Annotated in this window: 384 protein-coding genes, 5 tRNA genes, 1 other RNA gene and 1 pseudogene (1 of these 391 only partly in view); 213 read left to right on the plus strand and 178 right to left on the minus strand. The window is 68.4% G+C overall.

Annotation, left to right across the window (positions count from 1 at the left end):
* A protein-coding gene (locus ACTF4R_RS07320; RefSeq protein ID WP_440007211.1) for an aldo/keto reductase crosses the window boundary here: on the plus strand, positions 1–755 show its 3' portion. Its footprint begins 34 nt before the window's first position; only the last 755 of its 789 coding nucleotides appear in the window; its start codon lies beyond the left edge, outside the window; it ends in the stop codon at positions 753–755.
* A gap of 9 nt (positions 756–764) precedes the next feature.
* Here ACTF4R_RS07320 and ACTF4R_RS07325 read toward each other — a convergent pair whose 3' ends face one another.
* Positions 765–1,721 carry a hypothetical protein gene (locus ACTF4R_RS07325; protein ID WP_440007212.1) on the minus strand — a complete coding sequence of 319 codons (957 nt, stop codon included), beginning with the start codon at positions 1,719–1,721 and terminating at the stop codon, positions 765–767.
* Between the two features lie 160 nt (positions 1,722–1,881).
* Here ACTF4R_RS07325 and ACTF4R_RS07330 point away from each other — a divergent pair, with 160 nt between their 5' ends.
* Entirely contained in the window at positions 1,882–2,235 is a 354-nt protein-coding gene (locus tag ACTF4R_RS07330) for a thiol-disulfide oxidoreductase DCC family protein (protein WP_440007213.1), read from the plus strand.
* Between the two features lie 199 nt (positions 2,236–2,434).
* Here ACTF4R_RS07330 and uvrB read toward each other — a convergent pair whose 3' ends face one another.
* The 3 genes from uvrB to ACTF4R_RS07345 form a co-directional block, all read right to left on the minus strand.
* Entirely contained in the window at positions 2,435–4,501 is a 2,067-nt protein-coding gene (gene uvrB / locus ACTF4R_RS07335) for an excinuclease ABC subunit UvrB (RefSeq protein ID WP_440007214.1), read from the minus strand.
* A 148-nt stretch (positions 4,502–4,649) separates the two neighbouring features.
* On the minus strand, positions 4,650–5,780 hold the full coding sequence (locus ACTF4R_RS07340; protein WP_440007215.1) for an ORC1-type DNA replication protein: 1,131 nt from the start codon (positions 5,778–5,780) through the stop codon (positions 4,650–4,652).
* A gap of 62 nt (positions 5,781–5,842) precedes the next feature.
* A complete protein-coding gene (locus ACTF4R_RS07345; RefSeq protein ID WP_440007216.1) occupies positions 5,843–6,001 on the minus strand; it encodes a DUF1059 domain-containing protein in 159 nt (52 codons plus the stop codon).
* A gap of 167 nt (positions 6,002–6,168) precedes the next feature.
* Between ACTF4R_RS07345 and ACTF4R_RS07350 the strand changes: the two genes are divergently transcribed.
* Positions 6,169–6,954, plus strand: coding sequence for an SDR family oxidoreductase (locus ACTF4R_RS07350; RefSeq protein ID WP_440007217.1), 786 nt, complete (start codon positions 6,169–6,171; stop codon positions 6,952–6,954).
* Between the two features lie 83 nt (positions 6,955–7,037).
* On the opposite strand, the gene ACTF4R_RS07355 is transcribed toward ACTF4R_RS07350, so the two are convergent.
* Positions 7,038–7,307, minus strand: a complete 270-nt coding sequence (locus tag ACTF4R_RS07355) for a hypothetical protein (RefSeq protein ID WP_113274882.1) — start codon at positions 7,305–7,307, stop codon at positions 7,038–7,040.
* A 48-nt stretch (positions 7,308–7,355) separates the two neighbouring features.
* Positions 7,356–8,354, minus strand: coding sequence for a mannose-1-phosphate guanylyltransferase (locus ACTF4R_RS07360; RefSeq protein WP_440007218.1), 999 nt, complete (start codon positions 8,352–8,354; stop codon positions 7,356–7,358).
* Positions 8,355–8,449: 95 nt separating this feature from the next.
* Here ACTF4R_RS07360 and ACTF4R_RS07365 point away from each other — a divergent pair, with 95 nt between their 5' ends.
* From ACTF4R_RS07365 to ACTF4R_RS07380, 4 genes are all read left to right on the plus strand, one after another.
* The gene (locus ACTF4R_RS07365) at positions 8,450–9,577 is read left to right on the plus strand and encodes a 60S ribosomal export protein NMD3 (RefSeq protein ID WP_440007219.1); all 1,128 of its coding nucleotides are present in this window, start codon (positions 8,450–8,452) and stop codon (positions 9,575–9,577) included.
* Positions 9,574–10,677 carry a class I SAM-dependent methyltransferase gene (locus ACTF4R_RS07370; RefSeq protein ID WP_440007220.1) on the plus strand — a complete coding sequence of 368 codons (1,104 nt, stop codon included), beginning with the start codon at positions 9,574–9,576 and terminating at the stop codon, positions 10,675–10,677. Before ACTF4R_RS07365 ends, ACTF4R_RS07370 begins: the two co-directional genes overlap by 4 nt.
* Positions 10,678–10,764: 87 nt before the next feature.
* Positions 10,765–10,977, plus strand: coding sequence for a DUF7561 family protein (locus ACTF4R_RS07375; protein ID WP_440007221.1), 213 nt, complete (start codon positions 10,765–10,767; stop codon positions 10,975–10,977).
* 245 nt (positions 10,978–11,222) lie between these two features.
* The gene (locus tag ACTF4R_RS07380) at positions 11,223–12,989 is read left to right on the plus strand and encodes a helicase C-terminal domain-containing protein (protein ID WP_440007222.1); all 1,767 of its coding nucleotides are present in this window, start codon (positions 11,223–11,225) and stop codon (positions 12,987–12,989) included.
* 144 nt (positions 12,990–13,133) lie between these two features.
* Here the strand turns inward: ACTF4R_RS07380 and ACTF4R_RS07385 are convergent, their stop codons facing one another.
* Positions 13,134–13,808, minus strand: coding sequence for an MBL fold metallo-hydrolase (locus ACTF4R_RS07385; RefSeq protein WP_440007223.1), 675 nt, complete (start codon positions 13,806–13,808; stop codon positions 13,134–13,136).
* Positions 13,809–13,938: 130 nt separating this feature from the next.
* On the opposite strand from ACTF4R_RS07385, the gene ACTF4R_RS07390 reads away from it, so the two are divergent.
* The gene (locus ACTF4R_RS07390) at positions 13,939–14,178 is read left to right on the plus strand and encodes a hypothetical protein (RefSeq protein ID WP_440007224.1); all 240 of its coding nucleotides are present in this window, start codon (positions 13,939–13,941) and stop codon (positions 14,176–14,178) included.
* Positions 14,179–14,203: 25 nt separating this feature from the next.
* Here ACTF4R_RS07390 and ACTF4R_RS07395 read toward each other — a convergent pair whose 3' ends face one another.
* Together ACTF4R_RS07395 and ACTF4R_RS07400 are read right to left on the minus strand one after the other, a co-directional pair.
* A complete protein-coding gene (locus ACTF4R_RS07395; RefSeq protein WP_440007225.1) occupies positions 14,204–16,198 on the minus strand; it encodes a DUF460 domain-containing protein in 1,995 nt (664 codons plus the stop codon).
* Positions 16,199–16,265: 67 nt separating this feature from the next.
* Positions 16,266–17,828, minus strand: coding sequence for a class I adenylate-forming enzyme family protein (locus ACTF4R_RS07400; RefSeq protein ID WP_440007226.1), 1,563 nt, complete (start codon positions 17,826–17,828; stop codon positions 16,266–16,268).
* A 305-nt stretch (positions 17,829–18,133) separates the two neighbouring features.
* On the opposite strand from ACTF4R_RS07400, the gene ACTF4R_RS07405 reads away from it, so the two are divergent.
* From ACTF4R_RS07405 to rio1, 4 genes are all read left to right on the plus strand, one after another.
* Entirely contained in the window at positions 18,134–19,303 is a 1,170-nt protein-coding gene (locus ACTF4R_RS07405; protein WP_440007227.1) for a GNAT family N-acetyltransferase, read from the plus strand.
* Positions 19,304–19,371: 68 nt separating this feature from the next.
* Positions 19,372–19,656: a translation initiation factor eIF-1A gene (gene eif1A, locus ACTF4R_RS07410; RefSeq protein WP_113274899.1), complete on the plus strand. Its 285-nt coding sequence runs from the start codon at positions 19,372–19,374 to the stop codon at positions 19,654–19,656.
* A gap of 171 nt (positions 19,657–19,827) precedes the next feature.
* A complete protein-coding gene (locus tag ACTF4R_RS07415) occupies positions 19,828–20,493 on the plus strand; it encodes a nitroreductase family protein (RefSeq protein WP_440007228.1) in 666 nt (221 codons plus the stop codon).
* Between the two features lie 79 nt (positions 20,494–20,572).
* Positions 20,573–21,436 (plus strand): serine/threonine-protein kinase Rio1, encoded by an 864-nt coding sequence (gene rio1 / locus ACTF4R_RS07420; protein WP_440007229.1) that lies wholly within the window; start codon positions 20,573–20,575, stop codon positions 21,434–21,436.
* A gap of 10 nt (positions 21,437–21,446) precedes the next feature.
* Here rio1 and ACTF4R_RS07425 read toward each other — a convergent pair whose 3' ends face one another.
* On the minus strand, positions 21,447–22,124 hold the full coding sequence (locus ACTF4R_RS07425) for an HD domain-containing protein (protein WP_440007230.1): 678 nt from the start codon (positions 22,122–22,124) through the stop codon (positions 21,447–21,449).
* A gap of 206 nt (positions 22,125–22,330) precedes the next feature.
* Here ACTF4R_RS07425 and ACTF4R_RS07430 point away from each other — a divergent pair, with 206 nt between their 5' ends.
* Positions 22,331–24,235: a DUF2070 family protein gene (locus tag ACTF4R_RS07430; protein ID WP_440007231.1), complete on the plus strand. Its 1,905-nt coding sequence runs from the start codon at positions 22,331–22,333 to the stop codon at positions 24,233–24,235.
* A 53-nt stretch (positions 24,236–24,288) separates the two neighbouring features.
* Positions 24,289–25,671, plus strand: coding sequence for an FAD-binding oxidoreductase (locus ACTF4R_RS07435; RefSeq protein ID WP_440007232.1), 1,383 nt, complete (start codon positions 24,289–24,291; stop codon positions 25,669–25,671).
* A 115-nt stretch (positions 25,672–25,786) separates the two neighbouring features.
* Here ACTF4R_RS07435 and ACTF4R_RS07440 read toward each other — a convergent pair whose 3' ends face one another.
* Both ACTF4R_RS07440 and ACTF4R_RS07445 read right to left on the minus strand, forming a co-directional pair.
* Positions 25,787–26,032, minus strand: a complete 246-nt coding sequence (locus ACTF4R_RS07440) for a DUF3194 domain-containing protein (RefSeq protein WP_433626678.1) — start codon at positions 26,030–26,032, stop codon at positions 25,787–25,789.
* A 3-nt stretch (positions 26,033–26,035) separates the two neighbouring features.
* Complete coding sequence (locus tag ACTF4R_RS07445; protein ID WP_440007233.1) at positions 26,036–26,437, minus strand: prefoldin subunit beta; 402 nt, start codon at positions 26,435–26,437, stop codon at positions 26,036–26,038.
* A 312-nt stretch (positions 26,438–26,749) separates the two neighbouring features.
* Here ACTF4R_RS07445 and ACTF4R_RS07450 point away from each other — a divergent pair, with 312 nt between their 5' ends.
* On the plus strand, positions 26,750–27,142 hold the full coding sequence (locus ACTF4R_RS07450) for a hypothetical protein (protein ID WP_440007234.1): 393 nt from the start codon (positions 26,750–26,752) through the stop codon (positions 27,140–27,142).
* On the opposite strand, the gene ACTF4R_RS07455 is transcribed toward ACTF4R_RS07450, so the two are convergent.
* The 5 genes from ACTF4R_RS07455 to ACTF4R_RS07475 all read right to left on the minus strand — a co-directional run bounded on the left by ACTF4R_RS07455 (position 27,136) and on the right by ACTF4R_RS07475 (position 28,828).
* The gene (locus tag ACTF4R_RS07455) at positions 27,136–27,399 is read right to left on the minus strand and encodes a KEOPS complex subunit Pcc1 (protein ID WP_433626687.1); all 264 of its coding nucleotides are present in this window, start codon (positions 27,397–27,399) and stop codon (positions 27,136–27,138) included. The genes ACTF4R_RS07450 and ACTF4R_RS07455 overlap by 7 nt on opposite strands.
* A 1-nt stretch (position 27,400) precedes the next feature.
* The gene (locus tag ACTF4R_RS07460) at positions 27,401–27,535 is read right to left on the minus strand and encodes a DNA-directed RNA polymerase subunit P (RefSeq protein WP_113274908.1); all 135 of its coding nucleotides are present in this window, start codon (positions 27,533–27,535) and stop codon (positions 27,401–27,403) included.
* Positions 27,532–27,810: a 50S ribosomal protein L37ae gene (locus ACTF4R_RS07465; protein WP_113274909.1), complete on the minus strand. Its 279-nt coding sequence runs from the start codon at positions 27,808–27,810 to the stop codon at positions 27,532–27,534. Before ACTF4R_RS07465 ends, ACTF4R_RS07460 begins: the two co-directional genes overlap by 4 nt.
* A 48-nt stretch (positions 27,811–27,858) precedes the next feature.
* Entirely contained in the window at positions 27,859–28,020 is a 162-nt protein-coding gene (locus tag ACTF4R_RS07470) for a DUF8015 family protein (RefSeq protein WP_433626690.1), read from the minus strand.
* An 88-nt stretch (positions 28,021–28,108) separates the two neighbouring features.
* Complete coding sequence (locus tag ACTF4R_RS07475) at positions 28,109–28,828, minus strand: DUF2103 domain-containing protein (protein ID WP_440007235.1); 720 nt, start codon at positions 28,826–28,828, stop codon at positions 28,109–28,111.
* A 205-nt stretch (positions 28,829–29,033) separates the two neighbouring features.
* On the opposite strand from ACTF4R_RS07475, the gene ACTF4R_RS07480 reads away from it, so the two are divergent.
* From ACTF4R_RS07480 to ACTF4R_RS07495, 4 genes are all read left to right on the plus strand, one after another.
* The gene (locus ACTF4R_RS07480; protein ID WP_440007236.1) at positions 29,034–29,864 is read left to right on the plus strand and encodes a pantoate kinase; all 831 of its coding nucleotides are present in this window, start codon (positions 29,034–29,036) and stop codon (positions 29,862–29,864) included.
* 53 nt (positions 29,865–29,917) lie between these two features.
* Complete coding sequence (locus ACTF4R_RS07485; RefSeq protein ID WP_440007237.1) at positions 29,918–30,661, plus strand: 4-phosphopantoate--beta-alanine ligase; 744 nt, start codon at positions 29,918–29,920, stop codon at positions 30,659–30,661.
* 141 nt (positions 30,662–30,802) lie between these two features.
* A complete protein-coding gene (locus ACTF4R_RS07490) occupies positions 30,803–31,627 on the plus strand; it encodes a M48 family metallopeptidase (RefSeq protein ID WP_440007238.1) in 825 nt (274 codons plus the stop codon).
* Positions 31,627–31,860 (plus strand): DUF6199 family natural product biosynthesis protein, encoded by a 234-nt coding sequence (locus ACTF4R_RS07495; RefSeq protein ID WP_440007239.1) that lies wholly within the window; start codon positions 31,627–31,629, stop codon positions 31,858–31,860. Before ACTF4R_RS07490 ends, ACTF4R_RS07495 begins: the two co-directional genes overlap by 1 nt.
* A gap of 75 nt (positions 31,861–31,935) precedes the next feature.
* Here ACTF4R_RS07495 and ACTF4R_RS07500 read toward each other — a convergent pair whose 3' ends face one another.
* The 4 genes from ACTF4R_RS07500 to ACTF4R_RS07515 form a co-directional block, all read right to left on the minus strand.
* Complete coding sequence (locus ACTF4R_RS07500) at positions 31,936–33,168, minus strand: digeranylgeranylglycerophospholipid reductase (protein ID WP_440007240.1); 1,233 nt, start codon at positions 33,166–33,168, stop codon at positions 31,936–31,938.
* Complete coding sequence (locus ACTF4R_RS07505) at positions 33,161–33,358, minus strand: hypothetical protein (RefSeq protein ID WP_440007241.1); 198 nt, start codon at positions 33,356–33,358, stop codon at positions 33,161–33,163. The genes ACTF4R_RS07500 and ACTF4R_RS07505 overlap by 8 nt, the downstream gene beginning before the upstream one ends.
* A gap of 287 nt (positions 33,359–33,645) precedes the next feature.
* Positions 33,646–34,509: a 2-oxoacid:ferredoxin oxidoreductase subunit beta gene (locus ACTF4R_RS07510; protein ID WP_113274918.1), complete on the minus strand. Its 864-nt coding sequence runs from the start codon at positions 34,507–34,509 to the stop codon at positions 33,646–33,648.
* Positions 34,506–36,266: a 2-oxoacid:acceptor oxidoreductase subunit alpha gene (locus tag ACTF4R_RS07515; RefSeq protein WP_440007242.1), complete on the minus strand. Its 1,761-nt coding sequence runs from the start codon at positions 36,264–36,266 to the stop codon at positions 34,506–34,508. Before ACTF4R_RS07515 ends, ACTF4R_RS07510 begins: the two co-directional genes overlap by 4 nt.
* A 178-nt stretch (positions 36,267–36,444) precedes the next feature.
* Here ACTF4R_RS07515 and ACTF4R_RS07520 point away from each other — a divergent pair, with 178 nt between their 5' ends.
* The 3 genes from ACTF4R_RS07520 (at position 36,445) to ACTF4R_RS07530 (ending at position 38,866) form a co-directional block, all read left to right on the plus strand.
* Complete coding sequence (locus ACTF4R_RS07520; RefSeq protein ID WP_440007243.1) at positions 36,445–37,059, plus strand: metal-dependent hydrolase; 615 nt, start codon at positions 36,445–36,447, stop codon at positions 37,057–37,059.
* A 237-nt stretch (positions 37,060–37,296) separates the two neighbouring features.
* Positions 37,297–37,827 carry a 50S ribosomal protein L16 gene (locus tag ACTF4R_RS07525; RefSeq protein WP_113274920.1) on the plus strand — a complete coding sequence of 177 codons (531 nt, stop codon included), beginning with the start codon at positions 37,297–37,299 and terminating at the stop codon, positions 37,825–37,827.
* Between the two features lie 157 nt (positions 37,828–37,984).
* Complete coding sequence (locus ACTF4R_RS07530; RefSeq protein WP_440007244.1) at positions 37,985–38,866, plus strand: ATP-grasp domain-containing protein; 882 nt, start codon at positions 37,985–37,987, stop codon at positions 38,864–38,866.
* On the opposite strand, the gene ACTF4R_RS07535 is transcribed toward ACTF4R_RS07530, so the two are convergent.
* Together ACTF4R_RS07535 and ACTF4R_RS07540 are read right to left on the minus strand one after the other, a co-directional pair.
* Entirely contained in the window at positions 38,853–39,245 is a 393-nt protein-coding gene (locus ACTF4R_RS07535; protein WP_113274922.1) for an Hsp20/alpha crystallin family protein, read from the minus strand. The two genes, ACTF4R_RS07530 and ACTF4R_RS07535, sit on opposite strands and share 14 nt — an antisense overlap.
* 120 nt (positions 39,246–39,365) lie before the next feature.
* Positions 39,366–40,379: a type II glyceraldehyde-3-phosphate dehydrogenase gene (locus tag ACTF4R_RS07540; RefSeq protein WP_440007245.1), complete on the minus strand. Its 1,014-nt coding sequence runs from the start codon at positions 40,377–40,379 to the stop codon at positions 39,366–39,368.
* Between the two features lie 133 nt (positions 40,380–40,512).
* Between ACTF4R_RS07540 and ACTF4R_RS07545 the strand changes: the two genes are divergently transcribed.
* The 6 genes from ACTF4R_RS07545 (at position 40,513) to ACTF4R_RS07570 (ending at position 45,370) form a co-directional block, all read left to right on the plus strand.
* Complete coding sequence (locus tag ACTF4R_RS07545; RefSeq protein WP_440007246.1) at positions 40,513–41,184, plus strand: ABC transporter ATP-binding protein; 672 nt, start codon at positions 40,513–40,515, stop codon at positions 41,182–41,184.
* Positions 41,181–42,005: an ABC transporter permease gene (locus ACTF4R_RS07550; protein WP_440007247.1), complete on the plus strand. Its 825-nt coding sequence runs from the start codon at positions 41,181–41,183 to the stop codon at positions 42,003–42,005. The genes ACTF4R_RS07545 and ACTF4R_RS07550 overlap by 4 nt, the downstream gene beginning before the upstream one ends.
* A gap of 57 nt (positions 42,006–42,062) precedes the next feature.
* On the plus strand, positions 42,063–43,013 hold the full coding sequence (locus ACTF4R_RS07555; protein WP_440007248.1) for an aminopeptidase: 951 nt from the start codon (positions 42,063–42,065) through the stop codon (positions 43,011–43,013).
* Positions 43,014–43,060: 47 nt separating this feature from the next.
* Complete coding sequence (locus ACTF4R_RS07560; protein WP_440007249.1) at positions 43,061–43,402, plus strand: CHY zinc finger protein; 342 nt, start codon at positions 43,061–43,063, stop codon at positions 43,400–43,402.
* Between the two features lie 123 nt (positions 43,403–43,525).
* Positions 43,526–43,819: a DUF7967 family protein gene (locus tag ACTF4R_RS07565; RefSeq protein ID WP_440007250.1), complete on the plus strand. Its 294-nt coding sequence runs from the start codon at positions 43,526–43,528 to the stop codon at positions 43,817–43,819.
* A 114-nt stretch (positions 43,820–43,933) separates the two neighbouring features.
* Positions 43,934–45,370, plus strand: coding sequence for an arylsulfatase (locus ACTF4R_RS07570; protein ID WP_440007251.1), 1,437 nt, complete (start codon positions 43,934–43,936; stop codon positions 45,368–45,370).
* A 66-nt stretch (positions 45,371–45,436) separates the two neighbouring features.
* Here the strand turns inward: ACTF4R_RS07570 and ACTF4R_RS07575 are convergent, their stop codons facing one another.
* Positions 45,437–45,787, minus strand: coding sequence for a DUF7473 family protein (locus tag ACTF4R_RS07575; protein WP_440007252.1), 351 nt, complete (start codon positions 45,785–45,787; stop codon positions 45,437–45,439).
* A 39-nt stretch (positions 45,788–45,826) separates the two neighbouring features.
* Complete coding sequence (locus tag ACTF4R_RS07580; RefSeq protein WP_049969372.1) at positions 45,827–46,387, minus strand: TATA-box-binding protein; 561 nt, start codon at positions 46,385–46,387, stop codon at positions 45,827–45,829.
* Between the two features lie 234 nt (positions 46,388–46,621).
* Here ACTF4R_RS07580 and ACTF4R_RS07585 point away from each other — a divergent pair, with 234 nt between their 5' ends.
* A complete protein-coding gene (locus ACTF4R_RS07585) occupies positions 46,622–47,419 on the plus strand; it encodes a tetratricopeptide repeat protein (RefSeq protein WP_440007253.1) in 798 nt (265 codons plus the stop codon).
* Positions 47,416–47,706: a DUF424 domain-containing protein gene (locus ACTF4R_RS07590; protein WP_440007254.1), complete on the plus strand. Its 291-nt coding sequence runs from the start codon at positions 47,416–47,418 to the stop codon at positions 47,704–47,706. Before ACTF4R_RS07585 ends, ACTF4R_RS07590 begins: the two co-directional genes overlap by 4 nt.
* Here the strand turns inward: ACTF4R_RS07590 and ACTF4R_RS07595 are convergent, their stop codons facing one another.
* Positions 47,707–47,886 carry a hypothetical protein gene (locus tag ACTF4R_RS07595; RefSeq protein WP_113274931.1) on the minus strand — a complete coding sequence of 60 codons (180 nt, stop codon included), beginning with the start codon at positions 47,884–47,886 and terminating at the stop codon, positions 47,707–47,709.
* A 188-nt stretch (positions 47,887–48,074) separates the two neighbouring features.
* On the opposite strand from ACTF4R_RS07595, the gene ACTF4R_RS07600 reads away from it, so the two are divergent.
* A complete protein-coding gene (locus ACTF4R_RS07600; protein ID WP_440007255.1) occupies positions 48,075–49,319 on the plus strand; it encodes an aminotransferase class V-fold PLP-dependent enzyme in 1,245 nt (414 codons plus the stop codon).
* A 71-nt stretch (positions 49,320–49,390) separates the two neighbouring features.
* On the opposite strand, the gene ACTF4R_RS07605 is transcribed toward ACTF4R_RS07600, so the two are convergent.
* Positions 49,391–49,945: a GMP synthase subunit A gene (locus tag ACTF4R_RS07605; protein ID WP_440007256.1), complete on the minus strand. Its 555-nt coding sequence runs from the start codon at positions 49,943–49,945 to the stop codon at positions 49,391–49,393.
* Positions 49,946–50,045: 100 nt separating this feature from the next.
* Between ACTF4R_RS07605 and ACTF4R_RS07610 the strand changes: the two genes are divergently transcribed.
* A complete protein-coding gene (locus ACTF4R_RS07610) occupies positions 50,046–50,447 on the plus strand; it encodes a VanZ family protein (RefSeq protein ID WP_440007257.1) in 402 nt (133 codons plus the stop codon).
* Between the two features lie 109 nt (positions 50,448–50,556).
* Complete coding sequence (locus ACTF4R_RS07615) at positions 50,557–50,937, plus strand: DUF5811 family protein (RefSeq protein ID WP_433626759.1); 381 nt, start codon at positions 50,557–50,559, stop codon at positions 50,935–50,937.
* On the opposite strand, the gene ACTF4R_RS07620 is transcribed toward ACTF4R_RS07615, so the two are convergent.
* The 3 genes from ACTF4R_RS07620 to infB form a co-directional block, all read right to left on the minus strand.
* Positions 50,918–51,148: a DUF8015 family protein gene (locus ACTF4R_RS07620; protein WP_433626761.1), complete on the minus strand. Its 231-nt coding sequence runs from the start codon at positions 51,146–51,148 to the stop codon at positions 50,918–50,920. The two genes, ACTF4R_RS07615 and ACTF4R_RS07620, sit on opposite strands and share 20 nt — an antisense overlap.
* 78 nt (positions 51,149–51,226) lie before the next feature.
* Entirely contained in the window at positions 51,227–52,174 is a 948-nt protein-coding gene (locus tag ACTF4R_RS07625; protein ID WP_440007258.1) for a WD40/YVTN/BNR-like repeat-containing protein, read from the minus strand.
* 203 nt (positions 52,175–52,377) lie between these two features.
* A complete protein-coding gene (gene infB / locus ACTF4R_RS07630; RefSeq protein WP_433626764.1) occupies positions 52,378–54,183 on the minus strand; it encodes a translation initiation factor IF-2 in 1,806 nt (601 codons plus the stop codon).
* Positions 54,184–54,390: 207 nt separating this feature from the next.
* On the opposite strand from infB, the gene ACTF4R_RS07635 reads away from it, so the two are divergent.
* Together ACTF4R_RS07635 and ACTF4R_RS07640 are read left to right on the plus strand one after the other, a co-directional pair.
* The gene (locus tag ACTF4R_RS07635; protein WP_113274938.1) at positions 54,391–54,636 is read left to right on the plus strand and encodes a PRC-barrel domain-containing protein; all 246 of its coding nucleotides are present in this window, start codon (positions 54,391–54,393) and stop codon (positions 54,634–54,636) included.
* The gene (locus ACTF4R_RS07640) at positions 54,637–55,101 is read left to right on the plus strand and encodes an NOB1 family endonuclease (protein ID WP_113274939.1); all 465 of its coding nucleotides are present in this window, start codon (positions 54,637–54,639) and stop codon (positions 55,099–55,101) included.
* Positions 55,102–55,113: 12 nt separating this feature from the next.
* Here the strand turns inward: ACTF4R_RS07640 and ACTF4R_RS07645 are convergent, their stop codons facing one another.
* Both ACTF4R_RS07645 and ACTF4R_RS07650 read right to left on the minus strand, forming a co-directional pair.
* Positions 55,114–55,872, minus strand: a complete 759-nt coding sequence (locus ACTF4R_RS07645; protein ID WP_440007259.1) for a CPBP family intramembrane glutamic endopeptidase — start codon at positions 55,870–55,872, stop codon at positions 55,114–55,116.
* Positions 55,873–55,981: 109 nt separating this feature from the next.
* On the minus strand, positions 55,982–56,374 hold the full coding sequence (locus tag ACTF4R_RS07650; protein ID WP_440007576.1) for a rhodanese-like domain-containing protein: 393 nt from the start codon (positions 56,372–56,374) through the stop codon (positions 55,982–55,984).
* A 102-nt stretch (positions 56,375–56,476) separates the two neighbouring features.
* Between ACTF4R_RS07650 and ACTF4R_RS07655 the strand changes: the two genes are divergently transcribed.
* The 5 genes from ACTF4R_RS07655 (at position 56,477) to ACTF4R_RS07675 (ending at position 64,803) form a co-directional block, all read left to right on the plus strand.
* Positions 56,477–58,981, plus strand: a complete 2,505-nt coding sequence (locus ACTF4R_RS07655; protein ID WP_440007260.1) for a DNA topoisomerase I — start codon at positions 56,477–56,479, stop codon at positions 58,979–58,981.
* Positions 58,982–59,051: 70 nt separating this feature from the next.
* A complete protein-coding gene (locus ACTF4R_RS07660) occupies positions 59,052–59,774 on the plus strand; it encodes a phosphoglycerol geranylgeranyltransferase (protein ID WP_440007261.1) in 723 nt (240 codons plus the stop codon).
* A 219-nt stretch (positions 59,775–59,993) separates the two neighbouring features.
* Complete coding sequence (gene aspS / locus ACTF4R_RS07665; RefSeq protein ID WP_440007262.1) at positions 59,994–61,295, plus strand: aspartate--tRNA(Asn) ligase; 1,302 nt, start codon at positions 59,994–59,996, stop codon at positions 61,293–61,295.
* A gap of 187 nt (positions 61,296–61,482) precedes the next feature.
* Positions 61,483–61,935, plus strand: an RNA gene (gene rnpB, locus ACTF4R_RS07670) — RNase P RNA component.
* Between the two features lie 363 nt (positions 61,936–62,298).
* On the plus strand, positions 62,299–64,803 hold the full coding sequence (locus ACTF4R_RS07675) for a heavy metal translocating P-type ATPase (RefSeq protein WP_440007263.1): 2,505 nt from the start codon (positions 62,299–62,301) through the stop codon (positions 64,801–64,803).
* Positions 64,804–64,837: 34 nt separating this feature from the next.
* On the opposite strand, the gene ACTF4R_RS07680 is transcribed toward ACTF4R_RS07675, so the two are convergent.
* A complete protein-coding gene (locus ACTF4R_RS07680; RefSeq protein ID WP_440007264.1) occupies positions 64,838–65,191 on the minus strand; it encodes a DUF7344 domain-containing protein in 354 nt (117 codons plus the stop codon).
* A 141-nt stretch (positions 65,192–65,332) separates the two neighbouring features.
* Between ACTF4R_RS07680 and ACTF4R_RS07685 the strand changes: the two genes are divergently transcribed.
* The 5 genes from ACTF4R_RS07685 (at position 65,333) to ACTF4R_RS07705 (ending at position 70,403) form a co-directional block, all read left to right on the plus strand.
* A complete protein-coding gene (locus ACTF4R_RS07685) occupies positions 65,333–65,983 on the plus strand; it encodes a helix-turn-helix domain-containing protein (RefSeq protein ID WP_440007265.1) in 651 nt (216 codons plus the stop codon).
* 129 nt (positions 65,984–66,112) lie between these two features.
* Positions 66,113–67,084: a cation diffusion facilitator family transporter gene (locus tag ACTF4R_RS07690; RefSeq protein ID WP_440007266.1), complete on the plus strand. Its 972-nt coding sequence runs from the start codon at positions 66,113–66,115 to the stop codon at positions 67,082–67,084.
* A 132-nt stretch (positions 67,085–67,216) separates the two neighbouring features.
* A complete protein-coding gene (locus ACTF4R_RS07695) occupies positions 67,217–67,633 on the plus strand; it encodes a CBS domain-containing protein (RefSeq protein WP_440007267.1) in 417 nt (138 codons plus the stop codon).
* A 125-nt stretch (positions 67,634–67,758) separates the two neighbouring features.
* Positions 67,759–68,859 carry an aminopeptidase gene (locus ACTF4R_RS07700; RefSeq protein WP_440007268.1) on the plus strand — a complete coding sequence of 367 codons (1,101 nt, stop codon included), beginning with the start codon at positions 67,759–67,761 and terminating at the stop codon, positions 68,857–68,859.
* Between the two features lie 239 nt (positions 68,860–69,098).
* Entirely contained in the window at positions 69,099–70,403 is a 1,305-nt protein-coding gene (locus ACTF4R_RS07705) for a S8 family peptidase (protein ID WP_440007269.1), read from the plus strand.
* On the opposite strand, the gene ACTF4R_RS07710 is transcribed toward ACTF4R_RS07705, so the two are convergent.
* A complete protein-coding gene (locus ACTF4R_RS07710; RefSeq protein WP_440007270.1) occupies positions 70,400–71,452 on the minus strand; it encodes a matrixin family metalloprotease in 1,053 nt (350 codons plus the stop codon). The two genes, ACTF4R_RS07705 and ACTF4R_RS07710, sit on opposite strands and share 4 nt — an antisense overlap.
* A 165-nt stretch (positions 71,453–71,617) precedes the next feature.
* Between ACTF4R_RS07710 and ACTF4R_RS07715 the strand changes: the two genes are divergently transcribed.
* On the plus strand, positions 71,618–72,529 hold the full coding sequence (locus tag ACTF4R_RS07715; protein ID WP_440007271.1) for a class I SAM-dependent methyltransferase: 912 nt from the start codon (positions 71,618–71,620) through the stop codon (positions 72,527–72,529).
* 25 nt (positions 72,530–72,554) lie between these two features.
* Positions 72,555–73,349, plus strand: coding sequence for a protein-L-isoaspartate O-methyltransferase family protein (locus tag ACTF4R_RS07720; protein ID WP_440007272.1), 795 nt, complete (start codon positions 72,555–72,557; stop codon positions 73,347–73,349).
* Here the strand turns inward: ACTF4R_RS07720 and ACTF4R_RS07725 are convergent.
* Positions 73,346–73,795 carry a DUF7382 domain-containing protein gene (locus tag ACTF4R_RS07725; protein WP_440007273.1) on the minus strand — a complete coding sequence of 150 codons (450 nt, stop codon included), beginning with the start codon at positions 73,793–73,795 and terminating at the stop codon, positions 73,346–73,348. The genes ACTF4R_RS07720 and ACTF4R_RS07725 overlap by 4 nt on opposite strands.
* A 76-nt stretch (positions 73,796–73,871) precedes the next feature.
* Between ACTF4R_RS07725 and ACTF4R_RS07730 the strand changes: the two genes are divergently transcribed.
* Genes ACTF4R_RS07730 through ACTF4R_RS07740 form a run of 3 tightly spaced genes read left to right on the plus strand, consistent with a single transcriptional unit; the run spans position 73,872 to position 75,684 of the window.
* Positions 73,872–74,918: an ATP-binding protein gene (locus tag ACTF4R_RS07730; protein ID WP_440007274.1), complete on the plus strand. Its 1,047-nt coding sequence runs from the start codon at positions 73,872–73,874 to the stop codon at positions 74,916–74,918.
* A 35-nt stretch (positions 74,919–74,953) separates the two neighbouring features.
* Positions 74,954–75,343: a fluoride efflux transporter CrcB gene (gene crcB, locus ACTF4R_RS07735; RefSeq protein ID WP_440007275.1), complete on the plus strand. Its 390-nt coding sequence runs from the start codon at positions 74,954–74,956 to the stop codon at positions 75,341–75,343.
* Positions 75,340–75,684 carry a fluoride efflux transporter FluC gene (locus ACTF4R_RS07740; RefSeq protein WP_440007276.1) on the plus strand — a complete coding sequence of 115 codons (345 nt, stop codon included), beginning with the start codon at positions 75,340–75,342 and terminating at the stop codon, positions 75,682–75,684. The genes crcB and ACTF4R_RS07740 overlap by 4 nt, the downstream gene beginning before the upstream one ends.
* Positions 75,685–75,691: 7 nt before the next feature.
* Here the strand turns inward: ACTF4R_RS07740 and ACTF4R_RS07745 are convergent, their stop codons facing one another.
* From ACTF4R_RS07745 to ACTF4R_RS07755, 3 genes are all read right to left on the minus strand, one after another.
* Positions 75,692–78,160: an efflux RND transporter permease subunit gene (locus ACTF4R_RS07745; protein ID WP_440007277.1), complete on the minus strand. Its 2,469-nt coding sequence runs from the start codon at positions 78,158–78,160 to the stop codon at positions 75,692–75,694.
* The gene (locus tag ACTF4R_RS07750; protein WP_440007278.1) at positions 78,161–79,759 is read right to left on the minus strand and encodes a COG1361 S-layer family protein; all 1,599 of its coding nucleotides are present in this window, start codon (positions 79,757–79,759) and stop codon (positions 78,161–78,163) included.
* A 593-nt stretch (positions 79,760–80,352) separates the two neighbouring features.
* Positions 80,353–80,425: transfer RNA gene (locus tag ACTF4R_RS07755), tRNA-Asp, on the minus strand.
* Between the two features lie 325 nt (positions 80,426–80,750).
* Between ACTF4R_RS07755 and ACTF4R_RS07760 the strand changes: the two genes are divergently transcribed.
* The 11 genes from ACTF4R_RS07760 (at position 80,751) to ACTF4R_RS07810 (ending at position 94,746) form a co-directional block, all read left to right on the plus strand.
* Entirely contained in the window at positions 80,751–80,978 is a 228-nt protein-coding gene (locus ACTF4R_RS07760; protein WP_113274964.1) for a DNA-directed RNA polymerase subunit H, read from the plus strand.
* Positions 80,978–82,546 carry a DNA-directed RNA polymerase subunit B'' gene (locus ACTF4R_RS07765; RefSeq protein ID WP_433626827.1) on the plus strand — a complete coding sequence of 523 codons (1,569 nt, stop codon included), beginning with the start codon at positions 80,978–80,980 and terminating at the stop codon, positions 82,544–82,546. Before ACTF4R_RS07760 ends, ACTF4R_RS07765 begins: the two co-directional genes overlap by 1 nt.
* Before the next feature lies 1 nt (position 82,547).
* Entirely contained in the window at positions 82,548–84,374 is a 1,827-nt protein-coding gene (rpoB, locus tag ACTF4R_RS07770) for a DNA-directed RNA polymerase subunit B (protein ID WP_113274966.1), read from the plus strand.
* Between the two features lies 1 nt (position 84,375).
* Positions 84,376–87,297 carry a DNA-directed RNA polymerase subunit A' gene (locus ACTF4R_RS07775; protein WP_440007279.1) on the plus strand — a complete coding sequence of 974 codons (2,922 nt, stop codon included), beginning with the start codon at positions 84,376–84,378 and terminating at the stop codon, positions 87,295–87,297.
* On the plus strand, positions 87,290–88,471 hold the full coding sequence (rpoA2, locus tag ACTF4R_RS07780) for a DNA-directed RNA polymerase subunit A'' (protein WP_440007280.1): 1,182 nt from the start codon (positions 87,290–87,292) through the stop codon (positions 88,469–88,471). Before ACTF4R_RS07775 ends, rpoA2 begins: the two co-directional genes overlap by 8 nt.
* Positions 88,471–88,899 (plus strand): NusA-like transcription termination signal-binding factor, encoded by a 429-nt coding sequence (locus tag ACTF4R_RS07785; protein ID WP_440007281.1) that lies wholly within the window; start codon positions 88,471–88,473, stop codon positions 88,897–88,899. Before rpoA2 ends, ACTF4R_RS07785 begins: the two co-directional genes overlap by 1 nt.
* Before the next feature lie 131 nt (positions 88,900–89,030).
* The gene (locus tag ACTF4R_RS07790; RefSeq protein ID WP_440007282.1) at positions 89,031–90,731 is read left to right on the plus strand and encodes an outer membrane protein assembly factor BamB family protein; all 1,701 of its coding nucleotides are present in this window, start codon (positions 89,031–89,033) and stop codon (positions 90,729–90,731) included.
* Positions 90,732–90,935: 204 nt separating this feature from the next.
* Complete coding sequence (locus tag ACTF4R_RS07795) at positions 90,936–91,364, plus strand: 30S ribosomal protein S12 (protein ID WP_113274971.1); 429 nt, start codon at positions 90,936–90,938, stop codon at positions 91,362–91,364.
* A gap of 2 nt (positions 91,365–91,366) precedes the next feature.
* Positions 91,367–91,981: a 30S ribosomal protein S7 gene (locus ACTF4R_RS07800; RefSeq protein ID WP_440007283.1), complete on the plus strand. Its 615-nt coding sequence runs from the start codon at positions 91,367–91,369 to the stop codon at positions 91,979–91,981.
* A gap of 184 nt (positions 91,982–92,165) precedes the next feature.
* A complete protein-coding gene (locus ACTF4R_RS07805; RefSeq protein WP_440007284.1) occupies positions 92,166–93,938 on the plus strand; it encodes an ABC transporter substrate-binding protein in 1,773 nt (590 codons plus the stop codon).
* A gap of 10 nt (positions 93,939–93,948) precedes the next feature.
* Positions 93,949–94,746 carry a phosphatase PAP2 family protein gene (locus ACTF4R_RS07810; protein ID WP_440007285.1) on the plus strand — a complete coding sequence of 266 codons (798 nt, stop codon included), beginning with the start codon at positions 93,949–93,951 and terminating at the stop codon, positions 94,744–94,746.
* 5 nt (positions 94,747–94,751) lie between these two features.
* Here ACTF4R_RS07810 and ACTF4R_RS07815 read toward each other — a convergent pair whose 3' ends face one another.
* Complete coding sequence (locus ACTF4R_RS07815; protein WP_433626856.1) at positions 94,752–95,501, minus strand: DUF5781 family protein; 750 nt, start codon at positions 95,499–95,501, stop codon at positions 94,752–94,754.
* A 141-nt stretch (positions 95,502–95,642) separates the two neighbouring features.
* On the opposite strand from ACTF4R_RS07815, the gene ACTF4R_RS07820 reads away from it, so the two are divergent.
* Positions 95,643–97,826, plus strand: a complete 2,184-nt coding sequence (locus tag ACTF4R_RS07820; protein WP_440007286.1) for an elongation factor EF-2 — start codon at positions 95,643–95,645, stop codon at positions 97,824–97,826.
* A gap of 69 nt (positions 97,827–97,895) precedes the next feature.
* Here the strand turns inward: ACTF4R_RS07820 and ACTF4R_RS07825 are convergent, their stop codons facing one another.
* Positions 97,896–98,042 carry a hypothetical protein gene (locus ACTF4R_RS07825; protein WP_433626861.1) on the minus strand — a complete coding sequence of 49 codons (147 nt, stop codon included), beginning with the start codon at positions 98,040–98,042 and terminating at the stop codon, positions 97,896–97,898.
* A 248-nt stretch (positions 98,043–98,290) separates the two neighbouring features.
* Between ACTF4R_RS07825 and ACTF4R_RS07830 the strand changes: the two genes are divergently transcribed.
* The 9 genes from ACTF4R_RS07830 (at position 98,291) to ACTF4R_RS07870 (ending at position 104,299) form a co-directional block, all read left to right on the plus strand.
* A complete protein-coding gene (locus tag ACTF4R_RS07830) occupies positions 98,291–98,818 on the plus strand; it encodes an amino acid-binding protein (protein ID WP_113274975.1) in 528 nt (175 codons plus the stop codon).
* A complete protein-coding gene (locus ACTF4R_RS07835) occupies positions 98,815–99,762 on the plus strand; it encodes a homoserine dehydrogenase (protein ID WP_440007287.1) in 948 nt (315 codons plus the stop codon). Before ACTF4R_RS07830 ends, ACTF4R_RS07835 begins: the two co-directional genes overlap by 4 nt.
* Before the next feature lie 156 nt (positions 99,763–99,918).
* Positions 99,919–101,187 (plus strand): translation elongation factor EF-1 subunit alpha, encoded by a 1,269-nt coding sequence (tuf, locus tag ACTF4R_RS07840; RefSeq protein ID WP_440007288.1) that lies wholly within the window; start codon positions 99,919–99,921, stop codon positions 101,185–101,187.
* 3 nt (positions 101,188–101,190) lie between these two features.
* The gene (gene rpsJ, locus ACTF4R_RS07845) at positions 101,191–101,499 is read left to right on the plus strand and encodes a 30S ribosomal protein S10 (RefSeq protein WP_113274978.1); all 309 of its coding nucleotides are present in this window, start codon (positions 101,191–101,193) and stop codon (positions 101,497–101,499) included.
* 135 nt (positions 101,500–101,634) lie between these two features.
* Positions 101,635–102,246, plus strand: a complete 612-nt coding sequence (locus ACTF4R_RS07850) for a rhomboid family intramembrane serine protease (RefSeq protein ID WP_440007289.1) — start codon at positions 101,635–101,637, stop codon at positions 102,244–102,246.
* An 8-nt stretch (positions 102,247–102,254) separates the two neighbouring features.
* A tRNA-Ala gene (locus tag ACTF4R_RS07855) sits at positions 102,255–102,326 on the plus strand.
* Between the two features lie 103 nt (positions 102,327–102,429).
* On the plus strand, positions 102,430–102,954 hold the full coding sequence (locus tag ACTF4R_RS07860; protein WP_440007290.1) for a GNAT family N-acetyltransferase: 525 nt from the start codon (positions 102,430–102,432) through the stop codon (positions 102,952–102,954).
* 475 nt (positions 102,955–103,429) lie between these two features.
* A complete protein-coding gene (locus ACTF4R_RS07865) occupies positions 103,430–103,906 on the plus strand; it encodes an Lrp/AsnC family transcriptional regulator (protein ID WP_440007291.1) in 477 nt (158 codons plus the stop codon).
* A gap of 93 nt (positions 103,907–103,999) precedes the next feature.
* On the plus strand, positions 104,000–104,299 hold the full coding sequence (locus tag ACTF4R_RS07870) for a DdfA family disk-determining factor (RefSeq protein WP_440007292.1): 300 nt from the start codon (positions 104,000–104,002) through the stop codon (positions 104,297–104,299).
* On the opposite strand, the gene ACTF4R_RS07875 is transcribed toward ACTF4R_RS07870, so the two are convergent.
* Positions 104,300–104,980 carry a uracil-DNA glycosylase gene (locus tag ACTF4R_RS07875; RefSeq protein ID WP_440007293.1) on the minus strand — a complete coding sequence of 227 codons (681 nt, stop codon included), beginning with the start codon at positions 104,978–104,980 and terminating at the stop codon, positions 104,300–104,302. It lies immediately after the preceding gene.
* 77 nt (positions 104,981–105,057) lie between these two features.
* Here ACTF4R_RS07875 and ACTF4R_RS07880 point away from each other — a divergent pair, with 77 nt between their 5' ends.
* Positions 105,058–105,558: a GNAT family N-acetyltransferase gene (locus ACTF4R_RS07880; RefSeq protein ID WP_440007294.1), complete on the plus strand. Its 501-nt coding sequence runs from the start codon at positions 105,058–105,060 to the stop codon at positions 105,556–105,558.
* Here ACTF4R_RS07880 and ACTF4R_RS07885 read toward each other — a convergent pair.
* On the minus strand, positions 105,555–106,835 hold the full coding sequence (locus ACTF4R_RS07885; protein WP_440007295.1) for a ribonuclease catalytic domain-containing protein: 1,281 nt from the start codon (positions 106,833–106,835) through the stop codon (positions 105,555–105,557). The genes ACTF4R_RS07880 and ACTF4R_RS07885 overlap by 4 nt on opposite strands.
* Before the next feature lie 71 nt (positions 106,836–106,906).
* Positions 106,907–107,206: a DUF7562 family protein gene (locus ACTF4R_RS07890; protein ID WP_113274987.1), complete on the minus strand. Its 300-nt coding sequence runs from the start codon at positions 107,204–107,206 to the stop codon at positions 106,907–106,909.
* A gap of 115 nt (positions 107,207–107,321) precedes the next feature.
* Between ACTF4R_RS07890 and ACTF4R_RS07895 the strand changes: the two genes are divergently transcribed.
* On the plus strand, positions 107,322–107,801 hold the full coding sequence (locus ACTF4R_RS07895) for an RNA-binding protein (protein WP_113274988.1): 480 nt from the start codon (positions 107,322–107,324) through the stop codon (positions 107,799–107,801).
* A gap of 14 nt (positions 107,802–107,815) precedes the next feature.
* Here ACTF4R_RS07895 and ACTF4R_RS07900 read toward each other — a convergent pair whose 3' ends face one another.
* A complete protein-coding gene (locus ACTF4R_RS07900) occupies positions 107,816–108,577 on the minus strand; it encodes a DUF1028 domain-containing protein (RefSeq protein ID WP_440007296.1) in 762 nt (253 codons plus the stop codon).
* 139 nt (positions 108,578–108,716) lie between these two features.
* Here ACTF4R_RS07900 and ACTF4R_RS07905 point away from each other — a divergent pair, with 139 nt between their 5' ends.
* From ACTF4R_RS07905 to ACTF4R_RS07915, 3 genes are read left to right on the plus strand one after another with little or no spacing between them, the layout of a single operon-like run.
* Positions 108,717–109,406: an FAD-dependent oxidoreductase gene (locus tag ACTF4R_RS07905; RefSeq protein ID WP_440007297.1), complete on the plus strand. Its 690-nt coding sequence runs from the start codon at positions 108,717–108,719 to the stop codon at positions 109,404–109,406.
* A gap of 46 nt (positions 109,407–109,452) precedes the next feature.
* Positions 109,453–110,235, plus strand: a complete 783-nt coding sequence (locus ACTF4R_RS07910) for a DUF7093 family protein (protein WP_440007298.1) — start codon at positions 109,453–109,455, stop codon at positions 110,233–110,235.
* Positions 110,236–110,279: 44 nt separating this feature from the next.
* The gene (locus ACTF4R_RS07915; RefSeq protein WP_113274992.1) at positions 110,280–110,672 is read left to right on the plus strand and encodes a DUF5611 family protein; all 393 of its coding nucleotides are present in this window, start codon (positions 110,280–110,282) and stop codon (positions 110,670–110,672) included.
* Here ACTF4R_RS07915 and ACTF4R_RS07920 read toward each other — a convergent pair.
* The 3 genes from ACTF4R_RS07920 to ACTF4R_RS07930 all read right to left on the minus strand — a co-directional run bounded on the left by ACTF4R_RS07920 (position 110,669) and on the right by ACTF4R_RS07930 (position 111,942).
* A complete protein-coding gene (locus ACTF4R_RS07920; protein WP_113274993.1) occupies positions 110,669–111,025 on the minus strand; it encodes a cell division protein SepF in 357 nt (118 codons plus the stop codon). The two genes, ACTF4R_RS07915 and ACTF4R_RS07920, sit on opposite strands and share 4 nt — an antisense overlap.
* 114 nt (positions 111,026–111,139) lie before the next feature.
* The gene (locus ACTF4R_RS07925) at positions 111,140–111,232 is read right to left on the minus strand and encodes a plastocyanin/azurin family copper-binding protein (protein WP_440007299.1); all 93 of its coding nucleotides are present in this window, start codon (positions 111,230–111,232) and stop codon (positions 111,140–111,142) included.
* The gene (locus ACTF4R_RS07930) at positions 111,211–111,942 is read right to left on the minus strand and encodes a DUF2270 domain-containing protein (RefSeq protein ID WP_440007300.1); all 732 of its coding nucleotides are present in this window, start codon (positions 111,940–111,942) and stop codon (positions 111,211–111,213) included. The genes ACTF4R_RS07925 and ACTF4R_RS07930 overlap by 22 nt, the downstream gene beginning before the upstream one ends.
* A gap of 149 nt (positions 111,943–112,091) precedes the next feature.
* Here ACTF4R_RS07930 and ACTF4R_RS07935 point away from each other — a divergent pair, with 149 nt between their 5' ends.
* Both ACTF4R_RS07935 and ACTF4R_RS07940 read left to right on the plus strand, forming a co-directional pair.
* Positions 112,092–112,460, plus strand: a complete 369-nt coding sequence (locus ACTF4R_RS07935) for a DUF5518 domain-containing protein (RefSeq protein ID WP_113274995.1) — start codon at positions 112,092–112,094, stop codon at positions 112,458–112,460.
* A gap of 38 nt (positions 112,461–112,498) precedes the next feature.
* Positions 112,499–112,813, plus strand: a complete 315-nt coding sequence (locus ACTF4R_RS07940) for an ASCH domain-containing protein (protein ID WP_440007301.1) — start codon at positions 112,499–112,501, stop codon at positions 112,811–112,813.
* A 5-nt stretch (positions 112,814–112,818) separates the two neighbouring features.
* Here the strand turns inward: ACTF4R_RS07940 and hisE are convergent, their stop codons facing one another.
* Both hisE and ACTF4R_RS07950 read right to left on the minus strand, forming a co-directional pair.
* Positions 112,819–113,136: a phosphoribosyl-ATP diphosphatase gene (gene hisE, locus ACTF4R_RS07945; RefSeq protein WP_440007302.1), complete on the minus strand. Its 318-nt coding sequence runs from the start codon at positions 113,134–113,136 to the stop codon at positions 112,819–112,821.
* Entirely contained in the window at positions 113,133–113,585 is a 453-nt protein-coding gene (locus tag ACTF4R_RS07950) for a bifunctional nuclease family protein (protein ID WP_440007303.1), read from the minus strand. The genes hisE and ACTF4R_RS07950 overlap by 4 nt, the downstream gene beginning before the upstream one ends.
* Before the next feature lie 121 nt (positions 113,586–113,706).
* On the opposite strand from ACTF4R_RS07950, the gene ACTF4R_RS07955 reads away from it, so the two are divergent.
* On the plus strand, positions 113,707–114,726 hold the full coding sequence (locus ACTF4R_RS07955; RefSeq protein ID WP_440007304.1) for an NADP-dependent oxidoreductase: 1,020 nt from the start codon (positions 113,707–113,709) through the stop codon (positions 114,724–114,726).
* Between the two features lie 41 nt (positions 114,727–114,767).
* Here the strand turns inward: ACTF4R_RS07955 and ACTF4R_RS07960 are convergent, their stop codons facing one another.
* Entirely contained in the window at positions 114,768–115,010 is a 243-nt protein-coding gene (locus tag ACTF4R_RS07960) for a hypothetical protein (RefSeq protein WP_440007305.1), read from the minus strand.
* 280 nt (positions 115,011–115,290) lie between these two features.
* On the opposite strand from ACTF4R_RS07960, the gene ACTF4R_RS07965 reads away from it, so the two are divergent.
* On the plus strand, positions 115,291–115,647 hold the full coding sequence (locus ACTF4R_RS07965; RefSeq protein ID WP_440007306.1) for a putative quinol monooxygenase: 357 nt from the start codon (positions 115,291–115,293) through the stop codon (positions 115,645–115,647).
* Between the two features lie 165 nt (positions 115,648–115,812).
* On the opposite strand, the gene ACTF4R_RS07970 is transcribed toward ACTF4R_RS07965, so the two are convergent.
* Positions 115,813–116,403, minus strand: coding sequence for a 50S ribosomal protein L15e (locus ACTF4R_RS07970; RefSeq protein ID WP_113275002.1), 591 nt, complete (start codon positions 116,401–116,403; stop codon positions 115,813–115,815).
* 338 nt (positions 116,404–116,741) lie between these two features.
* Between ACTF4R_RS07970 and ACTF4R_RS07975 the strand changes: the two genes are divergently transcribed.
* Positions 116,742–116,894, plus strand: coding sequence for a DUF1328 family protein (locus ACTF4R_RS07975; RefSeq protein WP_440007307.1), 153 nt, complete (start codon positions 116,742–116,744; stop codon positions 116,892–116,894).
* Here the strand turns inward: ACTF4R_RS07975 and ACTF4R_RS07980 are convergent.
* A complete protein-coding gene (locus tag ACTF4R_RS07980) occupies positions 116,880–117,794 on the minus strand; it encodes a serine/threonine-protein kinase RIO2 (protein ID WP_440007308.1) in 915 nt (304 codons plus the stop codon). The two genes, ACTF4R_RS07975 and ACTF4R_RS07980, sit on opposite strands and share 15 nt — an antisense overlap.
* Positions 117,795–117,985: 191 nt before the next feature.
* On the opposite strand from ACTF4R_RS07980, the gene ftsZ reads away from it, so the two are divergent.
* The 3 genes from ftsZ (at position 117,986) to ACTF4R_RS07995 (ending at position 119,983) form a co-directional block, all read left to right on the plus strand.
* Entirely contained in the window at positions 117,986–119,140 is a 1,155-nt protein-coding gene (ftsZ, locus tag ACTF4R_RS07985) for a cell division protein FtsZ (protein WP_113275005.1), read from the plus strand.
* Positions 119,141–119,375: 235 nt separating this feature from the next.
* On the plus strand, positions 119,376–119,543 hold the full coding sequence (locus ACTF4R_RS07990; RefSeq protein WP_440007309.1) for a protein translocase SEC61 complex subunit gamma: 168 nt from the start codon (positions 119,376–119,378) through the stop codon (positions 119,541–119,543).
* Between the two features lie 2 nt (positions 119,544–119,545).
* Entirely contained in the window at positions 119,546–119,983 is a 438-nt protein-coding gene (locus tag ACTF4R_RS07995) for a transcription elongation factor Spt5 (protein ID WP_433626930.1), read from the plus strand.
* Positions 119,984–120,088: 105 nt separating this feature from the next.
* On the opposite strand, the gene ACTF4R_RS08000 is transcribed toward ACTF4R_RS07995, so the two are convergent.
* From ACTF4R_RS08000 to lonB, 3 genes are all read right to left on the minus strand, one after another.
* Positions 120,089–120,931 carry a CPBP family intramembrane glutamic endopeptidase gene (locus ACTF4R_RS08000; RefSeq protein WP_440007310.1) on the minus strand — a complete coding sequence of 281 codons (843 nt, stop codon included), beginning with the start codon at positions 120,929–120,931 and terminating at the stop codon, positions 120,089–120,091.
* A 110-nt stretch (positions 120,932–121,041) separates the two neighbouring features.
* Entirely contained in the window at positions 121,042–121,683 is a 642-nt protein-coding gene (locus tag ACTF4R_RS08005) for a class I SAM-dependent methyltransferase (RefSeq protein WP_440007311.1), read from the minus strand.
* 104 nt (positions 121,684–121,787) lie between these two features.
* Positions 121,788–123,791 carry an ATP-dependent protease LonB gene (gene lonB, locus ACTF4R_RS08010; protein ID WP_440007312.1) on the minus strand — a complete coding sequence of 668 codons (2,004 nt, stop codon included), beginning with the start codon at positions 123,789–123,791 and terminating at the stop codon, positions 121,788–121,790.
* A 168-nt stretch (positions 123,792–123,959) separates the two neighbouring features.
* Between lonB and ACTF4R_RS08015 the strand changes: the two genes are divergently transcribed.
* Positions 123,960–124,478: a nicotinamide-nucleotide adenylyltransferase gene (locus tag ACTF4R_RS08015; RefSeq protein ID WP_433626937.1), complete on the plus strand. Its 519-nt coding sequence runs from the start codon at positions 123,960–123,962 to the stop codon at positions 124,476–124,478.
* 67 nt (positions 124,479–124,545) lie between these two features.
* Positions 124,546–125,301 carry an SAM hydrolase/SAM-dependent halogenase family protein gene (locus ACTF4R_RS08020; protein ID WP_440007313.1) on the plus strand — a complete coding sequence of 252 codons (756 nt, stop codon included), beginning with the start codon at positions 124,546–124,548 and terminating at the stop codon, positions 125,299–125,301.
* A gap of 5 nt (positions 125,302–125,306) precedes the next feature.
* Here ACTF4R_RS08020 and ACTF4R_RS08025 read toward each other — a convergent pair whose 3' ends face one another.
* Positions 125,307–125,579 carry a hypothetical protein gene (locus ACTF4R_RS08025; RefSeq protein WP_440007314.1) on the minus strand — a complete coding sequence of 91 codons (273 nt, stop codon included), beginning with the start codon at positions 125,577–125,579 and terminating at the stop codon, positions 125,307–125,309.
* A 146-nt stretch (positions 125,580–125,725) separates the two neighbouring features.
* Between ACTF4R_RS08025 and ACTF4R_RS08030 the strand changes: the two genes are divergently transcribed.
* Positions 125,726–127,411, plus strand: coding sequence for an acyl-CoA mutase large subunit family protein (locus ACTF4R_RS08030; protein ID WP_440007315.1), 1,686 nt, complete (start codon positions 125,726–125,728; stop codon positions 127,409–127,411).
* A 21-nt stretch (positions 127,412–127,432) separates the two neighbouring features.
* Here the strand turns inward: ACTF4R_RS08030 and ACTF4R_RS08035 are convergent, their stop codons facing one another.
* From ACTF4R_RS08035 to ACTF4R_RS08045, 3 genes are all read right to left on the minus strand, one after another.
* Positions 127,433–128,314 (minus strand): halocarboxylic acid dehydrogenase DehI family protein, encoded by an 882-nt coding sequence (locus ACTF4R_RS08035; RefSeq protein WP_440007316.1) that lies wholly within the window; start codon positions 128,312–128,314, stop codon positions 127,433–127,435.
* A 94-nt stretch (positions 128,315–128,408) separates the two neighbouring features.
* Positions 128,409–129,320 carry an NmrA/HSCARG family protein gene (locus ACTF4R_RS08040; RefSeq protein WP_440007317.1) on the minus strand — a complete coding sequence of 304 codons (912 nt, stop codon included), beginning with the start codon at positions 129,318–129,320 and terminating at the stop codon, positions 128,409–128,411.
* Positions 129,321–129,505: 185 nt separating this feature from the next.
* Entirely contained in the window at positions 129,506–130,621 is a 1,116-nt protein-coding gene (locus ACTF4R_RS08045) for an aminotransferase class V-fold PLP-dependent enzyme (protein ID WP_440007318.1), read from the minus strand.
* A 136-nt stretch (positions 130,622–130,757) separates the two neighbouring features.
* Here ACTF4R_RS08045 and mce point away from each other — a divergent pair, with 136 nt between their 5' ends.
* Positions 130,758–131,141, plus strand: coding sequence for a methylmalonyl-CoA epimerase (gene mce / locus ACTF4R_RS08050; RefSeq protein WP_440007319.1), 384 nt, complete (start codon positions 130,758–130,760; stop codon positions 131,139–131,141).
* Between the two features lie 55 nt (positions 131,142–131,196).
* Here the strand turns inward: mce and ACTF4R_RS08055 are convergent, their stop codons facing one another.
* Entirely contained in the window at positions 131,197–133,110 is a 1,914-nt protein-coding gene (locus ACTF4R_RS08055; RefSeq protein ID WP_440007320.1) for a beta-CASP ribonuclease aCPSF1, read from the minus strand.
* 309 nt (positions 133,111–133,419) lie between these two features.
* Between ACTF4R_RS08055 and ACTF4R_RS08060 the strand changes: the two genes are divergently transcribed.
* The gene (locus tag ACTF4R_RS08060) at positions 133,420–133,923 is read left to right on the plus strand and encodes a DUF7984 family protein (RefSeq protein WP_440007321.1); all 504 of its coding nucleotides are present in this window, start codon (positions 133,420–133,422) and stop codon (positions 133,921–133,923) included.
* Positions 133,924–133,963: 40 nt separating this feature from the next.
* Here ACTF4R_RS08060 and ACTF4R_RS08065 read toward each other — a convergent pair whose 3' ends face one another.
* On the minus strand, positions 133,964–134,482 hold the full coding sequence (locus ACTF4R_RS08065; protein ID WP_440007322.1) for an NUDIX domain-containing protein: 519 nt from the start codon (positions 134,480–134,482) through the stop codon (positions 133,964–133,966).
* 80 nt (positions 134,483–134,562) lie between these two features.
* On the opposite strand from ACTF4R_RS08065, the gene ACTF4R_RS08070 reads away from it, so the two are divergent.
* The 5 genes from ACTF4R_RS08070 to ACTF4R_RS08090 all read left to right on the plus strand — a co-directional run bounded on the left by ACTF4R_RS08070 (position 134,563) and on the right by ACTF4R_RS08090 (position 142,820).
* Positions 134,563–135,024, plus strand: a complete 462-nt coding sequence (locus ACTF4R_RS08070) for an 8-oxo-dGTP diphosphatase (RefSeq protein ID WP_440007323.1) — start codon at positions 134,563–134,565, stop codon at positions 135,022–135,024.
* Between the two features lie 100 nt (positions 135,025–135,124).
* Positions 135,125–136,582, plus strand: coding sequence for a proline--tRNA ligase (gene proS / locus ACTF4R_RS08075; protein ID WP_440007324.1), 1,458 nt, complete (start codon positions 135,125–135,127; stop codon positions 136,580–136,582).
* A gap of 324 nt (positions 136,583–136,906) precedes the next feature.
* Positions 136,907–137,407, plus strand: a complete 501-nt coding sequence (locus tag ACTF4R_RS08080) for an Lrp/AsnC family transcriptional regulator (protein ID WP_440007325.1) — start codon at positions 136,907–136,909, stop codon at positions 137,405–137,407.
* A gap of 207 nt (positions 137,408–137,614) precedes the next feature.
* Complete coding sequence (gene gltB / locus ACTF4R_RS08085) at positions 137,615–142,174, plus strand: glutamate synthase large subunit (RefSeq protein ID WP_440007326.1); 4,560 nt, start codon at positions 137,615–137,617, stop codon at positions 142,172–142,174.
* A 43-nt stretch (positions 142,175–142,217) separates the two neighbouring features.
* Positions 142,218–142,820, plus strand: a complete 603-nt coding sequence (locus tag ACTF4R_RS08090; protein ID WP_440007327.1) for a hypothetical protein — start codon at positions 142,218–142,220, stop codon at positions 142,818–142,820.
* 19 nt (positions 142,821–142,839) lie between these two features.
* Here ACTF4R_RS08090 and ACTF4R_RS08095 read toward each other — a convergent pair whose 3' ends face one another.
* Positions 142,840–143,577, minus strand: a complete 738-nt coding sequence (locus ACTF4R_RS08095; RefSeq protein WP_440007328.1) for a GNAT family N-acetyltransferase — start codon at positions 143,575–143,577, stop codon at positions 142,840–142,842.
* Between the two features lie 143 nt (positions 143,578–143,720).
* Here ACTF4R_RS08095 and ACTF4R_RS08100 point away from each other — a divergent pair, with 143 nt between their 5' ends.
* The gene (locus tag ACTF4R_RS08100; RefSeq protein ID WP_440007329.1) at positions 143,721–144,758 is read left to right on the plus strand and encodes an NAD-dependent epimerase/dehydratase family protein; all 1,038 of its coding nucleotides are present in this window, start codon (positions 143,721–143,723) and stop codon (positions 144,756–144,758) included.
* A 79-nt stretch (positions 144,759–144,837) separates the two neighbouring features.
* On the opposite strand, the gene ACTF4R_RS08105 is transcribed toward ACTF4R_RS08100, so the two are convergent.
* From ACTF4R_RS08105 to ACTF4R_RS08115, 3 genes are all read right to left on the minus strand, one after another.
* Positions 144,838–145,125, minus strand: coding sequence for a hypothetical protein (locus ACTF4R_RS08105; protein ID WP_440007330.1), 288 nt, complete (start codon positions 145,123–145,125; stop codon positions 144,838–144,840).
* A 207-nt stretch (positions 145,126–145,332) separates the two neighbouring features.
* Complete coding sequence (locus ACTF4R_RS08110; protein ID WP_433626985.1) at positions 145,333–145,458, minus strand: hypothetical protein; 126 nt, start codon at positions 145,456–145,458, stop codon at positions 145,333–145,335.
* A 217-nt stretch (positions 145,459–145,675) separates the two neighbouring features.
* Positions 145,676–147,178 (minus strand): DsbA family protein, encoded by a 1,503-nt coding sequence (locus tag ACTF4R_RS08115; protein WP_440007331.1) that lies wholly within the window; start codon positions 147,176–147,178, stop codon positions 145,676–145,678.
* A 214-nt stretch (positions 147,179–147,392) separates the two neighbouring features.
* Between ACTF4R_RS08115 and ACTF4R_RS08120 the strand changes: the two genes are divergently transcribed.
* Positions 147,393–148,493 carry a glycoside hydrolase 5 family protein gene (locus ACTF4R_RS08120; protein ID WP_440007332.1) on the plus strand — a complete coding sequence of 367 codons (1,101 nt, stop codon included), beginning with the start codon at positions 147,393–147,395 and terminating at the stop codon, positions 148,491–148,493.
* Between the two features lie 3 nt (positions 148,494–148,496).
* Here ACTF4R_RS08120 and ACTF4R_RS08125 read toward each other — a convergent pair whose 3' ends face one another.
* Positions 148,497–149,369 (minus strand): right-handed parallel beta-helix repeat-containing protein, encoded by an 873-nt coding sequence (locus tag ACTF4R_RS08125; RefSeq protein ID WP_440007333.1) that lies wholly within the window; start codon positions 149,367–149,369, stop codon positions 148,497–148,499.
* Between the two features lie 143 nt (positions 149,370–149,512).
* Between ACTF4R_RS08125 and ACTF4R_RS08130 the strand changes: the two genes are divergently transcribed.
* Positions 149,513–149,848 (plus strand): DUF7113 family protein, encoded by a 336-nt coding sequence (locus tag ACTF4R_RS08130; RefSeq protein ID WP_433626997.1) that lies wholly within the window; start codon positions 149,513–149,515, stop codon positions 149,846–149,848.
* Here ACTF4R_RS08130 and ACTF4R_RS08135 read toward each other — a convergent pair.
* The 4 genes from ACTF4R_RS08135 to folP all read right to left on the minus strand — a co-directional run bounded on the left by ACTF4R_RS08135 (position 149,842) and on the right by folP (position 155,058).
* The gene (locus ACTF4R_RS08135) at positions 149,842–151,101 is read right to left on the minus strand and encodes a DNA double-strand break repair nuclease NurA (protein WP_440007334.1); all 1,260 of its coding nucleotides are present in this window, start codon (positions 151,099–151,101) and stop codon (positions 149,842–149,844) included. The genes ACTF4R_RS08130 and ACTF4R_RS08135 overlap by 7 nt on opposite strands.
* Before the next feature lie 95 nt (positions 151,102–151,196).
* Positions 151,197–152,045 carry a TatD family hydrolase gene (locus tag ACTF4R_RS08140; protein WP_440007335.1) on the minus strand — a complete coding sequence of 283 codons (849 nt, stop codon included), beginning with the start codon at positions 152,043–152,045 and terminating at the stop codon, positions 151,197–151,199.
* A gap of 32 nt (positions 152,046–152,077) precedes the next feature.
* Complete coding sequence (locus tag ACTF4R_RS08145) at positions 152,078–152,530, minus strand: NYN domain-containing protein (RefSeq protein ID WP_440007336.1); 453 nt, start codon at positions 152,528–152,530, stop codon at positions 152,078–152,080.
* Between the two features lie 44 nt (positions 152,531–152,574).
* Complete coding sequence (gene folP / locus ACTF4R_RS08150) at positions 152,575–155,058, minus strand: dihydropteroate synthase (RefSeq protein ID WP_440007337.1); 2,484 nt, start codon at positions 155,056–155,058, stop codon at positions 152,575–152,577.
* Positions 155,059–155,425: 367 nt separating this feature from the next.
* Between folP and ACTF4R_RS08155 the strand changes: the two genes are divergently transcribed.
* On the plus strand, positions 155,426–156,037 hold the full coding sequence (locus ACTF4R_RS08155) for a hypothetical protein (RefSeq protein ID WP_440007338.1): 612 nt from the start codon (positions 155,426–155,428) through the stop codon (positions 156,035–156,037).
* 33 nt (positions 156,038–156,070) lie between these two features.
* On the opposite strand, the gene ACTF4R_RS08160 is transcribed toward ACTF4R_RS08155, so the two are convergent.
* Both ACTF4R_RS08160 and ACTF4R_RS08165 read right to left on the minus strand, forming a co-directional pair.
* Positions 156,071–156,646 carry a DUF8054 family protein gene (locus ACTF4R_RS08160; RefSeq protein ID WP_440007339.1) on the minus strand — a complete coding sequence of 192 codons (576 nt, stop codon included), beginning with the start codon at positions 156,644–156,646 and terminating at the stop codon, positions 156,071–156,073.
* Complete coding sequence (locus ACTF4R_RS08165) at positions 156,643–157,416, minus strand: nucleotide-binding protein (RefSeq protein WP_440007340.1); 774 nt, start codon at positions 157,414–157,416, stop codon at positions 156,643–156,645. Before ACTF4R_RS08165 ends, ACTF4R_RS08160 begins: the two co-directional genes overlap by 4 nt.
* 175 nt (positions 157,417–157,591) lie before the next feature.
* Between ACTF4R_RS08165 and ACTF4R_RS08170 the strand changes: the two genes are divergently transcribed.
* Both ACTF4R_RS08170 and ACTF4R_RS08175 read left to right on the plus strand, forming a co-directional pair.
* Positions 157,592–158,569, plus strand: a complete 978-nt coding sequence (locus ACTF4R_RS08170) for an ABC transporter ATP-binding protein (protein ID WP_440007341.1) — start codon at positions 157,592–157,594, stop codon at positions 158,567–158,569.
* On the plus strand, positions 158,553–159,365 hold the full coding sequence (locus ACTF4R_RS08175; RefSeq protein WP_440007342.1) for an ABC transporter permease: 813 nt from the start codon (positions 158,553–158,555) through the stop codon (positions 159,363–159,365). Before ACTF4R_RS08170 ends, ACTF4R_RS08175 begins: the two co-directional genes overlap by 17 nt.
* Here the strand turns inward: ACTF4R_RS08175 and ACTF4R_RS08180 are convergent, their stop codons facing one another.
* Complete coding sequence (locus tag ACTF4R_RS08180) at positions 159,366–160,952, minus strand: COG1361 S-layer family protein (RefSeq protein ID WP_440007343.1); 1,587 nt, start codon at positions 160,950–160,952, stop codon at positions 159,366–159,368.
* A gap of 426 nt (positions 160,953–161,378) precedes the next feature.
* On the opposite strand from ACTF4R_RS08180, the gene ACTF4R_RS08185 reads away from it, so the two are divergent.
* The gene (locus ACTF4R_RS08185) at positions 161,379–162,347 is read left to right on the plus strand and encodes a nucleotidyltransferase family protein (protein WP_440007344.1); all 969 of its coding nucleotides are present in this window, start codon (positions 161,379–161,381) and stop codon (positions 162,345–162,347) included.
* Here the strand turns inward: ACTF4R_RS08185 and ACTF4R_RS08190 are convergent.
* Together ACTF4R_RS08190 and ACTF4R_RS08195 are read right to left on the minus strand one after the other, a co-directional pair.
* Positions 162,331–162,933 carry a hypothetical protein gene (locus tag ACTF4R_RS08190; RefSeq protein WP_440007345.1) on the minus strand — a complete coding sequence of 201 codons (603 nt, stop codon included), beginning with the start codon at positions 162,931–162,933 and terminating at the stop codon, positions 162,331–162,333. The two genes, ACTF4R_RS08185 and ACTF4R_RS08190, sit on opposite strands and share 17 nt — an antisense overlap.
* A gap of 135 nt (positions 162,934–163,068) precedes the next feature.
* Positions 163,069–163,782 carry a diphthine--ammonia ligase gene (locus ACTF4R_RS08195; protein ID WP_440007346.1) on the minus strand — a complete coding sequence of 238 codons (714 nt, stop codon included), beginning with the start codon at positions 163,780–163,782 and terminating at the stop codon, positions 163,069–163,071.
* Positions 163,783–163,998: 216 nt separating this feature from the next.
* On the opposite strand from ACTF4R_RS08195, the gene purH reads away from it, so the two are divergent.
* Both purH and ACTF4R_RS08205 read left to right on the plus strand, forming a co-directional pair.
* The gene (purH, locus tag ACTF4R_RS08200; protein ID WP_440007347.1) at positions 163,999–165,621 is read left to right on the plus strand and encodes a bifunctional phosphoribosylaminoimidazolecarboxamide formyltransferase/IMP cyclohydrolase; all 1,623 of its coding nucleotides are present in this window, start codon (positions 163,999–164,001) and stop codon (positions 165,619–165,621) included.
* A gap of 176 nt (positions 165,622–165,797) precedes the next feature.
* Positions 165,798–166,307: an SHOCT domain-containing protein gene (locus tag ACTF4R_RS08205; protein ID WP_440007348.1), complete on the plus strand. Its 510-nt coding sequence runs from the start codon at positions 165,798–165,800 to the stop codon at positions 166,305–166,307.
* Here ACTF4R_RS08205 and ACTF4R_RS08210 read toward each other — a convergent pair whose 3' ends face one another.
* On the minus strand, positions 166,308–167,177 hold the full coding sequence (locus ACTF4R_RS08210; RefSeq protein WP_440007349.1) for a hypothetical protein: 870 nt from the start codon (positions 167,175–167,177) through the stop codon (positions 166,308–166,310).
* 509 nt (positions 167,178–167,686) lie between these two features.
* Here ACTF4R_RS08210 and ACTF4R_RS08215 point away from each other — a divergent pair.
* The 3 genes from ACTF4R_RS08215 (at position 167,687) to ACTF4R_RS08225 (ending at position 170,724) form a co-directional block, all read left to right on the plus strand.
* Positions 167,687–168,850 (plus strand): PKD domain-containing protein, encoded by a 1,164-nt coding sequence (locus tag ACTF4R_RS08215; protein WP_440007350.1) that lies wholly within the window; start codon positions 167,687–167,689, stop codon positions 168,848–168,850.
* Positions 168,851–168,971: 121 nt separating this feature from the next.
* Entirely contained in the window at positions 168,972–169,631 is a 660-nt protein-coding gene (locus ACTF4R_RS08220) for a DUF4352 domain-containing protein (protein WP_440007351.1), read from the plus strand.
* A 106-nt stretch (positions 169,632–169,737) separates the two neighbouring features.
* The gene (locus tag ACTF4R_RS08225; RefSeq protein ID WP_440007352.1) at positions 169,738–170,724 is read left to right on the plus strand and encodes a TackOD1 domain-containing metal-binding protein; all 987 of its coding nucleotides are present in this window, start codon (positions 169,738–169,740) and stop codon (positions 170,722–170,724) included.
* Positions 170,725–170,776: 52 nt separating this feature from the next.
* Here ACTF4R_RS08225 and ACTF4R_RS08230 read toward each other — a convergent pair whose 3' ends face one another.
* From ACTF4R_RS08230 to ACTF4R_RS08255, 6 genes are all read right to left on the minus strand, one after another.
* The gene (locus ACTF4R_RS08230; RefSeq protein WP_440007353.1) at positions 170,777–172,108 is read right to left on the minus strand and encodes a PQQ-dependent sugar dehydrogenase; all 1,332 of its coding nucleotides are present in this window, start codon (positions 172,106–172,108) and stop codon (positions 170,777–170,779) included.
* Between the two features lie 89 nt (positions 172,109–172,197).
* Positions 172,198–173,187 carry a formyltransferase family protein gene (locus ACTF4R_RS08235; RefSeq protein ID WP_440007354.1) on the minus strand — a complete coding sequence of 330 codons (990 nt, stop codon included), beginning with the start codon at positions 173,185–173,187 and terminating at the stop codon, positions 172,198–172,200.
* Between the two features lie 301 nt (positions 173,188–173,488).
* The gene (locus tag ACTF4R_RS08240; RefSeq protein ID WP_433627055.1) at positions 173,489–173,608 is read right to left on the minus strand and encodes a CcmD family protein; all 120 of its coding nucleotides are present in this window, start codon (positions 173,606–173,608) and stop codon (positions 173,489–173,491) included.
* A gap of 2 nt (positions 173,609–173,610) precedes the next feature.
* Complete coding sequence (locus ACTF4R_RS08245; RefSeq protein ID WP_440007355.1) at positions 173,611–174,282, minus strand: cytochrome c biogenesis protein; 672 nt, start codon at positions 174,280–174,282, stop codon at positions 173,611–173,613.
* Positions 174,283–174,394: 112 nt separating this feature from the next.
* A complete protein-coding gene (locus ACTF4R_RS08250; protein WP_440007356.1) occupies positions 174,395–175,078 on the minus strand; it encodes a cytochrome c biogenesis CcdA family protein in 684 nt (227 codons plus the stop codon).
* A gap of 37 nt (positions 175,079–175,115) precedes the next feature.
* Positions 175,116–176,420, minus strand: a complete 1,305-nt coding sequence (locus tag ACTF4R_RS08255; protein WP_440007357.1) for a c-type cytochrome — start codon at positions 176,418–176,420, stop codon at positions 175,116–175,118.
* Between the two features lie 322 nt (positions 176,421–176,742).
* Here ACTF4R_RS08255 and ACTF4R_RS08260 point away from each other — a divergent pair, with 322 nt between their 5' ends.
* Genes ACTF4R_RS08260 through ACTF4R_RS08270 form a run of 3 tightly spaced genes read left to right on the plus strand, consistent with a single transcriptional unit; the run spans position 176,743 to position 180,801 of the window.
* Positions 176,743–177,213, plus strand: a complete 471-nt coding sequence (locus tag ACTF4R_RS08260) for a thioredoxin family protein (protein WP_433627063.1) — start codon at positions 176,743–176,745, stop codon at positions 177,211–177,213.
* On the plus strand, positions 177,210–179,594 hold the full coding sequence (gene ccsA, locus ACTF4R_RS08265; protein WP_440007358.1) for a cytochrome c biogenesis protein CcsA: 2,385 nt from the start codon (positions 177,210–177,212) through the stop codon (positions 179,592–179,594). Before ACTF4R_RS08260 ends, ccsA begins: the two co-directional genes overlap by 4 nt.
* A gap of 13 nt (positions 179,595–179,607) precedes the next feature.
* Positions 179,608–180,801 (plus strand): carboxypeptidase-like regulatory domain-containing protein, encoded by a 1,194-nt coding sequence (locus tag ACTF4R_RS08270; RefSeq protein ID WP_440007359.1) that lies wholly within the window; start codon positions 179,608–179,610, stop codon positions 180,799–180,801.
* Between the two features lie 66 nt (positions 180,802–180,867).
* Here the strand turns inward: ACTF4R_RS08270 and ACTF4R_RS08275 are convergent, their stop codons facing one another.
* The 15 genes from ACTF4R_RS08275 to ACTF4R_RS08345 all read right to left on the minus strand — a co-directional run bounded on the left by ACTF4R_RS08275 (position 180,868) and on the right by ACTF4R_RS08345 (position 194,238).
* On the minus strand, positions 180,868–181,542 hold the full coding sequence (locus ACTF4R_RS08275; protein ID WP_440007577.1) for a heme exporter protein CcmB: 675 nt from the start codon (positions 181,540–181,542) through the stop codon (positions 180,868–180,870).
* Positions 181,543–181,544: 2 nt separating this feature from the next.
* Positions 181,545–182,249 carry an ABC transporter ATP-binding protein gene (locus ACTF4R_RS08280; RefSeq protein WP_440007360.1) on the minus strand — a complete coding sequence of 235 codons (705 nt, stop codon included), beginning with the start codon at positions 182,247–182,249 and terminating at the stop codon, positions 181,545–181,547.
* Positions 182,250–182,352: 103 nt separating this feature from the next.
* Positions 182,353–182,727 carry a cytochrome c maturation protein CcmE domain-containing protein gene (locus ACTF4R_RS08285; RefSeq protein WP_440007361.1) on the minus strand — a complete coding sequence of 125 codons (375 nt, stop codon included), beginning with the start codon at positions 182,725–182,727 and terminating at the stop codon, positions 182,353–182,355.
* 27 nt (positions 182,728–182,754) lie between these two features.
* Complete coding sequence (locus ACTF4R_RS08290) at positions 182,755–183,057, minus strand: hypothetical protein (RefSeq protein WP_440007362.1); 303 nt, start codon at positions 183,055–183,057, stop codon at positions 182,755–182,757.
* 102 nt (positions 183,058–183,159) lie between these two features.
* The gene (locus tag ACTF4R_RS08295; protein ID WP_440007363.1) at positions 183,160–184,299 is read right to left on the minus strand and encodes a mechanosensitive ion channel family protein; all 1,140 of its coding nucleotides are present in this window, start codon (positions 184,297–184,299) and stop codon (positions 183,160–183,162) included.
* A 274-nt stretch (positions 184,300–184,573) separates the two neighbouring features.
* Positions 184,574–185,101, minus strand: coding sequence for a DUF7261 family protein (locus ACTF4R_RS08300; RefSeq protein ID WP_440007364.1), 528 nt, complete (start codon positions 185,099–185,101; stop codon positions 184,574–184,576).
* Positions 185,098–185,502 (minus strand): DUF7262 family protein, encoded by a 405-nt coding sequence (locus tag ACTF4R_RS08305; RefSeq protein ID WP_440007365.1) that lies wholly within the window; start codon positions 185,500–185,502, stop codon positions 185,098–185,100. The genes ACTF4R_RS08300 and ACTF4R_RS08305 overlap by 4 nt, the downstream gene beginning before the upstream one ends.
* Entirely contained in the window at positions 185,495–186,172 is a 678-nt protein-coding gene (locus tag ACTF4R_RS08310) for a DUF7263 family protein (RefSeq protein WP_440007366.1), read from the minus strand. The genes ACTF4R_RS08305 and ACTF4R_RS08310 overlap by 8 nt, the downstream gene beginning before the upstream one ends.
* Positions 186,169–186,666, minus strand: coding sequence for a DUF7266 family protein (locus ACTF4R_RS08315; RefSeq protein WP_440007367.1), 498 nt, complete (start codon positions 186,664–186,666; stop codon positions 186,169–186,171). Before ACTF4R_RS08315 ends, ACTF4R_RS08310 begins: the two co-directional genes overlap by 4 nt.
* A complete protein-coding gene (locus ACTF4R_RS08320; RefSeq protein ID WP_440007368.1) occupies positions 186,659–187,372 on the minus strand; it encodes a DUF7289 family protein in 714 nt (237 codons plus the stop codon). Before ACTF4R_RS08320 ends, ACTF4R_RS08315 begins: the two co-directional genes overlap by 8 nt.
* The gene (locus ACTF4R_RS08325) at positions 187,369–189,291 is read right to left on the minus strand and encodes a type II secretion system F family protein (protein WP_440007369.1); all 1,923 of its coding nucleotides are present in this window, start codon (positions 189,289–189,291) and stop codon (positions 187,369–187,371) included. Before ACTF4R_RS08325 ends, ACTF4R_RS08320 begins: the two co-directional genes overlap by 4 nt.
* 22 nt (positions 189,292–189,313) lie before the next feature.
* Positions 189,314–191,527, minus strand: a complete 2,214-nt coding sequence (locus ACTF4R_RS08330) for a type II/IV secretion system ATPase subunit (RefSeq protein WP_440007370.1) — start codon at positions 191,525–191,527, stop codon at positions 189,314–189,316.
* Positions 191,528–191,739: 212 nt separating this feature from the next.
* The gene (locus tag ACTF4R_RS08335) at positions 191,740–192,468 is read right to left on the minus strand and encodes a DUF4397 domain-containing protein (RefSeq protein WP_440007371.1); all 729 of its coding nucleotides are present in this window, start codon (positions 192,466–192,468) and stop codon (positions 191,740–191,742) included.
* Between the two features lie 146 nt (positions 192,469–192,614).
* On the minus strand, positions 192,615–193,091 hold the full coding sequence (locus ACTF4R_RS08340) for a cupin domain-containing protein (RefSeq protein WP_440007372.1): 477 nt from the start codon (positions 193,089–193,091) through the stop codon (positions 192,615–192,617).
* Between the two features lie 160 nt (positions 193,092–193,251).
* Positions 193,252–194,238, minus strand: coding sequence for a DsbA family protein (locus tag ACTF4R_RS08345; RefSeq protein ID WP_440007373.1), 987 nt, complete (start codon positions 194,236–194,238; stop codon positions 193,252–193,254).
* A 431-nt stretch (positions 194,239–194,669) separates the two neighbouring features.
* On the opposite strand from ACTF4R_RS08345, the gene ACTF4R_RS08350 reads away from it, so the two are divergent.
* Both ACTF4R_RS08350 and ACTF4R_RS08355 read left to right on the plus strand, forming a co-directional pair.
* Positions 194,670–195,155 (plus strand): Lrp/AsnC family transcriptional regulator, encoded by a 486-nt coding sequence (locus ACTF4R_RS08350; protein ID WP_440007374.1) that lies wholly within the window; start codon positions 194,670–194,672, stop codon positions 195,153–195,155.
* Positions 195,152–196,291 (plus strand): pyridoxal phosphate-dependent aminotransferase, encoded by a 1,140-nt coding sequence (locus ACTF4R_RS08355; RefSeq protein WP_440007375.1) that lies wholly within the window; start codon positions 195,152–195,154, stop codon positions 196,289–196,291. Before ACTF4R_RS08350 ends, ACTF4R_RS08355 begins: the two co-directional genes overlap by 4 nt.
* A 158-nt stretch (positions 196,292–196,449) precedes the next feature.
* Here ACTF4R_RS08355 and ACTF4R_RS08360 read toward each other — a convergent pair whose 3' ends face one another.
* Positions 196,450–197,247 (minus strand): hypothetical protein, encoded by a 798-nt coding sequence (locus ACTF4R_RS08360; protein WP_440007376.1) that lies wholly within the window; start codon positions 197,245–197,247, stop codon positions 196,450–196,452.
* A 243-nt stretch (positions 197,248–197,490) separates the two neighbouring features.
* Here ACTF4R_RS08360 and ACTF4R_RS08365 point away from each other — a divergent pair, with 243 nt between their 5' ends.
* On the plus strand, positions 197,491–198,156 hold the full coding sequence (locus ACTF4R_RS08365) for a right-handed parallel beta-helix repeat-containing protein (RefSeq protein WP_440007377.1): 666 nt from the start codon (positions 197,491–197,493) through the stop codon (positions 198,154–198,156).
* Between the two features lie 6 nt (positions 198,157–198,162).
* Here the strand turns inward: ACTF4R_RS08365 and ACTF4R_RS08370 are convergent, their stop codons facing one another.
* The 4 genes from ACTF4R_RS08370 to ACTF4R_RS08385 form a co-directional block, all read right to left on the minus strand.
* Positions 198,163–199,419 carry a cellulase family glycosylhydrolase gene (locus tag ACTF4R_RS08370; RefSeq protein WP_440007378.1) on the minus strand — a complete coding sequence of 419 codons (1,257 nt, stop codon included), beginning with the start codon at positions 199,417–199,419 and terminating at the stop codon, positions 198,163–198,165.
* Between the two features lie 101 nt (positions 199,420–199,520).
* Positions 199,521–200,936 (minus strand): arylsulfotransferase family protein, encoded by a 1,416-nt coding sequence (locus ACTF4R_RS08375; RefSeq protein WP_440007379.1) that lies wholly within the window; start codon positions 200,934–200,936, stop codon positions 199,521–199,523.
* 158 nt (positions 200,937–201,094) lie between these two features.
* Positions 201,095–201,601, minus strand: a complete 507-nt coding sequence (locus ACTF4R_RS08380; protein ID WP_440007380.1) for a DUF7311 family protein — start codon at positions 201,599–201,601, stop codon at positions 201,095–201,097.
* Positions 201,598–202,032, minus strand: a complete 435-nt coding sequence (locus tag ACTF4R_RS08385) for a DUF7310 family coiled-coil domain-containing protein (RefSeq protein WP_440007381.1) — start codon at positions 202,030–202,032, stop codon at positions 201,598–201,600. The genes ACTF4R_RS08380 and ACTF4R_RS08385 overlap by 4 nt, the downstream gene beginning before the upstream one ends.
* A gap of 208 nt (positions 202,033–202,240) precedes the next feature.
* Here ACTF4R_RS08385 and ACTF4R_RS08390 point away from each other — a divergent pair, with 208 nt between their 5' ends.
* The 4 genes from ACTF4R_RS08390 (at position 202,241) to ACTF4R_RS08405 (ending at position 205,416) form a co-directional block, all read left to right on the plus strand.
* A complete protein-coding gene (locus ACTF4R_RS08390; RefSeq protein WP_440007382.1) occupies positions 202,241–203,314 on the plus strand; it encodes a tubulin/FtsZ family protein in 1,074 nt (357 codons plus the stop codon).
* Positions 203,315–203,412: 98 nt separating this feature from the next.
* Positions 203,413–204,309, plus strand: a complete 897-nt coding sequence (locus ACTF4R_RS08395) for a 1,4-dihydroxy-2-naphthoyl-CoA synthase (RefSeq protein ID WP_440007383.1) — start codon at positions 203,413–203,415, stop codon at positions 204,307–204,309.
* A gap of 112 nt (positions 204,310–204,421) precedes the next feature.
* Positions 204,422–204,826 (plus strand): hypothetical protein, encoded by a 405-nt coding sequence (locus ACTF4R_RS08400; protein ID WP_440007384.1) that lies wholly within the window; start codon positions 204,422–204,424, stop codon positions 204,824–204,826.
* 251 nt (positions 204,827–205,077) lie between these two features.
* Positions 205,078–205,416 carry a DUF7344 domain-containing protein gene (locus tag ACTF4R_RS08405; protein ID WP_440007385.1) on the plus strand — a complete coding sequence of 113 codons (339 nt, stop codon included), beginning with the start codon at positions 205,078–205,080 and terminating at the stop codon, positions 205,414–205,416.
* A gap of 68 nt (positions 205,417–205,484) precedes the next feature.
* Here ACTF4R_RS08405 and ACTF4R_RS08410 read toward each other — a convergent pair whose 3' ends face one another.
* Both ACTF4R_RS08410 and ACTF4R_RS08415 read right to left on the minus strand, forming a co-directional pair.
* Entirely contained in the window at positions 205,485–205,799 is a 315-nt protein-coding gene (locus ACTF4R_RS08410; RefSeq protein WP_440007386.1) for a DdfA family disk-determining factor, read from the minus strand.
* Between the two features lie 71 nt (positions 205,800–205,870).
* Positions 205,871–206,665 (minus strand): TrmB family transcriptional regulator, encoded by a 795-nt coding sequence (locus ACTF4R_RS08415; protein WP_440007387.1) that lies wholly within the window; start codon positions 206,663–206,665, stop codon positions 205,871–205,873.
* 361 nt (positions 206,666–207,026) lie between these two features.
* Here ACTF4R_RS08415 and ACTF4R_RS08420 point away from each other — a divergent pair, with 361 nt between their 5' ends.
* Both ACTF4R_RS08420 and ACTF4R_RS08425 read left to right on the plus strand, forming a co-directional pair.
* Positions 207,027–207,335, plus strand: coding sequence for a DUF7344 domain-containing protein (locus ACTF4R_RS08420; protein WP_440007388.1), 309 nt, complete (start codon positions 207,027–207,029; stop codon positions 207,333–207,335).
* Positions 207,336–207,589: 254 nt separating this feature from the next.
* On the plus strand, positions 207,590–208,411 hold the full coding sequence (locus tag ACTF4R_RS08425) for a TrmB family transcriptional regulator (RefSeq protein ID WP_440007389.1): 822 nt from the start codon (positions 207,590–207,592) through the stop codon (positions 208,409–208,411).
* A gap of 215 nt (positions 208,412–208,626) precedes the next feature.
* Here ACTF4R_RS08425 and ACTF4R_RS08430 read toward each other — a convergent pair whose 3' ends face one another.
* The gene (locus tag ACTF4R_RS08430; RefSeq protein ID WP_440007390.1) at positions 208,627–209,397 is read right to left on the minus strand and encodes a DNA-directed RNA polymerase subunit epsilon; all 771 of its coding nucleotides are present in this window, start codon (positions 209,395–209,397) and stop codon (positions 208,627–208,629) included.
* A gap of 304 nt (positions 209,398–209,701) precedes the next feature.
* Here ACTF4R_RS08430 and ACTF4R_RS08435 point away from each other — a divergent pair, with 304 nt between their 5' ends.
* The 3 genes from ACTF4R_RS08435 to ACTF4R_RS08445 all read left to right on the plus strand — a co-directional run bounded on the left by ACTF4R_RS08435 (position 209,702) and on the right by ACTF4R_RS08445 (position 212,485).
* Positions 209,702–210,484: a DUF7388 family protein gene (locus ACTF4R_RS08435; protein ID WP_440007391.1), complete on the plus strand. Its 783-nt coding sequence runs from the start codon at positions 209,702–209,704 to the stop codon at positions 210,482–210,484.
* A gap of 136 nt (positions 210,485–210,620) precedes the next feature.
* Positions 210,621–211,385, plus strand: coding sequence for a creatininase family protein (locus tag ACTF4R_RS08440; RefSeq protein WP_440007392.1), 765 nt, complete (start codon positions 210,621–210,623; stop codon positions 211,383–211,385).
* Positions 211,382–212,485, plus strand: a complete 1,104-nt coding sequence (locus ACTF4R_RS08445; RefSeq protein WP_440007393.1) for an NAD(P)/FAD-dependent oxidoreductase — start codon at positions 211,382–211,384, stop codon at positions 212,483–212,485. The genes ACTF4R_RS08440 and ACTF4R_RS08445 overlap by 4 nt, the downstream gene beginning before the upstream one ends.
* 57 nt (positions 212,486–212,542) lie before the next feature.
* Here the strand turns inward: ACTF4R_RS08445 and ACTF4R_RS08450 are convergent, their stop codons facing one another.
* The 3 genes from ACTF4R_RS08450 to ACTF4R_RS08460 all read right to left on the minus strand — a co-directional run bounded on the left by ACTF4R_RS08450 (position 212,543) and on the right by ACTF4R_RS08460 (position 215,371).
* Positions 212,543–214,678, minus strand: coding sequence for a beta-glucosidase (locus ACTF4R_RS08450; RefSeq protein WP_440007394.1), 2,136 nt, complete (start codon positions 214,676–214,678; stop codon positions 212,543–212,545).
* A gap of 121 nt (positions 214,679–214,799) precedes the next feature.
* Positions 214,800–215,216 (minus strand): Hsp20/alpha crystallin family protein, encoded by a 417-nt coding sequence (locus tag ACTF4R_RS08455; protein WP_440007395.1) that lies wholly within the window; start codon positions 215,214–215,216, stop codon positions 214,800–214,802.
* Positions 215,213–215,371 carry a DUF7559 family protein gene (locus ACTF4R_RS08460; protein ID WP_440007396.1) on the minus strand — a complete coding sequence of 53 codons (159 nt, stop codon included), beginning with the start codon at positions 215,369–215,371 and terminating at the stop codon, positions 215,213–215,215. Before ACTF4R_RS08460 ends, ACTF4R_RS08455 begins: the two co-directional genes overlap by 4 nt.
* Before the next feature lie 273 nt (positions 215,372–215,644).
* Here ACTF4R_RS08460 and ACTF4R_RS08465 point away from each other — a divergent pair, with 273 nt between their 5' ends.
* Entirely contained in the window at positions 215,645–215,812 is a 168-nt protein-coding gene (locus tag ACTF4R_RS08465; RefSeq protein WP_440007397.1) for an HVO_0758 family zinc finger protein, read from the plus strand.
* Here the strand turns inward: ACTF4R_RS08465 and ACTF4R_RS08470 are convergent, their stop codons facing one another.
* Positions 215,813–216,901, minus strand: a complete 1,089-nt coding sequence (locus tag ACTF4R_RS08470) for an aldo/keto reductase (RefSeq protein ID WP_440007398.1) — start codon at positions 216,899–216,901, stop codon at positions 215,813–215,815. It abuts the gene before it with no gap.
* A 95-nt stretch (positions 216,902–216,996) separates the two neighbouring features.
* On the opposite strand from ACTF4R_RS08470, the gene ACTF4R_RS08475 reads away from it, so the two are divergent.
* On the plus strand, positions 216,997–217,503 hold the full coding sequence (locus ACTF4R_RS08475) for a gamma carbonic anhydrase family protein (protein ID WP_440007399.1): 507 nt from the start codon (positions 216,997–216,999) through the stop codon (positions 217,501–217,503).
* A 1-nt stretch (position 217,504) separates the two neighbouring features.
* On the opposite strand, the gene ACTF4R_RS08480 is transcribed toward ACTF4R_RS08475, so the two are convergent.
* Together ACTF4R_RS08480 and ACTF4R_RS08485 are read right to left on the minus strand one after the other, a co-directional pair.
* Complete coding sequence (locus tag ACTF4R_RS08480) at positions 217,505–217,720, minus strand: hypothetical protein (RefSeq protein WP_440007400.1); 216 nt, start codon at positions 217,718–217,720, stop codon at positions 217,505–217,507.
* Positions 217,720–219,081, minus strand: a complete 1,362-nt coding sequence (locus ACTF4R_RS08485) for a nicotinate phosphoribosyltransferase (RefSeq protein WP_440007401.1) — start codon at positions 219,079–219,081, stop codon at positions 217,720–217,722. The genes ACTF4R_RS08480 and ACTF4R_RS08485 overlap by 1 nt, the downstream gene beginning before the upstream one ends.
* 256 nt (positions 219,082–219,337) lie before the next feature.
* On the opposite strand from ACTF4R_RS08485, the gene ACTF4R_RS08490 reads away from it, so the two are divergent.
* Together ACTF4R_RS08490 and ACTF4R_RS08495 are read left to right on the plus strand one after the other, a co-directional pair.
* Positions 219,338–219,595, plus strand: a complete 258-nt coding sequence (locus ACTF4R_RS08490; RefSeq protein ID WP_440007402.1) for a DUF5789 family protein — start codon at positions 219,338–219,340, stop codon at positions 219,593–219,595.
* 103 nt (positions 219,596–219,698) lie between these two features.
* Positions 219,699–220,013 carry a transcription factor S gene (locus tag ACTF4R_RS08495; protein WP_113275093.1) on the plus strand — a complete coding sequence of 105 codons (315 nt, stop codon included), beginning with the start codon at positions 219,699–219,701 and terminating at the stop codon, positions 220,011–220,013.
* 169 nt (positions 220,014–220,182) lie between these two features.
* Here the strand turns inward: ACTF4R_RS08495 and ACTF4R_RS08500 are convergent, their stop codons facing one another.
* From ACTF4R_RS08500 to ACTF4R_RS08515, 4 genes are all read right to left on the minus strand, one after another.
* Positions 220,183–220,770, minus strand: a complete 588-nt coding sequence (locus ACTF4R_RS08500; RefSeq protein ID WP_440007403.1) for a class I SAM-dependent methyltransferase — start codon at positions 220,768–220,770, stop codon at positions 220,183–220,185.
* Between the two features lie 81 nt (positions 220,771–220,851).
* Positions 220,852–221,574 (minus strand): methyltransferase domain-containing protein, encoded by a 723-nt coding sequence (locus tag ACTF4R_RS08505; protein WP_440007404.1) that lies wholly within the window; start codon positions 221,572–221,574, stop codon positions 220,852–220,854.
* Entirely contained in the window at positions 221,571–221,969 is a 399-nt protein-coding gene (locus ACTF4R_RS08510) for a nascent polypeptide-associated complex protein (RefSeq protein WP_440007405.1), read from the minus strand. Before ACTF4R_RS08510 ends, ACTF4R_RS08505 begins: the two co-directional genes overlap by 4 nt.
* 81 nt (positions 221,970–222,050) lie before the next feature.
* On the minus strand, positions 222,051–222,521 hold the full coding sequence (locus tag ACTF4R_RS08515) for a PUA domain-containing protein (RefSeq protein ID WP_440007406.1): 471 nt from the start codon (positions 222,519–222,521) through the stop codon (positions 222,051–222,053).
* A gap of 131 nt (positions 222,522–222,652) precedes the next feature.
* Between ACTF4R_RS08515 and ACTF4R_RS08520 the strand changes: the two genes are divergently transcribed.
* Positions 222,653–222,829, plus strand: a complete 177-nt coding sequence (locus ACTF4R_RS08520) for a DUF8178 family membrane protein (RefSeq protein WP_440007407.1) — start codon at positions 222,653–222,655, stop codon at positions 222,827–222,829.
* A gap of 13 nt (positions 222,830–222,842) precedes the next feature.
* Here ACTF4R_RS08520 and ACTF4R_RS08525 read toward each other — a convergent pair whose 3' ends face one another.
* Together ACTF4R_RS08525 and ACTF4R_RS08530 are read right to left on the minus strand one after the other, a co-directional pair.
* Complete coding sequence (locus tag ACTF4R_RS08525) at positions 222,843–223,340, minus strand: LabA-like NYN domain-containing protein (RefSeq protein WP_113275098.1); 498 nt, start codon at positions 223,338–223,340, stop codon at positions 222,843–222,845.
* A gap of 49 nt (positions 223,341–223,389) precedes the next feature.
* Positions 223,390–224,031 carry a metallophosphoesterase family protein gene (locus ACTF4R_RS08530; RefSeq protein WP_440007408.1) on the minus strand — a complete coding sequence of 214 codons (642 nt, stop codon included), beginning with the start codon at positions 224,029–224,031 and terminating at the stop codon, positions 223,390–223,392.
* Positions 224,032–224,379: 348 nt separating this feature from the next.
* Between ACTF4R_RS08530 and dapA the strand changes: the two genes are divergently transcribed.
* The 6 genes from dapA to ACTF4R_RS08560 are packed head-to-tail and all read left to right on the plus strand — an operon-like array spanning position 224,380 to position 230,122.
* Positions 224,380–225,273: a 4-hydroxy-tetrahydrodipicolinate synthase gene (dapA, locus tag ACTF4R_RS08535; protein WP_440007409.1), complete on the plus strand. Its 894-nt coding sequence runs from the start codon at positions 224,380–224,382 to the stop codon at positions 225,271–225,273.
* Between the two features lie 50 nt (positions 225,274–225,323).
* Positions 225,324–226,064, plus strand: coding sequence for a 4-hydroxy-tetrahydrodipicolinate reductase (gene dapB / locus ACTF4R_RS08540; RefSeq protein WP_440007578.1), 741 nt, complete (start codon positions 225,324–225,326; stop codon positions 226,062–226,064).
* A complete protein-coding gene (locus ACTF4R_RS08545; RefSeq protein WP_440007410.1) occupies positions 226,061–226,891 on the plus strand; it encodes a 2,3,4,5-tetrahydropyridine-2,6-dicarboxylate N-succinyltransferase in 831 nt (276 codons plus the stop codon). The genes dapB and ACTF4R_RS08545 overlap by 4 nt, the downstream gene beginning before the upstream one ends.
* On the plus strand, positions 226,888–228,171 hold the full coding sequence (lysA, locus tag ACTF4R_RS08550; protein ID WP_440007411.1) for a diaminopimelate decarboxylase: 1,284 nt from the start codon (positions 226,888–226,890) through the stop codon (positions 228,169–228,171). Before ACTF4R_RS08545 ends, lysA begins: the two co-directional genes overlap by 4 nt.
* Positions 228,168–229,004, plus strand: a complete 837-nt coding sequence (gene dapF / locus ACTF4R_RS08555) for a diaminopimelate epimerase (protein ID WP_440007412.1) — start codon at positions 228,168–228,170, stop codon at positions 229,002–229,004. Before lysA ends, dapF begins: the two co-directional genes overlap by 4 nt.
* Positions 229,001–230,122, plus strand: a complete 1,122-nt coding sequence (locus ACTF4R_RS08560; protein ID WP_440007413.1) for a M20 family metallopeptidase — start codon at positions 229,001–229,003, stop codon at positions 230,120–230,122. Before dapF ends, ACTF4R_RS08560 begins: the two co-directional genes overlap by 4 nt.
* A 7-nt stretch (positions 230,123–230,129) precedes the next feature.
* On the opposite strand, the gene ACTF4R_RS08565 is transcribed toward ACTF4R_RS08560, so the two are convergent.
* The 4 genes from ACTF4R_RS08565 to ACTF4R_RS08580 form a co-directional block, all read right to left on the minus strand.
* Positions 230,130–230,348 (minus strand): zinc ribbon domain-containing protein, encoded by a 219-nt coding sequence (locus ACTF4R_RS08565; protein ID WP_440007415.1) that lies wholly within the window; start codon positions 230,346–230,348, stop codon positions 230,130–230,132.
* A gap of 62 nt (positions 230,349–230,410) precedes the next feature.
* Positions 230,411–231,748 (minus strand): hydroxymethylglutaryl-CoA synthase, encoded by a 1,338-nt coding sequence (gene hmgB / locus ACTF4R_RS08570; RefSeq protein WP_440007417.1) that lies wholly within the window; start codon positions 231,746–231,748, stop codon positions 230,411–230,413.
* A 74-nt stretch (positions 231,749–231,822) separates the two neighbouring features.
* Positions 231,823–233,664, minus strand: coding sequence for an Ig-like domain-containing protein (locus tag ACTF4R_RS08575; RefSeq protein WP_440007419.1), 1,842 nt, complete (start codon positions 233,662–233,664; stop codon positions 231,823–231,825).
* A gap of 208 nt (positions 233,665–233,872) precedes the next feature.
* Positions 233,873–234,463, minus strand: a complete 591-nt coding sequence (locus ACTF4R_RS08580) for a DUF2150 family protein (protein ID WP_113275110.1) — start codon at positions 234,461–234,463, stop codon at positions 233,873–233,875.
* Positions 234,464–234,701: 238 nt separating this feature from the next.
* On the opposite strand from ACTF4R_RS08580, the gene gpmI reads away from it, so the two are divergent.
* On the plus strand, positions 234,702–236,219 hold the full coding sequence (gene gpmI / locus ACTF4R_RS08585; protein WP_440007421.1) for a 2,3-bisphosphoglycerate-independent phosphoglycerate mutase: 1,518 nt from the start codon (positions 234,702–234,704) through the stop codon (positions 236,217–236,219).
* 12 nt (positions 236,220–236,231) lie between these two features.
* On the opposite strand, the gene ACTF4R_RS08590 is transcribed toward gpmI, so the two are convergent.
* On the minus strand, positions 236,232–236,429 hold the full coding sequence (locus tag ACTF4R_RS08590; protein ID WP_433623092.1) for an HVO_0649 family zinc finger protein: 198 nt from the start codon (positions 236,427–236,429) through the stop codon (positions 236,232–236,234).
* 114 nt (positions 236,430–236,543) lie between these two features.
* On the opposite strand from ACTF4R_RS08590, the gene pdxS reads away from it, so the two are divergent.
* The 3 genes from pdxS to ACTF4R_RS08605 all read left to right on the plus strand — a co-directional run bounded on the left by pdxS (position 236,544) and on the right by ACTF4R_RS08605 (position 240,207).
* Positions 236,544–237,452, plus strand: coding sequence for a pyridoxal 5'-phosphate synthase lyase subunit PdxS (pdxS, locus tag ACTF4R_RS08595; protein ID WP_440007423.1), 909 nt, complete (start codon positions 236,544–236,546; stop codon positions 237,450–237,452).
* Positions 237,453–237,638: 186 nt separating this feature from the next.
* Positions 237,639–239,312: a DUF255 domain-containing protein gene (locus ACTF4R_RS08600; protein ID WP_440007425.1), complete on the plus strand. Its 1,674-nt coding sequence runs from the start codon at positions 237,639–237,641 to the stop codon at positions 239,310–239,312.
* 88 nt (positions 239,313–239,400) lie between these two features.
* Positions 239,401–240,207: a TrmB family transcriptional regulator gene (locus tag ACTF4R_RS08605; RefSeq protein ID WP_440007426.1), complete on the plus strand. Its 807-nt coding sequence runs from the start codon at positions 239,401–239,403 to the stop codon at positions 240,205–240,207.
* Positions 240,208–240,222: 15 nt separating this feature from the next.
* Here ACTF4R_RS08605 and ACTF4R_RS08610 read toward each other — a convergent pair whose 3' ends face one another.
* Positions 240,223–240,840, minus strand: coding sequence for a MogA/MoaB family molybdenum cofactor biosynthesis protein (locus ACTF4R_RS08610; RefSeq protein WP_440007427.1), 618 nt, complete (start codon positions 240,838–240,840; stop codon positions 240,223–240,225).
* 114 nt (positions 240,841–240,954) lie between these two features.
* Between ACTF4R_RS08610 and ACTF4R_RS08615 the strand changes: the two genes are divergently transcribed.
* The 3 genes from ACTF4R_RS08615 to ACTF4R_RS08625 are packed head-to-tail and all read left to right on the plus strand — an operon-like array spanning position 240,955 to position 243,199.
* On the plus strand, positions 240,955–241,995 hold the full coding sequence (locus ACTF4R_RS08615) for a zinc-binding dehydrogenase (protein WP_440007428.1): 1,041 nt from the start codon (positions 240,955–240,957) through the stop codon (positions 241,993–241,995).
* A complete protein-coding gene (locus ACTF4R_RS08620) occupies positions 241,992–242,288 on the plus strand; it encodes a DUF7977 family protein (protein ID WP_440007429.1) in 297 nt (98 codons plus the stop codon). The genes ACTF4R_RS08615 and ACTF4R_RS08620 overlap by 4 nt, the downstream gene beginning before the upstream one ends.
* A gap of 26 nt (positions 242,289–242,314) precedes the next feature.
* Positions 242,315–243,199, plus strand: a complete 885-nt coding sequence (locus tag ACTF4R_RS08625) for a DMT family transporter (RefSeq protein ID WP_440007430.1) — start codon at positions 242,315–242,317, stop codon at positions 243,197–243,199.
* 25 nt (positions 243,200–243,224) lie between these two features.
* Here ACTF4R_RS08625 and ACTF4R_RS08630 read toward each other — a convergent pair whose 3' ends face one another.
* From ACTF4R_RS08630 to ACTF4R_RS08655, 6 genes are all read right to left on the minus strand, one after another.
* Positions 243,225–243,734 carry a hypothetical protein gene (locus ACTF4R_RS08630; protein WP_440007431.1) on the minus strand — a complete coding sequence of 170 codons (510 nt, stop codon included), beginning with the start codon at positions 243,732–243,734 and terminating at the stop codon, positions 243,225–243,227.
* A 49-nt stretch (positions 243,735–243,783) separates the two neighbouring features.
* The gene (locus ACTF4R_RS08635; RefSeq protein ID WP_440007579.1) at positions 243,784–245,388 is read right to left on the minus strand and encodes a sodium/proline symporter; all 1,605 of its coding nucleotides are present in this window, start codon (positions 245,386–245,388) and stop codon (positions 243,784–243,786) included.
* A gap of 106 nt (positions 245,389–245,494) precedes the next feature.
* Complete coding sequence (locus tag ACTF4R_RS08640) at positions 245,495–245,632, minus strand: hypothetical protein (RefSeq protein ID WP_433623108.1); 138 nt, start codon at positions 245,630–245,632, stop codon at positions 245,495–245,497.
* 120 nt (positions 245,633–245,752) lie between these two features.
* Positions 245,753–246,196 carry a desampylase gene (locus ACTF4R_RS08645; protein WP_440007433.1) on the minus strand — a complete coding sequence of 148 codons (444 nt, stop codon included), beginning with the start codon at positions 246,194–246,196 and terminating at the stop codon, positions 245,753–245,755.
* A gap of 353 nt (positions 246,197–246,549) precedes the next feature.
* Positions 246,550–246,634 (minus strand) — tRNA-Leu (locus ACTF4R_RS08650).
* Positions 246,635–246,811: 177 nt separating this feature from the next.
* Positions 246,812–247,279: a DUF7979 domain-containing protein gene (locus tag ACTF4R_RS08655; RefSeq protein ID WP_440007435.1), complete on the minus strand. Its 468-nt coding sequence runs from the start codon at positions 247,277–247,279 to the stop codon at positions 246,812–246,814.
* A gap of 546 nt (positions 247,280–247,825) precedes the next feature.
* Here ACTF4R_RS08655 and ACTF4R_RS08660 point away from each other — a divergent pair.
* The 3 genes from ACTF4R_RS08660 (at position 247,826) to ACTF4R_RS08670 (ending at position 251,215) form a co-directional block, all read left to right on the plus strand.
* Positions 247,826–248,935 carry a hypothetical protein gene (locus tag ACTF4R_RS08660; RefSeq protein ID WP_440007436.1) on the plus strand — a complete coding sequence of 370 codons (1,110 nt, stop codon included), beginning with the start codon at positions 247,826–247,828 and terminating at the stop codon, positions 248,933–248,935.
* 145 nt (positions 248,936–249,080) lie between these two features.
* Positions 249,081–250,343 carry an isocitrate dehydrogenase (NADP(+)) gene (gene icd, locus ACTF4R_RS08665; RefSeq protein WP_440007437.1) on the plus strand — a complete coding sequence of 421 codons (1,263 nt, stop codon included), beginning with the start codon at positions 249,081–249,083 and terminating at the stop codon, positions 250,341–250,343.
* A 176-nt stretch (positions 250,344–250,519) separates the two neighbouring features.
* Positions 250,520–251,215 carry a peroxiredoxin gene (locus tag ACTF4R_RS08670; RefSeq protein ID WP_440007580.1) on the plus strand — a complete coding sequence of 232 codons (696 nt, stop codon included), beginning with the start codon at positions 250,520–250,522 and terminating at the stop codon, positions 251,213–251,215.
* Between the two features lie 6 nt (positions 251,216–251,221).
* Here ACTF4R_RS08670 and ACTF4R_RS08675 read toward each other — a convergent pair whose 3' ends face one another.
* A complete protein-coding gene (locus ACTF4R_RS08675; protein ID WP_440007438.1) occupies positions 251,222–251,560 on the minus strand; it encodes a cupin domain-containing protein in 339 nt (112 codons plus the stop codon).
* A gap of 88 nt (positions 251,561–251,648) precedes the next feature.
* Between ACTF4R_RS08675 and ACTF4R_RS08680 the strand changes: the two genes are divergently transcribed.
* Together ACTF4R_RS08680 and ACTF4R_RS08685 are read left to right on the plus strand one after the other, a co-directional pair.
* Positions 251,649–253,280 (plus strand): threonyl-tRNA synthetase editing domain-containing protein, encoded by a 1,632-nt coding sequence (locus ACTF4R_RS08680; RefSeq protein WP_440007440.1) that lies wholly within the window; start codon positions 251,649–251,651, stop codon positions 253,278–253,280.
* 80 nt (positions 253,281–253,360) lie between these two features.
* Entirely contained in the window at positions 253,361–254,137 is a 777-nt protein-coding gene (locus ACTF4R_RS08685) for a M14 family metallopeptidase (RefSeq protein ID WP_440007441.1), read from the plus strand.
* Between the two features lie 3 nt (positions 254,138–254,140).
* On the opposite strand, the gene ACTF4R_RS08690 is transcribed toward ACTF4R_RS08685, so the two are convergent.
* Together ACTF4R_RS08690 and ACTF4R_RS08695 are read right to left on the minus strand one after the other, a co-directional pair.
* On the minus strand, positions 254,141–255,178 hold the full coding sequence (locus tag ACTF4R_RS08690) for a dipeptide epimerase (protein WP_440007443.1): 1,038 nt from the start codon (positions 255,176–255,178) through the stop codon (positions 254,141–254,143).
* Positions 255,175–256,188 (minus strand): N-acetyltransferase DgcN family protein, encoded by a 1,014-nt coding sequence (locus tag ACTF4R_RS08695; protein ID WP_440007445.1) that lies wholly within the window; start codon positions 256,186–256,188, stop codon positions 255,175–255,177. Before ACTF4R_RS08695 ends, ACTF4R_RS08690 begins: the two co-directional genes overlap by 4 nt.
* Before the next feature lie 136 nt (positions 256,189–256,324).
* Between ACTF4R_RS08695 and ACTF4R_RS08700 the strand changes: the two genes are divergently transcribed.
* Positions 256,325–257,698 carry an NAD(P)/FAD-dependent oxidoreductase gene (locus ACTF4R_RS08700; protein ID WP_440007446.1) on the plus strand — a complete coding sequence of 458 codons (1,374 nt, stop codon included), beginning with the start codon at positions 256,325–256,327 and terminating at the stop codon, positions 257,696–257,698.
* 6 nt (positions 257,699–257,704) lie between these two features.
* Here ACTF4R_RS08700 and ACTF4R_RS08705 read toward each other — a convergent pair whose 3' ends face one another.
* Both ACTF4R_RS08705 and ACTF4R_RS08710 read right to left on the minus strand, forming a co-directional pair.
* Entirely contained in the window at positions 257,705–258,355 is a 651-nt protein-coding gene (locus ACTF4R_RS08705; protein WP_440007448.1) for a helix-turn-helix domain-containing protein, read from the minus strand.
* Positions 258,356–258,408: 53 nt separating this feature from the next.
* Positions 258,409–259,554, minus strand: a complete 1,146-nt coding sequence (locus tag ACTF4R_RS08710) for a DUF373 family protein (RefSeq protein ID WP_440007450.1) — start codon at positions 259,552–259,554, stop codon at positions 258,409–258,411.
* A gap of 164 nt (positions 259,555–259,718) precedes the next feature.
* Here ACTF4R_RS08710 and ACTF4R_RS08715 point away from each other — a divergent pair, with 164 nt between their 5' ends.
* The gene (locus ACTF4R_RS08715; protein WP_440007451.1) at positions 259,719–259,877 is read left to right on the plus strand and encodes a hypothetical protein; all 159 of its coding nucleotides are present in this window, start codon (positions 259,719–259,721) and stop codon (positions 259,875–259,877) included.
* A gap of 49 nt (positions 259,878–259,926) precedes the next feature.
* On the opposite strand, the gene ACTF4R_RS08720 is transcribed toward ACTF4R_RS08715, so the two are convergent.
* Positions 259,927–260,325: a PPOX class F420-dependent oxidoreductase gene (locus tag ACTF4R_RS08720; protein WP_440007453.1), complete on the minus strand. Its 399-nt coding sequence runs from the start codon at positions 260,323–260,325 to the stop codon at positions 259,927–259,929.
* Positions 260,326–260,477: 152 nt separating this feature from the next.
* Between ACTF4R_RS08720 and ACTF4R_RS08725 the strand changes: the two genes are divergently transcribed.
* From ACTF4R_RS08725 to ACTF4R_RS08740, 4 genes are read left to right on the plus strand one after another with little or no spacing between them, the layout of a single operon-like run.
* Positions 260,478–260,741, plus strand: a complete 264-nt coding sequence (locus ACTF4R_RS08725; protein WP_433623138.1) for a MarR family transcriptional regulator — start codon at positions 260,478–260,480, stop codon at positions 260,739–260,741.
* 49 nt (positions 260,742–260,790) lie between these two features.
* A complete protein-coding gene (locus ACTF4R_RS08730; RefSeq protein ID WP_440007455.1) occupies positions 260,791–261,588 on the plus strand; it encodes an MBL fold metallo-hydrolase in 798 nt (265 codons plus the stop codon).
* 26 nt (positions 261,589–261,614) lie between these two features.
* Complete coding sequence (locus ACTF4R_RS08735) at positions 261,615–261,884, plus strand: DUF7520 family protein (protein WP_440007457.1); 270 nt, start codon at positions 261,615–261,617, stop codon at positions 261,882–261,884.
* A gap of 52 nt (positions 261,885–261,936) precedes the next feature.
* Positions 261,937–262,443, plus strand: coding sequence for a YkgJ family cysteine cluster protein (locus ACTF4R_RS08740; RefSeq protein ID WP_440007458.1), 507 nt, complete (start codon positions 261,937–261,939; stop codon positions 262,441–262,443).
* 11 nt (positions 262,444–262,454) lie between these two features.
* On the opposite strand, the gene ACTF4R_RS08745 is transcribed toward ACTF4R_RS08740, so the two are convergent.
* Complete coding sequence (locus ACTF4R_RS08745; RefSeq protein ID WP_440007460.1) at positions 262,455–262,904, minus strand: acyl-CoA thioesterase; 450 nt, start codon at positions 262,902–262,904, stop codon at positions 262,455–262,457.
* 120 nt (positions 262,905–263,024) lie between these two features.
* Between ACTF4R_RS08745 and ACTF4R_RS08750 the strand changes: the two genes are divergently transcribed.
* Together ACTF4R_RS08750 and ACTF4R_RS08755 are read left to right on the plus strand one after the other, a co-directional pair.
* Positions 263,025–264,293: an inorganic phosphate transporter gene (locus tag ACTF4R_RS08750; RefSeq protein WP_440007461.1), complete on the plus strand. Its 1,269-nt coding sequence runs from the start codon at positions 263,025–263,027 to the stop codon at positions 264,291–264,293.
* Between the two features lie 87 nt (positions 264,294–264,380).
* The gene (locus tag ACTF4R_RS08755; RefSeq protein WP_440007462.1) at positions 264,381–265,451 is read left to right on the plus strand and encodes an archaeosine biosynthesis radical SAM protein RaSEA; all 1,071 of its coding nucleotides are present in this window, start codon (positions 264,381–264,383) and stop codon (positions 265,449–265,451) included.
* On the opposite strand, the gene ACTF4R_RS08760 is transcribed toward ACTF4R_RS08755, so the two are convergent.
* Positions 265,452–266,084 (minus strand): hypothetical protein, encoded by a 633-nt coding sequence (locus tag ACTF4R_RS08760; RefSeq protein ID WP_440007463.1) that lies wholly within the window; start codon positions 266,082–266,084, stop codon positions 265,452–265,454.
* Positions 266,085–266,323: 239 nt separating this feature from the next.
* Here ACTF4R_RS08760 and ACTF4R_RS08765 point away from each other — a divergent pair, with 239 nt between their 5' ends.
* Positions 266,324–266,446, plus strand: a complete 123-nt coding sequence (locus ACTF4R_RS08765) for a hypothetical protein (protein ID WP_433623153.1) — start codon at positions 266,324–266,326, stop codon at positions 266,444–266,446.
* A gap of 146 nt (positions 266,447–266,592) precedes the next feature.
* Here ACTF4R_RS08765 and ACTF4R_RS08770 read toward each other — a convergent pair whose 3' ends face one another.
* Positions 266,593–267,180 (minus strand): DUF6149 family protein, encoded by a 588-nt coding sequence (locus tag ACTF4R_RS08770; protein ID WP_440007465.1) that lies wholly within the window; start codon positions 267,178–267,180, stop codon positions 266,593–266,595.
* A gap of 46 nt (positions 267,181–267,226) precedes the next feature.
* Positions 267,227–268,549, minus strand: coding sequence for a tRNA pseudouridine(54/55) synthase Pus10 (locus ACTF4R_RS08775; RefSeq protein ID WP_440007466.1), 1,323 nt, complete (start codon positions 268,547–268,549; stop codon positions 267,227–267,229).
* Between the two features lie 341 nt (positions 268,550–268,890).
* On the opposite strand from ACTF4R_RS08775, the gene ACTF4R_RS08780 reads away from it, so the two are divergent.
* Complete coding sequence (locus ACTF4R_RS08780) at positions 268,891–269,136, plus strand: DUF7123 family protein (RefSeq protein ID WP_433623159.1); 246 nt, start codon at positions 268,891–268,893, stop codon at positions 269,134–269,136.
* Between the two features lie 4 nt (positions 269,137–269,140).
* Here ACTF4R_RS08780 and ACTF4R_RS08785 read toward each other — a convergent pair whose 3' ends face one another.
* On the minus strand, positions 269,141–270,016 hold the full coding sequence (locus ACTF4R_RS08785) for a ribonucleotide-diphosphate reductase subunit beta (protein ID WP_440007467.1): 876 nt from the start codon (positions 270,014–270,016) through the stop codon (positions 269,141–269,143).
* A gap of 108 nt (positions 270,017–270,124) precedes the next feature.
* Complete coding sequence (locus ACTF4R_RS08790; RefSeq protein ID WP_433623163.1) at positions 270,125–270,733, minus strand: winged helix-turn-helix transcriptional regulator; 609 nt, start codon at positions 270,731–270,733, stop codon at positions 270,125–270,127.
* A gap of 446 nt (positions 270,734–271,179) precedes the next feature.
* Between ACTF4R_RS08790 and ACTF4R_RS08795 the strand changes: the two genes are divergently transcribed.
* Both ACTF4R_RS08795 and ACTF4R_RS08800 read left to right on the plus strand, forming a co-directional pair.
* Positions 271,180–273,003 (plus strand): ATP-binding protein, encoded by a 1,824-nt coding sequence (locus tag ACTF4R_RS08795; RefSeq protein WP_440007468.1) that lies wholly within the window; start codon positions 271,180–271,182, stop codon positions 273,001–273,003.
* Positions 273,004–273,075: 72 nt separating this feature from the next.
* Positions 273,076–273,504 (plus strand): universal stress protein, encoded by a 429-nt coding sequence (locus ACTF4R_RS08800; RefSeq protein WP_440007470.1) that lies wholly within the window; start codon positions 273,076–273,078, stop codon positions 273,502–273,504.
* Between the two features lie 25 nt (positions 273,505–273,529).
* Here ACTF4R_RS08800 and ACTF4R_RS08805 read toward each other — a convergent pair whose 3' ends face one another.
* Positions 273,530–275,143: an ArnT family glycosyltransferase gene (locus ACTF4R_RS08805; RefSeq protein ID WP_440007471.1), complete on the minus strand. Its 1,614-nt coding sequence runs from the start codon at positions 275,141–275,143 to the stop codon at positions 273,530–273,532.
* Between the two features lie 1,027 nt (positions 275,144–276,170).
* A complete protein-coding gene (locus ACTF4R_RS08810; protein WP_440007473.1) occupies positions 276,171–277,190 on the minus strand; it encodes a KaiC domain-containing protein in 1,020 nt (339 codons plus the stop codon).
* A gap of 382 nt (positions 277,191–277,572) precedes the next feature.
* Here ACTF4R_RS08810 and ACTF4R_RS08815 point away from each other — a divergent pair, with 382 nt between their 5' ends.
* From ACTF4R_RS08815 to ACTF4R_RS08855, 9 genes are all read left to right on the plus strand, one after another.
* The gene (locus tag ACTF4R_RS08815) at positions 277,573–278,814 is read left to right on the plus strand and encodes an NAD(P)/FAD-dependent oxidoreductase (protein ID WP_440007474.1); all 1,242 of its coding nucleotides are present in this window, start codon (positions 277,573–277,575) and stop codon (positions 278,812–278,814) included.
* A 125-nt stretch (positions 278,815–278,939) separates the two neighbouring features.
* Entirely contained in the window at positions 278,940–279,149 is a 210-nt protein-coding gene (locus ACTF4R_RS08820) for a DUF7979 domain-containing protein (protein WP_440007476.1), read from the plus strand.
* A gap of 92 nt (positions 279,150–279,241) precedes the next feature.
* On the plus strand, positions 279,242–279,496 hold the full coding sequence (locus ACTF4R_RS08825) for a DUF7979 domain-containing protein (protein ID WP_440007478.1): 255 nt from the start codon (positions 279,242–279,244) through the stop codon (positions 279,494–279,496).
* Positions 279,497–279,598: 102 nt separating this feature from the next.
* A complete protein-coding gene (locus ACTF4R_RS08830) occupies positions 279,599–280,012 on the plus strand; it encodes a DUF7124 domain-containing protein (RefSeq protein WP_440007479.1) in 414 nt (137 codons plus the stop codon).
* 56 nt (positions 280,013–280,068) lie between these two features.
* Positions 280,069–280,533, plus strand: coding sequence for a DUF7109 family protein (locus tag ACTF4R_RS08835; RefSeq protein ID WP_440007481.1), 465 nt, complete (start codon positions 280,069–280,071; stop codon positions 280,531–280,533).
* Between the two features lie 38 nt (positions 280,534–280,571).
* Positions 280,572–281,171 (plus strand): NUDIX hydrolase, encoded by a 600-nt coding sequence (locus ACTF4R_RS08840; protein ID WP_440007482.1) that lies wholly within the window; start codon positions 280,572–280,574, stop codon positions 281,169–281,171.
* A gap of 113 nt (positions 281,172–281,284) precedes the next feature.
* Positions 281,285–282,223, plus strand: coding sequence for a 1,4-dihydroxy-2-naphthoate polyprenyltransferase (locus ACTF4R_RS08845; RefSeq protein ID WP_440007484.1), 939 nt, complete (start codon positions 281,285–281,287; stop codon positions 282,221–282,223).
* Entirely contained in the window at positions 282,220–283,257 is a 1,038-nt protein-coding gene (gene menC, locus ACTF4R_RS08850) for an o-succinylbenzoate synthase (RefSeq protein ID WP_440007486.1), read from the plus strand. Before ACTF4R_RS08845 ends, menC begins: the two co-directional genes overlap by 4 nt.
* Positions 283,254–284,735 (plus strand): class I adenylate-forming enzyme family protein, encoded by a 1,482-nt coding sequence (locus ACTF4R_RS08855; RefSeq protein WP_440007488.1) that lies wholly within the window; start codon positions 283,254–283,256, stop codon positions 284,733–284,735. Before menC ends, ACTF4R_RS08855 begins: the two co-directional genes overlap by 4 nt.
* Positions 284,736–284,737: 2 nt before the next feature.
* On the opposite strand, the gene ACTF4R_RS08860 is transcribed toward ACTF4R_RS08855, so the two are convergent.
* Both ACTF4R_RS08860 and ACTF4R_RS08865 read right to left on the minus strand, forming a co-directional pair.
* Positions 284,738–285,355: a CHRD domain-containing protein gene (locus ACTF4R_RS08860; RefSeq protein ID WP_440007489.1), complete on the minus strand. Its 618-nt coding sequence runs from the start codon at positions 285,353–285,355 to the stop codon at positions 284,738–284,740.
* Positions 285,356–285,524: 169 nt separating this feature from the next.
* Positions 285,525–286,649 carry a GNAT family N-acetyltransferase gene (locus tag ACTF4R_RS08865; protein ID WP_440007490.1) on the minus strand — a complete coding sequence of 375 codons (1,125 nt, stop codon included), beginning with the start codon at positions 286,647–286,649 and terminating at the stop codon, positions 285,525–285,527.
* A 364-nt stretch (positions 286,650–287,013) separates the two neighbouring features.
* Between ACTF4R_RS08865 and ACTF4R_RS08870 the strand changes: the two genes are divergently transcribed.
* Positions 287,014–288,837: a flippase-like domain-containing protein gene (locus ACTF4R_RS08870; RefSeq protein WP_440007491.1), complete on the plus strand. Its 1,824-nt coding sequence runs from the start codon at positions 287,014–287,016 to the stop codon at positions 288,835–288,837.
* On the opposite strand, the gene yjjX is transcribed toward ACTF4R_RS08870, so the two are convergent.
* Positions 288,834–289,346: an inosine/xanthosine triphosphatase gene (gene yjjX, locus ACTF4R_RS08875; RefSeq protein WP_440007492.1), complete on the minus strand. Its 513-nt coding sequence runs from the start codon at positions 289,344–289,346 to the stop codon at positions 288,834–288,836. The two genes, ACTF4R_RS08870 and yjjX, sit on opposite strands and share 4 nt — an antisense overlap.
* 86 nt (positions 289,347–289,432) lie before the next feature.
* Between yjjX and ACTF4R_RS08880 the strand changes: the two genes are divergently transcribed.
* The 4 genes from ACTF4R_RS08880 to ACTF4R_RS08895 all read left to right on the plus strand — a co-directional run bounded on the left by ACTF4R_RS08880 (position 289,433) and on the right by ACTF4R_RS08895 (position 294,091).
* Entirely contained in the window at positions 289,433–289,603 is a 171-nt protein-coding gene (locus ACTF4R_RS08880; RefSeq protein WP_433623199.1) for a hypothetical protein, read from the plus strand.
* 124 nt (positions 289,604–289,727) lie between these two features.
* Entirely contained in the window at positions 289,728–290,975 is a 1,248-nt protein-coding gene (gene rbcL / locus ACTF4R_RS08885) for a type III ribulose-bisphosphate carboxylase (RefSeq protein WP_440007493.1), read from the plus strand.
* A gap of 96 nt (positions 290,976–291,071) precedes the next feature.
* Positions 291,072–293,156, plus strand: coding sequence for an outer membrane protein assembly factor BamB family protein (locus ACTF4R_RS08890; RefSeq protein ID WP_440007494.1), 2,085 nt, complete (start codon positions 291,072–291,074; stop codon positions 293,154–293,156).
* A gap of 104 nt (positions 293,157–293,260) precedes the next feature.
* A complete protein-coding gene (locus ACTF4R_RS08895; protein WP_440007495.1) occupies positions 293,261–294,091 on the plus strand; it encodes a ZIP family metal transporter in 831 nt (276 codons plus the stop codon).
* Positions 294,092–294,095: 4 nt separating this feature from the next.
* On the opposite strand, the gene ACTF4R_RS08900 is transcribed toward ACTF4R_RS08895, so the two are convergent.
* Entirely contained in the window at positions 294,096–294,554 is a 459-nt protein-coding gene (locus ACTF4R_RS08900; protein ID WP_440007496.1) for a universal stress protein, read from the minus strand.
* A 50-nt stretch (positions 294,555–294,604) separates the two neighbouring features.
* A complete protein-coding gene (locus ACTF4R_RS08905) occupies positions 294,605–295,078 on the minus strand; it encodes a pyruvoyl-dependent arginine decarboxylase (RefSeq protein WP_440007497.1) in 474 nt (157 codons plus the stop codon).
* Between the two features lie 135 nt (positions 295,079–295,213).
* On the opposite strand from ACTF4R_RS08905, the gene ACTF4R_RS08910 reads away from it, so the two are divergent.
* Together ACTF4R_RS08910 and ACTF4R_RS08915 are read left to right on the plus strand one after the other, a co-directional pair.
* Positions 295,214–295,795, plus strand: coding sequence for a DUF8056 family protein (locus ACTF4R_RS08910; protein ID WP_440007498.1), 582 nt, complete (start codon positions 295,214–295,216; stop codon positions 295,793–295,795).
* Positions 295,796–295,843: 48 nt separating this feature from the next.
* Positions 295,844–296,308, plus strand: coding sequence for a DUF5812 family protein (locus ACTF4R_RS08915; protein ID WP_440007499.1), 465 nt, complete (start codon positions 295,844–295,846; stop codon positions 296,306–296,308).
* Positions 296,309–296,326: 18 nt separating this feature from the next.
* Here the strand turns inward: ACTF4R_RS08915 and ACTF4R_RS08920 are convergent, their stop codons facing one another.
* Positions 296,327–296,467 (minus strand): hypothetical protein, encoded by a 141-nt coding sequence (locus ACTF4R_RS08920; protein ID WP_440007500.1) that lies wholly within the window; start codon positions 296,465–296,467, stop codon positions 296,327–296,329.
* Positions 296,468–296,614: 147 nt separating this feature from the next.
* Here ACTF4R_RS08920 and ACTF4R_RS08925 point away from each other — a divergent pair, with 147 nt between their 5' ends.
* Both ACTF4R_RS08925 and ACTF4R_RS08930 read left to right on the plus strand, forming a co-directional pair.
* Entirely contained in the window at positions 296,615–297,343 is a 729-nt protein-coding gene (locus ACTF4R_RS08925) for a nucleoside phosphorylase (protein WP_433623213.1), read from the plus strand.
* 83 nt (positions 297,344–297,426) lie between these two features.
* On the plus strand, positions 297,427–298,947 hold the full coding sequence (locus ACTF4R_RS08930; RefSeq protein WP_440007501.1) for a universal stress protein: 1,521 nt from the start codon (positions 297,427–297,429) through the stop codon (positions 298,945–298,947).
* Between the two features lie 65 nt (positions 298,948–299,012).
* Here ACTF4R_RS08930 and ACTF4R_RS08935 read toward each other — a convergent pair whose 3' ends face one another.
* Positions 299,013–300,182 carry an NAD-binding protein gene (locus ACTF4R_RS08935; protein ID WP_440007502.1) on the minus strand — a complete coding sequence of 390 codons (1,170 nt, stop codon included), beginning with the start codon at positions 300,180–300,182 and terminating at the stop codon, positions 299,013–299,015.
* Between the two features lie 319 nt (positions 300,183–300,501).
* On the opposite strand from ACTF4R_RS08935, the gene ACTF4R_RS08940 reads away from it, so the two are divergent.
* The 8 genes from ACTF4R_RS08940 (at position 300,502) to ACTF4R_RS08975 (ending at position 308,097) form a co-directional block, all read left to right on the plus strand.
* The gene (locus ACTF4R_RS08940; protein WP_113275165.1) at positions 300,502–300,981 is read left to right on the plus strand and encodes a COX15/CtaA family protein; all 480 of its coding nucleotides are present in this window, start codon (positions 300,502–300,504) and stop codon (positions 300,979–300,981) included.
* Positions 300,982–301,109: 128 nt separating this feature from the next.
* On the plus strand, positions 301,110–302,006 hold the full coding sequence (locus ACTF4R_RS08945; protein ID WP_440007503.1) for a transporter substrate-binding domain-containing protein: 897 nt from the start codon (positions 301,110–301,112) through the stop codon (positions 302,004–302,006).
* A gap of 6 nt (positions 302,007–302,012) precedes the next feature.
* A complete protein-coding gene (locus ACTF4R_RS08950; RefSeq protein WP_440007504.1) occupies positions 302,013–302,885 on the plus strand; it encodes an amino acid ABC transporter permease in 873 nt (290 codons plus the stop codon).
* A complete protein-coding gene (locus ACTF4R_RS08955; protein WP_440007506.1) occupies positions 302,886–303,656 on the plus strand; it encodes an amino acid ABC transporter ATP-binding protein in 771 nt (256 codons plus the stop codon).
* A 118-nt stretch (positions 303,657–303,774) separates the two neighbouring features.
* Positions 303,775–305,448 (plus strand): Na+/H+ antiporter NhaC family protein, encoded by a 1,674-nt coding sequence (locus ACTF4R_RS08960; protein ID WP_440007508.1) that lies wholly within the window; start codon positions 303,775–303,777, stop codon positions 305,446–305,448.
* A gap of 292 nt (positions 305,449–305,740) precedes the next feature.
* Positions 305,741–306,688, plus strand: coding sequence for an ATP-binding cassette domain-containing protein (locus ACTF4R_RS08965; RefSeq protein WP_440007510.1), 948 nt, complete (start codon positions 305,741–305,743; stop codon positions 306,686–306,688).
* Entirely contained in the window at positions 306,685–307,509 is an 825-nt protein-coding gene (locus tag ACTF4R_RS08970) for an ABC transporter permease (RefSeq protein ID WP_440007512.1), read from the plus strand. The genes ACTF4R_RS08965 and ACTF4R_RS08970 overlap by 4 nt, the downstream gene beginning before the upstream one ends.
* A 132-nt stretch (positions 307,510–307,641) precedes the next feature.
* Positions 307,642–308,097 (plus strand): DoxX family protein, encoded by a 456-nt coding sequence (locus ACTF4R_RS08975; protein ID WP_440007514.1) that lies wholly within the window; start codon positions 307,642–307,644, stop codon positions 308,095–308,097.
* A gap of 15 nt (positions 308,098–308,112) precedes the next feature.
* On the opposite strand, the gene ACTF4R_RS08980 is transcribed toward ACTF4R_RS08975, so the two are convergent.
* Complete coding sequence (locus ACTF4R_RS08980) at positions 308,113–309,162, minus strand: NAD(P)-dependent glycerol-1-phosphate dehydrogenase (protein WP_433623233.1); 1,050 nt, start codon at positions 309,160–309,162, stop codon at positions 308,113–308,115.
* Positions 309,163–309,219: 57 nt separating this feature from the next.
* Complete coding sequence (locus ACTF4R_RS08985) at positions 309,220–309,564, minus strand: nuclear transport factor 2 family protein (RefSeq protein WP_440007516.1); 345 nt, start codon at positions 309,562–309,564, stop codon at positions 309,220–309,222.
* 126 nt (positions 309,565–309,690) lie between these two features.
* On the opposite strand from ACTF4R_RS08985, the gene ACTF4R_RS08990 reads away from it, so the two are divergent.
* Positions 309,691–310,191: a DUF367 family protein gene (locus ACTF4R_RS08990; protein WP_440007518.1), complete on the plus strand. Its 501-nt coding sequence runs from the start codon at positions 309,691–309,693 to the stop codon at positions 310,189–310,191.
* Between the two features lie 45 nt (positions 310,192–310,236).
* Positions 310,237–310,386 carry a 50S ribosomal protein L40e gene (locus ACTF4R_RS08995; protein ID WP_113275175.1) on the plus strand — a complete coding sequence of 50 codons (150 nt, stop codon included), beginning with the start codon at positions 310,237–310,239 and terminating at the stop codon, positions 310,384–310,386.
* Positions 310,387–310,442: 56 nt separating this feature from the next.
* On the opposite strand, the gene ACTF4R_RS09000 is transcribed toward ACTF4R_RS08995, so the two are convergent.
* Together ACTF4R_RS09000 and ACTF4R_RS09005 are read right to left on the minus strand one after the other, a co-directional pair.
* Positions 310,443–310,982: a GNAT family N-acetyltransferase gene (locus ACTF4R_RS09000; protein WP_440007519.1), complete on the minus strand. Its 540-nt coding sequence runs from the start codon at positions 310,980–310,982 to the stop codon at positions 310,443–310,445.
* Positions 310,983–311,033: 51 nt separating this feature from the next.
* Positions 311,034–311,645, minus strand: coding sequence for an MBL fold metallo-hydrolase (locus tag ACTF4R_RS09005; RefSeq protein WP_440007520.1), 612 nt, complete (start codon positions 311,643–311,645; stop codon positions 311,034–311,036).
* Between the two features lie 82 nt (positions 311,646–311,727).
* Between ACTF4R_RS09005 and ACTF4R_RS09010 the strand changes: the two genes are divergently transcribed.
* Together ACTF4R_RS09010 and ACTF4R_RS09015 are read left to right on the plus strand one after the other, a co-directional pair.
* Complete coding sequence (locus ACTF4R_RS09010; protein ID WP_113275178.1) at positions 311,728–311,907, plus strand: DUF5786 family protein; 180 nt, start codon at positions 311,728–311,730, stop codon at positions 311,905–311,907.
* A gap of 1 nt (position 311,908) precedes the next feature.
* The gene (locus ACTF4R_RS09015; protein ID WP_440007521.1) at positions 311,909–312,463 is read left to right on the plus strand and encodes an endonuclease dU; all 555 of its coding nucleotides are present in this window, start codon (positions 311,909–311,911) and stop codon (positions 312,461–312,463) included.
* Positions 312,464–312,473: 10 nt separating this feature from the next.
* Here ACTF4R_RS09015 and ACTF4R_RS09020 read toward each other — a convergent pair whose 3' ends face one another.
* The 3 genes from ACTF4R_RS09020 to ACTF4R_RS09030 form a co-directional block, all read right to left on the minus strand.
* Entirely contained in the window at positions 312,474–314,141 is a 1,668-nt protein-coding gene (locus tag ACTF4R_RS09020; RefSeq protein WP_440007522.1) for a Coenzyme F420 hydrogenase/dehydrogenase, beta subunit C-terminal domain, read from the minus strand.
* Positions 314,134–315,897 carry a nitrite/sulfite reductase gene (locus ACTF4R_RS09025; RefSeq protein WP_440007523.1) on the minus strand — a complete coding sequence of 588 codons (1,764 nt, stop codon included), beginning with the start codon at positions 315,895–315,897 and terminating at the stop codon, positions 314,134–314,136. Before ACTF4R_RS09025 ends, ACTF4R_RS09020 begins: the two co-directional genes overlap by 8 nt.
* Before the next feature lie 419 nt (positions 315,898–316,316).
* The gene (locus tag ACTF4R_RS09030) at positions 316,317–317,426 is read right to left on the minus strand and encodes a tRNA (guanine(26)-N(2))-dimethyltransferase (RefSeq protein WP_440007524.1); all 1,110 of its coding nucleotides are present in this window, start codon (positions 317,424–317,426) and stop codon (positions 316,317–316,319) included.
* Between the two features lie 224 nt (positions 317,427–317,650).
* Here ACTF4R_RS09030 and ACTF4R_RS09035 point away from each other — a divergent pair, with 224 nt between their 5' ends.
* Positions 317,651–317,995, plus strand: coding sequence for a hypothetical protein (locus ACTF4R_RS09035; protein WP_440007525.1), 345 nt, complete (start codon positions 317,651–317,653; stop codon positions 317,993–317,995).
* Between the two features lie 18 nt (positions 317,996–318,013).
* Here ACTF4R_RS09035 and hisH read toward each other — a convergent pair whose 3' ends face one another.
* Entirely contained in the window at positions 318,014–318,676 is a 663-nt protein-coding gene (hisH, locus tag ACTF4R_RS09040; RefSeq protein ID WP_440007526.1) for an imidazole glycerol phosphate synthase subunit HisH, read from the minus strand.
* A 368-nt stretch (positions 318,677–319,044) separates the two neighbouring features.
* Here hisH and ACTF4R_RS09045 point away from each other — a divergent pair, with 368 nt between their 5' ends.
* From ACTF4R_RS09045 to ACTF4R_RS09070, 6 genes are all read left to right on the plus strand, one after another.
* Positions 319,045–320,064 carry a PhnD/SsuA/transferrin family substrate-binding protein gene (locus ACTF4R_RS09045; RefSeq protein ID WP_440007527.1) on the plus strand — a complete coding sequence of 340 codons (1,020 nt, stop codon included), beginning with the start codon at positions 319,045–319,047 and terminating at the stop codon, positions 320,062–320,064.
* A gap of 92 nt (positions 320,065–320,156) precedes the next feature.
* Positions 320,157–320,909, plus strand: a complete 753-nt coding sequence (phnC, locus tag ACTF4R_RS09050; RefSeq protein WP_440007528.1) for a phosphonate ABC transporter ATP-binding protein — start codon at positions 320,157–320,159, stop codon at positions 320,907–320,909.
* Positions 320,906–321,919 carry a phosphonate ABC transporter, permease protein PhnE gene (gene phnE, locus ACTF4R_RS09055; RefSeq protein ID WP_440007529.1) on the plus strand — a complete coding sequence of 338 codons (1,014 nt, stop codon included), beginning with the start codon at positions 320,906–320,908 and terminating at the stop codon, positions 321,917–321,919. The genes phnC and phnE overlap by 4 nt, the downstream gene beginning before the upstream one ends.
* Positions 321,920–321,976: 57 nt before the next feature.
* Positions 321,977–324,178, plus strand: coding sequence for an outer membrane protein assembly factor BamB family protein (locus ACTF4R_RS09060; protein WP_440007530.1), 2,202 nt, complete (start codon positions 321,977–321,979; stop codon positions 324,176–324,178).
* Positions 324,179–324,258: 80 nt separating this feature from the next.
* Positions 324,259–325,020, plus strand: a complete 762-nt coding sequence (locus ACTF4R_RS09065; RefSeq protein ID WP_440007531.1) for a Nif3-like dinuclear metal center hexameric protein — start codon at positions 324,259–324,261, stop codon at positions 325,018–325,020.
* Positions 325,021–325,451: 431 nt separating this feature from the next.
* Positions 325,452–326,510 (plus strand): deoxyhypusine synthase, encoded by a 1,059-nt coding sequence (locus ACTF4R_RS09070; protein ID WP_440007532.1) that lies wholly within the window; start codon positions 325,452–325,454, stop codon positions 326,508–326,510.
* A gap of 4 nt (positions 326,511–326,514) precedes the next feature.
* On the opposite strand, the gene ACTF4R_RS09075 is transcribed toward ACTF4R_RS09070, so the two are convergent.
* Complete coding sequence (locus ACTF4R_RS09075) at positions 326,515–327,207, minus strand: helix-turn-helix domain-containing protein (protein ID WP_440007533.1); 693 nt, start codon at positions 327,205–327,207, stop codon at positions 326,515–326,517.
* A gap of 163 nt (positions 327,208–327,370) precedes the next feature.
* Between ACTF4R_RS09075 and ACTF4R_RS09080 the strand changes: the two genes are divergently transcribed.
* Positions 327,371–328,330, plus strand: coding sequence for an NOG1 family protein (locus ACTF4R_RS09080; protein ID WP_440007534.1), 960 nt, complete (start codon positions 327,371–327,373; stop codon positions 328,328–328,330).
* Between the two features lie 380 nt (positions 328,331–328,710).
* On the opposite strand, the pseudogene ACTF4R_RS09085 reads toward ACTF4R_RS09080, so the two are convergent.
* The 5 genes and pseudogenes from ACTF4R_RS09085 to ACTF4R_RS09105 form a co-directional block, all read right to left on the minus strand.
* Positions 328,711–329,598, minus strand: a pseudogene (locus ACTF4R_RS09085) (TIGR00341 family protein); the annotation flags it as partial.
* A 32-nt stretch (positions 329,599–329,630) separates the two neighbouring features.
* Entirely contained in the window at positions 329,631–330,374 is a 744-nt protein-coding gene (locus ACTF4R_RS09090) for an SIMPL domain-containing protein (protein ID WP_440007535.1), read from the minus strand.
* Positions 330,375–330,480: 106 nt separating this feature from the next.
* Positions 330,481–331,566: a segregation/condensation protein A gene (locus tag ACTF4R_RS09095; protein ID WP_440007536.1), complete on the minus strand. Its 1,086-nt coding sequence runs from the start codon at positions 331,564–331,566 to the stop codon at positions 330,481–330,483.
* Entirely contained in the window at positions 331,559–335,137 is a 3,579-nt protein-coding gene (gene smc, locus ACTF4R_RS09100; protein ID WP_440007537.1) for a chromosome segregation protein SMC, read from the minus strand. Before smc ends, ACTF4R_RS09095 begins: the two co-directional genes overlap by 8 nt.
* Before the next feature lie 27 nt (positions 335,138–335,164).
* Positions 335,165–335,470, minus strand: coding sequence for a DUF7518 family protein (locus tag ACTF4R_RS09105; protein WP_440007538.1), 306 nt, complete (start codon positions 335,468–335,470; stop codon positions 335,165–335,167).
* 118 nt (positions 335,471–335,588) lie between these two features.
* Between ACTF4R_RS09105 and trmY the strand changes: the two genes are divergently transcribed.
* From trmY to ACTF4R_RS09120, 3 genes are all read left to right on the plus strand, one after another.
* Positions 335,589–336,185 carry a tRNA (pseudouridine(54)-N(1))-methyltransferase TrmY gene (trmY, locus tag ACTF4R_RS09110; protein WP_440007539.1) on the plus strand — a complete coding sequence of 199 codons (597 nt, stop codon included), beginning with the start codon at positions 335,589–335,591 and terminating at the stop codon, positions 336,183–336,185.
* A gap of 2 nt (positions 336,186–336,187) precedes the next feature.
* Positions 336,188–336,640 (plus strand): TIGR00725 family protein, encoded by a 453-nt coding sequence (locus ACTF4R_RS09115; protein WP_113275199.1) that lies wholly within the window; start codon positions 336,188–336,190, stop codon positions 336,638–336,640.
* Positions 336,641–336,683: 43 nt separating this feature from the next.
* Positions 336,684–336,756: transfer RNA gene (locus tag ACTF4R_RS09120), tRNA-Pro, on the plus strand.
* Positions 336,757–336,927: 171 nt separating this feature from the next.
* On the opposite strand, the gene ACTF4R_RS09125 is transcribed toward ACTF4R_RS09120, so the two are convergent.
* Both ACTF4R_RS09125 and ACTF4R_RS09130 read right to left on the minus strand, forming a co-directional pair.
* Positions 336,928–337,557, minus strand: coding sequence for a LysE family translocator (locus tag ACTF4R_RS09125; RefSeq protein ID WP_440007540.1), 630 nt, complete (start codon positions 337,555–337,557; stop codon positions 336,928–336,930).
* Positions 337,558–337,717: 160 nt separating this feature from the next.
* On the minus strand, positions 337,718–338,773 hold the full coding sequence (locus tag ACTF4R_RS09130; protein WP_440007541.1) for a hypothetical protein: 1,056 nt from the start codon (positions 338,771–338,773) through the stop codon (positions 337,718–337,720).
* Between the two features lie 294 nt (positions 338,774–339,067).
* On the opposite strand from ACTF4R_RS09130, the gene ACTF4R_RS09135 reads away from it, so the two are divergent.
* The 5 genes from ACTF4R_RS09135 to ACTF4R_RS09155 all read left to right on the plus strand — a co-directional run bounded on the left by ACTF4R_RS09135 (position 339,068) and on the right by ACTF4R_RS09155 (position 343,144).
* The gene (locus tag ACTF4R_RS09135; protein WP_440007542.1) at positions 339,068–339,787 is read left to right on the plus strand and encodes a profilin-fold protein; all 720 of its coding nucleotides are present in this window, start codon (positions 339,068–339,070) and stop codon (positions 339,785–339,787) included.
* Between the two features lie 119 nt (positions 339,788–339,906).
* Positions 339,907–340,434: a P-loop nucleotide/nucleoside kinase family protein gene (locus tag ACTF4R_RS09140; RefSeq protein WP_440007543.1), complete on the plus strand. Its 528-nt coding sequence runs from the start codon at positions 339,907–339,909 to the stop codon at positions 340,432–340,434.
* A gap of 84 nt (positions 340,435–340,518) precedes the next feature.
* Entirely contained in the window at positions 340,519–341,028 is a 510-nt protein-coding gene (locus ACTF4R_RS09145) for a PH domain-containing protein (RefSeq protein WP_440007544.1), read from the plus strand.
* A 110-nt stretch (positions 341,029–341,138) separates the two neighbouring features.
* Positions 341,139–342,002: an endonuclease NucS gene (gene nucS, locus ACTF4R_RS09150; RefSeq protein ID WP_440007545.1), complete on the plus strand. Its 864-nt coding sequence runs from the start codon at positions 341,139–341,141 to the stop codon at positions 342,000–342,002.
* A gap of 56 nt (positions 342,003–342,058) precedes the next feature.
* Positions 342,059–343,144: a saccharopine dehydrogenase family protein gene (locus ACTF4R_RS09155; protein ID WP_440007546.1), complete on the plus strand. Its 1,086-nt coding sequence runs from the start codon at positions 342,059–342,061 to the stop codon at positions 343,142–343,144.
* A 36-nt stretch (positions 343,145–343,180) separates the two neighbouring features.
* On the opposite strand, the gene ACTF4R_RS09160 is transcribed toward ACTF4R_RS09155, so the two are convergent.
* Positions 343,181–343,831, minus strand: a complete 651-nt coding sequence (locus ACTF4R_RS09160) for an ERCC4 domain-containing protein (RefSeq protein ID WP_440007547.1) — start codon at positions 343,829–343,831, stop codon at positions 343,181–343,183.
* Positions 343,832–343,895: 64 nt separating this feature from the next.
* Between ACTF4R_RS09160 and rnhB the strand changes: the two genes are divergently transcribed.
* Entirely contained in the window at positions 343,896–344,561 is a 666-nt protein-coding gene (gene rnhB / locus ACTF4R_RS09165) for a ribonuclease HII (RefSeq protein ID WP_440007548.1), read from the plus strand.
* Between the two features lies 1 nt (position 344,562).
* On the opposite strand, the gene ACTF4R_RS09170 is transcribed toward rnhB, so the two are convergent.
* The 4 genes from ACTF4R_RS09170 to secF all read right to left on the minus strand — a co-directional run bounded on the left by ACTF4R_RS09170 (position 344,563) and on the right by secF (position 348,955).
* A complete protein-coding gene (locus tag ACTF4R_RS09170; protein ID WP_440007549.1) occupies positions 344,563–345,846 on the minus strand; it encodes a carboxylate--amine ligase in 1,284 nt (427 codons plus the stop codon).
* Positions 345,843–346,418 (minus strand): low molecular weight protein-tyrosine-phosphatase, encoded by a 576-nt coding sequence (locus ACTF4R_RS09175; RefSeq protein WP_440007550.1) that lies wholly within the window; start codon positions 346,416–346,418, stop codon positions 345,843–345,845. The genes ACTF4R_RS09170 and ACTF4R_RS09175 overlap by 4 nt, the downstream gene beginning before the upstream one ends.
* A gap of 117 nt (positions 346,419–346,535) precedes the next feature.
* Positions 346,536–348,098: a preprotein translocase subunit SecD gene (locus ACTF4R_RS09180; protein ID WP_433623300.1), complete on the minus strand. Its 1,563-nt coding sequence runs from the start codon at positions 348,096–348,098 to the stop codon at positions 346,536–346,538.
* Positions 348,095–348,955 carry a protein translocase subunit SecF gene (gene secF / locus ACTF4R_RS09185; RefSeq protein WP_440007551.1) on the minus strand — a complete coding sequence of 287 codons (861 nt, stop codon included), beginning with the start codon at positions 348,953–348,955 and terminating at the stop codon, positions 348,095–348,097. The genes ACTF4R_RS09180 and secF overlap by 4 nt, the downstream gene beginning before the upstream one ends.
* Before the next feature lie 164 nt (positions 348,956–349,119).
* Here secF and ACTF4R_RS09190 point away from each other — a divergent pair, with 164 nt between their 5' ends.
* From ACTF4R_RS09190 to ACTF4R_RS09200, 3 genes are all read left to right on the plus strand, one after another.
* A complete protein-coding gene (locus tag ACTF4R_RS09190; RefSeq protein WP_440007552.1) occupies positions 349,120–349,488 on the plus strand; it encodes a DUF8143 family protein in 369 nt (122 codons plus the stop codon).
* Positions 349,489–349,541: 53 nt separating this feature from the next.
* Positions 349,542–350,795: a glycosyltransferase family 87 protein gene (locus ACTF4R_RS09195; RefSeq protein ID WP_440007553.1), complete on the plus strand. Its 1,254-nt coding sequence runs from the start codon at positions 349,542–349,544 to the stop codon at positions 350,793–350,795.
* A gap of 174 nt (positions 350,796–350,969) precedes the next feature.
* The gene (locus tag ACTF4R_RS09200) at positions 350,970–351,815 is read left to right on the plus strand and encodes a hypothetical protein (protein WP_440007554.1); all 846 of its coding nucleotides are present in this window, start codon (positions 350,970–350,972) and stop codon (positions 351,813–351,815) included.
* An 88-nt stretch (positions 351,816–351,903) separates the two neighbouring features.
* On the opposite strand, the gene ACTF4R_RS09205 is transcribed toward ACTF4R_RS09200, so the two are convergent.
* From ACTF4R_RS09205 to ACTF4R_RS09225, 5 genes are all read right to left on the minus strand, one after another.
* Positions 351,904–351,974, minus strand: a tRNA-Pro gene (locus tag ACTF4R_RS09205).
* 82 nt (positions 351,975–352,056) lie between these two features.
* On the minus strand, positions 352,057–353,154 hold the full coding sequence (locus ACTF4R_RS09210; RefSeq protein ID WP_440007555.1) for a succinylglutamate desuccinylase/aspartoacylase family protein: 1,098 nt from the start codon (positions 353,152–353,154) through the stop codon (positions 352,057–352,059).
* Positions 353,155–353,205: 51 nt separating this feature from the next.
* Complete coding sequence (locus ACTF4R_RS09215) at positions 353,206–354,081, minus strand: RNA-guided pseudouridylation complex pseudouridine synthase subunit Cbf5 (RefSeq protein WP_440007556.1); 876 nt, start codon at positions 354,079–354,081, stop codon at positions 353,206–353,208.
* A gap of 3 nt (positions 354,082–354,084) precedes the next feature.
* Positions 354,085–354,660 carry a (d)CMP kinase gene (gene cmk, locus ACTF4R_RS09220; protein WP_440007557.1) on the minus strand — a complete coding sequence of 192 codons (576 nt, stop codon included), beginning with the start codon at positions 354,658–354,660 and terminating at the stop codon, positions 354,085–354,087.
* A gap of 36 nt (positions 354,661–354,696) precedes the next feature.
* Positions 354,697–355,605 carry a DUF106 domain-containing protein gene (locus ACTF4R_RS09225; protein WP_440007558.1) on the minus strand — a complete coding sequence of 303 codons (909 nt, stop codon included), beginning with the start codon at positions 355,603–355,605 and terminating at the stop codon, positions 354,697–354,699.
* 104 nt (positions 355,606–355,709) lie between these two features.
* Between ACTF4R_RS09225 and ACTF4R_RS09230 the strand changes: the two genes are divergently transcribed.
* Positions 355,710–356,453, plus strand: a complete 744-nt coding sequence (locus ACTF4R_RS09230; RefSeq protein ID WP_440007559.1) for a DUF1405 domain-containing protein — start codon at positions 355,710–355,712, stop codon at positions 356,451–356,453.
* A gap of 24 nt (positions 356,454–356,477) precedes the next feature.
* On the opposite strand, the gene ACTF4R_RS09235 is transcribed toward ACTF4R_RS09230, so the two are convergent.
* A complete protein-coding gene (locus ACTF4R_RS09235) occupies positions 356,478–357,374 on the minus strand; it encodes an HFX_2341 family transcriptional regulator (protein ID WP_433623316.1) in 897 nt (298 codons plus the stop codon).
* Between the two features lie 148 nt (positions 357,375–357,522).
* Here ACTF4R_RS09235 and ACTF4R_RS09240 point away from each other — a divergent pair, with 148 nt between their 5' ends.
* Positions 357,523–357,732, plus strand: coding sequence for a dodecin family protein (locus ACTF4R_RS09240; protein ID WP_113275221.1), 210 nt, complete (start codon positions 357,523–357,525; stop codon positions 357,730–357,732).
* A gap of 24 nt (positions 357,733–357,756) precedes the next feature.
* Here ACTF4R_RS09240 and ACTF4R_RS09245 read toward each other — a convergent pair whose 3' ends face one another.
* A complete protein-coding gene (locus ACTF4R_RS09245) occupies positions 357,757–358,488 on the minus strand; it encodes a GNAT family N-acetyltransferase (protein WP_440007560.1) in 732 nt (243 codons plus the stop codon).
* A 192-nt stretch (positions 358,489–358,680) separates the two neighbouring features.
* Here ACTF4R_RS09245 and ACTF4R_RS09250 point away from each other — a divergent pair, with 192 nt between their 5' ends.
* The 5 genes from ACTF4R_RS09250 to ACTF4R_RS09270 all read left to right on the plus strand — a co-directional run.
* Positions 358,681–359,115, plus strand: coding sequence for a DUF7522 family protein (locus ACTF4R_RS09250; RefSeq protein ID WP_440007561.1), 435 nt, complete (start codon positions 358,681–358,683; stop codon positions 359,113–359,115).
* 152 nt (positions 359,116–359,267) lie between these two features.
* Positions 359,268–360,401 (plus strand): PstS family phosphate ABC transporter substrate-binding protein, encoded by a 1,134-nt coding sequence (locus tag ACTF4R_RS09255; protein ID WP_440007562.1) that lies wholly within the window; start codon positions 359,268–359,270, stop codon positions 360,399–360,401.
* 54 nt (positions 360,402–360,455) lie between these two features.
* Entirely contained in the window at positions 360,456–361,517 is a 1,062-nt protein-coding gene (pstC, locus tag ACTF4R_RS09260; protein ID WP_440007563.1) for a phosphate ABC transporter permease subunit PstC, read from the plus strand.
* The gene (gene pstA, locus ACTF4R_RS09265; protein ID WP_440007564.1) at positions 361,514–363,082 is read left to right on the plus strand and encodes a phosphate ABC transporter permease PstA; all 1,569 of its coding nucleotides are present in this window, start codon (positions 361,514–361,516) and stop codon (positions 363,080–363,082) included. The genes pstC and pstA overlap by 4 nt, the downstream gene beginning before the upstream one ends.
* Positions 363,075–363,499: phosphate ABC transporter ATP-binding protein (locus ACTF4R_RS09270; protein ID WP_440007565.1), on the plus strand; the 425-nt coding region annotated here is incomplete at its 3' end. The genes pstA and ACTF4R_RS09270, both read left to right, overlap by 8 nt.

A 363,499-nucleotide genomic window follows, 5' to 3' on the forward strand; every position in this document is an offset into this window, starting at 1 on the left:
CGGGCAACGACGGCGAGCAGTGCGCCGAGACGGTGGCGACCGCCCTGGAGATGGGCTACCGGCACGTCGATACCGCGCAGATGTACGACAACGAGGCGGCGGTCGGCGAGGGCATCGAGCGCTCGACGGTCGACCGCGAGGACGTCTTCCTCGCGACGAAGGTCCACCCGGAGAACCTCGCGCCCGACGACGTGCGCGAGACGACCGAGGCGAGTCTCGACCGACTCGGCGTCGACGCCGTCGACCTGCTGTACGTCCACTGGCCGATGGACGCCTACGACCCCGAGACGACCCTGCCGGCGTTCGACGACCTCCGCGAGGCGGGGGCGACGCGTCACGTCGCCGTGAGTAACTTCACACCAGCGTTGCTGGACGAGGCGCGCGAGACGCTGGACGCGCCCGTCGTCGCCAACCAGGTCGAGCTCCATCCGCTCTTCCAGCAGGACGACCTCCGCGCGTACGCCCGCGAGCACGACCTCACCCTGGTCGCGTACGCACCGTTGATGCGGGGCGAGGCGGGCGACGTGCCGGAACTGCGCGAGGTGGCCGCCGAATACGACGCCACGCCGACGCAGGTCAGCCTCGCGTGGCTCCAGTCGAAGGAGACGGTCGTCCCCATCCCGAAGGCGACGGGCGAGGAACACCTCCGGGCGAACCTCGACGTCCCCGACCTCGACGCGGAGGACGTGGCGACGATAGACGCCATCGACCGCGAGGAGCGACTCGTCGACCCCGACGCGGCCCCCTGGAACTAGGCGAGCGAGTCAGGCCACCCACCGGACGGTCCAGCGGCCGGTTCCGTCGCCCTCTCGCCACTGGACGACGAGGTCGCTCACCGAGCGGTCGGCCGGAACCTCGTACGCTATCCAGCCGCTCGCGGTCCCGCCCGGTTCGAGGCCCTCGGAGCCGGACGTCGTCGTGGTCGTCGTTCCGGAGTCGTCGAGCGGCGGCGGGTATCGGCCGCTCTCCCTGGGGATGCCGGCCGGCGACAGCTCCGACCGCCCGTCGGACGACGCCGTGAGAATCGAGACGCCGCTGCGAGACGGCGGCCGCTGGGCGTAGTCGGCCCTGTTCTCCGCGGCGACGTAGACGAACGCCCACTGCGAACCGGAGCCGGCCGGCACCTCGGTCGTGCTCCCGTTCGAGCGCTCGTACCGGTAGCTGTCGGTCAGCGACACGTCGCGGACGGTGAACGCGAAGCCCGTCGGGGCGACGTGTGTCCCGCCGAACGAGAGGGTCTTCGGACTGACGTCGACGGAGAACGCCCGCTGGAGCTTCGGTATCCGGAAGTTCGCGGTGCCGCTGTACGGGTGGGTGTACTCGGTCGACCAGGTCGCTCGCTTCCCCGGTTCGATGACCTCCGTCTGAATCGTGGCCGCCGTGTGCCAGCCGCCGCCGCTGCCGGACAACCGAATCGGGGAACTGAACGCCGCCGGACGGTCCCCGGTGTTCTCGATGACCACCTTCAGCGGGAGCGGTTGGCCCATGGCGGCCTCCTTCGGGGCCTCGAACGATGCGAGGCCGAACGAGACCTCGGGACGGCTCGTCTCCGTGGACTCGGTCGACTCGCTCGTCCGGTCGTCGGTTCCACCTCCCCCTTCGGTCGTCGCGCTCGTCGTCCCCTGCTCCCCACCGTCGCCCGGTTCGGAGCCCGAACAGCCCGCCAGGGCCACCCCCGCGAGGGTAGTTCCGGTCGCCGCCAGAAATCTTCTACGGAACATGGGTAATTTATATACTATCCTCTAAATAAAGCCTATGTAAGCGATTTTAGTACAGTCGTCCCTGTAGAAGAGTTCCGACGTGCCGGCGCGGAATGCACCCTGCTACCTCGGAAAGTAGGCGGACCCTAACTCGTTTCCGGACGGCAGACGAACGTCTCCTGTGACCCGACCGCTCATCGTCTACGACGACGACTGTGGCTTCTGCACGTGGGCGGCCGAGTACGCGGACGAGCACGGCGAGTTCGACCTCGTCGGATTCTCGGCGCTCGACGACGACCAGCGCGCCCGCTTGCCGCCGGAGTACGACCGCTGCGTCCACCTGCTGGTCGACGACCGCGTCTACTCCTGCGGCGAGGCCACCGAAGAGATACTCGCGCGCACCGATTCCGTCGGCGGGGACGCCGCCGACCTGTTCCGACTGCTCCCGTCGAGCGCGCGCGAGCGCGTCCGCGAACCACTGTACCGCTGGGTGGCCGACCACCGCTCGTGGTTCGGGCGCGTGCTCCGCCGGTAGGTCGGAGCGACCCGACCGGGTCGCCCGTGCGAACCTCGCCGGACTCCGGGACGACCCGAATCGCCTCGACCTCGCCAGTGCCGTCCATGCACGTCGGTCGGTGGCTCCCGAGACAAAACCGTCGCGGGCGTGTTACGTCCGACGATGCGCGGAGAGTCCGTCGGCGAGTCGACCGGGGTCGCGGCCGCGGCAACCGGCGTCAGAACTCGACGTCCGGTTCGGGCACGCCACCCTCGTCGCCGACGTCGACGTCGAGGTCGAACTCCTCGCGCAGTTCCCGGATGCGGTCGCGGATGTCGGCGGCGAGTTCGAACTCCAGGTTGTTCGCGGCCTCGTCCATGCGCTCTTCGAGTTCCGCGACGCGGCGCTCGGCCTCGTCCTCGGTCTCCGGTTCGCCGCCGGCGACTCCGGACGTGTCGGTCTTGCTCCCCGGCAGGTTCGCATCCGACACCTCCTTGTCGATGGTCTGGGGTTCGAAGCCGTGCTCCTCGTTGTACTCCCGCTGGATGCGACGGCGGCGGCGCGTCTCCTCGATGGCGTCCGCCATCGCGTCGGTCGTCTCGTCGGCGTACAGTACGACCTCGCCCTCGACGTTCCGGGCCGCCCGGCCCATCGTCTGGACGAGCGACGTCTCCGAGCGCAGGAACCCCTCCTGGTCGGCGTCGAGGATGGCGACGAGGGAGACCTCGGGGATGTCCAGTCCCTCCCGGAGGAGGTTGATGCCGACGAGCACGTCGAACTCGCCGAGGCGGAGCCCCCGGACGAGTTCGTGTCGCTCCAGGGTGTCGGTCTCGTCGTGCATGTACTCGACCGCGACGCCGGCCTCCTCTAGGTACTCCGTGAGGTCCTCGGCCATGCGCTTCGTCAGGGTGGTGACGAGCACGCGCTCGTCGTTCTCGACGCGGCGGTCGATGCGGTCCATCAGGTCGTCTATCTGGCCGGAGGCGTCCGTCACCGTCACCGCGGGGTCGACGAGGTGCGTGGGACGCACGATCTGTTCGACCACCTGCTCGCTCTCCTCGCGCTCGTAGTCGCTCGGCGTGGCGGAGACGTACAGCGTCCGGTCGGTCTTCTCCTCGAACTCCTCGAACGTGAGCGGGCGGTTGTCGTACGCGGTCGGCAGGCGGAAGCCGTTCTCGACCAGCGAGTCCTTCCGGGACTTGTCGCCCGCGAACTGGCCCTTTATCTGCGGGACGGTCTGGTGGGACTCGTCGATGACCGTGAGGAAGTCGTCGGGGAAGTAGTCGAGCAGCGTGAACGGCGCGTCGCCGACCTCGCGGTCGCTGAGGTAGACAGAGTAGTTCTCGATGCCGGAGCAGTAGCCCGCCTCCCGCATCATCTCCAGGTCGAACGTGGTGCGCTCCTCGATGCGCTGGGCGGCGACCAGGTCGCCGTTGCGCTCGAAGTAGCCGATGCGGTCCTCGAGGTCCTCCTCTATCTCCGCGATGGCCTGCTCCATCGTCTGCTCGGGGATGGAGTAGTGTTCCGCCGGGTGGACGAGCACCGCGGGTTCCTGGGACTTGACCTCGCCTTCGAGGGGGTCTATCTTCACCATCCGGTCTATCTCGTCGCCCCAGAGTTCGATGCGGACGGCGTACCGGCCGTACATCGGGAATATCTCGACGGTGTCGCCCCGGACGCGGAACGTGCCCTGCGTGAAGTCCACGTCGTTGCGCTCGTAGTTCAGGTCGACGAGGCGCGCGAGCAGTTCGTCGCGCCCCACCTCGTCGCCCACTTCGAGGCGGAGGCTCATGTCCTCGTAGTTGCGCGGGTCGCCGAGACCGTAGATGGCCGACACCGAGGCGACGACGATGACGTCGTCGCGGGTCAGAAGCGAGCGCGTCGCGGAGTGGCGCAGACGGTCTATCTCCTCGTTGATGGAGGCGTCCTTCTCGATGTACTTGTCGGTCTGCTCGACGTACGCCTCGGGCTGGTAGTAGTCGTAGTAAGAGACGAAGTACTCGACGGCGTTGTCCGGGAACAGGTTCCGGAACTCCTCGTACAGCTGGGCGGCGAGCGTCTTGTTGTGCGCGATGACCAGCGTCGGCATCTCGATCTCCTCGACGAGCCACGAGACGGTGTTGGTCTTCCCCGACCCCGTGACGCCGAGCAGCGTCTGTTTGTCCATCCCCTGCCGGAACCCCTCGGCGAGTTGCTCGATGGCCTCCGGCTGGTCGCCCGCCGGGTCGAACGGCGCGTCCACCCGGAAGTCCGACTCCGCTTCGGGTCGGTCGGGCGACAGCGGACCGGAGTCTGCGTCACTCATGCTGTTCTCGCTTGGAGTCCGACGCACTTGACGCCCTCGGAACGCCGACCGACGCGCTCCCGTGGCACCCCGTCCCGGGACCGGGCACCGAGCGCGTCGTCGTCGTCGCGGGTGGCGGTCCCGGGCCCGGGAGGCGTTCTGGCCCGGTTCACTCCTCCAGGCGCGACAGCACGGCTTCGGGGTCGTACCGCAGCGAGAGGGTGCGCGAGCGGCCGCGTCCGTCGACGTTCGTGTAGGTCGCGTCGATGACGCCGAGCTGGTCCAGTTTGTTGATTATCTCGGAGTAGCGCGTGTAGCCGAGCTCCGTCTGGTCGTGGAACGCGTCGTACACGTCGCCGGCCTGCTCGCCGTCGTGCTCCGCGATGACCCGGACCAGCGCCTCCTCGTTGTCGCTCAGCGCGTGCAGGCTGTGGCTGAGGTGGACGAACTTCGACTTCTCGTAGGCCTCCTCTACGTCCTCGACGCTGACGGTGCGGCTGGCGCGCATCTCGGCGTTCAGGCCCGCCCGGCGCAGCAGGTCGATGCCGACCCGCAGGTCGCCGCTCTCGGCGGTGAGTTCGGCGACCTCGTCCAGCACCTCGGTGGAGATGACGCCGTCGTGGAAGCCGCGTTCGACGCGCTCGTCGAGGATGTCGACGATTTCGCTCGGGTCGTACACCGGGAAGTAGACGTCCTCCGGGCGGAAGACGCTCTGGACCCGACCGTCCAGTTCCTCGATGACGTCGAGGTTGAGGTCCGAGGAGACGACGATGACGCCTATCTTCGCGCCGCTGTGGGCCTCGTGGGCGCGCAGCAGCGAGTAGAGGGTGTCCGAGGCCTCGTTCTCGTAGAAGAGGTAGTTCACGTCGTCGAGCGCGACCACGAGCACCTCGTCGTCCTCGACCAGCTTGTCCGTTATCTGGCGGAACAGCTTCTTGAACGAGATGCCGGAGGAGGGCGGCTCGTACTCGAAGATGCCCTCGAAGATGCGGGAGAACACGGAGTAGCGCGTCGAGTCGACCTGACAGTTGACGCGCACCGTCCGGACGTCGGTCTGGGTCGACAGTTCGTCGAACAGCTTCTGGACGGCGGTGGTCTTGCCGGTTCCGGGCGGTCCGTGCGCCATCACGTTCAGCGGTCGGGACCCCCGGACGGCAGGCCTGAGCGCGTACTGCAGGCTCTGCATCTGGGACTCGCGGTGTTCGAACGTCTCCGGGACGTAGTCTATCTCGAAGACGTGTTCGTCCCGGAACACCGTCTCGTCCCAGGACAACATCCCCTCCTCCGGGTCGTCTGCCATCACTTTCACCACGCTCCCGGAGCTACTTAATCCTTCGCCAGCCAGACAAAAGAATCCGCGGGTCAGGCCTGCTGTATCCCGTTCTGGACGTCGTTACGGTCCATGGACATCCCGTGCTTGTCGCGGGCGTGCTCCTGGACCATGTCGATTACCTCGTTCTCGTCGTTCGCTCGTACCATGAAGTCGCAGTCCATCTGCGTGCATTCGAACTGGTGTGCCATATGTGTGTCCTCCACCCCTCCTGGGGCGAACTGGACGACGACCCCAGGCGGCGTAACGCTTCTGGCCTCCGTTCGCCGGACAACCGGCGGCCGTCGGCGTCCGAGTGGCGGTTCGGCGCGACGCCGCGTCCCCGGGACATTTGAGGGTCGGTCCCGAATCGCGAGACATGGACCTGCAACTGGACGGCAACGCGGCGCTCGTGACGGCGAGTTCGAGCGGACTCGGCCTCGCGAGCGCGAAGGCGCTGGCGCGCGAGGGAGCGAACGTGACCATCTGCGCTCGCGGCGAGGAGGCGCTCGCCGACGCCGAGACGGCGGTCGACGAGATGGGTGACGGCGACGTGCTGGCGATACCGGCTGACATCACGGACCCGGACGAGATAGAGGCGCTGGTCGACGAGACGGTCGAGACGTTCGGCGGCCTCGACCACCTCGTCACGTCCGCCGGCGGACCGCCGAGCGGCCGGTTCCTCGACACCACCGAACGCGAGTGGTACGAGGCCTTCGACCTGCTGGTGATGAGCGTCGTCTGGGCGACCGACCGGGCCCACCCGCACCTCGTCGAGAGCGACGCCGGCTCCGTCACGTGCATCACGTCGACGAGCGTCCGGGAGGCCATCGACGGCCTCGTCCTCTCGAACGCCGTCCGGCGGAGCGTCATCGGACTGGTGAAGACCCAGGCGCGCGAGTTCGCGCCGGACGTGCGCGTCAACGCCGTCCTCCCGGGCGCACACGAGACGCCGCGCATCCAGGAACTCGTGGAGGCCGCCCTCGACCGCGGCGAGTACGACTCCTACGAGGCCGGCCTCGACGACTGGGCCAGCGACATCCCGCTGGACCGCGTCGGCGACCCGATGGAACTCGGCGACGCCGTCTCCTTCCTCGCCAGCGACCGCGCGAGCTTCGTCAACGGCGCCGCCGTGCCCGTCGACGGCGGTCGCCTGCGCAGCTGACGGCGAACGGCGCTCGCCGACCGTTCCACGAGGGCGTCCGTGTCCGTACCCCAGGGCGCATCGCCGAGCGACGCCCGGGCGCGTCAGTCGTTTATCTTGTCGACTATCTCCTTCGCCTGGTCGCGGGCCTTGTCCTCGCCGACGCTCTTCTTTATCAGCACGCTCTGGACCTCCCACTCGTCGCTGTCCTCCTCCTGCCCGGTCCTGACCTCGGCCCCCTCCGAGACGTCCTGGGCCGGGTTCTTCGCCCAGTCCGGCGTCCGGATGGTGTCGAACTCGTCCGGGTCGCGGAACCGGACGTGGATGTACTCGTCTTCCGTCTCCACCGCTTCGACGTCTGGTACGTCTCCCATGTGAGGCCGTCCGCCGTTCATGGGAAGAAAGCTGACGGCCAGTGACGGTCAGAACCGGTCGTCCTCGCGGAGCCTCGCCACGACCTCGCGCACGCGCTGGGCCTCCTCCTTCGGCACGACGAGCACGCGGTCGTCGTACGCCGCAACGACGAGGTCGGAGACGCCGACGAGGCTGACGTGGTGGTCCCCCGCGACGACGTTCCCCTCGGCGTCGACCGTCAGCGCGTCGCCGAGGACGACGTTCTCTCCGTCCGAGTCGCGCACTCGCTCCAGCGCGTCCCAGGAGCCGAGGTCGTCCCACTCGAACCCCGCGGGCACCACGTACACGTCGTCGGCCCGCTCCAGCACCGCGTAGTCGACGCTCACCGGGTCGACCGCGGCGAACCCCGCGTCCGGCTCGCCGGCGTCCAGGCGCTCGACGAGCGGCGCGAGCGGCGAGTCGCGCGCCTCCCGGAGGAACGCGGACGGCGTCCACGCGAACAGCCCCGCGTTCCAGTAGCAGCCGCGCTCGACCAGCCGCTCGGCGGTCTCCGCGTCGGGTTTCTCCCTGAACCGCGCGACCTCGAAGTGGTCGCCGCGGTCGGCTCCCGGCTCGACGTACCCGTAACCGGTCGCCGGTCGGGTCGGTTCGACGCCGACCGTGACCAGCCCCGCCGTGTCGACGGCGACTTCGGCGGCGCGGCGAGCGGTCGGCGCGAACTCGCCCGCGACGTGGTGGTCGCTCGGCAGGCAGACGAGCGCGCAGTCGCCGACCTGCTCGCGAATCCGGTGGGCGGCGTAGACGAGCGCCGGCCCGGTGTCCTTCGGTTCGGGTTCGACCAGCACGCCGGCAGTCGGCGCGTGCTCGCGGACGCGGTCCTCGTGTTCCGGCGCGGTGCAGACGAACGTCTCGTCGGCGAACCCCGCCCTGGAGACGGTGTCGGCGAGGAGGGAGGCGTCGCCGTCGCCGAGCGGGAGGAACTGCTTCGGGCGGTCGCTCCGGCTGGCCGGGTAGAGCCGCGTCCCCGTGCCGCCGGCCATCACGAGCGCAACGAGCGGGCGGTCCATGGCCGGTCCGACGGCGCGAGTCCCCAAAACCGCCACGGGTCGTCTCCGCGGTGCCGTTCTTCAGCTTTAAAAGCGAGAACGCCCTAGGCCCGTCAATGAGCGAGTCTGGCGAATTCTGCCCGAACTGCGGGGACCCCATCGAGGTCGACCGTTCGACCCGGGCGTACCCCGGGGCCGCCACCCGGCGCGAGCGAAAGCTCTGTGACTCCTGTTACTTCGACCGCTTCGACCTGGTAGACGCCCCCGAGCGCATCGAGGTACGGGTCTGCGCGCAGTGTGGCGCGGTCCACCGCGGCAACCGCTGGGTGGACGTCGGCGCGCGCGACTACACCGACGTCGCCATCGAGGAGGTCAGCGACGCGCTCGGCGTCCACGTCGACGCCGACGACGTCTCCTGGCAGGTCGACCCCGAGCAGGTCGACCAGAACACCATCCGGATGCACTCGTACTTCTCCGGCGTCGTCCGGGGCACCGTCGTCGAGGAGGACGTCACCGTGCCGGTCAAGATATCCCGCCAGACCTGTACCCGCTGTGGTCGCATCGCCGGCGACTACTACGCCAGTACGGTCCAGGTCCGGGCGGTCGGGCGCACGCCGACCGCCGAGGAGACGGAGCGCGCTCGCGAGATAGCGACCGAGATAGTCGAGGAGATGGAGGCCACGGGTGACCGCGACGCCTTCGTCACCGACGTGAGCGAGACCGAGGACGGTCTCGACCTGAAGGTGTCGACGACGAACATCGGCAAGAAGATAGCGAGCAAGCTGATCGAGGAGTTCGGCGGTGACTTCTCCGATTCGGAAACCCTGGTGACCGAGGACGAGGACGGCAACGAGGTGTACCGGGTCACGTACGCCGTCCGGCTCCCCCCGTTCACGCCGGGCGACGTCATCGACCCCCGGGACGAGGGGGGTCCCGTCCTGGTCAGGAGCGTCCGGAGCAACCTCAAGGGCCGACGGCTCACGACGGGCGAACCGTTCGAACTGCGCTTCGACGACGACGACGCGCCCGAACCGCGGAAACTCGGCCGCGTCGAGGACGCCGAGGAGACGACGCTGGTCGCGACCGAGGACGAACACGCCGTCCAGGTGCTCGACCCCGAGACCTACCGGACGAAGACGGTCGCGCGCCCCGACTACCTCGACGTGGACGCCGACAGCGTCCCGGTGCTGAAGAGTCGCGCGGGACTGCACGTCCTCCCCGACGAGTCCAGGGAGAGCGGATGACCGACGGCGTCGACCGCGACGCCTCCGACCGGGACGGTGGCGACGCCGCCGAGGACGACCCGGCGCTCGCCGCCGTCGTCGAGAAGCCCCGCGCCGAGGACGCCATCGCCGCACTCGACGCGGAGGGCGTCTACGACGACTCGCGGAAGGTGCGCGAGCGCGACGCCGAGACGGTCGAACTTCCGGTCGTCGAGCGCCCGACGGAGACCGCGGTCCGCGACGTGGTCGAGCAGGTCGCTCCCGAACCTCGTCTGCCGGACCTCGAAGCGCGTCTCCGGGCGCGCGGCTGGTCCGAGGACGAGGTGGCGCGCGCGCCGGGGTCGTGGGCGGTCGTCGGCACCGTGATACTCGTGGAGTTCGGTGACTGCCAGCGCCGCGAGGCGGTCGGCGAGGCGCTGCTCGAACTCCACGGCGAGGCCGATACCGTCCTCGCGCGCGGCGGCATCTCCGGCGAACACCGCGAACCCGACGTGACCGTCGTCGCGGGCGAGGGCGACACCGAGACGGTCCACGTCGAACACGGCACGGAGTACGCCCTCGACTTCGCGGAGGTGATGTTCTCGCCCGGCAACAAGCGCGAACGCGCCCGGATGGGCGAGGTCGTCGCCGACGGCGAGCGCGTCCTCGACATGTTCGCCGGCATCGGCTACTTCACGCTCCCGATGGCCCGCGCCGGGGCCGAGGTGACGGCGGTCGAGCGCAACCCGGCGGCGTTCCGGTTCCTCGTCGAGAACGCCGTCCTGAACGGGGTCCAGGACCGCGTCGACGCCTACCGGGCGGACTGCCGGGACGTGGCGGCCAGCGCCGAGCGCGTCGTCATGGGCTACTACGGCGTCGCCGAACCGCGTTCGGAGGGACACGGGAGACGGTCCCGCGAGGCGCACGAGTACCTCGACGCCGCGCTCGCCGCGCTGGAGCCCGGGGGCGTCGTTCACTTCCACGCGGCGACGCCCGAGGACCGCCTCTGGGACCGTCCGGTCGGGCGACTCCGCGAGGCCGCGAGCGAGCGCGGGCGCGAAGTCGAGGTGCTCGACCGTCGGCGCGTCAAGAGCCACAGCGAGGGCGTCTGGCACGTCGTCGTCGACGCACGGGTCGCGTAGGCTCCGTCTCGCTTCCGGGAATCCGTCGCCGTCCGACGGCGGTCGCTGGGCGGCGCCTTCTTTTTCGTCCGGCGCGTAGCGGACTGTATGACGACCGACCCGTGCGACGGCTGTGGGACGGAGGTGTCCATCGCGGGAGGAATCGCCAATCTCTGGTCGTTCGGGGGACAGACGACCGACGGGATGACCCTGGAGTTCGAGGACGGCAGCGAGCATTTCCTCTGTTACGCCTGTATCGAGCGACTGCCGGACTATCCGACGAGCGAGGACGTGGCGGCCCTCCCGGAGCGGACGGAGTGAGGGGAGCGCTACTCCCGGGGAACGGGGGTCGCTCTCGACGGCGTCGGGGGACGGGGAGAACCATCGTCCTACGGGTCGCCGAGGGAAACCAGGACGGCGAGGGAGGGGTTCGAGGCAGGAGTCGTCCATGGCAGCGACCCTCGCCATCCGGACGTACCTTCGCCTTCGGCATATGCTTTCTGTCATGTCGGCGGTCGTGAACCCGGACCGGCAGGTTTTACGCCCCGGCTTTCGTCGGGTGAATCGTGAACCCCGAGCGGATTTTCGAGGAGTTTCCCGCGCCCTCCTACCGGGGCAACCAGCGCGACGCCCTCGCCGACGTGCGGGACGCGTTCGAGGCCGGCAACGACGTGGTGCTGGTGCGAGCGCCGACCGGGAGCGGCAAGTCGCTGCTCGCGCGGGCCATCGCGGGGTGCGCTCGCCGGCCGGACGACGCCGCGCCGAGCGACGCGACGGGAGCGTACTACACCACGCCGCAGGTCTCCCAGCTGGACGACGTGGCGGCCGACGCCCTGCTCGACGACCTGAAGATAATCCGGGGCAAGCGCAACTACTCCTGCATCCTGCCGGGCGAGAAAGACACCCCCGTGGACCGCGCACCCTGCGCCCGCGAGAAGGGGTACGACTGCTCGGTGAAGCATCGCTGCCCGTACTTCTCCGACCGCGCCATCGCCAGCAACCGCGAGATAGCGGCGATGACGCTGGCGTACTTCATGCGCACCGCGGGGTCGGAGGTGTTCCGCAAGCGCGACGTCGTCGTGGTCGACGAGGCGCACGGCCTCGCGGAGTGGGCGGAGATGTACGCCGCCATCGAACTGAACCCCCGAACCGTCCCCATCTGGGACGACGTCGACGTGCCCGCGGTCGAGAGCATCGACCGCGCGGTGCGGTACGCCGAGCGCCTCTCGAACGTCTGCGAGCGCGAGAAGGACGACCTGCTGGCGAAGCAGGAGCTCTCCCCCGCGGAGGCCGCCCGCCGGGACCGCCTGCAGGAACTCATCTCGGAACTCGACTGGTTCGTCTCCGACTACCGCGACCCCGACAGCGCGACCGAGTGGGTCGTCGACCAGTCCGACGGAACGGGCGGCCCGCTCACCATCAAGCCGATGAACCCCGAGCGCTACCTCGCCCACACCGTCTGGGACCGCGGGAACCGGTTCGCGCTCCTCTCGGCGACCATCCTGAACAAGGCGGCGTTCTGCCGGCAGGTCGGCCTCGACCCCGAGGACGTCGGGCTCGTCGACGTCGGCCACACGTTCCCCGTCGAGAACCGGCCGCTGTACGACGTGACCCAGGGGAAGATGACCTACGAGCACCGCGACGACACTCTGCCGGCCATCGCCCGGACGCTCGTCCGCATCATGCAGGCCCATCCGGACGAGAAGGGCATCGTCCACGCCCACTCCTACGCCATCCAGGAGCGACTCGCCGACAGCCTCGCCGAGTTCGGCGTCGGCGACCGGGTGCGCGCGCACGACCGGGAGAGCCGCGACGCCGACCTCGAAGCGTGGAAGGCGACCGACGACCCGGACGTGTTCCTCTCGGTGAAGATGGAGGAGGCGCTGGACCTGCACGGCGACCTCGCGCGCTGGCAGGTGCTCTGCAAAGCGCCGTTCGCCAACACCGGCGACTCGCGGGTCGCCCATCGCCTCGAACAGGGCCAGTGGGCGTGGTACTACCGCTCCGCGCTCCGGACCGTCATCCAGGCCTGCGGTCGCGTCGTGCGCTCGCCCGACGACTTCGGCGCGACCTACCTCGCCGACTCCAGCCTGCTCCAGTTGTTCGACCGGGCGCGCTCGGACATGCCCGACTGGTTCGCCGACCAGGTCGACTGCATGGAGCGCCCGGGCCTGCCCGCGTTCGACCCCGCCGACGCCGGCGACGGAGCGAGCGGGCACGCGGGACGGTCGCGGCGAGGTCGGTCCCGCGGCGGGTCGGCGGGGACGGACGACTCCGGCGGCTCACGGGACCGCGAGAACAGCCCGATGGCGGACGTGTGGGACGTCGAGTAGTCAGAACAGGGTCACGGCGTACGCGAGCCCCGACCCGACCATCAGCAGGACGAAGAACAGCGAGATCAGTTTCTGTCGAACGTTCTCCATGTCCGCCCTCGGACGGCGACCGGCATAACTGTTCGGGTCGAGAGAGGGCCGGCGTCACAGCGTCGCGGCCAGTTCGCGCAGTCGGTCGCTGCCGTCGCGGACGAACGGGACGCCGTGGCCCATCGCGGCGACCGCGAACGACGGGGCGCGCTCCGCGAGCGACCGGACGCTGTCTCGCACCGCGGCGGTGTCGTAGCTCATCAGCCACGGCGAGGCCGCGAGTTCCCCGCCGTCCTCCCGGACGAGGTCGCCGAGCAACGCCGCGTCGAGGGCCTCGCTGACGTAGACGACGTGACCCGGCGAGTGCCCCGGGGTGTGGTAGGCGGTGAAGCTCCCGACTGCGTCGCCGTCCTCGACCGTTCGCACGGGGAGGTCGGGCGCGGACAGCAGCGGTCGGGTGACTCGCTGGAGCGCGCCCTTGTGGTTGTGCCAGTCCGGGCGTCGGTCGCCCGACAGCAGCGGCGCGTCCGCCGCGCCGACGTACACCGGCGCGTCGAGGTCGACGAGGCGGGCGAGCGCGCCGACGTGGTCGAAATCGTAGTGGGTGACCAGCACGCGGTCGACGTCGGCGACGTCGTAGCCCGCGTCGCGGACGCCGGTCGCGATTCTCCCGTAGTCGAACGGCGTGCCGGCGTCGACGAGCGTCAGCGACCCGTCGTCGTCCGCGAGATAGCAGTTCACGTTCCCGAGGTCGAGCCACCAGCAACCGTCCGCGAGTTCCGTGGCCATACCCGTCTCGTGGACGGCCAGTCACTTCAGCGTGAGCGGGCGCGGCGGGTCGCCGTCGGCCCAGGGCGCGTCTGACGTCCGTCAGCCGTGCCCGGAACGAACAAGTTCCCCGGCGCGAAAAGGTGGGGACATGAACGCGACGCGCGCCGGCCTCTGGCTGGTGGTGGTCGGCCTGTTGCTGTTCGTCGGCGCGGCGGCGACGGTCCCGTCGGGTGGCTGTGCGACCGTCGAGTCGGCGAGCGACGTGGCGACCTGCGCGACGGAACCCGGATACGGGCTGGTGTACGGCGGCCTCGGGGTCGCCATCGTCGGGGTGGTCGTCTGGGCCGCCGGGACGACGCTGACGCTCGTGCGGAGCATCACGACGTAGCTCTCCGCTCTCGGCGCGTTCCCGGTCAGGTGCTCGAACTGCCGCGGTCGTACTGGCGGTCGGCGCGGTGCTCGCTGATGAGGCGGTCGAGCTGTTCGGACTTCTGCTCTATCCGGCGCTGTTCGGCGCGGTCGTGCCAGTCGTCGACGACCGCTTCCACCTCGCTCTCGCGGGCGACGGCGAGTTCGTCGACCTCCTGCATCGTCACGTCGTCGGCCGGCCCGACCGGAATCCCGTGGTCGAAGAGGACGTCGTCGGCCACGTCGGAGATGCCGCCCTCCTTCAGCACGACGCGGGGGTTCACCTCCGCGAGTCGTTCGGCGGTCGAGCGCCCCGCGCCGCTGGCGTCCCGCAGGTAGACCACGTCGTCCTCCGCCAGCCCGTAGTTCTCGTGGGCCTCCCGGATGGCGTCCTTCGTGAACTTCCGGACCGGCTTGACGGGAACGAGGTCCTTCTTCTCGGCGGCGACGTCGCTGAAGTTCGAGTGGTCGAGCTTCCAGAGCTGTTTGAGCCGGGCGAACTTGTCCTCCAGTTCCTCGATGCGCTCGTCGCGCTCGTCGAGTTCGCGCTCCAGGCGGTCGGTCTCGCGTTCGAGTCGCGACACCTGACGGCGTTCGCGGGCGTCCCGGCGTTCTTCGCGGCGCGCCTCCGTGAGTTCGTCCTCCAGTTCGGCGATGCGGTCGTCCTTCTCGGAGACCGTCGCCTCGAGGTCCGAGACGTGCGACTTGAGTCGTTCGACCTGCGACTCCAGTTGCTTGATGCGTTTCTCCTCCTCGGAGAGTTCGCGGACCGTGTGCTCGGTCGTCTCCTCCTCCTCGTCGCCGTCGTCCTCGGTCAGGTCGGTCAGGACCGTCTCGACGCTCTCCTCGCCGGCGACCACGCGCGCGATGACCTCGCCGCGGGAGACGCCCGCGGGCACCTTCTCGGTGATGCGGTCGAACTGGTCCTCGCGGTCGTCGAAGGCGAACAGCGCGGCCGCCATCGCGTCGCGCTCGTGGTCGTTGTCGTAGCTCTGCTCGCGCGTCCGGTGCTGCTTCTCGTCGACCGGGAGGTCCTTCCCGGGCGTCCATCCGGCGGCGTCGAAGCTCCGCCGTATCTTCTCGACCGTCTCCGGCATCGGCGTCACGTCCGCCGCGACGACGACGGGTCGCCCCCGCTCGATTATCCACTCGATGACCTCGGCGGTGTCGGCCGTCCGCGTGCTCAACACGTCGAGCAGCGCACCGTCGAGGTCCGCGAGCGCCACCGCCGTCGTCGTCCCGGGGTCGATGCCGACGACGACGTGGTCGCGGCGCTTGACGAGCGGTTCGAACTCGATGCCGTCGCGTCGCAGGCGCTCTATCTCGACCCGGACGTCGCCGTTACGCCGGGCGGAGACGGGGATGTCCTCCGGGCGCGCCTCGACTTCGAACACCGCGTTGGCGAAGCCGCCGTACTTCTCGGTCACGTCGCGCTCGTAGTCGAGGCCGGCGCCGTCGAGTTCGGACTCGACGTCCCGCGTCGTCTCCTTGACGGAGCCGTGTATGCGGCGCGTGTAGCGGTCCTCGCTCCAGCCGCCCTTGCCAGTCGAGCGTCCGCGGGCGACCTTCACCTCGGTCGTGTCGGTGAACGCCGACACCTCCTGGCCGACGTTCATCGCGGCCAGCCGCGCCGCCGCCTCGGCCTCCTCCATCGGGTCCTTGCCGTAGGGGACGCCGTGCCGCGAGGCGACCCGCGAGAGCGGTTCCGGACGCTCGTCGCCGGTCACCTGCACGAGCCGCGTGCCGTCCGGTAGCTCGCGGAGGAAGTGGACGAGGGCGTCCTTGTCCGACGCCAGCTCGTACATGTTGTCCGTGGCCACGAGCGCCGGCTGCTCGTCCCCGATGAGCCGCCGGAGCTTCCGGTAGGAGACCACGTCGCGGTCGAGTCGTTCCCCGTCGTAGACGACGAGCGCGTAGGAAGGAGCGTCACCCCGCACGTCCCCGCTCTGTACGTCGACGCCGAACACCAGCGCGTCCAGCGCACTCGTTCGCTCGCTCACGTATCGGAGTACGGTCCTCCGAAATATAAATCCGGCGCGGGGGTCGGGTCGCCGGAGTCGACCGCTGCTAGTCGTCCTGGCTCACCAGTTCGAACCGCCTGACCTTCCCGCTCGTCGTCCGGGGGAGCCGCCGAACGAACTCGACTTCGCGGGGGTGCTTGTAGGGGGCCGCGTTCTCCAGACAGTGGTCCCGTATCTCGGCCGCGTCGGGGTCCGCGCCGTCGGCCGTGACGACGAACGCTTTCACCGTCTCGCCCCGTCGCTCGTCCGGGACGCCGACGACGCTGGCGTCCTCGACGGCCGGATGGTCGTGCAGCACCTCCTCGACCTCCCGCGGATAGACGTTGTACCCGGCGGTGAGGATGACGTCGGACTTGCGGCCGAGCACCTCGTAGTAGTTGTCCTCGTCCCGGCGGACCACGTCGCCGGTCCGGAAGTAGCCGTCGTCGGTGAACGCGGCCGCGGTCTCCTCGGGGCGCTCGTGGTAGCCCGCCATGACGTGCGGACCGCGGACGAGCAGTTCGCCGGACTCGCCCGGCGGCACCTCCTCGCCGTCCTCGTCGACGACCTTGCAATCGGTCGCCCGGAACGGCTGGCCGATGGTCCCCGGGCGCGGGCCGAACGTCGCGTTGATGCCGGCGTGGGTGCCGCCGCCGGTCTCGGTGAGGCCGTACGCCTCGAACAGGTCGACCCCGGCCTCCGCCTCGAAGCGCTCCTGGACCGCGCCCGGCATGTCCGTACCGCCCTCCATCACCTCCTGCAGGCTCGACAGGTCGTACTCGCCGAACTCGTCGTGGTTGATGATGTCGACGTACATCGCGGCGACGGCGCCGAACTTCGTGACGGACTCGGACTCGATGGTCGCCATGGCGGCTCCGGGGTCCCACTCCTCCGGGTCCTGGAGGTACACCGAGGCCCCGCGGACCAGCGGCTGCCACGTCCGGTTGACGAAGCCCGCGATGTGCGACAGCGGGAGCACGGAGAGGAACCGCTCCTCCTCGGCGTCGAGCGCCGTGCGCTCGAACCCGACGAACGACTGCGCTCGCAGGTTCCGGTGGGTGAGCAGGACGCCCTTCGGTTCGCCGGTCGTGCCGCTGGTGTACGGCTGCATGGCGACGTCGTCGTCTGTCCGGTCGACGACCGTGGGGTCGCCGTCCACGTCCGCGAAGCGCACCGCGTCGTCGAACGGCGTCGCCCCGTCGGCGCTCCCGCGGACGACGACCGCGGGGTCGGTCTCGACGGCGTCGATGGCGGTCTCGGCCGTCCCGAGCAGCGACTCGTGGACGACCAGCGCGGCGGCGTCGGCGTCCCCGACGCGGTAGGCGACCTCCCGCGGACTGAACTGCGGGTTCAGCGGCGTGAACGGCGTCCCGGCCTTGACCGCGCCGAGCGCGGCGACGACGAACTCCGGACTGTTCGGCAGCAGTATCCCGACGCGGTCGCCCGGTCGCAGGCCGAGGTCGCGAAGCCCGCCGGCGAACCCCGCCGAGCGGTCGCGCAGTTCCGCGTGCGAGTACGCGACGCCGTCCATCTCCAGCGCGAGCCGCCCGGGATGGGTTCCGGCCGTCTCGTCGTACAACCGCCCGACGTTGCCCGACCGGGCCCTCGCCGAGAACGCGGTGGATTCCATACCCGCCACGCCGACGTGCGCGCGAAAAAAGCGCGGTAACAGTTCACGGTCGTAGAACGCCCGTAACGGGGGCTCCCGGTCGGCAGTCGACCGCTATCGCCCGACTCGAAGGGTCAGGACCGCCCTTCGAAGCGTAACGTGGACCTGAGCGCTCGCCGTCGCGGGTCCACGGCGAGCGTATCGCGTCGCAGGAGGACCCCAACGCCGGGGTTGGCGGTCGTTGACCGACGTTAACCGGGTTGCGCCGTCCGTGACTCACCGAACGGTCGCGCCGCTTTAATCGGTGCGTCGGCGAACTCGCGACGATGGCTGACCGAACGACCCGGGAGCGCTCCCGGACGGCGGACGACGCGTACACGATTCGCCAGTACGACCCCGACGACCGCGAGGGCGTGCTCTCGCTGTACGAGACGGTGTTCGGAGACGCCCGGGGCGGGGAGGCGTGGTTCGACTGGAAGTTCGCCGACAACCCCTACCTCCCGTCGGTCCCGATCTGGGTCGCCGAACGCGAGGGACGTATCGTCGGCGCGCGACCGAGCCTGCCGGTCCCGCTCTCGGTCGCCGGCCAGCGGGAACTGGCGCTCGTGCAGGTCGACCCGATGGTCCACCCCGACCACCGCCGGCAGGGGCTGTTCACCCGGCTGGCGGCCGACGTCTACGACCACTACCGCTCCCGGGACCCCTCGGTCGTCGTCGGGTTCCCGAACGAGGCGGTGAAACGCGGGCTGGAGAAGCTCGCCGACGAACTCTCGCTCGACGAGGGCGTCGTCGCACCGTTCACCGAGTACTACCGGATCCAGGACCCGACCGCGCTGGTCGACGCAGACGGGTCGACACCGCTGGGACGCGTCGCGGGGCGGGCCGCCGGCGCGCTCCGGCCGGGCGTCCGGCGCTACCTCGCGGCCCGCGACCACTTCGCCGGCGCGACGACCGAGGGTCGCGTGGAGCGCCACTCCGGCGCGCCGCCGGCGCTGCTCGCGTCGGTCGCGTCGCGTCGGACGGCTCCCGACGTGACCGCCGTCCGGGACGAACCGTTCTTCAGCTGGCGGTTCCGGAATCCGCGGTACGACTACTCGACGTACGTCCTGCGGCGAAACGGCGCGCCCGTCGCCGCCCTCGTCGTCGGCGAACAGCGCGACGTCCCGGCCGACGTCGTCCACGTCTCCGACGCGCTACCGCCGGTCGGCGACGACCGCCGGGACGAGCGCCTGTCGGCCCTGCTCGGGCGCGTCCTCGCGGACCGCGCGGACGTGGACCTCGTCGCCGCCGCCGGCACGACGCTCCCGCGGTCCGTGCTCGCCTCGCACGGCTTCGTCGCGACCGACCGGTTCCCGCTCTCGCGGCTCGCCGCGACCTACTGGTTCAGCGCGCGTCCGCTGACCGACCGCGACGTCGACGACTGGGTCGTGAACGGCCACCGGCTCTCGGACCCCGACGGCTGGAACCTCTCCTTCTGCGAACTCGAAGTCGGGTAGCGAGCGGAGCACCCTCGATGCGCGGGCGGGACAGCGGATTTAAAGGTGTGCCTGCACAATCGTGAACCATGAGCGACAACAGCGGACGCAAGAACCTTCGCATGCCGGAGGACGACGAGGTGTTTGCAACTGTAACGAACATGCTCGGCGCGAACCGCGTCAAAGTGCGCTGTGCCGACGGTCAGGAACGTACCGCCCGGATTCCCGGCAAGATGCAGAAGCGCATCTGGATTCGCGAGGACGACGTGGTGCTCGTGGAGCCGTGGGACTGGCAGGACGAGAAGGCCGACATCAAGTGGCGCTACGACAAGCAGGAAGCCGACCAGCTTCGCGAAGAGGGCCACATCCAGTAACGCCGTTTCGTCGCTCCGTCACCGTTCGTCCGGGAGCGGGTCTCCTCGCCCCGAACCTTCACGACGCTTCTCTCGACTATCCGATATTAGCGGGCGGTTAGCAGACCCCAATCGGAGAGTTCGGCCGTTTCCGAGTCCCCGTTATCCCTCCGACACCTTCGTTCGGACACGATGTCTCAGCAGATACCCACCGGCGAGTCCGACGTGGCGCACGACGCCGAGTTCCCCGACGCCATCGAGGCGCTGCGGACGCGTCGTTCGGGACACGACTTCGACCCCGACGCCGAACTGGACGACGAGACGCTGGAATCGCTGATTCGCGACGCCGCGCTCGCGCCGTCGTCGTACAACCTCCAGCCGTGGGAGTTCGTCGTCGTGCAGGACGACGACCGCCTCGACGAGGTCGTCGACCTCGCGTACGGCCAGGAGCACGTCCGGGAGGCTGGCACCGCCATCCTCGTCGTCGGTCACACCGAGGCGAAGACCGCCGACCGCGTCTTCGACGAGTGGGAGGAAGCCGGCCGGATGGACGAGGCGGCCGCCGAGCAGACGAAGGCGCAGTCGGTCGAGATGTACGAGGACGAGCGGATGGGCCGCGACTACGCCATCCGCAACGCCAGCCTCGCCGCCCAGAACCTCCTGCTGTCCGCCCACGCCCGGGGACTGAAGGCGACGCCCATGATCGGCTTCGACCAGGAGGGCATCGCGGAGTTCCTCGGCCTTCCCGACGACGAGATTCCGGTCGTCCTGCTCTCCGTCGGACCGAGCGGCGGCGAGGAACCGGAGCGACTGCCGCGCCGCGGCGTCGAGGAGATCCTCCACCGCGAATCACGCTGACCGCGCGTCGCCGAACGAGACGACGCCATTCGCGGCGACGGACCATCCTTTTACGGCTCCCTCGCATAGCCCGTGCTAGATGAGTGAGGAGTACGGCCTGCTCGACCAGGAGAACGCGGACGCCCCCGGCGACGAGTGGGAGGAGATAGACGTCACCGACACGGAGGCCGACCGCATCGCCCGGCAGCGCGACCGCGAGTTCTCCGAGTTCCGCGAGCGCATCAAGGACACCGAGCAGTTCAAAGTCGAGCAGTCGGTCTTCGACGACGCCACGCTCGCCGCCCTCTACAAGCTCGTCCAGGACGGCTACGTCCGGGCGTTCGGCGGCCCCATCTCCTCCGGCAAGGAAGCGACCGTCTACAACGCGCTCGCCGACGACGAACGCGAGGAGGTCGCGGTGAAGATATACCGCATCAACGCCAGCGACTTCCAGGACATGCGCGAGTACCTCGTCGGCGACCCACGGTTCGAAGAGCTGTCGGGCAACAAGAAGCGCGTCGTGCTCGCGTGGGTCCGCAAGGAGTTCGCCAACCTCAAGCGCGCGGCGAGGGCGGGCGTCCGCGTCCCCGAACCCATCGCCGTCCAGCGCAACGTGCTCGTCATGGAGTTTCTCGGCGACGACGGCGAGCGCGCGCCGACCCTGGACGACGCCCACCTGGAGAACCCCGAGACGGCCTACGGGGTCGTCCGCGAGTACATGCGTCGCCTCTACGACGCCGGCCTCGTCCACGGCGACCTGAGCGAGTACAACATCATCGTCCACGACGGCGAACTCTGCATCATCGACCTCGGACAGGCGGTGACGCTCCACCACCCCAACAGCGGCGACTTCCTCACGCGCGACTGCGCCAACGTCGCCGCGTTCTTCCAGCGCCAGGGCATGGACGTGACCGGCGACGAACTCGAAGCCTGGGTGCGCGAGCACGCCGACCCGAACATCTGACCCCGCGGCCTCAGGCGTCGCCCGCGACCTCGCGCTCGAACCGTTCGACGAACTCCGCGACGTACGCCCGGCGGTCCTCGGCCATCTCGCGGCCCGCGTCCGTGTACATCCGCTCGTGCAGCGACAGCACCTTCTTCTGCACGTGGTTTAGCTGGGTCGCGCCCGCCTCGGTGTCGTCCGTCTCCACGGGAAGGTCGGGGTCGTGTAGCGGTTCGCCGCGTTCGCCGCCGTAGCAGAAACAGCGCGCGATTCCGACCGCGCCGAGCGCGTCGAGGTTGTCGGCGTCACAGAGCAGTTCGGCCTCCGGCGTCTCCGGTTCCACGTCGTTCGAGTAGCGGTGCGCCCGGACGCAGTGTTTCGCCGCCGAGACGGCGTCGGGGTCGGCCCCGAGGTCCGCGAGGACGCGCTCGGCTTCCCGCGCACCCCACTCGGCGTGGTCCGCAATCTCGCCGCGGTCCTCCCTCGCGCGACCCACGTCGTGGAGCCACGCCGCCGCGAGGAGGACGCGCTCGTCGACCTCGCGGTCGGTCTTCCCGGCCAGCGTCTCCGCCAGGCGCGCGACGCGCCGGACGTGGTGCCAGTCGTGGGCCGGCGCGACGTCGCCGAAGTACGACTCGGCGCGCTCGCGGACCTGCGCGGCGGTCCACTCCCGTTCCGTCTCCGCTCCCGTCGTCCGCTCGTCCGTCATCGTGGTCCAGCGACTCGTCTCGCCTCGAAAAACGTTCGGATTTCGGTCACGTTTCGGCGCCGCCGGGACCCCGCGAACGACCGCGACGTAGCGAGCGACGACCGGTTCGGCGGTCGCGCGCGAAATCGCCAGACGGTCCGACGAGACGGAACGGTCTCCGTCCGCGAGTAGCATATTTTAACTCCTCTGGGCGTCCCCTTTCGACAATGACAGCGACCCAGAGTGACCTGGCGAGCCTCTCGCGGTACATCTTCAGTGCGCCGCGGTGGTACGCCAGCGTCACGTTCGCGCTGCTCATCGCCGCCGTCACCGGCGTCGGGGCGTTCGACTCGAACTACGTCCTCCAGGACGCGTGGGAGGGGGTCTTCTTCATCGGCGTGCCGACCGTCGTGGCGAGCGTCCTCACGACGCCCGTCGACCGCCGCCTCGGTGGGCAGTTGACCTACAACCGGGCGTCGCTGCTCGCGCTCACCTGCGAGGTGGTCGTGGTCGCCGTGCTCAGCGTCGCGGGGATGATTTCCGCGCTCACCCCTCTCGGCCAGCAGTTCGTCTTCGACGCGCTCATCGTCGGCCTCTCGTCCGTGTTCGCACTGCGCCTGCTGGTCGTCATGGCCGTCTCCCGGACGTCGTTCCTCGTCTCGACGATACCGGCGGGCATCCAGACCGGGACGGCCGCCGTGCTCTTCTTCGTCTACAGCGAGACGATTCGCCTGCTCGAAATCGGCGGTCCGCTCGTCCAGAACGCGCTCTCGCGTCCGCTCGTCCAGGACGTGCTCTCCCGGCCCGACCACGCACCCCCGGAAATCTCGTCGGTCGTCCGCCCGCGGGACTTCCTCGTGCTCGCGGTCGTCAGCGGCCTCTACGCGCTCGGTGTGTACGCCTTCCTCGTCGTCCTCGACCGGCCGTGGCGGCGGAGCCTCGGCGTCAGCGTCCTCGACTTCCTCCGCGGGTTCATCGGCCACGTCGCCGAGGGAACCCGGGAACTGGAGGACTTCTTCGAACAGATCGGCGAGCAGGCCGTCGTCCCGGTGACGGACCTCTCCTTTCGCCGCCCGGACGGGACCGAGAAGGCACGGTTCGTCCTGCCGATGATTCACCCCGGGCCGATGGGCGAGATCGGCGGCGGCAACTTGCCCCACCGCGTGGCGACCGAGGCCGAGGGACTCGCCTTCGTCCCGCACGCCACCGCGGGCCACGACTTCAACCTCGTCACCGAGCGCGAGGTGGACACCATCCTCGACACCGCCGCCGCGGCCCACGACCGAATCGAGTACACCGACACGGCGACGGCGAGCGTCCGCACCCAGTCCGGCGACGCGAAGATGCTCGGCCAGGCGTTCGGCGACGACGCCCTGCTCGTCGCCACCTACTCGCCGAAGTGCGCCGACGACGTGGAGTACGCAGTCGGCCTCTCGGCGGCCGCGGAGGCGCGCTCGAACGGCCTCGACGACGTGATGCTCGTCGACGCGCACAACTGCAACGACGGCCTCGAGGGCGAGGACCTCGGCCACGTCTATCCCGGTAGCGAGCGCTCGTTCGACATGCTACAGGCCGCAGGTGAGGCCGCCACGCGACTCGACGACGCCGCGTCGGGCACGCTGGAACTCGGCGTCGCGTGGGACGCGACCGAGTGGGAACCGCTCGACGGCATCGGACCGCTCGGCGTTCGCGTGGCCGTGCTGGACGTGGCCGACCAGCGGACCGTCTACGTGCTCGTGGACGGGAACAACATGGAACCCGGCCTCCGCGAGCGCATCGTGGACGCGCTCCGGGCGAGCGTCGACGTGGACGCGGTCGAGGTGATGACGACCGACACCCACGTCGTCAACCAGGTGGAGGCGTCGAACCAGGTCGGCGAGGCCATCGACCAGGACGACCTCGTCGCGCTCGTCGAGCGCCTCGTCGACGAGGCCGAAGCCGACCTCGAACCGGTCGAAGCCGGCATGGAGAGCGAGCGCGCCGAGGTGACGGTGTTCGGCAACGACCGCACCGAGACGCTGGCCAGCCACGCCAACGCCGTCATGGCCATGGGCGGCGCGCTCGCCGGCGCGGTCATCCTCGCCGTCACCGCCATCAGCGTCCTCGTCTTCCTCCTCGCCCACTCCGGATAGGTCCGGGAGAACGATTATCGTCGCGCCCGGCGTAACCCGCCTCGGTGGGGGAAATGGAATCAGCACTCTCCGAACCGGTAGTGGCGGGACTGGCGACCGACCTCGCGGGCGACCTCGTCACGCCCGACGACGACGCCTACGACCAGGCGCGTCGCGTGTGGAACGGGATGGTCAACCGCTGGCCGGCGATGGTCGCGCGCTGTGCGGGCGTCGCGGACGTGCGGCGGGCGGTCGCGTTCGCGCGCGAGCACGACCTGCCGATTGCGGTCCGGGGCGGCGGACACGGTGTCGCCGGCGCCGCGACGGTCGACGGCGGCCTCGTCGTCGACCTGTCGCCGATGGACTGGGTGCGCGTGGACCCCGACGACCGGCGCGTCCAGGTCGGTGCGGGGGCGACGTGGGGGGACGTCGACCGCGAGACGCAGGCGTTCGGCCTCGCGGTGCCCGGCGGCGTCGTCTCCGACACGGGCGTCGCGGGGCTGACCCTCGGCGGCGGGATGGGTCATCTCCGCCGGAAGCACGGCCTGAGCTGTGACAACCTCGTCTCGGCGGACGTGGTGACCGCCGATGGCGCGTTCGTCCGGGCGAGCGCCGACGAGAACGAGGACCTGTTCTGGGCGCTCCGCGGCGGCGGCGCCGAACTCGGCGTCGTCACGAGCTTCGAGTTCGACTGCCACCCGGTCGGTCCCGAGGTGGCCACCTGCTTCGTCTGGCACCGCGGCGAGCGGGCCGAGGAGGCCCTGGCGTTCTTCCGGGAGTTCGCCGCCGACACGCCGCGAGCGGTGAGCGTCCTCCCGTTCTACGCCTGGGTGCCCGAGATGGAGGAGTTGCCCGAGTCGTCGTGGGGCGACCCGGCGGTCGTCTTCTTCGGCTGTTACGCGGACGACCCCGAGGAGGGAACGGAGGTGCTCCGACCGCTCCGGGAGTTCGCGGACCCCATCGCGGACTTCAGCGGGACGATGCCGTACCTCGAACTCCAGTCGATGCTCGACGAGGACTATCCGCACGGCCGGTTCTACTACTGGAAGTCGCTGTACCTGCGCGACCTGGACGACGACGCCATCGCCGGTATCGTCGAGACGGCCGAAGCCTGTCCCGCCCTGCTGTCGACGGTCGACCTCTGGCACCTCGGCGGCGCGATAGCGGACGTCGGCGAGACCGAGACGGCGTACACCGACCGCGACGCGCCGTACCTCCTCAACTTCGAGGCGAACTGGGACGACCCGCGGAAGACGGCGGCCGCCGTGGAGTGGGTGCGCGACAGCGTCGCCGCGATGCGCGACCGCTCCGCCGCCAGCGGCCTGTACGTCAACTTCCCCGGGTTCGGCGAGGACTCGGAGCAGGTCGCCTACGGCGAGAACGCCGAGCGCCTGCGGGCGGTCGCCGACGAGTACGACCCGGAGGACCTGTTCGGCCGCGCCGGCGCGGAGACGTAGGTCGGACTCCGGGTCCGCCGTCTCCTCGACGAACCCGCGGCTGGCGAACGGTGACGTGCGTGAGAACGTGGACTCGCGCGACGGTCCGCGCCGACCGCCCGACGCGCGGTGGAGATTACGCCTCTTCGTCCGCGAAGAGGTCGTCCACCGCGGCGCGGGCCGCCAGCGCAGCGTCGTCGGCGACCGTCGCCTCGTCCGCGTCGGCCTCCGGCGCGTTGACGTACACGTCCACGTCGAGGACGCCGTCCTCGAAGGTGACCGTCACGTCGAAGTCGGTGACGTCCGACTGCCTGTAGCGCGAAAATATGACGCCTTCGGCTGCTTCGGCTGCTGTCTGGACGACTGTCTCGTCGTCGACCATCGCTTACGCGCCGCCAGCGCCGCCCGGACCGCCCGGGCCGCCAGCGCCGCCCGGACCGCCAGCGCCGCCGAGCATGTTCTGGAGCTCGCTCTGGAGCGACTCGAACTGCTCCTGGACGCGCTCTTCCTGCTTCTCCAGCGTCTCGACGCGAATCTCCAGGCTGTCGACCTTCTCGTCGAGGTTCTCCTGGGCCTCGTCGTAGTCGGTCTTGACGAACAGTTCGCCGACCTCGCGGTACATCGTCGTGTCCTCGTCGATGTCGTCGAGTTCGTCCAGCGCGGTCTGGGCCTCGTTCAGCTGGGTCTCGGCCTGGTTCTTCTGGACGGCGACCTGCTGTGCGGTGTCCTGCAGATCCTGCAGTTCTTCGAGCTTCTCCTGGGCTTCCGGCGGAAGATTACCCTGCATACCTCCAATCTCGTGGCCCGGACAGAAAAAGCCCCGCTTTTAGTCGTGGCCGGTGGTCCAGTGGGCGACCGGCGACGGGAGAATCGACCGGCGGCGGACGTCTCGCGGCGACGCTCCGACGGGGCCGCGGAGATTCGCTCTCCCCGTGTCGATGGCCGCGGCCGGGCGCTTCGCGCTCGACGCTCCGTCCCTTAAGAACCGGCCGGAGCACTGCGGCAGAAGCGGTACGTTCGACCGGTGTCAACGCCCGCACATGGTGGTCGAGACGCGGCGCGCGAACGGAACGCTGGCCGACGACGGCGACGGGTACGCATGCCGCGGCGCGTGACGCTCGCGGGCGTCGTCGCCGTTCACCTCCTCGCCAACCTCGCTCACGGCGCGGTCCACGCCGCGGTGCCGGTCGCCCTCTCGCCCGGCCAGTGGGCGTTCGTCGCGCTGGTGGTCGTGCTCGCTCCGGTGGTCGGGTTCGCGTTCGCCCGTCGGGGTGACGACGCGGCGGGCGCGGCCGTGGTCGCGCTGTCGCTGGCGGCGTCGCTGGCGTTCGGTCTCTTCTTCCACTTCGCCGTCCCCAATCCCGACCACGTCCGCGCGGTCGGGGGCGCGTGGTCGGAGTCGTTCTCCGCGACGGCGGCGCTGATAGCGGCGGTCGACGGGGTTGGCGCGCTGGTCTGCGGGTGGGTCGCCCTGTCGGAGGCGGGTCAGTAGCCGGCGCGGCGCGCCGCGTCGCCGAGTTCGATGCACTCCTCGGCGACGCCGACCAGCGTCTGCCAGGTGTTCAGCGCGGCGCGGAGAGCGACCAGGTCGTCGGCCTCGACGCGGACGACGACGGTGGCGTCGTCTCGCGAGATGGTGGTCCGCGAACGGTCGCCGTCTATCTCACCGATTTCGCGCTCGACGCTGCGGAGAACAGTGGTCGCGTGAGCGTCGGCGTCGTAATCGAACTCGAGGACGGCGTCGTGCACGCTACCGGACGTTGACTTCCTTGATGTCGCGACTGCGCTCTTTCAGCAGGACGCGGTGACCGCAGTACGGACAGCGAACTCCCCCGTACTCGTCCAGTTCCACGTCGCGCTTGCAACGGGAACACTTGTAGCTCATTCTTCCTCGGCGAGGGCGGCGCGGATGGAGCGTTTGACGGTCCGACCGGCGGGCGTCTCCGGGCGGTACGTGCCGCCGGCGTACTTGTAGCCGCACTTGCCGCACTGCCAGATGCCGGTCCCCTGCCGGTCGACGGTATCGTTACCGCAGTCCGGACAGGTGTGGTCGTCGTGCATGTCCGACTCTATCTCGGCGACGCGCTTGCGCGCGACGCGACCGTATCGCGCCCCGAACCGTCCGGCGCTGCCGGTTCGGCTCTTCCTGTTCTGGGCCATAGTACCGAAGAATTGCTCCAGAGGACAGATAAACCCTTTGAGTTCACGTCACTCGTCGGTCGGCGCGTTCACGAGCTCGTAGCCGATGACCAGAAGCGACGCCACGAGTCCCGCTATCGCCAGCGGTAGCTGTGTGAACTGTCCGGCGACGAAACCACCCCCGGAGAGGGCGGGAATCGCTGCCAGGGCGGCGTCGTAGTGGGTGACCATGGGTGTAATTATATCTAATTACAGCGCCGCCCAAGAAGGTTGGGGCTTCAGGTGCAGGGGACGTCGGCGTCGTCGGGCGGTTCGGCGGTCACTGGAACCCGGCTTCGGCGAGCGCCTCGTTCAGGTCCTCGCGGACGCGCTCGCCGCGCTCGCGGTCCATCGCGGTGGTGACGACGCGGTTCTCCTGGACGCTGGAGCCGTCCCGCAGCAGCATGCGGACGTTGCCGTTCTCGTCGGCGCGGGTGGCCTTCGCCCGGAGGCCGGAGGGCGAACTCGACCCGCCCGCGCTGATCGGACCGGGGATGATCTTCTTGACGTGGGGATGCTGGGCGGCGGCCTGCACCGCCGACATCCCGTCGCGGTCGCCGATTAACGTCGAGTGTGACCCCCCGAGTTTCTCCAGCGGGTTGGTCTCGACCACCTCCAGCGCGCGGTCGCCGCGGCGCGACAACACCTCCTCCACGGCGCCGTCGTCGCCGACGCGGTAGAACTGGTGGTGCAACTGCGCGCGCGTCTCCCGGAGCGGCGCGCGAGCGCCGGCCGCGTACACCGTCTCGGGGCGCTTGCGCCGTATCTCGTCGGCCACGCGGCCGGCGAAGTTGCGCAACTGGACGGTGCCGGTCTCCTCGCCGGACTCCGGGACGGTCGTCACGGTCGTCTCGCCGACCACCTCGTCGTCGTCCAGCATCGTCAGCGTCGCCCGGTCGTCGTCGAACACCGCGACGACGGCGTCGCAGTTGGCGGTGTCGCAGGCCAGGCAGTAGTCGCCCGGGCGTTCGACGTCCGTGCCACACCGCCGACAGTCCATGTCGGAACGTCGTCGCGCCGGCGGATAAGTTCGTCCGTTCGTGCCGACGCGGTCCTCCGCGGCGGTCGTCCTCGCCTCGGCGTCGTCCGGACGCGCCGTCCGTCGTGGTCGCGCAGGACGACGAGGTCGCTCGCACCCCGACTCGTCTCCCCGCCAGCGACCGCGAACTGTAAGCGTTATACACTGTCGCCGGAAAGCGGGGAGTATGAGCGACGAGGAAGGCCGGGCGTTCGTGCCAGGACACGTCACCGGCTTCTTCAGCAGTCACGAGGCAGACGACCCAGCGCGGGCCGGCTCTCGCGGAGCGGGACTGACGCTGTCGGAGGGCGTGACGGTGACCGTCGAACCGGCGTCGGAGGCGCGCGTCGAACTCGACGGCGGGCAGTCCGTCGAGGCCGGTCGGCGCGTGCTGGACGAACTGGACGTGACGGCGCGCGTCGCGGCGACGACCGACCTCCCGGTCGGTGCCGGCTTCGGCGTCTCCGGAGCGGTCGCGCTCGGAACCGCGCTCGCGGCCAACGAGGCGTTCGACTGCGGGCGCTCGGAGAACGAACTCGTCACCGTCGCCCACGTGGCGGAGATAGAGGCCGGCACGGGACTCGGCGACGTGGTTGCGCAGGCCCGGGGCGGCGTGCCCGTTCGGCTCGAACCGGGCGCGCCGGAGTACAACCGTCTCGACGGCGTGTCGGCCCGGCGGCGCGTGGAGTACCTCTCGCTGGGCGACCGGTCGACCGCCGAGGTACTCTCGGGCAACACCGCTCGCCTCTCCGAGGCCGGCGTGGACGCGCTCGTCGAACTCGTCAACGAACCGACGCTGGCGTCGTTCGCGCGCCTCTCCCGCGAGTTCGCCGAGCGCGCCGGCCTCCTCAGCGACGAAGTGCGGGCGGTCATCGAGGACGTGGAGGCGGAGGGTGGCCAGGCGTCGATGGCGATGCTCGGCGAGACGGTGTTCGCGCTCGACACGGGGCTGACGGACGCGGGCTACGACGCCGCGGTCAGCGACGTCGACCACTGCGGCGCGACGCTCGTCGACTAGCCCGCCGTCCCGAACCGACCCAATTTTAGACGCCACGCCACCGAGCAACGCGCATGACCGAGATTCCGGACGACCACCCTCGCGCCGCGTCGCTGCGGACGCGCCACCGCATCGAGGACGGCGTCGAGAAGGGCATCACGAGCAAACAGGGTCTCATCGCGGAGGGCCGGGGCGAGGCGTTCGACTACCTGCTCGGCGAACGCACCCTGCCGAGCGCCGACGACGCCGAGCGGGCGGCGGCCGCCCAGTTGCTGCTGGCCGACCACGCCGTCCTCTCGGTCAACGGCAACGTCGCGGCGCTCGTACCGGGAGAGATGGTCGAACTCGCCGAGGCCACGGGTGCCGACGTCGAGGTCAACCTGTTCAACCGGACCGACGAGCGCATGGACGCCATCGCCGACCACCTCCGCGACCACGGCGCGGACGAGGTGAAGGGCCTCGCGGCGGACGCCCGGATTCCGGGCCTCGACCACGAGCGCGCGAAGGTGGACGCGGACGGCATCGGCGACGCCGACGTGGTGCTCGTCCCGCTGGAGGACGGCGACCGGGCCGCCGCGCTCGCCGAGATGGGGAAGACCGAGATCGTCGTCGACCTCAACCCCATGTCGCGGTCGCCCCGGGCGGCGGCGATTCCCGTCATCGACAACGTCGTGCGCGCGATACCGCGGATGACCGAGCACGCCCGGGACCTCGCGGGCGCGTCGGACGACGAACTGGAGCGCATCGTCGCCGAGTTCGACGCCGAGGAGGCGCTGGCCGCCGCGGAACGGGCGATTCGCACCGGCGGCGACGAGTAGCGTCCGGCGTCGGCTGTACCGTATCGTGTAGATTCTCGGAAACGACTCGGCGAACGTCCACGACGGCGGACAGCCGACAGTACTCTCCAGCAGCGACGCGTGACCACCGATTATTTCCGTCGCGAGCCGAAACAATCAGATATGCGCCACTTCGGTCTGAAAGCTCGCATGGCGATTACGGGGTCGGTACTGTTCGCGTTCTACGCCGTCGCCGCCGTCGTCGTGATGGGCGTGTTCGGCTGGCCCCTCCCGCTCGTACTGCTCGGTAGCGTCGCCTTCGTCGGCGTCCAGTACAAGGTCGGCAAGTGGGCCGCGCTCCGCAGCGTCGGTGCCGAGGAGTTGCCGGAGGACCGGTACTCCGACGTTCACCGCCGCGTCGAGTCGCTGGCCGACGACATGGGCATCGACAAGCCGCGACTGATGGTCGCCCGGATGGGCGTCCCGAACGCCTTCGCCGTCGGCCGCAAGGGTGCCGGCACCGTCGTCGTGAGCGAGGAACTGCTCCGGTTGCTCGACCCGGACGAACTGGAGGGCGTCCTCGCACACGAACTCGCCCACGTCCGCAATCGGGACGTGGTGATGATGGTGCTCGGACAGGGCGTCGCCTCCATCGTCGCCATCGTCGCCCAGTGGGCCGTGCTGCTGACCGGCGACAACGACCTCGCGGACTTCTTCCTCGCCATGGTCGTCGGCCAGGTGACCCAGATGCTCGTGATGGTGTTCGTGTTCGCCATCTCGCGCTACCGCGAGTACGTCGCCGACAGCGACGCCGCCGACGAGATAGGCGGCGGCGAACCGCTGGCGAGCGCGCTGGAGAAGATAAGCAGCGGCAGCCAGCGCGCCCGCGAGAGCGAGGTGGACGCGCAGGTGAACGCGCTGTGCATCTTCGGCGAGGGGAGCGGTCTCGCCCGCCTGTTCGCGTCTCACCCGCCGGTCGAGAAGCGCATCGAACGCCTCCGCAACTGATGGACCTCCGTACCCTCCTCGCCGGCGTCCTCGGCGTCGGCCTCGGTCTCGTCCTCGTCGCGTACCCCGAGGCCGTCGTTCGCGCACAGACCGCCGGCCGACGCCCTCACGACGGTCGAGGGGAGTACGGGACCGCGTCGCCGGTGTCGGAGCGCTGGCGACGACTGGTCCAGTTGCTGGGCGTGATTTCGCTGGCGTTCGGTCTCTACTTCGCGGCGAGCGTCCTCGCGTAGCGCGGTCACGGCGACCGACGGAGTCCCAGCGGCCCGTGGACGCGTTCGCCCGCCGGCGGGCCCCGGTTCCCGACGTTACTTCCCGAGGCGTTCCCTGGCGAACCGCGCCAGCAGCGGGACGTCCTGGAGATGCAGAAGCTTCAGAAGCGGCCGTACGCTCCCGGAGTTGGCGTCGCTCAGCGCGCCGTCCGGAAGCCGGTCGAGGTCGCGCATCAGCGTGTCGTACCGTTCGTTCGGCGCGAGATACAGCAACTGGGTCATCAGCAGTCGCTTTCGCATCTGCGGCGCGACGCGCTCGTGCCAGAGGTCGTCGTAGATGGACAGCGACTCGGCCGACGTGTCGCGGTCGCTGGACATGAAGCACCGGTCGGCGGTCACCGCCGCCGCTCGCCCCGACTTCATGCAGGTGTGGATGCCCTCGCCCCAGAGCGGGTCGATGGTCGGGACGGTGTCACCGATTGCCATGAAGTTGTCGGTGCTGAACCCGCTCGGCATCTGGACGTGGGCGGACCCGCGGTGTTGCTTGCCCGCGATGCGCTCCGCGTTCTCGAACCGGGGGTCGGTGTCAAGCCAGTGCTGGAGGTAGTCGTCGATTCCCATCCCGTCCCTGGCGTAGTCGCGGTGTGCCTCGTTCTGGATGTAACAGAGGCCGACCTTCGCGGTGTCGTCGCCGGTGTGGAATATCCACGAGTACCCACCCGGCGCGAGCTCGTGGTCGAGTCGGAGCATCATCGCGTCGGTGAGGTCGGCGTACCCGTCGGCGTCGATGTCGATGCCCTCCAGTTCGTACTCGACGCCGATGGCCTGGTTCTCGCGCTGGAGGTCGGTCACGCCGAGCTTCTTCGCGAGCGGTGCGGCCGGTCCGGTGGCGTCGACGACGACGTCGGCGTACACCTCCTGCTGACCGCCGTACTGCACGCCGACTATCTCGCCGTCCTCCGTGACGGGGTTGGAGACGCGAGCGTCGAACCAGTACTCCGCACCCTCCTCGCGGCCGTCCCGCACCAGGTAGCGCTTGAAGTCGGCGAACTCCAGAACGGCACCCGGTTGACTCCGGGTGAAGTGTTCGTTCGGCGATTCGAGGACGACGTCGTCGGTGTAGTTCATCACCACGTCGTCGGGAATCCCGAACGACCCCATCATCGACGGGAAGGTCCCGGCCGTCGACTTGTTGCTCTGGCGCGGGAACTCGTCCTCGGACTCGGCTTCGAGGACGACGACGTCGTAGCCCCGCTGGGCCAGGTCTCGCGCGCACTGGGCGCCGGCCGGGCCGGCACCGGCGACGACGACGTCGAAGCGGTCAGTCATCGCGCGTCGCCCCGGCGTCGTCGGTGCGGCTGAACGTCGATACGTCTTCCTCGACCGGGCGGTCCCGGTCGAGCGTCTCCCCTGGCGTCATCCGTGCGGCGACGTCGTCCGCGCTGCCGACCGTCGCCGCCTCGAACGGTTCGGCAGTTCCCTCGCCCCCGGCGACGATGTCGCGTGTTTCCGCAGTCATCTCTACACGGTGTTACCGGCCATATCATAAAAAACAGACGCAAACGCTCCGAGCGTAGGATTTAGTCGGGATGCGTTGGTCGAAAAACCCGGCCCGTAGCGGCCGACCGCCGCATCGCGGTTCGACGACGAACGTCGCCCGAAACGTATCGGAAGGCCGTCAGATGGTCGCCGTCCCGCAGGGTCGAACCGGAGCGCAGTTCGACGTGGCGGCGCGGTCGGCACGCTCCCGGCGCTCGGCGGCTGGTGAGCGAAGAATGCGAAGCGAAAACCGGCTACGACGAGGGGTCAGTAGAACTCGCGGACGAGGTCCGTCGCGTCCTCGGGCGCGCCGTCCGGGATGTCGGCCATGTTGCCCTCGATACCGTGGAGTTCCGAGTAGGGGACGCTGTCCTCGTCCTGGTAGATGACGCCCTGGTACTCCTTGTCGGCGGCGAGAATCTTGTCCTTCGCCGCCTCGTAGTCGCTCGGGTCGTGGTCCTCGTCTTCGAGGTCGACGATGGCGTCGCGCCAGTAGTCGTAGGTGTCGACGTCGTTGAAGGTGACGCACGGCGAGAACACGTTCACGAAGCCGAAGCCGTCGTGCTCGATGGCCTTCTGGACGATCTCGGCGTGACGCTGGGCGTCCGTCGAGAACGACTGGGCGATGAACGTGCCGCCGGCCGACAGCGCGAGCGCGAGCGGGTTGACCGGCGGCTGTTTGGGACCTTCGGGGGTCGTGCTCGTCTCGAAGTCCTCGCGCGAGGTCGGCGAGGCCTGCCCCTTGGTCAGCCCGTAGATGCGGTTGTCCATGACGATGTAGCTCATGTCCACGTTCCGGCGGACGGCGTGGACGAAGTGGCCCGCACCGATGGAGTACCCGTCGCCGTCGCCGCCCGCGACCATCACTTCGAGGTCGGGGTTGGCGAGTTTGACGCCCGTGCCCACCGGCAGCGCCCGACCGTGGACGCCGTGGAGCGCGTAGGAGTGCATGAACGTCCCGATCTTGCCGGAACATCCGATGCCCGCGACCACGAACGTGTTGTCCGGGTCGTTGCCCGTCTGGGCGAGCGCTTTCATCATACCGTTCATCGTCCCGAAGTCACCGCATCCGGGACACCAGGTCGGCTGCTTGTCCGACTTGAAGTCGGTGAATCGTACCTCGGAGCTCATGTCGTAACCTCCTCCTGCTGGAGCGTCTGCTTGATTTCGTTCGCCAGTTCGTCGGCCTTGAACCGGACGCCGGTGTACTTGTTCACGCGCTTGAGACGCGTAAGGGCGTCGTGTTCGAGCAGGTCGGCGAACTGTCCGCTCTCGTTACACTCGACGACGATGGCCTCGTCCGCCGCCTCTATCTCGTCGCTCAGGTCCGGCCGCGGGAAGATGTACGGGACCGAGATGAACCGCACGTCGACGCCGTCCTCCTCGAGGAAGTCGAGGGCCTCGCGCATCGCGCCCTCGTTCGACCCCCACGAGATGACGAGGTTATCGGCGTCCTCGTCGCCGAACTCGCGGTAGTCCCAGTCCTCGTTCTCGCGAGCGGTCTCGACCTTCCGGTTGCGCTTGTCGACCTGCTCGACGCGAACCTCGGTGTCCTCGGTCCGGCGACCGAGCGCGTTGTGTTCGAGGCCCGTCGACATGTGCGCGCCGTCGGTCGTGCCGGGGAGCGCCCGGGGACTGACGCCGTCGGCGGTCGGGAAGTGCGGCTGGAACCGACCCTGTTCGTCGGTCCACGCCTCGACCTCGTCCTCGTCGACGATTTTGCCGCGCTCTATCTCGACCTCGTCCATGTCGAACTCCTCGGGCGAGAACGTCTGCTCGGTGACCGCCATCGCGAGGTCCGAGACCAGGAAGACGGGCGTCTGGTACTTCTCGGCGAGGTTGAACGCTTCGACCGTCTTGTGGAAACACTCGCTGATGGTGGTCGGCGCGACGACGAACCGCGGTATCTCGCCGTGACCGCCGTACAGCGTCATGTTCAGGTCGCCCTGCTCCTGCTTGGTCGGCATCCCCGTCGAGGGGCCGGAGCGCATCACGTCGCAGATGACCAGCGGCGTCTCGCTCTGCGCGACGAGACCGAACGTCTCGGTCATCAGGTCGATGCCCGGCCCGGACGTGGCCGTCATCGCGCGCGCGCCAGAGCGGGCCGCCCCGAGCGCCATGTTGATGGCGGACAGTTCGTCCTCGGCCTGCATCACGGTGCCGCCGTAGTTCTCGATGCGTCCCGTGAGATACTCCATCACGTCGGTCGCGGGCGTGATGGGATATCCCGAGTAGAACCGACAGCCAGCGGCGAGGGCGCCCATGCCGATGGCCTGGTCGCCGTTCAGCAGGACGTAGTCGTTGTCGGTCGTTTCGACGTCGTAGTCGAAGTCGTGGTCGTACTCCTCCTGGACGTACTCCTGGCCCTTGCGGGCGGCCTCCTTGTTGTTCTCGACGATGGACTCGCCTTTCGCGCCGAACTTCTTGTCGAGTGCGCTGTCCAGATTCTCGATGGGGAAGTTCGACACCTCGCAGGCTGCGCCCAGCGCGACGGTGTTCTGCATGATAGCGCCGCCGGCCTCCTCGGCGAGGCGCTTCAGCGGCACCGAGAGGCCGATCATGCCTTCGGGGACCTCGAGGTCCTGCATCTCGGTGCGTTCACCGTCGTAGATGATGACGCTCCCCTCGTGGAGCTCGTCCATGTTCTCGTCGATGGTGCGCTCGGTGAGCGCCACGAGGATGTCCAGTCGGTCGACGACGCTGTCGACTCGGTCCGTGGCGGACCGAATCTTGTACGCAGTGTATCCTCCACGGATGCGGGACGCGAAGTCCTTGGAGGTGAAGACGTGTCGACCCGCGCGCGAGAGAGCCTGCGCGAAGATTTTGCCGGTCGAATCGATTCCATCGCCGGCTTCGCCGCCGATGGCCCAGTTCAGGTCTTTCGGCATCGTGCAAAACCTTGCCTGTGACAAATCAAAAGCCTTCTGAACCGGGCACGGTCACTCCCTCGGTTCGTTGCAAACGAACGCCGACCGAACGCGAGGGCAGTCGGCACAGAATGGACTATGTTACCAATTGTCTATACCCGACAGCGATTTTAACGAACGCTGCGTAGCGAGTGTTACAATGATGGTGACGACGCACGCCCTCGCCGGCATGCTATTGGGGAGCGTGGCCCTGTTCGTGGCTCCGGAGTTCGCCCCGGTGGCGGTACTGGCGGGGCTCGCCGGCGGTGCGTTCCCCGACCTCGACCTCTACGCCGGTCACCGGAAGACGCTTCACTTCCCGGTGTACTACTCGGCGGCCGCACTCGTCGCGGTCGGCGTCGCCGCGCTGACGCCCGGCGCGTGGAGCGTCGGCGTCGCGGTCTTCCTGCTCGCGGCAGCGCTCCACTCCGCCTCGGACGCCCTCGGCGGCGGTCTCGAACTGAAGCCGTGGCTCGGCGAGTCGGACCGCGCGGTGTACGACCACTTCCGCGGACGGTGGGTCGCCCCCCGTCGATGGGTCCGGTACGACGGCGCGCCGGAGGACCTCGCGCTCGCACTCGTGCTGGCGGCCCCCGCGGCCGCGCTCCACGACGGCCCCGTCCAGACGATGGTCGTCGCCGCCGTCGTCGTCTCCGGCGTCTACGCCCTCGTCCGAAAGCGCCTCGTCTACGTCACGGAGTGGCTGGTCCCCCGACTCCCCGACCCCGCGCTGGACTACCTCCCCGACCGGTTCGTCTCTGACTTCGTGCGGTGACCGCCGTCCGGTCCGACGCGCCCTGCCGGAGCTACCACCGCGGTTTCGGAGACTTCCCATCGTCCGTCGCTCCGCACGGTCGTCCTCCGTTTCGCGTCTCGCCGGTCGTCGTCCCGCCTCGCGCCCGGACGGTCGTCGACGGCGGTCGCCCGCGTCGAGGCGGTCCGCGCCACTCGTCGCTTGGCCTCGCTTCGAAGGGTTTATTCGTACTCTGGGCCTCAGAACCCAGTAGTAACCATGTCGGACAAACCCGCCTCGATGTACCGGGAGATTAGCAAGCCCGCGTACACGCGACGCGAGTACATCACGGGCATCCCCGGCTCGAAGATCGCACAGCACAAGATGGGCAACACGGACAGCGAGGAGGACGACTACCCCGTCCAGATTTCGCTGGTCCTCGAGGAGGAGTGTCAGCTCCGCCACGGTTCGATGGAGGCCTCGCGCCTGTCGGCGAACCGACACCTGCTCAAGGAGCTCGGACAGGAGAACTACAAGATGATCCTGCGGAAGTTCCCCCACCACGTCATCCGGGAGAACAAGCAGGCGACCGGCGCGGGTGCGGACCGCGTCTCCGACGGAATGCGCCAGTCGTTCGGGAAGGTCGTCGGCACCGCCGCGCGCATCGGAGCGGGCGAGCGCCTGTTCACCGCGTGGTGCGAGGTTGAGGACGCCGACGAGGTCAAGGAAGCGTTCCGCCGCGCGTACAACAAGATCTCTCCGCCGTGCCGCATCAAGGTCGAGCGCGGCGAAGAGAAACTGGTCGCGTAACTACCGTCGCCGATTCTTCGCGTCACCGTTCGCCGCCAGCCGGTGGCCCGTCCGTCGAGGCGCGCTCGAACGGATTCGACCGGCTCCGGTCGACGCTCGGCCGTTGCCGTCCCGACCACCGGTTCGTTCTTTGTCCCTCAGTGCGAAACCCCGTTTGATGCTGAACCTCGCGGTCGCCTACCGAGAGGAGACGTTCGAACGCGTGCGGGACCCGCTCGCGGACCGAGGTATCCGGGCCGTCCACGTCCCGACGGAGGCCCGGACCGTCGACCTCGCCGACCCGCCGTGGGACCCCGACGAGTTCGACGTGGGGTTCGTCTACCCGTCGCGAGCGATGGAGGGCGGCGCGGTCGACGCCCTGCTCGACGTGCCGTGGGTGAACGACCGCGAGGCGGTGCTCACGTCGCGGAACAAGGCCGGCGTCGTCGCGGCGCTCGGCCGCGAGGGAGTGGCGGTGCCGGAGACCGTCCTCGTCTCGAACCCGGTCGACGAAGACGAACTGTGCGCCGCCTTCGAGCGGTTCGACGGCCCGGTCGTCGTGAAACCGAACTCCACGACGCGGGGCGTCGGTGTCGCGCGCGTCGACGACCTCGACTCGTTTCTCGGCATCACCGACTACCTCGACCTCGTCCACGACTACCGGGCGACCGGCGACAAGTCCTTCCTCGTCCAGGAGTATCTCCCGGGCGCGACCGACTACCGCGCGATGGTGGTCGACGGCGAGTACGCCGGCGCGGTCGAGCGCCGTCTGCCGGAGGACGCGCTGGCGGCCGGGCAGTGGAAACACAACGTCCACCGCGGAGCGACGGCGCGGGGCGTCGACCTCCGGCCGGAACTGCGCGACGTCGCCGAACGGACGGCCGAGGCGCTGGACGTACCGTTCCTGGGCGTCGACCTGCTGGAGACCGAGGACCGGGTCGTCGTCAACGAGACGAACGCGCGGCCGACCGTCGACGCGGAGACCAAGTACGAAGAAGGGTTCTACGACGCGCTCGCCGAACTGATTCGGCGGGTAGCCGGGAGCGCTACTCGACGCTGATGTCCGCCGACTCGTCGCTCTTGTCGAAGGTGACCTCGAGGACGCCGTTGTTGTAGGTGGCGTTCGCCGAGCGTTCGTCCACCAGCGCCGGGAGCGTGATGCGCTCGTCGTACTCGCGGTGGTCGCTCGCGGCGCTGATGGTGAGGTACTCGCCGTCGCACTTCAGGTCGATGTCCTCCTTCTCGACGCCGGGGAGGTCCGCGATGACCCGCACGGTGTCGTCGTCCTCGTGCATGTCGACGTGCGTGTCCGCGCCGAACCCGGTCGGCGTGTCGGTGTCGACGTGCATGTCGACGTTCCCACCCATCATATCGTTCATCATACGTTCTATCTCGCGAAAGAGATCGTCGAACGGGTCGTCGCGGTCGTCTCTGCGCATGGTAGAAGATAGGTAACTGAAGGGCAAAAGGTTTTGGACGGGAGCGGGACGCCGCGCTTCGGCGAGGCGAAACCACCTATCAGAGATATTGGGGGTCCGCCTCGTGACGGTGCTGGCGGACTAGATGCCCAGACCCATCGCGTCGTTCGTCGTCTCGATGCTCTCGCGGGCGTCCGCGGCGTTCGTCACGGCGCGGATGGCGTCGACGTTCTCGGGCACCACGTCGCTCTCCTGGTGGATGGCCTGGAAGAGGTAGAGGTCGTTGCCCTCGGTCGTGACCGACTCGCCCCAGACGCAGTTCTCCCAGATGTCGCCGCGCGGTCGGCCGGCGTCCTGGGCGTACTCTTTGAGTTTGCCCGCGCCGTCGATGTCGAAGTGCTCGGGGATGACGAACAGTCGGGACTCGCCCTCGAGCAGGTCCCGAACCTCGTCGGCGTCGGGTTCGGCGTCGAGCGAGACGTTGACGCTGTGCATGTGCATCAGCGTCGCCGGCACCTTCAGCCCGAGCGTGTCGATGTCGAGGTCCGGGAAGATGGTCTGGACGTCCGGGCCGTGGTGGGAGGGCAGCGAAACGGGGTTCGGCAGGATGTCGTTGATGGGGCCGCGACCGGTCTGGGCGGGGTCGCCGCCGCGCCGGACCAGCGTCGCGCGCACCTTCTCGACGCCGTACTCCTCGCGGAGCGGTTTGACGAGTCGCGAGAGGCCGGTGGTGTTGCAGGAGACGACGCGGACGTGGTCGGCCCCGACCGCCTCCTCGAAGTTCGAGCGAGCGTTGAAACTGGCGTCGACGAAGTCCGCCGACTCCCCGCCCTGGTACAGCGCGGGCGTGTCGTACTCGTCGTACATCTCCGAGTTCTGCTCGCCGATTCCCGAGGGGCAGGCGTCGACCACCACGTCGCTGTCCTCGACCAGTTCCTCGACCATCCCGGCGAGTTCGATGCCGGCGTCGTCGAACCGGTCCACGCGGTCCTCGACGGCGGCGTAGAGCGGGTACCCCTTCTCGACGGCCCGCTCCGCCTCGAAGTTCGGCCGCGTCTTGGCGACCCCGGCGACCTCCATGTCCGGTTGGGCGCGGACGGCGTCCGCGACTCGCTTGCCGATGGTCCCGTAGCCGTTGATGCCGACCTGTAGCATGCGGATAGGTGTCCGGCCCTCTCGCGCATAATGGTTTCGGGGTTGATTGAGGGAAATTAACTCTCCACCGAGTAAGTATGTGGGCCGCGGTCGGGCGCGGACACAAATTGCTCCGCGACGTACTCTCGGGAGGATGGTCGCCAAACTACGAACGGAGCGACTCTCCCGCACGGTCGACGGCGACCGCCTCGTCGATTCCGTCTCGTTGACGGTCGAAGGGGGGGACGTCCTCGGAATCGTCGGCCCATCGGGTGCCGGGAAGTCGTCCTTTCTCCGCCTGTTGAACCGGCTCGACGAACCCACCGCAGGAACGGTCTACCTCGACGGCGTCGACTACCGCGACGTCCCGCCGCGGGAACTCCGTCACCGAGTCGGGTACGTTCCGCAACAGCCCGCCCTCCGCGCAGGGACCGTCGGCGAGAACGTCTCCGTCGGCCCGCGTCTGCGCGGCGAGGCCGTCGACGACGAGACGGTCGAGGACGTGCTCGTCCGCGTCGGCCTCGGCGGGTACAGGGAGCGCGACGTCGCGACGCTCTCCGGCGGCGAGGCACAGCGGGTGGCTATCGCCCGCACGGTCGTCAACCGACCGGAGGTCCTCCTGCTCGACGAACCCACCTCGAGCCTCGACGCGGTGTCGGAAGCGACGGTGGAGCGACTGCTCGACGAGCTACACGCCGAACTCGGCCTGACGTACGTGCTGGTCACCCACGACCGCGACCAGGCCAGGCGGCTCGCGATCCGCGTCGCGGTCTTCGAGGCGGGTCGCGTGACCGCCGTCGGTCCGGTGGAGGAGGTTGTCGCGTGACGCTGCTCGACCGGGTCGCAGAGCCGGTCGTGCTCGAAGGACTCCTCCAGGTCGCCGTCGCGTCGCTGTTGGCGCTCGTCGTCCTCGCCGTGTCGTACCGCCGAAGCCTCGACCTCGAATCCGAACTCGGCCGCGCCTTCGTCCGGGGTTTCGTCCAGGTTGTTGCGATGGGGGCGTTCATCGGCGTCCTGTTCTCCGTCCCGTTCGTCTGGAGCGGCGGGGTCGTCCTGGCCATGATGGCGGTGGCGGCCTGGATATCGAAGGACCGTGGCGAGGGCGTCCCGGGCGTGCTGCGCGCGTCGCTGGTCAGCATCCTGTTCGGAGCGGGGGTCGTCATCGTCACCATGCTCGCGGCGGGCGCGATAGAGCCCACCGTCCGTAACCTCGTCCCCGTCGGCGGGATGATAATCGCGAACGCGATGAAGACCAACTCGCTCGCGCTCGACCGGTTCAGGGGCGAAGTCGCGTCGAACCGCCGCGAGATAGAGGCGGTGCTCGCGCTGGGCGTTCCGCCCGGGCGAGTCATCTCGGACTACGTGACGACGAGCGTCCGGGCGTCGCTCATCCCGATGGTGGACTCGCTGAAGAGCCTCGGCCTCGTCTACATTCCGGGGATGATGTCCGGGATGATCCTCGCGGGCGCCAACCCCATCTACGCCGCCGAGTACCAGTTCGTGATAATGGCGATGCTGTTCGCGGCCGGCGGGCTGACGAGCATGACGAGTACGCTCCTGGTCCGCCGGTACGCGTTCACCGAGGCCGAGCAGTTGAAGCGGTTCGGGGAGGCCGGCGACGACGCCGACCGCCCGGTCGGCGAGTAGCCGCCGGAGTGGGCTGGGAAGGGAAAACATAACCCCTCGCCGGACGACCCGCCGAACATGAGTCTCGAAGACGCGGCCCGAACCGCCGTCGACCAGTGTATGGGGCTTGCAGCCGACGAGTCCTGCGTCGTCGTCACCGACGACGAGCGCCGGCACATCGGCGAGGCCCTGTACGACGCGGCCCGCGAGGTCACCGACGACGCGACCGTCGCGCGCTATCCGGTCGGCGACCAGCACGGCGAGGAACCGCCGGAACCGGTCGCCGCCGCGATGAAGAGCGCCGACGTCGTCCTGGCCCCGACGACCAAGAGCCTGAGCCACACCCGCGCTCGCGGCGCCGCCACGGAGGCGGGCGTCCGCGCGGCCACCCTCCCGGGCATCACCGAGGAGGTCATGGTCACCGGGCTGGACGCCGACTACCGCGCCATCGGCGAACACTGCGTGGCCGTGCTCGAACAGGTGGAGGACGCCGACGAAATCCGGGTCACCTCCCCCCAGGGCACCGACATCACCTTCGAACCCGGCGACCGCGACTGGCTGGCCGACACCGGTCTCTGTCACGAGGCGGGCGATTTCACCAACCTCCCCGCGGGCGAGGTGTTCGTCAGTCCCGAGAACGCGAACGGCCGCTACGTCGTCGACGGGACGATGATGCCCCACGGACTGCTCACGCCGGGCGAGACGCTGGAGTTCGTCGTCGAGGACGGTCGGGTCACGGAGATAAGCGACGACGACATTCGCTCCCAGGTCGAGACCGCGGCCGAGGAGGTGGGCGACGACGCCTACAACCTCGCGGAACTCGGCATCGGGACGAACACCGCCGTGACGGAACTGGTCGGGTCGGTCCTGCTCGACGAGAAGGCCGGCGGCACGGTCCACATCGCCATCGGCGACGACGCCGGCATCGGCGGCGACACCGATGCGCCGGTCCACCTGGACGGCATCCTCCGGGAGCCGACCGTCTACGCGGACGGGGAGGAGGTCGACCTCCCCGAGGTCGAGCGGTGACGTCGCGAGACGGGGCGGCCGCCGAGTCGCGGCGACCCTGACTCCCGATGGAGCGCGACGTTCACGGCCACCGGGTTCGCGGCGTCGACGTCGGGCCGGAGACGCGCTGTGCCCACTACGACTCCGAGCGCGACGTGGTCGCCGTCCGGTTTCGTTGCTGCGGGGAGCATTTCCCCTGCTTCCGGTGTCACGACGCGGTCGCCGACCACGACCGGGAGCGCTGGTCGCGAGACGAGCGCAGCGTCGAGGCGGTGCTCTGTGGCGTCTGCGGGACCGAGCTGGCGATTTCGACGTACCTCGACTGCGGGTCGACGTGTCCGTCGTGCGGGACCGCGTTCAACCCCGGCTGTGCCGACCACTACGACCTGTACTTCGAGGGGTCCCACTGAGGCCGACGTTCGGTGGCCGCGAGCGTCGACTGTTTCCGATGGAGACGCTCCCGCTCGCGTCCCACCGGCGTCCGTTTCCGCGAGCGGAGCGAAGTTATCCGTCCGGGGCTCGTACGTCCGGACGTGACCGAAACTGTGTCCGACCGGGAGACGATTCGGGTCTGGTTGGTCGAACGAACCTACTCCGACGACGAACAGAACCTCATCATCCTCATCTACGCGACGCCGGACGGCGGGCGGTACTTCCGGAAGGAGCGCGCCCTGCCGAGCTTCACGGGTGCTGCCCGGCCGACGCTGGCGGCGCTGGACGTGGCCCCGGAGCAGACGGGGCACGTCGAGAACGAGGAGACGCGCGAGCGCTACGCAGCGGAGGCGTCCCGGATGGCCGACGAGCACGACCCCGACGACCCGATTTAGGCGACCGGTGGCGTTCTGGCCTCCGCCGAACCGCTCCGTCGTCTGAATCCGTCAGTGCGTGTCCGGTGCGGACACGCCCGAAGCTATTTTGCCCATTGACAACACTGCCCGTTCGTGACCGACCGACCGAACGTCCTGTTCGTGATGACCGACCAGCACCGCGGGGACGCCATCGGCGCAGACCCCGCGTGTCCGACGGACGACGACGGCTACTCGATCGTCCACACGCCGAACGTCGACCAGCTCGTGGGCGACGGCGCGCTGTTCTCGCGGGCGTACACGCCGGCACCGTCTTCGATTCCGGCCAGGCGTTGTCTCTGGACCGGCCAGACTCCGGCCACCAACGGCTGTACGAACTGGACGACCGACGACTGGGAGTTCGAGAACCCGCTTCCGAGGCTGCTGCGTGACGCCGGTTACCAGACGCGCCTGACGGGGAAGACCCACTCGCTCCCGCAGCGTAATCACTTCGGCTTCGAGCAGATGGAACTCCACGCCGGACTCACCGACCCCGACGACTACTCCGAGTGGATCGAGGGACGGAGCGACGGCGAGTACGGCGAAATCTCGCACGGCATCGGACGCAACTCCTGGGACCCGCGACCCTCCCACCTCGACGAACACGAACACCCGACCAACTGGACGACGAACCGCGCCCTGGAGTTCTTCGAGACGCGCGACCCGACCCGTCCGTTCTTCCACTGCGTCTCCTACGTCCGCCCCCACCAGCCGTTCGACCCGCCACAGCGCTACTGGGACATGTACGCCGAACGTGACCTTCCCACCCCCTACGAGGGCGAGTGGTCCGAGGACACGTATCGCGAGTACGTCCCCGACTACCCGAAGACGTCGGCGTGGTGTGCCGACCTCTCGCCGACGACGATCCGCCGCGCTCGAACGGGTTACTACGGCTCCATCACCCACGTCGACCACCAGGTCAACCGGTTGCTGCGGAAGCTCTCGCGCATCGGCGAACTCGCAGACACGCTGGTCGTCTTCGCCAGCGACCACGGCGATATGCTCGGCGACCACCTCCTCTGGCGGAAGACCTACGCCTACGAGGGGTCGGCCCGGGTACCGCTGGTGGTACGGTTCCCCGACGAAATGGCGGTCGAACGCGGGCGAGTCGTCGACCGTCCCGTCGGTCTCGAGGACCTCATGCCGACGTTCCTCGACGCCGCCGGCGTCGATATCCCCGACACGGTCGAGGGCCGGAGTCTCCTCACGCTCGTCACCGGGGACAGCGACGACCCCGACTGGCGCGACTGCTATCACGGCGAGCACGGGCCGATCTACCACGACGAAAACGCGACGCAGTATCTCGTCGGCGAGCGCTACAAGTACGTCTGGAATCCAGTCACCGACGACGAACTGCTCTTCGACGTCCGAGCGGACCCAGGCGAGGAGGTCGATCTCTCGGACGATTCCGAGTACGACGAGACGGTCGAGTCCTTCCGCGAGCGATTGGTCGAACGACTGGCGGACCACCCGGAGGGGTACAGCGATGGCGAAGCGTTACAGCCCCGGGGAGCCGACCGGCCGTCCGCGTAAGCGAGGCTCGGTGACGGGTCCTCCCGAACGCAGATGTGGTCCCGCGACCGAGCGAGGTGCCGTCGGTCAGGTCGGGGCGGTCGAGGCGAGATACAGGATTCCGCCGATGACGATGCTGGCGAGGACGGTGACGGTGACGTGGATGAACGTCACGAACCCGGCGGTGCGCCACTTCAACCGGTAGACGAGATGGAAGATGGTGGCGTCGAGCGCGACGGCGATGAAGACGACGAGCGGCGGAAAGTACCGCTGGAGGAAGAAGGGAAGTATCGCGAGCGCCGGGCCGACGACGAGCGCGCGCGTGAACGGCACGTCACCGAGGACGTTGCGCGCGGCGATGTGGCCCGTCAGCGTGAGAAACCCCGCCAGCAGGAGATAGGTCCCGACGATGGGGGTCAGTTCGCCCAGCAGTGGCATATGTGAGACTCGAGAGCGGGACGGCTTGGGCGTGCCGATTTACTCCAGGAGACCGAGTTCTTCGAGCCGGGAGACGATCTTGTCGACCGCCTGCTCGGCGTCCTCGGGCTTCTTGCCGCCGGTGATGACGAGTTTGCCGGAGCCGAACAGCAGCGCGACGACTTCGGGTTCGTCGAGGCGGTAGACGAGGCCCGGGAACTGCTCGGGTTCGTACTCGATGTTCTCGAGGCCGAGGCCGATGGCGATGGCGTTGAGGTTGAGGTTCCGACCGAGGTCCGCGCTGGTGACGATGTTCTGGACGACGATTTCGGGATTCTCGTTCACCTCGATGTTGAGTTCGCGGAGCTTGTCGAAGACGATTTCGAGACTCTCGTGGACGTCGGCGGTGCTCTTCGCGCCGGTACAGACTATCTTCCCGGAGCGGAAGATGAGCGCGGCCGATTTCGGGTTCTGCGTGCGGTAGACGAGGCCCGGGAACTGCTCGGGGTCGTAGTCCGCGCCTTCCAGGTCCATGGCGACGCTCTGGAGGTCGAGTTCCTGCCCAATGCCCGTCGAGGCGACCACGTTTTCAATGTTGATGGTTTCCTTGGGGTCGGTCATACGCGACTTAAATGACGTATTTAAGGTTTATAAAGGTTGGTAGTCCCCACTGACAGGTCACGGACGGCGTTTATCAGGGTTTCTGCGGCTGGTTTTCCGGCGTCTCCTTTATCAGGGGTCTCGCGCGCCCCACGCTCTTGCCGGTTTTCGGCTTCCAGCGCGAAACTGCGGGTGATGCGGGCTGACGGCCGAATGGCGCAGACCTTAACAGTACGCCGCCCCAATCGAGCAGTAATGACCGACGAGAAGGACCACCAGTTCTCCGAGGGTGGCGGGTTCGACGACCCGTACGAGGAGTTCGACATCGACCCGCCGGAACTCGACGTGGATCCGGACCAGGTCGACCCCGTCGACTCCCGCGTCGTCACCGACCTGCTGGACGAACAGGCCATCCCCGACGACGAGGTCGACGTCGAGAGCCTCATCGACGTGGGGTTGAACTACATCAGCATCAATCGCTTCGAGCAGGCCGCCGAGACGTTCGAGCGCGCGGCCCGCTACGCCGAGGACGGAAGCAGCGAAGAGCAGGAGGCCTGGGTGAACAAGGGGACGGCCCACGCCAGACTGGAGGAGTGGGACGAGGCCATCGGCGCGTACCGCGAGGCGCTACACATCGACCAGAAGACCGAGATAGAGCGCGACCCGGACGCCACCGAGCAGCGCCTGCCGTCGGGCGAGCACGCCGCCGACGCCGAGACGAACCTCGCGTACGCGCTCTGGGAGTCGGGCCACAGCGAGAAGGCGCTCGAACACGCGGAGCGCGCGGTCGAGATCGACGAACGCTTCCCGCAGGCGTGGTACAACCGCGGCTTCTTCCTGCTGGAACGCGGTCTCGCGGAGGAGGCGCTCGACTCCTTCGACAACGCCATCCGTCTCGGACTGCGCAGCGCCGAGGTCCTCGACGAGAAGGCCCGCGCGCTCGAAGAACTGGGCGAGTACGAGGAGGCCGAAACGGTCGCCGAGGAGGCCGAGGAGATGCGCGAGCGCGTCGAAGAGGAACTCGTTCAGGAGTCCGAACGCGCCCAGCGATGATCCTCCGCGAGCGCGAGACGGACGAGGGGTTGCTCGTCGCGGTCTGCGACGACGACGTGCTCGGGGAGACGTTCGAGAACGGCGAGGTGTCGCTGACCGTCACCGAGGAGTTCTACGGCGGCGAGCAGGTCGACGCGGCCGAAGTGATCGACAGCCTCTCGCGGGCGGCCGTGGCCAACATCGTCGGCACGGAGGCGGTCGCGCTCGCAATCGAGGAGGGGTTCGTCGACGAGGCGAACGTCCTCGACCTCGACGCGACCCGGCACGCCCAGTTCCTCCGGATGTAGCTAGTCCAGTAGCGCGACGACGTTGACCGCGACCAGTCCGAGGAAGCTGAAGCCGGCGACGATGATACCGATGGGGGCCAGGCCGGTGTCGAACGCGAAGGCGAGGACGGTGTGGGCGACACCGACGAACCCGACGCCCGCGAACAGCAGGCTAGCGACGATTCGTCGATTGGAGACCATGTGGACGGATGGACCCGGAACGGCTTAACCGTGTTCTCCGGTTCGACGGGCCGCGAAACCGCTCGGCGGGTCGGTGGCGTCGCGTTCGCCGGCACGCCGCCCGTTCGCCGGCGAGCGTAACCGGTTTCGGTTTCGCGAGCTCTGCCGGACCGAAGGAGTGTTTTGACTCGAACGCTTAGGTTCGCCTAATGGAAACTCAACAGTCCGACGCGCTCGACGTCGAGCGAATTCGGGAGGACTTCCCTATCCTTCAACGAGAGTTCGAGGGGAACCAGGTCGTCTACCTCGACAACGCGGCGACGAGCCAGACGCCCGACCCGGTCGTCGACGTCATCGCGGATTACTACCGGAAGACGAACGCCAACGTCCATCGGGGGCTCCACCATCTCAGCCAGGAGGCCTCCATCGCCTACGAGGATGCCCACGACCGCCTCGCGGAGTTCGTCGGCGCGAGCGGCGGCCGCGAGGAGATGGTGTTCACGAAGAACACCACGGAGAGCGAGAACCTCGTCGCGTTCGCGTGGGGGCTGAACGAACTCGGTCCCGGCGACGAGGTCGTCCTCACGGAGATGGAACATCACGCCTCGCTCGTCACCTGGCAGCAGGTCGCGAAGAAGACGGGTGCGGAGGTGAAGTACATCCCCGTCACCGACGACGGGTACCTCGACATGGACGCCGCGGCCGAGATGATAACCGACGACACCCAACTCGTCAACGCCGTCCACGTCTCGAACACCCTCGGCACCGTCAACCCCGTCTCCGACCTGGCCGACCTCGCCCACGACCACGACGCGCTCTTCTTCGTCGACGGCGCGCAGGCGGTGCCGAACCGCCCCGTCGACGTGGAGGAGATAGACGCCGACTTCTACGCCTTCTCCGGCCACAAGATGCTCGGCCCGACCGGCATCGGCTGTCTCTACGGCAAGAAGCATCTCCTCGAGGAGATGGAACCGTACCTCTACGGCGGGATGATGATAGAGCGCGTCACGTTCGAGGAGTCGACGTGGGCCGAACTGCCCTGGAAGTTCGAGGCCGGGACGCCCGTCATCGCACAGGGCATCGCGCTCGCGGCGGCCGTCGACTACCTCGAAGACGTGGGCATGGAGCGCATCCAGCGCCACGAGGAGCAACTGTCGGAGTACGCCTACGACCGCCTCACGGAACACGACGACGTGACGGTCTACGGCCCGCCGGGCGACGACCGCGTGGGACTCGTCTCGTTCACCGTCGACGACGTCCACGCCCACGACCTCTCCAGCATCCTCAACGACCACGCCGTCGCCATCCGCGCCGGCGACCACTGTACGCAACCGCTGCACGACAAGCTGGGCGTCGCCGCGACGGCGCGCGCGTCGTTCTACATCTACAACACCCACGAAGAGATAGATAAACTGGTCGCGGCCATCGACGACGCCCGCCAGCTGTTCGCGTAGCGTCTCCGAACTCCTTCTGGCGCGGCAGCGCCGCCGACCGCGCGACCGTCGAGAGAACGAGAGCGACGCCGTCAGTGCGACTCGCAGACCGCGAGGAAGTTCTCGAAGACCGCCTCGCCCTCTTCCGTGTGGGCGACCTCGGGGTGCCACTGGACGCCGTAGAGGTCGCGGTCCGCGTCGCTCATCGCCTCCACGTCGCAGACGTCGCTGGAGGCGACGCGGTCGAAGCCCGACGGAACCCGTTTCACCTCGTCCGCGTGGCTGGCCCAGACGCGCGTCTCGGGCGCGAGCGAGCCGACGACGGGGTCGTCGTCGTCGTCGATGTCGACGGTCACGTCGGCGTAGCCGCCGTAGTCGCCCTCGCCGACCTCGCCGTCGAGGACCGCCGCCATCACCTGCATGCCGAGACAGATGCCGAGCACGGGCACGTCCATGTCGAGGTAGTCCGGGCAGTTGCCGACGTCGTCCATCGAGGGGCCGCCGGAGAGAACGAGGCCGTCGGCGTCGACGTCAGCCGGCGGCGTGTCGTTGTCGATGAGTTCCGTCTCGACGCCCATGTCGCGGAGCGCCCGATGTTCGAGATGCGTGAACTGGCCGTGGTTGTCCACGACGAGGATTCGGGTCATTGCCGGGGCGTAGGGATGGCTGTCGTAAAAAGGGCTCGTCGTCGCGCTCGCCGGACCGCCGACCGAAACCTACTTTCGTGGCTGTCGTCACGTCCCAGAAGTGAAAGGTTCAGAACGCGTTCGGTTGGTCGTCGTCGCCCTCGTCGCCACGGTCCTCGCCTACTTCTCCCTTCTCGCAGCGCCGGACGTCGGCGTCGGTGCGGCCGGTCCGCTCGGGGTCGTCTCCCGGGACAAGTGGTTCCACGCGGCGGGGTACGCCGCACTCGGTCTGGCGCTGGCGGCCGCGTTCCGGCGACGAAGCGCCGTCGGGACCGCCGCGCTCGCCGCCGGCGGCGCCGTGGCCTACGGCGTGGGCATGGAACTGCTCCAGGGGCCGCTGTCGGCGCGGACTCTCGACCCGCTCGACGCGACTGCGAACGCTGCGGGAGCGGTGCTGGCCGCGGCCTGCTGGTGGGCGATCGGTCGCCGTCGGTCCGCCGCGCCCCCGTCCTCGCAATCCTGAGGGAGACGGCGAACGCCCTCGCTCGGCCCGTTTCGACGGTCGGTCGCCGCGGACTTCCGACGGCGACGGGTTTTTATCGTGGTCACCCATAACGGTGGGTATCGACCACATGAACGGAAACACCCCCTACGCCGGCGCTCCCGACGTCTCCGACGTTTCACTCGACGATCTCACTGCCGACCAGAAGCGTGCCCTCCGCGACAACGTGGCCGACATCGCCACGCTGACCCGGGAGTTCCTCCCGGACGAGTACGTCGTCGGCTCGAAGGTGACCACGAACGCGACGGGACCACAGGCCACCGTCTCCGTCCAGCCCCCCGTCGGTCGCCCCGTCAGTGCCGGGTTCGAACCCGACACCGGCGACCTGGACGGCGAGGACGCGCTCATCGGTGCGGACGAGCGCGACGAGGTCGCTCGCGGACTCGCGGCCAGCGCAGCCCTCCAGGTCAAGCAGGCGATGCAGAACAAGATCACGCCGACTGCCCGTTGATCGGCGGGTTGCGGAAGACGGCGTCTGCGACCAGCAGCGCAGACACCACGCCCGCCGTGGTCACGCCGACTCGCAGCGGAACCGACAGCGTGATACCCGCGAACAGTCCGACCAGGAACGGAAGTGGGACCAGCAACAGGACGAGGTCGTAGTACGAGAACGTCCGCGTCCACCGGGCGATGCGACTACTGAATTTCGTGCGACCCGTCATTGTCCACCACCGTCTCGTACTTCTACCGCCGTCCACAAAAATATTACCTCCCACTTAAAGAAAGCGAGCGGTCGGGACTCAGCGTTCGAGGACGATTCCGCCGGCACCGACCGCGACGTCGGTGCTACCCCGCACGGCCGCCTCGAGGTTCTGGCCGGTCGGCGTCCGGTCCTGCGCCCACGTTCCGTTCGTCTGGTCGAAGAGCTTTCCGCCGCCGCCGACGGTGAATCCGTCGCCGTTCTCCGACTCGACGTCTCTCAGTCCGGCGTCGCCGAGGTCGGTCGACGTCCACTGCGCACCGTCGTAGTGGAACACCTTGCCGCCGCCGCCGGACACCCGGACGTCGTCGAGAGCGTCGCTGTCCACGCCGTAGAACGTGACGTTGGCGTCGCCGATGCCGACGCCGTTCCAGGTCACTCCGTCCGTGGTCTGGAACACTCGACCGTTCGTGTCGACGGCGTGCCCCGCGCGCACGTCGTGGAAGTCGACGGCGGAGACGGCGGAGCCGCTACCGGGAGTGACGTACTCCCACGTCTGGTCCTCGCCGTTCTCGAAACTGTAGTATATCTTTCCGGAGTCGCCGGCGACGTAGACGTTCGCCTCGCCCGCCGGGCCGGTGACGGCCACGTCGTTGAAGTTGTTCGTGCTGCCAGTGGGCGCGGAGTGGCTCCGGAGGTCGCCGGTTTCGACGTCGTACTCGCCGACCGCACCGCTCGCGCCGACGACCCAGAGGCGCTCGCCGTCGTCGGTCACGTCCGCGCCGTACAGCGAGTTACCGTTGCCCGTCACGCCGCCGTCGAACGCCGTCCGCCAGCCCTCGCCGGTTCGGTGGAGGGCGACGCCGCCGGCACCGACCGCGTACGCGCCGCTCGCGGTGTACTCCACGTCGTAGAGGGTACTCGCCGTGGGCGTCTCCGCGGTGGACCAGTCGCTCTCGCTCGCACTCGCCGCAGGGACCGCACCGGCCGCGACGGCCGTGCTCGACACCTGCAGGAAACGTCGTCTCGTCACGTCGTGTCCGTTCATCGTTCCGGTCGGCGGCAAGCGACGGCACCCATTTCAAACCGGAGCACCGTTCGCACTCTTCACACCTTTTAGAACCGGGCCACGAACGCTGACACGCCCGGCAATCGGATTTTTCTCCCTTCGACGGCCGGAAACCGAGTTCGATACGGAACGATGGATAAAAAATTAAGGTCCGAGCGGAGGCACCGACCCGTTCTCCGCGGTCACTTCCCCCAGAAGGGGTCGCGCTTGCGCTGCTTGTCCAGGTACATCTGGAGCGCTTCGAGTTCGTCGACGGGGATGTCGTCGTCCAGTTCCTGCTCCAGTATCTTGGCGTGCTTCTCGGGAATCTCGATCCAGAGCTCGTCGCCCTCCTCTATCTGGCGGCCGACGGTCGGGCCGTCGATGGCGACGCTGACGCGGTTGCCGCTCCGGGCCTCGTCGACGTCCTCGCCCTGCTCCTGGATGCCCTTGATGGAGCCGACGCGCGTCGGCTGGTTCCCCTCGAACTTGGCGACGTTCGCGTTGTTCCGGACGGTCCCCGACAGCACCTCGACGCCGACGACCGCGGGGTCGTTCTGGCGGAACACGTGGTCTTCGAGGATGCGGAACCGGGCGGGTCGCGTGATGTTGTCGAGGACCGTCTGCTGCTGTGCGCGCTCCAGTTCGTCGACGTACTCCTCGAACTCCTCGACCAGCCGGTATATCACGTCGCGCTGGAAGAGACGGACGCCCTGCTGGTCGGCCGCGTCCTCGGCGTCGGGGAGTATCCCGACGTTGAACGCCAGTATCGTCCGGTGTTTGTCCTCGTCGGCGGTCGTGGCGACGCTCACGTCCCGGGGCGCGACGTCGCCGACCTCGGCGCGCATGACCGGAATCTCGGCCTCCTCCAGCGCGCTCACGATGGCCTCGAGGCTCCCGAGCGTGTCGGCTTTCACGACGATGCCCTCGTCCTGGGTCTCGACCTCGACTTCGGCGAGTTCGGCGCTGACCTCCTCGATGACGGCGTCTATCTCGCGGTCGCGGACCACCCGTACGGGCGCGCCCGCCATCGCCGCGTCGAGGTCGGGAGCGGCTATCTTCACGCCGGACGCGGCCGCGATGGAGTCGACCTGTTCGAAGCGGTCCTCGGTCCGGATTTCGGCGAGCGGCCGCGGTTTCAACAGCGCCCGCACGTCGGTGACGATGGGCTCGTTCGCCCCGCCGACGACGATGGTTTCGTCGGCCTCGACGGTGCCGTCGTACAGCACGACGTCGATGGTCGTCCCGAAGCCTTTCTCCTCTTTGACCTCGAGGACGGTACCGGCCCCGGGGCCGGCAACGTCTATCTCCATGTCCTCGCGCATGTAGCGCTGGGCGAGCCCCATCAGCACGGTGAGCACGTCGGGGACGCCCTCGCCCGTCTCGGCGCTGACAGGAACGACGCCGACGTTGTTCTGGAAGTCCTGGACTCGCCAGTAGAGGTCGGCGGAGAAGCCGGCGTCGCTGAGTTCGCCGATGAGTTCGTACAGGCGCTCGTCCAGCGTCGACCGGGCGCGGTCGCTCTGGTCGTCGTAGGTCTGCTGGATGGGTGCGTTCTCGTTCGGCTTCCAGCCCGGCACCGTGTCTATCTTGTTCGCCGCGACGACGAACGGCGTCTGCGACTGGGCGAGGATGTTTATCGCCTCCTCGGTCTGGGGCTGGAACCCGTCGTTCACGTCGACGACGAGGATGGCGATGTCTGCCAGCGCCCCACCGCGCGACCGGAGTGTCGTGAACGAGTGGTGGCCCGGCGTGTCGATGAACAGCAGGCCCGGCAGGTCGAAGTCCTCCGGGTCGACGAGCTGTCCGGCGACCTTCGACACCACGTCCAGCGGTACCGCGGTCGCGCCGATGTGTTGCGTAATCGCTCCCGCCTCGCCCTCGATGACCGTCGAGCCACGAATCTTGTCGAGCAGACTCGTCTTGCCGTGGTCGACGTGCCCGAGGACCGCGACTATCGGCGTCCTGAGGGAGCGCGTATCGTTCCGTGAGGGGTCGGTGTCAGACATAGCTACCACCCGGGAGAAGTTCTTATCGGAGAACAACCGCGCACGGCATTTAACTCCATCGTCACGAACCAGCGCGCTCCGGCGTGGACGGCGATGAACGTTCGTGCGCGACGAGATGTTCGACGCGGTTCGGCGGCGGACGTGGGCGTCCCGGCGAGATGCGGAAACCCCGTGGAGTTTATATATGAGCAATCGGTAACGGCACGTATGCCGGACATACTCGCGGAGAACCTCTCGGGGAAGGCCGTCATGGGGTCTGACGGCACGGAACTGGGAATGCTTTACAACATCACGGTGAACCTGAAGACGGGGAAACTCGCGGACCTCGTCATCGAACCCGACGAACGCATCGACGCGGAAAGCACCGACCTCGCCGTCGACGAGGAGGGGAACTTCGAACTCCCAGTCGAACGTGTCCAGGCGGTCAAAGATTACATCGTCGTTCAGCGGTAAATGTACGTTCTAGACGCCTCAGCTTTTATCAACGAGTACCACACCACCGAACAGACGGCCTCGATTCCCATGGTCCAGGAGGAACTGGAGGGCGAACACGCCTTCCGGTTCGACGCCATGGAAGGGTCGGGGATGCACATCCACATCCCCCAGGAGGCCGCGGTCGAGAAGGTCGGCCGGGCGGCCCGGGAGACCGGCGACTTCGACGAACTCTCGGACACCGACGTTCGCCTCATCGCCGCGACGTTCGAACTCGACGGGACGCTGGTCACCGACGACTACGCGATGCAGAACGTCGCCGAGCGCATGGACATCGCCGTCGAGGTGATCGCCCAGGACGGCATCGAGGAGCAACGCGAGTGGCTGTTCCAGTGCCAGGGCTGCGGGCGGGAGTTCGACGAGAACAAGCCTCGCTGTCCCATCTGTGGCAGCGAACTCTCGCGGAAGAACCCCTCGAACGCCTGAGAGCGGCGGAAATCAGACCATACTGACGTACATCGCGGCGAAGATGATAGCGTCGAAGGTGCCGTGGACGAGCGCGGACACCGTCAGGTTCCCGGTGCGCAGGTAGAGGAAGCCGAGGACGAGCGAGAGCAGGAAGATGATGACCAGCGTCCCCGCCGTCGCGGCGAGCGTCGACCCGATGGCGTACGCGGGGATGTGCGCCAGCGCGAAGATGGCGCTGGCGACGACCAGCGCACCGCGCTTGGAGAACGTGTCGTAGAGCGACTTCTGGATGATGTTGCGGTACAGCAGCTCCTCACCCGGGCCGATCAGCAGCCACGACGCCGGGATGAGGACGAGCAGCATCTGGGGGTTGCCCTGCTGGGCGGTCTGTTCGATGCTGTGGTCGGCGGTCTGGACGCCGACCTGGGTGAGGGCCACGGCGACGGCGACCTGGAGGACGAACAGCGCGACGACGCCCCCGACCGCGTACCCGAGACCGCGCCAGTCCGGTACCCGGAAGTCGAGGTACGACAGTCCCATCCCCCGACCGAGCAGGAACAGGAGCGCGACCGACCCGGTTCCGAGCCCGAGCGCCACCGCCGACAGTCCGAGGCGCAGGTTCGGGCCGACGTCGCCGAAGACGCCGAGCAGTATCGTCGTCCAGACGGCGATAGCCAGCAGCCCCGACAGCCCCAGCGCGCCGCTCCGCAGGACGGCGAAGACCATGCTGGCGACGCTTCGCGACTGGCGAGCGTCCCCGCTTGCCCCGGTCGCCGTGCCATCTGTCATGGTCGCAGCCACGGCCCCGTCGGCTAAAGTCCCTGCGACTGCTGCTCGACGGATGACGACGCCGCCGTGGTCGGTTGGGGAGTCCGTCGGCGTCGAACCGTCCGGCGTCCTACTCCAGCGGCCCGTCCCAGGCCTCGTACCCGCCGGCCATGTTCGCCACGTTGGCGTCGCTGTAGTGGTCGATGAGCCGGGCGGCCTGCACGGAGCTCTCGCCGATGTAACAGGCGACGACGACCTCGTCGTCCCAGTCTCGCGTTCCCTCGGCGGTGGCGCGACGCAGAAAGCGGCGCGACTTGCCACGTCGTCGCTCCCGGTGCTCTCGGGTCGCTGCGGTCGCCCGTCGTCGACCGCCGTTCCCGGGCGGTTCCGACTTCGAGCGCGGCCACCGTCCCGGGAGAAGTACTATCTCACTGACGTACGTGGCGTCGAACCCCGGTCGCTCTCGTCCGCTCGCGGGCGCTTCGTCGCTCGTCGCGCCGGACGGCCGCTCTCGCCGCCGAATCGTCGTCGCTCGACGTCCGCGGGTCCCGGCGAAACGTTTACCAGCGCAGTGACCTTACCGGAGGCCGATGACTGCTGGGACACGAGACGGGGGTGAGCCGTAGTGGAACTCATCGTCACCGAGAAGAACAACGCCGCTCGGCGAATCGCCGACATCCTGAGCGGCGACACCGCCGAGACCGAGCGACGCAACGGGGTCAACGTCTACAAGTGGGGCGGCAAGCGCTGTATCGGGCTCTCCGGCCACGTCGTCGGCGTGGACTTCCCGGAGGAGTACAGCGACTGGCGCAACGTCGAACCCGTCGAACTCATCGACGCCGACGTCGAGAAGAAGCCGACGAAGGAGAACATCGTCCGGACCCTGCGGCTGCTGGCCCGCGACGCAGACACCGTCACCATCGCGACGGACTACGACCGGGAGGGCGAACTCATCGGCAAGGAGGCGTACGAACTCGTCCGCGAGGTCAACGAGGACGTGCCCGTCCGTCGCGTCCGGTTCTCCTCCATCACCGACAACGAGGTCACGTCGGCGTTCGAGAACCCGGACGACATCGACTTCGACCTCGCCGCCGCCGGGGAGGCCCGGCAGGTCATCGACCTCGTCTGGGGCGCGGCGCTCACCCGATTTCTCTCCCTCTCGGCGCGACAGCTCGGCGACGACTTCATCAGCGTCGGCCGGGTCCAGAGCCCGACGCTGAAGCTCATGGTCGACCGCGAGCGCGAGATACAGGCGTTCGAGCCGGACGACTACTGGGAGCTGTTCGCCGACCTGCTGAAAGCCGACACGGAGTTCGAGGCGCAGTACTTCTACCGCGACGAGGACGGCAACGAGGCCGAGCGCGTCTGGAACGAGGACGACGCGAAATCGGCGTTCGAGACGCTCCAGTCGGCCGCCGAGGCGACCGTCGAGCGCGTCTCGCGACGCACCCGGACCGACGACCCGCCCGCGCCGTTCAACACTACACAGTTCATCCGCGCCGCCGGCAGCCTCGGCTACTCCGCCCAGCGCGCGATGAGCGTCGCCGAGGACCTCTACACCGCCGGGTACGTCACCTACCCCCGGACCGACAACACCGTCTACCCCGACGACCTGGACCCGGAGGAACTCCTGGAGACGTTCTCGAGCGACTACCACTTCGGCGACGACGCCGACTCGTTGCTCGACGCGGACGAAATCGAGCCGACCGAGGGCGACGAGGAGACGACCGACCACCCACCCATCCACCCGACCGAGGACGTGCCGACGAAGGGAGAACTCGGCGACGACGAGTGGGAGATATACGAACTCGTCGTCCGGCGGTTCTTCGCCACCGTCGCCGACGCCGCGAAGTGGGAGCACCTGAAGGTCGTCGCCGACGCGTCCGGCCTCTCGCTGAAGTCCAACGGAAAGCGCCTGCTGGAGGAGGGCTACCACGCGGTCTACCCCTACTTCAACACCAGCGAGAACTACGTGCCGGACGTCGAGGAGGGCGAGCGACTGTCCGTCACCGACGCCCGGTTCGAGGAGAAACAGACCCAGCCGCCGCGCCGGTACGGCCAGTCGCGGCTCATCGAGAAGATGGAGACGATGGGCATCGGGACGAAGAGTACGAGACACAACACCATCCAGAAGCTGTACGACCGCGGCTACCTGGAGGGCGACCCGCCCCGCCCGACGCGGCTCGCGGAGGCCGTCGTGTCGGCGGCCGAGGACTACGCCGACCTCGTCGTCAGCGAGACGATGACCCGCGAACTCGAACAGGACATGACCGCCATCGCGGAGGGGGAGGCCGACCTCGACGACGTGGCCGACGAGTCCCGGGAGATGCTCGAACAGGTGTTCGACGAACTGGAGGAGTCCCGCGAGGACATCGGCGACCAGCTCCAGCAGTCGCTGAAGGAGGACAAGATTCTGGGACCGTGTCCGGAGAGCGGCGACGACCTGCTCGTCCGCCAGAGCCGCAACGGTTCGTACTTCGTCGGCTGCGACGGCTACCCCGACTGCACGTACACGCTCCCGCTCCCGAACAAGGGCAAACCGCTCATCCTGGAGGAGACCTGCGACGACCACGACCTACGAGAGGTGAAGATGCTCGCCGGTCGCCAGACGTTCGTTCACGGCTGTCCGCTCTGCAAGGCCGAGGAGGCCGAGGAGGAGGAGGACCGCGTCATCGGCGTCTGTCCCGAGTGCGGGGAGGGGGAGGAGCAAGGAGGCGAGGGCGGCGAACTCGCCATCAAGCACCTCCAGAACGGGTCGCGGCTCGTCGGCTGTACCCGGTACCCGGACTGCGATTACTCGCTACCGCTGCCGCGCCGGGGCGACATCGAGGTGACCGACGAGCGCTGTGAGGACCACGACCTGCCGGAACTGGTCGTCCACAGCGGCGACGAGCCCTGGGAACTCGGCTGTCCCATCTGCAACTACCAGGAGTACCAGGAGCGCCAGAACGAGTCGGGCACCGACCTCGAAGCCATCGACGGCATCGGCGCGAAGACCGCCGAGAAGCTCTCCCAGGCCGGCATCGAGAGCGTCGACGACCTCAAAGACGCCGAGGTAGAGACCGTCGCGTCGGAAGTGAGCGGCGTCAGCGAGGACAGACTCCGGGGTTGGCAGGCGAAGGCGGACTGACTCCCCGTTCGCAGTCGTAGCGAAAGGTGGTTTCGAAGCTGTTATAGCCCGCAATTATGTACGGAGAGCTATGACCGCGCCCTGGAACGACTGGAACCACATCGTCAAACTGGACCCGGACAAGACGCTCGTCGAGGGGGAGACGTTCGAGGACGTCTGTGAAACCGGCACCGACGCGCTGGAGATCGGCGGCACGCTCGACATGACCGCCGACAAGATGCAGCGGGTCATCGACGCCTGCGCGAAGTACGACGTGCCGGTGTACCAGGAGCCGAGCAATCCGGCGGTCGTCGTGGACGACGACGCTCTCGACGGCTACCTCGTCCCCATCGTCCTCAACGCCGGCGAGGTGTCCTGGATCACGGGCGCGCACAAGGAGTGGGCCCGCATCGACGACGTCGACTGGGAGAAGACGACCACGGAGGCGTACGTCGTCATGAACCCCGACGCGAGCGTCGCCGACCTCACCGGGGCCAACTGCGACCAGACGCCCGAGGACGTCGCCGCCTACGCCGAAATCGCCGAGCACATGCTCGGCCAGGAGATCGTGTACGTCGAGTACTCGGGCACGTTCGGCGACCCCGAGGTCGTCGCGGCCGCCCAGGACTCGCTCGACGAGGCGACGCTGTTCTACGGGGGCGGCATCCGGGATTACGAGTCGGCGCACACGATGGCGCAGTACGCCGACACCGTCGTCGTCGGCGATCTCGTCCACGACGAAGGCGTCGACGCCGTCCGCGAGACGGTCGAGGGCGCGCGCGACGCCATCCACGCCCAGGCCGAGTCCGCCTAGACGTCCCAGCGACCGACCTCCAGGGCCTTTTCCGACCGCCGTCTTCGCCCGGAGCGGCCGCTCTTCGCCGCGCGGACCGGAGCGACGGGGAGCGGCGTCCGCGGCCACTTGGATTCGTCGCTCGCGAGCGCGCCCGCGACCGTCACGGTCGGCGTCGGGAGCCTCCGTCCGGGGACGGAAATGAGGGCGTTTAAGACCGCGCCGGAAGAACGACGCCGTATGCAGAACCGAACCTACACTGCCGACGCCGAGCCCGGCGAGACGGCGACCATCGCCGGCTGGGTGCACGAGATTCGCGACCTCGGCGGTATCGCCTTCCTCATCGTCCGGGACGCGACCGGCAAGATTCAGGTCAAGTTCGAGAAGGACGAGATGGACGACGAACTGGTCGAGACCGGACTGGACGTCAACCGCGAGAGCGTCGTCACGGTGACCGGCGACGTGGAGGAGGAAGAGCGCGCGCCGACCGGCGTCGAGGTCGTTCCGAGCGAACTCGAGGTCGTCGCCGACGCCGAACCCGAACTGCCGCTGGACCCCAGCGGCAAGGTCGACGCCGACCTCTCGACGCGGCTCGACAACCGCACGCTCGACCTCCGCAAGGAGGAGGTCAAGGCCATCTTCGAGATTCGCGCCGAACTACTGCGCTCCGTTCGCGACCAGTTCCGCGACCTCGGCTGTACCGAAATCAACACGCCGAAGATCGTCGCGACCGGCACGGAAGGCGGTACGGAGCTGTTCCCCATCACGTACTTCGGCCGCGAGGCGTTCATGAACCAGAGCCCGCAGCTGTTCAAACAGCTGATGGTCGGCTCCGGTCTGGAGCGCGTCTTCGAGGTCGGCCCCATCTTCCGCGCCGAGGAGCACAACACGCCCCGGCACCTGAACGAGGCGACTTCCATCGACTTCGAGTCTGCGTTCTACGACCACGAGGACGCGATGGACGCCTGCGAGGCGGTCGTGAAGGCGGCCTACGAGGGCGTCGCCGAGAACTGCCAGCGGGAGCTCGAACTGCTTGGCTACGACGACTTCGAGGCGCCTGACGGCGACTTCCCCCGGCTCTCCTACGAGGAGGCCATCGAGCGCATCAACGCCACGGGCGAACTCGACGAACAGCTCGTCTGGGGCGACGACCTACCCACCGAAGGCGAGAAGGCGCTCGGCGAGGACGTCGGCAGCCACTACTTCATCACCGACTGGCCGAGCGAGATCAAGCCGTTCTACATCAAGGACCACGACGACGACGAGCAGCTCTCGACCGGCTTCGACCTGATGCACCCCCGGATGGAACTCGTCTCGGGCGGCCAGCGCGAACACCGCTACGACCACCTCGTCGACGGGTTCGAACAGCAGGGGCTCGACCCCGAGCAGTTCGACTACTACACGAAGATGTTCAAGTACGGGATGCCGCCCCACGCCGGCTGGGGACTCGGCGGCGAGCGCCTCGTCATGACGATGCTCGGCCTCGACAACATCCGCGAAGCCGTGCTGTATCCGCGGGACCGACAGCGGCTTTCGCCGTAGCCGCCGAGCGTAACGAAGCGACGGCGTACCCCCACGACTGCCAGCGCCTCTCGCCCCGCGAACCACCCTTTCTCTCCGCGCTCTCACCGTCGGACGCTCTCCCCATACGGCCGGTCGCGTGAGGGCCGTGGCGGTCGTTTTTCCGGACAATCGAACCTCTTAAACCGCCACGCGACGTAGTTAGAATGGCAGAGGGAGCCCGGTTCCCGCGGTGGACGCGGCCTCGCCGCGTCGTACGGTGTCGGCCTCGCCGGCACCCACGTGAGGAAAGTCCCCCCACCGTCCGGGCAGGCGACCGGGCGCAAGCCCGGAGTGGGAGACCACTGGCTCTGGAACAGAAACGAGACCCCTCCGCGCGACCGATGAGGTGCGCGAACCGACCCGCGAGGGAAGGGAGTTGACCCACCGAGGGCTCTGCCGCGTCTTCGACGCGGCGACCGCGGAGAAGGGATGGAACGGCGAATCCTCGCCGGTGCAAGTCCGCGCCACTATGGTAGCCCGGACGCCCGCCAGCCGGCGGGCCTCCGTGGCGTTCGGCGACACCGTCGGAACTTTCCGGCGAGTTTCCGGACGCCCGGAGACGGTGCGGACGCTCAGCCGAATGCCGGGCCGAACAGAAGGGGGCTTACTCCCCTCAGCCGTTTTAGATACCGAGCGCGAACGCGAGGAGCGCGACGCCTACCAGCAGTTCGAGTGCGACCACTAGCAGGGCTGCGCTGACTTTCACGGTTTTCAGGCGGCCAGTTGCGGTGCTCATGTCTCGTCCATCGTTTCGACCGGACCATCAATAAGTGAGAACGATGGTTGACGACCGTTTCCTCTCCTAACACGAAGTTAACGATTTGAACAGAACTGAACTGTCGCCGTTCGCCTCGTTCGAACTCGTTCCATCGTCCGTTACGTCCGAGTTGTTAAATAGAGGTCACCTAATTATTAGAAACTCACATTCGAGGCCGGATTCGTGGTAGCGACATTAATAACTCCTCGGCGATTACGCTCGACTATGAGCGACACAGACGGAACGGAGACGGTTCGTCTCTCGGTTCCGGACATGGACTGTCCGTCCTGCGCCGGGAAGGTAACCGGGAGCGTCGAGTCCGTCGAGGGCGTCGCGGACGCCGACGCGCAGGTTACGGCGGGCCGACTCGTCGTGGACTACGACCCCGACCGGACCGACTCCGCCGCAATCCGAGAAGCGGTCGAGAACGCCGGCTACGCGGTCGAAAACGGCGGTGAAGAGACGCTCTCGGTGCCGAGCATGGACTGCCCCTCCTGCGCGGGCAAGGTCGAGAACGCGCTCGACGGCGTGGACGGCGTCGCCGGATACGAGACGCGACCGGCGACCGGGACGGTCGTCGTCGAGTCCGCGGGAGCCTCCCGCTCGGACCTCGTGGCGGCCGTCGAGGGTGCGGGCTACGAGGTGACCGACCCGGCGGGCGACGACGCGAGCGCGGCCGGCGTCGGGTCGCCGGACTCGGTGTGGACGAGTCCCCGGGCACTGAAGACGTGGGCCGGCGCGGCGCTGCTCGTCGCGGCGCTCGTCCTGCACTTCTCCTCCCTCGCGAACCCGAAACTCTTCACGGTCGGCAGCGTCACGCTCACCGTCGCCGACGCCGCGTTCCTGCTGGCGACTGCCTCCGGCGGCCAGGCCGTGCTCCGGAACGGCTACTACTCCGCGAAGAACGCGAGCCTCGACATCGACCTGCTGATGAGCGCCGGCATCGTCGGCGCGCTCGCGGTCGGCCTCTACCTCGAGGCGGCGACGCTCGCGGTGCTTTTCAGCGTCGCGGAACTCCTGGAGCGGTACTCGATGGACCGCGCCCGTGACTCGCTGCGCGAACTGATGGAACTCTCGCCGGACACGGCCACCGTGGTCCGCGACGGTGAGGAGGAGACGGTTCCCGTCGAGGCGGTCCGGCCCGGCGAGACGGTGGTCGTCCGGCCCGGCGAGAAGGTGCCGGTCGACGGCGTCGTGCGGGAGGGAGCGAGCGCGGTCGACCAGTCGCCGATAACGGGCGAGAGCGTCCCGGTCGAGAAGAACGAGGGCGACGAGGTGTTCGCCGGCACCGTCAACGAGGAGGGGTACCTCGAGGTCGAGGCGACCGCGGAGGCCGACGAGACGACCATCTCGCGCATCGTCGAACTGGTCGGCGACGCCGAGCAGTCTCGCACCCAGCACGAGCAGTTCGTGGACCGGTTCGCCAGCTACTACACCCCCGCCGTGGTCGGGATGGCCGTCCTGACGGTCGCGGTGCCGCCCCTCCTCTGGAGCGCGCCGTTCGAGACGTGGTTCGTCCGGGGACTGACGCTGCTGGTCGTCGCCTGTCCCTGCGCGTTCGTCATCAGCACCCCGGTCAGCGTCGTCTCGGGCATCACCAGCGCGGCGCGCAACGGCGTGCTCGTGAAGGGCGGTAACCACCTCGAGGCGATGGGCGAACTCGACAACGTCGCGGTGGACAAGACCGGGACGCTGACGAAGGGCGAACTCGCGGTGACCGACGTGGTCCCGCTGAACGGCAACGACGAGGCGGACGTGCTCCGCTGCGCGCACGGCCTCGAACGGCGCAGCGAACACCCCATCGCCGAGGCCGTCGTCGACTACGCCACCGAGACGGTCGGCCGCGACGAGCGCCCGGTCGAGAACTTCGAGAACCTGCCCGGCAAGGGCGTCAAAGCCGACGTCGACGGCGTCACCCACTACGTCGGCAAGCCCGGCCTGTTCGCCGACCTCGGTTTCGACCTCGGACACACCCACCTCACCACGGACGGCGGGGCGGTCGTCTCCGACGACCCGGCCGACGACGGACCGGTCGTCGCGGCGGACGAGGCTGGCGGCATCTGCGAGGACCGTGACGACTGTCTGGACCTGCTCGGCGACGCCGTCCCGCGGCTCCAGCGGGAGGGCAAGACCATCGTGCTGGTCGGCACCGAGGAGGAACTGGAGGGCGTCATCGCCGTCGCCGACGAAGTGCGCCCCGGCGCGAGCGAGGCGGTCGCGCGCCTCCACGACCTCGGCATCGAGCGCGTCGTCATGCTCACGGGCGACAACGAGGGTACCGCTCGCGCCATCGCTGAGCGGGTGGGCGTCGACGAGTACCGCGCCGAGCTCCTGCCCGAGGAGAAGGTCGAAGCGGTCGAGGAACTCGCGGACGACGGCGTGGCGATGGTCGGCGACGGCGTCAACGACGCGCCTGCGATGGCCGCCGCGACGGTCGGCGTCGCGATGGGCGCTGCCGGCACCGACACCGCCATCGAGACGGCCGACGTGGCGCTGCTCGGCGACGACCTCCGGAAACTGCCGTACCTCCGGGACCTCGCCCGGAAGGCCAACCGCGTCATCCGCCAGAACGTCTGGTCCAGCCTCGCGGTGAAGGCAGTCCTCGCCGCCGGCGCGCCGCTCGGCCTCGTCAGCGTCGCGGCCGCCATCGTCGTCGGCGACATGGGCATGAGCCTCACCGTCACCGGCAACGCGATGCGACTCGCCGGCGTGAGTCCCGACGACAAGTGAGGAAGGCGCCGTCTGCGGTCGCTCGTTCTCGGAATCAGTTCGAACTCGCCGCCCGGAGTTCAGGTATCGCCTCGTCGGGGTCGAACGTCTCGCAGAGGCTCGCTATCGCGCAGTCGGCGCACCGAACCGTCCCCGCCCCGTCGTACTCGACGAGACCGACGTCCTCCATCTTCGGCAGATGGGCGTGGTAAAGTTCGGCCTCGATACGGGTGCGACGCTCCTCGGTCCCCTCCCCCGCTTTCGATTCTCGCTTCGCAACCTGGTCGACGAGTTCATCCAACGAGAACGCCGTCTTCTCCGTCTTCACGACGTGAAGGCAGAGGGTCCGCCGTTGCTCGTCGCTGAAGAGGTCGAACAACCCGTCGATGGTCTTCGGATCAGTGGTCAACCGTTCTCACTATTCCGGGAGTGGGTCCTGGAGGGGATAACGAGTCGGCGTAAATATTCACGGTCTTTTTAACGTCGCAGCGACAGATGCTACCACCCACCAATGATTTTGGCCTCGGCGACCATACCGTAGGTAACCACGATGATACTCGTCGAATTCGGACTCGACTACCCGATTCTCCGCGAAGCACTCGAACGGGCCCCCGAGATGGAAGTCACGTGGAAGCGGTCGGACCAGTCCGAGGGAGGGAGACACCGGATTCTCCTCTGGACGGAGGGCGGCGACTTCGAGGCGTTCGAGGAGGGCGCCGAAGACGACCCCACCATCTCCACCGTTTCGCCCGTCGTCGAGGTCGGTTCACAGCGGCTCTACAGGACCGAACTGGGTGAGGAAGGGCGACGAAAGAGCGTGTATCCGCTCCTCGTCGAGCAAGCGAGCATCCTCCAGCACGTCACCGCGACCCACGAGGGCTGGGAGTTCCGCGTCGCGTTCCCCGACAGGACCGCGTTCGGCCAGTTCTACGATTTCTGTCGAAGTAACGACCTGGGATGCGACGTGTATCGATTCTACGAGGAGCGAGGGAACGTCGACACGCCCCGGTTCGGGTTGACGGACGCCCAACGGGAGACGCTCGCCACTGCCGTCGACTGCGGGTATCTGGAGATTCCGCGGGAGAGTTCGCTCGCCGACCTCAGCGACCACTTCGACATCTCCGAGACCGCGGCCTCGGAGCGGTTCCGTCGCGGAGTAAAACGGCTCGTCGAGACCACGGTGTACACCGACGCCGGTTAGTCGCACGCACCGAGCGCCGGGTCGATAGCTCGTGCGGTAGTCGTACTGCGGTCGCGTTCTCGGGCATCCGTTCCGGTTCTGGGGGCCGTGCCACCAACTACTGAAAGCCTCCGGCCCGTACTCCCGACGATGGCAGGCGACCGCGACGACGAGGTGACCCGTGACGCTGCCCACGGCCACCGCACCGACGAACGCGACGCACAAGGGGGCGCGAGTCACGCCCACGACTCGGGACTCCGCGAACTCGCGCTGGCCCTGGGCATCAACACCGTCTTCTTCGTCGTCGAACTCGTCGGCGCACTGTACGCCGACTCACTGGCCCTGTTCGCGGACGCGGTGCACATGCTCGCCGACAGCGCCAGCCTCGCGCTCGCGCTGGTCGCCGCGTGGGTCGCGGGACGGCCCGCCGACGCACGGCGGACCTACGGCTACCAGCGCGCGGAGGTGCTCGGCGCGTTCGCCAACGGCGTCCTGCTCGTCGCCGCCGTGGGATACATCCTCTTCGACGCCGTTCGTCGGTTCCAGGACCCCCGGCCCGTGGACGCCCCGGTCGTCGTGGTCGTCGGCCTCGTCGGTCTCGTCGCCAACCTGGCGGCGGCGTGGGTGCTCGCGGACCGGCGCGACGTTCTGAACGTCGAAGGAGCCTTCCTCCACCTGCTCGCTGACGCGGCGGGCAGCGTCGCCGCCGTCGTGGTCGGCGTCGCGCTCGTCTACACCGACCTGTACGTGCTCGACCCAGTCGCCGCCCTGCTGGTGGCCGTGCTCGTCCTCTACTCGGTCCGCGACCTCCTCTCCGACAGCCTGAACATCCTCCTCCAGGGAGCGCCCGGAGACGTCCCCGTCGACGAGGTGCGGCGCTACATCGAGGGCATCGAGGGGGTGACGGACGCCCACGACGTCCACGTCTGGGCGCTCGGGTCGACCCAGTACACCCTCTCGGCGCACGTCGTCGTCGCGGAGGGCGTCGACTCCGACGCGGTGCTCCGGCGCTGCCAGTCGGACCTCGCCGACCGGTTCGGAATCGACCACGCCACGCTCCAGGTCGAGTCGCCCTCCTACGCCCACACCGTCGACTTCGACTGTTACGCCGACGAGCGCTGAGAACGCCCGCTCGGTTCGGTCGATGCGCCGGTCCGACGGGACGGCCCTGCCGCAGGGACTCGCGGAACCGGCGAGCGGCGAGGGCCGTCGCACTTAGGGACTTCACCGTCGTGGGCTAGAGCGAGGGATTCCATGCCAGTCAGTGACATCGCAGTCACGGAGGTCGTAACGGCAGACCGGAACACGGCGGTCACGGCCATCGCGGCCCGGATGCAGGAGGCGAACGTCGGGAGCGTGCTCGTCCTGGAGGAGAGCGACCTCGTCGGCATCGTAACGGACCGAGAGATAGCCCTCTCGCTCGCGGACGACCCGGACGCCACGGACCGCACCGCGGGCGAGGTGATGACCGAGGACCCGGTGACGGTCCCGTCCGACGCTAGCGTCACCGAACTGGTCCGGCGGATGGAAGACGCGGGCGTCCGCCGGATGCCGGTCGTCGACGACGGCGACCTGACGGGCATCGTCACGCTCGACGACGTGCTGGTGTTGCTCACCGGGGAGTTCGACGACGTCGTCGAGGTCGTGAAGCGCCAGTCACCGCGGTTCTGAGACCGTCGGACGCGAGAGCGCCGTCCCGGCGAGTCGCGTCGCGCGTCGCTCGCACGTCCCGCCGAACCGGCGCAGGTCGATTCGTCGACCGTCGACGTTTTTTCGCGGCCACACGAGGTGGGGGTATGGACGAACGAATCCACGAGCACGCGGCGGTACTGGTCGACTGGAGCGCGCGCGTCGAGGCGGGCGACGACGTGGTGCTCTCGGTCGCTGAAGGGGCACACGACCTCGCGGTCGCCGTCGCGGAGAAACTGGGCGAACGCGGCGCGAACCTGCTGGCGACCTACGGTTCCGACGAGATAGCGCGCGCCTACCTCCGGGCGCACGACGGCGACTTCGACGCCGACCCCGAGTTCGAACTGGCGCTGTACGAGAAAGCGGACGTGGCCCTCGCGCTCGGCGGTAGCCGGAACGCGACGGCGAAGGCGGACGTGCCCGGCGAACGGCGGCAGGCGTACTCGAAGGCACGCCGGGAGATTCGCGAAGCCCGCCTCTCGACCGACTGGGTGAGCACGCTCCACCCGACGCGGGCGCACGCCCAGCAGGCGGGAATGGCCTACGAGGAGTACCAGGACTTCGTCTACGACGCCGTCCTCCGCGACTGGGAGAGCCTGGCCGACGAGATGGCGGAGATGAAAGAGATACTCGACGACGGCAGCGAGGTTCGACTCGTCTCGGACGGCACCGACCTCACGATGTCGATCGAGGACCGGACCGCAGTGAACTCCGCCGCCTCCGTCGCGTACGACTCCCACAACCTGCCAAGCGGCGAGGTGTTCACCGCGCCGGCCGACCCCGCGGGCGAGGTCGTCTTCGACGTGCCGATGACCATCCAGGACCGCCGGGTGCGGAACGTCCGACTCGCGTTCGAGGACGGCGAGGTGACCGAGTTCAGCGCCGAGACGGGCGAGGACGCGCTCGCCGACGTGCTCGGGACGGACGAGGGCGCGCGCCGCCTCGGCGAACTCGGCATCGGGATGAACCGCGGCATCGACCGGTTCACGGACAACATCCTCTTCGACGAGAAGATGGGCGACACCGTCCACCTCGCCGTCGGCCGCGCCTACGACGCCTGCCTGCCCGACGGCGAGGCGGGCAACGACAGCGCGGTGCACGTCGACATGATAACCGACGTGAGCGAGAACTCCCGGCTCGAAGTCGACGGCGAAGTCGTCCAGCGGAACGGCACGTTCCGGTGGGAGGACGGGTTCGAGGAGGCGTAACGACGCGTCGAACCGCGAGCGAATGACGGGCAGACGGCCCGACGCGAAAGAGAGCGAACTGCAGAACTGAAGGGATGTTTATAGGCTCGCTACTGGTCCCGTCTTCTCCTCCCGAACCGAAACAGACAGAAAATTATAATAAAGCAGATTATATTTATACTTTTATTGGAAGTAAAATCAGACCACTCGGGGAATCGTTTATTATAGTTCAGGGAAAGAATAGAGTGGCGGTAGCAAAAATGAACCAGAGCAGACGTACATTCCTGAAAGGCATCGCAGCGACGGGCGTGGCACTCACCGCGGCAGGGCAGGTGTCTGCCGGAGACGGCACTCGGTACATCGTCGTCGGGAGCGGCGAGGGAGCGGCAAAGCGAATCCGCGACGCCGGCTTCTCGGTCGAGCGAGAACTCGGCGGTAACGTACTCGTCGTCACCGCCGACGACCGGTCGGCGCTGGAGAGCGTCTCCGGCGTCTCCGAGGTGGTCGTCGACAGGAAGATGACGCTCGACGCGCCGAAACTCGAGGAGGAGAAGGCGGAAACGACGACCGACGAGGAACTGTACCCTCTCCAGTGGGACAAGCAGGTGACCGACGTACCGGAGGCCCACACAACGGCGACCGGGGAGGGGACCCGCATCGCTATCATCGACACCGGCGTCGACGTCGACCATCCGGACCTCGCGGCCAACGTCAACGAGGACGAGGGCAAACTGTTCAAGTACGGCGAGATGAGCGACGACGCAACGGACGTGTACGGCCACGGTACGCACGTCGCCGGTATCGCGGCCGCGAGCGACGAGGGCACGACGGGCGTCGTCGGCACCGCACCGGACGCCGAAATCGTCTCGCTGCGGGTGTTCTACTACGATGACATCGACGACGACGGCGAGGAGGAACTGACGACCACCCGCGCCGACCTCTTCACCGCCATCGACTACGCGGCAGAAATCGGGGCGGACGCGGCGAACATGAGCATCGGCACGCCGCCCATCCCGCCGCAGGACAACGCCGGCGGTCTCAAGGTCGGCTACCAGCGCGTCATCCAGAGCGCCAGTCGACGCGGCACGCTGACCGTCGTCAGCGCGGGCAACAGCAGCGCCAACCTCCAGCAGGGCGGCTACTTCACGCTCCCGAACAGCGTCGCCGGCGCGATGAGCGTCAGCGCCACCGGGCCGAACGACGAACTCGTCTTCTACTCGAACTACGGCACGAACGAGGTGAGCGTGGGCGCGCCCGGCGGCGGGTACGAGACGCTGGAGAAGACGCTATCGGAGGACACCGAGTGGCCGTACCCGACGAACCTCGTCCTCTCGTCGGTGCCGCCGGACATCTACGGCGCTTATTACGCCTACTTCGCCGGCACGTCGATGGCCGCGCCGCAGGTGACCGGCACGGCCGCGCTCGTGCGCGAACTCGCGCCGGACGCCAATCCGAACGAGGTCGAGCAGGCCATCGAGCAGGGTGCCGAGGGGACGTCGGGCAAGAGCGACCCCGAACTCGGCGCGGGTCGGCTGAACGCGAACAGGGCCCTCGACTCGATCTAAGTCCACCAGTCGCTTTTTCGCTGGTCGTCGTCCCGGAGCGGCGGAGGGAGTTCGGAGTCGTCGAGACCCATCCCGTAGCCGAACCAGTAGCCGACGTGCCAGCCGACGGCCTCGGTGTCGACGTCGCCGATAGAGATTACGAGGCGCTCGTACTCCTCCATCTTCCCGTCGCGGTCGGGGTCGACGCCGCTAACCCGGCCGCAGCTCGCCGTGGACCGACAGGGGAGGTCGTCGGGGAACCGAACGACGACGTCGGCAGCCGAGCGGTCGCGAGTGAACTCGAACGTCAGATTCGACGGAACGGTGCCGTCGGCGCCGCGGCCGTAGTACTCCAGCGCGTTGGTGACCTGCCGGCGAACCGCGCTCCGGTCGCGGTCCGGCGTCGGCGCGAGATACACGGTGAACCCGGCGTCGGCCCACGGCAGCGCGCGCTCGTCGGCGTCCACTCGCTGCCGCGTCGCCAGGGCCGCAGAGTGGTTCATGATGGACTGCGGGGCCGCGCTGTGGTTCAGCCCCAGCGTGTGGCCGAGTTCGTGTTTCAGCACGAGGACGGTAGAGTTACTCGAGAACGACGCGTCGACCTCGACGTGCATCGGTCGGTCGACGTGGCCGGGTTCGGTGACGTACGGCGCACAGCCGGCGGCGTTCTCGATGCGCGGACAGCTCTCGACCTGCTCGACGAACCGGACGACGAGGTCCGGATTCTCCGCGTTCGGCGCGAGTTCGTAGTCGATGGGGTAGCCGGCGTACTGCTCGCTGTGGTTCTCCCAGTAACCCAGCGCTCGCCGCAGCTCCTGCGTGAAATCCCGCGACGGAGCGCCGGTGTTCTCGACGGCGACCGTCAGCGTCGACTCGCCCCAGGGGTTCTCCCGGTCGGCCACCGTTCTCACCGTGCTCGACTGTCGCGACTCTCCGTCCGCGGCCGTCGTGGTCGCGTCGTGGGTGGTCGTGTCGGGGGTGGTCGACGGGGTCGTCTCGGCGTCTATCTGCACCTGGGAACAACCGGCGAGGACGACGAGGGCGACGAGGACGAGCGCACGCCATTTCATGCGTCGTTAACTACGACGAGCGACGTATCAAACTTTCCGCCACGAAGTGACGATATACAGGCCGGTTCCGACAACGTCCAATCTCGAAGGCAGCGGAAACGTAACTCGCGCGGCGGACGACCGCCGACGGCCAGCGTTTTAGTCGCTGGCCTGCCAGCGAGGAGTATGGACTACCGCGGACTCCTGCTGTTGTGGGCCGCACGCGAGACGGGCGTCCTCGACGCCGTCACCCTGCACGCCGGCACGCCGGCGGCGGTCGCCGACGAAGCCGACGTCACCGAGCGGGCCGCCCGCATCACCCTGCAAGCGCTCGAGGAGATGGGATTCCTCGAACGCGTCGGTAACGAGTACGAGGCGACGAACCGGGCGCTCGGCTTCTTCGCCAAGACCGACGTGCGCTCCATCGGGTCGGTACCCCACCGTCTCGACTGCGTCGACCGCTGGCTCGAACTCCCCGAGACGATGCGGACCGGCGACCCACCGGCGAAATCCGAGGACTGGGAGACGAACTTCGTGGGCGCGATGGCGACCGTCGACGAGGCGACGGTCCGAGCCTGCGTCACCGCAGCAGTTCACGCCAGTCCGGACGCCGAGCGCGTCCTCGACGTCGGCGGCGGTCCGGGTTCGTTCGCCACGGAGTTCGCCCGCCGCGGCTTCGAGGTGACGCTGTTCGACCGCCCCGCGGTCGTCGACCGCGTCGAGCGCTTGCTCGCCGACGAACCGGTCGAACTGGTCGCCGGCGACGCCACCGACGACCTCCCCGACGGGTTCGACGTCGCGTTCTGCTCGCGGGTCGCGCACGCGCTCGGTCCCGACGAGAATCGCCGACTCGTGGCGAACGCCTACGACGCGCTCGAACCGGGCGGCGCGATCGTGCTCGTCGACCGCGTCCGCGGCCGGTCCGAGGGCGCTGCGTTGCTGGGCGCACACATGCTCGCCCAGACCGAACGCGGCGACGCCTACACCGCCGACGCGTTCACCGGCTGGCTGGACGACGCCGGTTTCCGGGACGTGTCGGTTCGGGACGTACCCGGCACGAATATGCAGGTAATCGCCGGACGCGTGCCGCGCGATTGAAGAACTTCCGGCGCGAATCGGTCGTATGGACCCCGCGGTGTTGCGCGACGACATGGTCGCCAGCCTGGAGCACGAGACCAAGGCGCTCGTGCGGAGCGACGACGTCAGCCAGGCGCTCAGGACCGTGCCGCGCCACGAGTTCGTCCCGGCCGACGCCGACCGCGGCGCGTACCTCGACCAGTCGTTCGACCACCGCGGCACTCGCGTCCTGTCGCCGAGCACGGTCGCGAAACTGCTCGAAGCGCTCGACGTCGAGGACGACGACTCCGTGCTCGTCGTCGGGGCCGGCGTCGGCTACACCCCGGCCGTGCTCGCCGCGATGGTCGGCGAGCGCAACGTCCACGCGGTCGACATCACGCGCACGGTCGTCTACGACGCCCGGCGGAACCTCGAGTCTGCGGGCTACGGCGGCGTGTTCGTCGACTGCCGCGACGGCGCGGACGGCCTCCCGGAGTACGCGCCGTTCGACCGCATCCTCGTCGAGGCCGCCGCCGTCGAACCGCCGCGTGCGCTGGTCGAGCAACTCGCCTCCGACGGTCGGCTGGTCATGCCGCTCGGCGGCCGCGAACAGCGACTGGCGGCCGTCGAACGCGAGACGCCGAACGACGTCGAGGGTTCCTCCGACGTTGGCGTCGCCCCCGACGCCCGGGTGGTCGAGCGGTTCGGTTCCGTCGCGTTCGCACCGCTGCTCGTCGAGGGCGAACAGTCCGGAGCTATCGAGCGCAACCGGACCGCGCGCGAGGACCGCGAATACGCCGAACGGCACGCCCAGACCCGGCGCGGCTGGGAGCACGAGTGGATCGACTGGGACGGCCGCTAGTCCTCGACCACCAGTATCTTCGTGTTCTCGCGCTCGTCGGTGTACTCGCTCCCCGCCGGCGGTTTGACGCCGATTTGCAGCGTTCCTTCCTGCTGGTTCGGCCCCAGCTCCGGGTCGACCGAGACCGTCACCGTCCCGTCGTCGTCGGTCGTCGCAGTCCGCACCTCGTCGAGCGTCGCGGACCCGCCGCGCACGACGACGGTCGCGTCCGCGACCGGTTCTCCGTCGGCGTCGACGACGGTGATGTCGATCTGGTCGCTACCGGGCCCGACGACCTCCGGCGACGGTTTCGCGTCGAGTTCGCTCACGGACATCCCGTTCAGGCCCGAGAGCATGTTCATCATCACCGAGAGGCTGGCGACGCCGACGACGAGCGCGATGACGAGCCGAATCGGCAGTCCTTCGATACCGCGGTCGTCCGCGCGGAAGCGTTCGAGTGCACGCATGGCCCGGCCTGGTCCCGTTCCGGTTGATAAATCCTCGGACGGACGTTTATAAACGAAGGCGGGACCAGGGCCGGCCGTGACTCGAATACTCGGTCGGACGGACGGCGACGGCGAGACTGGCCACCTCGGAGCCTACCGAGCGCGGGACGGCAGCGAGGGCGCGCCCGTCCACGTGGACCTCGACGGCCCCCACGCTGCACTCGTGGTCGGCAAGCGCGGCTACGGGAAATCCTACACCCTCGGCGTGCTGGTCGAGGAACTCGCGCGAACGGAGGGCGTCGTCCCGGTGGTCGCCGACCCGATGGGGGCGTTCGAGACGTTCGCCGACCGCCGGGACGTCGCGGTCGAGGTCGTCGACTCCCCGCGCGCGTCGGCCGACGCCATCGCGCCGCGGGCGTGGTGTGACCTGCTCGGACTGGACCGCGAGAGCGCGGCGGGGTCGCTCGTCTGGCGCGCCGCGAGCGAGGCGTCGACGCTGGCGGGTATGCGCGAGTGGGTTGGTGGGGCGGACGTCCCCGCGGCGACGCGGCGAGCCGCCGAGAACCACCTCGCGCTCGCGGCGTCCTGGAACGCCTTCTCGCCCGACGGCCTGTCGGCGACCGATTTCACCACGGCGTCTGGCGTCGTGTTGAACCTGGCGGGCTACGACGCGGCGGCGATGAACGCCGTCGTCCGGGCGGTGGCGTCGGGGCTGTACGACGCTCGCGTCGCGGGGCGCGGGCCGCTGCCGTGGCTCCTGGTGGACGAGGCGCACGCGTTCTTCGACGGCGTCGCCGGCCCCGCGCTCCGGACGGTGCTCACGCGTGGGCGACGACCCGGCGTCAGTCTCGTCACCGCCACACAGCGACCGGACGCGCTCCCCGAGGTCGCCATCTCGCAGGCCGACCTGCTCGTCTCCCACCGGCTGACCTCGCGAGCCGACATCGACGCGCTCTCGCACGCCCGGCCGACGTACGCGCGAACGTCTCCCGCCGACCGGATGCCGGCAGCGCCGGGAGAGGCGGTGGTAGTCGACGACGCCACCGAGAGCGTCCACTCGGTGCAGGTCCGGAAGCGCGAGGTTCCGCACGGTGGCGGGAGTCCGAGCGCGAGCGACGGGGGTGACTTCGAAAGCGATACGTGACGCCGCCGGCTGGGAACGGACGAGACACGCCGAGCATGTCGGTCGAGAACACGCACGCGCTGAAGCGCGCCGAACCCGTCCTGCTGGTCGCAGTCGGCGGGTTCGTCGGCGCGACGCTGCGCCACGCCGTCGCGGTCGCGCTCCCCGGCGGGTTCCCCTGGGGGACGCTCGCGGTGAACGTCGCGGGAAGTTTCGCCCTCGGCGTCCTGCTGTACGAGGCCCGCCTCGTCGACCTGCTCTCCGCCGAGACGCGACTGGTCGTCGGCACCGGCTTCCTCTCGTCGTTCACGACCTACAGCACCTTCGCGGTCCAGACGGCGTCGCTGTCGCCGACGCTGGCCGTCGCGAACGTCGCGGCGAACTACGTCCTCGGCCTGCTGGCGGTGCTCTCCGCCCGGCGCGTCGTCGGAGGTGTCGTCGCGTGAACCCGGTCCTGCTCGTCGGCGCGGGCGGCACGCTCGGCGCGCTCGCCCGCCACCTCGTCTCCGTCGCGCTCCCCGGCGAGCGCCGGGACACGCTCGCGGTGAACGTCGCCGGGAGCTTCGCGCTCGGCGCGCTGACCGTCGGTGTCGCCGACCCGGGGATGCTCGCGCTGTTCGGGACGGGGTTCTGTGGCGCGTTCACGACGTTCTCCAGTTTCGCCTTCGAGACGGTGCGGCTGTACGAGCGCGGCGACCGGCGGGAAGCCGCGGGAAACGCGACGGTCCACCTGGTCGGCGCGCTGGTCGCGGTCGCGGTCGGCGGGGCGGTCGCCGCCGCCATCTGACCCGCCGTCACCCTGCGAACTGCTCCCACACGACGACGACGGAGGGCGTCAGTGCGACCGCCGTGAGATAGGAGTAGAAGACGCTCAGCGCGATGACGAGGCCGAACTGCCCGAGCACGGGCGTGATGGCGAGGACGAGGATGGCCGTCCCGGAGACCGTCGTCACCATGCTCCCCGTCAGCGCGCCACCGGTTCCGCGGACGGTCCGTTCGAGCGCGCGGACGACGTCGGCGTCCCGGTCGCCGCCCTCCCAGTCGTACTCGTCGGTGAACCGGTGGACGACGTGAGCCGAGTAGTCCACGCCGAGGCCGAGCGCGATGGCGAGCACCGTCGCAGTGAGTGCGTTGAACGGGATGTCGAGCAACCGCATCGTCCCGGCCAGCAGCGCGACGGCGACGACGATGGGGAAGAGGTTGATGACGCCGAACGCCGCCCGCCCGACGAGGACGCGGTAGACGATTGCGAGGAAGATGGCGGTGGCGACGAGCGCCGAGGTGAGACTGCGAACCGCCGACGAGAGGATGATGGCGGCCACCGACTGGAAGACGACGACTTCGCCCGTCGCGGTCGCTGCCAGGCGATAGCGGTCCGCGACGCGACGGGCGTCGCGCGTGATGGTCTCCTGGGAGGCGGTGCTTTTCACGGAGTAGACGACTCTCGCACTCCGGCGGTCCTCCGTGATGTACTGCAGCGCCTGCGCCCGGACCGGCGAGGAGAGCAACCGGTCGTAGATGCGGTCGAGGTTGTCGTCCGGGACGCCGTTGTCGTTCACGTCGTTGCGTTCGACGAGTCGCCGGAACTCGTCGGACTGCTCGCTGTACGACCGGATGACTTCGATGATGCTCTCGGCGCTGGCCCGACGGTCGGTCGCGACGAAGGAGTTCGGCGGGTTCCGGTTCGCCTGATAGATGGATTCGAGCGCGTAATCCTCCCGCAACGGCCCCTCGACGAAGACGGTCACCGTGTCGTCCTCTGCGGAGGCGAAGTTCTCCTCCAGGAAGTTGATGTTCTCCGTGACGGTGTACGTCTCCGGCGCGAACGGTTCGGGAAGCGACCGGAGGTAGGACGGCGTCTCCTCCGGCGGGAGGAAGTCCTCGTTCGAGAAGGAGGTGTCGATGCCCGTCGCGTAGTACCCGGAGACGACCGTCGTCAGGAGCGCGACCAGGAGCACCACTCCGGCGCCGCGACGGGCGAGCGTGACGCTGCCCTGCAACGTCCGGCCCAGCAGCGACCCCTCCCGACCGAGCGGTCGACGACCGGGAAGCGCCAGCCCCGCCCGTTCGCGGAGTCGGTCTGCCCAGACCTTCGCCGCCGGGAGGAAGATGCCGAAGATGAGGAACGTGAAGACGATGCCGATGGCCGCGACGACGCCGAACTCCCTGATGGGTTGCAGGCGACTCGTGGCGTTCGACGCGAACCCCACCACCGTGGTTCCGGTGACGATGGCGAACGCGACGAGCAACTGGTCGGTGGCGCTTCGCATCGCGGGTCGAATCTCCTGCCCGGTGACGCGCTCCTCGCGGTAGCGGTTGATCGTGTGGATGCCGTAGTCGATACCGACCGCCAGCAACAGCGGCGGGACCGCGACGAGCAGTTGCGTGAACGGAATCCCCACGAGGCCCGTGAACCCCAGCGTCCAGACGATGGTCATCCCCAGCGACGCGACGCCGAGCAGGAGGTCGACGGGGTCGCGGTAGACGACCAGCAGGAAGACGAAGATGAGGACCACGGCGGCCGGGACGACAATGACGAGCGAGTCGAAGGTGACGCTCGATAGCTCCGACGAGACGATGCCGCTTCCGAACACCCGGATGTCGCCGTCGACGGTCGCGACGACCGCCTGCGAGCGAAGCTGCAGGTCCGTGAGGGGGTCGTCTCCACCCTCGGCTTCCGCTCCCGCACCCGGGTCGACGCCGGTCGGAATCCGATGCTGGACGACGGCGATGGTCGCCGACGCCGACGCCGCTCGCCGGTTGAAGTCGTCGCTCAGGAGCCCTCTGAACCGGGGGTTCGAGGCCGCGGCCCGGACGGCGGCCGTTATCTCCGAAGGGGTCGACCGCTCCAGCGCCCGAATCTGTGCTTCGAGGGTCGTCGCGTTCGGGTCGAGTTGCTGTGCGACGATTCCGGCCGCACTCGTCGTGGAGACGACGCGCAGCCCCTCCCGACGTTCGAGTCGTCGTTCGGCAGTCAGCATCGCCAGCAGTTCGGGTTTCGAGAGCACGTTTCGGCCGCTCTGGATGAGTTGCGTGCTCCCCTCGTCGTTCCCGAACGTGGGCGTGAACTCCTGATTGACGGCGTCGAACGCCTCGACCGCCGGCGTGTCCTCCGTGAACTGGCTCGTTCCGGCCTCGGTCGAGAGGCGCATCGACCCGACGCCGAACACGGCGGTCAGGACGAGGAAGACGACCAGCACCGTCCGCGACCGCTCGACGATCCACTCGTCCAGCCGGTCGATGGCCCACTGGTACTCGACCACTCACCGCCACCTCCGTATCGCGACGCCGCCGACGACGAGGGCGGCCGCGACGGCGATGGCAACCAGGATTGCACCGACGTCCGCGAACGGGAGCACCCCGTCTCCCTCCGGTTCGGCGACGGCCACCGGAACCTGGTAGGTGTCGGAGAGCTTCGACTCGCCGTCGGGCGTCTCGTACTGGAAGTCGAGCGACAGCGGGTACGTCGCCGCGAGCGCACCGCCGTCCGCGCTGACGCGAAAGCGAAGCGTCGCCGACTCGTTCGGTGCCAGTCGCGGGACGAACGCCTGGTCGTCCTCGACGCTCAGCGGACTGTCGACGAACGCTCGCGCGTCCACGTTCCGCAGCGTCCGGTCGTCGTTGTTCGTCACCTCGATCACCACGGCCGCGGTCTCGCCGGCCCCCACCGACGCGTTCCGCGCGTCGACGAGGAACTCGTCCCGGCGGGCACCGACGTCGACGCGGGCTTCCAGGGGCTTGCTCCGCCGCGAGTCACCGTCCTGGTTCTCGTACCGTACCGTGAACGAGAGCTGTCGCGGCCCCTGGTCGGCGCTGTCGCTCACGTCTATCCTGTACCTGAACGGGACCGACTCGTCCGGGGCCAGGTTCCCGAGCGCGAACTCCTCCTCCAGCGGGAAGATGTTCTCGCCCGACGATTCGAGGACCAGCACCGCGCTCGAGGCGGCCTGCGGCCCTTCGTTCGTCACCGTCCCCGTGACGTTGCCCTCGTCGCCGACGCGCAGCGTGCCGTTCAGGTCGCCGAGCGAGAACGTCTGCTCGGGGTCCGGAATCACTCCGAACCTTTCCAGTTGCGTCCGGTTGCGCGTTCCGTCCTCGCTGTAGGCGATGTCGATGGCGAACGGATAGCTCGCGACGATCGTGTCGTTGCCCGCTGTCGCCTCGAACTCGAAGGTGACGTCCTCGTTCGAACCCCACTCGCCGACGAACTGGGTGGCGTTCTGGGTCCGTCCGAGCCGGATACCGCTGCTCTGGGACCGGAGGGTGACGACGGCGTCGCTGACGTCGGCGCCCGTGTTCTCGACCGTGACCGAGACCGTTCCCGAATCGCCCGCCTGGACGGTCGAAGATATCGCGGTCACCTCGAACCGGTCGAGAAAGATGCGCTCGGACGGTCGTACGGTGAAGACGAACGGACTGGTCTGCACCCGGGAGCCGTTCGCCGCGGTGTAGGCGACGACCGCCTGGAACGGATAACTGCGCGTTTCGGCGAACTCCTCGGCGACGAGACCGAACTTCACGGTGCGGCGCTCGCCGCTGTCCCAGGCGCCGACCGACTGGGTGGCGTTCCGCGAGCGGCCGAACCGGACGCTCTCGTTGGGCGATTCGACGAAGACGCTGGCGTCGGTGACGGTGTCGCCGGTGTTGACGAACGTCAGCGAGAGGTTGCCCGCGCCGTCGACCGCCACGTTCGAGGACGTCGAGACCAGTCGGAACTGGCCGCCCGGTTCCGCCGTCGTCGTCGCCGTCTGCTGGACGGCGGCCGCGTGTGGGTCGGGGCTCGCCGCGACGACCGCGACCCCCGACGAAACGAGCGCGAGCGCGAGAAGCGCCGCGAGCCACCGGTCGGTCATCCCTCGCATCCGTCTCGGTTACCGTCGCACGTGCGCGCGACGGACGCCACCGTCCGCGAACGTGCACGCTTCGTCGCCCGTCCCCCACCGGTCGATGCTGCTGCGTCGCGTGCCGGGAGCCGTCCTCCCGTCTCGAAAGCTGTCATCTGTTTCCCCCCCGTCACGCCACACGACGACGAGTCCTATAGGTCTGGCCTCCACCTGATCGCTCGCCGACAGTTGTGACTCCGCTCCGGATTCTGTGCGACGACCGTGGCTCCCCCGAACCCTCAGACGACGAGCCCCGAACGCTCGCGATACGTACGGGCGATCAATCGAACAGTTCGCCGTTCAGTCCCTTATCGCCATCCCAGTACGAGCGGAGGTAGAGGTATCCAACGCCAAAGAAGACGCCGACCGTCACGGCTGTCGTTATCGCGCCCATATCTCGACCACTACTCACGGTTATAAACAATTACTGGTCAGTTGGAATACTCGTACTCGCCTTTTGTTAGCAGCCAGGGGCTTCAACGGAGCCACGACGTGAAGACGCGGCTGACGGCGACCTTCGGTGGAGAAGTACGGCGTAGCGAGTACTCGACGAAGTTGTTCTGTGAAAAGGACGCCCGAGGCGGGATTTGAACCCGCGTCACGACCGTGACAGGGTCGTATGATGGGCCACTACACCACCCGGGCTTTCACGTCCGTGTCCGCACTTCCGAACGCATCACCAACTTTCTCGGTAGTGACCTTAAGGCTTTCCAAACGATGCCCGTGTGCGGAACGGTGCCGTCCAGCGATTCGGTACGGGGGCGTTCGACTCTTCCAGGGCTCCGACCGAGGCCCAAACGATTTATACCAGAATGGAGTAGATGATGGCGTCAAGGGAACTCCTCTGTCGAGGGGTGCGATAGCGTGGCGTCCGCACTCCAGTTAGCAAGTCTTAAATTGGTGCCCTGTGTAATACCCTGTAGTATCTCGTGATAGCCATTTCTCCCCCTGGCCAGAGGACCGCGCACACATGGTAGACGTAAGCCAACACGACATGGTTCCGGAGCACTCCGTACTCGACGAGGACGACGTATCGGACGTGCTTTCGGAGTACGACATCAAACGCACAGACTTACCAAAAATCAAGCGTTCCGACCCCGCGTTGCCCGACGACGCCGAGGTCGGCAACGTTATCGAGATCGTTCGTGACTCTCGAACGACCGACCGAGCGACCGTATACCGACTTGTGGTGGAATAATGCAACGGGATGACAGACGCAAACTATCGAAAGAGTACTTCTCCAAGGAACGACTCGCCGAACACCACTATCGCTCGTTCAACGCCTTCCTGAATCGCGGGATGCAGGAAGTCGTCGACGAGAAAGGGACCATCGACACGGACATCGGCGACAAGGAGGGCGAGGAGCCGGTGTACGTCGAACTCGGTGACATCCGCGTGGTCACGCCCCGCGTCCGGGAGGCGGACGGGAGCGAGGAACTCCTCTACCCCCAGGAGGCTCGCCTGCGCAACATCACCTACGCCGCGCCGGTGTTCATGGAGATGACCATCGTCAAGGGCGAGAACGACGACAAGCGAGTCGTCGACTCGACGGAGACGAAGGTGGGCCGGATGCCCGTCATGGTCGGCTCCGAGAAGTGTAACATCGCCGGTTTCGACGACGACGAACTCATCGAGATCGGCGAGGACCCCGCCGACCCCGGCGGCTACTTCATCGTCAACGGCTCCGAGCGGGTGCTGATGACGAGCGAGGACCTCGCGCCGAACAAGATCCTGGCCGAGTACGACACGAAGTACGGCGACGAGATTCAGGTCGCCAAGACGTTCAGCCAGCGCCGCGGATACCGCGCGCTGGTGCTGGTCGAGCGTTCCCGCGACGGCCTGCTGGAAGTGTCGTTCCCCTCCGTCTCGGGGAGCGTCAACTTCGTCACGCTCGTTCGCGCGCTCGGCCTCGAATCCGACGAGGAGATCGTCCACCGGGTCAGCGACGACCCCGAGATAGTGAAGTTCATGCTGGAGAATCTGGAGGCCGCGGACGTCCAGAGCCAGGAGGAAGCCATCGAGGCACTGGGCAAACGCGTCGCCTCCGGCCAGGGCAAAAACTACCAGCTCAAGCGGGCGAACTACGTCATCGACCGCTACCTCCTCCCGCACCTCCACGAGGAGGGCGTCGACGAGGAGGACGTCCGCATCAACAAGGCGTACTACCTCGCCCGCATGGCCGAGGCGTGTTTCGAACTCGCCCTGGGCCGGCGCGAGGCCGACGACAAGGACCACTACGCGAACAAGCGTCTGAAGGTCTCCGGCGACCTGATGAAGGACCTGTTCCGGACGGCGCTGAACAAGCTGGCCCGCGACGTGAAGTACCAGCTCGAACGCGCGAACATGCGCAACCGCCAGCTCTCGGTCAACACGGTCGTCCGGTCGGACGTGCTCACCGAGCGCCTCGAACACCCCATCGCGACGGGGAACTGGGTCGGCGGCCGCTCGGGCGTCTCTCAGCTGGTCGACCGCACCGACTTCATGGGCGTCCTGTCGCACCTGCGCCGGCTTCGGAGCCCGCTGTCGCGCAGTCAGCCCCACTTCGAAGCCCGGGACCTGCACGCGACCCAGTGGGGTCGCATCTGCCCCTCCGAGACCCCGGAGGGACCGAACTGTGGTCTGGTGAAGAACTTCGCGCAGGCGATGGAACTCAGCCAGAACGTCGACGACGAACAGGAACTCAAACGAGAGCTCTCCTCGATGGGTGTCGAGGGCATCCCCGGCATCGAGAGCATCGAGAGCAGCGCGGCAAGCGCGGACGACTAACATGAGTCAGGGACGAGAAGCGAAAGTTTACGTCAACGGTAGTCTGGTCGGGACCCATCCCGACCCCGAACAGCTCGCAGACCAGGTCCGAGAGGCGCGCCGCCGCGGCGACGTCAGCGAGATGGTCAACGTCTCGGTGAAAGACCGCACGCGCGAGGTCATCATCAACGCCGACGCGGGTCGCGCCCGGCGACCCCTGCTCGTCATCGAGGACGGGGAGCCGCTCGTCACCGAGGACGAGGTCGAGGCGCTGAAGAACGGCGACCTCGATTTCAAGGACCTCGTCGACCGCGGCAAGGTCGAGTTCATCGACGCCGAGGAGGAGGAGGACGTCTACGTCGCCGTCGACGACGACGAACTCACCGAGGACCACACCCACCTCGAGGTCGACCCGCAGCTCATCTTCGGCATCGGCGCGGGCATGATTCCGTACCCGGAACACAACGCCAGCCCTCGCATTACGATGGGCTCGGGGATGATCAAGCAGTCGCTGGGGCTGCCGTCGGCGAACTATCGCATCCGGCCGGACACGCGCCAGCACCTGCTGCACTACCCGCAGCTCTCGATGGTGAAGACCCAGACGACCGAACAGATCGGCTACGACGAACGACCGGCGGCCCAGAACTTCACCGTCGCCGTGATGAGCTACGAGGGATTCAACATCGAGGACGCCCTGGTGCTCAACGGCGGGTCGGTCGACCGGGCGCTCGCCCGCTCGCACTTCTTCCGGACGTACGAGGGTGAGGAACGGCGCTACCCCGGCGGCCAGGAGGACCGCTTCGAGATTCCGGACGACGACGTGCGCGGTGCGCGCGGCGAAGAGGCGTACACCCACCTCGACGAGGACGGCCTAGTCAACCCCGAGACGCGCGTCGACGAGAACAGCGTGCTGCTGGGCAAGACGAGCCCGCCCCGGTTCCTCGAGGAGCCCGACGACATGGGCGGCCTCTCGCCCCAGAAGCGCCGCGAGACGTCGGTGACGATGCGCTCGGGCGAGTCCGGCGTCGTCGACACCGTCACCCTGATGGAAGGTGAGGACGGCTCGAAGCTGTCGAAGGTGTCGGTGCGCGACGAGCGCATCCCGGAACTCGGCGACAAGTTCGCGTCCCGCCACGGTCAGAAGGGCGTCGTCGGTCACATCGCTCCCCAGGAGGACATGCCGTTCACCGAGGAGGGCGTCGTGCCGGATCTCATCCTCAACCCGCACGCGCTCCCCTCGCGCATGACGGTCGGCCACGTCCTGGAGATGATCGGCGGCAAGGTCGGCGCGCTGGAGGGCCGGCGCGTCGACGGCACCGCGTTCACCGGCGAGGACGAGGAGGAACTCCGGGGGTCGCTGGAGGACCACGGGTTCAAGTCCTCCGGCAAGGAGGTCATGTACTCCGGCGTCACGGGCGAGAAGATCGAGGCCGAAATCTTCGTCGGCACCATCTTCTACCAGAAGCTCTACCACATGGTGTCGAACAAGCTTCACGCCCGCTCGCGCGGCCCGGTGCAGGTGCTCACGCGCCAGCCCACGGAGGGTCGTGCCCGCGAGGGTGGCCTGCGCGTCGGGGAGATGGAGCGCGACGTGCTCATCGGACACGGTGCCGCCCTGACGCTGAAAGAACGCCTGCTCGACGAGTCCGACCGCGAGTGGATCTACGTCTGTGCGAACTGTGGAATGAGCGCGGTCGAGAACGTCGAGCAGAACCGCGTCTACTGTCCGAACTGCGACGAGGAGACCGACATCCACGAGATAGAGATGTCGTACGCCTTCAAGCTCCTGCTCGACGAGATGAAGGCGCTCGGCATCGCTCCGCGACTCGAACTGGAGGACGCAGTCTAACATGTCAACAGGCCAAACACCGAAGGAGATCGGCGAAATCAGCTTCGGGCTGATGGACCCGGAGGAGTACCGCGAGATGTCGGCGACGAAGATAATCACCGCCGACACGTACGACGACGACGGGTTCCCCATCGACATGGGACTCATGGACCCGCGGCTGGGCGTCATCGACCCCGGCCTGGAGTGCAAGACCTGCGGCAAACACTCCGGTTCCTGTAACGGGCACTTCGGCCACATCGAACTCGCCGCGCCCGTCATCCACGTCGGGTTCACGAAGCTCATCCGCCGACTGCTCCGGGGCACCTGTCGCAACTGTTCGCGACTCCTGCTCACGGAGGACGAGAAGGAGAAGTACCGGGGCATGCTCGACCGGACGAAGGAACTGGGCAACGACATCAACGACGTGACGAAGTCGGCCATCCGGGAAGCCCGCAAGAAGGACCGCTGTCCGCACTGCGGCGAGGTCCAGTACGACATCAACCACGAGAAGCCGACGACGTACTACGAGGTCCAGCAGGTCCTGACAAGCGAGTACAGCGAGCGCATCGCGGCCGCGATGCAGGGCGCCCTCGACGACGACGAGGAGCGCGAGCCGATGGCTCCCCAGGACCTCGCCGACCAGACCGGCATCGACATCTCGCGCGTCAACGACATCATGTCCGGCGAGTTCCGTCCGCGCGAGGACGACCGCAAGGCCATCGAGAAGGCGCTCAACGTGGACCTCACCGAGGAGGACATGAACAAGCTGATGCCCAGCGACATCCGGGACTGGTTCGAGGACATCCCGGACGAGGACATCGCCGTGCTCGGCATCAACCCCGACCGCTCGCGACCCGAGTGGATGATTCTCACCGTGCTTCCGGTGCCGCCGGTCACCGCCCGACCCTCCATCACGCTGGACAACGGCCAGCGCAGCGAGGACGACCTCACCCACAAGCTGGTCGACATCATCCGCATCAACCAGCGGTTCATGGAGAACCGCGAGGCGGGTGCGCCCCAGCTCATCATCGAGGACCTCTGGGAACTGCTGCAGTACCACGTCACGACGTTCATGGACAACGAGATTTCGGGCACGCCGCCGGCCCGACACCGCTCCGGTCGGCCCCTCAAGACGCTCTCCCAGCGCCTGAAGGGCAAGGAGGGCCGGTTCCGTGGTAGCCTGTCCGGCAAGCGCGTGAACTTCTCCGCCCGGACCGTCATCTCGCCGGACCCGACCCTCTCGCTGAACGAGGTCGGCGTCCCCGAGCGCGTCGCCCGCGAGATGACGCAGACGATGAACGTCACCGACCGGAACGTCGAGGAGGCCCGCCGCTACGTCCGCAACGGACCCGAGGGGCATCCGGGCGCGAACTACGTCAAGCGCCCGGACGGTCGTCGCCTGAAGGTGACCGAGAAGAACTGCGAGGAGCTCGCGACGAAGGTCGAGGCCGGGTGGGAGGTCAACCGCCACCTCGTCGACGGCGACATCGTCATCTTCAACCGCCAGCCCTCGCTGCACCGGATGTCCATCATGGCCCACGAGGTGGTCGTGATGCCGTACAAGACGTTCCGCCTGAACACCACGGTCTGCCCGCCGTACAACGCCGACTTCGACGGCGACGAGATGAACATGCACGCGCTCCAGAACGAGGAGGCTCGCGCGGAAGCGCGCGTCCTCATGCGCGTGCAGGAACAGATTCTCTCGCCGCGCTTCGGCGAGAACATCATCGGGGCCATCCAGGACCACATCTCCGGGACGTACCTGCTGACCCACCAGAATCCCGAGTTCAACGAGACGCAGGCGCTCGACCTGCTCCGTGCGACCCACGTCGACGAACTGCCGGAACCGGACGGCACCGACGAGGTCAACGCACCGTTCTGGACCGGTCGGACGCTGTTCTCCGAACTGCTGCCCGGCGAACTCGACCTCGAGTTCAGCAGTTCCGCCGGCGACACCGTCGTCATCGAGGAGGGCCAGCTGACCGAAGGCACCATCGACGAGGACGCGGTCGGCGCGTTCGGTGGCGAAATCGTCGACACCATCTGCAAGGTGTACGGCGAGACGCGCGCTCGTCAGTTCATCAACGAGGTCGCGGCCCTGGCGATGCGCTCCATCATGCACTTCGGGTTCTCGCTGGCCATCGACGACGAGACCATCCCGCCGGCGGCCCAGGAGCAGATCGACGAGGCCATCGACAACGCCTACGAGCGCGTCGAGAACCTCATCGACACGTACGAGGCGGGCGAACTGGAGTCGCTGCCGGGCCGCACCGTCGACGAGACGCTGGAGATGAAGATAATGCAGACGCTCGGCAAGGCCCGCGACTCCGCGGGTGACATCGCCGAGGACCACTTCGACGACGAGAACCCGGCCGTCATCATGGCCGAGTCCGGCGCGCGTGGTTCGATGCTCAACCTGACCCAGATGGCCGGCTGCGTCGGCCAGCAGGCGGTTCGCGGCGAGCGCATCAACCGCGGATACGAGGACCGCACGCTCAGCCACTACAAGCCCAACGACCTGTCGGCGGACGCCCACGGCTTCGTGGAGCACTCCTACACCGGCGGGCTGACGCCGCTGGAGTTCTTCTTCCACGCGATGGGCGGCCGCGAGGGTCTGGTGGACACGGCGGTCCGGACCTCCAAGTCCGGCTACCTCCAGCGTCGGCTCATCAACGCGCTGTCCGAACTGGAGACCCAGTACGACGGCACCGTCCGGGACACGAGCGACACCATCGTCCAGTTCGAGTTCGGCGAGGACGGCACGTCGCCGGTGCGGGTCTCCTCGAGCGAGGAGAACCCCATCGACGTGGAGGACATCGCCGACCGCATCATCGAAGAGGAGTTCGGCGACGCCGCGCGCAAGGAGGAGTTCCTCGGCGAGCGGACGCCGCCGACGAACCTCTCCGAACACGCGGACGCACGGCAGGTGAGATCCGATGACTGAGCTATCCGACGAAATCGAGGCCGTCGTGGAGGACACGGAACTCCCGAAACGGCTCAAAGACGAGGTGTACGAGACCATCGAATCGCGCGACGGCGTCACCGTCGAGCAGGCCGACCAGATCGCACGCGCCGTCGAGAACCGCTATCTGAACACCCGGGTCGACCCGCTCGACCCTGTCGGCACGGTCAGCGCCCAGTCCATCGGCGAACCCGGCACCCAGATGACGATGAACACGTTCCACTACGCGGGCGTGGCGGAGATCGACGTCACCCAGGGGCTGCCGCGGCTCATCGAGCTGGTGGACGCCCGGAAGACGCCGGACACGCCGATGATGACCGTGTATCTCGAGGACGAGTACGCGACCGACCGCGAACTCGCCCACGAGGTCGTCTGGCAGATAGAGGCGACGAAGATACTGGCGCTCGGCGACATCTCGACGAACGTCGCCGACATGATTGTCTCCATCGACCTCAACGAGGACACTCTCGAGGAGCGCATGATAACGCCCGACGAGGTGTCCGAGATAATCGAGGACGAACTCGGCGTCCAGACGAACCAGAAGGGGACGGTCATCGAGTTCGGTCCCGAGCAGCCGAGCTATCGCCAGCTGCTCCAGCTCGTCGAACAGCTGCGCGAGATAGTGTTCAAGGGCATCGAGGACATCACTCGCGTCGTCATCCGCAAGGAACAGCTCGATGAGGGCGAGCAGTTCGTCCTCTACACCGAGGGGTCGTCGTTCGGCGACGTCATCGACATCGAGGGCGTCGACGCCTCCCGGACCACCTCGAACAACATCCACGAGATTCGCAAGAACCTCGGCATCGAGGCGGCCCGCGAGGCCATCATCGAGGAGACGATGGACACGCTCGAAGAGCAGGGCCTGGACGACGTGAACGTCCGCCACCTCATGCTCGTTGCGGACATCATGACCAACCGCGGCGAGATAGAATCCATCGGCCGCCACGGCATCTCCGGTAGCAAGGAGTCGGTCCTCGCGCGGGCAGCGTTCGAGGTGACGGTCAACCACCTCCTCGACGCCGCCATCCACGGCGAGGTCGACGACCTGAACGGCGTCACGGAGAACGTCATCGTCGGCAAGCCGATCAAGCTCGGTACCGGTGACGTCGACCTCCGGATGGGGTCGGTCAGTCGCGGCGCGGAACCGTCGGACTGATGACAGTCACCCTCTCGGACGCCGCCCGCCAGTACATCGCCCTCTTCGAGGAGGAGACGGGGGCGACGGCGCGGGACTGCGTCGTGTTCGACGAGGACGAGAAGCGCGTCGTCTTCGTCGTCAAACCGGGCGAGATGGGGCAGGCCATCGGCCCGGGCGGCCGGACGGTCGAGCGCATCGAGGAGAGCATCGGCGCGGACGTGGAACTCGTCGAGGACGCCGACACGGCCGAGGACTTCGTCGCCAACGCACTCGCGCCCGCCGCGGTGTACAACGTCACCATCAGCGAGAACGACGACCTGCTCGCCTACGCCGAGGTGGCCGAGGAGGACACCGGCGTCGCCATCGGTGCGGACGGTCGCAACATCGAGACCGCGAAACTGCTGGCCGACCGTCACTTCGGCGTCGACGACATCCAGCTTACGTAGTCGCGCTCGTCGCCGCTCGTTTCTCCGTTCGATTCCTGCGTTCGTTCCAGAAGGTGGGTCGTCGGCACCGCCCCGACCGTCCGAGCGAACCGATAACAGATTTTAAATAATTTCGGTGATACTGCGACTCGATGACGTTCGAACAGCGACGACGGCGATTTCTTCGGTGCCTTGGCGCGGCGGTCGGGGTCGGTGCCGTCGGGTCGACGGCGAACGTGTCGACGGCGAACGCGACGGCCGTCGGGTCGACTCGCGGCGACTGGCCGATGGGGGGCCACGACGTCGGAAGCACGCGGTACGCGAACGTCGACGCCCCGGTGGCGGACCTGCGCGCGACGACGCGAGTGTCGGTCGGCGGTTATCCGGGCGTCGCGGTCGTGGACGACGTCGTCTACGTCGGCGGGCGGTCCCTCTCGGCGCGGCGTCGGGACGGGACGGTGAAGTGGGAGCACGGCGAGACGAACGACTGGAGAGTGCCGGCGGTCGTCGACGGCACCGTCTACTCGACGACGGAGGAGAGGGTCCACGCGCTGGACGCGGCCGACGGGGAGCGGGAGTGGTCGTTCCGGACGGGGACGCGGTTCACGGTCGTCCTGCCGACCGCGGAGGCGGTGTACCTGGTGGCGACCGACTACCTGCCCCGCCAGTCGGACGAGGACGGCACCGTCTACGCCCTGAACCCGGCCGACGGGAGCGTGCGGTGGAAGCGCTCGGTACCGAAGCTCTGGACGACGTCGGTCGCCGACGGGAGCGTGTACGCCTCCAGCGGCGAGAACAGGGTCTACGGCCTCGACGCGACCAGCGGCGAGCGGCGGTGGGTCCGGGACGTCGACGGACGACCGAGCGCGCTCCACGCCGACGCCGGCCGCGTCTACGTCTCCCAGGACGGGCGTCTGACCGCGCTCGACGCGAACTCGGGCGGGAAGCAGTGGCGGTACGTCGCGCCCAGCGACGGGTACTGCTCGCTCGCGGTCGCCCCGGACGCCGTCTACCTGGTCCGGCAGGCCGCCGAGTTGACCGTCTTCGACCCCAGGACCGGGGTGGAGCGGTGGTCGACCAGGAGGACGGACGGCATGCCGATGGCGGTCACGGACGACGCGCTCTACCTCCGGGACAGGCGTTCGCTGAACGTGGTATCGACCGAGGACGCGAGCATGCTCGGCCGGTTCGTCGCGGACGCGCGGATACACCTCGCGGCGGTGACCGACGACGACCTGTTCGTCACGGACGTCGAGGGCAACCTGTACCGGGTCGTCGAGCAGGGACGCGAGACGACCACGGCGGCCGGCGGCGACGCCGGTGGTTCGGCGGCCGCGACCGTCGGGGTCGGCCCGGACGGCGAACTCGTCTTCGCGCCCGAGACGGTGACGGTTCCGGCCGGGACGACCGTGCAGTGGGTCTGGTACTCCAACGGTCACGGCATCGCCGTCGACAGCCAGCCCGACGGTGCCGACTGGCGCGGGACGCCGGGCGACGAAGAGCGCACCTTCGACCGCGGGTTCAGGTACGCACACACCTTCGCCGTTCCCGGCACGTACGAGTACCGATGCCCCGCCCACGACGTCGCCGGCATGACGGGCACCGTCGTCGTCACCGACTCGACGAGCACCACGCCCGGACCGTCGACGACCCCGGCGACCACGGTCGCCGGCACGTCCCGCCCGGACGGGACGACGGCGACGACCGGGTCGATGTCCGGCGGCCTCGCCGATACGTCGGACGCTCCGGAGGGCACCACCGACAGCGGCGGCCAGCCCGGGATGGGACTGCTCGCCGGCCTGGCCGGCGTCGCGGGCGCGGGGTACCTGCTCGGGCGGTCCGGCGACGAGTAGCGAGGGCCGGTCGTCCGCGACCGTCGGACGGAACCGAAACCGATTCTCAGGGGCGCTCTGGTTCTCACCGTGCCAGAAAACCAGTGAGGCGGAGCGCTGAAACGCCCTCAGATTCCTCCTCGGACCCCGTTACGCGACGCTGCGTCCGTCTCGACGACGACGAAAGGGGACGCTTAAGTAGCTCCGTCGGGAACTCAATTGCATATGGCGAACGGCAAGTACGCAGCTCGCAAGCTGAAGAAGGACCGCCAGAAACACCGGTGGTCCGACTCCGAATACGCCCGACGCGAGCGCGGCCTCGGGGAGAAGTCCGACCCCCTCGAAGGCGCGCCGCAGGGTCGAGGTATCGTCCTGGAGAAGGTGGGCATCGAGGCCAAACAGCCCAACTCGGCCATCCGGAAGTGCGTCCGGGTCCAGCTCATCAAGAACGGCAAACAGGTCACCGCCTTCTGTCCCGGCGACGGTGCCATCTCGTTCATCGACGAGCACGACGAGGTCACCATCGCGGGCATCGGCGGCGCGAAGGGTCGCGCGATGGGCGACCTCTCCGGCGTCAACTACAAGGTCGTGAAGGTCAACGGCGTGAGCCTCGAAGAACTCGTCCGCGGTAACGCGGAGAAGCCGGTGCGATAACCATGTCTGCCGACGAACAACCCGAACCCGACAAGCACGTCGGGACCGAGGGCGAGGACGCCGTGGCACAGCTGTTCGGCAAGTGGGACGTGACGAACATCGAGTACGGCGACCCCAGCACGGAGCGGTACATCTCCGTCACGCCCGTCGCGCACACGATGGGCCGTCACGCCAGAAAGCAGTTCCAGAAGAGCGAGGTCAGCATCGTCGAGCGCCTCGTCAACCGCCTGATGCAGACCGAGGAGAACACGGGCAAGAAACAGCAGACGATGCGCATCACGCGCGAGGCGTTCGACATCATCCACGACCGCACCGAGGAGAACCCGGTGCAGGTGCTGGTCACCGCCGTCGAGAACGCCGCACCGCGCGAGGAGACGGTCCGCCTGAAGTACGGTGGCATCTCCGTCCCGAAGGCCGTCGACGTCGCGCCCCAGCGTCGCGTCGACCAGGCCCTGAAGTTCCTCGCCGAGGGCGTCTACAACACCTCGTTCAAGTCGCCGACCGACGCCGAGGAGGCGCTGGCCGAACAGCTCATCGGCGCGGCCGACTACGACGTCCAGACGTACGCCATCAACCAGAAAGAAGAGAAAGAGCGCGTCGCCGCCGCGGCACGCTAACTCGGCCCTCTCCTCTCGTTTCTCGCTGGCTGCAAGCCACGGCTATACCGGCGCTGGACGGACGACTCACCTCCGCCCGTCCGGCTCGCGTCGGACGCCGTCCAGTCCGCTCCGCACAAGTCGTCAGGACTATACCGTACTGATTGAAACGGGCCTGAGAGTAGCCAGACGGCTACCCCGCATCATGCCTGGAGACGACGAACGCCGAATACAGGACCGCAGGCGGTCGGTACTGGCCGGAATCGCTGGAGCGGTGTCGGTAGCGACCGCCGGCTGTCAGGAGTTCCGTAGCATCGCCAACCGCACTTCCTCGAAGCAGGTGGAGCTGGAGGTGAAGACGGTGCCCGCCGACGTCGACCCGCGAGCGACCCACATCGCGCGCACCGTGACAGACCACCTGCAAGCTGTCGGCGTCGACGCGGCGGTCACCCCGATGACCGAACAGGAACTCCTCCGCGACGTGCTCATCAACAACGCGTTCGACCTGTACGTGGCCCGCCACCCGGGCTACGACGACCCCGACTTCTTGCGGCCGCTCCTCCACTCCCGCTTCGCCGAGGAGCCGGGCTGGCAGAACCCGTTCGGCTTCACCGACCTCGACGTGGACGAACTCCTCGACGCCCAGCGACGGGTTCAGGACGGTCAGCGTAGCGACCGACTGGCGGCGCTCCAGCGCCGCGTCGCTCGACACCAGCCGCTCGCGGTCGTCGCCTTCCCAGACGACATCTGGGGGGTTCGGACCGACCGGTTCGTCGGATGGGAGCGATTCGGACTCGGACGTTCGCTCGGCTATCTCGCGCTCGACGACGTGGACGGACGGGACCGACTCACCGTGGTAGTCACCGACGACAGGCTGACGAAGAACCTGAACCCGATAGCGGCCGAGTTCCGCGGCCGCGGGACGTTCACCGGCCTGCTGTACGACTCCCTCGGGCGGCGCTACGGCGGCGGCGTCGAACCGTGGCTCGCCGAGCGGTGGGAGTGGCTCGACCGAGACGAACACGACGGCCTGACGGCGCGGGTGCATCTCCGCGAAGACGCGCGGTGGCACGACGGTCCCCCGGTCACCGCCGAAGACGTGGCGTTCACGTACGAGTTCCTCACCGACACGTCGCTCGGCCGCGAGGAGGGACCGGTGCCGGCTCCGCGGTTCCGCGGGCGCGTCTCGCTCGTCGACCGGGTAACGCCGGTGAACGGCCGCACCGTGGAGGTCGCTGTCGCGGCCGGGTCGCGGACGGTCGCCGAGCGGGTGTTCACCGTACCGATACTGCCGCGGCGCGAGTGGGAGTCGAAGGCGGCCCAGGCGGCGGTCGCGGGTATCGGGTTCGACGACCGGACGACGGAGGCCGTCGTCTGGAACAACCCACAACCGGTGGGGAGCGGTCCGCTCCGGTTCGAGGAGAAGGAGGCCGAAGAGCGGGTCGTCCTCTCGCGGTTCGACGACCATTTCCTGCACGCCGACCGGCCCGGCGAGACGTCGTTCGGGGCCGCCTTCGAGCGACTCTCCGTTCAGGTCGCGCCGTCCGACTCCGCGGCGGTCGAGCTCCTCGGCGCGGGGCAGGCGGACGCGACGGCGTCGGCGCTCTCGCAGCGCCTCGTCCCGGAGATAGCGCGCCGCGCCGACGTCAATCTCGTCGCCGAGACGTCGCGGTCGTTCTACCACCTCGGGTTCAACGTCCAGCGGACGCCGCTCGGAAATCCGCGGTTCAGGCGAAACGTCGCCCGACTCCTGGACAAGGAGGCCATCGTCGCCGAGGTGTTCGACGGCTACGCGACGCCGGCCGCCACCCCTCTCGAAGTCACTGACTTCGCGGCCGCCGACCTCGCGTGGGAAGGTGAGGACCCGGTGTTGCCGTTCTTCGGCTCGGACGGCGACCTCGCCGTCGAGCGAGCCAAGGAGGCGTTCCGCGAGGCTGGCTACCGGTACAGCGACGGCGGAGAACTGGTCAGTCGGTGAAATCCATCACATGATCGCCGTCAACGTCATTGCCCGGGTGATGCTCGTCGTCTTCGCAGCGGTGGCCGTCGCCACCCCGGTGTTCGTCGGGTGGGAACGCGTGCGTCGCTTGCCGCGGTCGGTCGTGCGTCGCGGCCGTGCCGTCGGCCCGCAGCTCGTCGCGCTGGTCGTCCTCCTGCTGGTCAACAGCGTCGTTCGCGACTTCGGCCCGGAGCTCTCGTGGATACTCGGCTGGAACGTCACCGGCGCCATCCACGCCATAGAGGGGACGTTCGTCGCCCAACTCCAGTCGACGCTCGCCACCCCGGCGCTCACGCTGTACTTCTCGCTCGTCTACGTGTACGGGTACGCCTTCCTGCTCGTCTTTCCGCTAATCGCCTACGTCTCGCTCGACGACCCGGGGCCGCTACGGCGGACCGTCGTCGCCTACGGCGTCAACTACGGCGTCGGGGTCGTCTGCTATCTCCTGTTTCTCGCGTACGGTCCCCGGAACCTCATGCCCGAGCTGGTCGATTCGCTGCTGTACGTCAACTATCCACAGTACCAGCTGCTGACGACGGAGGTGAACAGCAACACCAACGTCTTCCCGTCGCTCCACACCTCGCTGTCGGTCACGGTGTGTTTGCTCGCCGCCCGGACACGGGATGTCTACCGCGCGTGGTGGTACGTCGCGACGGCGCTCGCAGGTAGCGTCGCGGTTTCGACGATGTACCTCGGCATCCACTGGGGAGTGGACGTCGTCGCGGGAACCGCGCTCGGCGCCCTGAGCGTCCACCTCGCCGGCCACCCCGTCTTCGAACCGGAGTGACAGCGTCAGTCCGCTGCCTGCCCGTCGCTCCCGAGGACGTACTCCTGGGTGGCGTCGACGAGGGCTTTCCGGTACTCGCTCTCGCCGGGGTCGTCGCCCAGCGCGCGGAAGCGGTACTTGAACGTCTGGACGTCGACGTCGGGGGCGTCGTCGGCCGCGGCGTGCGCGAGGTCGTAGAGGCGGTGGTCGCGGTCGGCGAGGTCGTGGCGCTCGACCAGCGCGAGGGCGAACGCGGCGTTGACCGCCGTTATCTCCGGGTCGGCGGTTGCGGTGGTGCGGCGGCCGCGCGCGTCGTCGGCGCGGTCGGCGAGCGCGGCGGCCAGTTCGGACTCGAGGAAGGCGACGAGCTTGTCGCTCGGGCCGACGTCGAGGGTGATGTCGTCGGCGTAGATGTCCTTCATGTGGTTGGCGATCTGGTAGCAGTGGGTGAGCTTGCGGCGCTCGACCGACCGACCGGCCAGCGCGAGGAAGAGGGCCTCCTCGGTCGACTGGGTGTGTGAGGGGTGGGCCTGCTCGTGGCGCGCCATGTGGGCGTACTCGTGGAGCGCGAGTTCGCGCGCCATCGCGCTGGTCGCGGCCTGCTGGGAGATGTTGAGGACGTGGTGGTCGTCGGGGTGGGCGGTCCACGTGCGCTCGTCGGGGTCCTGGCGGACCCTGACGTGGACCGGCCGGTCGAGGTCGCATTCGGTCTCCAGGAGGTCGGCTGCCCCGAGAAACGGCGTCGTGGGCGCGGGGCCATGCACTCGGATGTCCATGCCTGTCGTTGTCGGCTCTCCGCGGCTATTACTCTTGTGCCCTGTGTGACCGCATCACAGAGGGACGGTCCGTTTCCTGGCGGTTTCGGCTCCGGCGAAACACTATGCTTTTCAACCTCGTGCGGGTAGGAGTAGCCATATATGGGCAGACGAAAGAAGATCGTCGAACAGTGCGAACGGCTGATGGACAAGCCGGAGCAGATCCGCAACATCGCCATCGCCGCGCACATCGACCACGGCAAGACGACGCTCACCGACAACCTGCTGGCCGGCGCCGGCATGATATCCTCCGAGACCGCGGGCGAACAGCGCGCGATGGACACCGAGGAGGACGAGCAGGAACGCGGTATCACCATCGACGCCGCGAACGTCTCGATGACGCACGAGTACGAGGACACCGACTACCTCATCAACCTCATCGACACGCCGGGACACGTCGACTTCGGCGGTGACGTGACGCGTGCGATGCGCGCCGTCGACGGTGCGCTCGTGGTGGTCGACGCCGTCGAGGGGACGATGCCCCAGACGGAGACGGTGCTGCGCCAGGCGCTCCGCGAGGGCGTCAAGCCGACCCTGTTCATCAACAAGGTCGACCGTCTCATCAACGAACTCCAGGAAGGTCCCGAGGAGATGCAACAGCGGCTCATGGACGTCATCCGCGACGTCAACGAGCTCATCCGCGGGATGAACGAGGAGAAGTACGAGGAAGGCTGGAAGGTCTCCGTCGAGGACGGGACCGTCGCCTTCGGGTCGGCGCTCTACAACTGGGCGGTCAGCATGCCGTCGATGCAGCGGACGGGCATCGACTTCGGCGACATCATCGAGATGAACCGCGGCGACAACGTCGACGAACTCAAAGAGCGGTCGCCGCTCTCGAACGTCGTGCTCGACATGGTCGCCGAGCACTTCCCGAACCCCGTCGACGCTCAGCCCGAGCGCATCCCGAACATCTGGCGTGGCGACGCCGACACCCAACTCGCCGAGGACATGCAGCTGGTGAACAAGGACGGCGAGGTCGTCCTGATGGTCACCGACATCGGCATCGACCCCCACGCCGGCGAAATCGCCGCCGGACGTGTCTTCTCCGGCACGCTGGAGAAGGGCCAGGAGCTGTACGTCTCCGGCACCGCCGGGAAGAACCGACTCCAGAGCGTCGGCATCTACATGGGTGGCGAGCGCGAGGAGGTCGAGCGCGTCCCCGCGGGTAACATCGCGGCGGTCACCGGCCTGAAGGACGCCATCGCCGGCTCCACGGTGTCCAGCGAGGAGATGACCCCGTTCGAGTCCATCGAACACATCTCCGAGCCGGTCATCACGAAGTCCGTCGAGGCGAAGAACATGGACGACCTGCCGAAGCTCATCGAGACGCTCCGCCAGGTGTCCAAGGAGGACCCGACCATCCAGATCGAGATCAACGAGGACACCGGCGAACACCTCATCTCCGGCCAGGGTGAGCTTCACCTGGAGGTCATCACCCAGCGCATCGAGCGCAACCAGGGCATCCCGGTGACGACCGGTGAACCCATCGTCGTGTTCCGCGAGTCCATCCAGCACGCCACCGACACGGTCGAAGGCATCTCGCCGAACCGCCACAACCGGTTCTACCTGACCGCCGAGCCGCTCGAGCAGGAGATCGTCGAGAAGATCAAGCTCGGCGACGTGTCGATGGACATGCCCGAGCAGGACCGCCGCGAGGAACTCCAGGAGGCGGGCATGGACAAGGACACGAGCCAGAACGTCGAGGAGATTCACGGTACGAACATCCTCATCGACGACACGAAGGGTATCCAGCACCTGAACGAGACGATGGAACTCGTCGTCGAGGGTCTCGAAGAGGCGCTCGACGAGGGGCCGCTGGCCGGCGAGCCCGTCGAGGGCACCCTCATCCGGCTCGAGGACGCCCGGCTCCACGAGGACACCATCCACCGCGGTCCGGCGCAGGTCATCCCCGCCGTCCGCCACGCCGTCCACAGCGCGCTGGTCCAGGGCGAGGTCAAACTGCTCGAACCCATCCAGGACGTGCGCATCGACGTGCCGAACGAGCACATGGGCGCGGCGTCCGGCGAGATTCAGGGCCGCCGTGGTCGCGTCGACGACATGTACCAGGAAGGCGACCTCATGGTCGTCGAGGGTATCGCACCCGTCGAGGAGATGATCGGATTCGCGTCCGACATTCGGAGCGCGACCGAGGGTCGGGCCTCCTGGAACACGGAGAACGCCGGCTTCCGCGTCATGGCCGACAACCTCCAGCGCGAACAGATCATGGACATCCGCGAGCGCAAGGGCATGAAGCTCGAACTGCCCGAAGCGGTTGACTACATCTGACGCTCGCGTAGTCTCGCCGCTCCGATTCTCCTTCTCTCGACGGCGGAGTGCCGACCGACGCGTTCCGGGTCAGCGCTCGCCGCGCAGAACTATTTTGGCGTCGCAGGACGGGCAGACGCGCTCGCTGCTGTCGAACACCGTCTGACAGAACGCACAGACGTGGTCTGCGCGGTCGTCGCTCCGTCCGGTCGTTTCGGTGGGGTCGTCGACTGTCATGCTGTCACCTGCTTCCACGTGCTCCGTCCAGTGGTATTACTACGCGCCGACTAACGCCGCGAGATGGCCGCGCGTACCCGATGGTTGTTCAGTGCTAACAGTTGGCGTGGTGCGGGGCCGCCGTTTACCGGATTCCTACCGGGCGTCCGACGGCGGGCCGCGGACGAGTCGTCGGCCACGCGCCGTCCAGCGGACAATGTTGCGCTCGGGTGAACACTTATACCCGCCCGACCCGGAATCGTTCCATCATGACTGACCACGGCGACGGATCCGTGCAGGCGTACACCGTCCGCCTGGAACTCGCGGACGAACCTGGCGAACTGCTGGCTGCCCTCGAACCTATCGCGGCTCGCGGCGGGAACCTCCTCTCCGTGTTCCACGAGCGCGGGTCGCTCACGCCGCGGGGCCACATCCCGGTCGAGGTGGACCTGGAGTGTCCGCCCGACCGGTTCGACGCCATCGTCTCCGCGCTCCGGGACGCCAGCGTCAACGTCACCAGAGCCGGCGCGGAGCGCTACGACGAGGAGGTGACCGTGCTGCTGACGGGCGCGGTCCTCGAGGCGGACGTCTCCGGGACCGTCGCGCGCATCGAGGACGAGACGGGAGCGTCGGTGGTCGACCTGTCCATCTCGGCTCCCGCGGGCGAACCCGCGAGCGCGCGCCTCCGACTCGCCACGGCGTCCGACCGCGTCGACGACGTGCTGGCGTCGCTCCGGTCGGTCGCGGCCGAGAAGGAACTGTGTCTCGTCGAACCGCTCACGGAGGTCGAGGCGTGAGACTCGCCGTACTCGGTGCCGGCGCGGTCGGGCGCTCGGTCGCCGAACTCGCGAACGAGTACGGCCACGCGGTCACGGCGCTCGCCGATTCGACCGGCGCGGTCGTCGACTCCGGGGGAGTGGACGTCGAGCGCGCGTTCGCGCGCAAGGACGAGGAGGGCAGCGTCGGTCCCGCCGCGCCCGACGACGCGCTCGCCGGGGAGTACGACGCGCTGGTCGAGGCGACGCCGACGACGCTGGGCGACGCCCAGCCAGGCTTCGACCACGTCCGCGCCGCGCTGGAAGCCGACCGTCACGTCGTGCTGGCGAACAAAGGTCCAGTGGCGGAGCGCTACGACGACCTGCGCGCGCTCGAACGCGACAGCGCCGGCCGCGTCCGGTTCGAGGCGACCGTCGGCGGCGCGATTCCGGTGCTCTCCACCATCGACGCGCGCGGTCCGGAGAACGTCACCGCGGTTCGAGGCGTGCTCAACGGGACCGCGAACTTCATCCTCTCGCGGATGGCCGCGGAAGGACTGAGTTACGAGCACGTGCTCGCGGAGGCCCAGGACCTCGGCGTCGCGGAGGCCGACCCCACCTTCGACGTCGACGGCACGGACGCGGCGCTGAAGTGCGTCATCCTCGCGAACGTGCTCGCGTCCGGCGGGTACTCCCTGGAGGACGCGACGGTCGCCGGCATCCAGGACCTTCCGGGGAGCGCGCTCGACCTCGCCGCCGAGGACGGTCGGACCGTTCGACTCGTCGGCGAAGTCGACGACGGCGTTCGGGTCGGTCCGCGCCTCGTCCCGGAGCACGGGACGCTGGCCGTCTCGGGCACGCGCAACATCGTCCAGTTCGAGACGCGTCGCGGCGGCCGACTGAACCTGAGCGGCCGCGGTGCGGGCGGTCCGGAGACGGCGACCGCCGTCCTCGCGGACGTGGATCACCTCGAACGGCGGTCGTAAAGCGGCGGTTTCGCCGCTTCAATCGAGATGTGAACCGTGCCAATCGTTGGCAACAACCGCCAGACGGCACGGAGATGGACTGCATAGCGTATCGAAATGGTTTTAACCGCTTCTGCCAAATCATTCCGACAGAGCGCGTCTGCGCGTGAGATAATAATGAGCGAAGACAAACCGCACCAGAATCTGGCCATTATCGGCCACGTCGACCACGGTAAGAGTACGCTGGTCGGGCGTCTCCTCTACGAGACGGGGAACGTACCCGAGCACGTCATCGAACAGCACAAAGAAGAGGCCGAAGAGAAGGGCAAGGGCGGCTTCGAGTTCGCCTACGTGATGGACAACCTCGCCGAAGAACGAGAGCGTGGTGTCACCATCGACATCGCCCACCAGGAGTTCGACACCGACGAGTACTACTTCACCATCGTCGACTGTCCGGGCCACCGCGACTTCGTGAAGAACATGATCACGGGCGCGTCCCAGGCCGACAACGCCGTGCTCGTGGTCGCCGCCGACGACGGCGTCGCACCCCAGACCCAGGAGCACGTGTTCCTGGCCCGCACGCTCGGCATCAACGAGCTCATCGTCGCCGTCAACAAGATGGACGTCGTCGACTACAAGGAAGACACCTACAAGCAGGTCGTCTCCGAGGTCCAGGACCTGCTCAAGCAGGTGCAGTTCAACACCGAGGACGCCTCGTTCATCCCGATTTCGGCGTTCGAGGGCGACAACATCGCCGAGAAGTCCGACCAGACCGACTGGTACGACGGCGAGATCCTCCTCGACGCCCTCAACGGTCTCGAGGCTCCCGAGCCGCCGACGGAGGCCGACCTTCGCCTCCCCATCCAGGACGTGTACACGATTTCGGGCATCGGTACTGTCCCGGTCGGACGCGTCGAGACGGGGATGCTGAACACGGGCGACAACGTCAGCTTCCAGCCCAGCGACGTGGGCGGCGAGGTCAAGACCATCGAGATGCACCACGAGGAAGTCCCCGAAGCCGGCCCCGGCGACAACGTCGGGTTCAACGTCCGCGGCATCGGCAAGGACGACATCCGCCGCGGTGACGTCTGTGGCCCCGCCGACGACCCGCCGTCGGTCGCCGACACGTTCACGGCCCAGATCGTCGTGATGCAGCACCCCAGCGTCATCACGGCCGGCTACACGCCGGTCTTCCACGCCCACACGGCGCAGGTCGCCTGTACCATCGAGTCCATCGACCAGAAAATCGACCCGTCGAGCGGGGAGGTCGAGGAGGAGAATCCGGACTTCATCCAGAGCGGCGACGCCGCCGTCGTCACGGTGCGCCCCCAGAAGCCGCTCTCCATCGAGCCGTCCTCGGAGATCCCCGAGCTCGGCAGCTTCGCGATCCGCGACATGGGTCAGACCATCGCCGCCGGTCGCGTCCTCGAAGTCAGCGAGAACTAAACGATGCAGCAGGCACGAGTCCGTCTCGCAGGTGCCAACCCGTCGGACCTCGACGACATCTGCGACGACGTTCGCGAAATCGCCGAGAAAACCGGCGTCTCCCTGAGCGGGCCGATTCCGCTCCCGACGAAGACGCTGGAAGTTCCCACCCGCAAGTCTCCCGACGGTGAGGGGACCGCGACGTGGGAGCACTGGGAGATGCGCGTCCACAAGCGTCTCATTGACCTCGACGCCGACGAACGGGCGCTGCGGCAGCTGATGCGCATCCAGGTTCCCAACGACGTCAGCATCGAGATCGTCCTCGAGGACTAACTCCCCAACTTCTCTCCCTTTCTTTCCGACTTCCAGCCGTGGCTGTCGCGTTCGCGCCGCGAGCCGCGGCGACCCCACCCGCTCGGCACGCCGTCCGTCACGACCTTTTTGCCGACTCGACGACAACTCGGGTGTATGTGTGCGTCCCGCAGTCCGACGATCCAGACGCTGACCGTCTTCGTCGTCGTGTTCGCCGTGCAGTCGGGCGTCCGGCTCGTCGCGCCGGCCGCGGCGGTCGGCCTGTTCGCGCTCGCACCGCCGCTCGCGGTGCGGCCCTGGACCCTTCCGCTGAGCGTCTACGCCCACGCGAACCTGCCGCACCTGGTGTCGAACGCAGTCGCCCTGTTGTTCGTCGGACTGCTCGTCGAGCGCGTCACGACGACCGTCCGCTTTCACCTCTTTTTCCTCTCGGTCGGGATGGCGGCCGGCGTCGCGCAGGTGTGGATCGGCGGCCTCTTCGGCCCCCCGACGGCCGTCCTCGGTGCCAGCGGCGCGGTGTTCGGCCTCTTCGGCTACCTGCTCGCCGCGAACCCGGTGACCCGGGCCGTGGTCGGACGGCTACAGCTCTCGCGCGGCGTCCAGGTCGCGCTCGTCGCTGGCCTCGCGCTGGTCGTGACGCTCACCACGGCCGCCCCGGGGGTCGCGCTCGTCGCGCACTTCGCCGGTCTCGCGCTCGGCCTCGTCGCGGGACGGCTTCACCTGCTCCGTACCGAAACACAAGGTACTAATAATCGCCAGCCGGTATGAACATGCGAGGGCTCGTAGATCAGCGGTAGATCGCTTCCTTCGCAAGGAAGAGGCCCGGGGTTCAAATCCCCGCGAGTCCATACGCGAACGAGCTTTTTTGCGAGCGAGCGAATGGCGAGCAGGATTGTATCAGCAGTGTCGAACTTCGGAACGCATTTATCAATAGCGTTAAACGATGGCCGTATGCCAGGCCCCGTCTTCGTCAGCGGCGAAACCGTTTCCTTGCGTACCCTCGAACGCGAAGACCTCCCGTTCCTTCACGAGCATCGCAACCGCCCCGACGTCCGCCGGTCGTTGGGTCGCGTTCATCCACAGAACCGCGAGAAGCTGGACCAGGACTTCGAGGGGTACATGGCGAACGCGGTCAATCTCCTCGCCTGCGTCGACGGCGACCCCGTCGGATTCGTCGCGCTGTTCGACTGGGACGAGTCGTCGGGACGGGCCGAATTAGCCTACTGGGTTGCCCCGGACCACCAGGGTAACGGCTACGGTACCGAGGCGACCGAACTCGCCGTCGAGTACGCTTTCGACGAGCGCCGGTGTCACCGACTCGTCGCGGGAGCGCACGAGACCAACGACGCCTCGCGGGCACTCCTCGAAACGCTCGGATTTCGGGAGGAGGGCCGCCAGCGTCAACACGTCTTCGTCGACGGCGAATACGTCGACACCGTACTGTACGGCCTGCTGGTCGACGAATGGCGGGATTGACTCGCTCTCCTCGACGTCGCTGCGGTCGGTCGACGGCGCCCCGTTCGGTGGCGTCTCGACGCCACGGAACGGACGGCGGTCGGACGACGTCGGAACTCCTCGCGAGTTGACCGTTTCACGACCGACCCGGCGCGTGAACGTCGCACGCTGCCACGTGCGCGGAATGAGCGCGGTCGACGAACGGGACCGTTACACACTGTTTTCGCTCGCCCGCCCGCGGTTAGCCGAGGTATAACAAAGGGCGTGTGACGCCTTGGATGAACCACGCCCGGTGCCCGGGTGTACCCGACCGACCGCCCGACGTCGCCGGAGGCTCTGGTGGTGAGCTGGCCTCTCACCGGGTTTCGGCCACGCCTCCTACGAAAGTTTGTCGTCTCGGGCGTGCTCGGAGTTTCTCTGTGGGTCGCGGATCGGACTTCTCGCCGGCCCACAGTTTGAAACCGCTCGACGGCCCACTGTCTGGTAGTAACTAACCATGCCCTCTGACAGGCTTGACGACGTGGACGCAGGCATTTTGCACCTACTGCAGCGTGACGCCAGAAATACGACCACGACGGAGATGGGGGATGCGGTCGGCGTGTCGGCGAGCACCGTCGGCAATCGCATCCAGCAACTCGAAGAGGACGGCATCATCGACGGCTACCATCCGCGAATCGACTATCACGACGCGGGATTTCCGCTTCGGGTTCTGTTCGTCTGCACCGCGCCGATTCCGGAGCGCTCCGAACTCTCCGAACGGGCGCTCCAGATCGACGGCGTGGTGGACGTCAAGGAGATAATGACCGGCGTCGAGAACGTCCACGTCGAGGCGGTCGCGACCGACCGCGACGACGTGACCGTCATCGGCGAGGACATCGACGCCCTCGGCCTCGACATCGTCACCCAGAAGCTGGTGAAGAACGAACACATCCAGCCGTTCGACCACTTCGGCGACGACACCGCCGACGAGTAGTACCGGGTCCATCGCTGGCGACGGTGCTACCGGACGGACGGGCGAGCCTGCCGATATCCTTATTCACCGGGGTTCCGTTTATCCACCGTCGAAATGTCTCGTACGTCCTATAGCCGCAGTGATGGCGAGCGGCCCAGTACGGCCGTCGTCAACGCCCTCGCGGCCCACGAAGACACTGACGTCGGCGAAATCCGCCCACAGCTGTACGACGTGGTCGACCCGGACGCGCTCGACGCGCTGTTCGGCCCGCGTCTCGACGGTCGTCCCCGGACGAGCGGTCGCGTCGTCTTCACGTATCTCGGTCATCGCGTAACCGTCCACAGCGACGGCCACGTCTACGTCGGTGAGGTCGACGAGACGGCCGAGTCCGGCGTCACTCCGGTGGACGAGTAGTTAGCCGTGCGCTTCGAGCTGCGTCGCGACCGCGGCGACGTACTCCTCGCGGTCGTACCCCAGCCGCGCTCGCCAGACGTTCTCGTAGGAGGGGTGGAGTAGCGGCAGCGCCGTCACGCCCAGTCGCTCGCAGTCGACGGGGTCGAGCACTCGCGCGAGGAACCCGTCCATCGGTATCGACTCGAACTCCAGCAGCGCCGTCGTCGCGTGCTTGCCGGTCGTCGCCACGACGCTTGGCTCGACCTGCGCTATCTCGGTCCGCAGGTGTTCGAAGCAGTTCGCCCGCTCTTCTGACCGGGGTTCGCGGTTGCTCCCGTCCTCTCCTTCCGGGAAGCACTTCACCGCGTTCGTCACGTAGAGGTCGTCAGGACCGTAGCCGGCCGCCTCGAACAGTTCCCGGACGCGCCGCCCGGAGTGGCGCGAGGTGTAGGCCATCCCCGTCCAGTTGCCGCCGCGCCAGCGGTCGGCGTCGGCGTCGCCTGCTCGCGGCTGGTCGCCGCTCGCCGTGTCCGTCGAGCGCGGCCCGTCGCCGAACGCCGGGGCCTCGCCGACGACCATCACGTCGGCGTCGAGCGAGCCGTTCCCCCACGCGATGCGGTTGCGGCACTCGACGAGTTCGGGACAGCGCGAGCAGTCGGGTTCGAGGACGTTGCGCGAATCCGGGTCCGGGAACTGGGGCACGGTCGGCGTTGGCGGCGCTGAGTACTCAATCCTCCGCTCGCGGAATCTATTTGTCGCCCGTCACACGACTAACGCGCATGGACGACCCGACCGTCCGCTCGGCGACGCCCGACGACGTCGCGGACATCCGGCGCGTCGCGCGCGAGTCGTGGCACGCCGCCCACGACGACGTCATCGGTACGGACGCCGTCGAGAGCGCGATAGACGAATGGTACGACGTGGACAGCCTCGCGGAGTCGGTGGCGCGAGACGACGGTCGGTTCCTGGTGGCGTGCGCGGACGACGACGTCGCCGGCTTCGCGCAGGCCGTCCTCGGCGACGAGGGGGAACCGGCGTGGCTCGCGCGCATCTACGTCGCTCCGGACCGGTGGGGCGACGGCGTCGGCACCGCCCTGCTCGACCGGATCGAAGGCTGGCTCCGCGGAGAGGGGGTCGACCGCCTCCGGCTGGCGGTCATGGCCGGCAACGACGTCGGCAACGCCTTCTACGAGAAACGCGGGTACGCGGTGGTCGAGGAGCGCGAACAGGACCTGTTCGCCGCGACCTTCGACGAGTACGTCCGCGAGACGGAACTCTAGTCCTCCTCGACGACCTCGATGCCGCGGTTGTTGACCGCGGCGGCGTCGAGACCCACCTCTTCGAGGAACTGCTTGTACTCGCGCTCGCAGGCCTCGGCGTCGGCCTGCTTGTCGCTGGCGCGGTCACAGAGCGCCACGAGGTCCTCGGGCACGTCGTTCGTGTAGACTATCCAGTGGTTGATGAGGTCGCTGAGACGACGGATGGGGCTCGTGAAGTGGCCGTATATCTCGAAGTTGAGCGCGTGGTGACCGCCGAAGGGGTCGTTCATGTACTTCGCGCGCGGCATCACCTTCATCACCGCCCACTGAATCTTGTCGAGCTGGCGGCTCGGCGCTTCTTCGAGCGTGGCGTTGACGGCCTTCCGGGGGTCGTCCCACGCGCTCCCGGGGATGGAGACGCCGTCCAAATCCTGTATCTCTTGGAGCGCCTCGTTCCACTCGTCCGGCGTCGGCTGAGGGTGGACGCGGTACATCGCAGAGACGCCCCGGTCCCACATGAGTTCGTGCGTGACCGCCTTGTTCGCCTTCAGCATCGACTCCTCGATGATGGTGTGGGCGCGGTCCCGGCGTGGGTTGAGAACGAGGCTGCCGTCCTCCTTGCGCTGTTCGTGCATCTGGTCGGCGAGTTCGAACGCGAGCTGGTTCTCCTCGTGCAGCGGCGCGCCCTCGTCGTCGATGCGGTTCTCGGCCTGCGTGTAGGTGAGCCGTTCGTCGCTGCGGATGACGGACTTGTAGATGTCTATCTCCTCGTAGCCCAGCGTCTCCTTGTCGAGGTGCATCTCGACGGTGTGGGCGAGGCGGTCCTCGTCGGGGACGAGCGAGCAGACGGTCTCGGCCAGCATCGGCGGGAGCATGTGGATGGTGTAGGCGGGCAGGTACACCGTGTTGGCGCGTTCGACCGCCTCCTCCCACATGTTGGTGTCGGGCGTGACGTAGTGGGTCACGTCGGCGATGTGGACCCAGAGGACGTACTCGTCGTCGCGCTCCTCGACCGAGAGCGCGTCGTCGAAGTCCTGAGCGTCGACGGGGTCGGTGGTCCACGTCGTCATGTCCCGGAGGTCTCGTCGTTCGTCGACCTCCTCCTGTATCTCGGACTGGATGTCCTCGGTTCGTTTCTCGGCCTCGGTCATGACCTCCTGGGGGAACTCGTCGCGGATGTCGAACTTCTCGAACAGTTCCTCGCGGTGCTCCTCGAGTCGCTCCGCGGTCTCGGGCGATATCTCGACGGGACCCTGGCCTTCGGCCGTTCCGGCCTCGGCCTGTGCGTCGCTGGTCATGGCGAGACGTAGGAGAGTCGGGCAGTTAGGCGTATCGACTGGTCAGCCGCCGGTCCCGGTCGGCTCGACGGTCAACCTTCCTCTTCGAGCGGACCGTACCGGTCCCTGACCGTGGTCTCGTACCGGGCCAGAAACTCCTGCCGGTCGACGGTGCCGGCGTCGATCTCGACGAGGATGCCTTCGAGTTCGTCCCGGGGCTGGTGACAGAGGTCTCGGTGACAGTTCTTGCAGAGGTGCTCGAACGTCTTGTCCTTGCGCTCCCAGCGGTTGCCCTCTTTGTCGTACTCTCTCGCGGCGTCGCGGCGAACGGCGGTCCCACAGGCGATGCAGACGACCGACTGCTTGTCCCCGTTCTTCCGGGAACCCCACATACCACTCCATTCGTTCCGCCCCTACTTCGCCCTTTTGACGACTTTCCGATACGTGTCCGGCGGTCGTCGTCCCGAAGGTCGGGGCTTTAAGCCGTGAAACGACGGACGATGTGGTATGCAGGTCAAGTCACGCCACCACCTCCGGAGCGACGAGGTGCGCGAGATCGAGGACGCGCTCGCGACGACCCTGGGCGTCGACCTCGACGCCGACACGTACGAACTCGTCGAACTCGAGGACACGAAGTTCGACCTCGTGCTCGTGAACGGCGAGCAGCACGTCATGTACCTCGACGACGAGCCGTTTCTCACCGTCGAAGGGGCGAACGCCTACCCGCCGGAGCGTCGCGTCGTCACGGTCGACGCGGGCGCGGTGTCGTTCGTCAGCGACGGCGCGGACGTGATGCGCCCCGGCATCGTCGACGCCACCGAGGACGTCTCGGCCGGCGACCTCGTCGTCGTCGCGGAGGAGAGCCACGGCAAGGTGCTCGCGGTCGGCCGCGCCAAGACGAGCGGCGACGACATGGTCGGCGACTCCGGGAAGGTCGTCGAGTCGCTCCACCACGTCGGCGACGACCTGTACGAGTTCACCGTCTGACGGCTCGTCCCGGTCTACTCGTCCGCTCCCGGTTCGTCCGCCTCGCCCCCGTCGAGTTCGTCCGCCTCGTACGCCTCCTCGTAGCGCTCGACGGCCATCTCGTACCCCTCCCGGGCGAGTTCGTACGTCTCGCGCAGGTCCTCGACCGGCGTCTCGGTGGCGTCGACGCGTAGGTCGTCGTAGTACGGCTCCATCTCGCGGTCTTCGGTACGCTCGACCAGCAGCGCGGCGCTCTGGACGTGGAGGTCCTCGCGCTTGTCGCCGCCTTCGGCGTGGCCCGCCGCGAGCGCGTCGACCAGCCGCTCCGCCAGCGGCGCGTCCTCGCCGTCGGCACGGCCCGTCGGCTCCTCGCTCGCGCGCTCCTCGTACGCCCGCGCCGTCGCCTCGACGACGGCCTCGCCGGTCAGCAGGTTCCCGGCGACGGTGTAGTTCTCGCCGCTCGTGTGGCCGTACCAGCCCTTGCACTCCTCGCCGGAGAAGGCGAACGTTCCCTCCGCGTCGACGCCGTGAAGCTGGCGCTGGTCCGCGCCGTCGTCGGCGTGCAGGAGCGCCGAGAGAGCGTCCTCGACAGCCAGGCCGTCGTCCAGATACCGGATTCCCTTCCGCCCGAGTTCGACGTTGACGAGGCTCTGGGTCGCCACCGCGCCGTTCTCGCTGGCGAACGGGCACAGCGTCCCGACCGCGGGCAGACGAGTCGTCACCGCGACGCCGAAGCGGCGCTGCTCGTCGCCCGACTCGTCCTCGTACTCCTCGCGCACGCAGATGCTGAACGTCACGGTCGGGGCGTGGCGGCGCGACGGCAAAAAGGTCCGTCTCGCGGCGCGCGGCGGCGCGGCGGTTCGAGTCCGTTCGTCCCGCGACGCCGCCCGAGTCGAGAGCGAGAACTTCTTTGTCGCGCCCCGACCAATCCCGCCCATGGACGAAACCGAAGTCGTCGTGCGAGCCGTCCGGGAGGTCGGCGAGGACACGGTCGCGCTGGAACTGGAGACGCCGCCCGCGTTCGACGCCCGCCCGGGGCAGTTCGTGCAGATCCGGGGCGAGGTGGACGGCGAAGCGATAACGCGTCACTACACGCTCTCGTCGCCGGACGTCTTCGAGCCGCGCTCGAACGGCTCGTCTGACGAGTCCGAGGGCGGGGCGGAGACGTTCGAGATAACGGTCGGCGTCGACCCGGAGGGCGACCTCAGCCCCTGGCTCGCCGACCGGGAGGCGGGCGACACGGTCGGCGTCGACGGCCCGTACGGCGAGGCCTACTACGAGGGCGAGGAGTCGGTCGTCCTGCTCGCCGGCGGCCCCGGCGTGGGACCGGCGGTCGGCATCGGCGAGCGCGCGGTCGCGGACGGACACGACGCGGTCGTCGTCTACCAGGACGACGCGCCGGCCCACGAGGACCGACTGCGCGCGCTCGCCGACCGCGGAGCGACGGTCGTGATGACCGACCAGGCGCTGGCCGACGACGAGCGCGTCAGGGAGACGCTACGGGAGGCGACGGGCCAGCTCTTCGTCTACGGGTTCGCCGACTTCCTCGACGCCGCCGAGGAGGCGCTGGCGGAGTCCGGCCACGACTTCGCGGACGCGAAGGCGGAGAACTTCGGTCCCAGCTGAATGAAGCAGTACCCTTTTAGTACCCCGTGAAAATAACCCACTGCTAATGGGTCTCAGGTGTTCGCTGCTGGGGCACGACTACGCCGAATCCGAAATCGAGCGCGAGCGCGAGGAGGATGGCAACGAAGTCGTCGTCACCGTCCGGGAGTTCAAGGAGTGCAAGCGCTGCGGCGAGCGGAGCGTCGTCAGCGAGAACAAGGAAGTCACGGCTATCGAGGACCCGGAACCGAATCCCGAGCCCCCCGAGAGCGAGGCCGTCGACACGGAGCCGGCCGAGTCCGTCGCGACGAGCGACGGGGAGTCGACGGAGCTGAGCGACGACTTCGAGCCGCCGGAGACCGCCGAGGAAGACGACGGCGTCATCCTCGACGACGAGGACGACGTGGACGAGGAACCGGCGGGGCGCGGCCACGGCGAGTGGCCGGAGTCCGACGACCACGGTCAGGATTCGGCCGACCGCAGCCACGGCGAGTGGCCCGAAAGCGACGCGGACGACGAGGGTTTCGACGCCCAGGTCGACGACGGCGAGGACGCCGACGTGCAGTTCGGCGGCGGCCTCACCCCCGAAGCCGACCTCGAAGCCGAGGAGGACGTCCAGTTCGTCGAGGCCGAACCACGCGAGTCCGCGACGTCCGACCGCGAGCAGGACGACACCGGGTTCACTCGCGCCCGGGCGGCACCCCAGCCCGACCAGGCGACCACGTCGAACCCGGACGGGGAACTGGTCTGTCCGGAGTGTGGCAACGTCGACGAGATGGCCGACTCCTCGCTTCGAGCCGGCGACATCTGCCCGGAGTGTCGCAAGGGATATCTTAGCGAGCGCGACTGAACGCGAAAAGGGTATACATCCCGCTGTCCAACGTGTGTCTATCCATGAAGAAGTACAAGATGCGACGCGGTGAGCATCTCGAGGACCGTATGCCGGACCTGAAAGCCGAGATAGAGGACTACTTCGGGCCAGTCACCGGTACCGAAGAGGTCGACGGCCACGAACTGTACGTGGTCGAGGAGCCGGAGAACCCGGTGTTCGACCGAATCGTCGCCGGGGCCGCCGAGTACAGCGGCAAGAAGGACAAGCTCGCGGTCCACTTCGACGAACGACCCGCGGAAGAGGTCATCGCCGAGGGGCACGCTGACGCGGCGGCGGAAGCCGTCAGCAAGAAAAACGAGTTCCTCCTCGAAGCGACCGGCCGTGACGCGAAAGCCCGTCGCGACTCGATGAAACGCGCCGTCGAGGACGACGCCGACGCTCCCGACGACGTTTAGCGACCGAGCTTCTCGCGACTGATACTGACGCCCGTCGGCGTGACGATAAGCTGGTCGTCACCCTTCTGGACGATGTCGCCGTCGACCTCGCGGGCGACCTGCTGGAGTTCGTCGGTGATGCGCTCGACGGTCGTGTCCTCGGTCCGGAGACGGGTGATGTCGGCGACGACGAGGTCCCCGTCGTAGATGGCGTCTTTGATGTCGATGACGTCCTGTTGCCCCTGAATCTCGGCGATGTGTACGCTCATCCCGGCGTCGTCGGCCGTCGTCTCGAAGTCGTCCAGGTCGAGTTCGACGTAGTCGTCGACGCTCCCGGTGGGCCGGTCTCCGAGGATTTTGCTCATGAAACCCATAGGAAAACTCCGCTCTTGAGCGAGTATAGTTCTTACGTCAGACGAATCGGTCCGTTCGTCGAGAGGCGCGCCTTCCGAACGAACCCGAAGCGAGTCATCCGTCGACGCGCCGCGTTACTTCCCGACGACCGCGCCCTTCATCCCGAGCGAGCGGTGGGGGTCGCAGTAGTAGAGGTGCGTTCCGGTCACTTCTCGGTGTAATCCCACCCGGACACGTCGTTCGACAGGAGTTCGCCGTTGACGTTCCACGTCCGCGGCCGGTAGGCGACGACGAGAAGTCCGGCGTAGAACGCCGCGACGCAGGCCGTGACGACGGTGCCGGGGATCCAGCCGATGGCCGCGCTGGCGGGCCACTCCTCCCCCGAGACGTACGCGGTCAGGTGGAAGAACCACGCCGCCAGCAGGACGAGAAAGAGCGGCAGGTACACCCGTCGCAGGCGATGGGCCAGCGCCTCTTCGAGAGTCACTTTCATCTTCGGCGTGTGGTAGTCGCGGCTCAGCTTCTCGCGCCAGTCGTCGTCCTCGACGTCCTGCCCGGGGTCGAGCCCGTAGGACCACACGTTCTGCTGGAGCATCCGCACCCTGGACCGCCAGATGTCGTACGCGCGGTAGCGTCGCGCCTCGATGAGCAGGAAGATGCTCACCGTGACGATGGCCAGCAGGACGATGTAGTGCGGGTTGGACCGGTTCGAGAACGCCCACGTCAGGATGGCCGCCATCAGCGTAATCGCCCAGTTGCTCGTCCGGTCCAGTCGCTCGCGCCAGAACTTCATCCGGTGAATCTCGCCACGGTAGAGGTGCGCGAGCGACGAGCCCGGCCCCATACTCTCCCGGAAGACGCCCTCGCCGAGTTGCTCGTCGACGGCGTGGCTGTCCGGGTTCGCCTCCTCGGTCACTTCCTCACTCTGGTCGGTCATGGTCAACGTCTCCGGAGTTCGCCCGCGGTTTCCGCTTCGATAGTCCTGTACGGGCGTGTAAAAACCGTGTGCTTCCGGTCAGCGGTGACGGCTCGCTCTCCCCCGGCCCCGGGACCACGCTTTTATTCGAGACGCGCCTAACCGGGCGTATGACAGACTGGTACGCGGTCGGAGTCGGGTTCGTCGTCTCGGTGATCGCCGGCGTCTTCGCGTTCGCCATCCCGGGCGTCGGTCACGTCGGGGCGGGGCTGATCGGCGGCTTCGCGGCGGGCTACGTCGCCGGCGGCGGCCTCGGCCGCGGGTTCTGGCACGGTCTGCTCGCCGGCTCCGTCGCCGGCGTCGCCGTCGCGCTCCTGCTCGGCCTGGCCGGGTCGGTGTTCGGCGGCCTCGCCGGCGGCCCCGTCGGGTCGCTGTTCGGCGGCGCGGGGCTCTTCCTGGTCGCCGTCGTCGTCACGCTCCTGCTGGCACTGGACAGCGCGGTCGGGGGTGCCGTCGGCGGCTGGCTGAAGGCCCAGTAACCCGAGCCGTTTTCACTCGCGCGGCCGAAATCACGTCCATGACAGCGATAGACGCCGACACGATTCTTCCAGCGGAGCGCGTTCGCCAGGCGGTCGCGTCGGGGCGCGTCTCACAGCTCCACCGCGGCGACCGCTACGCCGACGAGGGCGACACCTTCGAGATAGACGGCGACCGCTTCGAGGTGGTCTCGGTGACCGAGCGAACGCTGGGCGACCTGACCGACGAGGACGCCCAGGCCGAGGGGTCGGAGGATCTGGACGCGTACCGGGAACGGCTGAACCGCGCGCACGAGAACTTCGAGTGGGACGACGACGCGACGGTGTACCGCCACCGATTCGAGCGCGTCGATTGAGGACGCTAGCGTCGTTCGGCCAGTTCCGAACGCAGGTCCGCGACGTCCATGTCTTTCATCGCCAGCAGGACGAGCAGGTGGTAGACGATGTCGGCGCTCTCGTGGGCTATCTCCTCGCGGTCGTCGTCTTTGGCGGCCAGCACGAGTTCGGTGGTCTCCTCTCCCAGCTTCTCCAGGACGGCGTTCTGTCCCTTCTCGTGGGTGAAAAGCGACGCGGTGTAGGAGCCCTCCGGCAGCGTCTCCTTTCGGTCCTCGATGACGGCGAAGAGGTCGTCGAGCACGTCGTCGGTCGGCGTCCCGTCGGCGTCTCGCCGCCCCGTCATGGACCGATCTCGGCGACGTCCCGGATGTCCTGGAGGTCGTCGAACTGCGCGCGCGACTGACGGCCGTCCTCGAACACTTCCTCGGCCACCTCGACGCTCGCACCGGTGCGCGCCGCGAGCGCGAGCGAGTCGCTCGGTCGGGCGTCGATGACCGTCTCGTCCCGTGGCGTCTGGACGTGTAGCTCGGCGATGTACGTGTGGTTGGAGAGTTCGCTGACGACGACGCGCTCGACGCGCCCGCCGAGTTCCTCCATCACGTCCAGCAGGAGGTCGTGCGTGAGCGGGCGTCCGATGTCCTCGGCTTCCATCCCCCGGGCGATGCTGACGCCTTCCTCCAGGCGGATGAAGATGGGCAACACGTCGTCGTCGTCGTCCGGTGCGAGCACCACGATGGGCTGTGGCCCCTCGTCGGTCACGGCCACGCGCACCGCGTCGATTGTCACGTCCATAGCGCAATCGTCGGTCGCCATCGTCAAAAACTTGCTCACCCTCCGTCGAATCCCTCCCCGAGTTCCCCTCGTCCCTGCCCCTACCGGAGCATCCTTCCGGGGCGCGACCGTATCTACGTCCATGTCTGAGACCAACCGGAAGTTCCTGCTGGCGAAGCGCCCCGAGGGGAAACCGGACCGCGACACGTTCGACCTGGTCGAAGCGGACGTGCCGGACCCGGGACCGGGCGAGGCGCTGGTTCGAACGCTCTACCTCTCGGTCGACCCCTACATGCGCGGTCGGATGGACGCCGGCGAGTCGTACGCCGAGCCCTGGTCGGTCGGCGAACCCCTCAAGGGGGGCGTCGTCGGCGAGGTCGTCGCGTCGAACGGTGCGGACGTCGAGGAGGGCGACGTGGTGACGGGCAACCTTGAGTGGGCCGACTACGTCACCGCGCCGGGAACCGACCTCCAGCCAGTGAACCCCGACCTCGCACCCATCTCGACCGCGCTCGGCGTGCTCGGGATGCCGGGACGGACCGCCTACTTCGGCACGCGCGAGGTGGCCGAACCGAAGGCAGGCGACACGTTCGTCGTCACCGGGGCGGCGGGCGCGGTCGGCTCCGTCGCGGGCCAGATAGCCAAGCTGTCCGGCGCGCACGTCGTCGGGTTCGCCGGCTCCGACGAGAAGGTCTCGTTCCTCGAAGACGACCTCGGCTTCGACGCCGGAATCAACTACAAGGACACCGACGACTACCGCGCCGCGCTCGACGACGCGGCTCCGGACGGCGTCGACGCCTACTTCGACAACGTCGGCGGCGAGATAACCGACGCCGTCTTCTCGAAACTCAACGTCGACGCCCGGGTCGCAGTCTGCGGCCAGATATCGCTGTACAACGCCCAGGAGATGCCGACGGGACCGCGGAAGCTCCCGAAACTGATCGAGACGCGAGCGCGAGTGCAGGGCTTCCTCGTCGGCGACTTCGCGCCTCGATTCGGTGAGGCGACCCGGAAGCTCGGAGGGTGGGTCTCCTCGGGCGAAATCGAGTACCGCGAGACCGTCACGGAGGGCCTGGAGAACGCTCCCGACGCCTTCCTCGGACTGTTCGAGGGCGAGAACATCGGTAAACAGCTCGTGAAGGTCGGCGAACGCGAGGCGTAGGCTCGCCGACGGAACGGCGAAAAGAACACGTAGGCGACGCGTTACTTGTTGCGCAGGTGGATGCGGTCGTCGTCGATGCGGTCGACGTGTTCGTTCCGCACCTCGTGGCTGTCGTCGGAGTCGCCCCAGCCGAGCATCGATTTGACCTTGTCGGTCAGGTCCGCGTCGTCGTCCCGGTCTACTCGGGCGTTGCCGTCGTTGACGTTCGTGACGCGGCCGATGCGGGTACCGTCGCTGGTGACGACCGACTTGTCGACGTCGTCGGAGTTGATGTCTCGTACCATTGCGTCTTACATCATCGTCCCTTCTCCTCTAACCGTGCTGGTTGCGTGTGCCAGCACCTGCTGTAGACGCTCCGGAGACGGCCCGAATCCCCCCGATTCGGTCGACAGGGTGACTCGGCCACGGTCCGCAGCCTCCGTCCGAGCGTGACTCCGGTCCGTTCTCCCTCCTCCGTCGCCCGTACTCCGACGGACGACGCCGAACCGACGGTCGACGTATCGGGATTCGACGTGAACTGCAGTTCTCCGAACGACTTTGTGGCGTCCGTCCGACGGGAATCGCATGATCGTCGTCCAGACGAGCATCCCGGTAGCATCGGACCGCCGCGACGAAGCGCTCGAAGCGATAGCCGCCCTCGTCGAGCAGTCACGAAAGGAGGACGGCGTCGTCGACTACCGGGCGACGACGGACCTCCAGGATCCCGACGTGGTCCGGTTCTTCGAGCGCTACGAGGACGAGACGGCGCTGGAGGCGCACGTGCGGACAGACCACGACCGGGCGTTCGTGGCGGACCTTCCGGCCCTGACCGACGGTCGACTCGAAACCGTCCGGTTCGAACTCGACGAGGAACCGGAGGTAGTTCGGTTCGACGCCACAGAGGCGAGCCTTCCCGACGCGGAGGGTGCCGAGAGGGCGTAGCGCGCGTTTCGACCGCCAGGCGGCGATTCGATACAGCGTAGTTCGGTTTATCCGCGGTGCGACGTTCCGTCGGCGTCGCTCTCGGTGCCGACGTACGCCCCGTGCGAAACGTCCAGACGCGCCGCTCGGGGTTGCTGAGAGAAGCGGTCGAGAACGAGGGAACCGTTACTTCCCGCGGCCCTTGTCCTTCGTGTTGCTGGGCCGGGTGTGCTCGGTACCCTTGCCGCGCTGCTGGAGTCCCCGGTTGCCCTTGCCGGCGCTGGTCAGGCCGCGGAACGCGCGCCCGCGGTGACTGTCGTCGCAGATCCAGTTGAGGTCGTCGTCGTTCTGGATGGCCGGGTGCTCGGGGTCGAGCAGAATCACTTCGTGCCACTTCTGGCTACCGTCCTCGCCGACCCAGTAGGAGTTCAGCACGCGGAGGTTGGGGAACTTGCGGCTGACCCGCTCCTCGGCGATGCGCTGGATGTTCTTGCGTCGACCGATGCGGTTGACACCCTGGCGCTTGGACCGCCGGCCGGCCTTGAACCGCTGCTTGCGCGCGCCGCCCTTGCGGACGCTGGCGCGCGCGACGACGACGCCCTGCTTGGCCTTGTAGCCGAGTTCGCGGGCGCGGTCGAGCCGGGTCGGGCGGTCGATGCGCTCGATAGCGCCCTGGTCGCGCCACTCCTGTTTGCGCTGCCACTGGAGTTCGGCGAGCTTGCCGTCGTCCGGGTCCTTCCATGCGTCTCGGATGTGCGAGTAGAAGCTCTTTGCCATGGTTATCACCACGGGCGTTGGATGGTTCAGCGAGTTCGGCGCGAACGCCTCCCGCGGTTCGAGACCGCGTACGCCACATTCCGACCTGCGTTCGCAGGCGCCCGCTGGTGCCCGTCGTCCCAGCGAGTCGTTCGTTCGTTTACCGTCTCGGGCTTTAAGGCCTTCGTCTTCCCGTCGAACCGGTCCGAACGGTTCGTCGTCGTTTCGGCGCCGTCGTCGCTAGCGGTCCCGTTCGCGTTGGTTTCTGAAAGCGGCCAGAAACCCCAAACGTCTCCCCGTCGAAATACGACTATGAATCGAATACTACTATACAGAATCGCCGAATCGGAGGGTCGCTGATGGCCGTCCTCGAACTCGCAATCGCGTTCTTCGTCCTCGCGATAATCGCCGGTGCGCTGGGCGCCGGTGGCGTCGCCGGGATGTCGATGGACATCGCCAAGTGGCTGGTGATCATCTTCCTCGTGTTGGCGGTCGTCTCAATGATCCTCTGAGAAGTCGCGGACCGTCTCGAACTCGCCGTCGGCGATTCCCGCTGCGAGCGCCGCCGCGTCTACCTCGGGAACGCGCCCGGGGTACTTCCGCTGGAAGTAGCCGACGACGTTGGACGCGTCGCGTTCGAGGAACTCGTCGGCGTTCTCGTGGTCCGTGTCGACGGCCTGGGGCCAGTCGAAGATCGTGATGCCGTCGCTGGCGACGAAGACGTTGTACTCGCTCATGTCGGCGTGGACGTAGCCGAGTTCGTACGCCTTCGCCATCTCGCGGAGGATGAGGTCGAGGACGGGGACGACCTGTTCGTCCTCGAACTTCGCCCGAGCCAGTTCCACGCCGTCTATCTTCTCCATCACGATAGCGTGCCGGTTGTGGTCCACCGGCCGGGGGACGCTGACGTCCGGATAGAGCGCCTCCAGAGCGCCGTGTTCGCGCTCGGCGGCCTTCCGCGCAGTGTAGAGCCAGGAGACGTGCTCCCGGTCGGACGTGTAATCGCGCTCTTTCATCACTTCGCGGAAGTTGGTGTATCCCTCGCGGTGGTACTTCAGCGCCAGCGGGCGGAACGACTGCACCTCGTACACGTCGCTCTCCTTGCCGACACCGAGCGGCGAGCCGACGCCGTCGATGGTGTCCCGTTCGGCGAAGGTGTGCAGCGCCAGCGCGTCGTACCCCTCGAACTTGAGCGTGTACCCCTCGTACTGGATGGTCTGCCGTTCGAGTAACTCCCGGTCGAGACACCGGTCCAGCCGGTAGTCCACCTCCTCGGGCGTGAGCCGCGAAAACTCCGGTATCTTGCTCTTCTGGACCCACTCGCTGAAGCGCATCCCCTGCTCGACGCCCGACAGGAGGTGGAAGTCCTCCGCCTCCAGGTCCGCCATCTCGGGGGCGACGTTCCGCACCATCGCTTCCCGGTAATCGCCCGTCGCGTAAGGCGCTTGCGACCCCGAACGGCGTCGCCGTCGGAGACGTCGTTCCCGGGACGACTCGCGTCCTCGGAGTCGGCGTCGTGCGTGCGCCGTGCGTGCACGCGTCAGACGAGCGTCATCCAGAGGGGAAAGATAATTAATCTGCGTTTGTAAAGGAAGGGCCAAGGATGGACTCCATTGTCGAAGACGCCATTGAGGAGGCTGAGGGGGAGCAACAGCCGCCCCAGCAGTCACAGATGGGTGGTGGCACGGACGCGAAGAAAGACCCCTCGCCCTCGGGGGCGATGACGGACGAAGAACTGAAAGACGTCCTCCAGGATCTCCAGACGAACATCACGGTCGTCGGCTGTGGCGGTGGTGGCGGGAACACCGTCAACCGGATGGCCGAAGAGGGCATCCACGGCGCGACGCTGGTCGCCGCGAACACGGACGTCCAGCATCTGGTCGAAATCGAGGCAGACCAGAAGATTCTGATGGGCGAGCAGAAGACGAACGGCCGCGGCGCGGGGTCGCTCCCGCAGGTCGGCGAGGAGGCCGCCCTCGAGAGCCAGGAGGAGATTTACGACGCCATCGAGGGCTCGGACATGGTGTTCGTCACGGCCGGTCTCGGCGGCGGCACGGGCACCGGAAGCGCTCCGGTCGTCGCCAAGGCGGCCCGCGAAGCCGGCGCGCTCACCATCGCCATCGTCACGACGCCGTTCACCGCGGAGGGCGAGGTCCGGCGCACCAACGCCGAAGCCGGCCTGGAGCGTCTCCGGGACGTGAGCGACACGGTCATCGTCGTCCCGAACGACCGCCTGCTCGACTCGGTCGGTAAACTCCCCGTCAAGCAGGCGTTCAAGGTCGCCGACGAGGTGCTGATGCGCTCGGTGAAAGGCATCACGGAACTCATCACCAAGCCCGGCCTCGTCAACCTCGACTTCGCCGACGTTCGCACCGTCATGGAGAAGGGCGGCGTCGCCATGATCGGACTCGGCGAGTCCGACTCCGACCAGAAGGCCCAGGACTCGGTGAAGTCCGCGCTGCGCTCGCCGCTGCTCGACGTGGACATCAGCGGTGCGAAGTCCGCCCTCGTCAACGTCACCGGAGGTAACGACATGGCCATCGAGGAGGCCGAGGGCGTCGTCGAGCAGATTTACGACCGCATCGACCCCGACGCGCGCATCATCTGGGGGACCTCCATCGACGAGGAACTCGAGGGGACGATGCGGACGATGATAGTCGTCACCGGCGTCGAGTCGCCCCAGATATACGGCCGCAACGAGGCCGAGCAGGCCCAGCAGGCCAAGAGCAACGGCGAAGACATCGACTACGTCGAGTAACCGCAACCCAGTCTCCGACTTCGTTCTATCGCGCTCTCGTCGTTCGACGGTCCGCGACGACTCGCCAGCAGTCGCAGGTCCGACGACCGGAGGCAGTTCCGCTGGCGGCGCCCGGCCCTCGACACCGACCGCCCGCGCGAGAGTCCCGACGAGCGTCTGCGCTGGCCGCGTCTCCCGTCAGCGATCCGACCACCTTGGAAAGATAGAAAACCCCGCATGGCCAAGTGGGGGTAACATGGACGTCAAACTCGAACTCTCGTCGTACGTTCGCGTACTCAAACTGGCGAGTACGCCATCGTGGAACGAGTTCTCTAAGATATCGAAGATCGCCGGCGCGGGCATCATCCTCGTCGGCCTGCTCGGCTTCGTCATCGCCGCCGTCATGAGCTTCCTTCCGACATAACCATGGGCATCTACGCAGTCAAAACCACGGCCAGCCAGGAACGCACCGTCGCGGACATGATAATGAACCGCGAGGAGGAGGACATACACGCCGCCCTCGCGCCCGACTCGCTGACGAGCTACGTGATGGTCGAGGCGGACGACGACGGCATCCTGTCGCGCGTGCTCGACGAGATTCCCCACGCCCGGAGCATCGTCCCCGGGAACAGCGACATCTCGGAGGTCGAGCACTTCCTCTCGCCGACGCCGGACGTCGAGGGTATCGCGGAGGGCGACATCGTCGAACTCATCGCCGGCCCGTTCAAGGGCGAGAAGGCGCAGGTCCAGCGCATCGACGAGGGCAAAGACCAGGTCACCGTCGAACTGTACGAGGCGACGGTTCCGATTCCGGTCACCGTGCGCGGCGACCAGATCCGCGTGCTGGACAGCGAGGAGCGGTGAACGAAGTGATCCGCTCCTCGGAGCGGCGATAGCGCGGTACACCAGTTCTCGGACACGCAGACCGCGTAGCCGTACGCACCGAAGACGTATCCGGACGATTCTCCGTCAGTCGCGGGCGTGGACGGTGAACTCCAGCGCGTTGACGAGGTAGTGAGCGACGACGACCACCGGCAGGCTCTCGGTCAGGACGAACACGGCGGCGAGCGCGCCACCGAGCAGGCCGGTCACCAGGATTCCGCCCGGACCCTGCGCGCCGTGGCCGAGCGCGAACGCCACCGTCGACCCGGCGGCGAGCAGCCACGGCGAGACGCCGAACCCGGCCGCGAACGCGCCGATGAGCGCGCCGCGAAAGAGCAACTCCTCGAACCCCGCGATGATGGGGAGGACGAGGAAGAGGAGGACGAACCACCCGCGCGCCGAGTCCGGCGTGAGTAGCTCGCGCATCCCCTCGGCGTAGTCGATGCCGAGAGCGTCGGCCACGTGCTGGCCGAGTTCGTTCGCGGCGAACAGCGCGACGCCGATTGCGACGCCGAGGGCGAGCGTCCGGAGCGTCACCGTCCCGACGCCGAGCGCGCCGGGCGGAACGGAGCCGATCCACGCCGCCGCGACCAGCACCGCACCGAAGAGGCCCTGACTGACCGCGACGTTCACCAGCAGCAACTCGGGCGTGAGCGTCTCGCGGGCGGTCGCGTCGCGGTCGCCGGTCGCCTCTCGACCGGTTTCGCCGTTACCGGTCGGTCGGTCGTCGCCCGCTTCGTCGTCGCTCGTCGGAGGCTCGCCCGCCACGGTTCCGGCTTCGCGCGCCGGTGCGCCGGTCCCGCCGGGAGAGTCGCCGTCGCGGAGTTCCGGTGCGGAGAGCGACGACTGGGAGGCCCGCGCGAGCGCGACCAGCATCGCGAGCACGAGGAGCGTCACCCCGGCGAACGACTTCCACTGCGGTGCCGGCATCGTGACCTTCTTTCTCGCGGGCGGCGAAAAGATGTCCGGCTTCGGTCACGGGCGGGGCGTCGTAGTGGCACCGTGGTTTCCGGGCACCCGGGTTCGACGGCTCGTCGTCCTCAGCGGCGCTCGACGACGGCGAGGATGGCGGGTACCCGGTCGTCTCCGTGGTTCGCCACGAACGGTTCTTCGCGCACGGCGCGGACGCGCCAGCCGTCGCCGAACGCGTCGGTGACGTCGTCGGCGGAGAGGGTGTTCGGTCCCCAGTCGTCCGGTGCGTCCTCGCCGAACGCGAGGACGAACGCACGTCCGCCGGGCGAGAGCACCGCCGCGAGGCTGTCCGCGTACGCCGCGCGCTCCTCCTCCTCGAAGACGTGGAACGTGCCACTGTCGAGGACCGTCTCGAACGGGCCGAGGTCGGCGGGCAGGTCGAGGGCGTCTGCGACGCGGAACGTCACGTCGAGGTCACGCGGCGTCTCGCTCGTCTCGCTTCCGTCGGGACGTGCCGACGCTCTCGCCTCGCGCGCCTTCTGCCGCGCTCGCTCGATGGCGCGCTCCGACACGTCCACGCCGGTGACCGGACGACCGCGCTCCGCGACGTATAGCGCGTGCGTTCCCGTCCCGCATCCGACGTCGAGTACGCGCCCGTCGACGGCGCCGTCCTCGACGAGGCGGACGAACGCCGGCTGTGGCCGTCCGACGTCCCACGGCGGGTCGTTCTCGTACGCCTCGTTCCACCACTCTCCGGGGTCGTCGGTCATGGACGGATGGTCGCGTTGCCCCCCGAAATAGTTTGCATCGAACGGAGCGTCCGCTGACGGTCTGTCGAAATCGAGAAGGAAAAGCGGCGATTCGAACGCGTCGGCTACTGCGGACTGGGGTTGCCGTGGCCCGACGAACCGCTGCTGATGTCGTGTTCGAGGGCGCTCCCGGTGATGTTCTTCAGGCGGTCGACGAGGCTGTCCTGCTCGGGTTCGCCCGCGAGGGCGACCTCCAGGACCTCGCTGATGTGGCTGACGGGGATGATCTCTATCATCTCCTCGTACTCCTCCTCTATCATCACGTCCTGCTCGTTGGCCTTCGGGATGATGACCCTGTCGAGGCCGGCCTTCGCGGCCGCCTCTATCTTGTGGGTGACGCCGCCGACGGGGAGCACGTCGCCCCGGACCGACAGCGAACCGGTCATGGCGAGGCTCTGGTCGATGGGGGCGTCCTCCAGCGCGCTGATGACCGCGGTGGCGACCGTGATGGACGCCGAGTCGCCGTCGACGCCCTGCTGGCCGGCCTGGACGAACTGGATGTGGACGTCCTTCTCGCTCAGGTTCTCGTCGCTGTACTTCTTGATGATGGCGGAGACGTTCTGCACGGACTCCTCGGCCATCTCCTTGAGCTGGCCGGTGGCGATGACCTCGCCGGGACCCTGGCTGGGCGTGACCTCGGCCATCACGGGCAGCATGATGCCGGAGTCTTCGCCCATCACTGCCAGGCCGTTGACGCGGCCGACGACCTCGCCCTGCGAGACGGTCATCTCGTAGTCCTTGCGGCGCTCGATCATGTCGTCCGCGATCTGCTGTTCGATGGAGCGCGAGCGGCGCTTGGCCTGCAGGACGTGGTCGCGCGTCGTGAACTCGGCGTCCTCGGCGCGAGCGATGTCGCCCGCGACCCGGACGAGTCCGCCGAGGTCACGCAGTTTGAGCGTGAGGTGGTCCTTGCGCCCGGCGCGACGCTGGGCCTCGAGGATGACCTCCTCGATGGCGTCCTCGTCGAAGTGGGGCAGGCGACCGTCCTTCTCGACTTCCTGGGCGATGAACCGCGCGTACTTGCGGCGCATCTCCGGCGTGTCGTCGATGGTGTCGTCCATGTACACCTCGTACCCGTACCCCTTGATGCGCGAGCGGAGCGCGGGGTGCATGTTCTCCATCGCGTCGAGGTTGCCGGCCGCGACCATGACGAAGTCCGTCGGGACGGGTTCGGTCTGGACCATGGCGCCCGAGGAGCGCTCGGACTGGCCCGTGATGCCGAACTCGCCCTCCTGGATGGCCGTCATCAGCTTCTGCTGGCTGCGGATGTCGAGCGTGTTGATCTCGTCGACGAACAGCACGCCCTTGTTGGCCTTGTGGATGGCGCCCGGTTCGACGCGGTCGTGGGACGGCGTCTCCATGCCGCCGGACTGGAACGGGTCGTGGCGGACGTCGCCCAGCAGTGCGCCGGCGTGCGCGCCGGTCGCGTCCTCGAACGGCGCGCTGGTCACGTCGCTGTTGTTGACCAGCAGGTTCGGAATCATGGCGTCCGACCCGCGCGAGCCGTAGCGGAACGCGAGGTAGATGACGCCGGCCGCGAGGATGCCCAGAAGCGGACGCTGGGCGATGAGGAGGGCGTACCCCACCACGATGGCGATGATGACCCACATGAGGAACGAGCGCATCTGGTTGCGCTTGCGGGCTTCCTCCTTGTGGGCGTCGATTATCTGTTCACCCTTCCCGGCGGGGACCGTCCGAACTTTCGGCTCGTTCCCGTCGTCGGGATTGTGGTAGACGAGCACGTCCTGCAGGTCCTCCTTCGGGAGGAGCTCGCTCATCGCCTTGGCCAGCATCGACTTCCCGGTCCCGGGGGTGCCGATCATCATCACGTGGCGGCGCTGCTTCGCCGCCTTCAGGACCACGTCTCGGGCGTGGTCCTGGCCGATGACCTGGTCGACCAGTCGGTCGGGGATGTCGATCTCGTCGGTGCTCTCGATTTCGAGCCCACCGAGCAGGTGGTCCTCGGCGACCTCTTCGTCGACGTCGGCGTCGATATCGCTGCCGAGTTCCTCGCCGAACTCCTGCTCGGTTTCTTGCTCCGGTGGCGGAGCTTCGGTGTCGTTGCTCATAGAAATCGCTTCGTCGTATACGATTTGAGGGCTGGCGAACTGATATACTTTCTCCCTCCGGTCGTCCCTACCGGTCCTGACAGACGAGCGTAATGGCCGCCAACGACGACGTTACGGGCAGGCTAACGACTCGTCAGCCTTATTAAAGCACCGTACGACTTCCCGCGTATGACCCGCGGCTTCTACATCGGTCGCTTCCAGCCCTATCACAATGGCCACCAGAGCGTGGTCGAGAACATCGCCGAGGAGGTCGACGAACTCGTGGTCGGCATCGGCAGCGCCGGGGACTCCCACTCGCGTCACGACCCGTTCACGGCCGGCGAGCGCATCATGATGATAACGAAGTCGCTCGTCGACCTCGACCTCGTCACCTACGCCGTCCCCATCGAGGACCTGGACCGCAACTCCGTCTGGGTGAGCCACGTCCAGAGCATGAGCCCGGACTTCGACGTCGCCTACTCGAACAACCCGCTCGTCATCCGGCTGTTCCGTGAGGCGGGCGTCGAGGTGCGTCAGTCGCCGATGTTCAACCGCGGCGTTCTGGAGGGAACCGAGGTCCGCGAACGCATGGTCGAGGGAGAGGACTGGGAGCGACTCGTCCCGGACGCCGTCGTCGAGGTCGTCGAGGAGATAGATGGCATCGACCGCATCCAGCAGGTCAGCGACTCCGACGCGAACGGGGAGTGACCCCCGACGGCCGATTCGTCCCGGCGCGAGGAGAACCGATTAGGCGCAGGCGTCCGAACCGCCGCCCATGATAACGCTCGCTTCCGACTTCGGCACGCCGTACCCCGCGGCGATGAAAGGCGTGATGCTTCGACGGACCGACGCCCGACTCGTCGACGTGGCCCACGACTTTCCCCGGCAGGACGTGCGCGCCGCCGCCTTCTGGCTCCGCGAGGTCCTGCCGCAGTTCCCGCCCGCGGTCCATCTCGTCGTCGTCGACCCCGGCGTCGGCACCGACCGCGCAGCGCTCGCGGTGCGGGCGGGCGACCACGCCCTCGTCGGCCCGGACAACGGCGTCTTGGTGCCGGCGGCTCGCGAACTGGCAGACGGTGCCGGCCTCGACGCGTTCGAGGTGGACGACGAGGGCGCGGCGAGTTCGACGTTCCACGGTCGCGACGTGTTCGCTCCCGCCGCGGCGCGAGTCCACGAGGCCGGCGTCGACGCCGTCTCCGACCTCGACGGGGTCGCGCCGACCGACGAGTTCGTCGACCTGCGGTTCCCCGACCCCGTCGTCGACGACGACGAGGCGACCGGCGAGATTCTCGCGGTGGACGACTTCGGCAACGCCGTCACGAACGTGCCCGGCGGGTTCGTCGACGGCGCGGACGAGGCGGCCGTGAACGGCGAGCGAGCGCCGGTCGCGCCGTCCTACGCCCACGTCGAGGCGGGCCAGCGACTCGTCACGGTGGGGAGCCACGGCAACGTCGAACTGGCGGTGAACCGCGGCCGGGGCGACGAGGCGTTCGGCGTCGCGCCGGGGGACGCGGTTCGACTGGAGACGTAGCCGGCCTACCGCACTTCGTCCCGGGCCGCCGCCAGCGCCGGGCCGAAGGCGACGAAGACGATGCCGGTCCAGAGGACGGCGAACACGAGCGCGCCGCCCTGCTGGTTCACCAGATAGCTCCCGAACGCCGTCCTGGCGTCCGGGTCGTACCGGTTCACGACGACGTAGAACGCGCCGATGGTGGGCGAGTTCGCGACGAACATCGACGCGACGACGGCGAGCAGGTCGCGGGCCGGTCGCCACTCCGACTGCCAGTTCTCCGAGGCGAAACGGGACATGGGAGTGGCCTGCCGCCGCAGGGACAAAACGGTTGATACCGAGGCGTCGCCGGGACTGCGACGACGGACGACCGACCGAGCGGGTCGCCGACCGTGACCGAGACGGTCCGCCAACCATTAAGACTCGCCCACGCGCACTGAGAAGTATGTTCGACGCGGACGACCTAGAGGAGATACGCCGGGGGAAAGAGCAGTGGGAGGCGGAGACGCTCGAACCGACGCTGGAGCGGTTCGGCGAGCGCAAGGAGGAGTTCGAGACCGACACGGGCGGCCAGACCGTCGAACGGCTCTACACGCCCGACGACGTCGCCGACTCGGAGTACGACGAGGACCTCGGATTCCCCGGCGAGAACCCGTACACGCGCGGCGTCTACCCGACGATGTACCGCGGTCGGCTGTGGACGATGCGCCAGTACGCCGGGTTCAGCACGGCCGAGGAGACCAACGAACGCTACCACTACCTCATCGACGAGGGCCAGACCGGCCTCTCCGTCGCCTTCGACCTGCCGACCCAGATGGGGTACGACTCCGACGACGAGATGGCCGCGGGCGAGGTCGGGAAGTCCGGCGTCGCCATCGACTCGCTCGCGGACATGGAGACGCTGTTCGACGGCATCCCGCTGGACGAGGTGAGCACGTCGATGACCATCAACGCGCCCGCCTCCGTCCTGCTGGCGATGTACGTCGCCGTCGGCGACGAGCAGGGCGTCGACCGCGAGGAGCTTCGGGGCACCATCCAGAACGACCTGCTGAAGGAGTACATCGCCCGGAACACGTACATCTACCCCCCGGAGCCCTCGATGCGGATCATCACCGACATCTTCGAGTTCTGCGCCGAGGAGACGCCGAAGTTCAACACCATCTCCATCTCCGGCTACCACGTCCGCGAGGCGGGAGCGACCGCCGCCCAGGAGCTCGCGTTCACGCTCGGCAACGGCATCGAGTACGTCGAGGCTGCCATCGACGCGGGCCTCGACGTCGACGAGTTCGCTCCCCAGCTCTCCTTCTTCTTCAACGCCCACAACGACATCTTCGAGGAGGCCGCCAAGTTCCGCGCCGCCCGCCGCATGTGGGCCGAGATAATGGAGGAGCGGTTCGGTGCCGACGACCCCAAGTCCAAGCAACTGAAGTTCCACACCCAGACCGCCGGGTCGACGCTGACCGCCCAGCAGATAGAGAACAACGTCGTCCGGGTCGCCTACCAGGCGCTGGCCGCCGTGCTCGGCGGCACCCAGAGCCTCCACACGAACGGCAAGGACGAGGCGCTGGCGCTGCCGACCGAGGAGAGCGTCCGCACCGCGCTCCGCACCCAGCAGATTCTCGCCCACGAGTCGGGTGCCGCAGACACCATCGACCCCCTGGCCGGGAGCTACTACGTCGAGAGCCTCACCGACGACCTCGAAGCGGAGGCGTTCGACATCCTCGACACCGTCGACGACAAGGGCGGCATGCTGTCGGCCATCGAACAGCAGTGGGTCCAGCGCCAGATACAGGACGTCGCCTACGAGCGCCAGCAGGAGATAGAGGAGGGCGAACGGATAATCGTCGGCGTCAACGAGTTCGAGAACGAGGACGAGGAGAAGGAGATGGACATCCAGGAGGTCACCGAGGAGGACGAACGTCGCCAGATAGACCACCTGAACGAGGTCAAGGCCGAGCGCGACGACGAGGAAGTGACGGCGACGCTCGACGCACTCCGGGACGCCGCCGAGGGCGACGACAACCTGATGCCGTACATCGTCGACGCCGTGAAGGCGTACGCGACGGTCGGCGAGATATGCGGCGTGCTCCGGGACGCGTTCGGCGAGTACCGCCCCGGCGGAGCGGTGTGAACGGACTCCCGTCGCGGTAGTTCAGTCCAGTTCGCGCCGACCCGCGACGTTCAGCGTCGCCGCGTACGCGGGCAGGGCGGGGAGCACCGTCTCGATGGGGCCGCGGTTGAACGTCTCGAACAGCTCCTGCAGTTCGGTTATCGTCGCCTCGTCCGTCCCCCTCGTCCGGAGGTCGTCGGGCGCGATTCGGGGCGGGTACGGCACCGAGTCGACGAACGCCTCGGTCGCCTCGTGCGCTCGCTCGCAGGCGCGGTCGAACGCCGGCGACTCGAACACGGGTTCGAGGTCGTCCCACGCCGTGCGGAGGTACGCCGGCCACTGCGCGAGACAGCGGTAGATGCTCGGCAGGTCGTCGTCCAGGCCGTGGAACGCTCGAACGCCGCCGGCGGTGTCGGCGAGTTCCGCCGGCACGTCGTCGACCATCGTCGGCGAGCGGCCGCGGTCGCGGTCGAGCCAGGCGGGCATCGGTTCGGTCGCCGCCGCTCGCTCGTCGTCCCCGTCGCCGACCGGGTCGCCCCGCAGCGACCGGTCGACGACCTCGAACAGCACCGCGAGGCGCGGCGCGACGACGTCGAAGGTCTCCGCCTGCCCGGCTAGCTCCCGGAACTCGGCGGGTTCGAGACCGAGGTCGGCGCGCCGATAGCGGGGCAGGTCCCGGTCGCCGCTCTCGACCGCCGAGAGGACGGCGTCCCGGTACGCGACGGAGTACTGCCCGAACGCGCGCGTGGTGAACGTCGGCTTCACCTGCCCCCACAGGTACCGGGTGAGCTCCGGGTCGTTGGCCATCAGCGTCCGGAAGATCCAGTTGACTACGGGCGCGTGGAACGTCGCGCGAACGTCGTCGTACACCCCGGCTCGCCACCCCGTCGCCTGGCTCTCGTACAGCTGTCGGTCGGTGTCCATGCTGGGTGTGCGGCGAGGAGGTCAATCAGTCTTTTCGCGCGACGGTCTGGCCCGGCGGAATCGGTCGCGGTCGCCACCGAAAACGGTGCTCGTACTAGAGCGCCTTGACCCACCCCGGAATCGACGCCATGCCCTCTTTGTCCTCCCAGCCGTGCTCGCGGAGGTACTCCTCCAGCGTCGTGAACTCGAAGCCGAACGTCTCCTCGAGCGCGTCGACGTCGGCGTCGTAGCCGACCTCGTTGAACCACTCGCACATGACGGTGAACTCCTCGCCGAAGTCGTCGTAGGCGTCCTCGATGGGGACGTGGTACGGCTCCACGTCGACGCCGGTGACCTCCGACAGCACGTCGGCCGTCTCGGCCAGCGTCTTCTCGTCGCCCGCGAGTTCGAACCGCTCGCCGACGAACTCGTCGGGGTTCTCGAAGGCGACCGCCGCGGCGCGTCCGACGTCGTCCACGTCGACCATCTGGAGCGAGACGCCCTCCTCCAGCGGGAGGGCGACGGTCCCGTCCTCCACGACGTCCTCCGCGAAGGCCTCGAAGTTCTGGAAGAAGAACACGGGCTGGAGGACCGTCATCGGAAGGTCGAGGTCCTGGGCGTGTCGTTCGATCTCCCAGGCCGAGTCGAAGTGCGGAATGCCGGTGTCGCGTTCGTGGCTCCCGACGCCGCTGTAGACGAAGTGGTCGACGCCCTCCTCGTCGGCGACCTCGGCGAGGTTCTTGCCCTGACGGACCTGTGCGTCGTAGCCCTGCGTCCAGAAGTTCGTCACCGCGAACACCGCGTCGGCGTCCGCGACGTGGGGCCGGAACGACTCCTGGTCGTTCAGGTCGCCCTCGACCATCGTCACGCCGCGGTCGGCGAGCGCCCGCGCCGCGTCGCCGTCGGCGTCGCGGGTCAGTCCGCGAACGTCGAACTCCGTATCGGACGCGAGCAGGTTGTCCACGACCGCGCCGCCCTGATTTCCGGTCGCGCCCGCGACGAGGACGCGCGTTCGCTCGGCGGACATCGTTACGCCCACCCCCGCGCGCCGGTGACGGAATCGGCGTCCGATGCGACCGTTCTCGTATCGACTCCGGGGAGTGCTCTCATTGCGCTAGTCGGTTCGCTCCGGAACCGCTTGTACGCTATGTGACGCCGACACAACCACGTAACAGAGATGTTAGCGGGGGACATCGCGCCGATAGCAGTCGCTCAGAGCAAAGCCAGCAACTCGTCGACGTCCCGCTCGGCGTTGAAGACGTGGACGGACGCTCGCACGGCCCCCTCGGGATACGGCAGCGCGCGAATCGTGACCCCCGCCTCGTCGGCGCGCTCGACGAACGCCTCCGGGTCGTCGACTTCGAACGTCACCAGTCCGGACTCGTACTCGCGGGGACTCAGCAGGCGAGCGTCCCCGGCCGCGCCGATGCCCTCCTTGAGCCGGTCCGTCAACCGCTCGATGCGGCCCTCGATGGTGTCGTAGCCGAGTTCTTCGACGACGTCGATGGCCTCCCGGAGGCCGGCGTACGGCGCGGGCGAGACGGTCCCCACTTCGAGGCGGTGGGCGCCGGGTTCGTAGGCGTACTCCTCGGCGTTGGGGTCCTCGACGCTCCGGTAGCCGACGTGTGCGGGTTCGAGGTGACGCTCCGCGCCCTCGGCCACGTGGAGGAATCCGGCGCCGAACGGTCCGAGCAGCCACTTGTGGCCCGCGCCGGCGACGAAGTCCGCTCCCCAGTCGGTCACGTCGACCGCCATCTGGCCGGGGCACTGGACCGCGTCCACGAGCACGAGCGCGCCGGCGTCGTGTGCGACGTCGACGACGTCGGAGACCGGGAGCAGCGTCCCGTGCGTCCAGGTCAGGGAACTCAGACAGACGAGCTTCGCGCCCTCGACCGCTTCCCGCATCGCGTCGACGTCGAGGCGACCGCCCTCGGTCTCGACCACCTCGACCCGAACGCCGTGTCGCGCGAGGCGCTTCCACGGCAGGATGCCCGAGGAGTGTTCGAGGTCGGTTCGGACGACCGCGTCGCCCGGTTCCCAGTCGAGCGCGGCGGCGATGCGGTTGATGCCGTCGGTGGTGCTCTGGGTGAGCGCGATCTCCTCGGCGGTCGCGCCGAGGTGGTCCGCGACCGCCTCGCGCGTCCGGTCGAACGCGTCGAACGCCGCGGGGTACATCCCCTCGTCCGCGGGCGCGTCGTACTCCTGGTACTCCAGGCACGACTCGACCGCGTCCACCACGCGCGTCGGACTCGGCCCGCTCGCGCCGGTGTTCAGGTACGTCGTCCGCTCCAGCGCCGGGATGTCCGAACGGAGTTCTGTCGGCGTCATAGTGGGACGGCTCACGTCGCCCCGACGTAATAGCTCCCCGGTTGGCCGCGTCGGCCTCCGGGGGCGGCCGACGCCTCCGCGAGCGACGCGCGACGGTTTCAGGAGAACTATTGTCGGAGCGGCCGTCGGCTCGGGTATGCAGCTCGACCACGTCGGCGTCGCCACCGACGACGCCGCGGAACTGGCGGACCTGTACGGCGAACTCTTCGACGCACCGGTCGCCCACGAGGAGGAGTTCGACGGCATGCGCGTCGTCTTCCTCGCGTTCGACGGAAGCTACTTCGAACTGCTCGAACCGATTGAGGACGGGACAATCGCGCGGTATCTCGACCGGAACGGGCCCGGCGTCCACCACGTCGCGCTCCGGACCGAGGACATCGAGGGCGCGCTCGAAACCGTGCGGGAACGCGGCGTCGAACTCGTCGACGACGAGCCCCGACCCGGCGCGTGGGGCCACGACGTGGCCTTCCTGCATCCGAAGTCGACGGGCGGCGTGCTCGTCGAGTTCGTGGAGCACTGACGGTCGAGACGGCGGGTGAGAGGGAGAGCGCGGCGTCGACGCCGCGCGATGACGTTCACTTGAAGCGGAACGTCTCGAGGTTCTTCGGCGCGAACGTGCGGATGTTGTGTTCGTGGTACAGCGACGAGGAGAGGTCCTGGGTCGCGGACTCGTCGCCGTGGACGCAGAGCACCTTCTCGGGGCGCGGGTTCATCGTCTTCACGAAGTTCATCAGCCCCTGGCGGTCGGCGTGGCCGGAGAACCCGTCCACGGTCTCAACGTCCATGTTGAGCGAGAGCGTCTTCCCGCGGCTGCGACCGTTCAGCGGAATCTCGTCCCAGCCGTTCTGGATGCGGCGGCCGAGCGTCCCCTGGGCCTGGTACCCGACGAACACCATCGTGTTGTCCGGGTCACTGCCGAGATGTTCGAGCCAGGACATGATGGGGCCGCCGGTGACCATGCCGGACGTGGAGAGCACGATGCACTGGTCGCCGTCGGCGACGTCCTGGCGCTCCTCCTCGCCGCCGTCGATGTGGTTGAACTGGGGCGCGAGGAAGGGGTTCTCGTCCTCGTGGAAGATGCGGTCCCGGAGTTCGTCGCGCAGGTACTCGGGATACGTCGTGTGGATGGCCGTCGCCTCCCAGATCATCCCGTCCAGGTGGACGGGCATCGTCGGGATGTCGCCGCTACGCATCGCCTCTTCGAGGACGAGCATCATCTCCTGGGACCGACCGACCGCGAACGACGGGATGACGACCTTGCCGCCCTTCTCGTACGTCTCGTTGATGACCTTCTTCAGGTGGCGCTCGCTGTCCTCCTGGTCGGTCTGGTAGTCGTTGCGACCGCCGTACGTGGATTCGAGGACGAGCGTCTCGACGCGCGGGAAGTCGTTGACCGCGCCGTTGAACAGTCGCGTGTCGGTGTAGTGGATGTCGCCGGAGAACGCGACGTTGTACAGGCCGTCGCCGATGTGGAAGTGCGAGACGGCGGAGCCGAGGATGTGACCCGCGTTGTGGAACGTGAGCTTCACGTCCGGCGCGATGTCGGTCACGTCGCCGTACTCGAGCGGGATGGTGTGCTTGATGGCCTCCCGGACCATCTCGCTGTCGTACGGCGGGGTGCGGCCCTCTTTCGCCGCGACGTCGAGGTAGTCCAGTTGCAGCAGTCCCATCAGGTCGCGAGTCGGCTCGGTCGTGTAGATGGGGCCGTCGTAGCCGTACTTGAACAGGAGGGGGATGAGTGCGCTGTGGTCGAGGTGGGCGTGGGTGAGCACGACGGCGTCGATGGTGCTCGGTCCCGCCCCGAGCGCCTCCTCGACCTGGAGGTACGGCACGTCGTCGGAGCCGGGCTTGTCACCGCAGTCGATGAGGATGCGGGTCTCGGGCGTCGAGAGGATGAAGCTCGCGCGTCCGACCTCGCGACAGCAGCCGAGCGTCGTGATGCGAACCCACTCCTCGTCGCTCATCTCCTCGCGGTGTATCTGGCGACCCACCTTCTCGAGGATGGTCCGTCGCTCCTCGCGCTCCTGTTTCAGGAAGTTGCGCACGTTCGACACCGTCGACGATTCGATGGGTGGCGTGCGAACGACTTCGGGCGTCCAGCCGACCTGCTGGGTTATCTCGCGCAGCGTCGACCCGTGCTTCCCGATGACCATCCCGGGCTTCTCGGCCTCGACGACGACTTCGCCGGTGTCGGCGTGGAAGTCCAGGTCGGTCACGCCGGCCTCTTCCGGGACGACGTCCATGATCTCCTCCCGCGCGTCGTCGGGGCGCGAGAGCACGTCCGGGTCCGGACGCACGGTGATGCGCTTGCGAAGCTGGCTCGCCAGCTTCCGGATGAGGTCGCCGTTGCGCGCGAACTTCTTCGGGTCGCGCGTGTAGACGACCAGTTCCGGGCCTTCGTACTTGACGTCCGACACTGAGATGTCGCTCGGTAACTCGCTCGTGATCTCTTCTTTGAGGTCCTCGAGTTGTTGTTCTACTTGACTCATGGTGAGAAAGGTCCACTTCGTCCGTTCGGACAGCGTGTGCTGGAGGGTGTCGTCCGACGCCCATCGAGTCGTCGCAGCCAGCGGTCGACCACCGCACCGTGCAACGGTCTATCACCGTGACCACTACGACTGACAATACAGCACAGCATAGATTGTCTCGGTTTTCCGCGGGATCGCGCGCGAAGCGCGTGGTGTCCTCCCCGGAAGTGTATGGGGAGACGGAGGAAAACCCGCTTAGCAGAACGTAGACGGTGCGGTTATAAAAGCTTTCTCAAAATCCCTAAATCAACCGTGACCGTCGGTTCCCCCATGCACCTCTCGCCCGCCGCCGTCGCCGACGAGCGCGACTGGGTCCGCGACCGAACCGAGGTGGTGACGCTCGTCAACCGCGTCCGCGCCGACCTCGGCGAGGCGTTCGACGTCGACGTCGACGCCGTCACCGAGGCCGCGTATCGCGCGGAGGTCGACGCCGTCTTCGCCGACGGCGACCTCGCCGTCAACGTCGCGGCGCTGGTCGGCCTCCTCAGGGACCTGGACGTCGAGGACGACTACCCCGGCTTCGTCGTCGACGAACTCCTCGGCCGCGAACTCGCCGGGATGCTCGCCGGCAACCAGCCCCTGCGCCTGCTCGGCGAGGCCACCTTCCACTACGCGGACGTGGGCCACCACCCCGACGCCGAGACCGCACCGGACCGCGAGGCGGCGGAACCGGCGGGCGTCGACGACCTGGAGGCCGCGCTCGCCGCGGGGTTCCAGACCCGGCTTCCGGGGTGGGACTGGCGCGAGGAGGAGAGTCCGTTCTCGGTCGAGTAGGCCGGTCACCGTCGCCCGGACCGGTCCCGACGCGGCGGGGCTAGTCCAGTATCGCCGCGTCTCGAAGCCTGCGTCGTCCTAACCGCCGAACGTCTATCGCCTCCGACCGGACCGACTCGACGGGCACGAACCGGGCGTCCGCGGCGTCGGAACCGGCCGTCGCCTCGCCCTCGGTCGCGGCGCGGTCGACGCGGTAGTTTATCGAGCGATGGTTCGCCCGCGGACCTTCCGACAGGACCGTTCCGACGAGTTCCAGGTCGGCGGGGTCCGCGACGGGTCCCGTCTCCTCGGCGAGTTCGCGGGCGGCGGCCTCGCGTGCCGGTTCGTCGTACTCCGGATGGCCAGCCGGGAGGTCCCAGCGACCTGCGTCCCGGCCTCCGGCGCGCCGAATCAACAGGACGCGGTCGTCCTCGCGGACCGTCACGCTCGTCGTCGGTACTGACTGTCGCCACCACGTGCGGTCGCAGGACGGACAGTGGTCCCGGTCCCTCCCTTCGAACTCGACGGTCGCCAGTTCGCCACCGCAGTCGGGGCAGTAGTCCGGAGCGACTGCTATCATCGAGTTCGACCGCGCACCGCGTCCCCATCAATTCCAGGTAATTCGATAAGTCTATTCGGCAAGGGTTCGAGCGAGCGCCCGTGCAACACGCGACGCTCTGTTACCCCATCGAGGACGAACGCGTCCTGCTCATCCGCAAGAAGCGCGGTCTCGGCGACGGGAAGTACGTCGGTCCCGGCGGCAAGCTGGAGGCGGGCGAGACGCCCCGCGAGTGCGTCGTCCGGGAGGTCGAGGAGGAGGTGGGCGTGACGGTCCGGGACCCGGAGAAGGTCGGCGAGTTCCGGTTCGTCTTCGGCGACGACCCCCGGATGTACGTTCACGTCTTCCGCGCGTACGACTTCGAGGGGACGCCGACGGAGACGCCGGAGGCGGACCCCGAGTGGTTCGCGTTCGACGACGTTCCGTACGACGAGATGTGGGACGACGACCGACTCTGGCTCCCGCACCTGTTCGAGGGCGAGACGTTCGAGGGGACGTTTCGCTTCGACGCCGACGGCGAGGAGATGGTCGACCACGAACTGACGTTCGGCGTGGCGCTCTGACGCGACGACCGTCCGTCGCCGGCCCCTCGCGCGTCCTCCGGCGCCGTCCCGTCAGCGTCGAACACGGCGGGTTTATTATTCTCGTGACTGACCATCGAGTATGAGCGACGACGAACAGGAACTCGGGATAACCGAGCGCAAGGAGTACAGTCCCGGCGAGTGGTACGCCGAAGTGGTGAAGAAAGCGGAACTCGCCGACTACGCGCCGATGGGCGGGTTCATCGTCACTCGGCCCCGGGGGTACGCGCTGTGGGAGGGCCTCCAGGACCACCTCGACTCGTGGTTCAAGGACACCGGGTCGCAGAACGCCTACTTCCCGGCGCTCATCCCCGAGAGCTACCTCGAACGCGAGAGCGACATCGTCGAGGGGTTCGACCCCGAGGTGGCGTGGGTCACCCACGGCGGCCACGACGAACTCGACGAGCGACTCGCCTTCCGACCCACGAGCGAGAGCATCATCACGCCGTTCATGAGCGAGTGGGTCCGCAGCCACCGCGACCTGCCCATGCGGTTGAACCAGTGGTGTAGCGTCGTCCGCTGGGAGGCGACGGAGACGAAGCCGTTCTTCCGGACGAAGGAGTTCCTCTGGCAGGAGGGCCACACCGCACACGAGACCGAGGAAGAGGCGTGGGACGAGACGATGACCCGTCTCGGCCAGTACGAGCGCGTCATGGAGGAGGTGCTCGCGGTGCCGGTCATGCGCGGGCGCAAACCGGCACACGACAAGTTCCCCGGCGCGCACACGACGACGACGGTGGAGGCGCTGATGCCCGACGGCAAGTCCGTCCAGAGCGCGACGAGCCACTACCTCGGCCAGGGGTTCGCGGAGGCGTACGACCTCGTCTTCACCGACGAGAACGAGGACGAGCGGGTCGCCCACACGACCTCGTGGGGGCTGTCGTGGCGCGCGCTCGGCGCGCTCATCATGACCCACAGCGACGACCAGGGGTTCGTCTGTCCGCCCACCATCGCGCCCGAACAGGTCGTCATCGTCCCCATCTGGAACGAGGAGAACCGGGAGAAGGTGCTGTCGTACGCCGAGGGCGTCGCGGACGACCTGGAGGAGGCCGGCATCCGCGTCGAACTCGACGACCGCGACGAGCGCAACCCCGGCTTCAAGTTCAACGAGTGGGAGCTCAAGGGCGTCCCCGTGCGGTTCGAGATCGGACCGAACGAGGTCGAGGACGACGAGGTCACCGTCGTCCACCGCCCCGACGGCGAGAGCGTCACCGAGGAGCGCGTCGACGTCGCCGAGACCACCCGCGACCACTTCGACGCCGTCTTCGACAAACTGTACGAGGCCGCGGAGGAGAACTTAGAGGAGAACGTCCGCGAAGCCTACGAGGTCCCCCAGATTCTCGGCACCATCGGCCAGCACGGCGGCTACGTCAAGACGCCGTGGTGCGGCGACGAGGCCTGCGAGACGGTCGTCAAGGACGAGATCGCCGCCGAAATCGTGATGCTCCCGCTGGACCGCGACGAGGAACCCATCGGCGAGGAGTGTGCGGTCTGTGGCGACGCGGCCGAAGAGACCGCGTACTTCGCGAAGTCGTACTGAGTCCGCGACCGCCCTTTCGCGACGGCGCGTTTCTCACAGCGGGGTTCGCTCTGGCCCGTACGGTCTCTCCCGGACGAACCACGCACACCGAGACCCGGATGCCGTTCGTTCTATCGGCCTTCTGACCGTACGAATCGTAGCGTCCAGAAACCAGAATCGCGGCGTTGCAGGAGCCGGCGTCCGCGCTTCGGGTGTACGAACGAGGACTCGTGGACGGGGAGTTCCGCCTGCGTGCAAGCGAACCGACGGCATCGTCGGCGCCAGAGTTTATCAAAAACTGAAATGTTAGAAACGTTTTAGAAACGCGGGTGAGGTAGAGGAGATATGGCCGAAGTCAATCTCGACGAGAAAGATTTCGATATCCTCCGCTGGCTGGACAGGGACGGCGACATCGACGTCGACGAGGTGAGCGAGGAACTCGGCATCAGCACCTCGACGGTGTACTATCGCCTCGACAAGTACCGAAAGCAGGGCATCGTCTCGGGCACCGTCTCGAAACTGGACGCCGACGAACTCGGCCTCGAACTGACGGCCATCACCGAGATACGGTGCGATTACGAGTCCGAGTACGACGAACTCGGCGAGCGACTCTGCGACGTGTCGGGCGTGCGAACGGTGTACTTCGTGCTCGGGGAGCAGTCGTTCACGCTCGTCTCGCACCTCCGCGACCACGACCACCTCCAGGAGTACGTCAACCGCATCGTCGACATCGAGGGCGTCGACCACTCCTCGACGCGGGTGGTGCTGGAGACGTTCAAAGACGAGGAGCGCCTGCTCGTCAACTACGACGAAAACGACCTGGAAGCGCTCATCGAAAGCGCGTAACCGCCGCGACCCCCCGGTGACCGTTCATCTTCCTCTCTCGAGCAAAGAGGGACGAACGAACTTTTTTCTCCGGATTCAATTCTATATTTCGAATATCTTTGCCATATTGTCTCCGTTCGTCCACTATATAAGGGAGTATATTTGACAATAACATACACTTGGTCCTTCAGGAGTAGCCTCTTGTATGGGTTTGCCATCCGTCCGCACATGACTCAGTCGACTCTCGCCGACTCGACCGACCAGCGGTCGAACTGCGGCGTCGGCGTCGTGATGGACCTCGACGGTGACGGGGGTCACGGCGTCGTCGCCGACGCACTCGAACTGCTCGCGAACCTCGAACACCGCGGCACCACCGGCGCGGAGCAGAACACCGGTGACGGTGCGGGCGTCCTTCTCCGGCAACCGCGCGCGTTCTTCGACGCCGAACTCGACCGCGACCTCCCGGCCGAGTACGCCGTCGGCCAGCTCTTTCTTCCACGGGACGCCGCCGCGCGCGACGAATGTCGGACCCTCGTCGAGGACGCGCTGGCCGAGGAGGGCCTCGACCTCTTCCACTGGCGCGAGGTACCGACGGACGACGAGGGGCTCGGCGCGACCGCGGTCGCGTCAGAGCCGGCCGTCTACCAGTGTTTCGTCCGCCCGGCGGCGGGGCAGTCGACCGACGAGTTCGACCGCTCGCTGTACGTCGGCCGTCGTGCGGTCGAGCGGGCGGTCGACGAGCGCGCGGCCGACCCGGACGCGGACGTGGACGAGGCCGCCGCCGACCACTTCTACGTCTGCTCGCTCGACCGCCAGACCCTCGTCTACAAGGGGCTCCTGAAAGGCGACCAGCTGGCCGACTACTACCCGGACCTCACGGACGACCGCCTCGGGTCGGCGTTCGCGCTGGTCCACGCTCGCTTCTCGACGAACACGCTCGGAGCGTGGCATCTCGCGCATCCGTACCGCAACGTCGTCCACAACGGCGAGATAAACACCATCCAGGGGAACGCCAACTGGATGGCGGCCCGGGAGAGCGACCTCGACAGCGACCGCTTCGACGCAGACAGGCTCACCCCGGTCACGACCGCCGACGGGAGCGACACGGCCGTCCTCGACGACGTGCTCGAACTGCTGGTCGAGGACGGTCGCGAGTTGCCCCACGCGCTCCGGATGCTCGTCCCGGAGGCGTGGCGCGGACGTGACGTGAGCGACGACCGCGAGGCGTGGTACGACTTCCACGCCTCGCTGGTCGAACCCTGGGACGGCCCCGCGCTGGTCGTCGCGACCGACGGCGAGCGCGTCGGCGCGGTGCTCGACCGCAACGGGTTGCGCCCGTGCCGGTACGACGTGACGACCGACGGCCGGCTCGTGATGGCCAGCGAGGCGGGGGCGCTCGACCACGACCCCGGGGCCGTCGCCGAGCGCGGCCGGCTCGAACCCGGCCAGCTGTTTCTCGCCGACCCCGAGCAAGGCCGCATCGTACCGGACGAGGAGGTGTTCGCCGACCTCACGGACGAGCGATACGCCGAGTGGGTCGACGCAGAGCAGGTCGAACTCGACGACCTGCCGGACGCCGCGGCCGACGTCGCGCCCCGGAGCCGGGTCGAGTCGCTGCGCGCCCACCAGGCGCTCTACGGCTACAGCCGCGACGAACTCGACGAACTGCTGGAGCCGATGGCGACCGCGGGCAAGGACCCCGTCGGCTCGATGGGCGACGACACGCCGCTGTCGGTACTGTCCGACTTCAACCGGCCGCTGTTCTCGTACTTCAAGCAACTGTTCGCGCAGGTGACGAACCCGCCGCTGGACTACATCAGGGAGGAACTCGTGACGAGCCTCGAGAGTCGACTCGGACCGCAGCGCAACCTCCTCGACGAGTCGCCCGCCCACGCCCGGCAACTGGTCGCCGACTCGCCCGTGCTGTCGGACGCCGAGACGGCCGCCATCCGGAACCTCGACGGCGACGGCGAGGCGCTCCGGAGCGAGACGGTCGACGCGACCTTCGACCCCGCCACCGCGCTCGAAGACGCGGTCGAGCGACTGCGCGCCGACGCCCGCGCGGCGGTCGAGGGCGGCGCGGACGTGGTCGTCCTCTCGGACCGGGCGGCCGGCGAGGAGCGCGTGCCGATTCCGAGTCTGCTGGCGACCGGCGCGGTCCACCACGACCTCGTCCGTCGCGGCCTCCGCGCCCGGACCGGCCTCGTCGTGGAGTCGGGTGACCCGCGGACCGTCCACCACCTCGCGACCCTCGTCGGCTACGGCGCGGGCGCGGTGAACCCCTACCTCGCCTACCAGTCCATCGCCGACCTCGTGGCCGGTCCCGACGGCGCGGACGCCGAGACGGCGGTCGCGGCGTACGTCTCGGCGCTGGAGGACGGCCTGCTGAAGACGATGGCCAAGATGGGCATCTCGACCGTCGAGAGCTACCAGGGAGCGCAGGTGTTCGAGGCGGTCGGCCTCGACTCCGACTTCGTCGCGGAGTACTTCGAGGGGACCGAGAACCGCACGGAGGGCGTCGGCGTCGAGGAGATAGAGGCCGACCTCCGGGAGCGCCACGAGGCGGCGTTCGACGACCCCGACGTCGAGCGTCGCGGCGAGTTCGAGCACCGTTCGAACGGCATCCACCACCAGTGGAATCCGAGCACCGTGGGCGCGCTCCAGAGCGCGGTCCGGCGGGACGACCCGGAGCAGTACGCGGAGTTCGCCGAGCAGGTCAACGACCAGGAGGGACGGCTCCAGACCCTGCGCGGCCTGCTCGAGTTCGACGCCGGGGACCGCGAGTCGATTCCGGTCGAGGACGTAGAACCCGTCTCCGACATCGTCGAGCGGTTCTCGACGGCCGCGATGAGCCTCGGGTCGCTCTCCCCGGAAGCTCACGAGAACAACGCGGAGGCGATGGCCCGCACGGGCGGGAAGGCAAACACCGGCGAGGGCGGGGAACCGCCGGAGCGGTTCGGCACCGACCGGGAGTGTTCGGTCAAGCAGGTCGCCAGCGGTCGGTTCGGCGTCACCAGCGAGTACCTCGCGTCGGCCGACGAGATCCAGATAAAGATGGCCCAGGGGTCGAAACCCGGCGAGGGCGGCCACCTTCCGGGGAGCAAGGTGAACGAGATGATAGCCGACGTGCGCTACGCGACGCCCGGCGTCGGTCTCATCTCGCCGCCGCCCCAGCACGACATCTACAGCATCGAGGACCTGAAACAGCTCGTCCACGACCTCAAGGTGGCGAACGAGGACGCCGACGTGAACGTCAAACTCGTCTCGGAGGCCGGCATCGGCACCATCGCGGCGGGCGTCGCCAAGGCCAACGCCGACGTGGTCCACGTCTCGGGTCACTCCGGCGGGACGGGTGCGAGTCCGCGCACCTCCATCAAGCACGCTGGCCTCCCGTGGGAACTCGGACTGGCCGAGGCGAACCAGATGCTGCGCCAGACCGGCCTCCGCTCGCGCATCCGGGTGAGCGTCGACGGCGGCTTGAAGACCGGCCGCGACGTGGCGGTCGCCGCGCTGCTCGGCGGGGAGGAGTTCGTCTTCGGCACCGCCAGCCTCGTCACCAGCGGTTGCGTGATGGCCCGCCAGTGCCACGAGAACACCTGTCCGGTCGGCATCGCCACGCAGGACGAGGACCTCCGCAGCCGGTTCCCCGGCGAACCGGAACACGTCGTCAACTACATGCAGTTCATCGCGACCGAACTCCGGGAGATAATGGCCGACCTCGGCTTCGAGACGGTCGAGGAGATGGTCGGCCGGGTGGACGTCCTCGACCAGCGCGACACCGACCACCCGAAGGCCCGGGACCTCGACCTCTCGGCCGTCCTGGCGGACCCCGCGACGGCCGCGAGCGGATCGGCCGGCGACGCGGGCGGGCACGCGGCGTCGACCGCGCGCACGAAGATTCGCGAGCAGGACCACGACATCGACGACCACCTCGACCGCGACCTGCTCGCCGACGCCGAACCCGCCCTGGCAGACGGCGTGCCGGTCGAACTCGACCGCACCATCTCGAACGAGGACCGGTCGGTCGGCGCGATGCTCTCCGGAGAGATATCGAAGCGCCACGGCGGCGACGGACTCCCGGACGGCACCGTCACCTGTCGGTTCGAGGGGACCGCCGGCCAGAGCTTCGGCGCGTTCCTCGCGTCCGGCGTCTCCATGCACCTCGACGGCGCGGCCAACGACTACGTGGGCAAGGGACTGTCGGGCGGTCGCGTCGTCGTCCGCACGCCAGACGAAGCGCCGTACGCCGCCGACGAGAACACGCTCGTCGGCAACGTCGCCCTCTACGGTGCGACCCAGGGCGAGGCGTACGTCAACGGCGTCGCGGGCGAGCGCTTCGCCGTCCGCAACAGCGGCGTCACGGCGGTCGTCGAGGGCGTCGGCGACCACGGCTGCGAGTACATGACCGGCGGCGTCGTCGCCGTCCTCGGTGAGACGGGCCAGAACTTCGCGGCCGGCATGAGCGGTGGCGTGGCGTACGTCCTCGACGAGAGCGGCGACTTCGCCGACCGGGTCAACCCCGGGATGGTGTCGGTGCGCGACGTGAGCGAGCGCGACGAGCGCGTGCTGCGCCGCCTCGTCGAGAACCACGCCGCGTACACGGACAGCGCGAAGGCCGAGGAACTGCTCGCGAACTGGGAGACCGCCCTCTCGCAGTTCGTGACGGTGATGCCCGAGGCGTACGAGCGGGCCGTCACCGAGGACGGCCGCGAGGACGTTCGCGCGTCGCTGCCGGACGCGGTCGCCGAGCCGTCGGACGTTCCCCCGCTCGCCGGCGGGGCCGACTGACGGCGGGCGGAGATTTATACCGGAAGCCGGGACCAACCCCGGCGTGAACCGACGAACCTACCTCGCGCTGGCCAGCGCCGGAATCGCGTCGCTCGCCGGCTGTTCGGACGCGTTCGGGAACGGAACGCCGATCGACGCCCCGTGTCCGACGTTCGACGACGCCGACCGGACGATATGCGCCCACACTGCCGACGACCCGCCGGCGCTCCTCGACCCCGGCCGCTGGACCGTGACCGAGGGACGCCAGACGGTGCTCCGATTCACGCTGACGAACCGTACCGACGACGAGGTGACGTTCAACCCGCAGCCGACGCTCGAACGCCGCGAAGACGGCGACTGGACCCGCGTCGCGCCGCTGGTTCGCAGCGCCGACTCGAAGGCGCTCCGTCCGGACGGGGAGTTCGACTGGCGACTCGTGTTCGGTACTCTCCCCGACCGCCTTTCCTCGACCGGCAGTGGGAACGCGACCGAGAGCGGACGAACGACCGAGAGTAGACGAACGACCAGCGACGCGTACACGGTCCCGGCGCTCGGCCTGGACGCCGGACTGTGCGCGCTGACCGTCAGCGTCTCGCTCGCCGGTGACGCGATTCGCTGCGTCGCGCCGTTCCGGGTTACGGCGGCCGGGACGACCACCGACGGCTGACCGGCGGTCGACCGGGATGTCAGAGGTACGAAGCGTCCCAGCGGGCGGCCTTGCGCTCGTTGCCGCACTCGTTGCAGTGGATACGCTCCATGCTGTCCATCGCGTTGTCGACGCTCTCGCAGTTCGCGCAGAAGTAGCCGTAGCGGTTCTCGCAGGCCTCGTCGCTGAACGTGACGAAGAACGGTCCCTTCGACCCGCGACTGCTCTCGGCGCGGTTGATGTACAGCGTCTCCCCGTCGAACTCCCGGGTTTCCAGAATCTCGGCCTCCTCGGTCCTGGCGTAGACGTTCTCGTCGAACTCCTCGCCGGCGATTTCGGCGGTCCGCTCGCCGACCTTCCTGAAGCCGTGGCTCTCGTAGAACTCGACGCCGTCCTCGTTGTCGGCGAGCACGTAGCCCGACAGCGTCTCGTTGCCGCGCTCCTCGAGTTCCTCCTGGGTCCGCCCGAGCAGCGTCGTCGCGACGCCGCTGTCGCGGTGGTCGGGGTCGACGTGTAGCCAGAGGACGTTCGCCTCGGGAACCTCCGGCAGCACCTCGCTCTGGGAGAACCCGACGACGTCGCCGCCCTCCATCGCCACGAGGAACAGCGTCCCCTGGCTCTGGAGTTCGGACTCCAGGCGGTCCTCGGCGTACCACTCCTCGACGGCGTGTTCGATGACGTCTTCGTCGAGGACGTGGGAGTACGACGCGGTGAGCGACCGGGCGGCGACGTCCTGAATCCCGGCGAGGTCTTCGGTTCGTGCTTCGCGCACTTGCATAGTACCGGAGTACTCGCTCCTTTGGGGTAAACGTTCTGTCGGCCGTTCCGACACGGGCGTCACCGCGCCGGACCGTTCCGCCGGTACGCGCCGCCTCGCCGCCTCCGGTATCGTTTTCCGCTCCGCAACGCAACCGATTCGGCATGGACACCGCACTCGTCGTCGGCGGCACGCGGTTCATCGGCCGCCATCTCGTCTCCGAACTGCTCGACCACGGCTACGACGTGACCACCTTCAACCGCGGGAACCACGACGACCCGTTCGCGGACGACGACCGCGTCGCTCGCGTCGAGGGCGACCGGACGAACGACTCCGCGCTGGAGCTGGCCCGGGACGAGGTCGACCCCGACGCCGTCTTCGACTGCGTGGCGTACAAGCCGAAGGACGTGCGGGCCGCCACGGAGATATTCTCCGACGTCGACGCCTACGTCTACATCTCCAGCGGGGCCGCCTACGGCGCAGAGGAGATTCCGAAGCGGGAGGACGAGACGGAGCTTCGAGACTGCACGACCGAACAGGCCACCGACGACTCCCACGAGTCGTACGGCGCTCGCAAGGCGGAGGGCGACCGCGCCGTCTTCGCCGCCGCGGGGCGGGGGAGTCGGGGGTCCGGTGGAGGGTCGGAGCCGTCGCGGTCCGTCGACGGCGTGAACGCGATGAGCGTCCGCCCCTGCATCGTCTACGGTCCCCACGACTACACCGAGCGCCTGGACTTCTGGATAGACCGCGTGGCGAACTACGACCGCGTCCTCGTGCCGGGCGACGGGACCAACGTCTGGCACCGCGCCTACGTCGAGGACGTGGCGAGCGCGCTCCGCGTCGTCGCCGAGGAGGGGACGCCCGGCGAGGCGTACAACGTCGGCGACCGCCGCCTCGTGACGCTCGGCGAGATGGTCGAGGTCATCGCCGACGCGCTGGACACCGACGTCGAGGTGGTCACCGCCAGCGACCGGGAACTGTCCGCGGGCAACATCTCGACGGACGACTACGTGCTCTACCGCGAGTACCCGCACGTCCTCGCCACGAACAAACTCGCCTCGCTGGGCTGGGAGTCGACGCCCCTCCGCGAGGCGATGGCGCGCTCCGTCGCCGACTACCGGGAGAGCGACCGGGACGGCAGCGAGTACGACCCCGGCAGGGAGAACGAGGAGCGCGTCCTCGGCGTCCTCGACACCATCTGAGCGGTTTCGCCGGACCCTCCGGGGCGGGTCGGCGCTTTCGGCGTGACGATACCGGCCGGCGCGGAAATCGAGCGGCCGTTCAGTCCAGCGCGGACGGCGTGAAGTCGGGGTAGACGAGCAAGACGACTCCCAGGAGGGTGAACGTCAGCGGGTCGTACGGGACGGCGAGCGGACCGTCCGTCATCGTCGAGAGCCCGACCAGCAACAGCGGGACGCCGGCGACCGTCGTCGCCCGGCGTTCCCACGCCGGCACCAGCTCGCGGTGCGTTTCCTCCGGACTCTGGAGGAGTCTCGCGATGGCTCGACCGACGAGGACGAAAGCGGACAGCGACGCGAGCGCGTTCACGACTCCGGCGAACGGAGGCATACGACGACTGACGTGTAAGGGATGAAAAACGTTTCGCAGCGGTCCGAACGCCCGCCGGATGCGCGTACTCCGCCTTCGCGGCGAGTTTCGTCGGAGAACGTGCGTTCAGAAAGTGCCCGCGAGGCGACCGTCAGTGAACTCTGGCGACGACCGTCGCCTGCTGCGACGGTGAAAGCGAGTCCGGGACGATTCGGCGGCCATCCCGGACTATCGTATCACGTCGACCGGATCTTCGGCGCTTATCCATGCGCGGACGGAGTCCTCGGCGCGAAGTTCGAACCGGCCGCCGCGGTAGTACCCCACGACGCGAGGTTCGGTCTGCTGCTCGGGCATCTCCTCTCTTCCTACGAGGGCTTCCCGCCTAACTATGAGGCAGTTAACGACCCGGAAGCTGTTGGCTGGAACCGACGCCGTTCCCTACGGAACCGTCGCGCTCGTCGGCACGCGCTCGGAAGAGGTCGACGCCTGCAGCTATTAAGGACCGTCTAAGGGCCGCGACGGACCGGTCGCGTCGCCGGCGAGGTGCTGGTCGCCCTCGACGGTCGTCGCGTTACGCGCCCTCGAAGACGAGGTAGCCCACGCGCTCCGCGGACCAGTGGTTCGTCTCGTCGTCGTCGCTGCGCTCCTCGTCGACGTGGACCTCGACGCCGTCGCTGGAGAGGTTACGGTAGCGCACGGTGGCGGTGTCCGGGCCGTTGTACGTCTGGATGTCCGCGACGAACTGGGGGTCGGCGTAGTCGCCGTCGAAGGATATCTCGTGCCAGTCGTCGGTCACCTGCCAGCCGGTTCGCCCGACCTCGAACGGTGCGCCGTCGAGCGTTCCCCGTCCCGGTTCGACGGCGAGATAGCCGACGGACTCCTCGGTGTGCCAACCGCCGGCCTCCCGCTCCTGGAGGCGGACGCCGACGCCGTCGGCGGACACCCACCGATGGCGGCTGACGACCCCGTCCTCGCCGCGCCGGGTCTGGGGCTGGCTGAAGACGACGGGGGTCGAGCCGAACGCCTGGTCGAAGTCGACGTAGGCGAACCGGTGGTCGGTCGTGATGCGACCCACCTCCGCCGCGGGCCCGTCGAGCGAGTGCGTTCCCTCCTCGAGGGCGACGTACCCCAGTCGCTCGCTGGTGTGGGTGCCGTCCTCGTACGCCCACTCGTCGAGGCGGAACTCGAAGCGGTCGTCAGCGACCGAGCGCAGGCGGACGTGGACCGGGTCCGGTCCGTCGTAGGTGGTCGACTTCGCTATCACGACCGGCGCGTCGTACGACTGCGACAGCGACTGGTCGTGCCACTCCCAGGCGGGGTCCTGTCGGACGGTCCTCGTCCCGGACTCGCCGAGCGAGCTGCTGGTCGTTCCGCCGCCGTCCTCGGGTAGATGGCCGGCGATCCAGTCCAGAAGCTCCTGGGTGCCGTGGTGCGGTGCGGTGGTCGCGCCGTCGAGCGCGAGCGTCGGCGTGAACGTGACGCCGACGTCGCCGGCGGCGTACCGGGTCTGGTAGACCGGATCCTCGTAGTCGCCGTCCTTCGCCCGCGAGATGGCGCCCCAGCGATGGTCGACGTCGGAGTCGTTCATCCGGGAGCGCATCTCGTCGTACGTGACCGTTCCGGACACCTGACTCTCGAACATGTCGCGGAAGAACGCCCAGTAGTCGTCGGGGGCGAGGTCCCACGCGCCCATCGCGCACTCGGAGATGCGCGGGTCGCTGTCGGAGATGTAGTAGTACGACGAACCGTGTGAGGACTGTCCCGGCGGTTCGTACGCCAGCGCCCGGTAACGCAGGTCGAGTTTGCCCGGTTCGACGAACTCCTCGACGACCGCTTCGAGGTTGCCGAGCACGAACTCCTTCGTGTACGGGCACTTGAAGTTGCCGTACAGCGTCGCGGTCGGGTTCGACCCTTCACCCATGGTCGCGTACGTGAACTGTCCGGGGTCGCCGGGTACCGGTGCGGTCGACACCGGGTCGGTCGCGTCGTTTGCGCTCGCCGTGCCGGCGAATCCGAACAGTGCTGCACCGCCGGTGAGGCGGAGGAACTGTCGTCGTGTCTCGTTTCGTCCCATTGCAGGTTTTCCGGAGTGGAGAGTCTACCATAAATGGGAAGAACCGTTGAATTTTCTAGACGGGGTCTAAATACGTCCCAGACCGTTGCAAACAGTTGTATGGAGATTCGGACCTGTTCGAACGGGGGTCTTACCAGTTCTGGCCACGGCTCCGTCGGCGCGACCGTTGGACCAACCGTTAGGTACACGTCGGTTCAGGTGTTCGTGTCTGTGAATGGTTCGGCGCAGTTCGAGACGACGGTTTCTCGCCGCCTGTGCGACTGGCGCGTCGGTGCTCGGCGGTTGCATCGGCGCCGGCATGGATCCTCCGCCGGTCGACGTGCGCGGCGCGATGTACCTCCCGGCGCGGGCGTTCAACACCTACCAGATGTGGGGCACCTACGAGCCCGGCGTCACCGAGCGTGACCTGCGGTTCGCCGACCGACTGAACCTCAACGCCGTGCGAGTGTGGCTGAACTACGAGGCGTGGAATCGCGACCCGGAAGGGGTGGGGCGGGCGCTCGACCACTTCCTGAAGACGGCCGACGACCACGACATCCGCGTCGTGCTCGGCATCTTCGAGGGCGTCGGCCGGCCGCCGATTCCGAAGAACCTCCACGACACGGACCCGTGGACGGCTCCCTCGGTCTTCTCGCCGCGCATGGTGGTGATGAAGAACCGCGACCGGTGGGACGGTCCCCGTCAGTTCGTGCGCTGGGTGATGGACCGCCACCGCGACGACGACCGCCTGCTCGCCATCGAGGTGATGAACGAACCCGGCTGGCGCAACTGGAAGAAGCGGTTCGCTCGCGCGATGTTCGAGGTCACCCGCCAGGAGCGCGGTCGCATCCCGCTCACCATCGGCGCGACCAGCCTCGCCAACGCCGCCGAGTACTACGACTGGGGCATCGACGTCGTCCAGTTCCACTACAACTTCGCGGGCTCGCAGGCCACCTTCCGGGACGTGCTCCAGCAGGCCGTCGACCTCCGGGAGAGCACCGACACGCCGGTCTGGCTCTCGGAGTGGCAACGGGTGGTGGACTTCGCCTGGCGGGAGGTCCCGGTACTGCAGCGCGGCCCGAACTACTCCTCGCTCGCCCCGCTCATCCGGGAGACCGGGGTCGGCAACTTCTTCTGGTCGCTCATGCTCAAGCCGGCGTACATGCTCGGCCAGCGTCGTCGGGGCATCCTCAACGGCGTGTTCCACGAGGACGGCGCGGTCTGGAGCAGCGACGACGCCCGCGCCATCAAGTCGATGTCCGGTGAGGAGACCTTCGAGGGCGAACAGCGCCGCGAGTGGCCCGACTGGGCCGCCGAAGTGAAACGCCGCGTCTGACCGTCAGCGTTCGAGTCCGGCGTACGCCAGCACGTCGCCGTAGTCCAGGTTGCCGTCGTCGTCGAAATCCAGTCCCAGTCGCTGGTCGGCGGTCACCGCGTTCGCGCCGAAGTAGTGGGTCGTCACGACCGCGGGGAGCGCGGCGACGTCCCAGACCCCGACCCGGCCGTTCCCGGTCAGGTCCTCGTACCGACCGTCGTCGTCGGCGTCCAGCGGCGGTCCGAGCGAGACCCCGACGCCGAACGCCTCGACGACGAACGGCGCGTACACGCCGACGACGTGGTTTCCGCGCGTCTCGGTCCGCCGGAGGACGTCGTCGCCGGGGTCGGCGAGCGCGACGCCGTGCAGGTTCCTCTCGGCCCTAACGCCGACCACGCGCGCGTCGGCGTTCCGGACGTCGACGCCGATGGCGTTCTCGACGGCGGTCACGCCCCGCACCGTCACGTCCGACGCGTCGCGCACGTAGACGCCGCGGTTCCAGTCGGTGACCCGGAGGTTCCGAACGGTCACGTTCGAGACGTCGGCGACGAGGACGCCGGTCGTGTCGCTGACGCCGTTGCCGTCGACGGCGTGCCCGCGTCCGTCGAGGGTCACGTCGCTCGCCGCGACCTCGATGCAGGCGCTCGAGAGGGGTGGGTTGCCGTTCACGTCGCCGGCGAGGACGTACCGGCCGGGCTCGCCGATGGTCGTGCAGGAGTCGATGCGCGTCGGGGTCACGGCGCGGTCGGCGCTCGCGTCGTCGACCGCCGCGCCGGTGCCGTCGGCGGGAGCGTCCGCCACGCCGCGCGCGTCGGCGGTGACGCCGGAGACGACTCCCGCGAGGACGACTGCGAGCGCGAGTCCGACGACGAGTCCGGACCTGCTGGAGGGCATCATGGACTGTAGCACGCCGTTGTCCCCGTTATAACCTGCGAATCCGCGGTCGGTCGTCGGGGTTCGCCGCCCTCGTTCCGCGGAGTGGCGGTCGGGGCGTCGGACGCTCCACGCTCCTTTTATTGTGTCGGCGCGTACGAAATGGCATGTTGCTCATTCGCGGCGAGGCAGGGGGCACCACCCTGACGGGGACGCTGTACGAGCGCGGCGAGCGCGCGCCCTCGTTCAAGGGAGCGCCGGACGAGGACGCCCCGTACGTGTGGGTCTGCGACGAGTTCTACGAGGTCGAGAGCGGGGGGACCGCCCAGATGGTCAAGGGCGAGGAGGTCAACGTCGCCTTCGAATCGCCGATGCCGCGGGGGTTCGACACGCGCGACCAGGCGCTGACGGCGGCCCGCGAGCACGTCCGCACCCAGTTTCTCCGTATCGGCATCGACGCCGACGACGTCGACGTCACGGTCGAGAAAGCCGAACTTCAGTAGTCCCGTCCCCAGCGGACGGCGTTGTAGTTCTCGTCCAGTTCGCTGTCGAACGACTCCTCGAACCTGTCCAGCAACGAGCGCGTGCTGTCGTGGCTGATGCGGGCGAGTTCGTCGGCCTTCGCGATGACCGTCGGCGGGCCGCGCTCGACGGCGATGGCCTTCAGCACCTGGCGCTCTATCTTCCGCCGACACGCTTCGTCTCGGGTGAACGCGTGCGGCGCTTCTATCTTGTACACCAGGTCGCGCCGCGGGTCGTACACCATGCAGAACGTGACGTCGTACCGGTCGCGGTCCAGGTCGCGGTCGAGGTACCGGTCGGCCTCGCTGCTGCCGAAGAACGCGTCGGACCCGGCCCGCGAGCGGAACCAGTTCGTCAGCGTCAGGTCGTCGGTGACGCGCTCGTACTCGTCGCCGACGCGCTCGCGGCGTTCGAGCACCTGCGAGAAGAAGCCGGCGTCGTGGGCCCACGGTGCGAGCATCTCCTTGTCCCGGAGCGCCCGGACGACCGCCTTCGCGGAGATGTTCTTGACGAACCCGGCGAGCGGCACGTCGCGCTCGACGAACCGCTCGACCAGTCGGACGTAGTTGTCGAGGACGGCGTGGACGGTGGTCGAGTCGTCGAACAGCGCGGGGAGTTCCGTCCCGCGGTCGCGCCAGCGCAGCAGCCCCTTCGGGTAGATGGGACCGTCGAGCAGGAGGAAGTCGGCCACGTCGTCGGCGTGTTCGAGCGCGTGCCGACTCTCGGCGACGTAGAGCGCGAGCGCGTGAACCACGTCCTCCTCGTACTGGTCGCAGCGCGGCGCGTGGACGATGCGGCGCTCGCTGGCCTCGCCGTCGCCGTATCGTTCCCACTCCGTGTCGAAGTCGCGGGAGGTGTCGTTCGTGTGGACCGCCTTGACGACGGTCCGGGAGTCGTGGAGGTCGAGGTCGGAGGGCGTCGCGCTCATGGCGGCGTGGGCCACGTCGACCACGAGTCCGTTCTTGAACACCTTCGGGTTGATGCTGCCCGAGTCGAGGCCGTGCATCGTCGGGAACCGGTCGGCTTCGAGCGCCACGTCCTCGACGTCGACGCAGCGCCGCCGCAGGTCGTCGAGCGGTTCCAGGATTCGCGTGCCGTTTGCGTCGACCAGTGGGTCGAGGAAGTCGTTCCAGACGGTCTCCGCGAGTTCCCGGTGGTCGCGCTCCTCGCCCTCGTAGTCCACCCTGTCGGCCAGCTCTGCGATGCCGTCGAAATGCACCGGGTCGAGGGTCATATCGTCCGATTCCCTCGCAGCGAAAAAAGTGCCCCGATGAGCGGTCCGGCGGTCGAGCGGTTCACGGCGTCCGGGGAGCGGTCCCAACGGTCCGGCTACCGCGAGAGGGTTGCCTCCGTGCTCAGGCCGTAGACGCGCTCGGGCGTCTCGACGTGGGCGTTCCGGACCGCGTCGTCGTACCCCTCCTCCTGCATCCAGCGGACGCGGCGCGGGACCGTCTTCGGCCCCATGACCGCGCCGGGGCGGTCGGGGTCGTCGACGAAGTCCGTCTCCATCAGGAACGGTTCGCCCGCCTCGGCGGCGACTTCCAGCCTGTCCTTCTCGCTCATCACGCTCGGGGTCGGCCCCGCCAGTCGCCCGCCGGCGTAGTGTTTCACCACGCGCTCGGCGGGGAGACCGGCGTCCTCGGCCCACTCCGCGACCTCGGTGAGGTCCTCGCTGGCCTCGGTGTGCAACTGGACGGCACACCCCGTCTCGGCGCCGAGTTCGAGCCCGCGTCGCAGGACGGCGTTGGAGGCGTCCCACACGGCCTCGGACACGTCGTAGTGCGGGCGACCGGTCTTGAGCGCCACGCCGGGACCGTCGGCGACGTACTCCGCGGCCTCCGCCAGGCCGGCCCGCATCAGGTCGCGGGCCTCCGCGGGGTCGTACCCCCGGTCGTCGACGAGTTTCGATATCAGCCCGGGGTGAACGCCGAGGACGGGCCACGCCCGTCCGTCGAGAATCTCGCTCGCGCGCTCGACCGCGTCGACGGTGGCGTCGAACACCTCGCGGAAGTCCTCGCCGGACTCGACTTCGACGCCGAGCAGCCACGAGGGCTTGTTGACGACGAGGAGGTGGGTGCCGCCGCTGCGCGCGAAGTCCTTCACCGCCTCGATGCCGCGCCCGTTCTCGGGGTCGAGATGCATGTGGTCGTCCAGGACCGGCGTGCCGAGGTCGTCCATGTGCGAGTAGAGGAAGTCCGGCCCCGAAAACGCTACTCTTCGAGCACGACCGCGTCGTGGGCCGCGTTCCGCAGCGCGTCCGAACGCCCGTGTTCGCCCGGCGCGATGGCGACCGTGTGGACGCCGTTCCGTGCCGCCTTCTCCAGCACCGGCTTGAAGTCGGTGTCCCGGGACGCGATGGCGAGCGCGCCCACGCGGCCGTCCAGCGCGACCTCCGTCGCGTCGACGGCGAGTTTCACGTCCACGTCGCCGCTGGTCACGACCACCTCGAACCCCCGCGCTTCGGCGGCCTGGATGAGTCCCGGCGTCGCGTGCTCGTCGAGGTAGAGCCGTGCGACGGCGAGTCGACCCAGCTCCTCGCTCGCGTCCCGGACGTCGTCGAGGTCGACGTCGAACTCCTCGCGGAGGACGTTCGGACCGTCGACGAACAGCGCGACGGCTCCGTCCTCCGACTCGCCCAGCAACGACCGCAGCGGACCGCTCATGCCGCGGCGTAGTCGGTCGCGCGACAAAGGGATGCCGGTCCGGCTCACTCGCCGCGCTCGTCGGCGAACGACTCGGGCGACCCCGCCGCCTCCACGGCGCGGACCGCGGCGACGTTCTCCTTCACGTCGTGGACTCGGACGATGTCGGCCCCGCGCTCGGCCGCGATGGCGGTCCCGGCCACCGTCGCCGACCCGCGCTCGCCCGCCGCTCGCCCGACCAGGCCGAACATCGACTTGTGGGAGTGGCCGACGAGCACCGGGCAGTCCAGGCCGTGGAGTTCGTCGGTCCGGCCGAGCAACTCGAAGCTCTCGACGGCGCTCTTGCCGAAGCCGAGGCCCGGGTCGACGATTATCTGCTCGCGGTCCAGCCCTGCCTTCTCCGCGAGCAGGACCTGCTCCTCCAGTTCCGCGACGACGTCCTCGACCACGTCGTCGTACGCGACCTCGTTGTCGGGGTCGACCGGCGCGTCGATGCTGTGCATCACGACCAGCGGGGCGTCGTGCTCGGCGGCGACGAACCGCATCTCGGGGTCCGCCAGTCCGGTCACGTCGTTGACGATGTCCGCGCCCGCTTCGAGGGCGGCGCGGGCGACCTCGGCCTTCCTGGTGTCGATGGAGAGCATGGCGTCCACGTCGGCGATGTCCTCGATGACTGGCACCACGCGGGACTTCTCCTCCTCGACGGATATCTCGTCCGCGCCGGGGCGCGTGCTCTCGCCGCCCACGTCGACGATGTCCGCGCCGGCGTCGACCATCTCCTCGGCGCGGGCGACGGCGTCCTCGCGGAGTTCGTACTCGCCGCCGTCGTGGAAGCTGTCGGGCGTGACGTTCAGGATGCCCATGACGGCGGTACGACCCTCCCACGGGTAGCCCCGCTCGTCCGGCGAGTGCTGGATGCCGAGCGACGACCGGAGTTCCTCCGCGAACACCGAGAGGCCGTAGGGCTGGCCCTCCAGTTTCTCGGCGAGGCGTTTGAACTGCGAGAGCGTCCCCATCAACAGGACGTCGATGCGCTCCTCGTCCTGGTCGTTCAGGCCCGACTGGGCGCACTCGCCGCCGAGCGAGAGCATCTCCTCTTTCAGGTACTGGGCCTGCCGGCGCTGCACGCGCGTCTTCAGCACCCGGTGGACCGCCTTGCCGCGCATCCGCCAGACGCCGGGGTCGGTGACGTGCGTGCCCTCCAGCGCCTCGCGGGCGTCGTCGAGGTCGGCGACGCGCTTGGGAATCTCCGCGCGCGTCCAGCGCGCCCGCGCCTCCGCGACGGCGAACAGCGACCCCGTGACGAGGACGAAGTCGTCCGGGCCGGCGGCGTCGAGCGCGTCGTCGAGCGCGCCCTCGACCGAACTCACCCGCGCCACGCGCTCGACGTCCTGGTCCTCGAACGCCCGGGCGACGACCGCCTCGTCCTCCGCCCGGTCGAGGTCGGGTTCGCAGGCGACGGCGCGGTCCGGCGTCGGGAGCGCCGAAAGCATCCCCTCCAGGTCCTTGTCGTGCATCGCCCCGAACACGAGGTGGAGGTCGTCGTAGTCGAACTCCGCGAGCGTCCCCGCGAGCGCCTCGCACGCTCCGGGGTTGTGCGCGCCGTCGAGCGCCACGAGCGGGTCGGTGCCCATCACCTCGAACCGGCCCGGCCAGAACGCCTTCCGGAGCCCGCGCGCCACCGTCGCCTCGTCGACGGGGGTCGCGTCCGTCCCGCTCGCCGCGGTCACCTGCCGGGCGAGCACCGCCGCGATGCCGGCGTTGCGCGCCTGGTGCTCGCCGAGCAGCGGGATGGGCGTCTCGACGGTCCAGTCGGGCCCGTCGAGCGAGACGGCGGCCTCGGTGTGGTTCGTCCGTCCCTCGTAGGCCGCCCGCACGGCCGCCGACTCGTCGCCCGACCCGCCGACCGTCAACACGTCGCCGGCCTGGTCCTCGACGGCCGCCAGCGCGTCCCCGGTCGCGCCGGTGACAAGCGGTCGGTCCGCCGGCGCGACGTGGGCCTTGTCGCGTGCGATCTCCTCGATGGTCTCGCCGATGACGCCGGTGTGTTCGAGGGTGACGCTCGTCACCGCCGACGCCACGGGGTCGACGACGCTCGTCGCGTCGAACTTCCCGCCGATACCGACCTCCAGGACCGCGACGTCCACGTCCTCGCGGCCGAAGTACCACAGCGCCATCGCCGTCATCGTCTCGAAGAACGTCGGCGACTCGCCGTGGACCGCCCGCTCTTCGAGGTAGTCCTGCGCCGCCTCGACGAACGACACCAGGGCTTCCTTTCGCATCCGTCGCCCGTCGACCGTGACTCGCTCGCGAACGTCGTCCAGGTGCGGCGAGGTGTACAGTCCGACGGACAGCCCCGCCTCCCGGAGCACCTGTTCGGTCATCCGCGCCGTGCTTCCCTTCCCGTTCGACCCGGCGACCTGTACGAAGTCCACGGTTTCGTGAGGGTCGTCGAGGTGTGCGAGGAGGCTGGCGGTCGAGTCCGTCCCGGGTTTCGGGCGGAACCGCCGCAGGTCGAAGAGGAAGTTAGCCGCCTCGTGGTAGTTCATACCTTGCTGAACAGATGCCGGACGCTTCAGGCTATCGGAGTCGGAACTCCGGCGGCCCGACCGCGACGAGACGGCCGCCGGTAGGGGTCGGGTAACGCCGCGCGTCGCGACCGCATTTCCCGCCGATTCCTGTCGACGCGTTTCGAGGAGCGGAGAAGCGGGATTTCAATCTCACATTTCTCGGATCGTTTCGACGGCGTGTCGAAACCGCGGCGGGGCGTTCGTCGGCGAATCGAACCGGGAGGTTCCTCGACGGTATCCCGGCGCATATCCTGTCGTTTTCCGTAGGAAGGGTTCCGTTACCTTCCGACAACGGTATATTCCCGAACTGAGAACGCAGAGCAAGCCACGGGTTCGGAAGGGAGCAATGAACGGGAGCACCAACCAGATCGACGACCGCATCGCACGCGCAATACTCGCGGACTCGAAGTACGAACAGCTTCGCGTCCGACGGTTCAGCTACTTCAAGCAGCCGATATCCCGAAAGCTCGCCTGGCAGGGAGGACTCTTCCTCGTCCTGTCGCTCGTCGCACCTATCGCGCTGGCCTACCCGGGCCCGGTCGCGGCGCTGTTCGTCGACGGGAACCCGCTGACCGGGTCGCCCGTCATCGCCCTCGTCGGCGCGTTCGCCGTCGGCGTCGAACTGCTCGCGGCGCTCGGTCACCTGGCGGTCGCGGCCGTCCTCCTTCGACGGAAGTCGACGCTGTCGAGGCGGCGGGCACGCAACCTGCTGGCGGTCGAGGACGTGGCATCGCTCCTCGGACTCGGCACCGGCGCGCTGGCGACCGCGGTGACGGTCGGGTACTTCTGCTTCGGACTCGCGGGTCTCGACGCCGTCCAGTGGTACGTGGCCGCCGGTGGCCGGAGTCCCTTCGCACCGTCCGGGACCGGTGTCACGATCGCCGTCGTCGCCGTCGTCGCCGCCGTCGCCGGCGTCGCACTTCTCGGCGCGAGTCGCTATCTCGACCGCCGACTCTGACGCGGTCGAGACCGCCCCGGCGTCTGCGGACCGCTACCGTAACTGCTCCTCCAGACCCCACTCCTCGGCCCGCCGCTCGGCCTGTTCGCGGGCCTCCTCCCGGATGGACGCGATGCGTTCCTCGTCCTCCAGGAACGCCTCGACCGCGCCGGACGACGCGCTCTTCTCGTCGGTTCCGGCGACCGTCTCGCCGCGGTCGGACGGCGCGGCGCTCCGCGTTCGCGCGGCCAGGTCGCCGTCGCCGCCGAGGCGGTCGGCGGGCATCCCGGGCGGTACCCGGAGTTCGGGCGTGTCGTGGACGCCGTCGAGGTCGGTCGGGGCCGACTCGTAGAGGTCGACGCTGTACGGACCGGGGACGGCGAGGTCGGAGAGCGCCACCGGCCCGCCCCGGTCCGTCCCGGTGTGGTACGCCAGCACCGGAACCCCCGCCTCGAAGGTGAGGACGCCGCTGCCGTCGGCATCGAGCAACAGCGCGTCGCTCGGTTCGAACACGGCGTACCCCGTCAGTTCGCGGTCGAGCGCGTCGGCGAGCGCGGCGCTCGGGTCGTCGACCACGCGCGAACGGACGAGCGTTCCGCGCGGGAGCGTCGGTCCGCTGGCGAGGTTCATGGCGAATCGGGGATGACGGCGCTGCGGAATCGCTCGGCGACCTCGTCCGACTCCCCGTCGCGCACGTCCAGCGCGGCGGCCGCGTCGCGATATGCCTGCGCCGGGGCGCTGTCCGGCGCGTGGGCGAGCAACGGTTCGCCCGCCTGCCGGGCCGCGCGCGCGGCGTCGGCGTCCGGGACCGTCCCGAGCGTCGGGCCGTCGAAGTAGCGCTCGCACTTCTCGGCGATGGCGTCCACGTTCTCGGACTCGTGGACCTTGTTGAACAGGACGCCAGCGGTGCCGGTTCCGTAGGAGTGGGCGTACTCCTGGACTTTCAGCCCGTCGCTCACGGAGGGTATCGTCGGCTGGAGGACGACGACCACGCGGTCGGCGAGCACGACCGGCAGGACGGCGCTCTTGCTCCCGAGCGCCGCCGGCGAGTCCAGCAGCAGGACGTCCGCGTCGGCGGCGAGGTCGGCGACCACGTCGCGGAGGCGCTCGGCGTCGGCGCGCTCGAACGCACCGAGACTGGTTCCGCAGGGGACGACCGAGAGCCCGAACCGTTCGTAGACCGCGTCCTCGACCGCCGCGCCGCTCCCCTCGACGAGGAGGTCGTGGAGCGTCGTCTTCGCGTCGGCCAGGCCGGTGTGGAACAGCAGGTTGGCCATCCCGGTGTCGGCGTCGACGACCGTCACGTCGTACTCCTCGGCCAGCGCCATCCCGAGCGCGAGCGTGCTGGTCGTCTTGCCCGTGCCGCCTTTCCCGCTCGCTACCGCGAACGCCTCGACCATTACCTGTCACTGGTCGCGTCATGGTTTAAAAATTCACACCTTTCGAAGGTAGATAGAACGGTGGGACGTTCCGGCGTCGACGCCGTCGCCTCGTTCGGGCGACCCCGCCGACGGCCCCGGGTCGGACGCGACGCCGGGGAACGGTTAAGTTCGTTCCCGGCGTCTCCGTCCCCGTGTGACGACGGATTCGACGACCGTCGAGAACGCCATCGCCGTCGAGGACCTGACGAAGTACTACGGCGACGTCCGGGGGGTCGAGGACCTGACGTTCGCGGTCGAGACGGGGGAGATATTCGGCTTCCTCGGGCCGAACGGCGCGGGCAAGTCGACGGCCATCCGGGCGCTGCTCGGACTGCTGAAACCGACGCGCGGGACGGCGAAGATACTCGGGAGCGACGTGACCGACCGCGACGCCGCCATGGCGGCGCGGCAGAACGTCGGGTACGTTCCCGGCGACGCCGGCTTCTACGGAGATACGACCGGCGAGCGACTGCTCGACTACTTCGGGTCGCTCTCGGGCGACGAGCGCCGCGAGGAACTGCTTGAGCGGTTCCCCATCCCCCGCGACCGGAAGGTGAAGGCGTACTCGCGGGGGAACAAGCAGAAGCTCGCGCTGGTCCAGGCGTTCATGCACGACCCCGACCTCGTCGTGATGGACGAACCGACCGCCGGGCTGGACCCGCTGGCGCAGAACGCCGTCTACGAGTTCCTCGAAGCGGAGCGGCGGCGGGGCGTCACCGTCTTCTTCTCGACTCACATCCTGAGCGAGGTGCGCAAGCTCTGCGACAGGGTGTGTATCATCCGCGACGGTCGGCTCGTCGCGCTGGAGCAGATAGACGCCCTGCTCGAGAAGAGCGGGAAGGTCGTCCGCCTCGACTTGGTCGAGTCGCCGGCCCCCGACGACCTCCGCTTCGCGGGCGTGGCGAGCGCCAGTCGAGACGAGGACGGCTACTACCGGCTGGTCGTGACCGGCCACGACTTCGACGGGCTGGTGGACGTCATGGACCGGTACACTATCGAGGACGTGGTGATCCGGGAGACGTCGCTGGAGGACGTCTTCATCGAGTTCTACGACGAGGACGTGGACCGCGAGACCGAACCGACCGCGCGTCCCCGCGAGGAGGCCGCTCCGGAGGGTGGCCGGGAGTGGTGACGTGTTCGAGATAACGCGGTTCGAGGTCGGCAAGCGCGTCCGGGGGACGCTCGTCCTGACGGGCGCGCTGGTCCTGCTCATCGCGCTCTACGTCGCCCTGTTCCCCTCGATAGAGAGCGCCGGCATCGACCTGGACGCCTACATCGAGAGCCTGCCCGAGGAGACACGGCGGGCCTTCGTCGGGAACGTCACGACCATCACCACCATCGACGGCTACATGGCCTCGCAGTTCTACCAGCTGACGTGGCTGCTCGTGCTCGGCGTCTACTACGCGTACGCCGCGGCGTCGAGCGTCGCGAGCGAGGTGGAGAACGGGACCCTCGAACTGGTGCTGGCCCACCCCGTCAGTCGGTCGCGACTCGTCGTCGGGAAGTTCTTTGCGCTCGTCCCGAGCATGGTCGCCGTCAACGTGTTCAGCTACGTCGCCGTCTACGTCGGCGTCGACTACATCGGCGAGTACATCGACCCGGTGGACCTGTTCGCACTCCACGCCTACTCCATGGGCTACCTCCTCGCCTGCGCGTCCGTCGGGATGGTCGCGTCGGTCGTCTTCGACTCGGCGCGACGAGCGCAGACGGCCGCCATCGGGAGCGTGTTCGGGATGTACCTCGTCGACTCGCTCACCTTCGACACCGACTACGAGTGGGTCGGCGACGTCGCCTTCACCCGCTACTACGACGTCGGCGCGATACTGACGGAGGGGGAGGTGGCGTGGAGCGATCTCGCCGTGCTCGTCGCCGGCACCGTCCTCCTGCTGGTCGCCAGCGCGGAACTGTTCGAGCGCACGGACGTCTGACTACCGCCCGCGCCACCACCACCAGCCTGCGCCCGCGAACAACGCGGCGACGACGGCCACCGTCGCGACGACCGGGAACCCCGGTCCCTGCTCCCGTTTCACTCGCACGGCGACCTGGTAGGGTCCGGCGACGCGGCGCTCGCCGTCCGGCGTCTCGTAGGTGAGCACCACGGTCGCCGGCTGTCGCCCCGGGATGGCCTCCTCCTCGACGGTCAGTTCGAACGCGACACCCCTCGACTCGCCGGGCGAGAGCGCGCCGACGTACGCGCTCGGGTCGTCGCTGGTCAGCGGTTCGGCGACCTGGAGTCGCGCCGTCACGTTCGACAGCCGTCGGCCGGCGTCGTTGGTGATTTCGACGCGCAGCGTCCCGCTCTCGTCGACGGTGAACGACGACGCGACCGGTTCGACGACGAACGGTTCGCGCTCCCCCCCGACGCGGACCGTCGCCAGGAGGGGGTCGCTCGCCGTCCGCCGGCCCTCCTCGTCGCGGTAGACCACTCGGAACGCGAACTCGCGCGGCCCCGCGCTCGTGGCGTTGCTCACGTCCGCGTCGAACCGGAACGACCGTCGCTCGCCGGCGGGAATCGTCCCGAGCGGATATCTCGTCTCCTCGGGACGGACGCTGGCCGTCCGCGCCCGGAGGACCAGGACGGCCTCGCGCGCCGGACCGGGCCCGGCGTTGAAGACCGTGCCGGTCACTCGTCCCTCGTCGTCGACCCTGAGCGTGCTGGTCACGTTCCCGAGCGCGAACGACTGCTCCGGGTCCGGAATCACCCCGAACGTTTCGAGTCGCGTCCGGTTGCGTGTCCCGTCCTCGCTGTAGGAGACGTCGATGTTGAACGGGTAGCTCGCGACGACGGTGTCGTTGCTCGCCGTCGCCTCGAACTCGAACGTCACGTCCTCGTTCGACGGCCACTCCCCGACGAACCGGGTAGCGTTTCGCCGCCGCCCGAATCGGATGCTGCTGCTCCGCGACTGCAGGGTGACGACGGCGTCGTCAACGTCGGCGCCCGTGTTCTCGACGGTGACGGAGATAGTTCCCGTCTCGCCCGCCTGAACGGTCGAGGAGATGGCGGTGACCTCGAAGCGGTCGAGCAGGATACGCTCCGACGGCCGGACTCCGAACGTGAACGGCCTCGTCCGCACCCGGGAGCCGTTCGCCGCGGTGTAGGCGACGACGGCACGGAACGGGTAGCTCCGCGTCTCGGCGAACTCCTCGGCGACGAGACGGAACTTCACCGTCCGTCGCTCGCCACTCCCCCAGGGACCGACGAGGCGGGTGGCGTTCCGGGCGGGGCCGAACCGGACGCTGTCGTTGGGCGACGCGACGAAGACGCTGGCGTCGGTGACGGCGTCGCCGGCGTTGACGAACGTCAGCGAGAGGTTGCCGGACCCGTCGACGGGCACGTTCGAGGCGGTCGAAACCAGCCGGAACTGGACATCGGGTTGCGCGGCGGTCTGCCCGGCCGATTCGGTCGTCGTCCCCTGGGCGGCGGCCGCGTGCGGGCCGGGGGCCGTTGCGAGGGCCGCCATGCCGGGCGACACGAGCGCGAGCGCGAGCAGTACCGCGACGCGGCGGCCGGTCATCCCTCGGAACCGTCCCGGTCACCGTCGCACGCGCTCGCGGCGGTCGCCGCCCGCGAACGTGCCCGGTTCGTCGCCCGTCCCCCACCGCACGATGCGACCGCGTCGCGTGCCGGGAGCCGCGCTCCCGACTGGAAAGGTGACATCTGTACCTCCAGTTCGTCCTACACGACGACGGCGCCTATAGGTCTGGCTTCTGTCCGTTCACCGGCCGCGACCGCGTCGGTCGACGCGGGGACGCCGCCACGAGTAGGACGAGCGCTCTCGACGCGCCCGACCGTTCGCGACCTTCCGGCGGCGTCCGGGGGTGGGTCGAACCCCCTCGCCTCACCGACCCAAAACGACGAAAAGTGACATATCAGGCCCTCACTATCCTACTGCGGTCCGAGGATGAAAAAGAACTTATCGCCGGGGGTTCACCCTCCGGTCATGAAAGCCGTCGTCCTCGCAGGCGGATACGCGACGCGACTGTGGCCGATCACGAAGAATCGGCCAAAGATGTTCCTCCCCATCGGCGAGACCACGGTTATAGACCGAATCTTCGCCGACCTCGAGGAAGACGAACGCGTCGACGAAGTGTTCGTCAGCACCAACGAACGATTTGCCGAGGATTTCGAGCGGCACCTCGCGGACAGTCCGTTCGAGAAGCCGACGCTGTCCATCGAGGACACGTCCGAGGAGGACGAGAAGTTCGGCGTCGTCGGCGCACTCGCCCAGCTCGTCGACCGGGAGAACGTCGACGACGACCTCGTCGTCATCGCCGGCGACAACCTCATCAGCTTCGACGTCGGCGACTTCATCGACTTCTTCGAGCGCAACGGGGCGTCCGGCCTCGCCGCCTACGACGTGGGGAGCCGCGAGCTCGCCAAATCCTACGGGCTCGTCGAACTCGACGGCGAGCAGGTCGTCGACTTCCAGGAGAAGCCCGACGACCCCAACTCCACGCTGGTGTCTATCGCCTGCTACGCCTTCACCCAGGACACGCTCCCCATGCTGGAGGAGTATCTCTCCGGGGGGAACAACCCCGACGAACCCGGCTGGTTCGTCCAGTGGCTCCAGTCCCGCAAACCGGTGTACGCCTACACGTTCGAGGAAGCGTGGTTCGACATCGGGACGCCCGAGAGCTATCTCGACGCGGTCGCGTGGTACCTCGACGGCGAGTCCCACGTCGCCGACAGCGCGACCCTGGACAACGCCACGGTCGGCGAGAACGTCCACGTCATGGACGACGCGGAACTGCTGAACGCCAACGTCAACAACGCCGTCATCTTCCCCGGGGCGACCATCCGGGACTGCGAGGTTCGCAACTCGATCATCGACGAGAAGACCCACATCGAGAACATGGACCTCTCGGGTGCGCTCATCGGCGCACACACCCAGATTACGAACGGGCAGTAGTTCCCGGTCTGACGCCGAAGTAAACCTCCCGCTTTTCGTCCGTCTCGCCGTTCTTCGCGTCGTCGCGCAGCAGCGACAGGACCTGCGCGACGGCGCGGTGGTTGCCGTCGGCGACGTAGGCGGGGTCGTCGCCCTCCTCCACCACGACGAGGCGGCCGTTCGTCCCCGACGCCTCGATGTCGTCGGCCAGCGACGCGACCTCCTCGAAGTCCTCCTCGGCTTTCGCGTCGAACTCGGTCGCGTCGTCGGCCTCGAGGATGCGCTTCGCCACGGTCCCTATCCGCCCGTCGTCGGCGAGCGCTCGCCAGCCCTCGCTCTCGGGTCCGACGACGACCCGCAGGTCGCGCAGTTCGTCCACCGACAGCTCGGTCAGATACCACTCCGCCTCCTCGGCCCCGAACACGCGGGCGGCGATGGGTTTGCGGTCGACGAGTTCCTCGCGGAGACCGGGTTCCGTCGGCAGGTCGTCGGGGTCGGGCGCGTCCGACTCGCCCTCGACCTCGTTCGCCAGCCAGTACTGCATCACCTCGGTCCGGGACACCGGCTCCAGACGGTCGTCCGCCCGGAGGTGCTCTCCGATATCCATGGATTCGTTCGAAAGGGCGGTACGGGGAGAAAGATTGTGGCGGGCGACGCCGGCCGTTCGGGTGGCGGCGTCCAACCGCTGTCGCCACCGCGCCGTTTCGTTCGCTCGCGGTACCGACGCTGGCGTCCCGGGGACCTACCCGAGCCAGGCGTCCTCGACCCGGACGGTTCCGCGAGTGCCGTCCCACTCGGTCTCGTACTCCAGTTCGATGGGTCGGTCCATGTGCGGGCCGTCCGTCACTAGCGTCTCGAACTCGCCGCCCTCGCCGAGAACGTGGACGCCGTACTCGTCGTTGAGCGCTTCGAGGTCGGCGAGCGCGTCGGCGTCGAGGGTGCGGCCGAGCCACGACTCGTCGAGGCCGTAGGCGGCCACGGCGATGATTCGTATCTCGAAGCCGGCGTCGAGCATGGCGCGGGCGAGTTCGCCGGGGTCCTCCCGCCAGAGGGGGGCGAACAGGTCGGCGTCGAGGCGCTCGCACATCGCCTCGATGCGGCTGGTCTGGAACTCGCTCTCGACCGCGCCGGCGGTGACGCCGGTCACGTCGAAACCGAGGTCGGTCAGCGCGTCTTCGAGGACCGCGAGTTCCCGGTCGCCCTGCGCGCCGGCGTCGTCCGCGTCGCCGGCCGCGAAGTCGTCCGGTTCGACCTCGACGAGCGGGACGCCGACGCTCTCGGCCGCGAGCGCGGCCAGGTCGGTCGCCGGCACGTGGTACATGTAGGAGTCGCCCTCGGGGTGGACGGTGAGCAGGCGCTCGACGGGGAGTCCCGATTCGAGCGCGCGGTACAGCGCCCACGAGGAGTCCTTGCCGCCCGAGAAGAGGCTGACCCACCCGGCCGATTCGTCGGTCATACCCGGGAGTAGGCCGTCGCGGGTAAAGGTGCGACGGATTTTCGACGTCGACCCGCTCGACCGCCCGGCGTGCGTCCCGCGCTGACCCTGAAACGGCACGGACGTGGATACCTCGAGCGACGAAACGGGACATACGATTCGTTTATGTGCACGTTCGTGGATATGAGCTGGCGGCCAACCACAACGTCTTTTGGTCCGGCGCGCGCCGGTTCGACTATGACACGAATCGCTGGCATGGCCGGGAACCGTGGTCGAAACCTCCTCCACCTCGACGACCTCGCGCCGGGCGGGGCGGAACTCGCGGTCGTGCTGACCACCGACCCGGACGCGCCGGTCTTGGAGAAAGCCGAGGAGCGCGGCGTTCCGACCGAGGTCGTCGAACTCGGCGACGACGCGCGCCGCGAGCACGAGCGCCGGGTGCTCGACGCGCTCGACGCCCACGAGTTCGACCTCGTCTGTCTCGACGGGTACATGCGCATCCTGACGGACGAGTTCCTCGACGCGGTGCCGACGACGCTGAACGTCCACCCCTCCCTGCTCCCGTCGTTCCCGGGAACGGACGCCTGGGGCGACGCGCTCGACGCGGGCGTGGACGTGACCGGTTGCACCGTCCACGTCGTCACGGACGCCACCGACGAGTCGGGCGAGGTCGACCCCGAGAAGGTCGACAGCGGCCCCGTCGTCACCCAGGAACCGGTTCCGGTGTACGAGGGGGACGACCGCGACTCGTTGAAAGAGCGCGTGCTCCACGAGGGCGAGTTCAGGGCCTACCCGCGCGCGGTGAAGTGGTTCGCGGAGGGCCGCGTCGACGTCGCGGACGACGCGAGCGCGGTCCGCGTCGAGGGCGACGAGGGCGGACCGTTCCCGGAGCGCCGGGTCGAGACGGCCGACCGCGCGGCCGACCTGCGGTACGGCGAGAACCCCCACCAGGACGCCGCGCTGTACGCCGACGCGACCTGCGAGGAGGCGAGCGTCGTCCGCGCCGACCAGTTGAACGAGGGCGCGAAGGGGATGGGGTACAACAACTACAACGACGCCGACGCCGCGCTGAATCTCGTCAAGGAGTTCGACCGCCCGGCCGCCGCGGTCATCAAGCACACGAACCCCGCCGGCTGCGCCACGGCCGACTCGCTGGCCGACGCCTACGACCGCGCGCTCGCGACCGACTCGAAGAGCGCGTTCGGCGGCATCGTCGCCCTCAACCGGGAGTGCGACGCGGCCACCGCCGAGCAGGTCGCCGACTCGTTCAAGGAGGTCGTCGTCGCGCCGGGCTACACCGACGACGCGCTCGACGCCCTCTTCGAGAAGGACAACCTCCGCGTCCTCGACCTCCACACGGAGGGCGACCTCGGCGAGGTGACGGAGCGGACCACGGAGAAGGACCTCGTCGGCGGTCGCCTCGTCCAGGAGCGCGACCGGCAAGCGCCGACCCGCGAGGACCTCGAAGTCGTCACCGACCGGACGCCGACCGACGACCAGTACGAATCCCTGCTGTTCGCCTGGCAGACCATCAAACACGTCAAGTCGAACGCCATCCTGTTCGCCGACGGCACGGAGACGGTGGGCGTCGGCGCGGGCCAGGTCAGCCGCGTGGACGCCGTCGAGATAGCGAAGACGAAGGCCGAGCGCGACGCCGAGGGCAAGGACGCCGACGGCGCGGTGATGGCCAGCGACGCCTTCTTCCCGTTCCCGGACGCCATCGAGGCCGCCGCCGAGGCCGGCATCGAGGCCGTCGTCCAGCCCGGCGGTTCGGTCAACGACGAGGACGTCATCGACGCCGCCGACGAGCACGACATAGCGATGGTGTTCACGGGTAGTCGGTGCTTCAGGCACGACTGACGATAGGAGGAACTGCCGGAAGCTCGGAAGACGCGGTTCGTCTTCCGGCGTCTCCGGCACGACTGAGCGCCGACGGGATCGAAAGACGAGCGTAGCGACCCGACGACTCCCGGACGCGCCCGTCCGGTCGTCCAGCGGAGCGGAGATTCAAGTTGACGCCCGCCCAACGTCCGGTGATGGGACTACTCGGCGACACCAAAGTCAAGGCGTTAGTCGCTGGACTGGTGCTCTCGGTCGTCCTGCTGGTCGGCATCGCTGCGTTCGGTCTGCTCGCGGCACTGTCGGCACTGGGCGATTCCGCCGGCGGCGCGCCGCTGTTGTTCGTCCTGCTCGACGCGGCCGCACCGTACATCGTCGCGGGGCTGCTCGACGCCATGGTCGCGGGCGTGCTGGCCGTCGCGCTGGCGGTGACGGCGGTTCGGCGAGCGTCGCTCCCGCGGAACGACCGGCTGGCGCGGCTCGCGGAGACGGTCGAGCGCGCGTCTCCGAAGGCGCGGTCCGTCGGTCTCTCCGACCGCGTCGCGCCGACGACGGAGGACCGCATCGACGACCTCAAGCAGCGGTACGTCGAGGGCGACATCGGCGAACTGGAGTACGAGCGCCGGCTGCAGGAGCTCATGGACGACGAGTCGGTCGACGCCGACCGGGTGCGGCGCGAGCGAAGCGACCGGGAGTTCGAACTGTAGTCAGTTCTCGACGGCGACGGTGCGCTCCTGCCGGTCGCTCCCCCAGTCGAGCACCAGCGTCAGCTCCGACGAGCCCTCGAGTACGTGGGGGTCGACGCGCTCGCGGTGCGTGACGGTCTCGCCCGCCGGCACCTCGACCGACAGTTCCGGCGTGTCGGAGATGTCGGTCGAGCCGAGTTCGGCGAGGAAGTCGCCGTCCCGGTCGCCGACGTTCGCGACCGTCAGCGTCGCCTCGAACGCCTCCTCGCGCTCCACGGCGTCCGGCACCTCGAACCCCCGGACCTCGAAGGCGGGTGCGCGGGCTATCCGTTCGCGGACGTCGGCGTCGAGCGGCCAGCTGAGCCGAGGAGCGTCGCCGTCCTGCCAGGCGACTGCGACGTGCTCGAACTGTTCGACCGGCACCGGGAACCCGAGCAGGTACCCGGCCGGGTCGCGGTCGCGGTCGGCCACCCAGCGGACGTGTTCGTCGCGGGGATAGTCGGTCCCGTCGAGCGACACCTGGAACTGACGGTCCAGCCGACGCGAGCGGCTGCCGTCGGTGGTTTCGGACTCCCGGACGACCGACACGTCCGCGACGACGAACTGTCGGTCGGGAATCACGGCGACGTCGGTGTGCGTCCCCACCCGGACGACCGACCGCTGGACCCACGCGTCGTGGACCGTGACCGACCGGCCGTCGTGGGTCTCGAACGACTCGCCCAGCGACTGGGGCGGCGGCCGTTCGGTGACCACGTCGGTCGTCGACCCTGCGGTCGTCGAGGTGGTGGTCGTCGAGTCGTCGGGTCGGGTGGTCCCGGGGGAGGCGGCGAGACAACCGGCCAGCGAGAACGACCCCGCGGCGAGGGCGGTGAGCAGCGTGCGACGGTGCATGGACGACGGTGCGGTCTGGGCTGGTAAATGTTTTCAGTAAGATGAAACGGTCGTTTGACTCACCTGGAGTTCGACGGCGACGGCTCGAAGCGTCTCGCCGCTGTCGGCTCGGGGATGGTTCCGCGAGGCGGCGAACTTTCCCTGTAACGTCCGGCGGTTCCGTTTCGAGTCCGCACCCGAGTCGACTGCCGGCACTCCTGCGATGTCGGCGACCCCCACGGGGAGACGAGTTCGTCCGGCCACCGGGTCGACGGTAGGGAGGCACGGCGCGGACGGCCGAACAGGCGCTCCGGCAGACGGCGCTGTCCGTTCGACTGTACGCGTCGTCACCCCCGACGGCGCGCTCGCTCTACCGTTGCCCATTACAGGAAAATGAAAACAACGGCATCAGGTACACACTTTGAAAGTATACTGGCGATTTAGTTTTAAATTCTTGTTTTTCTACCATCTATTTTCGAGCAAAATCCAAAAAGAAATACGTGGTGGCTCTGACCATGCGCCTGCGAACCATGACTGCCACACGACGTACGTTCCTGACGACAGTTGGCGGCGCTGGGCTTCTCGGACTCGGCACGGCGGCGACGAGCGCCGACGACGACAGCGCTGACCTGACCCGCAACTCCTTCACCCTCCTGAGCGGGACCGACCGCGAGACGACGGTACGCGTGACGTCCGCCGCCGAATCCGGCCCGACAGTGTTCGTCGTTGGCGGGATGCACGGCAACGAACAGGCCGGCTATCTCGCCGCAGAGAAGGTAGCTCGCTGGGACATCCAGCGGGGAACGCTGGTGACGATTCCCCGAGCGAACGCCGCCGCGGTCGAGGCGGACCAGCGAAGTACGGACGACGGGTACGACCTGAACCGACAGTTCCCGGTCGGTTCGGAGCCCCAAACCGAGCTCGCACGGGCCATCTGGGGCGTCGTCGAGGAGTACCAGCCGGACGTCGTCCTCGACCTCCACTCGTCGATCGGCATCTGGGACGGCGACATGATCGGCGGCGTCGGACAGGTCATCTTCCGCTCGTGGGACGACGAAGCGGAGAAGGAAGCGCCGGCAGCGGCCAAGTACTTGAACGAGAACCACGTCTCGCGCGACCAGTACGAGTTCTCCGTCGCACCGTTCGGTTCGCCCGGTTCGGAACCCTCTAGCCTGCTCGTCCACAAAGCGGCGCGGGACGCGAACGCGACGGCGTATCTCACGGAGGTCACGTCCCTCGACACCGCGGAAAGCCAGCGGATCGAGTGGCACCAGCAACTCACCCGCCAGCTCGTCGAGGACGAACTGTTCACGTCGACCGGCGGTGGCGACGACGGTGGCGGTGGCGACGACGGAAACGGTGACGATGGCGGCCAGGACGGAAACGATGGCGACGACGGCAAGGAAGAACCGAACGAATCGCCCGTCGCTCGCATCCGGACGACGCCGAGCGAGGTCGGCGACGAACCTATCGACGGCGACACGACGATAACCTTCGACGCGTCCGCCTCCGAGGACCCGGACGGCGACATCGCGAACTATCGGTGGGACCTCACCGGCGACGGGGTGTTCGGACGGACCGGACGGAAGACGACGTTCACCCCGTCGGCGTGCGGGGAGTTCACGGTGACGCTCGAAGTGGAAGACGCGGACGGCGCGACGGACACCGCCGAGGTCACCGTCACCATCACGTAACCTCGCCAATGGACGTCAAACATTCCAACGATTACAGAAATAATATGTCAATCTTGAACCTAAATGGATTGAAAGTGGCCGTAACTAAAAAATGGGCGGGGTCGAACTCCCTTGGTACGCCATGAAACGACGCAAGTTCATCGCCGGGACCGCGGTCGGAGCGGGGACGCTTCTCGCCGGCTGCTCCAACGAATCGGACTCCACGACGACGACGACCGAAACGTCGGGGACCGAGACGACGGCGACGAACGCGACGACGTCGGCCAGTGGCACGACGGAGACGGAAACGACGACGGACGCGGAAACGACGACCGGAACGGAGCAGTCGGAGACGACCACCGAAACGACGTCGACGACGACGAGCGTCCAGAGCGTCTCGTACAAGCAGTACGTCGACCTGCAGAACGGCCTTCGGACGGCCGTCACGGACGCACAGGTCACCGACTCGTACCAGCAGGGCGGGGAGAAACAGACGTCGTCCGACGGCAACAAGTTCCTGGTCGTGCAGTTCACCACCAAGAACTCCGGGCAGTCGGCCCAAAGCCTGCCGGACGATGCGATGTCTTCCGTCCAGACCTCTGACGGCAGTTACGAACTCGTCTCCTCGTCCCGGTCGGCGTGGAAGCAGTACCGCTCCTCGTCGGTCGAGGCGGGCGCGAGTGCCAAGCAGACGGTCGCGTTCGAGGTGCCGGAAGAGGCCGCCTCGTCGCTCGGCGTGAGCGTCGAACTGACGTACTCGGCGTCGGGCGAGCGACGCGTCGTCCGCTGGTCGATGGAGTAACCCTAGACTCCCTTCGACCTACCCCTCCATAAATTGTTGTACGTTTAGATAATAACGGTTTCAATTTGGACGATTGTTAAATAGGTGGCACCAGAGAGGATACACTATGGTTTCACCGGGCAAGCTACGACTACTTACTGCCCTCTCGGAGGACTCGCTCGAGGAACTTCGACCGACGATAGACGAGGAGACGGGAACCGTCGTCTACCCGGACGCACAGCGACGACTCGACCGTAGCGACGGGCCGGTCATCGAGGTGCTGGAGGAACTCGCGGACCACGACCTTCTCGTAAGCGATTTCCAGGAGAAAGTGTACGTCTGCCCCCAGTGTGAGACGGAGGGGATGCGGTACACGACCGTCTGTCCGTCCTGCGAGTCTCCCCACACGATACAGACCGAGAAGTACCGCCACACCACGTGTGGCTTCGAGGGCGTCCGCGAGCAGTTCGCGGACGGGAACGCCGTCGCCTGTCCGAACTGCGACGCCAGTCTGGAGTCGCTGGAGGACCTCGAAACGGGCCCGGCCAACGTCTGTGAGAACTGCGCCACGGTGTTCGAGATGCCGGAACACCGGCTTCGGTGCCGGGAGTGTCGACACGCGTTCCCGCCCCGAGAGACCATCGAACAGGTGCTGTACCAGTACTACCTCAGCGAACGTGGCGCTCGCTGGGTCGACGAACAGCAGACGGCGCGCCAGCGCGTCGCCGAGATATTCGAGGAGCGCTCGCTCGACACGGAGATAGACGCGACGGTGACGGACGGGGCGGGCGAGGACGTTCCCGTCCACGTCTACGCGAAAGACGAACTGCTCGACGACCGGGTCGTCGCCGGCGTCCACGAGCGGCCGACGGAAGCCGACGTCAGGCAACTCCGCGAGACCGCGGCGGCCCTCGACGCGCGGGCGACGCTGGTCACCACGTCCGGCGAGATAGTCGGCGACGACGTCGGGACGCTACTCGCCGACGAGGAGTTGACCGTCCTGAGCCTGTCGGACGGCAGGCTCCAGCGGGAGTTCCAGGTCACCGACGAGGCCGGCGCGACTGACTCGTTCGTCGGCCGCATCGCCGGCATCCTGCGACCACAGCGGCGGTAGCTCCCGATCGCACGACCGTCCGCGACGAGCGCGGGCGAACGCAGGCGGCACGTCACCCGGCGGGGACGATCCGGTGGAGTCTCCCGTCACCGCCGGCGGTCCCGAGGACGTACAGCTCTCCGGCGTCGTCGCGGCCGAACGAGAGGATGCGTTCGAGGCCGTCGCCGGCCACCTCGACGACTCGGATCGGCCACGGACGGTTCTCGGAACGCGTCGCGACGAACAGTCGTCCCCTGGCCCGCAGGTCACCGAAGACGTACGTTCCGCGCAGTCCGGGGAGCGCCGACCCGCGGTAGACGTGGCCGCCGATGACCGACACGCCGCCGGGGTCGCCGGAGTGGGCGTACTCGACGACGGGGTCGACCAGCGGCTCGCCGCCGCGAACGCTCTTCGGCGTCGCGTCGGGGCAGTTCTCCGCCTGGTAACAGTGCGCGCCCTCGCGGACGTTCCAGCCGTAGTTGCCGCCCTTCTCGACGAGGTTCACCTCCTCGTATCGGCGCTGGCCGACGTCGGCGACGAAGAAGTCCGTGCCGTCGAACGACATCCGCCAGGGGTTGCGCAACCCCCACGCGTACTGTTCGTCGCGGCCGGGTCCGCCGACGAGCGGGTTGTCGTCCGGGATGCCGTACGGCTCGTCGCCGTCCCGGCTATCCACGTCGATGCGGAGGACGCTTCCGAGGAGGTTCTCGGTCACGTCCTGGCCGTTCCCCCCGTCGACGGCGTCGTACCAGTCCTGGACGTGGCCCGCGCCCTGGTCCCCGCCGGCGCCGCCGTCGCCGACGCCGACGTAGAGGTAGCCGTCCGGGCCGAACAGGACGGACCCCGCGTTGTGGTTGGCCTGCGGTTCGGGTATCTCCAGGACGGTCCGCTCGGAGTCGCGCCTGACCCGCCGTCCGTCGGCGGTCGCCTCGAACTCCGCCAGGACGAACGTGTGGCTGTAGCTCGACGGGGTTCCCTGCCGTCGCGGCGCGCTGTACCGGACGAACAGTCGGCGGTTCTCGGCGAAGTCGGGGTGGAGCGCGACGCCCAGCAGTCCCTTCTCGCTGCCGACCTCGACGGCGTCGCGCAGGTCGAGGAACGGCGCGTCGCGGAGGCCGTCCGACCCGTGGACGGACAGTCGACCGTTCTGTTCGGCGACGTAGCGCCGGTCGGCCTCGGGCGCGAACGCGACGTCGGTGGGCGCTCCGAGGCCGCTGGCGAGCGTCTCGAGGCCGACCTCGTCCGGCAGGCCTCCGCTGGCCGCCGTCGACCCCGTTCCGGTCACTGTCGACTCCGTTCCGGTGGCGTTCGTCGTCTGGTCGGCGGGCGTGGTCGACTGGCTACAGCCGGCCAACCCCGTCGCGGTCCCGGCGACTACGGTCTGGAGGAGACGTCGCCGCTTCATAGCCTGTCATAGTGTGCCACGGACAAAAGGGGACTGGGCCGTCCGAGGGGGACGCGCCGTCGTCGCGTCCCTCTCGCGTCCCCCTCGCGTCACCCCGGATGCTGCTCGGACTGCGGGTTCCCCCGGACGTCGTCCAGCGCGTACAGGGTGCGGAGCCTCCCGACGGCGGTCTTACCCACGTAGCGGAGGACGTCGGGTCCGGTCGGTATCGTGTACAGGGGACCGAGCGAGTCCGGCGTCGTCGGGTCGTGCCCCGGGTCCCGAAGCGACACGATGCCGTCCGCGAGCATCTCCTGGCACGCGGCTATCTGGCGGCGCTCGACCTCGCGCCAGGTGTGTGCGTCGGAGATGTCGACCGCGGTCTCGACGACGACTTCGCCGGCGTCGAGCGTCTCACCGATTCGCTGGAGGGTGACTCCGGCCGTCGGCTCATCGTGGAGAAACTCCCAGAGGCCGCCTGGCTGGCCGCGGTAGGATTCGAGGTCCCCCCGGTGGAAGCTCAACACGCCGTGGGTCGGCATCTCCAGAAACTCCCCCTTCAGCACGCCGAACCCGAACCGAACGACGACGTCCGTGTTCGTCCCGACCGTCTCGGCGACGTCGTCCGGAAGGCGGTTACCGAACCCGTTCGCCGGAATCGGCCTGCATCGGATGCGGTCGGCGTCCGAGAGACCGTCGATGGTCTCTATCCGCTTCGGTTTCCGGTACTCCGGGACGGGCCCGAACTGCCGGACGACCCCCGTCAGCGACCAGAGCGGGTACGAGCGAAGCCTGTCGAGTCCGCACGAGAGATACTCGCGGAACTCGTCCGAGAGCGACCGTGCGAGGAGGTCGCTCAGGTCGTCGGGACCTGCGGCGTCGTTGACGACGAGGTACGCGACCTCGACGTCCGCCTCCGCGACCATCCGCTCGATGGCTCGCTTCATCCAGGCTGGTACCGTCTCGCCGGGAAGGAGTATCCCGACCCGGAGCAACTCCGCCTCCGATGACCGACGGTCCTGACCGTCGGGGCTCGTCCCCGTCGCGTCCGACTTCGGGTTCGACGGTTCGCTCGAAGGGACGTCTGTCGCCGGGCACATGGTTTCACCACGCTCGTTTCGGGACGTTCCGTTTTGTTATACGCGGCCTGCGGTCGCCGGGACGGAGTTTTCCCGAAACTGTGCCGGATGTAAGTCTTCCGTACTGCTCCGTCGCTTCGGCCTCGCCGAAAGCATCGAGGCAGAACGAGGAATCGCCTTCGAAACGTCCAGTTGCGCCTGCGAACCGTCACTTTCCCACCGGCTGACTGCCGTTACGTCTCCCCGAACGAGTTCCGGTCGACGTGCGCCGGCGTCGACCGGCGTCCGCCGGTCACGTCTGGAACTGCGGGCAGGCGTTCGATTACTGCTGGAGGTCGTGTAGCTGGTCTTCGAGCGAGGTGAGTCGGCGCTGTAGCCGGACGACGTAGCCGAATATCGCGAGAAAGACGATGCCGTAGCCGGCGACGAGTAGCGGTTCCATGCTCATCTCCGGTTATGGGGCTTCGCCCGAAGTACTTTGTCCTCTATCTCGTGTAGCTTGATACGGACGCCCATCAGGGAGGCGTACAGGAGCGTCACCGCGACGATGGTGACGACGAGCGTCAGCGGGTCGATGTTCGCGCTCACGCCCTCGTTTCCGAGCGTCGTCTCGTGGAACGTCGGCGTCCACAGCCGCGTCGCGGTGTACGAGATGGGAACGGTGACGAACCCGAGGACGCCGTAGACGGCGGCGTACTTCTCGTCGCTGCTGTTCTCCGTCGAGGAGTAGACGACGAGATACCCCGCGTAGACGAGCCATACGACGAGGAAGGTGACGAGTCGAACGTCGCTCCACTCCCACCACGAGTTCCAGATGACCTTCCCCCAGATGCTGCCGGTGACGAGCGTCAGCGTGGCGAACAGGAACCCTATCTCGCCGGAGCTGTGAGCGAGCCGGTTCCAGAACCGCCCGTCGTACCGGAGGAAGAGGACGCTCCCGAGGAACGTCGTGCCGAGCGCGACCGCGGCCATCCAGGCGAGCGAGATGTGCCAGTAGGCGATGCGGTTCGCACCGTGTTCGATGCCGTACATCGTGCTGGAGGCGTACCCGAAGACGAGCACGATGGAAGCGATGCCGGCGACGAGCGTTCCCCACCGGACGACGCCGCTCCACATGACTCGATGGAGAATTCGGACGAGACCTCCCAGCCCGGATGATATTGTACGCATATCCCTAATCTGTGCAAGTGATTGGACTGGGGCTCCTAATCTCTTCCGTTCACGGCGGTCAGACGAGCAACGACATCGCCGCCTTGTCGAGTTCGAAGAGCAACGCCACGCCGGTCGCGACGAGCGCGTAACCGGCCACCTTCCGGAGCAGTTCGGGTCGCCGGTTCCGCGTTGCGGCGTCGACGAACGCCCGCCCGCCGCGCTTGCTCCCGTAGGCGACCCCGAGCAGGGGGAGCGAGAACCCCAGTCCGTAGACGAAAAGCAGCGACGCGCTCCGGGCGACGCTCCCGGTCGTCCCGACGTACGCCAGCACGGCCCCGAGTATCGGACCGACGCAGGGAAGCCAGACGACGCCCAGGAGCAGTCCGAGCAGGAACGCACTGGCGATGGGGTGGTCGTCCTCGTCGACGACGGTGGTCGCTTCGGACGCCTTGCCCGCGACCCTCGACGCGTACTTCGAGTACACCGCGTGGATGTCGTCGTCGGCCATGACCGCCCCGAAGGCGATCAGCAGCACCATCAGCGGACCGCGGAGCGTCGCGGGCGTGAGTCCGCCGACGACGCCAGTCGCGACCCCGAGCGCGGTGAACGAACTGATGCTCCCGAGGACGATGGCGGCGGGTCGCAGCCGGTGGCCGACGCTCCCGGCGAGCATCGGCGGAATCATCGGCAGACAGCAGGGCGTCAGGATAGTCAGCACTCCCGCGACGAACACTGCGACCGTACTCGGTGTGCCAGCCATCGTCTACTCTCGGCGAAAGCAGGGTTCGCGGTTCGCGTTACGACGCCCGGTCGGAACGCGTCCACGCAGGCTCGTCGCGCACGAACGCGGCGTCGACGTCACTCTGCGTATCGTTGGCGGTTCCGTTCGTCGCGTTCCCCGAGTTCTCGTACGGATGGTAGTCCGACCTGTTCGTCGGGAGGTCGGTGTTCACCGACACGTTCCGCATCGGGTCGTCGTAGCGGTCGACGTTGTCGGGGATGTCGCTCTTGCTGATCGGCTGGGTGCCGATCGGCAGTCCGGCCGCGATGAGCTTCTTCGACATCGGGTTGATGTCGTAGCCGAACCGCTCCTGAACCCGGTCGTAGTAGACCGCCTCGTCCGGCGGTCCGTCCTTCGACCAGTCCTTGTTCTGGCGGTCGAGGTGTGGCCGCTTGTGCGCGTTGACGTACCCGGCGATGTCCTGGACGTCCCGCCAGTTGGTCAGCTGGTGCGGCGACCCGTACGGCATCGCCTCGCGGATGAAGCCGGCGGACGTGTACACCCGGCCCATACCGGCACCGTCGTTGTACGATTCGGGACCCCACAGCGGCGGGTACTGTCCCTTCTTGCCCTGCCCGTCCTTTCCGTGGCAGGACGCGCAGTTCTCGAGGTAGAGCTCCGCGCCGCGCACGGGGTTGATGTTGGGCACGGGCACCTGCTCGTCACCCTCGGGCTTGCGGATGTGCCGCCAGTAGGGGACCTTCTGCATCGGCGTTCCCTTCGCCAGCCAGACGAGGTACGACTCCATCGCCTGGATTTCGCGGCTGTCGTACTCGGGGATGTTCTCCGGCTCTGTGTTCATGCTCCGGAGGAAGCAGCCCTGGATGCGCTGGCGCGTGTCGCGCATCCGGCTCGTCCGGCCCGTCCACTCGGGATATCCGGCGGCGGTCCCGACGAGGGGAATCATGTCGATGTCCTGGCCGACCATTCCCTGCGTGGTCGGCGCCGAACCGCCGCCGTGGCAGTGCGCACAGGACATCCTGCTCGATCCGGTCATGTTCGGTATCTCGCCGGAGGTGTTCGCGAACAGCGTTTGCCCGTACTTGATGAGTTCGCGCCGGTTTTCGTTCTCCGGGAGCGTCGAGTTGTTCATCTTCTTGGGAACGAACGCAGCGTCGTCCCCAGCCGTCTCGTTCTTGTATCGGAGGTCGTCCGCCGACTTGCCCTCGCGCAGGTTCTCGTCTATCCACTCGTAGCCCGACCAGTCGCCGGGCAGTTTGAGTTCGCCCTGCTGGCTGTCGTCCGCCGGATACATGAGCGGAGCGGCACAGCCGGCGAGTACGAAGACGAGCGCCAGCGCAGCCGTCGCTTTCCGTCTCATGGGGTATCCCACCGACGATGCGACGACAGTCGCTTGCCCGAACGACCCTCTCGTGTCACTTCCGTGGCCATGTACAGTATTGTGTTCTCCGGTTATATCTCCGGGGGTATTAAACGTTCTTAACTATATTTTTACTAATCTAGATTACCTGTCGTAATACGTCGAAGTCTGACCGACGTGGTCACGGAATTCGTTTCTTTGAACAACCAGAAGCGTTCATTCCCGTGGTATCCCCCGTAAGAGAACCGTCATCGATTGTGGTGGCTCTCTCCAAGAACACGCAATACTTAACCCGCCGGGGGTGCGACCACTGCGTAGTCGAATGACACCCCGGAAGGTCCTCACACTGCTCTTTCTGGCGTCACTCCTGGGTATCGGCTACTTCTCGATGAACGCCGCACCGCTCTTGAGCGACCAGTCGTACTCCTACCACGGCGGCACCGAGTGGCACACCAACGTCACGGAGGCCCAGCAGATAGCCGAACGGCAGGACAAGCCGATGCTGATCTACTTCTGGACGACCTGGTGTACGTACTGCGAGGACTACAACCAGAAGGTCTACTCGGACGCCGCGGTGCGCGATGACCTCGACGAGTTCGTCCTCGTCGCGGTGAACCTCGACGACAGCAGTCCGGCGGCGACGCGTCTCCAGCAACGGTACGACGCCAACTATCCGCCGCAGCACGTCGCGGTGACGCCGGACGGCGAGACCCTCGTCGAGATAAACGGTTACGCGGAAAAGAAGGCGTTCGTCGAGTATCTCCAGCGCGCCCAGCGGAGGTACGACGGATGACGCCGGGACACGTCGTCGTGTTGCTCGCGCTCGGGACGAGCGTCGCTGCGACAGTCCTGCTCGGCCGCGACTACCTGCGCGACGAGGAACGGTTCGTCGACTACGTCCCCGCGCTCGTGGGAGCGACCGCGGCCCTGCTGGCGACGGCGCTCTCGTATCTCACCTACCAGTTCGTCACGACCGACTACTCGAACGCCTACGTCTGGAACAACACGGCGGACTACCTCCCGCTGCTCTACCGGGTCACGGGCGTGTACGCCGGAAACGAGGGGTCGGTGCTGCTGTGGGCGACGCTGGCCTCGGCCGTCGCCTTCTGGGCCACGCGCGTCAGGGGTCTCGCCGGCCGAGACCGGAAGCTCGTCCAGGGCATCACGCTGAGCATCGTCGCGTACTTCGGGGTGATGCTCGTCGTCCAGAGCCCGTTCGACACCGTCGCCGACTCGTTCCCGCAGGCCGCTGCCGGGTTCACCCCCACCGCCGGCCGGGGTCTCAACCCGCTGCTGGTCGACCCGTACATGGCCATCCATCCACCGGTCATGTTCGTCGCGTACGCGCTGTTGACCGTGCCGTTCGCGATCGGGTCGGCGCACTTCGTCTCGCTGCTTTCCGGCCGGGACGGACTGTTCGAGAACTGGTACGGGAGCGTGCTCCGCTGGCTACGGGTCAGCTGGCTCTTCCTGACGGCGGCCGTCGCGCTCGGTGCGCTCTGGTCGTACACCGTGCTCGGGTGGGGCGGCATCTGGGCGTGGGACCCGGTCGAGACCGCCATTCTCGTCCCCTGGCTGTTCCTCACGGCGACGCTCCACGCGGTCACGAACTACCGTCCCGGACGCAACTACACGGTTCTCGCGCCCGCGATGACGTCGACGGTGTTCGCGCTCGCCATCTACACCACGTCGGTCGTCCGGAGCGGCGTCTTCCGGAGCGTCCACTCGTTCGCCGACGGCGGAATCGGCGCGTCGCTGCTCGTTCTGATGGGGGCGACGGCCGCGCTGGGCGTCTTCGTTCCGCTCGGGTACTGGTTCACCCTGGACGGCGAACCCGCAGGCGACGGCGACTGGCTCACCAGGACGAACCTGCTCCACCTCGCCGTCCTCGCGCTCGGGACGCTCGCGTTCGTCTCCATCTGGGGGCTGACGTTCCCGCTACTGCGCGACCTCGCGACCGGCATCGAGGTCGAGGTCAACCCCAAGTACTACAACCTGTGGAGTTATCCGGTGGTGGTCGTCGCGATGCTGCTGCTCGGGTTCTACATGGACTTCGACGTCGAAGGACGCAAGCGGAGTCTCACCGCCCTCGGCGTGTTCTCGGTCGCCACCGTCGCAGCAGCGTTCGTCGTTCCGACCCCGGCCTGGCGACTCGCGTCCGTGTCGGCGTCGGACGCGCTCGTCTACCGCATCGTCGGTAACGCGAGCGCGCTCTCGGTCGTACCGCCGGTGCTCTACGTCTGCATCGCCGTCGCCAAGCGGGCTCTCGACCGGATTCCCGGCACGCCGCGTCGGTTCCAGTTGAAGGAGGTCGGCATCACGTTCGTCCACGTCGGCGTCGCGATACTGGTCGTCTCGCTGGCGTTCACGTACCTCTTTACGGCCCAGTCGTCGGTCATCGTCCAGGACGCACGCCAGGGGTCGAGCGTAAAGCAGGTGCAGGGGTCGGAGTACGCGGTCCAGGCAGTCGGCTACAGCGAGAGCACGCTACCGAAGAACCCCGACCCCCGGCGGAGCGCGCTGTCGACCCGGGAGGTCGAGTCGAAGGGACCGGCGCTGAACGGGAGCGTCGAGACGATTCACGGGACGGTCACGGAAATCAAACGTGGGCCGCGTGCGACCGTGGCGCAACTCGACGGCTCCGGAGTGTGGGTCGGGTTGACCGGCCAGAACCGGACGGCTGCCGACCTCTCGAAGGGCCAGGAGATAGTGGCGAAGGGCGCGGTCATGTGGAACTACGTTCCCCAGACCGACGTCGTCGTGCTAACGGACGTCGAGCACGTCGGCCCGGTCTCGAACCCGCCCTCGACGCTCGACCTGACGCGCGTCGAGAAGAAGTCGGTGAACCTGCGCGTCTACCGGAACGACGAACTCGTCGCCGCCGGGAACGCCGGCCAGCGCCGCTACGTCAAGCAGGGCGGAATGCAGGTCCGCGACGTACTCATCGACCGTGGACTCACCCACGACACGTACGTCATCGCCGCGCTCAACGACGGTACCGCGTCGCTGACCGTCAAGCGCATCCCGCTGATGACGCCCATCCGTGCGGGCGTCGCGCTCCTCCTCGTCGGCATGCTCCTGGTCCTCCTGTTCGACCCGGACCACGGTCTCGCCGCCGAATCGCTCCGGTCGTCCGCGACCGCACCACAGAACGACACCTCGACGTCCGACTGACGATTTCAAACGTATGAAACGCTTCGCACTCTCGCTCGTCGTACTGCTCGCCTGCCTCTCGGTGCTTCCGCTCGCGACCGGGGCAGCGAACGATACGGTATCGGTTTCGGGAACGGCGACGGTCGCCAACGGCACCGCGAACGGCGACACCGTGACCGTGACGCCACTGGACAAGAACTACCGCCGGGCGGGACCGTCGGTGAACACCACGGTCTCCGACGGGTCGTTCACCGCCGACAACGTCACGAAGGCACCGCTGTACTACGTTCGCCTCCAGCACGGCGGTTTCTCGCACTACGTGCTGACGAACACAACGTCGGGCGTCGCCTTCGAACTGGGGGCGTCCATCTCCGGTCGCGTCGTGACCGAGAACGGGTCGGCCGTGCCGAACGCCCGCCTGCTGGTGACGAGTCCGACCGGGCCACCGGTCGGACAGGTGAACACCTCCGAGAACGGGACGTTCGACGTCGGACCGCTGAAGCCGAACACGACCTACACGATACGGATGCATCGTGCCGGCGTCCCGTACAGGAAGACGGTCACGACCGGGAACGCGTCCGACGTCCGGTTCGTACAGCGCGAACCGACGGCGAACGATTCGGTGCTCTCCGTCTCCGGCGGTAATCCCGCGAGCCGCGTGATGCAGGTCGCGCCCCGGAACAACAGCTCCGGACTCCGCGTCGTCGAGACGCTCACGCTGAACAACACGGGCGACCGCCCGTTCGTCGGCCCGGTCCACGTCACGCTTCCGGACGGTGCGACGCCGACCGGAGCGATGTTCCGCGACAAGCAGACGCAGTTCACGCGCCGGGGCGACGGCGTCGTCGTCAACGCGACCGTCGCCGCGAACGACACGACCCGCATCGGCGTCGCGTACCGCATCGACAATCGGACGATACAGAAGACGGTCGAACACGACACGGACAACGTCGCCGTCGTCCTCCGCGGTTACAACGCCTCGCAGGTACGGCACTCGTCGAACCTCCGACGGGGACAGTCGCCCATCCCGATGCTGACGAACGGCGAGCCTCTCGACGCCGGTGACCGGATTCGCGTCCACGTTCCGAAAGACGCGAAGAAGTCCCCCGGAACGTCGGCGAACCAGCCGGCCCAGGACGGCGGCGGCTCCGACTTCCCGGTCAGCGTGCTCGCACTGTCGTTCCTGAGCATCGTCATCGGCGGCATCCTCGCCTACCGGGCACTCTGACGCGATAGTGGCCGTCGGCGGTCGCTCCCGTCGAAATCGTTCGGCCGCTGCGTTTCGACCGCTCTTCTATCCCTCGACGACGTAGTCGAACGTCGCGAACCCGGCGAGAAAGAGGACGCCGTCGTAGGCGAGCAACAGCACGACCCACGACGCGAGCGGTTCGGCGGTTCCGAGGCGTCGCGTGAGCGAGATGCCGGCGAGTAGCACGGGGACGACGAGCGGGACGAGCAACATCGGGAGCAACAGCTCTCGAATCCGGGACTTCACGGTCAGCAGTGCGAGGACGACGCCGGCGGCGGAGAACCCGAACGACGCGGCGACGACGACGCCGACGAGCGCCGGGAGCGTCGCGACGGTCGGAGAGTAACCGAGGAAGACGCCGACGAACGCGAGCGTGAGGAGCGCGACCCCCGTGACGAACACGGTCGAACTCGCGACCTTGCCGACGTAGACGGCCGACCGGTCGACCGGGGCGAGCAGCAGGCCGTCGAGCGCGCCGTCCTCGTCCTCGACGGCCGCGCCCTGCACGACGCCGAACGTCCCGGCGAAGACGAAGGCGATCCAGAGCGCGCCGCTGCCGACCGTGCCGAGGTCGACGAACGACTGGGCGAACCCGAACGCGAAGACGACGACGACCAGCAGCGCGAACACGACGGCGGTGTTGAGGACGCGCTTCGAGCGAATCTCCAGCACCAGGTCCTTCCGGGCGATCTCGTAGGCGACCCGCAGGAACGTCCGCATCGTCACCGGCCCCTCAATCCGATGGCGGCTCGATAGCAGTCCAGGAACTCCGACGGCGCGTCGAGGTCGGCCAGGCTGACGTCGCGCTCGACGACCCCGCCGTCGAGGACGAGCGCGCGGTCGCAGTGTTCGAACCCGCGCTCGAGGTCGTGGGTCGCCATCACGACCGTCTCCACGCCGACGGCGTCGAGGAGGTCCCCGAAGTCGGCCATCGACCGCCGGTCGAGACCGGAGTACGGTTCGTCGAGCAGCAGGACCTCCGGCTCGTGCAGGAGCGCCCGGGCGAGCGACAGTCGCTTGCGCATGCCGTGGGAGAACCGACTCGGGTCGCTGCTCCCGTGGGCCGAGAGGCCGACCAGTTCGAGCAGTCGTTCGCATCGGTCCTCGTCGACGCCGTGGAGGCTCGCGTGCAGTCGAAGGTTCTCGCGCGCCGTCAGTCCGTCGTAGAGCATCGTGTCGTGAGAGAGAACGCCGAGGCGCCGCCTGACGGCCGTCCGGTCGGGCGTCAGTTCCTCGCCGTCGACGAGCACCCGCCCGTCGGTCGGCGTCGACAGCGTCGACAGGATGCGAAGCAGGGTCGTCTTGCCCGCGCCGTTCGGTCCGAACAGGCCGACGCGCTCGCCGTCCGCGACGCGAAAGCTCACGTCTCGGAGGGCGGTGACGTGGCCGAATCGTTTCGTCAGGTCGTCGACGTCGATGAGTGCCATTTGTCGCTTCGAGCCGTATCGGTCGCTCCGTTACTGTCGCGCTCCACCCTGCGATGCCACACCGCGGCCGCCGTCGTAGCGGTCACCGACGGTCCCTGCCGGATCACTTCGATTTCTCCGGGCGCTCTTCGCCCTCGTGGGCGCGCACGGAGAGGTCCTGAGCCTTCAGTTTCCCGTCTCGGAGGGCGCCCTTCGCGACGACGATGCGCCCGTTCTGCATCGTCTCTGGCATCGTTCCCTCGTACACGACCGGCACCGAACTGTCGTTCTCCGTGACCTGGAAGGTTATCCGACCGTTCGCCCGCTGCAGGTCCGTGACCTGACCCTCCAGGTTCACCCACTCGCCGTCGTACGTGCCGCTCTCGGCCTCGGCCGGCGTGACGAACGTCGTCGTCGCGTTCATCGTCGTCACCCCCAGAACGAGCAGCAAGACGAGTATCCCGACTCCCCCGAAGAGGAACTTATTTTTCCGCTTCATTGAATTGAATTGCTCGTTTTCTGCATTTCAAAGTTGGCTTTCGCCCGAACGCCCGTCACGGCTCAGGAGGGACCGTCCGATGGCGACCGTCTCGACGTCGCCACGGTCGGCCGCCGTCTGGAGCGCCTCGACCACATCGGTGGTGACCTCGGTCGTTATCGCGTCCGCCAGCGCCGCGACGATGCGGTGCTGTTCTTCGGTGAGTCCGTCCCGTTCCAGTTTCCGCGTCGCTTCGGCGAGTTCGCATCGTTTCGTCCGTCGTATTTCGGCGCGAACGTCGTCGACCGCGTCCGTCGGCGTCGCGTCCGAGCACGTATCTGCCGTCGCCATCGTTCGCGTACAGTGACGCCGGTGGCATATGTGTTTGGATAGTTCACCCAATATTTCCCACGTCCACCTACGACGTCTCTCCCACGGACTCCAAACCGGCTCTCACTTTCTTCGTTCGAGTCGACCGTCCTGCTCTCGACCGTCGACGACGCGGAAACCGCCGGTCTCGTCGCGCGTCGAGACCTCTCGCTGGGGGAACGGTATCTTGATTCCCTCCCGGTCGTAGGCGGTCTGGACGGCCGCGATAACCTCGGTGATGGCGCGCCACTTCCGACGACTGCTCGGACGGTCGATCCAGAACCTGAGTTCGAGGACGACGGCGGACTCGTCGAACCCCGTCAGAACGGACCTGGGCCGGGGTACCTCCAGAACGTCGGGGACGTCCGCCATCTCCCGTTCCGCGACCGACATCGCCCGGTAGGGGTCGGCCGAGTAGTCGATGCCGACCTCGACTTCGAGCCGAAGTCGCCCCTTCCGCCCGTAGTTCGTGATCGAGTTCGAACTCACCTCGTCGTTCGGGAGGATGACGTACTCGCCCGAGAACGTCTCGATTCGCGTGGTGAACAGCGTGATGTCGGTGACGATGCCTTCCCCGGCTTCGTTTTCCCCGATCGGAACCTGTATCCAGTCGCCGATCTCGAACGGCCGCGAGAACATCAGAGTGAATCCTGCTATCAGCGCGCTCAGGGTTTCGTTCGCCGCCAGTCCGATGATGATACCGAGGAATCCGGCCCCGATGAGGAACGCGCGAACGTCCACTCGCCACACGCCCAGCAGTAGTAATCCCGAGAGGAGGTAGATGCTGACCTCCGCGATTCGGGCGAAGACCTCTCCCTGATGGCGAGTGATCTGCCCGCTTTGGGTAACGAATCGGTCGATGACACGGATGGACATCCCCGCTCCGACGTAGGCCGCCACGAGGAGGCCGAACGTGATCGCAATGCGGGCTCCTGCTGCCGTGAGTTTCGAGAAGACGTCGACCCTCGGGGCGGGAGCGGTGGGGTCCGTCCAGAGCGCGAGTGCCCACTGTCCGACGAGAATCGCGGCGAGTCCACTCGTCGTGAGGAGGAAGACGTCCACGAAGCGCGAGTTGAACTGCCGTTTCAGTCGGGGCGCGATCCTCCAGAGCACCCACACGACGAACACGAGCACGACGAGCAGGAACGTCGATAGTAACACCCGAGAGTCGGGGTCGGGGAGTTGCTGGTCGAGTTGGAAGACGAGGCTTGGGGAGTTCGACATGGTACCGACTCCGACGGTGGTACGGCACGCTCTCCGGTGGTCACGGAGACGGCCGACACCCGTCTCTCTCAGTATACACCGCATCCGGCTTGAGTATGTTGAAAAGTCTACAGAAATGGGACAATATATCTGAGATTCACGAACTTCCGTTGAAAAATGAGAGGTGGATGGTTGGTTCCTGGTCGGTGTCAGCGAACGTTTCGGTCGTCGCTGTGCTTAGTCTGTGACGGGGTCGCGCCTCTCTTCTCGCCGACGTCCAGGGAGGAGACGACTGCTACGACGTGATCGCCACCGTCGCGTCGTACTCGCCGCGGTCGGTCGTCACGTGCACGTCGAACGTCACGGCGAGCACGTGCGTCTCGTCGCCGCGGTTCTGGACGACGACGCCCCGGTCGGCCTCGCACGCGCCGAACTGCCGGTCCGGACCGCTCGGACACCGCCGGTTCGCCCACGCTCGGGCCGCCGACCGGTTGTAGCCGACTCGATACACGGTCCCCTCCTCGACCCGCGAGGTCTCCAGCGTCGCCACGTCGTCGGCTACCCGGGACCGAACCGCGGACACCGCGGCCGACCGCGACTCCCACCGGTAGCTCGACGGAACTCCGTCGGCGGCGTCGTGGACCGCCCTGTCGAGGACGCGTTCGGCGCTCTCGACCGGCGCGTCGTAGTCGCCGGTCGCTCGCACGTCGGCGTGATAGCCCAACTGGAGGTAGGCGAACACGACCGGAGCGAGCGCGACCGCGACCACGGCGGCCGCCGCGAGGACCAACTGAGCACGGTCCAGGTCGTCTCGACTGGTCACGCGTACCACACCCAGATCGTCACGCCGCCGTTCGTCGTCGTCACCGACGCGGACCCGACCGGAACGCCGCCGGGTTTCCGGTAGCCGACCGAACCGTGCGGCGTCGCCACCCGGAACATGAGATTGTCGGGGAGGATGCGCTCGACGCGCCGCTCCAGTGCGTCGCGCTCCCGCTGGAAGCTGTCGGCGGATTCGAGAATCTCCTCGAGGCGCGTCGTTCCCCGATGTCGCGGGGGCTCGCCAGCGAGCACGGTTCCGGCGTCCTCGGCGTACAGGTCGAGTTGCGCCTCCCGGGTGTCCGGCGACGGGACGCCGAGCGCGAACCCGAACGCGACGCCGAGGACGAACACGACGCCGACGCCCGCTTCGACGACCGACAGCGACAGTTGCGCCCTACGCATCGACGGTCACCGCCAGCACGGTCTTGTGCGTCTCGGCCGGGTAGTAGGTCACCGTGACGCTCCCGGTCGGAAGCGGGCCGTCGGCGTCGAACGCGAACCGGACGGTTTCGAACCGCGAGACGCGAACCGAGAAGTCGCCGGTGAGTCCCGACGCGTTCCGGAGCACGACGCGACCGTCCGCTCGGACCTCGGTCACGGTCGTTCCCTCGGGCGGTCGGACGGCGAGGTCGACCGTGCGCGTGCGCCGCGGGAGGGTGAACGCCGGACTGGTCGCGGCGAGACGCGGCGTCAGCGTCACCGCGCGGCGGCGCTCGACCAGTACGACGCGCCGAACCGTGACGCCCTCCGGGTCGCCACGCTCCGCGACGGCGTCGTCGCCCACAGTGACGCGGACGTCGTGATCTGCGACGACCGGAAACAGCGACCGGAGGCGGGGGCCGTCGAGCCGATCGAGTTCGGTCGCGTTCAGTACGTTCGGTCGGACCGCCACGGGACCGGACTGGTCGACGAGTCGCTCGCTCAGCGCGACCGCGACGCGCCGCGAGTCGGCGTCGCGCTCGGCCCCGAGGAACGCCCGGTCGGCCATCCCGAGGCTCATCGTCGCCGCCGTCGTGAGCACGAGCAGTGCGACCGCGAGCGCCGGGAGGTTCATCTGCGCTCGCCTCGTCATGCGTCACCTCGCCGGAGTTCGACGACCGGGCCGTCCGGGGACGAGCGTACGACGACGACGGCGGGTTCCCGGCTCGACCACTCGCCGCTGACCGCCGCGACGCTCGCCGGGAGCGCGAGTTCGACCGTCGTCCCGACGCGCTCGTTCGGGTGGACGAGGGTGAGCGAGCCGTTCTCGGCACGGATGCCGTAGCTTCGGCCGCGGATGCTGTCCGGAAGCGTCACGCGGGTTCGTACGCTGACGGTGACGGCGTCGGCTGGCACCGATTGCTGGACGCGCTCGGCCGACTTCGAGAGAACGCGTTCGCCGACCTCCGCGCCGGCCGCCGTCCGGTAGTCGGGAACGACGCCGCCGTACAGCGTCGCCGTGAGTACGCCGATGTACAGCACGACGAGGCTGGCTTCCATCGCCTTGCCGACCACGGGGCTGACGGCGCGGTCGTTTCCGCGACGTCGCGCGCCGGCCGAGTCGCCGTTTCGGGCGCGACTAGCCATGGGTCACCTCCAGGCGCATGTCGTGAACGACGAGGTACGCCACGCGCTCGCCGGAGTAGGCCGCGACGACGCTCTCGACGCCGTCGTCGTCGAAGTCCCGGGTCGACACCGTGGCGTTCTCGCGTTCGAAGTGACGTCGCCACGCGCCCGGGGTGCTCGTCTCGACCGCGACGCGGTAGGTACCGTCGCCGAGTTTCACGCGCTCGTGAGTGACGTTCGTCCGGAGGACGGCCGACCCCCCGGTCGTCGCGGCTACCGAGACGTTCGAGGTACCGAGCTTCGGCGCGCCGACGACGAGCATCTCCCGAGAGGACGTTACCGGCGGTCGCGCGACCATCACACCGCCGTCGCTGGTCCCGCGGACGACGGCCCCGGCGAGGAACGCGACGCGCCTGTCGTCGGTGGAGAAGACGAGCGCGTCCACCCGGACGTGCTGGACGACACCGCCCTCGTCGAGGACGCGGAGGTCACGCTCGACGGTCTCGAGTCGTCCCTCGGTGAACGACACCCGTCCCCTGTGGACGCCCGTCGCCGCCACGGGCGCGAGGGCGTCGTCGAAGTCGGCCGCGACGCGGTTGGCGTCGGCGGCCGCGGCATTGCTGTCGACGACCATTCCGATGCTGGCCGTCAGGGTGCCGAGCGCGACGACGGTGACGCCGAGCAGGAGCGCGACGCCGACGACGTTCGACTGGCCGCGCGACCTCATATCATTCCCGCCCCCGCGAACACGAAGTACGCCACCGCGACCAGTGCGGCCGAGTGAAGCAGCGCCTCGTAGAAGCCGCGACTCGCGTATCCGGCGAACCAGCCGCAGGCGAGCATCGTCGCCTGCGTGACGACGTAGAACCGGAACCGGTCGCGCTCGGGTTGGACGGCGTCGGGGTCGAGCGCGAGACCGGCGTTCGACGTCGAGACCGACGACAGTTGCGAGAAGCTGTCGAGGACGTAGCCGTTGACGGCGACCATGATACCGACGACGAGCAGCGCCGTCGTCCACCCGACCGCGACGTAGACGAGCATGTTCGACCGGAGCGCCTTCTTCTCGTGGTACAGTCGCCCGATCTCGACCTGGAGGGTCTCGAACACGGTTTCCGTGTCCCCGCCGACGTCGAGCGTTCCGGTGACGAGACCGATGGTCTGGTCGGCCAGCGGCGTGCCGACGCGCTCGACGAACCGCGAGAGTGCGTCCCGGCGCAGGTCGCCGTCGCGGGTCGTGAGGTTCGCGTTGAACGCGAGGTCGTTCACGTCGGACTGGAGCGCGCCGAGGTCGACGTCCCGGGCGACGTGGGCGACGGCCTCCGAGAACGGTCGACCGAGGGTCACGTGTCCGGAGACGGCGTGGACGAAGTCCTTTATCTCGCGGTCCTTCGCGTCGTCGCGGTACGCACGTCGCACCGCGACGAGCCCCACCGGAAGCGCGAACGTGACGTAGGCAAGCAGGACGACGTTGACCGGCGCGTATCCCAGCAGCCAGAGCCCCGCGCCGACGGCCAGCGCGAACGGGCCGACGACCAGCGTCGCGTTCGCCGGGTTGAGTAGCGCGGTCCGGACCGCGTCGACCGGGTTCCCGGATCGGCGGTACGTCGGCGGGGACTGGTCGGCGGGCCGGAGCGTGGACACCAGTCCCGCCGCACCCGCGCCGACGACGAGGATGAACGCCCCGCTTCCGTAGACGACGAGCGCGCGGACGGAGACGGTCACGAACGGCAGGTCGACTGGCGCGCCCAGTCCCGGCGCGAGCACGCTCATCACGGTCAGGACGATGACCAGCAGCGCGGGCATCACGAGCAGGACGATGAACATCTCCGCGAGCAGTTCGAGGAAGTCCTGGGCCTGTTCGCGGGTGCGGGCCTGCCGATGGCTCAACATCCGACTCTCCATCTCCAGGTACTGTTCGAGGGCGTCCGGCCCCTGTTCGGCGTGTTCGCGGAACTTCAGCAGGAACGGCGCGAGCGCGTCCCTGGAGGGCGTGTCCCGGGCGACGATGCGGAGGCCGTCGTCGAGACTCCCCGTCAGCGCCGCCTTGTTCAGCACCTTCCGGAACGCCACCGCCGTCTCGCCGTACGACTCCTCGCGGTCGGCGACCTTCCGAAGTATTCCGCGCCGGTCGTCGCTGCCCGACGAGAGCGCCCGAAGGTACCGGACCGCGCCGGGCAGGGTCCCTTCGATGTTCGACCGCCGGGCGCTGGCCGCCCACTTCAGGTATATTCCCGACAGGGCGACAGTCGCGCGCTTGGCGGCGGCGGCACAGGCGAGCGCCGCAATCGAGGCGGCGTGGCTGCGCGACAGTACCGGAACCGCGACCCGGTCGAGCAACGGAATCCCGTCGTGGAGGAACATCGCGACCGTCCGGAGGGTAGCGTCCGGAACCGCGACCGTTCCGAGGAACGTCCACGCGAACGCGAGACAGAAGACGAGCCACGACAGGCCGTACGCTCGCGCGAGATACACGTCGAAGCTCGTGGTCACGTCGGTCGCCCGATAGCGCTTCCGGTCGGTGGCGTGACGCCTCCGGTCGGCGTGCCGGGAGAAGAGGGCGTACAGCGTCCGGTCGAGCAGGCCGAGCGACCCCGCGCCGTAGCGAGTGTCGACCTCGCGCGTGGCCGAGGCCTCGGAGACGGTCATCCGTTCCCCTCCCCGGCGGTCGTCATCGCTCCACCTCCCGCTTCGCGCGCTCGACTGTCGCTGTCTCGTTGTTCTGCAGGTCGGCGAGGAACGAGAACAGTTCGTCGAAGTCGGTGACTCCCTCGCGTTCGAGGTACTGGACGTAGCGGTGCTTGCGGTGGAACTCCTCTTCGACGGTCTCGACGTTGCGGTCTGTGCGTTCCGCGAGACGGTCGAAGAAGTGCAGGCCGACCCGCCGCTCGTCGTCGCCGAGCTGGGGATGGTCGTAGTCGAGGCGGAACCGGCCGTCGCGGTCGCGCCACGCGACGGCGTTCCAGTACACCGTCGTCCCTTCCTTCCGTATCGCGCCGCAGCGACCGTCGCAGTCGGCGAACTCCGCCTCGCTGACGAGTTCGACCACTTCGCCGACGTACCGCTCGCCGTCGACGTGCTGGGGGAAGACGACGAGGTCTATCTCGCGCAGGAGGTACGGCGGCAGGCCCTGCTCGATGACGCGGTTGATCAGCTTCTCGATATCGTCGGCGTGGGTCGTGCCGAGCACGCCGTGGCCGGTGTTGAGCGTCTCGGCGAACGTCTCGAACGACGCCTCGGTGTTTATCTCGGCGATGACCTCGACGTCCGGATTGAGGTAGTTACACTCGGTCATGAGGTCGGCCATCGTCACGCGCTTGTAGTCGCTCTCGTGGTCCCGCGTGGTGAGCGAGACCCCGGTCTCGTGGGGGAGTTCGACCTCGCGAGACCCCTCGTCGATGGAGATGGGGCGGTCGGAGTAGGGGATGAACGGCATGTGCGCGTTCAGCAGCGTCGTCTTGCCGACGCCGGTCGGTCCCGAGAACAGCGCGACACCGTGGTGCTCGTACAGCAGCCACAGCAGGGTGACGATCTCGGTGGAGACGCTACCGTTGTCGAGCAGGTCGACGGGCGTCATCGTCTCCGGTGCCTGCTTGCGGATGGAGATGTGGGGGCCGCCCTCGGTGATAGCCGGCAGTGCGACCGCACAGCGTATCGTCTCGGCGTGGGGAACGCCCTCCGGCGAGAGGTTCACCTTCGCGCTCGGACTGGAGGCGTTCAACTCGACGCCGTCGGCGGCCGCCATCTGCGTGACGACGTTGACGAACGTCGACTCGTCCTCGAACGCGAGGTTCGTCGGCACGCGCTCGCCGTGGCCGATTCGCCTGCCGCGCGGGACGACCTTGATGCGTTCGCCGACGCGGTTGGCCTCGATGTCCTCGAGCAGGCCGTCCCGGATGGGGACGGTCAGTTTGCCGTGGCCGACGTAGTCGCGCAGGACGTAGTAGACGAGGTCGGTCAGCCGGTCGTCGGAGAAGCGGTGGTCGACCGGCGGCACCGCGAGGTCGTACTCGGCGAGCGCCGTCCGCAGGCGGTACTTCGCGGCGTCGAACCACGCACGGGTGTTTCTGGCCGTCAGGCGGCGAGAGAGGAACTGTCGGGCGCGCTCGCGGACGAACGCCGCCCGGTCGTCGACGACGCCGTCCACGTTGGTCTCCCAGATGCGCTCTTTGCACTCGTCGATCAGGTCCTCGTCGCCCGGCAGCAGGTTCGGTTCCAGCACGGCGTACTTCGTGGCGAACGAGTCCGCTCCGAGCAGATGTTCGCGGTAGACGACGACCGGGACCGAGAACCCGCGAAAGTCGACGGCGTGCGTTTCGACGCGTTCGCTGGCGAACCGCTCCAGGTAGTCGGCGTCGGCGGGGAGGTCGGTGTCGGCGGGCGCGTAGTCGTCGGTGTGGACGACCAGACGGTCGCTCGCGGCGTCCGCCACCTCGATGGCGTCGTCCAGCGCCAGCGGCGTCAGTCGCCCGAGACAGAGGAGTTCGGCGAGCGCGTGGTACTCGACGCGGCGCCGGGCGCTCCTCGTGAGGTCGGTCAGTCGGTCGACGACGCGGCGGTACTTCGGGTCGAAGCCCGCTTCGACCTGCTCGACCGCTCCCTCGCGGGTGAGCGGTCGCCGCAGGTTCGCTCCCTCGAAGTGGTCGCGGATACGTTCCAGTGCCTCCTCCTCGCTCGGCCCGAGCACCGGTTCGCGGACGCCGTAGCGGAAGCCCTCTTCGGTCTCGCGGACGGTGGCGACCACGTCCGGAAACAGTTCGCGCTGAGTGCGCACGTCCGGCGCGTACCAGGCGTCCGGGTCGTCCGGCGGAATCGGTGGCGGAACGACGCCGTCGACGTCGCTGGCACTCTCCGACCGGTGTTCCGGTGGCGAGCTGTCTGGCATAGAACAAACTGACACCTCTATGTAATTTAAACCTTAGTGATGTGTAATCGGGATGGTATTCGACCGTTCGAACGTCCTCGTCGAACGAGTCTGGAACCGTGTCGCGACGCAACTCCGCGAGGGAGACGCTCCGTGACGACGTCGACGAGGATGTCGTCCGCTACGGACCGAAACGAAAACGAGTGCGACGTCGCTCCGCTCGACTCGGGTCGCTACGTCGTGGTCGTCATGGTCGTCGTCTCCTCGCCGCCCGCGTCGACCGCCGTCACGAGGTCGAACGCCTGGGTGTCGTCGCTCGCTTCCAGGAGACCGACCGCGAGCGCCGAGACGACGGTGCCGCCGTCGAGCGTCACGTCGAACGTCGCGACGGCCTCGGTCTCCCCGGCAGGACGGACTTCGATAGTGTACGACCCGGCGGGAACGTCGACGTAGTCGCTGGCGTTGCCGAACTCGAGTCCTTCGAGGAGTACGTTCCCGTCCGCGGCGACGTCGACGGCCGGCGCGTCGGGCGAGAGGTGAACCGCTCGCAGGCGAACCTGGTCCGCCGACGGCGCTTCGTTCTCGTCCACGAACACGAACGCCTCGGGACTGTCGAGTCTGCCGCCCGCCGCGACCGTGTAGTCGGTGTTCGATTCGAGGGTGGCTTGCTGTTCGAGAATCGCGCTCTCCCGACCGTCTCCCGCGGGCGCGACCTCGACGGTGTGTTGGCCGGGTTCGAGTTCGAGGTAGTCGCTCACGGCCTTGAACTCGACGCCTTCCAGAACGCGGTTCCCGTCCACGAACACGTCGACTGCTGGCGCGTCCGGAACGGCGTGGACGATTCGGACGCGGGCCGCTTCTCCATCGGCCGTGGTCGTGTCGTCCGCGCTCGCTACCCCACCGAGAGCGGTCAGTCCGCTCGCACCGACGATTCGAAGTATCCGTCGTCGTGTGTGCTTCATCTCTCTTTCCCCCGCCACCTCCACGACAGGTTAGGAAAAAATAATTTTCCCCAACCAGTTGGATGGGTCGTTTCACCAGGTCGTCCGCGCTCGGGTCCACTCGATGCTAGCGAGGGTGGGGAGGTGAGGTCGAGTGACAGGACGGCTCAGGCGTCGAGGGTCGCGCCGCAGTCCGGGCATTCGAGACGCATCCCGTCCTCGGAGACGTCGACCGCGAGCACGTCGCTGTCGCACTCGGGACAGGGCTGGGGCGTCCGCAGTTCGGTCGAGGGCCTCGGCGCACCGAGCGCGAGCGCGACGACGCGGTCGTCGCTCTCGTTGCGGCCCTGCTGGAACTCGCCGGGCGCGAATCGAATCGCCTCGCCCGCCGCGACCTCGACCGTCTCCGTCTCGCCGGTCGGGTCGTCTTTCGTCTCGAACGTCGCGGTCCCGGAGACGACGTAGAACACTTCCTCCTGGTCGAGGTGGGCGTGGAGTCCGCCCGCGAACGCCTCGCCCGGGTCGAGCGCGTAGCGGTTGATGGCGAGGTCGGACGTGCCGAGCGCCTCGGTGAGTCCGCGGCGGTCGACGCTCTCGTCGGCCAGCGTCTTCGGCTCCACGTCGTCGATGTCGACTCGTTGCATGCGGGCCGACCCACGGACTACGCCGTGAAAGCTCTACTCCTCGCCGTGCCGCCGTCGGTGTCGTCGGCGGCGGTCGCGCTCGCTCGCTGACCGAGCGGCGCTCGATTCCGTGAGAAAACGGGCGTCTGCGGCGTTCGGGGACCGGTGAGGGGCGAGACGGTTATCCGAGGGTCGAGGGGTCGACGGTCTCGCCGTCGACGTAGACGCGGAGGGAGTCGGGAGCCGAGAAGTTCGTGATGTCGCCCTCGACGACGTAGCTGTCCTTCCAGGGGCCGACCCAGCCTTCGGCGGTCGCGCCCGAGACGACGTCGTCGGACTCGATGCTGGCGTTCATCGCCTTGCTCTTCTCGATGCCGCTGCTCGCGCTGAGTTCGTAGTGCGTCCAGCCGCTCGTCGACCGACCGTCGAGGGTGACGGCCCGGGTCGTGGGCTGGCTGCTGGTGGACGCGCTGGCACCGTCGAGGTGGCCGTCGATCCAGGAGAGCAGGTCGTCGACGTCGTGGTGCGGCGAAGTGGTCTCGCCGCCGAGTTCGAGCGTCGGCGTGAAATCGACGTCGGCGTCGTCGGCGGCACCGATGGTCGCCTTGACGTCGTCCTCGTACCGGCCGGCCGCGGCACGGTCGATGGCTTCGCTCACGTCGTCCACGCCGGTCGCCCGCATGCGGTCCGCCATCTCGTCGTACGTGACCGTCCCGGACACCTTCTCGTCGAACATGTCGCGGAAGAACGCCCAGTAGTCGTCGGGGGAGACGTTCCAGGCACCCAGCGCGGCTTCCGAGACGAGCGGGTCGCTGTCGGAGATGTAGTAGTACGACGAACCGTGCGAGGTGTGGCCGGGGCGCTCGTAGGCGTGTGCCCGGTAGCGGAGGTTCAGGTCGCCCGCGGCGACGTACTCCTCGATGACGTCGTCGAGGTTCTCCTGGACGAACTCCTGCGTGTACGGACATTTGAAGTTCCCGAACAGGGTCGCCGTCGGGTTGTCCGCGTCCGTGCCCATGGTCGCGTACGTGAGCGAGTCCGTGTCGTCGGGGACGGGTGCGCCACCGACGGACGCCGCGCTCGCTGCCGTCGTACTTCCGAGGCCGATCGCTGCAACTGCACCGGTCGCTTTCAGAAACTTCCGTCGCGATGAATCGCTGTTCGACATCCGTTGCATCCCTGGAAGCAAGGGGGTAAAGACCCGGACGATAGTTCAGTCTCTCCGAACACTCCTGTACAGTTTCACGACCGTTTCGGGACCGCTCCGTGGGAAACACTGTCTCACGACCGTCTGCCGTCGGCGACTGGTCGAGGTGGCCCGCCGGGGTTTCGGAGTCGAGGACCCGTCGAGTCGGCGATATCCTCGCGGTTCGGGCCGGCGACGTCGTCTCGCGAGCGACCCCGAGCCGTCCCACGTTTCGGTCCGTCGACCGTTTCACACCCTTCCGGCACTGTTTCATGCGAATAGACCTCATGATTTTAGGGTGTCGACGGCGCGCTCGCGACCGGTTTGCCCGTCCTCCTGGTCGGCGAGCGACCCCTCGCGGGAGGACTTGCCACGTGAGCAAATCCTATCCCGCTGGACGGGCAGTGGCAACTATGGACGAGAAACGCGAACTGCTCGAACTGCTGCTGTCGGACGCCCGCGAGAGCACCGACGACCTCGCGCGACAGCTCGGACTCGACGAGGAAACGGTCGAGGACCTGCTCGCGGAACTGGAGGCCGAAAGGGCCGTCCGGGGGTACACGGCCGTCGTCGACTGGAACCAGGTGTCCGACGAGCACGTGATGGCGGCGGTCGAACTGAACGTGGAACTCGACCGCGAGACCTCCTACGACGACATCGCGAGCCGCATCGCCGGCTTCTCGCAGGTGTCGACCCTGCGTCTCGTCTCCGGCGACTACGACTTCGCGGTCGAGGTCGAGGGCGAGTCCATGCACGAGGTCTCCCGGTTCGTCGCCGACCGGATAGCGCCCATTCCGGAGGTGACCCAGACTGTGACCCACTTCATCATGGAGACGTACAAGGAGGCCGGCATCGAGTTCGACGACCGCGACGACGACCGCCTCTCCGTCTCGCCATGAAGCCCGCCGACCGCGTCCAGCGCGTCCCGCCGTCCGGCATCCGGCGCTTCTTCGAACTGGCCGAGGAGAAAGACGACGTCGTCTCGCTCGGCGTCGGCGAACCGGACTTCTCGGCTCCGTGGGGCGCTCGAACGGCCGCCATCGAGTCGCTCGAACGCGGGAAGACCTCCTACACCGCCAACCGCGGTATGCGAGAGCTCCGGGCGGCCATCGCCGACCACGTCGAACGCTGGGACCTCGACTACGACCCCGCCGAGGAGATACTGGTGACGACCGGCGCGAGCGAGGCCGTCGACGTGGCGATGCGCGCGCTGGTCGACCCCGGCGACACGGTCGCGGTTCCGCAACCGTCCTACGTCTCCTACGTCCCCGGGGTCACGTTCGCGGGTGGCGAACCGCTGCCCGTCCCGACGCACGCCGAGAACGACTTCGTGCTCACCCCCGACGACCTGGCGTCGGCGGGCGCGGCGGACGCCGACGCGCTCGTACTCTGCTACCCGAACAACCCGACGGGCGCGACGATGTCCGAGGACGAACTGGCCCCGGTCGCGGCGTTCGCCCGGGAACACGACCTGACGGTGCTCTCCGACGAGATATACGCCGCGCTCACCTACGAGGGCGAGCACACCTCCATCGCCACGCTGCCCGGTATGCGTGAGCGCACCATCGTGTTCAACGGCTTCTCGAAGGCGTACGCGATGACGGGGCTGCGACTGGGCTACGCGCTCGGTCCGGCCGACGGCATCGGGGCGATGAACCACGTCCACCAGTACTCGATGCTATCGTCGCCGACGACCGCCCAGTACGCGGCGATAGAGGCGCTGCGCGGTTGCGAGGACGACGTCCAGGAGATGCGCCGCGAGTACGACCGCCGCCGCCGGTTCGTGCTCGCGCGGTTCCGCGAGATGGGGCTTGACTGCTTCGAGGCCGAGGGCGCGTTCTACGCCTTCCCGCGCTGCGGCGGCGACGACGAGCAGTTCGCCGAGGACCTGTTGCGCGAGCAGTCCGTGGCGGCCGTCCCGGGCAGCGTCTTCGGCGCGGGCGGCGAGGGCCACCTCCGGGTGTCCTACGCCACCGGGATGGACGACCTCCGGACCGCGATGGACCGCATCGAGGCGTTCGTGGACTCGCGGTAGGACGCTGCACTCGACGCCGGCTTTCGCCCGTCGGCGACCCCCACCGGTCGCCGCGGACCGACCGCTTCTCGTTTAAGTGCTTCTGGCGACAAGGGGTAGATACGAAGAGGATTTCTACGGACTCGCTCGACCAACCGCGGAGTCGTTACCGCGAGTCTTCACCGTCGCTCTTCGAACGCCGAGCGCAGCGTCCACTCGCCGTCGAAGAAGGGCGACCCCGGGAAGCCCGCCCCACGCCAGAGCGCGTCGACGGGGTCGGCGAGTTCCGCGCGAACGTCGCAGTCGAAGCCGTCGAGCGTGACCGTGAACGGGGCGAGCAGGTCGGTCCGGACCGTGGCCGAGCCGTCCCCGGCGGAGCCGCCCCTGCCGGAATCGCCTTCACCAGTGTCGAGCCGACAGCCAGCCGCGCCGAAGACGCTGATCGCGACGTGGACGGGACCGCGGGTCTGGTGGTACGCGAGCAGCCGGAGATACCGGCGGACGCAGGCGGTCAGGTCGAGTTCGAGCGCGCGACCGTCGAGACGAACCGTCCCGTCGTCCGCCTCGCCGCCGTCGCTCCCTCCGTCCTCGAACGGCAGCGCCGAGACGGACTCGACGACGCCGTTCGAGAAGAGATGCGCGTAGCCACGGCATTCGGCGGCGTCCTCGACGTACGCGCCGAAGCCGTCGGCGGTCCAGGTCCCGCGCGCGTCGCCCGCGTTCCCGAGGACGGGCAGTTGCGTGGGCCGGGTGGGGTCGGCCTCCGGCAGGACGCCGCGCTCGGAGAGGTCGACGGCGTACCCGTCGTCGTAGACGCCGTCCGGGACGAGGTGGACGACGACGCCCCGCGGCCGGTCGAACCCGAAGTAGCTGGTTCCGGAGACGACGGGGTCGAGGCGCTCCTGGTGGAGAGCGGTCGCCTGTTCGCTCGCTCCGCCGGCGTACTTCGCCGCCATCACCGCGTCTCGGTAGCTCATTGACGAACCAGAGCGGACGTGGGCGAAAAAGTGGACCGGTACGCCGGAACTCTGCGGGATTCCGTGTGGCCCGGCGTCACGCGACGCACGCTCTCTCGGTGGGTCGAGCAGCCGCCGCGACAAGTCAATGATACGACTGAAATCCGTCCGACGGACGGCCAGAGATACTTTTTTGGCATCGAACGTCGTCCAGACTGAAGCAAGATGGTTCCGTCTAAATCGTTGTCCACTCAGCGATTAATATTGCTCTTCGTCGTCTCGATCGGCGTCGTCTCCGGGAGTATCTTCCTCGTCACCAACGAGTTCGTGGGGACTCCGGGCGGTAACGCCAGCGCCTCTCAGTACACGAACGTCACGAGCTGTACGACCATCACCGAACCGGGGCAGTACGCTCTCAGGCGCAACGTCGGGGGAAGCGCCGGACTCTCCGAAAGCTGTATCACCATCCGGGCGAACAACGTGGTCCTCGATGGGTTCGGGCACACGGTCGACGGCAGGGGCGTGACCAACTCCACCGGCATCCGCGTCGAGGGCGAGTCGGTGACCGACGTCACCATACGCGCCGTGACGGTGACCGACTGGAACCGTGGCATCCACGTGATGAACGGTTCCCAGGTCACCATCCGGAACGTGAACGCGACGACCAACGCCGAAGCCATCTCCATCTGGAACACTCGCCGGAGTTCGGTCACCCGGTCGGAGTTCCACCGGAACTTGCTCGGCGTCGTCGTCGACAACGCCAGCACGAACGTCACCGTCTCGGGTAACCGCTTCGAGAACAACTACGCCGGCGACGTCAAACGCGAACGGGGTCGGCTTCGCTCGGACGCCGAGTCTCTTGCCACCCCCGACGCCGCCTCGCCGACGAGGTCGTTCCTGGCGGGGCGACGGCACCGCGTCGCGACGTGACTCGGTCTACTCGCCCGACCGTACCGACGCCGTCGATTCGTTCCCGTCCTCGTTCTTCCCGGCCCGTATCTCGGCGAACCAGTCGGGGTACTCTCGTCGCTCGCGTCCCTCGAACGTCGGGTCGCCGGACATGGCCTTGATGGCGCTGGCGTCGTCCTTGCTCCAGACCGCCCCGTCCTCGTGGAAGAGGCCGTTGATGACGCCCATCCGCCGGAGGCGGACCGAGTACGCCGGTTTGACCATCAGCGACCAGAAGAAGTTGCCGATGCCCGCGTCCGTGATTATCGGCGCCAGCGAGGAGTAGTCGGGGACGGCCTCTTCCTGGCTCACGTTCGCGAAGAACCCGTCCCCCTGACGGATGCGCTGCCACTCCGACAGCCAGACGGGAGCCTCCATACCGTCCGCGACGTTGTTCGCCTGCCGGAGCGTCCGACGGTACTGGGCGGGCGTCTGTGCGAAGTTGTAGTGGAACTGCAGGATGTCCATCCCCCAGTCGAGATAGCGGGTGTTGTTCGTGAGGCTCGTCGCCCCCACCGTCAGCGGGATGTCCCCACGCTGGGCGGTGAGCGTCTTCGCCATCTTCGCCATGAACTCGACGTCTTTCTTCTCCCACCCCGGTTCGTTGGTCAACTCGATGGCCAGCAGTCGCGAGTCGCTGCGATATCGCTGCATGAACCACCGGATGTACTCCCGCGGTGTCTCCCAGAGTCGCTCGTTCTTTATCGTCCGGGTCGCGGGCGAGAACGTGTGGACGCCCGTGAGCGGGTCGTCGTCGATCAGGTTCTCGTACGTCGGTTCGTGGCCGATGCTGTCGTGGAGTCCGATGACGACGCGCATGTCGTGGTCGGCGGCGGCGTCAAGGAAGTGTTCGAGTCGGTCCTCGTGGCCCTCGGGGTCTTCGAGCCAGTAGGCGTAGCTCATCCACGTCCGGATGGCGTTGAGGTTCAGGCGGGCCGCGTAGCCCAGGTCGCGCTCGATGACCGCGCGGTCGTAGTCCTTCCACATCTGGTACCGGTTGAACGCCCGCGCCGGAACGTAGATAGCGCCGCGCACGTCGACCGGAGCGTCGGTGTCGAACTCGTCCGGGAGGACGTCGCTCGGCTGTGACGAGCGGCCGTCCGACCGCTCCGACGATCGCCGTCTTCCCTTCGCCCCAGTACGTGACTCGTCCGAGTTCCGTACCGTTCCGGTCGGCGACAGGCCGGCAGCGGTTGCACCCACCCCGAGACCGAGAAACCGCCGACGCGAGACACGCCCGTTCATCTTCCTGTGAGAACGACGAGCCAGCCCCTAAAACCTACGACCGTCCGGCGGAAATGTTGGCCGAGGCGAGTAGTTCGTCCCGGGACGAACGCCCGTCGGCGTCAGTTCTCGTCGCTCGCGACCCGGTAGACCGGGAGCTGGAGGCGGTATCCGCGCCAGTACGCCTCCGCGAGACTCCACGTCGGACCGACGAGGAGGATGCCGATGAGCGCGAACACTTCGAGTACGTGGAACCAGCCCGGCGTGAGGTAGAGCGCTGCGTTCAACAGTTTCGGCGGTATCGCGTCCTCGACGGCGGTCAGCGTCTTCTTCGGCAGGGAGGCCAGGCCGCCGTCGCCGGTCTTCGCCCTGCTCTCCGCGTCCTTCGCCTCGCCGTCGATGCTCGCCTTCCCGGCGAGGTCGGCGCGCTGTGCGCTCGGGCCGCCAGCGCTCTCGTCGCCCGTCCCGAGGCGTTCGGCGTCGTACGGGAAGTTGAACTGCGCGCTCCACACCTTCTCGCCGTCCTCGTTTATCTCGACCACGCGGTTGCCGTGCGTGTCGGTGACGAGCGTGTTGCCGTTCGGCAGGCGGTCTGCGTCGCGGGTCCACTGCATCCGGGCGTCCTTCCACTCCCAGCTCTGTTTCCACGACCCGTCGACGCGCTGGAACTCGACGACGCGGTCGTTGTGTGAGTCGGCGACGATGACGGCGGGACCGCCCTGGGACGCCGGGATGTAGTCGGGGTTGTGCTGGCCGAACAGGACGCTGTGGTTGTCCTCCTCGCCGAGCGTCCAGCTCTCGTTCACCCCGGTCGTCCGGTTGATGAACACGACCTCGTCCTGGTTGCGGATGCTGACCATGATGCGGTCGTCCGGCAGCACCTCCACGTCGTTGAGGTGAGTGAAGTCGTTCGGGAAGGGACCGCCGCTGTCGTGCGAGTAGTGTGCGAGGGCCTGCCACTCCCAGGTGATTATCTCGCTGGAGGTGTTGACGACGAACACCCGGTCGCGCTCGATGTCGGCGACCGCGAAGTGGGTGTCGTTGATGCGGTCCACGTCGTGCCAGCGGTTCGTGTACGGGATTCGGAACCCGGAGTAGGTCGGGACGACGCGACTGTACAGTCGGTCGACCTCGTCGGTGGACATGTTCAGGCGCTCGATGACCATCCGGCGGCAACTGGTCACGCCGTCGCACTGCTGCTTGGGGACGGTCTCGGAGCCGACGTACGTGACCGTGTACTTCCCGGCGGGCGACGGGTCGACGTCGGAGTAGTAGTCGAGCGTGGCGTTGTAGTACAGCACGTCCTTGTCGGGGCCGACGGCGACGAGCTTCGCTCCGACGGTCGGACTCTTGTGGTCGGTGACGACCGTTATCTCGTCGGCGGGAACGTCCGCGATGCCGTGGGGGCCGTTCGTCGTTCCGGGGTCGGCGACGGCTCCGGAACCGGTTACCTGCCCGGCGTATCCCGACGCGAGCACGCCGACACAGAGCACCAGCAGAACGCCAAACGCGACACGAAGACGCTTTCGGGGGACCATTACCGGCCATCTCTCAGCGGAGACAATAAATCCACTCTCATCGTCGTCAAATCCACTCGCCAGGTTCTCAAATCTACCTGCGTCGGCGTCTAATCCACCTTTTCGACGCTCGTAACGATGCTGGTACTTCCGGGGACCACGCGTCGGACGCCGGACCGTCACCGTCCGTCGCGCGAGACGAGGACCGTCGGCCGTCCCCGGTACCTGACCAGACGGAGGGTTATTCTCGTCCGCCCGGACCGCCGGACGACCAGCGGCCTCGCGTCGGAATGCACCCGCCAGTCGCCGTCCCGGGTCGCCACGCGAACGTCGAACGGTACGTGCCGAACGCGGGTTCGACCGTCGGCGACTCGGTAGGCCAGCACGTCGCCGCGGGCGTCCTTCGGGTGCCGACGACCGGGGACGCCCCCGACCGCGACGAACTCGACCCCGGCGCTGGTCGGCGACGCGGCCGGGATCGTGAGCGTGACGACCCGACGGGCGCCCCGGTGGCCCAGCGGGACGGCGTCGTCGCTTTCGACCGCTTGCATCGCCCAGGAGAGTCGACCGAGTTCTCGCTCGACGCTCCGTTCGGCGCCGGTCGTCCGGGCGTCCTCGACGGCGGGCGCCGCGAGACCGCAGACGGCGACCGCGAGCACGACGGCGAGCGCCGTCCGGACGCTCACAGCGTCTCCCTCAGCCGGTCGAGGAGGGAAGCGTCGCCGTCTTCGCCGGTGTCGACGGGGTCGCTGCGGGTCGTCGACGCGTTCTCGTCACCGGCCGCTCGTGCGCTCCCGTTCGTCGGCGGAGCGACGGCGTCCGACGCGGTCGGAGCGGCCGCGTCGGACGACTCCAGGGCCTCGACTTTCGCCAGCGCGGCGTCGGCGCGGCGCTCGACGTCCTCGTTGACCGAGCGGACGTTGCCGACGTAGCCTCGCACCGCCTGGAGGGCGGCGTCGAGTTCGTCCACGCGCGCTTCGAGGTCGTCGAGCCTGGCCGCCAGGTCGTCGGTCGTCGCCGCGAGGCCGGTGTCGTCGAGGTCGGGGGGTTCCTCCGCATCGGCGAGCGCGCGTTCGACGGCGTGCAGCCGTTCTTCGAGGGTGTCGGAGTCGGGCATCGACGGCGTTGGCCGCGCCCCGGTATGTAAAGGTTCGTCCGACGGCGCGAACGTCGGCTATCGTTCCAGGTGCGCGGTCGGCGACTTCGTCTCGGTCGTACCGCGACACCGGTTCCTTCTGCACGGCGGCGTCTCGTCAGCCGACGGGACCTCGTTTTTTCTCACCCGCGTCGGAAAGTTGATTATCCCCCAATCAGACGCTTCGCTTATGAAAGTCGTCCTGATAGGAGTGGGGCAAGCGGGGGGAAAGATAACCCAACAGCTGGTGGAGTTCGACGCCCGGATGGGCTTCGACGCGGTGCAGGGTGCGGTCGCCGTCAACTCCGCGGAAGCCGACCTCCAGGAACTGGACCTCGACACGGTGCTCGTCGGTCGGGACCGCGTGAACGGTCACGGCGTCGGCGGCGACAACGAACTCGGCGCGGAAGTGATGCAGGAGGACGCCGGCCAGGTGATGAGCGCGCTGGAGGGCCGTATCACCGCCGAGGCGGAGGCCGTCTTCGTCGTCGCTGGCCTCGGCGGCGGCACCGGCAGCGGCGGCGCGCCGGTGCTCGTCCACGAACTCCAGCAGATACACGAGATGCCCGTCTACGCGCTCGGCGTCCTCCCCGGGCGCGGCGAAGGCGCGATGTATCAGGCGAACGCCGGTCGGTCGCTGAAGACCGTCGTCCGCGAGGCCGACGCCACCCTGCTGGTCGACAACGACGCCTGGCACGCGGCCGGCGAGAGCATGGGCGAGGCGCTGGACGCGATAAACGAGGCCATCGCTCAGCGAGTCGGCCTCCTGTTCGCGTCCGGCGAGGCGACCGAGGGCGTCGGAGAGAGCGTCGTCGACTCCAGCGAGGTCATCAACACCCTCCGCTCCGGCGGCATCGCCGCGCTCGGATACGCCAGCGCGCCCGCGGACGAGGAGAGCGCCGAGAACATCAACACCGTCACGAGCAACACCCGCCAGGCGCTGCTGTCGAACCTCAGCCTCCCGAACGCCGTCGCGGCGGACTCGGCGCTGCTGGTCGTCGCCGGCCAGCCCGACCGCATCCCGCGGAAGGGCGTCGAGAGCGCCCGGACGTGGGTCGAAGAGCAGACCGGCAGCCTCCAGGTGCGCGGCGGCGACTTCCCGCTCGACAGCGAGCGCCTCGCGTCGCTCGTCCTGCTCGGCGGCGCGGAACGCTCCGAGCGCATCCACGAGTTCATGGAGCGCGCGAAGGAGGCGAGCGAGCAAGCCGAACGCGAGGACCCCGCCGAACAGTTCCACAACGAGCAGATAGACGACCTGTTCTAGTTCGTCGCCCGTGGGACGCGGAGATTCCGGATCGACACGTCGTCGCCGCCGGAGCCGCGACGGGAATCTATTTGGACGTGCCACCGCCACTCCCGGGCATGGTATCGGAGATCTTCGACGGAGAGCGCTGGGAGGAGGTCGACGACGTCGACTTCCGGGACATCACCTACCACCGCGCGAAAGATCAGGGCACCGTCCGCATCGCGTTCGACCGCCCCGAGGTGCGCAACGCCTTCCGGCCGGGCACGGTCGACGAACTGTACGACGCGCTCGACCACGCCAAGCGCCAGACGGACGTGGGCTGCGTCCTCCTGACGGGCAACGGCCCCTCGCCGAAGGACGGCGGGTGGGCCTTCTGTGCGGGCGGCGACCAGTCCATCCGCGGCGAGTCGGGGTACGAGTACCGGGACGAGGACGAGGAGCGCGAGACGGCGTCGGAGGGCGGCCGCCTGCACATCCTCGAAGTCCAGCGACTCATCCGCCACATCTCCAAGCCCGTCGTCTGCGTCGTCCCCGGGTGGGCGGTCGGCGGCGGCCACTCGCTCCACGTCGTCTGCGACCTCACCCTCGCCAGCGAGGAGCACGCGAAGTTCCTCCAGACCGACCCCGACGTGGGGAGCTTCGACGGCGGGTTCGGCTCCGCCTATCTCGCCCGGCAGGTCGGCCAGAAGAAGGCCCGCGAGGTGTTCTTCCTCGGGAAGACCTACTCCGCCGAGGAGGCCGCGGAGATGGGCATGGTCAACGAGGTGGTCCCCCACGAGGACTTGGAGGACGTCGCGCTGGAGTGGGGCGAGGAGATGAACTCGAAGTCCCCGACCGCCATGCGGATGCTCAAGTACGCCTTCAACCTCGATTCGGACGGCATGGTCGGCCAGCAGGTGTTCGCCGGCGAGGCGACCCGGCTGGCGTACATGACCGACGAGGCCCAGGAGGGACGGGACGCCTTCAACGAGGGCCGCGACCCCGACTTCGACGACTACCCCTGGCACTACTGAGGCCGGCTTTTCGCGTCGGTCGTCCTTCCTCGCTCGCCGCGTGTAGGTGTTCTCTCCGCGGAGCACCTGTCGCACCGGAAAACATTTCCTCTAGCTAACTGTCTGCAATCACGTGAGCGAAAGGGTCGGACGGGGCGAACGGCGCGGTCCGGAAGCGGCGCTAGCGGTGGGGCTGACCGTCTCCGTGGTGTTCGTCGCTGTCGTGGCACTCTACTGGACGCTGTTCGGTCTGGCGACGTTCGGTATCCCGGGCCTGTACGCGCTCCCAGGAGGCGTCCTCGTCGTCCAGTTCGCGCGGAGCCTCCGGATGGACGACTGGCCGCGACGGGGGGCCGCTCTCGCGTCCGTCGGCGGGTTTCTCGTGCTGATTGCCGGGCTCCGTCCGATGGGTAGCTGTGTGGGGTCCGCGCAGTCGCAGTGCAGCGCGAGCCTGAACCCCGTCGTCCCCGTGCTCGCGCTCGGCGTCCTCCTGACAACCGCGACGTTGGCCTACGACCTCCACCGGCGACGACGCTGACTCTCTCGGTCGGCGCGCTCCGCGGTCGCACCCGCTCGACCGTTCGTCCTTTAAGTGCTTCCCGCGACAAGGGATAGATACGAACGAGGCTTCTCCGGAACTCGGCCACCGTAGCCGCAGGTCTCCTCTCGTTTCCGGGCGCTGCTCGACTCGCCCGGGCCGATTTATCGGCCGAGAACAGGGATTTTATTCCCGCTGTCTTACTCTCTATTTGACGATGTCGTTATAAACTGTGGGAGCCATTCACAGTCATGGTTTCGCTGGACACGATCTTCGATCTGCTAAGCGAAGAGCGTCGACGGTACGTCCTGTACTATCTGAAGGAACAGGACGGGCCGGTTTCGGTGACGGAACTCACCGAAGCGGTAGCCGACCGGGAGAAGGTCTCGTCGCCGGAGGACGTCCCGGACGAGACGCTCGAACGGATAGACGTCTCGCTTCGACACAATCACGTCCCGAAGACCACCGACGCCAAATTCGTCGAGTACGACAGGGCCGACGGCGTCATCCGTCTCCGTGACTCTCCGCCGGAGTTCGAGGCCCTGGTCACCATCGCCGAAATCATCGAAAACCCCGACACCGACGAGTGACGCGGTCGCCGGTCGTGAAGCCGTGGCGCTCCCGCCGCGGACCACGACGGGGTCCGCGTTCGCGGGTGCTATCGCTGGCCACGCAGTCGAACGTGGCCGTCCCGTCGGAGAGTCACCTCGTAGCCGGCGTACATTAGCGTAATCCGGACGCGAGGCGCCTGGTCGTCGTTCGACGACGTGACGAGCGCGTTGAGCGCGTCGGGGTCGACGTAGTCGTACAGCGGGTCGAGCGTCGCCGGGTCTCGGTCCGTGGCGTCCGCGACCAGTTCGGTCACGGCGGCGACCGGCGACGTTACTGCCCAGTCGTAGTCGGCGGGGCTCGCGTCGGGTAGTTCGTCTCTGCCCGTGGGTTCCTCACCAGGGCGCTCACCATCCCCGCTCACAATGACCCTCAAGAGGATGTGCTACTACATTAAATTTCTGTGAGAAAGTGAGTGACAACGCGAGGGGAGGCTCATTCGCTTTCGGTGTTCGAGAGACGCCACGTGAAAATCGCTCTGAGGACGACGACGAGGCTGTTCGTCTCCCCCTTGCCCCAGATCGCCGTCTCGGCGTGCTCCGACGGGACGGACTCCGACCGTTCCTGCCGAACGCTGACGAGCGTCTTCGTCCCGTCGACCATCAGGAGACGGCCGGCCGACGTGTCCGACCAGACCCAGAGCGACTCGAACATCTCGGCGCCGGGAATCGACTCCCGGATGCGGGCCTGCACCGTCGGCGAGATTCCCGCAAGCTGTATCTGGACCCCGCGCTCGGCGGCCCTGGCCAACGTTTCGACGATTTCGTCCGTGAGGAGTTCTTCCACGGTCATGTAGACGATTTCGTCCTCGGCGCTGTCGAAGAACTCCGTGACGCGGCTGGTGACGGCCCCGTGGCCGTCGACCGTCCAGACGCCCTCCTGCTCGGTCCGACGGGGACCGGTATCGAGCGCGTCGAGCGCCGCCCCGAGCCGGGAGAGCCGGTGCTGGAACTCCCGTTCGAACACGCGCCCGAGCGTCTCGGCCGACACCGGCCAGAACTGCTTCGGCGTCGAATGCTGGACGTCGACGAGCCCCTTTTCGCGGAGTTCCTCGACCGAGTCGTACACGCGCGTCCGCGGTACGTCGGCGACTTCGCTCACGTCCTTCGCCGTGCCCGAGCCGAGGCCGACGAGGGCGACGAGCGTTCTGGCGGCGTACGTGCTCAGTCCGAGCTGTTCGAGGTTGTCGATAGCCACGGAGTCGGGGTCGTCGGGCGGATTATCGCGCATCGGTCGCTGACCAGTAATACTGTCTGACGTCGTCCGTATCGAAATCCCTACCCTGGAGGGCAGGGCTGGCACGCAGTGGCGAGTGGTTGGGACACTACCGCGTTGCGTGCCATCCGTATCTCGGGCTGGCGTAGGCAAGAAGCTTTTGTGATTAAGTGAGTAACAGAACTCCGGGCAGTTCTCCTCCGAGGGAAGATCCCGACCGTAACTGTCGGACTACGTACCATCGTGGCCTCTCGAACTGACCACGGTACGACGCGAGGAGCGGCTCTCCACTCCTGTTACTCACTTCATCAAAACAGAGTACTTGGGTAAAAAAGATGGATGTTGAAGCAGTGCCGGATTCACTCTCGAAGCGACGATGGACACCAGCACCATTTTTCGACTGCTCGGGAGGAGTCAGCGACGGCACGTACTGCTCGAACTAGTGAATCGGGAAACGGCTGCCGGCATTGCCCAGGACGGCGACGGCGGTCTCGACATCGACGCGACGTATTCGGGCCCGCGCAAACTCGAACTCGAACACTGCCATCTCCCGAAGCTCGCGGACAACGACGTGATCGAGTGGAACCGCGAGACGAACACGGTCACCAGAGGTCCCCAGTTCGACGCCCTCGAAGCTCAACTACGACTGCTACGGGACGAGGACAGCGATGTTCCCGACGGCTGACGACGCTCCGGATCGACGGCGTCGACCGAACGAGGAGCCCTCGACGGATAGCACGCCTGCTACCAGCGCTCCGACGGCCACTGGCTCTGTACGACGTATCCGGCGTACTGCACCGTAGCGACGCCGAGACTCCAGTTCGTCGCCTCTCGTGATTGCGCGGTGTGTTCGTCGTGCGCGAGGAGCGTCAGTGGCTTGTATGCAGCGAGCGAACGAGTAGTGTATATCCGGAATCGCCCGGAGAGTGGTTGGGACACATGACATCAAACGAACAATATGAACACGCTGTCGACCTGCTACAGCAACTTGGATTAAAGGAGTACGAAGCGAAGTGTTTCGTGGTTCTCTCCCGGCTTCCGAAGGGGACCGCGAAACAGATCAGCGACCAGTCCGACGTCCCTCGCACGCGCGTCTACGATGCGACGCGCGTCCTCGAAGCGCGCGGACTGGTCGAAGTGCAACATTCGAGCCCCCAGTACTTCCGCGCCGTCTCGATCGACGAGGCCATCGCGACGCTCCGTCAACAGTACGAATCGCGGTTCGACGAACTCCAGGACGCCGTCGAAGGGCTGGAGAAATCGACGACCCACGACTCGGACACGGTCCACGAAGTCTGGTCGCTGTCCGGGAGCGACGCCATCGCGAATCGAACCCAGCAGCTGATCGGAGAGGCCGACGACGAGGTCGTCCTCATCCTCGGCACCGATGCGGTCCTCTCCGAGGACCTCTACGAGAGTCTCGACGACGCGGCCGACAGGGGCGTCTCGCTCATCGTCGGTACGCTCGTCGACTCGGTGCGAGAGGAGATCGATCGGCGACTCGAGGCCAAGGTGTTCCTCTCGGAACTCGACTGGCTCGGAGCCCACAACGACGGCTACGGGGGCTCCGCCAGAGACGAAGACACGGCGATCGGCCGACTGCTCATGGTCGACCGCGAGACTATCTTCGTGAGTTCCATCGACCCGATCAGCGGGAAAGAGCAGGCAGTGTTCGGCCGCGGGTTCAGCAACGGCCTGGTGGTCATCGTGCGGCGACTGATGGCGACCGGCCTCCTGGCGAGCGAGGACCCCGGCACCTGAGTGCCCGTGCCTCCGTTCGAGCGAACCGCCGCGGAACCTTCCGGGTGGCTCACGGTCGCCGCGCGGAAGCGACCCTGCCCGCTGCACGGAGCCGTCTCCGGTTCGGTCGTCCGGCCCCGGAGAGCGACCCCTGCTCGCAGTGGTCCGCCGGGACGGGGCGTCAGCGCTTTAAGTGCTTCCCGCGACAAGGGATAGATACGAGGAAGTCTTCGTTCTCAGCCGTCCACGTTCTCGCCAGCGGGTCGTCCGTCCGCGTCTTCGGGCCCGTCCGACCGCTCGCCGAGGCTCGGCAGGTTCGGGTCCCGGTGGGGGTTTCGGCCGTAGACGGCGTCTTCGATGCCCTGTTCGTCGACCTGCTCTTTGAGCGTGCGCCGGAGTCGGTTGAGACTCGTCACGTCGAGGCCGTGTTTCTCCGCGAGTTCGGTGAACCGGTCGTCGTCCGTGATGGAGTGGAACTGGTCGTAGAGTTCCGTCAGGCGCTCGGGAGGCAGTTCGCCTATCCACTCCTGGTCGTGCAGTCCGAGGTAGTGCTCGCGCTCGCGGTCGACGACGTGGCGGATGACGACGAGCGCGACGGTCGGGATGGCGCGCTGGCTGCCGAAGGCGGTCAGGTCGAGGTCCGCCATGATGCCGATGACGCAGTCGCGCTGCCACGGCGTCAGCGACAGGTCGTTGCAGAGCGCGTGGCTGATTCGCACCTTGTCGAGGCGGTGGACGCGCTTGCTGTGGCCGGCCATCGCCGAGTGGCGTTCCTCGTGCAGTCGCCGGACGTCCTCGGAGAGGTCCGCGTCGGGCGAACTGGCCCGCCCGATGAGGGTCGCGCTCGGCGTGACCGGTCCCCAGCGTCGCACCGTCTCGTCGCGCTGGAGGTCGGCGCGGCTGACAGCGCTGTCGCCGGGTCGCTGGCTGAGCGGGCGGTCGGACGCTCCGCGGTCGTCCGGACGCGGCCCGTCGCTCTCGAAACGGGGATCGGAGCCGGCAGTCATCGTCCCCCGGTACTCGCCCCGGACAGTTGAAAGATGCGTCTCGCGAAAGAACGGTGACAGGAAAGCGCGGAGACGCGTTCCGCGGTCCGAAAAACCTCCTCGTATCTATCCCTTGTCGCGGGAAGCACTTAAAGCGCCGACGCCCCGTCCCGGCGGCGTCCGAACGCTCCCACAGAACTGTTGCCAGTGCCGACAGCCTTTTGACGCGGCCCGGGCTACCCAAGCGTGCATGGTCGCACAGACGATGGATCGCGTTCCGCACGAATCGTAGACGACTAGTTCTGATTATGCGAGGTGTGTGCCGATGCTGACCAGTGGCGACGCCGTCGCACGCACGGGGCTCGACGCCGCGGCGCTGAAGCCCGCAGAGTGCGACGTCCGTCGGGCGACGGAGCTACCGCTCGACGCTATCACTATCGACTACGAAGGCCGCGAGCATCTCCCCGACGAGGCCACGCTGGAGACGCTGGCCGCGGAGATGGACGTCCGGTTGACGATTCCCGTCCGCGCGGACGGGTTCGACCCCCTTGGGGACGACGCCGTCCTCGACGGCCTGCCCGCGTCCGTCGGCCGGGTGCTCGTCGCGGGACACCCCGCGTACCTGACCGACCGCGAGCGGAAGCGAACGGTCGCGCCGCGCCTCGGGGCGGCGCTCGCCGACGCGCCCGACGCCTGGGTCGGCACCGAGAGCGTCGAACGCGTCGCCATGGCGACCGGCGCGACGCAGTTCGAACTGCTCACCAGGTCGACGACGCGGGACCTGCGCGGGCTCCGGGCCGCGGGCTTCGACGGCACCGTCGCGGTGTACGCGCCCACGGTGCTGACCGACGACGAGGACGCCGTCCTCGACGCAGTCGGCGGGTACGTCGCCCGGCGCAACGCCGTCGCGTCGGCGCTCCCCGAGGGCGCGGCGACCGACGCGAGCGCGACGGGTCGCGCCCGCGAGGTGCTGCTCGCCGCGAGCGACGACTTCGCGCTGGTCGGCACCCCCGAGGAGGTCGGCGAGACGGTCGGCGACCTGAAGGCGGCCGGTGCGGACCTCGTCGTCGGCTACCCCGCACGCGGCATCGAGTCGTTCCTCGGCTAACGCGGGACGTCGTTTCTCGACTGACCGGCGAGTCTTTGCTCGACCGACCCGCGCCTCGCGTTCGACGCCGCCTGGCGTTCGCCCGGCGAGCGGGCCGAACCGCAGTTCTAAGTACCGGCGCTCCGACCGCTCCCGTATGTCACTGCTCCACGAACACACGACCGCGACGGCGAGCGACGCGTTCGCCGACGTCGAGGTCGCGCTGTTGCCGACGGGGAGCGTCGAACAGCACGGGCCGGCGCTCCCGCTCGGGACCGACTTCCTGGCTGCGGAGGCCGTCGCACGCACCGCCGCGGACCGCGACGACTGCGTCGTCCTGCCGACGATTCCGGTCGGGGTGAGCGAACACCACCGACAGTTCGACGGGACGCTGTGGACCGACCCGGAGACGTTCGAGGCGTACGTCCGCGACGTCGTGGCGAGCGTCGCCAGCCACGGCGTCCGCAAGGCCGTCGTCGTCAACGGCCACGGCGGCAACGACGAGGCGCTCCGGCGGGCGGCCCGCGAACTGCGCCGGGAGGAGGTCGCGTTCGCCGCGCCGTGGAACTGGTGGGCGGGGCTGGACGACCTCGTCGAAGCGGAGTTCGACACCGCGCTGGAACACGCCGACGCGGTGGAGTCGAGCATGGTGCTGGCGGTCGCCGAGGACCTCGTCCGGGAGGCGGCCCTGGCGGAGGCCGAGGCGGGCGCGAGCGACTCGTGGGGGCGGACGGTCCACGGCGCGAACGTCGGCTTCGACACCGCCGACTTCTCGGACAGCGGCGCGGTCGGCACGCCCACGGACGCCTCCCGCGAGGCCGGCGAGAAACTGCTCGACCGGGCGAGCGAGGAACTGACCGCGCTGGTCGACTGGCTGACCGAGCGGGACGCGTCGGCGCTGTGGCCGGCGGAGCACCGATGAGGGTCGCCGTCGTCGGCGGCGGCGCGGTCGGCGTGACGGCGGCCCGCGACCTCGCCGCCCGCGACGTCGACGTGACGCTGTTCGAGAAAGGGGAGGTCGGCGGCGCGAGTACGGGCCGCGCCGCCGGCGTGCTGTACGACGCCTTCGCCGCGCCGGAGGACGCCCGCATCGGCGACCGGGCCATCGAGCGCTTCCGCGCGTTCTCGGGCACCGGCGACTTCGCCTTCGTCGAGACGCCGTACGTCTGGTTCGCCCGCGAGGGCGACGAGCGCCGCGCCGACGCCATCCGGGAGCAGGTCCCGCGGATGCGAGACGAGGGGCGCGACGTCGCCTTCCTCGACCCCGCCGACATGGCCGAGCGCTATCCCGCCGTCGCCGTCGAGGACGTGGGCGTCGCCGCTATCGCGCGCAACGCCGGTCGGACCGACCCCGGGCGGTACGCGACCGCGATGGCCGACGCGGCCCGCGACGCCGGGGCGGACGTGCGGACGGGCGTCGAGGCCGCCGTGCGAACCGGCCCGCCTCGCGTCCGGGCCGACGGCGAGACGCTCGCGTTCGACGCGGTCGTCGTGGCGGCCGGCGCGCACACGAAGCGTATACTCGCCGACGCCGGGATTCCCGTCGCCCTGAAGCCGTACCGCGTGCAGGCGCTCACCTGCGAGTTCGACGCCGACGCGCCGATGCTGTACGACGCGACCGCAGGCTACTACTGCCGGCCGCACCCGGAGGGGTTGCTGGCCGGCGACGGGACGGAAGAGGTCGAGAGCGACCCCGACGACTGGAACCGCGACGGCGACGCGGCGTTCCGCGAGGCGACGGTCGAGCGACTCCGCGAGCGATTCGACGTCGACCCCGACGTGAACCGCGCCTGGGCTGGCCTCTGCACGGCGACGCCCGACCGCGACCCCCTGCTCGGCGAACTCCGCGACGGCCTCTACGTCGCCGCGGGCTGGCAGGGCCACGGGTTCATGCGCGCACCGGCGCTCGGCGAGGCTATCGCCGCGGACGTGCTCGGCGACGGTGGGATTCCGGCGTTCGACCCGACCCGCTTCGACGGCGACGAGGAGTTCGACGTCGTGGAAGGGATGGCGGTCGAGTGACCCGGCCCGGCGCGGACGTCTCCCGACCGCGCCGCGGGTCCCACCGGACCGCGCCGCCTACCGGTCCACGCGGACCGTCGTCCGGACGTCCCGCGAGGACCGTCCCACCTCGATAGCGTACGCCCCGGAGTCCGTGACCCACCCGTCGTCCGGGTCGTACCGGGCGAACGCCAGGTCGTCGAGGTCGACTTCCACGGTGCTGGTTTCGCCACCGTCCAGTTCGACGGCGGCGGCGCCGGCGAGTTCCCGGACCGGTCGCTCGACGCCGTCCGGTGCGGCCGGCGGCCGGACGTACGCCTGTACCACTTCGCGGCCGGGTCGCTCGGCGCGGTTCTCGACGGTGACCCGGACCGCGTCACCGTCCGCCTCGGCCGCTCCGTACCGGAAGTCGGCGTACGAGCGCCCGTGGCCGAACGGGTACGTCGGCTCGGCGTCCGCGGCGTCGAAGTGGCGGTAGCCGACGAACGGCCCCTCCGAGTAGTCGGCCACTCCGTCGACGCCGGGATACTGGCTCTCGTCGGTCGCGGGATAGGCGTCCTCGGGGGCGAAGGTGACCGGGAGGCGTCCGCCGGGGTCGCGGTCGCCGTACAGCACGTCGGCGAGCGCGGCGCCGTGAGCCTGTCCGGGGTACCAGGCCGCGAGCAGGGCCGCGACGTCGTCGCGCCAGGGCAGTTCTACCGGCCCGCCGGAGTTGACGACGACGACCGTGCGGTCGGCCGCGTCGGCGACCGCCTCGACCAGTTCGTCCTGCCGGCCGGGGAGCCGGAGGTCGTCGCCGTCCCGGGCCTCGGTGGTGGCGTCGCGCACGACGACCACGGCGACGTCGGCCGCTTCGGCGGCCGCGACCGCCTCGTCTTTCGAGGGGTCCGGGTCGGGGCCTGCGTCGTCGCTCTCCTCGCCGGCGTCGTCGCCGACGAAGGGCAGGAGGTCGAACAGCGAGACGTCCTCGATCTCGGGGACGCCGCGGGCGACGGCCACCTCGCCCTCGGCGCGGGAGGTGATTCCCTCCCGGGGACTGACCGAGTGGAACGGCGTCGTCTCCGACGAACCGCCGCCGCCCAGGGTCGCCTCGTGGACGTTCGGCCCGACGAGCGCGACGTCGGTCGCGTCGTCGAGCGGGAGGACGCCGTCGTTCTCCAGCAGGACCGTCCCGCGGGCGGCGATGCGGTGGGCGAGGTCGCGGTGCGCGGGCGTGTCGAGGGCTCCGTCGCCGCGGTCGCCGTCGAACAGCCCGATTCGCTCCATCTGGCCGAGGACGCGGGCCACCATGTCGTCGAGGCGCTCGGCGGGGACCGCTCCCTCGTCGATGGCCTCGGCCAGCGGCTCGCCGAAGAACCCCGCCTCCGTCGGGTCCGGAACGCCGTCGATGGAGCCCAGGTCGACGTCCGTCTCGCTCGACGACTCGTCCGCCTCGTCCGGCGCGTCCCGGCTGTCGGTCACGGAGACGCCGGGCATCTCGACGTCGAGCCCGGCGGTGGCGGCGCCGACGGTGCTCTCGACCCCGTACCAGTCCGAGACGACGTACCCCTCGAACCCCCACTCGTCTTTGAGCACGTCGGCGACCAGCCGGCGGTGGTCGCTCATGTGGGTGCCGTTCACCCGGTTGTAGGCGGTCATCACCGACCCGACGCCCGCCTCGACCGCCGCGCGGAACGCCGGGAGGTAGAGTTCGCGGAGCGTCCGCTCGTCCACCTCGGCGCTGACTTCGGTGCGGTTTTGCTCCTGGTTGTTGGCGACGTAGTGTTTCACGGTGGCGACCACGTCCTCGTCCTGAATCCCCTCGACGACGCCCGCGGTGAGGTCGGCCGCCAGCCGGGGGTCCTCGGAGTAGTACTCGAAGTTGCGGCCGCAGTGCGGCACCCGGACGATGTTTGTGCCCGGCGCGAGTAGCGCGTCCTGGTCGTGGGCCTTCGCCTCACGGGCGATGGCCGCGCCCTGCTCGCGAGCGAGGTCGGGGTCGAACGTCGCCGCCAGCGCCAGTGCGGTGGGGAACGCCGTGGCGCGCTCGTCCTCGGCGCGCACGCCCAGGGGTCCGTCGACCAGCCGGAACTCGGGTACGTCGAGGCGGTCGACGCCGGGCAGGTAGCCCGTCGCCGTCCCCGCCGGGTCGGTGGTACCCCGGACCAGTCGGAGCTTCTCCTCGCGGGTGAGTTCGTCCACCAGTCGCTCGACTCGCTCGCTCGTCTCGGCCATACCGAACGGACCGGCGGCTGACCGTTAGGTGTTGGCGTAGGAGCAAAGGATGGCGGACGATAGCTCGGCGATCCGTCGCGTCGACTCGGGACTCACGGCCGGAAACGGTGACGGACGTCGTCTACGTCTCGACCGACTCGGACTGAGAGTCCCCGGTCGTCCGTTCCTGCTTCGGCACGCGGACCTCCAGCGTTCCGGAGTCGGTCAGCGTCGCGGACGCGGCGTTCGCGTCCACCTCGGCGTCGGGAGGCAGTTCGACGCGACCGTCGAGCGACATCCCGCGACCGGGGAACACCATCCCGAAGCCCTCGTGGAACTCCCGGAACCGGTCGAGTCGGACCAGGACCGCGCCGTCGGCGAACCGGACCTGGACGTCGCTGCCGGTCGCGCCGGGGGCGTCGAAGACGACGAGGTACGCGTCGTCGCTCTCGAGCAGGTCCGCAGGGAGCGGGCGGGTCTCCTGGACCTTGCTCGCGGCACGGCCGACGCGCTGGAAGACGGCGTTGCCGACCGAACGGCCGAGTTCGCGCAGCGTCATAGTTCGATCTCTTCGAGGCAGTCGGTCCCGCCGCAGTAGGGACACTGGAAGTCGGTCACGCCCACGTCGTCCGGCATGTCGTACGTGTAGTGCATCTCGAACATGTCCATCTCGCAGTCGTCGTCCGTACATCGAACTTCGAGCGTCGCGGGCATGCTCGAAAGTACGGCGCGGACGATTAATAAACGCGGGGACTCCGGCCGTCGTCGTGCGTCTCTCCGATTCGCGTAGCGACGGCCGGTAGTCGCCGGCGGTGCCGGCAGTGTCGGGTGGTCGCCGCTTCCCGACGCCCGACGGGCGAGTCGGTGACCGGTCGCTTTCAGTCTCTCGGGGCGACCGACGCAACGTAACGGGTACGACAGAACTCGTTTCGGGGACGCTGTGGTTGCCCGATGATTTTTTGTCATACGAGAGTGAATGACACGATTATGAACTCTGTCCGGAGCGCACTACGCGAGGGCGCGGTAGAGAAAGACACCTACGGGCGGCTGGCCTGTACGTCGTGTGCGGAGTCGCTGAAGACGCGCAACGACCCGGACGAGGTGTTCACCGTGAAGTACTGTCCCGAGTGCGACGGCGAGTGGAAGGAGCTGTAATCACTCGAAGACGGCGTCGAAGGCGTTCGCGCCCATCGGCTCGAACCGCCCGGCACCGACGTTCTCCCGGACGTGCTCGACGTCGCTCGCGCCGACCAGCGACGAGGTGACCCCCGGCGCGCTCCGCGCGAAGTTGATGGCGCGCTGGGCCGCCGTGTCGCCGGCCAGGCGCTCGGCCACGTCCTCGGGCAGTCCCTTCGCGAGTTCACCCTGACCGATGCTGGCGCTGGTGAACACGTTCAGGCCCGCTTCGTGAGCGAACCACAGCGCGCTCTGGTCGCCCTCCGGCCCCTCCTGTGACTCGACGGTGAACGCGTCGGCCATGTGGACGTTGAACGGCAACTGGACGGCCCGGAAGTGGGTCGCCGTGTTCTCGGCGCGCTTGGCCGCCTTGCGTGCGCGCGAGGCCACCTCCCGGAGCGAGAGGTAGTCGTCGTGGCCCTCCGGAACGCGGAACGCGGTCCAGGTCGCCACGCCGTAGCGGTCGAGGTCGCCCGCCGCCGCGCGCTCTTCGAGTCGCGTGAACGCGTCCTCTAACTGGTCGTACACCGCCTCGCGGGACCGAACCTGTAGCTGGGTCTCGGGGTTGTGGACGTAGTACAGGTCGACGCCGTCGAGTCCGAGGTTCTCCAGCGACCGGTCCAGTTGCGCGTCGAGGAACTCCGGCGCGATGCAGTGGCTGCCGCGGGCAAGGTCGTCGCGGTCCACGAGCCCGGGCTCGACGAACTCCTCGCGGACGTACTCGCCGGGGTCCTCCGGGCGCTCGCCGTCGAACGGGAGGAAGCCGCCCTTCGTGGCGACGAACACCGCGTCCCGGTCCACGTCTGCGTCGTCTACCGCCTCGCCGACGACGCGCTCGCTGCGCTGGCAACGGTAGTTGATGGCCGTGTCGACGACGTTGACGCCGCTCTCCAGCGCCGTCGTGATGGCCTCGCGGTAATCGTCGTCCACCTCGTCCGTCGGCTCGCCGAGGTACGTTCCGAGGCCGACGCTGGAGACCGCCAGGTCGTCGCACCGCCGGAAGTAGGTCCGTCCGAACTCGTCGCCGAACGTCGCCTTGTACTCGAAGGTGCCCTCCTCTGTCGCCATGACTCCCGCTTCGTGCGTCTCCCGGATAAGCGCGCGGTGTCGGCGTCGCAGTCGGGGAAACCTACACGGCGCTGGACGTCGTGACGGTACGCGTCATGACGACCTACGGTTTCGAGGGGAGCGACCCCGACGTCGACGAGAGTGCCCGCATCGCCCGCGACGCGACCCTGGTCGGCGACGTGACGGTCGGGGCCGACGCCAGCGTCTGGCCCGGGGCGGTGCTCCGGGGGGACGTCGCCCCGGTCCGGGTCGGCGCGGAGGCGCACGTCGGCGACAACGCCGTCCTGCACGCCAGCGACGTCGGCGACCGCGTGATGGTCGGCCACGGTGCGGTGTGCAACGACGCCGCGGTCGAAGACGGCGCGCTCGTCGGGTTCGGCGCGACCGTCTCCGACGTGACGGTCGGCGAGCGCAGCATCGTCGCCGCGGGCACCGTCGTCCCGGCGGGGTACGAGATACCGCCGGAGTCGTTCGCGCGCGGCGTGCCCGCCCGCGTGACGCCGCTGGAGGAGACGACGGTCGACCCCGAGGAGACCTTCGAGACGTACTCCTCCGGGGCGTACACCGACCTCTCGCGACGTCACGGGGAGCTGTTCGAGTAGGTCAGAACAGCCGACCGACCGAGAAGTACCGGAGGAACGACTCGACGAGGACGGTGAGCACGCCACCGAGCACGAGCAGCCAGGTAGCGGTTCCGACCGGCACCGCGAGCAGTCCCAGCAGGTCGAGCGTGACCGCGGTGGCGGCGACCGCGAGCAACCAGATGACCAGTCCCGCGAGACGCTCCCCCGTTCCGGATTGGCGCCGTTCCCCGGCCATCACTCGCGTAGTTCGGCGGCGAGGTCGTCGGTTCGCGCCCGCAGTTCGTCGCCGACCTCGACCGGATACCCGTCGGGGTCGCGGAGGTCCCGACAGCCCGCCGGCAGTTTCCGGCGTCGCTCGCGCGCCCGGTCCCGGAGGGCGTCCAGCCCCGGCAGGTCGCGGACGCGCTCGCCGTCCTCGAACACCGTCACCAGCTGCTCCTCGCCCGGCAGTTCGTCGGCCTCCTCGCGGAGCCCCACCACGTCGCGCTCGTACCCGTCCTCGCCCTCGACGCGACGGACGCTCTTCGCGCTCGGGTAGGTCACCTTCCCCGCGGAGAGTTTCATGCTCGGTCGCATCTCCCCGTCGCGCTCGACCGCGACGAGTTTGTAGACGGCGTCCATCGACGGCGCGTCCTCGCTCGTCGTCAGGGCGGTGCCGGGACCGAAGCCGCTCGCGACGCCGTCGTCCTGCAGGAAGTCCGCTATCTCGTACTCGTCCATCCCGGAGGAGACGAAGATGGGAGCGTCGCCGACCACCTCCTCGACTTCCTTCGAGAGCGCGACGAGGTCGCCCGAGTCGAGGCGCACGCCGACGTCGGCGTCGTACTCGTCGGCCACCTCCATCGCCACCTTCGCGCCCGCCACGGTGTCGTAGGTGTCGACCAGCAGGACGGAGTCGTCGCCGTACTGCTCGACGAAGGCCGCGAACGACGAGCGCTCGTCGGGGAAGCTCTGGATCCACGAGTGGGCCATCGTTCCGTAGACGGGCAGGTCGAACACCTCGCCCGCCGCGACGTTCGAGGTGCCGTCGAATCCGCCGACGTAGGCCGCTCGCGCGGCCTTCACTCCGGCGTCGGTGCCGTGAGCGCGCCGCGAGCCGAAGTCGACGAGCGACTGGTCGTCGCCGTGCCGGTCGACCGCCTCGGCCATCCGCGCGGCCTTCGTCGCGACGAGGCTCTGGAAGCCGACCTGGTTGATGAGCAGCGTCTCGAACAGCTGGGCCTCGAAGATGGGCGCGGTCACTTCCAGCAGCGGTTCGTCCGGGAAGACGGGCGTCCCCTCCGGGAGCGCACGCAACTCCCCCGTGAACTCGAAGTCGGCGAGGCGGTCGAGGAAGTCGTCCTCGAACCCGCGTTCGGCGAGGTAGTCGAGCGCGCGGTCGCCGAACGTCAGCGTCTCGACGTACCGGACCGCCTGCTCCAGTCCGGCCGCGAGGACGTACCCCCTGTCCGGCGGCAGGTCCCGGAAGAAGAGGCTGAACGTCGCCCGCGGTTCGTGGTCCGACGCGTGGTACCCCTGCAGCATCGTCAGCTCGTAGAGGTCGGTGAACAGCGGGAGCGTCTCGGGCGTGACGTAGCCGAACTCGGCGTCGGTCATGCTCCCGGAGAACGACGGCGGACGGCTAAAGTGTGCGGGGCGAACGTCGTTCCTTCGCCCGGACCGTATCGCCGGTATGAAACTCGTCGAGAAGCTCGCACCCGACTTCCTGCGGCAGACGTGGCGATGACAGGGCTGCGGGAAGACCTACTGGCGCAACCGCCGGACGTGCCGCAACTGCGAGGGAACCGTCTTCGACCGCGTTCGATGAGGCGCCGCGACAACAGCTAAGGAGACGCCCGGCGTACGCTAGTCGATGGCACGAACTGTCAAACTGAGCCACGTCGACACCGTGCTCGGAGAGCTGTCCTACCCGTTGAGTCAGGACGAGGCGGTGCGAGAACTCGACGACGTGACCGTGGAGCTCGCCGACGGCGAACGCAACCTCGGCGACCTCGTCTCTCGGGCCAACGAAGACGAGTTCGACTCGATGGACGACCTGGCGAACGAGATCAACAACACGCTCCCGCGCGAGGCGGTCGGCGAACCGTACCAGTCCGAGGGCGAGGGATAACGGGCGGAGACGCGAGCGGTCGCCGCGCCGGACGTCGCCTCGTTCCGCCGCGTCGGACGAAACACGCCTCTTAAATGCTCGGCGGAGTTAGACCGGGGCAACGATGGAGTTCTGTGACGAGTGCGGTTCCATGATGAAAGCCGACGACGGACTCTGGGTCTGTGGGAGCTGCGGCTACGAGAAGCCGAAAGACCCCGAGGCGCAGTACGTACTGACCCAGGACCAGGAGGCCAGCGAAGTCATCGAGACGGGCGACGGCGAGGACAGCGGCCTGCCGACCACCGAGGTCCAGTGTCCCGAGTGCGGCAACGACCGCGCGTACTGGTACATGCAGCAGATTCGCGCCGCCGACGAGAGCGAGACGCGATTCTTCGTCTGTACCGAGTGCGAGCACAAGTGGCGCGAAGACGACCACTGACTTCGACCTTCTTACTTCGTCGGGTGTCTTCGGGCCTCTCGCCCGCGGGTGCGTTTTCGGTCGAGTTTCCCGCGAGCGAGAGCGCCGCTCGCGGCGACGCAGTTCGCGCTCCGCGGCACTCGTAGCGCGCCTCGCGTCGCTCCCGGCGGTTTGTAGCGGTACCGACGGACTACCGCTCGGCGACGACGCCGTAGTGGTACGGCGGCAGGTCGACGACGGTCGCCACCTCGTAGCCGGCGTCGGCGAGCGCTCGCTCGGTCGCCGTCGGGGGCATCCGGAGGTCGGCGGGCGGCCCCCGCGGCTCGCCGTCGACGGTCGTCTCCTCGCGCGGACGGTCGCGCCAGTTGACGACCCCGACGCGGCCCCGGTCGGTCAGCGACTCCGCGACGGTGTCCAGGAACGACGCCGGCTCCGGGACACCGTGTAACACGTTCGCCAGCAGCGCGAACGTCGCCGGGCGGGGAAGCAGGTCCGGAAGGTCGTCCGCGTCGCCCGGTATCGTCGCGACATCGGCCGCGACGCCGCGTCGTTCGGCGGCCGACCGGAGGTCCGCGAGCAACTCCTCGTCCAGGTCGACCGCGTACACTTCCTCGGCCGTCTCGGCGGCCGGGAGCGCGAAGTAGCCGTCGCCGCAGCCGACCTCGGCGACCCTGTCGTCCGGTTCGAGGCCCAGGTTCCGGAGGACGCCCTCCGGGTCGGGCCACAGCGTCTCCCACCAGTCCCAGTCCGGTTGTCCGGTGTTCCGAAACTCCGCCATGGCTCGCGCTTGGTCGTACGAACAGTTGAGCGTTACTTCCTGCAGGAGAACGTGGTCGACGCGACGGTGGACGCTCGCGCGCTACACCTTCCGGGCGAACGTCAGGTAACCGGTGTGGCCGACGCCAGCGGTCGAGGGGCGCGTGCCGCGGTCGTCGAAGTCCATCTCGCGCTGGATGGTCTCCTTGGTGCGCACGTTCGCCAGGTCGGCCTCGCGGGCCGCCTCGGCGACCGCGCGGGCGTCCTCGACGAACGGCGAGTAGACGCCGAGCGACCCGCCGTCGGCGAGCAGGTCCGGCGCGCGCTCGACCGCCGCGGGGGCGTCCTGCGTGTCGAGCGTGAGCACGTCGAACCCCGAGAGGTCGTCGAAGTGCTCGGTCACGTCGCCGCTCCGCACGTCGACGGCGTCGGCGACGTTCGCCATCGCGACGTTGTCGCGCGCCACGTCGGCGAACTCGGCGTCCTGCTCGTAGGTGACCACGTCCGCGCCGATGCGACCGAGGTAGGCCGCGAGCACGCCGGTCCCGGTGCCGGCGTCGAGCACGCGGTCGCCGGCCGCGACACCCGTCTCGCCGACGATGAGACCCACGTCGCGGGGCATCATCGGCGCGCCGGTGCGCTCGAAGTGATGGAAGAGGTCCGGACCGCGGAGCCGCCGGACGGTGAACGCCTCGCCGAGATGGGTTTCGAGCGTGTCACCCGGTTCGACGTCCTCCGGCACGTCGAGGACGCCGAGGTCGGTCTGGAGCTCTTCGCCCGGCTCGCGCAGGTACTCCCGGTCGCCGTGGACGAGAAGGACCGTCACTCGAGACGCTCGACCGCCGCGGCCAGGTCGCCGCCTTCCGCTTCGAGGGCCTCGCGCGCCTCGTCCTCGCTCGCTCCGGCGCGCTGGGCGACGATCTCCACGTCGGCGTCGGGAATCTCGCTCGCCGAGTCGTCGCTCTCCTCGCTCTCCTCGATGGCACCGGCGCTCTCGTCCGCCGACGCCTCGCGCGCCTCGGCGTCGCCGACTATCTGGTAGGTCTGCTGACCGCGGGCGTCCATCCGGGTTACGTCGGGCGCGTCGAAGACGAGTTCTTCGCCGTCGGCCGTCCGGATGACGACCTCCTCGGCGTCGACCTCGTCGACGTCGATGCCCATCTGCTTCATCATCTGTTTCATCTTGCGGGGATTCATGCCCCCGCCGCCTCCTCCGAACATACGGGAACCGTCGGAACGAGGAGAGATAAGCGTGGCGGACGCGGGTCGCCAGCGGGCCGGAACGCGCCGGGAGAGCGAGCGTCACTCCTCCGCGCCGTCGCGCACTTTCACCGCCATCCCCGTCTCGAAGTCCAGCATGGCGTCGGCGCCGAGTTCGGCCCGACCGACGGCGAGCAGGTCGCCGCGCTCGTGGACCACCAGCACCTCGTCGTCCGGGCGCACGTCGGGGTCCACGTCCGCGACGAACTTGGCGAAGACGTTCTTGCCGTCGCGGACGAACGGTTCGCTCTCGTCGCCGACGACGACCCGGCAGGCGGGCGATTCGAAGGCGTCCGCGAGCCGGCGGCCGCCGGCGACGCCGAGGGTGAACCGGCCGTCCGTCGTGTAGGTCACGAGCCGGCCCGCCTCCGCGAGCACCTGGCTCGGCCGACCGGACGATGAGCGCCGGACGGAGAGGTCGTCGTCCGGCGGGAACAGCGCGTCGCCCGCACCGGCACCGAACTGGTAGTCCGCGGTCACCCGGAGGTCGGCGAGGTCGTCGGCGTCGGTCATCGCCGGGGATTCGGTGCCAGCGCGTGAAAACCTTCGCGTTCTCGAACGGCGACCCCTCATTGCTATGCTATACCATGTTGGTGTATGGCGGGTGTGGAGCGATTTATTAGCCCTCGGGTCCAAGCGGGGGTATGAACTCCAAAGAGATGGTCGGAATCGCCCTGCTCATCGCCGGGTCGGTCATGATATTCCTCGTCACGTCGATGGGGAGCGGACTGGTAACGAACGTGCTCGCCGGTGCCGCCACGCTGGCGCTCGCCGGCGGTGCCCTCGCGTTCGGCACCTCGGAAGACGGCCGGCCGGTGTAGGACGGGGCGGTCGCTACAGCAGGAACGTCTCGGTGCGCTCGCTGAGGTCGATGAACTCGTCGCAGGCAGCGACCAGTTCGTCGGCCGACGACTCCTGGAACCCCATCACTTCGACGCGGACGCCCTCGTGACGCAGGTGGGTGACGAGTCGTGCGAAGTCGCCGTCGCCGGTGCAGAGGACGATGGTGTCGGCCCGCGACGCGAGCGTGACGGCGTCGATGCACATGCCGACGTCCCAGTCCGCCTTCTTCGTCCCGTCGCCGAACGTTTTCAGCTCCTTGATCTTGGTCTCGAAGCCGATGTCGGTGAGCGCGTCGAAGAAGCTCTCCTCGTCGGGGCTGTCGGCCTGGATGACGTAGGCGATGGCCCGGGTGAGTTCGCGGTCCTGCGTGGCCTTCTTCAGGAGCGACGAGTAGTCGATGTTCCGGCTGTAGACGCTCTGTGCCGTGTGATAGAGGTTCTGAGCGTCGGCCAGCACCGTCACCCGCTGGTTCGGATGAATCTCGGTCATGAGTTGGTGTGATAACTACTCGCGTAAATGGATTCGCACTCGCAACCCGTCAGGACCCTGGAGTGTCCGACCACGAGAGCGCGAGCGTGTCGGGGTCGAGCGAGTAGTATCGCTCCCACGCCGGTGCGATGCTGACGACGCGCGTGTCGCCGAACGTCGTCTCGGCGTGCTCGTGGTGGTGGCCGACCAGACAGAGTTCGGGGTCGAGCGCGTTCAGCAGGTCGTCGACGTGCGAGCAGCCCACGTCGTACTCCTCGGCGACGGGGAGCCCGTGGGGAGCCTCGTGCGTCAACAGGACGTCGACGTCGGTCAGGTCCATCGCCGCCTGGACGTCCTCGTGAGTGAAGTGACGGCGGCGTTCGCCGACCAGGTTCGCGCGGGGCCGGTCGTACTTCGTGGGAGCGAAGTTGCCCGAGAGGCCGGCGACCCGGATACCCTGGAGGTCGACCGCGGTGCTGGCCAGCAGGTGAGCGTTGTCGACGCGAGAGTTGGTGACGAGGCCGTTCCGGAGTGCGGCGACGACGTCGAAGTCCTCGTTGTTGCCCGCGATGAACCACGTCGGAATCGGGAGGTCGTAGTGCAGCAGGTCGCCGAGCTGGAGAGCGACGTCCGCGTCCGCCTGGCGGTAGGCGGCGAGCAGCGCGCGACGGTTTTCGGGGTCGTCGGCGTGAGCGTCACCGAGGACGAGCATCGACTTCACGTAGTCACGACGGCGTGATAAGACCGCCGATTCGCCGGATTCGAGACCGCGGTCGCCGGTGCCCGACGGACGGGGACGGCGGTGTCACCGACCGGTGCGGTCCGCGACGGTCGTCCGAGCCAAATCCTGCCAGCGACGCAAGAGCTAAGTCGCTCGGTGCGTGCCAGTCCAACATGCACCCTGCTGTGGCCACTGCCGCGGACGCGTTCGCGGAGAGCCACAGCGCGGTCGGGAAACGGACAAAACGCGCGCCCTGAGGTTCGCGGCGGGAGTAGCGTCCCCGTCTCGGGCCGTTCTCGTTCTGCACCGCGCGACGACCGTTTCCCCTCAAATCGAACGATGACGAACGAACCACTCCGTGGGGTCTACCCCGCGATGACGACACCCTTCCGTGACGGTAGTATCGACTACGAACAGCTTCGCGACGACGCCCGCCGCCTCGAAGCGGCCGGCGTCGACGGCCTCGTGCCCGTCGGCTCGACCGGCGAGAGCGCGACCCTGAGCCACGACGAACACGTCCGGGTCGTCGAGGCCGTCGTCGACGTCGTGGACGTCCCGGTCGTCGCCGGGGCCGGCAGCAACGCGACCCGCGAGGCGCTCGAACTCGCGCAGCGCTCGGCCGACGCCGGGGCCGACGCCCTGCTGCTCATCTCGCCGTACTACAACAAGCCCGAACCGGACGGGATGGAGGCCCACTACCGCGCCGTCGCGGACGAGGTCGACCTCCCGCAGATACTCTACAACGTCCCCTCGCGCACGGGGCGGAACGTCGACGTGGAGACGGCCGTCTCGCTGGCGAGCCACGAGAACGTCGTCGGCTACAAGGCCGCCAGCGGCGACCTCGGTCGAATCGGCGAGGTCGTAGAGCGGACGACCGACGAGGAGTTCGCCGTCCTCTCGGGCGACGACGCGCTCACCCTCCCGATGCTCGCCGTCGGCGCGACGGGCGCCATCAGCGTCGCGGCGAACGTCGTACCGGAACGCACCTGCGCGATGGTCGAGCACGCGCTCTCTGGCGACTTCGAGAGCGCGCGCGAACTGCACCGCGAACTCGGACCGCTGTTCCGCGAACTGTTCGTCGAGACGAACCCGATTCCGGTGAAGGCCGCGATGGAACTCCGCGGGTACGGCCCGGGCGAACTGCGCTCGCCCCTCTCCCCGCTGTCGGACGAACACCGGGACGACCTGGCCGCCATACTCGACGAACTCGACCGAACGGAGGTATCGGCGTGAGCGACGACGCTTCCCCGACGCGAATCGTCGTCACGGGCGCGACGGGACGGATGGGACGCGCCGTCCTGGACGCCGCGAGCGACCGCGAGGACGTCGACGTCGTCGCGGGCGTGAACCGCGACCCGGAGGCGGACGCGAGCGACGCCGACCCCCGGGTCCCCATCGAACCGGCCCGGGAGTTCGGCCGCGTACTCCGCGAACGCGACCCCGACGCGCTCGTCGACTTCTCCGGCCCGTCGAGCAGCCAGAACTACGTGGCGGTCTGTGCGGAAGCGGGCGTCGCCTGCGTCGTCGGCACGACGGGGTTCGACGACCGGGGGGAGTCCGCCCTCGACGCCGCGAGCGACCACGTTCCCGTCCTGCGGGCGAGCAACTTCTCGCGCGGCGTCCAGGCGCTGTTAGACGCCATCGAGGCCGCCGTCGGCGACCTCCCGGAGTACGACGTTGAGGTGACCGAGACCCACCACAACGGCAAGCGCGACGCGCCGAGCGGCACCGCCAAGACCGTCGTCGACCGCATCGAGTCGACGCGGGACGGCGACGGTCGACGCGTCCACGGCCGCGAGGGCGACGCCCCCCGCGAGCCGGGAGAGATAGGCGTCCACGCGCGCCGGGCCGGGGGCGTCCGCGGCGAGCACGAGGTCCTCCTGGCCGGCGGCGACGAGGAACTCAGGCTCGCCCACCGCGCGGGGAGCCGGGCGGTGTTCGCCGAGGGCGCGCTCGACGCGGCGGACTGGCTGGCCGGGCGCGATCCCGGCCGGTACGAGTTCTCGGAGGTGGTCGGCGTATGAGCCTCGAGAGCGACGTACAGGAGCTCTGGCGGCGCTACGACGACGGCGACCTGGACGCCGACAGCGCGACCGAGGACGCCTACGTCACGCTCGACGCCGTCCTCGACGCGCTCGAATCCGGCGAGGTCCGCGCCGCCGAGAAGCGCAACGGAGAGTGGGAGGCCAACGAGTGGGTCAAGCAGGCCGTCCTGCTGACCTTCGGCCTCCGGGAGACCCGCCCGCGGGAGTACGGCGGCGTCACCTACCACGACGTGCTCCCGCTGCGCCGGACCGACGACCTGCCGGGACGGAACACCCGCAACACGCCGGACGGGACCGTCCTCCGGCGCGGTGCCCACGTCGGCAGCGACTGCATCGTGATGAGCCCGAGCTTCGTCAACGTCGGCGCGTACGTCGGCGACGGCACGCTCGTCGACTCCTGTGACACCGTCGGCTCCTGCGCCCAGATCGGCTCGAACGTCAAGCTGGGCGCGAACGCGCTCGTGGGTGGCGTCCTCGAACCGGTCGAGAGCGCCCCGGTCGTCGTCGAAGACGACGTGTCCCTGGGTGCGGGCTGTCGGGTCACCTCCGGCTTCGTCGTCGGCGAGGGAAGCGTGGTCGGCGAGAACACGCTGCTGACGCCGCGGATTCCCATCTACGACCTCGTCGAGGAGGAGGTCGTCTACGGTCACCTCCCGCCGAACCGCCGGGCGTTCACCCGGTTCGTCGAGTCGGGCGTGAGCGACCACGACCTGTTCGACGGCGGCGCGTACAAGCCCGCGGTCGTCGCGCTCGACGTGCAGGAGGACACGCTCGCGGAAGTCGAGCGCGAGGAGGCCCTGCGATGAACGCGACCGGCGACGCCGCGGGCGCGAGTGCGCGCTCCACGGACGCCGAGAACCCGCCGGTACGACGCCTCGCCGACTGGGACGACGCCGCCCTCGCCGGCCTCGCCGACGAGCACGGCACGCCGCTGTACGTCCTCGACCTCGACCGCGTGCGGCGGAACTACCGGCGGTTCGCGGCGGCGTTCCCGGACGCGGCGGTCCACTACGCCGCGAAGGCCAACACCGCCCGCCCGGTCCTGCGGACGCTCGAAGCGGAAGGCGCCGGTGTCGAGTGCGCCTCGGCGGGCGAACTCGAACGCGCGCTCGACGCTGGCTTTCCCGGCGAGCGCGTCCACTACACCGCCGTCAACCCGCCCGCCGGCGACCTCGACCGCGCCGTCGAACTCGCCGCGGAGCACCCCGAACTGACGATAACCGCGGGCGCGGAGGACACGCTCGACCGCCTCGCCGAACGCGGGTACGACGGCCGGCTCTGTCTGCGTGTCAACCCGGGCGTCGGCGCGGGCCACCACGAGAAGGTCCGCACCGGCGCGGACGCGAAGTTCGGCGTCCCCGTCGAGCGCGCGGCCGACCTGCTCGCGGACGCGGCGGAGACCTTCGACGTGGTCGGCGTCCACGCCCACGCCGGCAGCGGCATCTCCGGCGACGACCTCTCGGCCCACCGCGAACTCGTCGCCCGGATGGGCGACCTCGCCCGGGACGCGCCGGTCGACCTGGAGTTCGTCGACGTGGGCGGCGGGTTCGGCGTCCCCTACGCCCCCGACGACCCGCCGCTCGACCTGGCGGCCGTCGCCGACGCGACGCGCGAGGCGCTCGGGGCCGTCGACGCCGACCTCGTCGTCGAACCGGGTCGCTACCTCGTGGCCGACGCCGGCGTGCTCCTCGCTCGGGTGAACACCGTCAAGGAGACGCCGGAGACGACCGTCGTCGGCGTCGACGCCGGGATGACGACGCTCGCGCGTCCGGCGCTGTACGACGCCCGCCACGAGGTCCGGACCCTCGGCGGCGGGAGCGCGGACGGCCGCGTCGAGGCGACCGTCACCGGACCCATCTGCGAGAGCGCGGACACCTTCGGCGAGCACGCGCTGGCCGACCCTGAACGCGGCGACGTGCTCGCCGTCGGCAACGCCGGGGCCTACGGCTACGAGATGGCCAGCCAGTACAACTCCCGGCCCCGGCCCGCGACGGTCGTCGTCGACGGCGACCGCTCGGCCGTCGCCCGGGAGCGCGAGACGACCGCCGACGTGGTCGCCGGCGAGCGGGAGGTGAACTGGCTGTGAGCCTCGAGTTCGAGAAGTACCACGGCACCGGCAACGACTTCGTCGTCGTGGACGCGTCGCTCCCGGTCCCCGACCGCGGCGCGTTCGCCCGCGAGGTCTGCGACCGCCAGCGCGGCATCGGGGCCGACGGCGTCCTCTTCCTGGCGCTCGAAGGCGCCTACCGTCCGCCCCGGGTCATCATGACGCTCGTGCAACCCGACGGGAGCACGGCCGCGATGTGCGGCAACGGCGCGCGCTGTGCCGCCCACTGGGCCGCCCGGCGCGCGAACGCCGACGCGGTGATGATCGACACGCTGGCCGGGACGCGGTCGGCGACGATCCGGGACGACGGCGTTGCCGTCGAGATGGGCGCGCCGTCGTTCGCCCCCGGCGACGTTCCCCTCGCGGGGGACGCGCCGCTGGTCGAGGAACAGGTCGGCGACTACGCCGTGACCGCCGTGAACACCGGTGTTCCCCACGCCGTCGCGTTCGTCGACGACGTGGCCGACGTGCCCGTCGAACGCGACGCGCCCGCCATCCGGAACCACGACCGCTTCCCGGACGGCGCGAACGTGACGTTCGCGTCGCGGACCGCGTCGGGATTCGACCAGCGGACCTTCGAGCGCGGCGTCGAGGGCGAGACCGACTCCTGTGGCACCGGTGCGGTCGCCATCGCGGCCGTCGCCCGCCGTCTCGGCCTGGTCGACGACGACAGCGTGGCCGTCTCGCCGCCGGGCGGCGACCTCCGGGTCACGTTCGAGGGTGGTCGCGCGACCCTCTCGGGTCCCGTCGAACGGGAGTTCGAGGGCGAGATAGACCCGCCGGCACCCCGGCGACGCGACTCGACGGCATGACGGCGTTCGACCCCGTCGAGTTCCTCGAACGCGCCGTCCGGACGCCCTCCCACGAGGACGTGACCGAGATGCGGTCGCTGCTCGTCGAGACGCTCGAATCCGCCGGCGTCCCGGCCGACGTCGACGACGCCGGGAACGTCCTCGCGACGCGCGAGGCCGACCGGGAGGGGCCGCACGTCGTCCTGAACACGCACGTCGACACCGTCCCGCCGCACGTTCCCTTCGCCCGGGAGGGCGACCGCATCGAGGGACGCGGCTCCTGCGACGCGAAAGGACCGCTGGCGGCGCTGCTGACCGCGTTCTTCCGGGTGACCCCCGACCGCGGGCGCGTGTCGCTGGCCGTCACGCCGGACGAGGAGACGTCCTCGCGCGGTGCGGCGGCGCTCGACCTCGGCCGTCTCGGGCGCGGACCGGACGAGGAGGCGACGTCGCGTCCCCCCGACGCGGTCGTCGTCGGCGAGCCGACCGGCCTGGATATCTGCAACGCCGCGCGGGGACGGTTCCAGGCGACGGTGACGCTCCGGGGCGCGAACGCACACGCCGCCAGTCCCGAGGCGGGCGTCAACGCCGTGGCCGGACTCGCGCCGGTGCTGGACGCGCTCGAATCGTTCGCCGACCGACCGGCTGCTCCCGACCCCCATCCCGACCTCGGCGCGGCCACGCTGACGCCGACGACGGTCGAGGGAGGCGCGGCGACGAACCAGGTGCCCGCCGAGGCGTCGTTCGTCGTGGACCGCCGGAGCGTCCCGCCGGAGACCGCCACCGGGTTCAGGGACGCGCTCGCGGACCACCTCCGGGCCGCCGCGCCCGGAGACGTCGACGTGGACGTGTCGCTGGCCGAGCGCGAGACGCCGTTCCTCGAAGCGTTCGACACGCCCGCGGACGCGCGGGTCGTCGAGGCGTTCCGCGAGGCCGGCGCCGGCGAGGTGCGACCGTTCGGCGCGGCGACGGAGGCGTCGTACTTCGCGCAGGTCGCGCCGACCGTCGTGTTCGGGCCGGGAGTGCTCGCCGACGACGACGGCGCGGTCGCTCACGCGCCGCGGGAGTACGTGCCCGTCGACGAGGTCCGTCGGGCCGGCGACGTCGTCGCGGACGTACTCCGGACGTTCGTCGGCTAGCTCCGGGTCAGCCGAAGAAGACGTCGACCACGTCGCCGCCGCGATTCCGCACGTCGCGGTACAGCTCCGAGTACCCGCAGTTGTCGCAGGAGACGACGGTGAACTTCTTGGTCTGGATGTCGAACATCTTGCTCAGACCGCCGCCGGTCGTGGAGATGGTGTCCGTGGAGGCGCTGGCGTGCCCGCACTTCGGGCAGCCGCTGTCGTCGGGGGAGTCAGGGTTCATACGGCCGCGACTGCGGTGTCAGAGAATAAATACTTTGGGCCGAGAGCGGGCAGCGTTCCGGACTACTCCACGTAGTCGTACGTTCGCTCGTCCATCGCTCCGCGGCCGGCGAAGACGAACTCGCCGTCGGGCTCCGTGAACGCCGCCAGTTCGACGGACTTGTCGTGGTTGTGGCGGTCGTGGACCTGCTCGTACTCCTCGAAGGAGATGTCGTAGCGGTTCCGGATCTGTTCGTCGACGTTCAGGGCGTCGACCTCCTCGCGCCAGCCCTCCTGAATCGTCTCGGCGTGAATCTCGGCCTGCGCGCCGGAGCCGTAGGAGCCGACGAGCAGTCGGTCGCCGGTCACGTCGCGGTCCTCCTCGGCGGCGTACTGGAGCGCGGCGGCGCGGGCGATGTGGACCGACCCGGTGTACCAGTTGCCGACCTCGCGGGAGATAGAGAGGGTCGGCTCGACGACCTCGGCGTACCACTCCCGGTACTGGTCGGTCGACTTGAGGTCGTCCATGTACCCCCGGATGGCCTCCTCGTAGGATTCCCGGTCGTCGAACTCCTCCTCGCGTGGCTGGCGTCCGATCTCGTCCGCGAGTTCGTCCTCCACTTCGGTGCCGCGAATCATGTGGCGGTAGCCGAGCAGGCCGGCCTTCCGGACCATGCCGGGGAACGGCGTGTGGTAGGGGATGAAGGCGAAGTCGTCGGGGTGCGTGTCGCCGGCGACGCTCTCGAAGTCCTCCAGCGCCTCGCGCATCCGGGCGAGGTACACCTGCATCGAGCGCTTGCCGTCGACGCTGGGGAACTGCTGGTTGGGCTTCAGGAAGTCCGTCTCGTCGGCGCTGCCGTAGCCTTGCTCGGTCGACAGTTCGACGAGGTCGGGGTCCTCGGTGACGAGCATCGCGACCGCGCCGGCGCCCTGGGTCGCCTCGCCGGGGTCGCCGCGAGCGTACAGCGCGGTGTCGGTGGCGACGACCAGCGCCGACCGACCGCGGTTCCGACCCGCCCGAATCCAGTTGTACGCGTCGTCCAGGCTCTGCGTGCCGGCGATGCAGGCGAACTTGCGCTCGCCCTTGTTGGCGTGGTGGAAGTCCTCCTCGTACACCTGTTCGAGACAGCCCGCGATGTACGTCGAGACGGGCTTGGAGTTGTCGAACGCCGACTCGGTGGCCACGTCGATGCGACCGATGTCGGCCGGCGTCAGCCCCTTGCGCTCCATCAGCCGGTGGGCCGCGTTCGCGCCCATCGTCACGATGTCCTCGTGGGCGTCCGGGAACGAACTGGCGAACAGTCCGAGTCCCTTCGTGTACTTCTCGGGGTCCTCGCCCTTCTCCGCCGCGAACGTCTCGGCGAGGTCGAGTTTCAGCTTGCCTGTCCATATCTCCATGGCGTCGATGCCGACGGCGGTCATTCTTGCACGCAATTAGCGTCAACGTCCTATAAGGGACTGTCGATAGAACTATCGACGGTTGTCGACACTACGAGTCAGCCCGCCCGCTCCGACTGCTCGACGACGGCGACCACCGCACCGTCGCCGTCGTAGACGAGAAGTTTGATGGTGAACGTTTTGCCGACGCCGTATCCCGGTTGTAGCTCGAACTTCCCATCCATTCGAGTCGAGGCGTTGTACGTTGCGCCGCCACCGTTCTGGCCGATGGCCGCGGCCTCGATTCGCTGGAAGTCGGTGTCGCTCGACAGTTGATAGTCGACCCTAAACCGTGGCCCCTGTCCGTCGTTCGACTTGTCCTGGACACTATGGCTAGCGATGGTCGGGCTACTCGCCCGACTCAGGTCTTCGTTCCCGGACGGATTCAGACTGTCAGCCTGGTCCTCGATGGTTCGTTTCGCTGCAACGTATTCGGTACCGTCCGGCCGACTGTAGATGACCCGGACCGTCATCTGCCACTGTTCGTCCGCACCGTAATCGAGTTGATACTGCTGGCTTCCGCGCGCCTCGGTTGCGTTCTTTACGCCGGTTGCACTTGGGCCTCGATTCGGATTGTCGTACACTACGCTGACGCGCTCGAACGACTCGTTCGTATTCGAGACGTCGTAGGAGGCGACGTAGTTCACACTGTCCTCGTTCGTGTGCGAGAGGTCGTCCACTCGGAACGACACCTCGGGGTTCGACGACGAACCGTCGCCTCCGTTGCCCCGCCCGTTCGACTCGACCGACACGTCGAACGTCGCGTTCTCGTAGTCGCGGCCCCCACCGCGGACGCTCAGCGTCACCTCGTGGTCACCCTGCTTCCGGCCGGTGTAGACGAACTCCGCGCGGCCGCTCTCGTCCGTCGTCGAGGCTCCCGCGGGTCGAATCGTCCCTCCGGGCGCGCCGCTCACGTTCACCTGGACGCCGCTGACGGGATTGTTGAACCGGTCGCGGACCTCGGCGACGAGCGTCGTGCTCTCCCCGGCTCTGACGCTCCCGCCGCCGCGAACGTCCGTGACGTACGTTGCCTTCGTCTCGGCGTCCGTGTTGCCGACGCTCACCTTCGCCATCCGGAGGTCGTAGGTCACCGCGTCGCCGCGCGCGCCCTGGAGCGTCAGCGTCAGCACGCCGCCGTCGACGCTGACGTCCTCCACGTAGCCGCCGTTGGTCGTCCGCTGGTCTTCCAGCAGTTCCTTCCACTTCGACTCGCTCAGGCTGGTCGGAACCCTGACGGTGAGATTCTCACCCTCGGTCGCCTGCACGCTCACCGTCCGCGTGACCGTCGTCGACGGACTGACGGCGTGGGGGTCGAGGCTTACGGTCCCGGTCTCGGAGCGCGACAGCGAGCCGTTCAGCGCGAGGAGCGTTATCCGGCGGCCCTGCACGAGCGACTGGTCGGTGGCGGTGACGGTGGCCGAGTCGAACCGGTCGTACACGACCGTGTTCTCGTACGCCGTGACCGGTGCGTCGCCGTATTCGTGATAGTTCGGCTCGAAGAGGAGGCCCCGGGTGAGAAACGACCGGTTCGTTCCGTTCCAGTAGTCCGCGGTCTCGTTCGACAGAGCGGTGGCGTTGCTGACCGTGACGGGTCGAGCCGGCGTCGTCCGCAGCATTCCGGAGGTCGGCGGCGGATTGACGAAGAAGGTTCGCCGGGGGTAGCGGGTGCCGAGGGTCACCGACACGGGCTGGCCGGTCCCCGTCGCGCCCGTCCGGACGACGGCGTTGCGCAGGTCGAGCAGTTCGCCTTTCACCTCCTGGTTGTGGCGGAACTCGACGCCGTGGTTCTGGTTCGGGACGACGGTCGCCTGGTAGAGCGACATCGCCACGACGAGGGAGGCGAACAGCAGCACCGTGCCGACCTGCACCGTCACGGCGCGGTCGTCGTCCCGGAACGTCATGCATCTGAGAGAACGACGAGGGGACAAAAAACCTACCACTCGCTCTCCTGGTACGTTCCCGTTCGCTGACCGGGGTCGGTCGCGGCGACGACCGTCCGCCGGCGCCGTCGCTCGCGGCGGACGTGGGGTAGCGCGGTCGAGAAAGGTCCGGACGGCGCGTCGGGAGATCTCTGGCGGCGTACTGGCCGGACGTCCCGGGCGTCTCCGCTCAGTCGTCCGCTTCGTCTTCCTCTTCGACGACCTCGGGGTCGCTCATCGCGCTCTGGAGGCTGTCGAGACCGTTGACCCACTCAGTGACGAGGCCGTACTCGATGTCCTCGGTGACGGCGATGTCGAGTTCCTCGCCGTCGATGATTCGGGTACCTGCCGCGGCGACGAGGCCGAGCGCGGAGTCGAGGTCGTCGGCCTCCTCGGCCTTCGACGCCTCGACGACGTACTCCTCGACGGCCGCTTCCTCGGCGGGGCCGCCGGCGAGGTACTCCTCGGCGGCGTAGAACACGCAGACGAGGCTCGTCTGGACGCCGTCGATGAGCATCGCCTTCTCCTCGTCCTCGAACGCCACCTCGCCGAGCACCGTCTCGCGGATGTCGGCGAGTTCTTCGAGGGCTTCCTCCTCGCCGATCTCGTCGTCGTCGTACGCGGTGACGATCTTGGCGACGGCGATGGCGACGTCGTCCTGGAGGTTGAGCAGGAGGCGCGCGGAGTCCTCGTCCTCGGGGTCGATCTCCTCGTCCCGGATGCGGTCCAGCCAGTTCTGCCAGCGTTCCTCGGAGTAGAACTCCTCCGGCGGTGCGCTCATACCTCTTTGGTGCGTAGCGCGATTCATAAATCCTGCGAGGCTGCTCCGACGGGGCGAAATAGCGGAAAATCGGGGGTAGAGACGGCGAGAGTGCGACGTATCGGTAGAGGCTCTCGTGAGCTACCAGCAGGGTTTTAAGTATTGAACCGGCAGAACGTTCGCCGACCGGAACGCCAGTCGCCGGGGAAGCGTGTCCGCAAACGAAGCTTAGTTACCGCGAGGCGACGACGACTCGCCCATGAGAGCGGCACTCGTAGTGCTCGACGGCTGGGGATTGGGAAGCGAGGACGGCGGCAGGAACGCGGTCGAAGCGGCCGACACGCCGAACTTCGACCGCTACGCAGACGCGGGCGCGTACGGCGAACTGAACGTGACCGGTCGCCGGGTCGGTCTCCCGGAGGGCCAGATGGGCAACAGCGAGGTCGGTCACCTCAACATCGGCGCGGGACGGGTGGTCAAACAGGAGTACACGCGCATCAGCGACGCCATCGCGGCGGGCGAACTCGGGGAGAACGACGCCATCGACGCGGCGTTCGAGTACGCCAGAGACCACGACGGTTGCGTCCACTTCACGGGACTCGTGAGCGAGGGCGGCGTCCACTCCGACCAGCACCACCTCTACGCGCTGATCGAACTCGCGGCCGACCGCGGCGTCGACGCGGTCACGCACGCGTTCACGGACGGACGAGACACGGCCCCGAAGAGCGGCGAGGGGTTCCTCGACAGCCTCCAGCGCGTCGTCGACCAGCAGGGAACGGGCGACGTGGCGACCGTCTCCGGGCGCTACCACGCGATGGACCGCGACCAGAACTGGGAGCGCACGCGACGCGCCTACGACGCCATCGTGAACCGCGAGGCGGACCACGTGGCCGGGTCGGCGGTCGAGGCGGTCCGGCAGTCCTACGAGCGCGGCGACACGGACGAGTTCGTCGAGCCGACGCTCGTGGGGGGCGGTCCCGCGCTTGACGACGGGGACGCGGTCGTCTTCTTCAACTTCCGCGCGGACCGCGCCCGCCAGCTGACCCGGATGCTCGCCGACATCGACCCCGTCTGGGCGTTCGAGACTTCGCCGCCGGACATCGAACTGACGACGATGACCCAGTACGACGCGGAGTTCGGCCTCCCGGTCGCGTTCCCGCCGCACCAGCCCGAGGACACGCTGGGCGAGGTGCTCGCCGGGGCTGGACTCACCCAGTTGCGCATCGCGGAGTCGGAGAAGTACGCCCACGTCACCTACTTCCTCAACGGCGGGCGCGAGACGGAGTTCGAGGGCGAGCGGCGGGAGATAATCCCGAGCCCGGACGTGCCGACCTACGACCAGCAACCCGAGATGAGCGCGCCCGAAGTGACCGACACCGCCATCGAGGTCGTCGAGAGCGACGACCCGGACGTGATGGTGCTGAACTACGCGAACCCGGACATGGTCGGACACACCGGCGACTTCGACGCCGCCGTCGCGGCGGTCGAGGCGGTCGACGAGCAGCTGGGTCGGCTGGTGGAGGCCCTGACGGCCCGCGGCGCGCACTTCTTCGTCACCGCCGACCACGGCAACGCCGACGACATGGGAACACTGGAGAACCCTCACACGGCGCACACGTACAACCTCGTTCCGTTCGTCTACCTGACGCCGGAGGGCAACAGTGGCGGGAGAACCGTCCGGAACGGCGGGTCGCTCTGCGACCTCGCGCCGACGCTGCTGTCGGTCATCGGCGTCGACCGGCCTGCGGCGATGACCGGCGAGTCGCTACTGGAGTAGCGGGACGGACGCTCAGCCGTACTTCAGAACGCGCGTGTCGATGGCGTCACAGCGCGGGCAGATGTGCTGGTAGTTCACCTGCCCGCCGCGGGCGGTGACGCGCCACTCGCCGTCGTCGTCCACGTAGCCACACTCCGGGCAGCGGAGCGTCGTCTCTTCGTAGTGCTTCCTGAGTCGGTCGAAGGGCGAACGTGCCTCCCTGGTTGCCATGTGCTATCCTCTATCATACAACCCCATAATTGTAACGAACGTTAATGTCCTTAAGGGCGGTGTACCGAGTTCCGTAATCGGTACGTCTTAAGTATCGGGCTCCGTAGCGCCGGTATGGCCGACGAAACCGACGTCGAATCACTCAAGCGCGGCACGGAACTCGTCAAGCGAGGGTTCGCCCGGATGCAGAAAGGCGGCGTCATCATGGACGTCGTGAACCGAGAGCAGGCGCGCATCGCCGAGGACGCGGGTGCGGTCGCCGTGATGGCCCTGGAGGCCGTCCCGGCCGACATCCGGAAGCGCGGCGGCGTCGCCCGCATGGCCGACCCCGCGGACGTCGAGGACATCATCGACGAGGTGTCGATTCCGGTGATGGGCAAGTCCCGCATCGGTCACCGGAAGGAGGCCCAGATTCTGGAGGCGGTCGGCGTGGACATGATCGACGAGTCCGAAGTGCTGACGCCCGCGGACGACGCGTACCACATCGACAAGCGCGAGTTCACCGCGCCGTTCGTCTGCGGCGCGCGGAACCTCGGCGAGGCTCTGCGGCGCATCGAGGAGGGCGCGGCGATGATCCGCACCAAGGGCGAGGCCGGCACGGGCGACGTGAACCAGGCGGTCCACCACCAGCGCACCATCAAGGGCGCCATCCGCGAACTCCAGGGCAAGAACAAGGAGGAGCGCGAGGCCGTCGCCCGCGAGATAGAGGCGCCGGCGGACCTCGTCCACGAAACTGCCGAGATGGGTCGACTCCCCGTGGTGAACTTCGCCGCGGGCGGCATCGCCACGCCGGCCGACGCCGCGCTGATGATGCACCACGGCTGCGACGGCATCTTCGTCGGCTCCGGCATCTTCGGCGCCGAGGACCCCGAGGCGATGGCCGAGGCCATCGTCGCCGCCACGAACAACTGGGACGACCCCGAGCGACTCGCCGACATCAGCAAGGACGTCGGCTCCGGCATGCGCGGCGAGGCGAACGCCGACCTGCCCGAGGAGGAGAAACTCCAGGACCGCGGGAACTGACCGTCGAACCGCATCCTCGAACCTCTTCTGCGGACGATTCCGGGTCGCTATCGAAGGGGCGGCGAGCGACGCCCCCGTTCGCGGACGGCACGTCGCCGTCGCACGGAACTGGCCCCGTCGTTCCCGTCGCTGACGCGCAAGCCGAGAACGAAGCCCTTTCCCACCTAACCGACTGACCGATAACGTATGGACGAGTCCGCGGAGCGAACCAAAGTCGAGTGGCGCGAGTGGGGCGAGGACGCCTTCGAGGAGGCCCAGGAGGCGGACAAGCCGGTCCTCCTCTCGCTGTCGGCGACGTGGTGTTCGTGGTGTCACGAGATGGACGAGGAGACGTACTCGGTGCCGACGCTGGCGGCGAACGTCAACGACTCGTTCGTCCCCGTCCGGGTGGACGTCGACCGCAACCCCCGGGTGCGCGAGCGCTACAACGTCGGCGGGTTCCCCTCGACCGTCTTCTGCACGCCGAGCGGCGACCACCTCACGGGCGCGACCTACCTCGGACCGGACGCGATGCGGCAGGTCCTCGGCCGGGTCCGGGACCTCTGGAACCAGAAGGGCGAGGAGGCGGCTCAGGTTCCCCGGAGCCTGCGCGACCAGAACCCCCCGGGTGGCGAGGTGACCGCGGACATCGAGCGCAACGTGGCGGGCCAGCTAACGGAGAAGTACGACGCGACCCACGGCGGCTGGGGCGACGACGCGAAGTTCCCCCTGCCGCGGACCGTCGAGTTCGGCCTGAAGCGCGAGCGCGAGACCGCCCTCGGCACGCTCGCCGCGGTGCGGGAACACCTGTTCGACGATTACGACGGCGGCTTCTTCCGCTACGCGGGCCAGCGCGACTGGAGCGACGTCCACCACGAGAAGGTGCTGGACGCGAACGCCGCGCTCCTCCGCGCGTACGCGAACGCCTACCTGTACACGGGCGACGACGACCACCGCGAGGTCGCCGGGAAGACGGTCGAGTACCTGACGACGACGCTCTGGCGGGACGAGACGGGGGCGTTCGGCGGGAGCCAGCGCCCGGACGACGACTACTACGCGGGGTCGCCGAGCGACCGCGAGGGGGCCGACTCCCCCGCGGTGGACCCGACCGCGTTCGCCGACTGGAACGCCCTCGCCGCTGACGCCCTCCTCACGTACCACGCCTACACCGACGACGAGCGCGCCCGCCGGTACGCCGAACGCACCCTCGCGTTCCTCGACGAGATGGTCGACGACGGCGCGGTCGTCCACTACCGCGCCGGCGACGAGCGCGACGGAGCGGGCGAGCGCGGCCTGCTCGCGGACCAGGCGCACGTCGCCGCCGCGTTCGCCACCGCGGCGCAGGTGCTGGGCACGGACGGAACGTACCTCGACACCGCGCGCGCCGTCGCCGACCACGCGGTGGAGACGCTGCAGAACGACGAACTGGGCGCGTTCGTCGACGGTCCCGTCGAGGGTCCCGGTCTGCTCGACTGGCCGCTTCGCCCCGTCGACGGGAACGCCGCGATGGCGTCGGCGCTGGTCGACCTGTGGGCGCTCACCGGCGAGGAGCGCTACCGGAGCGTCGCCCGCGAGGCGGTCGGCGCGTTCGCCGGCGCGGCGGACCGCCTCGACGTCCAGGTCGCGGGCTACGCGACCGCCGCGGCGCGACTCGTGGACGCGCCGTTGCGCATCGACGTGGCCGCCCCCGCCGGGTCGGACCTCCACCGGGCCGCCTTGCGCGTCGCCGACCACGAGAAGGTCGTCGTCCCGTCCGCACACGAGGCGGGCGTCGACGAGGAGTACGAGGCCGGCCGCGCCTACGTCGTCGCGGGCAGCGACGTCTCCGGGCCGGTCGCGACCCCCGAGGAGTTGAGTGAACGAGTCGCGGATTTATTCTGAGACCATCTGACAGATAAGAGTCCGCGGTGCTCTCCGACGGGACAAACGCGCACAGCGTTTTTATACAGTCGACGTAATGTCAAACCACATGGCAAGTCTCCGCGACCTCGGGCTCTCCGAGTACGAGGCGCGCGCCTATCGCGCGCTGCTCAACACCGGGCCGACGACGGCGAAGGACCTCTCGCGGGCCAGCGAGGTGCCGATGGGACGCATCTACGACGTGCTGAACAGCCTGGAGACGCAGAACCTCGTCCGGAGCCAGAGCGCGAGTCGCCCCAAGAAGTACGTGGCGGTCGAACCGAACATGGCGCTCGACCGACTGCTCGAGGACAAACTCCAGGAACTCACGGAGAAGGCCGAACAGTACGAGCAGATAGTCGACGAACTCTCCGAGGAACTCGACTCGGCGGACCCGCCCATCGAGGAGGGGTTCTGGACCGGCGCGGTCGGTCCCGAGGAGGCGGTCGAACTGCTCGTCGAACGCCTCGACGCCGCCGAGGACCGCATCGTCATGGTCGCGGGCCAGCTATCGCCGAAGTTCGACATCGGCAGCGTCGGCGAGACGGTCACCGAGCACCTCGAATCGGCCCTGGAACGGGGCGTGGACGTGTCCGTGCTGATGTCCCCCGAACTCGTCCGCACCCTCCCGGCCAGCGTCGGCAAGCGGTACGCCGACACGCTGTCGGACCACCCCCAGTTCTCCGTGCGGACGACGCCGGACCTCGAGGGGACCTTCAACCTCATCGACGACGTGGAGGTCTGCATCGAGGTGACGAACCCGCTCGCGCCCGGCGAGGCGTTCGCCATGATCGACCTGAAAGACCCCGAGTTCGCCGCGAACGTCGACAGCCAGTTCGAAGAGCACTGGGAGTCCGCCGAACCCCTTCAGCTCTGAACTCCGGGAGGGGAGTCAGTCCCGTCGCGCCAGGCCGACGAGATGCCCGGCTTCCTCGACGATTATCTCCTCGACGCCCAGCCGAACCGCAGACTCGCTGCCGGGAAGACAGAACACGATGGTGCCGTTGGTGACGCCGGCCGCGGCGCACGTGCCGACGACCTTCGACCCGATCTCCTCGTAGGAGAGTCGGCGGAACAGTTCACCGAACCCGGGGAGATGCTTGTTCAGGAGGGGCTCTACCGCCTCGACGGTCACGTCGTCGGGCGTGACCCCGGTCCCGCCGGTCGTGACGACGACGTTCGCGTCGTCGCGGCCGATGAAGTTGTCCACCGTCCCCTGCACGCGGTCGTACTCGTCGGGGACGAGTTCGCGCGTGACGACCTCGTGCCCCTCGTCTTCCAACGTCTCGACGATGGCGTCGCCCGCCGGGTCGTCGTCCATCGAGCGCGAGGAGGAGACGGTCAGCACCGCGACGCCGACTTCCTCGACGTCGTGTGCGTGATGGTCGTGTTCGTGGTCCCCGTCGTGGTCGTGCTCTGAGTGGTCCTCGCCGTGGCCGTGTTCTTCGCCGTGGCCGTGTTCCTCGCCGTGGTCGTGCTCTGCGTGGTCCTCGCGCGGTTCCCGGTCCATGCGTGTGGGTTGGACGCCCCGGTTCTAAACCCTGTGCTCGACCGAACGGGGCCTCGCTCCCGGTGCGCTCTCCTTCGAGTACGTTTTTTACGTCCACCGCCCAACCTTCGGAGTATGAAGGCAGTCCAGTTCACGGACCACGGCGGTCGGGACGTCATCGAGTACGGGGAGTTCCCGGACCCCGAACCGGACCGCGACGAGGTGCTGGTCGACGTCAAGGCGGGGGCGCTGAACCACCTCGACGTCTGGACGCGGCGCGGCCTGCCGGGAATCGACCTCGACATGCCGCACGTTCCGGGCAGCGACGGGGCCGGCGAAGTGGTCGCCGTCGGCGAGGACGTCACGCGCTTCGAACCGGGCGACCGCGTGGCGCTGTCGGCGGGCGTCAGTTGCGGCGAGTGCGAGTACTGTCGCCACGGCGAGCACTCGATGTGCGTCGACTTCCACCTCATCGGCGAGCACGTCCGCGGCGTTCACAGCGAACTCGCCGCGGTCCCTGTGGACAACCTCCTGGAGGTTCCGGAGGGCGTCGACTGGGAGACCGCCGCCGCCGCACCGCTGGTGTTCCAGACCGCGTGGCGGATGCTCGTCTCGCGGGGCGACGTGACGCCGGGCGAGGACGTGCTGGTGCTCGGCGCGTCCGGGGGCGTCGGCCACGCCGCGGTCCAGATAGCCGACCACGCCGGGGCGACGGTGTACGCCACGGGGAGCAGCGAGGAGAAGCTCGAACACGCCCGCGAGCTCGGCGCGGACCACGTCATCGACTACGAGTCCGAGGACTTCGCCGACCGCGTCCGGGAACTGACGGGCAAGCGCGGCGTCGACGTGGTGGTCGACCACGTCGGGGCGGCCACGTGGCAGGACTCCCTGAAGAGTCTCGCGAAGGGCGGGCGGTTGCTCACCTGTGGCGCGACGACGGGACCCAACCCCGAGACGGACATCAACCGCATCTTCTGGAACCAGCTCCAGGTCGTCGGCTCGACGATGGCCAGCCACGGCGAGGCCGACGACGCCCTCGAACTCGTCTGGGACGGCACGTTCGAACCCGCCATCCGCGAGGTGCTCCCGATGAGCGAGACGGCCCGCGCCCACGAACTCCTGGAGGAGCGCGAGGGCTTCGGCAAGGTCGTCGTGAAACCCGACAGCGAACTGTGACGGACGACGCCTCCGCGGACGGACCGGACGAACGCGACCCCGGCGGGAGCGACGCCTACGTGCACGAGCCGGACGGGTCGACGACCGGCGACCCCGGCCCGAACGACCGCGAGTTCGGTCGGCGGGGCTGGATTCTCGTCGGCGTCATCGTCCTCGCGTTCGTCGTCGCGCCGCTGCTCATCTACCTCCGGCCGCCCGCCCTGCCGTTCAAGTTCGCCTACCTCGTGCTCCCGCTGGTCCCCGCCGTGCTGCTCGGCGCGACGGCGGTGTGGGCGGCACAGCGGAACGCGTAAATCGCCGGCGGGACACGTCGTCCACGATGGCACGCGTCTCCCTCGGTCCGCTGGCCGCAGCGTCGCTGTGGGGTGGAATGTACGTCGTGAGCAAGTGGGGGTTCGCGGCGATTCCGCCGGTGACGCTCGCCTTCCTCCGGGTCGCGCTCGGCGCGGCCGCGCTGCTCGTCGTTGTCCGCGCGACGAAGCCCGCGCGCTCGTTCTCGCGGACGGAGCGGCGGCGGTTCGCTGTGCTCGGCGGCTGGGTCGCGCTCACGTTGGTCACGCAGTTCGTCGGCACCGACCTGACGAACGCCAGCCAGGGCTCGCTGCTGACGGTCCTGACGCCCGTGTTCACGCTACTGCTCGGCGTCGCCGTGCTCGACGAGGCGCTGACGACTCGGAAGGTCGGCGGGATGGCGCTCGCCGTCGCCGGGACGCTGGTCGTGCTCGCGGGACAGTACGACCTCGCCGCGGCCGGCCGGGGGAGCCTGGTCGGCGTCCTCGCGCTGTTCGCGGCGAGTTTCGGCTGGGCGGCCTACACCGTCTGGGGGACGCCGCTCGTCCGGACTTACTCGGCTCTGGAGACGGCGACGTACTCGACGGTCGCCGCGGTTCCCATGATTGCGGTGCTGGTTCCCGTCGAGTTCGCGCTGCGCGACGCCGCGCTCGCCGGCGTGACCGTCACGCCGGCGGTCGCCGGCGCGGTGGGGTACCTCGGCGTCGCGAGCACCGCCGCCGCGTGGGTGCTGTGGTACTCGGGCGTCGAACACGCCGACGCGGGCGTCGTCGCCGTCTTCTTCTTCGCGCAACCGGTCGTCGGCGCGGTGCTCGGGGCGCTCGTCCTCTCGGAGTCGCTCGGCCCGACCTTCTTCGCGGGCGGAGCCGTGATGGCGGCGGGCGTCTGGGCCGTCAGCACCGCCCGGGCCTGAGACGCCGAGAGCGAGAAGCGGCCGCTCAGTCCCGCAGTGGGTCTTCGGTCCCGCGCACGCTGTCGACGATGACGTCGCCGTCGGGGCGCTCGACCAGCCAGAACAGCTTGTAAGCGTCGGTCACGCGCGGGAACTCGATGTCCGGCGCGCTGGACAGCGCGTAGCGCCGGGTCGTCCACCCGAACGCCGACTCGCGGGCCTTCTCCCGGCACTGCTCGTCCGAGAGCTCCGCGGGCAACACGAGCGCGTCGGCGACCGTCCTCTCCTCGACGTCGGGGAACGTGTCGGCCCGCAGGACCAGCCGCCGGGAGCGGTCCACGCTGGCGACGTAGCTGTCGGTGCGGTCGCCGACGAGCGGCGCGCCGACGGTGACCTCGACCTCGTAGACGCGGTAGGGGTACGCGACCGCGCCGACGTGACCGTCGCCCGCCTCCTCGCGGGCGACGGCGGGCGGGATGACCTGCAGGTCGGCGCGCTCGCGGTGCTCGCCGACGAGGTCGGCCGTGGCGTCGTCCGCCCGGGCGTCGGCCGTCATCGCTCGTCCCCCCGGGCGTCGGTCGTCGCCGCTCGTCTCCAGTCGGCCGTCATTCCTGCTCGTCCCAGTAGTCCGCAGCCTCGACGTGGGCGCGGATGGCGTCGGCCTCGGTCACCGCCTTCGGCGAGACGTCGCGTGCGCCGTCCCCGTCCGTCGTCCGCCCGCCGTCGGTCACGTAGGTCGGCGTGCCGCCGCCGGGCTCGCTCGTCACTGCCGACAGCGGCTTGTCGAAGATGTCGAAGTGTTCGTCGACGCCGCGGGGCGGGTTCGTCACGAGCGAGACGCCGACCAGCGTCAGCGCCGAGAGGACGAACGCGGGGAACAGGCCGTACACGCCGACGAACTGGTAGAGGAACGGCGAAGCCTCCTGGGACGGCATCGCGTTCAGCGCGTTCAGCACGGTCGACAGCTGCGTCCAGAGGATCATCGTCGACGCGCCGACGATCATGCTGGCGACCGACCCCTTCGCGGTCACGCGCTTCCACCACAGCGCCGCGATGAGCGTCGGGCCGATGGCCGCGCCGAGTCCGCCCCACGCGTAGTCGAGGACGAGCGTGTAGATGGGCGTGTTCTTGGCGAGGTAGGCGAAGGCGATGCTCGCACCCCCGAGGCCGAGGGTGACGTACCGCGAGTAGCGCACCAGCTGTTGCTCGGTCGCCTGGGGGTTGATGAACCCGTGGTAGACGTCCTCGACGACGGCGCTCGTCGCGACGAGCAGCTGGGAGTCAGCGCTGGACATCATCGCCGCCAGCGCCGCCGCGAGCACGACTCCCGCGACGACGCTGGGCAGAAGTTCCAGCGTGAGTCGGGGCATCGCGTTGTCGGCCTGCGCGACGTTCCCCTGTCCGAAGACGACGATGGCGTACAGGCCCACCAGCGCTGCGCCGGCGTACGCGGCGAACATGAAAAGCTGTGCGACCAGCGCCGCGAGCCGGATGTTCTTCACGCGGTCGATGCCCATGAACCGCACCATGATGTGGGGGTTGCCGGGAACGCCCAGGCCGATAGCGGCGTAGCTGATGACGCCGAAGAGCGCGGCCCAGCCGGTCATTCCGGCGGTGATGCTGGTCAGCGACCCGCCGCCGACGCTCGCGAGTTCGTCGAACGGCAGCCCGTAGCTCGTGTAGGCGATGATGGGCAGGACGATGAACGCGGCGAGGATGATGGCACCCTGGAAGTAGTCCGACCACGCGACGGCGAAGTAACCGCCGAGCATCGTGTACCCGACGACGATGATGCCGCCGGTGATGATGCCGATCCACGGTTCGACGCCCGTCAGCACCTGCAGGAGGGTGCCGGCGGCGACTATCTGTGCGCCGACGTACCCGCCCTCGAACAGCATCAGCACGACCGAGGAGACGCCCTTGACCAGTCCGGTGTCGTCCTGGAGTCGCGTCTCGAAGAACGTCGGCAGGGTGACGGACTTCACTATCTCGGTGTACTTCCGGAGTCGCTTGGCGATGCCCGCCCACGCGAGCAGGTCGGCCGGAATCATCCCGAGGCCGTTCAGGAACGCCATGATGCCCGTGTTGAAGGCGTCCGCTGGTACGCCGAGGGTGAGCCAGCCGCTCATCTCGGAGGCGCGCTCCGAGAACCCGGTCACGACCGGGCCGACCTCGCGGCCGCCGATGACGTAGTCGCCCACGGAGTCCATGAACCGCGAGGCCCACAGGCCGATACCGACCAACACGACGAGGTACGCGGCGAACGTGCCGAGCACCAGGATGCCGGCCGAACCGGCGATGCCCTCCGCCACGGCGCTACACCTCCCCTCCGTACTGCTCGCGGAGGCGTTTCTCGCGTCTGCCCTCCAGCACGTAGTAGGCTATCAGCATCGCGAAGAAGACGACGTACGGGACGACCAGTCCCAACCAGTCGAGTGTACTCATTGCTGGCATGGGTGTTAGGCCATACCAGACGAAGATAAACGTTGCGGAGCTAACGCCCGAAAATCGCAGGCCTCCTCCGAGGTACGCCCCTGTTCTGGAGGCGACGGGTATCGCCGCGCTCGCCCGGACTCATCCCCCGGCCGACGACGGCGAGTCGTCGTCGACCACCACGGCCTCGGGGTCGAACCGGTCGCCGGTCCAGCGCCACGACCCGACGTAGGGGTTCGACCCGTTCAGCGAGACGATGACGTAGGAGTACCCCGGCCACGTCGCCGAGGAGCGGTCGGTGTCGCTCGGCGAGTCCGGACCGGACGGATGAGAGTGGTAGAAGCCGACGACCTCCGTTCCCTGCGATTCGATGGTCTCCATGACGGCGAGTTGCTCCTCGGGGTCGATGGCGTACCGCGTCCGCGGGTCGTCGGCGACGTTCTCCGTCAGGAACGTGTCGCCGACGTACGCGTCGCCGCCGTCGTCGTCGCGGTCGCCCGCCAGGATGCCACACACCTCCTCCGGTCGCCCCCGCCGCGCGTGACTGACGAGGGTGTCGTACACCTCCCGGGAGAGGGTTATCATGGAACGACATTTGCCCGCGTTCGGTATAAGCGGGCGGGCCGACGCTCGAAGTCGCCGCGGACGCCGGCGGCGGGCGACCGCCGTCCTGCCGGGTCTCCGAGTCGGGCGTCGACTTGCGCCGAGCGGTCGTCCTCCTCTTTCGTGCGACAGCAGTCGAGAACGGTAGCAGGTCGCGGTCTGTCGACTGTCGCGGTCGGTTAGCCGGAGAAAATCGCCAGACGGATGTCGAAGCCATGCGAGGGATGGGATTCGAACCACGCCCAGACGTTCCTGCTCACTTCATTGCGCGGGCTGCGACTGGTCTGATTCAAATCCTTCCTTCTCGTTTTCTCGTCGCTTCGCTCCTCAAAAACTGCGAGGGATGGGATTCGAACCCATGGACTCCTACGAGAGCGGGTCTTAAGCCCGCCGCCTTTGGCCTGGCTCGGCAACCCTCGCCCGTCGGTCGGTTGACGCTTCCAGCGCAAGTGGGTTTCGATTGCTCGGCGCACGGTGGCGAGCGTCGCCCGTCGTCCGTCGGAATCCCTCGGCCTCGACGAGCGAGTGACCGCCGGAAGCGGGTTCGACCACCCGTACGCTCCGGCCCTCGGTCGGGGGTTCGCGACGGAGACCTTCTCAACCGGTCTGCCAGGGTAACGACCGCGGGTAGTGGTGACGGCGGATGGCCTCCGCGACCGCGACGAATCCGACGAGAACGAGTGCGACCGCCGCCGCTCCGGCGGGTTCCGTTTCGGCGAAGCCGATTTCGTGGGTGAAGACGTAGGTCGCGTCCCCCTTCCGGACGACTACTTGCTTCGGACGGAGGCCGGACTGGCCGACGCCGGGAATCGGCGTATTACTCTCGAACGCGTATCGCTTTCCGTCGATTGCGCCGTCCACGACGCGCTGTTCCTGCGGAGGGAGGTTCCCGTATTCGTAGACGGGACGGCCCCCCACCTCCGGATTCTCCGTCGTGGAATCGAGGGCGAACTCGTACTGGAGCGCTCCGAACCCGGCGACTATCCCGCCGAACACCATGAACACTCCCAGGAAGAACACTCCGTAATGTATCCACTTCTCACGGGGACCAACCGTTCGAGGCATGCTCGCGGATGCACCGCCGGACGTGATAAGTTTTCTCCAGCTCGAGCAGGTTATTTACCGTCAGACGGGGAGTTTGTCCACGAACCGGGAGCTCGACTCGTCCGCAGTACGCACGGAGCGCGAGCCACCCGATTCGGGGTACGACCCTCGTGGACGATTCGACAATTCGTTCGTCCGTTCGGTGGCCCGTGCCGTCGCGAGCGGGAATCGAATCCACGGACGACGGTGGGGATAGCGGTACTCGTCCTTCGCGGACGGATGGAGCACCGAGCGGACCGGTCGACGCCGCCCGCGTCGCGGGACTCGTCGCGTCGACGTGGTAGGTCGTCACTACCGTCGAATCCTCCGCGGTAATTCCCAGTAGTAATTTCCAGTACCGAAGAAGCCAGTGCGACGACCGACTCGCGCAACGGGCCGTAACAGATTGCTAACCGGATGTTCTGCGGCGGTAATCTGGATTCCCTCGGGATAAGGACACGTCGAATCGGCGAACGGAGCGCAACTATCCGTCCCGTTTAACGGCGATATCGATGTAGCGTTCTCCGTATGCAACAGACAGGCAAGTTCGGAGCCGTACTGGTGGCGACACTGCTGGTACTCGCGAGCGGGGCGGGCGTGAGCGCCGGGCAGTCCGGGACGGCAACGGAAGGGGTACTGCTTCAGGACGTGACGGTCGACGAACTCCAGGTTGGGAACGCGACGGTCGAGAACGCCACGATCAGGTCGGTCCGTGCGGACCAGCTCCGCCTCGAGGACTCCGACCGGACGCTCACGAACGTGCGAATGACCGACGTCACCATCGAGCAGTTGTCGCTCGACAACCTCACTCTCTCGGACGTCAACGCGACGAACATGACGGGCAACGCATCCAGCGCCGGGAGCGTCGACCTCGACGCCGCCAACGTTCAGCAGGTGTCCATCCAGCGCGTGACGGTCCAGACGGTCGTCGTCGAGGAGGTTCGGCAACTCGGCGCTGACGAGGCGGCCGCGACGACCACGACGCCCGCGGAGACGACGACTCCGATGGAGGACGAGACGACGACTCCGATGGAGGACGAGACGACGACCCCGATGGAGGACGAGACGACGACCCCGATGGAGGACGAGACCACGACATCCGAATCCGGCGACGTCGACACGATGTCGATTCAGGAGGTCAGGGTCGAACAGCTCGACATCGGTTCGCTCTCCGTCGAGAGCGTCACCACCGGGCAGACGCAGGCGACCACTACTCCCGAACAGTCCGCGCAGGACAACGCTACCGACTTCGCGTACGAACTGGTCATCGTGGCGAACGCGTCGGTAGACAACGCCACGGCCGAGACGGCGTCGGTCGAGAGCTTCACCTTCGTGGAGGAGCCGGGAACCCCAACGCCCACCCCGACTGAGACGACGACTCCGGCGGAGAACGAGACCACGACGCCGGCGGAAGAGACGACTGCTCCGGCCGAGACGACGCCAGCGGAAGAGACGACTGCTCCAGCCGAGACGACGCCGGCAGAAGAAACGCCCACGCCGGCCGAGACGGAGGTCGGTGAGACGACTACACCGGCGGCTGAGACGACGCCAGCGAACGAAACGGCCGCGACGGAGGTCGGTGAGACGACCGCGGCAGGCCAGACGACTACGACGGTGGCGGGCGAAACGACGACCTGACGGAGACGATTTCTTTCCACCGGGTCGGCGGGACGAGGGCGGAAACGCCACGATAGTCCCTCACGGACATTTAAGGGGGACTAAGGGACATGGAGTTCGAAAACGGCAGGTCTTATGTTCTCGCTAGAGAACCCTCCGTACGTTCATGAGCTACGAGAAAGTCGAGGTCCCCGAGGAAGGGGAGAAGATTACGCTCGAAGAGGGGACCGAGGACGAACTCGTCGTACCGGACGAGCCCATCATCCCGATAATCCACGGGGACGGCATCGGACAGGACGTCGGTCCGGCCGCCCAGAAGGTGCTCGAGACGGCGGCCCAGGCCACGGGACACGACATCCACTGGATGCGCGTGTACGCCGGCGAGAGCGCCCGAGAGCGCTACGACGAGAACCTGCCCGACGACACCGTCGAGGCGCTCAAGGAGTTCCGCGTCTCCATCAAGGGCCCGCTCACGACGCCCGTCGGCGCCGGCTTCCGGTCGCTGAACGTCGCGCTCCGCAAGCGCCTCGACCTGTACGCCAACGTCCGTCCGACGTACCACCTCGACGGCGTCCCGTCGCCCGTCAAGGACCCCGGCCAGATGGACATGGTCACGTTCCGTGAGAACACGGAAGACGTGTACGCCGGCATCGAGTGGGAGGCCGGCACCGACGAGGTCCAGGAGGTCAAGGAGTTCGTCGAGAACGAGATGGGCGAAGACGACACCATCCACGACGGCCCGGTCGGCATCGGCGTCAAGCCCATCACGGAGTTCGGCACGAAGCGCCTCGTCCGGAAGGCCATCGACTACGCGCTCGAACACGACCGCGACTCGGTGACCCTGGTCCACAAGGGGAACATCATGAAGTACACCGAGGGCGCGTTCCGCGACTGGGGCTACGAGGTCGCAGAAGAGGAGTACGGCGACGAGGTCATCAGCGAGGACACGCTCTGGGAGGAGCGCGACGGCGAGGCGCCCGATGACGCCGTGGTCGTCAACGACCGCATCGCCGACAACATGCTCCAGCAGGTGCTCACCCGGACCGACGAGTACGACGTCATCGCCACGATGAACCTGAACGGCGACTACCTCAGCGACGCCTGCGGGGCCCAGATCGGCGGTCTCGGCATCGCGCCGGGGTCGAACTTCGGCGACGGTCGGTTCCTCGCCGAACCGGTTCACGGTAGCGCGCCGAAGTACGCCGGCCAGGACAAGGTGAACCCGACCGCGATGATCCTCTCGGGTCGCATCATGCTCGAACGCCTGGGCTGGACCGAGGCCGCAGACCTCGTCCGCGACGCCGTCGAGGAGACCATCGACTCCGGCAAGGTCACCTACGACCTGGAACGCCAGATCGAGGGCGGCGAGAAGCTGGCCACCAGCGAGTTCGCCGACGCGGTCTGTGAGAACATCGAGTCGATGTCCTGACTCCGGACCGTCCCGAGCCGACGCAGTCCGTTCTTTTTCGCGGAGCCGGTTCGAGAGCGACGAGCACGTCTCGAACGCGGTCTTCCGGTCCGTTCGACGGCCTGCGGAGGTGACCCTGCCCAGGCGCGGCCGAACGAGCGATGGCGGTCGGCGTCGAAGTGGACCGGGGGTTCCAGATGCAGACACCGACCGAAGCCGACCGAACCGCCGAACCGCCGACGCGTCGAACGCCGCTGCTGGGCGAACCGTTCCCGACGCTGTCCGTCGAGACCACGCAGGGGCCGAAGACCATCCCCGACGACTACGCCGGCCAGTGGTTCGTCCTCTTCAGTCACCCGGGCGACTTCACGCCGGTCTGCACGACGGAGTTCGTCGCCTTCGAGCGCCGTCGCGAGGCGTTCGAGGAACTCGACGTCGCGCTGATGGGGCTGTCGGTCGACCGGGTCCACTCGCACATCAAGTGGGTCGAGTGGATAGAGGCGGAGTTCGACGTGGACGTCTCGTTTCCCATCATCGCCGACGAGGCGGCCCGCGTCGCGGACAGACTCGGGATGATACACCCGGAGATGGGGACGAGCACCGTCCGGTCAGTGTTCGTCGTCGACCCCGGGGGAACGCTGCGGCTGACGCTGTACTACCCGATGGAGGTCGGCCGGAACGTCGACGAGATACTGCGCGCGATTCGGGCGCTCCAGACCGCCGACGAGGAGACGGTGGCGACGCCGGCCAACTGGCCGGACAACGAGGACCACGACGACCGACTCCTGCTCCGGCCGCCCTCGGACGAGGCCGGCGCGGAGGCTCGCCGCTCGGAAGCGGAGGAGGAGGGGTACGACTGCCGCGACTGGTGGTTCTGCACCCGCGACCGCTGACCCGGGTCAGTCCTGCCAGTCGGGGTCGGTCCGCGGCGGACTGAACACGTCGATACCTCGCACCGGGTTGTCGGTCCGGTTCTCGGCGGCGTGCGGTTCGCCGCCCGGGACGGAGTAGGAGTCGTTCTCCTCGATGACGAACTCCTCGCCGTCGACGAGGAACGTGAGCGCGCTGGCGTAGACGAACCCCGCCTGCTCGTGGCGGTGGCTGTGTTCGGGCACCGTCGCCCCCGGTTCGATGTGGAAGTGCTGGATGCTCATCCGCTCGCCGGCCGCCAGCTGGGTGAGGAAGACGCCGTCGACGGCCTCGGTCGCGCCGCGGTCCGACAGTGCTGTCGAGTCCATGCCTTCCGATAGCACGCTCCGAACCTAAATCCCGGCGGTCCCGGCCCGCGACGGAGCCGTTTTGTAGCCCTCGCCCGCACGTCACGTCATGCACCTGCTCGCCGTTCACGCCGAGCGGTTCTCGTTCGCCGCGGAGACGCCGGCGAACGAAGCGAGCGACCCGGACGCCGCAGTGGAGACGCCGGCGGACGTCGCGTCGGACGGGACGGCAACGATGGCGGCCGACCTCGGCGCGTGCGTCGTCGTCGCGGCGGCGGTGGAGCGCGGGGACGTAGCGGCCCCCGCCGGAACCGCGGCGGCGGCCGCGGCCGAGTGCCGGGACGTGGTCGACCGACTCGGGGAATCCCGGGTCGCGCTCGTGCCGACCGACCACCTCACGGACTCACCGGCGGCCGACGCGGCGGACGCAGTCGGCGTCCTCCAGTCGCTGACGGCCGACCTCGCGGACGACGGGGAACGGGAGGTCGTCCGCGCGCCCGTCGGCTGGCATCTCGCCGTCGAACTGGAGAAGCGCGGGCACCCGTTCGCGGCGCAGTCGCTGGACGTGGACCCCGCGGCGCTCCGCCCGCCGACCGCAGGGCTCTCTCTTCGGCTTCCGGACGGCGCGCGCCTCGACCCGGGGGACGCCGGCGGTCGCCTGCCCGACGCGGTGGCGGCGACCGTCGAGGCGGTCGCGAACGAGGCCAGCGACTCGCGGCGACCCCGTCTCCCGCGTGACCTGCTGGCGGAGACCGGACTGGTCGTCGGCGACCGGACGGCGGACGAGCGACCGCACTGGCTCCCGCGCGGTGCGGTCGTCCGCGACGCGCTCGTGGCCCACGCCGACGACTGCTTCGCCGCCCTGGACGCCGCCCCGGTCGAGACGCCCTCGGGGGTCGGCCCGCTGGCGACCGCGCCGGACGCCATCGACGACCTCCCGTGGCGTCGGGCCGAACGCTCGCGGGACGCGCCCGCGGCGGTCGCCGTCGTCGAGTCGGGCGACGCCGACGCCGAACTCCGGCGGCAGGCGGCGGTCGTCGCGCGGGCCGTCGCCGCGCTGGGTTCCGCGTTCCTGCCCGTGGTCCGGGCGCGGGGCGACCGCGCCGACGCGCTCGCCGCCGACCTCGCCGCCGACCTCGACGCACCGGTGCTCGCCGAGCGACTGGACGACGGCGGCGAGCGCACCGAGGTCGAGTTCCACCCGGTCGGGGCGACCTGGCCCGGCGAGCGACCGCGCGTGGAGCGCGACGACGCGAGCGCCAGGCGATTCGACGTGGCGCTCGCGGACGGCGGCCGGCCGGCGGTCGTTCGCTGTGCGCCGCTCGGCTCTCTGGCCGGTGCGGTCGCGACCGCGGTCGAACGCGGCGAGTCGCGCGATCCGCCGCGACTTCCCGCGTGGCTCGCGCCGACGCAGGTCCGGTTCGTCCCCGTCGCCGCCGAACACGCCGACCGCTGCGACGCGCTGGCCGCGGACTGCCGGGCGCAGGACGTCCGTGCGGACGTGGACGCCCGCGCCGTGCCCGTCGGCGAGCGCCTCGAACGCGCCGAGCGCGACCGGGTACCGTACTACGCCGTCGTCGGCGACCGCGAGGGAGGGTCGGAGGCCGTTCCCGTGACGGACCGCGCCGCGCGCGAACAGCGGGAGCGGACGGTCGACGGACTGTGCGAGACGATTCTGGCGGAGACCGCCGACCGCCCCCGGCCGCGGCGAACCGTCCCCGGACGCGTCGGCGAGCGGTGAGCGCCCGCGGGGGCCGGCTTCGTTGTGGGGTTTCACGAAGTTCAACCAACTTAAGTCGGTCGGGGTCCAACTCGTCACCGATGCAGACAGAGACGGTCGGCGACGGCACGCCCGACCTCGCCGTCGTCGCGTGCCTCCACGGCGACGAACAGTGCGGAAAGTCGGCGATAGGGAACCTGATGGCCGAGCGGCCGACGTTCGACCGCGCCGTGCAGTTCGTCGTGGCCAACGAGGCGGCGGTCGCCGCGAACGTGCGCTTCGTCGACGAGGACCTCAACCGCGCGTTCCCCGGGAATCCGGACGGCGACACCTACGAGTCGCGACTCGCGGCCGAACTGCTGGCGGAACTGCGCGACCGGCGCGTGCTCGACCTGCACTCGACGCACTCGCATCCGGTCCCGTTCGCGCTCGTCGACGGCCTCGACGAGACGCGGCGAAACCTGGTCCGCGCGACGGGACTCGACCGGGTCGTCGACATCGGCCACATCCCGGGCGGCCTCATCAGCCACGTCGCCGGCGTCGCGGTCGAGTGCGGCTACGTCGGCACGGCGACCGCCGAGCGCAACGCCGAGCGCATCCTCCGGAACTTCCTCGGCGCGACGGGCGCGCTGGACGTTCCCTTCGAGGAGAGCGACCCCGAGGTGTACCGCGTGACGGGAGCGGTCACGGGACGGGAGTACGAGTTCGTCGGTCAGAACTTCGAGCGCGTCGAGGCGGGCGAAACGTTCGCCCGCCGGGACGGCGAGGAGTTGCACGCCGACGACCCGTTCTACCCCGTCCTGATGTCCACGGAGGGGTACGACGAGATGGTCGGGTTCAGCGCCGAGCGACTCGGTCGGCTCTCGGAGGTCGGGTGAGACTCACCTCTCGGCACCCGTCCCGGGCCGGTCGAGGCCCGCGAGGTCGACGTCGCCCTCGGGTATCGGGACGCCGTCGTAGGGGTCCTCGGCGAGCAGCAGGGAGCCGTCGAGGTCGGCGTAGTCGAGCAGCGGCGCGAGGTGGGCGGCGGCCGCCATGCTCGCGTTGCTCTCTATCATGCACCCCAGCATCACCTCCAGTCCCTCGGCGCGCGCGGCGTGAATCATCCGCATCGCCTCGCGGAGACCGCCGCATTTCATCAGCTTGAGGTTGGCGATGTCGGCCGTCCCCGCCACCTCGGCCACGTCTCCGAGGGTGACGCAGGACTCGTCGGCCGCGATGGGGAGCGCGGCGCGCTCGCGGACGAACGCCATCCCGTCGGGATTCTCCGCCGGCACCGGTTGTTCGACGAACTCCACGTCGTACGCTTCGAGCGCGTCTATCTTGCGGACCGCCTCGCGCGGCGACCACGCCTCGTTCGCGTCGACGCGGACCGTCGCCTCCGGCGCGGCGTCCCGGACCGCGCCGATTATCTCCTCGTCGCGGTCCGTGCCGACCTTCACCTTCAGCGTGGAGTAGCCCGCGGCGACCGCCTCCTCCGTCTTCTCGCGCATCACGTCGGTGTCGTCGATGCCGATGGTGAACGAGGTCTCGACCGTCTCGTCGGGGTCCAGCCCCCAGTAGCGGTACAGCGGCAGGTTGGCGCGCTTGGCGACGAGGTCGTGGAGCGCGATGCTCACCGCACAGCGCGCGGCGGGGTTGCGCGCGACCGTCTCGCGCATTCGACGCTCGATGCGCTCTAGCTGGTGGGGGTCGCCCACGTCCTCGACGACGGCGAGCAGGTCCGGCAGCACGGCCTCCACCGTGTCGGCCGTCTCGCCGTAGTGCGTGGACGGTGCGGCCCCGCCGACGCCGACGGTGCCGTCTGCGTCCTCGATTCGAACGACGACGTTCTCGGCGGTGGTCTGGGTGCCCCGGGAGATGGTGAACGCGTGTTCGAGCGGCAGGGACAGGCGCTCGAACTCGGTCGCGAGGCTCACAGTATCGCCTCCAGCACGTCGTCGGCGTCGAAACGGATGGGGTCTGTCGCGGGCGCGTCGAGTTCGGACGCGAACCCTTCGACCGCCTCGCGCGCCGCCTCGTCGCTCCCGAGGTCGGCGGTGTTCAGCATCCCCGCGACGACTTCGGTCTCGTGGACCGGGCGCGCGAGGTCCTCGTAGAGGTCGACGTACTCCGGAATCGGCGGGAGGTCGAAGCTCTCGTAGCCGTGGACGACCTCGCGGCCGGCCTCGTGACAGAGGACGAGCGAGTCCGCCATCGACCCGTGGAGGATGCCGCAGGTAACCGCGGAGTAGGCGGGGTGGACGATGCTGCCCTGGCCCTCCACGAAGAGGTAGTCGTGCTCGTCGCCCGTCTCCACGATCATCTCCTCGACCGCGCCCGCGGTGAAGTCGCTGACCACGCGGTCGACGGGGTTGCCCCAGCCCTCTATCATGATGCCGGTCTGGCCCGTCGGGACGAACCCGGCGTCGACGCCGCGCTCGCGGGCGGCCTCGACCAGTTCCAGCGTCGCCGTCATCTTCCCGACCGAGCAGTCGGTGCCGACCGTCAGGACGACCTCGGCGTCCACGTCCGCCGCCACGCCGTCGCTGACCGAGAGGTCCTCGTGGGGTTTGCGCACGTCCCGGAGGTCGCAGTCGTGGCGCTCGGCGAGCGCGGCGAACTCCTCGTCGTCTTCGAGGAAGTAGTGGAGGCCCGAGATGACGTCGCAACCGCGCTCCAGCGCGGTCGTCACGTCCGGTCGCCACGACTCGTCGAAGCCGCCGCCGATGGGAGCGATGCCGATGACGAGCGCGTCGACCTCGGGAACGTCGTCCATCCCGGCGACGATGGGCGCGTCCTGGACGTCCGGCACGTGGTCGGCGACGCGCTCGCCGGCCCGGTCGCGGTCGAGCACGGCGGCCACGTCGTAGTCGGCGTACCGGAGGATGCCGACCGCGGTCTTCGCCCGGTCGGGGAACTTCTCGTGAGCGAGCACTGCTACTTGCATGCGCGGCAGGTCGTCCCACGGTAGCTTAAAGGCGTCTCTCCCGGCAGCGTGCTGGTTAGCGGTCCGAGAGGTTCGCGGCAACTGCCGACGACCGCTGTCGTAACACGTATTCCGGAGCGCGTCGAACGAAAGGACCATGATAGGTATCGTCGGTGGGGGAATCGCCGGACTGAGCGCCGCCTACCGCCTCCAGCAGCAGGGGTACGACGTGCAGGTGTTCGAGGCGAGCGACGACCTCGGCGGTCTCGCCGCGACTTACGAGACAGACGGCGACCGCATCGAGAAGTTCTATCACCACCTCTCGAAGTCCGAGGAGACCATCGTCGACCTCATCGAGGAACTCGGTCTCGGCGACGACCTGCGCTGGCCCATCGGCAAGAACGCCTACTACGTCGACGGCGTCGTCCACCCGCTCGACAAGCCCTGGGAGATACTTGCGTACCCGCACATGAGCGTGTACGACAAGTTCCGGCTCACGATGCTGACCCAGGAGATAGACGTCCGCGGCGGGATTCCGAAGTTCGACACCTACGAGCGCCTCGAGGACTTCGAGGACGTTCCCATCAGGGAGTTCCTGGTCGAGCACACCAGCCGGGGGGTCTACGAGAACTTCTTCGAACCCCTGCTCGACGCGAAGTTCGGCTCCCGGAAGGACGACGTGAGCGCCGCGTGGCTGCTCGGTCGCATCAAGTTCCGCGGCGAGCGCGACCTGCTCCGGGGCGAACCGCTCGGCTACCTCACCGGCGGGTTCGGCCAGCTCGTCGACGCGCTCGTCGACGCGGTCGGCGAGGAGAACATCACGACGGGCGCTCGCGTGACCGACCTCGACGTCGAGGACGGCGAGGTGCGGTCGCTCACGGCCGAGATGGCCGAATCGGAGGCCGAAGCCGCGCCGGCGGAAGCCGACGGCGGGGCGCAGACGGAGACCCACGACGTCGAGAGCGTCGTCGTCGCCGCGATGCCCAACGTGCTCGAATCCCTCACGGGCTACGAGTGCGAGGTAGACTTCCAGGGCGCGGTCTGTGCGCTGGTGACGATGGAGGACCAGTTGACCGACACCTACTGGCTCAACATCGGTCACGACGCTCCCTTCGGCGCGCTCGTCGAACACACGAACTACATCCCGCCGGAACGCTACGGCGGCGACCACCTGCTGTACGTCGCCAGCTACGTGCAGGACTACGAGGAGGACCTCTGGCAGATGGACGACGATGAGATAGAGGAGCTGTGGATGGGCCACATCGAGGAGATGTTCCCGGAGTGGGACCGATCGCAGGTGAAGCAGTTCCGCCTCGCGCGCAACCCGCGCGCCGCGCCCGTCTACGAGCGCGGCTACCTCGACCTGGTCGTCCCCTACGACCTCTCCGAGGAGGTCGCCGACGGCGTCTACTACGCCGGGATGGCGAGCAGGGCCCAGTACCCCGAGCGCAGCCTGAACGGCGGCATCGTCGCGGGCTACGAGTGCGCCGACCGCATCTCGGGCAGGAAGCGAGTCGTCAGTCCGGAGTAGCCGCGGTCAGTTCGACGCGTTCGTCGAGGGGAGCACCTTGCCGAGTATCGTCTCGTTCCCCCGCCGGATGCGCTTGGAGAGCGACTGCGGCGAGATGGAGAGCTCGTCTGTGAGCTCCTCGAGCGACACCTCCTTCGGTGTCTCGAAGTACCCCTGTTCGTACGCGAGCACGAGCGCCTTGCGCTGTTCGGCCGTCAGGTCGCTCCCGACCTCCCGCTCCGCGTCGTCGATGGAGCGGTGGACCTTCTCTACCCCTACGTCGATGTCACGCTCTACGCAGAAGCCGTAGAATCCGGTGACGTCTCCCTCGGCGGGGAAGCGGAGGCGGAACACCCACTGGTCCTCGACCGTTCGCGCCTGGAGTATCGTCCCGTCGTGTTCGATGATACCGCCGAGCAGGTCGTCGTACTCCCCCGTCCACTCGACCCGGTAGAGCCTGCGGTCGCCGGCCGTCTCCAGGGGTTCGAGGTTCTCGACGTACGTGCTGGTGCGGACGTGTCGCTCGAAGGACTCCGTGTCGCCGCCGCTCGCCCAGAAGAACGGTATCCGGGTGTCGTCCGTGGGGATGATGCGCTCGAGTTCGACAGACATCTCCCGTAACGCTCGACCGAGGGCGAACTCGGTCCTGTCGACGGTGAGTTCGACGATGGCGGCCATGGACCACCTTTTTCGACGCCTCGTTGTATGGGTTGTTGCCGACCCCGAACCCTCTACTCCACGAGTTCCTCTTCCAGCGTGGTGTCGCTGACGTACGACGCCACGCGGACGCCGACGAGGCTGACGAACACGCCGAGGACGACGTACACCGCCAGCCGCGTCCCGGGGTCGAGCGGGAACTCCGGGACGGTCGTCTGCCCGATCTCCAGGTGGGGGACGACGACGGGGTCGATGAGCCCCTGGCTCTGGAGGAAGTACGCCGAGAATCCGCGGACGACGAGGCCGACCGCCAGCACGCCGAACGGGAGGTTGAGGTAGGAGTTGCTCACGCGGTCGTTGCGGATGGCCTCGTCGAGCAGGCGACCGGTGCTGGCGGCGAGCGCGGCCACCGCGAGCCACGGCACGCCCTCGAAGACGAACCCCATCACCGGCATCAGGTAGCCCTCGCCAGCGCCGAACGACGGCGACGACACCCGCAGTGCGCCGGCGAACACGCCGATGAGCGACAGGCCCGCCGCGACGACGTAGGTGACGATGGAGACCCGCCCGGAGTAGAGCGCGTCGCGGGCCTCCGCCGGCAGGTCGCGGAGGTAGTCGCCGATGGCCAGTCCCTTGTAGAGGACGAACAGGCCGATGACGGTCGTGATTGCCGACGTGGCGATGGCGGGTCCCGTCAGCATCAGCAGGATTGGAAAGACGATGAGCGCGATGCCGGTGGGGACGAGCACGGTCTGTCGGAGTTCCTCGTCGGCGAGGAACTGCTTGAGCAGGTAGTACGTCGACTCGATGTCGCGGGCCTGCCGGACGACGACGCGGTCGACGGCGTCGACCCGCACGCGGCTCTCGACGATGGGGACGAGGCGTTCGTCCTCGGCGCTGTCGATGACGATGACGGCCGAGTCCGGCCCGTACTCGGCGACGAGTTCGTCCATCTGCGTGGCGACCGCTCGGTCGGCACCGACGCGCGTCTCGGCGGTGCCGGAGATGACTGCGACCGTGGTCTCCTCGTCGCCGTCCCGCAAGTTACGAGCGACCCGGAGCGTCTCGAGCAGGCAGTTGACGCTGGAGTCCTCCGGGTCCGCGAGTCCGACTTCGGTGACGAGCGACCGGACCGCCTCCCAACCGGCGACCGGCATCGTCAGTCCCGTCTTGCGTCCGATGTCGTCGTTGCGGTCGACGCACACGACCAGTGTGCTCATTCGGTGTTCGAACCCAGACGGTCGGGGGATAAAAATGTCCACGGTACTGGTAGTCGCGACGCGAAACGGCGGCACGTGAAACGGCGGCGGTCCGTCTCGGCCCGTCGACGAACCGGCGCGAAGCGATTTGTACCTGGCGCTCGTAGGTAGCCCGGGAGTTCCAGATGCCGACGTGTAACCACTGCGACAGGGAGTTCGTGGCCGAGGACCTGGTTCGCCACGAACGGGGCCGACTCGTCATCGTCCACTGTCCCGACTGCAAACACGTCGTCGGGACGTACGACCGCCACAGCGGACCGCCGCAGACCGACCGACGACGGTAGCCGACGAGCACCGTGGGGACGGCCGACCGACGCGACCGGTGCCGGTCGGCTATCCGCTGGTGACGACGCGGTCCGGCCGTATCTTGACGAGAACGCGGGCCCCGCGCTCCTCGCCGAGATTCGGATACTCCTCCCGGCCCATGTACCGCTGCGCGAGTTCGTTTATGTGCTCTACCGCCCCGTCCTCGGTCACCTCGTCGACTTCCCCCCGGACGGAGACGTAGCGGTAGGGGTCCTCGGGGTCGAACACCGAGATTCCGACCTTCGGATTCTGCCGAACGTTCCGTTCCTTCTGGCGACCGCGGGCGGTGTTGACGAGCACGTGGTCGCCGTCGTAGTCCACCCACACCGGCGTCACCTGCGGCGTCCCGTCCGGCATGACGGTGGCGAAGTTACCGAACGACTTCCGCTCGAACAGGTCGTGGAAGGACTCGGGAATCGTCTCCATACGTCCCCAACGACGCCTCCCCTGGAGAAGCTTTCCGCCGGCCAACGCGTCTCTCCGGCAGTTGATGGTGATATTAACACCCTAAAGGACTCCATGTTGTTTGGATGCCCATATAGCCAACATTTACCACTCCGCTCGGGAGCAGAGGAAACATGAGCACGACGACGACCAACGACTCTCCCGAAAGCTCTCCCGATTTCCGCGAGCGTCTCCGCGAACTCCCCCCGAGCGCGAAACTGGTCGCCAAGGTCCTGGAGACCGACGCGCCGCTCACGCAGGGCGAACTCGCGGAGGAGTCGCTGCTCCCCGACCGCACCGTCCGCTACGCGCTGAACCGCCTCGAAGAAGTGGACCTCGTCACCTCCCGCCACAGTTTCCGCGACGCGCGCAAGCAGGTCTACATCCTCGACGACTGACCCTTCGCCCTCCGACCGACTTTTTGCTCCCGCCGACCTGACCCCGGCCATGGAGACGATTCCGGTTCCGACGGGGACGTACGCACCGGGCGGAACGACGAACGCCTACCTCGTCGAGAACGCGCTCGTCGACCCGGCCGGTCGCACCGACGACCTGGACCGCGCCGTCGCGGACCGCGAGGTCGACCACGTGCTCGTCACGCACGCCCACCCGGACCACGTCGGCGGCGTCGCCCACTACGCCGCCGCCTGCGACGCGACCGTCTGGGCGCGGGCCGGCCGCGAGCGGCGGTTCGCCGACGCCACCGGGGTCGACCCGGACCGGACGTTCCGCGACGGTACGCGGGTCGGTCCCCTCTCGGTCGTCGAGACGCCCGGTCACGCTCCAGACCACGTCGCACTCCAGTACGACGACGCCGTACTCACGGGCGATCTGGTGGTCGCCGAGGGGAGCGTCGTGGTCGCGGGGAAGCGCCCGGCCTCGGACGACGACCACGCCGCGGCGGGCGACGGCGACCTGCGCGTGTACCTCACGTCGCTCCGGCGGCTGTACGCCCGGAACCCCCGCGTGCTCTATCCGGGTCACGGCCCCGCCATCGACGACCCGCGCGCGCAACTCCGGCGGCTGCTCGACCACCGCCTCGCCCGGGAGGCCCGGGTGCGCGACGCCGTCTACGGTGGCGCGCGAACGCTCGCGGAGGTGACCGACGCGGCGTACGACAAGGACCTCGCCGGCGTCCGCGGACTGGCGGAGGCGACCGTGGCCGCACACCTGGAGAAACTCGACGTGGAGGGGAGCGTGTCGTGGAACGGTCGACGCGCTGTCCCGGCGGATAGCAAACGGTAACCGCGGGGAGCGAGTAGGTGGAAACGATGAGCGAACGCATCATCTCCGGTCGCCCCATCTTCCTGGCCGCCGCGGCGACGGTCGTCCTGGCGACCGGCGGACTGGGTTTCGTCGTCGGCACGACCGGTCAGGAGCGCGGCCGGTCGATGGACCTGCTGGTAACGCAGTTCCAGATGTCGCCGCTGTCGATGGCGTTGTTCGGGATGGTGCTCACGACGGTCGTCCTCGCGGCGCTGTTCGGCCTGGTCTCGGTCGTGTCGCGGTACGACGAGGACGCGGGCAGGTCGACGCGATAGGTCCGGGTCCGGAACCGCGAGAACTTTCTGACCGCGCCGGCTACCCCCGTCCGTGAGCGCCGACGACAGGCGCGTCGAGGTGTACCCCGGCAAGGAGGCCGTCGTCGAGTTCGACCCGGGGCTGACCTTCGATTGCGTCTCGGAGTGTACGTGGTGCTGTCACCACGGCGTCCTCGTGTACGACCGCGAGTTCCTCGAACTGGCGAAGCGAGCGAACCTGAACGAGGCGACGACCCAGTTCCGCGGCGAGGACTTCGTGGTCCGCGAGGAGAAAGACCACGACCACGCCGGCGATGACGGCCGGGCCTGCTACTTCCTCCGCGAGGACGGCCTCTGTGAACTCCACGCCGAAGACGACTGGAAGCCGGCGCGCTGTTCCGTGTTCCCGCTCTCGGTGCGCGCCGAGGCGGGCGACATCCACGTCTCCGTCCGGGAGTCGGCCCGGGAGCACTGCGAGGGGATGAACGTCGGCGACCGGAAGGTCGTCGACAACCTGGAGGCGTTCCTCCCCGAGTATCTCTGGGACCTCGACGACCCCGACTCGGAGCGGGAGTTGTAGCGTTCGGGCGGTCAGGAGTGGGAGTGCGGGTCGGCCTCGACGGCGGCCTCCCGCAGTTCGGTCTCGCGGTCGGTTTCGACGGCGAACTCGGGGACCGGCGTCGGTTTCCCGTCGTCGTCGACCGCGACGTAGACGAAGTGCGACTCGGTGGTCTTCTCGCGCTCGCCGGTCCGGGGTTCCTCCCGGAAGGCGCTCAGGCGGACCTTCACGCTCGTCCGCCCGGCGTCGTAGACGTACGACTCGATGACGGTCGTGTCGCCGACCGGGATGGGCCGCTGGAAGTCCATGTGGTCGACGCTGGCGGTGACGCAGGTCTCGCCCGCGAAGCGCATCGCCGACATCGCGCCGATCTCGTCCATCCACTTCATCACGACGCCGCCGTGGGCAGTCTCGTAGTTGTTCGCGTGGTTGGGCTGTACGCGCTCGCGGTTCTCGATGTACGTGTCCATCAGCGTCGGCATAGCTGACGTTGGTCGCGGGAGGCGTTAGCCGTTTCCGGCCACCGCGGCTCGACGGAAACTATCGAACGTCTTTCAAAAATAGTAGTACCGTCGTCGTCGTACCCCGTCTGGAACCTCTCGATGGTGTCAGCACTGGTCGTCATCGGTCTGCTGGTCGCGGCGTTCGTCGGCTACAACATCGGCGGCTCCTCGACCGGCGTCGCGTTCGGACCGGCGGTCGGCAGTCGCATCGTCGGCAAAGTGACTGCTGCGGCGCTGTTCACCGTCTTCGCCTTCTGGGGCGGGTGGACGGTCGGGCGGAACGTCATCGACACGATGAGCGACGGTATCGTCCCGGCGAGCCAGTTCACGCCCGCGGCGAGCGTCGGCGTGCTCTTTTTCGCCGGGGCGGCGCTCCTGCTGTCGAACCTCTACGGCGTCCCCGCGTCCACGTCGATGACGGCCGTCGGGGCCATCGTCGGACTGGGACTCGCCACGGACACCCTCCGGGAGTCGCTGATGTTCACCATCGTCTCCGCCTGGATCGTCGCGCCGCTCGTCGCGTTCCTCGTCGGCGTCGCCGTCGGTCGGTACCTCTACCCGCACCTCGACGCCCGTATCGCCTTCACGCGCATCGAGGACCCGCTGGTGCAGTTCGACCGCTCGGGGGCGATGCCGCGCCCGCGCCTGAACGAGAACGCGTCGCCGCGCGACGTCGTCGGCGCGGTGCTCGTCGTCGTCATCGCCTGCTACATGGGGTTCAGCGCAGGCGCGTCGAACGCCGCCAACGCGGTCGCTCCGCTGGTCGGCAACGGCGCGGTGACGATAGAGCAGGGCATCCTGCTCGCCATCGCGACCATCGGGCTCGGCGGGTTCACCATCGCGCGCCGGACGCTCGCCACCGTCGGCGACGGCATCACCGACCTCCCCATCCTGGCGGCGCTCGTCGTCTCCATCGTCGGCGCGACCATAATCACCGTGCTCTCGCAACTCGGCATCCCGGCGAGCCTCGCGGTGAGCACGACCTGCTGCATCATCGGTCTCGGCTGGGGGCGGGCGAGTCGCGCGGTCACCCTCGCGGAGGTGGCCGCGACCGCCGCCGACACCGAGGCGGCTACCGACCTCGGCCAGGAACTGACGACGGGCGCGCTCGCGGGTCCCGAAGCCGAGCAGACGACTCCGGAGGGACCGACCGTCGGTACGCTCGCCAGCGGCGAGAGCGCACAGCAGGTCGAGCAGGCCGCGGAGGAGCCGCCGGAGGTGCCGCCCATCGGCGAGGAGAAGCTGGACGAACTGACCGCAGAGAGCCTGTTCGACCCGGCGGCGACCAGCCGAATCGTCATCCTCTGGGTGCTCTCGCCGACGCTCTCGGCGGTCGGGTCGTACCTCCTCTTTCTCCTCGTCCTCTGACCCCTTCGCCGCGTTCCGACGCCCGGACGGGCGTCGACGCGGGCCGCTCCGAAGGCGCTTTACGCCCGTGGCCGCTTTCGTCAGGTAATGAGCAAGCCGAGTCCGGAGGTCTACGAGCGTGGCAAGGGCATGGACGCCCACAACGAGGTGATGCGGGGCATCCGCGCCCAGAAGGACGCCCAGTACGACCCACACGAACCAACCCGGGTCTGGATAGACGAGGACAACACGCCCGGTGGCGTCTACCAGAGCCTCACCATCATCCTCAACACCGGCGGCTGTCGGTGGGCGCGCGCCGGCGGCTGTACGATGTGCGGCTACGTCGCCGAGTCCGTCGAGGGCGGCAGCGTCACCCACGAGGCGCTGATGAACCAGATAGACGTCTGTCTCGACCACGAGCGGGAGAACGCCGACGAGGAGAGCGGCCTCGTGAAGATATACACCTCCGGGTCGTTCCTCGACGAGCGCGAGGTCGGCGCGGAGACGCGCCGCGCCATCGCCGAGACGTTCGGGGACCGCGAGCGCATCGTCGTCGAGAGCCTCCCGGACTTCGTCGAGCGCGAGAAACTCGCCGACTTCACCGAACAGGGACTGGACACGGACGTCGCCATCGGCCTGGAGACCGCGACAGACCGCGTGCGCCACGACTGCGTGAACAAGTACTTCGACTTCGAGGAGTTCGTCGCGGCCAGCGAGGCGGCCGACGAGGCCGGCGCGGGCGTGAAGGCCTACCTCCTCATGAAGCCGCCGTTCCTCTCGGAGTCGGAGGCCATCGAGGACATGAAGTCCTCGGTCCGGCGCTGCGCGGAACACGCCCACACCGTCTCCATGAACCCGACGAACGTCCAGCGGTACACGATGGTCGACGAACTGTACTTCCGGGACGGCTACCGCCCGCCGTGGCTCTGGTCGGTCGCCGAGGTGCTCGAAGACACCGCCGACGCCGACGCCATCGTCGTCTCGGACCCCGTGGGCCACGGCAGCGACCGCGGACCCCACAACTGCGGCGACTGCGACGACAGGGTACAGAAGGCCATCAAAGACTTCGACCTCCGCCAGGACCCCAGCGTCTTCGCGGAGGTCGACTGCGAGTGCGAGGCGACCTGGGAGGCCGTCGTCGAGCGCGAGACGGCGTACAGCCTGCCGCTGGCCCGCTAGTCAGGCGACCGTCGACGTGCCGCAGGCCGCGTCGGTCGTCACGGAACTCGTGCGTATCTTCTCGCTCGTGACCGCGACGTCGGTCGCCGAGTCGTTGCAGTCGACGTCCGAGTGGCGGACGGTGACGTCCTCCTCCCGGTTGCCGACCAGGGTCGTCAGCCGGTAGTAGTGCCGGCGCTCGCGGAGCGCGACGGCGACCGCGGACCCCGGGTCCAGGGTGACGGACTCCGCCAGCAGCGTCGTCTCGCTTCCCGACGTGCTCCCCATCGCGAGATGCAGTTCGACGGTCAGCATCGCGTCGGTGGCGTTCCACACCCAGACGGGATGGGGCTTCGGGTCGGCGTCCGGGTCGTCCGTCCCGACCGCGAACGCGCGAGCGGGCGGACCGTCGAGCGAGACGCCGACGTCGGGGAGCGCCAGGGGGACGCCGCGGTCGAGGTCGGTGGGGTCGACCTCGCGGACCTCGGGGGACGACGCGTCGGTGGTCGGCGGTTCGGTGGTCGACGTCGCCGTCGTTCCGGTCGCGTCACCGGTCGTCGTCCCGCCCCGGGTCGACCCCGAGGAGAGACAGCCGGCGAGCGCGACCGCCGCGGCGCTTCCGCAGGTGGCGAGGAGGCTTCGTCTGGAGGGCATGCGCGAAACGTCGTCGTAATCCGACAAGTACCTTCTGCCGATACCTCCGTCGCGCTCGTCCGGAAACGGTCGAAGCGACCGATTGTACGGTCGTTTGGGAGTGCTTTCGCGGAGTAGGCTCGTCCTACCAACGTGATACGCTCCGGATAACTAAGGACGATTCCGTCGACGGGTCGACCGGGTGACGCGTCGACCGTGACGGCTCCCCACGCACCGGACGCACGGTCGACGCCTCCACGATGACAAGTGAACGGAACCAGTGTGAAACCGTCTTCTGCTCGGACGGGTGGGTCGAGATCCGCGACCCCGACCGCGGCGAGCGGTGGATAGCGACCGACACGCCGGCGGAGGTACAACGGTGAGCGTCGCCGGGCCCATCGTGGTCTGGCCCGTCCTCCTCGTCCTCATCTGGGGACTCGTCGTCGGCGTCGTCTGGTCGCTCCTCGCCGCGCACGGACGGCGGTCGGCGTAGCCCGTCGCGCGCGAGGACCCCGACGCTCGCGGTAGCCTACGCGTCGTCCTCGTCGACGCCCGGAGCGCTGTCGACGCTCACGTCCGCCGGTTCCTCCTGCCCGCCGACGCGGAGCTCGCCGTCGTCGCCCTCGACGTACACGTCGTCCGCGAACCCGCCCTCGGCGTAGGGGTGTTCGGGGTCGTCCAGTTTCTCGGGCGTCGACGGCGCGTCCGGGACCCCGCCCGCCGGTTCGAACTCGCCGAGCGGGTCGGCGATGGTGATGCCGTGGCGCTCGAAGAAGGTCTCGTAGCGCTCGTAATGCTCGTCGAGTTCGTCGCCGGGGAACTCCATCATCTCCGTCCAGCCGTGGTTGTAGAAGTCGAAGTTCGCCTGGACGTGGGTCATCTCCCGCGCTTCCGCCTCGGGTGCGCCCTCCTGGAGCGCGGCGAGATAGGTGTCCATCGTCGCGTCGAAGAAGGCGTCCAGGTGCTCGCGACGCTCCTCGCGGTGGTCCTCGTCGGCGCGTTCGAGGAAGATGTCGGTGTGCATGTCGACGAGTTTGTCGTTGACCACGTCGCCGACGACCGGCAGTTCCAGCGCCTTCTTCGAGGCCCAGTGGCGGACGTTCTGGCGGATCTTCATGTGCGAACCTCGGGCCGCGACGGCCTTCAACGTCCCGGCTTCCGCTCTACTCCCGCAGGTACTCGGGGTCGTCGAACGGTTCGTCCTCGCCCTCGACGGCGACCACGTCGAGCGCCGTCACCTCCGCGCCGACGCCGAGCAGTCCGGCGAGGCTCGGTTCTGTCCGTCCGTCGTCGCCGCTGACGAGTTCCTTCACGTACAGGCCGCCCTCGCCGTGGACCTCCAGTTCGGCGTGGCGCTCGCCCTCCAGGTGGCCATCTATCTCGTACACGGTTCGCTCGCGGGTCCGGGCGGCGCGGCGGTGGTCGACGCGGTTCGGCGTGTACTGCTCGACCGTCGTCCCGTCGAGTTCCGCGACGGCGTCCGCCAGGTCCGACTCCGAGACGGGCGCGTCGAACTCGACGTCCATCCGGTAGGTCTTGCTCGCGTCGAGTTCCTTCACGCGCTCGACCATCTCGTGGGTGGCGAGCGCGAGGTCCTCGACTTCGGCCTTGCCGTCCGCGAACTCGTTTATCTCCCGCTGGAGTTCGTCCGCGTCGGGCGTTCGACTGCGGGGGCGCTTGACCTCGACGACGAACGGTCGCCCCGTCCCCAGCATCAGGGCGTCCACGTCCTCGCGTCCCGCCCCGTGGAAGACCGCCTCGTCGCCGTCCATCGCCTCGCGGATGGGCGGCGTCGTCAGCTGTTCGACGCTCTCGTCGTACATGTAGCCCGAGCCGCCGCAGTGGTCGCAGGGCTCCTCGCCGCCTCCCTCGGCCAGCTGTTTGCCCGTCCCGCCGCACTCCCGGCAGGGCCACTCCGTCTGCGGGATGTCGCGCTCCAACTTGCGGTAGCGGCCGTAGACGAACGCCGGGTTGACCTGCACGTCGACGGCGTGCGAAGAGAGGTCGCCCTCCCGGCTGGCCGCCTCCAGGTCGAGCAGCGCGAGCACGTCGGGTCGCTCGAAGTCGACCTCCGTGTCGGTGAGTCGGCCGACGCGCTTGCCGACCTCGCGATTGAACTCCGACTTGAACGGCTCGCCCGCGTCCTCGGGGAGGTCGGCCGCCTCGCGGAGCAGTCGCTCGTTCTCCTCGACGAGCGGTGGGACGCGAGTCCCGACCTGATACGTCTCGAAGTCGACGTCCGCCAGTTGCTCGGCGACGGTCTCTGCCCACTCGTCGAACCGGTCGGTCTGGCCCTCGCAGACCCAGCACTGCTCGTCCGGCTCCTCGAAGTCCTCGTCGTCGTCGAGCGCCACCGCGACCCGGAGGGCGTGCCCCCGGTCGCGGTTCGTCAGGCCGAAGCTCCGGTCGGCGAACGGCCGGCCGAGACAGGGGTCACAGACCGGGCCCTCGGCGACGACCCGTCTGGCTGCGTCGAGTACGTCCATGTCGGTGTCGAGGTCTCCCCCGCGTAAACCGGTTTCCGATTCGCGCGAACGGGCTCGCGGTCGAAGCGGTGCGAGACGACCGCGACCGACCGGGGCGAATCTAGACGACCGTCGCTCGACCGACCTCCGCGCGCGACCGCCGAGCGCTCGACGGTCCCGTCAGGACGCGGACGACCGGAGTCGACTGCCCGGAAGACCCCGATGTACCGTTTTACTCACCGTACCAACGGCGACCGCCGCGGCGGTTCTATTCACGCTCGATTGGCCAGAAAACGCACGACGGCGGAGAGTTAACTGCGCGTACCAAATCCACTAAGGCTACATCTCCTCTCTACGTAGATATGAGTACGACCACCACCGCGTCCGCGTCCGCGACCACCCTCACCGACAAACAGCAGCGCATCCTCCAGTATCTCCGCGAGAACGGCGACACCCGGACGTACTTCAAGTCCCGGCTCATCGGCGAGGACCTCGGCCTCACCGCCAAGGAGGTCGGGGCGAACATGACCGCCATCGCCGAGGGCGACTTCGACGTCGACGTCGAGAAGTGGGGCTACTCCTCCTCGACGACGTGGAAGGTCGTCTAGGGCGCTACTCGACGCTCGTCAACGCGTCCACGTCCGGAATCTCCGCGTTCGCCGCCGTTATCTGTTCCATCCGCTGGGCGTGTTTCTCGCCGGCGTAGGCGACCAGTTCGTCGGGCGACGGTCCCGGCCCCTCCGCGTCGCGCTCGGGGATGCTCGCCCGGACGAGCGGGAGCAGTTCCCCGACGGTGTCGTGCAGGTGCGCCGCGTCCACCCGGCCGCTCTCGACGAGTTCCCGCAGTTTCGCCATCCCGAACCCCACGTGGCGGCCCTCGTCGCCCCTGATCTTCGTCAGCCCGGCGACGAGACCCGGGAGGTGGGGAAGCTCGGGATGGGTGTCCGCGTCGTAGGCTCGCGTCAGCCCGTAGTACCCCGTCTGGGCCAGAACCCCTTCGATGGTGAGGTGGTAGTGGCAGTACGCCGTCGCCCGACGCTCCGGCGCGTCGTCGTCCAGCAGGGCGGTCATCGCCGCCGCGTTGCGCTCGAACAGTTCGTCGTACTCGTCGTTGAACCAGCGGTCGTCCGCGGGCGAGGACGGGGCCAGTCCCCGGCGCTCCTCCTCGGGCCGGACGACCTCGCGCCAGTAACGGTCGAAGAAGTCCGTGTGCTTGGACTCCTCGTACAGCTGTGTGGTCACGAACATCTCGTCTTCCAGGTCGTCCAGCACGACCGAGAGCGGCGCGAGGTCCTCCGTCACCGACTCCTCCCCCGCCCCGAACCGGGCGACGGTGCGGCGGAAGGCGTCGAACGTCTCCCGGTCGAACTCGGCGAGTTCGGCTCCGTCGTCGTCCAGGTCGACGTCGTGCGGGTCCCAGTGACGCTCGACCGCGTTCCGGTAGTAGCGATACGACCGCGTTTCGGGGTTCACCTGGAGGTCGGTCATCGTTTCGACGTGGCCCCGAACGACCATCAGTGTATCCCGGTTCGACGGGAGAGCGCACGGAGCGTCGGCGAACGCGACGTTCGTCGCGAGCGCGAGACGCCCGCCGGTTCAGGGGTCGAAGGAGATGAGGCCGGCCGCCTCGGTGGCGAACGTCTCCGCGTTCGCGTCGAAGGAGTCGGCGTAGCGGACGAGCAGCGTGATGAGGGTCTCCGGGCGCTCGACGGCGTAGCCGCCCTCCCGGGAGAGCAGTCCCATCTCCTCCAGGTCGGCGGCGTGCTTGCTCACCGTCGCCCGCGAGACGTCCAGCGCGTCGGCGAGGTCGCCGCCCGTCGCCGACGGGTCGCGCAGCAACTCGACTATCATCCCGCGCGGGGTGTCCCGGCGGAGGTACGAGAGCGCCACCTGCTCGAACGCCGAGAACTGGTCGGCGGGGAAAAAGCGCCGGTAGTCGCCGTCCCGGTGGCTCTCGACGACGCCGGTCTCGACCAGTCGGCGGAGGTGGTGCTGGGTCTCGCCGGTGCCGAGTTGCAGGTCGTCGCGCACCTTCGAGAAGTGGGCACCCGGCGTCGTGGCGACGTAGCCCGCGATGGCGTCGGGTACGTCGCTGCGCTCGCTGTCGCGGTCGGCGAGTTTCGTCAGCGGCGCTGCCGCGCCGAGCGCCGCGAAGCGTCTGAGCGTCGCGCGCTTATTTTCATCGACGTTGCCGGGCTCAACCATCTACGATTCAATACGATTGGGTGCCCTAAAACAGCTTCGCTCGTCGCTGTGTCGCTTTCGTTCGGGCGCAATCGGCTGCCCCGACCGCCGGCTCGTCCCGAACCTTGCTGATTATTGTCAGATTCTATGGCCGTTAGATTTAGTACGTCGCTGGAATTGTTTCCCGATGGCAGCAGAAGGACACGGGGCGTCGGCGCGCTTTCGCCGTCGTCCCGCCGTGCGCCGTCCTGCTGTCGTGGTCGGTCCGGCGGTGCCGTGGGCTCTGGTGGCGTGCTGGCCTCTCGCCAGGTGTGTCAACCACGCCCACCACGAAAGTCCGTCTTCCGGGCCGAACCGACACCCGTGCCGTCCGTTCTATCGACTCCGTAACGAGCGCGAGAACAGCGTCCGCCGTGCGACCGTGCGCGTGCGAAAAGCGTTTGACGTGTGACCGAGATGAGCGGAGCGTGAGCGACCTCGACGACTTCGCCAACTACGGGGGCGACGACGCGGACGACGCCCGCGCTGACGCCAGTGCGGACGACGGCAGCACGGACGACGGAAGCGAACGCCGGTCGTTCGAGCGGATGGACACCGACCCGACGGGTCGCGACCGGGGTATCGGTCACCTCGCGGTCTCGGAGGGGTTGTCCATCGGCGAGGCCGACGACGACGACTGCCTCCGGGCGTACGTGACCGCCCCGAACCGCGGCGACGTCCGGGTCGGCAAGTACCTGCTCGTGCCGTACCCCGACGACGAGAAGCTGTTCTGCCGCGTCACCGCGCTGGAGTACGCCCAGGAGTACCGCAGCGACGACGCCACCGAGATTCACGCCCGGCGGGCGATGCGCCGGGACGACGTCGAGGAGACCGACTACAAGTTCGTGGCGTCGCTCGACCCCGTCGCGGTGCTGTACGAGGACGACGGCGAACTCAAGCGCCGGATGACCGACCGCGTGCCGAAGCCCGAGACGACGGTGCGGCAGGCCGACGACAAGGCCGACATCAAGACCGGGCTGAAGATACCGACCGACGGGGTCTTCCTCGGCCACCTCGCGGTCGGCGGCGAGAAGGTCCGCACCGCCGCGGAGCCGCCGACCATCGACTACCGCGTCAAGGACGACTACAGCGAGGGCGACCCGCTCGTCTTCCGGCACACGCTCGTCGCGGGCGGAACTGGCTCCGGCAAGACCCACGGTACGAAGAACGTCCTCCGCCAGTACCTCGCCGACGAGCGTACGTACCCCGTCGAGAGCGGCGGCGACCGCGAGCGCCGGATGGCGGTCGTGCAGTTCGACCCGCAGGACGAGTACGCCCAGATGCACGACGACAACCCCGAGGTCACGCGCGACGACGAGCGGGCCTGGGAGCGCGAGAACGTCGCCCACGGCGGTCACGAGGACACGACCGCGTTCGTTCCGAAGGTCGACGGCGTCACCTACGCGGCCGACCACCACCGCGCCGAGCAGGTGGAGTTCACCGTCCCGTTCTCGATGGTGCGGTCGAACCCGTGGCTCATCGCGGGCGCCAGCCTGAACGACAACCAGTACAACGCGCTCCAGCTCCTCCTGGGGCGGTTCTTCGACCGGCACGGGTCGTCGGGGACGTACCGCCAGTTCAGGGACTTCCTCGACGACCCGGCGCTCCGCGAGGAACTCGACGAGAACGGACGCGTCCACGAGGCCACCTTCAACGCGGTGAAACGACGCGCGGTCAACCCCACGTTCCAGAACGTCTTCGACCAGGACGCCCGCCCGCTGACCGACCTCGTCAAGCAGTTCGTCCGTCCCGGCGGGCTGACCGTCGTCCCGACGTACCACGTCAACAGCACGCGGGCGACGGAGATGATAGTGCTCGCGGTGTCGAGTCTCCTCATCGACGAGAAGCTGTCGAACGCGCCGCGGTTCGACCGCATCAAGGAGACGCCGCTCGTCGTCGGGATGGACGAGGCGCACAACTTCCTCTCGGACGCCGACAGCGTCCAGGCCCGGAAGGTCGTCGGGAAGTTCACGGAGGCGGCGAAGCAGGGTCGCAAGGAGCGTCTCGGCCTCTTCCTCGTCACGCAGGACCCCCAGGACGTCGCCGAACCGGTGTTCAAGCAGATTAACACGACCGTGGTCCTCAACCTCGGCGACGAGGACGCCATCAAGAGTGTCAACATCCCGGCGAATCTCGAACGGAAGGTCCCGTACATGGAGAAGGGACAGATGGTCGTCTACTCGCCGGACAACTCCGAGCCGGTCGAACTCGTCGGCCTCTCGAAGTGCGTCACCCGCCACGGTCGGGACTGACCGACCGCCGTCCCCGGTCGACGCGCCGGCGAGACCGATGCTTCGATATATCGAGAGATGGTAGTGTCGACCATGACCAAGCGCGTACTCGTTCCGATCGACGGTTCCCGGCAGTCGACGAAGGCGCTCGAACACGCGCTGACCGAGTTCGAGGACGCCGACATCGAGGTCCTGAACGTCATCGACCCCATCGACGTGGGGTACAGTTCGACGGTCGGGATGCCGGGCTACTCCGAGGAGTGGTACGAGGACTCCAAGGAGAACGCCGAACGACTGTTCGAGGAGGCCCAGGAACTGGCCGACGAGCACGACGCGACGCTGTCGACGGCGACCGAACTCGGTCGTCCCTCGCAGGTCATCGTCGAGTTCGCCGACGAGAACGACTTCGACCAGATCGTCATGGGGAGCCACGGTCGGTCGGGCGTCTCGCGCATCCTGCTCGGCAGCGTCGCGGAGACCGTCGTCCGGCGGTCGCCCGTGCCCGTGACCGTCGTCCGCTAGAAGCGCCGTCGTCCGGTCGGGGCCATCACCGCACCCGGAATATCATAACGCCCCGGTTCTCGTAGACGAGCCGGTAGTCGTCCGAGCGGACGAGCGAGCGGCGCATCCGCGGACGTTGCTGCGTCTCGATGCCCCGAACGGTGTAGGTGCCCTTCGGGACGTACACGTAGTCCGGCCGAACGTCGGCTCGACGTAGCTGTTTCGAGAGACACGTCTCGGCGTGGCAGTGCGAGAGACGACGGTACGTCCGCAGGTGGTGTCGATACGCCGCGGGCGAGTTCCACTCGACGCCCCACGGCCCCACGAGGATCGTCCGGTCGGAGAGATACGGGAACCACTCGGCAGCGTCGCCGGCGACGACGAAGTCGGCGTCCGCCGGCAGCTCTTCGTCGACCCACTCCATCGCGGTGGCGTCCTCCTCGTCGACGAACGACGGCTGCGACGTGCCGCCGTGCAGCGGCGTGCCGACCGCGTACAAACCGCCCATCGTGACCAACAGCACCACCAGTCCGGCGGTCACGCCCCGCAACAACCACCGGGTGGCGTACTGGTACGTCTCGTCGGCTCCGAGGTGGCGAGGCGCGGTCATCAACGCGCCGATGGCCATCGTTCCTGGGACGAACGCGAACCTGCGTTCGTGGAGAAGCACTATCGAGACCAGGAACCAGGCCGGAATGAAGAACCGCCGCCGAGCGATCAGGTAGCCGCCGCCGAGGAGGGTCAGGAGGTACCAGAGCGACATGGTGCGGCCGGCGGCGATCGGCCGCCCCAGTTCGGAGAGGACGCGGAAGGGCGAGCGAGTTTGAACGAGTCCGCCGTGGGTGCCCGCCGCCCCCGCGAATATCTCCAGGGCGTGCGTCGAGACCGTGTACGCTATCCACGGCGATGCGATCACGAGGCCACCGGCAGCCACTGCGGCCCCCGCGACCAACCCGGTCGACGAACGGTCGTAGAACAGCCACACGAGCACGTAGCTCGCCCCGAAGAAGACGGTGTACGTCGGATGCGTCAGGAGCGTGAGTCCGAAGAGGACCGCCGCTGGCGCGAGCCAACGACGGTGGTTGCCTCGGAACAGCCGTATCCCGCAGTAGAGTCCGGTCAGCGTGAACAGGAACGCCGGCGAGCGCACGATACCGCCCGCCGAGATATGCCACTGCAACACGACCGGCGTCGCCGCAAAGATGCTGGCCGTCACGCCGGCCCGGGGTGTCGACCCGAGTATCTCGCGGGCCAGGTAGTAGAACGGAATCACGGCGACGGTGGAGACGACGCCGGGAAGGAAGCGAGTGAGCGTCATCGGGTCGACGCCCAGATCGAGCAGTACTGCGGTGACGTAGAATCCTACCGGCGGATAGACGAACGGGACGCCCTCCGCGGTGTAGCCGGAGATTCGCATCGGAGGCCGATAACCGTGAGCGAGAATCTCCTCGGCGATGGAGAGGTACAGACCGGCCCCGTACGCGGGGTACGGATGGGACCGGTAGTACACACCGACGACGACGGCCGCGACGACCAGCGCGATTCCGAGCCAGACCCGGTCTCTCGTGAGGGCGGCGGCGATAGACGAGGCGGCCTGCTCCAGGCGGGACTGTTCGCGCTCGTCCGTGGGACGGTCGGTGAAACTACTGTCCCCCGCCATTATGGTTCGTGGCTGGAATCGTAACCTGCGTGCCAGTAACGGGAGCGGCCGCGCAGGGACGGCACGCATCGCCAGTCGTTTTCTCTCACCGTCGCCGAGACGCCCGGGCTACTCGCCGATACGGACTGCCGCGAGTTCGAAGAGCACGTACGGAGTGCGGACGTCGATTTCGCTACGTTCAGTGACTGGTTCAGTAAGGGAGGGAGACACTGGTACGGAGCCGATTCCGGGAGCGTATATCTGCGACGGGTGTCGGTCGATCTCCAGAGGGAGAGAGGAGGTGCGTGCGCAGTCATGCAGTACCGTGACCGCTGGGACGTTCTTGGTCAATAAGATTCACGCGATTGTACAAACCAGTAGGGCATCATTTAGCGCCGAAATCGACCGAGTTGGGCACGTTACCGTGCGTAGACGATTTCTCAAAGCGGTCGTTGAGAAGACACGAGGCTTCGTAACGGTTCGGTAACTCCTCTCGCCATCCTCGACGAAGCGGTCGAAGGGTAGCCCGCGACGGCGACCCCGTTCCGCCGGAAGCAACGGGCCGGTCGAGAGGGTACGTTCGTCGACGCTGGCGATCGAGAGGACGTACGCAGCAGAACGCTCGGGCCACGACTACCGGGACTTCGGTGCGGCTATCGGACGAACGTGCGGTTCCGGGACTCCGCGTTCCCGCCCAAGCGCAGGAGGGGCGTAACGGTATCGCGTGGGGATGGGGGTACTCTTCCAGTGGCGTTCGTACGGGTCGGACGACGAGCACTCGATCACCTCGTCGAGGGGTTCGCCGCAGGTGAATCGGTCGTACGACCCGAAGGCGTCCAGTTCCCGCGACGGAGTCTGCTCGAACGAACCGGTCAGTTTCGATCCGGTCCTGGAACGGCGTAACTACTGCTTTCCCCGTTAGGAAACCCCTGTCGATGAGTTTGCACCGGGAACGCGGCGATCCACGGGTGTCCGATTCCGGGGTGGAAACCGTGTCGTCGACCCCGGTGCCGGAACCGAAGGAGACGAGCGGCCGCGGAACGGTGGTTCAGAAGAGATTCGCCTGCTGGTAGACGCTGATGCCCTCGTTCGTGATGTCGTAGGGTTTTATCTCGCGGGAGTGGTTGGCGTCCCGAATCTTCTGTATCTCGATGGCGAGTCGCGTCTCGCGGAAGTCGTCGCTACCGCGGACGTACCGGAGGACGAACACGGCGTCGGTGAGGTACTCGATGATGCCGTGCCGGGAGGCGTAGGCGCTGTCCTCGCTGGCCTCGCTGGTGAGCATCGTCGTCACGCCGGCCTGCTTGAGACTCTTCGTGAAGTCGTATATCTCGTTGCGCCGGGTCGCCCGGTCCTCGTACATCATCTCCAGCAGCGAGACGGAGTCGAGGACGAGTCGGGTCGCGCCGAACTCCCGGACGAGGCCGGGGAGTTCGCTCCGGATGCTAGTCAGGGAGTTCGCCATGTCGATGGGGTCCAGGTCGAGGACGGCGAGGCGGTCCTCGGCGACGTACTCGTCGAACGGCCACCCCTTCTCGGTCGCGCTGTTGACGATGCGCTCGTGGCTCTCCTCCAGGGTTATGTAGACGGCCTTCTCGCCCCGCGAGAGCGCCTCTTCGAGGAACTGGAGGCCGAAGGTGGTCTTCCCGGTCCCGGCGTCGCCGATGGCGACCATCAGCGTTCGCTCGGGGATGCCGCCCTGTATCATCCCGTCGAGACCCTCGATGCCGACGTCGACGCGCGGGATGGACGACTCGAACTCCTCGTCGTCGAACTCGCCACCGCTCTCGCCGAAACCGCCGCCGGCACCGAAACCGCCCTCGAACTCGCCGCCGAAGTCCTCGCCGCCGCCGAAGTTCTCGCCGCCGGTACCGGGAGCGTTGCTGAACGCGGTGCCGAAATCGTCGTCGAACAGCGAGTCGCCGCCTTCGTCGGCCCGCTCTTCGTCGTTCGCGTCGGCCCCGTCGTCCACCTCTCGCTCCTCGCGGTCGTCGCCTTCGACGCTCCGGTCGGCGTCCTCGCCGTCCGTCTCGTCGAGCGCCGACTCGAACCAGTCGTCGTCGCTCATCGAATCGCCTCCGCGTCGGCGACCGCTGCCGGCCGGCCCGGAACAACCCTCATCGTTCTGTCACTGGAACCCCGTACAGATTAATGTTACTCGCGTCCTGCCCGGCGACCGCCGCCCGCTCGACCCTGTGGGGCGTTCGAGGCAGTTCGCCGAATCCGGGTGGGCGGATGTCAGCCGGGAGACAGCGGAGGGCCCCGTCGGACGGATTGGCGGCAGGCCGCCGTCGACAATCGCGACGGTGACGGCGCAAGACGAACACGCAGTGGTCCTCGACGGCCCAGACGCCGCAGGCGTGTGCGTCGGCCGTTCTCTCCCCCGGGTCGAACCGGTGGCTCTCCGTAGATAGCAACCCACTTTAACCCCGAAGGAGAAATTCGTTCACATGACCGAGTCGTACGTGATAATCGGCGATGGCATCGCGGGGAGTTCCGCAGCCGAGACCATCCGCGAGGAGGAGCCGGATGCCGACGTCACAGTCATCACCGACGAGGGGGAAGCCCTCTACAATCGCATCCTGATTAAGGAGTTCGCGAAGGGGAAGCTCCCGGAAGCTCCGATTTCCATCCACGACGAGGAGTGGTACGACGAACGCGACATCGACCTCGACCTGAACACGTTCGTCACCGACATCGACGCGGACGCACACGAGATTCACACCCACGAGAGCGGCACCTACGAGTACGACAAGCTGCTCGTCGCGACGGGCGGGACGCCGACCCAGCTCCCGGTGGACAACAGCGACGCCGACGGAGTCCATCACTTCTGGACGTTCCAGGACGCCCGGCGCATCGCCGAGAACGCCGAGGACGCCGAATCCGGCGTCGTCGTGGGGGCGGGCCTGCTTGGAATCGACCTCGCGGCCGTCTGTGCCGCACAGGAGGTCGACGCCAAGTACATCATGCGCGGTAATCGCTGGTGGCGCTACGGACTCAGCCTCGACGGGGCGGAGATCATCCACGACGCCCTCGAAGAGAAGGGCGTCGAGACGGTCTTCGAGAGCGGCGTCGACCGCTTCGAGACGGACGACGACGGCCACGTCGTCTCGACCGTGGACGCCAACGGCGAGACCTACGACAGCGAGTTCGTCGGCGTCGCCATCGGCCTGAACTTCAACACGGAGTTCCTCCAGGGTGCGGACCTGGAGATGGACAACGGCATCGTCGTTGACCAGTACATGCAGACGAGCACCGAGGACATCTACGCGGCGGGCGACATCACGCGCTACTACGACGTCATCCTCGACGAGTACGCCCAGAACGGTTCGTGGGGGAGCGCGAAAGAGCAGGGCGTAGTCGCCGCCCAGAACATGGTTTCCGACGACGAGACGAAGGAGTTCCGCTGGGTGTCGTCGTACTCCATCACGCACTTCGACTTCCCGTTCCTCAGCTTCGGTTTCCCGACGTTAGGCGACGACGAGTGCGAGCGCAAGTACAGCGACACGGAGTGGCGTCGGCTCGCGTTCAAGGACGGCAAACTCGTCGGCGGCGTCCTCATCGGCGACATCGCTCCCCAGGGTAACTACAAGGACCTCATCCGACGGGAAGCCGAAGTTTCGGACCAGAAGGACGTCCTTCTGGAGAAGGAGTTCGACCCCGACAAACTCGCTCTCCCGCAGGAACAGTAGTCGACCTCCTCGTTCTCGGTGGTCCGTTCTCGGTCGGCGGACCGGTCCTCAAATCTGTCGTGAAAGCAAAGTTTAAGTTCTCCCATGGCACATGCTACCAAAGACCAATACGGTCTGTGGTGTCCTTGCAACCGAAAATAACGGTCGAACCTGCTCAGACGATTCCGGACGGCGCGACCGTCCGGGACTACGACGAACTAGGGTGGTGTGCGCAACGACAGTTCGCCACGGTCGTCGACGGCGGTGAACGCCACGTCGACGACGAGACAGCGCTCCAGTTCACCGACGGCGAGTTCGTCAAATACACCGACTACTATCGCGTAGTCGTTACCTGACGGCGCTTCCTCTTCTAACGGTCTTCCTCCTGCCCGCGGACAGTTTTACCACAAGGTTTAAGATGAATAATGTTATTTGGTAACATACATCAATGGCCACGAACACCACGAGTAGCGAGGCACCGACCGCGGCCGCAAAACGCCGGGCCGTCGCTGTCAGCCGAATCGACACGGTGCCGCCGGACGCCCGCGTGCGTCACTTCGACGAACTCCACGAGCGCACCCAGCAGGTGCTCGCCGACCTCGACGGCGAGGAGGCGCTCGTTCCCGTCGCCGAGTCGGTCGCCGACGAGGTCGGCGACGGCGTCGTCGTGTTCACGGAGTACTACCGCGTCGACGTTCGATAGTCCCCCGCCCGATCAGCCGCCGTCCCGGCCGACGCCATCCGGCCCCCTTCGCTCGTCGCCCAGACCGAAGCCGTTTTCTCCGACAGGAAAGGAGATACCAGTATGAACGGCAGCGGCGAGATGACGCTGGCCTTCGAACTGGAGGCGCTGAAAGCGCTGGCGAGTCCCGGCGAAGTCTTCGACGACGCCCGGCGTTGGAGTCGCTACGTCGGCGTTATCTCGGACAAGCCGACCTACGTCGTGACGAACTTCACGCGGAAGAACCGCATCCGCCAGGACTTCTTCTCCGGACCGAAAGGCCGCGCCGAGAGTCTGGCGAGCGTCAGAGAGCAGTTCGACACCGACCGGCACGTGTTCGTCGGGACCGCCGACGAAGACCGCGACCTCGCCGACGAGGAGGACTGGGAGTACCTCCCCGTCGAGCAGGCCGCCGAGGCCGCCGAGTGGACCCTCGCCGCGGAGGTCGAGGACGACGACCGCGCGGTCGAAGAGGACCAGCGCGACGACTGGCCGTAGCCGTCGCGTTCGCTGGAACGCAAACACTGATGTCGGTCGCCCGACCCGTTCCGGTAGTGAGCCGAACCAAGGACGAACTCGCGGGGGTCGTGGACCTGTTCGGGGCGCTGACGCGGGCGGAACTCGCCCGGGCGCTCGCCGAACTCGCGTTCAAGCAGGGCAAGGAGGTCGACGAGTCGGCGTTCGAGTCGGTCATCGCGGACGCGGTCGACGACTACTACCTCGTCGAGGGAAACTACGACGGCGAGTCGGTGCTCGCGTCCGGTCCGGTGGCGTTCCCGGCCGTTCCGGAGAACGGCGAGGACCTGCCGCACATCATGGACGTCCCCGACCGCGGCGTCGACCGGACGGCGCTCGCCGAGCGTACGCGAACCCGACTGCGCGAGGAGGCCGAGACGGTTGCCGAGGCGGGCGACGAGGAGCGCGCCGGGTACCTGCTGGACGTGAGCTACGACCTCGAAGCCTGGGGGCCGGTCGAGACCGACGAGGTGCGCGAGCGACTGGACCCGGTCCTCGACTGAAGCGGGCGAGTTAAGAACGCGCGAGGCAACTGACCCGTATGGACCTGGGTCGGGTGACCGACAGCGTTCCGCGGCCGGTCACGGACGAGGACCGCGACGCCGCGGTGCTCGTTCCGGTGGTCGTCCGCGAGGGCGAACCCGGTCTCCTCTTCACGAAGCGGGCCGACCACCTGGGCGAACACCCCGGCCAGATGAGCTTCCCCGGAGGCGGCAGGGAGCCGGGGGACGCCACCCTCTGGGAGACGGCGCTCCGCGAGGCCCGCGAGGAGATCGGTCTCCGCCCGGAGGAGGTCGAGGGCGTCGGCCGACTGGACGACATCCGGACCGTCACGAACTACGCCGTCACGCCGTTCGTCGCCAAGATTCCCGACAGACGGTACGACCCCGACGAGCGCGAGGTCGCCGAGATAGCCGTCCTCCCCGTCTCCGCGCTCCTCGACGCCGACAACTACGAAACCGAGCACCGCGACCACCCGAACTACGGCGAGATAGTCATCCACTTCTTCCACGTCGACGGCTACACCGTCTGGGGCGCGACGGGCCGCATCGTCGTGCAGTTGCTGGAGCTGACGACCGACTGGCGCGCCCCCGAGCGCATCGACCGCTTCGTCGACACCGACCCCGACCTCGACGACTGACGGCGTCCGGGTCGCTCCTCCCGGTTCGCGCCGCTGGCGTTCGCGTCTCGTACGTTCCGTCGCAGCTTCCGAAATCGTAGACGCTATGACGCTCTCGGCGAAAGGTCACGGTAATGACCGAAACGGCGACAGAGGTCTCCCGGCGCGAGGCGTGGCTGATGGCGGCCCGGCCGCACACGCTCCCCGCGGCCGCGGCCCCCGTCGTCGTCGGCGCCGGCCTGGCGGTCCACGAGGGCGTGTTCGCGCCCCTGCCGGCGCTGGCCGCGTTCCTCGGGGCGGCGCTCATCCAGATCGGAACGAACTTCGCCAACGACTACTACGACGCGGTGAAGGGCGTCGACACCGACGAACGCGAGGGGTTCACCCGCGTCACCCAGTCCGGCCTCATCCCCGCGAACGAGGTCAGGCGGGCGATGTACGCGACGTTCGCCGCCGCCGTCGTCGTCGGCGTCTACCTCGTCGCGGTCGGCGGCCTCCCCATCCTCGTCGTCGGCCTCGCCAGCGTGGCGTCGGGCGTCGCGTACGCCGGCGGTCCCTACCCCCTCGGCTCGCACGGCCTCGGCGACCTCTTCGTGTTCGTCTTCTTCGGCGTCGTCGCGGTGATGGGCACCTTCTACGTGCAGGCCGCCTCGTTCGTCGCCGGCGTCCCAATCGGGATTCCCGACGGCACCGTCACCTGGACCGCGTTCCTCGCGTCGCTCCCCGTCGCGGCCGTCTCGACGAACATCCTCGTCGTCAACAACGTCCGGGACATCGAGACGGACCGCGAGGCGGGCAAGAAGACGCTCGCGGTCCTCGTCGGCCGGCAGGCCAGCTGCGCGGAGTTCGTGGCCCTGCTCGCGCTGTCGTACCTCGTCCCGGTCTTCCTCTGGACGACCGACGCGTTCAGTCCGGCCGTCCTCCTGCCGCTCGTCACGCTCCCCTACGCCGCGCTCGTCTCGCGGACGGTGCTGACCGAGACGTCCGGCGACGCGCTCAACCCGGCGCTGGAGCGGACCGGCAAACTGCTGGCGGCCCACTCCGCCCTGTTCGCGCTCGGGATGGTAGCATGAACGTCGAGACCCGCGAGTTCTCGCTCCCGCTCGAATCGCCGCTGGCCACCGCTCGCGGCTCCGTCGAGCGCCGGGACGGGGTCCTCCTGCGCGTCGAGGACGACGGCGACGTGGGTCTCGGCGAGGCGACGCCGCTGCCGGGCTGGACCGAGACGCTGGCGGAGTGTCGGGACGCGATCGCCGGCCTCGACGGCGAGGAGGCGCTCGACGAACTCGAACTCGACGACCGCCCGGCCGCCCGCCACGGCGTCGCGCTCGCGCTCGCGGACCTGCGGGCGAGCCGCGAGGGACGCCCGCTCTACCGGTGGCTCGCCGGTTCCGACGCGCCCGAACGCGTCGAATCGGTGCCCGTCAACGCCACGGTCGGGGACGCCCCGCAGGACGAGACGGTCGCGGCCGCGACGGACGCGGCGGACGCGGGGTTCGAGGCGGTGAAGGTGAAGGTCGGCGCGCGCCCGGTCGCCGAGGACTGCGACCGCGTGCGGGCGGTCCGGGACGCGGTCGGCCCCGACGTGGAACTGCGCGCCGACGCCAACGGCGCGTGGTCGCGCGAGCAGGCCCGACGAGCGTTCGAGGAACTCGACGCCGTCGGCGTCGCCTACGTCGAGCAACCGCTCCCGGCCGGGGACCTCGCCGGCCTCGCCGACCTCCGTGACGACTTCGCCGTCGGCGTCGCGGCCGACGAGTCGCTGGCCGGTCGCGCGGCGAGCGAGGTGCTCGACGCGGGTGCCGCGGACGCGCTGGTCTGCAAGCCGATGGCGCTCGGCGGCCCGGACCGCGCCGTCGAGGTCGCCCGGTGGGCCCGCGAGCGCGGCGTCGCGGCTATCGTCACGACCACCGTGGACGCCGTCGTCGCGCGGACCGCGGCCATCCACGTCGCGGCCGCGCTCCCCGACCTACCGGCCTGCGGGCTGGCGACCGGGGCGCTGCTCGCACGTGACCTGGGGCCGGACCGCGCCCGCGTCGTCGACGGCGCGATAGGCGTCCCGCAGGCCGCCGGCGTCGGCGTCGCCGACACGTGGGGGGCGCGATGAACGACTGGCTGGCCGACCGGGCGGCGGTCTCGCCGGACGCGACGGCGCTCGTGGAGGCGGCGGACGGGACGGAGTGGACCTACGCCGACCTCGACGCGGCGGTCGAGGAGACCGCCGGGCAGTTGGCCGCGCTCGGTCTCCGCCCCGGCGACCACCTCGGCGCGCTGATGGAGACGCGGCCGGCCGCGGTTCGCCTGGTCCACGCCGCGATGCGACTCGGCTGCGTGCTCGTCCCGCTCAACGTCCGGCTCGCCCGACCGGAACTCCGGAGACAGGTCGGCGTCGCGGACCTCGCGGCGCTCGTCTCGGAGGCGGCGACGGACGCCGACGCGCGCGCGGTCGCCGGCGAGGTGCCGGTCGTCTCGGTGGACGGTGACGCGGAGAGTCCCGCGCTCGGAGCGCGCGAACCGGCGGCGTTCGAGCCGGCGACGTGGGAGCGGTCGGACCGACAGGTGATTCTCTTCACGTCGGGCACGACCGGCGACCCGAAGGCGGTGGCGCTCACGACGGGGAACCTGCTGGCGAGCGCCACCGCCTCGGCCTTTCGGCTCGGCGTGCTCCCGGACGACCGCTGGCATCTCTGCCTCTCGACGTACCACATGGGCGGGCTCGCGCCGGTCCTGCGCTCGACGCTGTACGGCACCGCGGTCGTCCTCCAGGAGGGGTTCGACCCCGACGCGACCCTGGCGGCGCTGCGGGAGCGCGACGCGACCGGCGTCTCGCTCGTTCCGACGATGCTCCGGCGACTGCTCGACCGGGGCGACCTCCCCGACTCGCTCCGGTTCGTCCTCCTCGGCGGCGCGCCGGCCCGCGACGACCTCGTCGCGGAGTGTGCGCGCCGGGACGTCCCGGTCTGCCCGACGTACGGCATGACCGAGACGGCCTCCCAGGTTGCCACCGCGCGTCCCGGCGAGGCGTTCGACCACGTCGGCACGGTCGGACGACCGTTGCTGTGGACCGACGTGACGGTCGTCGACGGGGACGGCGACCCCCTGCCGACCGGCGAGGCCGGCGAACTCGTCGTCTCGGGGCCGACGGTGATGGCGGGCTACTACGGGAACCCCGACGCGACCGCGGCGGCGTTCGGCGAGCACGGCCTCCGCACCGGCGACGTCGGCTACCGCGACGAGGCGGGCCGGGTCTGGGTGCTCAACCGTCGCTCGGACCGCATCGTCACCGGCGGCGAGAACGTCGACCCCGGCGAGGTGGTCGACGTGCTGCGCGACCACCCGCGCGTCCGGGAGGCCGCCGTGGTCGGCGTCGCGGACGAGGAGTGGGGCGAGCGCGTCGCGGCGCTCGTCGTCCCCCGCGGAGACGGCGGCGACCTCTCGCTCGCCGACCTCCGCGAGCACTGCGAGGGCCGACTCGCGGGCTACAAACACCCGCGGCTGCTGGCGACCGTCGGCGAACTCCCCCGGACCGCCTCCGGGACGGTCGACCGCGAGGAGGTTCGCGAGCGCCTGCGCCGGGAGCGCTGAGCTCAGGACTGCTCGTTGACCTGCAACTGGACCGACCGCTGGAGCCCGAACCCGTCGTCGGCGGTGACCTCCACGCTATTGCGGAACTGGACGGTCGAGCGCTCGACGCCGGCGAGCTGGCCGCGTATCTCGCCCGCCGGGTTCCCCTCGGTGTGGACCTGGACGAACGCGTTGCCGTCCTCGATGGCGGCGACGAGTTCCGACAACGGAGCGCCCTCCAGCGGCCCGACGAGGTCGCCCGACCGGAACTGGTCCGTGACGAGCACGCCGTCGAACCGCCCGGGAATCCGCTGTGGCTCGCGCGCCATCGGCCCGGGGTAGAGCCAGGTGACGACCGGCCCTTCGTCCCCCTCGCCGCCCCGGTGGATGTGCGCCTGCGTCACGTTCTCGATGCCGGTGACTATCAGGACGTACCGCATCCGGCCGTCGCTGCCGTCGCCATCCCGGACGAACAGCGCCGCGCCCTCCGCCTCGGTCCGGACCTCGTTCGCCACCGCGCCGCCGCTCATCCGTCCCGCGCTGTACGCCGCCTGACCGTCCTGGGCCTGCACGCTCGCGGCCGCGGCCAGTCCGCCCGCCGCCGCTGCCCCCGCCCGGAGAAAGTTGCGTCTATTTGTCATTCTCTGTCCCTCGTCCGAAGTCGACGGGCGCGGGCATAAGCGTCACGGGCCGGTAGGGACGTCCCCCGGACCGTCCCCGGGTCGACACGCCCGGGACCTCCGCGCCCGTCCGAGTCGCCGGGTTCCTGCCCGACGACGGACCGTCCGGGTCGCCCCGACGAGCGCGGCGTCAGCCGAGTTCGCGCTCGCAGAACGACAGCGTCCAGCCGTCGCGGTTCGAGAGTCGGACCCCGTCTCTGTTCCACGTCGCCACGTCGTCGCTCGTCAGCGGCCGGGCGACGAAGTTGTCCGGGGTCGTTACCGCCGACAGCGGTGCGCGCGTGTCGGGCAGGAAGCCGTGGGCGAGCAGGACGCGGTCCGGAAGCCGGGGACCGGCGGCGGCCACGAGCGCGGCGTCGGCGCTGTCGGCGACGAGTTCGCCGAGCAGCGCCGAGAGGGCGTCCGGGCGCTCGCCGGTCGGCGGGAGCGCCTCGGAGACGTGGACGACCGGCGGGGTGGCGTCGCGCTCGCGCCCGGCGACGACGGCGGCGACGGGCCGGCCGTCGCGGCGCGCGACGTAGGTCGCGTACTCGAACCGGGGGTGAGCGAACCGCCAGCGGTAGAACCGTTCGTCGCGGGCGGCGTGGGCCGCCGCCGGAGCGTGCTCGCCGGCCAGCGAGGCGAGCGTCGCGGCCGGGACGCCGGGACGGTTCTCTATCGTCACGTCGTCGGCTCCGGGCGCGGTCGCGTCGCGGACCGCGAGGTAGGGCCGGACCGCCGGTCCCGCGAGGCGGGCCAGCCACCCGGGGCGGTCGCCGTCGCCCGTCATCGCCGCCGGGTCCTGCACGCGGTAGTAGATCGGCAGGCGGTCGACGACGCCGCCGGACAGCGAGAGCCGGGAGTCGAGGTTCCGGAGCGCGCTCACGACGCGGTCGTTCGGGAACCCGATGGACGCCGCAGGTTCGCGGTCGGCGTAGTGGTCGTAGAGGTGTTCGACCATCCGCGTGAAGAGTCCGCGTCGGCGGTGGTCCGCGTGGACCATCGCCCCCTCCTGGACGAGCGCGAGCAGCGAGTCGTCGCCGACGCGAAGGGGAAGGGGAAAGCTCGGACGCGCGCCGACCACCTCGCCGTCGTACTCGGTGACGCAGATTGGCACCTCGTCGAGGTAGGGGTTGTCGCGGAACTTCCAGTCGAACCACGCGCCCGGTTCCTTGCCGAGCACGTCGTCCCACAGCGCCAGCAGGTCCTCGCGGTCGCGGGGTTCGTACAGTCGGACGTCGTACGTCTCGTCGGTCGTCTGGACGCTCTGGGCCACGCTCACCACCCCGGCGTTCGCCCCGCGTTGACCCGGTTCGCGGGCGGTTCGGTCGACGGCGTCGGTCGTCGGTTTCGCTGGCCTGTCGGCATATCTCTACCGGCACGGCTGCCGGAACCAAAAACGCCGGCCACCGTTCGGTCGGGTAGGTCGACCCTGACGACCGGGGCGAGCGTCGCCGCGTCGCGAGTCGGTGCGACAAGCGAGGCCTGGCCGACCGGCCGCTCCGTCCCGTCGGCGGTAGCCCCCGCTTTCGCGCTGCCGACAGAGAACGTCACGCGGCCGATACGCGGGAGTATACCACACAGTGACCTCGGAGGGAGGGCAGAAGCTACTTACGGGGCGAGGGTGAGATAGGCAAGTAATGAGCGGTGGTTCCGTAGAGGTGAGTGTCGTTCTCCCCGCTTACAACGAGGAGGCGACCATCGAAAACACTGTCGAGACGACCCTCGACACGCTGGAATCGTTTCTGCCCTCCAACAGCTTCGAGGTCATCGTCGCGGAGGACGGCTGTGACGACCGGACGCCGGACATCGCCGACCGGATGGCGGCCGAAGATTCGCGCGTCCGTCACTTCCACAGCGACGAGCGACTCGGCCGCGGCGGTGCCCTGAACCGTGCGTTCGAGGCCGCGAACGGCGAGACGCTGGTCTACTTCGACACCGACCTCGCGACGGACATGAGGCACCTCGAAGAGCTCGTCGAGAGCGTTCGCTCGGGGGAGTACGACGTCGCGACCGGTTCGCGGTGGATGCCCGGCGACGAGGCCGACCGGCCCGCGAAGCGGGACTTCGCCAGTCGGGGATTCAACGGACTGACGCGACTGTTCCTCGGGTCGGGACTCCGCGACCACCAGTGCGGGTTCAAGGCGTTCGACCGCGCCGCCCTGTTCGACCTGCTGGAGAACGTGGAGGACGAACACTGGTTCTGGGACACGGAGGTCCTGGTGCGCGCCCAGCGCCGCGGCTACCGGGTCAAGGAGTTCGCCGTCGACTGGACGCCGAAGGGCGACACGAAGGTCGACCTCGTTCGCGACGTGTTCGGCATGGGGGGCCAGATACTCCGGTGCTGGTGGGAGTTCGCCGTCCAGCCCCGCATCAGCCGTCGCGTCTCCATGGCGTTCGGCGTCCTGCTGACAGTCATGGCCGTGTTCCTGATGGGGAAGTACCTCCCGCTGGAGCGCGTCCTGACGGAGATGAGCAACGCCAACCCCGTGCTCGTCGGAATCGCAGCTATCGTCTACATCATCTCGTGGCCGCTGCGCGGCGCGCGATACCGCGACATCCTCGAAGAACTCGGCTACACCGAGACCACCGGCTTCCTGACGGGAGCCATCTTCATCAGCCAGACCGGCAACCTCGTGTTCCCGGCTCGCGCCGGTGACGCGGTTCGCGCCTACGTCGTCAAAGCCCGGCGCGCCATCCCCTACCCGACCGGCTTCGCGTCGCTGGCGGTCGAGCGCGTGTTCGACCTGCTGACGATAACCGTCATGGCCGGCACGGTACTGCTCGGGCTCACCGTCACGGGCCAGGCTACCGAACTCGTCCAGGCCGTCATCGGCGCGAAGGAGGGGCAGGCGGCGAAGGTCGCGGTCGGCGTCGCGGCCGGCGTCGGCTTCGCGGCCATCGCCGCGGTCGTCGCCATCGTCGTCAGCGCGCGCTCCGACCGGAACCTCGTCCGGGGCGCGATGCAGCGAGTCAGTTCCGACTCCTACGCGGACCACGTGGCGGGCATCGTCGAGCGGTTCACGGCCGACGTGCAGACGGTCGCCGGCGACCGCGACGCGTTCATCCGCGTCGGCGCGAGCAGCCTCGCCATCTGGTCGCTGGACGTGGTGACGGCGCTGCTCGTCCTCGTCGCGTTCGAGGGCGTCGCGCTCGACCCCGTGACGCTGGTCACCATCGGCTTCTTCGCCGTCAGCGTCGGGAACCTCGCGAAGGTGCTGCCGCTGTCTCCCGGCGGCGTCGGCCTCTACGAGGCGGCGTTCACCGTCTTCGTCTGGGGTCTCACGCCGCTGACCTGGGAGATCGCGCTCGGCGCGGCCATCCTCGACCACGCCGTGAAGAACGTCGTCACGCTGGTCGGCGGCGTCGGGTCGATGTTCTCGCTCAACGTCTCGCTCACCACCGCGGTCGAGGAGGGCAGCGAGATGTCGGTCGACTCCGACCCGACGTCGCTCGACGACTAGTAGTGGTCGGTGACGAAGGGGCCGAGCGCCCCCGCCACCGCTCCCGCGAGCGCTTCTTCGCGGTCGACGATGCCGTCCGTCAGCGCGCCGGCCGCGCCCTGGTTTCGCGCCACGTTCGACTCGCCGAGCACGTCGTCCATCACCGGCCCGAGTTCCTCGCCGGCCCGGACGCGTTCGGCGACCGCGTCGGGGAGTCGCAGGCGGACGCCGCCGCCCCGTCCGACGCGGTCGCCGTCCGTGACCGCGGCCCACATGACGAGGTACAGCCCCTCGGTTCCGGGGACTTCGGCGACGCCACCCTCCAGACCGACGCCGAGGTCGTACCCGGCCTCGAAGGCGCGTCGCGCGCGGTTCTCCGCACCCGCGACCGTCTCGCGCTCGCCGAACGGCTGCTCGGCGACGCCCGACTCGACGGCGACGGACTCCACCGTCGCGTCGAACCGGTCGCCGAGCGACGCCTCGGTCGCGGCGACTTTCACTGGATTCCGACTGCCGACGCCAACTCGCATGGTCGCGGTGACTCGCGGGACGAACTTGGTGATTTCCACTCCGTCCCGGAGACAGCTTTACACTCCCGTCCGTCGTGTGGGTAATCATGTTCAAGGCACAGCTCACGGACGGCGAGCAGATAGAGTGCGAGGACTACGAGGTCGGCGACAACGGCATCACGCTGTTCGACGCGGACAACAGCTTCCTCGCGTTCGTCCCGTACGCACACCTGCTGTACGTCGGCCGGGTGGACGAGAACGGCAGGACCCTCTGGTAGCCCCGGCGGCGACCCCTCTCGGGGGAAGCGACGCAGAGGCGACGGCGTCGGCGGACGGCGCGGTCCATCTCATCCCGCCGTCCGGCGGTCGGATTTTTAATGTATGAGTGCGAATAGCAATGGTATGCCCGGCATCAAGTACGAAGACTTCCTCGACCTGGACTACGACCCCGCCGACTCGGAACTCGTCTGCTGGTTCCACGTCGAACCGGCCGCGGACATGGACATGGAGTCGGCGGCGAGTCGCGTCGCCTCCGAGTCGTCGAACGGGACGTGGGCGGAACTGCAGGTCGAAGGCTCCGTCACCGACCTCAGCGCGACCGCGTTCGAGATAGACGGGAACACCGTCGGCGTCGCGTACCCCGACGAACTGTTCGAGGACGGCAACATGGCCCAGGTGCTCTCCTGCATCGCGGGCAACATCCTGGGCATGAAGGCGGTCGAGCGCATCCGGCTGAACGACTGCGAGTGGCCCGAGAAGCTCGCCACCTCCTTCCCCGGACCGCAGTTCGGCACCGACGTTCGCAACGAGATATTCGACGCGGGCGACCGACCCATCACCGCGACGGTGCCGAAACCGAAGGTGGGCCTCTCGACCGACCAGCACGCCCAGATCGGCTACGAGGCCTGGACCGGCGGCATCGACCTGCTGAAGGACGACGAGAACCTCACCGACCAGACGTTCAACCCCTTCGAGGACCGCCTCGCCGAGAGCCTCGCCCGGCGCGACCAGGCCGAGGAGGAGACGGGCGAACCGAAGAGCTACCTCGTCAACATCACGGCCGACGCGAACACGATGCTCGACCGCGCCGACGCCGTCTCCGAGCAGGGCTGTGAGTACGTCATGGTCGACGTGGTCACGACGGGCTGGGCCGCGGTCCAGACGGTGCGGGAGCGCTGCGAGGAACTCGGCCTGGCCATCCACGCCCACCGCGCGATGCACGCCGCCTTCGACCGCGTGCCGAACCACGGCGTCTCGATGCGCACCATCGCGCAGGTCGCCCGGCTCTGCGGCGTCGACCACATCCACACCGGCACCGCGGACCTCGGCAAACTCGAGAACGAGGACACGGTCGGCATCAACGAGTGGCTCTACTCGGACCTCTACGGCATGAACGACGTGCTGCCGATGGCCTCCGGCGGTCTGCACCCCGGCCTCGTCCCGGAGTTGATGGACCGCTGTGGCAACAACATCGGCATCCAGGCCGGCGGCGGCGTCCACGGCCACCCCGACGGCACCCACGCCGGCGCGAAGGCGCTCCGGCAGGCCATCGACGCGACGATGGAGGGCGTCCCCCTCACCGAGTACGCCGACGACAACCCCGAACTCGCAACGGCGCTGGACAAGTGGGGCACCGACACGCCGCGGTAACGCGGCCGGCCCGTCGCCGGACCGGGGCGACTCGCCGCTGTCACGCCCCCGATTCGCTACGTCAATTATAAATAACGTGTCGAAGTTGACACGTCCATGGAGCCCTCCACCCATCCGCTCTCCAGACGGGCGTTCGTCGCCACCGTCGGGACGGCCGGCGCGTCCGCCGCGGTCGGTAGCGCCGAGACGACGACCGGAACGACGAGCGACGGACCGACGCCGGAGTGGACCGTCTCCCCGCCCGACGCCGGCCACTTCCGTCCCACTGCTCTGACCGGCGGGACGGCGTACGCCACCGTCAGCTTCACCAGGTCCAACGAGAGCGACGCCCACGGCGCGCTCTACGCGGTGGACGCCGGCACCGGCGACGTGACGTGGTCGTACGACCTCCAGTCCGCGGCCCTGCCCCCGAAGGTCGTCGACGGAACGCTGTACGTCAGCATCAGGACCGAGCCGGCGAACGGCGCGGACTCCGGATGGAGACTCGTGGCCCTCGACGCGGACGGCGGCGACGAACTGTGGCGAAAACCGGGGGACAGTTCCGGATTCCCCGTCCCGGCCGTCGAGGACGGGACGGTGTTCTCGCCCCGCCGTTCCGGGGTGGTCGCCGTCGACGCCGAGTCCGGCGAGCAGCAGTGGGCGTTCGAACCCGGCGACGACGAGTTCGGGCGTCCGATCGTCGCCGAAGAGTCGGTCTACGTCACCGCGAACGGCGGCGTCTACGCCGTCTCGACCGGAGACGGAACGCGGCAATGGCACCGCGACCCCCGGGACGGAACGCGGTCGTACGTGGTGCTGGCCGACGACGAGTACGCCTACTGCGTGGACGAGCGGCGACTCTTCGCGCTCGACGCCGCGGACGGCACGACTGCGTGGACGACGCCGGTAGCCGGTATTTCGCAACCGCTCCTCGACGGGACGACGCTGTATCTCTGGGGCAACTCGTCGCTCCACGCCGTCGACGCTCGCGACGGAACGAAGCGCTGGACGTACGACGGGGCGTCGTTGGAGGGAGTGACACCGGTCGTCGCCGACGGAACGCTCTTCGCCGGCACGTACGCCGGCACCCTCCACGCCGTGAACGTCGACGAGGGGTCGGAGCGGTGGACGTTCGACGCCGGCGGCCGGACCGGCATCCGTTCGAACTGGGGCGGCGTGCGCGGCGGCGTCGCGTACGTCGCCGGAGACGACGGTCTCTACGCTCTGTCGGCCGCCGACGGCACCGTCGAGTGGTCGTTCGAGGGGGACGCGGAGCCGGTGTCGGCGGTGGTCGGCGAACGGCGCGTCGTCTTCGGGACCGGGGACGCACTACACGGGTTCGAACGCTCGCGGCCGTTCCTCGCGACGGCCGTCGAGGACGCGACGACGTTTCTCACCTCGGGAAGCGGTCTCGTCCTGTCCGGGACCCTGGTCGGCACCGCGGCGTTCGCGGCGTACCGACGGCTGAACGGGGAGGACGAGGAGGGCGACGAGCGCGAGGTTCCGGCGGCGGACGACGACGCGGCCCCGGAACCGGAGTACGGTCGCCTCGAACGTCTCGACGCCGGCGCGTTCACCGAGACGTACCGCGTCAGGAAACGCACCGACGATGGCCCCCGCGTCGTCGTCCGGAAACGCCTGACAGAGCCGGACCTCACCGGGACGTTCCGCGCAGCGGTCGAGCGCTGGGCGGACCTCGGCGACCGGCCGGGCGTCGTCCCGGTGCTCGACCGCGGCGACGACTGGGTCGAACTGCCCGATTACGACGGGACGCTCGCGGATTGGGACCGGTCCTTCGACGAGAGAGTCGACGCGCTGTCGGCCGTGAACGCGACCGTCCACCGGGCGCACCGCGACGGACTGGTTCACGGCGGACTCGCGCCGGGCGCGGTTCTCCTCGACGACGACGCGACCCACGTCGGGGACTGGGCGCTCGCCGCCGCGCTCGTCGACCGCCGCGAACCCTCGCCGTACGACGCGCCCGAGCAGGTGGCTGGCGGAGCGGCGGACGAGCGAACCGACGTGTATCGCGCCGGTGCGACCGCCGCCGCCGTCCTGACCGACGGAACGTCGTCGGACGCGACGCTCCCGGACGAACTGGACGACGTCCTCTCGAAGGCGACGGCCGACGACCCCGACGACCGCTACCGGTCGGCGTTGACGTTCGACGACGAGCTCCGGTGGGCGGCGTTTCGCGCGTAGGACGGTTCTGACCCCGCGGTCGGTGCGTTCGGCGAGCCCCGGCTACGAACCGGAATCGCCGGCGACCGACGGGCTTATTAATGGCTGCTATAGTCTTAATAACGATGCCGCAACTCTCTCGAATCGGGCTCGCAGGGGTGGGAGCGCTCGCCGTCTGTACCGCGCTGGCGGCGACGGCCGGCCTCTGGAAGGTGGTCACCATCGGCTGGGTCGCGTTCGCGGCGATGGCGGGGGCGGCCGTGCTCGGCGGGCGCAGGAGCGACGCGACCGACGTGGACCGACTCGTCTGGGCGTTCGGCCTCGCCAGCGGCGCGATGATAACGAGCGCCGCCGTCTTCCTCGTCCCGGACGCCATCGGTCACCATCCCCGGTACGGCGGCTTCGGTATCGCGCTCGGCGTCCTCACCGGGTTCGGCGCGCACACCATCGGCCACCGGGCGACCCACATGGACTTCCCGATGGACCACGCCGCGGTCGAACTGACCGCCCACTCGCTCGCTGCCGGCGCCATCATCGGCCTCGTCTACGGTAACATGCCGGACCTGGGCCTCCTGCTCGGCCTCGCCATCGTCTCCCACAAGGGGCCGGCGGGGTACGTCGCGGCCCACCGTCTCCGGCGTTCCGGGAAACCCGTCTCGGTGCTCCTGCTGCCGGCCAGCGGCGTCGGCGTCGCTGCCGTCCTCTCCGCGCTGTTCGAACTCCCCACCAGCCCCGCCGTCAACGGTCTCGTCTTCGGGTTCGCCGCCGGCGTGTTCCTCCACGTCGCGATGGACTTCCTCCCGCGCTGCGAACTCGGCGGCGACGTTTACGAGGTTGCCAGCGTCGGCGAGGACGCCCACGCTCTGCTCGACCGCCTGCGCACCCACGCGGTCGCCAGCACCGGACTCGGGGCCGTCGTCGTCTTCGTGGCCTGGCTCGTCGTCGCTCCCCGGTAGCGATTCACCGAACGACCGTCACCGTCACGGGCGAGCGCCGCGTCACCGACTCCGCGGTCGACCCCATGAGGATGCGCGAGAGGCCGCTCTCCCCCGACGCTCCGATGACGAGCTGGTCGACGTCGTGGTCCTCGACGTACCGGAGTATCAGATTCGACGGCTTCCCCATCTTGACGACGCTCTCGAACTCCCCATCGAACTCCTCGGCCTTCTCGGCCTTCTCGCGCACCTCCTCGTGGAGTTCCTTCGCGTTGTCCCACTGCTTCTCGTACCACTCCTGGGAGTATCCCGGCATCCCGGACTTGCCGACCGGGGACTGGTAGCCCGGCGTGAGCGGGTCGATGTCGAAGGGGTCGACGACGGTGATGGCGGTGACGTCGACGTCCTCCATTCCGAACGCGTACTCCAGAGCCCGCCTGGACTGGTCCGAGCCGTCCATCGGGACGAGAACGTGCTCCCCCATACCATCGCACACGCCGGCCGCCGACATAAGCGGTCGTGGTCGCTCGCGGTTCAACAGATGGGTTCGCTCTCGCCGTAGACGGCCAGGACGACCGCGCTCGCGTAGGTGCCCGACTCGGCGTCGGTCTCGACTGTCCTCGTCTCCTCGTCCGCGAAGTCCCAGTCGCGCAACTCCCGGCCGGCGGCCAGCCCGGTCCGTACGCGCTCCTCGACCGTCTCGGCGTCGGTCTCGCCCGCGGCCTCGTAGAACAGGCCCGGGCCGTCGCCCGTCGTCCAGCCCAGACCGGCGGTGACGTGTCCCGGGCCGGCGCGGGTCGCGGCCGCCTCGACGACCGTGAGACGCTGGCCGGCGGGACCGAGGTCCGGCGCGGTGCCGACCGACTCCACGGTCGCGTTGGCGGGGACGACCGAGGAGACGGGGACGAGATTGTAGTTGTGGACGCCCGCGTCCGCGAGCGCGGCGTCGTACGACGACATCTTCGTCGGCCCGGCGGCGGTCCCCCAGACGACCCGGATGGTGCTCATACCTGGCGGTTCGTGCGTTCGAGAAAGGGTCTGTCGGTTTCGGACGGTCGGACGCCGCGCATCCGGGAGGGCCGCCGGTCACCGGGGAGAGCGGAGTCGCGCCATTTACCTGCGTTCGACCCCGATTCGGACGTGATGAGCGACACCGCCGCGACCCGGGAGTCGCCCGGGGAAGCGCCGCCCGACGAGCCGGGTCCCGAGGGGTCGACCAGTGACGAGGACGGAGACGAGGGGTACTCCGGCCTGCTCGGGGCGTTCCGGTACGGGTTCGGTCGGTCGGAGTCGACGCTGTTCCGACTGTACGCGCTCTTTAGCTTCCTCCTCGGTGCCGCGCTGGCGCTGGTGTTCGCGCTCGGACTGCTGAGCTGGTTCCTGGCGACGGTCGGCCAGTCGGCGCTGGTCACCACCGCGAACGCGTTCCTCGGCGTCGTCGCGCTGTTCGTCCTCGGGCCGCTGTTCGCGCCCGTGCTGTTCGTCGCGCGTCGCCACCGTCGCGGCGAGAGCACGCCCGGCTACGACGCCGCGCACGCGCTGACCGGCGTCGCCTTCGTCGTCCTGCTGTACGCCGGCATCGCCATCTCCGTGCCGCCGCAGTTCCAGTCGGCCGACCCCGGCGCGGTCGGCGCCTTCCTCTACTCGCTCCCTCCGCTGTGGGGGCTCGCTCCCCCGGTCGTGGGCGCCGCACTCGTCGTCGTCGTCCACCGACTGCTGGGTTGACGACCGACGAACGCAACCCCGAAGAAGCGTCGGCGTCTACGCTCGCCCATGACCGAGAAGACCAGCACGTTCCTCGTCACGCACGCCGAGGACGACTCGGCGGTGCTGAAAGACGTTCACGACGGGCAGGTCCACACCCTCTCGACGAATCCGGGCGTCGACGTCGACCAGGCGGTCGAGGCCACGGTCGCACCCGAACCGCCGATGGAGGTGACGTGGACGGTCGTGGAGATAGACGACCAGTGGTCGCTCGACGTCGAGGCGAGCGACGAACCGCCGACCGCCAGGGAGCGCGAACTGGCCGCCGACCAGGCGGTCGGCGACGTGGCCCGCGAGGAGCGGGCCGGCACCGGCGAGATCCACGTCCTCTCGGTGCCGCCGGAGGACACGGACGACGCCGCGGCCGACGTGCTCGACGACGAGGGGACGCTCTCGCGGGCGGCGCGCCTCGGCGTCGCCCGGGTGGAGGTGCGCTCGGAGGACGGCGTCGTGAGCGTCCGGTACATGCCCTGACGGCGGGTACCGGCGGTCCTAGCCGTTGTCGCTCACTCCGAGGACCGCGCCGCAGTGGGGACACTCCCAGACGGTCGCCGCGCTGAACGTGTGGTCGGCGGCGACCCGGCTCTTCGTCAGTTCGGTCACGTCCTCTCCGCAGTCGGGACAGTGTGACATGAATGACACGTATCCCAATCGGGACATAAGCCTTGTGCGGTCGTCCGGGGCCGGCGAGCGCGCCTGGGTCGCGCGCCGCCGCGACCTCGTTTCCCAGCGCGGCGCGAACCCGGACGCTTTTTGCCGGCTTCGCCGGAACCCACTCGCATGGCAACGCAGCCACACCTGCTCGTCGAGGAGGGCGACCTGAACGACGTGGCGCTCATCCCGGGCGACCCGGGGCGCGTCGACCGCATCGCCGACCAGTGCGACGACTCGACGGTCGTCTCCCAGAACCGTGAGTACAAGGTAGTCAACGCGGAGTTCGAGGGGACGCCGCTGACCATCTGCTCGACCGGTATCGGCTGTCCGTCCGCCGCCATCGCCGTCGAGGAGTTGCACGCCGTCGGCGTCGAGACGGTGATTCGCGTCGGGACGACCGGTGCGCTCCAGTCGGACATCGACATCGGGGACATGGTCGTCGCCACGGGCGCGGCGAAAAACGAGGGGACGAGCGAGCGCTACGAGGCCGTCGAGTACCCCGCGGTGCCGGACTACGACGTGCTCTCGTCGCTGGTCGACGCCGCAGAAGCCAACGGCGAGGACGTCCACGTCGGACCCATCGCCAGCGACGACGCCTTCTACGCCGAGACCGACGAGTACGTCGACGACTGGGAGGCGGCGAACATCCTCTGCGTGGAGATGGAGGCCGCGGCCGTCTTCTCCATCGCCCGCCGGAAGGGGATGGCCGCGGGCGCTATCTGCACCGTCGACGGCAACCTCGTCGAGGGGACCCAGAAGGGAACCGACACGGAGGACGAGGAACTCCCCGAGAAGGCGAAGGACAACGTCGAGCGCGCGATTCGCATCTCGCTCGACGCCGTGACGTCGCTGTAAGCCGGGGTCGCCCGACGGCCGCTCGCGACCGCTCCCGGCCGGTCAGTCAGGTTTTTGAGTGCCAGCGTGCTCGTGTTAGCCAGATGTCCGGAGTACTACGGGACCTCTTCGACGTCGTCCGCCCGTGGCTCCAGCGGGCCAGGCGAGTCGAACGGCGCGAGCTCCGGGAGTTCGCCGCGTGGCTCGAACACACGAGCAATCTCGTCCACATCTCCGTGCTCCTGTTCGTCCCGGTCCTCATCGCGGCGGTCACGGTCATCTCGAACACCGGAGACGTGTTCCCGTTCGTCCTCTTCCCGCCGCTCGCGTCCGGGACGTTCACGCTGTTCGCGGACCCCGAGGGGAAGTACGCCTCGCCGACGAAGTTCGTCGCGGGGCTGACCGCCGGCGCGCTCTGTGGTACCGCGGCCATCTGGGTCGCCATGCACACGGCGCTACACGATCCGCTGGGAACCGACTCCCTGCGGGTCTCGCCGGTGGCGGCCGCGCTCACCATCTTCCTCACGGGCGTAGTGACGTGGGCGTTCGACTTCGAAGAGCCGTCGGCGTTCTCGACGGCCCTGCTGGCGCTCATCGCGCCGGTGTTCTCGAACTCCGGGACCGTCGGTGACTTCCTGCTGCAGTACGCCGGCTCCGTGTTCGTCGCCAGCAGCGTCGTCGCCGTGGCGTTCTCCTTCTGGCGGAGCGAGTTCTACGAACAGCGCGAGCGCTACCTCTACCGGTCGACGCAGGGCGACGACCAGGTGCTCGTACCGATGCGAGGGGAGGACGCCGAGGCAGCGGCGATGTTCGGGGCGAAACTCGCTGCGGCCCACGACGCCGGCAAGGTCGTCCTCGTCGACGTCGTCGACGACCGCGCGATAGCGGAGGCCGCCGAGACGCTCTCGACCGAGGCGGCGACCGACACGACGCTCGTCGACCCGGAGACGTCGGAGCTCGACCCCGAGGAGGACGTCGCCGAGGCGCAGGCGGCCGACGACGCCGCCGAACGGCTGGAGACCCAGGCCCACCGCATCCGCACCAAGCTGGGCGTTCGCTGCGAGGTGGTCGTCGCGGGCGACGGCTCGAACCCCGGCCAGACCGTCCTCCGGACCGCCCACGAGATGAACTGCGACCTGATAGTCACGCCGTACGAGGAGTACCGGGGCGGGCTCTCGGGGTTCGTCCGGACCCTGTTCGGCGGTACCGTCGACGCCGTCGCGTACCGCCCCGCGCCGGACAGCGAGCCCCGGCGGCGGTGGCGGCGCGTGCTGGTGCCGGTTCGCCGGGCGGGCGACACGGCCCACGCGATGATAGACTTCGCGCGGCGGCTGGTCGGCCGTGGCGGGGCGGTCGGCGTCTGCACGTGTATCGACCGCGAGGGGGAGCGCCGCTCCACCGAGTCGATGCTCGCGGACCTCGTCGAGGCGTTCGACGGCTCGTTCGAGACGCGGGTCGCCCGGAGCGACATCGAGGAGTTCCTGGCGTCCAACGACGACCACTACGACCTGTTCATCATCGGCGCGAGCACCGACCGCAGCGCCGCCTCGCGGTTCGTCGCACCGCCGACGTTCCAGCGCATCGGCGACCTCGACTGCGACGTCGCCGTCGTCCATCGGCCGTGACCGCGGCGTCGCGACGCTCGCTTCGCCGTCTGGCGCGAGCCACCGACGACCCGCGAGGGCCGCGGTCACTCGTCCGCTTCGACGTCGGTCGGACCGACCGTCGACTCGCCCTCCCGTCCGTCGAGCGCCGACTCGACGACGAGCCGACCGATGACCGCGGGGCTGACGACCACGTCGGCGCCCGCGCGCCGCAGTTTCTCCACGTTCTCCCGCTCCGCGGCGGCGGCGACGATGCGGATGTCGGAACTCAGATGGCGGGCGGTCAGCACGGCCAGCGCGTCCTCCGCGTCGTCGCTCGTCGCCACGACGACGGCGCGCGCCCGCTCGACGCCGGCCCGCTGGAGCACCTCGTCGTCGCTCGGGTCCGCCGAGAGGACGTTCAGGTCGCGGTCGGACAGCTCCACGACGGCCTCCTCGTTCTCGGTGACGACCAGGAACGACGTCCGGTCGGCCATGTCAGTGAGAATCGATTCGGTCAGCAGTCGTCCGTACCCCAGTACGAGGACGTGGTCCTCCAGGAGTTCGAGCTCTTTCGTCGTCATTCGTCCGAGAGCGCGTGCGAGGCGGGCTTCGATGGCGGGGCCGAGCAGCGTCCCGAGCGCCAGCGCGAAGCTCGCCGCACCGAAGACGACGATGGACATGCCGAAGAGCCTGGCGCTCTGGGTCGTCGGCGTCGCGTCGCCGTAACCGACGGTGCTCGACGTGACGAGGGTGTAGTAGAGTGCGTCCATCGGCGTGACGACGCCCCGGAACTCGTCGCGGAGCGCGTACGTGCCGACGGTGCCGTACAGCTGTACGCCGACGAGCGCCGCCCCGGCGGCGAGCTGGGAGTCAGTCAGCGTCGTCGGGCGGTCGTATCGTCCGCCGTTCGCGAACACGACGGGGAACGCGACCAGCGAGAGCACGACGAGCAGCAGCGAGTGCGGACTGGCCTGGACGAGCCCCTGGAGCGCCGTCACGGGGAGCAACACCAGCGTGGCGTACCACGCGCTCCTGAGCCCGTGTCGCAGCGCGAACGCGGCGGTGAGGACGAGAAATCCGGTGAGAACGCCGGTGAACGCGGCTATCTGCTCGGCGACGGGCGACGCGACCGACGGAACGACGCCCGGGTACGGCCGCAGCGGCGTCGGCGTGATGTTGACGATGCCGACGAGGATGGACAGCGCCGCCACCGCCGTCGTCAGTCCGACGGTAATCCGGCCACCGTGGCGGTCGCGCCACTCGCTCACCTCCATACCTCGCGTTCTACTCCTCGCCCGGAGAACCTGTCGGTACGCGTCCCGTCTGCCGTACGCCGGCGAGTTCCGGCCGGGACGGTCCCGGCGAGAACGCTCGCCCGTTGCGGCCGACGGGATATTTAACACCCCCGTGTCTGTGCGGAGATACGAACGGGGCCGCTACCGGTCGAAGACGACCGCCGTCGGAAGCGCACCGCCGGTCGTCCGACCGTGCCGAGTTAGCGCTGGAATCGCGGTCGGACAGACCTAAGTGCGCCGCCTCCCAACGCTCTCGAATAGGAATGAAACGCACCGACCCAATCGAGGTGAACGCCTGATGGGGGCTCGACTCCGTCGGCTGTTCGCGGTCACGACGGCGCTGACCTTCGCGCTCATCCTGCTCGGCGTCTACACCGCCTCGGCCGGCGCGGGCCTGTCCTGTGGCGCCGACTGGCCGTTCTGTGCCGGGGGACTCCTCTGGGAGACGGTGCCGGGGTTCATCGAGTGGTTCCACCGTCTGGTGGCGATGATAACCGGCTTCTTCATCCTCGGGACGACGTGGGGCGCGTGGAAGTACTACGACAGCACGCGCATCCGGGCGGCCGCGACGCTGGCGCTGGTCGTCCTCCCGGTCCAGATACTGCTCGGCGGCGGGACCGTGCTGTTCTACGGGGTCTGGGTCCAGGTCGCCCACCACGCCGCGGCGCTCGTCATCTTCGCCGCGCTGCTGGCGGCGACGCTGTGGGCGTACGAGGAACCGCGCGCGGAGACCGCCTCGGCGACCGAGACGGCCGACGGCTACCCCTCCGACGATTAGGGGACACGTCTCTCCGGCTCCTCGCCGTGATTTTCTCCCCCCGAGGAAAGTTTTAGCCCCCACTCCCGGGTAACTGATAGTAAAGTTATATACTGCCATCGACCATGTTGTTCGCGGGGGAACACGGAATGCACAGACGCAACTTTCTCAGGGGGAGCGCGGGAGCTATCGCGGGACTGACCGTCGCCGGGACGGTCGGCGCGCAGGACGACGGAGGCGTCGTCCGCATCGGTTCGGACATCCCGTACAAGCCGTTCGAGTACCGGACCCAGGGCGGCGACCTCACCGGGTTCGACGTGGACATGGCGGAAGCCATCTTCCAGGGAGAACTCGACCGGCAGTACGAGTTCGTCCAGACCGGGTTCGACACCATCATCCCGAGTCTGAACAACGGCAACTTCCGAATCATCATGTCGGCGATGACGATCAACGAGGAGCGCGACCAGAAGGTGGACTTCTCGGACCCGTACTTCATCGCCTACCAGACCGTCGCGATACTGCAGGGGAGCGACGTCGAGTCGCTCCAGGACCTGCGGGGTCAGACGGTCGCGGTCCAGAAGGGGACGACGGGGGAGGCCGCCGCCCAGGAACTGAAAGAGCAGTTCGACGGCGACCTCACGGTCGACAGCTACGACCAGATTCCGGGCGCGTTCAGCGCCCTGATAAACGGGCAGGCGGTCGCTGTCATCAACGACAACGCGGTCAACCTCCAGTACACCGAAGACAGGGACAACATCGTCATGCTGGAGGGCGAAGGGGAGGCCGCCAGGGAGTTCGAGAACGCGCCGCCGTACCTGACGCTCACGGTCGAGCGGTACGGCATCGCCTTCCGCGAAGACGACGACGAGTTCCGCCAGCAGGTCAACGAGGCGCTCGCCGCCGTCATCGAGAGCGGGCGCTACGCGGAGATATACACGGAGTACTTCCCCGGCGACCCGCCCCAGAGCATCGTGCAACGCGGTCAGGGGACCACGACCGCCGGAAACGCCACCGCGGAGACGACCACGACGACCACGGGCGGATAACACCCAATGGGCGAGACGTACACAGAGGACCCCGGCAGCGAAGTCTCGGTCGGCGAGGGGGTGGTAACCGACGAACGGGTCAGGTGGGCGGGCATCGCGGTGTCGCTTCTGTTCACCGCGGCGATACTCGCGTTCATCGCACTCGTCCTGCTGGAGTACGTGGACTACGACCTGCTGTTCGCCGTGATTCCGCGGTTCGTCGAGGCGTTCGTTCGCGTCGTCAAGGTCGTCCTCATCTCCAGCGTCCTCGCGGTCACCGCGGGGGTGTTCGTCGGTCTCGGACGGGTGTCGCGCACGTCCATCACCCACGCGATAGCCACCGCGTACGTCCAGTTCTTCCGGGGGACGCCGCTCCTGTTCCAGCTCTTCATCATCTACCTCGGCATCCCGTCGCTGTGGCCGCCGGGGGAGTTCCCCGTCGGGAACTGGAGTTTCGCCACGGCCGTCATCGCGCTGACGCTGAACCACGCGGCCTACGTCGGCGAGGCCATCAAAGGCGGCATCAACGCCGTCCCGGAGGGGCAGATGGAGGCCGCGCGGTCGCTGGGGATGGCGTACGTCGATTCGATGCGGGAGGTCGTCCTCCCGCAAGCGTGGCGCAACTCGCTGGCCGCCATCGGCAACGACCAGGTCATCCTCGTGAAAGACACCTCGCTGTTGACGGTCATCGCGTTTCCCGAGATACTCACGGTGTTCCGGGAGATCAACTCCAACCAGTTCGACCCGTGGACGCCGATAGTTCTCGTCGCGGTGACGTACCTCGCCATCACGCTTCCGCTCATGCGACTGGTCCAGTACCTCGAAACCCGCGCCGAGTGGGGGTCGGACGGCGAGGACGGGGAGGGGTCGAGAAACTGGTTCACCTGGGGTGACCACTAGATGAGCGACGCCGTGCGGACGACCGCGGAGCAGGTTACGGGCGAGCCGATGGTCGAGTTCGACGGCGTGGACAAGTACTTCGGGAGCGCCCACGTCCTGAAGGACGTCGACCTCGCGGTGGACCCCCAGGAGGTCGTCGTCGTCATCGGGCCGAGCGGGAGCGGCAAGTCCACGCTGCTGCGGTGTGCGAACCGACTGGAGGAGATACAGAGCGGCGAGGTCCGCATCGCGGGCCAGTCCATCACCGCGCCCGGGGTGGACGTGAACCGCCTCCGCCAGAAGGTCGGGATGGTGTTCCAGCACTTCAACCTCTTCCCGCACAAGACCGCGCTGCAGAACGTCACGCTCGCGCCGATTCGCGTTCGCGGACTCTCGAAGGCCGACGCCAGACAGCGCGGACGGGAGTTGCTGGAGGCGGTCGGACTGGGCGACCAGATGGACTCCTACCCGGCGGAACTCTCGGGCGGCCAGCAACAGCGCGTCGCCATCGCGCGGGCGCTGGCGATGGACCCCGAGGTGATGCTGTTCGACGAGGTGACGTCGGCGCTGGACCCGGAACTCGTCGGCGAGGTCCTGGGGGTCATGCGGACGCTCGCCGAGGAGGGGATGACGATGCTCGTCGTCACGCACGAGATGGGCTTCGCCCGCGAGGTGGGCGACCGCGTCGTGTTGATGTCCGAGGGGCGCATCGTCGAGACCGGGCCGCCATCGGACCTCTTCGACAGTCCAGAAACAGAACGCGCGAAGCAGTTCCTCTCCCGGGTCCGCTAACCGAGCGCCGCCTGCGATAGTCGTTCCTGGCGTCTCTTCTTCTGTACGTTTTTCATTCTGAACTCTCTCTTCTGCAACCACCATAACTCATTTATCGCCGGGGTTGGCAAAGGGGGGTATGGCTCTCGAAGAGATAACTACGGGTCCGTGGTCGCTACTCCCGGCGCTGCTCGCTATCAGTCTCGCGTGGTACACCCGGGACGCGATAATCGGTCTGTTCGTCGGCGTCGCCAGCGCCGGCGTCGTCTACGGCGCGTTCAGGCCGGAGACCGTCGGCGTTCCCCCGGACATAGCCGGCGGCGCGCTGGGACCGGCACTCGGCGCGGTGCTCGGCGTGAAGCACGTTCCAGAACTCATCGCCACCGCGCCCCTCTTCTCCTCGACCTGGTACGTCAAGAACGTCCTCATGGCCATCTTCGCCATCGGCGGCATGATAGGGTTGATGATACGGGCGGGGGCGATACAGGGCGTTCTCGAAGCGCTGACCGAGCGGGCTGACTCGGCGGCCGACGCCGAGAAGGCCGCCTTCCTCGCCGGCACCGCCATCCACATCGACGACTACTTCAACTGCCTCGTGGTCGGCTCGATGATGCGCCCGCTGACCGACAAGTACGACGTCTCGCGGGCGAAACTGGCCTACTACGTCGACTCGGCCGGGTCGCCCGCCGCGCGACTCGCCTTCTACTCGACGTGGGGCGTCGCGCTCATCGGCTTCATCGGCAGCGGCATCGAACAGGCCGCGGCGAGCGGAAGCCTCCCCGCCGACATGGGGAACTACGTCACCCAGACCGGCGACGGCCCGGCCGCCGCCACCGCCCAGATATGGCCGCTGTTCTTCAACAGCCTCGCGTTCGGCTTCTACTCGTGGACGGCGCTCGTCATCGCCGGCCTCGTCGCCTGGCAGGTGTTCCCGAACATCTTCGGCATGAAGCACGAGGAGGAGCGGGCGCGCAACGGCGGCGGCGTCGTCGGCGAGGACGACGACCCGATGATATCCCGCGAGATGGACCAGTACGAGATGTCCGAGACGGCGGACCCCGACTGGCGCAACTTCGCCATCCCCATCGCCACCATGATACTGGTCGGCCTCGGCGCGATGTTCTGGCGCCCGAGCCCCGTCGTCTCCGCCCCCCAGATGACGACGCTGTTCTCGCTCGGCGGGTACGAGTTCATACTTCCGGCGGGCGGCAAGTGGGCGTTCGACATCGGCGGCATCCGCCTCGGTCTCGCCTCGGCCGCAGGCCTGGTGGTCGCGTTCGTCCTCTACCGTCTCCGGGGCGACATCCCGAGCAACGAGGACGCCACCGACGCGATGATGCGCGGGTTCAAGGGCATCCTGCTCGCCGCGGTCATCCTCATGTTCGCCACCGCCATCCAGAACTCCGTGACGACGCTCGGCATCTCGGCGTTCGTCACCGACTGGTTCTCGGGCGTCCCGGCCGCCGTCGTCCCCCTCTCGCTGTTCCTCGTCACCAGCGCCGTCAGCTTCTCCGACGGGAGTTCCTGGGCGACCTACGGCATCATGTTCCCCATCGCCATCCCGGTGGCGTTCTCGACGGGCGCGAACCTTCCCCTCGTGATGGGCGCGGTCTTCTCGGGCGGCATCTTCGGCGACCACAGTTCGCCCATCAGCGACACCACCGTCCTCGCGTCGTCGACCAGCGGTAGCGACCACCTCGTCCACGTCCGCACCCAGATTCCCTACGCCGTCATCTGTGCGACCATCTCCGCCCTCCTCTTCCTGATACTCGGGTACGCGCTCCCGAACGGGTTCCGTATCCTGCCGTACTGAACCCCCGCGTCTTCTCCCTTCGTCGGTTCACACTCCCGGAGTCGTCCCCGCTGTCCGGACTGCCGGGACCGTTCCCCCGCCGGGAGTCGTCGCGTTCGCGGCGTGGCTCGTCTCCGCTCGCGTTCGCGACCGTTCCTTCGAGCGCGCCGACCCCGGAGCGGATTCCGTCGACCCTTCAGCACTCCAGCGCCGCAGGAATACCCTGGCGAATTTGCACGGCAGCGCCGCTCACGCCGTGGTACGCGTCGACGTGACAGCGTACTTTTAACTGCCTTCCGTTCAATCAACCGACATGGCCGCCATCCAGACGAACGGTCTCACGAAGCGGTTCGGCGACGTGGTCGCGGTGCGCGACCTCGACCTCCAGGTCGAAGAGGGCGAAATCTTCGGCTTCCTCGGTCCGAACGGTTCGGGCAAGTCCACGACCATCAACATGTTGCTGGACTACGTCCGACCCACCCAGGGCACTGCCACGGTCCTCGGGGCCGACGCACAGGAGGAGACGCAGGCGATCCACCAGCGCATCGGCATCCTGCCGGACGCGTTCGACCTCTACGACCGGCTCTCGGGGCGCAAACACGTCCAGTTCGCCATCGACTCCAAGGGGAGCGACGACGACGTCGACGCCATCCTCGACCGCGTCGGCCTCGACCGCGACGACGCCGAACGACCCGCGGGCGACTACTCCACGGGGATGCGCCAGCGCGTCACGCTCGGAATGGCGCTCGTCGGCGACCCGGACCTGCTCATCCTCGACGAACCCTCCAACGGTCTCGACCCGAACGGCGTCCGGGAGATGCGCGACATCATCCGGACGGAGGCCGACTCGGGCACGGCCGTGTTCTTCTCCAGCCACATCCTCTCGCAGGTCGAGGCCGTCTGCGACCGCGTCGGCATCATGAGCGACGGCGAACTCGTCGCCGTCGACACCATCGACGGACTGCGCGAGTCCGTCGGCACGGGTGCGACGATGGAACTCACCGTCGACCCGCCGCTCGACGAGTCCGCGGTCGCCGCCGTCCGCGACGTCAACGGCGTCACCGACGCGACCACCGACGGTAGCGTCCTCACCGTCACGTACACCGCCTCGAACGCGAAGGCCAAGGTCATCAACCGCGTCGAGGAGACGGGCGCGACCGTGACCGACATCACCACGAAGGAGTCCTCGCTGGAGGACCTCTTCACCGCCTACACGTCCGGGTCGAACGACGTCCGGACCGGCGAGGAGGTGTCGGCATGAGCTGGGCGGTCGTCGCGCGCAAGGACTTCGAAGACGCGGCTCGCTCGAAGATGCTGTGGGCCATCACCGTCCTGTTCGTGCTGACGACGGCCGGCGGAATGTACGCCTACGACGCCATGAACACCAACCCGAGCGCCGCCGACGCCATCAACTGGCTCGGCACGCCCGCGAGCCTGATAATCCCGCTCGCGGCGCTCGTCGTCGCCTACCTCGCCATCGCGGGCGAACGCGAGTCGGGAAGCATCAAGCTGCTGCTCGGCCTGCCCCACACGCGCGGCGACGTCGTCTTCGGCAAACTCGTCGGACGGTCCGTCGTCGTCGGCGTGGCGACCGTCGTCGCCTTCGTCGCCGGCGCGGCCGTCCTGCTGCTGAACTACGGGACCGTCCCGGTGGTCGATTTCGCTGTACTCGGCGTGCTGACGCTGCTGTTCGCCACCGCCTTCGTCGGCATCGCTATCGGATTCTCGTCGCTGGCGGCGACCCGGTCGCGGGCGATGGCGGGCGCGATAGGGCTGTTCTTCGTCTTCCAGCTCATCTGGGACTTCGTCCCGCTCGGCGTCTTCTACGTCGTCGAAGGCGGACTGCCGACGGGCGAACTGCCGCCGTGGTTCTTCCTCGTGCAGGTGCTCAACCCGAAGAACGCCTACTCCACGCTCTCGACCCTGCTCATCAACGAGAACGCCACGACCCAGTTCGAGGCCGTCCTCGGCGAGGTTCCGTTCTACCTCGACACCTGGTTCCTGTTCGTCATCCTGCTCGCCTGGCTCGTCGTCCCGGTGGCGCTCGGCTACCTGCGGTTCCGGAGCGTCGACCTGAGCTGAGCCGCCGGGCGCTTCCCCCTTCGCGGTGGTCGATTTCTCCGTCCCCCGACCCCGTCGCCGGCCCGTCGCGACCGAACGAGGTCGGTCCGAGCGGCGAACAGAGGTAAGTCGTTCCCTCGTCTACGGACGTTCGTGCCACTCCTCGACAGTGAATCGACCGAGCAGAAGTCCGAGGCAACGGAGACGGAGACCACCGACGAAGCGCCCGTCGAGACTCATTCCCGAGGGTTTCGACTCGCCCGCGTCCTGTTCGGGGGCGTGCTGGCGTTCACGGCGCTCGACAACTTCCGCGACCTGGACGAGATGATAGCGTACGCGAAAGGGAAGGACGCGCCGATGCCCGAGAGGACGGTTCCGGCCATCAGCGGCACACTGCTGTTCGGCGGGGGCGGCATCGCGCTCTGGAAACTCCCGACGCTCGCGGCCGGCGCGGTCGCCACGTTCCTCGTGAGCACCACGCCGTTCATGCACGACTTCTGGAACGTCGAGGACGACCAGCAGCGCGAACAGCAGATGACACACTTCCTGAAGAACGCGGCGCTGCTCGGCGGCGCGCTCGCGTTCATGCGGGTCGCCCGCGACGATTGATTCGGGGTCGGACCGTCAGATGACGCCCGTCGTCTCGGCCGCCTCGACGGCCGCCGCCTCGTTCATGCCGTTCCCCAGTATCGTGTAGCGGTCGCGTATCTCGTGGGCGGTCGTCAGCGCCTCGATGACGGTGGCGTCGTCGATGCCGAGTTCCTCCGCCGTCGTCGGCGCACCGATGGTCGCCAGCGCGTCCCGGATGCCGCGCCAGTCGCCGCCGTGGAGGTACTCGGTGACGATGGAGCCGACGCCGACCTGGTGGCCGTGCAGCGCCGCGCCCGGCGCGATGCGGTCGAGCTGGTGAGAGAAGAGATGTTCCGCGCCGCTGGCGGGACGCGAGGAGCCGGCGATGGACATGGCGACGCCGGAGGACACGAGGGCCTTCACGACGACCCACGCCGACTCCTCCAGGCCGGGCTTGATGGAGTCCGCGTTGTCGACCAGCATCTCGGCGGTCATCTCCGCGAGCGCGGCGCCGTACTCGGAGTACTCGACGTTCTGCAGGCGCTGGGCGAGCCGCCAGTCCTTGACCGCGGTGTAGTTGCTGATGATGTCCGCACAGCCCGCGGTGGTGAGCCGCCACGGCGCGTCGGCCAGGATTTCGGTGTCGGCGACCACCGCGAGCGGCGGTTCGGCGGCGACGCTGTGGCGGGTCCCCTCGTCGGGGACCGAGCCTCGCCCGCTGACGATGCCGTCGTGGCTCGCCGCGGTCGGGACGGAGACGAACCCCACGTCGAGTTCGTCGCTGGCCATCTTCGCGATGTCGATGGCCTTCCCGCCGCCGACGCCGACGAGGAAGCCGGCGTCCGCCTCTCGGGCGGCGTCGATGACCCGCGTCACGGCGTCGAAGCTCGCCTCGTCGACGACGATGGTCTCGGTGTCGGTGCCGGCGTCCTCGAAGCCCTCGGCGACGCGCTCGGCCGCCACCTCGCGCGGCGTCGGACTCGTGACGACCAGCGGTCGCCCGTCGAGATGCAGTTCGCTGACGGCGTCCACCGTCTCCGAGAGGACGCCGTGACCCACCACCACGTTCCGGGGCAGGCGAATCCAGGTGGACTTGTCGAACATACCCCCAGTCTCTCGCCCGTCGGGATAACCGTTTTTCTCTCGCGGCACCCCGGCCGCCTACCGCGTGAACGTCTCTATCTCCGCTATCCGTTCGTCAGCGACCGAGAACACGTCCACGAACGCGAACAGTCGCTCGCCCGTCGCGTCGCGGAGTCGCCCCCGGACCGCCACCGTCGCGTCCGCCTCGCCGGGCGTCGCGTCCGCGAACACCCGGTCCACCTCGTGGCTGGTCTCTGCGTCCGGGCGCTCGTCGCGCATGAACGTCACGAGCGTCTCCCGGCCCTCGATTGTCCGGTCGGGACGGCGGTGGACCACCGCCGGAGCCAGCAGGTCGGCGAACGCCTCGTAGTCGTGGTCGTCGATGGCGCGATAGTACCCCCGAACGACGGTCTCGGCGTCCATGCCCGAGACGACGCAGGGGTCGTCCTTGAGGATGGCGTCTCGCGGAACTCGGTCCCCGGCGGGTCCCTGGCGGCGCGTTCGACTCCTTTCCGGACGCTTTTCACCGACTCGCTCCTACGGGAGAGCGTGAACCTCCACGTGCGCTACGAGGGCGACGACGACCCCGACAAGTGCACGGCGCGAAAGCTCGCCCGGTTCGAGATGGCGGAACTCCATCGCACGACCCGGGCGACGCCGTACGGGGTCGTGCTCAACCCCCACGCCGAGCAGGCGCTGTCGCCGGCCGACCGCGCCGAGAGCGACCGTCTCGTCGCGCTCGACTGCTCGTGGGAGACCGCGGAGGCGGCCCTGTTCGAGATGCCCGGCGTCCACCGGGCGCTCCCGTTCCTCGTCGCCGCCAACCCCGTCAACTACGGCAAGCCGTTCCGACTGACGACCGTCGAGGCGTTCGCCGCGGCGCTCTCCATCCTCGGCGAGCGCGAGCAGGCCGAGGATATCCTCGGGAAGTTCACCTGGGGGGAGACCTTCCTCGAACTCAACGCCGAACCGCTACGGCGGTACGCCGACTGCGAGGACTCCTCCGAGGTGGTCGCCGTCCAGCAGGAGTACCTCGACGCCGGCGAGTGAGAACGACTCGGAAACGTTTAAACGCGGTCGGACGAAATCGACGGTATGGCTAGCTTCGACCCCGCGGAAGAACGGATGCTCAAGAAGATGATCTGCATGCGGTGTAACGCGCGGAACCCCCAGCGAGCCGACCAGTGTCGCAAGTGCGGCTACGGCAACCTCCGCCCGAAGAGCACGGAGTCGCGTAGCGCGTAACCGCCGACCGATTCTCCTCGACGTCGACCCGCCGCGAGCGGCGCGTCCACCGCTGGCTACCGCTCCCCGTCGAACCACTCGTCTTCGAGGACGGCGTAGTAGTCGACGTCGACGTACTCGCCGTCGAGGAACTCGGCCTCCCGGAATCGCCCCTCGTGGCGGAAGCCGAGTTTCTCCCAGATGCGCGCCGACCCCGCGTTGCCCTCGAAGACGCGGGCCATCACGCGGTGGTGGCGGCGCTCGCGGAACGCGTAGTCGGTGACGAGCCTGCTCGCCTCGGTGCCGTACCCCTCTCCCCAGTACCGCTCGGCGAGGAAGATGCCGATCTCGGCGCTGGCCTCCGTCTGGTCCTTCGGGTGGAGACCGATGGATCCCATCGGTTCGCCGTCCCGGCAGACGAGCAGGTTCGTGTGGTCGTCGTTCGAACATCGCTCCTCGTACCACTCTCGCTCTTGCCGACCGTTTATCGGCGGTCGACTGCCGAGATACTCCCGGACGGCCGGGTCGTTGATGGTCGCCTGGAGGAACTCCAGGTCCGCCTCCTCGACCGTCCTGAGTTCGATGCCGTCGCCTTCCAGGAAGACGGGACCGGGCATACCCGGTAGTACGATAACTGATACGAAAAGGTTTCGTGGCGTGCGACGCCGCTACTCGTCCGGATACTTCGGTTCGCGTCGCTCGGCGCGCTCCAGCGCCCGTTCTATCACCTCGCGCACGTCCCCGTGGAACTCGCCGCCGTGGCCGGCGTACATGTTCTCGACGCCGTCGGGGAAGCGGTCCAGTATCTCGTGGAGGCTCTCGATGAGTCGCTCGCGGGACTGTCCCGGCATGTCGGTGCGGCCGAAACTCCCGTCGTCGAACGCACCGTCGTCGTGGACGACCACGTCGCCGCTGAAGATGGTCGCGTCGCCGACGAACGCGAGGTGGTCGTCGGCGTGGCCCGGCGTGTGGACGGCTTCGAACGTCTCGTCGCCGATGTCGACGACGTCGCCGTCGGCCAGTTCGCGGGTTCGTCGGGGGTGGTCGGCGTACGCCGCGAGGTCGGCGTCGAACGCGTCGAGGACGGCGTCCAGTCGTTCGACGTGGTCGCCGTGCTGGTGGGTGAGCACGACCGCGTCGAGGTCGTCCGTGCGTTCCCGGACCGCCTCCACGACCCCATCCATCGCTCCGGCGTCCACGAGAACGGTCCGGTCGCCGAGCGCGAGATAGGCGTTGCAGGTGAACGTCTCGGCGTCGGCGGTGACGTTGTAGACTCGCATGCTGGCCGGTTGCGGCGCAACTGGCAAAGTCCTGACGGGCGGCGTGCGATTTTAGTAGCCGAAGCGAGTAGTGACAATCAGTATGGGCTTCGGGAGCTACGACGAATCCGAACAAGACAACCAGGAGTACGACGCCGACTTGAACGACGACAGTGGCGTGAACACCACCGAACACGACCACGACGGGAGCGTCGACTTCGAGATCGGAGCGTCTAACGACGAACTGATCGACCGGCTCTCGGACATCAAAGACGAGGAGTGACGTGAAATCCGGCGTCCGTGCGCTCGGCGTCGCGGAGTCGTACCGCGGCGACGCCAGCACGCTCGCCGGTGCGGTGACCCGCGCCAGCCGGGTCGTCGACGGATTCGTTTTCGGTTCCTGTACGGTCGGCGGCACCGACGCCACCGACACCGTCGTCGACCTCGTCACCCGCCTCGACCGCGAGGACGTGCGCTACGTTCTCCTCGCGGGGCTGGCGCTGTCGTGGTACAACGTTCTCGACCTCAACCGGATTCAGGCGGCCGTCGAGCGTCCGGTCCTCTCCGTCACCTTCGAGGAGAGCGACGGCCTGGAGGAGGCCCTCGACGCCGAGTTCTCCGGCGAGGAACTCGCCCGCCGTCGCGACGTCTACCGCGACCAGCCACCGCGCCGCGAACTCGCCGTCAACGACCAGACCGTCTTCGTCCGCTCGGTCGGCATGGACGAGCGCGAGGCCGACGACGTGGTCCGGGCGTTCACGCCGGAGGGCGGTCGGCCGGAACCGCTCCGGGTCGCCCGCCTCGCCGCGCGCGCCGCCGACGAGTGGCGCGACGCGTGACCGAACCGCCTCAGTGGTCCTCCTCGTGCGGATTGAGCGTCGTGCCGTAGTTCTCGACGTGGTCCGTGTAGTCGATGAACCGCGGCGCGTCCGGGTCGAAGGGGCGTTCGAGCGCCTCGAACGCCCGGCTCTTGTCCCAGCTCTGGAGGCCGCCGACGGCGCTCCGGTCTTCGAGGTCGTGGTAGTCGAGCGCGGGTTCGGCGTGGTCCCACGCCTCCTCCCCGGTCTCGGTCCGCACGATGACGGACGAGAACCCGTCGGAGCTTCCGACCGACCCGACGGTGAGGTCGGCTGCGTAGCCCGTGAAGTCGGCGCACTCGTCACAGCCCTTGAGGGCGGCGTCGTGGAACTCCCGGATGTCCTCGTCGAGCAGGACGTCGCCGTCGCGGCCCTGGACGGTCAGTCGGCCGTCCACCACGTCGAGGCGCTCGATGTCCTCGGGCGGGATGCCGTGGTTCTCTTCGAGCTGGTCGCCGAAGAGGCGCTGGTGGTTGAAGTTCTTGGTGCACATCAGCGCGATGGTGTAATCGACCGCGCGGACGCCGGTCTCGTGGGACTGGTAGTCCCACTCGAAGTCCTGGAGCGCGCGGATGCCCTCTATCTCGCAGGGCGTCCCCACGAGCGCGAGGCTGAGGTCCTCGGGGTCCTCGTCGGGGAGCTTGTGCTCCCACTGGCCGAGGTCGAGGTTGCCGAGCGCCATCGTCTGGTTGTAGAAGCTGCCGGCGTTCGCGACCAGTTCCTCGTGGGTTGTCGCGAGGAAGCTCTCCGCCTTCCACGGCTCGTCGTCGGACTCCGTGGCGACGAGCGCGCCGTCTATCTCGCCGGCCTCCAGCAGGCTACTCAGGACGGCCGTCACCACGCCGCCGTCCTGGGCGTTCTCGCGCCAGTCGTCCCGGACCTGCGCCGAGTACTCGGTGAGGGGGTCGCCCGCACCGCTCACGTTGTCGTCGCCGCCGGTTATCTTCCACTGGCGCTCGTAGCGCATGCCGCCGCGGGGACAGAAGTCCCAGCAGAGCGAGCAGCCGGTGCACATCTTCACCAGCTTCGGCAGGGCGTCGTCGCCGATGCCGATGGAGTCCGAGGGACACGCCGCGACGCAGGTGCCGCACTGGATGCAGCGGTCCTCGTCGATGACTGCGTCGTCCAGCTCCATGAACCACGTCTTGTCGTCCGGCGTGTCGATGTCGTTCATCTCGCTGCGGATGCCGTACTCCGGCGTGTCGAGCGTGACGCCGTCCGGGACGCCCACGCGCTCGTCGGGCGCGTCGCCGTTCTCCAGGTCCTGGCTCTTGCCCTCCGCGGGCGCGGTGAACTCGACGTCGCGGAGGTTCCCCTCGCCGTCGACGTTCGCCGGCGTCGCGCCGCCGTCCTCGACGGCCGCCGGACCGCTCGACTCGGCGTCGGACTCGCCCCCGCAGCCGCAGGTCCCGCAGCCGCAGGCGTCGCTCGCGTCGGGGCCGCCGGTCTCGCTGCGCGCACCGTCCGCGGGGCGCTCGTCGGACGCGGACGCGTCGGCCCGGCGGTACTTGAACGGTCTTCGGTCGTCCCTCGACCCGCCCTGTTCCGGCCGGTCGGCGACCGGCGGCACGACGTCTTCGTCTCCGCTCTCGTACTCGGGGACGCCCGGCAGCGGCTCGCCGCCGTCGTCGTCGGTCCGACGGGGGTCGCGGTCAGTCATCGACCGCGACACCTCCCGAGACGTCGGCGTCGGCCTGCTGCATGATGGAGCGCAGGCGGTCGCCGTCCGTGCGGCGGCTCCAGCCGTAGAACCGCTCGCCGTCGCGACGTTCCTCCGCGTACGACTCGAACAGGCGTTCGAGCGCGGGGACGACCGCGTCGGCCGGCACCGCCGTCTCGACCCAGTCGATGAAGGCGTTGTCCGCGCCGAGGCTCCCACCGAGGCCGACGTCCATGCCCTCGACGATGCTGTCGTCGCCCGCTCCGTCGACCGGCTCGTCGACCTCCGACTCGAACCGCTCCGTCCCCTCGTCGTCGACGTTCACTTTCGCCTCGTCGTCGCCGAGCACCGCGACCGTCTCGCCGCGGAAGCCGATGTCGGCTATCTGGGGCTGGGCGCACGACGCCGAGCAGCCGCTCATGTGCATCCGCACGACGTCGAGGTCGTCGGGCGTGTCGATGCGCTCGTCGAGTTCGCGCGCCCACCGTTTGGTGCGGTTCTTGGTCTCGATGATGCCGTAGTTGCAGAACTCGCTGCCCGTGCAGCCGACGGCGCCGCGGGCGAACGGTCCGGGGTCCGGCTGATAGTCGGCGGCGAACGCCTCGTTCACCAGGTCCTCGACGCTCTCCTCCGGAACGTGCGTGACGAGGAAGTTCTGGTCCGTCGCGAGGCGGACGGTGCTGTCCTCGGTGCCGTACTCCCGCGCGGCCCGCGCGGCCTCCGCGAACTCGTCGCCGCCGATGCGCCCCGAGACCACGTTGAAGCCGACGTACTTGAGACCGTCCTGCTTCTGGTCGTGGACGCCGACGTGGTCGCCGACGTACCCCTCCGTGAGGTCGGTTCCCCGCGACAGGAGGTCGACCTCGCACCGGTCGCGGACCGCCTCCTCGAACGCGTCGGCCCCCATCTGCTCGACGAGGTAGCGCATCCGGCAGACGCCCCGGTTGTTGCGGTCGCCGAGTTCCTTGAACGTCTGGGCGACCGCGCGGGTGAACTCGACGGCGTCCTCCGGGCGGACGAACACGTCGAGGTCGGACGCCATCCGCGGGCCGTCGGAGAGGCCGCCGCCGACGCGGGCGTGGAACCCGTAGTACCACTCGTCGCCGATCTCCCTCTTCGCCGGCGTCATGCCAACGTCGTTGATCTGCGACTGGGCGCAGTCGTGGCGACACCCCGTGATGGTCATCTTGAACTTCCGCGGGAGGTTGGCGTACTCGCGGTTCTCGGTGAAGAACTCCGAGACGGCGTCCACTACGGGCTGGGCGTCGAAGCAGTCGTGGTCCGTCAGGCCCGCGGCGGGACACCCGAGCACGTTCCGCGCCGAGTCGCCACACCCCTGGACGGTGGTGAGACCCACGTCGTCGTAGCGCCGCCAGAGTTCGGGAACGTCCTCCAGTTCGATCCAGTGCATCTGGACGTCCTGGCGGGTGGTGATGTCCATGTACGCGTCCCCGAACAGCGGGTTCTGTGCGTCGCCGCCGTGCTCCTCGGGCGCTCGCGCCAGGTCGTCGGCCACCTCGCCGACCGTCTCGGCCTGCGCCGGCGTCAGGCGGCCGCCCGGCACCTTCGTCCGGACCATGAAGTACCCCCGCTGCTTCTGGGTGTACATCCCCGCCCACTTGAGACGCTCCCACTCGCCGTCGCCCGCTCGCTCCTCTATCTCGTCGAACGAGAGGTCCTCCTCGGCGTACCGACGGACGTCCTCGACGACGTCGAGCGGGTGTTTGTTCTGTTTCCACTCCTCGACCGTGTTCACTGGTCTTCCCTCCCGTTGCGTTCCCCTCGCGCGTCGGTGTCTCGGCGGTGATGGTGCACGTCCACTCGCACGGCGAGCACGCCTTTGGAAGCCCGCCTCTCCGCATCTATTGTCACCTCTCGCCGGTAGAGGCAGCGAACCGTCGTACCCTACGACGACGCGAGAACCGACCCGACGCCGGTAGACGCCCGCTCCGGTTTCCGCTCCTTTTGCGGGAAGTTCACAACCGACTCGCGTCCGCACACGGTACCGGTCACACTCTCCGCTTCTCGCTCCGGCGGAACGTACCACCAGACGGAACGGACCGTCCGGCGGGGGACGCCGTGACGGAGGTCGCGAGGAGGGGCGTCCGCGTCGCTCCGCGGTCGCAAGTAGTCCCGGCGCACGACCGTTCGCGGACGGCGCGGCCGACTCCCTCGCTACTCCGGACCGGTCGCTTCCCGGATTTCCGCCACGGTGGCGGGCGTCTTGAACGTCGTCCCGCCGTAGTGGGTCCGCGACGCGTCGAAGCCGGCGTCCCGGAGACGCTCCAGGAACTCGTCCATGCCGGACGCCTCCCGGGTCCACTCCTTGCAGAGGCGGTGCTGGTCGTAGTGGGTCGGTTCGTGGAGTTCGGCCTCCAGCGTCGTCAGCAGTTTCCGCGCGCGCTTCGCCGTTCCCATGTCGTCGGTGACCGCCTCGCGGACGCTCGCGACGAAGTCGGCGTCGTGGGCCGGGCCGAGCCACACGGGGCCGGCGGTGACCAGGCGGTCGCTCTCGCAGGCCGGACACGACGCTGGCGGGTTCGCTATCAGGCCCCGGTCGTACTCGCGGTGGAGGCAGTCCTCGCAGTGGTAGAGGTGGCCGAGTTCGTCGACGGCGGCGTTCGCGTCGGTCGCGCTATGGTCGAGTTCGAGGTACGTCCGGACGTAGTGGTTCGTCGCGTGGGTGAGCAGGGGCGCGACGCCGACGTCGTAGCGCGCCGCGGTCCTGGCCATCGCCGACAGCAGGATTCGCACGCCCATCTCGGCGTGGTAGTCGGTGTTGCGCGGGACGGCCCCGTACTTCCGGACGCCGCTGTGGAAGTGTGCGCCGCAGAGCGGTGCGGTGTCGGTCGCGGTGACGCAGACCAGGTCGCGGGTGTTGGCGAACGCGGCGTCGGCGAACGGCACCGGCGTCCCGAAGGGGTCGATATCGACCACGTCGAAGACGGACTCGTGCATGAGGGCGTTGGCGTTCCTGTGGGCGACCTCGCCGTCGAGGTCGTTGCGGGCGAGGTTCTCCCGACACAGTTCGACGGCGTCGTCGTCGATGTCGGCGCAGGTGACGTCCCAGCCCTCGGCCGCGGCCCGCACGCCGCGAACGCCGGAGGCGGCCATCGCGTCGAGATACGTCTCCGCGCGCTGTTCGCGGTCCTCGTAGGCCCGGAGCACCGCGACGGTCACGTCCCGGTTCAGTTCCTGGACGGGATTGAAGAACACCTCGTCGCCGATGCCCTCGCCCCCCTGTTCGGGGACCTCGACTTCGACTCCTCCCTCGCGGACGTTCATGGTCGAGATTCGACGGTCCGGCGCGAAAAGGGATGGGATTCCGTCTCCGTGCGGGCGTCGCCGTGCGACTGCCGAGGCGTCCCTCGACGGTCGCCCGCCCCCCGGACGACCCGAACCGCGATGCGGCGACCGGAACGCGTATGTCGCATCCGTTCGAACGGCCCGGTCGTGCTCCCGGTGCTCGCCCAGCGTCACGCCCGCGAACGCCACGAGGAGGTTCCAGCGTGAACGCCGTCGAGGAGTGGCAGGCGGCCCTCGAAGACGACGGAGAACTGACGCCCGACGTCACGGAACGCCTCCTCGCGGTCCACGGCACCCGGGGTCGACGAGCCATCGAGGCGGTCACCGAACGGCGGGTCAAGGAGTACCGGGACTTCGTCGTCGTCGTCGGCTACGAGGACGAGTACGTCGTCGAGGACGGCTGTACCTGCAAGGACAGCGAGTACAACATCGACCCGGACGACCCCGAGTCGCTGTGCTGGCACGTCCTCGCGTACGAGATCGCCCGGCGCGTCGACGAGATGGACCACCACGACATGTGGTACTCCGACGTGCGCGATTTCCTGTAGGCGTCGCCCCGGACGACCCTACCGCTCCCGGCAGACGTCGGTGAAGTTGCGGAGTATCTGCAGGCCCGTCTCGCCGCTCTTCTCGGGGTGGAACTGCGTTCCGAACACGTTGCCGGTCTCGTTCGCGACGACCGCGGGGAAGGTCCCCTCGTAGTCGGTCGTCGCCACGACCGCGTCGTCGTCCTCGGGGACCGCGTAGTAGGAGTGGACGAAGTAGGCGTACCCGTCGTCCACGCCGTCGACGATGGGGTGGTCGCGTTCCACCGAGAGCCGGTTCCAGCCCATGTGCGGCACCTTCTTTCCACCGGAGAATCGGCGGTTCGTCCCCGGAATCAGGTCGAGTCCGCGGACGTCGCCCTCCCCGGTTCGTTCGGACTCCTCGCTCGACGTCAACAGCATCTGCATCCCGAGGCAGATGCCGAACACCGGCGTCCCGCGCTCGGCGGCGTCGACGAGAGCGTCGCGGTACGGCCCTGCGTTCTCGACGCCCTCGCGGAACGCGCCGACGCCCGGCAGGACGACGCCGTCCGCGGCGTCGAACGCGTCCGGGTCGTCCGATACCTCGACGTCCGCTCCCGCGCGTTCGAGGCCGCGCGAGACGCTCCGGAGGTTCCCGAGCCCGTAGTCGACGACGACGACCGACGCGCTCTCGGCCGCCCGTCGCTGAGAACTGACGCTCATGTGTGAACGGAGTGTCCCTGCAGGCAAGTCCCTTTCCGTTCCGGCAGCAGTCCCGCGGCGGTCCTCGACCAGCGCAGGCGTTCGAAGGACGCTTCGAACGGTCGTCCATCGCTTCGTCGTTCGACCGTCCGCTCCCTGCCCTCGTTTATCGCATTCGTCGCGTCTATCGGATCCGACCCTCTACTGATGTTTGAGCACAAATAAAAGGTAAATGAAACCACTTTACTCAGTTAGATATGACTCTAGAGGCTCTCTATGGGCCATATAATCGGCTCTAGGGACAGCAATTCAAGAAAATCTAAAAATGTCTATATAATAAGAATAGGAAGATTTATCGGGTAAGTGGCGAACGGACAACATGATTCAGAATGGTCAACCGACGTACCTTCCTGAAGTCCGCGGGCGCAGCGGGTGCACTGGGACTGGCAGGCTGTACTTCGAACGACGGTAGTTCGGATGGAACGACCACCGACACGACGAACGGCAGTCCGGGAACGGGCACCGGGACGACGACGAAGAGCGGCTCCGACGACACGGTCAACTTCATCCTCACGCCCGCCGAGTCCAGCGTGAACGTCAAGAAGCAGTACGCCGGCGTGATCAAGCACATCGAGGAGGCGGCGGGCGTCACGGTCGACGCGAGGAAGGCGGCGAACTACCCGGCCGTCTTCCAGGCGCTGAAATCGGGCCGGGCGGACATCGCCGACGCCTCGCCCACGCTCGCCGTCGTCGGTGCCGACAAGGGCGTCACGGACGTCATCGGCATCCGCGTCGCCTTCGGTGCGGCGAAGTACTTCTCGCTGCTCACGACCCCGGCGGACAGTTCAATCAGCGACCTCTCGGACCTGAACGGCGAGACGGTCGCGTTCGCGGACAGGGTGTCGACCAGCGGTTCGCTGTTCCCGCTGTACATGCTCAAGCAGGCCGGTCTCGACATCGGCCAGGCCCCCGAAGGCGATCCGAAGGACTTCGAGGGTATCTGGAGCAACCACGACAACGCGAAGAAGGCCATGATAAACCGCCCGGACGTCGCCGCCGCCGGCACCGGCGCGTTCGCGACGATGGGCAACGTGCCGAAAGACCAGTTCCCGCAGCGCGTGAAAGACATCGCGGCCGGCTTCGACGACGCGGGCACCGAGGACCCGAAACTCGACCTGCTGAAGGCGTCCCAGCCGATTCCGCGCGCTCCCATCCTCGCGCGCTCGAACTGGAGTTCGTCCAAGCGCAGCGACGTCGAGCAGGCGTTGCTCGACGCCAAGAAGGAAGACTTCAAGCGCAGCGAGGCCGAGGAAGAACTCTGGTTCACCGGCCTCGAGAAGGGCGACGCCAGCGACTACGAGCCGGTTCGGAAGGTCAAGGAGAATCTCGGTCTGGAGTTCGGCAACTAACCGTCCGAAATCTTTCGTGTCGTTTTAATAGTGTAATTCTGTAGGGGAGTACGGATCGCGGCGAGGCGGCTCGGCGACGACCGATACGAACAATGAGCACTATCACAGTAGAGAATCTGAGCAAATCGTACGGAGACGTACAGGCGCTGAAAGACGTCTCGTTCGAGATACCGGACGGGGAGTTCGTCGTCATCCTCGGCGAGTCAGGGGCCGGGAAGTCCACCCTTCTCCGCTGTCTGAACGGGTTGACACAGCCGACGAGCGGCACTGTCGAAATCGACGGCGAGGAAATCCGGGGACCGCGCGACGACGTCGCGATGATCTTCCAGCAGCACTACATCATCGGCCAGTTGAGCGCGTACGCCAACGCGCTGACGGGGTCGCTGAATCGAACGTCGTTTCTCCGCAGCGTCTTCCAGTGGAACGACCGCGAGGACAAACTCGAAGCGCTCCGCGCGCTCGACACGGTCGGCCTCCTCGCGGAGGCCCACCAGCAGACGAGCAACATGAGCGGCGGCCAGCAGCAACGGGTCGGCATCGCGCGAGCGCTCGTCCAGAAGCCGACGCTGCTGCTCGCCGACGAACCGGTCGCCAGCCTCGACCCGGCGAGCGCCGAGTCCGTGATGGGGTACATCCGCGACGCGGCGGACGAACGCGACCTCACCACGCTCGCAAGCCTCCACCAGGTCAACCTCGCCCGCGAGTTCGGCGAACGGTTCATCGGCATGAAGGAGGGTCGAGTCGTGTTCGACGGGTACAAGGACGACCTCTCCATCGACGTCATCGACACCATCTACGGCGACATCCAGACGGATGCCATCCGAAACCAGGAGGCGAACGCATGAGCGCCGAACGAGGGCTCGTCGAGCGACTCCGGGCGTACTTCGGCATCGGTTACGCCGGCACGGACGAGGTCGAACACCGACTCACGGAGCTCAAACGGTCGAAGACCGTGAGTCGCCTGTTCTGGCTCGTCGGGGTCGCGCTGTTCGGCTACCTGTTCTCGTTCACGCTCGGCCAGGTTGGCTTCTCCGTCGGCGAACTGGTGAAGTACTGGCCCGCGTTCAGGGAGGCGCTCGGCGAGTTCGTCCCGACGACGACGTACAACGGCGTCCCGTTCGTCGACTTCGGGGCGTACTGGCAGTTCATCACCGTCGAGCAACCGAAGAACGGGTCGACGTTCGTCGACGCCGCCATCACCACGTTCTCCATCGGGTTCGCCGGCACGGTGCTCGGCATCCCCGGGGCGCTGCTGTTCGGCGTGCTCGGCAGCGAACGCGTGACGCCGTTCCCGTTCAACTTCATCTTCCGGGGGACGATGAGCACCATCCGGTCCATCCCCGCGCTCGTCTGGGCGCTCATCTACATCCCGCTCGGCGGTCTCTCACCGTTCACGGCGACGCTGGCCATCGGGACCGACACCGTCGGCAATCTCGGTCGGCTGTTCACCGACGCGCTCGAAGAGGTCGAGGACGGCCCCATCGAGGCCATCGAGAGCACCGGTGCCAACCGGGTCCAGACCATCGTGTTCGGGATGCTCAGCCAGGTGTTCACGCCGTTCATCGCGTGGACGATGTACATCCTGGAGATCAACGTCCGCATCGCGGTGACGATGGGTCTCATCGGCGCCGGCGGTCTCGGGAGCATCCTCCAGACCCAGCAGGGGCTGTTCGCGTACACGAACATGATGGCGACCATCATCGTCATCTTCCTGCTCGTCGTGAGCGTGGAGATGGTCAGCCAGCGCACGCGGTCGTACCTCCGGGGCGACACCGAGGACCGCGGAATCGTCCGACACCTGATGGACCTCGTTCGCGGCTTCCCCGAGCGGATGTCCGAGTCGCTGGGCCGGTAACCGGCCCGACGTTCTCGCGTGAGTAAATATAAATAATTACTCTGAAATCGTACTGATATGGGTTCCCCGACTGGCAGTTCGCTCTCCCGACGCGGCCTCCTCACCGCCGCTGCGCTCGGTGCGACCGGTCGCGGCGCTGCGACCACGAGTTCGCCGACCACGGTATCGCAGGACGCGCCCTCCGTGCGGTGGACGTTCGACCCGTCGGACGTCGACTTCGTCTATCCGGTGACCGTCGACGGCGACACCGCCTACGCCGTCACCCGGTCGGACCCGTCGAACCCGTCGGGTGATTCGAACTGGCGCGCGTCGCTGCACGCCTTCGACGTCGAGAGCGGCGAGGAGGAGTGGAACCGGACGTTCGGCGACCACGCGTCGTTCCACGAGATGGGCGACGGCCTCGTGTACGCCGTCGGCACCGAACGCAACGACGACCAGACGGTCTCGACGCTGTACGCGTTCGACGGCGAGAGCGGTCAGGTGGAGTGGAAGAAGAGTCGGGACAGGACGGCCGAAAGCGCCCCGCGACTCGTCGACGACGAACTGTACGTCTCCTGGGACCGGTCGCTCGTCGCGTACGACCCGACGTCCGGCGAGCGGCGATGGTCGTTCGACGGCGTCGAGAACCTGATCACCTCGGCGCTCTCCCCGTTCCCGATTCACACTGACGAGACGCTGTTCCTGTCCGACCGTGGGTCTATCGTCGCCGTCGACCGCGGTGACGGGACCGAGCAGTGGCGCGAAATCCTGTCGGGAACCACCCGGCGACCGGTCGCGACCGACGGCGAGCGCGTCCTCGTCTGGGGGGAGCACGGCGTGGTCGCGCTCGGCGTCGCGAACGGTACTCGGCGATGGGAACTCGTCTTGCAGTCCGACGGGCACTGGTTCCCCGGCACGATTCACGACGGGACGATGTACGTCTGGGGAGCAGGGTTGTACGCCGTCGACGTCGCGAGTGGCGACGAGAAGTGGCGGTTCGAGACGCCGACCGGGAGGCGGGGGGGAGGTCTCTCGCCGCACGTCGCCGACGGGACGGTGTACGCGCCGACTCGCGAGGGGTCGCTCTACGCGGTCGACGCGTCGAACGGCGACGAGCAGTGGTCGTTCGAGAAGGACGGGACGATGAACCCGCTCTGGGGCGAGGCGATGGGCGGCAGCGTCTACGTCGCCGTTGGCAGCGGGGCGTACGCCCTCGACGCTCGGAGCGGCGACCGGCAGTGGCGGTTCGTGCCGTCCGCGGCGGAGACGACGACGGACCGGCCCACGGACGAACGGAGGCGCGAGTCCCGAAAGATGGTGTGGTCGGAGGCGACCGACGAACTCGTCTTCGCGGGGGCCAACGACGGCAGCCTGTACGCCATCGAGCGCCAGCGCTCGCTGCTCGCCGCCGCGATGGACGACGCGAGCGAGTTCCTCGGTTCGGGTCCCGGCATGGCGCTCGCGGGCGTCCTCGGCGGTGCCGGCGTGCTCGCCGCGTACCGCCGACTCGACGCCGCCGACCGAACGACCGGAGGAGCCGCCGACCCGGAGGACCCCGAACCGGAGTACGGCACGCTCGAACGGCTCCACACGGGGCCGGCGACCGAGACGTATCGGGTGCGCGAGCGGACCGGGGACGGCCCTCGCGTCGTCGCCGAGACGCGCCTGACCGACCCCGACCGGGCGGACGCTTTCCGCGCGGCGGTCGAGCGCTGGGCGGCGATGGACGACCGCCCCGGCGTCCTCACCGTTCTCGACCGGGGCGACGACCCGGAGCCGTGGGTCCGGACGCCCTGTTTCCGACGCTCGCTCGCGGACGCCGGCGACGTCCGGGTCGCCGAGCGCGTCGACGCCGTCTCGGCCGCGAACGTGGCCGTCCACCGGGCGCACGGCGACGGCGTCGTCCACGGCGGACTCTCGCCTGCGACGGTCCTGTTCGACGACCCGACCGACGCGGTGGTGGGGGACTGGGAACTCGCGGCCGCGCTGGAGCGCCCTGACGCGTCGGCGTACGCCGCGCCGGAGCAGGTCGCGGGCGACGACGCCGACGCGAAGACCGACCAGTACCGCCTCGCGGCGACCGCCTACTACGCCCTCACGGGGGAAGCGCCATCCGCCGGCACCGACGGCGAGTGGACGCCGCCGAGCGACCGCGACCCCTCGCTTCCGCCGGAACTGGACGACGTGCTCGCCACCGCGATGGCCGACGACTCCGGCGACCGGTACGAGTCGGTCGTGAAGTTCGACGACGCGCTGCGGTGGGCCGCGTTCCGTGCGTAGGCGCGACCGCTCGGTCCCGAGGGGTCCCGCCGGTCCCGTCGTTCGGGAGATACAAGCCGGTCGCGCGAACAACGGACTGTATGGACCTCGCCGAACTCACCGAACGCTACGACGAGCGCCTGCGAACAGAGGACTTCGCCGACGTGGACGCGAGCGCGAACGGACTCCAGGTCGGGCCGGACGAAAAGGAGGTGGAGACGGTGGCGTTCGCCGTCGACGCGGCCGCCCAGACCATCGAGGAGGCGGCCGACCGCGACGCGGACGCGCTGGTCGTCCACCACGGTCTCTCGTGGGGCGGCTTCGAGCGCGTGACGGGTCGCACCCACGACCGCATCGCCGCGCTCGTCGAGAACGACGTGGCGCTGTACGTCTCCCACCTGCCGCTCGACGCCCACCCGGAACTGGGCAACGCCGCCGGCATCGCCGACCTGCTGGACCTGGACGACCGCGAGGCGTTCGGGCGCATGGGTCCCGAGCACGTCGGCCAGCGCGGACGCGGCGGGTGGGACCGCGACGACCTCCGGGCGACGCTCGACGCGGAACTCGACACGGGTGGCCGGGACGTACGGGTGCTCGACTTCGGCCCCGAGCGCGTCGAGGACGTCGCCATCGTCACCGGCAGCGGCGTCGACTGGCTGGACGAGGCGGCCGCCGCGGGCGCGGACGCGCTCGTGACCGGCGAGGGAAAGCAGAAGGCGTACCACGAGGCCCGCGAAGCGGGCGTGAACGTCTTCCTCGCGGGTCACTACGCGACGGAGACGTTCGGCGTGCGGTCGCTCCGCGCGCTCGCCGACGAGTGGGGGCTGACGACGACGTTCGTCGACGCGCCGACCGGACTCTGACCGCCGTCGTTTCCTCGTTCTGACACCATCGCCGGACGATTTCGCTCGAAATGGGAGGTATTAAAACGCGGGCCGTCGAGAATCGAATCGTGTGTCCGGCGGGTCTCCACGGCTCGAGAGGGCCGCCGGGACAACCGGGTCACGTCCCGGCTCTCGCCGGACACGGGCCGTCGCCGACCGGCCCCGATGGCCGAACCGTCAGGTTGCGGCCAATCGAAGCGCCGCTGGCGACTGACCCGACGCCACGCGCGCCCGCTGGGTAGTCGGCAACACAGTTCTTCCGACGAGATTACGTCGCGTAGCGACACGTACGGAGCCGTCGTGACCGCGTTCGACGCGGGCCGTCGACCGTCGTCCCGGTCGACGAACGCGACGGAGGAGTCGTCCGGTAATCGCGACGTTGAAGCGGGTAGGGTCCGCAAGGAGGGTACATGAGCGACGACGACCACCACGTTCACCGCGAGGAGTTCGAACACGACCCGGTCGCCCACGCCGAGGCCCGCGCCGGGATGACGGTCGGCGAACTCGCCGAGGAGTACGGCGCGGCGGGCGTCGGCGCGGCCACCGTCCACGAGGCGGTCGACGTGTACGCCGAGATGCTGGACGAGGACGTGACGAACTTCTTCGGTCTGGCGGGTGCGATGGTCCCCACCGGGATGCGACGCATCGTCGCCGACCTCATCCGGGACGGCCACGTCGACGCGCTGGTGACGACCGGCGCGAACCTCACCCACGACGCCATCGAGGCCATCGGCGGGAAACACCACCACGGACGGGCGGACCCGCCCTGCTCGCACTCGGACGACTCCCACGAACGCGGCCACGACGAACGGTCCGGGACGTCGATGCGCGAACACGACGAACGGCTTCGCGACGAGGAGGTCGACCGCATCTACAACGTCTACCTGCCCCAGGAGCACTTTGCGCTGTTCGAGGGCCACCTCCGCGAGGAGGTGTTCCCCCCGCTCGAAGCTGAGGGAGCGGTGAGCATCCGGCGGCTCACCGAGGAACTCGGCCGGGCGAACGCCGCGGTCAACGACCGCGAGGGCGTCGACGAGGGTCCCGGCATCGCCGCCGCGGCCTACGAGAACGACGTACCCATCTACTGCCCCGCCGTGCAGGATTCGGTGCTCGGGTTGCAGGCGTGGATGTACTCCCAGACCTCGGAGTTCACGCTCGACGCGCTGGCGGACATGACGACCATCACCGACCAGGCGTTCGACGCGGACGAGGCGGGCGCGATGGTCGTCGGCGGCGGCGTCCCCAAGAACTACGTCCTCCAGACGATGCTCGTTTCCCCGGACGCCTACGACTACGCCGTCCAGTTGACGATGGACCCGCCCCAGACCGGCGGACTCTCCGGCGCGACCCTGGACGAGGCGCGCTCGTGGGGGAAACTGGAGAAGGCCGCCCGGAACGTCTCGGTGTACGCCGACGCGACCATCACGCTCCCGCTCGTCGTCGCCGCCGCGCGCGAACGGGTCGAGTGAGGCGTCACCCCAGCAGTTTCGCCTCGGCCTTGCGCAGATGTTCCAGCAGGGTGGCCTTCGAGACGCCGAGTTCCTCCGCGAGGTCGGCGGCGGTCACCTCGCGGGGCCACTCGTAGTACCCCCGGCGGCGCGCGAGTTCGAACGCCTCGCGCTGGCGCTCCGAGAGGTCGTCCGTGCGGAGGATGCCGGCCCCGGTTTCGGCCGTCGCGACGTGGCGCACGCGCACGTCGGCGTCCATCTCCTCCTCGACGGCGGCGACGCGCTCGTCGACCTCCTCGCGTGTCGCGTCGACGATGACGGTCCAGTACTCCCGGCCGCCGTGCATCCTGACCGGTTCGTCGGGGATGAACCCCCGCGAGACGAGCGCGTCGTTGATGCTGTTCTTCAGGTCGTACCGGACGACGATTCCGCGCGTCGCGCTGCCGAACGCCGTCGCGTCGGCGTCGCTCGCGTGGGGATGCTCCGTCTCCCAGACCGAGTCCGTGAGCGGCGAGTCGCCGATGGCGTCGACGAGCGCGTCCACCGTCTCCGCGGAGTCGCCGTAGGCGGTGAACCGTCCCGTCGCCAGTCCCTCGATGGTGTGAACGCCGTGGCCGAGCAGTCCGCCGGGCGCACGCTCGGTCACCTGGAGCGTCCAGCAGTCCGGATGCCAGATGTCCAGCGTCACCCTGAGTCCGATTTCGTCCGGCGGCGTCATCTTCTCTGCCAAGAGGTGACAGGCCGACAAAAGGATGTTCGACGGATAGTTGTCATCTCTGGCGGGTCGGCCGACGGCTTCTCGGTCGAGCGCTCGTCCGGTGGAGCGCCCCGCGAAACCGGCTATGGACGGCCTTTTAAGCGACGGGGACGTACGCACGCCCATGATTTTCGAGAACCTGCCGACGACGCCCACGTCGGAGGAGCTACTCGACATGGCGTTCTCGCGGGCGGCGCGCGCGGGCCGAGCCAAGAGCGGCGTCGAAGCCCAGCAGTCGATGCTCCAGACCGCCTCGAACGTTCTCTCGGACAACCTGGAGAACGTCGTCACGGCGTGGCCCGACTTCGGCGAGGTCGACCCCTTCTACTACGAACTCGCCGACGCCATCGTGGACGTGGACGAAGTGCGCCAGAGCCTCTCCGAGATACAGTGGGCCGCCCGGAAGACGAAGGAAATCGGCCGGGAGTACCAGGCGAAACTCTCCGGCGACGCGGACACCTCGCGCAAGTTCCGCAAGCAGGCGTTCGCCCGCCTCGCCGACGTGGTCGAGGAGGTCGGCGACGACCTGGCGCGCGTCGGCGACGCGCGCAACGACCTCCGTGACCTGCCCGACATCGACCCGGACGACCCGACCGTCGTCGTCGCCGGCTACCCGAACGTCGGCAAGTCGTCGTTCGTCAACGCGGTCACGCGCGCCAGCAACGAGATAGCGGAGTACCCCTTCACGACCAAGGGCGTCCGCGTCGGCCACTTCGAGCGCGACCACGTCCGCTACCAGATAGTCGACACGCCCGGCCTCCTCGACCGCCCCCCGGCGGAGCGCAACGACATCGAGGCCCAGGCCGTCTCCGCGCTCGAACATCTCGCAGACTGCGTCCTGTTCATCGTCGACGCCAGCGGTTACTGCGGGTTCGACGTCGACGCACAGCTCGCGCTCCGGGACTCCGTCGCGGAGCAGTTCGGCGACACTCCCGTGCTCACCGTCTGCAACAAGGCCGACCTCTCGACCGACGTCGACGCCGACCGCTTCATGAGCGTCGAGAACGGCGAGAACGTCGACGAGACGCTCGACGCGGCCGTCGAGGCGATCGGGTACGAACCCGAACTCCCCTTCGACGGCTGACGCTCCGGACGTGCGACCGCGTAGTCTTTGTACTGGACGCGGACGGTGACCGGTTCGCCGGTTTCGGCCGCGATACGTCGCCTGAGCCGCTCCGGGAGGTCGGGATACGCCCGGCCCGACGTTCGTTGCAACACCACCGTGACCGTCCGCGACGAGGAGAGGAACGGAAGTGCGTACCCCGAACGAACTGCGACCACGTCGAGACCGGCGTACCGCTCGGCGGCGACGACGTCGGACGCCGTCTCCGTCGCCTCCTGCTCGTACGACAGTTGCTCGTACGTGCCGAAGAGCACGCCGCCGACGGCCGCGAGGAGGACGACCGTCGCGACCAGTATCGGAGTGCGTTTCCTCACGTGGCCGACGACGCCGTTCTCGGACCGGTAGCCGAGAAACCGGAGCGTGGCCCAGACCGCGACGTTGATCGCGACGAGCGTGACGGCGAGCAACAGGAACGACCCGGCCGCGACCGGGAGCGAGCCCCAGACGAGCGCGATGCCGGTCGTCGCCGCCGCCGGAACGAGTGCCGCCGCGACCATCACGCCGACGAGCGCCGTCGGCCCCTTCGTCGTGATCGAGAACGCCGCTGCACCGCCCGCCGCCAGCGCGACGGCCACCGACACCGCCGTCGGCGCGACGCGAATCCCCACGAGTTCCAGCGCCGTCACCCCGAGCCCCGTCGGGGCGAACCCGACCAGTTTGAGCAGGAAGCTGAACGCGGTCGCCCCGACGATGGCCACGAACAGTCCGGCGACCTGGTAGTAGATGCTGTCTATCAGCATCCTGCCGTCACCGGTGATTGCGCCGACGCCCGCGGTGAGAACGGGGCCGACCATGGGCGCGATGACCATCGACCCGACGACGATGGCCGGGGAGTCGCCGAGCAGTCCGCCCGCGGCGATGATCGCCGACAAGAAGACCATCCATATGAACGAGTACCAGTCCCGCGCCATGTCGCGTGCCTTCGACCGCAGCATCGTCGTCGCCAGCGGCGAGAACGTGCTGGAGTACCGATCTTCCAGCGTCTCCATCGACGGCGTGGTCGCGGTTTCGGCGCTGCCGACGACGGTGTACGCGTCCTCTGCGAGGCCGGCCTCGTGGAGCTGTTCGAACACGTCGTCGACCGCGTCGGTCGGGACCGGGAACTCGACGAGCGTACCTCCCTCCCCGGATTGCGCAGCCGTAGCGACGTAGTCGACGTCCTCGTCGTCAAGCGTCGCCAGTATCTCGTCGCGCTTGTCGTCAGGGGTGAGAACGTGTACGAGACGCACGTTCGTGCAAGGATACGGCCCGGAAAAAGCGTTCAGGCCGCCGCGGACTTCTCCTCTGGCCCGGCTTCGTAGGTCACCACCACCTGCACCGACACGGTTACCGGCCCGGACTCCACGTCCGTCTCCGCCGCGTTCGCAGCGACCCCGCCAACGTCCGCCCGGACGGGGTCGACCCCCGACTCCACGGTCGAGACGGTCCGGACGCCCGTGACCGCGAGGTCGGCGCTGGCCGCGACGGCGTCCGCGTCGGCGCGAGCGTTGGTCATCGCCTCGCGGAGCGCCGCCGTCCGGAGTTCGTTCCGGCGCTCCTCCGAGAGCGTGAACGCCACGCCGTCGACCCGGTTCGCGCCGTTCTCCACGGCCACGTCGATTATCGCTCCCACGCGGGACGTGTCGTTCAGGGTTATCTCGAACGCGTGAAGACCCTGGTAGCCGGCCGGCTCTCCCTTCTCGTCCCGGTCCTCGCCGATGTCGAACCTCGTCGTCCGGACCTGGTCGTCGCTCACGTTCGCCTCGCGGAGCGCTCGGCGCATCTCGGAGACGTTCGCGGCCAGTCCTCGCCTGACCACGTCGGCGTCGTCGGCCGTCTGGACGACGGCGACTTCCAGCACGGCCTGGTTCGGGTCCGCCTCGACGTCGCCGGCCCCGGACACTCGAATGGTCGTTTCGTCGGTACCGTTCTCGGCTCGCGTCGCGCCGCCGGTAGCACCGCCCCCCACCGCGGACAGCAGGACGGCGACCCCCAGCGCCGCGACCAGTGCGCGTCGCGGTCGCATACCTGCCGGGCTACGACGGCCGTCGACAAGTATCTCGGCCTCCCGACCGGTGGCTCAGACGCCGCGTCGACTCGAAATCAGAGCGTCACGACCGGCGTCGCCGCGGTCAGTCAGCGAGCACTTCTTCGGCGCGCTCGTCCGCCATCTCGGCGTTCTGCACCCAGAGGTCGCCGAACAGTTCGTCCTGCTCCAGCAGGACGAAATTGCGGTGGGCGAGAAAGAGGAGCGAGAGGAACGTCTCGACGCGCGTCGGACCCACGTCCTCGATTTCGGCGTACAGCACCTCGTTGCGCCCGCGGTCGTACTGGGTCTCCAGTTCGGACCGCACGTCGTCGATGACGGACTCGATGTCCTCGTCGTGGGTCGTACCAGTCACGTCGTTCTCCGTCGGTTCGTCGTCCAGCCGCATGTCGTCGCCGGCGTGGTAGTCGAGCGTCTGCGTGCCCCGCTGGTACCCCTCCGGCGAGTCGCTGGTGTCGTAGCTCCGGGACTCCTTCCACCACGACCCCCGCTCGCGCTCGCGGAGGTCGCGGACGAGTTCCTCCAGCGTCTCGGGCGTTCCGCGGGCGTGCTTGCGGTCGAGTCGGCGCTCCATCTCGCGCTCCAGCGAGTCCACGGGGTCGAACGCCGGCGCGTCAGCACCGTCGTCCATCGCCATCGGTGCTTCCCACGGCTCCGGCTCGGGCTCCTCGTCCTCGTCGTCGTCCGCCAGCATCGCGTCGCTCTTCATCCGCAGGAGGACGCTGGCGTAGAACAGCGCGCGGCCGGACGTGCGCAGGTCCGCCTCGTCGAGGCGGTCGAGGAACTTGTCGGTCACCTCGACGATGTCGATGTCCCACGGCTCTATCTCGCCCTCCTCGGCCATCTGGACGAGCAACTCGACCGGCTCGACCGCCTCGTCGTCCTCGTCGTCGGGCGCGAGTTCGCCCGGGAGGACGCCGTCGCCGTTCTCCTCGCCGTTCTCGCCGGCCTCGGCGTCGCCCTCGCGCTCCCGCTTGCGCTCCTCGTGACCGGAGATGTCCAGCGGAATGCCGTCGTTCCGATTTTCCTCCGGAGCCTCCCCGCTCGCTTTCTCGGAAGAGCTACGCTCCTCGCCGCTCGCTTTCTCCGAGGAACGAGGTTCCTCGCTGCTCACGGGTCGCTCCGCTCCCCGCTCGCGTTCCTGATTTTCCTCCGGAAAATCGCTAGTCATCGGCAGGCACCTCCTGACTCCCGTCGAGTTTGATACCGGTCACGGTGCTCACGTTGTCTCCCTGCATCGTCACGCCGATGGCGCGCTCCGACCGCTCCATCATCGCCGAGCGGTGGGAGACGACGACGAACTGCGCGTCGCCCGCGAGTTCGTCCACCATCTCGCCGACGCGCTCGGCGTTGGCGGCGTCGAGGAACGCGTCCACCTCGTCCAGCGCGTAGAACGGCGCGGGGTTGTGGCGCTGGATGGCGAAGATGAACGCGAGCGCGGTCAGGCTCTTCTCGCCGCCGGACATCGCGTCGAGGCGCTGGACCGGCTTGTCCGCCGGCTGGGCCTTCATCGTCAGGCCGCCGTCGAAGGGGTCCTCTTCGTCTTCGAGGTGGAGTTCGCCCGACCCGTTCGAGAGCCGCGAGAAGATGTCCCTGAAGTGGTCGTCGATGGCCTCGAAGGCGTCCATGAACGTCGACTTCTTCTGGGCCTCGTAGGAGTCGATGCGGTCGCGGATGCCGTCGCGCTCTTCGACCAGCGTCCCCTTCCGCTCCTCGAGTTCGTCGAGTTCCGCCTCGACCTCGTCGTACTCGTCGATGGCGAGCATGTTGACGGGCTCCAGCTCTGCCATCTGGCGTTCGAGGCGCTCGATGTTCTCCTCGACCTCGTCGTGGTCCGGCACCTCCTCGGGGTCGTAGTCGCCGACCTCCTCGCGAAGCTCCGCGACCTCGTCTTCGAGTCGCCCGGCGCTCCGACGCAGGCTCTCGAGGCGGTTCTCGACCTTCTCGACCTCGTCGCGCTTCGCGTCCCGGACCTCCTTGGCGTCCCGGAGGTCCTCCTTGAGGTCCGACCGTTCGTCTTTGAGTTCCGCGAGTTCGTCCTCCAGCTCCGCGACGGCCTCGCGTTTCTCCTCCAGGAGTTCTTCTTTCTCCGCGATGCTCGCCTCCAGTTCCTCGATGACCTCCTCCTGGTCGGCCTTGCGGTTCTGGGCCTGCTCGATGTCGTCGTGGAGGTCGTCGATGGCGTCCTCGGCGTACTGCTTCTCCAGCTGGAGTTCGTTCAGTTCGCCGTCGAGTTCGTCCATCCGGTCTTCGAGGTCGTCTATCTCGTCCTCTATCTCCTCGGCCTGCGCCGTGAGCTCCGGAATCTTCGAGTCCTCGAGTTCCGCTTCGAGGTCCGCGACGTCGGACTCGATGGCGGCGATGGCGTCGTCGTGGTCGGCGATGTCGGCCTCTATCTCCTGCATCTGCTCGTCGACCGACTCCCGTTCGTCCTGTAGCTCCGAGATCTCCGCCTCGAGGTCGTCTATCTTCTCCTCGAACGACGCCAGTTCCTCCTCCTTGCGCTCGATGTCGTTCTCGATGATACGGACCTGGTCGCTGGCGTCGCCCTGCCGGTCGCGGGCGTCGTCCAGTCGCTCCTCGACGTCGCGTATCGACTCGCGAACCGACCGGCGCTCGTCCTCGAGTTCGTTTATCTTCCGGGCGACACGCTCCAGTTGGCCCTTGCCGGACGCCGAGAAGGAGTACCGCGACCCGCTCTTGGACCCGCCGGTCATCGCGCCGCTCTTCTCGACGAGTTCGCCCGACAGGGTGACGATGCGGTAGTCGCCCATCAGCTCCCGGGCGGTCTCCATGTCCTCGACGACCAGCGTGTCCCCGAGGACGTACGAGAAGATGGGCGCGTACTCCGAGTCGAACTCCAGCAGGTTGTACGCGAAGTCGACGACGCCCGGCAGGTTCGGCGCGCTCGGCAGCGACCGGTTGCTCATCTTCGTGATGGGCAGGAAGGTCGCCCGACCCGCGTTACGGGACTTGAGATACTCGATGCAGCTCTGGCCGACGCTGTCGTCGTCGACGACGACGTGGGCCATCCGGCCGCCCGCCGCCGTCTCCAGGGCGGTCGCGTACTGCTGGCCCACGCTCCCGAGCTGTGCCACCGCGCCGTGGACGCCGTCCTTGCCGGCGTTCAGGATGGTCGAGACCGCCCGACCGAACGAGGAGTCGCCGCTCTCGTCGGCCTTCGCCTCGAGTTCCGCGTACTCCTGCTGGCGCGCCTGCAGGTCGTTCTCGACCGACTCCAGGTCGTCCTGTAGCTCGCGTTTCTCCTGCTTGAGGTCGTCGACGACGCCCTGGATCTGTTCCTCGTTGCGCTCGGCCTTCAGCAGTTCGTCCGCGAGGTCGTCGAGCTCGGTCTCCAGTTCGGGAATCTTCTCCCGTGCTGCGTCTATCTCGGCCTGTTTCTCCTCGACGGCGTTGGACTTGCGGCGCGCCTCGTCCAGCAGGCGGTCTTTCTCGCGCTGGCGCTCGTTCCTCGCGCTCTTCTCTTCCTCCAGGGCCTCCTTCTTCTCCGCGAGTTCCGCCTTCACCTCGTCGTACTCGGTGTCGACGCTCTCTATCTCGGCCTCGACCTCGGCGAGTTCCGTCTCCTTCCCCTGGATGTCGCTCTTGACCGAGGCCTTCTCTATTTTCACCTCGCGGATGTCGTCCTCGAGGTCGTCGACCGTCTCCTGTTTGCGGTCTATCTCGACGAACGCCTGTCGACGCTCGTTCTCCGCCTCTTCGATGCGCTCCTCGGCGGACGCTATCTTGTCCTCCAGCCGCGAGATGTCGCCTTTGACCTCCTCTATCTCGCTTTTGATGGCGAGCTGTTCGTCCTCGCCCTTGCGCTCTATCTCGGCGTTGAGCTCTTCGAGTTCGTCCTCGAGGCGGATTACCCGCCCCTGCTTCTCGTCGAGTTCGGCCTGGAGGTCCGCGAGTTCGTCCTCGCGCTCGTCGATGTCCCGCCGGGTGGCTTCGAGGTCCGACCGCTTCTCCTCGAGTTCCGAGGCCTTCCGGTAGCTCTCGTACTCCTCTTTCTCCTCGCGGAGGCCCTGGTACTCGAGGGCGGTCTCGCGCTCGTCGCGCAACTGGTCGAGGCGGTCCCGCTTCTCCTCGATGCGGAGTTCCGCCTCCTCGATGCGCTCCTCGACGGTCTCTAGCTCTCCGAGGGCGTCTTCCTTCTTCGCGTCGAACTCCGCGACGCCCGCGATTTCGTCGATTATCTCCCGGCGCTCGTGGGGAGTCATGTTGATGATGCCCGTCACGTCGCCCTGCATGACGACGTTGTACCCCTCAGGGGTGACGCCGGCCTGCGCGAGCAGGTCCTGGATGTCCGAGAGGTTGACCGAGCGCCCGTTCAGGTAGTAGTAGGAGTAGTAGTTGTCCTCTGTCTCCTTGACGCGGCGCTTGATGCGAATCTCCTCGACGTCGCCGACGTCGTCCGACCCGGCGGCGTTGACGACCTGCGAGCGGTCGAGCGTGCCGTCCTCGTTCGCGAGGACGACCTCGACGCTGGCCTCGCGGGGCCCGCTCGTCGACTCGCTGCCCTCCTCGTACCCGGGATTATAGATGAGGTCGGTGAGTTTCTCGGCCCGGATGCCGCGCGTTCGAGCGAGGCCGAGGGCGAACAGGACGCTGTCGATGATGTTGCTCTTCCCGGAGCCGTTCGGACCGGTGACCACCGTGAAATCCTCGTAGAACGGAATTTCGGTCTTGCGGCCGAAGCTCTTGAAGCTGTCGAGGACGAGCTTTTTTATGTGCATAGGTTGCTCGTGAGGACGAGAACGGCCCTACGCAACGATGATGTCGTCGCCGAGTTCGGAACCACCCTCGTCTTCTGGTTCGTTTTCTCCCTGGGACTCGTCGTTTTTAGCCTCTTCGTCCGCGGGCGCTTCCTCCGCCGCGGCCGGCCCGTCGGCAGGCGCACTCACGGCTCCGGTCGACTCGGCGGCCACGTCGCGCTCCTCCTCGGCCGTCTCCAGGTCCTTGATGCGCTGGTTCGCCTCGACGAGTTCCTCCGTGAGCCCCCTGATGGTCGCCTCGAGTTCTTCGACCCGCGATTCGAGCGACTCGATGCGGTCGCGCTGGCTAGTCATATCATCTATGCGTAACGGTGTCACCATAAAGCTGCGTCAGACGCACGTCTGTCAGCTTTCAGAAACGGCCGCGACGAGGTGAGCAAACGACTTACGTACCCGCCGCCAGCCTCCGGGCATGCGACAGTTCATCGTCCTCGGGCACGACGCGCCGACGACTCCCGAGTTCTCGCTCGACGACCTCGCCGGCGGTGCGGGCCGACTCGACGCCCTCTGCCGCTGCGTCAACAGCGCCTTCTTCCTCTCGCACGCCATCCGCGAGGACGTGCGCTGCTTTCTCGTCCACCAGGACGAGGTGACGATACGCTTCGAGGGGCCGGAGCTCCGGCGGCTCAACCCCGACGAGCGCAGCACGGCCGCACTCGTCCGGCAGGCCCTCGAAGCGAGAGGGGAGGCGGTCGGCCACATCGAGGAGGAGAGCACGCCCGGCGTCTACGTCTCCAAGCGCGGGTTCGAGCCGGTGCTGGAGGCGGCCGCCCGCGACGGCACCGTCGTCGAACTCCACGAGGACGGCCGCCCCGTCGTCGAGGTCGAACCGCCCGATAATCCCGTCTTCGTGCTCTCGGACCACGGCGACTTCACCGACCGTGAGGCCGACCTGCTGGCCGACGCCGGGGACGAGCGCGTGCGGCTCGGCCCGGAACTGCTCCACGGCGACCACGCCATCACCGTCGCACACAACTACCTCGACACCGCGGGGTACGCCGACTACTGACCATGCGTGTGAGCGTCGTCGGCGGGGGAACCGTCACGGACGAGGAGGCAGCGCGCGCCGAGGCGGTCGGTCGACTGGTCGCCGAGCGCGGCCACGACCTGGTCTGTGGCGGCCTGGGCGGGGTCATGGAAGCCGCCTGTCGCGGCGCGAGCGAGGCCGGCGGCCGGACCGTCGGCATCCTCCCCGGCGAGGACCGCGACGCCGCGAACCCCCACGTCGACGTGGCCATCGCCACGGGCCTGGGTCACGCCCGGAACGGACTGGTCGTGTTGAACGGCGACGCCGTCGTCGCCATCGACGGCGGCCCCGGGACGCTGTCGGAACTCGGCTTCGCTGGCGTGTTCGACCGCCCCGTCGCCGGCCTCGGCACCCATAACGCGCCCGGCGTCGAGGCGGTCGAGACGCCGGAGGAGGCGCTTTCGTACGTCGAAACTGCCCTCGACGAGAGGGGGTGAATTTCGGAAGCGTTAAAGGCGGGGATTGCCTTGTTGAAGGTGCGGGCCGGTGGGGTAGCTTGGTATCCTTCGGCCTTCGGGTGGCCGTAACCGCGATTCGAATTCGCGCCGGCCCACTTCTCCCCACTTTCGTTCCTCTAGCGGCGGCCTTCGGGTGGCCGTAACCGCGTTCTCGTGAGCGAAGCGAACGTCTCGCGTGATTCGAATTCGCGCCGGCCCATTTTCCCCACGCAACGACGACGAGCGACGGCGAGGCGTGTCGACGGCGGTTCCGGCCCGAGCGCGACTCACGCCGACTCCTCGACCGCGAGGCGGACGCCGAGTCCCACGAGGACGCTGCCGGTCACCGCGCGCAGGCCGTCCTCGACCCACGACCGGGCCGCCAGCACGCGTCGAATCGTCCCGGAGAGCAGCGCGACGGCCACGAGGTACGACAGCGTCAGTACCGCGTACGTCAGTCCCAGGGCGGCCAACTGGGGCGTGACGGGGCCGGTTCGAGTGACGAACTGCGGGAGGAAAGCGAGGAAGAATATCGCCACCTTCGGGTTGAGGACGTTCACGAGCACGCCGCGGGCGAAACTGGTCCGCCGGTCGGTCGACGTCGTCGAGGCACCGTCGAGTTCGAACTGCTGCGACGACCGGAGGGTCTCGACGCCGAGGTAGAGGAGGTACGCCGCGCCGACGTACTTCACCACCCGGAACGCGAGGGCGGACCGTCGCACGACGACCGACAGGCCGAGAATCGCCGCGCTCGTGTGGACGAGCACGCCGACGCCGATGCCGGCGGCGGACGCGACGCCGACGCGTCGTCCGTCGCCTATCGACCGGGTCAGGACGTAGACGGTGTCGGGTCCCGGCGCGAGCACCAGGGCCAGCGCCGCCGGCACGAACACCGCGAGCGTTTCGACGCCGAGCATCGCTACCTCCACCGTCGGACGACGTCCATTTCAGGGCTTCGGCCTCGCGTCGGCGCTTCGCGGCCGCCGCCCGCCGTCCGACTCGACCCGCGGCGGTCCGCTCTTGGCGGTTCGCCATGGTAGGCGACCGTGACCGACCGCCGCCGTCCGCCCCGTCGGTTCAGTCGCCGGAGCGCGCCGACCCGTGGAGGTCGTCCGGTCGAACGCGCTCGCCGTTCAGGAAGACCGCCGCGGACCCGTCGACGCGGAACGCCGCTATCGCCCCGGAGAAGCGGTAGGCGTCGGCCCCGCCCGCGACGGCACCGCCGACCCGCCCGTTCGCAATCCGGTCCTCCGTGTCGACGGTGACCGCGCTCTCGGGGACGGGGGCGTCGCCCGCGCTGTCCGTCTTCCTCGCGCTGCCGGTCACCGCGAACCCGTACTCGACGACGTTCTCGGGGCTACCGCCCGCGACGACCAGGTGGTTCGGGAACTGGTTCTCCTCGTCCTCGCACCACGGCCCGGCGAAGGGGTTCGCCGCGCTGAACTGCGCCGGCGCACCCGGCGTCTCGATGGGGTCGGGGTCGAGGCGGACCGAATCGATGGCGAAGGGGTCGGGGGCGAACTGGTCGGCGGGGTGGAGCGTCGTCACGCCGCTGACGGGACCGGGGAAGAGGACGCTCGTTCCGAGGCCGCTCTCGGCCCAGAAGCTCACGTTCAACTGCACGCCCTCGAAGTCGCCGGTCACGACCGCCGTGTTGCAGTCGAGGAACTCGACGGGCGTCCCGGCGGTGGAATCGTCGCCAAGTTCGCTCGGCCGGACGCGCTCGCCGTTCAGGAAGAGTCGAACCTCGTCGGCGCTCCGGCGGGTGAGCGAGACGTTGAACCGGGATATCCGCCCGGTGAAGACGTAGGCGTCGGCTCCGCCCGCGACGGCCCCGCTGGCGAGGCTACCGTCCTCGATCCGGTCTTCCTCGTCGACGGTGACGGCGCTGTCGTCGACCGGCGCGTCGCCCGCTCGCCCGCTCCTGCGCGCTCGACCGCTGACGACGAACTGGTACTCGACGACGTTCTCGGGGCTACCCCCCGCGACGACGAGGCGGTTGCGTGCGCCGCCCCCGTCCCGGTCGCGCTGGCTCGCGTCGCGGTCTCTGTCGCCGCCGGCGGCGACTCCCGGCGTCAGGAGGCCGGCGCTCGCCGCGATGACGGTCCGCCGGCCGAGGTACGTCGATTGCATGGTGACCGTCTTCGCCGGCAGAACTGATAAGTCGCGGCCACCGTTTTCCGTCGGCGTCCGCTGGAACGAACCGCCTAGCCCGCGTCCGGCTCTTAGGGATGTCCTGAACTGCAGGATTGCTCCGATTTCCTCGGCGAATCCGGAGCCGACGAGAACGACCGCGAGACGAACGCCCGACGCCGCGACCGTCGAGCGAACGCGACCGGTTCCGGGCCGTCGTCGCCGAACCGCTCCGTCGGCGCTCTCCGGTCGGCGTCACAGCCGTTATCTCCCTCGGACCCCGACGACGAGTGGATGACAGAGCCGTTCGAGATGGACGTCGATTCGACCGAGACCGTCGCCGAGCGCCGGGACGAGGTGGTCGCTCGCGTCCGGGACCACGCCGGCCAGATCGCGCGCGAACTCGCCCGCCTCCAGGGGGGCGACTACGGCCAGCGGACGTTCGGGACCGACGACGGGGAGTGGACGGTCAAGTACGAGGCCGGCGACCTCCAGTACCTCCGCTTCGACGGCGGTCGCGGCGAGACGTACGTCGTCTCGACCAAGCGCCAGCCCGAACCGGAGGCGCTCGCGGCGGCGCTGGCGGACTACGACGCCTTCGTGGCGTCGTACAACCGCTACGTCGCGTCGCTCGACGGCGTGCTGGACGACGTGTCCGCCGACTTCCCCGCGGTCGAGTCGACCGACGCCGTCGTGAGCGAGCGCGACCGCATCCTGGAACGCGTCCGCGAGGCGACCGACCGGATGGCCCACGAACTCTCCCGGTACGAGGGCGGCGACTACGGGACGTTCTCGACGCGGGTGTCCGGCACCCGGTGGGAGCTCAAGTGGGACGGAGACGGCGCGTCGTACCTCCGGGTCGGCGGCGAGGGCGGCGTCTACCTGCTCTCGCAGTACGAACCGCCGTCGGCACGCGACGTGCGCGAACTCGCCGGCGAGTTCGCGGCGTTCGTCGAGGCGTTCAACGCCCACGTCGACGGACTGGAGTCGGACCTCTCGCACGTCTCGCTGTGAGCGGCCGCGCCGAACCCGGTTGCGCTACATTGATATGGGGTTCACCGCCAGCATTACTCGAATGACTGAAACTTCCGCGACCGCTCGTTCGGGCCGGACTCGAGAGAGAGGTGGTTCCGGTGGCTGAGGTCGACGCGACCGACGCGCGAGCGCGAACGCCGACGCTCGTCGCGGTCTGCGGGCTGCCGGGCGTCGGGAAGACGACCGTCGCCGAACGCGTCGCAGAGCGCGTGGACGGGCGACTCCTCAGGACGGACGTGGTCCGCAAGGACCTCTACTCCGACCCGGAGTACACCGAGGCGGAGTCCCGGCGCGTGTACGGGGAACTGTTCGACCGTGCGCGCACGACGCTCGAAGACGGGGGCAGCGTCGTCCTCGACGCGACGTTCCGGCGCGAGCGCGACCGCGAGCGTGCCCGGTCGCTCGCGGCGACGACCGACGTCGGGTTCTCGCTGGTGCGGGTCGAGTGCGGCGAAGCCGGGGTCCGCCAGCGGATAGCCGAACGAGAGGACGACGAGAGCGACGCGGACTTCGAGGTGTACGCGACCTACCGCGAGCGGTTCGACCCCATCTCCGTCGACCACGTGACGGTGGACAACTCCGGGACGCTCGAGGAGACCTACCGGCAGGTCGACGACCGGTTCTGACTCTCTTCCACCGTTCGCTCTCGGCGACTGTTCACGTTTCCGGTAGCTCCCGACAAATAAGGGGCCCGCGCGACTACTGAACGTATGTCCACTGACGAAGACGCGCCGGACTGGGTGACGCTCGGACACGAGGAAACGGTCGTGTGGAGCGACCATCCGAGCCTGTATCTCGTGAAACGGTGGCTCGTCGTCGCCGCCGTCGCGACCGTCCTCGGCCTCGTCGGAGCGACGTTCCTCCCGCCGGACTGGCGACTGCTCGGCTGGCTCGCGGTGGTCGCGGGTGTGGTCGTCGCCGCGGCGGCCTACGTCACGACGAGGACCATCACCTACGTCGTCACCACGGAGAAGGCGTACAAGAAGACGGGGCTCCTCAACAAGCACCAGAACACGGTCCGTCTCGAACGCGTCCAGACGGTCTCGCTCGCGCAGTCGCTCCTCCAGCGACCGGCGAACTGCGGCGACCTCACCCTCGACACGGCCGGCAACGACGTTCCGGAGATCGTGTTCGACTGCGTGCGCGAACCGGAGCGCGTGAACGGACTCATCGCCGACGCGACCGGAGCCAAGAGCGGGACCAGAGCCACGTCGGTGTGACTCGCCTCGGGGCGCGCCAGCGACCCGGATGGTCGCGTCTCGCAGTGACCTGCGCTCTCGCCGCGAATCAGCTACCTTTTTGCTCCGGAGGGAACCACCGCCGAGAACGGATGGTCGTCGAGCAATTCGACGCGCCGGACCCGGACGCCCTCGTCGAGGCGGCGAAGACGGCGTTCAGGGACGGTGCGGTGTTGACGGTACAGGCGCACTGCGAGGTGGAGTACGACGGACGCACGAGCGGCTATCTCGGGCCGGGCGACCGCCTCCTGGTCGCCAAGCCCGACGGGACGTTCCTCGTCCACCAGCCGACCGGCAACGAGCCGGTGAACTGGATGCCGGGCGGCGGCACCGTCTCCGCTCGCGTGAGCGAGGCGGACGCTGCAGACGAGCCGTCCCGGACCGCCGTCCTGCTCGCGCGTCGCACGAACCCGAACGAGCGCGTCGAGGTGCGCGTCCACGAGGCATACGCGCTGACGCGGTTCGACGCGACCGACGGGGCGACGTACGAGGAGTCGGGGACGGAGGCGGAGATGCACGAGTACATCGAGTCCAACCCCGACGCGCTGGAAGAGGGACTGCGCATCGTCGAACACGAGCGCGAGACGAAGTACGGCTTCATCGACTTCTTCGCCCGCGACGAGGACGGAACCCCGGTGGTCGTCGAGGTAAAGCGCATCCAGGCGACGCTGAACCACTTCGACCAGCTCAAGCGGTACGTCTCGCTGTACGAGACGGGGGAGAGTTCGACGGCGTCGCTCGGCGGCGACGACACCGCCTCGAAGGAGACCGCCTCGGCGTCTGGCGACCCGCGAGAGGCCGCCGGAAACGGGGACGTGCGGGGGATGCTCGTCGCGCCCTCGGCCTCCGAGCGCGTCGAGCGCGCCCTCCGCGACGACGGCCTGGAGTTCGTCGGCCTCTCGGAGTTCGACACCGACGCGAAGGGCGCGACCGAGGCGAAGCTGACCGACTTCTGAACGGTCGCGACGCGTTCGGCCCCTGCGTTTTTTCGACTTCCGCTCCACGTTCCACTATGGACGACGTGCTCATCTACGGCTCGTACGGCTACACGGGGGCGTTGATCGCCGAGACCGCGGTCGACCGGGGATTCTCGCCCGTTCTCGCGGGACGGAACGCCGCGAAGGTCGAGCGCCAGGCGACCGACCTCGGACTCGACCACCGGGTGTTCAGCCTCGAACATCCCGAGGTGGTCGAGAACCGAATCGAAGACGTCTCGGCGGTCCTGAACTGCGCCGGCCCGTTCTCCTCGACCGCCGGGCCGCTCACGACGGCGTGCCTGGCGGCGGGGACGGACTACCTCGACATCACCGGCGAGATAGACGTCCTCGAGACCGTCGCTGGACGGGACGTCGACGCCGAGGACGCCGACGTGACACTGCTGCCGGGTGCCGGGTTCGACGTGGTGCCGACGGACTGTCTGGCCGCCCACCTCCGGTCGAAGCTGTCGTCGCCGACGAAGCTCACGCTCGCCATCGACGGCCTCGGCACCTTCTCGCCGGGAACGGCGAAATCCATCGTCGAGGGGCTGTCGCGGCCCGGCGCGGTGCGCCAGGACGGCACCATCCGGACCGTCCCGGCGGCCTGGAAGACCCGGTACGTTGACTTCGGTCAGGGGCCGAAGACGGCGGTGACCATCCCCTGGGGCGACGTCTCGACCGCCTACTACACGACGGGCATCGACGACATCGAGACCTACGCCACCGTGCCCGAGTACGCCCTCTCCGTGATGCGCCGGACGGGGCCGCTGTCGTCCGTCCTCGGGTCGCGGCCGGTCCAGCGCGCGATGAAGGCGGTCGTCGACGCGACCGTCTCCGGCCCGACCGCGGAGGAGCGCGCCCAGAGCGTCAGTCGGGTGTGGGGCGAGGTCGAGGACGACGAGGGTAACCGGGCGACGGCGCGACTCCGCGCGCCGGACACCTACGAACTGACGGCCCGGACCGCGGTCGAGGCCGCCCGGCGCGTCGCCGACGGCGAGGTCGAGTCCGGCTTCCAGACGCCCGCGTCGGCGTTCGGGCCCGACTTCGTGCTGGAGTTCGACGGCGTCGAACGGGAGGACGTCGGCCAGGGCGCGGTCGTCGAGGCGAACCCGGGCGAGTGACGAGGGACGCGCCGCCGGCGCGGCGTCCACCGCTCCTCAGTCCGTCTCGCAGAACGCCGCCCTGACGGCGCGGGCACGCTTCTCGCCGACGCCCGCCACGTCGAGCAGTTCGGCCTCCGACGCGTCGAGCAGCGCCTCGACGGTCGGGAACGCCTCGTACAGCGCGTCTGCCGTCGCGGGGCCGACGCCCTCGATGCAGCCGTAGATTCGCTTGGTCGTCGGCGCCGTCCGTCCCGTCACGGTTCCGGAGGGGACGGGACGCGCGGTGGGGGATTCGAGATGCTTGCGGCCGATGCGGACCGCCACGTCGACGAGGCGCTCGCAGTCGGAGCAGGGCAGGACCGGAGCGTCGTGGCGCGCGGTGAACGACGCCATCGACCCGTGGACGACCGCCTGCCGGACCTCGGGGTTCATGTCGGCCACGTCCGAGAGGTTGCCCTCCAGCAGGACGTAGGCGTGGTCGTACCCCTCGGTCAGCTTCAGCACCTGGTCGCGCAGGTCCGACCCGGTCCGGCCGACGACCGACCCGACGTAGTCGTCGAGCGTCTTGCGCTCGAACCCTGTCTTCCCGACCACGAGGTCACCGGCCTCCAACCGCCGGACCTCGACGTCCGTGACGTCCGGATGCTCCCTGAGTTCCCGAACGACGACCGACGGCTCCCGGTCGTCGACGGCGACGCGTACCATACCCCGGCGTACGCGCCGGGCGAACGAATGCGTGACGCTCGCCGGACCGCGAAGGGCAACGACCATGTACCGCGACCGCCATCGGTCGACCGTGTTCGGGGCGGACGAAGCGGGCAAGGGACCGGTGCTCGGGTCGATGTTCGCCGCGGCGGTCGCGGTGGACGACCCCGCCGACCTGCCGGACGGCGTCGACGACTCGAAGAACATCGCGCCGGCCCGCCGTGAGGAACTGGCGGCCGACCTGCGCGCGAGCGACGGCGTCGCGGTCGGCGTCGCCGAGGTTCCGGTCGAGCGCATCGACGCGCCGGCGACCGACATGAACGCGCTGACCGTCGCGGCCCAGGCGCGAGCGGTCTCGCGGGTCGCCGAGGCGGACGAACGGGGCGTCGTGGACGCCGGCGACACCAGCGAACGACGGTTCGCGCGCCGGGTCGCGGACGCCGCCTCGGTCCCCGTCTCGGTGACGGCGGAGCACGGCGCGGACGAGCGCTACGCGGTCGTCGGGGCGGCCAGCGTCGTCGCCAAGGTCGAACGCGACGCCCACGTCGACCGCCTCGCAGAGGAGTACGGCGACCTCGGGTCGGGCTACCCCAGCGACCCGACGACCCGGCAGTTCCTCCGGGAGTACGTCGCCGACCACGGCGACCTCCCCGACTGCGCGCGCGCCTCCTGGAGCACCTGCGAGGACGTGCTGGCCGCCCGCGAGCAGTCCGCGCTCGACGAGTTCTGACTCACCCGCGCCAGAGTCGTCGCGCGACCGTCGGCACCGCACGCCCGGCGGCCGCGACGCCCGACAGCGACGGCGCGTACTCGTCGACGACCCCGGCCGCGTCGCGGACGAACGGCTTCGGGTCGTCGCGCGAGCAGTAGTCGAAGTTCGGCTCCCGCCAGAGCGACGCCAGGATTCTCGCCGTCTCCTCCGGTAGCGACGGTCGCTCGGCGGGGTCGTCGTGGCCCTCGCGCAGGAGACTGGCGAGGTACGCGAGTTCGCCCCGGAGGACGTGACTGCCCACGCCGGTCTCGTACGCCGACTCCGCCGCCACGTCGGACGGCCTGTCGCCGGTCTCGCGTGCCGGTTCTCCCCTCCCGGTGGACGCTCCGTCGCCGGCCGCGAGGCGGTAGTACTCGTGGGGGAAGTCGACGCCGGCGTGGACCGCGAGCTGGAGCGACCCCCAGAAGCGGGGGTTGACCTCCAGCAGTTTGAACCGGCCGTCGCGGGGGTCGCGCCGGAACTCGACCATCGCCGGTCCGTGCCAGTCGAGCGCCGACAGCAGCGCGGTGCCGTGCTTCCGGAGGTCTGGTTCGTCGACCGCCTTCCGGAACACGCTCGCGCCGCCGGTGTAGGAGTAACTCCGCACCCGCCGGTGCTGGAAGGTCGCCACGGGGTCGCCGCGGTCACAGAGCGCGAAGAAGCCGTACTCGTCGGTGCCCGGGACGTACTCCTGGACGAGCGGGCGGTGACCCATCCGCTCTTCGAGGGCGTCCGGGTCGGGGTCGGTACCGGCCGGGACGACGGTCACGTCGGGATACGCGGTGGCGTCGCCCTCGACCAGCACGGTGTAGCGGGACTTGACGACCGCGTCGCGCGCCCGGACGTCCCACCCGTCCAGTACCTCCGTCTCGGGTGCCGGGACGCCCGCCGTCTCGGCCACGTCGAAGAGGCGGCGGCGGTCGCGCACGCGCTCGAACGTCTCGAACGCCGGCCACGGCGCGGCGACGCGCTCGGCGAACCGGTCGCGGTTCCGCGCGAGGACGTAGGCGTCCGGTTCGCGCAGCGGAACGACCGTCAGCACGTCGTCGCGGTCGGCGAGCGCGAGCAGGGCGTCGCGGTAGGCCCCGAGGCCCGTCGACGGGTCGGGGACGACGGCCGTCTCGCGGCAGTACTTCGAGGCCGCCGCCGGCGCGCTCTCGGACGCGGCGGCCGCGACGACCGGAATCCCGCGCCGGCCGAGCGACCGCACGCAGGCGAGACTGCTACCCGTTCCGATGGCGGGGACGACGACCGCCTCGCTCATCGCTTCGCGAGCGCGTCGACGAGTTCGTCGACGGCGTCGGTCACCTCGTCGTAGACCGCACGGAACTCCTCGGGGTCGTCGCCGTACGGGTCCGCTATCTCGAAGTCCGTCCCCGGGTCGAACGCCTTCAGGAAGCAGGTCTTCTCCAGCGCGGCCGGGAACTCCCGCTTCAGGTCCCGGTAGTTCCAGGCGTCCATCAGCAGGACGAGGTCGCCGGCGTCGAGCAGGCGATCGCTCACGCGCTGGGAGCGGTGGTCGGCGAGGTCGACGCCGTGCTCGCGGGCGGCCGAGACCGCCGGATCGGGGCTCTCCCGGCCCTCGGCGTCGACGAATCCGGCGGAGGTGACGAGGGACGGGTCGCAGTCCGTCTCCTCGATACGCGTCCGGAAGTAGCGCTCCGCGAGCGGGCTGCGGCAGATGTTCCCGAGACAGAGGAAGACGACGCCGGGGTCGGACGGGAGCGACCGGACCGCCGTCTCGGCGTCGAGCACGCGGCCGTTCGAGGCCCGGAGACGGAGTCGGTCCATCTCGACGGCGACGCGTCTCCGGCCGTGGTGGAGGTGGTCGAGCATCGTCCCCGATTCCACGACCGCGCTGTTATAGGGGACGCATCGTTGTCCGCGTAATCGCCGCCTGTGACGGCGTCAGGCCGTGCTTGTATCGGTAGTGAACGGCAAGAAGGGGGTTTCTCAGCGGTCGGTGAGCAGGTACCGGAGGATGTCACCGTACGCCGGGCGCGTGACGAGCACGCCGACGAGCACGCCGAGGATGGTGATGATTGCGAAGCCCTGGAGGTCGCCGAGCGACAGGACCGCCAGCGGACTCATGGCGATGATGGTCGTCGCGGCGGCGGCTCCGATGACCCAGAACGCCTTCCGGAACCGCGACTGGAACACGCGGCCCGACGAGACGTCGCCCTCGGCCATCACCTCGTCGGCGATGATGATGAGGTCGTCCACGCCGGTCCCGATGACCGCGATGAACCCGGCGATGTGGCTGAGGTCGAGCGGCAACTGCACGGCGGCCGCGAACCCGAGCAGGATGACCACCTCCGAGAGCGCCGTCACTATCATCGGCAGCGCGACCTGCGGCTTGCCGTAGCGGACGAAGACCGTGCCGCTGACCGCGAGGACGGCCGCGAGCCCGGCGATGAGCGACTGGACCTTGAAGTCCGTCGCGAGGCTGGGCGCGAGGTAGGTCGTCGTGCCAGCCTGGGTGTCGAGCGCCGCCGGGAGCGCGCCGGCGCGGAGGTTGATCTGGAGTTCGCGCGCCTCCGACATGTTGCCCGTTATCATCCGGAACTGCGGGTTCTGGACGAACTTGCCGCTCCTGATGGACGGGGCGAGGTCGCTGCCCATCCCGGCGCCGTAGACCACCTGACCGTCGACGACCGTGAACAGGCAGTAGCCGGCGTTGTTCGCGTTCCTCGCCGGGTAGTTACAGGCCTGGATGCCCTCGCCGCTCGTGAACCCGTTCTGGTTCATGACGCGGGCGAACCGCTCGGCGGCCTGCTGGTTGAGCGTCACCGAGACGTAGGACGTGCCGCTCTGGTCCTGCTCGGCGGACCCGATGCTGGCGAAGTCGCCCTGGCGGAGGACCGTCGTGTTCTCCGACCCGTTCTGGGTCGGGTAGTGTGCGACGATCTGGACCTTCCCCTTGCTCGTCACCAGTTCCTTCATCCGGCTCTGGTTCGCGTTCGGCATCTCGACGACGATGAAGTGCTCGTTCGTCGCCGTCGTCACCTGCTGGACGCGTCCGCCGGCGAGGCCGGCCTTCGATATCTTGTCGCTGAGTATGCGGACGATCTCGTCGCGCGTCGTGTCGGTGACGCCCGTCCGGACCGAACCGTACTCGATGCCGGCCTGGTCCAGGGCGGTCTGCAGTTCCGCCGTGGTCACGTTATCGACGAACACCTCGACGGTGGTGCCCTCCTGGGTCCGGCGGACCATCACGTCCCCGACGTCGGCGCCGGAGAGATTGTCGGCGACTCGCTTCTGGGCCTCGCTCTGGCTGACGTCCCGCGTCAACTGGACGTCCTCGGCGGTCACGCCCTGGACGGGCGCGCGGATGCGAGTCCCGCCGGCCAGTTCGAGGCCGAACTTGAGATTCGTCGGGCCGTCGCTGGTGCTGGTGGTGAAGTTGTTCCCGTCGCTACCGCCGGCGACGGCTCCTCCGGGTGCGAACAGCGCGAACGTGCTGCCGAGCAGGAGGAGGACGAGCAGAATGACGCGCCAGTTGCTTCGGAGGCTCATCGGGCTACCCCCTCGTACTTGTACCAGCGCAGGAGACTGAGGTTGAGCATGTAGGTGTTCATCAGGTCAGTCGCCAGTCCCATCACGAGCACGACGCCGATGGCGGTGAGCAGGTCGATACCGTAGAACGCGGCGACCAGCGTCATCACCGACATCGCGGAGATGGAGGTGAGCGTCATCGTCACGCCGGTCCGCATCGCACGGTACGTGCTCTCGTAGAACCCGCCCGAGCGGCGTAGAATGTGGTTGTTCAGCAGGATGTCGGAGTCGACGCTGTAACCGATGAGCATCAGGAGCGCGGCGACGGTGCCGAGCGAGAGCTTGATGCCCAGGACGTTCATGAGTGCGACCGGGATGACGATGTCGCTGAACGCCGAGACGACGACGGCGACGGAGGGAACGAACGTCCGGAACATGGCGAAGACGAGGAGACTCATGCCGACGAACGCGGCGGCGAGGCCGTACAGCGCGAGCTGCTGGGAGTTACCCCCGAAGCTCGCCGACGTGCTCTGTAGCGACAGTATCTCGAATCCCGCCTGGTTCGCCTGCGCGCGAAGGGCGTCGGTGTTCGTCGACTGGAACTCGACGATGTAGGTGTTCGTCCCCGACTGCGTCGCGGTCACCGAGGTCACCTCGGCGTCGAACTGTGCATCTATCTGCGACTGCGGTGTGTCCGTTTGAATACGCATCTCAGTGCCGCCGGTGAACTCGGTGCCGGGGCTCACCGGTGCGCCGGTGGTCACGTACCAGCCGGCGATGACCAGCAACGCGAGCGTCAGGACGGCGAGTGGAACGCTCGCGAGCTGTCGGTTCGAGTACCGGGTGTAATCGACCTCCGGCACTTGCAACTCTACCATGGTGATTGGGTCCGGGGTCGTCTCGAATAAGCTTTCTTAATTACTACGGCCACGTCGGTCGTTTCTAGTCGCGGCACGTCGGCCGGTTCGTTCCTCGACGGCGTCCCCGCCGCTGCCTCCCTCGACCGCCGACCCGGGCCGGCGGAAGGACTAAGCCCCGCGAGATGGCGTTTCTGGACGTGTTTCCGCTCCTGCCGCTGTCCACCCCCGGCTTCGGATTCGCGTTCCTGGCCGTCCTCGCGCTGGCGATAGCCGCACCGCTCGTCCTCTACGCGCTCGTCGACTCCGAGACCGAGCGCGAACGGACCGAGGGCCACGACTGGGAGAGCGCCGAGCGCGTCGCGCGCCGGGACGCACCCGCGAGCGACGCCCCGTCCGGCGACGGTCGGGACGACGCCGACGACGGCGTCGAATACGGCTGGAGCGACCGCGACGACCGCGACGACGGGGTCGAGTACGGCTGGAACGGCGGCGACGACCGCGACGACGGGGTCGAGTACGGCTGGAACGGCGGCGACGACCGACGCGGATAGCTCTCGAACCGCCGACCACTACCGTAAAGTACCCCCGACGCGAGCGCCCGGACGTGCGACGCGTCGGTCCCCGGTTCGTGCTCGCAAGCGGTCTCGTGCTCGGCGTGGCGATGCTGGCGTACAAGTCCGTCGTGCAGTCCTGGAAGTTCGGCATGGACTTCCAGGTGTACTACTACGCGGCGCGGGCCAGCCTCGCCGGCCAGGGGATGTACGCCGTCTCCCCGCCCGCCCATCCCGCGTACGGGTACGTCTACCCGCCGGTGACGATTCTCCCGTTCTACCCTTTCGCGCTCGTCGGCGACTGGCTCGTCTCGTTCGCGCTCTTCACCGTCCTCGAACTCGCCGCCGGACTGGCGCTGGCGCTGCTCGTCGTGCGGTCCGTCGAACGCCGGGGCTACCCCCTGGCACCCGTCGACGTCGCGCTCGTCGTGGGCTACGTCCTGCTGTCGGTCCACACCGTGCCGTCGCTGTTCTACGGCGAGACGAACCTCCCGCTCGCGCTGGCGCTCGCCCTGGGGTTCGTCGCGCTCGAACGCGGCGACGAGGAGACCTCGGGCGTCGCGTTCGGCCTGGCGGCGCTGGTGAAGGTGTTCCCGGCCGGCGTCGGCCTCTGGCTGCTCCGGCGGCGCGCCTGGCGGGCCGTCGCCGCGGCGGTCGCGACCGGTGGCGGCCTCCTGCTCGTCGGCGTCCCCCTCTTCGGACTCGACGCCCACCGCACGTGGCTCCACGACGCGGTGCTGCCGCGCCTGCACCGGGAGGCGTTCGCCGGCGGTCTCGCGCCGGCGGCGCCGTACTTCACGCTCCGGCGGCCGCTGTCGGTGCTCCTGCCGGGGCTGGACCCGACGCTGTTCCCCGTGCTGGCGGCGGCGCTGCTCGCGCCCGTCGTCGCCTACTGCTACCGCGGCCTCGACACGGCGACCGACCGACTCGTCGGCGTCCACGTCACGCTGGTCGCCGTCCTCCTGTTCTTCCCGACGTACTTCGTCTACTTCCCCCTGCTCTACTTCCCCCTCGTCCCCCTGCTCTACCTGCTGGAGGGTCGCGCGGGACGGCTGTTCGTCGCGGGGGCGCTGGTCGCCAGCCTCCCGGCGACGCTGCGAAGCGTCCGGCGAGTCCTCGACGCCCTCTCGCCCCCGCCGGGCGTGCGCTCGGCCGTCCTCGCGGTCGCCGAACCCCTGTTCACCCTCGGAACCCCGCTGCTGTACGGCTGCCTGCTGACGCTCGCGGCCTGCGTCTGCCACGCTCGCCGCAGGGCGTCGTCGGGGCGGTCCGCCACTGTTAGCGGCCGGTCGCGTGAACTCGGCTGACGGAGAATTTCCTGGGGGCGGGTCCTCCTATTCGTTAAGGAATAGGCTAAGACAGAATTTCCTATGCTCTGTGGAGTCAACTCAATCTCCCTATGAGGAAATTCTCATTTTGGACAAGGCGATAGCCACCAAAGAATATATATTTAATTGGTATGGTGATTAAACGTATAATTAATGAGCGTCTCAGGGAGTTCTGTTGGTGAATTGTCGTACGGGGTTTTTTATCTTCCCGCGGTCACCTTCGGCTATCTTGGAACACAGACGGACAATCCAGTAGTAGCTTCTTTTTCCCAAGTATCAATACTTGGTCATTCTTTTGGTTTATCCTTGCTATTTCTAATTTTCTCTGTATTTGCCGTCATTGGTGCTATAGAACTTCACGGTACGACACGAGCGATATATGGACCAGAAGGCCCCAGTTCTCGGCCAAAGCACGAAACGGTACAAGTACAGCACACTCTCGCTATTGTTCTAAACAAAGCTCCTGAAGAGATTCCTCTAGTACCCTGTCGAGTTGTTCAAAATGGGTTTCTTAAGGAGGTTGTAGACTATTTTGACCATATTGGTCGGAAAGCAGTGTTTGACCAAGGGCGACATACGGAACTTGAGGAAACTCTAGGGAAGGAACTGACCCCACCACCACGCCAACACAGACTAGAGATATGCTTTGAACAATTAAGGAAAATGATGGAGTCAGTAGAGTTAGAGCATCTTTTCCGGATTTTGTACTTCCTTCCTATGATGTTTCAGAAGTATATGGCAAAAATGACCTTTATTCTTCTACTGGGCTTTGTTCTTCTTGGACCACTCAATCATATTCTGCTCCTACTTCTACTGGCACACTTTGTCTTGTTATTCCAGTCAAAAATATGGAGGCCAATACCAAATGCCTCTGATGTAAATGCTCTTGAAGACCGGTTTTCCCCGGAATACAAAATCTATGGAGAAGAGCAGACAAATCATATAGCCATTCAAGAGCGGTCACCCCGTCTTCGCACTAGAAAAAATGAGGGTGAATAATTATATACGCCCTTGGTTGGATTTCGGACAGAGGCAATGTATCTAGCCGCTGTTTCTCGTTAAGAGTATTAGTAATGGAAGGCAGAAGTGGGACCGCCGTGATTCGAACACGGGTCCAACGCACCCCATGCGCAGAGGATACCACTACCCCACGGTCCCGCCTTGCAACTCGAAAAATGCGCGTCCCCTGTTTAAGCGCTTCGTTTCGCGCGCGGAACCGCGGCACGCCGCCGGACTGCTATCACTCTCCGGCGTCGCGCGGTACGACGAGGTCTCCCTCGTCCCGCACCGCGAGGCTCGCCACGGGGTCGTTCTCGTACGCCGCGACGCCCTCGAAGCGCCCGAGGACGTAGCCGTCGTGCTCGCTCTCGACGGTCGCCTGGCGTTCGCCGTGAGGCGTCACAACGTCCGCGACCACCTCCCCCGCCTCGATTACGTCGCCGGCCGCGACGCGGTGGCGCACGACGCCCGCGGCGTCGACGTGGGGATGGACCGCGCGCTTGACCGGGAAGTCGACCGGAGCGTCGAGGCCGGTCGGTTCGGGGTCACCGTCCAGCATCCCGAGTTCGCACATCGCGTTCCGGAGGCCGGTCACGCCGAGGGCGCGGGCGTCCTCCTCGACGACGCTGTGGCTCCCGAGTTCGACCGTGAACGCCGGGATGCCGGCGTTGTTCAGCGCCGCGCCGGCGGTCGAGCGCTGGAGGTTCCGCTCGGTGTACTCCTCGGCGGCGTACTCGTTGACGACCGGGAAGTCGAAGGCGTCCGCGAGCCGGTCCAGCTGGTCGGCGAGGTCCCGGGCCTCGTCCTCGTCGCGTTCCGCGCGCCGTTCGTCGCCGTCCGCCGTTCCCGACACCTCCCCGTAGAGCACGCGGTCGCGGATGACGAACGGCACGGAGCCGACCTGCGCGGTGTGGAGGTCGATCAGCGCGTCCGCGGAGTCGGCGAACGCCTCGAAGATGCGCTCGTCGATCAGTTCCTGCACGCGCGGCGGGCGGGAGCCGTCGGCGTCCGGGTCCGGGAAGTAGCGGTTCGGGTCGTCGCCGTGGTAGTAGGAAGTCCGGGCGTTCCGCCGGAGGCCCGCGGGATTGAGGTTCGGCAGGCAGACGACGGTCCCGCGGAGGCGCTCCGCGAGGTCCTCGTCCACCGCGTCCTGTGCGGTCGCCATCGCGGTCACCTCGTCGCCGTGAATCGCGGCCGTGATCCACAGCGTCGGGCCGTCGTCCTCGCCCTCCGCGACGAGGACGGGGAGTCGTTCGGGCGTTCCGGTGGGGAGGTCCGTCACGTCGAGCCACCCGGTGGCGAGTTCGCCGGGCGCGGATTCGGCGGTGCCGACTTGCATACGCGGAGGTGTTCCGGCGGTGTCAAAAAAGCGCGCGAACCGGCAGTCGAGTCAGACCAGCACGCGCTCCAGTTCGACGACCCGGCCGCGCTCGGCGTCGGGGTCGCCGACCATCCGGCCGAGACAGACCACCGCGTCGTCGGGCGTGTAGCAGGCGACGAGTCCGTCGTCCGAGGCGGCGGCCTCGGCGTCGATGACGCCCGGCGCGTACACCTGCGCGCCGTTCGCGATCTCCTCGGCGGCGCTGTACGCCACTGTCACCCGGGGAAGGTGGTCCAGCGAGCGCTCGGCCGGGCTGACGACCTCGCGCAACCAGTCGTCGTCGTCGTTTTCGCGCCATCTGGCGAGCGCGTCCGAGAGGTCGTGCAGCGTCACGAGGTCGGTGTCGTCGAAGGGGTCGGTCGCCGTCCGCCGCAGGTGGCCCATGTGCGCGCCCGTCCCGAGCGCCAGCCCCAGGTCGTGACAGAGCTTCCGGACGTAGGTCCCGCTCTCGCAACGAATCCGCAGCAGCGCCTGCCGTCCCTCGACTTCGAGCACGTCGAGGGAGTGGATCTCCCGGACGCGCAACTGGCGGACGACCGCGCTCTTCCGGGGCGGCTTCTGGTAGATCGGCCCCTCGAACTCGGCGGCGACGGCCTCGACGTCGGCGGGCGGGTCGCCGTGCAGTTCCAGCACGGCGACGTACTCCTTCGTCCCCTCGAGGAACACCTGCGAGAGCCGGGTCGCCGCACCGGTGAGCACGGGGAGACACCCCGTCACCTTGGGGTCGAGCGTGCCGGCGTGGGCGGCCTGCTCGACGTCGCAGAGGTCACGGACCCAGGCCGCGACCTGGTGTGCGGAGGGTCCCGGCGGCTTGTCGAGGTTGACCACGCCGAACTCGAGGAGGTCGCGGGGGTCGCGCTCGTCCGGTGGGCCACGGAGATTCATCGGTCAGAAGTCGTAGTCCATCTCGACGGGGTACTTCCCCTCGTCGGCCGCCGGGTCGTATTCCTCGACGGCGGTTTCGAGCATGTCCACCACGGAGTCGGCGTCCCAGCGGGCGGTGTTGATGGACAGGTCGTAGATGGTGAGGTCCGTGATGTCGATGCCGTAGTACTGCTGGTAGCGGTCCGCCTCGCTGCCCTCGCGGGCGGCGGTCTCCTCGCGGGCCTTCTGGACCGGCTTGTCCTCCCGGTTGCCGATGCGCTCGGCCCGGACGGCGAGCGGCGCGTCGAGCCAGACCCGGAAGTCGGCGTGGTCGCCGGCCAGCCAGCCCGCCAGCCGCGATTCGAGGACGACGTCGTCGCGGTTCGCGGCGATGTCGCGCAGTCGCTGGTCGAGGTCGCGGTCTATCTGGTCGTCCTGCTCGGCCAGCTTGTTGAACTCCAGCGTGGTGTAGCCTCGCTCGTCGGCGAGTTCGCGGAAGATATCCCCACCGCTGATGTGTTCGAGGTCGAGCGTCGCAGAGAGTTCGGAGGCCGTCGTGCTCTTTCCGACACCCGGCGGTCCGGAGACGGTGATCAACATATCCGCACTGCGAGCAGGGGAGACAAAGAGGTTTTGTTACGTCGGCGTCGTCTGGATGTTCAGCGACTTCCGGATGAGCTGGGTGAACCCCATCGAACAGAGGAAGTACCAGACGATCCACGCCTGCATCGGGCCGATGATGCCCTGCGTCCACGACACCTGGCCGACGAGCGGCATGACGAGCCCCGACGGCGATACTGCTGCGCTCGCGGAGCTGATCCGCCAGTACATCCAGAGGAACACGGGGATGGTGAGGAACATCGTCCACACCATCGGCCGGAACTGCTCTTTCATCATCCCGGCCTGGTCGCCCATGGCGTCCATCTGCTCCTCGCGGATGCGCTCCATCTCCTCGTCGTCGCCGCGCTCTTTCGCCTCCTTGCGCTTCTCCTGTATCTCTTTCATCCGCTCCTGGTACTCGCCCATCTTCTCCATGTCCATCAGGTTGTCCTGCAGGAGCGTCGAGTACAGCCCCGTCAGCATGGCGAGAATCATGATGACGACGTAGAACGGCAACACGCTCTCGATGGGACCCAGCGCGACGTTGAGGATGCTCCCGATGGTGTTCTTGATGGGGCCGATGGAGTAGCCGGCGAACAGGCCGAGGCTGGCCACCGCCGCTATCTTGTCCCACTTCGACCACGAGCTCCCCTCGTCGTCGACGTCGTCGTCGGTGCTCGTCGTCGCCGATACGGTGGCGTCCTCGTCTTCGAGCGCTCGCTCGACCGCGTCGGGGTTCGAGAGTTCGAACCCTTCGTCGCCGTCCACGAGAATGCCCTTCTCGATGAGGCGACCCCACTGACCGCTCGTGATGTCGTCGCTCACGTCGCCCCACTGGACCTCGCGAGTGCCCTCGTCGGTGCGTTCGTACACCGTCGAGATAGCGTCCGCCATCGCCCCGTCCTCGGCGATGAGCGATTCTACCTTCTTCGCTGTCCGTGCCATTGCCGATGAGTTGGGATTCGCCGTTAATCAACCTTCTCTCTCGATGCGGCGCTGGCACCGAGCGCATCGAAGAGTCTTTGCCTGCTCCATCCCTCGCCGCGGACATGGGTGACCTTCCGGCGCGCGAGGACCTGCCGCGGTACGTCGCGCCGCTGCCGGCGTGGCTGGAGGACTTCGGCCTCCGGGCGGCCTGGCTCATCGTCGCCGTCAACCTCCTCGGAACGGCCTTCGGATTCTGGTACTACGGGTTCCACCCGCTGCCGACGTCGGACCCGCTGATAACGTGGCAGTTCGCCGGCGAGCCCGCCGTGATGTGGCCGCTCGTCCCCGACAGCCCCGTGGCGACGCTGTTCATCGCGCTCTCGCTGGGGCTGTGGAAGCTCGGCCGCAACCAGGAGTGGGTGAACGCGCTGGCGTTCTTCGGCTGCATCAAGCTCGGCGCGTGGACACCGTTCGTCCTCGCGGCCTTCTTCCCCGGGTTCATCGGCGTCGGCTGGCCGATGTACGCCTTCCTCTTCTGCAGCCACCTCGCCATGGTCGCTGAGGCGTTTCTCATCTACCGTTACAGCGACTTCCCCGTGTGGGCCGTCTTCGTCGCGGTCGTCTGGTACGGGTTCAACGACCTCGTGGACTACTTCGTCCCACTCGTCGGCACGCCCCACCACACCACGCTGCCGAGCCAGCGCCTCGTCGAGGCCAGCGACGTCGTCGGGTTCAGCCACCCCTCGCCGACCCACGAGATAGCGGCGGCCGGCGCGGTCGTGCTGACGCTCGCCGCGACGTTCCTGGCGCTGTCGACGCGGGTGAAGAAGCTGGAAGCCGACGCCCGACCGTCGTCCGGCAGGTGATTCCCGACTCTCGCCGGTCGCCGGCTACCGCCGGTCGCCGTTCGCGTGAGCTCGCACCCACAGCTCGCCGATGCGCGACAGCGTCGTCCGGTAGGACTTGCCGTGCTCCTCCTGTTCGACGTACCCCTTGCCGCCCGGCCCGAGGCGGTCGACGTTGTAGATGACCTTCGAGCGGAAGCTGTCGGTGTACTCCTCGCCGAGTTCCCCGGCGAGCTCCTGGGCGAGTTCGCTGACGCTCTCGAACTCGCCGTGCTCGCCGAGCGTGAAGAGGATGAGCTCCTCGAACGGCTTGACGTTCGAGAAGGAGGCGACCGGGAGTTCGACGATGTGGCCGCCGTCGACCTCCTTCGCGCCGATGGTCGTCCCGCGCTCGTCGAACTCCGCGAGCAGGTCCCGGGCGCTGTCGAGGCGCTCGTCGACGCGTCCGTCGTCGACGCCGTCCTCGCGGAGGTCCGAGAGCAGGTCTATCTGCTCGCGAAGCTCCTCGGCGAGTTCGGTTTCGAGGTACTTCTCCGGGGCGGTGTAGTAGGTGTGGATGCGGTCGCGGTCCTCCTGGCGTTCGACCATGATGGAGTGGGCGGCGGTGGCGAAGGCGAAGCTGACCGTCCGCGGCATCGCCGAGATGTTCACCCAGACCTCGTTGTCGCGGTCCAGTTCCGCGTTGATGAGGTCGAACGCCTGCTCGAAGGCGGCGTCGTAGTCGTACACGTCGCCGACGACGACGCGCTCGGTCGCCGCGCCGAGCAGGTTCCGGAAGTCCTTCTCCAGTTTCTCGGAGAGGTTCCGGGAGTACTCGACGTTGGCCTGGCTCCCGACCGCCCCCTCCAGCAGGACGACCCGGTCCACGTCGAGCTGGTCGCGCACCAGCGGCGCGATGAGCCGGTCGTAGTCGAACCCGACCGGGACGATGTGGGTCTGCATGCGAGACGGTTCTCGAGACGCGCTGTTAAACCTCTCGTCGCCGGCCCGGCGCACTGGGGTCACGTTGCCGTTCCCCGGTCCGGCTGCCCCGACCCCACCCCGTGCGGCCACAACGAGCTATACGGATGCTAGCGTACTCCACCTGGCCATGACGGCAGTAAAAATCATCAAGGTGCTGGGCACGTCCGAGGAGTCCTGGGAAGCTGCGGCCCACGAGGCGGTCGAGGAGGCGAGCCAGACCATCGACGACATCCACGGTATCGAGGTCGAGGACTGGACCGCGAACGTCGAGGACGGTCAGGTGACGGAGTACAAGACGACGGTCGAAGTGGCGTTCCCGGTCCACCACGGGGAGTGACGACCGGACGGCGGTGCGGTTCTCTCAGAGTTCGACGGCCATCATCACTTCGTCGACGTACTCGCCGTCGATCTTGTAGTGGTTCTCCCGGACGGCTTCCGTCTCCCAGCCGTGGTCCGAGAGGAACTCGATGGCGCGCTCGTTCGTCGAGGGCGCACTCTGGTACACCTTCTCGTAGCCGTTCGAGGCGGCCCACTCCAGACCGCGCTCGAGCAGGTGGCTCCCGATGCCGTTGCCCTGGTACTCGTCGAGCACGCCCACGGTAAGCTCGGCGGTGTGACTGAGCTTGTCGAGTTCGGGCGCGTGGAGGTGCACCCACCCGACCACGTCCTCGCCGACCATCGCGACGAAGAACATCCGGGACTCGAGTTCGTTGTGCCGCAGCAACGCCTCCTGATGGTCGATCTCGTCGGCGACGCTCTCGGCGACGATGTAGCGTCCCTGCTCGGCGACCTGCCGGATGGCGCCCACGATACCCGTGAGGTCCTCCTGGCGCGCGGGCCGGATGGTGAACTCCACGTCGTCAGTCTCGTACTCCTCCTCGGCACCGGTCTCCAGCGCGACCGTCAGGACGCCGTCGTCTTCCGAGAGGTAGCCGTCCCGACGGAGGATGGCGACGTGATGGCGGAACCCGCCGGGGTCGACGTGCAGCGTCTCCTGCACGTCCTCGGCGTCGACGGCCCCGTGCCGTTCGACGTACTCGTAGATTCGGCGGCGGTCGTCGTGGCCGAACTCTAGTTTCTCGGAGAACTCCATGTATCGTGTTACCAGACCGCAGTACTTATCTTTAACGCCGGGGAGCGCTCGAAGGAGTCCCGACCGCTCGAACGGAGACGTTCGGACGTCCGGCTCGGCCGACCTTCGGCCGGCGACGACATGGCCGCCGGGGGCTATCGGAATAGTAACATAACATAGTTTTTATGGATGGTGTTCCTGATATCCCATCGCATGCGCGACGAGAACGACGCACCTGAAGACGACGCGAAGACGGCGCTCGCCTCCGTCTTCTCGGAGTTCGGAGGCGAGTCGCTCCGCGACGTCTGGCTGTTCGACCAGTCGGCGTTCGAAGCCCTCTACCTCCGTGAGGACGTGGCCGAGAAACTCGAAACGGTGGACGTCGCCCGGTTCGTCGACAACGAGCGGTACGGGTTCGTCACCCGCGACACGTACGACCAGCTGTACTACGCGTCCTACCAGTACACGGCCCGAGGGTTCGACGACTTCGAGCAGTTCCGAACGTTCTTCGGGGAGAACGGCTACCGTCTCGGCGTGTTCGCCAGCTTCGACCAGCGAGACGGCGGTTACGAGTTCGCCGCGCTCAACGAACGCGTGGAGGAGACGGCGTCGAGATACGAACTCGCGTCGGTGGCCCCGAGCGCGTGAACGTGGCGGACCCTTCCGGGTCCGAACCGCGGCCTGTTTCTATATAGCACAAACACTAGAACGTGTCCGAATTGAGACGTACGTTCGGACGGTAGACGCTACGTACCCCTATTATAAGGCGTTTTCAACCGATACTGCGCAGTTCCGACTGGATGACGCGTAACACCGAGCGTCTCGAAGATGGCACCTCGCGGAGAACGTTCATCGCGGCGACAGGAACTGCAAGCGCCCTCGCGCTCGCAGGGTGTGCTGGCTCCGGCGGCAGTGGTAACGACACGACGGGAGACGGCAACGGGAACGATACCGGCGGCGGGAAGAAGGGACTCCAGACCGACGTCCTGACGGGAGACGGCTCCTCGACCGTGTTCCCCATCACGAACACGGCCGCGAGCTACTGGAACTCGAACCCCGAACCCGGCGACGAGGACTACTGGCCGAAGAAGTGGGCGAAAGAGCAGTACAGCACGGACAAGCGACTGGCGGACTTCTTCGCCGGCAAGTACGGCTACGAGGCGACCGGCAAGCGGTCGAAGCCGCCGTTCCGCGTGAGCATCGCGCTCTCGCACTCCGGAACCGGTATCGAAGGCGTCATGAACGGACGCGTCGACATCGGCGACTCGAGCGCGTCGGCGAAAGCCGAACTCGCCGGGAAGAACGTCTCCGACTCCAAGATGAAGAAGTTCGTCGACCACGTCGTCGGCGTCGACGGCCAGCCCATCGTCGTGAGCAAGGAGATAAAGGACGCGGGCGTCGAGCAGATCACCCTCTCGCAGCTCAAGAAGATATACAAGGGCAAGATAACGAACTGGAGCGAGGTCGGCGGCCCCGACCGGGACATCCTCGCGCTCGGCCGCGCCCAGGGTTCCGGTACCGACACGGCGTTCCGGAAGAACGTCTACGGCGACCCCAAGGCGTCTATCGACCCCGACCAGCGTTACGGGAAGAACCAGCAGCTCCAGCAGGCCGTCTCCAAGGCCAACAACGCCATCGCGTACATCGCGCTCGCGTTCGTCCAGCCCAGCGGCCAGGTCCCGCCGATAGCGCTCAAGATCGAGGACACCGTCTACGAGTACGGCAAGAACCTCGGGGCGAAGGAGTATCCGCTCTCGCGCGACCTCCACGCGTACACGTGGGAGAACACCTCGGCACAGGAGGCGGCGTTCCTCAACTTCGTCCTCAGCGACTTCGGACAGGATATGTTCGTGAAGGGTAACAACTACTTCGCGCTCCCGAAGGACCGGCTCGAGAAGCAGCGAAAGAAGGTCAAGCCGAGCAAGTACGAGTGACGTCTCGGACGTAGCGAGAGTAGCCGCCGCAATCACCTCGACCACATTATTCAGATGCTAGACGTACTATCGACACGCGTAACCAACTATCGGACGCAGCACGACGACGGCGCACTGGCCGTCTGGGGACTGGGAGCGGTCAGCCTGCTCGCGGCGTTCGTCCTGTTCATGAACAGCTCGCGGTGGACCGTCGTTCCGGTCGTGGGATTCCTCGCGCTCGTCGCGGTCGGCTGGTTCGCGTACCAGCCCGAGACCGCGATGGGGCTCACGTTCCTCGCGACGTTAGCGACGGTGACGGTCCTCGGACTCATCATCGCGTTCACAGTCAGGGAAGCACTGCCGGCGATGCGAGCGATGGGGCTCGACCTCCTCCTCCGCACGGAGAAGCCGCTGTGGGGCGGTGACACGTACTCACTCACACCGATGATGTTCGGTACGGCCCTGACCACGCTGATAGCGACCGTCGTCGCTGCCCCGCTCGGTATCGCGGGCGCGCTGTTCCTCAGCGAAATCGCGTCGGACACCGTCAGGGAAGTCGTCAAACCCGGCGTCGAACTACTGGCCGGCATCCCGTCTATCACGTACGGGTTCGTCGGGTTCGTCATCATCAACGACTTCTTTTACGCGAAGCTGCGGACGCCGACGATTGGCAACTACTTCACGGTCGGAGCGGTCATCGGCGTGATGGCGCTGCCGACCATCGTGACGGTCGCCGAGGACGCGCTCTCGACGGTGCCGGAGTCGATGAAGAGCGGGTCGCTGGCCATCGGGTCGACCGACTGGCAGACGATGAAGAGCGTCACCATCCCGGCGGCGTTCTCCGGCGTCTCCGCGGCCGTCCTCCTCGGAGTGGGCCGCGCCATCGGCGAGACGATGGCCGCGACGGTCATGATTCCGCACACGAAGGCGTTCCCCGATCCGCTGTACGACGTGTTCGGGGGCGTCGGCGAGACGCTGACGACCGTCATCGCCTTCGAGGCCGGTAACGCCTCCGGGACGCACTACAGCGCGCTGTTCGCCGCCGGCGTCGTCCTCTTCACGACCGTCTTCGCGCTGAGCGTCGTCTCGCAGTACGTCGAGGCCCGCATGGAGCGGAAGTTCGGGGGGAGCCGATGAGCGACGTTCGACGGACCAGACTCGTCGTTGAGGACGGAACGGTCGGCGACCGGCTCGCGACCGCCATCGTCGGACTCGGACTCGCCGTCTTCGTCGCGAGCTGGACGACGCTGTTCCAGTGGGTCGGCGAGGAGACGACCCTGTTCGGCGTCTCCCTGTTCGACGCGCTGGGTCTCTGCCTGCTCGCGATGGGCGCGGGCATTCTCGCGCAGGGCGCCGCGTCGCGGTACGGCGTCCTCCCGACGGACCCCGTCGACACCGCCGGCCTGCTCCCGGGCACGCTGTTCGGCGGCGTCGGCGTCGTCGTCGGCGGACTGGTCGCCTCGCAGACGCTGGGGCTCGGTCCGGTCGGCTGGGTCGGCGGCGCACTGGCGCTCGGCGCGGCGTTCGCGGCCGCGACCGTCCTTCCGCGCGAGGACGTCGGGTCGACGATTCCCGCGGGCGCGCTCCTGCTGTTCGCCGGGGCGGTCGTCGTCTCCGGACTCCTCGACGCGGGGTGGACCTGGTCGCCGGAGAACCTGTCGGTGACGCTCGTCGGGTCGGTCGTCGTCCCGGTGCTCGCCATCGTCGCGGCCCTGGTCGGGTCGTGGAGCGCCGCGAAGGCCCGCGCGGGATTCGGGGCTCGCGGTCGCCAGCAGGGAGCGTTCCTGCTCGTCTCCATGAGCGTCTTCGGGATGCTCGCCGTTCTCGGCCTCCTCGTCGCGTTCATCGTCGTCAACGGCCTCGAAACCGTGCTGACCGGCGCGAACGTCGGGAACCTGGAGATTCCGTTCCTGACGAACGTCGCGTCGAGCCTCTTCGTAGAGGTGCCCGGCGTCCTGCCGGCCATCGTCGGCACCGTCTGGCTCGTCTTCATCGCCGTGGTGTTCGCGGTGCCGCTCGGCGTCGGCGCGGCCGTCTTTCTCACCGAGTACGCCGAGAAGGGTCGGTTCACGCAGCTCGTCGAGGTGGCGACCAACGGCCTCTGGAGCACGCCGAGCATCGTGTTCGGGCTGTTCGGGCTGGCGTTCGTCCTGCCGCGGGTCAGCAACGGCACGAAGTCCCTCCTGGGCGGCGGAATCGTGCTCGGGTTCATGCTGTTGCCGCTGGTGGTCATCACCAGCCGGGAGTCCATCAAGGCGGTCCCCGACGAGTACCGCGACGCCAGCGCGGCGCTGGGCGTCTCGCAGTGGGAGACCGTCAGGAGCGTCGTGCTCCCGGCGGCGATGCCGGGCGTCATCACCGGCGTCATCCTCGGCGTCGGTCGCATCGCCGGTGAGACGGCACCGCTGCTGTTGACGTTCGGCGGGCAGCCGTTCCCGAGCAGAACCCCCGACGTGCTCGGCTCGTTCGAGTTCACGTCGACGCCCCCGTTCGTGACCAACCCCGTGTTGCTGGACCGGGGAAGTGCGCTCCCCTACCAGCTCTACACGTCCATCACTGCCGGCCACGTCCCCGGCGACGCATTCACCACTGCCGAGTTCGGCTGGGGAGTCGCGCTGGTGCTGCTCGTCGTCGTCCTCGGAATGTACGCGATAGGCATCGGCAGCCGGTTCTACTTCCGGAGCAAGCTACACAATGAGTAACGTCGAAATCACCCGACCGAACCAGGCAGACGAACAGGCGACGAACACGACCACGACGGGCGAGAGCGAGGAGGAGATTCGAGCGGAGTGGACGGACTACCGCTTCGACGGCGCGACGAAGCTTTCCGTCGAGGACCTGGACGTCTACTACGGTGACGACCACGCGCTGAAGGGGGTGTCGATGGACATCCCCGAGAAGAGCGTGACGGCGCTCATCGGGCCGTCGGGGTGTGGAAAGTCGACGTACCTGCGGTGTCTCAACCGGATGAACGATCGCATCGACGCCGCGGAGGTCGACGGGTCGGTGACCCTCGACAGCGAGGAGATCTACCAGGACGGTGTCAACCTCGTCGAACTCCGCAAGCGCGTGGGGATGGTGTTCCAGTCGCCCAATCCGTTCCCCAAATCCATCCGGGA

The organism is Halomicrococcus pelagicus, assembly GCF_051917725.1.
Taxonomy (GTDB): domain Archaea; phylum Halobacteriota; class Halobacteria; order Halobacteriales; family Haladaptataceae; genus Halomicrococcus.

Bases quoted from the DNA above. Each gene is read 5' to 3' on its own strand.
- ACTF4R_RS08610 (WP_440007427.1), bottom strand. From the start codon at position 240,840: ATGGACCGGGAACCGCGCGAGGACCACGCAGAGCACGACCACGGCGAG.
- ACTF4R_RS08005 (WP_440007311.1), bottom strand. From the start codon at position 121,683: ATGACCGACGACCCCGGAGAGTGGTGGAACGAGGCGTACGAGAACGAC.
- phnC (WP_440007528.1), top strand. From the start codon at position 320,157: ATGAGCACTATCACAGTAGAGAATCTGAGCAAATCGTACGGAGACGTA.
- ACTF4R_RS09070 (WP_440007532.1), top strand. From the start codon at position 325,452: ATGAGCGACGACGACCACCACGTTCACCGCGAGGAGTTCGAACACGAC.
- ACTF4R_RS08525 (WP_113275098.1), bottom strand. From the start codon at position 223,340: ATGACCGAGATTCATCCGAACCAGCGGGTGACGGTGCTGGCCGACGCT.
- ACTF4R_RS08395 (WP_440007383.1), top strand. From the start codon at position 203,413: ATGGTATCGGAGATCTTCGACGGAGAGCGCTGGGAGGAGGTCGACGAC.
- ACTF4R_RS08375 (WP_440007379.1), bottom strand. From the start codon at position 200,936: ATGGTCCCCCGAAAGCGTCTTCGTGTCGCGTTTGGCGTTCTGCTGGTG.
- ACTF4R_RS09065 (WP_440007531.1), top strand. From the start codon at position 324,259: ATGGACCTCGCCGAACTCACCGAACGCTACGACGAGCGCCTGCGAACA.
- ACTF4R_RS08640 (WP_433623108.1), bottom strand. From the start codon at position 245,632: ATGCCAGCAATGAGTACACTCGACTGGTTGGGACTGGTCGTCCCGTAC.
- mce (WP_440007319.1), top strand. From the start codon at position 130,758: ATGCAGCTCGACCACGTCGGCGTCGCCACCGACGACGCCGCGGAACTG.
- ACTF4R_RS08045 (WP_440007318.1), bottom strand. From the start codon at position 130,621: ATGACGCCGACAGAACTCCGTTCGGACATCCCGGCGCTGGAGCGGACG.
- ACTF4R_RS07500 (WP_440007240.1), bottom strand. From the start codon at position 33,168: ATGACTGACCGCTTCGACGTCGTCGTCGCCGGTGCCGGCCCGGCCGGC.
- purH (WP_440007347.1), top strand. From the start codon at position 163,999: ATGACACGAATCGCTGGCATGGCCGGGAACCGTGGTCGAAACCTCCTC.
- ACTF4R_RS08215 (WP_440007350.1), top strand. From the start codon at position 167,687: ATGACTGCCACACGACGTACGTTCCTGACGACAGTTGGCGGCGCTGGG.
- ACTF4R_RS08940 (WP_113275165.1), top strand. From the start codon at position 300,502: ATGGGGGCTCGACTCCGTCGGCTGTTCGCGGTCACGACGGCGCTGACC.
- hisE (WP_440007302.1), bottom strand. From the start codon at position 113,136: ATGACGGGGCGGCGAGACGCCGACGGGACGCCGACCGACGACGTGCTC.
- ACTF4R_RS09105 (WP_440007538.1), bottom strand. From the start codon at position 335,470: ATGACTAGCCAGCGCGACCGCATCGAGTCGCTCGAATCGCGGGTCGAA.
- ACTF4R_RS08510 (WP_440007405.1), bottom strand. From the start codon at position 221,969: ATGTTCGGAGGAGGCGGCGGGGGCATGAATCCCCGCAAGATGAAACAG.
- ACTF4R_RS07425 (WP_440007230.1), bottom strand. From the start codon at position 22,124: ATGACGGACGAGCGGACGACGGGAGCGGAGACGGAACGGGAGTGGACC.
- ACTF4R_RS07600 (WP_440007255.1), top strand. From the start codon at position 48,075: ATGGAAACTCAACAGTCCGACGCGCTCGACGTCGAGCGAATTCGGGAG.
- ACTF4R_RS08275 (WP_440007577.1), bottom strand. From the start codon at position 181,542: ATGCGGACGTTCCTGCGGGTCGCCTACGAGATCGCCCGGAAGGACCTG.
- ACTF4R_RS07775 (WP_440007279.1), top strand. From the start codon at position 84,376: ATGTCAACAGGCCAAACACCGAAGGAGATCGGCGAAATCAGCTTCGGG.
- ccsA (WP_440007358.1), top strand. From the start codon at position 177,210: ATGACGCCGGGACACGTCGTCGTGTTGCTCGCGCTCGGGACGAGCGTC.
- ACTF4R_RS07435 (WP_440007232.1), top strand. From the start codon at position 24,289: ATGGAATCAGCACTCTCCGAACCGGTAGTGGCGGGACTGGCGACCGAC.
- ACTF4R_RS09160 (WP_440007547.1), bottom strand. From the start codon at position 343,831: ATGGTACGCGTCGCCGTCGACGACCGGGAGCCGTCGGTCGTCGTTCGG.
- ACTF4R_RS08790 (WP_433623163.1), bottom strand. From the start codon at position 270,733: ATGGTTGAGCCCGGCAACGTCGATGAAAATAAGCGCGCGACGCTCAGA.
- ACTF4R_RS07705 (WP_440007269.1), top strand. From the start codon at position 69,099: ATGAACCAGAGCAGACGTACATTCCTGAAAGGCATCGCAGCGACGGGC.
- ACTF4R_RS07990 (WP_440007309.1), top strand. From the start codon at position 119,376: ATGGACGTCAAACTCGAACTCTCGTCGTACGTTCGCGTACTCAAACTG.
- ACTF4R_RS08435 (WP_440007391.1), top strand. From the start codon at position 209,702: ATGCTGACCAGTGGCGACGCCGTCGCACGCACGGGGCTCGACGCCGCG.
- ACTF4R_RS07825 (WP_433626861.1), bottom strand. From the start codon at position 98,042: ATGACAGTCGACGACCCCACCGAAACGACCGGACGGAGCGACGACCGC.
- ACTF4R_RS07960 (WP_440007305.1), bottom strand. From the start codon at position 115,010: ATGGTACGAGACATCAACTCCGACGACGTCGACAAGTCGGTCGTCACC.
- ACTF4R_RS09080 (WP_440007534.1), top strand. From the start codon at position 327,371: ATGATTTTCGAGAACCTGCCGACGACGCCCACGTCGGAGGAGCTACTC.
- ACTF4R_RS08925 (WP_433623213.1), top strand. From the start codon at position 296,615: ATGGCAACGCAGCCACACCTGCTCGTCGAGGAGGGCGACCTGAACGAC.
- ACTF4R_RS07405 (WP_440007227.1), top strand. From the start codon at position 18,134: ATGGCTGACCGAACGACCCGGGAGCGCTCCCGGACGGCGGACGACGCG.
- ACTF4R_RS07515 (WP_440007242.1), bottom strand. From the start codon at position 36,266: ATGCCGAAAGACCTGAACTGGGCCATCGGCGGCGAAGCCGGCGATGGA.
- tuf (WP_440007288.1), top strand. From the start codon at position 99,919: ATGAGCGAAGACAAACCGCACCAGAATCTGGCCATTATCGGCCACGTC.
- ACTF4R_RS07540 (WP_440007245.1), bottom strand. From the start codon at position 40,379: ATGCTACAGGTCGGCATCAACGGCTACGGGACCATCGGCAAGCGAGTC.
- ACTF4R_RS08910 (WP_440007498.1), top strand. From the start codon at position 295,214: ATGAGCGACACCGCCGCGACCCGGGAGTCGCCCGGGGAAGCGCCGCCC.
- ACTF4R_RS08685 (WP_440007441.1), top strand. From the start codon at position 253,361: ATGCAGACAGAGACGGTCGGCGACGGCACGCCCGACCTCGCCGTCGTC.
- ACTF4R_RS07530 (WP_440007244.1), top strand. From the start codon at position 37,985: ATGCTGAACCTCGCGGTCGCCTACCGAGAGGAGACGTTCGAACGCGTG.
- ACTF4R_RS07970 (WP_113275002.1), bottom strand. From the start codon at position 116,403: ATGGCAAAGAGCTTCTACTCGCACATCCGAGACGCATGGAAGGACCCG.
- ACTF4R_RS08870 (WP_440007491.1), top strand. From the start codon at position 287,014: ATGAGCGGTGGTTCCGTAGAGGTGAGTGTCGTTCTCCCCGCTTACAAC.
- ACTF4R_RS08775 (WP_440007466.1), bottom strand. From the start codon at position 268,549: ATGGACGTACTCGACGCAGCCAGACGGGTCGTCGCCGAGGGCCCGGTC.
- ACTF4R_RS08140 (WP_440007335.1), bottom strand. From the start codon at position 152,045: ATGGACGACCTCGGCACGCCGGTCCTGGACGACCACATGCATCTCGAC.
- rpoB (WP_113274966.1), top strand. From the start codon at position 82,548: ATGAGTCAGGGACGAGAAGCGAAAGTTTACGTCAACGGTAGTCTGGTC.
- ACTF4R_RS08105 (WP_440007330.1), bottom strand. From the start codon at position 145,125: ATGCCTCCGTTCGCCGGAGTCGTGAACGCGCTCGCGTCGCTGTCCGCT.
- ACTF4R_RS08455 (WP_440007395.1), bottom strand. From the start codon at position 215,216: ATGACGCTGCGCGAACTCGGCCGTTCGGTCGGCAACGCCGTCTTCCAG.
- ACTF4R_RS07765 (WP_433626827.1), top strand. From the start codon at position 80,978: ATGCAACGGGATGACAGACGCAAACTATCGAAAGAGTACTTCTCCAAG.
- ACTF4R_RS08490 (WP_440007402.1), top strand. From the start codon at position 219,338: ATGGCACGAACTGTCAAACTGAGCCACGTCGACACCGTGCTCGGAGAG.
- ACTF4R_RS07895 (WP_113274988.1), top strand. From the start codon at position 107,322: ATGCAGGTCAAGTCACGCCACCACCTCCGGAGCGACGAGGTGCGCGAG.
- ACTF4R_RS08800 (WP_440007470.1), top strand. From the start codon at position 273,076: ATGACCAAGCGCGTACTCGTTCCGATCGACGGTTCCCGGCAGTCGACG.
- ACTF4R_RS07355 (WP_113274882.1), bottom strand. From the start codon at position 7,307: ATGGGAGACGTACCAGACGTCGAAGCGGTGGAGACGGAAGACGAGTAC.
- ACTF4R_RS07715 (WP_440007271.1), top strand. From the start codon at position 71,618: ATGGACTACCGCGGACTCCTGCTGTTGTGGGCCGCACGCGAGACGGGC.
- ACTF4R_RS08015 (WP_433626937.1), top strand. From the start codon at position 123,960: ATGACCCGCGGCTTCTACATCGGTCGCTTCCAGCCCTATCACAATGGC.
- ACTF4R_RS08950 (WP_440007504.1), top strand. From the start codon at position 302,013: ATGGGCGAGACGTACACAGAGGACCCCGGCAGCGAAGTCTCGGTCGGC.
- ACTF4R_RS07725 (WP_440007273.1), bottom strand. From the start codon at position 73,795: ATGCGTGCACTCGAACGCTTCCGCGCGGACGACCGCGGTATCGAAGGA.
- rnhB (WP_440007548.1), top strand. From the start codon at position 343,896: ATGTACCGCGACCGCCATCGGTCGACCGTGTTCGGGGCGGACGAAGCG.
- ACTF4R_RS07590 (WP_440007254.1), top strand. From the start codon at position 47,416: ATGATCCTCCGCGAGCGCGAGACGGACGAGGGGTTGCTCGTCGCGGTC.
- ACTF4R_RS07605 (WP_440007256.1), bottom strand. From the start codon at position 49,945: ATGACCCGAATCCTCGTCGTGGACAACCACGGCCAGTTCACGCATCTC.
- ACTF4R_RS08780 (WP_433623159.1), top strand. From the start codon at position 268,891: ATGAGTACGACCACCACCGCGTCCGCGTCCGCGACCACCCTCACCGAC.
- menC (WP_440007486.1), top strand. From the start codon at position 282,220: ATGAACGTCGAGACCCGCGAGTTCTCGCTCCCGCTCGAATCGCCGCTG.
- ACTF4R_RS08630 (WP_440007431.1), bottom strand. From the start codon at position 243,734: ATGACGGCCGACGCCCGGGCGGACGACGCCACGGCCGACCTCGTCGGC.
- ACTF4R_RS08465 (WP_440007397.1), top strand. From the start codon at position 215,645: ATGAACTCTGTCCGGAGCGCACTACGCGAGGGCGCGGTAGAGAAAGAC.
- ACTF4R_RS08165 (WP_440007340.1), bottom strand. From the start codon at position 157,416: ATGGTCGAGGCGTTCGCGGTAGCGAGCGGGAAAGGCGGCACGGGCAAG.
- ACTF4R_RS08120 (WP_440007332.1), top strand. From the start codon at position 147,393: ATGGTTCGGCGCAGTTCGAGACGACGGTTTCTCGCCGCCTGTGCGACT.
- ACTF4R_RS07645 (WP_440007259.1), bottom strand. From the start codon at position 55,872: ATGACAGATGGCACGGCGACCGGGGCAAGCGGGGACGCTCGCCAGTCG.
- ACTF4R_RS07575 (WP_440007252.1), bottom strand. From the start codon at position 45,787: ATGCCACTGCTGGGCGAACTGACCCCCATCGTCGGGACCTATCTCCTG.
- ACTF4R_RS07430 (WP_440007231.1), top strand. From the start codon at position 22,331: ATGACAGCGACCCAGAGTGACCTGGCGAGCCTCTCGCGGTACATCTTC.
- ACTF4R_RS08750 (WP_440007461.1), top strand. From the start codon at position 263,025: ATGGTGTCAGCACTGGTCGTCATCGGTCTGCTGGTCGCGGCGTTCGTC.
- ACTF4R_RS07695 (WP_440007267.1), top strand. From the start codon at position 67,217: ATGCCAGTCAGTGACATCGCAGTCACGGAGGTCGTAACGGCAGACCGG.
- trmY (WP_440007539.1), top strand. From the start codon at position 335,589: ATGCGACAGTTCATCGTCCTCGGGCACGACGCGCCGACGACTCCCGAG.
- ACTF4R_RS07950 (WP_440007303.1), bottom strand. From the start codon at position 113,585: ATGGACGTGACAATCGACGCGGTGCGCGTGGCCGTGACCGACGAGGGG.
- ACTF4R_RS08785 (WP_440007467.1), bottom strand. From the start codon at position 270,016: ATGACCGACCTCCAGGTGAACCCCGAAACGCGGTCGTATCGCTACTAC.
- ACTF4R_RS08970 (WP_440007512.1), top strand. From the start codon at position 306,685: ATGAGCTGGGCGGTCGTCGCGCGCAAGGACTTCGAAGACGCGGCTCGC.
- ACTF4R_RS07940 (WP_440007301.1), top strand. From the start codon at position 112,499: ATGACAGCGATAGACGCCGACACGATTCTTCCAGCGGAGCGCGTTCGC.
- ACTF4R_RS09005 (WP_440007520.1), bottom strand. From the start codon at position 311,645: ATGCGAGTCTACAACGTCACCGCCGACGCCGAGACGTTCACCTGCAAC.
- ACTF4R_RS08735 (WP_440007457.1), top strand. From the start codon at position 261,615: ATGAGCGAACGCATCATCTCCGGTCGCCCCATCTTCCTGGCCGCCGCG.
- nucS (WP_440007545.1), top strand. From the start codon at position 341,139: ATGGTCGTCGAGCAATTCGACGCGCCGGACCCGGACGCCCTCGTCGAG.
- ftsZ (WP_113275005.1), top strand. From the start codon at position 117,986: ATGGACTCCATTGTCGAAGACGCCATTGAGGAGGCTGAGGGGGAGCAA.
- ACTF4R_RS08645 (WP_440007433.1), bottom strand. From the start codon at position 246,196: ATGATAACCCTCTCCCGGGAGGTGTACGACACCCTCGTCAGTCACGCG.
- ACTF4R_RS08710 (WP_440007450.1), bottom strand. From the start codon at position 259,554: ATGAGCACACTGGTCGTGTGCGTCGACCGCAACGACGACATCGGACGC.
- dapA (WP_440007409.1), top strand. From the start codon at position 224,380: ATGACGAACGAACCACTCCGTGGGGTCTACCCCGCGATGACGACACCC.
- ACTF4R_RS08905 (WP_440007497.1), bottom strand. From the start codon at position 295,078: ATGAGCACCATCCGGGTCGTCTGGGGGACCGCCGCCGGGCCGACGAAG.
- ACTF4R_RS08445 (WP_440007393.1), top strand. From the start codon at position 211,382: ATGAGGGTCGCCGTCGTCGGCGGCGGCGCGGTCGGCGTGACGGCGGCC.
- ACTF4R_RS07995 (WP_433626930.1), top strand. From the start codon at position 119,546: ATGGGCATCTACGCAGTCAAAACCACGGCCAGCCAGGAACGCACCGTC.
- ACTF4R_RS09075 (WP_440007533.1), bottom strand. From the start codon at position 327,207: ATGACGCCGCCGGACGAAATCGGACTCAGGGTGACGCTGGACATCTGG.
- ACTF4R_RS08020 (WP_440007313.1), top strand. From the start codon at position 124,546: ATGATAACGCTCGCTTCCGACTTCGGCACGCCGTACCCCGCGGCGATG.
- ACTF4R_RS08675 (WP_440007438.1), bottom strand. From the start codon at position 251,560: ATGGACTCGACAGCACTGTCGGACCGCGGCGCGACCGAGGCCGTCGAC.
- ACTF4R_RS08815 (WP_440007474.1), top strand. From the start codon at position 277,573: ATGACCGAGTCGTACGTGATAATCGGCGATGGCATCGCGGGGAGTTCC.
- ACTF4R_RS08985 (WP_440007516.1), bottom strand. From the start codon at position 309,564: ATGGACGCCGAGACCGTCGTTCGGGGGTACTATCGCGCCATCGACGAC.
- ACTF4R_RS08625 (WP_440007430.1), top strand. From the start codon at position 242,315: ATGGCACGCGTCTCCCTCGGTCCGCTGGCCGCAGCGTCGCTGTGGGGT.
- ACTF4R_RS08545 (WP_440007410.1), top strand. From the start codon at position 226,061: ATGAGCCTCGAGAGCGACGTACAGGAGCTCTGGCGGCGCTACGACGAC.
- proS (WP_440007324.1), top strand. From the start codon at position 135,125: ATGAGCGACGACGAACAGGAACTCGGGATAACCGAGCGCAAGGAGTAC.
- ACTF4R_RS08080 (WP_440007325.1), top strand. From the start codon at position 136,907: ATGGCCGAAGTCAATCTCGACGAGAAAGATTTCGATATCCTCCGCTGG.
- ACTF4R_RS07720 (WP_440007272.1), top strand. From the start codon at position 72,555: ATGGACCCCGCGGTGTTGCGCGACGACATGGTCGCCAGCCTGGAGCAC.
- ACTF4R_RS08285 (WP_440007361.1), bottom strand. From the start codon at position 182,727: ATGAAGCGGAAAAATAAGTTCCTCTTCGGGGGAGTCGGGATACTCGTC.
- ACTF4R_RS08315 (WP_440007367.1), bottom strand. From the start codon at position 186,666: ATGGCTAGTCGCGCCCGAAACGGCGACTCGGCCGGCGCGCGACGTCGC.
- ACTF4R_RS08280 (WP_440007360.1), bottom strand. From the start codon at position 182,249: ATGGCACTCATCGACGTCGACGACCTGACGAAACGATTCGGCCACGTC.
- gltB (WP_440007326.1), top strand. From the start codon at position 137,615: ATGACTCAGTCGACTCTCGCCGACTCGACCGACCAGCGGTCGAACTGC.
- ACTF4R_RS07890 (WP_113274987.1), bottom strand. From the start codon at position 107,206: ATGTGGGGTTCCCGGAAGAACGGGGACAAGCAGTCGGTCGTCTGCATC.
- ACTF4R_RS08440 (WP_440007392.1), top strand. From the start codon at position 210,621: ATGTCACTGCTCCACGAACACACGACCGCGACGGCGAGCGACGCGTTC.
- ACTF4R_RS08485 (WP_440007401.1), bottom strand. From the start codon at position 219,081: ATGACCGACGCCGAGTTCGGCTACGTCACGCCCGAGACGCTCCCGCTG.
- ACTF4R_RS07675 (WP_440007263.1), top strand. From the start codon at position 62,299: ATGAGCGACACAGACGGAACGGAGACGGTTCGTCTCTCGGTTCCGGAC.
- aspS (WP_440007262.1), top strand. From the start codon at position 59,994: ATGCAGAACCGAACCTACACTGCCGACGCCGAGCCCGGCGAGACGGCG.
- ACTF4R_RS08605 (WP_440007426.1), top strand. From the start codon at position 239,401: ATGGCAAGTCTCCGCGACCTCGGGCTCTCCGAGTACGAGGCGCGCGCC.
- ACTF4R_RS08205 (WP_440007348.1), top strand. From the start codon at position 165,798: ATGGGACTACTCGGCGACACCAAAGTCAAGGCGTTAGTCGCTGGACTG.
- ACTF4R_RS08245 (WP_440007355.1), bottom strand. From the start codon at position 174,282: ATGTGGAGCGGCGTCGTCCGGTGGGGAACGCTCGTCGCCGGCATCGCT.
- ACTF4R_RS07690 (WP_440007266.1), top strand. From the start codon at position 66,113: ATGGCAGGCGACCGCGACGACGAGGTGACCCGTGACGCTGCCCACGGC.
- pdxS (WP_440007423.1), top strand. From the start codon at position 236,544: ATGGCCGACGAAACCGACGTCGAATCACTCAAGCGCGGCACGGAACTC.
- ACTF4R_RS09245 (WP_440007560.1), bottom strand. From the start codon at position 358,488: ATGGAGTTCTCCGAGAAACTAGAGTTCGGCCACGACGACCGCCGCCGA.
- ACTF4R_RS08730 (WP_440007455.1), top strand. From the start codon at position 260,791: ATGGAGACGATTCCGGTTCCGACGGGGACGTACGCACCGGGCGGAACG.
- ACTF4R_RS09090 (WP_440007535.1), bottom strand. From the start codon at position 330,374: ATGCGACCGCGACGCGCACTGGTCGCGGCGCTGGGGGTCGCCGTCCTG.
- ACTF4R_RS07800 (WP_440007283.1), top strand. From the start codon at position 91,367: ATGTCTGCCGACGAACAACCCGAACCCGACAAGCACGTCGGGACCGAG.
- ACTF4R_RS08860 (WP_440007489.1), bottom strand. From the start codon at position 285,355: ATGACAAATAGACGCAACTTTCTCCGGGCGGGGGCAGCGGCGGCGGGC.
- rpsJ (WP_113274978.1), top strand. From the start codon at position 101,191: ATGCAGCAGGCACGAGTCCGTCTCGCAGGTGCCAACCCGTCGGACCTC.
- ACTF4R_RS07750 (WP_440007278.1), bottom strand. From the start codon at position 79,759: ATGCGAGGGATGACCGACCGGTGGCTCGCGGCGCTTCTCGCGCTCGCG.
- ACTF4R_RS07325 (WP_440007212.1), bottom strand. From the start codon at position 1,721: ATGTTCCGTAGAAGATTTCTGGCGGCGACCGGAACTACCCTCGCGGGG.
- ACTF4R_RS08190 (WP_440007345.1), bottom strand. From the start codon at position 162,933: ATGGATATCGGAGAGCACCTCCGGGCGGACGACCGTCTGGAGCCGGTG.
- ACTF4R_RS08415 (WP_440007387.1), bottom strand. From the start codon at position 206,665: ATGCGCGATAATCCGCCCGACGACCCCGACTCCGTGGCTATCGACAAC.
- ACTF4R_RS08700 (WP_440007446.1), top strand. From the start codon at position 256,325: ATGATAGGTATCGTCGGTGGGGGAATCGCCGGACTGAGCGCCGCCTAC.
- ACTF4R_RS08930 (WP_440007501.1), top strand. From the start codon at position 297,427: ATGTCCGGAGTACTACGGGACCTCTTCGACGTCGTCCGCCCGTGGCTC.
- ACTF4R_RS09095 (WP_440007536.1), bottom strand. From the start codon at position 331,566: ATGACTAGCGATTTTCCGGAGGAAAATCAGGAACGCGAGCGGGGAGCG.
- ACTF4R_RS08830 (WP_440007479.1), top strand. From the start codon at position 279,599: ATGAACGGCAGCGGCGAGATGACGCTGGCCTTCGAACTGGAGGCGCTG.
- ACTF4R_RS07815 (WP_433626856.1), bottom strand. From the start codon at position 95,501: ATGGACATCCGAGTGCATGGCCCCGCGCCCACGACGCCGTTTCTCGGG.
- ACTF4R_RS08035 (WP_440007316.1), bottom strand. From the start codon at position 128,314: ATGGACACCGACCGACAGCTGTACGAGAGCCAGGCGACGGGGTGGCGA.
- ACTF4R_RS08855 (WP_440007488.1), top strand. From the start codon at position 283,254: ATGAACGACTGGCTGGCCGACCGGGCGGCGGTCTCGCCGGACGCGACG.
- ACTF4R_RS07390 (WP_440007224.1), top strand. From the start codon at position 13,939: ATGAACGCGACGCGCGCCGGCCTCTGGCTGGTGGTGGTCGGCCTGTTG.
- ACTF4R_RS08370 (WP_440007378.1), bottom strand. From the start codon at position 199,419: ATGAACGGGCGTGTCTCGCGTCGGCGGTTTCTCGGTCTCGGGGTGGGT.
- ACTF4R_RS08680 (WP_440007440.1), top strand. From the start codon at position 251,649: ATGCACCTGCTCGCCGTTCACGCCGAGCGGTTCTCGTTCGCCGCGGAG.
- ACTF4R_RS07660 (WP_440007261.1), top strand. From the start codon at position 59,052: ATGACCGCGCCCTGGAACGACTGGAACCACATCGTCAAACTGGACCCG.
- cmk (WP_440007557.1), bottom strand. From the start codon at position 354,660: ATGTTGATCACCGTCTCCGGACCGCCGGGTGTCGGAAAGAGCACGACG.
- ACTF4R_RS09190 (WP_440007552.1), top strand. From the start codon at position 349,120: ATGGCGTTTCTGGACGTGTTTCCGCTCCTGCCGCTGTCCACCCCCGGC.
- folP (WP_440007337.1), bottom strand. From the start codon at position 155,058: ATGAACTACCACGAGGCGGCTAACTTCCTCTTCGACCTGCGGCGGTTC.
- lonB (WP_440007312.1), bottom strand. From the start codon at position 123,791: ATGAGCAACGACACCGAAGCTCCGCCACCGGAGCAAGAAACCGAGCAG.
- ACTF4R_RS08040 (WP_440007317.1), bottom strand. From the start codon at position 129,320: ATGTCCGCCGAGCGAACGCGCGTCCTCGTCGCGGGCGCGACCGGAAAT.
- yjjX (WP_440007492.1), bottom strand. From the start codon at position 289,346: ATGCGAGTTGGCGTCGGCAGTCGGAATCCAGTGAAAGTCGCCGCGACC.
- ACTF4R_RS07340 (WP_440007215.1), bottom strand. From the start codon at position 5,780: ATGGCAGACGACCCGGAGGAGGGGATGTTGTCCTGGGACGAGACGGTG.
- ACTF4R_RS07505 (WP_440007241.1), bottom strand. From the start codon at position 33,358: ATGACTGCGGAAACACGCGACATCGTCGCCGGGGGCGAGGGAACTGCC.
- ACTF4R_RS08980 (WP_433623233.1), bottom strand. From the start codon at position 309,162: ATGTTCGACAAGTCCACCTGGATTCGCCTGCCCCGGAACGTGGTGGTG.
- ACTF4R_RS08220 (WP_440007351.1), top strand. From the start codon at position 168,972: ATGAAACGACGCAAGTTCATCGCCGGGACCGCGGTCGGAGCGGGGACG.
- ACTF4R_RS08290 (WP_440007362.1), bottom strand. From the start codon at position 183,057: ATGGCGACGGCAGATACGTGCTCGGACGCGACGCCGACGGACGCGGTC.
- ACTF4R_RS09175 (WP_440007550.1), bottom strand. From the start codon at position 346,418: ATGCTCGACCACCTCCACCACGGCCGGAGACGCGTCGCCGTCGAGATG.
- ACTF4R_RS08055 (WP_440007320.1), bottom strand. From the start codon at position 133,110: ATGAGTCAAGTAGAACAACAACTCGAGGACCTCAAAGAAGAGATCACG.
- ACTF4R_RS08470 (WP_440007398.1), bottom strand. From the start codon at position 216,901: ATGGCGACAGAGGAGGGCACCTTCGAGTACAAGGCGACGTTCGGCGAC.
- ACTF4R_RS08385 (WP_440007381.1), bottom strand. From the start codon at position 202,032: ATGCCCGACTCCGACACCCTCGAAGAACGGCTGCACGCCGTCGAACGC.
- ACTF4R_RS07520 (WP_440007243.1), top strand. From the start codon at position 36,445: ATGATGGTGACGACGCACGCCCTCGCCGGCATGCTATTGGGGAGCGTG.
- ACTF4R_RS08460 (WP_440007396.1), bottom strand. From the start codon at position 215,371: ATGCCCGCGACGCTCGAAGTTCGATGTACGGACGACGACTGCGAGATG.
- ACTF4R_RS08240 (WP_433627055.1), bottom strand. From the start codon at position 173,608: ATGGAACCGCTACTCGTCGCCGGCTACGGCATCGTCTTTCTCGCGATA.
- ACTF4R_RS08195 (WP_440007346.1), bottom strand. From the start codon at position 163,782: ATGACCGACGAATCGGCCGGGTGGGTCAGCCTCTTCTCGGGCGGCAAG.
- ACTF4R_RS07580 (WP_049969372.1), bottom strand. From the start codon at position 46,387: ATGACCGACCCCAAGGAAACCATCAACATTGAAAACGTGGTCGCCTCG.
- ACTF4R_RS08560 (WP_440007413.1), top strand. From the start codon at position 229,001: ATGACGGCGTTCGACCCCGTCGAGTTCCTCGAACGCGCCGTCCGGACG.
- ACTF4R_RS08235 (WP_440007354.1), bottom strand. From the start codon at position 173,187: ATGTGCCCGGCGACAGACGTCCCTTCGAGCGAACCGTCGAACCCGAAG.
- ACTF4R_RS08705 (WP_440007448.1), bottom strand. From the start codon at position 258,355: ATGGCCGCCATCGTCGAACTCACCGTCGACAGGACCGAGTTCGCCCTC.
- ACTF4R_RS07440 (WP_433626678.1), bottom strand. From the start codon at position 26,032: ATGGTCGACGACGAGACAGTCGTCCAGACAGCAGCCGAAGCAGCCGAA.
- ACTF4R_RS07710 (WP_440007270.1), bottom strand. From the start codon at position 71,452: ATGAAATGGCGTGCGCTCGTCCTCGTCGCCCTCGTCGTCCTCGCCGGT.
- ACTF4R_RS08715 (WP_440007451.1), top strand. From the start codon at position 259,719: ATGCCGACGTGTAACCACTGCGACAGGGAGTTCGTGGCCGAGGACCTG.
- ACTF4R_RS08565 (WP_440007415.1), bottom strand. From the start codon at position 230,348: ATGAACCCTGACTCCCCCGACGACAGCGGCTGCCCGAAGTGCGGGCAC.
- ACTF4R_RS09020 (WP_440007522.1), bottom strand. From the start codon at position 314,141: ATGACTGACCGCGACCCCCGTCGGACCGACGACGACGGCGGCGAGCCG.
- ACTF4R_RS08480 (WP_440007400.1), bottom strand. From the start codon at position 217,720: ATGGCCGGGGAACGGCGCCAATCCGGAACGGGGGAGCGTCTCGCGGGA.
- ACTF4R_RS07385 (WP_440007223.1), bottom strand. From the start codon at position 13,808: ATGGCCACGGAACTCGCGGACGGTTGCTGGTGGCTCGACCTCGGGAAC.
- lysA (WP_440007411.1), top strand. From the start codon at position 226,888: ATGAACGCGACCGGCGACGCCGCGGGCGCGAGTGCGCGCTCCACGGAC.
- ACTF4R_RS07615 (WP_433626759.1), top strand. From the start codon at position 50,557: ATGAACGGAAACACCCCCTACGCCGGCGCTCCCGACGTCTCCGACGTT.
- ACTF4R_RS09145 (WP_440007544.1), top strand. From the start codon at position 340,519: ATGTCCACTGACGAAGACGCGCCGGACTGGGTGACGCTCGGACACGAG.
- ACTF4R_RS09155 (WP_440007546.1), top strand. From the start codon at position 342,059: ATGGACGACGTGCTCATCTACGGCTCGTACGGCTACACGGGGGCGTTG.
- ACTF4R_RS08360 (WP_440007376.1), bottom strand. From the start codon at position 197,247: ATGAGCTACCGAGACGCGGTGATGGCGGCGAAGTACGCCGGCGGAGCG.
- ACTF4R_RS08520 (WP_440007407.1), top strand. From the start codon at position 222,653: ATGAACTCCAAAGAGATGGTCGGAATCGCCCTGCTCATCGCCGGGTCG.
- ACTF4R_RS07445 (WP_440007233.1), bottom strand. From the start codon at position 26,437: ATGCAGGGTAATCTTCCGCCGGAAGCCCAGGAGAAGCTCGAAGAACTG.
- ACTF4R_RS07510 (WP_113274918.1), bottom strand. From the start codon at position 34,509: ATGAGCTCCGAGGTACGATTCACCGACTTCAAGTCGGACAAGCAGCCG.
- ACTF4R_RS07345 (WP_440007216.1), bottom strand. From the start codon at position 6,001: ATGGCACACCAGTTCGAATGCACGCAGATGGACTGCGACTTCATGGTA.
- ACTF4R_RS08810 (WP_440007473.1), bottom strand. From the start codon at position 277,190: ATGAGCGACGACGACTGGTTCGAGTCGGCGCTCGACGAGACGGACGGC.
- ACTF4R_RS07685 (WP_440007265.1), top strand. From the start codon at position 65,333: ATGATACTCGTCGAATTCGGACTCGACTACCCGATTCTCCGCGAAGCA.
- ACTF4R_RS08430 (WP_440007390.1), bottom strand. From the start codon at position 209,397: ATGACTGCCGGCTCCGATCCCCGTTTCGAGAGCGACGGGCCGCGTCCG.
- ACTF4R_RS07595 (WP_113274931.1), bottom strand. From the start codon at position 47,886: ATGGTCTCCAATCGACGAATCGTCGCTAGCCTGCTGTTCGCGGGCGTC.
- ACTF4R_RS08145 (WP_440007336.1), bottom strand. From the start codon at position 152,530: ATGAGCGGTCCGCTGCGGTCGTTGCTGGGCGAGTCGGAGGACGGAGCC.
- ACTF4R_RS08805 (WP_440007471.1), bottom strand. From the start codon at position 275,143: ATGGCGGGGGACAGTAGTTTCACCGACCGTCCCACGGACGAGCGCGAA.
- ACTF4R_RS07365 (WP_440007219.1), top strand. From the start codon at position 8,450: ATGAGCGAGTCTGGCGAATTCTGCCCGAACTGCGGGGACCCCATCGAG.
- ACTF4R_RS07965 (WP_440007306.1), top strand. From the start codon at position 115,291: ATGATCGTCGTCCAGACGAGCATCCCGGTAGCATCGGACCGCCGCGAC.
- ACTF4R_RS09045 (WP_440007527.1), top strand. From the start codon at position 319,045: ATGGTCAACCGACGTACCTTCCTGAAGTCCGCGGGCGCAGCGGGTGCA.
- ACTF4R_RS09250 (WP_440007561.1), top strand. From the start codon at position 358,681: ATGCGCGACGAGAACGACGCACCTGAAGACGACGCGAAGACGGCGCTC.
- hisH (WP_440007526.1), bottom strand. From the start codon at position 318,676: ATGAGCGTCAGTTCTCAGCGACGGGCGGCCGAGAGCGCGTCGGTCGTC.
- ACTF4R_RS08335 (WP_440007371.1), bottom strand. From the start codon at position 192,468: ATGAAGCACACACGACGACGGATACTTCGAATCGTCGGTGCGAGCGGA.
- ACTF4R_RS08450 (WP_440007394.1), bottom strand. From the start codon at position 214,678: ATGGCCGAGACGAGCGAGCGAGTCGAGCGACTGGTGGACGAACTCACC.
- ACTF4R_RS07870 (WP_440007292.1), top strand. From the start codon at position 104,000: ATGTCTCGTACGTCCTATAGCCGCAGTGATGGCGAGCGGCCCAGTACG.
- ACTF4R_RS08725 (WP_433623138.1), top strand. From the start codon at position 260,478: ATGAGCACGACGACGACCAACGACTCTCCCGAAAGCTCTCCCGATTTC.
- pstC (WP_440007563.1), top strand. From the start codon at position 360,456: ATGCTAGACGTACTATCGACACGCGTAACCAACTATCGGACGCAGCAC.
- ACTF4R_RS08325 (WP_440007369.1), bottom strand. From the start codon at position 189,291: ATGACCGTCTCCGAGGCCTCGGCCACGCGCGAGGTCGACACTCGCTAC.
- ACTF4R_RS08760 (WP_440007463.1), bottom strand. From the start codon at position 266,084: ATGCCCTCCAGACGAAGCCTCCTCGCCACCTGCGGAAGCGCCGCGGCG.
- ACTF4R_RS08135 (WP_440007334.1), bottom strand. From the start codon at position 151,101: ATGACCCTCGACCCGGTGCATTTCGACGGCATCGCAGAGCTGGCCGAC.
- ACTF4R_RS08580 (WP_113275110.1), bottom strand. From the start codon at position 234,463: ATGAGCGCACCGCCGGAGGAGTTCTACTCCGAGGAACGCTGGCAGAAC.
- ACTF4R_RS07450 (WP_440007234.1), top strand. From the start codon at position 26,750: ATGCCGCGGCGCGTGACGCTCGCGGGCGTCGTCGCCGTTCACCTCCTC.
- ACTF4R_RS07880 (WP_440007294.1), top strand. From the start codon at position 105,058: ATGGACGACCCGACCGTCCGCTCGGCGACGCCCGACGACGTCGCGGAC.
- ACTF4R_RS07525 (WP_113274920.1), top strand. From the start codon at position 37,297: ATGTCGGACAAACCCGCCTCGATGTACCGGGAGATTAGCAAGCCCGCG.
- ACTF4R_RS09210 (WP_440007555.1), bottom strand. From the start codon at position 353,154: ATGCAAGTCGGCACCGCCGAATCCGCGCCCGGCGAACTCGCCACCGGG.
- ACTF4R_RS08030 (WP_440007315.1), top strand. From the start codon at position 125,726: ATGTTCGACGCGGACGACCTAGAGGAGATACGCCGGGGGAAAGAGCAG.
- ACTF4R_RS08025 (WP_440007314.1), bottom strand. From the start codon at position 125,579: ATGTCCCGTTTCGCCTCGGAGAACTGGCAGTCGGAGTGGCGACCGGCC.
- ACTF4R_RS08405 (WP_440007385.1), top strand. From the start codon at position 205,078: ATGGTTTCGCTGGACACGATCTTCGATCTGCTAAGCGAAGAGCGTCGA.
- ACTF4R_RS07375 (WP_440007221.1), top strand. From the start codon at position 10,765: ATGACGACCGACCCGTGCGACGGCTGTGGGACGGAGGTGTCCATCGCG.
- ACTF4R_RS08330 (WP_440007370.1), bottom strand. From the start codon at position 191,527: ATGCCAGACAGCTCGCCACCGGAACACCGGTCGGAGAGTGCCAGCGAC.
- ACTF4R_RS09135 (WP_440007542.1), top strand. From the start codon at position 339,068: ATGACAGAGCCGTTCGAGATGGACGTCGATTCGACCGAGACCGTCGCC.
- secF (WP_440007551.1), bottom strand. From the start codon at position 348,955: ATGGTAGAGTTGCAAGTGCCGGAGGTCGATTACACCCGGTACTCGAAC.
- ACTF4R_RS07585 (WP_440007253.1), top strand. From the start codon at position 46,622: ATGACCGACGAGAAGGACCACCAGTTCTCCGAGGGTGGCGGGTTCGAC.
- ACTF4R_RS08305 (WP_440007365.1), bottom strand. From the start codon at position 185,502: ATGCGTAGGGCGCAACTGTCGCTGTCGGTCGTCGAAGCGGGCGTCGGC.
- uvrB (WP_440007214.1), bottom strand. From the start codon at position 4,501: ATGAGTGACGCAGACTCCGGTCCGCTGTCGCCCGACCGACCCGAAGCG.
- ACTF4R_RS08340 (WP_440007372.1), bottom strand. From the start codon at position 193,091: ATGCAACGAGTCGACATCGACGACGTGGAGCCGAAGACGCTGGCCGAC.
- ACTF4R_RS07850 (WP_440007289.1), top strand. From the start codon at position 101,635: ATGTGTGCGTCCCGCAGTCCGACGATCCAGACGCTGACCGTCTTCGTC.
- ACTF4R_RS08720 (WP_440007453.1), bottom strand. From the start codon at position 260,325: ATGGAGACGATTCCCGAGTCCTTCCACGACCTGTTCGAGCGGAAGTCG.
- ACTF4R_RS08500 (WP_440007403.1), bottom strand. From the start codon at position 220,770: ATGGCGGAGTTTCGGAACACCGGACAACCGGACTGGGACTGGTGGGAG.
- ACTF4R_RS08270 (WP_440007359.1), top strand. From the start codon at position 179,608: ATGAAACGCTTCGCACTCTCGCTCGTCGTACTGCTCGCCTGCCTCTCG.
- ACTF4R_RS08965 (WP_440007510.1), top strand. From the start codon at position 305,741: ATGGCCGCCATCCAGACGAACGGTCTCACGAAGCGGTTCGGCGACGTG.
- ACTF4R_RS08615 (WP_440007428.1), top strand. From the start codon at position 240,955: ATGAAGGCAGTCCAGTTCACGGACCACGGCGGTCGGGACGTCATCGAG.
- ACTF4R_RS07620 (WP_433626761.1), bottom strand. From the start codon at position 51,148: ATGACGGGTCGCACGAAATTCAGTAGTCGCATCGCCCGGTGGACGCGG.
- ACTF4R_RS08185 (WP_440007344.1), top strand. From the start codon at position 161,379: ATGAAAGCCGTCGTCCTCGCAGGCGGATACGCGACGCGACTGTGGCCG.
- ACTF4R_RS08345 (WP_440007373.1), bottom strand. From the start codon at position 194,238: ATGTCGAACAGCGATTCATCGCGACGGAAGTTTCTGAAAGCGACCGGT.
- ACTF4R_RS08825 (WP_440007478.1), top strand. From the start codon at position 279,242: ATGGCCACGAACACCACGAGTAGCGAGGCACCGACCGCGGCCGCAAAA.
- ACTF4R_RS09170 (WP_440007549.1), bottom strand. From the start codon at position 345,846: ATGAGCGAGGCGGTCGTCGTCCCCGCCATCGGAACGGGTAGCAGTCTC.
- ACTF4R_RS08115 (WP_440007331.1), bottom strand. From the start codon at position 147,178: ATGGGACGAAACGAGACACGACGACAGTTCCTCCGCCTCACCGGCGGT.
- rbcL (WP_440007493.1), top strand. From the start codon at position 289,728: ATGCCCGGCATCAAGTACGAAGACTTCCTCGACCTGGACTACGACCCC.
- ACTF4R_RS08945 (WP_440007503.1), top strand. From the start codon at position 301,110: ATGCACAGACGCAACTTTCTCAGGGGGAGCGCGGGAGCTATCGCGGGA.
- ACTF4R_RS08425 (WP_440007389.1), top strand. From the start codon at position 207,590: ATGACATCAAACGAACAATATGAACACGCTGTCGACCTGCTACAGCAA.
- ACTF4R_RS08475 (WP_440007399.1), top strand. From the start codon at position 216,997: ATGACGACCTACGGTTTCGAGGGGAGCGACCCCGACGTCGACGAGAGT.
- ACTF4R_RS08350 (WP_440007374.1), top strand. From the start codon at position 194,670: ATGGACGAGAAACGCGAACTGCTCGAACTGCTGCTGTCGGACGCCCGC.
- ACTF4R_RS08935 (WP_440007502.1), bottom strand. From the start codon at position 300,182: ATGGAGGTGAGCGAGTGGCGCGACCGCCACGGTGGCCGGATTACCGTC.
- ACTF4R_RS07955 (WP_440007304.1), top strand. From the start codon at position 113,707: ATGTCTGAGACCAACCGGAAGTTCCTGCTGGCGAAGCGCCCCGAGGGG.
- ACTF4R_RS09200 (WP_440007554.1), top strand. From the start codon at position 350,970: ATGAGCGTCTCAGGGAGTTCTGTTGGTGAATTGTCGTACGGGGTTTTT.
- ACTF4R_RS07915 (WP_113274992.1), top strand. From the start codon at position 110,280: ATGAAGAAGTACAAGATGCGACGCGGTGAGCATCTCGAGGACCGTATG.
- ACTF4R_RS08845 (WP_440007484.1), top strand. From the start codon at position 281,285: ATGACCGAAACGGCGACAGAGGTCTCCCGGCGCGAGGCGTGGCTGATG.
- hmgB (WP_440007417.1), bottom strand. From the start codon at position 231,748: ATGACCGCCGTCGGCATCGACGCCATGGAGATATGGACAGGCAAGCTG.
- ACTF4R_RS08590 (WP_433623092.1), bottom strand. From the start codon at position 236,429: ATGGCAACCAGGGAGGCACGTTCGCCCTTCGACCGACTCAGGAAGCAC.
- ACTF4R_RS08600 (WP_440007425.1), top strand. From the start codon at position 237,639: ATGGACGAGTCCGCGGAGCGAACCAAAGTCGAGTGGCGCGAGTGGGGC.
- ACTF4R_RS07785 (WP_440007281.1), top strand. From the start codon at position 88,471: ATGACAGTCACCCTCTCGGACGCCGCCCGCCAGTACATCGCCCTCTTC.
- ACTF4R_RS07400 (WP_440007226.1), bottom strand. From the start codon at position 17,828: ATGGAATCCACCGCGTTCTCGGCGAGGGCCCGGTCGGGCAACGTCGGG.
- ACTF4R_RS08160 (WP_440007339.1), bottom strand. From the start codon at position 156,646: ATGAACCTCGCCAGCGGACCGACGCTCCCGCGCGGAACGCTCGTCCGT.
- ACTF4R_RS07635 (WP_113274938.1), top strand. From the start codon at position 54,391: ATGCCGGACATACTCGCGGAGAACCTCTCGGGGAAGGCCGTCATGGGG.
- ACTF4R_RS07360 (WP_440007218.1), bottom strand. From the start codon at position 8,354: ATGGACCGCCCGCTCGTTGCGCTCGTGATGGCCGGCGGCACGGGGACG.
- ACTF4R_RS08355 (WP_440007375.1), top strand. From the start codon at position 195,152: ATGAAGCCCGCCGACCGCGTCCAGCGCGTCCCGCCGTCCGGCATCCGG.
- ACTF4R_RS08840 (WP_440007482.1), top strand. From the start codon at position 280,572: ATGGACCTGGGTCGGGTGACCGACAGCGTTCCGCGGCCGGTCACGGAC.
- ACTF4R_RS09010 (WP_113275178.1), top strand. From the start codon at position 311,728: ATGGGCTTCGGGAGCTACGACGAATCCGAACAAGACAACCAGGAGTAC.
- smc (WP_440007537.1), bottom strand. From the start codon at position 335,137: ATGCACATAAAAAAGCTCGTCCTCGACAGCTTCAAGAGCTTCGGCCGC.
- ACTF4R_RS08230 (WP_440007353.1), bottom strand. From the start codon at position 172,108: ATGAAGCGGCGACGTCTCCTCCAGACCGTAGTCGCCGGGACCGCGACG.
- ACTF4R_RS08670 (WP_440007580.1), top strand. From the start codon at position 250,520: ATGCAGACACCGACCGAAGCCGACCGAACCGCCGAACCGCCGACGCGT.
- ACTF4R_RS09030 (WP_440007524.1), bottom strand. From the start codon at position 317,426: ATGAACGTCCGCGAGGGAGGAGTCGAAGTCGAGGTCCCCGAACAGGGG.
- ACTF4R_RS07495 (WP_440007239.1), top strand. From the start codon at position 31,627: ATGGACCTCCGTACCCTCCTCGCCGGCGTCCTCGGCGTCGGCCTCGGT.
- ACTF4R_RS09225 (WP_440007558.1), bottom strand. From the start codon at position 355,605: ATGGCACGGACAGCGAAGAAGGTAGAATCGCTCATCGCCGAGGACGGG.
- gpmI (WP_440007421.1), top strand. From the start codon at position 234,702: ATGAGAGCGGCACTCGTAGTGCTCGACGGCTGGGGATTGGGAAGCGAG.
- ACTF4R_RS08295 (WP_440007363.1), bottom strand. From the start codon at position 184,299: ATGTCGAACTCCCCAAGCCTCGTCTTCCAACTCGACCAGCAACTCCCC.
- ACTF4R_RS09180 (WP_433623300.1), bottom strand. From the start codon at position 348,098: ATGAGCCTCCGAAGCAACTGGCGCGTCATTCTGCTCGTCCTCCTCCTG.
- ACTF4R_RS08880 (WP_433623199.1), top strand. From the start codon at position 289,433: ATGTTCAAGGCACAGCTCACGGACGGCGAGCAGATAGAGTGCGAGGAC.
- ACTF4R_RS09060 (WP_440007530.1), top strand. From the start codon at position 321,977: ATGGGTTCCCCGACTGGCAGTTCGCTCTCCCGACGCGGCCTCCTCACC.
- ACTF4R_RS07830 (WP_113274975.1), top strand. From the start codon at position 98,291: ATGACTGACCACGGCGACGGATCCGTGCAGGCGTACACCGTCCGCCTG.
- ACTF4R_RS08660 (WP_440007436.1), top strand. From the start codon at position 247,826: ATGCAACAGACAGGCAAGTTCGGAGCCGTACTGGTGGCGACACTGCTG.
- ACTF4R_RS07555 (WP_440007248.1), top strand. From the start codon at position 42,063: ATGAGTCTCGAAGACGCGGCCCGAACCGCCGTCGACCAGTGTATGGGG.
- ACTF4R_RS08100 (WP_440007329.1), top strand. From the start codon at position 143,721: ATGGACACCGCACTCGTCGTCGGCGGCACGCGGTTCATCGGCCGCCAT.
- ACTF4R_RS07490 (WP_440007238.1), top strand. From the start codon at position 30,803: ATGCGCCACTTCGGTCTGAAAGCTCGCATGGCGATTACGGGGTCGGTA.
- ACTF4R_RS09255 (WP_440007562.1), top strand. From the start codon at position 359,268: ATGACGCGTAACACCGAGCGTCTCGAAGATGGCACCTCGCGGAGAACG.
- ACTF4R_RS08130 (WP_433626997.1), top strand. From the start codon at position 149,513: ATGTTGCTCATTCGCGGCGAGGCAGGGGGCACCACCCTGACGGGGACG.
- ACTF4R_RS07700 (WP_440007268.1), top strand. From the start codon at position 67,759: ATGGACGAACGAATCCACGAGCACGCGGCGGTACTGGTCGACTGGAGC.
- ACTF4R_RS08890 (WP_440007494.1), top strand. From the start codon at position 291,072: ATGGAGCCCTCCACCCATCCGCTCTCCAGACGGGCGTTCGTCGCCACC.
- ACTF4R_RS09000 (WP_440007519.1), bottom strand. From the start codon at position 310,982: ATGCCCGGTCCCGTCTTCCTGGAAGGCGACGGCATCGAACTCAGGACG.
- ACTF4R_RS07370 (WP_440007220.1), top strand. From the start codon at position 9,574: ATGACCGACGGCGTCGACCGCGACGCCTCCGACCGGGACGGTGGCGAC.
- ACTF4R_RS09125 (WP_440007540.1), bottom strand. From the start codon at position 337,557: ATGCTCGGCGTCGAAACGCTCGCGGTGTTCGTGCCGGCGGCGCTGGCC.
- ACTF4R_RS08695 (WP_440007445.1), bottom strand. From the start codon at position 256,188: ATGCAAGTAGCAGTGCTCGCTCACGAGAAGTTCCCCGACCGGGCGAAG.
- ACTF4R_RS07790 (WP_440007282.1), top strand. From the start codon at position 89,031: ATGACGTTCGAACAGCGACGACGGCGATTTCTTCGGTGCCTTGGCGCG.
- ACTF4R_RS07480 (WP_440007236.1), top strand. From the start codon at position 29,034: ATGAGCGACGAGGAAGGCCGGGCGTTCGTGCCAGGACACGTCACCGGC.
- ACTF4R_RS08765 (WP_433623153.1), top strand. From the start codon at position 266,324: ATGACAAGTGAACGGAACCAGTGTGAAACCGTCTTCTGCTCGGACGGG.
- ACTF4R_RS07920 (WP_113274993.1), bottom strand. From the start codon at position 111,025: ATGGGTTTCATGAGCAAAATCCTCGGAGACCGGCCCACCGGGAGCGTC.
- ACTF4R_RS07470 (WP_433626690.1), bottom strand. From the start codon at position 28,020: ATGGTCACCCACTACGACGCCGCCCTGGCAGCGATTCCCGCCCTCTCC.
- ACTF4R_RS09215 (WP_440007556.1), bottom strand. From the start codon at position 354,081: ATGAATCTCCGTGGCCCACCGGACGAGCGCGACCCCCGCGACCTCCTC.
- ACTF4R_RS07910 (WP_440007298.1), top strand. From the start codon at position 109,453: ATGGGTCTCAGGTGTTCGCTGCTGGGGCACGACTACGCCGAATCCGAA.
- ACTF4R_RS08575 (WP_440007419.1), bottom strand. From the start codon at position 233,664: ATGACGTTCCGGGACGACGACCGCGCCGTGACGGTGCAGGTCGGCACG.
- ACTF4R_RS08495 (WP_113275093.1), top strand. From the start codon at position 219,699: ATGGAGTTCTGTGACGAGTGCGGTTCCATGATGAAAGCCGACGACGGA.
- ACTF4R_RS07560 (WP_440007249.1), top strand. From the start codon at position 43,061: ATGGAGCGCGACGTTCACGGCCACCGGGTTCGCGGCGTCGACGTCGGG.
- ACTF4R_RS08060 (WP_440007321.1), top strand. From the start codon at position 133,420: ATGCACCTCTCGCCCGCCGCCGTCGCCGACGAGCGCGACTGGGTCCGC.
- ACTF4R_RS09115 (WP_113275199.1), top strand. From the start codon at position 336,188: ATGCGTGTGAGCGTCGTCGGCGGGGGAACCGTCACGGACGAGGAGGCA.
- ACTF4R_RS09230 (WP_440007559.1), top strand. From the start codon at position 355,710: ATGGGTGACCTTCCGGCGCGCGAGGACCTGCCGCGGTACGTCGCGCCG.
- ACTF4R_RS09235 (WP_433623316.1), bottom strand. From the start codon at position 357,374: ATGCAGACCCACATCGTCCCGGTCGGGTTCGACTACGACCGGCTCATC.
- ACTF4R_RS07625 (WP_440007258.1), bottom strand. From the start codon at position 52,174: ATGAACGGACACGACGTGACGAGACGACGTTTCCTGCAGGTGTCGAGC.
- ACTF4R_RS07415 (WP_440007228.1), top strand. From the start codon at position 19,828: ATGTCTCAGCAGATACCCACCGGCGAGTCCGACGTGGCGCACGACGCC.
- ACTF4R_RS08770 (WP_440007465.1), bottom strand. From the start codon at position 267,180: ATGAAGATCCGCCAGAACGTCCGCCACTGGGCCTCGAAGAAGGCGCTG.
- ACTF4R_RS08180 (WP_440007343.1), bottom strand. From the start codon at position 160,952: ATGACCGGCCGCCGCGTCGCGGTACTGCTCGCGCTCGCGCTCGTGTCG.
- ACTF4R_RS07975 (WP_440007307.1), top strand. From the start codon at position 116,742: ATGGCCGTCCTCGAACTCGCAATCGCGTTCTTCGTCCTCGCGATAATC.
- ACTF4R_RS08995 (WP_113275175.1), top strand. From the start codon at position 310,237: ATGGCTAGCTTCGACCCCGCGGAAGAACGGATGCTCAAGAAGATGATC.
- ACTF4R_RS07795 (WP_113274971.1), top strand. From the start codon at position 90,936: ATGGCGAACGGCAAGTACGCAGCTCGCAAGCTGAAGAAGGACCGCCAG.
- ACTF4R_RS08250 (WP_440007356.1), bottom strand. From the start codon at position 175,078: ATGGCTGGCACACCGAGTACGGTCGCAGTGTTCGTCGCGGGAGTGCTG.
- rio1 (WP_440007229.1), top strand. From the start codon at position 20,573: ATGAGTGAGGAGTACGGCCTGCTCGACCAGGAGAACGCGGACGCCCCC.
- ACTF4R_RS08320 (WP_440007368.1), bottom strand. From the start codon at position 187,372: ATGAGGTCGCGCGGCCAGTCGAACGTCGTCGGCGTCGCGCTCCTGCTC.
- phnE (WP_440007529.1), top strand. From the start codon at position 320,906: ATGAGCGCCGAACGAGGGCTCGTCGAGCGACTCCGGGCGTACTTCGGC.
- ACTF4R_RS07535 (WP_113274922.1), bottom strand. From the start codon at position 39,245: ATGCGCAGAGACGACCGCGACGACCCGTTCGACGATCTCTTTCGCGAG.
- ACTF4R_RS08310 (WP_440007366.1), bottom strand. From the start codon at position 186,172: ATGACGAGGCGAGCGCAGATGAACCTCCCGGCGCTCGCGGTCGCACTG.
- ACTF4R_RS07465 (WP_113274909.1), bottom strand. From the start codon at position 27,810: ATGGCCCAGAACAGGAAGAGCCGAACCGGCAGCGCCGGACGGTTCGGG.
- ACTF4R_RS08745 (WP_440007460.1), bottom strand. From the start codon at position 262,904: ATGCCGACGCTGATGGACACGTACATCGAGAACCGCGAGCGCGTACAG.
- crcB (WP_440007275.1), top strand. From the start codon at position 74,954: ATGTCGGTCGAGAACACGCACGCGCTGAAGCGCGCCGAACCCGTCCTG.
- ACTF4R_RS08155 (WP_440007338.1), top strand. From the start codon at position 155,426: ATGAACGGGAGCACCAACCAGATCGACGACCGCATCGCACGCGCAATA.
- ACTF4R_RS08900 (WP_440007496.1), bottom strand. From the start codon at position 294,554: ATGGGGGAGCACGTTCTCGTCCCGATGGACGGCTCGGACCAGTCCAGG.
- ACTF4R_RS07760 (WP_113274964.1), top strand. From the start codon at position 80,751: ATGGTAGACGTAAGCCAACACGACATGGTTCCGGAGCACTCCGTACTC.
- ACTF4R_RS07805 (WP_440007284.1), top strand. From the start codon at position 92,166: ATGCCTGGAGACGACGAACGCCGAATACAGGACCGCAGGCGGTCGGTA.
- ACTF4R_RS08000 (WP_440007310.1), bottom strand. From the start codon at position 120,931: ATGCCGGCACCGCAGTGGAAGTCGTTCGCCGGGGTGACGCTCCTCGTG.
- dapB (WP_440007578.1), top strand. From the start codon at position 225,324: ATGGGACGCGCCGTCCTGGACGCCGCGAGCGACCGCGAGGACGTCGAC.
- ACTF4R_RS07485 (WP_440007237.1), top strand. From the start codon at position 29,918: ATGACCGAGATTCCGGACGACCACCCTCGCGCCGCGTCGCTGCGGACG.
- ACTF4R_RS08915 (WP_440007499.1), top strand. From the start codon at position 295,844: ATGACCGAGAAGACCAGCACGTTCCTCGTCACGCACGCCGAGGACGAC.
- eif1A (WP_113274899.1), top strand. From the start codon at position 19,372: ATGAGCGACAACAGCGGACGCAAGAACCTTCGCATGCCGGAGGACGAC.
- ACTF4R_RS08420 (WP_440007388.1), top strand. From the start codon at position 207,027: ATGGACACCAGCACCATTTTTCGACTGCTCGGGAGGAGTCAGCGACGG.
- ACTF4R_RS08755 (WP_440007462.1), top strand. From the start codon at position 264,381: ATGAGCAAGCCGAGTCCGGAGGTCTACGAGCGTGGCAAGGGCATGGAC.
- ACTF4R_RS08515 (WP_440007406.1), bottom strand. From the start codon at position 222,521: ATGACCGACGCCGACGACCTCGCCGACCTCCGGGTGACCGCGGACTAC.
- ACTF4R_RS07475 (WP_440007235.1), bottom strand. From the start codon at position 28,828: ATGGACTGTCGGCGGTGTGGCACGGACGTCGAACGCCCGGGCGACTAC.
- ACTF4R_RS07905 (WP_440007297.1), top strand. From the start codon at position 108,717: ATGGACGAAACCGAAGTCGTCGTGCGAGCCGTCCGGGAGGTCGGCGAG.
- ACTF4R_RS08895 (WP_440007495.1), top strand. From the start codon at position 293,261: ATGCCGCAACTCTCTCGAATCGGGCTCGCAGGGGTGGGAGCGCTCGCC.
- ACTF4R_RS08065 (WP_440007322.1), bottom strand. From the start codon at position 134,482: ATGATAGCAGTCGCTCCGGACTACTGCCCCGACTGCGGTGGCGAACTG.
- ACTF4R_RS08530 (WP_440007408.1), bottom strand. From the start codon at position 224,031: ATGCTCGTCCTCGGTGACGCTCACGCCGACGACCCCGAAAACCGTCGC.
- ACTF4R_RS08125 (WP_440007333.1), bottom strand. From the start codon at position 149,369: ATGATGCCCTCCAGCAGGTCCGGACTCGTCGTCGGACTCGCGCTCGCA.
- ACTF4R_RS07545 (WP_440007246.1), top strand. From the start codon at position 40,513: ATGGTCGCCAAACTACGAACGGAGCGACTCTCCCGCACGGTCGACGGC.
- ACTF4R_RS07350 (WP_440007217.1), top strand. From the start codon at position 6,169: ATGGACCTGCAACTGGACGGCAACGCGGCGCTCGTGACGGCGAGTTCG.
- ACTF4R_RS07885 (WP_440007295.1), bottom strand. From the start codon at position 106,835: ATGACCAGCGACGCACAGGCCGAGGCCGGAACGGCCGAAGGCCAGGGT.
- ACTF4R_RS08260 (WP_433627063.1), top strand. From the start codon at position 176,743: ATGACACCCCGGAAGGTCCTCACACTGCTCTTTCTGGCGTCACTCCTG.
- ACTF4R_RS08110 (WP_433626985.1), bottom strand. From the start codon at position 145,458: ATGCCCGAGCAGCAGACCGAACCTCGCGTCGTGGGGTACTACCGCGGC.
- ACTF4R_RS08635 (WP_440007579.1), bottom strand. From the start codon at position 245,388: ATGGACTCCGTGGGCGACTACGTCATCGGCGGCCGCGAGGTCGGCCCG.
- ACTF4R_RS09240 (WP_113275221.1), top strand. From the start codon at position 357,523: ATGACGGCAGTAAAAATCATCAAGGTGCTGGGCACGTCCGAGGAGTCC.
- icd (WP_440007437.1), top strand. From the start codon at position 249,081: ATGAGCTACGAGAAAGTCGAGGTCCCCGAGGAAGGGGAGAAGATTACG.
- ACTF4R_RS08920 (WP_440007500.1), bottom strand. From the start codon at position 296,467: ATGTCACACTGTCCCGACTGCGGAGAGGACGTGACCGAACTGACGAAG.
- ACTF4R_RS08255 (WP_440007357.1), bottom strand. From the start codon at position 176,420: ATGAGACGGAAAGCGACGGCTGCGCTGGCGCTCGTCTTCGTACTCGCC.
- ACTF4R_RS07930 (WP_440007300.1), bottom strand. From the start codon at position 111,942: ATGACCGACCAGAGTGAGGAAGTGACCGAGGAGGCGAACCCGGACAGC.
- ACTF4R_RS08655 (WP_440007435.1), bottom strand. From the start codon at position 247,279: ATGCCTCGAACGGTTGGTCCCCGTGAGAAGTGGATACATTACGGAGTG.
- ACTF4R_RS07980 (WP_440007308.1), bottom strand. From the start codon at position 117,794: ATGGTGCGGAACGTCGCCCCCGAGATGGCGGACCTGGAGGCGGAGGAC.
- ACTF4R_RS08095 (WP_440007328.1), bottom strand. From the start codon at position 143,577: ATGCAAGTGCGCGAAGCACGAACCGAAGACCTCGCCGGGATTCAGGAC.
- ACTF4R_RS07460 (WP_113274908.1), bottom strand. From the start codon at position 27,535: ATGAGCTACAAGTGTTCCCGTTGCAAGCGCGACGTGGAACTGGACGAG.
- pstA (WP_440007564.1), top strand. From the start codon at position 361,514: ATGAGCGACGTTCGACGGACCAGACTCGTCGTTGAGGACGGAACGGTC.
- ACTF4R_RS09130 (WP_440007541.1), bottom strand. From the start codon at position 338,773: ATGCAATCGACGTACCTCGGCCGGCGGACCGTCATCGCGGCGAGCGCC.
- ACTF4R_RS08960 (WP_440007508.1), top strand. From the start codon at position 303,775: ATGGCTCTCGAAGAGATAACTACGGGTCCGTGGTCGCTACTCCCGGCG.
- ACTF4R_RS07640 (WP_113274939.1), top strand. From the start codon at position 54,637: ATGTACGTTCTAGACGCCTCAGCTTTTATCAACGAGTACCACACCACC.
- ACTF4R_RS08210 (WP_440007349.1), bottom strand. From the start codon at position 167,177: ATGCACCGTCGCACGCTGCTCACCGCCCTCGCCGCGGGGTCGTTCTCG.
- ACTF4R_RS07860 (WP_440007290.1), top strand. From the start codon at position 102,430: ATGCCAGGCCCCGTCTTCGTCAGCGGCGAAACCGTTTCCTTGCGTACC.
- rpoA2 (WP_440007280.1), top strand. From the start codon at position 87,290: ATGACTGAGCTATCCGACGAAATCGAGGCCGTCGTGGAGGACACGGAA.
- ACTF4R_RS08225 (WP_440007352.1), top strand. From the start codon at position 169,738: ATGGTTTCACCGGGCAAGCTACGACTACTTACTGCCCTCTCGGAGGAC.
- ACTF4R_RS07820 (WP_440007286.1), top strand. From the start codon at position 95,643: ATGGGCAGACGAAAGAAGATCGTCGAACAGTGCGAACGGCTGATGGAC.
- infB (WP_433626764.1), bottom strand. From the start codon at position 54,183: ATGTCTGACACCGACCCCTCACGGAACGATACGCGCTCCCTCAGGACG.
- ACTF4R_RS07935 (WP_113274995.1), top strand. From the start codon at position 112,092: ATGACAGACTGGTACGCGGTCGGAGTCGGGTTCGTCGTCTCGGTGATC.
- ACTF4R_RS08955 (WP_440007506.1), top strand. From the start codon at position 302,886: ATGAGCGACGCCGTGCGGACGACCGCGGAGCAGGTTACGGGCGAGCCG.
- ACTF4R_RS07865 (WP_440007291.1), top strand. From the start codon at position 103,430: ATGCCCTCTGACAGGCTTGACGACGTGGACGCAGGCATTTTGCACCTA.
- ACTF4R_RS07810 (WP_440007285.1), top strand. From the start codon at position 93,949: ATGATCGCCGTCAACGTCATTGCCCGGGTGATGCTCGTCGTCTTCGCA.
- ACTF4R_RS08390 (WP_440007382.1), top strand. From the start codon at position 202,241: ATGAAAGTCGTCCTGATAGGAGTGGGGCAAGCGGGGGGAAAGATAACC.